General features: G+C 70.0%; 357 protein-coding genes and 10 pseudogenes (2 of these 367 running past the window's edge). 139 read left to right on the top strand and 228 right to left on the bottom strand.

Features of this window, described 5'->3' with window-relative positions; translation table 11 throughout:
• Positions 1-817, bottom strand: the 5' portion of a protein-coding gene (locus C6Y14_RS13440; protein WP_107016830.1) for a rhamnogalacturonan lyase. The gene continues 1,055 nt to the left of window position 1, outside the view; 817 of the gene's 1,872 nt are visible here — the first part of the coding sequence; its start codon is at positions 815-817; its stop codon lies off the left edge, out of view.
• A 92-nt stretch (positions 818-909) separates the two neighbouring features.
• Positions 910-1,881, bottom strand: coding sequence for a helix-turn-helix transcriptional regulator (locus C6Y14_RS13435; RefSeq protein ID WP_107016829.1), 972 nt, complete (start codon positions 1,879-1,881; stop codon positions 910-912).
• 87 nt (positions 1,882-1,968) lie between these two features.
• Between C6Y14_RS13435 and C6Y14_RS13430 the strand changes: the two genes are divergently transcribed.
• Positions 1,969-2,466: a hypothetical protein gene (locus C6Y14_RS13430; RefSeq protein WP_107016828.1), complete on the top strand. Its 498-nt coding sequence runs from the start codon at positions 1,969-1,971 to the stop codon at positions 2,464-2,466.
• A 405-nt stretch (positions 2,467-2,871) separates the two neighbouring features.
• On the opposite strand, the gene C6Y14_RS13425 is transcribed toward C6Y14_RS13430, so the two are convergent.
• Positions 2,872-3,621, bottom strand: coding sequence for a class I SAM-dependent methyltransferase (locus C6Y14_RS13425; RefSeq protein WP_225891050.1), 750 nt, complete (start codon positions 3,619-3,621; stop codon positions 2,872-2,874).
• On the bottom strand, positions 3,618-3,923 hold the full coding sequence (locus C6Y14_RS13420; RefSeq protein WP_107016827.1) for a 4a-hydroxytetrahydrobiopterin dehydratase: 306 nt from the start codon (positions 3,921-3,923) through the stop codon (positions 3,618-3,620). The genes C6Y14_RS13425 and C6Y14_RS13420 overlap by 4 nt, the downstream gene beginning before the upstream one ends.
• Positions 3,924-4,086: 163 nt before the next feature.
• Between C6Y14_RS13420 and C6Y14_RS13415 the strand changes: the two genes are divergently transcribed.
• Both C6Y14_RS13415 and C6Y14_RS13410 read left to right on the top strand, forming a co-directional pair.
• Positions 4,087-4,953, top strand: a complete 867-nt coding sequence (locus tag C6Y14_RS13415) for a helix-turn-helix domain-containing protein (RefSeq protein ID WP_107016826.1) — start codon at positions 4,087-4,089, stop codon at positions 4,951-4,953.
• 302 nt (positions 4,954-5,255) lie between these two features.
• Positions 5,256-6,119, top strand: coding sequence for a helix-turn-helix domain-containing protein (locus C6Y14_RS13410; protein ID WP_107016825.1), 864 nt, complete (start codon positions 5,256-5,258; stop codon positions 6,117-6,119).
• 107 nt (positions 6,120-6,226) lie between these two features.
• On the opposite strand, the gene dnaK is transcribed toward C6Y14_RS13410, so the two are convergent.
• The 6 genes from dnaK to C6Y14_RS13380 form a co-directional block, all read right to left on the bottom strand.
• The gene (gene dnaK / locus C6Y14_RS13405) at positions 6,227-8,119 is read right to left on the bottom strand and encodes a molecular chaperone DnaK (RefSeq protein WP_107016824.1); all 1,893 of its coding nucleotides are present in this window, start codon (positions 8,117-8,119) and stop codon (positions 6,227-6,229) included.
• A 185-nt stretch (positions 8,120-8,304) separates the two neighbouring features.
• Positions 8,305-8,730: an OsmC family protein gene (locus tag C6Y14_RS13400; RefSeq protein ID WP_107016823.1), complete on the bottom strand. Its 426-nt coding sequence runs from the start codon at positions 8,728-8,730 to the stop codon at positions 8,305-8,307.
• 74 nt (positions 8,731-8,804) lie between these two features.
• Positions 8,805-10,547 carry a vWA domain-containing protein gene (locus C6Y14_RS13395; RefSeq protein ID WP_107016966.1) on the bottom strand — a complete coding sequence of 581 codons (1,743 nt, stop codon included), beginning with the start codon at positions 10,545-10,547 and terminating at the stop codon, positions 8,805-8,807.
• 62 nt (positions 10,548-10,609) lie between these two features.
• The gene (locus tag C6Y14_RS13390) at positions 10,610-11,671 is read right to left on the bottom strand and encodes an ATP-binding protein (protein WP_107016822.1); all 1,062 of its coding nucleotides are present in this window, start codon (positions 11,669-11,671) and stop codon (positions 10,610-10,612) included.
• 425 nt (positions 11,672-12,096) lie between these two features.
• Positions 12,097-14,163 (bottom strand): phage holin family protein, encoded by a 2,067-nt coding sequence (locus C6Y14_RS13385; protein ID WP_107016821.1) that lies wholly within the window; start codon positions 14,161-14,163, stop codon positions 12,097-12,099.
• 280 nt (positions 14,164-14,443) lie between these two features.
• Positions 14,444-14,869 carry a hypothetical protein gene (locus tag C6Y14_RS13380; RefSeq protein WP_225891048.1) on the bottom strand — a complete coding sequence of 142 codons (426 nt, stop codon included), beginning with the start codon at positions 14,867-14,869 and terminating at the stop codon, positions 14,444-14,446.
• 84 nt (positions 14,870-14,953) lie between these two features.
• Here C6Y14_RS13380 and C6Y14_RS13375 point away from each other — a divergent pair.
• Positions 14,954-15,718: pseudogene (locus C6Y14_RS13375) on the top strand (MBL fold metallo-hydrolase); the annotation flags it as partial.
• Between the two features lie 80 nt (positions 15,719-15,798).
• Positions 15,799-16,419 carry a DedA family protein gene (locus C6Y14_RS13370; protein ID WP_404828782.1) on the top strand — a complete coding sequence of 207 codons (621 nt, stop codon included), beginning with the start codon at positions 15,799-15,801 and terminating at the stop codon, positions 16,417-16,419.
• Between the two features lie 285 nt (positions 16,420-16,704).
• On the opposite strand, the gene C6Y14_RS13365 is transcribed toward C6Y14_RS13370, so the two are convergent.
• The 5 genes from C6Y14_RS13365 to C6Y14_RS13340 all read right to left on the bottom strand — a co-directional run bounded on the left by C6Y14_RS13365 (position 16,705) and on the right by C6Y14_RS13340 (position 23,021).
• Entirely contained in the window at positions 16,705-17,760 is a 1,056-nt protein-coding gene (locus C6Y14_RS13365; protein WP_107016818.1) for an MBL fold metallo-hydrolase, read from the bottom strand.
• Positions 17,757-18,998 carry an aminotransferase class I/II-fold pyridoxal phosphate-dependent enzyme gene (locus C6Y14_RS13360; RefSeq protein ID WP_107016817.1) on the bottom strand — a complete coding sequence of 414 codons (1,242 nt, stop codon included), beginning with the start codon at positions 18,996-18,998 and terminating at the stop codon, positions 17,757-17,759. Before C6Y14_RS13360 ends, C6Y14_RS13365 begins: the two co-directional genes overlap by 4 nt.
• Before the next feature lie 123 nt (positions 18,999-19,121).
• The gene (locus tag C6Y14_RS44070; protein ID WP_159074235.1) at positions 19,122-20,012 is read right to left on the bottom strand and encodes a hypothetical protein; all 891 of its coding nucleotides are present in this window, start codon (positions 20,010-20,012) and stop codon (positions 19,122-19,124) included.
• A 220-nt stretch (positions 20,013-20,232) separates the two neighbouring features.
• Entirely contained in the window at positions 20,233-21,027 is a 795-nt protein-coding gene (locus C6Y14_RS13345) for an RNA polymerase sigma factor SigF (protein WP_107016814.1), read from the bottom strand.
• 374 nt (positions 21,028-21,401) lie between these two features.
• Entirely contained in the window at positions 21,402-23,021 is a 1,620-nt protein-coding gene (locus C6Y14_RS13340; protein ID WP_107016813.1) for an ABC-F family ATP-binding cassette domain-containing protein, read from the bottom strand.
• 81 nt (positions 23,022-23,102) lie between these two features.
• On the opposite strand from C6Y14_RS13340, the gene C6Y14_RS13335 reads away from it, so the two are divergent.
• Together C6Y14_RS13335 and C6Y14_RS13330 are read left to right on the top strand one after the other, a co-directional pair.
• Complete coding sequence (locus C6Y14_RS13335) at positions 23,103-24,593, top strand: bifunctional phosphatase PAP2/diacylglycerol kinase family protein (protein ID WP_107016812.1); 1,491 nt, start codon at positions 23,103-23,105, stop codon at positions 24,591-24,593.
• A 120-nt stretch (positions 24,594-24,713) separates the two neighbouring features.
• Positions 24,714-25,547, top strand: coding sequence for a class I SAM-dependent methyltransferase (locus C6Y14_RS13330; RefSeq protein ID WP_107016811.1), 834 nt, complete (start codon positions 24,714-24,716; stop codon positions 25,545-25,547).
• Positions 25,548-25,845: 298 nt separating this feature from the next.
• On the opposite strand, the gene C6Y14_RS13325 is transcribed toward C6Y14_RS13330, so the two are convergent.
• The 14 genes from C6Y14_RS13325 to C6Y14_RS13260 form a co-directional block, all read right to left on the bottom strand.
• Entirely contained in the window at positions 25,846-26,163 is a 318-nt protein-coding gene (locus C6Y14_RS13325; protein WP_107016964.1) for a gas vesicle protein K, read from the bottom strand.
• Between the two features lie 26 nt (positions 26,164-26,189).
• Positions 26,190-26,378 carry a gas vesicle protein gene (locus C6Y14_RS13320; RefSeq protein WP_107016810.1) on the bottom strand — a complete coding sequence of 63 codons (189 nt, stop codon included), beginning with the start codon at positions 26,376-26,378 and terminating at the stop codon, positions 26,190-26,192.
• On the bottom strand, positions 26,375-27,169 hold the full coding sequence (locus C6Y14_RS13315; RefSeq protein WP_107016809.1) for a GvpL/GvpF family gas vesicle protein: 795 nt from the start codon (positions 27,167-27,169) through the stop codon (positions 26,375-26,377). The genes C6Y14_RS13320 and C6Y14_RS13315 overlap by 4 nt, the downstream gene beginning before the upstream one ends.
• Entirely contained in the window at positions 27,166-27,543 is a 378-nt protein-coding gene (locus tag C6Y14_RS13310) for a gas vesicle protein (protein WP_107016808.1), read from the bottom strand. The genes C6Y14_RS13315 and C6Y14_RS13310 overlap by 4 nt, the downstream gene beginning before the upstream one ends.
• Positions 27,540-28,718 (bottom strand): SRPBCC family protein, encoded by a 1,179-nt coding sequence (locus tag C6Y14_RS13305; protein WP_107016807.1) that lies wholly within the window; start codon positions 28,716-28,718, stop codon positions 27,540-27,542. Before C6Y14_RS13305 ends, C6Y14_RS13310 begins: the two co-directional genes overlap by 4 nt.
• On the bottom strand, positions 28,711-29,433 hold the full coding sequence (locus tag C6Y14_RS44065; protein WP_159074234.1) for a DNA primase: 723 nt from the start codon (positions 29,431-29,433) through the stop codon (positions 28,711-28,713). Before C6Y14_RS44065 ends, C6Y14_RS13305 begins: the two co-directional genes overlap by 8 nt.
• Positions 29,430-29,696, bottom strand: a complete 267-nt coding sequence (locus C6Y14_RS13295; RefSeq protein ID WP_107016805.1) for a gas vesicle protein GvpG — start codon at positions 29,694-29,696, stop codon at positions 29,430-29,432. Before C6Y14_RS13295 ends, C6Y14_RS44065 begins: the two co-directional genes overlap by 4 nt.
• 25 nt (positions 29,697-29,721) lie before the next feature.
• Positions 29,722-30,471, bottom strand: a complete 750-nt coding sequence (locus C6Y14_RS13290; protein ID WP_107016804.1) for a GvpL/GvpF family gas vesicle protein — start codon at positions 30,469-30,471, stop codon at positions 29,722-29,724.
• A complete protein-coding gene (locus tag C6Y14_RS13285; protein WP_107016803.1) occupies positions 30,468-30,899 on the bottom strand; it encodes a gas vesicle structural protein GvpA in 432 nt (143 codons plus the stop codon). The genes C6Y14_RS13290 and C6Y14_RS13285 overlap by 4 nt, the downstream gene beginning before the upstream one ends.
• A gap of 93 nt (positions 30,900-30,992) precedes the next feature.
• Positions 30,993-31,358, bottom strand: coding sequence for a gas vesicle protein GvpO (locus C6Y14_RS13280; RefSeq protein ID WP_107016963.1), 366 nt, complete (start codon positions 31,356-31,358; stop codon positions 30,993-30,995).
• Positions 31,359-31,417: 59 nt separating this feature from the next.
• Positions 31,418-32,365, bottom strand: a complete 948-nt coding sequence (ligD, locus tag C6Y14_RS13275; RefSeq protein ID WP_107016802.1) for a non-homologous end-joining DNA ligase — start codon at positions 32,363-32,365, stop codon at positions 31,418-31,420.
• Positions 32,362-34,209 carry a transketolase gene (locus C6Y14_RS13270; protein ID WP_107016801.1) on the bottom strand — a complete coding sequence of 616 codons (1,848 nt, stop codon included), beginning with the start codon at positions 34,207-34,209 and terminating at the stop codon, positions 32,362-32,364. Before C6Y14_RS13270 ends, ligD begins: the two co-directional genes overlap by 4 nt.
• Positions 34,206-35,591, bottom strand: coding sequence for an NAD(P)/FAD-dependent oxidoreductase (locus C6Y14_RS13265; RefSeq protein WP_107016800.1), 1,386 nt, complete (start codon positions 35,589-35,591; stop codon positions 34,206-34,208). Before C6Y14_RS13265 ends, C6Y14_RS13270 begins: the two co-directional genes overlap by 4 nt.
• Positions 35,592-35,882: 291 nt before the next feature.
• A complete protein-coding gene (locus tag C6Y14_RS13260; protein ID WP_107016799.1) occupies positions 35,883-36,380 on the bottom strand; it encodes a phage holin family protein in 498 nt (165 codons plus the stop codon).
• A gap of 121 nt (positions 36,381-36,501) precedes the next feature.
• Here C6Y14_RS13260 and C6Y14_RS13255 point away from each other — a divergent pair, with 121 nt between their 5' ends.
• Positions 36,502-36,855, top strand: coding sequence for a VOC family protein (locus C6Y14_RS13255; RefSeq protein WP_107016798.1), 354 nt, complete (start codon positions 36,502-36,504; stop codon positions 36,853-36,855).
• A gap of 2 nt (positions 36,856-36,857) precedes the next feature.
• On the opposite strand, the gene C6Y14_RS13250 is transcribed toward C6Y14_RS13255, so the two are convergent.
• From C6Y14_RS13250 to C6Y14_RS13155, 20 genes are all read right to left on the bottom strand, one after another.
• Entirely contained in the window at positions 36,858-38,810 is a 1,953-nt protein-coding gene (locus tag C6Y14_RS13250; protein ID WP_107016797.1) for a DUF5107 domain-containing protein, read from the bottom strand.
• An 83-nt stretch (positions 38,811-38,893) separates the two neighbouring features.
• A complete protein-coding gene (locus C6Y14_RS13245) occupies positions 38,894-39,793 on the bottom strand; it encodes an arginase family protein (protein ID WP_107016796.1) in 900 nt (299 codons plus the stop codon).
• A 5-nt stretch (positions 39,794-39,798) separates the two neighbouring features.
• The gene (locus C6Y14_RS13240; RefSeq protein ID WP_107016795.1) at positions 39,799-40,344 is read right to left on the bottom strand and encodes a GNAT family N-acetyltransferase; all 546 of its coding nucleotides are present in this window, start codon (positions 40,342-40,344) and stop codon (positions 39,799-39,801) included.
• A gap of 344 nt (positions 40,345-40,688) precedes the next feature.
• Positions 40,689-40,943 carry a LapA family protein gene (locus tag C6Y14_RS13235; RefSeq protein ID WP_107016794.1) on the bottom strand — a complete coding sequence of 85 codons (255 nt, stop codon included), beginning with the start codon at positions 40,941-40,943 and terminating at the stop codon, positions 40,689-40,691.
• Between the two features lie 62 nt (positions 40,944-41,005).
• Complete coding sequence (locus C6Y14_RS13230; RefSeq protein WP_107016793.1) at positions 41,006-41,935, bottom strand: S66 peptidase family protein; 930 nt, start codon at positions 41,933-41,935, stop codon at positions 41,006-41,008.
• 37 nt (positions 41,936-41,972) lie between these two features.
• Positions 41,973-44,048, bottom strand: coding sequence for a prolyl oligopeptidase family serine peptidase (locus C6Y14_RS13225; RefSeq protein WP_107016792.1), 2,076 nt, complete (start codon positions 44,046-44,048; stop codon positions 41,973-41,975).
• 18 nt (positions 44,049-44,066) lie between these two features.
• A complete protein-coding gene (locus tag C6Y14_RS13220; protein ID WP_107016791.1) occupies positions 44,067-45,401 on the bottom strand; it encodes a M20/M25/M40 family metallo-hydrolase in 1,335 nt (444 codons plus the stop codon).
• 1 nt (position 45,402) lies between these two features.
• Positions 45,403-46,239 (bottom strand): M55 family metallopeptidase, encoded by an 837-nt coding sequence (locus tag C6Y14_RS13215; RefSeq protein WP_107016790.1) that lies wholly within the window; start codon positions 46,237-46,239, stop codon positions 45,403-45,405.
• Positions 46,240-46,285: 46 nt separating this feature from the next.
• Positions 46,286-47,986 carry an immune inhibitor A domain-containing protein gene (locus C6Y14_RS13210; protein WP_159074233.1) on the bottom strand — a complete coding sequence of 567 codons (1,701 nt, stop codon included), beginning with the start codon at positions 47,984-47,986 and terminating at the stop codon, positions 46,286-46,288.
• Between the two features lie 95 nt (positions 47,987-48,081).
• Positions 48,082-48,759, bottom strand: coding sequence for a GntR family transcriptional regulator (locus tag C6Y14_RS13205; RefSeq protein WP_107016788.1), 678 nt, complete (start codon positions 48,757-48,759; stop codon positions 48,082-48,084).
• 187 nt (positions 48,760-48,946) lie between these two features.
• Positions 48,947-49,948 carry a proline racemase family protein gene (locus C6Y14_RS13200; protein ID WP_107016787.1) on the bottom strand — a complete coding sequence of 334 codons (1,002 nt, stop codon included), beginning with the start codon at positions 49,946-49,948 and terminating at the stop codon, positions 48,947-48,949.
• A gap of 63 nt (positions 49,949-50,011) precedes the next feature.
• Positions 50,012-50,938 carry a dihydrodipicolinate synthase family protein gene (locus tag C6Y14_RS13195; protein ID WP_225891047.1) on the bottom strand — a complete coding sequence of 309 codons (927 nt, stop codon included), beginning with the start codon at positions 50,936-50,938 and terminating at the stop codon, positions 50,012-50,014.
• Positions 50,939-51,033: 95 nt separating this feature from the next.
• Positions 51,034-52,428: an NAD(P)/FAD-dependent oxidoreductase gene (locus C6Y14_RS13190; RefSeq protein WP_107016786.1), complete on the bottom strand. Its 1,395-nt coding sequence runs from the start codon at positions 52,426-52,428 to the stop codon at positions 51,034-51,036.
• The gene (locus tag C6Y14_RS13185; RefSeq protein WP_107016785.1) at positions 52,421-52,729 is read right to left on the bottom strand and encodes a (2Fe-2S)-binding protein; all 309 of its coding nucleotides are present in this window, start codon (positions 52,727-52,729) and stop codon (positions 52,421-52,423) included. The genes C6Y14_RS13190 and C6Y14_RS13185 overlap by 8 nt, the downstream gene beginning before the upstream one ends.
• Positions 52,726-53,970 (bottom strand): NAD(P)/FAD-dependent oxidoreductase, encoded by a 1,245-nt coding sequence (locus tag C6Y14_RS13180; protein WP_107016784.1) that lies wholly within the window; start codon positions 53,968-53,970, stop codon positions 52,726-52,728. The genes C6Y14_RS13185 and C6Y14_RS13180 overlap by 4 nt, the downstream gene beginning before the upstream one ends.
• Before the next feature lie 67 nt (positions 53,971-54,037).
• Positions 54,038-55,897, bottom strand: a complete 1,860-nt coding sequence (locus C6Y14_RS13175; protein ID WP_107016783.1) for a glycoside hydrolase family 76 protein — start codon at positions 55,895-55,897, stop codon at positions 54,038-54,040.
• A 139-nt stretch (positions 55,898-56,036) separates the two neighbouring features.
• The gene (locus tag C6Y14_RS13170) at positions 56,037-56,759 is read right to left on the bottom strand and encodes a class I SAM-dependent methyltransferase (RefSeq protein ID WP_107016782.1); all 723 of its coding nucleotides are present in this window, start codon (positions 56,757-56,759) and stop codon (positions 56,037-56,039) included.
• A gap of 306 nt (positions 56,760-57,065) precedes the next feature.
• Complete coding sequence (locus C6Y14_RS13165) at positions 57,066-59,516, bottom strand: ATP-binding SpoIIE family protein phosphatase (protein WP_107016781.1); 2,451 nt, start codon at positions 59,514-59,516, stop codon at positions 57,066-57,068.
• A gap of 413 nt (positions 59,517-59,929) precedes the next feature.
• Positions 59,930-62,332: an MFS transporter gene (locus C6Y14_RS13160; protein ID WP_107016780.1), complete on the bottom strand. Its 2,403-nt coding sequence runs from the start codon at positions 62,330-62,332 to the stop codon at positions 59,930-59,932.
• Positions 62,333-62,554: 222 nt separating this feature from the next.
• Complete coding sequence (locus C6Y14_RS13155) at positions 62,555-62,998, bottom strand: SRPBCC family protein (protein WP_107016779.1); 444 nt, start codon at positions 62,996-62,998, stop codon at positions 62,555-62,557.
• A gap of 149 nt (positions 62,999-63,147) precedes the next feature.
• On the opposite strand from C6Y14_RS13155, the gene C6Y14_RS13150 reads away from it, so the two are divergent.
• The 4 genes from C6Y14_RS13150 (at position 63,148) to C6Y14_RS13135 (ending at position 67,081) form a co-directional block, all read left to right on the top strand.
• Positions 63,148-64,188, top strand: a complete 1,041-nt coding sequence (locus C6Y14_RS13150; protein ID WP_107016778.1) for an Rv2578c family radical SAM protein — start codon at positions 63,148-63,150, stop codon at positions 64,186-64,188.
• A 223-nt stretch (positions 64,189-64,411) separates the two neighbouring features.
• Positions 64,412-66,031, top strand: a complete 1,620-nt coding sequence (locus tag C6Y14_RS13145) for an alpha/beta hydrolase (protein WP_107016777.1) — start codon at positions 64,412-64,414, stop codon at positions 66,029-66,031.
• Positions 66,032-66,098: 67 nt separating this feature from the next.
• Complete coding sequence (locus C6Y14_RS13140; RefSeq protein WP_107016776.1) at positions 66,099-66,497, top strand: RidA family protein; 399 nt, start codon at positions 66,099-66,101, stop codon at positions 66,495-66,497.
• Positions 66,494-67,081 (top strand): GNAT family N-acetyltransferase, encoded by a 588-nt coding sequence (locus C6Y14_RS13135; RefSeq protein ID WP_225891046.1) that lies wholly within the window; start codon positions 66,494-66,496, stop codon positions 67,079-67,081. The genes C6Y14_RS13140 and C6Y14_RS13135 overlap by 4 nt, the downstream gene beginning before the upstream one ends.
• Here C6Y14_RS13135 and C6Y14_RS13130 read toward each other — a convergent pair.
• Positions 67,062-68,060 (bottom strand): sensor histidine kinase, encoded by a 999-nt coding sequence (locus C6Y14_RS13130; RefSeq protein WP_159074232.1) that lies wholly within the window; start codon positions 68,058-68,060, stop codon positions 67,062-67,064. The genes C6Y14_RS13135 and C6Y14_RS13130 overlap by 20 nt on opposite strands.
• A gap of 505 nt (positions 68,061-68,565) precedes the next feature.
• On the opposite strand from C6Y14_RS13130, the gene C6Y14_RS13125 reads away from it, so the two are divergent.
• Positions 68,566-69,195 carry a response regulator gene (locus C6Y14_RS13125; protein ID WP_107016773.1) on the top strand — a complete coding sequence of 210 codons (630 nt, stop codon included), beginning with the start codon at positions 68,566-68,568 and terminating at the stop codon, positions 69,193-69,195.
• 670 nt (positions 69,196-69,865) lie between these two features.
• Here C6Y14_RS13125 and C6Y14_RS13120 read toward each other — a convergent pair.
• The gene (locus C6Y14_RS13120) at positions 69,866-70,465 is read right to left on the bottom strand and encodes an adenylosuccinate lyase (protein WP_107016961.1); all 600 of its coding nucleotides are present in this window, start codon (positions 70,463-70,465) and stop codon (positions 69,866-69,868) included.
• Between the two features lie 336 nt (positions 70,466-70,801).
• Here C6Y14_RS13120 and C6Y14_RS13115 point away from each other — a divergent pair, with 336 nt between their 5' ends.
• The 9 genes from C6Y14_RS13115 (at position 70,802) to pssA (ending at position 81,828) form a co-directional block, all read left to right on the top strand.
• On the top strand, positions 70,802-72,616 hold the full coding sequence (locus C6Y14_RS13115; RefSeq protein WP_107016772.1) for a 3-hydroxyacyl-CoA dehydrogenase family protein: 1,815 nt from the start codon (positions 70,802-70,804) through the stop codon (positions 72,614-72,616).
• A 193-nt stretch (positions 72,617-72,809) separates the two neighbouring features.
• Positions 72,810-73,625: a TetR family transcriptional regulator gene (locus C6Y14_RS13110; RefSeq protein ID WP_225891045.1), complete on the top strand. Its 816-nt coding sequence runs from the start codon at positions 72,810-72,812 to the stop codon at positions 73,623-73,625.
• Positions 73,626-74,035: 410 nt separating this feature from the next.
• Positions 74,036-75,373 (top strand): crotonyl-CoA carboxylase/reductase, encoded by a 1,338-nt coding sequence (gene ccrA, locus C6Y14_RS13105; protein ID WP_107016770.1) that lies wholly within the window; start codon positions 74,036-74,038, stop codon positions 75,371-75,373.
• Positions 75,374-75,382: 9 nt separating this feature from the next.
• Positions 75,383-77,431 (top strand): protein meaA, encoded by a 2,049-nt coding sequence (locus C6Y14_RS13100; RefSeq protein ID WP_107016769.1) that lies wholly within the window; start codon positions 75,383-75,385, stop codon positions 77,429-77,431.
• Entirely contained in the window at positions 77,428-78,402 is a 975-nt protein-coding gene (locus C6Y14_RS13095) for an HpcH/HpaI aldolase/citrate lyase family protein (protein WP_107016768.1), read from the top strand. Before C6Y14_RS13100 ends, C6Y14_RS13095 begins: the two co-directional genes overlap by 4 nt.
• 4 nt (positions 78,403-78,406) lie before the next feature.
• A complete protein-coding gene (locus C6Y14_RS13090) occupies positions 78,407-78,952 on the top strand; it encodes a MaoC family dehydratase (protein ID WP_107016767.1) in 546 nt (181 codons plus the stop codon).
• A gap of 2 nt (positions 78,953-78,954) precedes the next feature.
• Positions 78,955-80,160: an acyl-CoA dehydrogenase family protein gene (locus C6Y14_RS13085; protein ID WP_107016766.1), complete on the top strand. Its 1,206-nt coding sequence runs from the start codon at positions 78,955-78,957 to the stop codon at positions 80,158-80,160.
• Between the two features lie 170 nt (positions 80,161-80,330).
• The gene (locus tag C6Y14_RS13080; RefSeq protein WP_107016765.1) at positions 80,331-80,987 is read left to right on the top strand and encodes a phosphatidylserine decarboxylase; all 657 of its coding nucleotides are present in this window, start codon (positions 80,331-80,333) and stop codon (positions 80,985-80,987) included.
• A gap of 22 nt (positions 80,988-81,009) precedes the next feature.
• On the top strand, positions 81,010-81,828 hold the full coding sequence (gene pssA, locus C6Y14_RS13075; RefSeq protein ID WP_107016960.1) for a CDP-diacylglycerol--serine O-phosphatidyltransferase: 819 nt from the start codon (positions 81,010-81,012) through the stop codon (positions 81,826-81,828).
• A gap of 145 nt (positions 81,829-81,973) precedes the next feature.
• Here pssA and C6Y14_RS13070 read toward each other — a convergent pair whose 3' ends face one another.
• From C6Y14_RS13070 to C6Y14_RS13050, 5 genes are read right to left on the bottom strand one after another with little or no spacing between them, the layout of a single operon-like run.
• A complete protein-coding gene (locus tag C6Y14_RS13070) occupies positions 81,974-83,239 on the bottom strand; it encodes an ABC transporter substrate-binding protein (protein ID WP_404828787.1) in 1,266 nt (421 codons plus the stop codon).
• A 5-nt stretch (positions 83,240-83,244) separates the two neighbouring features.
• A complete protein-coding gene (locus tag C6Y14_RS13065; RefSeq protein WP_404828780.1) occupies positions 83,245-84,378 on the bottom strand; it encodes a branched-chain amino acid ABC transporter permease in 1,134 nt (377 codons plus the stop codon).
• Complete coding sequence (locus C6Y14_RS13060) at positions 84,371-85,261, bottom strand: branched-chain amino acid ABC transporter permease (RefSeq protein ID WP_107016763.1); 891 nt, start codon at positions 85,259-85,261, stop codon at positions 84,371-84,373. The genes C6Y14_RS13065 and C6Y14_RS13060 overlap by 8 nt, the downstream gene beginning before the upstream one ends.
• On the bottom strand, positions 85,258-86,127 hold the full coding sequence (locus C6Y14_RS13055) for an ABC transporter ATP-binding protein (RefSeq protein WP_107016762.1): 870 nt from the start codon (positions 86,125-86,127) through the stop codon (positions 85,258-85,260). The genes C6Y14_RS13060 and C6Y14_RS13055 overlap by 4 nt, the downstream gene beginning before the upstream one ends.
• Before the next feature lie 10 nt (positions 86,128-86,137).
• Positions 86,138-86,944, bottom strand: coding sequence for an ABC transporter ATP-binding protein (locus C6Y14_RS13050; RefSeq protein WP_107016761.1), 807 nt, complete (start codon positions 86,942-86,944; stop codon positions 86,138-86,140).
• Positions 86,945-87,182: 238 nt separating this feature from the next.
• On the opposite strand from C6Y14_RS13050, the gene C6Y14_RS13045 reads away from it, so the two are divergent.
• Positions 87,183-88,379: a PucR family transcriptional regulator gene (locus C6Y14_RS13045; protein WP_107016760.1), complete on the top strand. Its 1,197-nt coding sequence runs from the start codon at positions 87,183-87,185 to the stop codon at positions 88,377-88,379.
• A gap of 234 nt (positions 88,380-88,613) precedes the next feature.
• Here the strand turns inward: C6Y14_RS13045 and C6Y14_RS13040 are convergent, their stop codons facing one another.
• On the bottom strand, positions 88,614-89,780 hold the full coding sequence (locus C6Y14_RS13040; protein WP_107016759.1) for a glycerate kinase: 1,167 nt from the start codon (positions 89,778-89,780) through the stop codon (positions 88,614-88,616).
• A 174-nt stretch (positions 89,781-89,954) separates the two neighbouring features.
• Positions 89,955-90,206: a hypothetical protein gene (locus C6Y14_RS13035; protein WP_107016758.1), complete on the bottom strand. Its 252-nt coding sequence runs from the start codon at positions 90,204-90,206 to the stop codon at positions 89,955-89,957.
• Between the two features lie 169 nt (positions 90,207-90,375).
• On the opposite strand from C6Y14_RS13035, the gene C6Y14_RS13030 reads away from it, so the two are divergent.
• Entirely contained in the window at positions 90,376-90,867 is a 492-nt protein-coding gene (locus C6Y14_RS13030) for an NUDIX domain-containing protein (RefSeq protein ID WP_107016757.1), read from the top strand.
• Between the two features lie 28 nt (positions 90,868-90,895).
• Here C6Y14_RS13030 and C6Y14_RS13025 read toward each other — a convergent pair whose 3' ends face one another.
• The 10 genes from C6Y14_RS13025 to C6Y14_RS12975 form a co-directional block, all read right to left on the bottom strand.
• Positions 90,896-91,483, bottom strand: a complete 588-nt coding sequence (locus C6Y14_RS13025) for a methylated-DNA--[protein]-cysteine S-methyltransferase (RefSeq protein ID WP_225891044.1) — start codon at positions 91,481-91,483, stop codon at positions 90,896-90,898.
• Positions 91,480-93,006, bottom strand: a complete 1,527-nt coding sequence (locus tag C6Y14_RS13020) for an AlkA N-terminal domain-containing protein (protein WP_318658054.1) — start codon at positions 93,004-93,006, stop codon at positions 91,480-91,482. The genes C6Y14_RS13025 and C6Y14_RS13020 overlap by 4 nt, the downstream gene beginning before the upstream one ends.
• A gap of 136 nt (positions 93,007-93,142) precedes the next feature.
• Positions 93,143-97,105: a glycoside hydrolase family 2 TIM barrel-domain containing protein gene (locus C6Y14_RS13015; protein WP_107016756.1), complete on the bottom strand. Its 3,963-nt coding sequence runs from the start codon at positions 97,103-97,105 to the stop codon at positions 93,143-93,145.
• Between the two features lie 163 nt (positions 97,106-97,268).
• Positions 97,269-97,778 (bottom strand): O-acetyl-ADP-ribose deacetylase, encoded by a 510-nt coding sequence (locus C6Y14_RS13010; RefSeq protein ID WP_107016755.1) that lies wholly within the window; start codon positions 97,776-97,778, stop codon positions 97,269-97,271.
• On the bottom strand, positions 97,775-99,184 hold the full coding sequence (locus C6Y14_RS13005) for a phytoene desaturase family protein (protein WP_107016956.1): 1,410 nt from the start codon (positions 99,182-99,184) through the stop codon (positions 97,775-97,777). The genes C6Y14_RS13010 and C6Y14_RS13005 overlap by 4 nt, the downstream gene beginning before the upstream one ends.
• A gap of 143 nt (positions 99,185-99,327) precedes the next feature.
• Positions 99,328-100,173: an inositol monophosphatase family protein gene (locus C6Y14_RS13000; RefSeq protein ID WP_107016754.1), complete on the bottom strand. Its 846-nt coding sequence runs from the start codon at positions 100,171-100,173 to the stop codon at positions 99,328-99,330.
• A 189-nt stretch (positions 100,174-100,362) separates the two neighbouring features.
• A complete protein-coding gene (locus C6Y14_RS44060; protein ID WP_159074231.1) occupies positions 100,363-102,501 on the bottom strand; it encodes a gamma-glutamyltransferase family protein in 2,139 nt (712 codons plus the stop codon).
• A 25-nt stretch (positions 102,502-102,526) separates the two neighbouring features.
• Complete coding sequence (locus C6Y14_RS12985) at positions 102,527-103,195, bottom strand: DUF4232 domain-containing protein (RefSeq protein WP_107016753.1); 669 nt, start codon at positions 103,193-103,195, stop codon at positions 102,527-102,529.
• A 35-nt stretch (positions 103,196-103,230) separates the two neighbouring features.
• Positions 103,231-103,899 carry a response regulator gene (locus C6Y14_RS12980; protein ID WP_107016752.1) on the bottom strand — a complete coding sequence of 223 codons (669 nt, stop codon included), beginning with the start codon at positions 103,897-103,899 and terminating at the stop codon, positions 103,231-103,233.
• Complete coding sequence (locus C6Y14_RS12975) at positions 103,896-104,996, bottom strand: sensor histidine kinase (RefSeq protein WP_107016751.1); 1,101 nt, start codon at positions 104,994-104,996, stop codon at positions 103,896-103,898. The genes C6Y14_RS12980 and C6Y14_RS12975 overlap by 4 nt, the downstream gene beginning before the upstream one ends.
• A gap of 167 nt (positions 104,997-105,163) precedes the next feature.
• Between C6Y14_RS12975 and C6Y14_RS12970 the strand changes: the two genes are divergently transcribed.
• Together C6Y14_RS12970 and C6Y14_RS12965 are read left to right on the top strand one after the other, a co-directional pair.
• Complete coding sequence (locus C6Y14_RS12970) at positions 105,164-106,240, top strand: carboxymuconolactone decarboxylase family protein (protein WP_107016750.1); 1,077 nt, start codon at positions 105,164-105,166, stop codon at positions 106,238-106,240.
• A 121-nt stretch (positions 106,241-106,361) separates the two neighbouring features.
• Entirely contained in the window at positions 106,362-107,024 is a 663-nt protein-coding gene (locus C6Y14_RS12965) for a hypothetical protein (protein WP_404828779.1), read from the top strand.
• 30 nt (positions 107,025-107,054) lie between these two features.
• Here the strand turns inward: C6Y14_RS12965 and C6Y14_RS12960 are convergent, their stop codons facing one another.
• The 9 genes from C6Y14_RS12960 to ggt form a co-directional block, all read right to left on the bottom strand.
• On the bottom strand, positions 107,055-108,623 hold the full coding sequence (locus C6Y14_RS12960) for an NCS1 family nucleobase:cation symporter-1 (protein ID WP_107016748.1): 1,569 nt from the start codon (positions 108,621-108,623) through the stop codon (positions 107,055-107,057).
• A 185-nt stretch (positions 108,624-108,808) separates the two neighbouring features.
• Positions 108,809-109,828 (bottom strand): TIGR03842 family LLM class F420-dependent oxidoreductase, encoded by a 1,020-nt coding sequence (locus tag C6Y14_RS12955; protein ID WP_107016747.1) that lies wholly within the window; start codon positions 109,826-109,828, stop codon positions 108,809-108,811.
• 48 nt (positions 109,829-109,876) lie between these two features.
• Positions 109,877-111,280, bottom strand: coding sequence for a dihydropyrimidinase (gene hydA, locus C6Y14_RS12950; RefSeq protein ID WP_107016746.1), 1,404 nt, complete (start codon positions 111,278-111,280; stop codon positions 109,877-109,879).
• A gap of 118 nt (positions 111,281-111,398) precedes the next feature.
• Positions 111,399-112,241, bottom strand: a complete 843-nt coding sequence (locus C6Y14_RS12945; RefSeq protein ID WP_107016745.1) for a nitrilase-related carbon-nitrogen hydrolase — start codon at positions 112,239-112,241, stop codon at positions 111,399-111,401.
• A gap of 155 nt (positions 112,242-112,396) precedes the next feature.
• On the bottom strand, positions 112,397-113,977 hold the full coding sequence (locus C6Y14_RS12940; RefSeq protein WP_107016744.1) for a PucR family transcriptional regulator: 1,581 nt from the start codon (positions 113,975-113,977) through the stop codon (positions 112,397-112,399).
• Positions 113,978-114,055: 78 nt separating this feature from the next.
• Complete coding sequence (locus C6Y14_RS12935) at positions 114,056-115,348, bottom strand: aspartate aminotransferase family protein (protein WP_107016743.1); 1,293 nt, start codon at positions 115,346-115,348, stop codon at positions 114,056-114,058.
• Positions 115,345-116,187, bottom strand: a complete 843-nt coding sequence (locus C6Y14_RS12930; RefSeq protein WP_107016742.1) for a nitrilase-related carbon-nitrogen hydrolase — start codon at positions 116,185-116,187, stop codon at positions 115,345-115,347. The genes C6Y14_RS12935 and C6Y14_RS12930 overlap by 4 nt, the downstream gene beginning before the upstream one ends.
• A 167-nt stretch (positions 116,188-116,354) precedes the next feature.
• Positions 116,355-117,974, bottom strand: a complete 1,620-nt coding sequence (locus C6Y14_RS12925) for a hypothetical protein (protein WP_107016741.1) — start codon at positions 117,972-117,974, stop codon at positions 116,355-116,357.
• Positions 117,975-118,109: 135 nt separating this feature from the next.
• On the bottom strand, positions 118,110-119,921 hold the full coding sequence (gene ggt / locus C6Y14_RS12920) for a gamma-glutamyltransferase (RefSeq protein ID WP_107016740.1): 1,812 nt from the start codon (positions 119,919-119,921) through the stop codon (positions 118,110-118,112).
• 104 nt (positions 119,922-120,025) lie between these two features.
• Between ggt and C6Y14_RS12915 the strand changes: the two genes are divergently transcribed.
• Positions 120,026-120,784, top strand: coding sequence for a hypothetical protein (locus C6Y14_RS12915; protein WP_199854719.1), 759 nt, complete (start codon positions 120,026-120,028; stop codon positions 120,782-120,784).
• A 346-nt stretch (positions 120,785-121,130) separates the two neighbouring features.
• On the opposite strand, the gene C6Y14_RS12910 is transcribed toward C6Y14_RS12915, so the two are convergent.
• A complete protein-coding gene (locus tag C6Y14_RS12910) occupies positions 121,131-121,874 on the bottom strand; it encodes an amino acid ABC transporter ATP-binding protein (protein WP_107016739.1) in 744 nt (247 codons plus the stop codon).
• A 127-nt stretch (positions 121,875-122,001) separates the two neighbouring features.
• A complete protein-coding gene (locus C6Y14_RS12905) occupies positions 122,002-122,442 on the bottom strand; it encodes a DUF6278 family protein (RefSeq protein WP_107016738.1) in 441 nt (146 codons plus the stop codon).
• A gap of 152 nt (positions 122,443-122,594) precedes the next feature.
• On the opposite strand from C6Y14_RS12905, the gene C6Y14_RS12900 reads away from it, so the two are divergent.
• Positions 122,595-124,466: an SGNH/GDSL hydrolase family protein gene (locus C6Y14_RS12900; protein WP_107016737.1), complete on the top strand. Its 1,872-nt coding sequence runs from the start codon at positions 122,595-122,597 to the stop codon at positions 124,464-124,466.
• 189 nt (positions 124,467-124,655) lie between these two features.
• Here the strand turns inward: C6Y14_RS12900 and C6Y14_RS12895 are convergent, their stop codons facing one another.
• The 18 genes from C6Y14_RS12895 to C6Y14_RS12810 all read right to left on the bottom strand — a co-directional run bounded on the left by C6Y14_RS12895 (position 124,656) and on the right by C6Y14_RS12810 (position 146,813).
• Positions 124,656-125,435 (bottom strand): exodeoxyribonuclease III, encoded by a 780-nt coding sequence (locus tag C6Y14_RS12895; RefSeq protein WP_107016736.1) that lies wholly within the window; start codon positions 125,433-125,435, stop codon positions 124,656-124,658.
• 60 nt (positions 125,436-125,495) lie between these two features.
• Positions 125,496-126,131, bottom strand: coding sequence for an MBL fold metallo-hydrolase (locus C6Y14_RS12890; RefSeq protein WP_107016735.1), 636 nt, complete (start codon positions 126,129-126,131; stop codon positions 125,496-125,498).
• A gap of 61 nt (positions 126,132-126,192) precedes the next feature.
• Positions 126,193-127,491: a bifunctional 3-oxoadipate enol-lactonase/4-carboxymuconolactone decarboxylase PcaDC gene (gene pcaDC / locus C6Y14_RS12885; RefSeq protein ID WP_107016734.1), complete on the bottom strand. Its 1,299-nt coding sequence runs from the start codon at positions 127,489-127,491 to the stop codon at positions 126,193-126,195.
• A gap of 156 nt (positions 127,492-127,647) precedes the next feature.
• Entirely contained in the window at positions 127,648-128,343 is a 696-nt protein-coding gene (locus C6Y14_RS12880; protein WP_107016733.1) for an ABC transporter ATP-binding protein, read from the bottom strand.
• Positions 128,336-129,247, bottom strand: coding sequence for an ABC transporter ATP-binding protein (locus C6Y14_RS12875; protein ID WP_107016954.1), 912 nt, complete (start codon positions 129,245-129,247; stop codon positions 128,336-128,338). Before C6Y14_RS12875 ends, C6Y14_RS12880 begins: the two co-directional genes overlap by 8 nt.
• 38 nt (positions 129,248-129,285) lie before the next feature.
• Positions 129,286-130,164 (bottom strand): ABC transporter permease, encoded by an 879-nt coding sequence (locus C6Y14_RS12870; RefSeq protein ID WP_107016732.1) that lies wholly within the window; start codon positions 130,162-130,164, stop codon positions 129,286-129,288.
• A gap of 32 nt (positions 130,165-130,196) precedes the next feature.
• Positions 130,197-131,165: an ABC transporter permease gene (locus C6Y14_RS12865; RefSeq protein ID WP_107016731.1), complete on the bottom strand. Its 969-nt coding sequence runs from the start codon at positions 131,163-131,165 to the stop codon at positions 130,197-130,199.
• Positions 131,166-131,185: 20 nt separating this feature from the next.
• On the bottom strand, positions 131,186-132,787 hold the full coding sequence (locus C6Y14_RS12860; protein WP_107016730.1) for an ABC transporter substrate-binding protein: 1,602 nt from the start codon (positions 132,785-132,787) through the stop codon (positions 131,186-131,188).
• Between the two features lie 164 nt (positions 132,788-132,951).
• On the bottom strand, positions 132,952-133,593 hold the full coding sequence (locus tag C6Y14_RS12855; protein WP_107016729.1) for a hypothetical protein: 642 nt from the start codon (positions 133,591-133,593) through the stop codon (positions 132,952-132,954).
• A gap of 436 nt (positions 133,594-134,029) precedes the next feature.
• Complete coding sequence (locus tag C6Y14_RS12850; RefSeq protein ID WP_107016728.1) at positions 134,030-135,394, bottom strand: sulfite oxidase; 1,365 nt, start codon at positions 135,392-135,394, stop codon at positions 134,030-134,032.
• A gap of 370 nt (positions 135,395-135,764) precedes the next feature.
• Positions 135,765-137,963 (bottom strand): SWIM zinc finger family protein, encoded by a 2,199-nt coding sequence (locus C6Y14_RS12845; protein WP_107016727.1) that lies wholly within the window; start codon positions 137,961-137,963, stop codon positions 135,765-135,767.
• A gap of 164 nt (positions 137,964-138,127) precedes the next feature.
• Positions 138,128-141,022, bottom strand: coding sequence for a DEAD/DEAH box helicase (locus tag C6Y14_RS12840; protein WP_107016726.1), 2,895 nt, complete (start codon positions 141,020-141,022; stop codon positions 138,128-138,130).
• Between the two features lie 150 nt (positions 141,023-141,172).
• The gene (locus tag C6Y14_RS12835; RefSeq protein ID WP_107016725.1) at positions 141,173-141,754 is read right to left on the bottom strand and encodes a sugar kinase; all 582 of its coding nucleotides are present in this window, start codon (positions 141,752-141,754) and stop codon (positions 141,173-141,175) included.
• Positions 141,754-142,938, bottom strand: coding sequence for an ROK family glucokinase (locus C6Y14_RS12830; protein ID WP_107016724.1), 1,185 nt, complete (start codon positions 142,936-142,938; stop codon positions 141,754-141,756). The genes C6Y14_RS12835 and C6Y14_RS12830 overlap by 1 nt, the downstream gene beginning before the upstream one ends.
• A 147-nt stretch (positions 142,939-143,085) precedes the next feature.
• Positions 143,086-143,898 carry an ATP-binding cassette domain-containing protein gene (locus C6Y14_RS12825; protein WP_107016723.1) on the bottom strand — a complete coding sequence of 271 codons (813 nt, stop codon included), beginning with the start codon at positions 143,896-143,898 and terminating at the stop codon, positions 143,086-143,088.
• The gene (locus C6Y14_RS12820) at positions 143,895-144,968 is read right to left on the bottom strand and encodes an ABC transporter permease (RefSeq protein ID WP_107016722.1); all 1,074 of its coding nucleotides are present in this window, start codon (positions 144,966-144,968) and stop codon (positions 143,895-143,897) included. The genes C6Y14_RS12825 and C6Y14_RS12820 overlap by 4 nt, the downstream gene beginning before the upstream one ends.
• Positions 144,965-145,969 carry a sugar ABC transporter substrate-binding protein gene (locus C6Y14_RS12815; RefSeq protein WP_107016721.1) on the bottom strand — a complete coding sequence of 335 codons (1,005 nt, stop codon included), beginning with the start codon at positions 145,967-145,969 and terminating at the stop codon, positions 144,965-144,967. Before C6Y14_RS12815 ends, C6Y14_RS12820 begins: the two co-directional genes overlap by 4 nt.
• A gap of 94 nt (positions 145,970-146,063) precedes the next feature.
• Positions 146,064-146,813 (bottom strand): GntR family transcriptional regulator, encoded by a 750-nt coding sequence (locus tag C6Y14_RS12810; protein ID WP_107016720.1) that lies wholly within the window; start codon positions 146,811-146,813, stop codon positions 146,064-146,066.
• A gap of 117 nt (positions 146,814-146,930) precedes the next feature.
• On the opposite strand from C6Y14_RS12810, the gene C6Y14_RS12805 reads away from it, so the two are divergent.
• Positions 146,931-147,944, top strand: coding sequence for a Gfo/Idh/MocA family protein (locus C6Y14_RS12805; RefSeq protein WP_107016719.1), 1,014 nt, complete (start codon positions 146,931-146,933; stop codon positions 147,942-147,944).
• 294 nt (positions 147,945-148,238) lie between these two features.
• On the opposite strand, the gene C6Y14_RS12795 is transcribed toward C6Y14_RS12805, so the two are convergent.
• Positions 148,239-148,916 (bottom strand): response regulator, encoded by a 678-nt coding sequence (locus tag C6Y14_RS12795; protein ID WP_107016717.1) that lies wholly within the window; start codon positions 148,914-148,916, stop codon positions 148,239-148,241.
• A gap of 20 nt (positions 148,917-148,936) precedes the next feature.
• Positions 148,937-150,202 carry a sensor histidine kinase gene (locus C6Y14_RS12790; RefSeq protein ID WP_404828776.1) on the bottom strand — a complete coding sequence of 422 codons (1,266 nt, stop codon included), beginning with the start codon at positions 150,200-150,202 and terminating at the stop codon, positions 148,937-148,939.
• A gap of 169 nt (positions 150,203-150,371) precedes the next feature.
• Between C6Y14_RS12790 and C6Y14_RS12785 the strand changes: the two genes are divergently transcribed.
• On the top strand, positions 150,372-150,578 hold the full coding sequence (locus C6Y14_RS12785) for a hypothetical protein (protein ID WP_107016715.1): 207 nt from the start codon (positions 150,372-150,374) through the stop codon (positions 150,576-150,578).
• Positions 150,579-150,777: 199 nt separating this feature from the next.
• On the opposite strand, the gene alc is transcribed toward C6Y14_RS12785, so the two are convergent.
• Together alc and allB are read right to left on the bottom strand one after the other, a co-directional pair.
• Positions 150,778-151,905 (bottom strand): allantoicase, encoded by a 1,128-nt coding sequence (gene alc / locus C6Y14_RS12780; protein WP_107016714.1) that lies wholly within the window; start codon positions 151,903-151,905, stop codon positions 150,778-150,780.
• 69 nt (positions 151,906-151,974) lie between these two features.
• Entirely contained in the window at positions 151,975-153,324 is a 1,350-nt protein-coding gene (gene allB / locus C6Y14_RS12775; RefSeq protein WP_199854718.1) for an allantoinase AllB, read from the bottom strand.
• A 266-nt stretch (positions 153,325-153,590) separates the two neighbouring features.
• Here allB and C6Y14_RS12770 point away from each other — a divergent pair, with 266 nt between their 5' ends.
• Positions 153,591-154,403, top strand: coding sequence for an IclR family transcriptional regulator (locus tag C6Y14_RS12770; protein WP_107016713.1), 813 nt, complete (start codon positions 153,591-153,593; stop codon positions 154,401-154,403).
• Positions 154,404-154,436: 33 nt separating this feature from the next.
• Here C6Y14_RS12770 and C6Y14_RS12765 read toward each other — a convergent pair whose 3' ends face one another.
• Positions 154,437-154,751, bottom strand: a complete 315-nt coding sequence (locus tag C6Y14_RS12765) for a DUF5955 family protein (protein WP_107016712.1) — start codon at positions 154,749-154,751, stop codon at positions 154,437-154,439.
• A 194-nt stretch (positions 154,752-154,945) separates the two neighbouring features.
• On the opposite strand from C6Y14_RS12765, the gene C6Y14_RS12760 reads away from it, so the two are divergent.
• Both C6Y14_RS12760 and aceB read left to right on the top strand, forming a co-directional pair.
• Complete coding sequence (locus C6Y14_RS12760) at positions 154,946-155,548, top strand: nucleotidyltransferase family protein (RefSeq protein WP_107016711.1); 603 nt, start codon at positions 154,946-154,948, stop codon at positions 155,546-155,548.
• A gap of 186 nt (positions 155,549-155,734) precedes the next feature.
• Complete coding sequence (gene aceB / locus C6Y14_RS12755) at positions 155,735-157,369, top strand: malate synthase A (protein WP_107016710.1); 1,635 nt, start codon at positions 155,735-155,737, stop codon at positions 157,367-157,369.
• Positions 157,370-157,398: 29 nt separating this feature from the next.
• Here the strand turns inward: aceB and C6Y14_RS12750 are convergent, their stop codons facing one another.
• From C6Y14_RS12750 to C6Y14_RS12740, 3 genes are read right to left on the bottom strand one after another with little or no spacing between them, the layout of a single operon-like run.
• Positions 157,399-157,731: a SelT/SelW/SelH family protein gene (locus C6Y14_RS12750; protein ID WP_225891042.1), complete on the bottom strand. Its 333-nt coding sequence runs from the start codon at positions 157,729-157,731 to the stop codon at positions 157,399-157,401.
• Entirely contained in the window at positions 157,728-158,657 is a 930-nt protein-coding gene (locus tag C6Y14_RS12745) for a HipA family kinase (protein WP_107016951.1), read from the bottom strand. Before C6Y14_RS12745 ends, C6Y14_RS12750 begins: the two co-directional genes overlap by 4 nt.
• A gap of 55 nt (positions 158,658-158,712) precedes the next feature.
• Complete coding sequence (locus C6Y14_RS12740) at positions 158,713-160,365, bottom strand: IucA/IucC family protein (RefSeq protein WP_107016709.1); 1,653 nt, start codon at positions 160,363-160,365, stop codon at positions 158,713-158,715.
• A 65-nt stretch (positions 160,366-160,430) separates the two neighbouring features.
• On the opposite strand from C6Y14_RS12740, the gene C6Y14_RS12735 reads away from it, so the two are divergent.
• From C6Y14_RS12735 to C6Y14_RS12725, 3 genes are read left to right on the top strand one after another with little or no spacing between them, the layout of a single operon-like run.
• Positions 160,431-162,035 (top strand): IucA/IucC family protein, encoded by a 1,605-nt coding sequence (locus C6Y14_RS12735; protein ID WP_107016708.1) that lies wholly within the window; start codon positions 160,431-160,433, stop codon positions 162,033-162,035.
• Between the two features lie 9 nt (positions 162,036-162,044).
• The gene (locus C6Y14_RS12730) at positions 162,045-163,322 is read left to right on the top strand and encodes a VWA domain-containing protein (RefSeq protein WP_107016707.1); all 1,278 of its coding nucleotides are present in this window, start codon (positions 162,045-162,047) and stop codon (positions 163,320-163,322) included.
• Positions 163,322-164,134: a hypothetical protein gene (locus C6Y14_RS12725; protein ID WP_107016706.1), complete on the top strand. Its 813-nt coding sequence runs from the start codon at positions 163,322-163,324 to the stop codon at positions 164,132-164,134. Before C6Y14_RS12730 ends, C6Y14_RS12725 begins: the two co-directional genes overlap by 1 nt.
• A 608-nt stretch (positions 164,135-164,742) precedes the next feature.
• Here C6Y14_RS12725 and C6Y14_RS12720 read toward each other — a convergent pair.
• The gene (locus C6Y14_RS12720; RefSeq protein WP_107016705.1) at positions 164,743-165,393 is read right to left on the bottom strand and encodes a winged helix-turn-helix transcriptional regulator; all 651 of its coding nucleotides are present in this window, start codon (positions 165,391-165,393) and stop codon (positions 164,743-164,745) included.
• 86 nt (positions 165,394-165,479) lie between these two features.
• Here C6Y14_RS12720 and C6Y14_RS12715 point away from each other — a divergent pair, with 86 nt between their 5' ends.
• The 3 genes from C6Y14_RS12715 (at position 165,480) to C6Y14_RS12705 (ending at position 168,004) form a co-directional block, all read left to right on the top strand.
• Complete coding sequence (locus tag C6Y14_RS12715) at positions 165,480-166,688, top strand: pyridoxal phosphate-dependent aminotransferase (protein ID WP_107016704.1); 1,209 nt, start codon at positions 165,480-165,482, stop codon at positions 166,686-166,688.
• Between the two features lie 117 nt (positions 166,689-166,805).
• Positions 166,806-167,456 (top strand): hypothetical protein, encoded by a 651-nt coding sequence (locus C6Y14_RS12710; RefSeq protein ID WP_107016703.1) that lies wholly within the window; start codon positions 166,806-166,808, stop codon positions 167,454-167,456.
• A gap of 107 nt (positions 167,457-167,563) precedes the next feature.
• A complete protein-coding gene (locus C6Y14_RS12705) occupies positions 167,564-168,004 on the top strand; it encodes an acyl-CoA thioesterase (protein WP_107016702.1) in 441 nt (146 codons plus the stop codon).
• A 44-nt stretch (positions 168,005-168,048) separates the two neighbouring features.
• On the opposite strand, the gene C6Y14_RS12700 is transcribed toward C6Y14_RS12705, so the two are convergent.
• On the bottom strand, positions 168,049-168,438 hold the full coding sequence (locus C6Y14_RS12700; protein WP_107016701.1) for a winged helix-turn-helix transcriptional regulator: 390 nt from the start codon (positions 168,436-168,438) through the stop codon (positions 168,049-168,051).
• A gap of 72 nt (positions 168,439-168,510) precedes the next feature.
• Between C6Y14_RS12700 and C6Y14_RS12695 the strand changes: the two genes are divergently transcribed.
• Together C6Y14_RS12695 and C6Y14_RS12690 are read left to right on the top strand one after the other, a co-directional pair.
• The gene (locus tag C6Y14_RS12695) at positions 168,511-170,034 is read left to right on the top strand and encodes an MFS transporter (RefSeq protein ID WP_404828775.1); all 1,524 of its coding nucleotides are present in this window, start codon (positions 168,511-168,513) and stop codon (positions 170,032-170,034) included.
• A gap of 364 nt (positions 170,035-170,398) precedes the next feature.
• A complete protein-coding gene (locus C6Y14_RS12690) occupies positions 170,399-171,184 on the top strand; it encodes a chitosanase (RefSeq protein ID WP_107016950.1) in 786 nt (261 codons plus the stop codon).
• A gap of 70 nt (positions 171,185-171,254) precedes the next feature.
• On the opposite strand, the gene C6Y14_RS12680 is transcribed toward C6Y14_RS12690, so the two are convergent.
• From C6Y14_RS12680 to C6Y14_RS12650, 7 genes are all read right to left on the bottom strand, one after another.
• Positions 171,255-172,751 carry a nucleobase:cation symporter-2 family protein gene (locus C6Y14_RS12680; protein WP_263973069.1) on the bottom strand — a complete coding sequence of 499 codons (1,497 nt, stop codon included), beginning with the start codon at positions 172,749-172,751 and terminating at the stop codon, positions 171,255-171,257.
• Between the two features lie 320 nt (positions 172,752-173,071).
• Positions 173,072-174,451: an 8-oxoguanine deaminase gene (locus C6Y14_RS12675; RefSeq protein WP_107016698.1), complete on the bottom strand. Its 1,380-nt coding sequence runs from the start codon at positions 174,449-174,451 to the stop codon at positions 173,072-173,074.
• A gap of 66 nt (positions 174,452-174,517) precedes the next feature.
• Positions 174,518-175,465: a factor-independent urate hydroxylase gene (gene pucL / locus C6Y14_RS12670; protein ID WP_107016697.1), complete on the bottom strand. Its 948-nt coding sequence runs from the start codon at positions 175,463-175,465 to the stop codon at positions 174,518-174,520.
• 5 nt (positions 175,466-175,470) lie between these two features.
• Positions 175,471-175,971 carry a hydroxyisourate hydrolase gene (locus C6Y14_RS12665; protein WP_107016696.1) on the bottom strand — a complete coding sequence of 167 codons (501 nt, stop codon included), beginning with the start codon at positions 175,969-175,971 and terminating at the stop codon, positions 175,471-175,473.
• Entirely contained in the window at positions 175,968-176,489 is a 522-nt protein-coding gene (uraD, locus tag C6Y14_RS12660) for a 2-oxo-4-hydroxy-4-carboxy-5-ureidoimidazoline decarboxylase (protein ID WP_107016695.1), read from the bottom strand. Before uraD ends, C6Y14_RS12665 begins: the two co-directional genes overlap by 4 nt.
• A gap of 183 nt (positions 176,490-176,672) precedes the next feature.
• Positions 176,673-176,984 carry a helix-turn-helix domain-containing protein gene (locus C6Y14_RS12655; protein ID WP_199854727.1) on the bottom strand — a complete coding sequence of 104 codons (312 nt, stop codon included), beginning with the start codon at positions 176,982-176,984 and terminating at the stop codon, positions 176,673-176,675.
• A 53-nt stretch (positions 176,985-177,037) separates the two neighbouring features.
• Positions 177,038-177,289 (bottom strand): hypothetical protein, encoded by a 252-nt coding sequence (locus C6Y14_RS12650; RefSeq protein ID WP_107016693.1) that lies wholly within the window; start codon positions 177,287-177,289, stop codon positions 177,038-177,040.
• 277 nt (positions 177,290-177,566) lie between these two features.
• Here C6Y14_RS12650 and C6Y14_RS12645 point away from each other — a divergent pair, with 277 nt between their 5' ends.
• Together C6Y14_RS12645 and C6Y14_RS12640 are read left to right on the top strand one after the other, a co-directional pair.
• Positions 177,567-178,448: a TIM barrel protein gene (locus C6Y14_RS12645; protein WP_107016692.1), complete on the top strand. Its 882-nt coding sequence runs from the start codon at positions 177,567-177,569 to the stop codon at positions 178,446-178,448.
• 101 nt (positions 178,449-178,549) lie between these two features.
• A complete protein-coding gene (locus C6Y14_RS12640; protein ID WP_107016691.1) occupies positions 178,550-179,464 on the top strand; it encodes a 2-hydroxy-3-oxopropionate reductase in 915 nt (304 codons plus the stop codon).
• An 809-nt stretch (positions 179,465-180,273) separates the two neighbouring features.
• Here the strand turns inward: C6Y14_RS12640 and gcl are convergent.
• Positions 180,274-182,058 carry a glyoxylate carboligase gene (gene gcl / locus C6Y14_RS12635; protein WP_107016690.1) on the bottom strand — a complete coding sequence of 595 codons (1,785 nt, stop codon included), beginning with the start codon at positions 182,056-182,058 and terminating at the stop codon, positions 180,274-180,276.
• Between the two features lie 1,864 nt (positions 182,059-183,922).
• Here gcl and C6Y14_RS12625 point away from each other — a divergent pair.
• Positions 183,923-184,306, top strand: a pseudogene (locus tag C6Y14_RS12625) (hypothetical protein); the annotation flags it as partial.
• Between the two features lie 38 nt (positions 184,307-184,344).
• The gene (locus tag C6Y14_RS12620) at positions 184,345-184,872 is read left to right on the top strand and encodes a GNAT family N-acetyltransferase (protein ID WP_263973068.1); all 528 of its coding nucleotides are present in this window, start codon (positions 184,345-184,347) and stop codon (positions 184,870-184,872) included.
• A gap of 103 nt (positions 184,873-184,975) precedes the next feature.
• Here the strand turns inward: C6Y14_RS12620 and C6Y14_RS12615 are convergent, their stop codons facing one another.
• The 3 genes from C6Y14_RS12615 to C6Y14_RS12605 all read right to left on the bottom strand — a co-directional run bounded on the left by C6Y14_RS12615 (position 184,976) and on the right by C6Y14_RS12605 (position 191,962).
• On the bottom strand, positions 184,976-188,140 hold the full coding sequence (locus tag C6Y14_RS12615) for an NACHT domain-containing protein (RefSeq protein ID WP_199854717.1): 3,165 nt from the start codon (positions 188,138-188,140) through the stop codon (positions 184,976-184,978).
• A 367-nt stretch (positions 188,141-188,507) separates the two neighbouring features.
• Entirely contained in the window at positions 188,508-190,136 is a 1,629-nt protein-coding gene (locus tag C6Y14_RS12610) for an AMP-binding protein (RefSeq protein ID WP_107016948.1), read from the bottom strand.
• Between the two features lie 83 nt (positions 190,137-190,219).
• The gene (locus C6Y14_RS12605; protein ID WP_107016689.1) at positions 190,220-191,962 is read right to left on the bottom strand and encodes an AMP-binding protein; all 1,743 of its coding nucleotides are present in this window, start codon (positions 191,960-191,962) and stop codon (positions 190,220-190,222) included.
• A 113-nt stretch (positions 191,963-192,075) separates the two neighbouring features.
• Between C6Y14_RS12605 and C6Y14_RS12600 the strand changes: the two genes are divergently transcribed.
• From C6Y14_RS12600 to C6Y14_RS12590, 3 genes are all read left to right on the top strand, one after another.
• A complete protein-coding gene (locus C6Y14_RS12600) occupies positions 192,076-193,047 on the top strand; it encodes a helix-turn-helix transcriptional regulator (RefSeq protein WP_404828774.1) in 972 nt (323 codons plus the stop codon).
• Positions 193,048-193,201: 154 nt separating this feature from the next.
• On the top strand, positions 193,202-196,075 hold the full coding sequence (locus tag C6Y14_RS12595; RefSeq protein WP_107016946.1) for a helix-turn-helix transcriptional regulator: 2,874 nt from the start codon (positions 193,202-193,204) through the stop codon (positions 196,073-196,075).
• A 348-nt stretch (positions 196,076-196,423) separates the two neighbouring features.
• Positions 196,424-197,215 (top strand): S1 family serine peptidase, encoded by a 792-nt coding sequence (locus C6Y14_RS12590; RefSeq protein ID WP_107016688.1) that lies wholly within the window; start codon positions 196,424-196,426, stop codon positions 197,213-197,215.
• Between the two features lie 126 nt (positions 197,216-197,341).
• Here the strand turns inward: C6Y14_RS12590 and C6Y14_RS12585 are convergent, their stop codons facing one another.
• Positions 197,342-198,535 (bottom strand): winged helix DNA-binding domain-containing protein, encoded by a 1,194-nt coding sequence (locus tag C6Y14_RS12585; RefSeq protein WP_107016687.1) that lies wholly within the window; start codon positions 198,533-198,535, stop codon positions 197,342-197,344.
• A gap of 301 nt (positions 198,536-198,836) precedes the next feature.
• On the opposite strand from C6Y14_RS12585, the gene C6Y14_RS12580 reads away from it, so the two are divergent.
• A complete protein-coding gene (locus C6Y14_RS12580) occupies positions 198,837-200,027 on the top strand; it encodes a magnesium and cobalt transport protein CorA (RefSeq protein WP_107016686.1) in 1,191 nt (396 codons plus the stop codon).
• A 954-nt stretch (positions 200,028-200,981) separates the two neighbouring features.
• Positions 200,982-201,158, top strand: a complete 177-nt coding sequence (locus C6Y14_RS44055) for a hypothetical protein (protein WP_159074230.1) — start codon at positions 200,982-200,984, stop codon at positions 201,156-201,158.
• A gap of 1,048 nt (positions 201,159-202,206) precedes the next feature.
• Here the strand turns inward: C6Y14_RS44055 and C6Y14_RS44050 are convergent.
• Positions 202,207-202,533 carry a WXG100 family type VII secretion target gene (locus C6Y14_RS44050; RefSeq protein ID WP_159074229.1) on the bottom strand — a complete coding sequence of 109 codons (327 nt, stop codon included), beginning with the start codon at positions 202,531-202,533 and terminating at the stop codon, positions 202,207-202,209.
• Positions 202,534-202,561: 28 nt separating this feature from the next.
• Positions 202,562-202,894 carry a WXG100 family type VII secretion target gene (locus tag C6Y14_RS12570; RefSeq protein WP_159074228.1) on the bottom strand — a complete coding sequence of 111 codons (333 nt, stop codon included), beginning with the start codon at positions 202,892-202,894 and terminating at the stop codon, positions 202,562-202,564.
• 170 nt (positions 202,895-203,064) lie between these two features.
• On the opposite strand from C6Y14_RS12570, the gene C6Y14_RS12565 reads away from it, so the two are divergent.
• From C6Y14_RS12565 to C6Y14_RS12550, 4 genes are all read left to right on the top strand, one after another.
• Positions 203,065-204,000 (top strand): RICIN domain-containing protein, encoded by a 936-nt coding sequence (locus C6Y14_RS12565; protein WP_159074227.1) that lies wholly within the window; start codon positions 203,065-203,067, stop codon positions 203,998-204,000.
• A 5-nt stretch (positions 204,001-204,005) separates the two neighbouring features.
• The gene (locus C6Y14_RS12560) at positions 204,006-204,332 is read left to right on the top strand and encodes a YbaB/EbfC family nucleoid-associated protein (RefSeq protein ID WP_107016683.1); all 327 of its coding nucleotides are present in this window, start codon (positions 204,006-204,008) and stop codon (positions 204,330-204,332) included.
• Positions 204,333-204,395: 63 nt separating this feature from the next.
• Positions 204,396-205,751, top strand: a complete 1,356-nt coding sequence (locus C6Y14_RS45495) for an EsaB/YukD family protein (protein WP_107016682.1) — start codon at positions 204,396-204,398, stop codon at positions 205,749-205,751.
• A 34-nt stretch (positions 205,752-205,785) separates the two neighbouring features.
• Entirely contained in the window at positions 205,786-208,485 is a 2,700-nt protein-coding gene (locus tag C6Y14_RS12550; protein ID WP_107016681.1) for a right-handed parallel beta-helix repeat-containing protein, read from the top strand.
• Positions 208,486-208,517: 32 nt separating this feature from the next.
• On the opposite strand, the gene C6Y14_RS12545 is transcribed toward C6Y14_RS12550, so the two are convergent.
• A complete protein-coding gene (locus C6Y14_RS12545; protein ID WP_107016680.1) occupies positions 208,518-209,165 on the bottom strand; it encodes a hypothetical protein in 648 nt (215 codons plus the stop codon).
• Between the two features lie 145 nt (positions 209,166-209,310).
• On the opposite strand from C6Y14_RS12545, the gene C6Y14_RS12540 reads away from it, so the two are divergent.
• From C6Y14_RS12540 to C6Y14_RS12525, 4 genes are read left to right on the top strand one after another with little or no spacing between them, the layout of a single operon-like run.
• Positions 209,311-209,790: a WXG100 family type VII secretion target gene (locus C6Y14_RS12540; RefSeq protein ID WP_107016679.1), complete on the top strand. Its 480-nt coding sequence runs from the start codon at positions 209,311-209,313 to the stop codon at positions 209,788-209,790.
• Positions 209,783-210,256 carry a WXG100 family type VII secretion target gene (locus C6Y14_RS12535; RefSeq protein WP_107016678.1) on the top strand — a complete coding sequence of 158 codons (474 nt, stop codon included), beginning with the start codon at positions 209,783-209,785 and terminating at the stop codon, positions 210,254-210,256. Before C6Y14_RS12540 ends, C6Y14_RS12535 begins: the two co-directional genes overlap by 8 nt.
• A complete protein-coding gene (gene eccCa, locus C6Y14_RS12530) occupies positions 210,256-214,329 on the top strand; it encodes a type VII secretion protein EccCa (protein WP_107016677.1) in 4,074 nt (1,357 codons plus the stop codon). Before C6Y14_RS12535 ends, eccCa begins: the two co-directional genes overlap by 1 nt.
• Positions 214,330-214,383: 54 nt before the next feature.
• Positions 214,384-218,427 (top strand): hypothetical protein, encoded by a 4,044-nt coding sequence (locus C6Y14_RS12525; protein WP_107016676.1) that lies wholly within the window; start codon positions 214,384-214,386, stop codon positions 218,425-218,427.
• Positions 218,428-218,725: 298 nt separating this feature from the next.
• On the opposite strand, the gene C6Y14_RS12520 is transcribed toward C6Y14_RS12525, so the two are convergent.
• The 8 genes from C6Y14_RS12520 to C6Y14_RS12485 all read right to left on the bottom strand — a co-directional run bounded on the left by C6Y14_RS12520 (position 218,726) and on the right by C6Y14_RS12485 (position 232,450).
• Positions 218,726-224,407, bottom strand: coding sequence for a hypothetical protein (locus tag C6Y14_RS12520; protein ID WP_107016675.1), 5,682 nt, complete (start codon positions 224,405-224,407; stop codon positions 218,726-218,728).
• Between the two features lie 371 nt (positions 224,408-224,778).
• Positions 224,779-225,927, bottom strand: a complete 1,149-nt coding sequence (locus C6Y14_RS12515; protein WP_107016674.1) for a cytochrome P450 — start codon at positions 225,925-225,927, stop codon at positions 224,779-224,781.
• Between the two features lie 114 nt (positions 225,928-226,041).
• Entirely contained in the window at positions 226,042-226,887 is an 846-nt protein-coding gene (locus tag C6Y14_RS12510; protein ID WP_107016673.1) for a class I SAM-dependent methyltransferase, read from the bottom strand.
• A gap of 123 nt (positions 226,888-227,010) precedes the next feature.
• A complete protein-coding gene (locus C6Y14_RS12505; protein ID WP_225891040.1) occupies positions 227,011-228,666 on the bottom strand; it encodes an AMP-binding protein in 1,656 nt (551 codons plus the stop codon).
• Entirely contained in the window at positions 228,663-228,938 is a 276-nt protein-coding gene (locus tag C6Y14_RS12500) for an acyl carrier protein (RefSeq protein ID WP_107016672.1), read from the bottom strand. Before C6Y14_RS12500 ends, C6Y14_RS12505 begins: the two co-directional genes overlap by 4 nt.
• A 73-nt stretch (positions 228,939-229,011) precedes the next feature.
• On the bottom strand, positions 229,012-230,220 hold the full coding sequence (locus C6Y14_RS12495; RefSeq protein WP_107016671.1) for a ferritin-like domain-containing protein: 1,209 nt from the start codon (positions 230,218-230,220) through the stop codon (positions 229,012-229,014).
• Between the two features lie 92 nt (positions 230,221-230,312).
• Positions 230,313-231,356, bottom strand: a complete 1,044-nt coding sequence (locus tag C6Y14_RS12490) for a cytochrome P450 family protein (RefSeq protein WP_225891039.1) — start codon at positions 231,354-231,356, stop codon at positions 230,313-230,315.
• A 224-nt stretch (positions 231,357-231,580) separates the two neighbouring features.
• Positions 231,581-232,450, bottom strand: coding sequence for an alpha/beta fold hydrolase (locus C6Y14_RS12485; RefSeq protein ID WP_107016669.1), 870 nt, complete (start codon positions 232,448-232,450; stop codon positions 231,581-231,583).
• A gap of 1,325 nt (positions 232,451-233,775) precedes the next feature.
• Here C6Y14_RS12485 and C6Y14_RS45855 point away from each other — a divergent pair.
• The 3 genes and pseudogenes from C6Y14_RS45855 (at position 233,776) to C6Y14_RS12470 (ending at position 237,131) form a co-directional block, all read left to right on the top strand.
• A pseudogene (locus C6Y14_RS45855) lies at positions 233,776-234,543 on the top strand (IS30 family transposase).
• Between the two features lie 443 nt (positions 234,544-234,986).
• Positions 234,987-235,745, top strand: coding sequence for a dihydrofolate reductase family protein (locus tag C6Y14_RS12475; RefSeq protein WP_199854716.1), 759 nt, complete (start codon positions 234,987-234,989; stop codon positions 235,743-235,745).
• A 414-nt stretch (positions 235,746-236,159) separates the two neighbouring features.
• Positions 236,160-237,131 carry a quinone oxidoreductase family protein gene (locus tag C6Y14_RS12470; RefSeq protein ID WP_107016667.1) on the top strand — a complete coding sequence of 324 codons (972 nt, stop codon included), beginning with the start codon at positions 236,160-236,162 and terminating at the stop codon, positions 237,129-237,131.
• A gap of 1,443 nt (positions 237,132-238,574) precedes the next feature.
• Here C6Y14_RS12470 and C6Y14_RS12460 read toward each other — a convergent pair.
• Positions 238,575-238,961: a hypothetical protein gene (locus tag C6Y14_RS12460; RefSeq protein ID WP_107016666.1), complete on the bottom strand. Its 387-nt coding sequence runs from the start codon at positions 238,959-238,961 to the stop codon at positions 238,575-238,577.
• 600 nt (positions 238,962-239,561) lie between these two features.
• On the opposite strand from C6Y14_RS12460, the gene C6Y14_RS12455 reads away from it, so the two are divergent.
• Complete coding sequence (locus tag C6Y14_RS12455) at positions 239,562-240,959, top strand: FAD-binding oxidoreductase (RefSeq protein ID WP_107016665.1); 1,398 nt, start codon at positions 239,562-239,564, stop codon at positions 240,957-240,959.
• Between the two features lie 99 nt (positions 240,960-241,058).
• Positions 241,059-241,205, top strand: a pseudogene (locus C6Y14_RS46030) (IS1380 family transposase); the annotation flags it as partial.
• 393 nt (positions 241,206-241,598) lie between these two features.
• On the opposite strand, the gene C6Y14_RS12445 reads toward C6Y14_RS46030, so the two are convergent.
• Positions 241,599-242,042 carry a nuclear transport factor 2 family protein gene (locus C6Y14_RS12445; protein WP_107016664.1) on the bottom strand — a complete coding sequence of 148 codons (444 nt, stop codon included), beginning with the start codon at positions 242,040-242,042 and terminating at the stop codon, positions 241,599-241,601.
• Positions 242,043-242,105: 63 nt separating this feature from the next.
• Positions 242,106-243,524 carry an MFS transporter gene (locus C6Y14_RS12440; RefSeq protein WP_107016663.1) on the bottom strand — a complete coding sequence of 473 codons (1,419 nt, stop codon included), beginning with the start codon at positions 243,522-243,524 and terminating at the stop codon, positions 242,106-242,108.
• Positions 243,525-243,963: 439 nt separating this feature from the next.
• On the opposite strand from C6Y14_RS12440, the gene C6Y14_RS12435 reads away from it, so the two are divergent.
• Together C6Y14_RS12435 and C6Y14_RS44045 are read left to right on the top strand one after the other, a co-directional pair.
• Positions 243,964-245,193, top strand: a complete 1,230-nt coding sequence (locus tag C6Y14_RS12435; protein ID WP_107016662.1) for an epoxide hydrolase family protein — start codon at positions 243,964-243,966, stop codon at positions 245,191-245,193.
• Between the two features lie 513 nt (positions 245,194-245,706).
• A complete protein-coding gene (locus tag C6Y14_RS44045; protein ID WP_159074226.1) occupies positions 245,707-245,871 on the top strand; it encodes a hypothetical protein in 165 nt (54 codons plus the stop codon).
• Between the two features lie 255 nt (positions 245,872-246,126).
• Here the strand turns inward: C6Y14_RS44045 and C6Y14_RS12430 are convergent, their stop codons facing one another.
• Positions 246,127-247,362: an epoxide hydrolase family protein gene (locus C6Y14_RS12430; RefSeq protein ID WP_107016661.1), complete on the bottom strand. Its 1,236-nt coding sequence runs from the start codon at positions 247,360-247,362 to the stop codon at positions 246,127-246,129.
• An 895-nt stretch (positions 247,363-248,257) separates the two neighbouring features.
• Between C6Y14_RS12430 and C6Y14_RS12425 the strand changes: the two genes are divergently transcribed.
• From C6Y14_RS12425 to C6Y14_RS12415, 3 genes are all read left to right on the top strand, one after another.
• Complete coding sequence (locus C6Y14_RS12425; RefSeq protein WP_107016944.1) at positions 248,258-249,619, top strand: epoxide hydrolase family protein; 1,362 nt, start codon at positions 248,258-248,260, stop codon at positions 249,617-249,619.
• A 178-nt stretch (positions 249,620-249,797) separates the two neighbouring features.
• The gene (locus C6Y14_RS12420; RefSeq protein ID WP_107016660.1) at positions 249,798-251,261 is read left to right on the top strand and encodes a catalase; all 1,464 of its coding nucleotides are present in this window, start codon (positions 249,798-249,800) and stop codon (positions 251,259-251,261) included.
• Positions 251,262-251,310: 49 nt separating this feature from the next.
• The gene (locus C6Y14_RS12415) at positions 251,311-251,712 is read left to right on the top strand and encodes an ankyrin repeat domain-containing protein (RefSeq protein ID WP_107016659.1); all 402 of its coding nucleotides are present in this window, start codon (positions 251,311-251,313) and stop codon (positions 251,710-251,712) included.
• A gap of 85 nt (positions 251,713-251,797) precedes the next feature.
• Here C6Y14_RS12415 and C6Y14_RS12410 read toward each other — a convergent pair whose 3' ends face one another.
• The gene (locus C6Y14_RS12410; RefSeq protein WP_263973067.1) at positions 251,798-254,554 is read right to left on the bottom strand and encodes an AAA family ATPase; all 2,757 of its coding nucleotides are present in this window, start codon (positions 254,552-254,554) and stop codon (positions 251,798-251,800) included.
• Positions 254,555-255,078: 524 nt separating this feature from the next.
• On the opposite strand from C6Y14_RS12410, the gene C6Y14_RS12405 reads away from it, so the two are divergent.
• From C6Y14_RS12405 to C6Y14_RS12395, 3 genes are all read left to right on the top strand, one after another.
• Positions 255,079-255,924, top strand: a complete 846-nt coding sequence (locus C6Y14_RS12405; protein ID WP_159074225.1) for a hypothetical protein — start codon at positions 255,079-255,081, stop codon at positions 255,922-255,924.
• A gap of 284 nt (positions 255,925-256,208) precedes the next feature.
• Positions 256,209-256,793: a TetR/AcrR family transcriptional regulator gene (locus C6Y14_RS12400; protein WP_107016656.1), complete on the top strand. Its 585-nt coding sequence runs from the start codon at positions 256,209-256,211 to the stop codon at positions 256,791-256,793.
• A 77-nt stretch (positions 256,794-256,870) separates the two neighbouring features.
• Positions 256,871-257,611, top strand: a complete 741-nt coding sequence (locus C6Y14_RS12395) for an SDR family NAD(P)-dependent oxidoreductase (protein WP_107016655.1) — start codon at positions 256,871-256,873, stop codon at positions 257,609-257,611.
• 77 nt (positions 257,612-257,688) lie between these two features.
• Here the strand turns inward: C6Y14_RS12395 and C6Y14_RS12390 are convergent, their stop codons facing one another.
• Entirely contained in the window at positions 257,689-258,750 is a 1,062-nt protein-coding gene (locus C6Y14_RS12390; protein ID WP_107016654.1) for an esterase-like activity of phytase family protein, read from the bottom strand.
• Between the two features lie 615 nt (positions 258,751-259,365).
• Between C6Y14_RS12390 and C6Y14_RS12385 the strand changes: the two genes are divergently transcribed.
• The 4 genes from C6Y14_RS12385 (at position 259,366) to C6Y14_RS12365 (ending at position 263,486) form a co-directional block, all read left to right on the top strand.
• Positions 259,366-260,427, top strand: coding sequence for an alpha/beta fold hydrolase (locus C6Y14_RS12385; protein ID WP_107016943.1), 1,062 nt, complete (start codon positions 259,366-259,368; stop codon positions 260,425-260,427).
• Between the two features lie 285 nt (positions 260,428-260,712).
• Positions 260,713-261,948: a cytochrome P450 family protein gene (locus tag C6Y14_RS12380; RefSeq protein WP_107016653.1), complete on the top strand. Its 1,236-nt coding sequence runs from the start codon at positions 260,713-260,715 to the stop codon at positions 261,946-261,948.
• 154 nt (positions 261,949-262,102) lie between these two features.
• Complete coding sequence (locus tag C6Y14_RS12375; protein ID WP_107016652.1) at positions 262,103-262,291, top strand: hypothetical protein; 189 nt, start codon at positions 262,103-262,105, stop codon at positions 262,289-262,291.
• 910 nt (positions 262,292-263,201) lie between these two features.
• Positions 263,202-263,486 carry a DsbA family oxidoreductase gene (locus C6Y14_RS12365; protein WP_107016651.1) on the top strand — a complete coding sequence of 95 codons (285 nt, stop codon included), beginning with the start codon at positions 263,202-263,204 and terminating at the stop codon, positions 263,484-263,486.
• 62 nt (positions 263,487-263,548) lie between these two features.
• Here C6Y14_RS12365 and C6Y14_RS12360 read toward each other — a convergent pair whose 3' ends face one another.
• From C6Y14_RS12360 to C6Y14_RS44935, 3 genes and pseudogenes are all read right to left on the bottom strand, one after another.
• Complete coding sequence (locus C6Y14_RS12360; RefSeq protein ID WP_159074224.1) at positions 263,549-264,811, bottom strand: GDSL-type esterase/lipase family protein; 1,263 nt, start codon at positions 264,809-264,811, stop codon at positions 263,549-263,551.
• An 85-nt stretch (positions 264,812-264,896) separates the two neighbouring features.
• On the bottom strand, positions 264,897-266,012 hold the full coding sequence (locus tag C6Y14_RS12355) for an LLM class flavin-dependent oxidoreductase (RefSeq protein WP_107016649.1): 1,116 nt from the start codon (positions 266,010-266,012) through the stop codon (positions 264,897-264,899).
• Positions 266,013-266,238: 226 nt separating this feature from the next.
• Positions 266,239-266,391: pseudogene (locus tag C6Y14_RS44935) on the bottom strand (NAD(P)-dependent oxidoreductase); the annotation flags it as partial.
• Positions 266,392-266,662: 271 nt separating this feature from the next.
• Here C6Y14_RS44935 and C6Y14_RS12345 point away from each other — a divergent pair.
• The 4 genes from C6Y14_RS12345 (at position 266,663) to C6Y14_RS12330 (ending at position 271,020) form a co-directional block, all read left to right on the top strand.
• The gene (locus C6Y14_RS12345; RefSeq protein ID WP_107016942.1) at positions 266,663-267,733 is read left to right on the top strand and encodes a flavin-containing monooxygenase; all 1,071 of its coding nucleotides are present in this window, start codon (positions 266,663-266,665) and stop codon (positions 267,731-267,733) included.
• A 144-nt stretch (positions 267,734-267,877) separates the two neighbouring features.
• A complete protein-coding gene (gene cseB, locus C6Y14_RS12340; RefSeq protein ID WP_107016647.1) occupies positions 267,878-268,612 on the top strand; it encodes a two-component system response regulator CseB in 735 nt (244 codons plus the stop codon).
• Between the two features lies 1 nt (position 268,613).
• Positions 268,614-269,849, top strand: a complete 1,236-nt coding sequence (locus C6Y14_RS12335; protein WP_107016646.1) for a sensor histidine kinase — start codon at positions 268,614-268,616, stop codon at positions 269,847-269,849.
• Between the two features lie 169 nt (positions 269,850-270,018).
• Complete coding sequence (locus tag C6Y14_RS12330; protein ID WP_404828771.1) at positions 270,019-271,020, top strand: D-alanyl-D-alanine carboxypeptidase family protein; 1,002 nt, start codon at positions 270,019-270,021, stop codon at positions 271,018-271,020.
• 110 nt (positions 271,021-271,130) lie between these two features.
• Here the strand turns inward: C6Y14_RS12330 and C6Y14_RS12325 are convergent, their stop codons facing one another.
• The 3 genes from C6Y14_RS12325 to C6Y14_RS12315 all read right to left on the bottom strand — a co-directional run bounded on the left by C6Y14_RS12325 (position 271,131) and on the right by C6Y14_RS12315 (position 272,383).
• Positions 271,131-271,541 carry a hypothetical protein gene (locus C6Y14_RS12325; RefSeq protein WP_107016644.1) on the bottom strand — a complete coding sequence of 137 codons (411 nt, stop codon included), beginning with the start codon at positions 271,539-271,541 and terminating at the stop codon, positions 271,131-271,133.
• Positions 271,542-271,729: 188 nt separating this feature from the next.
• Positions 271,730-271,924, bottom strand: coding sequence for a hypothetical protein (locus C6Y14_RS12320; protein WP_107016643.1), 195 nt, complete (start codon positions 271,922-271,924; stop codon positions 271,730-271,732).
• 258 nt (positions 271,925-272,182) lie between these two features.
• Positions 272,183-272,383 (bottom strand): hypothetical protein, encoded by a 201-nt coding sequence (locus tag C6Y14_RS12315; RefSeq protein WP_107016642.1) that lies wholly within the window; start codon positions 272,381-272,383, stop codon positions 272,183-272,185.
• Positions 272,384-272,908: 525 nt separating this feature from the next.
• Between C6Y14_RS12315 and C6Y14_RS12305 the strand changes: the two genes are divergently transcribed.
• The gene (locus C6Y14_RS12305) at positions 272,909-273,538 is read left to right on the top strand and encodes an HAD-IA family hydrolase (protein ID WP_107016641.1); all 630 of its coding nucleotides are present in this window, start codon (positions 272,909-272,911) and stop codon (positions 273,536-273,538) included.
• Between the two features lie 997 nt (positions 273,539-274,535).
• Here the strand turns inward: C6Y14_RS12305 and C6Y14_RS45850 are convergent.
• From C6Y14_RS45850 to C6Y14_RS12280, 5 genes are all read right to left on the bottom strand, one after another.
• On the bottom strand, positions 274,536-274,970 hold the full coding sequence (locus C6Y14_RS45850) for a GNAT family N-acetyltransferase (RefSeq protein ID WP_404828786.1): 435 nt from the start codon (positions 274,968-274,970) through the stop codon (positions 274,536-274,538).
• Between the two features lie 395 nt (positions 274,971-275,365).
• Positions 275,366-275,773, bottom strand: a complete 408-nt coding sequence (locus tag C6Y14_RS12295) for an SsgA family sporulation/cell division regulator (RefSeq protein ID WP_225891036.1) — start codon at positions 275,771-275,773, stop codon at positions 275,366-275,368.
• Between the two features lie 314 nt (positions 275,774-276,087).
• A complete protein-coding gene (locus tag C6Y14_RS12290; protein ID WP_213084350.1) occupies positions 276,088-276,831 on the bottom strand; it encodes a hypothetical protein in 744 nt (247 codons plus the stop codon).
• Positions 276,832-276,850: 19 nt separating this feature from the next.
• Positions 276,851-278,263, bottom strand: a complete 1,413-nt coding sequence (locus C6Y14_RS12285; RefSeq protein ID WP_107016637.1) for an FAD-binding oxidoreductase — start codon at positions 278,261-278,263, stop codon at positions 276,851-276,853.
• A 186-nt stretch (positions 278,264-278,449) separates the two neighbouring features.
• Positions 278,450-279,433 (bottom strand): helix-turn-helix transcriptional regulator, encoded by a 984-nt coding sequence (locus C6Y14_RS12280; RefSeq protein ID WP_107016636.1) that lies wholly within the window; start codon positions 279,431-279,433, stop codon positions 278,450-278,452.
• 225 nt (positions 279,434-279,658) lie between these two features.
• Here C6Y14_RS12280 and C6Y14_RS12275 point away from each other — a divergent pair, with 225 nt between their 5' ends.
• The 3 genes from C6Y14_RS12275 (at position 279,659) to C6Y14_RS12265 (ending at position 285,291) form a co-directional block, all read left to right on the top strand.
• Entirely contained in the window at positions 279,659-282,685 is a 3,027-nt protein-coding gene (locus C6Y14_RS12275; RefSeq protein ID WP_107016635.1) for a S8 family serine peptidase, read from the top strand.
• A 229-nt stretch (positions 282,686-282,914) separates the two neighbouring features.
• The gene (locus tag C6Y14_RS12270) at positions 282,915-284,141 is read left to right on the top strand and encodes an epoxide hydrolase family protein (RefSeq protein ID WP_107016634.1); all 1,227 of its coding nucleotides are present in this window, start codon (positions 282,915-282,917) and stop codon (positions 284,139-284,141) included.
• Positions 284,142-284,562: 421 nt separating this feature from the next.
• On the top strand, positions 284,563-285,291 hold the full coding sequence (locus C6Y14_RS12265) for a glutamine amidotransferase-related protein (protein WP_107016633.1): 729 nt from the start codon (positions 284,563-284,565) through the stop codon (positions 285,289-285,291).
• 126 nt (positions 285,292-285,417) lie between these two features.
• On the opposite strand, the gene C6Y14_RS12260 is transcribed toward C6Y14_RS12265, so the two are convergent.
• A complete protein-coding gene (locus tag C6Y14_RS12260) occupies positions 285,418-286,035 on the bottom strand; it encodes a TetR/AcrR family transcriptional regulator (protein WP_225891035.1) in 618 nt (205 codons plus the stop codon).
• 985 nt (positions 286,036-287,020) lie between these two features.
• Here C6Y14_RS12260 and C6Y14_RS12255 point away from each other — a divergent pair.
• On the top strand, positions 287,021-288,259 hold the full coding sequence (locus tag C6Y14_RS12255; RefSeq protein ID WP_225891034.1) for a cytochrome P450 family protein: 1,239 nt from the start codon (positions 287,021-287,023) through the stop codon (positions 288,257-288,259).
• Positions 288,260-288,295: 36 nt separating this feature from the next.
• On the opposite strand, the gene C6Y14_RS12250 is transcribed toward C6Y14_RS12255, so the two are convergent.
• Together C6Y14_RS12250 and C6Y14_RS12245 are read right to left on the bottom strand one after the other, a co-directional pair.
• On the bottom strand, positions 288,296-288,991 hold the full coding sequence (locus tag C6Y14_RS12250; RefSeq protein ID WP_107016940.1) for a cytochrome b/b6 domain-containing protein: 696 nt from the start codon (positions 288,989-288,991) through the stop codon (positions 288,296-288,298).
• The gene (locus C6Y14_RS12245) at positions 288,933-289,661 is read right to left on the bottom strand and encodes a molybdopterin-dependent oxidoreductase (protein WP_225891033.1); all 729 of its coding nucleotides are present in this window, start codon (positions 289,659-289,661) and stop codon (positions 288,933-288,935) included. Before C6Y14_RS12245 ends, C6Y14_RS12250 begins: the two co-directional genes overlap by 59 nt.
• Positions 289,662-290,398: 737 nt before the next feature.
• On the opposite strand from C6Y14_RS12245, the gene C6Y14_RS12240 reads away from it, so the two are divergent.
• Together C6Y14_RS12240 and C6Y14_RS12235 are read left to right on the top strand one after the other, a co-directional pair.
• Positions 290,399-292,639 (top strand): ATP-binding protein, encoded by a 2,241-nt coding sequence (locus C6Y14_RS12240; protein WP_107016939.1) that lies wholly within the window; start codon positions 290,399-290,401, stop codon positions 292,637-292,639.
• Positions 292,640-292,836: 197 nt separating this feature from the next.
• The gene (locus C6Y14_RS12235) at positions 292,837-295,632 is read left to right on the top strand and encodes an AAA family ATPase (RefSeq protein WP_107016630.1); all 2,796 of its coding nucleotides are present in this window, start codon (positions 292,837-292,839) and stop codon (positions 295,630-295,632) included.
• Positions 295,633-295,838: 206 nt separating this feature from the next.
• On the opposite strand, the gene C6Y14_RS12230 is transcribed toward C6Y14_RS12235, so the two are convergent.
• Positions 295,839-296,270, bottom strand: a complete 432-nt coding sequence (locus tag C6Y14_RS12230; protein ID WP_107016629.1) for a hypothetical protein — start codon at positions 296,268-296,270, stop codon at positions 295,839-295,841.
• Between the two features lie 292 nt (positions 296,271-296,562).
• Between C6Y14_RS12230 and C6Y14_RS12225 the strand changes: the two genes are divergently transcribed.
• Together C6Y14_RS12225 and C6Y14_RS12220 are read left to right on the top strand one after the other, a co-directional pair.
• The gene (locus tag C6Y14_RS12225; RefSeq protein ID WP_225891032.1) at positions 296,563-297,138 is read left to right on the top strand and encodes a TetR/AcrR family transcriptional regulator; all 576 of its coding nucleotides are present in this window, start codon (positions 296,563-296,565) and stop codon (positions 297,136-297,138) included.
• 350 nt (positions 297,139-297,488) lie between these two features.
• Positions 297,489-297,917: an SRPBCC family protein gene (locus C6Y14_RS12220; protein WP_107016627.1), complete on the top strand. Its 429-nt coding sequence runs from the start codon at positions 297,489-297,491 to the stop codon at positions 297,915-297,917.
• Between the two features lie 132 nt (positions 297,918-298,049).
• Here the strand turns inward: C6Y14_RS12220 and C6Y14_RS12215 are convergent, their stop codons facing one another.
• Both C6Y14_RS12215 and C6Y14_RS12210 read right to left on the bottom strand, forming a co-directional pair.
• Positions 298,050-298,892, bottom strand: coding sequence for an alpha/beta fold hydrolase (locus C6Y14_RS12215; protein ID WP_107016626.1), 843 nt, complete (start codon positions 298,890-298,892; stop codon positions 298,050-298,052).
• A 54-nt stretch (positions 298,893-298,946) separates the two neighbouring features.
• The gene (locus C6Y14_RS12210) at positions 298,947-299,408 is read right to left on the bottom strand and encodes a nuclear transport factor 2 family protein (RefSeq protein ID WP_107016938.1); all 462 of its coding nucleotides are present in this window, start codon (positions 299,406-299,408) and stop codon (positions 298,947-298,949) included.
• Between the two features lie 512 nt (positions 299,409-299,920).
• Between C6Y14_RS12210 and C6Y14_RS12205 the strand changes: the two genes are divergently transcribed.
• From C6Y14_RS12205 to C6Y14_RS12190, 4 genes are all read left to right on the top strand, one after another.
• Positions 299,921-301,618, top strand: coding sequence for an amidohydrolase (locus C6Y14_RS12205; protein ID WP_107016625.1), 1,698 nt, complete (start codon positions 299,921-299,923; stop codon positions 301,616-301,618).
• A 348-nt stretch (positions 301,619-301,966) separates the two neighbouring features.
• The gene (locus tag C6Y14_RS12200; protein ID WP_107016624.1) at positions 301,967-302,434 is read left to right on the top strand and encodes an SsgA family sporulation/cell division regulator; all 468 of its coding nucleotides are present in this window, start codon (positions 301,967-301,969) and stop codon (positions 302,432-302,434) included.
• Positions 302,435-302,605: 171 nt separating this feature from the next.
• Positions 302,606-303,481 carry a Bax inhibitor-1/YccA family protein gene (locus C6Y14_RS12195; RefSeq protein WP_107016623.1) on the top strand — a complete coding sequence of 292 codons (876 nt, stop codon included), beginning with the start codon at positions 302,606-302,608 and terminating at the stop codon, positions 303,479-303,481.
• A gap of 259 nt (positions 303,482-303,740) precedes the next feature.
• Positions 303,741-303,929: a hypothetical protein gene (locus C6Y14_RS12190; protein WP_225891031.1), complete on the top strand. Its 189-nt coding sequence runs from the start codon at positions 303,741-303,743 to the stop codon at positions 303,927-303,929.
• Positions 303,930-303,971: 42 nt separating this feature from the next.
• Here C6Y14_RS12190 and C6Y14_RS12185 read toward each other — a convergent pair whose 3' ends face one another.
• The 3 genes from C6Y14_RS12185 to C6Y14_RS12175 all read right to left on the bottom strand — a co-directional run bounded on the left by C6Y14_RS12185 (position 303,972) and on the right by C6Y14_RS12175 (position 307,266).
• Positions 303,972-304,448, bottom strand: coding sequence for a transposase family protein (locus C6Y14_RS12185; RefSeq protein WP_107016622.1), 477 nt, complete (start codon positions 304,446-304,448; stop codon positions 303,972-303,974).
• A 725-nt stretch (positions 304,449-305,173) separates the two neighbouring features.
• Positions 305,174-305,761, bottom strand: a complete 588-nt coding sequence (locus C6Y14_RS12180; protein WP_107016621.1) for a DUF308 domain-containing protein — start codon at positions 305,759-305,761, stop codon at positions 305,174-305,176.
• Between the two features lie 44 nt (positions 305,762-305,805).
• Positions 305,806-307,266: a tannase/feruloyl esterase family alpha/beta hydrolase gene (locus tag C6Y14_RS12175; protein ID WP_225891030.1), complete on the bottom strand. Its 1,461-nt coding sequence runs from the start codon at positions 307,264-307,266 to the stop codon at positions 305,806-305,808.
• Positions 307,267-307,297: 31 nt separating this feature from the next.
• On the opposite strand from C6Y14_RS12175, the gene C6Y14_RS44930 reads away from it, so the two are divergent.
• The 4 genes from C6Y14_RS44930 to C6Y14_RS12160 all read left to right on the top strand — a co-directional run bounded on the left by C6Y14_RS44930 (position 307,298) and on the right by C6Y14_RS12160 (position 312,133).
• The gene (locus C6Y14_RS44930) at positions 307,298-307,447 is read left to right on the top strand and encodes a hypothetical protein (RefSeq protein ID WP_225891029.1); all 150 of its coding nucleotides are present in this window, start codon (positions 307,298-307,300) and stop codon (positions 307,445-307,447) included.
• Between the two features lie 725 nt (positions 307,448-308,172).
• Positions 308,173-309,807, top strand: a complete 1,635-nt coding sequence (gene abc-f, locus C6Y14_RS12170; protein ID WP_107016619.1) for a ribosomal protection-like ABC-F family protein — start codon at positions 308,173-308,175, stop codon at positions 309,805-309,807.
• A 76-nt stretch (positions 309,808-309,883) separates the two neighbouring features.
• Positions 309,884-311,497 (top strand): ABC-F family ATP-binding cassette domain-containing protein, encoded by a 1,614-nt coding sequence (locus C6Y14_RS12165; RefSeq protein WP_107016618.1) that lies wholly within the window; start codon positions 309,884-309,886, stop codon positions 311,495-311,497.
• A 72-nt stretch (positions 311,498-311,569) separates the two neighbouring features.
• Positions 311,570-312,133 (top strand): CGNR zinc finger domain-containing protein, encoded by a 564-nt coding sequence (locus tag C6Y14_RS12160; protein ID WP_107016617.1) that lies wholly within the window; start codon positions 311,570-311,572, stop codon positions 312,131-312,133.
• Between the two features lie 370 nt (positions 312,134-312,503).
• On the opposite strand, the gene C6Y14_RS12155 is transcribed toward C6Y14_RS12160, so the two are convergent.
• Positions 312,504-313,151, bottom strand: coding sequence for a hypothetical protein (locus C6Y14_RS12155; RefSeq protein ID WP_107016616.1), 648 nt, complete (start codon positions 313,149-313,151; stop codon positions 312,504-312,506).
• Between the two features lie 667 nt (positions 313,152-313,818).
• Between C6Y14_RS12155 and C6Y14_RS12150 the strand changes: the two genes are divergently transcribed.
• Entirely contained in the window at positions 313,819-315,933 is a 2,115-nt protein-coding gene (locus C6Y14_RS12150) for an AfsR/SARP family transcriptional regulator (RefSeq protein ID WP_225891028.1), read from the top strand.
• Between the two features lie 13 nt (positions 315,934-315,946).
• Here the strand turns inward: C6Y14_RS12150 and C6Y14_RS12140 are convergent, their stop codons facing one another.
• Both C6Y14_RS12140 and C6Y14_RS12135 read right to left on the bottom strand, forming a co-directional pair.
• Positions 315,947-316,444, bottom strand: coding sequence for a sigma-70 family RNA polymerase sigma factor (locus tag C6Y14_RS12140; protein WP_107016614.1), 498 nt, complete (start codon positions 316,442-316,444; stop codon positions 315,947-315,949).
• 413 nt (positions 316,445-316,857) lie between these two features.
• A complete protein-coding gene (locus C6Y14_RS12135; protein ID WP_107016613.1) occupies positions 316,858-317,256 on the bottom strand; it encodes a 6-pyruvoyl trahydropterin synthase family protein in 399 nt (132 codons plus the stop codon).
• 822 nt (positions 317,257-318,078) lie between these two features.
• Here C6Y14_RS12135 and C6Y14_RS12130 point away from each other — a divergent pair.
• Complete coding sequence (locus C6Y14_RS12130; RefSeq protein WP_107016612.1) at positions 318,079-318,654, top strand: hypothetical protein; 576 nt, start codon at positions 318,079-318,081, stop codon at positions 318,652-318,654.
• A gap of 170 nt (positions 318,655-318,824) precedes the next feature.
• On the opposite strand, the gene C6Y14_RS12125 is transcribed toward C6Y14_RS12130, so the two are convergent.
• The 4 genes from C6Y14_RS12125 to C6Y14_RS12110 all read right to left on the bottom strand — a co-directional run bounded on the left by C6Y14_RS12125 (position 318,825) and on the right by C6Y14_RS12110 (position 322,160).
• On the bottom strand, positions 318,825-319,427 hold the full coding sequence (locus tag C6Y14_RS12125) for a GPP34 family phosphoprotein (protein ID WP_107016611.1): 603 nt from the start codon (positions 319,425-319,427) through the stop codon (positions 318,825-318,827).
• Positions 319,424-320,863 (bottom strand): dihydrolipoyl dehydrogenase family protein, encoded by a 1,440-nt coding sequence (locus C6Y14_RS12120; protein WP_107016610.1) that lies wholly within the window; start codon positions 320,861-320,863, stop codon positions 319,424-319,426. The genes C6Y14_RS12125 and C6Y14_RS12120 overlap by 4 nt, the downstream gene beginning before the upstream one ends.
• A 95-nt stretch (positions 320,864-320,958) precedes the next feature.
• Positions 320,959-321,405, bottom strand: a complete 447-nt coding sequence (locus tag C6Y14_RS12115) for a VOC family protein (RefSeq protein WP_107016609.1) — start codon at positions 321,403-321,405, stop codon at positions 320,959-320,961.
• A gap of 371 nt (positions 321,406-321,776) precedes the next feature.
• Positions 321,777-322,160, bottom strand: coding sequence for a pyridoxal-phosphate dependent enzyme (locus tag C6Y14_RS12110; RefSeq protein WP_404828770.1), 384 nt, complete (start codon positions 322,158-322,160; stop codon positions 321,777-321,779).
• A 17-nt stretch (positions 322,161-322,177) separates the two neighbouring features.
• Between C6Y14_RS12110 and C6Y14_RS12105 the strand changes: the two genes are divergently transcribed.
• Positions 322,178-323,521: an amidase family protein gene (locus tag C6Y14_RS12105; protein ID WP_107016608.1), complete on the top strand. Its 1,344-nt coding sequence runs from the start codon at positions 322,178-322,180 to the stop codon at positions 323,519-323,521.
• A gap of 607 nt (positions 323,522-324,128) precedes the next feature.
• Entirely contained in the window at positions 324,129-325,601 is a 1,473-nt protein-coding gene (locus C6Y14_RS12100) for an MFS transporter (RefSeq protein ID WP_107016607.1), read from the top strand.
• A gap of 120 nt (positions 325,602-325,721) precedes the next feature.
• On the opposite strand, the gene C6Y14_RS12095 is transcribed toward C6Y14_RS12100, so the two are convergent.
• The 5 genes from C6Y14_RS12095 to C6Y14_RS12075 all read right to left on the bottom strand — a co-directional run bounded on the left by C6Y14_RS12095 (position 325,722) and on the right by C6Y14_RS12075 (position 330,380).
• Entirely contained in the window at positions 325,722-326,897 is a 1,176-nt protein-coding gene (locus tag C6Y14_RS12095) for an acyl-CoA dehydrogenase family protein (RefSeq protein ID WP_107016606.1), read from the bottom strand.
• Positions 326,898-327,243: 346 nt separating this feature from the next.
• On the bottom strand, positions 327,244-327,705 hold the full coding sequence (locus tag C6Y14_RS12090) for a cupin domain-containing protein (protein WP_107016605.1): 462 nt from the start codon (positions 327,703-327,705) through the stop codon (positions 327,244-327,246).
• A 222-nt stretch (positions 327,706-327,927) separates the two neighbouring features.
• Complete coding sequence (locus C6Y14_RS12085; RefSeq protein WP_107016604.1) at positions 327,928-328,983, bottom strand: class I SAM-dependent methyltransferase; 1,056 nt, start codon at positions 328,981-328,983, stop codon at positions 327,928-327,930.
• A gap of 548 nt (positions 328,984-329,531) precedes the next feature.
• Positions 329,532-330,032 carry an SRPBCC family protein gene (locus tag C6Y14_RS12080; protein ID WP_107016603.1) on the bottom strand — a complete coding sequence of 167 codons (501 nt, stop codon included), beginning with the start codon at positions 330,030-330,032 and terminating at the stop codon, positions 329,532-329,534.
• Positions 330,033-330,170: 138 nt separating this feature from the next.
• Positions 330,171-330,380, bottom strand: a complete 210-nt coding sequence (locus C6Y14_RS12075; protein ID WP_159074222.1) for a hypothetical protein — start codon at positions 330,378-330,380, stop codon at positions 330,171-330,173.
• Between C6Y14_RS12075 and C6Y14_RS12070 the strand changes: the two genes are divergently transcribed.
• The 3 genes from C6Y14_RS12070 (at position 330,379) to C6Y14_RS12060 (ending at position 333,444) form a co-directional block, all read left to right on the top strand.
• Positions 330,379-330,714 carry a hypothetical protein gene (locus C6Y14_RS12070; RefSeq protein ID WP_225891027.1) on the top strand — a complete coding sequence of 112 codons (336 nt, stop codon included), beginning with the start codon at positions 330,379-330,381 and terminating at the stop codon, positions 330,712-330,714. The two genes, C6Y14_RS12075 and C6Y14_RS12070, sit on opposite strands and share 2 nt — an antisense overlap.
• A gap of 308 nt (positions 330,715-331,022) precedes the next feature.
• Positions 331,023-332,078 carry an alpha/beta fold hydrolase gene (locus C6Y14_RS12065; protein WP_107016600.1) on the top strand — a complete coding sequence of 352 codons (1,056 nt, stop codon included), beginning with the start codon at positions 331,023-331,025 and terminating at the stop codon, positions 332,076-332,078.
• A 511-nt stretch (positions 332,079-332,589) separates the two neighbouring features.
• Entirely contained in the window at positions 332,590-333,444 is an 855-nt protein-coding gene (locus C6Y14_RS12060) for an alpha/beta fold hydrolase (RefSeq protein WP_199854715.1), read from the top strand.
• 85 nt (positions 333,445-333,529) lie between these two features.
• Here C6Y14_RS12060 and C6Y14_RS12055 read toward each other — a convergent pair whose 3' ends face one another.
• Entirely contained in the window at positions 333,530-333,889 is a 360-nt protein-coding gene (locus C6Y14_RS12055) for a hypothetical protein (protein ID WP_107016936.1), read from the bottom strand.
• Between the two features lie 281 nt (positions 333,890-334,170).
• Here C6Y14_RS12055 and C6Y14_RS12050 point away from each other — a divergent pair, with 281 nt between their 5' ends.
• Positions 334,171-334,773, top strand: coding sequence for a TetR/AcrR family transcriptional regulator (locus C6Y14_RS12050; RefSeq protein ID WP_107016598.1), 603 nt, complete (start codon positions 334,171-334,173; stop codon positions 334,771-334,773).
• Here the strand turns inward: C6Y14_RS12050 and C6Y14_RS12045 are convergent.
• Positions 334,770-335,657 (bottom strand): Bax inhibitor-1/YccA family membrane protein, encoded by an 888-nt coding sequence (locus C6Y14_RS12045; RefSeq protein WP_107016597.1) that lies wholly within the window; start codon positions 335,655-335,657, stop codon positions 334,770-334,772. The two genes, C6Y14_RS12050 and C6Y14_RS12045, sit on opposite strands and share 4 nt — an antisense overlap.
• A gap of 249 nt (positions 335,658-335,906) precedes the next feature.
• On the bottom strand, positions 335,907-336,707 hold the full coding sequence (locus tag C6Y14_RS12040) for a GNAT family N-acetyltransferase (RefSeq protein ID WP_199854714.1): 801 nt from the start codon (positions 336,705-336,707) through the stop codon (positions 335,907-335,909).
• A gap of 269 nt (positions 336,708-336,976) precedes the next feature.
• Between C6Y14_RS12040 and C6Y14_RS12035 the strand changes: the two genes are divergently transcribed.
• Together C6Y14_RS12035 and C6Y14_RS12030 are read left to right on the top strand one after the other, a co-directional pair.
• The gene (locus C6Y14_RS12035) at positions 336,977-339,760 is read left to right on the top strand and encodes an ATP-binding protein (protein WP_107016596.1); all 2,784 of its coding nucleotides are present in this window, start codon (positions 336,977-336,979) and stop codon (positions 339,758-339,760) included.
• 141 nt (positions 339,761-339,901) lie between these two features.
• Complete coding sequence (locus C6Y14_RS12030; protein WP_107016595.1) at positions 339,902-340,390, top strand: SRPBCC family protein; 489 nt, start codon at positions 339,902-339,904, stop codon at positions 340,388-340,390.
• Between the two features lie 97 nt (positions 340,391-340,487).
• On the opposite strand, the gene C6Y14_RS12025 is transcribed toward C6Y14_RS12030, so the two are convergent.
• The 5 genes from C6Y14_RS12025 to C6Y14_RS12005 form a co-directional block, all read right to left on the bottom strand.
• On the bottom strand, positions 340,488-342,143 hold the full coding sequence (locus C6Y14_RS12025; RefSeq protein WP_159074221.1) for an AMP-dependent synthetase/ligase: 1,656 nt from the start codon (positions 342,141-342,143) through the stop codon (positions 340,488-340,490).
• Positions 342,144-342,270: 127 nt separating this feature from the next.
• Entirely contained in the window at positions 342,271-343,212 is a 942-nt protein-coding gene (locus tag C6Y14_RS12020; protein ID WP_107016593.1) for a hypothetical protein, read from the bottom strand.
• Between the two features lie 4 nt (positions 343,213-343,216).
• Complete coding sequence (locus tag C6Y14_RS12015) at positions 343,217-344,188, bottom strand: NAD(P)-dependent oxidoreductase (protein ID WP_107016592.1); 972 nt, start codon at positions 344,186-344,188, stop codon at positions 343,217-343,219.
• A 193-nt stretch (positions 344,189-344,381) separates the two neighbouring features.
• Positions 344,382-344,951 (bottom strand): flavin reductase family protein, encoded by a 570-nt coding sequence (locus tag C6Y14_RS12010; protein WP_107016591.1) that lies wholly within the window; start codon positions 344,949-344,951, stop codon positions 344,382-344,384.
• 65 nt (positions 344,952-345,016) lie between these two features.
• Positions 345,017-346,219 (bottom strand): acyl-CoA dehydrogenase family protein, encoded by a 1,203-nt coding sequence (locus C6Y14_RS12005; RefSeq protein ID WP_107016590.1) that lies wholly within the window; start codon positions 346,217-346,219, stop codon positions 345,017-345,019.
• 127 nt (positions 346,220-346,346) lie between these two features.
• On the opposite strand from C6Y14_RS12005, the gene C6Y14_RS12000 reads away from it, so the two are divergent.
• Both C6Y14_RS12000 and C6Y14_RS11995 read left to right on the top strand, forming a co-directional pair.
• On the top strand, positions 346,347-346,928 hold the full coding sequence (locus tag C6Y14_RS12000; RefSeq protein WP_107016589.1) for a TetR/AcrR family transcriptional regulator: 582 nt from the start codon (positions 346,347-346,349) through the stop codon (positions 346,926-346,928).
• A 455-nt stretch (positions 346,929-347,383) separates the two neighbouring features.
• Entirely contained in the window at positions 347,384-350,149 is a 2,766-nt protein-coding gene (locus tag C6Y14_RS11995) for a helix-turn-helix transcriptional regulator (protein WP_107016588.1), read from the top strand.
• A gap of 64 nt (positions 350,150-350,213) precedes the next feature.
• Here the strand turns inward: C6Y14_RS11995 and C6Y14_RS11990 are convergent, their stop codons facing one another.
• Complete coding sequence (locus C6Y14_RS11990) at positions 350,214-351,011, bottom strand: alpha/beta hydrolase (protein WP_107016587.1); 798 nt, start codon at positions 351,009-351,011, stop codon at positions 350,214-350,216.
• A gap of 318 nt (positions 351,012-351,329) precedes the next feature.
• Here C6Y14_RS11990 and C6Y14_RS11985 point away from each other — a divergent pair, with 318 nt between their 5' ends.
• Positions 351,330-351,800, top strand: a complete 471-nt coding sequence (locus C6Y14_RS11985) for an SsgA family sporulation/cell division regulator (RefSeq protein WP_199854713.1) — start codon at positions 351,330-351,332, stop codon at positions 351,798-351,800.
• Positions 351,801-351,923: 123 nt separating this feature from the next.
• Here the strand turns inward: C6Y14_RS11985 and C6Y14_RS45690 are convergent.
• Both C6Y14_RS45690 and C6Y14_RS11965 read right to left on the bottom strand, forming a co-directional pair.
• Positions 351,924-352,364 (bottom strand): annotated as a pseudogene (locus C6Y14_RS45690) (transposase); the annotation flags it as partial.
• 1,726 nt (positions 352,365-354,090) lie between these two features.
• Positions 354,091-355,608, bottom strand: a complete 1,518-nt coding sequence (locus C6Y14_RS11965; RefSeq protein WP_159074219.1) for a HEPN domain-containing protein — start codon at positions 355,606-355,608, stop codon at positions 354,091-354,093.
• A 126-nt stretch (positions 355,609-355,734) separates the two neighbouring features.
• Between C6Y14_RS11965 and C6Y14_RS11960 the strand changes: the two genes are divergently transcribed.
• Positions 355,735-359,127 carry an SIR2 family protein gene (locus C6Y14_RS11960; RefSeq protein ID WP_107016581.1) on the top strand — a complete coding sequence of 1,131 codons (3,393 nt, stop codon included), beginning with the start codon at positions 355,735-355,737 and terminating at the stop codon, positions 359,125-359,127.
• 312 nt (positions 359,128-359,439) lie between these two features.
• Here C6Y14_RS11960 and C6Y14_RS11955 read toward each other — a convergent pair whose 3' ends face one another.
• From C6Y14_RS11955 to C6Y14_RS45490, 3 genes are all read right to left on the bottom strand, one after another.
• Positions 359,440-361,254 carry a UvrD-helicase domain-containing protein gene (locus C6Y14_RS11955; protein ID WP_159074218.1) on the bottom strand — a complete coding sequence of 605 codons (1,815 nt, stop codon included), beginning with the start codon at positions 361,252-361,254 and terminating at the stop codon, positions 359,440-359,442.
• A complete protein-coding gene (locus C6Y14_RS11950) occupies positions 361,251-363,413 on the bottom strand; it encodes an ATP-dependent nuclease (protein ID WP_159074217.1) in 2,163 nt (720 codons plus the stop codon). Before C6Y14_RS11950 ends, C6Y14_RS11955 begins: the two co-directional genes overlap by 4 nt.
• 322 nt (positions 363,414-363,735) lie before the next feature.
• Positions 363,736-363,858, bottom strand: a complete 123-nt coding sequence (locus C6Y14_RS45490; protein ID WP_263973066.1) for a hypothetical protein — start codon at positions 363,856-363,858, stop codon at positions 363,736-363,738.
• Positions 363,859-365,154: 1,296 nt separating this feature from the next.
• Between C6Y14_RS45490 and C6Y14_RS44040 the strand changes: the two genes are divergently transcribed.
• On the top strand, positions 365,155-366,495 hold the full coding sequence (locus C6Y14_RS44040) for a hypothetical protein (protein ID WP_159074216.1): 1,341 nt from the start codon (positions 365,155-365,157) through the stop codon (positions 366,493-366,495).
• 13 nt (positions 366,496-366,508) lie between these two features.
• Positions 366,509-366,641: pseudogene (locus tag C6Y14_RS44925) on the top strand (IS110 family transposase); the annotation flags it as partial.
• Positions 366,642-366,650: 9 nt separating this feature from the next.
• Here C6Y14_RS44925 and C6Y14_RS11930 read toward each other — a convergent pair.
• From C6Y14_RS11930 to C6Y14_RS11875, 12 genes and pseudogenes are all read right to left on the bottom strand, one after another.
• Positions 366,651-369,380, bottom strand: coding sequence for a TerD family protein (locus C6Y14_RS11930; protein WP_107016577.1), 2,730 nt, complete (start codon positions 369,378-369,380; stop codon positions 366,651-366,653).
• The gene (locus C6Y14_RS11925) at positions 369,370-371,439 is read right to left on the bottom strand and encodes a DEAD/DEAH box helicase family protein (protein ID WP_107016576.1); all 2,070 of its coding nucleotides are present in this window, start codon (positions 371,437-371,439) and stop codon (positions 369,370-369,372) included. The genes C6Y14_RS11930 and C6Y14_RS11925 overlap by 11 nt, the downstream gene beginning before the upstream one ends.
• The gene (locus C6Y14_RS11920; RefSeq protein ID WP_225891026.1) at positions 371,436-371,858 is read right to left on the bottom strand and encodes a hypothetical protein; all 423 of its coding nucleotides are present in this window, start codon (positions 371,856-371,858) and stop codon (positions 371,436-371,438) included. The genes C6Y14_RS11925 and C6Y14_RS11920 overlap by 4 nt, the downstream gene beginning before the upstream one ends.
• Positions 371,859-372,216: 358 nt before the next feature.
• Positions 372,217-372,393: a hypothetical protein gene (locus C6Y14_RS44035; RefSeq protein WP_159074215.1), complete on the bottom strand. Its 177-nt coding sequence runs from the start codon at positions 372,391-372,393 to the stop codon at positions 372,217-372,219.
• A 985-nt stretch (positions 372,394-373,378) separates the two neighbouring features.
• Entirely contained in the window at positions 373,379-377,164 is a 3,786-nt protein-coding gene (locus C6Y14_RS11910) for a hypothetical protein (RefSeq protein WP_159074214.1), read from the bottom strand.
• A 182-nt stretch (positions 377,165-377,346) separates the two neighbouring features.
• A pseudogene (locus C6Y14_RS45845) lies at positions 377,347-377,733 on the bottom strand (integrase); the annotation flags it as partial.
• A 116-nt stretch (positions 377,734-377,849) separates the two neighbouring features.
• Positions 377,850-381,326 carry a hypothetical protein gene (locus C6Y14_RS11900; protein ID WP_107016572.1) on the bottom strand — a complete coding sequence of 1,159 codons (3,477 nt, stop codon included), beginning with the start codon at positions 381,324-381,326 and terminating at the stop codon, positions 377,850-377,852.
• Positions 381,326-382,396: a protein kinase family protein gene (locus tag C6Y14_RS11895; RefSeq protein ID WP_107016571.1), complete on the bottom strand. Its 1,071-nt coding sequence runs from the start codon at positions 382,394-382,396 to the stop codon at positions 381,326-381,328. Before C6Y14_RS11895 ends, C6Y14_RS11900 begins: the two co-directional genes overlap by 1 nt.
• Positions 382,393-383,415, bottom strand: a complete 1,023-nt coding sequence (locus tag C6Y14_RS11890) for an NYN domain-containing protein (RefSeq protein ID WP_107016570.1) — start codon at positions 383,413-383,415, stop codon at positions 382,393-382,395. The genes C6Y14_RS11895 and C6Y14_RS11890 overlap by 4 nt, the downstream gene beginning before the upstream one ends.
• Positions 383,412-385,013 carry a VWA domain-containing protein gene (locus C6Y14_RS11885; protein ID WP_107016569.1) on the bottom strand — a complete coding sequence of 534 codons (1,602 nt, stop codon included), beginning with the start codon at positions 385,011-385,013 and terminating at the stop codon, positions 383,412-383,414. The genes C6Y14_RS11890 and C6Y14_RS11885 overlap by 4 nt, the downstream gene beginning before the upstream one ends.
• Positions 385,010-386,479, bottom strand: coding sequence for a SpoIIE family protein phosphatase (locus C6Y14_RS11880; RefSeq protein WP_107016568.1), 1,470 nt, complete (start codon positions 386,477-386,479; stop codon positions 385,010-385,012). Before C6Y14_RS11880 ends, C6Y14_RS11885 begins: the two co-directional genes overlap by 4 nt.
• Positions 386,480-386,483: 4 nt before the next feature.
• Complete coding sequence (locus C6Y14_RS11875; RefSeq protein WP_159074213.1) at positions 386,484-387,236, bottom strand: hypothetical protein; 753 nt, start codon at positions 387,234-387,236, stop codon at positions 386,484-386,486.
• 476 nt (positions 387,237-387,712) lie between these two features.
• Here C6Y14_RS11875 and C6Y14_RS11870 point away from each other — a divergent pair, with 476 nt between their 5' ends.
• Positions 387,713-388,852 (top strand): FHA domain-containing protein, encoded by a 1,140-nt coding sequence (locus C6Y14_RS11870; RefSeq protein WP_107016566.1) that lies wholly within the window; start codon positions 387,713-387,715, stop codon positions 388,850-388,852.
• A 295-nt stretch (positions 388,853-389,147) separates the two neighbouring features.
• Here the strand turns inward: C6Y14_RS11870 and C6Y14_RS44920 are convergent, their stop codons facing one another.
• Both C6Y14_RS44920 and C6Y14_RS45840 read right to left on the bottom strand, forming a co-directional pair.
• A complete protein-coding gene (locus C6Y14_RS44920; RefSeq protein ID WP_225891025.1) occupies positions 389,148-389,597 on the bottom strand; it encodes a P-loop ATPase, Sll1717 family in 450 nt (149 codons plus the stop codon).
• Positions 389,598-389,712: 115 nt separating this feature from the next.
• Positions 389,713-390,204 (bottom strand): annotated as a pseudogene (locus C6Y14_RS45840) (P-loop ATPase, Sll1717 family); the annotation flags it as partial.
• Between the two features lie 674 nt (positions 390,205-390,878).
• On the opposite strand from C6Y14_RS45840, the pseudogene C6Y14_RS11860 reads away from it, so the two are divergent.
• Positions 390,879-391,061 (top strand): annotated as a pseudogene (locus tag C6Y14_RS11860) (CorA family divalent cation transporter); the annotation flags it as partial.
• 472 nt (positions 391,062-391,533) lie between these two features.
• Here C6Y14_RS11860 and C6Y14_RS11855 read toward each other — a convergent pair.
• The 4 genes from C6Y14_RS11855 to C6Y14_RS11840 form a co-directional block, all read right to left on the bottom strand.
• Positions 391,534-392,259, bottom strand: a complete 726-nt coding sequence (locus C6Y14_RS11855) for a mycothiol-dependent nitroreductase Rv2466c family protein (protein WP_107016565.1) — start codon at positions 392,257-392,259, stop codon at positions 391,534-391,536.
• Between the two features lie 60 nt (positions 392,260-392,319).
• Positions 392,320-393,396, bottom strand: a complete 1,077-nt coding sequence (locus tag C6Y14_RS11850) for an NADH:flavin oxidoreductase (protein ID WP_107016564.1) — start codon at positions 393,394-393,396, stop codon at positions 392,320-392,322.
• Positions 393,397-393,790: 394 nt separating this feature from the next.
• Positions 393,791-394,171, bottom strand: coding sequence for a hypothetical protein (locus C6Y14_RS11845; protein ID WP_107016563.1), 381 nt, complete (start codon positions 394,169-394,171; stop codon positions 393,791-393,793).
• A gap of 356 nt (positions 394,172-394,527) precedes the next feature.
• Positions 394,528-395,094, bottom strand: a complete 567-nt coding sequence (locus tag C6Y14_RS11840; protein WP_107016562.1) for a TetR/AcrR family transcriptional regulator — start codon at positions 395,092-395,094, stop codon at positions 394,528-394,530.
• 83 nt (positions 395,095-395,177) lie between these two features.
• On the opposite strand from C6Y14_RS11840, the gene C6Y14_RS11835 reads away from it, so the two are divergent.
• The gene (locus C6Y14_RS11835) at positions 395,178-395,552 is read left to right on the top strand and encodes a MerR family transcriptional regulator (protein WP_107016561.1); all 375 of its coding nucleotides are present in this window, start codon (positions 395,178-395,180) and stop codon (positions 395,550-395,552) included.
• 532 nt (positions 395,553-396,084) lie between these two features.
• Positions 396,085-397,287 carry an MFS transporter gene (locus C6Y14_RS11830; RefSeq protein WP_107016560.1) on the top strand — a complete coding sequence of 401 codons (1,203 nt, stop codon included), beginning with the start codon at positions 396,085-396,087 and terminating at the stop codon, positions 397,285-397,287.
• A gap of 197 nt (positions 397,288-397,484) precedes the next feature.
• On the opposite strand, the gene C6Y14_RS11825 is transcribed toward C6Y14_RS11830, so the two are convergent.
• The 3 genes from C6Y14_RS11825 to C6Y14_RS11815 all read right to left on the bottom strand — a co-directional run bounded on the left by C6Y14_RS11825 (position 397,485) and on the right by C6Y14_RS11815 (position 400,278).
• Complete coding sequence (locus C6Y14_RS11825; RefSeq protein WP_107016559.1) at positions 397,485-397,787, bottom strand: carboxypeptidase-like regulatory domain-containing protein; 303 nt, start codon at positions 397,785-397,787, stop codon at positions 397,485-397,487.
• A 10-nt stretch (positions 397,788-397,797) separates the two neighbouring features.
• Positions 397,798-398,673 (bottom strand): trypsin-like serine peptidase, encoded by an 876-nt coding sequence (locus C6Y14_RS11820; RefSeq protein WP_225891024.1) that lies wholly within the window; start codon positions 398,671-398,673, stop codon positions 397,798-397,800.
• A 771-nt stretch (positions 398,674-399,444) separates the two neighbouring features.
• A complete protein-coding gene (locus tag C6Y14_RS11815; RefSeq protein WP_107016934.1) occupies positions 399,445-400,278 on the bottom strand; it encodes an SDR family oxidoreductase in 834 nt (277 codons plus the stop codon).
• 101 nt (positions 400,279-400,379) lie between these two features.
• Between C6Y14_RS11815 and C6Y14_RS11810 the strand changes: the two genes are divergently transcribed.
• Positions 400,380-401,195, top strand: a complete 816-nt coding sequence (locus tag C6Y14_RS11810; RefSeq protein ID WP_107016557.1) for a helix-turn-helix domain-containing protein — start codon at positions 400,380-400,382, stop codon at positions 401,193-401,195.
• Between the two features lie 283 nt (positions 401,196-401,478).
• Positions 401,479-402,909 carry a COG1470 family protein gene (locus C6Y14_RS11805; RefSeq protein WP_107016556.1) on the top strand — a complete coding sequence of 477 codons (1,431 nt, stop codon included), beginning with the start codon at positions 401,479-401,481 and terminating at the stop codon, positions 402,907-402,909.
• 79 nt (positions 402,910-402,988) lie between these two features.
• Here the strand turns inward: C6Y14_RS11805 and C6Y14_RS11800 are convergent, their stop codons facing one another.
• From C6Y14_RS11800 to C6Y14_RS11775, 6 genes are all read right to left on the bottom strand, one after another.
• Positions 402,989-403,606, bottom strand: coding sequence for a sigma-70 family RNA polymerase sigma factor (locus C6Y14_RS11800; protein WP_107016555.1), 618 nt, complete (start codon positions 403,604-403,606; stop codon positions 402,989-402,991).
• Between the two features lie 324 nt (positions 403,607-403,930).
• Complete coding sequence (locus tag C6Y14_RS11795; protein WP_199854712.1) at positions 403,931-404,722, bottom strand: hypothetical protein; 792 nt, start codon at positions 404,720-404,722, stop codon at positions 403,931-403,933.
• Positions 404,723-404,875: 153 nt separating this feature from the next.
• Positions 404,876-405,511: a hypothetical protein gene (locus C6Y14_RS11790; protein WP_107016554.1), complete on the bottom strand. Its 636-nt coding sequence runs from the start codon at positions 405,509-405,511 to the stop codon at positions 404,876-404,878.
• Positions 405,508-406,416 (bottom strand): carbohydrate ABC transporter permease, encoded by a 909-nt coding sequence (locus C6Y14_RS11785; protein ID WP_404828769.1) that lies wholly within the window; start codon positions 406,414-406,416, stop codon positions 405,508-405,510. The genes C6Y14_RS11790 and C6Y14_RS11785 overlap by 4 nt, the downstream gene beginning before the upstream one ends.
• Entirely contained in the window at positions 406,413-407,354 is a 942-nt protein-coding gene (locus C6Y14_RS11780; protein ID WP_107016553.1) for a carbohydrate ABC transporter permease, read from the bottom strand. The genes C6Y14_RS11785 and C6Y14_RS11780 overlap by 4 nt, the downstream gene beginning before the upstream one ends.
• Positions 407,351-408,652 (bottom strand): ABC transporter substrate-binding protein, encoded by a 1,302-nt coding sequence (locus C6Y14_RS11775; RefSeq protein WP_107016552.1) that lies wholly within the window; start codon positions 408,650-408,652, stop codon positions 407,351-407,353. Before C6Y14_RS11775 ends, C6Y14_RS11780 begins: the two co-directional genes overlap by 4 nt.
• A 148-nt stretch (positions 408,653-408,800) precedes the next feature.
• Between C6Y14_RS11775 and C6Y14_RS11770 the strand changes: the two genes are divergently transcribed.
• Entirely contained in the window at positions 408,801-410,183 is a 1,383-nt protein-coding gene (locus C6Y14_RS11770) for a Gfo/Idh/MocA family protein (protein ID WP_225891023.1), read from the top strand.
• Between the two features lie 99 nt (positions 410,184-410,282).
• The gene (locus C6Y14_RS11765; RefSeq protein ID WP_107016551.1) at positions 410,283-410,723 is read left to right on the top strand and encodes an SRPBCC family protein; all 441 of its coding nucleotides are present in this window, start codon (positions 410,283-410,285) and stop codon (positions 410,721-410,723) included.
• Between the two features lie 51 nt (positions 410,724-410,774).
• On the opposite strand, the gene C6Y14_RS11760 is transcribed toward C6Y14_RS11765, so the two are convergent.
• On the bottom strand, positions 410,775-411,374 hold the full coding sequence (locus C6Y14_RS11760; RefSeq protein WP_159074212.1) for a TetR/AcrR family transcriptional regulator: 600 nt from the start codon (positions 411,372-411,374) through the stop codon (positions 410,775-410,777).
• A gap of 90 nt (positions 411,375-411,464) precedes the next feature.
• On the opposite strand from C6Y14_RS11760, the gene C6Y14_RS11755 reads away from it, so the two are divergent.
• Both C6Y14_RS11755 and C6Y14_RS11750 read left to right on the top strand, forming a co-directional pair.
• A complete protein-coding gene (locus C6Y14_RS11755) occupies positions 411,465-412,583 on the top strand; it encodes a saccharopine dehydrogenase NADP-binding domain-containing protein (protein WP_107016549.1) in 1,119 nt (372 codons plus the stop codon).
• A 137-nt stretch (positions 412,584-412,720) separates the two neighbouring features.
• A complete protein-coding gene (locus C6Y14_RS11750) occupies positions 412,721-413,380 on the top strand; it encodes an ATP-dependent endonuclease (RefSeq protein ID WP_107016548.1) in 660 nt (219 codons plus the stop codon).
• Between the two features lie 39 nt (positions 413,381-413,419).
• Here the strand turns inward: C6Y14_RS11750 and C6Y14_RS11745 are convergent, their stop codons facing one another.
• The 5 genes from C6Y14_RS11745 to C6Y14_RS11725 form a co-directional block, all read right to left on the bottom strand.
• Positions 413,420-414,571 (bottom strand): XdhC family protein, encoded by a 1,152-nt coding sequence (locus tag C6Y14_RS11745; RefSeq protein WP_107016547.1) that lies wholly within the window; start codon positions 414,569-414,571, stop codon positions 413,420-413,422.
• A 569-nt stretch (positions 414,572-415,140) separates the two neighbouring features.
• A complete protein-coding gene (locus tag C6Y14_RS11740) occupies positions 415,141-416,598 on the bottom strand; it encodes an NCS2 family permease (protein WP_107016546.1) in 1,458 nt (485 codons plus the stop codon).
• Between the two features lie 259 nt (positions 416,599-416,857).
• Positions 416,858-419,281 (bottom strand): xanthine dehydrogenase family protein molybdopterin-binding subunit, encoded by a 2,424-nt coding sequence (locus C6Y14_RS11735; protein ID WP_107016545.1) that lies wholly within the window; start codon positions 419,279-419,281, stop codon positions 416,858-416,860.
• A 2-nt stretch (positions 419,282-419,283) separates the two neighbouring features.
• On the bottom strand, positions 419,284-419,895 hold the full coding sequence (locus tag C6Y14_RS11730; protein WP_107016544.1) for a (2Fe-2S)-binding protein: 612 nt from the start codon (positions 419,893-419,895) through the stop codon (positions 419,284-419,286).
• On the bottom strand, positions 419,895-420,785 hold the full coding sequence (locus C6Y14_RS11725) for an FAD binding domain-containing protein (RefSeq protein ID WP_107016543.1): 891 nt from the start codon (positions 420,783-420,785) through the stop codon (positions 419,895-419,897). Before C6Y14_RS11725 ends, C6Y14_RS11730 begins: the two co-directional genes overlap by 1 nt.
• Before the next feature lie 369 nt (positions 420,786-421,154).
• On the opposite strand from C6Y14_RS11725, the gene C6Y14_RS11720 reads away from it, so the two are divergent.
• Together C6Y14_RS11720 and C6Y14_RS11715 are read left to right on the top strand one after the other, a co-directional pair.
• Positions 421,155-422,912 carry a PucR family transcriptional regulator gene (locus tag C6Y14_RS11720; protein ID WP_107016542.1) on the top strand — a complete coding sequence of 586 codons (1,758 nt, stop codon included), beginning with the start codon at positions 421,155-421,157 and terminating at the stop codon, positions 422,910-422,912.
• A gap of 190 nt (positions 422,913-423,102) precedes the next feature.
• Positions 423,103-423,876, top strand: coding sequence for a hypothetical protein (locus tag C6Y14_RS11715; protein WP_107016930.1), 774 nt, complete (start codon positions 423,103-423,105; stop codon positions 423,874-423,876).
• Between the two features lie 326 nt (positions 423,877-424,202).
• On the opposite strand, the gene C6Y14_RS11710 is transcribed toward C6Y14_RS11715, so the two are convergent.
• Positions 424,203-425,036, bottom strand: a complete 834-nt coding sequence (locus C6Y14_RS11710) for a GntR family transcriptional regulator (protein WP_404828785.1) — start codon at positions 425,034-425,036, stop codon at positions 424,203-424,205.
• 467 nt (positions 425,037-425,503) lie between these two features.
• Between C6Y14_RS11710 and C6Y14_RS11705 the strand changes: the two genes are divergently transcribed.
• Positions 425,504-426,454 (top strand): (2Fe-2S)-binding protein, encoded by a 951-nt coding sequence (locus C6Y14_RS11705; protein WP_107016540.1) that lies wholly within the window; start codon positions 425,504-425,506, stop codon positions 426,452-426,454.
• A 321-nt stretch (positions 426,455-426,775) separates the two neighbouring features.
• Complete coding sequence (locus tag C6Y14_RS11700; protein WP_107016539.1) at positions 426,776-427,807, top strand: DUF2637 domain-containing protein; 1,032 nt, start codon at positions 426,776-426,778, stop codon at positions 427,805-427,807.
• 52 nt (positions 427,808-427,859) lie between these two features.
• On the opposite strand, the gene C6Y14_RS11695 is transcribed toward C6Y14_RS11700, so the two are convergent.
• The 3 genes from C6Y14_RS11695 to C6Y14_RS11685 all read right to left on the bottom strand — a co-directional run bounded on the left by C6Y14_RS11695 (position 427,860) and on the right by C6Y14_RS11685 (position 430,350).
• The gene (locus C6Y14_RS11695) at positions 427,860-428,198 is read right to left on the bottom strand and encodes an ATP-binding protein (RefSeq protein ID WP_225891022.1); all 339 of its coding nucleotides are present in this window, start codon (positions 428,196-428,198) and stop codon (positions 427,860-427,862) included.
• Between the two features lie 848 nt (positions 428,199-429,046).
• Positions 429,047-429,583, bottom strand: coding sequence for a hypothetical protein (locus C6Y14_RS11690; RefSeq protein ID WP_107016537.1), 537 nt, complete (start codon positions 429,581-429,583; stop codon positions 429,047-429,049).
• A 122-nt stretch (positions 429,584-429,705) separates the two neighbouring features.
• On the bottom strand, positions 429,706-430,350 hold the full coding sequence (locus C6Y14_RS11685; RefSeq protein ID WP_107016536.1) for a hypothetical protein: 645 nt from the start codon (positions 430,348-430,350) through the stop codon (positions 429,706-429,708).
• Positions 430,351-430,683: 333 nt separating this feature from the next.
• On the opposite strand from C6Y14_RS11685, the gene C6Y14_RS11680 reads away from it, so the two are divergent.
• On the top strand, positions 430,684-432,105 hold the full coding sequence (locus C6Y14_RS11680; RefSeq protein ID WP_225891021.1) for a helix-turn-helix domain-containing protein: 1,422 nt from the start codon (positions 430,684-430,686) through the stop codon (positions 432,103-432,105).
• 44 nt (positions 432,106-432,149) lie between these two features.
• On the opposite strand, the gene C6Y14_RS11675 is transcribed toward C6Y14_RS11680, so the two are convergent.
• Together C6Y14_RS11675 and C6Y14_RS45835 are read right to left on the bottom strand one after the other, a co-directional pair.
• Positions 432,150-433,892: a pyruvate dehydrogenase gene (locus C6Y14_RS11675; RefSeq protein ID WP_107016534.1), complete on the bottom strand. Its 1,743-nt coding sequence runs from the start codon at positions 433,890-433,892 to the stop codon at positions 432,150-432,152.
• Between the two features lie 85 nt (positions 433,893-433,977).
• Positions 433,978-435,171, bottom strand: a complete 1,194-nt coding sequence (locus tag C6Y14_RS45835) for a protein phosphatase 2C domain-containing protein (protein WP_404828768.1) — start codon at positions 435,169-435,171, stop codon at positions 433,978-433,980.
• A 1,437-nt stretch (positions 435,172-436,608) separates the two neighbouring features.
• Here C6Y14_RS45835 and C6Y14_RS11665 point away from each other — a divergent pair.
• Together C6Y14_RS11665 and C6Y14_RS11660 are read left to right on the top strand one after the other, a co-directional pair.
• Entirely contained in the window at positions 436,609-437,634 is a 1,026-nt protein-coding gene (locus tag C6Y14_RS11665; RefSeq protein WP_107016532.1) for a helix-turn-helix transcriptional regulator, read from the top strand.
• A 60-nt stretch (positions 437,635-437,694) separates the two neighbouring features.
• On the top strand, positions 437,695-438,177 hold the full coding sequence (locus tag C6Y14_RS11660; protein WP_107016531.1) for a DUF456 domain-containing protein: 483 nt from the start codon (positions 437,695-437,697) through the stop codon (positions 438,175-438,177).
• 5 nt (positions 438,178-438,182) lie between these two features.
• Here C6Y14_RS11660 and C6Y14_RS11655 read toward each other — a convergent pair whose 3' ends face one another.
• Positions 438,183-439,475, bottom strand: coding sequence for an SGNH/GDSL hydrolase family protein (locus C6Y14_RS11655; protein WP_107016530.1), 1,293 nt, complete (start codon positions 439,473-439,475; stop codon positions 438,183-438,185).
• 111 nt (positions 439,476-439,586) lie between these two features.
• Here C6Y14_RS11655 and C6Y14_RS11650 point away from each other — a divergent pair, with 111 nt between their 5' ends.
• Entirely contained in the window at positions 439,587-439,955 is a 369-nt protein-coding gene (locus tag C6Y14_RS11650; RefSeq protein ID WP_107016529.1) for a PPOX class F420-dependent oxidoreductase, read from the top strand.
• A gap of 24 nt (positions 439,956-439,979) precedes the next feature.
• On the opposite strand, the gene C6Y14_RS11645 is transcribed toward C6Y14_RS11650, so the two are convergent.
• From C6Y14_RS11645 to C6Y14_RS11625, 5 genes are all read right to left on the bottom strand, one after another.
• Complete coding sequence (locus C6Y14_RS11645) at positions 439,980-440,459, bottom strand: methylated-DNA--[protein]-cysteine S-methyltransferase (protein ID WP_107016528.1); 480 nt, start codon at positions 440,457-440,459, stop codon at positions 439,980-439,982.
• The gene (locus C6Y14_RS11640) at positions 440,456-441,889 is read right to left on the bottom strand and encodes an AlkA N-terminal domain-containing protein (RefSeq protein WP_107016929.1); all 1,434 of its coding nucleotides are present in this window, start codon (positions 441,887-441,889) and stop codon (positions 440,456-440,458) included. Before C6Y14_RS11640 ends, C6Y14_RS11645 begins: the two co-directional genes overlap by 4 nt.
• Positions 441,890-442,034: 145 nt before the next feature.
• Positions 442,035-443,165, bottom strand: a complete 1,131-nt coding sequence (gene rsgA / locus C6Y14_RS11635; protein ID WP_107016527.1) for a ribosome small subunit-dependent GTPase A — start codon at positions 443,163-443,165, stop codon at positions 442,035-442,037.
• A gap of 314 nt (positions 443,166-443,479) precedes the next feature.
• Complete coding sequence (locus tag C6Y14_RS11630) at positions 443,480-445,009, bottom strand: cellulose-binding domain-containing protein (protein WP_107016526.1); 1,530 nt, start codon at positions 445,007-445,009, stop codon at positions 443,480-443,482.
• 264 nt (positions 445,010-445,273) lie between these two features.
• The gene (locus tag C6Y14_RS11625; RefSeq protein WP_107016525.1) at positions 445,274-446,629 is read right to left on the bottom strand and encodes a radical SAM protein; all 1,356 of its coding nucleotides are present in this window, start codon (positions 446,627-446,629) and stop codon (positions 445,274-445,276) included.
• 362 nt (positions 446,630-446,991) lie between these two features.
• Here C6Y14_RS11625 and C6Y14_RS11615 point away from each other — a divergent pair, with 362 nt between their 5' ends.
• The 6 genes from C6Y14_RS11615 (at position 446,992) to C6Y14_RS11590 (ending at position 456,189) form a co-directional block, all read left to right on the top strand.
• Entirely contained in the window at positions 446,992-448,236 is a 1,245-nt protein-coding gene (locus tag C6Y14_RS11615; RefSeq protein WP_107016523.1) for a D-arabinono-1,4-lactone oxidase, read from the top strand.
• A gap of 343 nt (positions 448,237-448,579) precedes the next feature.
• Positions 448,580-449,872, top strand: a complete 1,293-nt coding sequence (locus C6Y14_RS11610) for an ROK family transcriptional regulator (RefSeq protein WP_107016522.1) — start codon at positions 448,580-448,582, stop codon at positions 449,870-449,872.
• A 262-nt stretch (positions 449,873-450,134) separates the two neighbouring features.
• Positions 450,135-451,400 carry an ABC transporter substrate-binding protein gene (locus tag C6Y14_RS11605; RefSeq protein ID WP_107016521.1) on the top strand — a complete coding sequence of 422 codons (1,266 nt, stop codon included), beginning with the start codon at positions 450,135-450,137 and terminating at the stop codon, positions 451,398-451,400.
• Positions 451,401-451,420: 20 nt separating this feature from the next.
• A complete protein-coding gene (locus tag C6Y14_RS11600) occupies positions 451,421-452,365 on the top strand; it encodes a carbohydrate ABC transporter permease (protein WP_225891020.1) in 945 nt (314 codons plus the stop codon).
• Entirely contained in the window at positions 452,362-453,222 is an 861-nt protein-coding gene (locus C6Y14_RS11595; protein WP_107016519.1) for a carbohydrate ABC transporter permease, read from the top strand. The genes C6Y14_RS11600 and C6Y14_RS11595 overlap by 4 nt, the downstream gene beginning before the upstream one ends.
• Positions 453,223-453,234: 12 nt before the next feature.
• Positions 453,235-456,189 carry a glycoside hydrolase family 2 TIM barrel-domain containing protein gene (locus tag C6Y14_RS11590; protein WP_107016518.1) on the top strand — a complete coding sequence of 985 codons (2,955 nt, stop codon included), beginning with the start codon at positions 453,235-453,237 and terminating at the stop codon, positions 456,187-456,189.
• Here the strand turns inward: C6Y14_RS11590 and C6Y14_RS11585 are convergent.
• Complete coding sequence (locus tag C6Y14_RS11585) at positions 456,186-456,863, bottom strand: type 1 periplasmic-binding domain-containing protein (protein WP_107016517.1); 678 nt, start codon at positions 456,861-456,863, stop codon at positions 456,186-456,188. The two genes, C6Y14_RS11590 and C6Y14_RS11585, sit on opposite strands and share 4 nt — an antisense overlap.
• 181 nt (positions 456,864-457,044) lie before the next feature.
• Here C6Y14_RS11585 and C6Y14_RS11580 point away from each other — a divergent pair, with 181 nt between their 5' ends.
• The 3 genes from C6Y14_RS11580 to C6Y14_RS11570 all read left to right on the top strand — a co-directional run.
• A complete protein-coding gene (locus tag C6Y14_RS11580; RefSeq protein ID WP_107016516.1) occupies positions 457,045-458,313 on the top strand; it encodes a HupE/UreJ family protein in 1,269 nt (422 codons plus the stop codon).
• A gap of 152 nt (positions 458,314-458,465) precedes the next feature.
• Positions 458,466-460,445: a purple acid phosphatase family protein gene (locus C6Y14_RS11575; protein WP_107016515.1), complete on the top strand. Its 1,980-nt coding sequence runs from the start codon at positions 458,466-458,468 to the stop codon at positions 460,443-460,445.
• A 128-nt stretch (positions 460,446-460,573) separates the two neighbouring features.
• Positions 460,574-461,373: the 5' portion of a COG1470 family protein gene (locus C6Y14_RS11570; RefSeq protein ID WP_107016514.1), read on the top strand. Its footprint extends 310 nt past the window's final position; the window shows 800 of its 1,110 coding nt (coding positions 1-800); it begins with the start codon at positions 460,574-460,576; its stop codon lies beyond the right edge, outside the window.

Genomic DNA, 461,373 nt, shown 5'->3' with positions numbered 1-461,373 from the left:
TGGTCAGGTACTCGGGCCCCGAGAGGACGTATCCGCTGGAATTGCGGTGGTCGGCGGAGGAACTGCCGATGACCGCGCCCGTTCCGTCGACCGTGGCGTCGGCCGTCTTCGCGGCCACCTCGGCCTTGCCGTCGCCGTCGTAGTCGTACACCTGGAACTGGGTGTAGTGCGCGCCCGAGCGGATGTTCCGGCCCAGGTCGATACGCCACAGCCGGGTGCCGTCGAGCTTGATCCCGTCGATGATCGTATTGCCGGTGTAGCCGGACTGGGAGTTGTCCTTGGCGTTGGTGGGCTGCCACTTCAGGACGAAGTCGAGCGCGCCGTCGCCGTCGAGATCGGCGACCGAGGCGTCGTTGGCCTCGTAGGTATACGCGACACCGTCGGGGGTCGTGCCACCGGCGGGCGGGCTGATCGGCACGTCCTTGTATCCGGTGCGGAACTGGATCGCGTGCACGGAGTCGGCCTGCTCGACACCTCCCACGATCGCGCGGACCGTGTAGTCGGCCTGGGCGGGTCCGGCGGAGTGGAAGTAGTTCGTCGAGCCGGTGACCGGGGTCGAGTTGACCTTCGTACCCGCCCGGTAGACGTTGAACGACACGTCGTTCGGGTCGGTGCCGAGCCAGCGCCAGCTGACCAGGTTGCCCGCGTCGGTGTGGACGCTGACGACACCCCGGTCCAGCTTCTCGACCTGGCGGGCGGTCGCGGCCTCGGCGGGCGTGGCGGTGAGCGTGCTCAGTCCGGCGGCGGCGAGGGCGCCGGCCAGCACGGTGGAGAGGAGCAGACGGGTCCTGGGGCGTCTGCGATGCGGGTGCTGCACGGTGGGGTACCTCCCTGGGAGGGGGCAGACGGGTTCTGTCACCTCAGTTGCCGCTGGGGGCAGGGGGGTTGCCGGGATTTGGTAAGCGCTCTCTACCGCTCCGGTGCTCCGGTCCGGGCATAGGTGCGGGCGAGTGCGGCGACCGTCGCGGCGATGCGCTCGCGCAGTTCGGGCGGCGCCAGCACCTCCACGTCCGCGCCGAGCCGCAGGAACTCCGCGTGGGCGTGCTCGACGGACTCGATGGGTACGGTGGCCCGGGTCCAACCCCCTTCGTCCGGAACGCCGTTGGCGCGCACGGCGTCACCAGCCGGGCCGGGGAGGCGGATGCCGGGCGCCAGCCTGACCACCGCCTCCGCCCGGTGCAGCCGGTCGTGGAAGTCCCGCTGGTACCCGGCCCAGTACGCACCGAGGTCGAACCCGTCAGGACGGCTGAACTCCTCGCCGGACGCGCTCAGTTCGAGGATCTGGTCGACCCGGAACGTACGCGGTCCCGGGCCCGCGACGACGTACCAGCGACCCGCCTTGAGGACCAGGCCGTACGGTTCCAGGCGGCGCCGTACGTCGGTCGGCTCGCGCCAGCGGCGGTACAGGACGTGCAGAGCCCTGCTGTTCCAGACGGCGTCGGCGACGGCCTGCAGGAACGGGGTGTCGCCGTTTCCGGCGTCCGCGTACCAGCCGGGCGCGTCCAGGTGGAAACGGCCGCTGACGCGGTCCGCGTGCTCGCGCAGTTCCCTCGGCAGTGCGGCCCGTACCTTGAGCTGGGCGGCGGCCAGCAGCGGGCCGAGTCCCAGCTCGGCGGCCGGCCCCGGCACGCCCGCGAGGAACAGGGCCTCGGCCTCGCCCGCGGTGAGGCCGGTCAGGCGGGTGCGGTAGCCGTCGAGGAGCCGGTAGCCGCCCGCATGACCCGCGTCGCCGTACAGCGGGACGCCGGCCTCGCTCAGTGCCTCGACGTCCCGGTAGACCGTGCGCACCGAGACCTCCAGCTCCTCGGCGAGGGCGGCGGCGGTCATCCGTCCCCTGGTCTGGAGCAGGAGAAGGATCGAGACGAGGCGGGCCGACTTCATCGGCCCAGAATGGCAGGCTCCACCGACACCCCACGCTGCCGCTCCACTGACAGAAGATGTCAGTGGAGCGGTCCTAACGTCCCCTCCATGACCTTCGAGGAGAAACTGCTGACCGTGCTGCCGCCCGTCGAGGTGGCGGGCCGGTGGATCAAGCGCTACCACGTCACGGCCGACCCGGCGGGCATCGCGCCGGACGTCGAGGAGGCGGCGTACGCGATGCTGCCGAAGCTGCTTCCGGAAGCGGACGGCACGCCGCCCGCCACGTTCGTCGTACTGCACCGGGGTGGCGACGACGGCGCCTACCTCAACGCGTACAGCTGGGTGTGGGACAACGTCCTGCACTTCGGGGGCGCCGCGGCGGGGCAGCCCGTGCTGGGATGTCCGGACCGCGACCCGACACACTTCATCACACTGGATCGGCCATGGATCGGGTGTGTCTGGGAGCTGCCGCCGGTTCTGCACGAACGTGACGCGTGGGTGCGGCATGTGCTCGCGCCTGGCGCACCCGACCTCGACGGCTACCTGGCCGACCGCCTGCCCGAGGGCACGACGGGGGCCCGCGCCTGCGGCGCGCCCGCGCCTTAGGGGCGCGAGGAACGGCGCGACCAGCCCCGAACGACCCGCAGCCGACATACGGGCTGAACCCCCACCCCCTAGGGGCGCGGGGAACGGCGCGGCCAGCCCCCACCAACTCGCAGCCGACATACGGGCCGAACCCCCACCCCCCGAGGGGCGCGGGGAACGGCGCGAGCAACCCCCACCCACCCGCAGCCGACACCCAGCCCTGGGGCCCACCCCCTGGGGGCGTGGCCCGGGTGCCAACCGCAGCCGTCGGGGGTTGCTCACGCAGGGGGTGGGGGCTCGGCCCCGATGTCGACTGCGGGTCGTTCGGGGCTGGTCGCGCCGTTCCCCGCGCCCCTAAGGGGGTGGGGCCTGGCCCTGATGTCGGCTGCGGGTCGATCACGGTTGCTCGCGCCGTTCCTCGCGCCCCTAGCGGGGTGGTCCCGGTTTTTGGAATGTCCGTAGTTTGAAGTGTGGCTCCGCGCGGGGGACTTGTTGGTTCGGGAGTTGTTCCAGGCGGGAGGCGAGTTGCTCGGTGAGAGGATCGCCGGGGGTCAGCAGCGTGTACCAGCCGCGGCGTACGTCGGCCGCGGCCTGGCACGGGGTCCGGCCCTGGCCGCGGCCACGGAAGACCGCCCGTCCCGCCGGGAGGAGCGCGTTCCGGGCCGCGTACGAGGCCACGAGATCGGAGCGGTCGCGCGCGGCGCGGCGGGGACGCGCTGCCATCACGGCGTCGATGTCGCTGCCCACGTCGTGCGAGGCCGCCTTGTCGACGGTCGTGACGAGGACGCCGCCGGGGCGCAGCACCCGGGCCGCCTCGGCGACGACCCGTTCCGCGTCGTCCAGGAGGTGCAGCAGCCAGATCGCCGTGACGGCGTCGAACGCGGCGTCGGGGAAGGGGAGTTGGCGGGCGTCCGCGAGTACGACACGGCCCGGCACTCGCGCCGCGGCCCTGCTCAGCATGCCGTACGCCGCGTCGGCACCGGTCACGTCGAGTCCGGCCGCGACGAGCCGACGGGTCACGGTACCGGTGCCGCAGGCGACATCCAGGAGGGTGGCGGCGCCGTCGGGGAGCAGCCCGAGGACGGCGTCGGCGGCCGCCGCGGCACGGGGCTCGCCGCCCCGCAGGGCGTCGTACCGCTCGGCCTCCTCGTCGTAGTCGAAGACCAGCGTGCTCACCGCGCGCCGTGCCCGGTGCTCAGCTCCTCGACCCGGCCGGCCAGCTCGAAGTCCTTCTCGGTGACGGCGCCGCCCACACTGTGCGTGTTCACGGTCAGGGAGACGGTGTCGTAGCCGAGTGTGAGGTCGGAATGGTGGTCCAGTTCGTCCTGCACCCTGGCGATATGGACGACCAGGGCCGCCGCGGCGAAGTGTGAGCCCAGCCGGTAGGAACGGGAGATTCTGTCTCCGTCCAGGGACCAGCCGGGCAGTTCCGCGAGCCGGTCCTCGACGTCCTTCTGCGACAACGGTTCGAGGGGCATGGTCACGTTCCTTCCATGTGTCCGGATCTCCTCAGCCTGCCAGCCTGCCACAGTCCCGCTCTCCCGTCCCTGGTCAGGCGGGTCCGGGCGGGCGACGAAGAACGGCATTCGGTCTCCTGGGCGCACATCGACCCGTACGGGCGCTTCGACTACGGTCGGGGGCATGACCAGCGCCGCGTACACCTCCGGGTCCGTCAGCGTGTCCGCCGGTGCGCGGCGCGGCGCCTCCGCCGCCGACCAGGGAATCGGTCCGCTGCTGCGCGGCTGGCGGGAGCAGCGCCGGGTGAGTCAGCTGGAGCTGGCGCTGCGGGCGGGCTCGTCGGCACGGCACATCAGTTTCATCGAGACGGGCCGCTCGCGGCCGAGCGAGGAGATGGTGCTGCGGCTCGCCGAGCACCTGGACGTACCGGTGCGGGACCGCAACTCCCTTCTCCTGGCGGCCGGTTACGCACCCCACTACCCGGAGACCCCGCTGGACGACCCGGCGCTGGACGCGCTGCGGGAGGGGGTGGAGCGGCTGATCCAGGGCTACGAGCCCTATCCGGCACTGGTCGTGGACGCCACGTACGACGTGGTCGCCGCCAATCAGGGCATCCTGATGCTGCTCGGTGACGTCCCCGGGCATCTGCTCGAACCTCCGCTGAACGCGATGCGGCTGACGCTGCACCCTGAGGGCCTGGCGCCCAGGATCCGCAATCTGCGCGAGTGGCGCGGCCATCTGCTGGCCCAGATGGAACGGGACATCGCCCTGCGCCGCTCGGAGCCGCTGCGCGCGCTGTACGAGGAGGTGGCCGCGTATCCGGCTCCGGCCGCCGCCGCATCGGGGGCGCTCGACGAGGCGCCCGCCGCGCCGGTCCCCTACTTCGCGCTGCCGATGCGGATCGAGCACGAGGGGCGGGTGCTGTCCTTCATCTCGTCCATCTCCACGTTCAACACACCGATGGACGTGACGGTCGCCGAGCTGGCGATCGAAACGCTGCTTCCGGCCGACCCGGCGACGGTGAGGTATCTGCATTCATTGATGCCCTGACGCCTTTTCAGGCCGAGGGTCGTCAGTCCTTCTGGCGGCCGGTGGGGGCTTGTCGCGCAGTCCCCCGCGCCCCTGCAGGGCGAAAAGCAGGGGCGCAGCCCCGCTTTTGGGGGCGCGGGGAACTGCGCGGCCGGCCCCCACCGGGCCGCACCCGCCGTACCGGCCCCATGCCGCCCGCCGCGAGGGGCGGGCAGCTACCCGGGACGGACACCGACACACCGGGCCGGATGAGGGGATCCGGTGAGGCTTTCGCGGGAACGTGGCACACTTCTCGCCATGTTCGGGGCTCGGGGAGGCGTGGCGTGAGTGAGAGGCGGCCGGCGCCGACCGTGGGACAGGTGGTACTGGGCCGACGGCTCCAGGAACTGCGCGAGGCGTCCGGTCTGAAGCGGGACGAGGCCGCGCGGATCCTGCGGGTGGCGCCCGCGACCGTCCGGCGGATGGAGATGGCCGAGGTCGCGCTGAAGATCCCGTACGTGCAGGTGCTCCTGTCGACGTACGGAGTGGGCGACGAGGAGACGGCCGCGTTCGTCCGGCTGGTCGAGGAGGCGAACGAGCCCGGCTGGTGGCAGCGGTACCACGACGTCCTGCCGGACTGGTTCAGCCTGTACGTGAGCCTGGAGGGCTCCGCCTCGGTCATCCGGTCGTACGAGCCGCACTTCGTGCCGGGGCTGCTGCAGACCGAGGACTACGCCCGTGCCGTCCTGGAGGCGGGCACGGTGGGGCGGACGGGGACCGAGGAGATCGAACGCCATGTGTCCCTGCGGATGGCACGGCAGAAGCTGCTCACGGGGGAACGTCCGCCGCATCTCTGGGTGATCATGGAGGAGACTGTCCTGCAGCGGCCGGTCAGTATCCGGTCCGAGGTGATGGCGGACCAGCTGGACCATCTCCTCGCGACCGCCGAGAACGACCACATCACGTTGCAGATCGCCGAGTTCTCGGCGGGACCCCATCCGGGGACGTACGCGCCGTTCGTGCTGTTCCGGTTCGCGGAGCCGGAGTTGCCGGACATGGTGTACACGGAGTATCTGACCGGGGCGCTGTATCTGGACTCCCGCAAGGAGGTGGCGGCGCATCTGGAGGTGCTTGACCACATGGCCACGGGGGTGGCTTCCGCCCGGCGGACCAGGGAGATGATTCTGGCGCGCCGGGCGGATTTTTGATATTGGCTCCGCCCAGGGGTGCTTGAGCACGTACGTCGGCTGACCGTCGTCCTGGGCTGAGCGCGCAGTTCCCCGCGCCCCTGGGCGGTGGGGGTGAGACTTGGGTCTCAGGTGGGGGTGTCCTTCTTGTCGGTGTCCTTGGGGTTCTCGTCCACTATTTCCGCGTCCACCACGCTCTCGTCGTCCGGTGGCGTGGACTGTTCCGTGCCGGGCGGCTGGTCCGGTGGGGGTGACTGCTGGGCCTGGGCGTACATGGCCTGGCCCATCTTCTGGCTGACGGTGGCCAGTTTCTCGGCGCCCGTGCGCAGGGTGTTCGTGTCCGTGCCGTCCCGGTCGTTCAGGAGTGTCTGCAGTTCGGTGATCGCGGACTCGACCTCCGTCTTCACGTCGGCCGGGATCCGCTCCTCGTTGTCGCGGATGAACTTCTCTGTCTGGTAGACGAGTTGCTCGGCCTGGTTGCGGGTCTCGGCGGCCTCGCGGCGCTTGCGGTCCTCGTCGGCGTACTGCTCGGCCTCCCGCATCATGCGGTCGATGTCGTCCTTGGCGAGCGCGGAGCCGCCGGTGACGGTCATCTTCTGCTCGCGGCCGGTGGCGAGGTCCTTCGCCGAGACGTGCATGATCCCGTTGGCGTCGATGTCGAAGGCGACCTCGATCTGCGGCAGCCCGCGCGGCGAGGGCGGCAGCCCGGTGAGGTCGAAGACGCCCAGCTTCTTGTTGTACGCGGCGATGTCGCGTTCGCCCTGGAAGACCTGGATGCCGACGGACGGCTGGTTGTCCGTGGCGGTGGTGAAGATCTCCGAACGCCGGGTGGGAATGGTCGTGTTGCGTTCGATGAGCTTGGTCATGATGCCGCCCTTGGTCTCGATGCCCAGGGACAGCGGGGTGACGTCGAGGAGCAGGACGTCCTTCACGTCGCCGCGGATGACGCCCGCCTGGAGCGCCGCGCCGAGTGCCACGACCTCGTCCGGGTTGACGCCCTTGTGCGGGTCCTTGCCGGTGAGTTCCTTGACGACCTCGGTGACCGCGGGCATCCGGGTGGAGCCGCCGACGAGGATGACGTGGTCGACCGCGGCGAGCTTCACCCCGGCGTCCTTGACCGCCTGGTGGAAGGGGGCCTTGCAGCGTTCGAGCAAGTCGGCGGTCAGCTCCTGGAACTGAGCACGGGTCAGTTTTTCGTCCAGGTGCAGCGGGCCGTCGCCGGTGGCGGTGATGTAGGGCAGGTTGACGGTCGTCTCGGTGGACGAGGACAGCTCGATCTTGGCTTTCTCCGCGCCCTCCCGCAGCCGCTGGAGCGCCATCTTGTCCTGGGCGAGGTCGATGCCGTACTGGCCCTTGAAGCGTTTGACGAGGTGTTCGACGACCCGCTGGTCCCAGTCGTCGCCGCCCAGTTGGGTGTCCCCGTTGGTGGCCTTGACCTCGATGACCCCGTCGCCGATCTCCAGGAGGGAGACGTCGAACGTGCCGCCGCCCAGGTCGAAGACGAGGACGGTCTGCTCCTCGCCCCGGTCGAGCCCGTACGCGAGGGCCGCGGCCGTCGGTTCGTTGATGATCCGCAGGACGCTCAGGCCCGCGATCTCACCGGCCTCCTTGGTGGCCTGGCGCTGGGTGTCGTCGAAGTAGGCGGGCACGGTGATCACGGCTTCCGTGACGTCCTCGCCGAGATACGCCTCGGCGTCCCGCTTCAGTTTCTGCAGCACGCGCGCGGAGAGCTCCTGCGCGCGGTAGCGGGTGCCGTCGATCGTGCCACCGTCACTGCCGGGGAACCGCCAACCCGGGTCCCCCATATGGCGTTTGACGGAGCGCGCGGTGCGCTCGATGTTCGTCACGGCCTGCCGTTTGGCGACCTCTCCGACAAGCACCTCACCGTTCTTGGCGAAGGCCACCACCGAGGGGGTCGTGCGCGCGCCCTCGGCATTGGCGACGACCGTGGGCTCACCCCCTTCCAGTACGGCGACCACCGAGTTCGTGGTTCCGAGGTCGATCCCGACCGCACGTGCCATGTCCGTCCCCTTCCGCCCAGGTCCTGCCGCGTTCCATCACCGCGTTCCATCACAAAACTTGAGTGCGATGCTGTCAATGGGGCAAGTACCCCGGACCTGGCCGGACATGACGATGCCGCGCCCCCTTGCGCGGGGCGCGGCATCGTCGCAGGAGCGGTGTACCCGCGTGCCGGAACGGCGGGGTGTCAGGCGAGCTTCGCCGTCAGCGTGATCGTCGTGCCCGTCAGCGCCTGGCTGACCGGGCAGTTCTTCTTGGCGTCCTCGGCGGCGGCGACGAAGGCGTTCTCGTCGAGGCCCGGCACGGTGCCCTCCACCGTGAGGTGGATGCCCGTGATGCCCTCACCCGGCTGGAACGTGACGTCCGCGGAGGTGGTGAGCTTGGTGGGCGGGGTGCCGGCGCCGGCGAGGCCGTGCGAGAGCGCCATGGAGAAGCAGCTGGAGTGGGCGGCGGCGATCAGCTCCTCCGGGCTGGTCTTGCCGTTCGCCTTCTCGGAGCGCGACGGCCACGACACCGGCTGCTCGCCGATGCCGGAGGAGTCGAAGGTGACGACGCCGTTGCCCTCAAGCAGGTTGCCTTCCCAGACGGTGTGTGCGGAGCGCGTTGTTGCCACGATGATTCCCTTTCGACGAGGTCCCGGTTCCGGGTCCGTGGCACCATCCGATCACACTCGGGTCACCGCCGGGCTCAGCGCACGCGAAAGACCGGCCCCCGCGCGGTGAACGGCAGGGACGCGCCCTGCGGGATCAGGTACGCGTGCTCGCGGCGGACCCGCAGGACGTCGCACCACCCGTCCGTGATGATGAGCACCGGGGCGCCCGGCGGGAAGTCCTTCGCCCGGTGCAGGACGTCGACGCCGGGCTGCAGGATCGTGCCGCCCCGGCCGTGGACGCGTACCCGGCCCGCGATCTCGGTGACCGGGACGAAGCCCGCGTCGTGCGGTGCCGCGTCGCAGAACACGACCCGCGCCGCCGGTACGTCCCTGGCCTCGGCGTACGAGGCGATCGCGCCCAGTGCCTTGCCGAGCAGGGTGCGGTCCATGGAGCCGGAGGTGTCGAGGACCACGCCGAAGGTGCAGCGGGCGATCTCCTCGGGCGGGAAGTACCGTCCGGCGCGCGGGATGTCGGGGGTGGCGGCCTGTCGGCGGGATGGGCGGGCGTAGGTGCGCAGCGGCTCGGGGCGCGGCACGAACTCGTCGAACCAGCGCGCCAGTTGCGCGTCCCACGGCAGCGGCGGATGACTGAGCGCGCGGATGTCCTCGACGAGGCCGCCGGGCAGGTAGCCGCGCTCCTGCCGCTGGTGCAGGTCGAGGCCCCGGGCGAGACCGCGGCGGTAGAACTCGTCGAGGTCGACGTAGTCGCGGGGCGAGCCGAGGGGGCCGCCGAGGATGTCTCCCACACCCTTGCCGCGCAGGGTGGCGAGCCGTCGGTGGCGGCGCAGGTCGGTGGCGAGCCGGTCGTAGACCTCCTCGGCGGACAGATCCTTCAACTCCTGGTCGTACAGCAGCCCTTCGGGCATCACCCCGACCTGCATCTCGACCAGCCAGGAGTTGATGACGTAGTCGCAGGCGACGTTGAAGAGGTACGGGTCCCGGACGCCGCAGCGGTCGCCGTGGCGCAGCGCGGCGTGCAGCATCTCGTGGGCGAGGACGAACCGCCACTCCTCGTCGTCGAACTGCCGCAGGGGGTTGATGTAGATCTCGGCGGCCTCGGGGTCGACCGCGGCGACGGAGATGCCGTGCGCGTGGGCGAGTTCGGCGTCCGCGACGATCGTGATGCCGGCCGCGATACCGCCGAGCAGGGGGTAGGAGGACACGAACCAGCTCAGGGCCCGCTCCCACGGCCGGCGCGGGGTGATGCCACCGCGCATCGAGTCGCGCCGGCCGCCCGCCATGTCCATCGCGGCGGACACCGTGCGGGTCAGCGCGTGGGCGAAGGCGAGCTGCCAGTCGGGCGCTGCCCCTCCCCGCCAGATGTCCCAGGGCACGAGCAGCTGGTCCGGCTGGTCACCGGCCGTACCGCAGCGCTCGTACACCGCGGGGATGCCGGCGCCGTCGCGGCGCCAGCGCGCGGCGAGCTGCTCCTCGTCGCCGTCGGGGTACGACATCGGCAGGTCGGCGGGGGTCAGGCCGATGGGGAAGCCGAGCAGGAAGCGGTTGACGACGACGCAGCGGGCGGCGAGGTCGAAGCGGTCGGGCTGCTCCCGGACGGTCTTGTGCGCCGGTACGTGCCCGAAGCCGAGGTGGAGGGCGGCGTGCGCGACCGCCCAGGCCCACTCGGCCGGGTGGGCGCGGCGTTTGGGATGGACGTGCAGCACGCCGTCGGAGTCGACACGGACGAGCCCGTCGCGGGGCGACTCCTCGCAGTCCTCCTGGCGGCAGACGCTGAACCCGATGGCGGCGAGTGCGCGATTGCTCCGCACGAGCCGCATCCCCTCGGCGAACGCCTCGGCCGCCAGGTCCTTCTTCGGCTCCGCCTGCTTGCCCGTACGGGTCACCGGCGGGCCTCCACCAGCCGGGGCATGTCGCGGGCCGCCTCCACCAGGAACCAGGCGGGCAGCACGGGGTTGCCGTCCTCGTCCGAGGCGATGACGCTCTGGGCGACCTCCACCGAGATCTCGGCGAGCTGCACGAGCAGCGACTTCGCGCGGTACGCGGTCTGCCGGCCGTTCGCCGAGGCGTGCTCCTTGCTGGTGGGCAGCTCCTTGACCAGGCGTCCCCGGAAGGACTCGGCGAGGTAGTAGAGCAGGTCGCGGTCCTCGACGCGGTTCGGCCAGCGGGCCTCGCCCTTGAGGATCGCCTCGATACCGAACCGGCTGCGGACGATCTTGACGTAGCCGCAGAAGGCGACCGCGTGCGCGGGCGTCAGCGTGCCGTGCGCGATGACCTGGAGCGTCGGCTCGTCGAGGGCCGGGCCGAAGGAACGCAGGGCGTCGGACAGCATGTGCCAGGACCGCGGGGTCGAGAACGGCTCCTCCGTCTTCGGCGGCTTCGACCACAGGTGGTCGGGGCGGTCCGTGAGGTGGTCGAGCACCCACGGGTGGATGTCGTTCGTCGCCGCCCACACCAGCCAGTCCTTCGCCGAGACCTCAAGGTGTACGTGCGTGAGACGGTTGACCAGGGCGGACGCGATCGGGCGGGCCAGCGCGTTGTCCGTCGAGCGGTTGCCCGCACCGATCACGATCGAGCCCGCGGGCAGCTCGTAGTTGCCGATGCGGCGGTCGAGGATCAGCGAGTAGAAGGCCTTCTGGACGTCGGGGGTCGCCGCGTTCAGCTCGTCCAGGAACAGGCAGTACGGCTCGTCCCGGGCGATCGCCTCCGGCGGGCAGAAGACGGAACGGCCGTCCCTGATCTGCGGTACGCCGATCAGGTCCTCCGGTGCCAGCTGCGTACCCAGCAGGCTCACGCACTCCAGGCCCAGCGACTCGGCGAACTCCCTGACCAGGGAGGACTTTCCGATACCCGGGGCACCCCACAGGAACACGGGCCGCACGGTCGCGAGACCGAGCAGTAGTTCCGGTACACGGGCGGGAGTAACGGTGACGGCTGCCTGCACGCGGGCTCCTGGGGTTCGGGGACTTGATCCCGCCCAGTGTGCGTGGCCCCTGGCCGCCTCCGCAGCCCATTTTCGCGGCGCCTGCTGCCCCCCTGGGGGCAGGTGAGGGCGGACCGGCTACCCGCCTGCGGCCGGTGAGGCTGACCACCTGTCCAGCTGTCCGGCTCTCCGGCTGCGGGCCGGTGGGGGCGGGCCGCGCAGTTCCCCGCGCCCCTGAAAGACGGCGCTGCGCCCCTGTCTTTCCCTCATGCCACCCCACGCCCACCCCACCCCCGCTAAGGGGCGCGAGGAACTGCGCGGCCAGCCACATCCGACCCGCACCCAACCGTCCGCGCCGAGCTCACGCCCCTGAGGGGCGCGGGGAACTGCGCAACAAGCCCCACCAACCCGCAGCCGAAGCACCCCCACCCCGCGGACGCGCCCGGTCACGCCGAGCGTGCGTCGTCGTGTGTCGCGTCGTCGCCGACAGGCACCTGCGGACCGTCGTCCTCCCGCAGCCACCGCCGCAGCACCCGATGCACCTCCTCCGCCCCCACCAACTCCTCCCCCGCCCCCACCGGAGGTGAAAGCGTGAGCGGCGACATCAGGAAGGGCCGCCCCTGCGCCCCGCCCAGCCCCCCGTGCGACCCGATCTGCTCCTCGAACGCGAGCACCTCACCGTCCTCGGGGTCGTACCAGGAGTTCACCATGATGTCCGCGACATGCGGGAACGCGTGCGTGCGGCGTACCGCGTCGGCCGCGCCCACCCCGAAGTCCGCGAGCGGCCCGGGCCCGTCGTCCAGCTCGTCCAGCGGAATCTCCGCACCGTGCGCCCCGAGCACGAGCCCCCCGTGCTCCTCGCTGCGCACGAGCACGAACCCGATCCCGGGATGGTTCGCGAGCGTGGTCAGCAGCGCGGGATGCCGTTCGTCGATCTCCTCGCGGCTCATCCGGTGCGGCACGTCCGGGAAGGACACGAGGCCCAGGTTCCCGGAGGCCAGCACGATGGGTTCCGACGGCGGCAGGGTCGGCCGGAACTCCTCGCCGCCCTCCTCCACGGGCCTGCGCAGCGCGGCCCGCACCGCCGCCCTGGCCTCGGCACCACTGTGCGTACGCCGGGCCTTGCGCGGCACGGGCAGCCCGCAGCCGGCCCGGACCAGCTCGCCGAGCCCGAGGCCGTAACGGGCGTGAAAGGTCTCTCCGGGGCTCTGGCCGTGGTCGGAGAGCAGGACCACGCGGTACATCCGCGGCGCGTGCTCGGCGACCTGCTCGATCAGGGCCAGCGAACGGTCGAGGCGCTGCAGGACCTTCTCCGCGTCCCGGCTGCGCGGCCCGGAGTGGTGTGCGACCTCGTCGTACGCGACCAGGTCCGCGTAGACGGAGGCGCGCCCCGCGAACATGTCCCCGATGACCGCCGCGACGACGACGTCCCGTTCGATGACGGTCGCGAAGGCCCGGATGAACGGGTAGAGCCCGCCGCGGCCGACCCGCGGACGCTGCTTGCGCAGCCGGGCCCGGGTGGACTCGCCGATCTCGCGGCTGACGTCGGCGACGAAGGACAGCGCGGTACGGACCGCGTTGGCGGGGTCGGAGAAGTACGCGAAGTAGCCCGCGCGGGAGCGGTTCTCCCTGCCGCGCCTGGCGGCCACGGAGAGCACGAGGGCCAGTTGCTCGGCGCCCCCGCTGAAGAGGTTGCCGCGGCTCGCGCCGTCCACGGTGAGCAGGCCGCCGTCACCGGTGCGTTCGATGGCCCGGCGCTGGAGTTCCGCGGCGCTGGTGGGCCGGTTGCAGACCATGATTTCCCGGGTGTCCTTCTCGTACCAGCGGAAGGCGGGGATGTCGTGGTTGGAGCCGTGCAGGATGCCGAGCTGGCTGGCGCCGGTCTGACTGGACCAGTCGGTGCGCCAGGGCGCGAGCCGGTGGGTCGTACGGGCTCCCGGGCCCTCGCCCAGCCAGGCGGCCACAGTGGGCATGAGACCGCGTCCGATGGCGTCCACGAGCACGTCGTGACCGACTCCGTCGAGTTGGAGGAAGACCGTGCCGGGGGCCGACGGGGCGCCGGGGGGCGGCGCCTGTCTGCGGCGGCGGTCGGACAGCCGGTACAGCCTGCGCCGGTACGCGTCGTCGTCCCGCACGGCCAGCGCGCCGCCGGTCGCCGAGGCGACCGCGGACATCACGGCGGCGACCACCACGGCGGTCTCCGGGGCGGCCTCGCTCTGCCCCGAGGGGTCCAGGCGCAGGGCCAGGATGAGGAGCGAGCCGTTCAGGAAGAAGACGAGCACGCCGAGGACGAGGGCGGGGACGAGGAGCAGGGCCCGCACGAGGAGGGGCCATACGACGGAGGAGAGTACGCCGAAGGCTCCGGCGCCCAGTGCGGCGGTGACGGCGATGCTGGTGGCGCTGTCACCGTCGGCCGACTGGAGCCTGAAGTCCGGCAGGATCCCGGCGAGCACGAGCATGGTGACCGTGGAGACCGCCCACACGGCGACACTGCGCCAGACCGCGCTCGCCACCCTCCGCCAACGTTCTTTCCCCACGTCACGCCCGCCTCACATCCGCGCCCGCCCTCCTGCCGGCGGACCAGAGCCCAACCCTGCCACACGCCCACGGCACCCCCCGGCGACATCCTTCAGGGGCGCAGCCCTCGCCCTTCGGGGGCGCGGGAAACTGCGCGTCTTTCAGGGGCGCGGGGAACTGCGCGACAAGCCCCCACCGGACCGGCACCCGTCCCCGAACGCCCAGCACCCCCACACCGCCCGCCCCCGGGACCGGGACCGGCATCCGACGGATCGGTCAACGACCGTCGTAGCCGGCCGTCGGCATCGACAGCCGCCGATGCACCCGCGCCTTCATCTGCGCGTCGTACGCGGGCTCGGCATGCCCGACCGTCTCCACCCGCACGCCACGCCGGTCGCACTCGGCGGTGAACTCCTCGACCGAGGCCAGCGCCCGCTCCAGAACCCGGCGGCTGGGCGCGACGAACAGATCCACGAGACCGGCCTCGGCGTCCTCCCAGAGCGCGCAGTGGTCGGGCCGCAGCCCCCGCAGGAGCAGCTCCCGCGTGACCACGTAACCGCGCTCGGCCGCCCAGTGCGCGCACATGGCGTGCTGGCTGCGCGAGTCCACCAGGAAGGGGTCCGCGTCCAGCTCCTCCAACGGCGTCAGGCTGGCGATCGTCGTCACGCGGAGCATGCCGGAGGTACGGCGTGCGTCTCCCATGGCGTCCCCCTCACCTCCGGGTTTCGTCGCCGACCCTACTCCTGCACGTACGCTCGGGGGGAGTCGCGCGAAGGAGGCAAAGGAGTGCCGGTGGAGATCACTTGGTGGGGTCACGCCACCTGCACGGTAGAGGACTCGGGAGTACGCGTGCTCACGGACCCGCTCTTCGCGCGCCGGCTCGCGCATCTGCGCAGGCGCCGGGGCGCGCTCCCGACCGCCGAGGCTGCGGTGGCCGATGTGACGCTCATCTCTCATCTGCACGCCGACCATCTGCACATCCCGTCGCTGTCCCGGCTCGCCCCGGGCACCCGGCTCCTGGTGCCGCGCGGTGCCCGGCGCGCGGTGCCCGGACTGCGCAGGCTCGGCGGACCGGAGCTGACCGAGGTGGCGCCCGGCGACCGGGTCCAGGTCGGTGACCTGGTCGTACGGGTCGTCTCCGCTCGGCACGACGGGCGGCGGCTGCCGGTCGGGCCGCATCGCGCGCCCGCTCTCGGCTATGTGATCGAGGGCGAGTCCCGGACGTACTTCGCCGGGGACACCGGGCTGTTCGAGTCGATGGCGGAGGAGGTCGGGCCGGTCGACGTGGCGCTGCTGCCGGTCGGCGGGTGGGGCCCGTACCTGGGCGAGGGGCACCTGGACGCGGGCCGGGCCGCCGACGCGCTGGCCCTGCTCCGGCCCGGCAGCGCGGTGCCGGTGCACTACGGCACGTACTGGCCGATCGGGATGGATTCCGTGCGCCCCCATGAATTCCATGAACCAGGTGCCGAGTTCGTGCGCCTGGCCGCCGAGCGTGCGCCCGGCGTGACCGTGCACCGGCTCGACCAGGGGGAAAGTGTGCGACCCAAGATCGTGGGGTACCGGTCTTCTCCTGGGGACGCACCGGCTGGTCGGGGCGACGACGAGCGGGAGGGCGGAACCAGGTGAGGCCTGTGCTCGCCGTCGCGGTCACGACCGTGCCGACTGTGGCCACCCAGCAGGCGCTCGGCTATCCGTCGCTGTTCCTGCTGGTGCTGATCGGCGCGCTGGTGCCGGTCATTCCCACCGGCGCGCTGGTGAGTTCGGCGGCCGTGGTGGCCGTCCACCAGGCGGCGCCCTTCTCGATGCTGCTGGTTTTCGTGGTGTCGGCGCTGGCCGCGTTCCTCGGGGACATGGCGCTGTACTGGCTCGGGCGCCGCGGAATGAAGTCGAAGAACGGTTCGCGCTGGCTGGAGGCGATCCGCGACCGGGCGCCCGAGGACCGGCTGGCGCAGGCGCAGGGGAAACTCGCCGATCACGGGGTCGCGGTGCTGGTGCTGTCCCGGCTGATCCCCGCGGGACGCATTCCGGTGATGCTCGCGTGCCTGATGGCGAAGTGGCCGATGCGCCGGTTCGCCCACGGCAACGCGCCGGCGTGCCTCGCGTGGGCCGCGACGTACCAGCTCATCGGGGTGCTGGGCGGCTCCCTGTTCAAGGAGCCGTGGGAGGGCGTACTGGCGGCGATCCTCCTGACGGTGATCGTCAGCCTGGCCCCCACGCTGTGGCGCCGCGTCCGCAGCGCGGTCGCCCGCTAGGGCGCCCCGTCAGGGGCGCGGGGAACTGCGCGCCCCGCCCCCACCGGCCCGCACCGCACAAACCACCCGCCCAGCACCGTCCTGAACCTGCGGCTCCGTCGTGGCTGGCCGCGCAGTTCCCCGCGCCCCTGACGGGGCCGCAGGCCCCCAGCAGCAGACAGCCGCGAAAGCCCTCCCCCTGGGGGCCGCCGCGAAGCGGCGCCCTTAAGGGGCGCGGGGAACTGCGCGGCTCGCCCCCACCGGGCCGCAGTGGACAGGTGACCGTACGGCCCCCGGTGGGACCCGTCACGGGAGGATTCGGGAGGCTCCCACCGGGAGGTCCCACAGGTTCTCCCGGGGCAGGCCCGCCGCCTCCCACGCCGCGCGGACGCGCGTGAGCGGTTCCAGGACGGGCTCGGCCGACAGCACGAAGGTGCCCCAGTGCATCGGAGCCATCCGACGCGCACCGAGGTCCTGAGCCGCCCGCACCGCGTCCTCCGGATCGCAGTGCACATCGCTCAGCCACCACCGCGGGTCGTACGCGCCGATCGGCAGCAGCGCCAGGTCGATCCCGGGATACCGCGCCCCGATCCGGGCGAACCAGTGCCCGTACCCCGTGTCCCCCGCGAAGTACACCCGCCTGCCGTCGGACGCGGTCAGCATCCAGCCGCCCCACAGCGTGCGGCACGTGTCGTGGAGGCTGCGCTTCGACCAGTGGTGGGCGGGCACGAAGTCCAGCCGCACACCGTCGAGTTCGGCCGCCTCCCACCAGTCCAGCTCCGTGACCCGCGTGAAGCGCCGGCGCCGGAACCAGCGGCCCAGTCCCGCCGGGACGAACACCGGTGTGTCGCGCGGGAGCCGGCGCAGGGTCGGCGCGTCCAGGTGGTCGTAGTGGTTGTGGGAGATGACGACCGCGTCGACACGCGGCAGCGCGCTCCATGGCACGCCGACCGGCGTGATCCGGGCGGGAGTTCCAAGGATTTTGCGGGACCAGACCGGGTCGGTGAGCACCGTGAGGCCACCGATCTGCACCACCCAACTGGCGTGCCCCGCCCAGGAGACGGCGACCGTGCCGGAGTCGGCCCGGGGCAACGGCTCGGGCGCGTAGGGCAGTCGGGGAATGTCGGCGAGCCCTTCGGGCCCCGGCCGCAGCGCCCCCTCGCGTGCGAACCGCGCGAATCCGCTGAGACCCGGCAGCGGTGCGGTGAGCCGCCCGGCGAAGGAGCGCGGCCAGACCCGCCGTTCACCCGGTGGCCGCGGCTCCGCGAGGGGCCCTCCGACATCAGGCGGGGTGGAGGTCGTGAGGGTCGTGGAGGTCGTAGGGGTCGTGGAGGTCGTGGCCGACTCGGACTGCTGCGTCATCGAGGGGACTCCCGTCGCCGAGCGTCATCGTCGTCGCGGAGATCGTCCAGGGTCGATCCCAGCAGACTCACCATGCTGTGCACATGCGGCAATTCCAGAGGTTCCGGTGACAGAAGAGACGCCATGCGCTCGTCGTCGGTTGTCCCGAGGAACGGCCCGGTGCACAGCCGTACGCGCAGGGCGCCGAGGTCGTCCCCGAAGCGGTGTCCGCCGGGCGTCGGCATGCCCAGCCGGACGCTGAGGAAGTCCTCCAGTTCCTGCGCGTCACCGACCCCGAGCGCGCCGAGCGCGGACCGCAGCGGACCGAGGTCGGCGTACAGGTGTCGTCCTGCCCGGGGCGGCCGGACGAGGGCCCCCGCCGAGGTGAGGGCGCGGTGCGCGGCGGCGGCCACGCGCGCGTGCAGCCGTACGGACGCGGCGAGTCGGCCCGTGATCTCGTCGGGTTCGCCGAGCGCGTACGCGGCGGCCGAGGCGACCGGCGCGGCGATCCGCGCGTCGAGGGCGGTGAGGACGTCGAGGACGCGCTCGCGCAGCAGGGTGCCGGTGTCGTTGCCGGGGAAGCGGGCGATCGCGGCGGGCCAGCCGGCCGGGAGGAACGGGCCGGAGAGGTCGGTCAGGACCGTGACACGGTCCGGCTGCATCTCGGCGGGGCCGATCAGTACGGTGTCCTGCGCCTCGTGCAGCGTGTCGCGCCAGGTCTCGTCGCTGACCACGTGCAGGCCCTCGCCCGCGGCGGCCTCGATGGTCTCGTGGACGAGCTCGGGCGGCGCGACGGTCGCGGCGGGATCGTCGGCCACGGACAGGACGAGCAGCCGCGGATCGCCGCCCTCGGCACGCACCCGGCGCACGGTCTCCAGGAGGGCGTAAGGGTCCGGGACGCCACCGCACTCGGCGGGCGTGCCCACGGGGAAGACGGACGCGCCCACGAGCCGGGCCTGTGGTGTCCACCAGGCCGCGCAGGGACGGGGTACCAGGACGTCACCGCCGAGCGCCGCGGTCAGTGCGAGGAGCAGGACGGGGGCGCCGGGCGCCGCGACGGTCCGGTCACGGTCGGCGGGCAGTCCACGCCGGGCCCAGTAGCCGCGGGCTGTGTCCAGGAGGGCGAAGCTCCCGCCGGTCGGTTCGGTGTGTGTGCCGGTCGCCGCGGCGACGAGTCCGGGTGGCGGCGGCAGGCCGTGGCCCGGGAGGGGCGGGCCGTAACGGACAGGTCCGTGCCCTTCCGGTTCGGTCCGCCGCATCTGTGTACCTCCGCGCAGTGTTCCGCGATCCCCGTACCCGGATCCCCATACCCAGTGATCCGCTTCACCAACTCGGCCGTCAGCCCTGCCCGTTCAGCTCAGCCGTGCCCGCCGGCCTCCGCGTCAGCCGTTTCCGGACGAGTCCCGGTGGCGCAGTTTGTGGACGGCGGCGCCGAGCGCGCCCGCGATGAGGACACCGCCGGACACCAGGGCGGCCGTGGAGTCGTTGAAGGTGCCGCCCTGACCGGCGTGCACCCCGTGCGGGACCCGCGTGTCGTGCGAACCGTCGTGGGACGTGCCGAGGGAGACGGTGAAGGACGCGCTCCACTCCTTGCCCCGGCCGCCGGGCGCCGCCGGGCAGACGCCCTCGGCCCGCCACTCGGAGGCCTTGCCGCCGCCGTCGGGGCCGCCGCGCTGCTCGAAGTCCGCGGCGGGCGCGATACGGGCGGTGCCGCGGTAGGTGATGCCGCCCCGCGCCTCCGCCTTGCCCGCGGGGTCGTCCCGGCCTCCCAGCTCGCCGACGCCCGCGGGCTCCTCCGGAACCGTCGGCGGACCCACGTCGTCCGGGCCCACCGGGTCCTCCTCGTCCGGGCCCACCAGGTCCGCGTCGCCCATGCCCGCCGGATCCTCGACGCCGGCCGGGTCGTCCGTCCCCGTGAGATCCTCCGCCCCGGCGGGGTCGTCCTTACGTCCGGAGTCGCCGGAGCCTCCGAAGTCGCCGGAGTCTCTGAAGTCGCCGGAGTCCCTGGAGTCGCCGGAGTGCCCGGAGTGCCCGGTCCTGTGCAGCTGTACGGTCCCGTGCTCGAAGGCCTCGGAGGTGGCGTCGACGGTTTCGGGCGGGTGACCGCCGGTCGCTTCGCAGGTGACGGAGACGGTGACGCTGCCGCCGGGGGCCACCGTACGCGGACTGACCTCGGCCCCCTGATTCGCGGACGCGGCCGTCGCGGCGGTGCCGAGTACGAGGGTGGTGAAGGCGGTGGCGGACAGTGCGCGGGCGGTACGGCTCAGCGGCATGGGGTCGGTCTCCTTCGGCCGTCGGCTGGGGACCCCCACGCCCGGGTACGGCGGCGGAGGCGGGGCACGTCCGGCATGCCCCGCCCTCCATCAGAGCCCGCCCCCGCCCGGGGCGCGCGCGGCCGGACACCATTCGTGCCACGCGGACGCCCGAGCGGGTGAAACGGCGCTCACCCGTGCCGCCGACCTCGGAAGAGCGCCCAGGGCGTCGCTCGACGTGTCAGGCGACGTCCTGCATGACCTGGTCCCGCAGCCGGTCGCAGCAGCGGCTGATCAGCCGGGAGACATGCATCTGGGAGATGCCGAGCTGTTCGGCGATACGGCTCTGGGTCATGTCGCTGAAGAAACGCATGTAGAGGATGGCCCGTTCGCGTTCGGACAGGGCCTCAAGCCGGGGCTTGACCGACTCGCGGTCGATCACGATGTCGAGGGCCGGGTCGGCGGAGCCCAGCGCGTCGCTCAGGGAGTAGCCGTCCTCGCTGCCGGGCAGTTCGGCGTCCAGCGAGAGCGCCGTGAAGCTCTCCAGCGCCTCCAGGCCGGTGCGTACGTCGTCCTCGCTCATCTGCGCGTGCTCGGCGATCTCCTCGACCGTGGGCGCCCGACCGGAGATGGTCTGGGACAGCTCCTGACGCGCGAAGCGGACGCGGTTGCGCAGGTCCTGGACGCGGCGCGGTACGTGCAGGGTCCACATGTGGTCACGGAAGTGACGCTTGATCTCACCGGTGACGGTCGGCACGGCGTAGCTCTCGAAGGCGTTGCCGCGCTCGGGGTCGTAGCGGTCGACGGCCTTGACCAGACCGAGCGCCGCGACCTGCCGCAGGTCCTCGAAGTTCTCACCTCGGCTGCGGAACCGGCCCGCCAGCCGCTCCGCCATGGGCAGCCAGGCTTCGATGATCTGGTCGCGCAGGGCGTCGCGCGACCGGCCCGGAGACAGCGAGGCGAGCTTGCGGAAGTCCTCCGCGGTGTCGGGGGCGTCGTCGTGCGGATGGTGCCTGGCGCTCGCGTGAGTGCGCATGATGCCTGCAACTCTCTTGAGGGTGCTCCGGTTGGACGGTCAACCGTGAGAGCGCACCCTGAGCCGGACGGGCACACCCGTGGGGCGGGACACGACTCCCACGGACGTGCCTCCTGTCCGAAGCACTGCCTGACCGCCTGCCCCGGCTTTCACCGGTCAAACACGCGGTACCGGCGAGCCAACGCGCGGGCACTGGCCGAGGCGGTAGTGCGTTCCGCGACACCGGAGGCCTGACCGCCAAAGATTGCGCAGTTCCCCGCGCCCCTTGAAAGGGGCGCGGGGAACTGCGCAATCTTTTAGGGGCGCGGGGAACTGCGCGACCAGCCCCCACCGGACCCGCACCCACCCACAACCGGCCCGGCGAAGCGCCAGCGCTAGCGCGACCGCTCGACCCGCCGTTCGTCCCACACCGGTTCCGTCGTCTCGCGGACACGCCCGTCGCTGCCGAACACCAGGTACCGGTCGAAGGCGCGAGCGAACCACCGGTCGTGGGTGACGGCCAGCACCGTCCCCTGGTACGCCTCAAGCCCTTCCTGCAGCGCCTCCGCCGACTCCAGGTCGAGGTTGTCCGTCGGCTCGTCGAGGAGCAGGGCCGTGGACCCCTCCAGTTCGAGCAGGAGGATCTGGAAGCGGGCCTGCTGCCCACCGGACAGCCGGTCGAACCGCTGCTCCGCCTGCGCCGTCAGCTCGTACCGCCGCAGCCGGGACATCGCCGCGCCCCGGTCCTGGGCGTGCTCGCTCCACAGGATGTCGAGCAGGGCGCGCCCCTGCAGTTCGGGGTGCGCGTGGGTCTGGGCGAAGTGGCCGGCCACGACCCGCGCGCCGAGCTTCCACTCCCCCGTGTGCGCCACGTCGCCGCCCGCGAGCAGCCGCAGGAAGTGCGACTTCCCCGAGCCGTTCGAGCCGAGGACGGCGACTCGTTCGCCGTAGAAGACCTCAAGGTCGAAAGGTTTCATCAGCCCGGTCAGTTCGAGCCCCTTGCAGGTCACGGCCCGTACGCCGGTGCGTCCGCCGTGCAGGCGCATCGTGATGTCCTGCTCGCGCGGCGGCTCCGGCGGCGGCCCGGCCTCCTCGAACTTGCGGAGCCTGGTCTGCGCGGCCTGGTAGCGCGAGGCCAGCTCATGGCTGATGGAGGCGGCCTGGCGCAGGTTCAGTACGAGCTTCTTCAGCTGGGCGTGCTTCTCGTCCCAGCGCCGCCGCAGTTCCTCGAAGCGCGCGAACCGCTCACGGCGGGCCTCGTGGTACGTGGCGAAGCCGCCGCCGTGCACCCAGGCGTCGGCGCCGGCCGGTCCCGGCTCCACGCTGACGATCTTCTCGGCGGAGCGGGCGAGCAGTTCCCGGTCGTGGGAGACGAACAGGACCGTCTTGCGGGTCTCCCGCAGCTTCTCCTCCAGCCAGCGCTTGCCGGGGACGTCGAGGTAGTTGTCCGGCTCGTCGAGGAGCAGCACCTCGTCGGAGCCGCGCAGCAGCGCTTCGAGGACGAGCCGCTTCTGTTCACCGCCCGACAGGGTCCGTACCTCGCGGAACTGCGCCTTGTCGTAGGGGACGCCGAGCGCGGCCGTGGTGCAGATGTCCCAGAGCGTCTCGGCCTCGTACCCCTGGGCCTCGGCCCAGTCGGAGAGGGCCTGCGCGTACTGCATCTGCGCGGCCTCGTCGTCGACGGTCATGATGCCGTGCTCGGCGCGGTCCACGGCCTGCGCGGCCTCGCGGATGCGGGGCTGGGCCACCGACACGAGCAGGTCGCGCACGGTCGACTCGTCCCGTACGGAGCCCACGAACTGGCGCATCACCCCGAGCCCGCCGCTCACCGTGACCGTACCGCCGTGCGGTTTCAGCTCGCCGGAGATCAGCCGCAGCAGTGTCGTCTTGCCGGCGCCGTTGGGCCCCACGAGCGCGACCACGGCCCCTTCGCCCACCCGGAAGGAGACGTCGCCGAGCAGCGCCCTCCCGTCGGGGAGGTAGTACTCCAGGTGCGCGGCTTCGAGATGTCCCATGGTCGCGCATTGTCCGGGGCGGACGGGCGGCGGGGCAAACCGATATGCGCGCCGAAGGCCCGGTGGGGTAGACGATGGGGCATGACCGTTGAAGTAGACCTCACCGCCACCGGGGCCGGCCATGCCCTGCTCCACCGGCTGATGGCCCTCGACACCCGCCTGTTCGAGGCGGTCGCGACCCGGCACTGGCCGGGCGCCGACCCGCTGCTGCCGAGGCTGAGCCGCAGCGCGAACCACGGGGTGCTGTGGTTCGGCGCGGCGGCCGCCCTCGCGGCGACCCGCTCGCCGCGCGCGCGCCGCGCGGCCGTGCGCGGGATCGCCTCGCTGGCCCTGGCGTCGGCCACGATCAACACGGTGGGCAAGCGCTCGGTGCGCCGCCCGCGCCCGCGGCTCGACGCCGTGCCGGTGATGCGGCAGCTGAAGCGGCAGCCGATCACCACGTCCTTCCCCTCGGGGCACTCGGCGTCGGCGGCGGCCTTCGCGGCGGGCGTCGCGATGGAGTCCCGGCCGCTCGGCGCGGTGGTGGCGCCGGTGGCCGCCGCGGTGGCCCTGTCCCGTATCTACACGGGCGCGCATTTTCCGAGCGATGTGCTCGCCGGTGCGGCGTTCGGGGTGGGTTCCGCCTTCGTCGCGCGCGCCATGGTGCCGACGCGTGACCAGTTGCCGCCCCCCGGGCGGCCGCGCGCGGATGTGCCCGCCCTGCAGGACGGGGAGGGTCTGGTGCTCGTGGTCAACACCTCGGCGGGCACCGCGGAGCGGATGCGGGCCATCGGGGACGCTCTGCCGCTCGCCGAGGTCGTGGAGTGCGAACCGGAGTATCTGCGGGCCGAGTTGGAGAAGGCCGCGGCCCGCGCCGAGGTGCTGGGGGTGTGCGGCGGCGACGGCACGATCAACGCGGCCGCCACGGTCGCCCTGCGCCACGGCCTGCCGCTCGCCGTGCTGCCGGGCGGCACGCTCAACCACTTCTCGAAGGACCTGGGCGTGGAGGACGTACGGGGCCTGAGCCGCGCCCTGACGGAGGGCGACGCCGTACGGGTGGACGTGGGCCGGTACTCCGCCGGTGACCAGGAGGGCTACTTCCTCAACAACTGCAGCCTGGGCGTCTATGCGGAGCTGGTGCGCGAGCGGGACCACTGGTCGAAGCGGATCGGCGGCTGGCCGGCCGGGGTGGTGGCGACCCTGCGTGTCGTACGGGCGGGCCGGCACCCGCTGCGGACCGATTTCGACGGCAAGGAACGGCCTTTGTGGCTGCTGTTCGCCGGGAACGGTACCTATCACCGGATGGGGCCGATCCCGGCCCGGCGTTACGACCTCGCGGACGGTCTCCTCGACGTACGGGTCGTGCACGGTGGCCGTTTCCCGGCGGTACGTCTGCTGGCCGCGGCCGTGGCCGGACCGCTGACCCGGTCCCCCGTGCACGCGGCGCTCCGCGTGGGCGGCCTCCGCGTGCAGGGCGTCGAACCGGGCACGCTGCTGGCCTTCGACGGTGAAGTCAGGCCGGTGGAGGGCGATGTGACGATCCAGAAGCTCCCGGAGGCGCTGACGGTCTACCGCCCGAGCGGTCCGCGCTGACCGGCCCCCGGTCCAGTCCGCATCAACCCTTACCAGTCCGCATCGCGAGACGGGGGTCTCACATTTCGACATGGCGACGTAACGTGCCGGTACTCCCGTACCGAGTGAACGGATGCCGCCATGTCGAAGGTGCCGAAAGAGACCGCCGTGTACACGCACGGCCACCACGAGTCCGTGCTGCGCTCGCACACCTGGCGTACGGCCGCCAACTCGGCGGCCTATCTCCTCGGCTCGCTCAAGCCCCACATGCGGATCCTGGACATCGGCTGCGGGCCCGGCACCATCACGGCGGACCTGGCCGAACTCGTCCCGGACGGGCATGTCACCGGAGTCGACCACGCGCCGGGCATCCTGGACAGGGCGCGCGCCACGGCGGCCGAACGGGGGCTGGAGAACGTCGACTTCGGCGTCGCGGACGTCCACGCGCTGGAGTACCCGGACGACAGCTTCTGTGTCGTGCACGCCCATCAGGTGCTGCAGCACGTGGGTGACCCTGTGCAGGCGCTGCGGGAGATGTACCGGGTCACGAAGCCGGGCGGTCTCATCGCCGTCCGGGACTCCGACTACGCGGCGATGACCTGGTATCCGTCGTCCCCCGGTCTGGACGACTGGCTCGACCTGTACCGGCGGGTGGCGCGCGCCAACGGAGGTGAGCCGGACGCGGGGCGGCGCCTGAAGTCGTGGGCGCTGGCGGCGGGCTTCCGCGCCGGGGACATCACGGCCTCGGCGGGCACGTGGTGCTACTCGACGGCGTCGGAGCGGGAGTGGTGGAGCGGGCTGTGGGCGGACCGTACGACCGCCTCCGCGTATGCGGCGCTCGCGGTGGAGGGGGGTCACGCGGAGGTGGGCCGGCTGGAGGGGATCGCTTCCGCGTGGCGGGCGTGGGGCTCGCGGGAGGACGCGTGGTTCGCGGTCCTCCACGGCGAACTCCTGTCCCGCAAGCCGACGCCTTGACGCCCCCCTACATCGCACCTGCGGGCCCGGTGGGGGTTGCCCGCGCAGTTCCCCGCGCCCCCATGAACCACAGCCTGCGGCCCGGTGGGGGCGGGCCGCGCAGTTCCCCGCGCCCCTCAAAAACGGGGCTGCGCCCCTGCTTTTGCCCTTAAGGGGCGCGGGGAACTGCGCGAGCAACCCCCACCGGCCCGCGGATTCCACGACCACGCGCGGCCCCCAGGGGCGCGGGGAACGGCGCAATCCTTTGTCCTTCAGGGGCGCGGGGAACGGCGCGGCCAGCCCCCACCGGGCCCGCAGGTCAGTCCCGGGGGAGCAGCGGGCCCAACGGGCCGAGGTCGAGGTTCAGGTCCTCGGGGCGGAGCCCGTAGCGGTCGCGGAGCTCCGCCATCCGGTCGTCCAGAAGCATCAGCGTGAGCCCGATCCGCTCCTCCTGATCCTCGGACAAGTCCCCCGTGTCGAACCGCCGGACAGCCTGCCGTTCCATCAACTGCCGCAACAACTCGACCACGGTCAGCACCAGCTTGATCAGGTCCCGCTCCACCGTGTCGGGTTCGAGGTCCAGACGGCTCCGCCCGGCCTCCCTGCCCGCCCCGGTGCCGAGGACCGCGTCGTCCACCACCCTCCGGAGTGCCTCTCCACCGCTCACAGCATCTCCTCCCACGGCGCGGGAACGTTCTCGTTCACCGAGCTGATCAGCGCGTTCAGATCGATCCGTACGAGATCGACGTCCGCGATCCGCAGCGTGAGGTCGCCCGTGATGACGACCCCGCCCGCGAGCAGCCGGTCGAGGAGGTCGACCAGAGCGACCTCCCGGCGTTCCACGACGGTCACGCGTCCTCCCCGCTGAACGAGTAGGCCGCCCATGGACCGGTCAGCTCGACGCGCAGTCCCGGCGCGTCGTCCTTCGTGCGGTCCACCAGTTCCACGAACGCCTCGGATTCCGTCCGCGGCACCAGATAGGCGGCGTTCAGGATGTTCCGGCCGGGCGCGCGGGACAGCGCCGAGTTCTGCGGGGCGTGGATCCGGGTGTCCTCCGCGTACCCGGAAAGGGACTCGTGGAGCCGGCGCGAGAACTCCTCGGCCCGCTCCCACTTCTCCTCGCTCTCCTTGCGCTGGTTGCGCCGCTGCCGCAGATAGTCGCGCCCCGATCCCGCCGCCCTGCCGGGAGGGGAAGCCGGCCGCGCCCCCGAACCCTCGGCGGCCTCCGCCTTCCCGGCGTCCTCCGTGGGTTCCGAGTACACCTTCACTCCCCATTCGACCCGCCCGTCGAGGCGGTCGAGGGTCCGCAGGAAGGTCTCCTCGCGCTCCTCCAGCATGGACCGGACACCGCTGTCGTCCCGGAACACCGTGGCGAGCCGGAGCGGCAGCGGCGAGGTGACGACGGTGAGCGCGTCGATGACGTTCTGGTGGGCCCGCGCGGTCGCGCCGAGCCAGTCCAGGTCCTCCAGATGGGCCCGCAGCGGCCCCTCCGCGAAGTCCTCCGCGGGCACCTGGCCGACGACGGCGACCAGGTCGCCGTGGACCAGTTGCTTGGGCGGCACGCCGGCCACCCCTGTCAGCTGGGCCGGCAGGGGTGTACCGAAGGGGCGGCAGACGGCGTACACGTAACGCAGGCCACTCATCCTTGTGCTTCCTTCTCCGTCTTCTGCGGCTTCTCCGCGGGTTGGCGGTCGCCCGCGGTCACTTCGCCGCGCGCGCCCTCCAGTTCGGCCACGTGTGCACGCAACTCCGCGTTCTCCCGGGCGAGTTCGTCGCGTCCGGCGCGGGAGGACAGCTGCGGATCGGTCTCCCACCAGTCGATGCCCATCTCCTTCGCCTTGTCGACGGAGGCGACGATGAGCCGCAGCTTGATGGTGAGGAGTTCGATGTCGAGCAGGTTGATACGGATGTCACCCGCGATCACGATGCCCTTGTCCAGGACCCGTTCGAGGATGTCCGCGAGGTTGGCGCCGCCGCCGTTCCCGTAGGGGTCGGGCAGGCGCTGAGCCGTGGTCATCGACGGCTCCGCGCACCGGCGGGCTCACGCTCGCGCTCGTCCGCCTCGTCCACCGCTTCCTCGTCCTCCGGGACCTCTTCGTCCTCGTACTCGGCCTCCGGCGCGTCCTCCTCGTAGGCCTCCTCGTCCTCCGGGACCTCTTCGTCCTCGTACTCGGCCTCGGGGGCGTCCTCGTCCTCGTACGCCTCCTCGTCCTCGGGCAGCTCGTCCTCGGCGGACTCCTCGTCGGCCGAGGCCTCCGTGTCCTCGGAGCCCTCCTCGGAGCCGTCCTCGGGAGCGTCCTCGGAGTTCTGTTCGGCTTCCTCCTCCTCCGCGACCGCGTCCTCGTGGCTCGTGACGACCTCGCCGTCGCGGATCTCGCCGCGCCAGCCGTCGTCCGCCTCGCCCTTGATGGTGATGAAGCGGGCGAAGTGCTTGAGGTCGAGGCGTGCCCGGCGGCCCTGGGCGCGCCAGATGTTGCCGGTCTTCTCGAACAGCCCCTTGGGGTAGTACTCGATGACCAGCAGCACGCGGGTGAGGTTCTCGGCGAGCGAGTGGAAGGTGATGACGCCCTTGGTGGTGCCCTTGGCGCCCTCCGAGGTCCAGCTGATCCGCTGGTCCGCCACCTGCTCGGTGGTGTGGGCCTTCCAGCTGCGGTTGGACCAGAAGATCTTCATCTGCCAGTCGGACGTCGTGTCGTCGGCGCGGTTCGCGCTCTTGACGCCCCGGGCGAAGTTGCTGAAGTCCTGGTACTGGGTCCACTGGTCGTAGGCGGTGCGCAGCGGCACGCCGACGTCGATGAACTCCATGATGACGGTGGGCTTCTTGCCGGCGCCGCCCTTGCGCTTGCCGCCCTTGCCGCCGGTCAGGTTCTTGAAGGCGCCGACCACGCTGTCCTTGGCCTTGCCCGCGCCGAGTTCCAGCGCGGTGCGCATGGGCCCCTTGCCGTCGGCCAGCTTGCGGCCGCCGTCGAGGGCGAGCTTGGCGAAGCCGGGGCTGTCGCCGGAGGCGATGTCGTTGAGCTTGCCCGTCGTCTGGCCGAGCTTGGTGCCGACGCCGACCAGTGCCCGCTGGACCTGGGCGGCGAGGTAGGCCTGGGCCTCCTCCTTGAGCCGGTCGACCGCCTCGCTCTGCGCGAGCGAGGTCAGCGGGTTGCTCTTGGCCTGCTTGGTCGCGGACCCGAGGGTGTCAGTCATCGTCGCCGCCTCCCCTCGTCGTACGGGCCCGGGTGGTGCGGCGCGTGGCGGTCTTCGCCGCGGCCGTCCTCCTGCCGGGAGCCTTCTTCGCGGTCCTGGCCGCCGTCTTCTTCGCCGGAGCCTCGTTGCCGGGGCTGCGCTTCTCGGCGGCCTTCTTCGCCGGCGCCTTCGCGCTCTTCTTCGCGGGAGCCCGCTTGCGCGGCCGCGGCTTCTCGTCGTCCTCGGCCGCCTCGCCGTCCGCGTCGCGGTTGTCGCGGGCGGAGTCGTCCGAGTCGTCGTCGTGCTCGTACTCGTCGTCGTCGTACTCGACGTCGTCGTACTCGTCGTCCGGCTCCTCGTCCCGCTTGCGGCGCTTCTTGCCGCCGACCCCGGGCACGTCCGGGACCGCGTCCGGGACGACGCCCGCGAGCTGGTCCTGCACCTGGCTGGTGCGTCCGTGCAGCCGGTCGGCGAGGCCGGTGATCTGGCGCTCGACGAGTGCTCCGGTGGCGGCCTTGCCCACGCCGCGCAGGTCCCCGCGCAGCTGGTCGCCGATCTCCTTGAACTGCGGGTTGTTCTGCAGCTGTGTGGAGACCAGGTCCGCGAGCGCCCGCGGGCTGAGATGCATCCGCTTGCCGGCCACCATGGTGCCGACGGCGAAGGCCAGCTTCATCTTCTTCGTACGTCCGAGGACGTATCCGGCCCCTACGGCGAGGCCAAGCCCTAGTCGGTTCATCGTGTAGTCCCGTTGTTGCCTGTTCCGGTGCTCCTGGTCATGGCTATCTCCAGCCTGTCGAGGAGCTCGTCCTCCATGCGGTCGAACTCCGCTTCGTCGATCTCGCCGGACTCAAGGCGTTCCTCAAGCTTGCCGAGTTCGGCGCGGACCGCCGCCGGGTCGTAGTACTGGCGCTCGGCCTCGTTCACCACCTGTTCCATGGCCCAGAGGCTGCCGCGCACGGGGGCGAACGGCAGCATCAGGACTTCTCCGATCAGCCCCATGTCATCAACTCCTGGTTACGAAGGTTTAGTTGGTCGCCTTGGCGGGCTCGGAAGGGCCCGGCTCGACGAAGCTGTAGGGGGGCAGCGGCCCGTGGACCCGCAGATCGAGGTGCGGGTGCGCCTTGCGGACCTCTTCGACGGCGTCCATGAACGTCTCGGCCGTGTCGCGGTCCACGAGGAACGAGAGGTTGGCCAGCCAGCCGGTGGACTCGGGGCCCACGCTGACGGAGGCGGCGGCCGACTCCAGCGCCTGCTGGATCTCGGCGGCGTCCTCGACCTCGCGGTTCTTCACCGCGGCGACCACCATCTCGCCGAGCCGCAGCTTCTCGTCGTAGTTGCCGCCGCCCGCGCTGCGGTTGGCCTCGGTGAGTGCCCGTACCTCGGGGTTCTCGGACATCACCCGGTGCAGTACGGCCTCTTCGTCGTGCGTGGCCTTGACGTTGTACTCGACCTTGCCCGCGAGCACGTCGAGGCGCTCCTTGAAGTGGTCGGCGCGCTCGGCCAGGACACTGGCCACGGCCGCGTCGTCCGTCGAGACACTGCCGAACCGCATGGGCAGCACCGGGCCGCCCGCGCCCGCCTCGGCGAGCACGTTCTGATGGGCGAGCAGGTCCCTGCGCTTGGGCCGCAGCCCTTCCGGCGCGTCACTGACGACCGCGGCGAGGTCGCCCTCCTTGATGACGCGCACCGGCAGCGCCGGCTCGCCGACGCCTTCCGTGCCGTCCGGGAGCGAGGGCAGCGAACTGGACGTGATGCCGTAGACGTACGTGCTCACTCCTGCTCCTCCTTGCGGCGCGAGGCGGCGGTCTTACGGGTCCGCGGCCTCGACTCGGACTGGCTCTGGCTCTCCTCGCGGGACTGCTTGAACGCGTCCGAGATGGTCTCGGCGGCGCCGGACAGGGCCCCCTTGGACTTGCCCTTCGCGCCGGACTCGGTGATCGAGCCGACCAGGTCGGGAAGTCCGGGGTCGCGCTTGTTCCCCGCTTCGAGGTCGAGGCGGTTGCACGCCTCGGCGAAGCGCAGATAGGTGTCGACGCTCGCTATGACGACCCGGATGTCGATCTTGAGGATCTCGATGCCGACGAGGGAGACCCGGATGAAGGCGTCGATGACGAGCCCCCGGTCGAGAACGAGTTCAAGAACGTCGTAGAGGCCGCTGGAGCCGCCTCCACCACCGGATTGCTGTGCCGGGACAACGGTCATACCGACCGGCCCTCCTTGTCTGTCGGGGTGTGCACTGTCAGGTGTGTGCCCTGTTGGTGTGTGCACTTGTCGGATGTACGGGCAGGGGGCGGCCTATCGGCCGCCGGACTTACGGGTGTCGGCCCGGCCGCGTTCGTAGCGGCGGACGCGGCGGTACCCGGTGAGTTCGCCTCGCGGGTTGAGGGTCACCTCGTAGCTCGCGAGCAGACTCATCGTGTCGGGGACCCGGACCAGTTCCAGGACCTCGATCTCCAACGACCAGCCGTCGTCGGTCCGTTCGAACGACGACACCGACTCGGCCTCCATGCCGGTCAGTTCGGCGAGCTGGCCGCGCGCCTGACGCAGCACGTCCATGGGACCCAGCTCGTCGTCGTCCGTCGTGCTCCTCTGCCTGCCCTTGGTCGAGTTCGACGCACTCTGTGAACTCTGTGAATCTGATGTGTTGGATGTGTTCGACATGGCCACCTCGAACACCGAGTGACCGGCCGTTCGTTCACCAAACCTGCGAGTGTCGGCGCTCAGCCGCGCAGGGCGTTCAGGCGGCGCCGGGCGGGACCGAGCGCGCGCCCGCTGCGCAGCAGCCCTGACCAGGGGTTCGTGCGGGCCTGGTCGACGGCGTCGGCGATCGTCCAGCGGCGCGGGCCGAGTTCCGCATCTTCCAACTGGTCCCAGGCGACGGGCATGGCGACCGGGGCCCCGGGCCTGGCGCGCACGGTGAAGGGGGCGACGGTGGTCTGGGCGTAGGCGTTGCGCTGGATGTCCAGATAGAGGCGGTCGCCGCGGTCCTTCTTGCGGGCCTCGGTGGTGAGCCGGTCGGGATGTGCCTCGGTGAGCGTGTCGGCGACGTCCTTGGCGAAGGTGTGCACCTCGTCGAAGCCATGCCTGCCGTCGAGGGGCACCACGACGTGCAGTCCGCGTGAGCCGGTGGTCATCAGGGCGGACGGCAGCCGGAGATGGTCGAGGAGTTCACCGAGGAGCCGGGCGGTGTCGCGTACCGGCTCGAAGTCGTCGGTCGAGGGGTCCAGGTCGAAGACGAGCCGGTCGGGCCGGTCGGCGGTGCCGTCGGAGGAGACGCGGGCGAGCCACCGGTGCAGGGTCAGGGCGGCCTGGTCGGCGAGGTAGACGAGGGTCGCGGTGTCGTCACAGACGGGGTGCAGGACCGTGCCGCCCTCCTTGGGCACCTCGACGCGGCGGATCCAGTCCGGATAGTGGTTCTGGACGTTCTTCTGCATGAACTTCGGCCCGTCGAGCCCGTCCGGGTACCGCTCCAGCATCAGGGGCCGTCCCCGCAGGTGCGGCAGCATGAAAGGGGCGATCTCCCGGTAGTACGCGACGACGTCCGCCTTGGTGTACTCCTTCGCCTCTCCCCCGCCGGGCCCGCCGGACCCTCCGGACCCGGCGGGGAACATCACCTTGTCGGGCCGGTGCACCTCGACGGTCCGCCGGCCCGCGCGCACGGCGGTCATCGCACCACCGCGTTCTCCACCAGCAGCTTCACCGCGGCGACGACGGACTCGGCGTCGATGCCCGCCGCGCGCAGCTGCTCCGCGGGAGTGGCCGAGCCGGGCATGTCCCGTACGGCGAGACGGACCAGCCGCGGAGTGGGACGGCCATCGAGGAAGGCGTCCAGGACCGCGTCCCCGATACCGCCCTCCGGGCGGTGGTCCTCGACGGTGAGCAGGCAGCCGGTCTGCTCGGCGGCCTCGCGCAGGGTCTCGCGGTCGACGGGCTTGACGGAGTACAGGTCGACGACCCGCACGGCGATGCCGTCGGCGGCGAGCGCGTCCGCGGCCTTCAGTGCCTCGTGCACGGTCACACCGGCGGCGACGACGGTCAGCCGGTCGTCCGGGGAGCGCCTGAGCACCTTGCTGCCGCCGACGGGGAACTCCTCGCCGGGGCCGTACAGGACGGGCACGGCGCCGCGGGAGGTCCGCAGATAGCGGATGCCGTCGAGGCCCGCCATGCCTGCGACGAGTGCGGCCGTCTGGTTGGCGTCGCACGGGTACAGCACGGTCGAGCCGTGCACCGCACGGAACATGGCCAGGTCCTCGACGCCCATCTGCGAGGGCCCGTCCTCGCCGATCGCGACGCCCGCGTGCGAGCCGACGAGGTTGATGCCGATGCCGCTGACGGCCGCCATCCGGACGAAGTCGTGGGCGCGGGTGAGGAACGCGGCGAAGCTGGAGGCGAACGGCACCCAGCCGCGGGTGGCGAGCCCGACGGCCGCCCCGACGAGCTGCTGTTCGGCGATGTAGCACTCGAAGAACCGCTCGGGGTGTTCCTTGGCGAAGAACTCGGCGCGGGTGGAGTCGCTCACCTCTCCGTCGAGGGCGACGACGTCGGCGCGCGAGGAGCCGAGTGCGGCGAGCGCCTGGCCGTAGGCGTCGCGGGTGGCGGCCTCGTCCCCGGTCTCCCAGCGCGGCAGGTCCAGGTGACCGGCCCGTACCGCGTGCAGCATCCGGGCGGCCTGCGGCTGGCGGACCTCGACGCGCAGGTCGCGTACCCCGCCCAGTTCCTCGATCGCCTCGTCGGCGTCCGGCAGCGGCTTGCCGTGCAGGCCCTCGCGGTCCTGTACGGACGCGACGCCCTTGCCCTTGAGGGTGCGGGCCAGGATGACGGTCGGCTGTCCCACCGTGGAGACGGCCTCGCCGTACGCCCGCTCGATGTCCTCGACGTCGTGTCCGTCGACCTCGACGGTGTGCCAGCCGAAGGCCCGGAAGCGGCGGGCGTACGCGTCGAGGTCGTGGCCGTGCCGGGTGGGGCCGCGCTGGCCGAGCCGGTTGACGTCCACGATCGCGGTGAGGTTGTCGAGGTTCTCGTACGCCGCGTGCTCGGCGGCCTCCCAGATCGAGCCCTCGGCGAGTTCGCTGTCCCCGCACAGCACCCATACGCGGTAGCCCACCCGGTCGAGCCGCTTGCCCGACAGGGCGATGCCCACGCCGACGGGCAGGCCCTGGCCCAGCGATCCGGTGGCGGTCTCCACCCACGGGAGCCGGCGCGGTGTCGGATGCCCTTCGAGACGGCTGTCCAGCGTGCGGAAGGTCAGCAGTTCGGCGTCGTCGATGGCCCCGGCGGCCTTGTACGCGGCGTACAGCAGCGGCGAGGCGTGCCCCTTGGAGAGGACGAACCGGTCGTTGCCCGGATGGGAGGGCCGTTCGAAGTCGTAGCGCAGCTGCCGGGCGAGCAGGACCGCCATCAGGTCGGCGGCGGACATCGAGGAGGTGGGGTGCCCGGAGCCCGCCGCGGCGGCCGCGCGCACGCTGTCGACGCGCAGCTGCTGGCCGAGTTCGATGAGTTCGGGGGTGTTCATGGTGTTCCTTCCACAGGAGGTTGCGCGGGGGGTCCGGGCTCAGGGGTGCCGGGCTCAGGGGTGCCGGGCCGGCCAGGCACCCGGGCCGTTTCGGGCGAGGCCGTGTCCAGCGGCACGGACCAGGACCGGACGAGGCCGAGCTGTACGCCCTGGCGTGGCAGTACGGCGTCCAGGAGCCAGTCGGCGGCGACCCGGACGCGGTTGGCCGGCATCGCGGCCAGGTGGTAGCCGCGGGTGACGGCGCCCGCGGCCGGTCCGGACAGCGGGACGCCGAGCGGGTTGGCGGCGGCCTTGACACCGCCGAGGTCGACGACGAAGCCCAGGTCGCGGTGGCGGTAGGGGCGGGGGTCGCCGATGCCGAGGGATGCCGCGACGTTGCGTCCCGCCGCCTTGCCCTGACGCCAGGCGTGCTGGGCGGTCATCGGGGTGTACTGGCCCGGTTTCTCCAGGTCGGGCACGGCGGCCGCGTCACCGCAGGCGAACACCTCGGGACGGCCGGGCACCTGGAGGGTCGGTTCGACGAGCAGCCGGCCCTGTTCCATGGCCAGCCCGAGCCCTTCGGCCAGTGGATCGGGCCGTACGCCGACGCACCACACCAGGGTCCGGGTCCTGAGGAAGTCGCCGTCGCTGAGCAGGACCCCGTCCCGGGTGGCCTCCTTCACGGACGTGCCGGTACGGATCTCCACGCCTCGCTGCCGCAGGACGCGGTCGGCGGTGCGGGAGAGCCGCTCGTCCATCTCCGGCAGGACGCGGGGCGCGATGTCGACCAGGGTCCAGCGCGGCCACAGGTCCGGGCGGTGCCGCTGTCCGCGGGTCAGGGCGTCGGTGAACAGCTGTCCGTGCGCGGCCACTTCGGTGCCGGTGTAGCCCGCGCCGACGACCACGAACGTGCACCGGGCCGCCGCGGTCGCGGGGTCGTCGTCGGCGGAGGCGAGTTCCACCTGCCGGGTCACGTGGTCGCGCAGGTACAGCGCCTCGGGCAGCCCGCGGAAGCCGTGCGCGTGCTCGGCCACACCGGGGATCGGCAGCAGTTTGTTGACGCTGCCCGCGGCGATGACCAGCCGGTCGTAGGAGAGCGTGCCGGTGTCGCCCTCAGGGCCGGTGTAGCGGACGGTGCGCGCGTCGAGGTCGATACCGTCGGCCTCGCCGAGCACCAGGCGGACCCGGGGCAGGGTGCCGGTCAGTGAGACGGTGACCCGGCGCGGTTCCAGGACGCCGGCGGCCACCTGGGGCAGCAGGGGAAGATAGAGGAAGTAGTCCGTCGGGTTCAGCAGCACGATGTCCAGCGGGCCCGCCTTGCCCCGCGTGAGCACGGAGAGCGTCCGGGCCGCCCGGTATCCGGCGAAGCCCGCTCCGACGATCACGACTCGGGGGCGGCTCATCGGTCGGCTCATGGGTCGCCTCCGGCGGAATCGCACAAACGGGGCTTTCCGCGTCCCCCTGGCCGGGATGCCCAAACGTCGGGCCACCGGGGTTCCGGTCGCCGTGCGGGACGGGCGCGGCTCCTTCGACTTCTCCCGACTTCTATCGCAGGAAGGCCGCTGCCGCAGCTCCAGAGGTGGACTTCGTGACACGCCGGACGGGTGAGCGGGCACGGCGGACGCGCACGGCGAAGACCGGGGCCACGTCGTTGTGGCCCCGGTCGGCAGAGGGGGTCAGGGCCGCGCCGCGGCTCACCGGGCCCGGGTGTCCTGCACCGCGTTGCTGGGGGCGACCGGCGGCATGGGGGGCACGGCGGGGCCGTCGGCCCGCGTCCCCGGAGTCGTACCGGTGGGGGTACCGACGGGGGCACCAGCGGGGCTACCAGGGACGGCACCTTCGCCGGGCACCTGAGCGGTGCCACCCGGCTGAGCGGGGCCACGCGGCGTGGGCCGGGGCGCCGACGGCCGCGCCGCGTTGCGCAGCACGTAGGCCAGCGCGCCGAGCACGGCGGCGGTGATCAGCGCGGCGGCCCAGTCGGGCAGGCCGATCGCGAGAGCGAGACCGACCGTGAGCGCGAGGGCCGCGCCCGCGTACAGGGCGACGGCACCGGACGCGGCGTACATCGCGGCCGTCCGGCGCTGCTTGCGGGTCTGTTCCCGCAGCTCCTCGCGTATGGCGTCGCGGGCCACCTGCGCCAGTTCGTCGGCCAGATGCTTGTCCAGATGTTCCATGTGATCGATGCGGTCCATGCGCTCCGGGTACCCGCGGCCTCCGGCGCGTAACGCCCGTCCGGCCGGGGCGAGCACGCCCCGGCACGGGATCCGTGCGAAACGATCTCCTTCCCGGCCGACCCCAACTAGGCTCGGCCGCATGGACATTCTGGGAGCCACGCTGCGCATCTGCGTCGACGACCTGGAGGCTGCGGTCCCCTTCTACGAGAGACTGGCGGGCGGACCGGCGCAACGCTTCGAGCGCGGCGGGGTCTCCGTCGCCGCCATCGGCTGCTTCCTGTTGATGAGCGGCCCGGAGGCCGAACTCGAAGTGCTCCGCAAGGTGTCGGCGACCATCGCGGTCAAGGACGTCGACGAGGCCCACCGGGTACTGACCGATTCGGGCGCACATGTCGTCGCGGGCCCGGTGGCGACCCCCGCGGGCCGCAACCTGATCGCGCTCCACCCGGACGGCTACATCTACGAGTACGCGGACCGCCGCACGACGCCGTGAGGTCAGCCGCTGTTGTCGGTGCCGGGCGGGCGCATCCTGAAGTCGTAGCGTTCCGGGAGGGGTTCGTCACTGATCCGGGACCACAGTTCCCCGATCGCCTCGGCCCCCTCGCGCAGGTCCGCCACCTCGAAACCGGCGTCGAAGACGGCCCGTGCCGCCTCCTTGTCGCCCTCGGCGAGCAGCAACTGCGCCTCGATCAGCCGGAACCGGCCGCGTTCGCGGGTCGCGGGCAGCAGTCGTTCCCACACGGACCGCGCCCCCGCGATGCGCCCCGCCGCGAGCAGCGCGCCGATCGCTTCGCGTCCAAGCGCGGCGGTGGCCGCCGTCCAGGTCTCGCCGTCGTCGCGCCGCTCCTGACACAGGTCGTCGAAGGCGTCCGTGTACCGGTCGGCGGCCCGTTCGCGGTTGCCGGCCTCGTGGTCGGCGACGGCCAGGCAGCGCAGCAACGGCCATTGTGACGGGGCGAGTTCGAGACCCCGCTCCCAGCTGCGCACGGCCTGGGCCCGGTCGCCGGCATGCCACTGGGCGACGCCCAGGTGGTACTCGGTGAGCGGTTCCGCGGGGGCCGTCTCCAGCATGTCCCGCCAGTGCGGGGCGACCAGCGTCTCGCCGGGCGGTCCGACCCGGCGGGGCTCCGGGAAGGAACCGGAGCCGAGCAGCTCCGCCCAGGGCCGCTGGGCGTCCCCGAGCGTGGACTCGTCGAAGGGCGTGCCGGGCAACTTGTGGGCGGCACGCAGGACTTCGAGCGCTCCCCAGCCGGAACCGGTGGCGAGCATCTCGCCGGGTTCGGTGTCGGCGGACGTCAGCCAGTGCTCAAACGCCGTCTCGAACTCCGCGCGCGGCAGGCGCTGTTCGAGCCCGTCCTCGACCTCGGAGCGGGCGGCGTCCCAGTCGCCGCCGTGTACGAGGGCCGTGTCCGCGTCGAGCGGCCCGTACGCCTCCAGCCAGCTCACCTCGCTCTCCGCGTCGAGGCGTACGTGCTCCAACTGGGTGCGGGCGAGCCCCGCCTGGATCTCGCAGTAGCCCTCGGTGCCGGGTTCGGTGAGCCATTCCTGCCAGCGGCGTCCGCCGGTGCCGGTGCCCCAGACGAAGAGTTTGCGTCCGCGCAGCACATCGGTGGACGTCTGCACCAGCCCCTGCCCGGCCCCGTCCAGGGCGGCGATCCAGCGCCGCTGTCCCTCCGGCATCTCGTAGAAGTAGTCGGCCGGATACTCGCCGCGCAGCGGATACGTCCGGTCGACGCCCTCGTGCACCGGGACGGGCACCCGGCGCAGCCGCCGCTCGTACCCGAAGTGCCAGGCCTCCTCGGCCGGCGCGAGCACCCTTCGCGCCTCCGGGACGGCGGTGTTGGACCACCAGTACAGCGGCGCGGCCTTCTCGTGCGGATTGCGGACGCGCACGCCGACGTACAGGAAGTCGGAGCCCTCCGGCAGCCACAGGTCGACCTGGAAGGGCAGGTCGCGCAGCCGCTCCCACTCCCACAGGCGCAGCACCGGTGTGCCGTCGGGCGCCGTGACCCGGGCCGCGTGCAAGGGCGCGCAGGCGAGGGTGGAGTGGCCGGTGGCGCCGATGTTCCACTCGATGCCACCGGAGAACCAGGCCCCGTTGAGCGCGAAGTCGGCGGGCTGCAACACCGGGTTGCGGTAGAGGAGTTCGCGGTCGGACGGCTTGTGGAAGAGGGAGACGACCCGGCCGCCGAAGCCGGGCAGCACGGTCGCGCGCAGCCGGTCGTTCTCCAGGACGATCGTCCCGACCTCGCGGGGCGTACGGCTTCTCCCGTACCCGTCCCGGACACGCTCGGGAAGCAGGCTGCGCAGCGGCTCGTACGCGATCTGCCGGGCCATGTCGCGTGGCAGGCCCGCGCGTTCCCGCTCGTCCACGTGGTGCGTCCCGTCGAGCGGGCGCAGTGGCGGCAGGGGGTTGGCGGGGCCGGTTTCGGCGACCGAAAGCGTCATCACGTCACGTCGGATGGTCGTCACGTGACCATGGAACAGGGTGGACGGCGTGCCGACCAGAGGCCCTCCCGGTCAGGATCCGGTCAGGATTGCGCAAAGGCCGCGACGACGATGTCGGCCAGGAGGGCGCCGGCGGTTCCGTCGGGGTCCAGGTCGGGGTCGTAGATGGTGACGTTGAAGCCGGCGCAGTGCGGGGAGTTCACCAACGGCCGCAGCAGCGCGGTCAGTTCGTCGGGCAGCAGCCCGCCGGGGTCGGGGCTGTCGACGGCGGGCATCACGGACGGGTCGAGCACATCGGCGTCGAGGTGCACCCAGAAGCCGTCCAGGTCCGGCACGTCGAAGGCCTCGGCGGTGGCTCGCGCGAGCGCGTCGGCGCCCCACTCGCGGATGTCGCCGACGGTCACCGTGGGGATCTTCAGTGCGGCCAGCTCGGCCCGGTCGTCCTCGAACTCGTCCCGGATCCCGAAGAACCGTACGTCCTCGTCCCGCAGATAGGGCTTCAGTCCCTCCAGGTCGGTGAGGTCGTCCTGTCCACGCCCGGTGGCGAGGGCGACCTCCTCGCCACCCGCGGCACCGACATGGTCGGAGTTGCCCGGGTGGCGGAAGTCGTGCGAGGCGTCGACCGCCGCGAGGCCGTAGCGGCCGATGCGGCGCAGCGCGAGGGAGGCGCCGAGCTGGATGGAGCAGTCGCCGCCGAGGACGACGGGCAGCTCCCCGGCCCGGACGTGCCGTTCGATACGGTCGGCGAGCGTACGGGTGTAGCCGGCGAGCGCGGTGGCGTTGAAGACGCCGTCTCCCGCCTGCCAGTCGCCCCGGTCGTAGCGCGGCGGTACGACCACACCGCCCTCCAGGGCGTTCAGCCGTTGCACGATCCGCTGCTCGCGCAGGGCGCCCGCGAGCTTGTAGCAGCCGGGCACCGTGCCGGGGGCGGGCGGCCGGAGGCCGAGGTTGGAGGGTGCGTCCAGGACGACGAGATTCCTCAAGGCACTCATGTTCGAATCATATCGGCCGTGATGGCCCACCGCTCATGATCGCGCCAGGCTCCGTCGATGAACAGGAAGTCCGGCGAGAGGCCCTCCAGACGGAACCCGCAGCGGCGGGCCAGCGCGATGGAGGCGGCGTTGTCGGGCTGGACGTTGATCTCCAGCCGGTGCAGTCCGAGCGTGCCGAACGCGTACCGCACGACCAGGTCGAGCCCTTCGCTCATCAGCCCGCGTCCGGCCGCGTGCGCGAAGGCCCCGTACCCGAGGGCGCCGCACAGAAAGGCACCCTCGACGATGTTGTTGATGTTGACGAACCCCGCGATCCCTCCCCCGTCCTTCTCACAGACGAAGAACCCGGCCTTGCTCGGATCGTCGATGAGCCGCCCGGCGTACGAGGCGTACGCGACGGGGGTGGCGGGCGGGAAGAGCCAGGGCTGATGCAGGGCCTTGCTCTCCCGCACGCGGGCGGTGAACTCACCGCCGTCCTCGTACGTGAAGAAACGTATGCCCACGTGGGGGCCTTCGGCGAGGTACGCGGTGCGGCCGGACATCCCACCACGGTACGCCCTGCGGGCCGCTTGCGGTTGGCTTGCAGCGTGGCGGTGATCTACGGCCGGTGGGCACCTGCGGGCACGTCGTGGCTGGCCGCGCAGTTCCCCGCGCCCCTAAAGACAGGGGGCTGGGCCCTGCCCCCAGGGGCGCGGGGAACGGCGCAATCTTTTGCCCTTCAGGGGCGCGGGGAACGGCGCGAGCAACCCCCACCGGCCCGCAGATCCCATGAGCGCGCGGACCCCAGGGGCGCGGGGAACGGCGCAGTCTTTTGCCTTTCAGGGGCGCGGGGAACGGCGCGGCCAGCCCCCACCGGCCCGCAGACAGACGACAGGCCGGCCGGAGGCTACGCGCGGCGGCGCACGAAGAACGCCCCGCACAACGCCCCGATCACCGCCGTCGCGAGCAACGCCATCCACAACGGCATGGTCACCTCGGGAATCAGCAGACGAATCTTCGTCGCCCGGGTGTTCTCGAAGATGAAGACCAGCCCGAGCACGGCCAGCGCGACAACCGCCACCCGCCCGGGCGTCAGCAGACTCCCCCGCCCGGCCCCCGCGCCACCACCGCCACCGTCCCGCTGCGCACTCTTCCGGTTCATGGATCCAGGATGGGCTCACAAGCCGGGGTCACGCACGGTGAGCGGTCCCTCCGGGTGAGACGTCAGGTCAGCGCCGGCACGTCCAGCGTCAGAACCCCCGCCCCCGCCCGCGCGTCCAGCTCCGCCCGCACCCCGAACGGAACCGTCAGTGCCCCCTCCCCGTGCCCGAACCCGAACTCCTCGGCGATCGGCACCCCGAGCCCACCGAGCCGGTCGAGGAGCAGCTCCCGCACCCGCTCGTACGGGCCGCACCGTTCCCAGGACCCGAGCAGGATCCCGGCGACGCCGTGGAACCACCCGGCCCGCAGGAGCTGCGTGAGGTACCGGTCAAGGCGGTACACCTCCTCGCCCACGTCCTCCAGGCACAGCAGCCCGCCGCCCGCGGAGGGCCGGGCGTGCGGTGTCCCCAGTTCGGAGGCGAGCAGGCTCAGACAGCCGCCGAGCAGGACACCGGCGGCCCGCCCCGGGACCAGCACCTGTCCGGCCGACCTGATCGTCCGTACGGACTCCGGTGCGAGGAGGGTCGCCCGGAGATGGTCCTGGGCGCGGGCGTTCTTGACGAAGTCGATGCCCGCGGCCATCGGACCGTGCAGGGTCACGAGCTCCAGCCGCGCCGCGAAGGCCTCGTGGAGAGCCGTGATGTCACTGAAGCCGACCAGCGCCTTGGGCCCCGCGGCCCGCAGCGCGTCCCAGTCGAGCAGGTCGGCCATGCGCTGCACGCCGTAACCGCCGCGGGCGCAGAACACCGCGGCCACCGACGGATCGCACCAGGCCGCCTGGAAGTCGGCGGCCCGGTCGGCGTCCGCGCCCGCCAGATAGTTGAACGTCCCGTGCCGGTCCAGGACGTGGGGCGCCACGACCGGGTCGAGGTCCCAGCCGCGGAGGATGTCGAGCCCTGCCTGGAGCCGTTCCTCCGGCACGGGCCCGCTCGGCGCGACGACGGCGACCCGCGCTCCGGCGACCAGCCGCGCGGGCCTGACGAGTTCTTTCAACGGCCGGTCGTTCCACGGTCGGTCGTTCCACGGTCGGTCACTTGCTGAGCTCCAGTGCGGGGACGCCGGGCGGATTGAGGCCGAACACCTGGGCGTACAGGGAGAGTTCGGCCTCCAGGGCGCGCACCATGGTGTCGGTGCGACGGAATCCGTGGCCCTCGCCCTCGAAGGTGATGTAGGCATGCGGCACGGACCGCGCCTGCTCCTCCAGCCTGGCGAGGAACCGCTCGCACTGCGCCGGCGGGCAGATCACGTCGTCGAGTCCCTGGAGGAGCAGGAAGGGCGCGGTGACCTTGTCGGCGTGCTCGGTGGGCGACCGTTCCGCGTACCGGGCGGGCACTTCGGCGCGCGGCCCGATCAGGCTCTCCAGGTACTGGGACTCGAAGTCATGTGTCTCGTCCACACCCCAGCCCACCAGGTCGAGGACGGGGTAGAGGATCGTCCCGCACGCGTACACGTCGGTGCCGACGAGCGAGGCGGCGGCGGTCCAGCCGCCCGCGCTGCCGCCCCGGACGGCCAGCCGGTCGCGGTCGGCGGTGCCCTCCTCGGCGAGGGCGAGCGCGACGGCCGCGCAGTCCTCGACGTCCACGACACCCCACTGCTCGCGCAGCCGGTTGCGGTACTCGCGCCCGTACCCGGTGGAGCCGCCGTAGTTGACCTCGGCGACTCCGATGCCGCGTGAGGTGAAGTAGGCGATCTGCAGGTCGAGGACGAGCGGGGAGCGGCCTGTGGGTCCGCCATGTGCCCAGACCACATAGGGCGGGAGCACATCTCCGGGGGCCACATGGCCGGGGTGGTGTGGCGGGTAGACATGAGCGTGGATCTCCCGCCCGGCGGGCCCGGAGAACGTACGGATCTGCGGTTCGGGGTAGTAGGCGGGGTCCACCGGGTCGTCGTGCCGGGCCCCCACGACACGGGCCCGTCCGGTACGCGCGTCCAGCTCGACGACCTCGTACGCGCTGCGCGGGCTGGCGGCGACGGTGACGACCCGGCTGCCGTGGACGGCGAGGGTCGGCTCGTACTCGCTCCAGGGTCCGGCCGCGTCGACGACCTCACCGCTCTCCGGGTCGAGGATGCCGAGCGCGGTGGCGCCCCGGCCGTGCACGACGGCGATCAGACCGCTGTCCAGCGGCGCGAACCAGCGTCGGCCGACCGTCCACAGCGGCCCGCCGAACTCCTGCTCGCGGGTGCACAGGGAGAAGGGCGGCTCACCGTCACCGGCACCCCCAGCACTGCCCCCACCTCCACTGCCACTGCCGCTGCCGCTGCCGCTGCCGCTGCCGCCGTGGCCGTCGCCGGAGACCCGGTAGAGGTTCCACCAGCCGCTGCGGTCGCTGGAGTACAGGAGGGAGCCGTCGCGGCCCCAGTCGGCCTGGGCGATCGCCTCGTCGGGGCCGCCCGCGACCGTCCGGGGCTCTCCCAGGGACCCGTCGGAGCCGACCTCGGCCACCAGCAGCTCGGTGCCGTCCCACGGCATCCGCGGATGGTCCCAGACCAGCCAGGCCGCGCGCCGCCCGTCGGGTGAGATCCGCGGTCCGGTGACGAACCGGTGCCGGTCGTCGGTGAGTTCACGCACCGCGGTCCGGTCCTCGGCGGCCGAGCCGTCGAGCGGCACCGCGGCGACGAGCCGCCGTACATCGCTGGGCCCGTCGCCGGTGAACTCCTCCAGTACGCACCAGACCTCGCCGAGTTCCGGCCGTACCTGCGGGTCCACCCAGCGCAGTCCGCCGCCGACGGAGGACACGGGGGTGAGGGGCCGCGGGCCGCTCCCGGGGTCGGCGGGCTCGTACACGTACAGCCGCTGGTCGGCGAAGTTCACGAAGACGACCAGCGGGCCGTTCTCGCCGACCGTGCCGGTCCAGGGCTGTCCGCCGTACTCCATGACGCGGCTGCGGACGTTCCACGGGGCGGGCAGCACCGACTCCTCCGTGCCGTCGGCGAGGCGGCGCACCAGGGTGCGGCGACCGCCCTCGGCGGGCCGGGGCTCGGTCCACCACGCCTCGTCGCCGACGAAGCCGACGAAGTCGGGGTGCCCGTCGTGCGCGGCGGCGAGCGCCGCGTCGATGGGCGAGGGCCAGGAACCGTAGGCCAGCGTCTGCACTGTGTCCCCCATTTTCTTCCCTTGTTTCCCTTAGGCCGTGCGCAGGAAGCGGTCGAGTACCCGGACTCCGAAATGCAGTGCCTCGACGGGCACCCTTTCGTCGACCCCGTGGAAGAGGGCCTGGTAGTCGAAGCCCGGCGGGAGCTTCAGGGGTGCGAAACCGTAGCCGGTGATGCCCAGGCGCGAGAACTGCTTGGCGTCCGTGCCACCCGACATGCAGTACGGCACGACGTTCCCCTCGGGCGCGAACTCCTCCACGGCCGCCCGCATCCGGGCGTACGTCGTCGAGTCCAGCGGTGCCTGCAGGGCGACCTCGCGGTGGACGAACTCCCACTCCACGTCCGGCCCGGTGAGCCGGTCGAGTGTGGCCCGGAACTCGTCCTCCGTACCGGCGAGGAAGCGTCCGTCGACGTGTGCGACGGCCTCCCCGGGGATCACGTTGACCTTGTAACCGGCGTCCAGCATGGTCGGGTTGGCGCTGTTGCGGACCGTCGCCTCGACGAGGGAGGCGGCGGGTCCGAGCTTCTCCAGCAGCCGGTCGACCCCGTCGGGACCGTCGAGCGCGGGCTCGACGCCGTACAGCGCGGCGAGTTCGGTGAGTGCCGCGCGGACCGTCGGGGTGAGCCGTACGGGCCACTCGTGGTCGCCTATCCGCGCGATCGCGGCGGCGAGCCGGGTCACCGCGTTGGACCGGTTCACCTTGGAGCCGTGGCCCGCCCGGCCGCGCGCGGTGAGCTTCAGCCAGCCGGTGCCGCGCTCGCCCGCCGCGAGCGGGTACAGCTGACGTCCGGTGCCGTCGTGGAAGGTGAACGCCCCGGACTCGCTGATGCCCTCGGTGCATCCCGCGAAGAGCCCGGCGTGCTGGTCGGCGAGGAAGCCCGAGCCGTCCTCGGCGCTCGCCTCCTCATCCGCGGTGAACGCGATCACCAGGTCGCGGCGGGGGCGTACACCTGCGCGCGCCCACTGCCGGACCACCGCGAGGATCATCGCGTCCATGTTCTTCATGTCGACGGCGCCGCGTCCCCAGACGACCCCGTCGCGGACCTCGCCGGAGAACGGATGGACGCTCCAGTCCTCCGCCTGCGCGGGTACGACGTCGAGGTGACCGTGGACGAGCAGCGCGTCGGCGGACGGGTCGGTGCCCTCCAGGCGCGCGACGACGTTCGTACGCCCCTTGGTGCGCTCCAGGAGGGTCGGCTCAAGGCCCGCCTCGGCGAGCAGGGCGGCGGCGTACTCCGCGGCCGGCCGTTCCTGGCAGTCGCCGCCACCGCGGTTGGTGGTGTCGATACGGATCAGGTCGGAGGTGAACCGGACGACCTCGTCCAGGGCCTGCCCGTCGACGGCCGTCTGCTCCATCACGCTCATGTCAGCCATAGTTCTCCTCCACGGCAGCCGAGACGATCGTGGTGACCGCCTTGAAGGTCCGGATGCCCTCGTACATCGTGGCGCTGGTGTACGCCACCTTGCGTTCCCCGGTCCGCTCGACGCCCGGGACGACGGTGGCCGACAGGGCCAGGTGCTCGGCGTCGAACTCCAGGGCCACGGTGAAGGGGCCCGCCCGGCGGGGCTCGTGCCGCACCGCGAGCCGCGCCGCCTCCTTGGCCGCCGACCGGATGTCCGCCGCCGTACGGGCCGGGGTGCGGCACACGGCCGCGTACCGCGAGACATGGTCCTTGACGGCGACCTTCAGGGCCTCGGGCGCGTAGCCGAGCGCGTCCTCGCAGGCCACGTCGTCACCGGTGACCAGCACGACGGGGACTCCGTACTCGGCGACGACGTGCGCGTTGAGCAGGCCCTCGCTGGCCCGCTCGTCGTTGACCCACACACCGGTGATCGAGTTGGCGAGGTAGGTGTGGGCGAGGACGCCCTCCATACCGGCGCCCGCGTGGTAGCCGACGAAGGCGATGCCGTCGACGTCACCGTGCTGCACGCCCTCGACCATGGAGAGCGATTTGTGCCGCCCGGTGAGCATCTGGGCCCGTTCGTCCAGTTGCTCCAGGAGCAGGTTCCGCATGGTCGAGTGGGCCTCGTTGATGAGGACCTCGTCGGCGCCGCCGTCGAAGAAGCCGAGGACCGCGGCGTTCACGTCCGAGGTGAACATCGAGCGGCACCGCTCCCACTCGGGTGCGCCCGGCTGCACGTCGGCCGGCCAGGTCACGCCGGTCGCGCCCTCCATGTCGGCACTGATGAGGATCTTTACCATGTTCCAGTTGTATCGCAGTCGCGATGCGCTCCACAGGCCCGGGCGGTCAGCCGGTCGAACCGACCGAAACCTTCACTCGGCCGTCGGCATGTTCCTCGTCCACGGTGATGGTGGTACCGGAGTCGGCGTCGTGGCTGGATCCGTAGGGCGCGGCGTCGTAGTGGTGGACCCCCTTGAGGTCGTCGAAGACCGGGACGCCGGGCCGGGCCGGGATCACCGTCCGCACCCCGCCGAGGTGGAAGACGAGCGGGGAGGTGGGCCGCAGCCCGAAGGGCGCGTCGTACGCCTGGAGGCGTCCCCGGATCACCGCTCCGGAGGCGGTCCGGGCGGGTTCCGCATGGGCGTCGATCGGCAGGATCCGGCCGTAACCGCCGTTCGCGCGCGTCTTGTTGTCGCGGTACTTGGTGTTCCAGTACCAGATCAGCACACCGCGCTCGTAGTGCAGCCGCTCCTTGAGCCGGGACCGCCCCGGCGCCCAACCCAACTGAAAGGGACCTGACTTGAGGAACCTGTCCTCCCCCACGTACTGCCTGTTCTCGACGAGGTAGTAGCGGGCGTTGCCGTCCGCGTCGGCCGGCAGGTTCACCAGAAGGGCCTCCGGGCCCGCGGTCCCGGAGGGCACGGACAGCGGGTTCAGCGTGACGGTGGAGGAGGCCCCGGCCTTGACGGTCACATGATCGAGCCACCCGAGCCGGAGCCGCGCCCAGGCGCCCAAGTCGCCCGGGTGGACGGCAAGTTCGTCGTCATCCGACAGGAGCGACCCCTGCCCCATGACCGACCAGAAGCCGGTGGAGTTCTCGGCGCCCGAGGTGTCGTACAGGTCGGGCAGGCCGAGGTCGTGGCCGTACTCGTGGGCCAGCGTGCCGAGGCCCCGGTTCTCGTTCGTCATCGTGTAGTCGTCGACCCAGATCCCGGAGTCACCGACCTCGCTGCCACCGCCCTTGCGCCCGCCCGCCGGGCCCAGCTCGCCGGCTCCGGTCTGCAGATGACTGACGGTGCCGCGGTGGGAGCCGATGGCGTCGGAGCCGTTGACACCGCCGCCGTTGACCTGCGACTCCCCCGCGAACATCAGCATCACACGGTCGAGATAGCCGTCGGGTTCGTCGAAGTCCCCGTCCCGGTCGTGGTCGTGACGGTCCCAGGTGTCGTACGTGGCGAGGTACGTGCGGAGTGAGTCCGCGGACCGCCCGGCGGCACGCTGATCCTCGTACCACCGATTGAGGCCGTCGGTGACGAGCCGCTGATTGCAGTAGTACGTCGAGATCGGCTTGCCCTGCTTCTTGCAGGTGTCGGTGCCGTAGTGCGCGAGGGGGTGACCCACGCGGGTCCAGTCGTGGACGGTGCCGGTGATGGTGTAGGCACCGCTGGACTGCCGCCGGTAGTAGGCGTTCAGGGTGTCCCCGGAGCCGCCGGCCGCGCCACTGCCCGTGCCGAAGATCTGCCGCTGGTAGTAGGCGGGGCTGTAATCGGCGGTCCAGACGGTGGAGTTGTCGACGGAACGGTCGGGACTCGGGATCCGATTGTGCGAGTAGTCGGCGAACTCGACGGGCAGCACGAAGATCTTGTCCTTGGCACGCGCCGTCGGGTGCGGGGCCGCTGTGGCCTGCCCCGACAGGGGCGCGGGGAACTGCGCAACGGGGGTTCGGGGGCGGAGCCCCCATGCCTGTGCCGCGGCGTCGGGGGCCAGGGCGCACACCGTTAGGGCAGCCGCAGCGACCACCACCAATCCGCGCGTCCACTCACTCACGTGCGTCCTCCTCGCCCTGCCGGTCCTGAGCCGCACTCAGCAGAGCATGAGGAGGCGCGCGTCCCGGGCTATCGGGCAGCGTGTCGCCGTCGCGCTCACTCCGCCGCCCACAACCCCCGTACATGCCCGAGATGCCGCGTCATGACAGCACGTACGGCCTCCTCGTCGCGGGCGACCAGCGCATCAAGGATCTCCAGATGCTCCTCGGCGGAGGCCTCCAGCCGCCCCGCCTCGACGAGCGCGTGCAGTCCGTACAGCCGGGAGCGCTTGCGCAGGTCGCCGACGACCTCGACGAGATGCTCGTTGCCTGCGAGGGCGAGCAGACCGAGGTGGAAGCGGACGTCGGCCTCGACGTACGCGATGAGGTCACCGGCCGCCGCGGCCGTGACGATCTCCTGCGCGACGGGCCGCAGCGCCGCCAGGTCGGCGGGGGCAGCGGAGGCGGCGAGGCCGACGGTGGTGGGGATCTCGATCAGCGAGCGGACGTGCGTGTACTCGTCCAGCTGCTTCTCGGACACGGCGGTGACCCGGAACCCCTTGTTGGGCACGGTGTCGACGAGCCCTTCCTTCGCGAGGTCGAGCAGGGCCTCGCGCACGGGGGTGGCGGAAACGCCGAACCGCGCGGCGAGAGCGGGCGCGGAGTGCACCTCCCCGGGCCGCAACTCCCCCGCGATAAGAGCAGCCCGCAAAGCATCAGCAACCCGCTCCCGATAGCTGGGCTTCTTACCCCCCACAGCGGGAAGGGCAGGGCCGCCGACACGCTGGGCAACCATGGACAATCTCCTAGAGTTTCAGGCACTTCAGGCACTTCAGGTACTTCAGGGGCGCGGGGAACGGCGCAACCTTTTCGTCTTCAGGGGCGCGGGGAACGGCGCAGTCTTTTGCTCTTGGCTTTTAGGGGCGCGGGGAACTGCGCAATCCTTGAGCCGCACCACACACCCCCCAAGCCAACCCCCCGGCCTACAACACAAACCCCGCCGGAAACGGATCATCAGGATCAAGAAGATACTGAGCGGTCCCGGTAACCCACGCCCGCCCAGTGAAGCTGGGCAGCACAGCCGCCACCCCACCCACCTCCGTGGTCCCGTGCAACCGCCCACTGAACCGCGTCCCGATGAACGACTCGTTCAAGAACTCGGTCTCCAGACCGAGTTCGCCCCGCGCATACAGCTGCGCCATCCGCGCACTCGTCCCCGTCCCACAGGGCGACCGGTCGAACCACCCCGGATGAATCGCCATCGCATGCCGGGAATGCCGAGCCGTCGACCCGGGTGCGACCAGGTGCACATGATGACAGCCCCGGATGCTGGAATCCTCCGGATGAACCGGCTCCCCTTCGGCATTGACGGCATCCATCAACGAAAGACCCGCGGCAAGGATGTCGTCCTTACGAGCCCGGTCAAAAGGCAGCTCGAACTGGTCGAGCGACAGAATCGCGTAGAAGTTCCCGCCGTACGCGAGGTCGTACGTCACCGTCCGCCCGTCCGCGAGCTCGATCTTCCGGTCGAGGGCGACGGCGAAGGACGGCACGTTCCAGAGTGTGACCGACCGCGCCGACCCGTCCCGCACGGCGACCTCGGCGACGACGAGCCCTGCCGGTGTGTCGAGCCGGATGGTCGTCACCGGCTCGACGACCTCGACCATGCCGGTCTCCACGAGGACGGTCGCGACCCCGATCGTCCCGTGCCCGCACATCGGGAGATAGCCCGACACCTCGATGTAGATGACGCCGAAGTCGCAGTCGGGCCGGGTGGGCGGCTGCAGGATCGCGCCGCTCATCGCCGAGTGACCGCGCGGCTCGTTCATCAGCAACTGCTTGATGTCGTCGCGGTGTTCACGGAAGTACAGCCGCCGCTCGTTCATCGTCGCGCCGGGAATCGCGCCGATCCCACCGGTGATCACCCGGGTCGGCATGCCCTCGGTGTGCGAATCGACGGCATGCAGGACGAGTTTGCTGCGCATGAACGGTCTCCCTCTCTCCCCGGACGAGCCCGGCCTCCATTCGACCTCTTACCGGCCTGACCTTCAGCCGAGCCCGGCCGCCACGGCCTTCTCCGTGGCGGCGCGGACCGCGGCCTCCTGGTCGGCCCGCAACGGCACGCGCGGCGGCCGCACCGGCCCGCCGTACCGCCCGACGATGTCCATCGACAGTTTGATGGCCTGGACAAACTCCACCTGGGAGTCCCAGCGCAGCAGCGGGTGCAGTTGCCGGTAGAGGGGCAGCGCGGTGGCGAGATCGCCCCGGACGGCGGCGCGGTACAGCTCGACGGACGCGGCGGGCAGCGCGTTCGGATAGCCGGCGACCCAGCCCTTGGCACCGGCGACGGCCAGTTCCAGCAGGACGTCGTCGGCGCCGATCAACAGGTCCAGATCGGGAGCGAGTTCGGCGATGCGGTAGGCCCGTCGCACATCGCCGGAGAACTCCTTGACCCCGTGGATGTACCCCTCACCGTGCAGCTCGGCGAGCAGCTCGGGCACCAGGTCGACCTTGGTGTCGATGGGGTTGTTGTACGCCACGATCGGCAGGCCGGCCTTCGCGACCTCCGCGTAGTGGGCGAGCACCGAGCGCTCGTCGGCCCGGTACGCGTTCGGGGGCAGCAGCATCACGGAGGCGCAGCCCGCGTCACGTGCCTGCTCGGCCCAGCGCCGGGCCTCGGCGGAGCCGTACGCGGCGACGCCGGGCATGACGCGCGAGCCGCCGATCGCCGCCACGGCCGTCTCCACGACCTTGGCGCGCTCCTCGGGGGTCAGCACCTGGTACTCACCGAGCGAGCCGTTCGGTACGACCCCGTCGCAGCCGTTCGCGACGAGCCACGCGCAATGGTCGGCGTACGCGTCGTGGTCGACGGAGAGGTCGTCCCTGAGCGGAAGGGCGGTGGCGACGAGAACGCCGCGCCAGGGGCGGTCGGAGGCTTCGCCTGTCATATCGGTCCTGTCGGTCCTGTCGGTCATGAGGGATCCCGTCCGATCCTTGGAGTCATGGGGCATGGAAGCGTGCTCGTCAGAAGGTCCCGTGGCAGTTCGCGCGTCGAGCGAGGTCAGGCAGGTCACAAACCTTCACCGGGCTCGCGCGCCAGCACACCGAGCGGCACCGGCCGCGCGAAGGGCCGCCGTGCCGGTGTCGGCGGGCACCCCGCGAGCCCCGCCACCGCGGGACCGCACATCCGGCCCTGGCACCAGCCCATCCCAGCCCGGGTCAGCAGTTTCACGGTACGTACGTCCGACGCGCCGAGTTCGTCGACGGCCTCCCGGATCGCGGCGGCGGGCACCTCCTCGCACCGGCACACGAGGGTGTCGTCACCGACCCGCTCCACCCAACGATCGGTCGGCGTACAGACGGTGTCGACAGCGGCGAAGAACTCCCGCAACCCGGCACGCGACTTGGCGGCCGACACGTAGGAACGTGGCTCAGGCGCACGGGAGTCGAGCCGCGCCGCGATGGACAGGCCCGCGATCCGGCCCTCGGCCAGCGAGAGCGCGGCGCCGCCGATCCCGGTGCTCTCACCGGCGGCCCAGACGCCCGGTACGTCGGTGCGCTGTTCGTCGTCCACGGCGACGTTCACCCCGTCGAGACGGCAGCCCAGCGTCTCGGCGAGGTCGGTGTGCGGCAGCATGCCGTGTCCGACGGCGAGGCTGTCGCAGGGAACGCGCCACTCACTGCCCTCCCTGACCCGCCCGTCGGTGTCGAGCGCGCCCACGGTCACGGCTTCGAGCCGGTCGGTCCCGTGCGCCGCGACGACGGTGTGACGGACATGGACCTTGACCCGGCGGCGCACCAACTCGGCGGCGTACCAGGCACCTTCGGCGAGCTTGTCCGGATGGGCGGCAAGGACCCTCGCATGCCGTACGTAGTCCTTCGGGTCGGCGGATTCCACGAGGGCGGCCACCTTCGCCCCGGCCGCGGCCAGTCCGACGGCCACGGGCATCAGCAGCGGCCCCGTACCGGCGACCACGGCGGTTCGGCCCGGCAGCACGAGTCCGCTCTTCAGCATGGCCTGCGCCCCGCCCGCGGTGACGACTCCGGGGAGGGTCCAGCCGGGGAACGGCAGCACCTTCTCGTAGCCGCCGGTCGCGAGGAGCACGGCGTCGGCCCGGACCACGACGGACTCCTCCTCCTCGGGCCCGAGCAGAGCGTGCACGGCGAAGGAGGCCGACTCCCGCTCCACACACCACACATGATGTTCTGTCAGGTGTGTGATCCGCCCCGCTCCGACCTGCGCCGCCAGTCCGTCACGGAGCCGCTCCCAGGTGCGCCACTGATGGTGCAGGGCGCTGGGACGGCGGGCGCCGAGCCCGGCGGCGGGCTGCCGGTAGAACTGGCCGCCGGCCTGCGGAGCCGCGTCCACGAGGGTCACCGCCACACCGCGTGCGGCAGCGGCGAGGGAGGCGACCAGCCCGGCGGGTCCGGCGCCGATCACCGCGAGGCGGGGTCGTTCACTCATGCCGGCCGGTCCCTTCCTGGGTTCGGATCACGTCACCCGGTTCCGCCCGTACCAGGCAAGCCCGTTGGTTGGGGCGCCCGTTGACGGTCAGCAGACAGTCGAAGCACACCCCGATCCCGCAGAAGACGCCGCGTGGCTCACCGCTCCCCCGGGTGGTGCGCCAGGACAGGACACCCGCGGACCACAGGGCGGCCGCGATGGTCTGACCGGGGAGAACGGCCAGCTCCCGCTCGTCGAACGTGACCGTGAACGGCGGTTCGGGCCGCGCCCGGACCAGCCTCAGGGGAGTACGCGGCGTCACGGGCAGAACCCCTCGGAAGCGGAGGCGGAGGCGGGATCGGAAGCAGGGGCGCCACCGGCACCACCGGCGTCGGCATCGGCATCGGCATCGGGAAAGCGGTCGGGGCGGAACGGCGCGAGATCAAGATCGGGCGTCCCGCCCGCCAGCACCTGGGCGATCAAGTGCCCGGTGCCGGTGGCGAGTCCGATGCCCGCGCCCTCGTGCCCGCACGCGTGGAAGAGGCCGGGCACCCGCGCGTCAGGCCCGACGGCGGGCAGGTGGTCGGGCATGTACGGACGGAAACCGAGGTAGGCGCGCATCGCCCGCACCTCCGCCAGGAAGGGGAACAGCCGGGTCGCGCCGGCCGCCAGTTCGCGGGTGACGGGCAGCGAGAAGGAGCGGTCGAAGCCGACCCGTTCCCGGCTGGCACCGATCAGGACGGGGCCCGCCGCCGTTCCCTCGACCACCGGGGAGGTCTGCAGCGCCGCCGAGTCGCTGGCCACGTCGGCCACGTAGTCCGCCGCGTACACCTTGTGGCGCACCCGGCGCGGCAAGGGTTCGGTGACGAGGACGAAGCCGCGCCGGGGCAGGACGGGCAGGGACACCCCGGCCAGCGCGGCCAGTTCCCCGCCCCAGGTCCCGGCCGCGTTGACGACCGCGGGCGCGTAAATGTCGCCGTGCGAGGTACGGACTCCGCGCACCGCCCCGGACGCCGTACGCAGCACGTCCGTGACCGTCCGGCCGGTCCGCAGCGAGGCGCCGGCCGTACGGGCGAGCCGGACGAGCCGGGCTGCCGCGAGCGTCGGCATGACCTGGGCGTCCTGCGGATAGAGCACGCCACCCGCGAGGCCGTGCGCCAAGTACGGTTCGAGGTCGTGGAGCTGGTCCGGGCCGACGGACTCGGCCCGGACCCCGGCCGAGCGCTGTGCGGCGGCCAGTTCCTCCAGCGCCGCCAGCCCCGCCGGCGCGGAAGCGACGACGAGGCCGCCCTTGGCCTCGTACTCGACGGACTCGCCCACGCCGGGCTCGGCGGCGAGATCGGCCCACAACCGGCCCGAGAGCAGGGCGAGTTCGAGTTCGGGGCCGGGTTCCTTGTCGGAGACGAGGAGGTTGCCCTCGCCGGAGCCGGTGGTGCCGCCCGCCACCGGACCACGGTCCACCAGAACGGCACTCAGCCCCGCCCGAGCCGCGTACAGGGCGGTCGCCGCCCCTACCATTCCGGCCCCGACGACCACGACATCGCAGGTCAGCGAGTTGCTCACGTCAGTAATATGTCACATACCTCTGCGGATGCACACCCCCCTTCGCACAGCCCCGCCACGCCCGCCCTCAGCCCGACAGCCGTCCGGCGGCCGTCAACGCCTCCAGGGCGCTCGCCTGGGTGCGCCAGTCCGAGACGTTGGGCGCGGCGCCCGACCAGCGCTGACCGAGGCGGTTGAGCGCGTCCCGGTCGTTCGTCCAGATCGAGTCGGCCTGCTTGGTGATGTACGCCTTGTAGGAGGTCGAGGCCGTGGCGTCCGCGAGGTCGGCGAGGTGCCGTACGAAGATGCCCTTGAACTGCTTCTGGTTGTCGTCGCAGGAGGCCGTGCCGAGGTCGCAGGACTCGGTCAGTACGCCTCCACGGGTCAGTGCCGGTGAGGAGATCGCGGTGTCGGCCAGCCGCTCGGCCGTGTCCAGGTACCGGGTGCTCCCCGTCGACCGCCACAGCTGCGTGAAGGCGCCGATGGCGAGTCCCTGGTTGTAACTCCACACGGTCTGGCCGTTGTTGGCGCAGCCCGAGGTGATCCCGTCGTTGACGAGGCCCGAGGAGTTGATCATCCCGCTGGCGAGGTACCAGTCCGCGACCGTGGTCGCGCGGGCGCCCCACACGGTGTCGCCGCTGATCCGCTGGTGCAGCGAGGTGGTGAGCCACAGATAGAGCCCGTTGGTCACGGCGTTCTTGTAGGTGCGCTCCCGGTCCCACCACACACCGCCGCCACAGGTGCGCGTGTCCCAGTACTGGTGGACGTAGTCGGTGATGGTGACCGCTTCCTCCAGATAGCGCCGGTCACCTGTGTAGTCGTACGCCGCCAGCCAGGCGATGGCCCACCAGCCGGCGTCGTCGATCGCCCGGCTGATGAAGTGGCCCTCGATCGGGTCCGAGCTGCGCCCGCCCGCGGGGAAGACGCCCCGGTTCTGTTCGTAGGTGCGGGCGATCACCCAGTCGTAGTCGTGCCGCCCGCTCTGCTCGGCGAAGTCGATCACCGAGGTGAGCGCGACGGCGGAGTTCCACCAACTGCTGCGCCACCAGCCCTCGTTGGTCTGGTACGAGGCCATCAGCGCGTCCGCCGCGCCGCGCACCCGGGTCGGTGCGGGCCGGGCCCAGGCCGTGCAGCTGCCCTCCTGGTGGGCGGCCTCACGACCGCAGGCGCGGACCGCCCCGCCGTACAGCAGGCCGCGCGGGTCCCTGGTGGCGAACAGGGCGGTCCGGGTGGAAGTGACCCCGGAGGACACGCTCGTACGGCCGAGGGAGGAGCCCTCGGGATGGCTCGCGCCGCCGTCCCAGGAGCGGTCCAGCCATATCTCGTCGCCCGCGCCGCCGCCGGAGATCACACCCCAGGCCATGCCGCCGCGCTGGTCGACGTGCAGGCTGATGGTGCGGCCGAAGAGCGTGGTGGCGGGGACCGGGGTGTCGTCGCCGGCCGCCGTGGCGGGGTCGGCGCCGTCACAGGACGTGCCGTCGCACACCTTCGGGTACACCCAGTCGGTGCAGGTCACCCCGGCGGCGTCGCCGCAGGCGCGGATCCAGCCACGCCGGTGCGCGACCGGGTCGGTGATGTTGTACATGAGTGTGCGGGTGCCGGTCCACGACCCGGGGACGCTCGCCCTGCCGAGCAGGCCCTCCCAGGTGGCACCCCGGTCCCAGGAGCGGTCCAGCCAGACCGCGTCGCCCGCCACGCCGTTGTCGATGCTCGCCCAGGCGGCGCTGTCCGGGTCGGAGACGTGCAGCCGCACGGTTCTGCCGTTGATGGTCCTGTTCGGCACCGGGAAGGTGTCCTGCTGCGCCTTGGAGGGGTCGAGCGTGTCGCACACCAGGGCGCAGACCGGTGTCGCGGCATGAGCGGGGGCAGGGGGAAGAGCGATCAGGCCGGTCAGGGCCAGGAACAGGGCCAGGAGTCCGCCGACGAGGGGGTGGTGGCGTGCCGCCATGACGTATCGCCTCTCTGGGGAAGCCGTGCGCGGAAGGGCGGTGGCGGCCTGCCGGGGAACCGCCTTTTAGATCGTGCCCATGTCAAACGCCACCTACGACCGAACTTCCAGGAGACTTGGAACGACTTCCACCAACCCCTCAGCCGCGCCCCACGACCATCCACAGGGAGGGCAACTCGATCCGCGAACCGTCGGCCCGGAACTCCGTGGTGACGAGCGGCAGTTCCCCCCTCGCCACGACGCCGAGACCGGCCACCCGCAGATACTCCGGCACGGCGGCGTCGACCACCTCGCCGGGCGCGATGCCGTGTCGCAGGACGGGCGCGAGTTTCGCGGGCGGCCCACCGGGGCCGCGGGCGAGATCACGCAGCATGACACCGGCCGCCTCGGCCGGTTCGACGAGGAACGCGCGGCCCCGGTCGCCGACGAGCGTGGCCAGACCGTCGACGAGCGACTGCCGGTCGGCGGGCTCGCACTGGTGCAGGACGCCCCGCATGTAGACGTTGGCGTCGCCTATCTCGGCGTGCAGCGTCTCGGCCTCGGCCCGCTCCGCCGCGTCGACCATCCGGTAGTGGGCCTGGCCGGCCGGGTCCGCGAGCCGGGCGTGGTCGAGGGCCGCGGCCGACAGGTCGGCGCCGATGACCCGCGGATAGCGGTCCGCGAGGAACCGGGTCTGGGTGCCGTTGCCGCAGCCGAGGTCCACGAGGGGCAGCCCCGGAGCCGCCAAGTGGGGCTCGAACAGGCCGAGATGGACGCCTGCGGTGAGCGCGGGCTCGGCGTCCCAGAAGACGGCTCCCCGCTCGGCGGAGGCCTCCCGCCAGAAGCCTTCCCAGGCCTCCCTGTACCGAGTGGTCACGCTCATGCCGGCTCCCCAGAAAAAGTGACAGGCAGTCCGGTCTACCGCGCCGGACCCACACCGACAAGAACACGGCACACACCTTCACGCCTCATTCGCCACAGCACGCGGTCACGCTCGGGACTACGCCCCGAAAGGGGCGCGGGGAACTGCGCGGCCCGCCCCCACCGGCCCGCGGAATCATCCCCACACCTCCGGCCAAGCGGTCAGCGCCGAGGCTGCGCCCGCAGGGCGCGCCCCGAGGGGCGCGGGGAACTGCGCGGCCCGCCCCCACCGGCCCGCAGAGTCATCTCTACGCTTCCAGCCCAGCCGTCAGCGACGCGGCAACGTCAGTTCGAACCACACCGTCTTGCCGGAGCTGGTCCGACTCGTCCCCCACTCACGCGCCAACGTGCTCACGACCCGCATCCCGCGCCCGAACTCGTCGAGCCGCCCCGCACTGAGCAACGTGGGCAGGGTGTGATCGTCGTCGTCCACCTCGCACAGCAGCGTGTCGCCCCGGACCAGCCTGAGGTCGATGGGCCGGCTGTGGGAGTGCCGCACCGCGTTCGTGACCAGCTCGCTCACCAGCAGCTCGGCGGTGTCGGCGACGGAACCGAGGCCCCACACATGGAGCTGCTCACGGACCGCCGCACGCGCCCTGCCGGCCTCCCGGGGGTCGTGCCCGATCCGCCACTCGGCGACGTCCTCGGGCTCGATGCCGTTGAGCCGGGCCATCAGCAGCGCCACGTCGTCCTTGCGGCCACCGCGGGTGTTGAGCGCCCGGATGATGGTGTCGCAGGCGTCGTCCATGGAGGCGGCCGGATGGGCCGCGGACTCGCAGAGCGTGGCGAGACCGACACCGATGTCCTCGCCGCGCACCTCGACCAGACCGTCGGTGCACATCACGAGCCGGTCGCCGGGCGCCACCCGCACACGTACGGACTCGAAGGGCACCCCGCCGACCCCGATGGGCGCGCCGGTCGGCAGTTCCAGCAGATCGCTGTGGCCGTTCTCGGCGCGGACCAGCACGGGCGGGATATGGCCCGCGTTGGCGATCTCCAGCTCGCTCGCGATGGGGTCGTAGATCGCGTACAGGCAGGTCGCGAGGTAGTGCTCGCCGAGTCGCTGCGCCAGGTCGTCGAGGTTGCGCAGGAGTTGGGCGGGCGGCAGGTCGAGGGCCGCCATGGTCTGGACGGCGGTCCGTAACTGCCCCATCATCGCCGCCGAGTTGAGCCCGTGGCCCATCACGTCACCGACGACGAGGGCGGTGCGCGAGCCGGGCAGTTTCACGGAGTCGAACCAGTCGCCGCCGACCCGCCCGAGCAGTGTGCCCGGCAGATAGCGGGTCGCGATGTCACAGCCGGACATCCGCGGCGCGATGTGCGGCAGCATGCTGTCCTGGAGGGTCTCGGCGACACTCTCCTGGTACGTGTACATGCGGGCGTTGTCGAGTACGAGCCCGGCGCGCGCGGCGAGTTCGGCGCCGGTGACGCGGTCCATGTCGTTGAACTCGACGCGCTCCGGATGCCGCAGCAGGATCATGAAGCCGAGGACCACATTGCGGGCCTTGAGGGGCACGACCAGCATGGAGCGGCCGGTGATGAGGGGCCGGATGTCGCGCTTCTCGAACTGCGCGGCGATCATGTGGCCCATCTGCTCGCTGATGCGGGGCACCAGGACGGGTTCGCCGGTGGTCATGCACTGGAAGAACGGCGTGTGCGCGGGGAAGGGCATGGCCTCGCCGACCGGCACGACGTCGTCCCAGCGGCCCGGTTCGTCCGTGTGCTCCAGCGCGACCCGGTGCCACATGGTGGTCGTGTCGGGCACACCGTCGGAGAAACCCTCACCGGCGACGACCTGTTCACGCAGATAGGTCCCGGCCACGTCGGTGAAGCGCGGGACGACGGCCCGGCTGACCTCGACGATGGTGCGGGACAGGTCGAGCGAGGTGCCGATGCGTCCGCTGACCTCGTTCAGGAACTCCAGCCGCTCGCGTACGGCCACGTATTCGAGGTCCTCGCCCTCGTCCTCGTGCTCGGCGTCCTGCGGCAGGGGCTCGCCCGACAGGGCCGCGGCAGCCGCCCTCTGCCGGCGCTCCATGCGCTCGGTGCGACGCGGGACACCCCAGTCGGGGGTGACGGGGACCCGGTCGTTCTGGCTGAACTCCAGGACGGGATAGCCCAGTTCGAGGACCTGCGCGACGATGCGGGCGCTTTCGCCCACGCTCATGCTCGGCAGGATCTCGGGCAGCCTGCGGGCCAGGTCCTCGGCGCCGGGGAAGTCGGTGTGCAGCGCGAACCCGGGCGCGATGCGCTCCACGGCGGCGCCCGCGCCGGACACGCCGGCGTCCTCGGGACGCAGCGCGCCCGCGTCGGCGGCGAGGACCAGCAGGCGCTCGGCCCCCGGCCCCACAAGTGGGTACGCCCACCACAGGACGTCGATCCGGTCACTGTCCGCGGCCGTCAGCCGTGCGCGGCCTGCCGCCGGGTAGAACAGCCGCCCGTCCAGGGAGGATTCGAGGTCGGGGCCGAGTCCGTCGTACGCGGCGTACGCCCCGTAGGGCTCGGCCTCGTCGTCCTCGGGCAGCGCGCCGGAGACCGGGAGCAGGTCTACGACGGGGCGGCCGACGGCTTCCTCCCTCGTGGTGCCGACGAGGCGGCGGGCGCCGCGGCTCCAGTGCGAGACCAGTCCTTCGCGGTCCACCACGACCACGGCCAGCGGAATCCGCCCCGCCGCGGCGGGCCCGTGCGGAGGGTTGCCCCTCTCGGTGCCACGGTCCATGGCTCAGGCCCTCTCTCCCACGGTCCGCAAGATCTGTGCCACCACTCCCACCACGGTACGTCCGGGTCCGACGCCGATGTGCCCCATTCCCCGAATTCCCTCCGGCGCACCCCGGGCCCCGCCCAGGGGCGCGAGGAACGGCGCGCCGGGCCCCCACCAACCCGCGGTTAACGGTCTACGCAAGCCCCCACCCCCCAGGGGCGCGAGGAACTGCGCGGCCAGCCCCCCACCGTCCCGCGGCCGACAAACCACCCAAACCCCCACCCCCCAGGGGCGCGGGGAACGGCGCAATCTTTTACCTGCGGACCGGTGGGGGCTGGCCGCGCAGTTCCTCGCGCCCCTGGGGGTGGGGGCTCGGGCAGGCCGTCGGCTGCGGGACGGTGGGGGCCGGGCGCGCCGTTCCCCGCGCCCCCTCAGTCGTCCTCGTGGCCCAGTTGCAGGTCGCGCTCCGTGCGTCCACCGCCCGCGACCTGCAGAACCGTCGCCACCGGCGGATACCCCGCCGCGATCACCGTGTACTCCCCCGACGAGAGGTCGATGAACCGGAACGCCCCGTCACCCCCGGTGGTCAACGTGTCCACCACGTTCCCCGCCGCGTCGAGCAGCGTGACCCGCGCATCCTCCACCGGCCGCCCCCCACTGGCCCGCACGGTGCCCCGCAGCACCGCCCCGCCCGCGAGTTCGACGTCCTGCCGGGTCTCGCGCGCGGCCTGCACGCTCACGGGCAGCGCGGCGGGCCGGAAGGCCGGCGCGCTGCCGGCCAGCGTGTACTCCCCCGCCACCAGCTCCGTGATGACATAGCCGCCCTCACGACCGCTGCGCGTCGCGGCGACGACCTCCCCGTGCACGTTGGTGAGCGTGACGGTCGCGTCCCGCACGGGCGTCCCGTCCGCCGTGACGACGCTCCCGGCCAGCCGCCCCGCCCCGCCGAGGACCACGTCCAGTTCCACGGGCCGTTCCCCGACGGTGACACTGACCGCCTGCGGCTGATGCCCGCCCGCCGCGGCGATGAGGACGTACGCCCCCGCTCCGGGCGTCGACAGCGCGTACCGTCCGTCCTCGCCGCTCGCGCCCCGCCCGATCTGCTGCCCCGCGACGTCGATGAGGGTGAGCGCGGCGCGGGGCACGACCGTGCCGTCGGGGTGCTGCACGGTGCCGCAGACGGGGATCCCGGCAGCGTACGACGAACGGGCGCCGGGCAGCGGGGGGTGGGGAGGCGCGGCGGTCTCGGGGGCTGCGGTGGGGGTGTGGTGGGACACCAGCGGTTTCTCCTTGAGGAAGAAGGCGACGAGCAGGCCGAGGACGAGCACCGGCACGAGGTAGAGGAAGATCCGCGGCATCGCGTCGGTGTACGCCGCGATGTAGCCGTCCCTCAGGTCGGCGGGCAGCGCGTGGACGAGCTGCGGGGTGATGGACTCGGGGTCGGGTACGCCGGCCCCGGCAGGCAGCCGGTCGGCGAGGGAGTCGGCGAGCCGGTTCGCGAAGAGCGTGCCGAAGACCGCCGCGCCGACGCTGCCGCCGATCTGCCGGAAGTAGTTGTTGGCGCTGGTCGCGGTGCCGAGGTCGTGCGGGTGGACGGAGTTCTGGACGGCGAGGATCAGCACGGGCATGACCAGGCCGATCCCGGCGCCGAGCAGGGCCATCCACACGCTGTAGTGCAGCCGGGGTGTGTCGGCTTCGAGCCGTGAGAGCAGCCACATGCCGACGACGGACAGGGCGCCGCCGAGGATCGGATAGATCTTGTAGCGGCCGTTGCGGCTGATGAGCTGGCCGGAGACGATCGAGGCGCCGACGATGCCGCCCATCATGGGGAGCATGAGCAGGCCGGACTCGGTGGCGCTGGCTCCGTCGACCATCTGCAGGTACGTGGGCAGATAGCTGGCCGCGCCGAAGAGGGCGACGCCGACGATCACCCCGACGAGAGCGGTGACGTTGAAGACGCCGTCGCGGAACAGCCGTAGCGGGATGAGGGGTTCGGCCGCGCGGTGCTCGGCGAGCAGGAAGAGCGCGGTCGAGGCGACGGCTCCCGCGGCGAGCCCGAGGACGACGCGCGAGCCCCACGCGTACTCCGTGCCGCCCCAACTGGTCAGCAGGACGAGGCAGGTGGAGGCGGCGGCGAGCAGCAGGGCGCCCAGGACGTCCAGGCGGGGCCTTGCGGTGGGCTTCGGCAGTTCGAGGACGACGGCCACGACGGCGAGGGTGATGAGTCCGAAGGGGACGTTGATGTAGAAGCACCAGCGCCAGGAGAGGTGGTCGGTGAAGTAGCCGCCGAGCAACGGGCCCGCGACCGAGGCGAGTCCGAAGGCGGCGCCGATCATCCCCATGAAGCGGGCCCGCTCCCGGGCCGGCACGACGTCCGCGATGATGGCCTGAACGCCGATCATGAGGCCGCCGGCGCCGACTCCCTGGAGGGCGCGGAAGGCGATCAACTGGTCCATGGTGCGCGACCGTCCGGCGAGTGCGGAGCCGATCAAGAAGACGACGATCGCGAACTGGAAGACGCCCTTGCGGCCGTACAGGTCGCCGAACTTGCCGTAGACGGGCAGTCCCACGGTCGAGGTGAGCAGGTACGCGGTGATCGCCCAGGACATCTTGTCGAGGCCGTGCAGCTCTCCGACGATCTTCGGGAGCGCGGTGGCGACGATCATCTGCTCCAGCGCCGCGAGGAGCAGCGCGAGCATGAGCGCGAAAAAGACCAGGCGCACGCGGCGCGGGCTCAGTGTCTCCAACTGGGGGAGAGCGGGCGGCGCTTGGGGTGTGTCGGGGGCCGGAGAGGAAACGTCTCGTCCGCTCTCCGCCAGAGCCGTGCCGCCCACGTGCTGCTCCCCTCGTCGCGCCTGCGGGGCCCATTTCTCGCATTGTGCGACATCTGGGAGCAAGCGCGACGAGTCGCCCTGAGGCGGGCCTCGGCGGACGTATCCGCCGGTGGGAGCCCTACGGCGTACAACTGGGCCCGTACCGAGAACCACTCGAAACGGTGAGCGTGGAACCCGCCCGTGCGCATGGGGCCCAAGGTGGCGGGGAGTTGCCCCGGGGAGCTACTTCTCCACCTCGGCGGCGAGCTTCGCCAGCACCTCGTCGTAGATGCGGCCGAGACCCTTGGGCGCGAAGGTCCTCTCGAAGAACCCGCCGATGCCGCCGGCGCCGTCCCAGACGGTGGTGACGACGACGCGCGACCTGCCCTCGCCGGCCGGGGTGACCCGCCAGGTGGTGACCATCGAGGAGTTGCGGTCCTTCTCGACGAGTTCGCCGTCGGTGGGCTCGCTCACGTCGAGCAGGCAGTCGCGGATGCGCTTGCTGGTGGCCTGGAGCTTCCAGTGGACGACGGTTCCCTCGCCGTCGCCGCCCTCGCGGACCTCGTACTCGCTGAAGTGCTCGCTCAGGATCTTCGAACGCGTGCCGTTGTAGTCGGCCAGCGCGTCGAACACGTCGTCCGGCTGACCCGTCACGACTCGCTCGGTGGTGGCCTCGACCTGCGCCATTGCGTTCCTCCAGCACTCGGGATCTCGGGCGTCAGCGCTCAGCCAACCATCAGGCGGCCGGGCCGCCCAAATCGGGGTCCCGACTATGGGGTCGCACGATCAAGGGAACATGTGTTCTATTCTGTGGTCAGTGCTATCGAGGAGGCGTCATGCGGTGGGAGAACCTCGCAGTGGAGTCCGGCGGGAATCCGTCGGCAGGGCCCACGAACCCCGCGCTGTTCGGCGCGGAGTCGGTGACCACCCGGACGTTCGACACGCCCGAGTTCCGTGGGATCACCTTCCACGAGATCCGGGCCAGGTCGATCGTCAACCGCGTACCGGGGGCCTCGCGCATGCCCTTCGAGTGGACGGTCAACCCCTACCGGGGGTGCACGCACGCGTGTGTCTACTGTTTCGCCCGCAAGACCCACAGCTATCTCGACCTGGACACCGGCCTCGGCTTCGACAGCCAGATCGTGGTGAAGGTGAACGCCCCGGAGCTGCTGCGGCGCCAGCTCGGCTCCCGGCGGTGGCTCGGTGACCACATCGCGATGGGCACCAACGTGGACTGCTACCAGCGCGCCGAGGGCCGCTACCGGCTGATGCCCGGCATCATCGCGGCCCTGCGCGACCACGCGAACCCCTTCTCCATCCTCACCAAGGGCACGCTGATCCTGCGTGACCTGGACCTTCTGAAGCAGGCGGCGGCCGTCACCGAGGTCGGGATCTCCGTCTCCGTGGGCTTCACCGACCTCGACCTGTGGCGGACCGTGGAGCCGGGCACGCCCGCCCCGGAGCGCCGCCTCGACGTCGTCCGCACCCTGAGCGCGCACGGCATCGACTGCGGGGTCCTGATGGCCCCCGTGATCCCCTTCCTCGGCGACGACCCCACCCAACTGCGGGCGACGGTACGGGCGATCGCGGCGTCCGGCGCGACCTCGGTGACCCCCCTCGTGCTGCATCTGCGGCCTGGCGCGCGCGAATGGTTCATGAGCTGGCTGGGGCACCACCACCCGCACCTCGTGCGCCGGTACGAGCGGCTGTACGCGGAGGGCGCGTACGCCCCGAAGTGGTATCAGCGCCGGATCACCCGACAGGTGCACGAGCTGGCCGAGGAGTACGGGATAGGTCCCACGCGCGCGGGGATGCCCCGCAGGATCCCGGTGCCCGAACCGGTCGCCTCGGGGCCCACCCAGCTCACCCTTCTGTGACCGGCACTCCCTCACGCACGCGCACCGACATCCCTCGCGCACCGGTACCGACACCCCTCGCACCGGCCGTCGCCCCCTGCCCTGCATCCGGCCGTAAACCGCGGCCCAATGGGGTCAACTCTCGGCAGAAGCGGTCCTTCCGGGCATCCGCCCCGGGACGATACGGCCAGGGCCGTGAGGTGCACGGCCCCCTGTCCGGTACATCGATGTGAGGCGATTCATTGTGAACCGACGCGCAGCCGCTCTGTGCGGTGCCGCCGCCGTGGTTGCCGGAATGATCACCGCGGTCCCGGCCGACGCGAGCCCGGCCTCCGCGACCGCCCGGCGCACCGCACCCGCCGCCGACACGCCGAGGGCCGCGGCGAAGCCCACCTGGAAGAAGTGCGGCACCAAGAACTACCCGACGCTCCAGTGCGCGTCCCTGAAGGTGCCCCTAGACCACGCGAACCCGCAGGGCCGGAAGATCACACTCGCGCTGTCCCGGGTCCCGCACACCTCCAAGAAGACGTACCAGGGCCCCCTGCTGGTGAACCCGGGCGGTCCCGGCGGCAGCGGTCTGACCCTCGCCGGATTCGTCGCGGCCTCGCTGCCGAAGAGCGTGGCCGCCCAGTACGACGTCATCGGCTTCGACCCGCGCGGGGTCGGCGCGAGCAGGCCCGCCCTGAACTGCCGGCCGGGGCACTTCAAGCCGGTGCGCCCCGACTCGCTGCCGACGACCCCCGCTGTCGAAGGGGCCAACCTCGACCGCGTCGAGGCCTTCGCGAAGGCCTGCGCGAGCAAGTACGGGGACCTGCTGCCGTACATCGACACGGTGAGCGCCGTCCAGGACATGGACGCGATCCGCGGCGCCCTGGGGGCCAGGAGGATCAACTACTTCGGGTACTCGTACGGCACCTACCTGGGCGCCGTCTACGCCAAGCTGTATCCGGAGCGGGTACGGCGCATGGTGCTGGACTCCGTCGTCGATCCCACCGGCGTCTGGTACGACGACAACATCGCGCAGGACCACGCGTTCAACACCCGCCACCGGGCCTTCATGGCCTGGGTCGCCAAGCACGACGCGACGTACAGGCTGGGCACCGATCCGGAGAGGATCGAGGCGGCCTGGTACGCGATGCGGGCGGCGCTGGCGAAGAAGCCGGCGGACAAGACGGTCGGCGCCTCGGAGCTGGAGGACACCTTCTCCCCCGGCGCCTACTTCAACGGCTACTGGCCGTATCTCGCCGACGCGTTCGCGGCCTACGTGAAGACGAAGAACGACGACCTGCTGGTGGAGGCGTACGAGAACTTCGGGGCCGTCGACACGGCGGGCGACAACGGCTACAGCGTCTACACCTCGGTGCAGTGCCGTGACGCGAGCTGGCCGCGCGACTGGGACGACTGGCGCGACGACAACTGGGCGGTCTACAAGAAGGCGCCCTTCATGACCTGGAGCAACGCCTGGTACAACGCCCCGTGCGCGTTCTGGCCCACGGGCCCGGCCGAGCCCGTGGACGTCTCGAACGACGCGGTGCCGCCGGTACTGCTGTTCCAGGCGACGGACGACGCGGCCACCCCGTACGAGGGCGGTGTCATGGTCCACCACCTGCTGGGCGGGTCCAGCCTGGTGGTCGAGCAGGGCGGCGGCAACCACGGCATCACGCTGAGCGGGAACACCTGCCTGGACAAGCACCTGGCCGCCTATCTGACCGACGGCCGGGTGCCGCGCGGGAACGGCGAGGCCGACGCGGTGTGCGCGAAGCTGCCCGACCCCGAGCCGCTGACCGCGAAGGCGGGTACGGGCACGGGCACGGCGTCCTCGCGGGGTGCGACCCTGCACGGCCTGATCGGTTTCCGCGGCTAGCCGGGGCAGATCGGGCCGATCGATGCTGGTCGGGGGCGTTGTCAGTGCCGTGGTGCAGGATTGATCCATGACCGGACCGATCCGCATCACCGCCCCCGACGGGGTCGCCCCCGCCGCCGCCTACGCGCACGTCGTCATGGGCACGGGCCGCTTCGTGGCGGTCTCGGGCCAGCTGGCGCTCGACGAGGAGGGGAAGCCGGTCGGCGAGGGCGACCCGGCTGCCCAGGCCCGTCAGGTCTTCGAGAATCTGCGGCGCTGCCTCGCCGCGGCCGGCGCGGGCTTCGACGACGTGGTCAAACTGACCTACTTCGTCACGGACATGGCCCACATGCCCGCCATCCGCGCGGCCCGGGCCGAACACATCCCGCAGGACCGCCTCCCGGCCGCCTCCGCCGTACAGGTCGCCGCCCTGGTCCGCCCGGAGTTCCTGATGGAGATAGAGGCGTTCGCGATACTGCCCGCATGAGCCGTACCGATGGCCCGCCCCACATCCGCGAGATGACCCTGTCCGACTGCCCCCGCGTGGCGGAGATCCGGGTACGCGGCTGGCAGAGCGCGTACCAGGGTCTGATGCCCCGGTCCTATCTCGACGGGCTCGACGTGGCGGCCGAACTCCCGCGGCGGCGGGCCCACTTCGCGCAGGCCGCCGGCAAGGGCGTGGTGAACCTCGTCGCGGAGTCGGCCGGCGCGGTTGTCGGCTGGGCCTGCCACGGGCCCTACCGCGGCGGGGAACCACGTACCCAGGACGCCGGAGACATCGAGGGTGCCGGGGACGCCGAGCTGTACGCGATCTACGTCGACCCCGACCGGATCGGACGCGGGGTGGGCCGTGCCCTGTTGCGGGCGTCGGTCCAGCGGTGCGCCGCCGCGGGGCACGACAGGATGCTGCTCTGGGTCCTTCGGGAGAACGCGGGCGCGCGCCGCTTCTACGAACGGGCCGGTTTCACCGCGGACGGCACCGAGGAGCCCTACGAGGTCGAGGGCGTCGAGGTGCCGGAGGTGCGGTACGCAAGGGTGCTGGAAGACGGCGTCATCCCTTGGGGAGGCTGACGCAGAAGACCGCGCCGTTCGGCCGGCCCGGTTCGTACCAGGCGTCGCCGCCGTTGGCGCGCGCCAGGCTGCGGGCGATCCACAGGCCGAGGCCGGTGCCCTCGGTGGCCGCCGCGGTGGCGGGGTCGCGGCGGTAGCGCTCGAAGAGGTGCGGAACGAAGGACTCCGGCACACCGGGGCCATGGTCCGCGACCCGGAGCTCGATGCGTCCGCCGGCTTCCCGTGCGGTGATCTCGACGGGATCCCGGCCGTAGGTGAGCGCGTTCTCCAGGTAGTTGCCGAAGATCTCGGCGAAGCCCACCGGGTCGACACGCGCCACCAGCCGGGCCGGGACGGCGAGTCTCAGTCCGTCGCGGGCGGCCCCGGACTCGGTGAACTGGTCCAGCAGGAAGTCCAGCACCTCCACCGGCTCCGGTACGCCCTGCCGGCCGGCGCCGTCGAGCCGTGCGGCGGTGAGGAGTTTGCGGACCAGGGCCTGGAGGCGGGCCGTGCGTTCGGCGATCCGCTCGACCACCTCCGCGCGCCGCTCGTCGGCCAGTCCGGGCGGCGGCTCCCGGAGCACGTGCACCAGGGCGCTCAGTGCGGCCAGCGGGTTGTGCAGTTGGTGGGCGGCGACCGCGACGACCACGCTCTGGTGCTCCAGGGCGGCCTGGAGCACATGGTCGGCCTGCTGCCGGCGGGTTCCGTCGCGCAGCGTGGCCACGTACAGGCGCCGGCCGTCGAACCGGGCGAGGGCGACCGTCATCTCGACCACCTTGTTGCGGCCGTTCGGCAGGACCAGCGTGACCTCGGTGGACTCCCCGTCGGCGAGCGGAAAGCCGAACACGGAGCCGATCAGCTCGTCGGCCGGCCGCTCCAGCAGCGCCGCCGCGGCCGGGTTGCACGCTCCTACGCAGCCGTCGGCGTCGACCGCGACGATGCCGTCGGGCGCGGCCAGCGTCATGGCCGCGTACAGTTCCTGACGCCCGTCGTCAGCCATCGCGTTCGTCCCCGCGCCCCCTTCGCCGCCCCAGCGGTCCATATGGCGAACCGGTACCTCTCATGTCCCCCCGCTTCCCCCGCCGCCCCCGCCGGGCACCCGGTGGTGCGGCCGGGAGACCCCCTTCGCCGGCCGCCCGTCGCGGCTTCCTCACGGCGTCGACGCCCCCTGTCCGCAAACGGTCGGACAGGCGGTACGCACAGCACATCAGACGCGCGTCGGCCGACGCGGCGGGGACGGCCCCGTGAACCCGGGCTCGTGCGGTACGCGGAACGCACAGGTCTCCCCCCGGCGCCCCCTGCCACCTGCCGCTGACCGGCCACTCACCGGCCGCCCTCTGCGTTCCTCCTCAACTCTGTACCGTGCACCGGGCGTTGGGCCAGACACGGGAGGCATATTCCCGGGTACGGCCGGGACCCGCCGGGGGCCTTCAGCACTACGCTCGAAAGCGCATCGCCACCACCGGCCCGGGGAGAGCCGGCCATCCGGAGGGGGAGGATCCGGGATGATCCGCGTGCTCGTGGTCGAGGACCAGCGCGCGCTGGCCGACGCCCTGGCCATCGCCATCGGAGCACAACCGGACCTGGACTGCGGCGAAGCGGTGGGTACGGTCGACGAGGCGTTGCGGGAGGCGGCCCGTCGGCCCCCCTCCGTGGTGCTGATGGACATCCATCTGCCGGGCACGGACGGGATCGAGGGCACGCGGCTGCTGAAGAAGGCCCACCCTTCTGCACGGGTGGTCGTCCTGACCGCGGACGCGACCCCCGACCAACTGGCGCGGGCGGTGACAGCGGGCGCCTCGGCGTTCCTCGCCAAGCACAGCCCGTTCGGGGACATCCTCACCGCGATCCGGACGACGGCCACCGGCAAACTGCTCGTCGAGGAGTCGACCCTGGCGGCCCGGCTACCGCCTCGGCAGCGCAACGGGGCCGGGCTGACCCGGCGTGAGCACGAGGTGCTGGTCCTGCTCGCCCAGGGACACGGCCTCAAGGCGATCGCGGACCGGCTCGTCCTCAGCCGGCACACGGTACGCGGACATGTGAAGAGCGTCCTGGTGAAACTGCGCGCGCACAGTCAGCTGGAGGCGGTGGTGACGGCCACGCGGCTGGGAATCCTGCCGCGCGAGCTGCCGTAGAGCGGCGAATCAGCCCATCTGAGGGGGCCGTTCGCCCCGCCTGGGGTATTTCCGCCCGAACGCCCGTCACTTATGGTGCGAAATGTGCGACCCTCCACGGCAACGGTTCACGCCGGTGCCGAGCGACGACCCGAATCCCATGTCGCACCCAGCCGGACGGTCGCACACCAGGGGCCGCCGGGGAGCAGGGCCCGGGCCACGAGCGCGAAGCTCGTCCACCTGCCGATCGCCCGCCTCCCGCCGGGCGAACCCCCGGCGACCCCCCTCAGGGGCGCGAGGGCCTGCGCGCCGGCCCGCAGCCACAAGCCGACGCGCCCGCCCACCCCGTCAGGGGCGCGGGGAACCGCGCGGCCCGCCCCCCACTGACCCGCACCGCACAAACCCCCTGCTCAGGACCATCCTGAACCTGCAGGTCCATCGTGGCTGGCCGCGCAGTTCCCCGCGCCCCTGACGGGGCCCAGGCCCCCAGCAGACCGCCGCGCCCACCAGAGCCGCGAGGAACAGCCGCGCCTCAGGGGCGCGAGGAACTGCGCGACAAGCCCCCACCGGCCCCGCAGCCACAAGCCGACGCCGACGCCCCACCCCCTCAGGGGCGCGGGGAACTGCGCGACAAGCCCCCACCGGCCCGCAGGTACAAACAGGCCCCTACACGCACCCCAACCCCAACCTGCTAGCCCCGCCCCCGCGGGACCCGCTGAGCCGGCAGCCGCCGCAACGCGTCGGCCGCCGCCCCCGCCAACTCCGGATGCACCAGCGCCTCGTTCAGCACGGGCCGAGCCCGTTCGTCCCCCAGCACCCCCAGCCCCTCCACACACGCGAGCGCGACCCGCCGATACGGATCGTGCGGCCGGAACCGCCGCGCCAGAGTGGTGATCAGCGCCGGCACGGACTCCGGCGCCCGCAGTTCCACCAGCAGCCGCACCGGATGAAGCGCGTACGCGACGCGCAGCTCGTTCGTGGCGAGGGCCGCCGCCGCCCGCGCGGTACGCGGATCCCCCAGCCGGGCCATGGCGTACGCGGCGGACGCGCACCGCTGCGGATCCCGGTGGTTGAGCAGCAGGACGAGCGCCTCGAAGGCCCGTCGGTCCCCGGCGACACCGAGCCGGAACGCGGCCAGCTCCCGCGCCCAGAGCGGCTGTTCGGGAGCGATGAGCACGGCGGCCAGCTCGTCGAGATCGCCGGTCGCCGCCAGTCGTTCGTACGAGAAGGACGCCATCGTGCCCGCCTCCTGCCGTAAGCGCTGGGTGAGCGATCGCAACTCTTCGTCCATGATGCAGAGACTATCGGCGACATAGGTCACACGGACCGGCCCGGAAAGCGGGCTGGCGCGCTCGTTACTCACCGGTTAAGCTCAATCGAGCGAGTTACCCACTCGTGGATCCGCCCGTGGTGGCCTGGTGACGCAGCCGCCGCGGGAACACCCTCACACCCCAGCGGTCGTGAGGGAGCTGGTCGGTTCGGTACTTCAGGTACCTCAGTTCGACATGACGGCACGGCTCCGGGACAGGGCCTGTCGGTTCGCCTCAGCGTTTCCCACCGCACTCCGTGCGCCCGTCGGCGTACCCGCGTGCGTCCCTCAGTCGTCACTCATTCCTGGAGTCCCGCGATGGCCACTCCCCTGTCCGACCCCTCGTTGTCCTCCGTCTCCCTCCTGCGGACCGTCGCCGTCGTCGGCCTCGGCACGATGGGCACCGGTATCGCCGAGATCCTCGCCCGGGCCGGCCGCGAGGTCGTCGGCATCGACATCAGCGAGGCCGCCGCGGCGCAGGCCGTCGGCGCGCTGGAGTCCTCGACCGCCCGTGCCGTGCGGCGCGGACGCATCACCGAGCAGGAACGCGACGACACCCTCGCCCGCTTCCGCACCTTCACCGATCTGCGGGCCGCGGCCGACGCCGACCTGGTGATCGAGGTGGCCCCGGAGTCGTACGAGATCAAGCACCAGATCTTCCGGGAGCTGGACGGTGTCGTGCGGCCCGGGACGATCCTGGCGACCGGCACGAACGCCCTGTCGGTCACCCGGCTGGCCGCCGACTCGGCCCATCCCGAACGGGTCCTGGGCCTGCACTTCTTCAACCCCGCGCCCGCGATGAAGCTCGTCGAGGTCGTCTCGTCCGTGCTGACCGCGCCGGGCGCCGTCGCCGCCGTCACCGACCTCGCCCTCGAACTCGGCAAGGAGCCCGTCGCGGTCGGCGACCGCCCCGGCTTCGTCGCCGACGGCCTGCTCTTCGGCTACCTCAACCAGGCCGCCGCGATGTACGAGGCCAAGTACGCCAGCCGCGAGGACATCGACGCCGCGATGCGGCTGGGCTGCGGCCTGCCGATGGGCCCACTCGCCCTGCTCGACCTGATCGGCGTGGACACCGCGCGTACGGTCCTGGAGGCCATGTACGCCGAGTCGCACGACCGGCTGCACGCGCCGGCGCCGGTCCTCAAGCAGCTCAGCCAGGCGGGCCTGACCGGCCGCAAGTCGGGGCGTGGCTTCTACACGTACGACGCTCCGGGCAGCGCGACCGTCGTCCCGGACGCGCTGACGCCGTCCGCCGCGGGGTCCGGGACGGTCGGCCGGACCGTCCGCTCGGTCGGTGTCGCGGGCTCCGGAACGATGGCGTCCGGCATCGCGGAGGTCTTCGCGAAGGCCGGGTACGACGTCGTCCTCGCCGCCCGCACCGAGGAGAAGGCCGGGACCGCGAAGGCCCGTATCGGCAAGTCCCTCTCGCGCTCCGTCGACAAGGGCCGGATGACCGCGGAGGCGGCCGCCGAGACCCTGGGGCGCATCACCCCGGCGGGTTCGTACGAGGCCTTCGCCGAGGTCGATCTGGCGCTGGAGGCCGTCGCCGAGGACCTGGAGATCAAGCAGCAGCTCTTCGCGGTGTTCGACAAGGTCTGCAAGCCGGGCGCGATCCTGGCCACGACGACGTCCTCGCTGCCGGTCGTCGCCTGCGCGAGGGCCACCTCGCGGCCGCAGGACGTGATCGGCATGCACTTCTTCAACCCGGCCCCCGCGATGAAGCTGGTCGAGGTCGTGCGCACGGTCCTGACGGCGGACGACGTGCACGCCACGGTCCGCGAGCTGTGCGCGAAGGTCCGCAAGCACCCGGTGGACTGCGGCGACCGGGCGGGGTTCATCGTCAACGCGCTCCTGTTCCCGTACCTGAACAACGCGATCAAGATGGTCGAGGAGCACTACGCGACGCTCGACGACATCGACGCCGCGATGAAGCTCGGCGGCGGCTACCCGATGGGCCCGTTCGAACTCCTCGACGTGGTCGGCCTGGATGTCTCGCTGGCCATCGAGAAGGTGCTGCACCGCGAGTTCCGCGACCCGGGTCTGGCCCCGGCGCCGCTCCTGGAGCACCTGGTGGCCGCGGGCTGCCTCGGCCGCAAGACGGGCCGCGGCTTCCGCGAATATGCGCGGCGCTGAGCCGTCGCGCGAAGACGGGCCCGGGGACCGGCCCGGCAGGTGCGCCTCCGGGCCAGGGGACCGGCCCGGAGGCGGGCGTGCGGACTGGGGCGGGCTGCTCGACCCCGCCGGCGCCTCCGCGGGGGCCCTGGGCCCCGGCGGAGAAAGACCCGGTCGGGAGCGCTCCGGCGCGTACATGCAGTACGTTCGGGGCATGTCCCAGCCCGCCAAGTCCTCCCGTACACCAGCCACGTCCGACGCGCCGGAGAGCGCCGCGGGCGGTCGCGCCGCGGCGCAGCGGCTCAAGATGCGCCGAGAGCTGGCGGCCGCCGCGATGGAGCTCTTCGCGACGAAGGGGTACGAGGCGACGACGGTCGACGAGATCGCGGCCGCGGCCGGGGTGGCCCGGCGCACCTTCTTCCGGCACTTCCGGTCCAAGGAGGAGGCGATCTTCCCGGACCACGACGACACCCTGATCCGGGCCGAGGCGGTGCTCAACGCCGCGCCGGCGCACGAGCATCCGCTGGACACGGTGTGCCGCGGGATCAAGGAAGTCATGCAGATGTACGCGGCGCGGCCGGAGATCTCGGTCTCGCGCTACAAGCTGACGCGTGAGGTGCCGACGCTGCGGGAGGCGGAGATCGCGTCCGTGGCCCGGTACGAGCGGCTGTTCACCCGCTATCTGCTGGGGCACTTCGACGAGCACGCCCACGACGACGACGCCAACGACGATCCGCTGCTCGCGGAGGTCGCCGCGTCGGCCGTGGTCACCGCGCACAACCACGTGCTGCGCAGATGGCTGCGGGCGGGCGCCCAGGGTGACGTGGAGGCGCAGCTGGACCACGCCTTCTCGATCGTCAGGAAGACCTTCGGCACGGGGATAGGCGCCGGTCGGGACACCGCCGCGCACGCGGCGCCCGTGTCCGCCGCGTCGGTGGAGGGCGAGGTGCTGGTGACCGTCGCCCGCGTGGACGCTCCGCTGCACCAGGTGATGCGGACCATCGAGCAGGCATTGAAGGAACGGTCGTAGAAACGACCCGCAATCACCACTGAAGGGGCACGCCCACCCGGGCAGTGCCCCTTTTTCAATGCCCTTTTGCCCCCGCGCTTGATCGATCATCGCTCATCTGTGACAGGCAGATGACAACTGAGAGAAATTGTTGGCACTCGGTGCCTTGCTAGATGACACGCAGTGTCATACGTTGAAGTGGTCCGGGCGGCCGGCGTGCAGAGAACCTTCGTACGCCGGCTGTCCCCGCAAGCCAATGCCTGCGAGCCCGGACGCCTGCGTCACAGGCAACCTTCCGCGCCACAAAGCGCTGCCGAGCACCACCCCCTTGCCGAACCGACGGCACGTCTCACCAGCAGCTACCCACCCCGACGTACCCCTCAGCGTTCTCCCTCGGACGCTCTCGGACGCTCATCGCCGGAGGCAACACCGTGAAGGAAATCCTGGACGCGATCCAGTCGCAGACCGCCACGTCCGCCGACTTCGCCGCGCTACCGCTCCCCGAGTCCTACCGCGCGATCACCGTGCACAAGGACGAGACGGAGATGTTCGCCGGGCTCACCACCCGCGACAAGGACCCGCGCAAGTCGATCCACCTGGACGACGTGCCGGTGCCGGAGCTCGGCCCCGGCGAGGCCCTGGTGGCCGTGATGGCCTCCTCGGTCAACTACAACTCCGTGTGGACCTCGATCTTCGAGCCGGTGTCCACCTTCAGCTTCCTGGAGCGCTACGGCAGGCTCAGCGAGCTGACCAAGCGCCACGACCTGCCGTACCACGTCATCGGTTCCGACCTCGCGGGCGTCGTGCTGCGCACCGGTCCGGGCGTGAACGCCTGGCACCCCGGTGACGAGGTCGTCGCGCACTGCCTGTCCGTCGAGCTGGAGTCCAGCGACGGGCACAACGACACCATGCTCGACCCCGAGCAGCGCATCTGGGGCTTCGAGACCAACTTCGGCGGCCTCGCCGAGATCGCGCTCGTCAAGTCCAACCAGCTGATGCCCAAGCCCGACCACCTCAGCTGGGAGGAGGCCGCGGCGCCCGGCCTGGTCAACTCCACCGCGTACCGGCAGCTGGTCTCCCGCAACGGCGCCGGGATGAAGCAGGGCGACAACGTCCTCATCTGGGGCGCGAGCGGCGGCCTCGGCAGTTACGCCACGCAGTTCGCGCTCGCCGGCGGCGCCAACCCCATCTGTGTGGTCAGCAGCCCGCAGAAGGCGGACATCTGCCGGGCGATGGGCGCCGAGGCGATCATCGACCGCAACGCGGAGGACTACCGGTTCTGGAAGGACGAGCACCACCAGGACCCGAAGGAGTGGAAGCGCTTCGGCAAGCGCATCCGCGAACTGACCGGCGGCGAGGACGTCGACATCGTCTTCGAGCACCCGGGCCGCGAGACCTTCGGCGCCTCCGTGTACGTCACCCGCAAGGGCGGCACCATCGTCACCTGCGCCTCCACCTCGGGCTACAACCACGAGTACGACAACCGCTACCTGTGGATGTCCCTGAAGCGGATCATCGGCTCGCACTTCGCCAACTACCGCGAGGCCTGGGAGGCCAACCGGCTCATCGCGAAGGGCAAGATCCACCCGACGCTGTCCAAGGTGTACTCGCTGGAGGAGACCGGGCAGGCCGCGTACGACGTGCACCGCAACCTCCACCAGGGCAAGGTCGGGGTCCTGGCGCTGGCGCCCACCGAGGGTCTCGGTGTGCGCGACGAGGAGAAGCGCGCCCAGCACGTCGACGCCATCAACCGCTTCCGGAACATCTGAGGTCCGAAGATGACAGAGCGCCAGACGCCGCAGGAGCGCACCGAGAAGGACCGGCCGTGGCTCATGCGGACCTACGCCGGCCACTCCACCGCGGAGGCGTCCAACGAGCTGTACCGGCGCAACCTCGCCAAGGGGCAGACGGGTCTGTCGGTCGCGTTCGACCTGCCGACCCAGACCGGGTACGACCCCGACCACATCCTCGCCCGCGGCGAGGTCGGCCGGGTCGGCGTACCGGTCTCGCACCTCGGTGACATGCGCCGGCTGTTCCAGGACATCCCCCTGGAGCAGATGAACACCTCGATGACCATCAACGCCACCGCCATGTGGCTGCTGGCGCTCTACCAGGTCGTCGCCGAGGAGCAGGGTGTGGACATCACCACGCTCCAGGGGACGACCCAGAACGACATCGTGAAGGAGTACCTGTCGCGGGGCACGCACGTGTTCCCGCCGGTGCCCTCCCTCCGTCTGACGACGGACATGATCTGCTACACGGTCAACAACATCCCCAAGTGGAACCCGATCAACATCTGCAGCTACCACCTCCAGGAGGCGGGAGCCACTCCGGTCCAGGAGATCGCGTACGCGATGTCCACCGCGATCGCCGTGCTCGACGCGGTGTTCGCGTCCGGGCAGATCCGCGAGGACCAGAAGGGGGACGTGGTCGCGCGCATCTCCTTCTTCGTGAACGCGGGCGTCCGGTTCGTCGAGGAGATGTGCAAGATGCGGGCGTTCGGCCGCATCTGGGACCGCATCACCCGCGAGCGGTACGGCATCGAGAACCCCAAGCACCGCAGGTTCCGGTACGGGGTCCAGGTCAACTCCCTCGGCCTGACCGAGGCCCAGCCGGAGAACAACATCCAGCGGATCGTCCTGGAGATGCTGGCCGTCACCCTCTCCAAGGACGCACGCGCGCGTGCCGTGCAACTTCCCGCCTGGAACGAGGCCTTGGGGCTGCCCCGCCCCTGGGACCAGCAGTGGTCGCTGCGTATGCAGCAGGTGCTCGCCTACGAGAGCGACCTGCTGGAATACGCGGACATCTTCGAGGGTTCGCACGTCGTGGAGGCGAAGGTCGCCCAGCTGGTCGAGGACTCCTTCGCCGAGATCGACCGGATCGAGGAGATGGGCGGCGCGATGGCGGCCGTCGAGTCGGGCTATCTGAAGTCGCAGCTCGTCTCCTCGCACGCCGAGCGCCGGGCCCGTATCGAGTCCGGCGACGAGAAGATCGTCGGCGTCAACATCTTCGAGTCGACCGAGCCCAACCCGCTCACGGCCGATCTGGACGCCGCGATCCAGACGGTCGACCCGGCGGTCGAGGCCCGGGTGACGAGCGCCCTCCAGAAGTGGCGCGACACCCGCTACCAGCCGCCCTTCAACCACCCGCGCCCGTGCAAGGCGCTGGACCGGCTGAAGGAGGCCGCCAAGGGCACCGGCAACCTCATGGAGGCCACCCTGGAGTGCGCCCGTGCCGGCGTCACGACCGGCGAGTGGGCCGGCGCCCTGCGCGAGGTCTTCGGCGAGTTCCGCGCCCCCACCGGGGTGTCCTCCGCGCCCGTCGCGGTGACCGCCGAGGAGGGCACCGCGATGGCGGTGGTCCGCCGCAAGGTGGAGCTGACCGCGAAGGACCTGGGCGTCGGCAAGCTCCGCTTCCTGGTGGGCAAGCCGGGCCTGGACGGGCACTCGAACGGCGCCGAGCAGATCGCCGTACGCGCCCGTGACGCCGGCTTCGAGGTGGTTTACCAGGGCATCCGGCTCACGCCCGAGGAGATCGTGACCGCGGCCGTCGCCGAGGACGTCCACGGCGTGGGCCTGTCCATCCTGTCGGGCTCGCACGCCCAGCTGGTGCCCGACGTGCTGGAACGGCTGCGCGAGGCGGGCGCCGCCGACATCCCCGTGATCGCCGGCGGGATCATCCCGAACGCCGACGCCGAGTTGCTGAGGGCCGCGGGAGTGGCCGCGGTCTTCACCCCGAAGGACTTCGACATCACGGGAATCATCGGCCGTATCGTCGACGAGATCCGGAAAGCGAACAAGCTCGACCCTCTGGAGGTCCCCGCATGACCAGCCCTGTTCCCCAGGTCAACCGTTTGCGCCCGCGGCGCTCCTGCCTGGCCGTGCCCGGCTCGAACCCCCGCTTCCTGGAGAAGGCCCAGGGTCTGCCCGCCGACCAGGTCTTCCTCGACCTGGAGGACGCGTGCGCACCGCTGGCCAAGCCGGAGGCGCGGCACACCATCGTCAAGTTCCTCAACGAGGGCGACTGGACGGGCAAGACGCGGGTCGTGCGCGTGAACGACTGGACGACCGAGTGGACGTACCGCGATGTCGTGACGGTCGTCGAGGGTGCGGGACCCAACCTCGACTGCATCATGCTGCCGAAGGTGCAGGACGCCCAGCAGGTGGTGGCGCTCGACCTGCTCCTGACGCAGATCGAGAAGACGATGGGCTTCGAGGTCGGAAAGATCGGCATCGAGGCGCAGATCGAGAACGCGCAGGGCCTGAACAACGTCAACGAGATCGCGACGGCCTCCCAGCGCGTCGAGACGATCATCTTCGGCCCGGCCGACTTCATGGCGTCGATCAACATGAAGTCGCTGGTCGTGGGCGAGCAGCCGCCCGGCTACCCGGCGGACGCCTACCACTACATCCTGATGAAGATCCTGATGGCCGCCCGCGCCAACAACCTCCAGGCGATCGACGGCCCCTACCTGCAGATCCGCAACGTGGACGGCTACCGCGAGGTCGCCCGGCGCGCCGCTGCCCTCGGTTTCGACGGCAAGTGGGTGCTGCACCCCGGTCAGGTCGAGGCGTCGAACGAGATCTTCTCGCCGTCCCAGGAGGACTTCGACCACGCCGAGCTGATCCTGGACGCGTACGAGTACTACACGTCCGAGGCGGGCGGCAAGAAGGGCTCCGCGATGATCGGCGACGAGATGATCGACGAGGCGAGCCGCAAGATGGCCCTGGTCATCTCCGGCAAGGGCCGCGCCGCGGGCATGGAACGCACCAGCAAGTTCGAAGCGCCGGAGGCCTGAGCACATGCAATTCGGGCGAACCTACGAAGAGTTCGAAGTCGGAGCGGTCTACAAGCACTGGCCCGGAAAAACCGTGACCGAGTACGACGACCACCTCTTCTGTCTGCTCACGATGAACCACCATCCGCTCCACATGGACGCCAACTACGCGGAGAACACCACCGACTTCAAGAAGAACGTGGTGGTCGGGAACTACATCTACTCCCTGCTCCTTGGCATGTCCGTCCCCGACGTGTCGGGCAAGGCGATCGCCAACCTGGAGGTCGAGTCGCTCAAGCACGTCGCGCCGACCTTCCACGGCGACACGATCTACGGCGAGACCACGGTCCTCGACAAGACGCCCTCCCGGTCCAAGAACGACCGCGGGATCGTGTACGTCGAGACGAAGGGCTACAAGCAGGACGGCACGCTGGTCTGCGTGTTCCGCCGCAAGGTGATGGTCCCCACCGAGACGTACATCAAGGAGCGCGGCGGCGAACAGCCCGGCCGCCCGGAGCTGAGGGCTCCCGCGGAGAAGAAGGCCTCCGCCGACCAGAAGACGGAGAAGTAGCCATGGCGCGACTCGCCCAGACCGCCGGTCTGACCGACATCCAGCGGGAGATCCTGTCGACCGTACGGGACTTCGTCGACAAGGAGATCATTCCGGTCGCGACCGAGCTGGAGCACCGCGACGAGTACCCGCAGCAGATCGTCGACGGGCTCAAGGAGTTGGGCCTCTTCGGCCTGATGATCCCCGAGGAGTACGGGGGCCTGGGTGAGTCGCTCCTCACCTACGCGCTGTGCGTGGAGGAGATCGCGCGCGGCTGGATGTCGGTGTCCGGCATCATCAACACCCACTTCATCGTGGCCTACATGCTCAAGCAGCACGGCACGCAGGAGCAGAAGGAGTACTTCCTGCCGCGCATGGCGGCGGGCGAGGTGCGCGGCGCGTTCTCCATGTCCGAGCCGGCGCTCGGCTCCGACGTGTCGGCCATCACGTCGAAGGCGGTGCGGGACGGCGAGGAATATGTCCTGAACGGGCAGAAGATGTGGCTCACGAACGGCGGAACGTCCACTCTCGTGGCCGTTCTCGTGAAGAGTGACGAAGGCCACCCCGAGGGGACCGCGCCCCACAAGTCGATGACGACCTTCCTCGTGGAGAAGGAGCCCGGTTTCGGTGAGGTCCGCCCCGGCCTGACCATCCCCGGGAAGATCGACAAGATGGGCTACAAGGGTGTCGACACCACCGAGCTGATCATGGATGGCCTGCGCATTCCGGCCAATCGCGTGCTCGGCGGCACCACTGGCCGAGGTTTTTATCAGATGATGGACGGCGTGGAAGTGGGCCGCGTCAATGTGGCCGCGCGTGGTTGCGGCGTCGCTCAGCGTGCCTTTGAACTGGGCGTTTCCTATGCCCAGCAGCGCCACACCTTCGGCAAGCAGATCGCTCAACATCAAGCGATCCAGTTCAAACTGGCCGAGATGGCTACCAAGGTCGAGGCCGCCCATGCGATGATGGTCAATGCGGCGCGCAAAAAGGACTCCGGGGAGCGAAACGACCTCGAAGCAGGGATGGCGAAGTACCTCGCCTCCGAATACTGCAAGGAGGTCGTGGAAGATGCCTTCCGGATCCACGGCGGCTACGGCTTCTCAAAGGAGTACGAGATCGAGCGCCTCTACCGCGAGGCCCCGATGCTGCTCATCGGTGAAGGTACCGCCGAGATCCAGAAAATGATCATCGGACGCAGGCTGCTCGAAGAGTATCGGCTGCAGGGTTAGATATACCGATTCGGGGTGTTTTCATCGAGAAGAAGATCACACCCCGTCAGCACTCTTCGGACACCGACTCGGCTTCCTGGCTTACCCAGTTGTGGCCCGCGACCGGTACGATCCCGGGAAAGCCGCCGTCCCCAGTCACCGCGCGGCATCATCCGCTACGAAGGTCATCCATGCCCCACAGCCAAACCTCTGCACCACGCGACAGCCTGGCCGGCGTACGTCTTGCGCGCGGAGCATCGCCGTGGCTCCTCCCGACCGTCGCCACCGCAGCCCTCAGCCTGGTACGCGCGCGCAAGTCCGGCGCCGCCAAGGCCGTGGCCGTACCCGCCACCGCTCTCGCGGCGGGCATGCTGTGGTTCTTCCGCGACCCCGAGCGCGAGATCACCCAGGGCCGGGTCATCTCGCCCGCCGACGGTGTGGTGCAGAGCATCATGCCGTGGAAGGACGGGCGCACCCGCGTCGCGATCTTCATGAGCCCGCTGAACGTCCACGTCAACCGCGCGCCTCTCTCCGGCACGGTGACGTCGGTCGAGCACATCCCCGGCGGGTTCGTTCCGGCGTTCAACAAGGAGAGCGAGAACAACGAGCGCGTTGTCTGGCACTTCGACACCGAGCTCGGCGACATCGAGATGATCCAGATCGCCGGTGCGGTCGCGCGGCGCATCGTGCCGTACATCCCGCAGGGCACGAAGGTCGAGCAGGGTGAGCGGATCGGCCTGATCCGCTTCGGGTCGCGCGTCGACATCTACCTCCCCGAGGGCGTGGAGGTCGACGTGGAGGTCGGTCAGAAGACCGTGGCGGGGGTGACTCGCATTGACCGTGATTGATCCCGAGACGCAGACCGGCTGGGTGCCGGAGGCCGACGAGCTGGACGACGAGGAGGAGATGCCCCTCTCTCTCCGCCTCTCAATAGCGGACACGCTCACGCTCGGTAACGCCACGTGCGGCTTCATGGCGGTGTACTTCACCACCACGGGCATCCTGATCCCGCACCTCACGGGCAGCCAGGAGACCGGCATGGCGCGGCACAGTGCCGCGACCGCCGTGATCCTGATGCTCTGCGCGGCGGTCTTCGACCTGTTCGACGGTCTGGTCGCCCGCAAGCTGCGCTCGTCCCCGATGGGCGCGGAGCTGGACAACCTCTCGGACCTGATCAGCTTCGGTCTGGCGCCGGCGTACTTCGTGCTCGTGTACGGCATGGTCGCCGACGACGCGCACCAGCGGGTCGCGGCGGTGGGCGGGATCGTGGTCCTGCTGGCGGTCGTGCTGCGGCTGGCGAGATTCTCGTGCGTCACCGTCAAGGACGGCACCTTCCAGGGCATGCCGTCGCCGTTCGGCGCGCTGACGGTCGTCTCGATCGTGCTGCTTGAGCTGCCGTTCGTCGCCACGCTCATGGCGATCATCGGTACGGCGTGGCTGATGGTGAGCCGCGTCGAGTACCCGAAGCCGCGGGGGCGTCTCGCCGTGGCGATGCTTTCCTGGATCGTGCTCAGCATGGCGCTGCTCGCCGCTTGGGCGTTCGATGCGCCCGGTGGGCAGCTGTTGCTGCAGACCGGGTGTGCGCTGCAGCTCGTGATGGGGGCTGTCATTCCCCTCTTCGCGACTGCTCGGCGGGTGAACAACTTCCGGGGTAACCGGCGGGAGGCCCGGGCAGCGCAGCTGCCCTAGTTCTTGCACCCCGTACATGGGAAGGGCCCCGGACCAGTGAACTGGTTCGGGGCCCTTCTCTTGTGCGTCACAGTGCGGGTGCGTGGGGGCCTGGTCGCGCAGTTCCCCGCGCCCCTGAAGGGGCCCCTGCGGGCCCCCAGGGGCCCTATTCGGTTGCGGTGTACGCCTCCGCCACCGTCGAGGCCGACGGCTGCTGGACCACCTTCATGCCGCCTGTCACCGACTTGTCCGGCTGGAGGATGACGCTTTCCTTGGAGGAGGGGGCCTTGGGGTCGGTGAAGTTCTGGGGGATGCCGAAGCCCGTGTCCAGGGCGTCGATGGTGAGCAGGGCCTTGTCCACGCCCTCACGGGTCAGGTCCTTGGACGCGCAGGCCTTCTTCAGGGCCTCGCCGAACGCCGCGGCGGCCGTCCAGCCGGCGACCACACCGTTGTCCAGGGAGTCCTTCGGATACGCCTTCTTGTAGTCGGCGACCAGCTTCTCGGCGCCCGGGGTGTCCGCGCCGATGGGCAGCGAGGGCGAGGCCACCCAGTAGTTCTTCGCCAGGGCCGGACCCGCCTGGGTGGCCAGCAGCTGCGGGGCGAAGGCCGAGTTGTTGCCGATGATCGGGACGTTGAAGCCGCCCGCCGCCGCGACGCCGACCAGGGAGGCCGCCTGGCGGGGGCCCGCGCTGAGGACGACCGCCTTGACACCGGCCTTCTTCAGGGCCGCGACCTGCGCGGTCATGTCGTTGTCGGTCGGCTTGATCTTCTGCTCGACGACGGTCAGCCCGGCCTCCTTCGCGATGTGCTTGGAGCCGGCCAGCGCGCTCTCGCCGTAGTCGCCCTCGAAGTAGACGTGCCCGAGCTTGTCGCCCTTCTTGAGGCCCTTCTCCTTCATCAGGAAGTCGACGGCGTTGATCGTCTCGATGTCGTACGTGGACCCGATGACCCGGATGTACGGGCTGCCGAGGAGTGCCGACGACCAGGCCTGCGGCAGGACCAGGCCCTTGTCCTGACCGTCGATGCGCGGCTTGGCCGCTGCGACGAACGGCGAGCCGATGAACTGGGCGAACCCGAGCACCTTGGGCGCCAGCTCGGTGTACGCGGAGAGGGCCTTCTGCGGGTCGTAGCCGTGGTCGCGGACGGTCAGCTCGACCTTGTAGCCGCACACGCCGCCGTCGGCGTTCAGCTGCTTCACATAGAGCTGCTGGGCCTGGGTGACGCTCTTGCCGAGGGTCGCGTAGACCCCCGTCATGTCGGTGAGGGCGCCCAGCGCGATGGTCTTGCCGGAGATGCCCTTGCCGGTCTTCACCCCTCCCGCGGCGCTGTCGCTCTTCCCGTCGTCGTCCTTGGCCTTCGAGCTGCAGCCGGACAGCAGCAGCAGCGCCGCGATCGCACCGGCGGCCACCCTGGTCGTGCGGGCCGTGTTCATCGTGCTCATCGTTCCTCCCCTGGATCGGTCCTGAAGCGTCGTCCGGCGGCCACCCTGACCAGGCCGCCGGGAAGGAAGAGCACCACCACGACAATGGCGGCGCCGTAGAGGTACCGGGATGCCTCCCCCGGTGCGATCCCGCCGGTACCGGGGGCGGAGACCAGGGGCAGCGCATCGCTGTAGCGGGTCAGCAGCTGCGGCAGCACGGAGACGAACACCGCGCCGATCACCGCCCCCGAGACCGAGCCGAGCCCGCCGATGACGATCATGGCGAGGTATTCGAGCGACAGCGTGATGCCGAAGTAGTCCGGCACCGTCCGCTGGAAGACCAGGGCGAGCAGGACGCCCGCGAGGCCCGCGTACATCGAGGACAGGACGAAGACGGCGGCCCGGTAGCGGGCCACGGGGACACCCATGACACCGGCGGCGATGCGGTGGTCCCGGATCGCGTTCATGGCACGTCCGGGGCGTCCGCGCAGCACCCCGCGGGCGAACAGCGCGCCGCCGAGGAGCAGCACGAGTGCCGCGTACCAGAGCTTCTCCGCGGAGCCGAACGGGACGTTGGCGACCAGGAGTTCACTGTCGTCGAAGGTCAGCCCGAACAGGCTCAGGGGCGGTACGTCACGGCCGTTGAAGCCGCCGGTGAGGTCCTTGGCGTTGAACAGCACGTGCTGGCCGATGAAGATCAGCGCGAGGGTGGCGATGCCCAGGTAGGCGCCGCGCAGGCGTCCCGCGATGGGGCTGAAGAGGCCGCCGGCCAGGCCCGCGACCAGGACGGCGAGGACGGCCGCGAGCCAGGTCGGCAGGCCCAGGCCGGTGAGCCCGTCACCGCCGTCAGCGGCGAACACGCAGTAGCCGTACGCGCCGACCGCGAGGAAGAAGGCGTGGCCCATGGAGAGCTGGCCGGTGGAGCCGGTGAGCAGGTTGAGCCCGATCGCGCCGATCGCCGCGGCCATCGCGAACAGGCCGGCCTGGAGCCAGAACCGGTCCAGGTAGAAGGGCAGGACGAGCAGCAGGAGGGCGCCGGCGGCCCAGACGTACGTACGGGCGCGGGTGGGGAGCCGCACGGGGCGGCGGGCGGAGGTCTCGGAGGCGGGTGCTTCGGAGACCGGTACTTCGGAGACGGGTGTCTCAGACACGGGCCAGCTCCTTCGTGCCGAACAGCCCGGCGGGCCGGACGAGCAGGATCACGGTCATCACGAGGTAAGGGGCGACATCGCCCAACCCCCGTCCCAGGAACGACAGTTCGCTCTGGTAGCCGGTCGCGAGGGATTCCGTGACGCCGACGATCAGACCGCCGACGAGTGCTCCGGTGGTGGAGTCGAGGCCGCCCAGGATGGCGGCGGGGAAGGCCTTGAGCGCGGCGAGCGAGGTGGCCCGCTCCAGGCCCGGGGTGGGGAAGACGGTCAGGAACAGGGCGGCCACGGCGGCGAGTCCGCCCGCCACGGCCCAGGCGCCGAGCGACACCCGTCCGAGCCGTACGCCCATCAGCGCGGCCGTCTCCGTGCTCTCGGCGGCGGCCCGCATGGCCACGCCCCAGGAGGTGTACCGGAAGGTGAGCAGGAAGGCCGTGATGAGCAGGCCCGCGGTGACGAAGGCGGCGATGCGCGTGTGGGCCAGCGAGATGGAGCCGATGGTGAGGACGTCGTCGCCCCACGGGTCGCCGAGCGGCAGCACGTCGGTGCCGATCCGGCGGGTGAGTTCCGTGGTGAGCAGGATGTCCACACCGATGGTGACGATGGCGAGGACGCTGTGGTCGGACCCCCGGTAGCGGCGCATCACGAGGAACTCGACGGCCGCCCCGACCAGCGCGGCCCCGGCGATCCCGGCCAGCAGCGCGGGCCAGAAGCCGATGTCGTCGTGGAGGACCGCGGTGATGTACCCGCCGGCCAGCAGCAGGGACGCGTGGGCGAAGTTGACGACCTCGGTGGCCCGGAAGATGACCACGAAGCCGAGGGCGATGAGGGCGTAGACCGACCCCATCGACAGCCCGTTGAGGAGGAGTTCGGCGAAGGTGCTCACGACGTGCTCTCCTCTTTCCCGGAGCGCCCGGCCCCTTCGGGTTCCTCGGACCGCTCCCCCAGATAGGCGCGTACGACCGCCGGATCGTTCTGTACGTCGGCGGGGGCGCCGTCCGCGATGCGGCGCCCGAAGTCCAGTACGGTCACCGCGTCGGCGAGCCGCATCACCACCCCCATGTCGTGTTCCACCAGGACGATCGAGATGCCGAGGCTGTCGCGGACCCCCGCGATCACGGCGGAGGTGCGGATCCGCTCGTCGGCGGTCATGCCCGCGACCGGCTCGTCCAGGAGCAGCAGCCGGGGCTCCATGCACAGGGCGCGGGCCAGTTCGGCGAGCTTCTGCTGGCCGTACGGCAGCGAGCCCGCCGGACGGGCGAGACAGGACGAGATGCCGACGAACTCGGCGATCTCACGGACGCGTTCACGGTGACGGCGCTCCTCACGGGCCGCCGCGGGCAGCTTCAGGCCCGCGGCGAGGAAGCCGGTGCGGGTCAGCCGGTGGCGGCCCAGCAGGAGGCTGTCCTCGACCGTGGCGAGCGGGGGCAGGGCGAGGTTCTGGAAGATGCGGGCGACGCCCAGATCGGCGATGCGGTGCGGAGGCATGCCGGTCAGTTCGTGGTCGCCGAGGCGGACGCTGCCGGAGGTGGCGCGGTAGACGCCGGACAGCACGTTGAAACAGGTGGACTTGCCCGCTCCGTTGGGGCCGATGAGGGCGTGCACGGTGCCGGGGCGGACGGTGAAGTTCACGGCGTCCAGGGCGGTCAGACCGGCGAAACGCACGGTCAGGTCCTTCACCTGGAGCGGTGGTACGGCGGTGGCTGCCTCAGGACCGGGGTCCGTGGGCTGTGGCGGCGCGTCGTTCGTCATGGTGATGTGCTCACCCCTTCCATCGGGTCAGCGCCGGGTGCGAGGCGCGGGCCCGCTCGGCGTCGGCCGCGGCGTCCTCGTCGACCACGCCCAGATAGCGGCGGCGCACCTCGTCGGAGGCGGCCAGTTCGTCGGCGGGCCCCGACAGGGTGACCTCGCCGACCTCAAGGACGTACGCGCGGGTGGCCAGGCGCAGGGCCAGCGCGGCGTTCTGCTCCACGAGCAGGATCGAGGTGCCCTGGGTGTTGATCTCCCTCACGGTCTCGGCGATCCGTGCCGCCATCAACGGGGCGAGCCCCAGGGACGGTTCGTCGAGGAGCAGCATCCTCGGGGCGGCCATCAGGGCACGCCCGACCGCGAGCATCTGCTGTTCTCCGCCGGACAGCAGACCGGCGTGCTGCTGGGCGCGGTCGGCGAGCACGGGGAACAGTTCGTGGACGCGGCGCAGGGCGGCGGCCCGCTCGGCACGGCCGCCGGTGGCCCCGAGCGCCCCGGCACGCAGGTTGTCGGCGACGGTCATCCGGGCGAACACCCGGCGCCCTTCCGGGATCTGGGAGATCCCGGCGGCCACCACCCGGTCCGGCGGAAGGCCGCCGAGAGGGCGGCCGTCGAACTCGACCGTGCCTGCGGTCACCGCGCCGCCGTGGAAGGACAGGGTCCGGCAGATGGCCCGCAGGAGGGTCGTCTTGCCCGCGCCATTGCCGCCGAGGACCGTGACGACGGCTCCCTCCGGCACCTCCAGGGACACCTGGCGCAGTGCCCGTACGGGCCCGTATCCGACCGACAGGTCCCGTACGGCCAGCCCCGACCCACCCATGGCATTCCCCCTGTCATCGCGGTCATCGCGCTCCTGCCCGCCTCGCACCCGGCGTGTTCACGTCCGGTGCGTGCACGTCCGGTGTGGCGCTCACCACAGCACCGGCAGGGGCGTCCGTCCACGGGGCGCGGGCGAATCGCTGCGGGTGACCAGCGGGTGCGGGCAGGCGTTGTGCGCGCGCACAACACCGCGTGTCAGGGGCCTGTGCGGGGCGGCACACAGGTGACATCCTCCGGCCATGGGAGCCCGCAGAAGGCGTACCGGTCATGACTGGAAGCTGCTCGCCGAGTCCTGCACGGCGCTGCTGGAGCGGCTGCCGGAGCTGGTCGACGAGCACATGCGGCAACTGGCCGAACACTCCCCCGTCTACGGGGAGTTCCTGCCGTACGACCAGCAGTGGCGGGAGGCCCAGGACGCGATGCGGATCGGGATCGAGACGATCTCCGCGCCCCGGGACTCACCCCGCCGCGATCTGGAGTACGCGGAGGACGCGGGCCGGCGCCGGGCCCAGCAGGGCCTGCCGCTGGAACTGCTGGTGCACGCGTACCGCTCCGCCGGCTATCTGGTGTGGGACGCGCTGCTTGAGGCGGCGACCGGCAAGGAACCGGAGCGTCTCGGGGTGCTGATGCGGTCGGCGACCATGGTGTGGTCCGCCGTGGACGCGCAGGCCGCGACGGCGACCGAGTCGTATCTGGCGACCGAGATGGAACTTCGGCGGCGTACCGACGAACGGCTCCAGGCGCTGCTCGACGCGCTCCTGGAGGGTCAGGAGGCGCCCGGGCTGGCCGCGCGCGCCGCCGCCGGCCTGGACCTGCCCGAACGGGGTCCGTACGCCGTGGTCGTGCTGCGCTCGGAGCGGCGGGAGCCGTTGCGGCGGCCCGTGGAGGGGGCGGGGCTGCGGTTCGTCTGGCGGATGCGGGCCGACTGCGAGGTGGGGGTGGTGGCCCTCGGGCCCGGACAGGGCCTCGACGGGGTCGCGCGGGCGCTCGACGGGCGGTGTTCCGGTCCCGGCGGGATCAGTCCCGTGGTCGCCGGGCTCGCCGAGCTGGGGCGGGCGCGGCGGCTCGCCGAACTGGCGCTGCGTACGTGTCCGCCGGACGCGAGCGCCGTCGTGCGGCTCGACCAGCGGATGCCGACCGCGCTCGTCGTCAGCCAGCCCGAGCTGGCGTCGCGGCTGGTGGCGGACGTGTTCGGCGCGCTGCTGGAGCTCGAACCGCCCGATCGGGCCGTGCTGTTGGAGACGCTCGACGCGTGGCTGAGCTGTGAGGGGTCTGCTGGGCGGGCGGCTGGGCGGCTGTACTGCCACCGGAACACGGTGTTCAACCGCCTGCGGCGCCTGGAACAGCTGACGTCGCGGTCGTTGGCGCGACCGCGGGACCTGATCGAGATGACGCTGGCGCTGGATGCGTATCGGTTGGCGGGGGTAGGGGGGTAGCGCATTGTTTTCGCCCCCGCCGCCCCTACCCGTCCCGTCACTGACTCGGGGGCGCTGCCCCCGAACCCCCGGTCCTCAAACGCCGGACGGGCTGAAAGGCACCTTTCAGCCCGTCCGGCGGACGTCTCTCAGCCCGTCCGGCGTTTGAGGACAAAGGGGGCGAGGGGGCTTAGCCCCCATGCGTGGACGGGAATGGGTAGGGGCGGCGGGGGCGAAAAACCCCGCAAGTCATCCTCAGGTGAGGAAATCACGCGCGATTCGCTCGGCCACCCGTTCCAGGATCGGGCCCGCGTCCGCGATGCACCGGCCCACATCCGGCTCGACATCCGTGAGCGGATACACCCGCCGAATCCCAGCCCGCCCCAGCGCCTCAGGAGCAAGAGCCAACCGCCCGCACACGGCGATGACCTCCTTACCGGCGGCACGAGCCGCCGCCGCCACCCCCGCCGGAGCCTTCCCATGGAGGGTCTGGTCGTCCAGCGACCCCTCCCCCGTGATGACGAGCGTCGCCCGCGACAGTGCCGGCCCGAACCCCAGCACGTCGAGCATCACCTCGATACCGGGCCGGAAACTCGCACCGAGCCCCACCAGGGCCCCGTACCCGATACCCCCCGCGGCCCCCGCCCCGGGCGCGACGGCGTACTCCGCGGCCCGCCCCCCGATCGACTTCTCCAGGATCGTGGCGAGGTGCGCGAGCCCCGCGTCGAGCGCCGCGACCTCGTCGGGGGAGGCGCCCTTCTGCGGCCCGTACACCGCCGCAGCGCCCTTCGGACCGGTCAGCGGGTTGTCGACGTCGCTCGCGAGGACCACGTCGACGCCGGTGAGGCGGGGGTCGAGACCGGTCAGGTCCGCCGTGGCGAGTTCCGCGAGGGACCCGCCCCCGGGCGGTACGGGCTCGCCGTCCTCGTCGAGGAACCGGGCCCCGAGCGCGGCCAGCATCCCGGCCCCGCCGTCGGTTGTCGCGCTGCCGCCGACGCCGAAGACGATGGTCCGGGCCCCGGCGTCGAGCGCGGCCCGCAATAGTTCCCCGGACCCGTACGTGGACGACGTGAGCGGCGCGAAGGTCCCGGCGGGCAGTCGCTGCAGGCCGCTGGCCTCGGCCATCTCGACGACCGCGGTCTCCTCGCGCAGGGCGAACGCGGCGGTGACCTCGTCACCGAGCGGCCCCGCGACCCGTACCTCGTGCCGTTCGAACCCGGCGGCGACCGCCGCGGCGACGGTGCCGTCTCCGCCGTCGGCCACCGGCAGCGACTCGACCTCGACCTGGGGCGCGATCCGGTGCAGTCCCGCCGTGACCCGCTCGGCGACCTGCACGGCCGTGAGCGAGCCCTTGAACTTGTCCGCGGCGATGAGTACGCGCTGGATCTGGCTACCGGTCCGGTTCACTGCAGCGTCAGCCACCTTGTGTTCCCCTTGCTCTTCGGGCCTTGCGCATGTCAAGGCAGTCGCGCCGCTGCGACCCTAACCGCAGGAGGGGGCCGCTGCCCAGGGCGGTTCTCAGGACCCGGACAGCGGTGGGACGGGCTCGGACGGACCCGGACCGGGCTCGGACGAGCCTCTCGGGGCGGTGGCGGGTCAGCCGGCGTCGGTGCCGCGCGAGTCGTAGAGCTGGTGGGTCAGCTTGCCCTTGTGTCCGAACGGCACGCTGATGTGCTCCAGCACATCCTCCAGCAGGTCGAGGTCCCCGGTCCGCACACCGACGTCCCCGGTATGGACCAGAGGCTCGGCGGGTGCGGCCTGGGCGACGGCGGCACCGGGGCCGGACAGGACGGCGGCGACCGCGACGGCACCGGCCGCGAGGACCGTCGTACGACTCGACGACTTCATGGGACTCCCAACGTGCAATACGAATAAAACCTGACGACCTTCTCATGTGGCGCGGTGCCGTACGTATGCAAACCAGTTGAGATCGAGAGGAATTCGACAGACCGGGTGTAAGCCGTCCACGGGTTGACGATCTTGCGGAGCTTCCCGTCGATCTCGCTACGCTGGCCCGATGACCACCTCTGACTACGCCACGTACATCGCGGGCCTGCCCCGCGTGCTCGTCGGCGCCGCCGCTCTCTTCCGTGACGCCGAGGGCCGTGTGCTGCTCGTCGAGCCCAACTACCGTGACGGCTGGGCGCTGCCGGGCGGGACCGTGGAGTCGGACGCCGGGGAGACACCCAGGCAGGGGGCCCACCGGGAGACCCTGGAGGAGATCGGCCTGGACCTGGAGGTCGGCAGGCTGCTCGCGGTGGACTGGGTGCCCGGCACGCAGCGGCCCCCGATCGTGGCGTACCTGTACGACGGTGGAGTCCTGACGGAGGAGCAGTTCAAGTCGATCCGCCTCCAGGAGTCGGAGCTGCTGTCCTGGCGGCTGGTCCCGCGCGAGGAGCTCACCGAGTACATGCCGGGCTCCCTGGGCCGCCGCGTGGTCACCGCACTCGACGTCCTGACGGAGGGAACGGGCGCGGCGGAACTGGAGAACGGCGACCGGGTCGGCTGACGCGCGCCGCCGTCTCTCCCGCAGCGGCTCAGAAGAGAGCCAGATGCCCTTCCCGGCCCTCTCGGCCCTCTCGGCCCTCTCGGCCCTCTCGGCCCTCTCCCTGTCCTCCCTGCCCTCCGCGCTCGAAGTCCAGCAGTTGCCGCTTGCGTTCCAAGCCGCCGCCGTAGCCCGTCAGGCTGCCGTCGGCGCCCACCACGCGATGGCAGGGCACGATGATTCCCAGCGGGTTCCTGCCGTTGGCGAGGCCGACCGCCCGGGAGGCGTTCGGATTGCCGAGGGTGTCCGCGAGCTGACCGTACGAACGGGTCTCGCCGTAGGGGATCCTGCGGAGCTCCGCCCAGACGGAACGCTGGAACGGGGTGCCGTGGAGGTGCAGTTGGACGGAGAAGTCCCGCAACTCGCCCGCGAAGTAGGCCCGTAGCTCCTCGGCCACCTCGGCGAACGGCGTGTCGTCCGGGTCGCCGGGGCCGCCGAAGTTCTCCTCGGGCGGGCGGTGGCGCTGGTCGGTCATGTAGAGGCCGCAGAGGACGCCGTCGGTGGCGACCAGGGTGAGCGGGCCGTACGGGCTGTCGATGACGGTGTGCCGCTTCGTGTGCTGTTTCAGGGGTTGCTTCACTGTGCTTCCTTCGGTGCGTGAGCTGTCTGTTCGGGGAGGAAGTTGACCGGGTGCGAGCCCGTCGCCCACAGGTACTGGACGGCGTACGCGCGCCAGGGCCGCCAGTCCGCGGCCCGTGCCGTCAGTGCGGCGGGAGTGGACGGCAGGCCCAAGTCCCGTGCCGCGTAACGGATTCCGAGGTCGGTCACCGGGAAGGCGTCGGGGTCGCCGAGGGCGCGCATGGCGATGACCTCGACCGTCCAGGGGCCGAACCCGGGCAGGGCGAGCAGCCGGGCCCTGGTCTCCGTCCAGTCGCCCTCGACGCCGAGATTGAGGGTGCCGTCGGCCAGTTGGCCGACGAGTGTGGTGAGGGTGGCCCGGCGGGTGGCCGGCATGGCGAGGGCTTCGGGGTCGAGTGCCGCCAGGGCCTCGGCGGACGGGAAGAGGTGGGTGAGACCGCCCTCGGGATCGTCGACGGTGTCACCGTGTGCCGCCACCAGGCGTCCCGCGTGCGTACGGGCGGCGGCCGTGGACACCTGCTGCCCCAGCACGGCCCGTACGGCGAACTCGGCCTCGTCGACCGTACGGGGCACCCGGCGGCCCGGCGCCTTGTCGACGAGTGGCGCCAGCACCGGATCCGTACGCAACTGGTCGTCGACCGCGACCGGGTCGGCGTCCAGGTCGAGCATGCGGCGGCAGCGGCTGATGGCGACGGTCAGGTCGCGCAGGTCGCTGAGGGTGAGCCGGCAGCCGATGTGGTCGGGCTTCGGAGTGAGGGCGACGACTCCGTGGCCGTACGGCAGACGCAGGGTGCGCCGGTACGCGCCGTCGCGCCACTCCTCCACCCCGGGTACGGCGGTGGCGGCGAGGTGGCCGAAGAGGTTGTCCGGGTTGAGCGGGGTCCGGAAGGGGAGCCGGAGTGCCAACACCCCCGGTGTACCGGTCGAGTTGGTGCGGTCGACGTGATTCTTGGGCGCCTTGGTGCGCAGCTCGCTCGGGGCGAGGGCGAAGACCTCGCGGACCGTGTCGTTGAAGGTGCGGACGGAGGAGAAGCCCGCCGCGAAGGCGATCTCGGCCATCGGGAGCGTGGTCGTCTCGATGAGCAGGCGGGCGGTCTGGGCACGCTGGGCGCGGGCCAGGGCGAGCGGGCCCGCGCCCAGCTCGGCCAGGAGCTGGCGTTCGATCTGCCGGGTGCTGTAGCCGAGGCGGGTCGCGAGCCCCGGCACGCCCTCGCGGTCCACGGTCCCGTCGGCGATGAGCCGCATCGCGCGGGCGACCAGGTCGGCGCGCTGGTTCCACTCGGGCGAGCCGGGGCTCGTATCGGGGCGGCAGCGTTTGCACGCCCGGAATCCGGCCTGCTGGCAGGCGGCGGCGCTCGGGTAGAACGTCATGTTCTCCGGCTTCGGAGGCACGACGGGGCAGCTGGGCCGGCAGTAGATCCGCGTGGTCAGGACCGCGGTGAAGAACCAGCCGTCGAAGCGGGCGTCCTTCGACTGGACGGCGCGCACACAGCGCTCGGTCTCGGCGTGCATCCCGTTCTGCATGCCCCCAGCATCGCCCTCGGTCAGGGCGATGGCTGGCGGGAATGCGACATCTGCCTCAGCCCGGCTCCCTCTCCCGGGCCCCGGGGCTCACCGGCTCCCTTTCCCGGACCCGGGGCTCACCCCTCGGCCATGGGGCTCACTCCTCGGCCGTGGGGCGCCGGGAGGCCGCCGTCGCCCTGCCGACGTCGGTCAGGGGGCGCAGCCGGTAGGTGTAGGAGTAGTCCCGGTCGGCGAAGAGCTTGTACTCGTCGTGGGTGTGCGCGCCCCAGCTGTTGTCGCCGCCGACACCCATCTGCCGGTGGTTGACGCGCAGGACGACCTCGTCCCGGCGGGTCAGCTGGTAGTCGTGGCGCGTGCCCACCGACAGGTCCTCGGGGGTGAAGTGTGAGGCGTTGACCTCGATGAGGGGTTCGCCGGAGACGAGGAGCCCGGTGCCGTCGCGGCCGGTGAGGGCGGCCCAGCGGACGTCGGTCCTGTTGCCGTTCTCCTGCGGGCGGATGTAGGGCGTCCACTGCTCGGAGACGGTCCCCGAGTAGAGCCCCACGTCGGTGCCGTCGTTGCGGTCCCAGTGGTTCTCCTCGGGGCCGCGGCCGTAGTAGCGCAGGTGCTCCAGCCGGCCCGGGAGGAACAGCAGGTTGCCGACCTCCGGGATGTAGGGCAGGTTCGCCGCGCCCGGGTGGAGGGTGTTGTCGACCTTGATCTCACCGTTGCCGAAGACGGTGTAGGTAGTGGTGTACGCGGATTCGGTGGTGGTGGGCAGGGTGCCGGTGACCTTGATCCGGACGGCCCGGTCGCGCACGGTGTCCACACTGACGTCGGTCACCTCGCGCAGGGTCCCGGCGTCGCGCCAGGTCTGGTTGCGGACGTGCTGGCCGTTGCCCCGGTCGTTGTCGGTCGGTGCCCGCCAGAAGTTCGGTACGGGCCCGGAGGTGAGGAGCCGGGCGCCACGGGCCTCGTACGAGGTGATGAGTCCCGTCCTCTTGTCGACGGTCACCGAGAAGTCGTCGCCCCTGACCGTGACGGACCGTTCGCCGTCCTGGTGGCGCAGCGGGGGCACCCGGGTCAGTGGCACGGGCCGCACGGCGGGGCTGTCGGCGTCGACCGGCAGTTGCTGGGCGGCCACCTCGAAGCCGGCCTTGGCCCATTTGGTGCGTTCCTTGGTGGTGAAGGACAGCCGCAGGAAGTACTCCGTGCCGGGCGCCGGGTCGGCGGGCAGCCTGACGGGCACGGTGATGTCCTTGCTGCTGAGCGGCGCCACATCGAGCTGGGCGCGGCTCAGCTGTCCGCGCCGCACGGTCCGGCCGTCGGCGACGAGCGTCCAACTGCCGTCGAAGTCACGCAGGTTGGTGAACAGGTACTCGTTGGTGAGGGTGACGGAGAGCCCGGCGGCTCGAACGGCAAGCGACTTCCCCGATGCCGCCGATGCCGTCGGTGCGGCGTTGATCGCCTGGTAGATCCGCTTGACCTGGGCGGCCTTGCCGGTGTGTCCGCGGTCGGCGGTGACGATGCCGTCCGCGACGAAGGCCCCGTCGTTCGGGTGGTCGCCCCAGTCGCCGCCGTACGCGAAGAAGCTGCGGCCTTCAGGGCGGTTCCCCGGTCGTTTCTCCGTCACCTTCACGGTGGCCGCGTCGAACCAGAACCGCACTCCGTCGTCGCCGGGGCCGCGCCCGTCCGAGGCGAGTTCGGCCGCGGACAGCGCGCGGGCGTAGACGCGAGCCCGCCGGATCGTGCCGCTGAACTCCCGGGTGGGGTTGTCGACGTCGGTGGCGAGCGAGAGCGGCGCGGTGTTGACGGCGGGTCGCCGGGTGGTGGCGCGGGTGGCCTTCACCGCCCCGTCCACGTGCAGGGTCAGGGTGCCCGCCGCCGCGTCGAAGACGCCCGCGACGTGGTGTTCCCGGCCGGTCCAGTCGTCCGGGAGGTCCCAGGTGGCGGTGATCCACTGGCCGTCGCCGTGGATGAAGAACTCCAGGGTCTCGCCGTTCTGCTTGAGGGCGTACTGGGTGTCGCCCTTGGTGATGAGCGGCTGGTGGTAGCCGGTCACCTGCGGGGTGACCCAGGCCTCCAGCGTCAGGGAGCCGGTGAGGTCGAGTCCGGGGTCGCGGGCGAAGACGGTACTGCCGGACAGGCCCTTGCGCCGGTCGAAGGTCGCGGCGGCGGCCTGGATCTCGCCGCGCACCGCGCCCGGCCCGGTCTCCGTGAAGAGGGTGCGCACGGGGACCGGTGTCGTGAGGGACTGGTCGACGAAGTCCCAGATCCAGCCGCCCTGCAGCACGTCGTGGCGGCGGATGAGGTCCCAGTACTTCTTGAAGTTGCCGGTCGAGTTCCCCATCGAGTGCGAGTACTCGATCATGACGTACGGGCGGGTGTCGGAGGTGTCCTCGGCACGGGCCTCGACGCGCGCGGGGCTGTCGTACATCTCCGAGCGGATGTCGCTGATCTCCGGCCGGTCATCGCCCTCGTACTGGATGACGCGGGTCGTGTCGTACGAGCGGATCCAGTCGTGCATGGCGACGAAGGTGCTGCCGCCGCCGGCCTCGTTGCCCAGCGACCAGATGACGACCGAGGCGTGGTTCTTGTCGCGGTGGACCATGTTCCGGGCGCGGGCCACACAGGCCCTGCTCCAGTCGGGGTGGTCGCCCGGGTACTCGTCGCGGATGCCGTGGGTCTCCAGGTTGGTCTCGTCCACCAGGTACAGGCCGTACTCGTCGGCCAGTTCGTACCAGTGGATGTTGTTCGGGTAGTGCGAGGTGCGGACGGTGTTGATGTTGGTCCGCTTGATGACCTCCATGTCCCGGACCATGTCCGCGCGGGTGAGCGCGGTGCCGCGGTCGGGGTGCATCTCGTGCCGGTTGGTGCCCCGCAGGGAGACGGGCCGGCCGTTGATGCGCATCAGCCCGTCCTTCAGCGCGAACTCGCGCAGGCCCACCCGGTGCGAGAGCGTCTCGACGACCTTGCCCGCCGGATCGCGCAGCCGCAGCACGGCCGTGTACAGGTACGGGTCCTCGGCCGACCACAGCTTCGGCGCGGGCACGGCTCTGGCGGCCTGTACGGTCACGTCCTCGCCGGCCGGGGCCGAGCCGAGGTCCACGGTCCGGTGCAGCGGGCGGGGCCAGACGGCGTGGCCGCGCGCGTCGTGGAGCTGGGTCTCGACGGAGTACGAGCCCGTGGCGCCCTCGCCCTCCGCACGGTCGCCGTAGTCGCGCACGCTCGCGGTGACCGACAGCTCGGCGGCCCGGTAGTCGTCGCTCAGCGGGGTGTCCAGTTTGAAGTCGCGCAGGTGCACGGCCGGGGTGGAGTAGAGGTGGACCGAGCGGAAGATGCCGCTCAGCCGGATCATGTCCTGGTCCTCCAGCCAGTCCCCGTCGGAGTAGCGGTAGACCTCCACCGCGATCTGGTTGGTGCCGGACTTCAGGTGCGGGGTGATGTCGTACTCGGCGGGGGTGTACGAGTCCTCGTGGTAGCCGACCAGTTCTCCGTTGATCCACACGTAGTGGGCGGACTTGACCCCTTCGAAGTGCAGGAACGTCCGCCGCCCCGACCAGCCCTTCGGGACGGTGAAGGTACGTCTGTACTGGCCCACGGGGTTGTACCGGGTCGGGGCGGCCGGCGGCTGCGGCTCCTCGCCCAGGCCGTTGGGGCCCCAGTACGGGTACGTGATGTTGATGTAGATCGGAAAGTCGTAGCCGTGCAGCTGCCAGGCGGAGGGTACGGGGATGGTGTCCCAGGAGCTGTCGTCGACGTCGGTGCGGTGGAAGTCGGGGTCCCGGTCGTCGGGGCGGTCGACGTAGGCGAACCTCCACTTCCCGTCGAGGCTCATCCGGTACGGCGAGCGGGTGCGGTCGCCGTCCAGCGCCTGCGCCACGTCCGCGTACGGGGTGAGGGTGGTGTGCGGCGGCTCGGTGCCGACCTGGAAGACGTCGATGGCGCCGTTCCACTCCGGGGAGCCGTCCGCGGCGGACGGACCGGCCGCGGCCGCGTGGACCGCGGAGGTGGACGAGGGCAGGGCGAGCGCGCCGAGGACGACGGCCCCTCCCTCAAGAAGTCGACGGCGGCTGACGGGAGTCGTGTGCGGAGGCAGGTGCGGGCGCGGGTGCGGCATGGCGGGGGCCTTCCTCGGTACGACAGTGGGGTGCGCGAACTGAGGGGCGTAAAGCGACTACTGGGCACAAAGGCACTTGGTGAGTCACAGAAACCCTAGAACCCGAACACAACAGCGGCAATGACCCTGTCGAACTCTGTGTGTTTCTGGGGGCTGCGCCGCGTCAGTCGACGCGCGCCGCGAACGCCTCGTACGCCGGCTCGTCGAAGAGGACGAATCTGACCTCGGTCACCGCTGTCTCCGTGTCCCGCACGGTCCCGACCGCGACACGCGCCGCGTCGTCCATCGGCCAGCCGAAGATGCCCGCGGAGATGGCCGGGAACGCGACGGTCCGCGCGCCCAGTTCGTCGGCGATCCGCAGGGATTCCCGATAGCAGGAGGCCAGCAGCTCGGACCGGTCCTCGCTGCTGCTGTGGACGGGCCCGACGGTGTGGATCACCCAGCGCGCGTCCAGCCGGCCGGCGGTGGTGGCGACCGCCTGTCCCGTTCGCAGGCCCTTGCCGTAATGCGAGGCGCGCAGTTTGCGGCACTCGGCGAGGATCTCGGGGCCGCCGCGCCGGTGGATGGCACCGTCCACTCCCCCGCCACCCAGCAGGGAGGAGTTCGCCGCGTTCACGATGGCGTCCACGCTCTGCTCGGTGATGTCGCCCCGGACGAGTTCGATACCGGTCATGTCTGGCGCAGCCTCTTCCATACGGCCTTCGCCGCGTTGTGCCCGGACATGCCGTGCACGCCGGGACCCGGCGGGGTCGCCGAGGAGCAGATGAACACCGCCGGGTGCGGGGTGTTGTACGGGAACGCCGACAGCGTGGGCCGCAGCAGCAGTTGCAGGCCGGAGGCCGCGCCGCAGCCGATGTCACCGCCCACGTAGTTGGCGTTACGGGCGGCGAGTTCGGGTGGTCCCGCTGTGGCGCGGGCGAGCACCCGGTCGCGGAAGCCGGGCGCGAACCGCTCCAACTGGCGCTCGATGGTGTCGGTGAGGTCTCCGGTCCAGCCGCTCGGGACGTGCGCGTAGGCCCAGAACACGTGCTTTCCGGCCGGTGCGCGGGACGGGTCGACGACACTCGGCTGCACGGTGATCAGGAACGGGGCGTCGGGGGCACGCCCTTCCCTGGAGGCGGCGCGCAGAGCGGTGGCGATCTCCTTGCGGTCCGCGCCGACCTGTACCGTGCCGGCCGTGCGGGCCTCCTTCGCGGTCCACGGCACCGGTCCGTCGAGCGCGTAGTCGAGCTTGAAGACACCCGCCCCGTACCGGTACCGCTCGTAGTAGCTCCCGAAGCCCGCGATCCGGCTCAGCGCGGTGGGCGAGGTGTCGAAGACGTACGCGCGCGCGGGCGGCAGGTCGTCGAGGCGCTTGACCTCGTAGTCGGTGTGGACGGCGCCGCCCAGGTCCTTGAGGTACGCGGTGAGCGCGTCGGAGATCGACTGGGAGCCGCCCCTGGCGACGGGCCAGCCCCTGGCGTGCGCGGCCAGCGCGAAGACGAGCCCGACGGCGCCGGTGGCGACACCGCCCAGCGGCGACATGACATGGGCGACGAGCCCCGCGAACAGCGCCTTGGCGCGCTCGTCGCGGAACCTGCGCATCAGCCAGGTCGACGGCGGCAGTCCGACCAGTCCGAAGCGGGCGAGGGTGACCGGGTCCCGGGGCAGCGCGCTGAGCGGCAGGGACATGAAGTCCTGTACGAGGGTGTCCCACCGGTGGGTGAAAGGCTCCACGAGCCTGCGGTACGTGCCCGCGTCCCGCGGTCCGAACGAGGCCGCCGTCTCGGCCACCGACCGCGACAGCACGGCCGCCGTGCCGTCCAGGAAGGGGTGCGCCATGGGCAGTTCGGGCTGCAGCCACTCCAGCCCGTACCGCCCGAGAGGCATCGCGCGGAAGGCGGGTGAGTTGACTCCCAGGGGGTGCGCTGCCGAACACGGGTCGTGCCGGAAGCCGGGCAGGGTCAGCTCCTCGGTGCGGGCACCTCCCCCGACGGTGTCGCGCGCCTCGAAGACGGCCACGGAGAAGCCGCGACGGGCCAGCTCCACGGCAGCCGTCAGTCCGTTCGGCCCCGCACCCACCACGACGGCATCGAGCATCGACGGCACCTTCGGACTCCTTTGTCAGCCGATGGCCACTGACGGTCAGGATATGCCGGGCCTGCGACAGCGCCCGTCCCCACCCCTCGCCGGCTCGTCACCCGGCCACCGACAGGCCCTGTCCGGCCCCGCGCGAGCGCCGCTCAGGCACCGCCCGACAGCAGTTCGAGGACCCGGCGGGTCGTGGCCGCGTCCCGCGCCGCCGTGAAGGGAAGGGTGTTGCCGCCGGTTATGCGGAACGGCTCCCCCGTGAGGGTCAGGTGCGCGCCGCCCGCCTCCTCGACGAGCAGCAGGCCCGCCGCGTGGTCCCAGGCGGCCTCCCAGCTGAACGCGACGGCGTCCAACTCACCGCGGGCGACGGCGAGGTACTCCAGTCCGGCGGAGCCGCAGGGGCGCGGGCTGACGCCCTGCGTACGCAGGCCGAGCAGCGCCCGCTTCTGGTCGTCCGTCGTGTAGTCCGGGTGGGACGTGGCGACTTCGAGGTCACGGCCCGGGTCCGGCGCGCCCGCCAGGAGGCGTTCGCCGTCGAGCAGGGCGCCCCTGCCCCGTACGGCCGTGGCGAGTTGGTCGCGGACCGGGGCGTACGTCCAGGACGCCAGCACGACGCCGCGCTGGGCGAGCGCGACCAGTGTGCAGAAGCCGGGGTCGCCGTGGACGAACTGGCGGGTGCCGTCGACCGGGTCGACGATCCAGACGGGCGCCTCGCCCTGCAGCGCCTCGTAGCTCGCCGGATTGGCGTGGACCGCCTCCTCGCCGACCACGACCGAGCCGGGCAGCAGCTTGCCGAGAACCCCGGTGAGGTATTCCTCGGCCTTGCGGTCGGCGTCCGTGACCAGGTCGTGCGGGCCGCTCTTCTGGTCCACCTCGTGTGCCGCGAGCTGCCGGAAGCGCGGCATGATCTCGGTGGCCGCCGCCTCGCGGACGGCCTGTTCGACGTCTGCCGTGCGGTGTGCGAGAAACTCGTCGATGGTTTCCATGTGTTCGATCATGCCTCCATGAGAGCACGCGCCACTGACAATCCCCACCCGGTGGGTGCATCACGGGTGGAATCGGCATGAACAACGTGCGCCGCGGTCAGGGGCCGTGGGGTGTTGTCGGGTGCGGCGGCGTCGTGGCCGGGGGCGCACTTCCCCGCGCCCCTGAAGGGGCGCCCCTGACGTGGGGCCGGCCGAATCTCCTCAGCGGCCGACCGCGTACCCCTGCATCCCGCGCGGGTTCGCCGCCGCCGACAGGATCCCGGTGCGCGGGTCCCGGGCGACCGCGCACAGCCGCCCCTCGGACCAGGCCTCGCCGACCTGGACGTCGTGGCCGCGGCGGCGCAGCTCCTCCACGACGTCGGGGTCGATGCGGGACTCGACGGTCACGCTGCCGGGCCGCATCCCGCGCGGGAAGAAGGAGCCGGGGAAGCTGTCGTTGTGCCAGTTGGGGGCGTCGATCGCGCCCTGGAGGTCCGGGCCGCCACGCACCTCCGCGCGCAGGGCGACGGCGAGGAAGAAGTGCAGCTGCCACTGGTCCTGCTGGTCGCCGCCGGGCGTGCCGAAGGCCAGGACGGGGACCCCGTCCCGCAGCGCGAGCGACGGTGTGAGTGTCGTGCGCGGACGGCGGCCCGGGGTGAGGGAGTTGGGCAGCCCCTCGTCCAGCCAGGCCATCTGGAGCCGGGTGCCGAGCGGGAAGCCCAGTTCGGGCACGACCGGGTTGGACTGCAGCCAGCCGCCGCTGGGCGTGGCCGCGACCATGTTGCCCCAGCGGTCGACGATGTCGAGGTGGCAGGTGTCGCCCCGGGTGCCGCCGTCCGCCGAGACGTCCGGCTCGCCGGGCACGGGAGACGTAGTCGGCTTGGCCACGGTCGGCTCACCGGCCCTTTCGGTCCCTCGCGCCACGGTGGGCTCGTCGGCCCTTTCAGCCCCGCGGGCCACGGTCGGGCCACCGCCCCCATCGGCCCCTCTCGCCACGGTCGGCTCCCCCGCGCCCGGCGTCGCGAGTGCGTCGAAGCCGGCCTCCGCCAGGGCTCCGGAGGCCACCACGCGCGCGTGCCCGCTGAGCTGCGGAGTACGGCCGCCGGGACTTCCCGGCCGCAGCTCGTACGAGGCCTTCTCCCCCACCAGCGCCCGCCGCCCGGCGTTGTACTCCGGTGACAGCAGCTCCGACAGCAGCTCCGCCGGGGGCACCTCGCCCGCGTCCCCGTACCAGGCCTCCCGGTCGGCCATCGCGAGCTTGCAGCCCTCGATCAGCAGGTGCGTGTACTCGGCGGAGCCGTACCGTGGCAGCTCGGGCGGCAGCAGGGCCAGCTGCTGGAGGAGTACCGGGCCCTGGCTCCAGGGCCCCGCCTTGCACAGGGTCCAGCCCCGCCAGTCGTAGGTGGCCGGTGCTTCGTAGGACGCGGACCAGGAGGCCAGGTCGGCGGCGGTGAGCGTGCCGGAGTGACGCTCACCGCTGGTGTCCCGCGTAGGCCGGGCCGCCTGCCGCACGAGCGCCTCGGCGATGAAGCCCTCGCGCCAGATCCGCCGAGCGGCCTCGATCTGCGCGATCCGGCGGTCGCCCGCCGGGGCCCCGCCGTCCTGGGCCCCGCGGTCCTGAGCCCCGCCATGCCGGGCCCCGCTGTCCTGGGCCTCGCCGTACCGGGCCCCGCCGTCCTGGGCCCCGCCATGCCGGGCCTCAACCGCTCCGGCGGAGGACTCCGCGATGAGCCGCTGCCAGGTCGCGGCCAGCGCGGGATTGCGGAACAGCTCGCCCGGTCGCGGGGGCTCCCCGCCCGGCAGGTACACCTCGGCGGACGACGTCCACTCGGTCTCGAACAGCTCCCGTACGGTCTCCACGGTCTGGCCGACGCGCTCCACGGGCGCGTGCCCGTCCCGCGCGTACCCGATCGCGTACTTCAGGACGTCCGCCAGGGATTTCGTGCCGTGGTCGCGCAGCAGCAGCATCCACGCGTCGAAGGCGCCCGGCACGGCGGCCGCGAGGGGGCCGGTGCCGGGGACGAGGTCCAGGCCCAGCCCCCTGTAGTGGGCGACGGTGGCCCCGGCCGGTGCCACGCCCTGACCGCACAGGACCTGTACCTCGCCGCCCGCCGGGGCGAGGATGATCGGCACCTCACCGGCGGGCCCGTTGAGGTGCGGCTCGACCACGTGCAGCACGAAACCCGCGGCGACGGCGGCGTCGTACGCGTTGCCGCCGTCCTCCAGCACGGCCATCGCCGACTGCGAGGCGAGCCAGTGCGTGGAGGACACCATTCCGAAGGTGCCCTGGAGCGTGGGTCGGGTCGTGAACACGGGGAACTCCTCGCTGCGGGGCAGGCCGCGGGCCGCGGGCCGGGGCATCCGGCGATGGTACGCAGGCCTGTTGCTAACGGGCTTGCGAGGGCTGCCAGGCCGTCGTCCCGAGGACGTTCTCCGGGCCGATGTCGAGCGGATACGGCGGCCGTACGGTCACCGTGTCGTCGCCCTTCTCCGGAGCGACCCGGAGATACACGCCGCTGGTGTTGTTCATCCGCCAGTACAGGGCCGCGTGCGCGCTCTCACCGGGGGCGAGCGTGATGGGCCGGGGGCCGGGGTCCTCCGGAGCCATGGACACCTGGTCCGTGCCCTGGACGGTCTTCACGCCGGGGAACGGATCGCCGGAGCCGTCCAGCACGGTGACGGCCGGATAGCCGTTCAACTTGTACGGCTTCCCGCCGCAGTTGGTGACGTCGAGGCCCATCGCGCGCAGTCCCATCGCCGCGTCGCCCTGATCGGCCGCGAAACGCAGACCGGACTTGGGACAGCCTTCCGCCTGCTGGCCGGGGACGGCGGGAGGGGGTGCCGGGGAGGGCGCGGAGGTCACAGGCGCGGGCGTGGGCGAGGGTGGCACCACCGCGACGGACGGTGTCGGGGCGGGCGTGCGTTCCGGGTTGCTCTCCCGGTCCAGTTCGGCGGAGAGCCCGCACCCGCTCGCCCCCAGTACCGGCGTCAGTACCAGCAGGCAGACGAGGGCGGCACTGCGGAAGGGTCTCGGCCTCGGACGTGTCGCGATCACCCGCCGATCATCACACGGGCGCACGGCGGAAGCCCTCACTCCGCCCGGCCTCGTGCCGTGACCAGCCCCGACTCGTAGGCGAATACCACCAGTTGGGCACGGTCGCGGGCGCCGAGCTTGGTCATCGCGCGGCTGATGTGGGTCTTGGCGGTGAAGGGGCTGATGACCATGTGGGCGGCGATCTCCTCGTTGGTGAGGCCGCGGGCGGCCAGCGCGGTCACCTCGCGTTCTCGGCGCGTCAGGCACTCAAGCCCCGGCGCCTTCGCCCGGTCCGGCGGCCGGGAGACGAACTCGCCGATCAGCGTGCGGGTGACGGACGGCGACAGCAGGGCCTCGCCACGCGTGACGACCTCGATGGCCTGGAGCAGATCGGCCGGCTCGGTGTCCTTGAGCAGGAACCCGCTGGCCCCGGCCCGCAGCGCCTCGAAGACGTACTCGTCGAGTCCGTAGTTGGTCAGCATCACCACGCGCACACCGGACAGCCGTGGGTCGGCGGCGATGCGGCGGGTCGCCTCGATGCCCGTCATCACCGGCATCTGCACGTCGACGAGGGCGATGTCCGGCACGTGCTCGCGCACCAGCGCCACGCCCTGCTCGCCGTCGGCCGCCTCGCCGACCACCTCGATGCCGTCCTCGGCGTCCAGGAGGGCCCGGAAGCCGGCCCGCATGAGCGCCTGGTCGTCGATGAGCGCGACCCGGATCACGCGTGTTCCAGCGGCAGACCGGCCCGTACCGAGAAGCCGCCCTCTTCGCGCGGGGCGGCGCGCAGGGTGCCACCGAGCGCCGTGACGCGTTCGCGCATACCGGTGAGCCCGATGCCCTCGGCGGGCGGACAGGACGGTTCGGCGGTTCCGTCGTCGTCGACGCTTATCGTCAACTCACCTTCCCCGTAGTCGAGTTGTACGGCGATCTTGGCGGATCCCGCATGTCTGGCGGCGTTCGTGAGGGCTTCCTGGACGATGCGGTACGCGGCGCGGTCCACGGTCGCCGCCAGCGGGCGCTCGCGGCCCGTCACGGTCAGGTCGACGGCGAGGCCCGCCGCGCGGGCGCGCTCCACCAGCAGCGCGGGCGTGCCGGTCGGCTCGTCGGTGCGCAGGATGTCCAGCGTGGCGCGCAGTTCGCGCATGGCCTCCCCGCCGGCCTCCTGGATGGCGAGCAGGGCAGGAGGTATCTCCTCGCCGCGCTTGCGCGCGAGGTGCACGGCCACCCCCGCCTGGAGCTTGACGATGGAGATGCTGTGGGTGAGGGAGTCGTGCAACTCGCGGGCTATGCGCAGCCGTTCCTCCCCCGCGCGGCGCAGGGCCGCCTCCTCGCGGGTGCGCTCGGCCTCCAGGGCGCGCTGTTCGGTCTGGCGCAGATACGCCTGCCAGTTGCGGCCCGCGAGACCGCTGACCACGGCGCACAGGAACCAGCCCGCGAGCAGCGCGGTCCGCTCGACGGTGCTGTGCGTGACCGGGCCCGCCGCGAGGCAGGCGCCGAGGTAGACGGCACCCGCCGCCGCGCCGACGGCCCGGTGTCCTGCCTGCGCCGCGGTGTGGACGGCGGCCACCACGGGCAGGGCGGCCACCGGTCCCGGCTGGGCGTGCAGCGCGTGGGCGCTCAGGGCCGCGGTGGTCACGGCGAGCACCACCCGGGGTGCCTTGCGGTACGCGGCCAGCGCGAGCGAACCCGCCACGATCAGGGCGAGGTCGAGCGCGGTGGTGTCCTGGTCGAGGGCCGCCGCGGACACGGTGACGGCGCCGATCACGACGGCGAGTGCCACGTCGGCGAGCCGCTTGAGGAGTGCCTGGTCCGCGCTCATGTCCGTACCGTAGACCGCCGGACGGACAGCGGCGTCAGCCCTGTGGACAACTCCCGCACTACTCCCTGCGCAGTAGTGGGAGGTGCCGGGCGGTCGGGTCGGCGCACCGTCAACTGCCTCCGGCCGTACGACGCGTGGGGGCGTCCCGGCGGACCAGGGTTCTCCCCATGACCCCAGCCTTCCTGACCTCAGCCTTCCTGACCGCACCGTTCAACGCCGCGCCGTTCACGACCGCGCCCTTCCGCCACACCGAGCCCCTGCCGCCCAGGTCCGCCTCCGGCCGCACCGCGGAGGTGTACCGGCAGCTCGCCGAGGACTTCGGCGTCGAGAACGCCTCCACCTTCGTCGTCCTGTCCTCCTCGCCCGGACTGATGGCCGCCGCCTGGGCGCTGATGCGGGAGTCGCTGCTCGCGGGCGAGGGCAGCCGCACCGGAAAGGAACTGGCCGCGTTCGGGGTGTCCCGCGCCAACAGGTGCCCGTTCTGCGTGGACGCGCACACCCTCCTGCTGCACGCCACCGGCGACCACGCCCTCGCGGAGCGCCTGGCCCGCGGCGAGGCCCCGGAGAGGGAGGTCCAGGCGCGCATGGTCGCCTGGGGCGAGGCGACCCGCGTCCCGGGCAGCCCGGACCTCACCCCGCTGCCGTACTTCGTCCGGCACACCGCCGCGTACGTGGGCACCGCCCTGGCCTTCCACTTCATCAACCGGATCGTCTCGGCCCTGCTGACCGAGAACCTGCTGCCGGGCAACGTCCAGCGGTTCAGGCCGGTCCGCAGCCTCGTCGGCCGTTCCGTGGCGAAGACCGTGCGCCGACGCCTCGTACCGGGCACGAGCCTCGCCCTCCTCGACGGCGACGCGGGCCCCGGCCCCACCTGGGCGGCCGGCACGACGGTCGGCCCGGCCTACGCGGCACTGCGGGCGGCGGCCATGGCTGGCTCCTCGCTGCTGACCGAGGCCGACCAGATCCTCGTGAGGGACACGGTCGCGGTCTGGGACGGGACGCATCAGCCGGTGGTCTGGGACGCGCTGCCCGGCCGTGCGGACCGGCCCGGGGCGCGGCTGGCGCTGCTGGCCGCGCTGGCTCCGTACCGGATCACCGACGAGGACGTGGCCGCCTGGAAGAAGCCGCCGTACACGGACCACTGCCTGGTGGAGCTGATCGCGTACGGGGCGTTCACCGCCGTGGACCGTATCGAGCGCGCGCTGCCCCTGCAGGCCGCGGTCGATGCCTCGGTGAGTCGGTAGGTACTGTCACCGCGCGGACACGGGCGGGCACGGAGCGAGTTCGCACTTCCGCCCCACAGCGGCGCGTGTGACACTGGCGTCCCGTCCGCAGTGCGGACCCCTCCGCACCGTCCCCCACGAAATGTGCGCCGTGCGATCTCTTCCTCTCGCTCTCACCGCGCGTCTGGCGCCGGTCGTCGTGCTCGCCACGGCGGGCTGGGCGCTGTCGTCCGGGCCGCTCGCCGCGCCTGCGGCCACGGAGAAGAAGGCCGCCCCCGACGGCGAGAGATCCCCGTCGGCGCCCGCGACGGCCGCGGCGGTCCGCACCTACCGCGACTCCCCCGCGCCCTGCGAGGGCATCACGAAGAAGACGGTGACCGCGCTGGTGCCCGGCGCCAAGACGGCCGGCAAGGAGATCCCCTCGACCGACGAGTCGCTGCGCCGCACCTGTTCCTGGAACGCGCTCAAGTCGTTCGACTACCGCTGGCTGGACATCTCGTACGAGATCAAGAAATCGGACGAGACCGCCCTCGCCGCGTACAAGCAGCGCACCACGGAGAAGAGCGGCGGCGGCAAGGTTCCCGGCGTCGGCGACGAGGCGTACTCGGTGGTGAACCTCACCACCGACGACAAGCAGCAGACGCGCGAGGGCATGGTGATCGTCCGCGCGTCCAACGCCCTGGTGGTCGTCACGTACAACGGCAGCGACTTCGAGAGCAAGAAGGCGCCCGGTACGGACGAGATCAACAAGGGTGCGATCAAGGCCGCCAAGGAGGGGATGGCCGCGCTGGAGGCCGCCCAGTAGCGGGCGGCTCCCGGCGCGGTCGGCCCGCGGTCAGCTGACCCTGTGCGCGGATTCCTCCCGTTCGGCCCGTGCCACGGGTGCCATCAGGGCGACGTACAGGATGAGCGACGAGGCGACGCCGACCGCCCAGCCGTAGTCCGCGAGCGGCTTGAGGAACGGGATGAGTCCGTCGACCGGGAACGGGCCGAGTTTCGCCCCCTTCTCGTCGATGTTCGAGTAAGAGCCGCCGACGGCCAGGACACCGCCGATCACGAAGGCCAGCACCGCCCGCCAGTTCCAGCCGTTCGTGTACCAGTAGCGTCCGCCGGGCGTGTAGAGGTCCGCGAGGTGCAGGACCGTACGGCGGACGATCCAGTAGTCGGCGATCAGGATGCCCGCGACCGTGCCGAGCAGCCCGCCGACCACTCCGAGCCAGGTGAAGATGTAGAACTCCGGGGTGGAGATCAGCTTCCAGGGGAAGATCAGGATGCCGATGACACCCGTGATCAGCGCCCCGGTACGGAAGTTGATGAACTTCGGCGCCAGGTTCGACAGGTCGTACGCCGGTGAGACCACGTTCGCCGCGATGTTCACGGAGATCGTGGCGATCAGCACGATGAAGAGCGCGAAGAGCAGTCCGAAGGCGCTGTCCGTCTTGGCGGCGAGGGCGACCGGGTCCCAGATGGCCTCTCCGTAGACGGCCTCCGAGCCGGAGGTGACCAGCACGGCGAGGATCGCGAAGAGCGTCATCGTCGTAGGCAGTCCGAGGCTCTGTCCCCAGGTCTGCGCCTTCTGGCTGGCGCCGAAGCGGGTGAAGTCGGGGATGTTCAGGGACAGCGTCGCCCAGAAGCCGATCATGCCCATCAGGGCCGGGAAGAAGACCGTCCAGAAGTCGGGGCCCCAGCCGAGCTTCGAAGGCTGGTCGAGCAGCGCGCCGAAGCCGTCCGCCTTGACGGCGATCCAGATCAGCAGCACGAACGCGCCGACGATCACGACGGGCGCGGCCCAGTTCTCGAAGCGCCGCAGGAAGTCCATACCGCGGTAGATGATCGCGATCTGCACGGCCCAGAAGAGCAGGAAGCACAGCCACAGCGGCCAGGGGTTGCCGGCGATCTGTCCGGCCTTCTCCCACTCCCCGCCGGTCAGCTTGGAACCGAGCGCGAAGATTCCGCTGCCGCCGATCCAGGTCTGGATGCCGAACCAGCCGCAGGCCACGGCCGCCCGGATCAGCGCCGGGACGTTGGCCCCGCGCAGCCCGAAGGAGGCGCGGGCGAGGACCGGGAAGGGGATGCCGTACTTGGGTCCGGCGTGTCCGGTGGCCAGCATCGGCAGCAGCACGATGACGTTGGCCAGCGCGATCGTGAAGACGGCCTGCTTCCAGTCCATCCCGAGGGCGACCAGACCGGAGGCCAGGGTCCAGCTGGGAATGCAGTGCGCCATGGAGATCCACAGCGCCGCGAAGTTGTACGTCGTCCACTTGCGCTCGGCGACCGGGACGGGACGCAGGTCCTCGTTGGCGAACGGGCTGTCGGCGGGGAAGGCCCCGGGGCTGAGTTCGATCCGCCCCTCGGTGTCGGCGGACTGGGATATCGGTGGCCCTGTGGGAACGGTTTCGGTCATGAGCAGGCCAATCAATGAGGTGGGACGGGAAAGGCCGTGCGGTCCCCTTCCCGGGGAGGCGGGAAGGGGACGACTTGGGTGCGGGTGGTCGGGGGGGGGACACCGTGGGTGCGGACGGTCGGGGGCGCGGACGGTCGGGAGGGACGGGCGGTCGGGAGGGACGGATGGTCGGGAGGGACGGGCTGCTAACCGTTGACCGCGGGGATGACCGTCGATCCGTACGCCTCGATGACCTCCTCCTGCGCGTCATGCATGTCGTACAGGGCGAACTGGTCGACGCCCAGCTCCCGCAGGGCGTTCAGCTTCGCGACGTGCTGCTCGGCCGTGCCGATCAGACAGAACCGGTCGACGATCTCGTCCGGCACGAACTGGGTGTCGGGGTTTCCGCTGCGCCCGTGGTGGGAGTAGTCGTAGCCCTCACGGGACTTGATGTAGTCGGTGAGTTCCTCGGGTACGGCGGCGGAGTGCTCGCCGTACTTGGAGACCAGGTCGGCGACGTGGTTGCCGACCATGCCGCCGAACCAGCGGCACTGCTCACGCGCGTGGGCGAGCGCCTCGGGCGAGTCGTCCTCGGTGACGTAGGCGGGCGCGGCCACACAGATCTTGACGTCTGCCGGGTCGCGACCGGCCTCGGCCGCCGCGGTCCGCACCGCCTTGACCATGTACTCGGTGAGGTACAGGTCGGCGAGCTGGAGGATGAAGCCGTCCGCCTCCTCGCCGGTCATCTTCAGGGCCTTGGGTCCGTACGCGGCCATCCAGACGGGGAGTTCGGCGCCCGGCTTGATCCACGGAAACCTGATCACCGTGCCGCCGAGGTCGGCCTCGTCGCCGCGCCCCAGCGTCCGGATGACCTTCATGGCCTCGCTGATCCGCGCGAGGGTGTTGGGCTTGCGGCCTGCCACCCGCATCGCCGAGTCACCGCGTCCGATGCCGCAGACCGTGCGGTTGCCGAACATGTCGTTGAGGGTGGCGAAGGTCGAGGCGGTGACCTCCCAGGTGCGGGTGCCCGGGTTCGTCACCATCGGGCCGACCTTGAGCTTCGTGGTGTTGGACAGGATCTGGCTGTAGATGACGAACGGCTCCTGCCAGAGCACGGCGGAGTCGAAGGTCCAGCCGTACGTGAAGCCGTTGCGCTCGGCCCGCTTCATCAGGCTGATGACGCGGGAGGCGGGTGGGTCTGTCTGCAGGACGAGTCCGAAGTCCATGGCGCCACTCCTGATCGCTCGGAGAAGGTCGGAGAAGGTCGGAGAAGGTCAGAGGAGGTACTGGCAGGTGGAGCGGGGGGTGTAACTGCCGTGCCCGGCACGGCCGGTGAACTCCCGGTCGGTGATGACGGATGTGCCGCGCGAGAGGACCGTCTCGACACGGCCGGTGGTGCGCCTGCCCTCGTACGCCGAGTAGTCGACGTTCATGTGGTGGGTCTCGGCGGACATGATCTGCTCGGCGTGCGGGTCGTAAATGACGACGTCCGCGTCGGCGCCCGGCGCGATCGTCCCCTTCTTCGGGTACAGGCCGAACATCCGGGCCGGGGTCGCGCAGGCGATCTCGATCCAGCGGCGGCGCGAGATGTGTCCGTCGACCACGGCCTGGTGCAGCAGGTCCATCCGGTTCTCGACGCCCGGCAGACCGTTGGGGATCTTCGAGAAGTCGCCCCGGCCCAGCTCCTTCTGGCCTGTGAAGCAGAAGGGGCAGTGGTCGGTGGAGACGACCTGGAGGTCGTTGGTGCGCAGGCCCCGCCACAGGGCGGCCTGGTGCTCCCTGGGCCGCAGTGGGGTCGAGCACACGTACTTCGCGCCCTCGAAGTCCGGCTCCGCGAGGTTGTCCGTCGACAGGAACAGATACTGCGGACAGGTCTCGCCGAAGACGTTCAGGCCCTCGTCACGGGCCCGGGCCAGCTCGGCGACGGCCTCCGTGGCCGAGACGTGCACGACGTACAGCGGGGCGCCGGCCACCTGGGCGAGCTTGATGGCGCGGTGGGTGGCCTCGGCCTCCAGGAGGGCCTTGCGGACCTCGCCGTGGAAGCGGGGGTCGGTCTCGCCCCGGGCCAGCGCCTGTTCCACGAGCACGTCGATCGCGATGCCGTTCTCGGCGTGCATCATGATCAGGCCGCCGTTCTCGGCGGAGCGCTGCATGGCGCGCAGGATCTGGCCGTCGTCGCTGTAGAAGACGCCGGGGTAGGCCATGAACTGCTTGAAGGAGGTGACACCCTCCTCGACCAGCAGGTCCATCTCCTTGAGGGTGTCCTGGTTGACGTCGGAGACGATCATGTGGAAGCCGTAGTCGATGGCGCACTTGCCGTCGGCCTTGGCGTTCCAGGCGTCGAGGCCCTCGCGCAGGGAGCGGCCGACGCTCTGGACCGCGAAGTCGATGATCGTGGTCGTGCCGCCCCAGGCGGCGGCGCGGGTGCCGGTCTCGAAGGTGTCGGAGGCGAAGGTGCCGCCGAAGGGCAGTTCCATGTGGGTGTGGGCGTCGACGCCGCCCGGGATCACGTACTTGCCGGTGGCGTCGATGATCCGGTCGGCGGTCCAGGCGTCCGCGGCGGAGGTGCCGGTTGCCGCGATCGCGGCGATGCGGGTGTCCTCGATGAGGACGTCCGCGTGCAGTTCGTCCGATGCGGTGATGACCAGACCACCGCGGATGACTGTGCGGGTGCTCATGTGTTCCTCTCCTGTCTGTCCCGACGGAGCCCCCGGGGTGGGGCGGTGGTCACGTGCGGGTGCGTCGTGGCTGGTCGCGCAGTTCCCCGCGCCCCTTTGGGGCGCCCCTTCGGGCGCCTCAGGGAGCCGTCAGGGGCTCGTACGCGTCCGGGCGGCGGTCGCGGTAGAACTGCCAGCGGTCCCTGACCGTGCGGAGTTTCTCCATGTCCAGGTCGCGGACGACGAGTTCGGGCTCCTTGTCGCTCGCCACCTCTCCGACGAACTGCGCCTCCGGGTCCACGAAGTACGAGGTGCCGTAGAAGTCGTTGGAGCCCAGTTCCTCCACGCCCACCCGGTTGATGGCGCCCACGAAGTACTCGTTGGCGACGGCCGCCGCCGGCTGCTCCAGCTGCCAGAGATAGGCGGAAAGGCCGCGCGAGGTGGCCGACGGGTTGAACACGATCTCGGCCCCGGCGAGCCCGAGGGCACGCCAGCCCTCCGGGAAGTGCCGGTCGTAGCAGATGTAGACGCCGACCTTGCCGACCGCGGTGTCGAAGACGGGCCAGCCGCTGTTGCCGGGACGGAAGTAGAACTTCTCCCAGAACCCTTCGACCTGCGGGATGTGGTGCTTGCGGTACTTGCCGAGGTAGGAGCCGTCGGCGTCGATCACCGCCGAGGTGTTGTAGAGGACGCCGGGCTGCTCCTCCTCGTACATCGGCAGGACGAGGACGATGCCCAACTCCGCTGCCAGGGACTGGAATCGGCGGACGATCGGGCCCTCGGGGATCTGTTCGGCGTACTCGTAGAACGCCTTGTCCTGGACCTGGCAGAAGTACGGCCCGTAGAACAGCTCCTGGAAGCACAGGACTTGGGCGCCCTGCGCGGCCGCGTCCCGGACCGCCTGCTCGTGGACCTGGATCATCGATTCCTTGTCGCCCGTCCATGCGGTCTGGAAGACGGCGGCGCGGATCACTCTGCTCATCGGGACCTCCGGTCGCTGGGTGTGCCGCGAGCCTAGGAAGCCCTGAAGGGGACTTTGAGTTGCACGGTGTCACGTCTGCGGGCGCGTGGCGTTCCACGGTGTCACCCTTGCGAAGGCCCATGTTTCACCACCGTTTTCCCAGGTCGTTCCAGGTTTCAGCGTTGTTGCGCGTCGTGCGCGAGGAGGGCGATGTGGATGGAGGCGGCCTGCTCGAAGTCGTCGAGGTCGACCCCGAGCCGTGCCTCTATGGATTCGAGCCGCCGGTACAGCGCGGGCCGCGAGACATGGTGGAGCTGGGCGGTGCGCGACTTGTTGCGGCCGGTGGCGAGATACGTCCGCAGCACCGGCAGCAGCTCCGCCTCCGCGTCGGCGCCGCACAGCAGCCCGTCCAACTCCCTTTCCGCGAAGGACTGGACGTGCGGGTCGTCGCGCAACAGCCGTACCAGACCTCGCAGATGTACGTCCCTCAGCCGGACCACGACCGGCAGGTCCAGGTCGGCCGGGCTCTCGGCCACCGAGTCGGCCACGTGCCGGGCCTCGCGCAGACCCGCGGGCACGTCGTCCCACCCGGTCCGCGCGTCCGCGGCGGCGACGACGACCGCGGACTCCTGTTCGCGCGGGGCACCGCCGCCCGGTTCCGCACGCAGCCGGGTGGCGAAGTGTGCGGCGAGTGCCTCGGCGTCCTGATCCCTGGCGAGGCTCAGCAGGACGGCGGTGACCCCGTCGGCCAGTTCGGCGACGAGTCCGGGGAGCCCCAACAGCCGCAGTACGCGCGCGAGTTGCGCCGCGCCGACACCTCGTACGGCCAGCGGCACGAACGTCCGCCGGTTGACCGGCAGTCCGGCCGCGCGGGCCCGGGGCAGCAGGTGCCGGGCCGGTACGGCTCCGGAGACCAGGTCGGTGAGCAGGCTCTGCGCGGACTGCTCCTCCCAGGAGTGCGCGGAACCGCCGAGCATCCGGTGCAGGACGAGCGCCTCGGCGGCACGGTCGGCGAGGAGCCGCCCGGTGGCGGTGTCGCCGCGGTAGCCGCAGAGCACGATGCGGCCCCAGCGCTCCCCGCGTCCGCCCAGTTCGGCGCGGACCCAGCCGTCGCCCTCGCGGCCGCCCGCCTGCCGGGCGATGCGCTCCCAGTCGCGCAGCACGTCGTCGACGGCGGACCGCTCCCCCGCGGTGGCGAGGACCCGGTGGGCGAGATTGGTGACGACCACCGGGCAGGCGCTGTGACCGGCGATCTCGTCGAGCAGCCGCTGCAGCGGGGCGCCGGCCGTGATGAGTCCGGTGAGCGCGGTCCGTACGGCCTCCGAGAGGCTGACGGCCGCGAACTTCCTTCGTACGAGCCGGGACTGGACCTCTTCGGTGAGTTCGGCGAAGGGGAACGGGCGGTGCAGGACGACCATCGGCAGCCCGCACCGCTCGGCGGCCCTGCGCATCACCTCGGGCGGCGCGGGAAAGGCCCGGCCGAGTCCGAGGACGACGGCCGAGGCCTCCGCGCGGTGCAGGGAGCGGATGTACTCGGCCTGCGCCTCCCGGTCGCCCGCGAGCAGCACGCCGGTGGTGAGGACCATCTCGCCGCCGCTGAGCATCACGCCGACGTCGGCGGCCTCGGCGACGTGCACCCAGCGCACGGGCCGGTCGAGCTGGCCGGCGCCCGCCACCACCTCGGGCTCCCCGGCGAGCACCCGCTCCAGGGCGAGGATCTGCCGGACCGACAGGGCGGGTTCCGAGGCGGTCGTCATCAGGGCGAACCTTCAATCTCGCGGTGCCGAACACTCCTCGGAGCCGACGTCGGTCGAGGCTGACGGCGGCTCAGCGGCTCAACGCCGCAGACCGCTGCGCAGGGCGCGCTCCAGCATCGCGGCGCCCTCCTCGGCCTCCGCGACGGTGAGGGACAGGGGCGGGGCGATCCGCAGGACGCTGGTGTTGTGACCGCCGCCCTTGCCGATCAGCAGGCCTTCCTCGCGGGCCGCTTCGAGCACGGCCGCCGCCGCGTCCGGATCGGCCTCGTCGGTGCCCGGCTTCACCAGCTCGACGCCGATCATGAGCCCGCGGCCCCGGACCTCCCGTACGCCCGGCAGCTGCTCGGCGACGGCCCGCAGCCGCTCGATGAGCGGTCCGCCGACCCTGCGGGCGTTGCCCTGGAGGTCGTGTTCCAGGAGGTACGTGAGGTTGGCGAGGCCCGCGGCCATGGTGACCTGGGTGCCGCCGAAGGTGGAGATGGAGTTCGAGTCGAGGCAGTTCATGATCTCGGCGCGGGCGACGACCCCGCCGATGGACATGCCGTTGCCGATGCCCTTGGCGAAGGTCAGGATGTCGGGCGGGCCGTGCTGCCCGTGGGCCTGCCAGCCCCAGAAGTGGTCGCCGGTCCGGCCCCAGCCGGTCTGCACCTCGTCGGCGATCCACAGGATGCCGCGCTCGGCGAGGACCTCGCGGAAGGCCGCGTACAGGCCGTCCGGTGGTGAGGTGAAGCCGCCGACGCCCTGGACGGGTTCGGCGATCAGGGCGGCGGGCGCGCGCACATGCCCGAGCAGGTCCTTCAGGTCGGCGACGCAGGCCGCGATGAAGTCGGCGTCGTCGAGATCGGCGTACGGGCCGCGGGTGCGGACGCCGCCGTGCACGTACAGCGTCTGGAGGGGCGACAGGCTGGTCGGTGACCAGCCCTTGTTGCCGGTGATGCCGACCGCGCTGAACGAACGGCCGTGGTAGCTGTTGCGCATCGCCAGGATCTGGTTGCCGCCGCGGTACGCGGTGGCCAGGAGCAGCGCGGTGTCGTTGGCCTCGGTGCCCGAGGTGGTGAAGAAGACGCGTGCGTCCGGGATGCCGGACAGTGTGGCGATCCGCTCGGCCAGGTCGACCATCGGCCGGTTGAGGTAGAGCGTGGAGGAGTGGTTGATCCGCCCGGCCTGCTCGCTGACGGCCTTCGTGACCTCGGGCAGGGCGTGCGCGGTCATCGTGGTGAGGATGCCGCCGAAGAAGTCGAGGTACTTGGTGCCCGCGGCGTCCCAGACGTGGCGGCCCTCGCCGTGGGTGAGCTCCAGCGGGTCCGCGTAGTAGAGGGCGAGCCAGTCGGGCAGAACGGCCCGGTGACGGCCCAGCAGGTCCTCGGTCACGGCTGCACCAGCCCTTCGTACGCGTCGGGGCGGCGGTCCCGGTAGAACGCCCACTGCTGCCGTACTTCCTCGATCAGGTCCAGGTCCAGGTCGCGGACGACGAGTTCCTCGCTCTTGTCGCTCGCGGGCTCGCCGACGAACTGGCCGCGCGGGTCGACGAAGTACGACGTCCCGTAGAAGTCGTTGTCCCCGTACTCCTCCTCGCCGACCCGGTTGATCGCGGCGATGAAGTACTCGTTGGCGACGGCCGCCGCGGGCTGCTCCAGCTGCCACAGGTGGGCGGACAGGCCGCGGGAGGTCGCCGACGGGTTGTAGACGAGCTGGGCGCCGTTCAGGCCGAGCTGGCGCCAGCCCTCCGGGAAGTGGCGGTCGTAGCAGATGTAGACGCCGACCTTGCCGACCGCGGTGTCGAAGACGGGCCAGCCGAGGTTGCCGGGTTTGAAGTAGTACTTCTCCCAGAAGCCCTTGACCTGGGGGATGTGGTGCTTTCGGTACTTGCCGAGGTACGTGCCGTCGGCGTCGATGACCGCGGCGGTGTTGAAGTAGAAGCCGGACTGTTCGACCTCGAAGACCGGGACCACGACGACCATGCCGGTCTCGCGGGCGAGTTCCCGCATCCGGGTGACGGTCGGGCCGTCCGGTACGGGTTCCGCCCAGCGGTAGTGCTCGGGCTCCTGGACCTGGCAGAAGTAGGGGGCGTTGAAGACTTCCTGGAATCCGATGATCTTCGCGCCCTGACGGGCCGCCTCGCGGGCGTGCTCCTCGTGCTTGGCGACCATGGATGCGGTGTCGCCGGTCCAGGTGGCCTGGACCAGAGCGGCGCGTACGACGTGGGCCATGAGCTGCTCCTTCGACGTGACGTCAGAGAGCTTCTACGCCCGTAGACACTGGGCGTAGAGCCCTGAAAGTAAGCCTCGGCGCAGCCCTGGGCAAGACCATCGTCGTTAACCGGCGGAGTCGATCATGTTTCACACCCCTGTGGGTGATCGGGACGCCGTGTTCCGCCTCAGGCCGTGTAGCCGGCGACGCGCAGCGCGTGGATCAGATCCCAGTAGCGCTGTTCCGAGACCTCGCGCGCCGCCTCCAGGAGCAGCGGGGCGAGGAACTGCGGGTCGGCGTCGATACTGCGGGCGGCTTCCTCCGGGGTGCGGACCCGGACGTACGCGTCCAGCAGGGCGCGGACCTCGCGGTGCCGCCCCTCCTCGACGAGGCCCAGGACCGCCTCGCCTATCTCGGGGGCCGGGCGGGCGACGCCCTGCCGCAGCATCTGCCGGCCGTCCGCGGTGCGTCCGGCCGCCACCAGCGCGTCGGCCGCGGCGACCAGCCGGTCGGCGGGCAGCGAGACCGCCTCCCAGAGGAGGGAGGCCCAGTCGGCGTCGAGTCCGGCGCGGTGCAGCTCGGCGGCGAGGAGCGGGAAGCGGGCCGCGGGCCAGTGCGCGGCCTCGACGAGTACGGCGTGCGCCTCGCCGGTACGGCCTTCGCCCCTCAGCCGCACGAGCGTGGCGACGGTCTCGACGGTGGTCCGCCGCGCGTCGTCGTCCAACGGCTCGCGGCGCGGCGCCCGCGGCCCCCCGCCCCCGCTCTCCTCGGCACCTCCCGCGAACCGGGCGCCGCGCGGGGTCCGGTCCGCGGGCCGCGGCACCGGCGGCCCGGGGGATACGGGGCTGCTCGCGCCCCCTGCCGTGCCCGCACCTGTGCCTGTGTCCGTGCCCGCATCCGGATCCGTCTTCGCGTCCGTCATGCCGGCGAAGCGGGCGCTGCCCCGGGCGCCTCCTCGGAGGCGGCGTTTGGAGCGCTGCTTGGGCGCGGGGGTTTCGGGAGGGGCCGGGTGCTCGGTGGCTCCGGACGCTTCAGGAGCCAGATGGGATGCGTGCGCGTCGGGTGCTTCGGTCGCTTCTGGGTGTGCCGCCGCGGCTTCCTGGGCGGAACCGGCGCGGGATGCCTGCGCCGCCGCATCCTGCCGTGCGGCCCGGTTCGCGGAGGCGTCGCGCCAGAGGTCGGGCCAGTCGTCCTCGTCCGGCGCCGCCCGCTGCACGCCCAGCCGCGGGACGGCCTCCTGGACGGCCGTTCGGACGGGATCACCGCCGCCGCTCCCGCCGCGGACATGCGCGTCCATCGCCCGCCGGTCCAACTCGTCGATGCGGGCGCGGATCTCGGCGCAACGGGCGGTCGCGCGGTCGTGGTCGTCGCGGGCCCAGGCGAGATCGAGGCGGAGGGAGTCGCCTTCCTCCTGGGTGGTGACCTCGGGAAGCGAACGCCCCAGCTCCGTGAGCCGTTCGGCGGCGTAACGCTGTTCACGCAGCATGACGTCGAGCCGGTCCCCGAGAGCGTCACGGCCACCGGGCCGCGCGTCGTACGCGGCGAGGGAGGCGGCGTGCAGGGCCCTGGCCCGCTCGGTCTCCAGCGCCGCGGCCCGGTCGCCGTACTCGGCGCCCAGATCCTGGAGGATGGCCTCCACGACGTCCCAGGGCGGCACTTCCCAGCCCTCCAGGCAGGCCCGCATGCCGTCGGGGTCACGCTGCCAGAACACACCGCACCAGCCGCCGCCCTGATCGAGCCGGGACAGCAGGCCGCTGAGGTAGTGCGCGAACTCCCGTACCTGGTCCGGGAGTTGTTCCACTGTCATTGCGTTCACCCCACGCCGGACCGGAGTACTCCAATCTGCCAGAAAACACCATTGGTGTTACGGAAACACTACGACGAGTTTTCGACCTGGACGCAGAGTGTGGTTACCACCCCGGAACGTGAGGTGAGAGTGTCCCTACGGCGCAGGTCGCACCACCATCGCCGAGCCGCCGCCCCTGCGTACGGTTTCCGCGGCTGCCAGCCACTTGCCGTTCGGGAGGCGTTGGACTCCCGTCGCCGCGCCGATCTCCGGGTTCTGGCGGAAGCCGTGGCCGATGCCTTCCAGCTGGGTCCTCAACGGGTCGTTCCACAGGCCGGGTTCGAGCTCGGTGGTCGTCTGGTTGCGCTGACTGGCCCGCGGGGCGGCGATCGCGTCGACGAGCGGCAGGCCCCGGTCGAGGAAGCCCGTCAGCGTCTGCAGCACGGTCGTGACGATGGTCGCGCCACCGGGTGAGCCGAGCGCCACCACCGGCTGCGCGTGGCGGTCGAGCACGATCGTCGGCGAGATCGACGAGCGCGGGCGCTTGCCGGGCCCGGGCAGGTTCGGGTCGTGCACGGCCGGGCTCGCCGGGGCGAAGGAGAAGTCGGTCAGCTCGTTGTTGAGGAGGAACCCGCGGCCCGGGACGGTGATCCCGCTGCCACCGGTCTGCTCGATGGTGAGCGTGTAGGCGACGACGTTGCCCCACTTGTCGGCCGCCGTCAGATGGGTCGTGTTCTCGCCCTCGTACGTCGTCGGCGCGGCCTTCCCTCCGGTCGCGCACGCCGCCGGGTCGCGCGGGTCGCCCGGCGCCAGCGGGCTCGTGAGCACCGCGTCGTCCTTGATCAGGCACTCGCGCGAGTCGGCGAACCGCTGCGACAGCAGTTCCTTCGTCGGTACGTCCTCGAAGGCGGGGTCGCCCACCCAGCGGCCCCGGTCCGCGAAGGCGATCCGGCTCGCCTCGATGTACCGGTGCAGGTACTGGACGTCGGAGGCCTTCGAAAGGTCGGTGTTCTCAAGGATGTTGAGCGCCTCACCGACCGTGGTGCCGCCGGAGGAGGAGGGCGCGATGGAGTAGACACCCAGACCGCGGTACGAGGTCTTCGTGGGCGCCTGCCGCTTCGCGCGGTACTTCGCCAGGTCCTTCAGCGTCAGGTCACCCGGGCGGGCGTTGTACTCCGAAGCGGGGTCCACCGGCGGCTCGTTGACCGTGTCGACGATGTCCTCGGCCAGTTCGCCGCGGTACAGGGCGCTCGCCCCCTTGCGGCCCAACTCCCGGTACGTTCGGGCCAGATCGGGGTTCCTGAACGTCGAGCCGACCACCGGCAGCGCGCCGCCCGGCAGGAACAGGTCCGCCGTGTCGGGGAAGTTCCTGAACCGCGCCTCGTTGGACGCGGTCTGCGAGCGGAACGTGTCGTCGACGGTGAACCCGTCCCGCGCCAGCCGCTCCGCGGGCTTCAGCAGCGGCCCGAGCCGCTCGCTGCCCCAACTGTCCAGCGCCGTCTGCCAGGTGGCGGGCGTACCGGGCGTGCCCACACCCAGGCCGCTGGTCACCGCGTCGGCGAACGGGATCGGCTGGCCGTTCTCCAGGAAGAGCCCCGAGTCGGCCGACAGGGGCGCCGTCTCGCGCCCGTCGATCGTGTGCACCGTACGGGACTTGGCGTCGTAGTAGACGAAGTAGCCGCCTCCGCCGATGCCCGACGAGTACGGCTCGGTGACGCCGAGGGCCGCCGCCGTGGCGACGGCCGCGTCCACCGCGTTGCCGCCCTTGCGGAGGATCTCCACACCGGCGGCCGAGGCGTCCGCGTCGACGCTCGCGACGGCTCCGCCGTAGCCGACGGCCACCGGCACCTTCTCGGCCGGGCCGGACCCGTTCCCGCCGGTCCCCGAGGAGGGCGGTGCCGCCCCCACCGACACCACAGCGGCCGACACCGCCAGCACAGCAAGTCTCCGCGCGACCGAGCGCCCCATCAGTACCTCCAGTCAGCGATTCCCCGCGCAGCGTAACTTCCTCCGCATGGCCGCGTCAGGTGCCTCTCGAACACCGATGCGCTTGCCCGCTAACATGCGCGCCCATGACTGACGACGTGCGCAACATCGTCCTCGGAGTGATCGCGGCGGGCCTCAGCGCCTCGCTGGGCTGGCTCGCCCGGACGTACCTGTGGAAGCGCAAGCTCCGCCGCAAGCAGGCCTTCTTCGGGCTGCCCGACCACTCCGAGTCGCTGCTCGTGGTCAACCGCGACGCCGGCAGCCCCGATCTGGCCGTGCACCGCTACGACGTGTTCGCACTCCTGGAGCTGTCCGCGCTCATCAAGGACTGCAACGCGCACGCCGACGTGATCACCCAGGACGCGGCCCGGCAGGGCTTCGGGGAACGCACGGAGTTCTGTGTCGGCGGACCTGGGTCCAACCGCCGTATGGCCGCCCATATGCAGGCCATGCTGCCGGGCGTGCGCGTGAACGTCGATCCGGAGCCGGGTCCGGACCGCCTGGCGTTCCAGATAGGCAGCGAGCGCCACCGTATGCAGCCCGGGGTGGCCGAGTACGTCCTGCTCGCGCGGCTGACCGCCGGGCAGCCGGGCCTCGGCAGGCCCGTGTTCCTCTTCTGCGGGCAGCGCGCGATCACCAACCAGGCGGCGACCCGCTATCTGGCCCGCAACCACGAGCGGCTGTACCGCAAGCACGGCGACAACTCCTTCGCGCTCCTGCTGAAGGTCGTGAACTCCCAGGCGTACGGGCCGGATGTCGTCGAGCTGGTCGCCGATGTCACCCGCGCGGCGCAGACCTCCCTGCCCGAGGGGGCCACCAGGACCACCCATCGTGCCGGGCAGTAGGGCGGTGCCGAGGGGAGCACAACCCGACCGGCGCAGCTGACCTTCTGTTCACCAGCGGCCGACGTACTCGTCGGTCCCGCTGCGTGCGCAGTGATCCCCGGCTGCCGCCGGACGGGCCATTGCCCCTCGCTACCGCGTGCCCGGCAGCAGCGTCCCTGGGTCGGCCGAGGCGCCTTCGACAGCCTCTGTCACCGCGGGGACGAACGACAAAGCGTAGTCGAGACCGGGCGCGGCCCGTCCCCCGGCATGGCGGAAGCCCTCACCGGCGCCGAGGCGCACAACCGACGCGGGTTCAGGGCGTACACGTGCCGCCCGTGCCGTACGGGTCATGATCACGCTCCCCCGCTCAGTGTGTGAGGATCTTGGAGAGAAAATCCTTGGCACGGTCGCTGCGTGGGTCGGTGAAGAACTCCTCGGGGGTGCGGTCCTCGACGATGCGGCCGTCGGCCATGAAGACGACCCGGTCGGCCGCCGAACGCGCGAAGCCCATCTCGTGGGTGACGACGACCATCGTCATACCGTCGCGCGCGAGCTGTTGCATGACCTCCAGAACCTCGTTGATCATCTCCGGGTCGAGCGCCGAGGTCGGCTCGTCGAACAGGAGGGCCTTGGGATCCATCGCGAGGGCGCGGGCGATGGCCACGCGTTGCTGCTGACCGCCGGAGAGCTGTGCCGGGTACTTCGGCGCCTGCGAGGCGAGTCCCACCCGGTCGAGGAGTTCGAGCGAGCGCTTGTCGGCCTGCGCCTTCTTCCGGCCGCGTACCTTCGTCTGCGCCAGTGAGACGTTCTGCAGGACCGTCTTGTGCGCGAAGAGGTTGAAGGACTGGAAGACCATCCCGATCTCGGCACGGAGTCTCGCGAGTTCCCTGCCCTCCTCGGCCAGCGGCTGTCCGTCCAGTCTGATCTCACCCGATTCGACGGGCTCCAGACGGTTGATCGCCCTGCAGAGGGTCGACTTGCCCGACCCCGAGGGGCCGATGACCACGACCACCTCCCCCTTGCCGACGGTGAGATCGATGTCCTGCAGGACATGCAGCTCTCCGAAGTACTTGTTGACGTGTCGCAGCTCGATCAACGGATCGACGGCCATGCTCAGCCCTACCCACTCTCAGCAGTGTCGCGATTGCGGCAAACTATCCAGACGAGGATGGACTTAATGCGCGACACGCACTTTTCGGGCATTAGCCGTATTTACTCCGCCGGCGTGGGCCAGGGCTTCACGCCTCCGCGACCTCGGCGTACAGCTGGGAGAGTTCGGGAACCCCGCTGGCCGCCCATTCATGACCCGACACCACCACGTCGATCTCCCGGCCCGAGACCAGCCGCACCACGGGCCGGCCGTTGGGCCACACCTCCCAGAGCGCGCCGGGCACCGTACGGATGATGACCGTGCCGAGGTAGAGGCCAGCGTCGTTGCCGAGCCAGGGCAGGCTCTCCTCGTCGTCGCGCCAGCGTGGCAGCAGTTGGTCGAGTGCCTCCAACGAGGCGACGGTGTCGTCCAGTTCGATCCCCGCCTGATGGGCCTGGGAGCGAAGCAGTTCGCATTCGGAGAGCAGTTCGGCCACCCCCTCGTGGTCGCTCTCGCTGTCCGAGAAGACCGCGACCCCTTGGGCGGGGCCTCGCTTCTTGCGCCAGTTGCCCAGGAAAGGGATGTTCATACACCCAGCCTTTCATCCGTATCGCCCACCGCACCACAGGGCGCGCGGAACGCCTGTTCCCAGGGAGTTCGCACGCAGTTGGCGCCTGCCTCATTGACGGGACCTCGTCGTCTCCTTAGCTTCACGGTGCATCCTGAGCGGGAGGAGTCGGTGTGCGCCGACGTGTGTGGAGCACCACCGTCGCCCTGACCGTGCTGTCCGTACTGACGGCCGCGGTCCCGGCGACGGCTGCGGTCCCGGCGAAGACCGCGCTTCCTCAGGCGGACGCGGTCCGTGCTACGGCCGCGTCACAGGCCAGGGAGCGGCCGCCGTCCCTGGAGCGGCTCTTCGACAACACGGCCGTGAGCGACGACGCACGCCCCGCCGGGGCCGACTTCGACGGCTCGGGCCGGTCCCTGTCGGCGCAGGACCTGACCGCCGCCGGCTGGACACCGGGACGCTCACTGACGGTCCAGGGCGCCCGGCTGACCTGGCCCCGCCGGACACCGGGCGGGCCCGACAACGTACGCGCGGCCGGACAGTCCGTACGGGTACGCGGCCACGGTGACGCGCTCGCCTTCCTGGTCGCGGGCACGGGCGGCGGCGAGGAGAGCGGCACGGGCGTGGTGCGGTACCTCGACGGGTCCAGCTCCTCGTACCGGCTGAGCGCGCCGGACTGGCGCGGCGGCCCGCTCGCCACCAAGGCCGTGGCCCTCCCCCACGTCAACACCCCCGGCGGTCAACTCGCCGAGAAGGCACGGCTGTACGTGGTGACCGTGCCGCTCACCCGAGGCCGCTCGGTGGGCTCCGTGGAGCTGCCGGACAACGGCGACCTGCATGTGTTCGCCCTGTCGGTACGCTCCGACAGCCCCGGCTGGACCGGGAGTTGGGCCGCTTCGACCTCCGGCTACCCGGCCGTCGGGCCGTGGACGGACCGGACCCTGCGGCTGGTGGTGCACACCTCGGCGGGCGGGCCACGGGTACGGATCCGGCTCGACAACACCTTCGCGGCCGCGCCCGTACGGATCGGGAGCGCGACGGTCGCGGTGCAGGCGTCCGGGGCGAGCCCGCGCGGCGCTCCCGTGCCGCTGTCCTTCGGGGGGTCCGGGGGCACCGAGATCCCCGCGGGAGCGCAGGCGTTCAGTGATCCGCTGGGCTTCGACGTGCCCGCGGACGGCAACCTCCTCGTGAGCTTCCACCTGCCGGGAACGGTAGCGGCGGCGCCCGTGCACAGCCTCGCCGTCCAGCAGTCGTACGTCAGCGAGCCCGGCGACCATGCCGGGGACGCCGCCCCGGACGCGTACACCTCGACGATCCTCAACTGGCCGCTGCTGACCGGTGTCGACGTCGGTGACGAGTCCGGCGGCGAGCCGGGCGGCGGATCAGGTGGCGGGTCAGATGGCGGGCCGGGGTCCGTCGTGGTGCTCGGGGACTCGATCACCGACGGGGAGAAGTCGACGCGGGACGCGAACCGGCGCTGGCCCGATCTGCTGGCCGACCGGCTCCGGGAGCAGAGTGTGGTGCCGCACCATGGGGTGCTCAACCAGGGGATCTCGGCGAATCGTGTGGTCACCGACCGGTATGTCGGTGACGGTGTCTCCGCCGACACGGGCGGGGTGAGTGCGCTGCACCGCCTCGACCGGGATGTCCTCGCGCAGACGTCGGCGCGTACGATCGTCGTCTTCCAGGGGATCAACGACGTCCGCTGGGGTGCGAGTGCCGAGCAGGTCGTGGACGGGCTGCGGGAGATCACCGAGCGGGCGCGCGGGCGGGGGCTACGGGTGCTGGTCGCGACGATCGTGCCCTGTGCGGGGGAAGCGCGGTGCACCGCCGAGGTCGATGCTCGGCGGAGCGCTGTGAACCGGTGGATTCGGTCCGGGGCGGTGGATGCCGGGGTCGACGGGGTGCTCGACTTCGACGCGGTGTTGCGGGATCCGGGGGATCCCGCGCGGATGTTGTCTGTCTACGACAGTGGGGATCATCTGCATCCTGGGGATGCGGGGCTCGCTGCGCTGGCTGCCTCTGTGGATCTGGGGTTGTTGTAGGGGATCTTTGGGAGGGGCGGGGCGGATTTTGGGCAGGTCCTGTCGCTGTTCGGGTGCGGGTCCGTGGGGGCTGGTCGCGCAGTTCCCCGCGCCCCTTAGGGCGTCGTCGGGTGCGGGTCCGTCGGGGGCTGGGCGCGCCGTTCCCCGCGCCCCCGACGGGGCACCCCCGAAGGGGCGCCCCTCGTGGGGCTAGACGTCCAGGTCCACTACCACCGGGGCGTGGTCCGAGGCTCCCTTGCCCTTGCGTTCCTCCCGGTCCACGTAGGCGTCCGTGACCGCCTTGGCGAAGGGGGCGTTGCCGTAGACCAGGTCGATGCGCATGCCCCGGTTCTTGGGGAAGCCGAGCTGGCGGTAGTCCCAGTACGTGAACGGGTGGTCGTACTTCAGGGGGCGCGGGACCACGTCCGACAGGCCCGTCCCGCGCAGGGCGGTGAGCGCGGCGCGCTCGGGCTCCGTGACGTGCGTGGAGCCCTCGAAGACGGACCGGTCGAAGACGTCGTCGTCCGTCGGAGCCACGTTGTAGTCGCCCAGCACCGCGAACGGGCGGCTGCCGGCCGCGTCGCCCGCGACGGCCGTCTTCAGGGCCTCGAACCACTGGAGCTTGTACGCGTAGTGCGGGTGGTCCACCTCGCGGCCGTTCGGCACGTAGACCGACCAGACGCGGACCGGGCCGCAGGTCGCGGAGACCGCGCGGGGCTCCTCGGTGCCCTCGTACCCGGGGTCGCCGGGCAGGCCCCGCACGATGTCCTCCAGGCCCACCCGGGACACCACCGCCACGCCGTTCCACCGGCCCGTCGCGTTCACCGCGGACTCGTAGCCCAGCTCGCGCAGCTCCTCGGTGGGGAACTGCTCGGCGGTGGTCTTCGTCTCCTGGATGCACAGCACGTCCGTGCCGCTGCTCTCCAGCCAGGCCAGCAGCCTCGGGAGACGGGCGGTGATCGAGTTCACGTTCCAGGTGGCGATACGCATGCCCCACAACCTACCGGGCGCCTCTGACAGTCGGGGGTCGGGCACTCGGGGGGCGGCCGCTCAGAGGTCGGCGGTCTCGCCCGGGGCCAGCCTCAGGTGCTCGGAGCCGCCCAGCGTGCCGATCTGGCGGTCGTAGGCGGGGCGCGCGAGGTCCGTGAGCAGGGCGTCGTGGATGTCGTACGCGCGCTGCGGCTTGACCTCCCTGACGTAGTCGATGACCTCGGAGATCTTGCTCCAGGGGGCCTGGACGGGCAGCAGCAGCGTCTCGACCGGGTGGTCGGGGAGGGTGAGCGCGTCGCCGGGGTGGAAGACGCGCCCGCCGTCGACGAGGTAGCCGACGTTCGTGATGCGCGGGATGTCCGGGTGGATCACGGCGTGCAGCTCGCCGTGGACCTGTACGTCGAAGCCCGCGGCGGTGAACGTGTCGCCGTGGCCGACGGTGTGCACCCGGCCCGGGAACGCGGCCGAGAGCTGGTCGGCGACCGACTTCAGGGTCCAGATCTCCGCCTGCGGGTTGGCCTCCAGACCGGCCCGCAGATGCCCTTCGCTGAAGTGGTCGGGGTGCTCGTGCGTGACGAGGATCGCGTCCGCGCCGACCGCGGCGTCCTCCTCGCTGAAGACACCGGGATCGATGACGAGTACGCGGCCGTCCTTCTCCAGGCGGACGCAGGCATGCGACTTCTTTGTGAACCTCATGCCTTCCATCCTGCCTCCGCCCGTCGGGGCGGGCCCACCCGAGGGGCCCCTTTCCCGCCGCTCACTCCTGTGGGGTGGTCTCCTCGCGGATGACCTGCTGGGCCACCTTGAAGGCGCTGTTCGCGGCCGGTACGCCGCAGTAGACGGCCGCCTGGAGGAGTACTTCCTTGATCTCGACGGGGGTGAGCCCGTTACGGAGGGCGGCCCGGGTGTGGAAGGCCAGCTCGTCGAGGTGGCCGCCCGCGACCAGGGCGGTGAGGGTCACACAGCTGCGCGAGCGCCGGTCGAGGCCCGGCCGGTCCCAGATCTCGCCCCACGCGTAGCGCGTGATGAACTCCTGGAAGTCCCCGGAGAACGCGTCGGCCTGGGCGAGCGCCCGGTCCACGTGGGCGTCCCCGAGCACCTCGCGGCGGACCTTGATGCCCGCGTCGTACGGATCGGCCCGGCCCGTCAGCGCCTCGGGCTGGGGGGCCGGGGCGATCTCGGCGACGGGTGCCGCCTGCTGCGGCACGGAGAGCACGGGGCTCGCCTGCGGGACCACGACCGACATCTGCCCCGTGGACGAGTCGTAGGCGGGCTGCTGCCAGGCCGTGGAGAAGTGCCGTACGAGGAGGTCCGTGACCGCGGCGGGCTGCTCGACGGGGACCAGGTGGGAGGCGCCGGGCACCACCGCGAGGCGGGCGTCGGGTATCCCGGCGACCAGGGTGCGGGCCTCGGCGGGGCCGGTCACCTGGTCGTCCGAACCGACCAGGACGAGCGTGGGCACACCGATGCGGCCGAGGTCGGCGCGGATGTCGAACGCGGCGAGCGCCTCGCAGGCGGCGATGTAGCAGCCCGGGTCGGTGGTGCGCACCATCTGTACGGCCCACTCGGTGATCGCGGGCTGTGCCGCGGCGAACCCGGTCGTGAACCAGCGCTCGGGGGACGACCGCGCGATGGGGTCCAGGCCGTTCGAACGGACGATCACACCGCGCTGCCGGAACTCGTCGGCCGTGCCGAAGCGGGGGGAGGCGGCGATCAGCGTGAGCGAGGCGACGCGGTCGGGGCGGCGCAGGGCCAGCTCGGCGCCCACGGCGCCGCCGAGCGCGCAGCCCGCGTAGCCGAACCGCTGCACGCCGAGCCCGTCGAGGGTGGCGAGCAGCCGTTCGGCGAGCTCGGTGACCGAGCCGGTCGGGTGCGCGGGTGCGCCGCCGTGGCCGGGCAGGTCGAAGCGGAAGACCCGCCACTGCTTGGCCAGCTCGGGGACCTGCCGGTCCCACATGTGCCAGGTGGTGCCCAGTGAGGGACCCAAGATCAGGACAGGTGCGTCTTCCGGCCCGTCAAAGCGGTATTGAAGGGTGTTGGTCTGTGCGTCTCTCACCCGACTCACGCTCCCACATCTCACGATTTCTCACGCACTTGGGTCGGATCCCCGTGCAGGGCGTCCCACGTTGTGTCAGCCTCGCGGAGATCCTCCGCACCGGCCTTCACATCTCGCCGCGCGGCGGGAACACCGGCACACCGGCCGCACCGCGCGTCATCGTACAGAGGGACCCTGGGAGGCTTCCGGGGCTCGTGGCGGTTGCAGCGCCTCCCAGTGGACCGTGCGACCGCACCAGCGGTTGAGGAGTGTCCGGTCGTGGCCGACGGCGAGCAGGCCCGCGCCGGTGGTGGACCTGTAGGTCTCCACCGCGGCGACCAGCGCGGCGCCGGTGGAGGCGTCGAGCATGGCGGTCATCTCGTCGCAGATCAGCCAGCGGGGGCGCAGGACGAGGGCGCGGGCCAGGCAGGCGCGTTGCAGCTGGCCGTCGCTGACCTCGTGCGGGCGGCGGGTCAGCAGGTCGGGCGTCAGGCCCACGGTCGCGGCCAACTCCGTCACGCGGTCCGGTACTTCGCTGCGCCGGCCGGTGGCGTGCAGGGGTTCGGCGATGAGGTGGGCGAGGCGCAGGCGGGGGTCCGCGGCGAGTCTGGGCTGCTGGAAGACGACCCCGAAGGCGGTGCGTTGTTCGCGCGGGGCACGGTGGCGCCAGTGGCGTACGGGTTCGCCGTCGAGGAGCAGGGTTCCGGAGTCGGGGCGGTGCAGCAGGGCGGCGACGCGGGCGAGGGTGGATTTGCCGCAGCCGCTGGGGCCGAGCAGGCCGACGGCCTCGCCGGGCTCGACGGTCAGGGAGAAGTCCCTTACGACAGGCGCGCGTTGGTCGTATCCGGCGGTGACGGCCCGTAGTTCAAGCATGGCTGTCCTCCGGTACGTACGGGTGGTGGCAGGCGACCGTCGCCGTCATCGGCGGTTGGGTAGCGCAGGTGTCGGCGGCCCGGTCGCAGCGGGTGGCGAAGGCGCAGCCGTCGGGGAGGTCGCCGAGTTCGGGGGGCATGCCGGGGATGGGGGTGAAGGCGCGGTCGGGCAGCGCCTGGAGGAGGCCGCGGCTGTAGGGGTGGCGGGGGCCGGGGGTGCCGAAGAACGCCTCGGCGTCGGTGAGTTCGACGATGCGGCCCGCGTACATGACCGCCACGCGGTCGGCGACGCGCTCGGCCGCCGCCAGGTCGTGGGTGATGACCAGCAGAGCCCGGCCGGCGGTGTCCACGTGGCGGCGCAGTTCGTCGACGGTGTGGTCCACGAGGTCGCGGTCGAGCCCGGTGGTTGGCTCGTCGGCGAGGAGCAGTGGCGCCTCACCGACGAGGGCGAGGGCGGTGGCGGCGCGCTGGGCGAGGCCGCCGGAGAGTTCGTGCGGGTGGCGGTCGAGGTGGTCCGCGGGGAACGCGGCACGCGCGGCGGCCTCCTCGGCGGCGGAGCGCAGGGCCGCCCGGCCGCGGACCCCCGTCAACTGGGCTACGGCTTCCTGCAGTTGGGAGCGGATCGTGCGGACGGGGGTCAGGTGGGCGGCCGGGCTCTGCGGTATGAGGCCGATACGGCGGCCCCGGACCGTACGGGCCAGGGTGCGCTCGTCGGCCGCGAGCAGGTCGAGGTCGCCGAGGCGTGCCTCGCCCGCGGCCTGGGCGTTGGCGGGGAGCAGGCCGAGGAGCGCGGAGACGAGGACCGACTTTCCGCAGCCGCTCTCGCCGATCAGGGCCAGGCACTCCCCCGCCGCCACGTCGAAGTGCGCGTCGGTGACGGCGGCGACACGGCGTCCGCCCGGCATGAGGAAGCGCACCGACAGGCCTCGTACGGACAGCACGGTCACAGCATCAGCTCCGATCGGCGGCGCGGGTTGATCCGCTCGCGCCAGGCTCCGGCGAGGCCGGCGATGGCGAGGGTGGGGACGATGAGGAACAGGCCGGGGTAGAGGGTCGGCCACCACTGGCCGGCGAGCAGCGAGCCGCGGGCGTTCTGGATGAGGTTGCCGAGGCTCGCGAGGTGGGAGGGCAGGCCGAGCCCGAGGAAGGACAGGGCGGACTCGTGCCACATGGCGTGCGGCACCATGAGTACGGCGGCGAGCGCGGCCTGGGGCAGTACGGCGGGCAGCAGATGGCGTACGGCGATGCGCAGTCGTGACGCGCCGCCGGAGAGCGCCGCGTCGATGTACGGGCGTGAGCGCAGGGACAGCACCTCGGCGCGGACGATCCGGGCGGTCGACAGCCAGTGGGTGAGGCCGACCGAGACCACCACCGGCCAGACGCCGGGACGGAACATGGCGACGATGAAGATGCCGAGGAGCAGATGCGGGACGGACGAGAAGGTGTCGACCAGCCGCATGACGGCCCGGTCGGCCCAGCCGCCCAGTGCTCCGGCCGCGGCGCCGACGGCCGTTCCGATGACGGTCGCCGTCAGGGCGGCCGTGACGCCGACGAGCAGGGAGACGCGCAGGCCGTACACACAGCGCAGCAGCAGGTCGCGGCCGACGTCGTCGGTGCCGAACGGGTGTGCCCAGGACGGCGGTTGCAACTTGGCGGCCAAGTCGACCGCCTGTTGGTCGAGTTGGACGAGCGGCGGTACGAGCAGGACCGCGAGGACCGTCACGAGGACGAGGGTCACGGAGGCGCGTACCCGGAGGGTGCGGGTGGAGCGGCGGCGGGTGCCGTACGAACGCCACTTGGGCCCGACTGCCGTCTCAGCCATGGCGGTCGGCTCCGGTCTCGGGCGTCGGGGAGTCACATCTCACTGAGTTTCACCCTCGGGTCGAAGAGTCCGTAGAGCAGGTCCGCGAGCAGGTTGCCGGCCAGGACGGCGACGGTGGCCAGCGCGGTGAGTGCGGCGAGGAGCGGGAAGTCGACGGCGGTGGCCGCCTCCACGGTGGCCGCCGCGATGCCGGGCCAGCTGAAGACGCTCTCCACCAGCAGGGCGCCGGTGATGAGTTCGGGCAGCCGGGAGCCGATGAGGGTGAGGACCGGGAGCAGCCCGGAGCGCAGGGCGTGGCCGAGCAGGACGGTGTGTTCGCTCAGGCCCCGGGCACGGGCGCCGCGTACCGGGTCCTCCGCCAGGGCGTCGGCGACACCCTGGCGGACGTAGAGGGTGAACCACGGGAGTTGGGAGACGGCGAGGACTCCGGCGGGCAGGACGAGGTGGCTCGCCACCTGACCGGGGGTGACGTGTTCGCTGGCGGTGTCGGTCAGGCCGCCCGCCGGCAGGAGGTCCAGCCGGAGGGCGAACAGCCAGATGGCGAGCAGGGCGGTCCAGAACACCGGGGCGGCCGAGAGGGTGTAGGCGAGCGAGGTGACCGTACGGTCGAACCATCCGCCCTGGCGACGGGCGGCGAGCACTCCGAGCAGTGTGCCCACCAGGACGGCCGCGGCGAACGCCACCGTGCACAACAGCGTGGACCACAGCAGGCGTTCGCCGATCACGTCGGCCACCGGCTGGCGCATCACGCTGGACTGGCCGAGGTCGCCGGTGAGCGCGGAGGTCAGCCAGTCCCACCAGCGTTCGGCGAAGGGCCGGTCCACACCGAGGTTGGTCCGGAGCCGGTCCAGGGTCTGGCGGTCGGCGCCGAGGGCGGCGGTGCCCGCGTAGGCCCGTACCGGGTCGAAGGGGGAGGCGGCGGCGATCGCGAACATGCCGAAGGTGACGGCCAGCAGGACCGGGGCGGCGAACAGGGACCGCCGCCCGGCCAGCCGGGCCATGGCCCCCCAGGGCGGTCGGCTCACTGCGCGGGCCGCCAGTCCTCGATGTTCCACCAGGGGCCGCTGGCGAATCCGTGCTCGTGCGGCTCCAGTTGGGTGGTCAGGCCCTGCCAGCGGTCGGCGAGGACGTAGACGTGGTCGATGTGAGTGAGGAAGGTGGAGCCGGGGTCCTTCACCAGCTCCCGCTGGAGCGTGTCGTACGCCGTCCTGCGCGTCGTCTCGTCCTGGCTGCGGCGGCCGGTGTCGAGGGCCTTGTCCACGGCCGGGTTGTCGTAGTGACCCATGTTGTTGAAGCCGTTCCCGGCCAGCGAGGAGTGCAGGAGTGTGTAGAGGCCGAAGTCGGGGTCGCCGGTGCTGCCGCCGCCGGCGAGGACCGCGTCGTCCTTCATCCGCGGTTCGATGACCTCCCAGGTGGCGCTCTCGGCCGTCACGTCGATACCGGCCTTCCTGGCGTCGGAGGCGTAGGCGAGGGCGTGGTCCTGGCGGACCTTGTCGCCGGAGGGGTAGAAGAGGGTGAAGGCGGCGCGCAGGCCGTTCTTGGTGCGGACTCCGTCCGCGGCGGCCCGCCAGCCCGCCCGGTCCAGGATCGCCTTGGCCCTGTCCAGGTCCTGGGGGCGTTCGATGCCCTTCGCGAACCACGGGTCGTCGACGGGCAGCGGCCCGTACGCGGGGCGGCCCGCGCCGTCGAGGATCTTGGCCGCCATGGCCTCGCGGTCCACGGCGGCGTCCAGGGCCCGGCGGATCGCCCGGTCGCCGGTGACCTCGTTCCCCGTGGGCAGGGTGACGGTGCGGAAGTCGTAGGACCTGGCCTCGTAGGTCCTGACACCACGGGACTTCTCACCGCTGTTGTTCTTGTGGGCGGCGGCGAGGTTCGGCGGGAGGATCGCGCCGTCCAGGTCGCCGGAGCGCAGCCGGGTGGCGCGTACGTCGTCGTCCTCGACGACGGCCATGGTGACCGTCTTCACCTTCGGCGCGCCGCCCCAGTACCGGGGGTTGGCCTTGAAGGTGAGCTTCTCGCCCTTGCTCCAGGCGGCGAGGACGTACGGGCCGGTGCCGATCGGCTCGGTGTTGAAGGAGCCGGTGTTGGGGTCCTGGTCGCCGGCAACGTGCTCGGGGACGATGGGCAGGACCGTGCGGCCGGCGAAGGGCGCGTAGGGGTACTTGAGCGTGAAGACGACCTTGTCGGCGCCGTCGGCCCGCACCTCCTTGACGGCGTCGAGTTCGCTGCGGGAGGTGTTGTTGGTCCTCTCGTCGAGGACGGTCTCGTACGTGAAGACCACGTCGGCGGCGGTGAGCGGTTCGCCGTCGCTGAACTCGACCCCGTCGCGCAGGGTGTAGGTGTAGGTCAGGCCGTCGTCGCCGACCTCGGGCAGTGCCTTCGCCAGCGCGGGCCTGAGCTTCAGGTCGGCGTCCCGGGCGAGCAGCCCGTCGAAGATCTTGGAGTTGCCGTCCTTGCCGTAGCCGAGCAGAGGGCTCAGGGTGTCCGGCTCCGAGGCCACCCCGATCACCACCGAGTCGGCGGACCCGCCACCGCCGGACCCGTCACCGGGCGCCGAGCACGCGGCGGCCCCGCAGGCCATCGCCGCGGCGACGACTGTGCCGCGTATCCATCGGCTCGTCATGAACCACCCCTTGTTGCCGTCAAGATGCTCTTGCGCATCAGATGCAACAGGGGGCTACCCAAGCCGATCGCACATCAGTCCACGACCTGCGCACAGCCCTCGGCCCACTGTCCGGCCGAGGGCTGGTGTCCGGCCGCTCTACCGGCCGGTGGCGCGCGGAGAACTCATCCGACGCGGCCCTCGTCGAAATTCTCCACCGGTTCCCCGCCGGGCGGGTCCTGCGGGAATTCCTTTCGCGGAACTACATATCCGTGTTCCGTGCCGCCTTGTACCGTCACACCCCAGGCGGTCTTCGTCTCGCTGATCTCGGCCATCTGGTAGCCGTATTCCCCGTAAAGGGAAACCTTCGAGCCTTCGTTCAGCGTGACGGACCTGTTCACGTCCCTGGCCGTGTAGGTGACGTAGAACGTGACCTGGGACAGGTCTTTGGAGATCTGCCTGATGACCCACCGGCAGGAGTGGCACGGCCCTTGCGAACATCCGAGGTAGACATCGCCCGTAAAACCGTTCGCGATGTTCTGCCAGGTTTGCGCGTCCTGTGTGTCCGCGGCCGGCCACGCTTTCACGATGTCGTTCGCGAGCGCGTTCACCGCCTTGATCTCGGCGTCGTGGTCGTGCAGCCGCTCACCCGCGCGGGGGCTGTTCTTGGGCTCCGGCCTTCCCTCGTACCAGCGCGAGGGGCGCACCTGCGGTTTCTCGCTCGTGTACCACGCCTGCGGCTGCGTGATCCTGCGGTTCGCCGCGTCCCGGATCTCGTACGAGAGCCAGCACTGCGACCTGGGGTAGGGATTCGTCGATGTGGACATCCTCGTATTCCGATCGTCTCACCGATGACCCGGTCAATTCGCCGGGAAATGGGTCTGATCGCACGTCGCGCGATCGGCGGGGCGGGGAAGCGGGACCTCCGCACCCGGTATCCGATAATCCGGTCGTGACAGCGTTCGGGAAAGCACCGGAACAGCGGACGGGCCGCGATCGGCGGCCGTCCTCGACCGGTCCCGGCACACCCGTGCCGCCACGGCCAATATTTTTTCCAGCCCAATAGTCGTCGTGCCGGACTGCACTGTCAACGGCCGTGCGGTGCCGAAAAGCAGACCGGCCTGGTCCGCTTTACCGGACGGCACCGCACGGCGATATCGAGGCGTGAGGCGAAATCTGTCACGGCCGGAACGCGCCGACTCACCCGTAAATGCAGGCCGCTTTTTCACGGCGCATTGCAGACGCGCTCACCCGGGGCGCGGGTCACACGGCCTGGACCGGATGACGGACGACCGCGTCGAAGAGATAGCCCTGCGTGTTGTGGACGGTGGTCTCCGGCTGGGTGCGCCCCGTCGTGTCGGTCGCACGGGCCAGGAGCGTGTACGCGCCCGGGGCCGCCGGACGCCAGTCGGCGGACCAGCGGACCCAGTCGGCGCGGCGCGGGGCGTCGTACAGACGGGCGCGCCGCCAGCTCGCGCCGCCGTCGGTGCTCACGTCGACGCGTGCCACGGTGCCCGCGCCCGACCACGAGCGGCCGGTGAGACGGTGCTCGGCGGCGGTCTCCAGGCGTGCGTTCCACGGGAGTTCGAAGGCGGACTTGAGTGTCTGGCGGGTGAGCGGGGCGCTGCCTCCCGCCGGGTACGCGTCGCCGAACAGCCGGTAGAAGTCGGTGTTCCACGGGGAGTACAGCGGCTGGGCGGAGACCTCGATGTCACCGACCCACTTGATCGACGCGATCCCGATCCAGGACGGCACGAGGACCCGTACGGGACCGCCGTGGTCCGGCGGGAGCGGCTCGCCGTTCATCTCGTACGCGAGCAGCACGTCGTCCAGGGCCTTCGACACCGGCAGCGGGCGGCGGACGCGGCCGAGGTTCGTGCCGTCCGCCGTGACGTAGTCGGCGTCCAGGCCGCGGGGCAGGACGTCCACGGCGCCGCGGCTCAGCCCGGCGCGGCGCAGCACCTCGCCGAGCCGTACCCCGCGCCAGCGGGCCACGCCGATCGCGCCCAGTGTCCACGCCGTGCCGGACACGGTCTGGCCCTGCTGTGTCGTGAAGAAGCTGCGGCCGTTGCCCGCGCACTCCACGAACGCGCTGCGGGTGGTGGCGGGCAGGCGCTTCAGGTCGTCGAGCGTGAACTCGGCGGACCCGCCGCCCGCGAGGCCGTCCCCCCAGACGGTGACACTCCAGGCGTTCGCGTCCAGGACGGGGGTGGCGGTGTGGTTGCGGACGAAGAAGCGGTCGGTGGGGGTGTGGTGGCCGGTGCCCGCCAGTGCCTCGAACCTCGTCTCGGCGTTCGTACCGCGGGAGGTGAACCAGGCGTCGGGAAGGGGCTTGACTATGCCGGGGACCGCGGCGGCGGACCCGCTGCCGGTGGTACCGGCGACGGTGGCGGTGGTCGTGGCTGTGCCTGCGGCGGAACCGGAAGTGGCGAGGGCCGGTGCGGCGAAGCCGGTGGTGGCGGCGGTGGCCGCGCCGGCCAGTCCGGCGGCGGCGGCCAGCAGTCGGAGCATGTCGCGCCGCTCGACGCCCTCGGCCCGGGCTTCGCCCGCGAGCCACTGACGGAGTCTGCGACGGTCGTAGACGGACTCGTCGTCGTGCGTGCCGGTACGGGAATCGGTACGGGACATGGGTGGGCTCCTGCCTGTCGGAGGTTCACGGGCACGGGTGGGGAGGCGGTGGGGTGGCCGCCGGTCTGCGGGTACGGCAGAGCTCGCCGGGCCCTGCGGCATGGAAGCGAGCCGCAAGAGGAGAAGGGCGGCCGGGAGCGCGGTCGTGGGCTCGGTGAGGATCAACAACAGCCGTGCGGCGTGCGCACGCGGAACCGCGGGGCAGGGCGGCATCGGCTGAGGATCATGGGCGCCATGGTACGAGGCCGCGCGCCGACCCGCCGGTGAATCGCGGGAGTCGGGGAGTCAAGGGCGTCGGGGAGCAAGGGAGTCGGGGAGCAAGGGAGTCGAGGGGCAAAGGAGTCGGGGGGGTCGCGAGGTCTGGGCGCGCTCAGACGTCGGTCGGCGAGCCCAGGCCTGTGAGGGCGCCGACCGGATCCAGGTCGGGCGTGCCGCGCGGCCACCAGTCGTCGTGACCCGGTTCCGACTCGTACGCGTACCAGAGGCCGTCGTGGCCCAGCCGGAGCTGTATGTGGCCGTGGGGGTGGGTGAGGTGGTTGTGCCAGGGCCGGAAGGTGGGGAAGTCGGCCGCGAGCAGGAGCGGGCGGGCCCGGTCGAAACGCCCCGCCGGAGGGTCCCAGGCCTCTTCGAGGACGGCGAGCCCTTCGAGTCCGCCCTGGCGCCACGCGGCGACCGCGCGGGCCAGGTCTCCCGGGGTGCGGCGGGCGGCGGTGGCCAGGTCCGCGTAGAGGGCGCGGGTGGTGGCGGTGAGGCCGGAACCCGGGCGGACGGCGGCGATCCGCACGGCGTCCTGCCAGAGGGTCAGCTCGGCGAGGGGATCACGGCCGGTGGTGAGCAGGGCGTGCGCGCGGGCGGCCGCGTCGGTGGCCAACTGGTCCAGCGCGAACGGGTCGGGGCCGCCGGGCGAGGCCGGGTAGGCCGGGGGCTGCTCCGGGTGTGCGGGCGGCGGCAGCGGGGCCGGCAGGGGTGTCCGTACGCTCCGCTCGACGGCCTCGCGGGCCGGGACCCCGGGAAGCGCCGGTTCCTCGGCGGCGCGGGACGAGCGGGCGGCCAGGGTGGCGTTGCGCCGGGACAGTTCGTCCAGCAGTTCCCGCTCGCCCCGGCCGCGCAGCAGCAGGAGGACGAACGGGTCCTCGTCCAGCAGCCGCGCGGTCTGGTAGCAGAGGGCGGCCGCGTGCTTGCAGGGGTGGCCGGAGTCCGGGCAACTGCAGCGCGGGACGAGGTCGCCGGGACCGGGAAGCAGCTCCACCCCGCAGTCGGCGAGAGTCCGGGGCAGCTCCTTGTCGAGCAACGCGGCGATGTGGGCCGGGCGTTCGGCCGCGGCGTCGAGGAAACGCTCCCAGTCGTCGTCCGAGAGCGTACGCATCCGGATCTGCACGCGGTACGGCCGCGGGCGGCTCCCGTGCACGTAGGCGAGCACGAGCCCCGGTGTGACCGTGACGGCGTCGACGTGCCCCTCCCCCGCGTACGCCTTGCCCCGCCCGAGCCGTGCCGCGTCGAGCGCCATCTCCTCCAGCGCGGCGACCCAGGCGTTGCCCCACCACGTCTCGGCGAACCCGCCGCCGCCCTCATTCCGTGCCCGCGCCGGCGGCGGGAACGTACGCCGCAGCTCACCGTCCCGGGCGGGGGCGGCCATGGAACGACCGGCCGCGGGGGCGCTGCGCTGTGCGGGGGCCGGGGGGTCGTGGGGGGCGGGGTAGGTGTCAGGTCCTGGGTGGGTGTCGGGGTCGGGGTCGAGGTGGGTGTCGGGGCCGGCGTCAAGGGCGGGGCGGGCGTCGGCTAGCGCGTCGACATCGGGGTCCGTGCCGCTGCCGGTGCCTGCGCCTGCGCCTGCGCCTGCAATCGTGCTCGGGCCGCCGTACGGGTCCGGAGTCGGCGCCGGACGCGTGGTGCCCTGCTCGGCGTCCGGCTCGTCCGCCCCCTCCTCCCTTTCCAGCCGGGACGACAGGTCGAGGGTGTTGCCCAGCAGCGCGGCCAGTTCCCGGACCTGGGCCGCCGCCTCGCGACTCGGCGTGGCGGGACGAGCGCCGGGGGCGGTGGGCCCGGCGCCCCCGCGCCGCTTGCGGGCTGTCCCGACTCCCTTGTCCTGCGCGGCGGCCCGCTCCCGCTCCGCCTGGACACGCGCGGCTCGCAGGGCCTCCCGGGCCACGTCGCCGGGGCGCGAGACCCCGGAAGGAGCGTCGGGCCGGTCACCCACGGGCGGCTCGGAGACCTCGCCGGGCCGCCCCGTCACCGTCGAGGCGGGGGCCTCATCGGGCCGTCCCACCACCGTCGGGGCGGGGCCCTCATCGGGCGGGCCCGTCACCGTCGCGTCGGCGGCCGGACCCGGGAGCTCCGCGGCGGGCTTCCTGGTGGCAGCCCGCCGCAGCGCCTCGCGCGCGATGTCGCCCGGCCTGGGCCCGGCTGCCGTGCTTGCCCCGGCGGCCGCAGCGGGCGCGTCCGGCGCGTCGGAGTGCGGCTCCGCCGCTTCGAGACCCGGGGCGGCCACATCGCCGCGCCGCGCGGCCCGCAGCGCACGCCGGGCGGCGTCGGCCGGCCGCTCCCCACCGGCCGGAGCGCGCTCGTCCACCGCGTCGCCCCCCGGACTCGACTGATCCGACTGTTCCCGATGATCCGACTGTCCCGGCTGATCCGCCTGATCCGACTGGTCCGCCTGATCCGCCTGGTCCCGCTGATCCGCCTGATCCGGCTGATCCGGCTGATCTGGCTGATCTGGCTGATCCGTACGAGACATCACCTGGACCTCCGCAGGGACACCAGGTCGGACAGGTCGCGGTCGGTCAGTTCCGTCAGGGACGCCTCGCCGGAGCCGAGGATCGCGTCCGCCAGGGCCCGCTTGGAGGCGAGCATGTCGGCGATGCGGTCCTCGACGGTGCCCTCGGTGATGAGGCGGTGCACCTGGACGGGCTGGGTCTGGCCGATGCGGTAGGCGCGGTCGGTGGCCTGTTCCTCGACGGCCGGGTTCCACCAGCGGTCGAAGTGGATGACATGGCCCGCGCGCGTGAGGTTGAGACCGGTGCCGGCCGCCTTCAGCGACAGGATCAGGATCGGTGTGGCGCCGCTCTGGAACCGGTCCACCATGTGTTCGCGCTCGAACACCGGCGTGCCCCCGTGGAGCAGTTCGACGGGGACCGCGCGCGCCGTGAGGTGGTTCGTGATCAGCCGGGCCATCCCCACGTACTGCGTGAAGACGAGGGCCGAGCCGTCCTCGGCGAGCAGCGTGTCCAACAGCTCGTCGAGCAGGGCGAGTTTGCCGGAACGGGCCGCCTGGCGGGCCGCTCCCGAGCCGCTGGGGAGCCCGTCCGGCTCCTCCTTCAGATACAGCCCCGGGTGGTCGCAGATCTGCTTGAGCGCGGTGAGGAGCTTGAGGACCAGGCCCCGCCTGGCGATGCCCTGCGTGGTCTCGATGGCGAGCATCGACTCGCGGACCACGGCCTCGTACAGGGAGGCCTGTTCACGGCTGAGGGGGACGGGGTGGTCCGTCTCCGTCTTGGGCGGCAGTTCGGGGACGATCCCCGGGTCGGACTTCTTGCGCCGCAGGAGGAAGGGCCGGATCAGCCGGGCGAGGCGGGCCACGGCCTCCTCGTCCTCGCCGTTCTCCACGGCGCGCGCGTGCCGGGCGCGGAAGGACTTCAGGGGGCCGAGGAGTCCCGGGGTCGTCCAGTCGAGCAGGGCCCACAGCTCGGAGAGGTTGTTCTCCACCGGTGTACCGCTCAGGGCGACCCTGGCCGGGGCGGAGATCGTCCGCAGGGCCTTGGCCGTCGCCGAGTACGGGTTCTTGACGTGCTGGGCCTCGTCCGCGACGACCATGCCCCAGGTCTGCTCGGCGAGCCGGGGCGCGGTCGAGCGCATCGTCCCGTAGGTGGTCAGGACGAAGCCTCCGTCCATGTCCGCCAGGGAGCGGTCCGGTCCGTGGAAGCGGCGCACGGGCACTCCGGGGGCGAACCGCTCGATCTCCCGCTGCCAGTTGCCGAGCAGCGAGGCGGGGCAGACCACGAGGGTCGGTTCGATACGTGCCCGTTTCAGATGGAGGGCGATGACGGTGATGGTCTTGCCGAGTCCCATGTCGTCGGCGAGACAGCCGCCGAGACCGAGCGAGGTCATCAGGTCGAGCCAGGCCAGCCCGCGCAGCTGGTAGTCGCGCAGGGTCGCCTTCAGGCCGGGCGGCGGTTCGGCGGGGAGCAGTCCGGCAGTGAGGCGGTCGCGCAGCGCGGCGAGCGCGCCGACGGGCACCGCCTCGACGCTCTCCCCGTCGACCTCCACACTGCCGCTGAGCGCCGCGGAGAGGGCGTCGACCGGGTCCAGCAGGCCCAGTTCGCGCTTGCGGGCCTTACGGACCAGGGCCGGGTCGACGAGCACCCACTGGTCCCGCAGCCGGACGACGGGGCGGTGCGCCTCGGCGAGGGCGTCCATCTCCGCCTCGCTGAGCGGGTCGCCGCCCAGGGCCAGCTGCCAGCGGAACTGGAGCAGCTCCTCGCTCTCGAAGAAGCCCGTCCCGTCCGTTGCCGAGCCCGGTGCGGGGCGGACGACCGCGGCCGCGCTCAGGTCCTGGGCGAGGTCGCGCGGCCAGTGCACGGCGACCCCGGCCGCGCCGAGGCGGGTGGCCGCCACTCCGAGCAGGTCCGTCAGCTCGTCCTCGGACAGGGCCAGTACGTCCGGCACGTCCTGAGCGGACAGCCGGTCCAGGGGCGGCCAGACCCGGGCCGCGCGGCGCACGGCCAGGGCAGCGTCGACCCGGGCGCGCGGGCCGAACGTGGCGTCCGCCGTGCCCGCCCACAGGGCCGCCGCGTCGACGACGTGGGTGGGGTCGGCGAGGCTGTGCACCTGGACGACGGCCGCGCCCGCCCGCCGCGCGCCCTCGCTGTCGTCGAAGAGCTCGTACGCGGACAGGTCGAGGCGCAGGGAGATCCGGACCCCGGCGTCCATGCCGGCGGCGACCTCCGCCGCCCAGTCCTGGGCGCCCGGCAGCCGCTGGGCCCCGCTCGCCGCGAAGGGCCTGCCCGCCGCGTACGGAGCGGCCGGGGTGCGGGGCAGGGCGTCGGCGACCGCGTCCAGGAAGGCGCGTGTCAGCGCTTGTGGATCGGGCAGCCTGAGCGGGCCGCGGCCGGGCAGCGGGACGGCGTGTCCTTCGTACGGAAGGGCCGCTGCGATCGCCCTGAGGTGGGCGATGTCGTCCGGGTCCAGGGGGCCCGCACGCCACGCGTCGAACCCGTCGGGTGTCAGACCGGGCAGCAGCCGGCCGCGCGCGACGAGCCGCAGCGCGTGCAGGGCGGCGGCTCCCCAGCAGGCCGTGGCGGGGTGGGCGGCGGGGTCGCGCCTGGCCCGTACGAGCAGCGGCAGGGCCTCGGTGACCGGCATGGTCAGGGCGGGGACCGCGTGCCGTCGTGTCCCCGTGCCGTGCCGTCGGACGACCGTCAGCTCGGTGTCCGGTGTGGGGGGCGGGAGGCCGCCGTCCGGGTCCCAGAAGGCCATCCGTCCGCCGCGGGGCAGTGCGGCGGGCAGGAACACGGCGGCCAGCCGGAGGGACACCTCGGCCTTCGGCCGGGCGTCGGAGCGGGCCTCGGCGCGCGGCTCCTCCGCACTCGTCCCCTCACCCGCCCCCGTACTCGTACGCGTCCCCGCACTCATGCTCCCGGCCACCTCCCTCGCCTGCTCCCGCCCCGGTCGGATCGATCGTCTTCGACTCTACGGGCCGGGTCTGACAACGCGGCCCGTCGGCCGGAGGGGGCCGGGGGGCGCGGCGTGATCCGGGGGTGGTCGGGGGGGGGCGGGGTGCGGTCAGGGTGTCGTTCTGGAGACCACGTAGACCATGGGATGGCCGGGCTTCGCCCAGTCCACGACGATGTGGTGCGTGGGCGTCGGGTTCTTCCGCTCGTGGTTCAGACCCGACCAGGGGCCGGGGCCGGTGAACTCCCAGCCGACGACACGCCGGTCGCGGGCGCTGATGACGAGGTCGTCCTTCTCCAGGGCGTCGAGGCTGGTCCCGATGGTCCTGAGGAACTTCTCCAGGCCCTCGTCGCTGGTGAGGAACTGGACGTAGAGACGGCTGGTCTTCCAGTTGTTCGTCTCGTAGTACGCGACCTCGGCCGAGTAGCCCGGGATCGGCACCTGGTACAGACGGCGCTGGACCCGGGAGGGCCAGCCGGGGGTGAGCCCGGTCGCCGAGTACTTGGCCTCCTTGTCCTTGCCGCTGTCACGGCTCTGGTTGGCGGAGATCACCAGATAGCCGGCCGGTACACCGATGAGCAGCACGATGATCAGCAGGGTCAGGGCGCGGCGGCGGATCCGGTGGCCAGGCTCCTCGGGCGGGCGGGGCGGCTCGTCCGGGGGTGAGGCCTGGCGCGGCAGCGAGGCCGTCATCACAGCGTCTCCTGCGCCTCGCGGCGCGACTCGGCGTAGCGCTCGTAGCGCTCGTACCGTTCGACGCGGCGCCGGTTGGCGCGCCGGAAGCGGCGGGCCACGAGGCGGGCGAGGTCCGCGGCGCCGACCATGCCGGCCTCGGGGCCGAGCTGGGCGCGGGCGATCCGGGCCTCGGGGCGGTAGCCGCGGCCGGTCAGATGGCGGCGGAAGGCGTCGCGCGCGGGGCCGATCAGGAGGTCGTCGGCCGCGCTGACGCCGCCGCCGATGACGAAGCAGGAGGGGTCGAGGGCGGCCGCGAGGTTCGCGATGCCGACGCCCAGCCACTGGCCGATGTCCTGGAGCAGCTCGATGCACATCGCGTCGCCCTCGCGGGCCAGCTCGGTGATCATCGGGCCGGTGATCTCGGCGATGTTGCCCTTGACGTGCTCGATGATGCCGTAGGCCACCGGGGAGTCGGCGGCGGCGAGTTCGCGGGCCTCGCGGACCAGGGCGTTGCCGGAGCTGTACTGCTCCCAGCAGCCGCGGTTGCCGCACGGGCAGCGGTGGCCGCCGGGCACGACCTGCATATGGCCGAACTCGCCCGCCACACCGAACTTGCCGCGCTTGACCTGCCCGTCCTCCAGGATGGCGCCGCCGATGCCGGTGCCGAGGGTGATCATGACGAGGTGGTCCTCGCCGCGGCCCGCGCCGAAGCGCCACTCCGCCCAGGCGGCCGTGTTGGCGTCGTTGTCGACCAGGACGGGAACGGCGAGGCGGCCCGCGATACGGTCCCGCAGGGGTTCGTTGCGCCACGAGAGGTGGGGCGCGAACAGGACCCGGTTGCGTTCCGCGTCGACCCAGCCGGCCGCGCCGATGCCGACCGCGTGCACGTCGTGCCGGTCGGAGAGGTCCAGCACCAGTTCGACGATGGTGTCCTCGACGACCCTGGGGCTCTTGGACTTGTCGGGGGTCTCGGTGCGGACCTTCTCCAGGATGTTGCCGTCCGCGTCCACGACGCCCGCCATCACCTTCGTGCCGCCGATGTCGATGCCGACGGTGGGGACGCGCGGTGCCGTCAGGTGGGAACGGCGCTCGCGTGTGCCCACGGTGCGCAGGGCGGTGGCACGGCGGGAGCCGATGGGGGCGCCCGCGGCTCTGGCGGAGCCGAGCGCCCTGGGCAGGGCGAGGTCGCGGTAGGTGCTCATCGCGCCGATTCTGCTACACGCTGCCGCTCGGCTGCACGGCGGCGTCCTTCGCTTCGCTCGGGCCGCCCCGGGGTGGTGCCGGTGTTTCGCCGCCCGCGGGAGCGTCGTGGCTGGTGGCGCAGTTCCCCGCGCCCCTTTCGGGGCGCTCTAGGTCCCTCCGTTCTCCAGTTCGTGGCGCAGGTCGTCCAGCTCCGTGCCGCCCGCCATTTGGCGGGTCAGTTCGTCGAGGGTGATGTCTTCCCGGGTGTGGTTGCCGACCATCGTGCCGCGCTTGAGGAGGACGAAGCGGTTGCCGACGAGGTACGCGTGGTGGGGGTTGTGGGTGATCAAGACGACACCCAGGCCCGCGTCACGTGCGGCGGCCACATATTTGAGGACCACACCGGACTGTTTGACGCCCAGCGCCGCGGTGGGCTCGTCGAGGACGAGGACCTTCGCCCCGAAGTGAACGGCCCGGGCGATCGCCACGCACTGGCGCTCGCCGCCGGAGAGGGTGCCGATGGGCTGGTCGACGTCCCGTAGGTCGATGCCCATGCGCAGGAGTTCCGCGTGGGTCGTGCGGCGCATGAGGTCGACGTCCAGGCGCTTGAAGGGGCCGGACCCCTTGCGCGGCTCGGAGCCGAGGAAGAAGTTCCGCCAGACCGGCATCAGGGGGACGACGGCGAGGTCCTGGTAGACCGTGGCGATACCGCGGTCCAGGGCCTCCCGCGGGGACGCCGGACGCGCGTCCTCGCCCTCGATGCGGAAGGTGCCCGCGTCGTGCTGGTGGAGCCCCGCGATGATCTTGATCAGGGTCGACTTGCCGGCGCCGTTGTCGCCGAGGACGCAGGTGATCTCCCCCGCGTGGACCTCCAGCGAGACGCCCTCCAGGGCGCGGATGTTGCCGTAGTACTTACTGACGTCGTCGAGCTCGACCAGGGGCGTGCGTCCGGCGGACGTCGTCGTGGTGGGCTGCGTCATGCCGTGGCCTCCGCGCGCTTGCGGACCCAGGCGTTCAGCAGGGTCGCGAGGAGCAGCATCGCTCCCAGGAAGAACTTGAACCAGTCGGGATTCCACTCGGCGAACACGATGCCCTTGTCGGTCATGCCGAAGATCAGCGCGCCGACCGCCGAGCCGACGGCGGAGCCGTACCCGCCGGTGATCAGACAGCCGCCGATGACGGCCGCGATGATGTACGTCAGCTCCTTGCCGACGCCCTCTCCCGACTGCACGGCGTCGAAGGAGAAGAGCAGGTGCTGTCCGGCGATCCACGCGGCGAACGACACCCCCATGTAGAGGCCGATCTTGGTCGCGGCGACGGGCACGCCCACCGCGCGGGCCGCTTCCTTCCCGCCACCGACCGCGAAGATCCAGTTGCCGACGCGGGTGCGCAGCAGGATCCAGGAGGCGAGGGCCACCAGGCCCAGCCACCACAGGATGGTGACCTTGAAGTCGATGCCGCCGACGGTCAGGACGGACGCGAAGAGGGCCCTGGCGGAGGCGAAGCCCTCCATGTCGGCGATCGTCTTGGTCGAGACGGTGCCGCTGATCAGCTTGGTGAAGCCGAGGTTCATCCCGGTCAGCATGAGGAAGGTGCCGAGCGTGATGATGAAGCTGGGCAGCTTGGTGCGGGTCAGCATGAACCCGTTGAAGAAGCCGATCGCGAGGGTGACCAGGAGCGAGACGCCGACGCCCACCCAGACGTTCGCGGTCATCTGGTAGCTGAACATCGACGAGATCAGCGCGGACGAGGTCACCATGACGCCCGCCGACAGGTCGAACTCGCCGCCGATCATCAGCAGGGCGACGGGCACCGCCATGATGCCGATCGTGGAGGCCGCGTACAGCACGGTGGCCAGCCCCGCGGCCCGTACGAAACCGTCCGCGATCAGCGCGAAGAAGAGGAAGACGGCGAGCGCGCCGACCACCGAGCCCAACTCGGGGCGGCCGAGCAGCCTGCGCAGCGGTGAGGTCCGCAGCAGCCGGTCGTCCGCTGTGGAGGCCGTGGGGGACGCGGGAGGCGTGGGAGACGTGGGGGGCGTCGCGGTCATCGGGTGCCCCGGTCCGCGTAGCTCTCCAGCTCGGCGGCCTGGTCCTTGGTGATGATCTGCGGGCCGGTGAGGACGGGGCGTCCGCCGCCGAGCGTGTCGGCGTTGTACCGGTACAGCCAGAGCAGGTCGACGGCCTCGTACCCCTGGAGGTACGGCTGCTGGTCGACGGCGAAGCCGAGGGTGCCGTCCTTGAGCGAGGCGGCGACCTTGGCGTTCAGGTCGAAGGTGTCGATCTCGGCCTTGCTGCCCGCGTCCTGCTTGGCCTTGACCGCGGTGTCCGCGTAGGGCGCGCCGAGGGTGACGACGGCGTCGACGGAGCGGTCGGCCTGGAGCTTGGCGCCGATGGAGGACTGGACGGCCGACATGTCGGTGCCCTCGACGTAGATGTTCCGCACGGTGCCGTCGAAGGTCTTCTTCACGCCCGCGCAGCGCTGCTCATGGCCGACATTGCCCTGTTCGTGCAGGACGCAGAGGGCTGTTTTCCGGCCACGCTCGTTCAGCTCGTCGCCGACCGCCTCGCCGGCGATCGTCTCGTCCTGGCCGATGTGGGTGAGCGCGCCGAACTCCTTGGACTTCTCGGATCCCGAGTTCACCGTGATCACGGGGATGCCGGCCTTCACGGCGCGGGCGACCGCGCTCTTCATGGCGTCGGGCTTGGCGAGGGTGACGACGATGCCGTCGACGCCCTTGTCCACGGCGGCGTCCACGAGCTGTGCCTGCTGCTGCCCCTCGTCGTCGTGGGAGTACAGGAACTTGATGTTGTCCTTGTCGGCGGCCTGCTGGGCACCGTTCTGGACGATGTCCCAGAAGGTGTCGCCGTCACCCGAGTGGGTGATCATCGCGACGGTCCAGCGGGGCGTGCTCACCGCGCCACCACCCTGGGCCGACGCCGCTTTACGGGCGTCCTCGGCGCGCTTGCCGCCGGTGCTGCTGCACCCGGCCAGGGATGCGCCCAGCGCCCCCGCCACCGCGATGCTGACCCAGGTCCGAAACCGTGCCACGAGGCCGTGCCCTTCTTGATGTCCGATACATGAAACAACCAAGTATCGGATACGGAGTGAAGGATTCCGGACAGCGGGGCCGTCGGCCGGGGAGTCAGGGGCGTACGAGGAGCTGGAACTCGAAGGAGTAGCGCGAGGCGCGGTAGGTGTGGGAGCCGAACTCGACGGCGCGGCCCGTGTCGTCGAAGGTGGTGCGCTGCATGGTGAGCAGCGGGGCGCCGGCGGACTCGTCGAGGCGCTCGGCCTCCACCGCGGTGGCGGCACGGGCGCCGACGGACTGCCGGGCACTGTGCAGGGTGATGCCCGCGACACGCATCAGCCGGTACAGACCGGTGGCCTCAAGCTGCGCGCTGTCGAGGTCGAGCAGGCCGGGCGGCAGGTGGTTGCAGAGGTACGCCATCGGGTCGCCGTGGGCCAGTCGCAGCCGCTCCACGCGGTGCACCTCGCTGCCCTCCGCCACCGACAGGGCCGCCGCCACCTCGGCCGTCGCGGGGACGACGGTGTTGACGAGGACGCGGGTCGCGGGACGCTGACCGGCCGCCTCCAGATCGTCGTAGAGGCTGCTGAGTTCCAGGGGGCGCTTGACCTGGCTGTGGACGACCTGGGTGCCGACACCCCTGCGGCGTACGAGCAGGCCCTTGTCCACGAGCGACTGGATGGCCTGGCGGACCGTGGGCCGGGACAGACCGAGGCGTCCGGCGAGCTCGATCTCGTTGCCCAGCAGGCTGCCCGGGGTCAGGGCACCGCGCTCGATCGCCGCTTCGAGTTGCTGGGCCAGCTGGAAGTACAGCGGTACCGGGCTGTTCCGGTCGACGCTGAGCTGGAGCGGCGTGGTCGGGTCCACATCTGGTTTGGGCACGGGCCCGAGCGTAGCTCCGGTGCATGTTGACGGGAAGTTGTGAGGTTCGATTGTCCGGACAAAGAGTTGACAGGGTGTAGGGTTCGCCCTCAACTTTGTCGCATGCGCATCGGACTCATCGGGACGGGTCGTATCGGTACATTTCATGCGACCGCCCTCAGCCGCCACCGCGAGGTGGGCGGCTCCCTCATCGTCACGGACGCGGATCCCGCACGAGCACGCCGGCTCGCGGACCGCTTAGGTGCCACCGCGGCACCCGGCGTGGACGAGATCTTCACCTGGGGGGTGGACGCTGTGGTCATCACCGCGGCCACCTCGGCACACGGCGAACTGATCGGTCGGGCAGCCCGCGCCGGACTGCCCGTGTTCTGCGAGAAGCCCATCGCCCTCGATCTGGCGGGTACGCTCACGGCCATCGCGGAGGTCGAGGCTGCGGGAACGATCCTGCAGATGGGTTTCCAGCGGCGCTTCGACTCCGGTTACGCGGCCGCGCGAGAGGTCGTACGGTCCGGGCAGCTCGGCCGGCTGCACACCGTGCGCGCGATGACCTCCGACCAGTCGCCGCCGCCCGCCGAGCATCTGCCGCTCTCCGGCGGGCTGTACCGGGACACGCTCGTGCACGACTTCGACATGCTGCGGTGGGTCACCGGGTGTGAGATCACCGAGGTCTACGCGATGGGGTCGGACGCCGGGCCCGCGATGTTCCGCGAGGCGGGCGACATCGACACGGCGGCGGCCGTCCTCACACTGGACGACGGGACGCTCGCGACGGCCACGGCGACGCGGCTGAACGGGGCGGGGTACGACGTCCGCATGGAGCTGGCCGGGGAGCTGGACCAGATCGGGGTCGGGCTCGACGACCGTACGCCGATCGCCTCCACGGAGCCGGCGGGGCCGCCTGCGGCCACCAAGCCGTGGACGGGGTTCCTGGAGCGGTTCGGGCCCGCGTACGAGGCGGAGCTGCACGCGTTCGTGGAGGTGGTGCGGGGGGAGCGGGCGAATCCGTGCGACGGGCGTGAGGCGTTGCATGCGTTGCGCGTTGCGGAGGCGTGTGAGTTGTCTCGGCGCGGGCGCCGGTCTGTTCCGCTGTCGGAGATCCCGGGCGGCCGGGACTGACTTGGCGTCGGCGGCAGGTGGGGGGGTTGGGGGGTGGGGGGTGCGTGGTCGGCTGCGGCGCCGTCGTGGCCGGTCGCGCAGTTCCCCGCGCCCCTCAAAAACGGGGCTGCGCCCCAGCTTTCGCCCTTAGGGGCGCGGGGAACTGCGCGACCGACCCCCACCGGCCCGCACTGTTCAGGGGCGCGGGGAACTGCGCGATCAGCCCCCACCGGCCCGCAGACGACGAACCGGCCGGTGTCGGTCCCCGCCGCCGGCGGGGCGCGGGCCACGGGGCGCCGGGCGTGACGGGATGCGTCAGTGGGGGTGGTCGTCGTCCTCCAGCAGGCCCGCCTCGTACGTCAGCAGCGCGATCTGGACGCGGTTGTTGAGGTTCAGCTTCGCGAGGATCCGGGACACGTGCGTCTTGACCGTGGCGACGCTCATGAACAGCCCCGCCGCGATCTCCGCGTTCGAACGCCCCCGCCCGACCGCCACGGCGACCTCCCGTTCGCGGTCGTTGAGCGCGGCGACCCGCGTACGCGCACCCGCCCGCCGCGTGTCGGGCCCCGCCCCCACGGCCTGAGCCATCAGCTGCCGCGTCACGGCCGGCGACAGCACGGGATCACCCGCCGCGACCCGGCGCACCGCGTGCAGGATCTCCGCGGGCGGAGTGTCCTTGAGCACGAAGCCCGCCGCGCCCGCCCGCAACGCCCGCAGCACCTGTTCATCGGCGTGGAACGTGGTGAGCACGATGACCTGCGGAGCCTCCTTGCGGCCCCTGAGCCGTTCCGTGGCGACCAGCCCGTCCACCGTCGGCATCCTGATGTCCATCAGGACCACGTCGGGACGCGTGCGGTCGACCAGCGCCTCGACCTCGCTGCCGTCGGCGGCCTCCCCCACGATCTCCAGGTCGTCGGCGCCGCCCAGCATGAAGGAGAGGCCGGCTCTGACCAGCGGGTCGTCGTCGACGAGGAGGAGACGGATCGGATTCATGCGCCAACCGTAGTGATCCGTCATCCCCAGGGCAGCCACGCGTGCACCAGGAAACCGCCGTCCCCTTCGGGGCCGTGTTCCAGGTGTCCGCCCGCGAGCACGGCCCGCTCGGTGAGACCGATGAGCCCCTGCCCCGACCCCGGCACATGCGGAACGTCGCCGGGCGGCGGCGGATTGCGTACGGAGACGGTGAGACCGGTGCCCGGGGCCCCGGCCACGGTGACCGTGACCTCCGCGCCGGGGGCGTGCTTACGGGCGTTGGTCAGGCACTCCTGGGCGATGCGGTACGTGGTGCGGCCCACCGAGGCGGGGACGGTCGCCGCGTCGACGACCCGGTTGTCGAGCGTGACCTTCATGTCGGCGTCACGGCTCTCGGAGACCAGCCCCTCCAGGGCGCCGAACGTCGGCTGCGGCCGTCCGGACTCGTCGGCGTCGTCCCCGGAGGCCCGGAGCACCCCGATGATCTCGCGCAGGTCCTGCAACGCCTCGTGCGCGCTCTCACGGATCACCCCGGAGGCCCGCGCGACCTCCGCCCGGGGGGCGTCCGGGCGGATCTCCAGTGCTCCGGCGTGCACGCTGAGCAGGGTCAGCCGATGGGCGAGGACGTCGTGCATCTCGCGTGCGATCGCCTCCCGGGCCAGCCGCTGCGCCTGCTCGGCGCGCAGCGCCGCCTCGGTCTCGGCACGCCGCGCCCGGTCGCGCAGGCTCAGCATGAGCTGGCGCTTGGAGCGCGCGAGCATGCCCCACCCGACCACCGCACCGGTCATCAGCACACCGAGACCGACGACCGCCAGGTACGGGAGGTCGGAGTCGGGGCGCCACCAGGAGAAGAAGGGCAGCAGCGCGAGCTGCGCGCCGCCCGTCCAGGCGACGTACTTGAAGGGACGGTGCACGGCGAGCGTGAACAGGGCGACGAGTCCCGCGCCGCCCGCGGTGTTGGAGACGAAACAGACCGGCACCATCGCGACGGCGAGGCCGAGCGGCCAGCGCCTCCGGAGCCAGACGGCCGCGCAGGCGACCGCGCCGAGCAACTGGTCGACGACCTCCACGGCGTACGGGATGTTCGGGTCGCCGTTCGTCTGGTCCGCGCCGAGCAGGCCCACCCCGACGGCGATCAGGAAGAGGGCGAAGTCGACGGCCCAGTCCCGTGCGGTGCGCCGGGGGCGGCCCTTGCGGCCGGTGTTCTCCGGGTCCAGCTCCGAGGTGACGGCCGACGGCAGAAACCACCGGCGCACCGGGGGGTTCGGGGGTTTCGGCAGCGGCGCGATATCACTCACAGTCGGCAATCTACGCATCGATCCCCGCCGGTGCCGCCCCCGTCGCCCGGTCTGCTACCAAAGTCGGGAACACGTCAGACTTTCGGCGCGCTCCCCGGTGTGGTTCCGGGACTTCCGCCGAGTGCGGCACGACCCGTGGCCGATGAATCCGCCGGGGCGGCGGGGCGAGCATCCTCGTATGAAGCAGGTTCTGGAGTTTCTCGGTGTGATCGCCCTTCTGCAGGGCGGGGTCGGCCTGGTCCACGAGTTCACCGGCTGGCTGCGCGGCTGGGGCCTCGTACAGGGGCTCGACTTCCTCGACGGCCGTGAGATCTACGGGAGTGTCGCGCTGCTCGTGCTGTCGTTCGCGCTGTTCGCGGCGGCCGAGAGCCAGAAGTCCGGCTGAGGGGGCCCGGTCCCGGGCCCCGGGGGATGTCGCCCCCGCCGCCCCTGCCCGTTCCCGTCCACACAGGGGGCTGCGCCCCTCGCCCCCTGTCGCGCTGCGCGCTCGTCCTCAAACGCCGGACGGGCTGAGATACCCAGGGGCGCGGGGAACTGCGCAGTCCTTTGGGCCCGCCCCACCGGACCCGCAGGCAAAAGGCTCCCTACCCGCCGAGCTCCAGGTAGCGGGCCGTCAGACCCGCCACCCCCTCCTCCGTCAACGCCCCGAACAGCCGCAGGCGCGATATCCCGCCGTCCGGGTAGATGTCCACGCGCGCGTGCGTGCCGGCGACCGGGGCGGCCAGGACGAAGCGGTGGTTCGTGTCGGGCTGGAGGCGGGTTCGGGGCAGGGCTTCCTGCCAGTCGCCGTCCGCGCCGTCGCGGACGGCGACGGACGCCCAGCCCGCCGAGTTGCCCTTCAGATACGCCGTGTCGATCTCGATCGCGCGGATCTCGGAGCGTGCGACGAGCTGGTAGCGGATCCAGTCGTGGCCCCGGTCGCGCCGCCGCCGTGTCTCCCAGCCGTCGTCCATCTTGTGGGAACGGCCCGGCTGGATGGTGTTGGTGGGGGACGAGTAGAAGCGGTTGGAGGCGTCCTCGACGTGGCCGCCGTTCTCCAGGGCGACCACGTCGAACGTGCCGAGGACGGACAGCCACCGCGGGTCCGGGACGACCTCGCCGTGTACGCGGAGGCGCGCGATGCCGCCGTCGGGGTGCTGGTTGACCCGGAGGTGGGTGATGAGTTGTCCGGCGTCGACGGCGAACCCGTTGGCCGCGTGGCCGCCGACCTCCGTACGGGGTACGAGAGTTGTCCACTTGACGTCGTCCGCGAGCAGGTCCTCGGGGGACGGCGTGCCGGGTACCGAGGTCCCTTCGACGGACACGGCCTGCGGGTAGTTGCCGCGGAAGTGGGCGGTGTCGACGACGATGCCGTGCACGACTCCGGGGGCGCCGAGGCGTACGAGCGCCCAGTCGTGGTCGTCGGCGGTGGGCCACGGGTGGTCGGCGGAGGCACCTCGCCGGCGGCGGGTCTCCCAGCCGTCCATGACCTTGCCCTTGTGTCCGAAGCGCTCGGGGTCGAACTCGGCCGGCTCGGGCAGCAGCAGGTTCTCGCGGTGGGCGAAGAACTCGTCGTTGGCGGCGACGACCGCGGCGCCGAGCTGCCGGTCGGCGAGGTTGGCGTACCGGGTGAAGGAGAAGTCGGCGGTGCGGTGGTCCGCGTACGGGTCACCGCCTCCGTAGGGGTTCGCGTCGCCGGTGAAACGAGCCGGTGAGTGCTGCTGCTCGGTCACGTGATCAGGTCTTCCTTTCGGGGTCGGCCGCCGCTCGGTGCGGGGCGGTTGGTGGACTTCAGTGGGTGACTACCTCCGGCGGGACAGGAGTTGGCCGGTCGGTTCGGTGAACTCGCCCTCGGACACGACGCGTTCGCCGCGCAGCCAGGTGGAGCGGACCACGCCGTACAGGGTCCGGCCCGCGTACGCGGTGACGCGGTTGCGGTGCTGGAGCGCCGCCGGGTCGACGGTGAACGTCTCGTCGGGTGCGAGGACCGCGAAGTCGGCGTCGCGGCCCGCCTCGATGGCGCCCTTGCGGTCGTCGAGGCCGACGAGTTCCGCCGTGCCCGAGGACATCCAGCGGACCACGTCCTCCAGGGTGTGGCCGCGCTTGCGGGCCTCCGTCCAGACGGCCGACAGGCTGAGCTGGAGTCCGGAGATGCCGCCCCACGCGGTCGCGAAGTCGTCGGTCTTCAGGTCGGCCGTCGACGGCGAGTGGTCGGTGACCACGCAGTCGATCGTGCCGTCGGCCAGCGCCTGCCACAGGAGGTCCTGGTTGGCGGCCTCGCGGATGGGCGGGCAGCACTTGAACTCGCTCGCCCCGTCCGGGACTTCCTCGGCGGTGAGCGTCAGATAGTGCGGGCAGGTCTCCGCCGTGACCCGTACGCCCTCGCGTTTGGCGGCCGCGATGAGCGGGAGCGCGTCGCTGGACGACAGGTGCAGGACGTGGACGCGGGCGTCGAGGCGTCCGGCCTGGGCGATGACGTTCGCGATGGCGGTGTCCTCGGCGTCGCGCGGTCGCGAGGCGAGGAAGTCGGCGTACTTGCGGCCGCTCTTCTGCGGGGCCGCCGCGAGGTGGTGCGGGTCCTCGGCGTGGACGATCAGCAGTCCGCCGAATCCGGCGATCTCCGCGAGGGACCGGGCGAGTTGCTCCTGGTCCAGCTCGGGGAACTCGTCGACCCCGGAGGGCGACAGGAACGCCTTGAAGCCGAAGACGCCCGCGTCGTGCAGCGGCCGCAGGTCCTTGACGTTGTCGGGGAGGGCGCCGCCCCAGAACCCGATGTCGATGTGCGCCTTTGTACGGGCCACGTCCTGCTTGGTACGGAGGTGGTCGACCGTCGTGGTGGGCGGCAGGGAGTTGAGGGGCATGTCGACGAGGGTCGTGATGCCGCCGGCCGCCGCGGCGCGCGTGGCGGTCCAGAAGCCCTCCCACTCCGTGCGGCCCGGATCGTTGACGTGCACGTGGGTGTCGACGAGACCGGGCAGCAGGACGTCGTCGCCGAAGTCCTCCAGCCGGGCCCCGGCGGGCACCTCGGCGTCGTGCGCGAGCACGGCCGTGATCCTTCCCGCGGAGACGGCGACCGAGGCCGCGCGCGTCCCTGCCGGAGTGATGACGCGCGTCGAGCGCAGGACCAGTTCGACCAAGCCGTCGTCGGACACCGGGACCCCTTTCCATACCGGACGTCTCCTGCAGCCGTTAACTTCCGCGTAACGGAATTCAACGTTCTGTTGAAGGAGTCTTCACTCCGCACCCCGTGCCGTCAAGGGTCGACCTCACCCCTGCCTCCACGCGCCCCAACCACTGGACGTTTCCACAAAGCGGAAATAGACTTCCACCCAGCAGAACTTAATCACACGCAGCCCTGCAGTCAACCAACTGCCGGGTAGGCTTCCCACCTGCCTGCCCGTCTGAAAGGACCGCGCCCGTGCCGACGTCCAGCGCCAGCGACGCCTCCGCCGAGGTCGCCACCAAGCCGGCCGCCGCCGGCGGTGGCGTCCAGTCCCTAGAGCGCGCCTTCGACCTGCTGGAGCGGATGGCGGACGCGGGCGGCGAGGTCGGACTGAGCGAGCTGTCCGCGAGCAGCGGGCTGCCGCTGCCCACCATCCACCGCCTGATGCGCACGCTCGTGGTCTGCGGTTACGTACGCCAGCAGACCAATCGGCGCTATGCGCTCGGCCCGCGCCTGATCCGTCTCGGCGAGTCCGCGTCCCGGCTGCTCGGCACCTGGGCCCGGCCCTATCTGGCCCGGCTGGTCGAGGAGACCGGCGAGACGGCGAACATGGCCCTGCTCGACGGCGACGAGATCGTGTACGTGGCACAGGTGCCGTCGAAGCACTCGATGCGGATGTTCACCGAGGTGGGCCGCCGGGTGCTGCCGCATTCCACCGGTGTCGGCAAGGCCCTGCTGGCCCACGTCCCGGCCGACGAGGTGCGCGCCCTGCTGTCCCGTACGGGCATGCCCGCCGCCACGGACAAGACCATCACGACCCCGGACGGCTTCCTGAGCGCGCTCGAAGAGGTGCGCCGCGCCGGTTACGCGGTGGACGACAACGAGCAGGAGATCGGGGTCCGCTGCCTCGCGGTCTCCGTGCCCAACTCCCCCACGGCCGCGGCGATCTCGATCTCCGGACCGGCCGGCCGCGTCACGGAGACGGCCACCGAACGGATCGTGCCCGTACTGCAGCAGGTCGCGGTGGAACTGTCGGAGGCACTGGCGAACTCGGGCCCGGCGGCCTGAGCGGTCCCCCAACCAGCCTGCCCTGCGCGGGAGTTACCGGCGCGGCGGCTCTCCGAAGAGTTCGACCGCGCTGCGTACCGCCGCGAGCCCGGTGGCCAGCGCGCTGACCGAGCCGATGGATCCGACGACCAGCAGGAGCGAGCGGCGCAGGCGCGGGATCTCGGGGAGGCCGCTGAGGGCCATCGCGGCGAGCGCCGCGAGTTCGTCCTCCGCGATGCCCCGGTCGGGGAACTCGGCCGGTAACGCGGCGAGTTCACGGCGCAGTCTGGACACGGCGGACCGCAGCTCCGCCACTCTCGGATCCTCGTCGCTGCCGGTCACTGACCTCTGTCCCAAGCTCCGCAACACAGCTCTCCCCCTGGCGCGCCGCCCGCCGACCGGCACACGGCCTGACCTCTCCCGCCCAACCGTCCCGAGGCGTTGGTGGGGCGCCGGGGACGCGGGCAAGTAAACGCCACCCGGTGCGGTGGGCGCCACCACACCGACCGAAATTCAGGCGCCGGACATCCTGATCCCGCCCTCGGGTCAGGTATGCAGGAGGAATGACGGACAACGACGGCCAGGTGGCCGGACTGCTGCTCGCCGCGGGCGGCGGCCGACGCCTCGGCGGACGACCCAAGGCGCTCCTCGAACACCACGGGCGCCTCCTGGTGGAGTACGCGGCGGGGGTACTGCGTGAGGCCGGCTGCACCCGCGTCCATGTGGTTCTGGGAGCGCGGGCCGACTCCGTCCGGGAGCGGGCCGACCTCTCCGGGTGCGTACTGGTGGACAACCCGGAGTGGGAGGAGGGCATGGGGTCCTCGCTGCGGGCCGGGCTGGAGTCCCTGCGGGGTACGGGGGCGTCGGCCGCCCTGGTGTCCCTGGTCGACCAGCCTGGCATCGGGCCGGAGGCGGCGGCCCGGCTGCTGGCCGCCCACCGCTCTCCCACGACGCTCGCCTCGGCCTCGTACGAGGGTAAGCGGGGCCACCCCGTCCTCCTCGGCGCCGACCACTGGGCGGGGATCGCCGCGACTGCGACCGGCGACCAGGGGGCACGCGCCTATCTGAAGGCCCACACCGACGCGATCACTCTCGTCGAGTGCGCGGACGTGGCGCAGCCCTACGACATCGACACGGCCGCGGACCTCGCCCGGTACCTACAGTGAGCGAGGTGGCACTGAGCGCCGCCTTGTCTCGATCCGAAGAGTCTCGACGTCAACAAAACATTGAACTTCCACCATGAGGAAACTAGTATCCACTGATCAGAAGCGCCCGGCCCCTCAAAGGGCGTTCACCGCCGTAACCGGTCGACTGGCACCCGGTGCCACGCTCGCTGAAGGAAGTGACAGCTCATGTCCGCACCAGCGCCGTCCCCGCTGGCCCTCGTCGACGCCGAGCCCCTGCCCCGGCAGGAGGAGGTCCTGACCGACGCGGCCCTCGCCTTCGTCGCCGAGTTGCACCGGCGGTTCACGCCCAGGCGAAACGAGCTTCTCGCCCGCCGCGGCGAGCGCCGCGCCGAGATCGCCCGTACCTCCACGCTCGACTTCCTCCCGGAGACGGCCGCCGTCCGCGCGGACGACTCCTGGCGGGTGGCCCCGTCGCCCGAGGCCCTGAACGACCGCCGGGTGGAGATCACCGGCCCCACCGACCGCAAGATGACCATCAACGCGCTCAACTCGGGCGCCAAGGTGTGGCTCGCGGACTTCGAGGACGCCTCCGCGCCGACCTGGGAGAACGTGATCCTCGGCCAGGTCAACCTGATCGACGCCTACACCCGCTCCATCGACTTCACGGACGAGCGCACCGGCAAGTCGTACGCGCTGAAGGCGCCGGAGGAACTGGCGACGGTCGTGACGCGCCCGCGCGGCTGGCACCTGGACGAGCGCCATCTCGTCGACGCCGACGGCACCCCGGTCCCGGGCGCGCTCGTCGACTTCGGCCTGTACTTCTTCCACAACGCGCAGCGGCTCATCGACCTCGGCAAGGGCCCGTACTTCTACCTCCCGAAGACGGAGTCGTATCTGGAGGCCCGCCTCTGGAACGAGGTGTTCGTCTTCGCGCAGGACTACGTCGGCATCCCGCAGGGCACCGTCCGCGCGACCGTCCTGATCGAGACGATTACGGCGGCGTACGAGATGGAGGAGATCCTCTACGAACTGCGCGACCACGCCTCGGGGTTGAACGCGGGCCGCTGGGACTACCTCTTCTCCATCGTGAAGAACTTCCGCGACGGCGGGCGGAAGTTCGTCCTGCCGGACCGCAACGCGGTGACGATGACGGCCCCGTTCATGCGCGCGTACACCGAACTGCTCGTGCGCACCTGCCACAAGCGCGGGGCGCACGCGATCGGCGGCATGGCCGCGTTCATCCCCTCGCGGCGCGACGAAGAGGTCAACAAGGTCGCCTTCGAGAAGGTCAAGGCCGACAAGGACCGCGAGGCGGGCGACGGTTTCGACGGGTCGTGGGTGGCCCACCCGGACCTCGTGCCGATCGCGATGGCGTCCTTCGACGCCGTGCTCGGCGACCGGCCGAACCAGAAGGACCGGCTGCGCGAGGAGGTCGACGTGAAGGCCGCCGACCTGATCGCCGTCGACTCCCTCGACGCCAGTCCCACGTACGACGGACTGGTCAACGCCGTTCAGGTCGGCATCCGTTACATCGAGGCGTGGCTGCGCGGGCTCGGCGCCGTCGCCATCTTCAACCTGATGGAGGACGCGGCCACGGCGGAGATCTCGCGCTCGCAGATCTGGCAGTGGATCAACGCGGGCGTGGAGTTCGAGCACGCCGGTGAGTCCGTGAAGGCGACGCCCGAACTGGCCCGTGAGATCGCGGCACGGGAACTGGCCGACATCCGCGCCGAGATCGGCGAGGAGGCCTTCGCGGCCGGCCGCTGGCAGCAGGCACACGACCTGCTGCTCACGGTCGCGCTCGACGAGGACTACGCGGACTTCCTCACGCTGCCCGCGTACGAGCAGCTGACCGGCTGAGCGCCGGGCCGGGCCGGCCGGGACAGGTACTACCGCTCCGAGTGGCCCAGGGACTTCTCCGGGGCCACTCGGTCGCGTACCAGGCGCTTCACGGCCGTCGGCTCGGGGAAGCCCTGCTCGCGGCGGTCCCAGACCACCTCGTCGTCGACGCGTACGACGAAGACACCGCCGGTGCCGGGCTTGAGCGCCAGCTCGGTCAGCTCCTGCTCGAAGGTGGTGAGCAGTTCCTGGGCGAGCCAAGAGGCGCGGGGCAGCCAGCGGCACTGGGTGCAGTACTCGATCTGCACGCGGTGCGGCGCCCCCGCCGGCGTGGCGGGGGTCGCGGGGGCCGGGGTCGCGGGCTGCGTGTCGTCCGTGGTCATCCGAGGTGTACCGACCAATCCTGTTGCGCCGCCGGTTTGCCGTGCAGGTCGGGGACCCGCTTGAGCCAGTCCGGCCGGCCCTGCTGTGTCTTCGCGGCCCGGCGGGCGTCCTCGTCCGCGAGCTGTTCCCGGGTGGGAAAGTCGGTGGGGAGCCAGGCCGCGGAGGCCCTGACCCGGGCGAGGAGATAGCCGACGTACGCCTCGCGGACCTCGTCGGGCGTCGCGAAACCCGGCTCGTCGGCGAGCCAGGCGTCGGGGACCTCGGCCGCGATCGCGCGCAGCAGTTCCTCCGTGACCCGGGGCGCGAGTTCGGCGTCCGCCGCGCGGGTGTCGGGGGTGTGCCCGCCGAGCGCGTGCTGCCGGAAGTCGTACGCCTTCTCCGGCGCCGACTTCTCCGGGGCCGACGCGTCCCAGCGGTGGTGGAAGACCAGTGCGGCCCCGTGGTCGATCAGCCACAGCTTCGGCGGCGCGACGCCGAGCATGGGCCAGATCATCAGGTTCGAGCTGTGCCTCGTACGGTCCACGTTGACCGTGAGGGCGTCCAGCCAGACGATCCGGCCCGCCTCCAGCGGATCGACGTCGAACGTCTGCGCGACCTTGGGGGTGAAGTCCGCCGCGCCCGACAGATAGTCCATGCCGAGGTTGAGCCCGGCGCTGGCCCGCAGCAGGTCCTGGACCTCCTGGTGCGGTTCGTCGGTGGCGATCGCCGGATCGAAGTCCACCAGCACCAGCTCGGGGAACCGCAGGCCCAGGGCACGCGCCAGCTCACCCACGATCACCTCGGCGACCAGCGCCTTCAGGCCCTGCGCCGCGCCGGTGAACTTGACGACGTACGTCCCCAGGTCGTCGGCCTCGACGATTCCGGGTACGGAGCCGCCCGCCCGCAGCGGGGTCACGTATCGGTCGGCGGTCACTTGGCGCAGCACACCCGCCACTGTAATTCAGCCGCCCGGGATGTCTGCCGGGCGCCCGCGGTGCCGGTCAGGCGTCCGGCGCGCGCAGGGGGTTCGGGACCGGGCGGTAGCGTGCGGCGGCGCCGTCCGCCCCGGTCCAGCGCAGCAGCAGGTTCGTCTTGCCGGGCAGGGCCGGGGAACGGAGGAGTTCCGTCACCTCGGGCAGCTCCGGGGCGTACCGCGTCAGCTCCCGGCGCGCGGGCTCCCACGGGTCGAGCCCCGGATACCGCTCGCGCAGGGCGTCCGCGATCTCCAGCAGGTTGTTCACGACGAGGCAGTAGACGAGTCGCTCCCAGCCCGCCTCCCGTGTCACGTCCGGCAGCAGCTTCACGCCCTCGGCGTCCCGGAACAGCGCCTGCACCGGGGTGCCGTCGGCGTCCACGGCCACCACCGTGTTCTGCAGATGCGCTTCGAGTACGACCCCGTGCCGGGCGAACAACTCCAGTACGGGCGGGACGACTTGGCGCAGATACGCGGTCCACCAGGCAGCCGGGTCGGCGAGGGTGTCCAGAGGGTTGCAGGGGCTGCCCGTGCCCTCCGTCAGTGCGGCCGCCAGCAGCGGAGTCGAACCGGGGGTCACATGCCCGCCCAGCCCGTCACGCACGAGAACGGCCAGCTCCTCGAAGGCGAAGTCCGCCGTGCGGTAGCCGCGGTCGCTCAGCCAGGCCGCACCGCCGGGCAGGGCACGGAAGGCCCGCGTCACGGCGGCGTCCGTACGCCGCAGCGCGAGCAGGTCGTGCCGCCAGAGGCGCCGGATGTCGTTGGTGATGCGGACGTCGAGGCTGAACTTCACGAAGAGGTCGGCGTCGGGGACGTACAGGGTGCGGATGGCCGCCGTGGGCCAGGCGGACCACGGCGAGGGCCCGAGGTGTACGAGGCGGCCGTCGGCGAACGCCTCGCGGATCTCCGGGCTGCCGCCGACGAGGTCGAGCTGCCACGGGTGGGCGGGGAGGAGCCGGTAACCGTCGGGGGCCGCGCCGAGGGCGTCCAGGGCGCTGATGTCACCCTCCTCCACGCAGGCGTCCTCGCGCAGCCCGAGCAGCGCCGCCGGGAAGTCGGCGTACGCCTCCGGCGCGTACGGGAGCCAGGCGGCGGCCGGACCGCCGCCGCGCGCCTTGGGGGCGGGGTGGTGCGGATGCCCGGTGATCAGGGACTGCTCGGAGCGGCGGTACGGGTCCGGCGGCGGGGCCACGCCCTTCCGGGCCGCCAGGATCGCCGCCACCGCGTCCCGGCTGTCGGTCATCTCGGCGGGCAGTTCGGAGTTGGACAGGCCGGTGTGCAGGCGCAGCTCCTCGGCGGCGAGCTTGACCAGTTCGGCGTGGCCGACCCGCTGCCAGGTGCCGTCGGCGAACAGCTCCGGGTCACGGGGCCGGCGCCCGTCGCGCACCCGCAGAAACCGCTCACCGGCCGGCAGCCGGTACACACGCAGGGTGCCGGTCGCCTGCGCCGGGCCCGGCTCGGGGCCCTGCGCGGGGCGGGGCTGGGACTTCGGCTCGGGAGTGGGTGCGCGCTCGGGGTTGGGCGCGCGCTCGGGGCTGGGCTCGGGCGCGCCGATCTCGCGCAGCAGGCAGTTGAGCAGCGGGGCCGCCGCGATCGCGTCGGCCGCTTGGGCGACGCCGTCGTCACCGGTCCGCGCGAGGGACCCGGACGGGATGGGGGGCATGGGCTGCATGGGCTGCATGGGTGGCACGGGGGGCATGTGATCCACGCGATCCGTTCGTTGCATACGGTGCACTTGCGCTGAGTATGTCCGGATGTCCGGCGCCGTACCCGGCCGGACGGCGTCCCCTCACCCTAGGAGCCCCTGTGCATCCTCCCCGCACCCCGGCCGAGACCGAGACCGCTCTCGCCGACGAGCTGCGCACGGTACGCCCCGACCTGCTCTCCCCGTACGCGGCCGAACTCCCCGGCGCAAGGTCGGCCGTGCTGACCCGGTTGTGGCGCGGGCTCGCTCTGGAGCCGCTGCCGTGGGTGACGCGCCGCGAGGCGGGGCACGACGGCCCGACGCTCCGGCTGGCCGACGGCCGTCGCCTGCACGGGCCGCGCCCGGACGCGTACGCGACGGCCTCGACCGTCACGGAGGTCGAGCTGGACGGGACGGCGTACGACCATCCGGCCGCGCTGATGACGGCGCTCGGTCTTCCGCACGGCCGCCCCTTCGCCACCGAACTCGCCGACAGCGTCGCCTCGTTGGCCCTGTCACGCGCCAACCAGGCTTCTTTCGGCGGTCCTTCGGAGGCTCCGCGCACACTCTGGGAGTGGGAACAGCGGGTCGTCGACGGGCATCCCTTCCACCCCAACTGCCGTGCGCGGCCCGGCTTCTCGGTGGCCGAGCAGCTGGCGTACGCCCCCGAGCACCGGCCGGTGGTGCGGCTGGGCCTGGTCGCCGTGCGGGAGGACGACTGCCGGTCGACGGGTGAGTGGCCGTACCGGGAGGCGGGGCGGCTGCTGATCCCCGTACACCCGTGGCAGGCCCGGCATGTACTGAAGGACGAGAAGCCCGTCGGGGACGGGATGTCCGCGCATCCCCTGATGTCGCTGCGCACCCTGGCGGTGCCGGACGGATCACACGTCAAGACCGCGCTCAGCGCCCGGCTGACCTCCTCCGTGCGGGACATCTCGGTGTACTCGATCACGTCGGCGGCGACCGTGTCGGCGTTCATGGAGTCGATGGCCGGGCGCCTGGACGGGCTGCTGCACATCACCCGGACCCTGGGCGCGGTCACCGCCGGCACCGCCGATCTGGCGGCCGTCGCACGGGAGTCCCCCGAGCTGTGCGCGGGCACGGGCGAGCAGGTCGTACCGGTCGCCGCTCTCGCCGCGAGCGTGCTGCCCCAATCCCCGCGCTGGCTGGCGGAGTTCAGCCGGCTCGCGCTCACCGTGGGGCTGCGGCTGCTCGACCTCGGCGTCGCCCTGGAGGCACACGGCCAGAACCTGCTCGTGGTGCTCTCCCCCGCCGGTGACCCGGTGCGGCTCGTCTACCGCGATCTGGCGGACATCCGGATCAGCCCGGCGCGGCTGGCCCGCCACGGCATCCCGGCCCCCGACCTGACGGGCCGTATCGTCACGGACGACGAGTCCGTCCTGCGCAGCAAACTCTTCGGCTCGCTCGTCGCGGGCACACTGGCGGCGACGGCGGGTTCGACACCCGCGCTGCGCACGGCGCTGTCCACGGCGGTACGCGATCTGCCGCGCACCCCCGACCTCGCGGCGCTCCTCGAAGAGCCGTTGCCCGCCAAGGCGTTGACGCTGATGAGGCTGTCGCCCGAGCGGCCGGGCGACCTCTGGGCGCGGCTGCCCAGCCCCTTCGCCGACCCGCTCGTTTTGAAGCGCGGTGCCTTTGCTCCATAGGATCCGTCGATGATCACAAGACAACGGCTGGCGGCGGGCGCCTGCGCCCTGCTCGCCGCCCTGGCGGCCGGGATCGCGCTCCCGCCCGACGCCGTCGCCGACGAGCCCTCGGGGACCGCCGCGCCCAAGGTGAACCTGCTTCTCGACGTCAGCGGCTCCATGCGGGCACGGGACATCGACGGCCAGTCCCGGATGGCGGCGGCGAAGCAGGCCTTCAACGAGGTCCTCGACGCGACGCCCGAAGAGGTCGAGCTGGGCATACGCACACTCGGCGCCAACTACCGCGGCGACGACCGCAAGACAGGCTGCAAGGACACCGAACAGCTCTACCCCGTCGGGCCGTTGGACCGTACCGAGGCGAAGACGGCGGTCGCGACCCTGTCGCCCACCGGCTGGACCCCGATCGGCCCCGCGCTCCTCAAGGCCGCCGACGACCTCGAAGGCGGTGAGGGCTCCCGCCGTATCGTCCTCATCAGCGACGGCGAGGACACCTGCGCCCCGCTGGACCCGTGCGAAGTGGCACGCGAGATCGCCGCCAAGGGGATCGGCCTCACCATCGACACGCTGGGCCTGGTGCCGAACACCAAACTGCGGCAGCAGCTGAGCTGCATCGCGGAGGCGACCGGCGGCACGTACACGTCGGTCGAGCACACCGACGAACTCACCGACAAGGTGAACCAGTTGGTGGACCGAGCCGCCGACCCGGTGGTGACGCCGGTCGCCGTCGAAGGGGCCGACGCGTGCGCGAAGGCACCCACGGTCAAGTCGGGGCTGTACACCGACCGTGAGGAGTTCGGGCAGCACCGCTGGTACCGCGTGGACCTGCCGGCCGGCTCCGAACTGCGTGCCTCGGTGAGCGTCGCGGCCGACCGCCAGGTCGACCGGGACTACGGGGTGTCGCTGCGGGCGGTCACCACGAGCGGCCGCGAGATCGTGCGCGGCGAGACGACCGGCACGGGGCGGACCGACGTCATGTCGGCCGGTCTGCGCTACCCCAAGGCGGAGAACGACGACTCCGACGACGACTCCGGGTCCGCGACCGAGATCGTGTGCCTCCAGGTCGCCAACTCCTTCTCGGCGGCCTCCGGGGTGAAGACCACGCCCGGTCTGCCGCTCGAACTGACCATCGACATCGTGGACGGGCCCGACGCGTCGAGCGACGTGGCCTCCTTCGGCCTCGGCCGCGGCTGGTGGCTGCTCGGCGCACTGGTGCTCACCGGCTTCCTCGCGGGTGTGCTGTGGGGTTGGGTCTCGCGCTGGCGGGTCGCGGTCTGGAGGACCAACTGATGCGTACGAAGCTTGTGTTGAGAGCGGCGAGTGCGGGACTGCTGCTGCTCGGGGCCGCGGCGGCTCCCGCCGTCGCCGACTCCTCCCCCTCCGCGAGCCCGTCGGACGACTCCGGCGCGCCCACCTCGGCGGGGACGTCCTTCCGCACGGCGGCCGAGGTCGACCAGGGGCAGCGGGCGACCGCCGGGGCATCCACGGGCGACTACCTGTACTGGTCGTTCCCCGCCGACGCGGGACAGCGGCCGACGGTCCGGGCGAAGGTGAAACTGCCGGACTCGCACGCCTCCGCGACCTGGCAGATCGACGTGTACGACGGTCTGCGGCGGCGTCAGGCGTGCCAGTACGGGGCGCAGACGCGGACGGCCGCGCAGGACGTGGGCTCCGTCGAGCTGTCCTGCACGCTGCGTACGGTTCGTGCGTGGTCGGAGCCCTGGGCCGACGACCCGCTGCCGGGTACGTACTACATCCGGCTGACCACGGTCGGGCTGACGGCCGCCGATCTCGGGCTGCCGGTGACCACCGAGGTGCGGATCGACTCCAAGGAGATCGGCGGGGCTGCGGCGGTCGACGGCGCGTTGTCCGAGCCGTTGGTTCCGGGAATCGCGGTCAAGTCCGAGGCCGACTCCGACTCCGGCGACGAGGAATCCGACTCGCCTGCGGCTGTGCTGTCCAGCATCGAGCCGGATGACGGGTGGGCTTCCGGGTGGTGGTCCGACCGGTGGGTGTGGTCGGGGGTCGGGGGTGCGCTCGCCGCTCTCGCGGGAATCGGCGGATACGCGCTGACGCGGGGCACGGGCCGCCCACGACCGTAGCTTCCGCGCACGGGCACGCCTGCCGCGTCGTCGGGTGCGGGTGTGTCTGCGGTTGCCCGCGCCGTTCCCCGCGCCCCTTCGGGGGCGCCTGCCGCGTTGTCGGGTGCCGGTACGTCGTGGCTGATCGCGCCGTTCCCCGCACCCCTACGGGCACGCCTGCCGCGTCGTCGGGTGCCGGTACGTCGTGGCTGATCGCGCCGTTCCCCGCGCCCCTACGGGGCGACCGCACCCCGTCGGGTGCGGGCACGTCGTGGCTGGCCGCGCCGTTCCCCGCGCCCCTGTGGGGGCGTTCCCGCGTCGTTGGCTGCGGGTGCTTCGTGGCTCGTCGCGCAGTTCCTCGCGCCCCTGACGGGGCCCGCCCAGGGCCACCCAAGGGGCGCGGGGAACTGCGCGGGCAACCACAGCGCACCCGCAGGTGGCAACACACCCAGGACCCCTCCAGGGGCGCGGGGAACTGCGCGGCCAGCCACAACGCACCCGCAGATGGCAACGCTCCCAAGACCCCTCCAGGGGCGCGGGGAACTGCGCGGCCAGCCACAGCGCACCCGCAGGGGGCGGCGCGCCCGGGGTGCCCGCAGGGGCGCGGCCAGTCGCCGCGGAGTCCGGGGTCAGGGCTCGCGGAGGGCCTTTGCCAAAGGGCTTTCGCCCGTCACCGCCACCCGGTTCGTGCGTATCGCGTCCGCAAGTGTCAGGTCACCCCGCCCCAGCAACGTGCACGTCTCCGCGTCCAGGGAGATCCGCGCGTCGGGCGTCCCGGGCCCGGGGCCCTCCCCGTAGACCGGCCCGTCCACCGTGCCGGCACCGGCACCGGCACCGGCACGGACGTAGAACTCGCCCTCCTCCAGGCGGACTTGCACAATTCCCTCCCCAAACCCCTCCAACGCGCGCAACAGCGGCAGCGCGAACCAGTGCGCCCGCACCGCATCCGTGGCCCGCCGTTCCGCCAGCAGCGGCGCCCCCCACTCCCCCAGCGCCTGCAGCACGGGTAGCAACTGCCGCCCACGGCCGGTGAGTTCGTACACGTACACGGCGCCCGGAGGCGGCATCCGCCGGCGCGTCGTCAGGCCGTCCCGCTCCATGTCCTTGAGCCGGGAGGCGAGCACGTCCGTGCTCACCCCGGGCAGGTCGGCGTGCAGGTCGGTGTAGCGGCGCGGCCCGGCCAGCAGCTCGCGGACGATCAGGAGGGTCCAGCGGTCACCGACGGCGTCGAGCGCGCGGGCAGCGGAACAGTACTGGTCGTAGCTTCGGCGAGGTGACATGCGACGCAGTCTAGACAACTTGTTGGACTTTCCAAGCGTGAACTTGGTAAAACCAAGCAACACCACAACCTGGAGGTGCGCACCGCATGGAGTTCCGGCAGTCGAGCAAGCTCAGCGAGGTCTGTTACGAGATCCGGGGCCCGGTCATCGAGCACGCGAACGCCCTGGAGGAGGCAGGCCACAGCGTGCTGCGCCTCAACACGGGCAACCCCGCGGCCTTCGGCTTCGAGGCCCCGCCGGAGATCCTCCAGGACATGATCCGGATGCTCCCGCAGGCACACGGCTACACGGACTCGCGCGGCGTCCTGTCGGCCCGCCGCGCCGTGGCGCAGCGCTACCAGGAGCGCGGTCTCGAAGTCGACGTGGACGACGTCTTCCTGGGCAACGGCGTCTCCGAACTCGTCTCGATGGCCGTCCAGGCCCTCCTGGAGGACGGCGACGAAGTCCTCATCCCCGCCCCGGACTTCCCGCTCTGGACGGCGGTGACGACCCTCGCGGGCGGCAAGGCCGTGCACTACCTGTGCGACGAACAGGCCGACTGGTACCCGGACCTGGACGACATGGCGTCGAAGATCACGGACCGGACCAGGGCCGTCGTCATCATCAACCCGAACAACCCCACCGGCGCGGTCTACCCCAAGGAGATCATCGAGGGCATCCTCGACCTGGCCCGCCGGCACGGCCTGATGGTGTTCGCGGACGAGATCTACGACCAGATCCTGTACGACGACGCCGTGCACCACACGGCCGCCGCGCTCGCCCCCGACCTGGTGGTCCTCACCTTCTGCGGCCTGTCGAAGACGTACCGCGTGGCGGGCTTCCGGTCCGGCTGGCTGGTCGTGACCGGGCCGCGCCAGCACGCGAAGAGCTATCTGGAGGGCCTCACCATGCTGGCCTCCATGCGGCTGTGCGCCAACGCCCCGGCCCAGTACGCCATCCAGGCCGCGCTCGGCGGCCGGCAGTCCATCCACGAACTCACCGCGCCCGGCGGCCGGTTGCGCGAACAGCGTGACATCGCGTGGGAGAAGCTGAACGAGATCCCCGGCGTCTCCTGTGTGAAACCGAAGGGCGCGCTGTACGCGTTCGCCCGGCTCGACCCCTCCGTCCACAAGATCCACGACGACGAGAAGTTCGTACTCGACCTGCTGCTGCGCGAGAAGATCCAGGTGGTCCAGGGCACCGGTTTCAACTGGCCGCGCCCCGACCACTTCCGCATCCTCACCCTCCCGTACGCCGACGACCTGGACGCGGCGATCAGCAGGATCGGCCGGTTCCTGAGCGGCTATCGGCAGTAGACGGCAGGGGGCGGCAGCAGGGGGCGGCAGCGGGCGGCGATGTCAGACCCTGGTCGTAGTCTGCAACAGCAGCTGACGGGTCCGCCGTGGCCCCCGGTCCGAAGGAGGCGACCATCCGTGACGCGACCGCCGAGCGCCGCGCAGCGGCGTGTCATCGACGCCGCCGACCCCGTGACCGGGCGCCTCAAGGGTACGGAGAGCCAGCTCGCGGCGCTGGTCAGACATGGTCTGGCCTTCCGGCACCCGCGCCCGCCGCACGCTCACTTCCTGACCCCGGCAGGGCACCGGGTTCGCGAGGAGTCCGCCACGGCGGACGCGCTCGCCTCCGAAACGCCGCAACCCGCCCCCGCCCTCGCTCATGAGCCCGCCGGGGTGTTCGCCGCGCGCGTCGGCGGCGAGGAGACCGCCGACGCCGGTCCGTCACGCGTTCGCGAGGTGCGCAGCGCCTGGCAGGGGCTGCTGGAACTGCGGCGGATGACGAACACGGGCGGCGCCGTGGACCGCCCGTGCGCATGGGAGCGTACGCATCTGGTGCAGGCCGCCGCCCTGGCGCTGGAGGCGGCGGGACTCCGCCCGGCAGGGACGGGCGCGGAGGGGTACCGGGTGCGGGCGACACCCCAGCCGGAGGCCGTCGCCGTGCGTGAGCCGGACGCGGCGGCCCTGAAGGAGTGCGCGGTGACGCTGGAGAAGGCCGGATGGCAGGTCGGCGAGCACACGGAGCCGCGTACGGGAGCGCGCTATCTGCTGGCCTCGCCCCGCCGGTCGTGACGCCCCCGGATGCCGCGTGCCGTGCCGAGGGGAGGTCGACGTCGATGACCAACCGCTCAGTACGCTGACGCCAACTCAGCTCAGCTCACCGCAGAAATGGGGAAGTCGTGGCCGAACCGTATGCCGTCCCGGTGACCGTGCGCGGGTACGAGACCGACGTCCAGGGGCATCTGAACCAGGCCGTGTACGTGAACTACGCGGAGCACGCCCGCTGGTCGTTGCTGCAGGCCGCCGGGATCACCCAGGCCGGTCTGATCGCCAAGGGCGTGAGCCCGGTGTCGCTGGAGATGACCGTCCGCTACCTGCGCGAACTGCGCGCGGGTGACGAGGTCGAGGTGACCTGCGGCTTCGACTGGGGCGAGGACGGAGAACAGGGCAGCGGCAAGACGTTCCGGATCCGGCAGACCATCCGCAGGACCGACGGTACGGTCGCGGCCGAGATCACGGCGGTCGGCGGCCTGATGGACCTCAAGGAACGGAAGCTGGTCGCGGACCCCCGCGCCTACTTCCGCGCACTGGCCACCGACCCCCGGCCGTTCGGCCTCTGACGGCGGATCAGCAGCGAAGCCGGCCGGCCCCGGCCCCGACGGGGCTAGGACGATGGACGGCGGGCGTCGTACGCGGCGCGTGACTCGGCGATCGTGACGCGGTGCCGTTCCGCCCAGTCGGTCAGCCCCAGCAGCGAGGCGTGCAACTCGTGCGCCACCGGCGTGAGTTCGTACTCCACCTTCGGCGGGACCGTCGGGTGGACGGTGCGCGTGAGCAGTCCGTCGCGCTCCAGGTTGCGCAGGGTCAGCGTGAGCATGCGGCGGCTGATGCCCTCGATGCTGCGCTCCAGCTCCGTGAAGCGGATCGGCCCGTGCGCGGCGGCCACGATGATCAGAACGCTCCATTTTCCGGCGACCCTGTCAAGAACCTCGCGGACGGGACACGCGTGCGCGTTCACGACCTGCGAGGTAACACGGGTGTTCCCCTGGGACATCCGGGTGCCTCCTTACGACCGGCCTTCATGGTCACTCACGATGTCCTCCGTTACAAGTCGTGCACCTATGGAATGTCCAGCACTCATACGGAGGCCGTGGCCATGTCGTCCCGGATAGGAGCCCGCACGGCGGGACTCGCCCAAGACAGTCCGGATCCTGCTCAGCACTCGCGAACGTACTCCCGCCGGGCGTCCCTCGTCGTGCTCTGCGGGGGCGCGCTGATGACGATCCTCGACGGCAACGTCGTGACGGTGGCGATGCCCGCGATCCAGAGCGATCTCGGTTTCTCGTCCGCGGGGCTCGCGTGGATCGTGAACGCGTATCTGATCCCCTTCGGGGGCCTGTTGCTGCTGGTGGGGCGGCTCGGCGACCTGGTGGGACGCCGGCGGATGTTCACTTCGGGGCTCGCCCTGTTCACCGTGGCGTCGGTGCTGTGCGGAGTCGCCACCAGCCAGGGCGCGCTGATCGCGGCGCGGGCGCTGCAGGGCGTCGGCGGGGCGATGACCTCGGCGGTCGTCCTGGGCATGCTCATCGCCCTCTTCCCCGAACCGCGTGAACAGGCCGGGGCCATCGCGGTGTTCAGCGCGGTCGGGGCGACGGGCGGCGCGCTGGGCACCTTCCTCGGTGGGGCGCTCACCCAGGCACTCAGCTGGCACTGGATCTTCCTGATCAACCTGCCGATCGGGACCGCGGCCTGGATCGCCGCCCTGCGCGTCCTCGCCCCCGACCGCGGCGCGGGGCTCGGCAGGGGCGCGGACTATCCCGGGGCCGCGCTGGTCACGGGCGCGCTGATGCTCACGGTCTACGCGATCGTAGGCGCCGGAGAACGGTCGGTCGGCGGCACGCTCGCCCTGGCCGTGGTCTCGCTCGCACTGTTCGCGGGATTCACCCTGCGGCAGGCGCGGGCCGAGCGTCCGCTGCTGCGGCTGAGGCTGTTCCGCTCACGGCTGCTCACCGGAGCCAACGGTGTGCAGATCCTGATGATCGCGACGATGTTCGGGTTCCAGTACATCGGGGCGCTCTACCTCCAACGGGTGCTGGGATACGACGAGTTGCGGACAGGACTGGCGTTCCTGCCCGCGCCCGTGCTGATCGGGGTGCTGATGCTGGGGCTGTCGGCGCGGACGATCGGCCGCTTCGGGGCGTACCGGGTGCTGCTCGCCGGGCTCGTGCTCATCGTCGCCGGGATGGGCCTGCTGAGCCGGATGCCGGTGTCCGGGATGTACGTGGTCGATGTGCTGCCTCCGATGCTGTTGCTGGCGACGGGGTTCGCCGCTGCGATGCCTGCGGTGACGGGGCTTGCCGTGGCGGGGGTGGCGGAGGAGGATGCCGGGCTTGCGTCCGGGCTCTTCAACACCACGCAGGTGGTGGGGGGTTCGCTGGGGCTTGCCGTGCTCACGACTCTCGCGGCGGGGCGTACGGATCGGCTCCTGACGGGTGGGGAGGTGTTCGCGGTGGCGACCGCGGGCGGGTATCGGTTGGCGTTCGCTGTTGCGACGGGGGTTGCCGGGGTGGGGCTAGTGGTCGCCGCGGTGGTCCTGCGGCCGGCTCGGGATTCTTTCGCCCCCGCCGCCCCTACCCGTTCCCGTCCCTGACTCAGGGGCTCCGCCCCCGAACCCCCGGTCCTCAAACGCCGGACGGGCTGGGGGGGGAGGGAGCGACGGAGCCTGCGGGCCGGTGGGGGCGGGCCGCGCAGTTCCCCGCGCCCCCAGGTGCCTGGGGGCGCGGGGAACTGCGCAAAAGGGGGCGAGGGGGCGAAGCCCCCATGTGGTGACGGGAACGGGCAGGGGCGGCGGGGGCGAAAGAACGCTTGACGGGTATACGTCACTCTCAATCTCTGGTAGGAAACTTTCCTAACAGTACGGAACAGTGACTCCCACCCCCCCCACCGGAGGTCCCGTGCACACCCCCCACGCCCCCCACACCCCCACAAGCTCCTCCCGCCGCACCATCCTCGCGATGATCGGAGCAACCCTCGTGGCGGGCCCAGCCCTCACCGGCACCCCCGCGAGCGCCGCGGGCACAGGCACCGCCGCCCCCGGCCTCGACGACCCGGCGAAGAAGGAGATCGCCATGAAGCTCGTCTCCAGCGCGGAGAACTCCTCGCTGGACTGGAAGGCGCAGTACGGCTACATCGAGGACATCGGCGACGGCCGCGGCTACACCGCGGGCATCATCGGGTTCTGCTCGGGCACGCACGACATGCTCGACCTCGTGGAGCTGTACACGCAGCGCAAGCCGGGCAACCCGCTGGCCGGTTACCTGCCCGCGCTGCGCCGCGTCGACGGCTCCGACTCGCACGAGGGCCTGGACCCCGGTTACCCGGACGCCTGGCGCCGGGCGGCCCAGGACCAGGTCTTCAAGCAGGCCCAGAACGACGAGCGTGACCGCGTTTACTTCAACCCGGCGGTCCAGCGCGGCAAGGCGGACGGCATCGGCACGCTCGGCCAGTTCACGTACTACGACGCCATCGTCATGCACGGCAACGGCGGCGACAGTACGAGCTTCGGGAGCATCCGCAACCGGGCGCTGGGCCGGGCCAGGCCCCCGGCCCAGGGCGGTGACGAGGTCACGTACCTCAATGCCTTCCTCGACGCCCGCGTGTGGGCGATGAAGCAGGAGGAGGCCCACTCGGACACCAGCCGTGTGGACACCGCGCAGCGGGTGTTCCTCAGGAACCGGAACCTGAACCTGAACCCGCCGCTGGACTGGCAGGTCTACGGGGACAGCTTCCACATCGGCTGAGGAGCCCGAAGAGTCCGAAGAGCCTGAGGAGCCCGAGGAACCGGGCCGGTGGCCGCCCGCTCACGAACCGTCAGCGAGCGGCCACCGGCTCCGGCCCCGCGCCCGGTGCCGAACCCGGTGCCGAACCCGCACCCGGAGCCGGTGCCGAACCCGGCCCCACCCCCGGCCCCGGCTCCATCGGCGCCGTCACCTCGTCGCACTCACGGCTGTCACGGCTGCCGCCCAGGTGGTTGAAGACCAGGTTCAGGGCCACGGCCGCCACGCACCCGGTCGAGATCCCCGAGTCCAGGATGATCTTCGCGGTCTCCGGGAACGCGTGGTAGAACTCCGGCGCGGTGATCGGGATGATGCCGACGGCGAGCGACACGGCCACGATCAGGACGTTGTTGTCCTTCTCCAGGCCCGCCTTGACGAGGGTCTGGATACCGCTCGCGGCCACCGAACCGAACAGCACCACTCCGGCCCCGCCGAGCACGGGACGCGGGACCACCGCTATCAGCGACGCGGCCATGGGACACAGGCCCATCAGGACGAGGAAGCCGCCGCCCGTGGCCACCACGTACCGGCTGCGGATGCGGGTCATCGCGACCAGGCCGATGTTCTGGGCGAAGGCGCTGCACATGAAGCCGTTGAAGAGGGGGCTGACGGCCGAGCCCAGGGTGTCCGCCCGCAGGCCCGCCGCGATGGTCTTCTCATCTGCGGGCCGGCCGACTATCTCCCCCAACGCCAGCATGTCCGCGGTCGATTCGGTCATCGAGACGACCATCACCACGCACAGCGAGACGATCGCGGCGAGCTGGAACTGCGGCGCTCCGAAGTGGAACGGCGTGGGGAAGCCGACGACCGCCGCGTCGGCCACCGGCGCGAAGTCGGTGACGCCGAACGGGATCGCGACGAGCGTGCCGGCAACCAGGCCGAGCAGTACGGCGATCTGCTTGACGAAGCCACGGGTGAAGCGGCGCAGCAGCAGGACGATCAGCAGGGTCGCGCCCGCCAGGCCCAGGTTGGTGGTCGAGCCGTAGTCGTGCGCGGCCGGGTCTGGGCCCTGGGCCCAGCCGAAGGCGACCGGCATCAGGGATATGCCGATGAGGGTGATGACCGTGCCTGTGACCACCGGCGGGAAGAAGCGGACCGCCTTGCTGAAGAAGGGGGCGGCGAGGAAACCGAGGAGACCGGCGACGATGACCGCGCCGAAGATGACCGGCAGGGCGTCGCGCTTGTCGTCGGTGGAGTTGACGACCGCGATCATCGGGGCGACCCCGGCGAAGGTGACACCGTTGACGAAGGGCAGCCGGGCGCCGATCTTCCAGATGCCGAGGGTCTGCAGGAAGGTGGCGAGTCCCGCGGTGAACAGACAGGCACCGGTGAGGAAGGTCAGTTCGGTCGCGGTCAGGCCCACGGCCGCGCCGACGATCAGGGGTGGGGCGACGACTCCGGCGTACATGGCGGCCACGTGCTGCAGACCGCTCGTCGCCATCTTCAGGGCGGGGAGTTTCTCGTCAACCGGGTGTTTCTTCGGGCCAGTTGCGCTTACGTCCGTACTGCTGGGCAGGTGCTGGGCAGCCACGGCGGCTCCTCCGGTCGGGTACACGTCGGCGTTGACGTGGGTGTCAGGGAGGTCTGTTTTCTGGCAAGGCTTTCTGGCAGGGCTTTCTGGCAGAACTTCTTGGCAGGACGGTGCCCGTCACGGAGGGGGCGCGGCGGGGGCAGGAGGACGGGAAGGGACCGTTCCGGGGCGCGGGCAGTTCGTGCGCGCGCCCCGGAGACGGTCACCGCGGACCCCGTTCGGGTCGGCGGCCACCGGCCGAGGGCCGTCCCCCTCGGCCGGAGATCTTGGCGAGGACCAGGCGGCTTCCGATGGATCAGAGCCATCGGAAGCCCGCCGGGTCAGGCCTGCGCGGCGATCCGCGCGAGGCGCCGGGCCTCGTCCCGTGTGGAGCGGGCGATGGCGTCCTCGTCGACGTGCAGCAGCCGCCCGTTCTCGACGATCTGCTCACCGTTCACGAAGGAGGCGGTGACCGGCGCCGCGGCGCCGAAGACGAGTGCGGTAACCGGGTCGGCGATCGACGCGTGAGCCAGGGTGTCCAGCTTCCACAGCACCAGGTCGGCGAGCTTGCCCGGCTCCAGGGAGCCGATCTCCGGTGCGCGGCCGAGGACTTGGGCTCCGCCGTACGTGCCCAGCCGCAGCGCCTGACGGGCGTTCAGGGCGGCCTCGCGGTGGGCGCCGAGGCGGTTGATGAGGAGCGCGTTGCGCAGTTCGGTGTGCAGTTCGCCGGATTCGTTGGACGCCGTGCCGTCGACGCCGAGGCCGACGGGGACGCCGGCCGCGAGCATGTCGGGCACGCGCGCGATCCCGGCCGCCAGACGGGCGTTGGAGGAGGGGCAGTGGGCCACCCCTGTCCTCGTACGGGCGAAGGCGGCGATGTCGGAGTCGTTCATGTGGACGCAGTGGGCCATCCACACGTCCTCGCCGAGCCAGCCGGTCGACTCGAAGTAGTCGGTCGGACCCATGCCGAACAGTTCCTTGCAGAACTGCTCCTCCTCGACCGTCTCCGAGCCATGGGTGTGCAGCCGTACACCCTTGCGCCGGGCCAACTCGGCGCCCTGGCGCATGAGTTCGGTCGAGACTGAGAAGGGCGAGCAGGGTGCGACCGCCACCTGGGTCATGGCGCCGAAGGAGGCGTCGTGGTGTTCGTCGACGGTCGCCTCGGTGGCGGCGAGAGCGCCTTCGAGGGTCTCGACGGCGAAGTCCGGCGGCAGTCCGCCGTCCTTCTCGCTGCGGTCCATGGACCCACGGGCCAGGGTGAAGCGGACACCCATCTCGCGTGCGGCGCGGATGATCGACCCGGACAGGTCGCCGGAGCCCTTGGGGAACACGTAGTGGTGGTCCATGGCGGTGGTGACTCCGCCGCGGGCCATCATGCCGAGGGAGCCCTGGGCCGCCGCGTACGTCATGCGCTCGTCGATGCGCGCCCAGGTCGGGTACAGGGCGACGAGCCAGTCGAAGAGGTTGTGGTCCGTGGCGAGGCCGCGGGTGATCCACTGGTAGAAGTGGTGATGGGTGTTGACCAGGCCCGGGGTGACGAGGTGGCCGGTCGCGTCGATCCGGCGTACGACGTTCTCCAGGCCCTCGGGGGCCTTGCCCGCACCCAGTGACTCGATGCGGTCGCCCGCCAGGACCAGATGGCCCGACGTGTACTCGGTGTCGTCGGCGTCCACGGTCGCGATCGAGCAGTTCTCGATGACGATCCGCCGGTCTGCTGCCATGGTTCGTCCTTCTGCCGTGCCGAAAAGGGTTGCCGTCAGGGGGAGTTGCTGACGGAGGCGGGTGCGTCAGAGGTTGCTGAGGTCCACCGGGATGAGTGCCTCGCAGCCGTCCCGCAGGATCGTCGCCTCGATCAGGCCGTACGGCCGGTCGGCGGCGAAGTACACCTCGTTGTCGTTCTTGAGGCCGAACGGCTCCAGGTCGACGAGGAAGTGGTGCTTGTTCGGCAGCGAGAAGCGGACCTCTTCGATCTCGTCGCGGTGCTCGATGATCCGCGCGCCCATCTGGTACAGGGTCTGCTGCAGCGACAGGGAGTACGTCTGCGCGAACGCCTGGAGCATGTGCCCGCGCACCTGTGCGTAGGACTCCTCCCAGTCGGGCATCGGCTGCTCGTCGTCGGTCCAGTCGAACCGCCAGCGGGCCGACACCTCGGTGGCGAGAATGCGGTCGTACGCCTCTTTCAGCGTCGTGTACTTGTCCTTGACGTAGCCCCAGAACTCGGAGTTCGTCGAGTTCAGTACGACGAGGTCCTTGAGGCCGGATATGACCTCCCACGAGGAGCCGTCGTACGTGATCTGCGTGACGCGGGTCTCCTGGCCCTTGCGAGCGAAGGAGTGCCCGCCGTCCTCGGCGCCGGCGGACGACGGGTCCGTCTCCGAGGTCCCGATCCGCTCCCAGGAGTACTCCTCGATACGGATCCGGGCGGTCTTGATCGGCTCCTGCGAGGTCACGAAGTGCCGGGCGAGGTGGATGCCGAACTGCTCGGCGGACTCGATGCCGTGCTCCTTGGCGAAGGCGTACACCGTGTTCTTGGTGGTGTCCGTCGGCAGGACGTTCGCGTTGGAGCCCGAGTAGTGGACCTCCTCCATGTCACCGCTGAGGGCGACGGAGACGTTCAGGTCCTTGATGTGGTGGGTGGCGCCGTCCCGGGTGATCCTGACGACGCGGTTCTCGGCCTTGCCGTACTGGTTCTGGGCCAGGACCGCCGGACGGGCGGAACGGGGATGGGTGGTCATGTCTGCTAGCTCCCTCGGTAAACGGAGTAGCCGAACGGGTTGAGCAGCAGCGGTACGTGATAGTGCTCCCCCGGGCTGACGGCGAACGTGATCGCCACCTCGGGGAAGAACACCTGTGCGGCACCGCTGTCCCGGTTCGCGGGGGCGTCCTGCTGCGCCTCGGCCTGGTTCTGCACGGGCTCGTTCTCGGGCTTGTTTCCGAGCTCGTTCTCGGGCTTGTTCTCGGGCTTGCTCTCGGGCTTGCTCTCGGGCTTCTTCTCGAAGTACTCCTCGACCGAGAAGTCGAGCCGTACGTGTGTGGTGCCCTCCGGCAGCGCCGGCAGGTCCTTGCACCGGCCGTCCGCGTCCGTCGCGGAGCCGCCGAGCGCCCGCCACTGCGCGTCACGGCCGCCACGGGCCGCGAGGCGGACGGCGACCTGTGCGGCGGGGCGGCCGACGCTGGTGTCCAGGATGTGCGTGGACACGGAGGCGACGGCGGCGACGGAAGCGGTGGTCTCGGTGGTCATGCGGGGGCGTTCTCCTCGACGAGTGGGGCGAGCCGGATGCGGTTGATCCTGCCCAGTTCGGTGCGCACGGTCTCGCGCTCCTGTGCGGGCGTGTTGCCGATGCGCTCCCTGAGCGCGTCACGCATCTGTTCGCCGGTGAGGCCGGTCGCGCAGATCAGGAAGACATGGCCGAACCTCTCCTGGTACGCCAGGTTCAGTTCGAGCATCTCCGCCTTGAGTTCGTCGGAGGCGCCGGCCATGCCGCGCTGTTCACGGGAGGAGGTCGGGTCGCCCGGCTTGGGGCGGCCGATCGGCGGATGGCCGGCCATCGCCTCCGCCAGGTCGGCGTCGGTCAGGTCGGCCATGGCCGCGTCGCTGCGCGCGAAGAGGTCGTCCCCGGTGGCGTACGGGCGGCCGGTGAGCAGTCTGTGCGCCCAGGTCGTCGATGCGCACAGTTCGTGGAGGGCGGCACGGGCCGCGGGTTCCTCCAGGGTGTTGAACCGGGCGAGGCCGCCAGGTGTCGTCGTACTCGAAGTCACGGGAAGCCTCCGTGGCCTTGTGCTGGACGGGCTGCGGTCAGCTAACGCCCTCGGAAACACCACGTCAACACTTTGTTGAAAAATCCAGGTAACGAAGACGTCCGCCGCCCGGGCGCCCCGATCCCGGGCCGGCCACCGTTCTCCCTGCTCAGACCCCTCAGACCCCGCGCCCGGACGTTCCGTTCATGCGTCCTTCTCGCGGTTCAGGTAGTTGTAGACGGTGAACCGCGAGACGCCGAGCGCGCCCGCCACCGTCTCCACGCCGTGCCGTACGGAGAAGGCTCCGCGCGCCTCAAGGATGCGTACGACCTCCTGCTTGGCCTTGCGGTCCAGCTCGGCCAGCGGCTTGCCGCGCTTGCGTTCCAGGGCGGCCAGGATGTGGTCCAGCGAGTCGGCGAGCTGCGGCAGCCGGACGGCCACGACGTCCACGCCCTCCCAGGAGAGCACCACGTCGTCGGGTCCGGCCTGGTCGGCGGGGAGCATCTCGGCACCCATGGCGTCGACCAGCGGCTTGACGGCCGACACGAAGGGGTCGTCCGCGGACCGGGTCACCGGCCCTCCTCCCCGATCACGTTGAGCTGCAGCGAGATCCGGGTGGCACCGGCGTCCAGGGCCTTGCGCAGCAGCGCGTCGACCGCGGTGAGCACCGAATCCGCCCCGCCCTCGGCGGTGTTGCCGAACGGGCCGACATCGACCGAGTCCAGTTCGGCCGCCTCGATGACCTCGCGGGCGACCAGCGCGTGCGGCGGCGCCTCGTCGAGGTCGAAGGGTTCGGTGGTGAACTCCACTCGCAATCGCACTGTGCCCCCATGGCATCACTCGGGTCCATGTCTGCGACGGCCCAGTCCCGGCCGGCCAGAAGGCGACCCTAGCCCACCCGTAATCCGCCTCCCGGCCGCCGAACGGCACCCGGGCCCCGCCACGGACCGCACCCGCTTTTCCCGCCGACCCCTCTTGACAAGGTTCCCTCCCGCAGGCAGCCTTTCCATCAAGCAGAAAAGAACTTCCGTAATACGGAACTATCGATGCAGGCCCGGCCAACGGCCCCACTCGTCACGGAAGGGAGCGCCGACCCCTATGCCCGGTTTCTCGATGGACGCAGCCGCAGAGCAGCGCTTCAACGTCAACCTGTCGATCCTCTTCACCGAGCTGCCGCTCCTGGAGCGCCCCGCGGCAGCCGCCGCTGCGGGCTTCACCGCGGTCGAGCTCTGGTGGCCCTGGACCGACACCCCCACCCCCGACCGCGCGGAACTCGACGCGCTGAAGAAGGCGATCGAGGACGCGGGCGTACAGCTCACCGGCCTCAACTTCTACGCCGGACAGCTGCCGGGCCCGGACCGGGGCGCACTGTCGATCCCCGGTGAGGAGTCCGAGCGATTCCGCGCGAACATCGACGTGGCCGCGGACTTCGCCCGCTCACTGGGCTGCACGGCTCTCAACGCCCTGTACGGCAACCGCGTCGAGGGCGTTGACCCGGCCGAGCAGGACGAACTCGCCCTGGAGAACCTCGTACTGGCAGCCCGCGCGGCCGACCGCATCGGCGCGGTCCTGCTGATCGAGACGCTCAACAAGCCGGAGTCGCCGCTCTATCCGCTGGTGAGCGCCGAGGCGGGGATCGCCGTCGTCGACAGGGTGAACGAGGCGACGGGACTGGGCAACGCCCGCTTCCTGATGGACCTCTACCACCTGTCCATGAACGGCGAGGACCTGCCGTCGGTGATCGAGCGATACGCCGCCAGGACCGGCCACGTCCAGATCGCCGACAACCCTGGCCGCGGCGCACCCGGCACAGGATCGCTCCCGCTGGCCGACCTCCTCGGCCTGCTGCGCAAGCAGGGGTACGAGGGCTGGGTCGGCCTGGAGTACAAGCCGGGTGACCGGCCGAGCGCCGACTCCTTCGGCTGGCTCCCCCGCGAGGCCCGAGCCGCCCGCGTCACTCCCGTCACCCGCGTCACCTGATGAGCGGCAACTCCCGGACTCAGTAAGGCAGCTGACGCAGCGAAACAGTTGATGCAGCAGAACAGCCGACGTAGCACAGCGTGCAGAGAGGCACCCTCACCATGAGCAACCTTGCCGACAGTTCCCACGCGTCCCGTCCGGCGATCGCCTGGATCGGCCTCGGCATCATGGGCTCCCCCATGTCGGAGAACCTGATCAAGGCCGGCTACGACGTCACCGGGTTCACCCTGGAGCAGGACAAGCTGGACCGGCTGACCGCCGCGGGCGGCACCGCGGCCGGGTCGATAGCCGAGGCCGTACGGGACGCCGACGTCGTGATCACGATGGTGCCCGCCTCCCCGCAGGTCGAGGCCATCGCGTACGGGCCCGACGGCATCCTGGAGAACGCGCGGTCCGGCGCCCTCCTGATCGACATGTCCTCCATCACCCCGCAGACCTCCGTGGACCTGGCCGAGGCGGCGAAGGCCAAGGGCATCCGGGTCCTGGACGCCCCGGTGTCCGGTGGTGAGGCGGGCGCGGTCGAGGCCGTGCTGTCCATCATGGTCGGCGGCGAGCAGGCCGACTTCGACCAGGCCGAGCCGATCTTCGAAGCGCTCGGGAAGACCGTCGTGCTGTGCGGTCCGCACGGCTCGGGACAGACCGTGAAGGCCGCGAACCAGCTGATCGTCGCCGTGAACATCCAGGCGTGCGCCGAGGCCGTGGTCTTCCTGGAGAAGTCGGGCGTCGACCTGGCGGCGGCCCTGGACGTACTGAACGGCGGCCTCGCCGGCTCGACCGTACTGACCCGCAAGAAGGACAACTTCCTGAACCGCGACTTCAAGCCGGGCTTCCGGATCGACCTGCACCACAAGGACATGGGCATCGTCACGGACGCCGCCCGCAACGTCGGTGCGGCGCTGCCCGTCGGCGCCGTGGTCGCCCAGCTCGTCGCGTCCCTGCGCACCCAGGGCGACGGCGGCCTGGACCACTCCGCGCTGCTGCGCGCGGTCGAGCGCCTCTCCGGCGAGCGGGTCTGACCGCCCGCCCCCACAGACCCGGGCGGCGCCGGCGCTGACACCTGTCCTGTCGCGCCCAAGCGGCGGCGCCGCCCGGTACCAACAACTTCCGAGCTGCGCCCGGGGTCTGACGGGAGGTCATACCTCAGGCGCACCGCCCGCGAGGACCGTGGACCCGGATGAGGGGTAGTCCACGGAACGAGCGGGCCGGGCGAGGGCCGCGGCGGTGTGCACGCCAGTGCGGTGGTGAAGGTCCCGGCGCCCCTTCTCGACATGAGGGAAGGGAAGCGTCCGGAGCCGTCGCACCGCCGCGGTCCCGGCCGAGAACCCACGACGAAGAGCGCCGAGTACGGAGAGTCCCGTACTCGGCGCTCTTCGTCGTCCGTACGCCGGGGGGCGTACAGCGGTGGGCGTACTGCCGCTACGGAACCCTCAAATCAACCTCTGAACATCGCGCCTGAGGCTTCAACTGACGGTGGCATTGGGCACATTCTCAGCACACGGGGCCCGCCGGCACGGGGGCGGCGGGCCCCTTACGGAGTACACCGCGGGCTGGTCCTGAAACGGGGGTGGGACGCATGGGCAGCCGGTTGAGGTGTCGGCACGAGCCGTTCGTGACGCTGTCGCGGGGCGGGCCGCCTGCCGCGGTGACGATCGCCCCGTCCGACGCAGCACTCGGGGGGAGACGCGGGGCGGCACACGGGGGAAAGCACGGGGGCGCCGGGTTCGGCTCGGGTCGCGGCGGGGGCGGCCGGGGCTGAGCACGGCGCGAGGCCCCGTCCTGATGACTCAGGACGGGGCCTCGGCTCATGAGGGAGGGCTTGGCGGGGTCAGACCTTCAGGGTCCTGATGGACGTGGGCGCGTGGCCCGGCTCGGTCGCGATCTCCTCGAACTCCACGACGTTGCTGATGTCGTTGGTCGTGGACATCGAGATGTTGGTGACGCGCTCCAGGATCGCCTCCACGACCACCGGGACCTGGAACTCGGCGGCCAGCTTCTTCGCCTGCTCGAAGGCGGCGCCCAGCTCGCCCGGGTCGGTCACCCGGATCGCCTTGCAGCCGAGCCCCTCGACGACCTTGACGTGGTCGACCCCGTACACGCCCAGCTCGGGAGAGTTGATGTTCTCGAATTCCAGGTTGACCTGGAAGTCGATGTCGAAGCCGCGCTGGGCCTGCCGGATGAGGCCCAAGTAGGCGTTGTTCACCAGCACATGGACGTACGGGATCCGGTGCTGGGCCCCGACGGCCAGTTCCTCGATCATGAACTGGAAGTCGTAGTCGCCGGAGAGCGCGACCACCTGCGCGCCGGGGTCGGCCTTGGCGACGCCGAGCGCGGCGGGGACGGTCCAGCCGAGGGGGCCGGCCTGACCACAGTTGATCCAGTGCCGGGGCCGGTAGACGTGCAGCATCTGCGCGCCGGCGATCTGGGAGAGGCCGATGGTGGTGACGTACCGCGTCTCCGGGCCGAAGGCCTTGTTCATCTCCTCGTAGACCCGCTGCGGCTTGATGGGGATGTCGTCGAAGTGTGTACGCCGCTGGAGTGACGCCTTCTTCTCCTGGGCGGCCTCGGCCCACCCGGACCGGTCGGGCAGCCTGCCCTCGGCCTTCAACTCCCGTGCCACCGTGACGAACAGCTCCAGCGCGGCCTTCGCGTCGGACGCGATACCGAAGTCCGGGGCGAAGATCTTGCCGATCTGGGTGGGCTCGATGTCGACGTGCACGAACGTGCGTCCGGCCGTGTAGACGTCGAGCTTGCCGGTGTGGCGGTTGGCCCAGCGGTTGCCGACGCCGAGGACGAAGTCGGACTCCAGGAAGGTCGCGTTGCCGTAGCGGTGCGAGGTCTGCAGGCCGACCATGCCGGCGTTCAGCTCGTGGTCGTCGGGGAGGATGCCCCAGCCCATGAGGGTGGGGACGACCGGGACGCCGGTCAACTCGGCGAATTCGACGAGGAGTTCGCAGGCATCGGCGTTGATGATCCCGCCGCCCGCGACGATCAGCGGCCGCTCGGACTCGTTCAGCAGCGCGATCGCCTTCTCGACCTGGGCACGGGTCGCGGCGGGCTTGTAGACCGGCAGCGGCTCGTACGTCTCCGGGTCGAACTCGATCTCGGTGAGCTGGACGTCGATGGGCAGGTCGATGAGGACCGGGCCCGGACGGGCCGAGCGCATCAGATGGAAGGCCTGCTGGAAGACGCCCGGGACCTGGGCCGCCTCCAGCACGGTGACCGCCATCTTGGCGACCGGCTTGGCGATCGACGCGATGTCGACGGCCTGGAAGTCCTCCTTGTGGATCACGGCGGTCGAGGCCTGGCCCGTGATGCACAGGATCGGGATGGAGTCGCCGGTCGCGGAGTACAGACCGGTGATCATGTCCGTGCCGGCCGGTCCTGACGTCCCGATGCAGACGCCGATGTTGCCGGGCGCGGTACGGGTGTAGCCCTCCGCCATGTGGGAGGCGCCCTCGACATGGCGGGCCAGGGTGTGGCCGATGCCGCCGGATGCCTTGAGCGCCGCGTAGAAGGGGTTGATCGCCGCGCCCGGGACACCGAACGCGTTGGTGACGCCCTCACGCTTGAGGATTTCGACTGCCGCGCGGGCAGCGGTCATACGGGCCATTGCGTACTCCTGCTTCGGCTGCCGGATTCGGGCTCCCGTCGCGCCCCGCGGAGAGCTTCAAATTCCGTATTACGGAAACTAACTTCTACTATCTGGAAGCAATGTAGGTGCGAGGGCGGGGGGCGTCAAGGGCGCGAGGCGGGGGCGCGTGCGCGGCGAATCATGGGGCGTCCGATCGATTCCCTGCCGGAGGAGGGCGTTCCGGAGGACGATGGAGGCGCAGCTCCCCTGCGGTTCGGTGTCACGTGTTCTGGAGAGAGTCATGGCCGAGAGCGTGCCGGTGACGTGTCCGGCCTGTCGGCGCGAGCATGTCTATGCGGCGCCGACGTACCCGTGCGCGTGCGGTGCGCCGGTCACCCCCGAGCTGGACTCGGGGGCGGCCCCCGAGTCCGTCACCCACCACACCTGGGACGAGGGCTGGGTGACGGTCCCCTGCGGGACCTGCGGGCGCGCGGACCAGTGGCCCCGACCGGAACTCGGGTGCCCGTGCGGGACGGTCCTGCGGGTACCGGTGACGTCGAAGCCAGGTCCCGCCGCCTTGGGCCCCGCCCACCCCGACAGCGATGCGCCCGGCCCGCCCCACACCGATCCCGATAGCGATGCGCCCGGCCCGGCCCACACCGATCCCGATACGCCGGGCCGTGCGGAGACGGGCCACGCGGAGACCGACCGTGCGGGGACAGGCCTCGCGGAAACCGACCGTGCGGAGACGGGCCGCGCGGAGACCGACCGTGCGGGGACAGGCCGCGCGGAGACCGACCGTGCGGGGACAGGCCTCGCGGAGACCGACCGTGCGGGGACAGGCCACGCGGAGACCGACCGTGCGGGGACAGGCCACGCGGAGACCGACCGTGCGGGGACAGGCCTCGCGGAGACGGGCCTCACCGAGGCCGAGGCCGGCAGCGCGGAATCGGGTCTCACCGAGACCGGCCTCACGGAGACGGGCCACGCGGGGAAAAGCCTCCCCGGGACGGGCCTCGCTGGGACCGGACGCGCCGGGCCCGAGCGCCATGGGCCCGGCCGCCGGGGGACCGGCCGCCGTGGGACGGGGCACGACGGGGCGAGGCACGACGGATGTGACGCGCGTCCGGGGGACGCCGACGAGGCACACGCCGCCGACGCCGACCGCCGGGACGGCTGGGCCTACACGGACGGCCCGGACGCCTCGGCGGATCCGGTCGGCTCGGCGGATCCGGTCGGCTCGGCGGATCCGGCGGGTCCGGTCGACTCGGCGGATCCAGTCGACCCGGCGGGTCCGGTCGACTCGGACAACCCGGGCACCCCGGGCGGCTCGGCAAGTCCGGTCGCCTCCAACGGTCCGGCGGATCCCTCGGATCCCTCGGATCCGGCAGCTTTGAGGGCTCCGGCAGGCCCAGGCGGCTCAGACCGCCAGGCTGGCCCGGACAACTCCGCCGTCTTGGACAGCCCTGTCGGCTCGGCCGCCCCGGTCGCTCCAGTCGGCCCCGACGGCCCTGATGGCCGGAACAGCCTTGCCGGCTCGGACGGACCAGGCAGCCCGGACGGCTCCGGCGGCCCGGCCGGCCCGAACAGCCCTGTCGGCTCGGACGAACCGAACAGCCCGGACCGCGCGGAGAGCCCTGTCCGCCCGAACGGCGCGGAGGACTCCGGCAGCCCGGACGGCCCGGACGGCTCCGACAGCCCGGACGGTGCGGAGGGCTCAGCCGGTCCGGACGGTTCAGCCGGTCCGGACGGGGACGGCGGCGGTGACGGCGAAGGTTCCGGTCGTGGTGTGGCCGTGGAGGGTGGTCCCGGCGGGGCGGCACGGCGGCCGGGGGCGCAGCGGGCCCGGCCCCGGCGGCTGCCCGCCGCGGTCTCGCTCCCCCTCCCGCGTGCCGAACCGGCCCCCCGCCCCCCGTTCCAGCCCGTGACCATCCGTACGGCCCGGGACGCGGTGACCGCCGCCGCGCTGTACCTGCGCTGGCTCGGGTACCAGGACATCCGGCGGGCCGACCAGCGGCCCCCCTCCGGCATAGGGCTCGCGGCCCGCGGAGTCGTCGCGCAGGTGGACCCGACCGTGCGCCCGGCCGACCTCCGGGACGTGGAGTGCCTGTGGCTGACCGCGATGACGGAGTCGTCCCGCTGCGTCTACTTCTCACTGGCCGGTTACGAGAAGGACGCCCGCGCCCGCGCCGACACACTGGGCGTCCCCCTGTTCGTACTGGACCTCACCGGCACCCCGCAGCCCGCGAACAGCCTCGCCGACGACCTCGTCGCGACCGGCGCGTGATCGCACCAACTCGGCGAAGCAGTCGCATACTTGACCCCATGACCGTCAGAGCGGCCACTTCCGCCGACCTCCCGCTGCTGCAGGACATCGAACGTGCCGCGGGCGAGCCCTTCCGTATCTTCGGCATGCCGGAGATCGCCGACGACGAGCCGCCCGCGCTCGACGTCCTGGAGCGTTTCCGCAAGGCGGGCCACGCCTGGGTCGCCGAGGACGCCACGGGCCGGCTCGTCGCGTACCTGATCGGTGAGCCCCTGGACGGCGCCTTCCACATCGAGCAGGTCTCCGTCCACCCGGACGCCGCGCACCAGGGCGTGGGCCGGACCCTGATCGCGTACGCCGCCGAGCGCGCGCTGGAGCAGGGGCTGACCGGACTCACGCTCACCACCTTCTCCGAGATCCCCTGGAACGCGCCCTACTACGAGCGGCTCGGCTTCCGTGTCCTGCCGGAGGCCGATCTCACCCCGGGCCTGCGGAGAGTCCGCGCCGGGGAGGCCGAGCAGGGCCTCGACCGCCGGCCCCGGGTGTGCATGTACCTGCCGATGGAACGGCCCGGACAGCACGCCTAGGCCTTGCCCAGGTCGGGCCAGGCCTTGCCCAGGTCGGACTCAGGCCATGCCCAGAGCAGGCTCGGGCCAGACCCGGGCCATGCACAGGGCAGGCAGGTCAGGCCTACGGCGTGCGGTGGTGGCGGTCGAAGCCCTCGTCCATGTCCGGGGCGTCGGGCGCGTCCGGGCCCCCTCGGGATACCCGGGATCCCGGGGAGGCCCCCCTGGCCCCCGGGGACCGGGCCGCCACCACGTCCGCCGCCGGCCCGGTGGCGAGCTGCGCCTGCAGCCGCAGGTGGCGGAACTCGAAGCCCGCCCCCGACTGACGCAGCACGCCCCGTCGGTGCGCCTCGTCCAGGAACGCCATCAGCCGCCACGGCAGCTGCCCGGTCACCGCGAGCCAGCCGCGCGCGACGAGGAAACGGCCCCAGGCGCTCAGCGCCAGCGCCGCCGTGCCGAGGGGCAGCCACAGTTGCGTACCCAGGTGCACCAGCCCGCCCCAGTCCCCGGGCGTCGCCACGACGGGCACACAGACACAGGCCACGAGCACCGCGACCATTCCGCCCCGGGTCAGGGACGCGGTCCGGTCGGTGCGCAGCGACAGGCCGGGGCTCGCCGCGCGCATCAGGTCCGACGGCACGCTCAGCGCGCGGTAGACCCCGCACACACAGCCACCCACCACTCCGATCAGCAGGCCCGCGACCAGCACCGGCGGCAGATCACGGGCCAGTACGCCCGTCGCGGGCCCCCGGGTCAGCCAGTCCCGGCCCTCGTCCGGCAGGACCGACCGCAGGTTCGTCGGGTGGACCGCCGTCGTGTCCGGCCCGGCGCCCGGGGTGATGAGCGCGACGACGTCACCGTCGCGCGACTCGAAGAGCGTCCGCCGTGACACGAAGTCCACGCAGCGGCGCCGGGGCAGCAGCGGCATCGTGCAGTTCGGCGGCCGGGCCGTGCCGGGAAAGGCCACCGGGCGCGCGCCGTCCCCGGGCAGCAGCAGACCGCCCCGCAGGGGCCGTTCCGTGACGGCGCTGCGCACTCCCGCCCGCTCGGAGAAGTACCAGCCGCCGATCTCCCGGTCCGCCAGGTCCACCGCCGTACGGGATTTGAGCGCGGTCACGCCCACCGCCGCGAACCCTCCCGCGGTGCAGGAGGCCACCCCGATCAGCATCGCCGCGGCGGTGCCCTTGACCGTGCCCGTCACGAACCGGCGGGCGATGCGCCCGGCACGCGGGGTGTGCGCCCCGTCCTGGCCGCCCCGGCTCGTTCCGCTCGCCGTCAGGGCCGTGCCCGCCGCCGCGCAGGTGGTGCCGAGCAGCACGGTCCACGGGTTGCCCTCCCGGCCCAGCAGGGCCACGCCCGCCGTGACCGTTCCGGCGACCGCCAGCGCGGCCCCGCCCAGCCGCGCCGCCGTACGGCTCATGACCCCGCTCCAGGGCAGTCCGAGCGGGGTCGGGCGGCGGGAGAGTCCCGCGATGCCGAGGTACAGGGTGAACAACTGCGAGAACAGGAACCCGCCGAGCAGATCCGGCATCCACCCGTCGGTGACCCCGCCGAAGCGGAATCCGAAGCGCAGATCGTCGAAGTACGCGAACCCCGCCCACATCAGGGCGCTCACCCCGGTGGTGACGAGCGCCTGCCGCCGCCGGAAGCGCCGGTCCACGTCCCGACCGTCCGGGCCGCCCCGCCCGTCCGTGCCTCGGCGTCCCCGCCGCCCGGACGGCAGCAGGTACCGGACCCCGAACGCGAACCCCAGAGTCTGGCCGACGAGCAGGGCGACCAGGGACAGTACGTCCTCAAGACCGGCCAGTTCGCCGGCCGCGCGGGCCAGGGTGACCGGCAGCAGGAGCAAGGACAGCACGGCGAGGGCGAGCAGGCCCGGCGCGTACAGCGCGAGGGTCCGCGGCACCAGCGACTCCAGCTCCCACCAGGCCAGCCGGCCCGTACCACGGCTGTGCAGCCCCCGGGCCAGCACGGTGAGCCGCCGGGTGGCGTCGGCGGCGGCTTCCGGCCCGGCGTCCGCGAACGCCGCGGGTACGAACGCCTCCAGGAGGTGCCCCTCCACCGCCGCCACCGTGGGAAAGCGCCGGGCGTCGAGCAGTGGCGCGGGGTCGCGGGAGGTGTCGCCGTAGACCGTGCGGGCCAGGCCGACCATCAGCGGGGTGGTGAGCGCCTTGGCCAGCGGCAGGTCGGGCCGCTCCGCCAGCGTCCGCAGCACCGGTGTCCACACGGTCCGCGGAACGCCGTCCGCCGCCGCACGCAACGGCCGCGCCGAGCGCTCCAGATGCGCCCCGGCCCGTACGAGGTCCAGGGGCCGCAGTTCCACCACCTCGGCCCCGGTGAGTACGTCACCCTCGTCCACCGCGGCGGCCCAGGCGTCCCCCCGGCTGGTCAGCAGCAGGGGCGCGCCCGGGTCGAGTTCGGCGTTGATGCGGCGTACGGCCGTCGCGCGGGCGGGGCGGGGCAGTTCGTCGAAGCCGTCCAGGACCGGGGCGACCAGGCCCGTGTCGACCAGGACGCGGGCCAGGGTGCGCCGGTCGTCCGCCTGGGCGGCCAGCGGACGGTAGTCGGCGGCGAGCCGGGCCGCGAGCCAGTCGCGCAGCGGTGCGCGCAGGGGGTCCCACGAGGCGAGCGGGAAGATCACCGGGACCGGGCCGCCCTCCTGGCGGGCCGCGAGGCGGTCCAGGACGTACCGCATCGCCAGCACGCTCTTGCCCGACCCGGGCTCGCCCAGGACCACGACGCGCCGGTCCGGGGGCGCGGCGGCCGGATCCGGGGCGGCCGGATTGGCGGGGCCCGGATCCGCGGAGCCCGGATCCACGGAGCCCGGATCCACGAGACCCGGATCCATGAGACCCGGATCCGCGGAGCCAGGGGTGCCGTCGCCCGCGCGGGGGCGGGGCAGCACTGCGCCCGGCGGGATGTTGTACGGATGGTCGGCGAGGCGTCGGTCCGCGAGGGTCCAGTCCACCTCCAGCGGCGCGGGGTCCTGGAGGCGCCGCAGCCGTGCCTCGGCGGCCCACTGCTCCCGTACGGCCTCGGCGAGCGCCTCGACGGCCCGGCGACGGTGTGCGCCGTCGCCGTCCGGGCGCGGGGTGGTGTCGCCGCGCAGTACGTCGGCCATCAGGGCCGCGACCGAGGTGAAGGCGCCGAGCGCCGTCAGCAGGACGCCGGCGGTGGCGGAGTCCTGCCACCAGAAGCGCAGGATCGCGGCCAGTGCCGCGAGGGCCACCGCGCATACGGCGAACCACAGGCGTCTACGTGCCTGCGGGCTGTGCCATCCGACTCGCATACCGACCGCTCCCCCGTCGGGCCTCGCGGTCGCGCGACCGCCGAAGTGACCCGTTGTAGTCCTCATCGCGTCGGCGAATTGGCTGTTCGAGACACGTGTGAGTGAGCGCGTGGGGGTGTTCGGGGGGCGGGTTGGAGCGTGGGGCACCGTCCGGTGCAGGGGTCAGGGGCATAGGCGGTGGGCATGGGCCTGTGCCGGGTCGCTCTTGCGGGCGTTGCGGGTGCGGGTTCGCTGAGGCTGGTCGCGCCGTTCCCCGCGCCCCTTGGGGGGGTGCGGGTTGCGGAGGTTTGGACGTGCGCGAGCGTCGTGGTTGCTCGCGCCGTTCCCCGCGCCCCTTGCGGGGCCGGACCTGTCCGGCCCTGAAGGGCTAGTCCGGTTGTCCGTATTGTTCCCGGAGTTCGATCTTGCGTACCTTTCCCGAGACCGTCATGGGGAAGGCGTTCATGATGCGCAGACGGGTGGGGGTCTTGTAGTGGGCCAGGCGGTTCTCGCAGAAGGTGCGCAGTTCCGCCAGCGTCGGCGGGTCGGCGGGGTCGCGCGGGATGACGCAGGCCAGTACCTCCTCGCCGTACCGCTCGTGCGCCACCCCGACCACCTGTACGTCGGCGATCTTCGGGTGCGCGTACAGGAACTCCTCGATCTCGCGCGGGTAGATGTTCTCGCCACCCCGGATGATCATGTCCTTGATCCGGCCGACGATCTGTACGTATCCGTCGTCCAGCATCACCGCCAGATCCCCGGTGTGCATCCACCGCCCCGCGTCCACGGCCTCCGCGGTCTTCTCGGGCTCGTCCCAGTAGCCGAGCATCACGCTGTAGCCCCGGGTGCACAGTTCGCCCGTGGAGCCGCGCGGCAGTGTCACACCGGTCGCCGGGTCGACGACCTTGACCTCGATGTGCGGCAGGACGCGCCCGACCGTGCCGGTGCGGTGCTCCAGGTCGTCGTCCCGGCGCGTCTGGAGGGACACGGGCGAGGTCTCGGTCATGCCGTAGCAGATGGACACCTCCGCCATGTGCATCTCGGAGACCACCCGTTTCATCACCTCGACCGGACACGGCGAGCCCGCCATGATGCCGGTCCGCAGGGAGGAGAGGTCGTACTCCGCGAAGTCCGGGAGGTTCAGTTCCGCGATGAACATCGTCGGGACGCCGTACAGCGAGGTGCAGTGCTCCTCCTGCACCGCCCGGAGTGTCGCCGCGGGCTCGAAGGAGGGCGCCGGAATGACGACGCAGGCGCCGTGCGAGGTGGCCGCGAGGTTGCCCATCACCATGCCGAAGCAGTGGTAGAACGGCACCGGTACGCAGATGCGGTCCCGCTCGGTGTAGGCGATCGACTCACCGACGAAATAGCCGTTGTTGAGGATGTTGTGGTGGGAGAGGGTCGCCCCCTTGGGGAACCCGGTCGTGCCCGAGGTGTACTGGATGTTGATCGGGTCGTCGCATGACAATTCACGCGTGAGCAAGGGGAGTTGTTCCTGCAGTTCCGGCGTGGCGCGGTCCAGCAGCGCGTCCCAGGTCGCGTCGCCCACGTACACGGTCTCTCGCAACTCCGGGCATGCGCCGCGCACTTGGCCGACCATCGCCCGGTAGTCGCTCGTCTTGTGGCTGAGGGACGCGAACAGCAGTGAGATGCCGGCCTGCTTGAGGACGTACTCGACCTCGTGGGTGCGGTAGGCGGGGTTGATGTTCACCATGACCGCGCCGATGCGGGCGGTGGCGTACTGGACGAGCATCCACTCGGGGCAGTTGACCGCCCAGATGCCCACCCGGTCGCCCTTGGTGACGCCGCTCGCGAGCAGCGCGCACGCCAGCCGGTCGACGTCCGCGGCGAAGCGGGCGTACGTCCAGCGCCGTCCCGAGGGCAGGTCCACGAGCACCTCGCGGTCCGGCCAACGGCCCACCGCCCGGTCGAGGTTCACCCCGATCGTGTCCCCGAGCAGGCCGGTACCGCTCACCCCGTGCGCGTACGACGGCTCCGTGTGCGTCTGTCCGGTCATCGGATCAGGCATCGGCGGGTCGGTCATCGGACCGGTCACCGAATCGGTCACCGAATCGGCCATCGGGTCCGTCGTCGGGTCGGTCATCGGAAGTCCTCCTCGCGGTACTCGGCCTCGGAACCCGCCGCCGTGGCCTCGCGCAACTCGATGCGCCGGATCTTCCCGGACACGGTCTTGGGCAGCTCGCCGAACTCCAGCCTGCGGATGCGCTTGTACGGGGCGAGGACCGTGCGCGAGTGCTCGAAGAGCACCTTCGCGGTGTCGGGGCCCGGCTCCCAGCCCTCCGCCGGCACGATGTACGCCTTCGGGACCGCGAGCCGCAGTTCGTCCGGCGCGGGCACGACGGCGGCCTCGGCGACGGCCTCGTGCTCCAGGAGCGCGCTCTCCAGCTCGAAGGGACTGATCTTGTAGTCGCTGGCCTTGAAAACGTCGTCCTGCCGGCCCACGTAGGTCACGTATCCGTCGGCGTCGCGCGAACCGATGTCACCGGTGCGGTAGTAGCCGTCCGCCATCGCCTCGGCCGTGCGGTCCGGGTCGCCGTGATAGCCGGTCATCACGCCCACCGGCCGCACGGACAGGTCGAGCGCGATCTCGCCCTCCGCCGCGCCCGGGACACCCGTCACCGGGTCGAGCAGTTCGACGCGGAAGCCGGGGCTCGGCCGCCCCATCGATCCCGTCTTCAGCGGCTGACCTGGGCTGTTGGACACCTGGACGGCCGTCTCGGTCTGCCCGAAGCCGTCCCTGATCGTGACGCCCCAGGCCCTGCGCACCTGCTCGATGACCTCGGGATTGAGCGGTTCACCGGCGGCCACGACCTCGCGCGGGGGCGTACGCAGCCGGCCCAGGTCCGCCTGGATGAGCATGCGCCACACGGTGGGCGGCGCGCAGAACGTCGTCACCCCGACCCGCTCGATCTCCGCCATCAGCCGGCCCGCGTCGAAGCGTGTGTAGTTGTGGATGAAGACGGTCGCCTCCGCGTTCCAGGGGGCGAAGAGGTTCGACCAGGCGTGCTTGGCCCAGCCGGGCGAGGCGATGTTCAGATGCACGTCACCGGGCTGGAGACCGATCCAGTACATGGTCGCGAGGTGGCCGACCGGATACGAGACATGGGTGTGCTCGACGAGCTTGGGGCGGGCGGTGGTGCCCGAGGTGAAGTAGAGCATCAGCGGGTCGTCCGCCCGGGTCGGGCCGTCCGGCGTGAAGGGCCCGAAGTCCCGGCTCCGGACGTCCTCGTAGGCCTGCCAGCCCTCGCGGTCGCCCCCGCCGGCTCCCGCAGCCCCTGCCGTCCCCACCGCGATACGTGTGTAGTCGCCGGGCACCTCGTCGAACTTGGCCGTGTCCTCGGCGCGCACGACGACGTGGCGGACCCGGCCCCGTTCGACGCGGTCGCGCAGGTCGGCCGGGCCCAGCAGGGGGGTGGCGGGGATGACCACGGCACGCAGTTTCATCGCTGCCAGCGCGGTCTCCCACAGCTCGGCCTGGTTGCCGAGCATGACCAGGATCCGGTCTCCGGCACGGACACCCCGCTCGCGCAGCCATCCCGCGGCCCGGTCGGAACGCATGGACAGCTCGGCGAAGGACAGCTCGATCTCGCAGCCGTCCTCCTCGACGATGTGCAGCGCGGTCCGGTAGTTGCCGGCCGCGATCACGTCGAACCAGTCGAGTGCCCAGTTGAAGTACTCCGGACGGGGCCAGGAGAAACCCTCGTAGGCCCCTGCGTAGTCCTCGCGGTGCACCAGCAGGAAGTCCCGCGCCGCGCGGAAGCTCTCCGTGGGCGTGGGCCGGTCCGTGGGCGTGGGGTGGGCCGGCGTCGTCGGCGGCGTCATCTGTCCTCCTCGGTCCCGGACCATTGCCGGGTGGCTCTCCCCCATCGTGTAATCCGTGATGCGGATCTCACTACCCCCGGACGGGGGGTGCGTGACGGTGAAGGGACGAGTACGTGGCGACTGGCGGCGGCGATGCGGTGGAGATGCGCGGCGCGCTGATGCGGCTGCGGCGGGAGACGGGGCTTGCCGTCGCCTTCGGCGGGCTGGTCGAACCGGGCCGCGCGCAGGTCCGTATCAGCGAGCTGAACGGTACGACGACGGCCGCGCTCAGCGCGCTCGCGGTGTCCTCGGGCAACGGGCTGGGCGGCAAGGCGGTGGCTCTCGTCCGGCCGTGCGCCGTGACGGACTACTCCTCGTCCCGGCGGATCAGTCACGAGTACGACGTCGCGGTCGCCGCGGAGGGGCTGCGCTCCGTCCTCGCGGTCCCGGTCGTCGTACGCCGCCGGGTGCGCGGTGTCCTGTACGGCGCCCTGCGCTCGGCCCAGCCCCTGGGCGACCGCACACTGTCCGCGGCGGTGGCGGCGGCCCGGGACGTGGAGCAGTCACTGGCCGTACGGGACGAGGCGTACGGCCTGCTGGCGGCGGCGCGGGAGCCGGGGGCGCACGAGGGGCCGGAGAGGCACGCGGGGGCGGAAGGCGCGGTCCGGGAGCGGCTCCGGGAGGCGCACGGTGCGCTGCGTGCGCTGGCCCCGCGCGTCATGGACCCGGTGCTGCGGGCGGAGCTGCTCTCGGTCTGCGAGACGCTGGTGGGCTCACCGGGACCGGCACGGACGGCCGGACCGGCGGGGTCGTCGGGGGCGCTGGGGGCGGTGGGGGCGGTCCAGCCTGCGGGGTCGGTGCAGCCGACGGGATCGCTCCGGTCGGCGGGATCGGTGCACCCTGCGGGGCAGATCCGGCTCACCCCGCGTGAGCTCGACGTTCTGAGCTGTGTGGCGGTCGGCAGGACCAACGCGGGGGCCGGGGAGCGGCTCGGGCTGCGCGCGGAGACGGTGAAGGCGTATCTGCGGTCGGCGATGCGCAAGCTGGGTGCCCATACGCGGCTGGAGGCCGTGGTGGCGGCGCGGCGGGCGGGGCTGCTGCCGTGAAGGTCCGTACCACTCCGCGTGTTTCATACATGTGCGGGTGCCATGAAATCCCGTATACCGAATCTCTGTTATTTCCCTCACGGTGGAACCCCCCGAAATTCAGGGGCTCTTTGCATAATATTGTTCCGGACACGACTTGAGGGGAGCGGTGCGCGTGCGACGGGATTTCGAAGAGCCTGTCAGACCCCGTTCCGGCCAGGTCATCGGGCGGGAGGAGCTGCTCGTACGAGCACGTGGCCAGCTCTCCCGAGGCGGCAGCCTCCTCTTGCACGGTCCGCCCGGAATAGGAAAGTCGACCGTCCTGCGGGCAATCACTGCGGAATATGCCGAATCAGCCCGGACTGTGTTGCGTTGCTCCGCCACCGAGTCCGAATCGCATCTTCCGTTCCTGGCCCTGGTCGATCTGCTCGGCCTGGTCGCCGACGAGGTCGCGGACGCGCTGCCCGCGCCGCAGCAGGCCGCGCTCGAAGCGGCGCTCACCGGGCGCGCGGAATCGTCCCTGCACCAGGACGGCCTGGCGCTGCGGCTCGCCGTCCTCTCGGTGCTGCGCGCGCTGGCGGCCAGGGGGCCCGTCCTCCTCGTCGCCGACGATCTGCAGTGGCTGGACGCGCCCAGCGCCGAGCTGCTCGCGTTCGCCGCCCGGCGCCTCGGCGGGATGCCGGTGCGGATGCTCGGCGCGGTGCGTACCGGAACGGAACCGAAAGAGCAGGAGCACGACCCGTATCTACGCGCGTATCCGCCGGAGACGCTGGCGCTGCGGCTGCCCCCGCTGTCCCGGCCGCAGGTCTCCGAGCTGCTGACCGCCGGCGGATACGGCGGGCTGCGCCGTTCGACCCTGCGGGACATCCACCACACCAGCGGCGGCAACCCCCTGTTCGCGCTGGAACTGGGCCGCGCCCTCGCCGAGAGCCCCACGCCGCCCCGGCCCGGCGAGCCGCTGCCCGTACCGACCTCGCTGCGCGCCCTCGTACTCAGCCGTCTGGAACTGCTGTCCGCCGAAGCGCGGCAGACCCTCCTGGTGGCGAGCGCCGGAGCCCGCCCCACCCAGTCGCTGCTGCAGTCCGCGGGCCGTCCGGACGCGGAGGCCGAGATCGCGCTGGCCGCCTCCCTCGGGCTGGTGGCGGCCCAGGGTCCCGACGGTCACGGTCCGGACGGCCAGGAGGGCGCCGTGCGGTTCGCGCACCCCCTCGTCTCGGCCGCGCTGTACGCCCAGGCGACACCCCAGGAACGGCGGGCCGCCCACGCCGCCCTGTCCACGGCCGCCTCCGAGCCGATCGAGCGGGCCCGGCATCTCGCGCTGGCCACCACCGGCACCGACGAGCAGGTCGCCGAACGGCTCTCCGAGGCGGCGGCCCTGGCCCGGGACCGCGGCGCGCCCTCGGTGGCGGCCCAGCTCGGACTGCTCGCCGCCCGGCACACCCCGGCCGGCAGCCGGATCGGCGCCGACGAGCGGCGGCTGCGGTCCGCCGAGGACGCGCTGACCTCCGGCGAGATCGACCTGGCCCGCGAGGTGGCCCGCGACGTCCTGGAACGCGCGACGGACCCGGCCGTGCGGGTACGCGCCTGGATGGTCGTGATCGACTCGGCCGGGCAGGCCATGGCCGACGTCGAGGCCGTGTTCCCGCAGGCCCTCGCGGACGCGGGCGAGGACCCGCGGCTGCTGGCGCTGGTCCGCTACCAACTGGCCTGGCGGGCGCTCCTCGTGGAGGGCGCGATGGACAAGGGTCGCGAGGAGGCCGCCCGCGCGGCGCGGCTGGCGGCCACCGCGGGCGACCGGAGCACCGAGCTGCTGGCCCTGTCCTTCCAGGCCCAGATGGAGACCCTGATGGGGCATCCCGCGGCCCCGGTGACCCTGGAGAAGGCCCTCGCGGAACCGCAGGACCTGCGGGTGGCCGTCGACCACAACGGCGCCGGCGCCACCCGTTTCCGCTGGCTGATCATGAGCGACCAGCTCACGGACGCCCGGGTCTCGATCACCCGGCTGCTCGGCGAGGTGCGCAGGCGCGGCATCGTCGAGAGCGAGGTGCACTTCCTGCGCGGGCTCGCGGAGACCGAACTGCGTTCCGGACACTGCGGTCGGGCGCTCGACCTCGCCCACGAGAGTCTGCGGCTCGCCCGGGACACCGGCATCGGCGAGGCCGCGGGCAACATGTTCACCTCGCTCGCCGAGGCCGCGGGCGGCGATGTGCACCGGGCGCTGGTACTCGCCGGGGACGCGGTACGGCGGGCCGAGGACGACGGCGACCTGATCTACCTCTCACGGGCCCTCGGCGCGCTCGGGCACGCCCAGCTGGTGGCCGGGGACGCGGCCGGCACGGTCCGCTCGCTGCGCCGGGCCCGGGAGCTGGAGCAGCGGCTCGGCATCTCCGATCCGGCACGGGGCCGCTGGCACGGTGACCTCGCCGAGGCGCTGGTCCTGGTCGGCGAGCCGGCGGAGGCGCAGGACGTCATCACCGCCACGCGCGAGCACGCGGTACGGCTGCGGCGGGCGAGCGTACTGGCCGTACTGGACCGGGCCGAGGCCCTGGTGAAGGCCGCGACCGGTCGACACGAGGCGGCAGCCCAGCAGTTGATGTCGGCGCAGGACCGGCTGGCGCAGCTCGGCTACGGACTCGAAGAGGCCCGGGCCGCGTTCGCGCTGGCGCGGCTGCGCGCGGAGCAGTCGGGTCGGGGCTCGTACGACGAGGCGGCGCGGCTGTTCCGGCGCTGCCGGGCCATGCCGTGGTTGCGGCAACTGGACGCGGTCGCCGCGGCCGGCTCCGCGCCCGGTTCCCCGCCCGCCGCGGCCTCCCCCGGTGTCTCCGCTCCGGCCGCGCCCGAGTCGGTGCTGCCGCATCTCGACCGGCTGGCGTCGACGGAGCGTCAGGTCGCGGCGCTGGTCCTGGAGGGCGCCACGAACCGGGAGATCGCGGCGCGGCTGTTCATCAGCGTGAAGACGGTCGAGGCGACGCTGACCCGCGTCTACCGGAAACTGGGCATCCGCTCCCGGGTGGACATCGTGCGCTTGGCGGCGGGGCAGCGCCCCTGAGAGATTGCGCCGTTCCCCGCGCCCCTTTTCAGGGGCGCGGGGAACGGCGCAGTCTTTCGCCCTTTAGGGGCGCGGGGAACGGCGCAATCTTTCGCCCTTCAGGGGCGCGGGGAACGACGCAGTCTTTGGCTTCCAGGGGCGCGGGGAACTGCGCTACCAGCCCCCACCGGGCCGCACCCGACACTCAACGCCCGTCCGGGCGAACGTGACCGAGGGTTATCCCTCGGTGACCGCCCGAGGGAGTTCCCTCATTGGGAACGCCCCCGCCCCACTCCTACCGTGGACCCACCCCACAGGCCGTCGCACCACCCCACAGTGCACCCCCCACCGGCACTCCTGAGGAGATCCATGTTCGGGCTCACCTTTGCCAAGAAGGCCGCCGCCGTCACCGCGGCCGTCGCCGCCGCCGCGACCACCTGTCTTCTCGGCGCGACCACCGCAAGTGCCGCCCCCGCCCCCATCGTCGGCGGCACGACGACCACGGCCGCCGCGTACCCGTACGTCATGCAGATCACCACCGCCTCGCAGAGCCAGTTCTGCGGCGGCACCCTCGTGTCGGCCACCAAGGTCGTCACCGCGGCCCACTGCATGGTCGGTGAGACCCCGAGCGGCATCCGCGTGGTCGGCGGCCGTACCTATCGCAACGGCACCAACGGCACCGTCGCCCAGGTCAGCAAGATATGGATCAACCCGAGCTACACGGACGCCGAGGAGGGTGACGACGTCGCCGTCCTGACCCTGTCGACGTCGATGCCGTACACGCCGATCAGCTACGTCTCCGCCTCCGAGACCAGCCTGTACACAGCCGGCACCACGGCCCGCATCCTCGGCTGGGGCACCACCAGTTCGGGCGGTTCGTCCTCCAACCAGCTGCGCACGGCCACGGTCCCGACCGTGTCCAACTCGACCTGCTCCTCGGCGTACGGCTCCTCGTACATCTCCTCCGACATGGTCTGCGCGGGCTACACCTCCGGCGGCGTGGACACCTGCCAGGGCGACAGCGGCGGCCCGCTGATCATCGGCGGCAAGCTCGCCGGCATCACCTCGTGGGGCTACGGCTGCGCGGACGCCGGCTACCCGGGCGTCTACACCCGTCTGACGACGTTCTCCAGCCTGGTGACCGCGCAGGTCAACTCCTAGCCGAGGAAACCACCCCGAGTACTCCCTGAGGTCAACTCAGGTAGAGCCAGGGGGCGTTGCGGGCCTCCACGAGCGGCCCGCAACGCCCCCTTTCCACATGCCCGGCACTCCCCGGGCATCCGCCCGTCAGCCTCGTACAACGGTCCCGAACCGAATGTCGTACGAGGCCGGGGCCGAAGGCGAGGGCGAGGGCGAGGGCGAGGGCGAAGGTGATGACGAGGACCCGGGCTCCAGCTGCGGCTCGGCCGGCCCGGTCAGCACACTCAGCATCCGCTCCGCCTCCTCCATAACCTCGACGCGCTGCCGGTCCGTGAGCGTGCCGAAGGGCTCGACGGTGAGGACGGCCCGGCCGCCGGCTTCCTCCAGCCGCCACACGCCCGCCAGGAACCCGTCGACGAGCAGCGTCGGGTAGGCCTGATTGCCCCGCCAGGTACGGCCCTTGTAGCCGGCGGACACCACCCGGGAGCGGTCCGCGTGCGAGAGGAGCAGGTTGTCGAACTCGGGCAGCAGCCGCGCGGGCGCCGGGGTGTCCGCGTCCGGGCGGGGCGCGTCCGGCAGGTCGAAGAGCTCGACGCCGTGCTCGTCGGCGAAGGTGACCAGCTGCGGCCTCAGCCGTTCGAAGGCCTCGCGCAGCCGGGTCAGACCGGCCCAGGTCTGCATGTCCTTGACGGAGGCGGGCCCGAAGGCGGCGAGATAGCGCAGGACGGTGGCGTCGGGCGCGGGAGCCGGTGCGGACGGCCTGCCGAGCCAGTGCTCGGCGGTGGTGAGCGCGACCTGGCCGCTGCGCCCCCACAGCCCGCGCGGGGTGACCTGGACGAGCGGCAGCCGGCAGCGGGCGGCGATCGCGAGGGCCGCGGGGTCGGCGTCCGGCCACTCGACGAGCAGCGCCTCGCGCAGCTGCTTCATCGTGCGCGGCTCGGCCTCGACCAACTCCCGGCTGATCGCGGCGAGCCGGTCGAGGTCCACTCCGGCGAGCCCTGCGCGAAAACCGTACAACTCCCTTTCCCGGGCTGCCTGTACGAGCGGACGCAGCGTCAGACAGTCGTCCGCGGTGTGGGTGTGGATGGTGGACCGCATGGTGACGATGCGGACGACCTCCCGCGCCTCCATGGCCGCCGAGAGCTCCTGCGGGGCGAAGCCCTCCAGGCGGGCGGCGAGCGCGTGGTACGGGGGCTTCACGTTCTGCGCCTGGAGACCGACGAGGTGGTCGACGGCGTCCTTCGCGGACAGGGTGGCCCGGCTCAGGAGCAACTGCCGTGCGAGAGTCGCACGGTTCAGCTCGCGGACGCTCAGCACGGGAGCGGTCGAGGTCTTCGTCATGTGCGGCACGCTACCGGGCCCTGCGGACACCTTCTGTCCGCCATTGCGCCGAGCCGCTCCGGCCATGTGACCCGTATATCCTGCCCGTGATCGCCAGGACGACCGAAGGACGCCCACCGAGAACGGCCGCCCGGCCACCCGACACACCGGACACCGAGCCGGACACCGAGCCGGACGCACGACAATCCAGGCGTACGACATTCAAGACGTACGACGCGACCCAGACCTACGACGATCCAAGCGCACGACGACCCAAGCGCACGAACAAGCGTGCGACATGTCTGACACGGAGGCAGCCGCGATGCCGGAGCGCCGAGCCCGCCCCGCACCCGCCGACCGGGCGGACAAGACCAACCGGGTCTCCCGGAAGCCGATGTGGCGACGCGCCGCGGCTGCGGCCACCGAAGCCCCCGCGGACCCTCCGGCACCCGCCCCCGCCGCGGCAGACGCGAGGACGGACTCCGTGGAAGCCGGCAGCGTCGTACAGGCGGCGCTCTACCGCGACGGTGTGCGGGTCGCGACCCCCGCCACCCTCGCGGAGACCTTCCGTGAGCTGCGCGAGCAGCCGGACGGCATGGCGTGGATCGGTCTCGCCCGTCCCACGGAGGAGGAGATCCTGTCCCTGGCGGCCGAGTTCGACCTGCATCCGCTCGCCGTCGAGGACGCGATGGAGGCCCATCAGCGGCCGAAGCTGGAACGGTACGGCGACACGCTCTTCGTCGTCCTGCGCGCGGCCCGCTACCTCGACGCGTCCGAGGAGGTCGACTTCGGCGAGCTGCACGTGTTCCTCGGCCCCGACTTCCTCATCACGGTCCGGCACGGCGCCGCCCCCGACCTGTCCGCCGTACGACGCCGCATGGAGGAGACCCCGGAGCTGCTGAGCCTCGGCCCCGAGGCGGTGCTGTACGCCATCCTCGACGCGGTCGTGGACGGTTACGCGCCGGTCGTCTCCGGCGTCCAGAACGACATCGACGAGATCGAGACCGAGGTCTTCGGCGGCGACCCCTGGGTATCGCGCCGCATCTACGAACTCTCCCGCGAGATGGTCGAGTTCCAGCGCGCCACCCGCCCGCTCGTCGGCATGCTGCACGGTCTGATGGCGGGCTTCGCCAAGTACGGCACCGACGACGAACTCCAGCGCTACCTGCGCGACGTCGCCGACCACGTCACCCACACCAGCGAGCGCGTGGACGGCTTCCGCCAGGCCCTCACGGACATCCTCACGGTCAACGCCACCCTGGTCACCCAGCAACAGAACGCGGAGATGCGGGCGTTGGCGGAGGCGGGCTTCGAACAGAACGAGGAGATCAAGAAGATCTCGTCGTGGGCCGCCATTCTCTTTGCTCCCACACTCGTGGGAACTATCTACGGCATGAACTTTGAGCACATGCCCGAGCTTGGCTGGACCCTTGGATATCCCTTCGCGATCGGCCTGATGGGGGTTGTTTGCGCCAGTCTGTACGTGATTTTCAAGCGCCGCGACTGGCTCTAGGCCAGGCAGTGTCCCCTCAGGTCCTTCGTTCGGTTTGCTCTCACACCTCCCGATATCAGAGCCATAACGGGCTCTGGGGAGTCGTTGGGGAGAAGTGATGTGGGTGGTCTCCTCACCCTGCCTGCAGCGGGCCCCTGACCAGTCCTTTTGGGCGCCGCACAACGCTGGGGAGAATCCGGGGAGAAACGAAAGACAGCCCACGCCCTGCGCCCAGGACATCGAGTCCGTCCGGCGCCCCGCGCGCCGCACCCTCTGCCGAGCCCACAACCCTGCGGCGCGGTTACAGACGGCGACAACCCCAGAGAACCCTTTCCGACCTGACGGGCGGTTGGGCTGGCGCCTCGGCGGTGGGTATGAAGAAAGCTCCCGGCAGACGGGTTCACGACCAAGATCATCAGTCCGTCAGGAGCCAGCTTCACGTGCTTGTCCACCCGTCCGCCGTCGATCTGTCCAGTCCAGTGGTGTCGGGCGCGGTGGCTGCACACTCCACCAGCCTGCCAGGTATCGTCTCGGCCGCCGTTCACATGCTGGCCGCCAGCGTTCTGACAGCCTTCCCTCACTCGGCCCGTACCGATCCCGCCGCGCAGGACCGCAAGGACGCCTCACTCCCTCCCCCTGTGCCGCGCCATCGCCTACATCAACTGATGATCACTCCACACATTCCGTTCCCCCACCAACCGACCAAGAGCAACCGTCCCCCCTCGATGGCTCACCGCTTGTCGTGCACGAGCTCCTTTGATAGGAGTCATGAAAGAGAACATCTGAACCTTTTCCCAGAGAATTTCGTTTCAGACGACAGGCGTTGTACGCCTTCATGCAGCCTGCTTGACTGAACGCATGACCAAGCGCATAACAAGAGCGGCCGCGGAAATTCTACTGACAGTGGTTTCGGCTGTCGGTCTCCTGACCTCAGGCACGGGTAGTGCTTCGGCTGCAAGCCTTCAGAACACTTTCGTGAGTGACTACTACGGGACCCCGTCCCTGACGCCGTACCAGCAGTGCCGCAACGAGCAGCAGAGCCGCAACAAGCAGACGTACGGCAATGAGGCCGGTGGCGGCAACGAATACTTCTACTGTGCTCTGGGGGACCGTGGACTGGCTTACAACCTGTGGTGGCGGCACTACGTCTGACAAGAACCCACCCTGCCGGTGAGGACCAGCCGGTCGGTGCAGTCCAGTCGAGAACCGATTCCGTCAAGGTGAGGTCCGACTAATGGGTTTGGCACAAGGCCGTGTTCGGACGGGTCAGGGCCTGCGACCACAGTCCCCTGGTCATGATCCGGGGACATGGTTGTGCATGTGGGCGACGGCCCGGGCCTCAAGATGGAGGCTATCGCCGCAATGCCTGCAGTCGTGGAGGATCTTGTAATTCTTTATCCGTCCGATCACCTGCTCCATCCGGGTACGCACCGTGCGGTGGGAGTTGAGCTACGCGCCATCGCCGCGAACGGTCACGTCCTGGCAGTGCCCGAGGCAAGGCCCGGGGCGCGCCGGGCGTGGGCGTTCGCGGCGATGGCCTCTGAAACCGGTCGCGCTGCCGCGCTCACAAGTCGGTGCTCCGCATCCACGATGACCTGCACGTTCGGGCGTCGCCCACGAGCTCGGCCATCACCGGCGAGTTTCTGGTGCCGTTCAGCCGCCGCCGAAAGCATGGCCTTCGACGGCGGCCAACCAACAGGTGGCGTCCACCTACGGCGTGAGCAAGGAATTCGCACGGTTACATATGAAGGGGCAGCGCGTACGGGTCAAGCGCCCCGCTCAGAATTGTGGGTGCAGCTCTCTCGCCCAAAGGGGCCTGTCGCGTAGGCGTATTTCCCTTCGTCTCTCATGAGGCCCCTCGCCGCGTGGGTGTGGTCTCGACCGTTATGCATCTGGCGACATTACCTATCCGCGCCGTACTCGACCACTGCATGCTGGAATGCCAATCTCGGCCCAACTCGGCCGGCCCACGTCGCCACCACCCGCCCGCACCTCACCAAAGCCTAGGTGGACACCGGTCACCGCACCACCGACGCCTCGTCCGCGATCACGAGACTCGACCCCAATTGGCGCGGAACCTGGGCCGGGACCAGATACGAATGACAGGATCAGACGTTCAACAGTACGTGAACCGGGAGTGTCAGGGCGTCCGCCCTGGGCCCGCCCAGATGGGGTGCGAGGCCCAGGGGAGGAAGTATCTTCAGGCGCCCGAGGTCCACGTCTTCAGGTTCGCCGCTTCTGCGTCCGCGTAGTTGGTCCAGTTGACCCGCATCATCCCGGCGATCGTGCCGAGCACCCCGCCCTGCGCCTCGTCGCCGTAGAGCGCGACCGCAGCCTGGTCCCAGTGGTGCATGTGGAGCTGGTACTCGTCCGCCGACTGTGCGGCCCAGGTCTGGATCAGCGGTTGCAGCTTCGTCCGCAGATTCTCCAATTCCTCGTCGAGGAGCCGGACCGTTTCGTTGATCACATGTCCGGCGTCCTGCAGGTTGCCGTGTACCCGCAACGAGGCTGTTTCAAAGTCAGGCATGTTGTCTCTCCCGCTCGTCGGTCACTCGCTACCACCGGGGCGGCGGGAGCTGGATCCTGGAGACGTTGTGCGTGGCCGCCGTCTCCGCGTCGATGTAGTTGGCGTGCGTACCGCTCAGGCCCTCGGAGATCCCGGTGAGCGCCTGGTGGAGCTTGGCGGCGTTCGCGTCGTAGTCGGCCATCAGGACCCCGAACTGCGTCGCGGCGGGGCCCCGCCAGAAGTCCTCCAGGCTCACGACGTACTTCCGGAGGGCGTCCAGTCGCTCAGCGACGGACTGCGCCGTGGTGGAGCACGAACGGGCCGCGTCGTTGAGATCGGACGGAAGGAGCTCGTAGACGACTCCGTCCCGGGTTTCGGACACAGCGAGATACCTTCCGTCGAAGGTGTGCCTCTGGCACACCTGATGTGTTGCCTGGCACGGCCCAGCAAAGATACCTGACTGTCACATGTGATGGGTAAGTCAGGTGTGTGTGTACGGCTAGGATTGCATACCTGTGTTGAAACATGTGGGCATCGCGAAGGGAATCCGTCATGGGGGATCCAGAGACCAGAAAAGTGCGCGGTCCGGGGTTGCCCGGCTTCGCCGGCAGTTTCGCCACGAGCGCCCGCAGGGCAGGTGAACGGGACCGGCCGCATGTGTTCTCGCGGCTGTTCGTCGTGGTAGCCGTGGTCGTCCTCGTCGCGGCTGGCGCTGTCGGCATCGGCATGATGTCCACGATGGGCGACAAATCCGGTGCGGCGAGCGCCGCCGGGCAGCCCAGCGCGTCGGCGCACGACGGCGCGAAGGACACCAGAACCCAGGCCGACGCCGCGCGCGCCAAGGATCAGGGGGCAACGGAGCAGGGGCACGGCACGAAATCCGTGACGTCCGGCGGAGGGAGCGCCCCTCGGCCTGCGGGCGAGGATGCCGCGAAGGGTGCTGAAGCGGCTGACGCGGCTGACGGCGGAAGCGCTGCGGACGCCGATACCGATACCGGCAAAGACAAGTCGGGCGGCACGAGCGCCTCCGACGCGAAGCAGGACGGGAGCGAGACGGCAGGCACGGGCCATCCAAGAGCCACGTCCGCGAAGGCCACTCCGGGGAAGAACGGCCGCATCGTCAGTTTCGCATCGAGCCGGTGCATCGACGTGCTGGACGGCAACAGCGCGAGCGGGACCCCGCTGCAGATCTGGACCTGCTCGAACGACAGCTGGCAGAAGTGGACGTTCTACTCCGACGGCACCGTCCGGACGCTGGGCAAGTGCATGCAGGTCGCCGGTGGTTCGACGGCCGACGGCACCTCCATCGTCCTGGCCTCCTGCACGGGCGGGGCGTCACAGAAGTTCACCCTGAACAAGGCCCACGACCTCGTGAACACCCCCGTGGGCAAGTGCGTGGATGTCCGCGACAAGAGGACCGCCGACGGCACCCGCCTCCAGCTGTACAGCTGCGCCGGGACGTCGAACCAGAAGTGGGGCCTGGGCTGACAGCCATGAGCGGTACGCACGGACAAAGCGAGCACGGGACGCCGGACCTCGAAGCGCTCCTGGAGCAGGCCGGGCAGCTCACCCAGGCAATCATCGCCGCTCAACAGGGTTCGCAGGACGAGGACTTCACCGGTGTCGCCTCCGGCGGTCTGGTCAGGGCGACGGTGGGTGCTACCGGCCAGCTGCACCACTTGGAGATCTCACCGGTAGCCGCCGACCCCGAGCGCACCGAGGCCCTCGCAGAGCACGTCCTGACCGCGGTACGGGACGCGCACGGGGCGGCTGCAGCCGCCCTGCGATCCCGGTTCACCGGACTGACGGAACACCTGTAGGAGACGGCGCCCGCCGCCGTCCTAGCCCACGGTCCACTACGAGTCGACCAGAAGGAAACACCAGTGGAAGACGACCGCTGTCACGTCACGATCGTGGGGACACGGCGCAGGGCTGACCTGTCGGTGCCGGTGCACGCGACGATCGCCGAGTACACGCCGGCCCTGCTGCGCGCCTGCGGCCAGGAGACCACCGACGACACGTTCCCGCCGGTCTGGTCCCTGGCCCTGCCGGGTGCCAGGCCCTTCCCGCCGGAGGCGACACTCGCGGAGTCGGGCGTCGTGGACGGCGCAACGCTCTACCTTCAGGACGCCGCTGCGGGGGAGTTCGACGAGGCCGAGATCAGTGACCTGGAGGAACAGGTCGACGAGGTCAACCGGTCTGGCCTGGTCTGGGACGCTGTCTCCCGGGCCCACACCCTGCTGCTGGGCGCGGCCGCAGCACTGACCGTCGGTTTCGCCGTGCTGGTCGCCCACCCCCCGGCTCAACCGGCAGGCGGTATAGGCGCGTTGCTGGCTGGTTCCTGTCTCGCCCTCCTAGCCGCGCACGCCACCCGTCGGCAGTGGTCCCTGCCGACCGGCGTACGTCTGGCCATGGCGCTTTCAGCGGTGCCGCTCTACTCGACGGCAGCGCTCTCGGTGCCCGCCGCACGTGAACACCTCTCCACGGCGCTCGTGGCTTGCGGCATGGGCCTGGTCCTGGGCTCCGCCGTCGCCCGCCTCGCGGTGCCGCGCCTGCTGCCTCTGGCCGTTCTAGCCCTGTCCTGCCTCTTCCTGCCCACCGTGGTGGGCCTCGGCCTGGCCGGCGCGGACCTGACGCAGAGCGCGGCCGTCGTCGTCGTCCTGCTCCTCGGCCTCCTCGCCGTGGCGCCGACCGCGACCGGCCACCTCGTCGCCCTGGCGGGTGGGCAGGCAGCGGCCGGCAACGGCCAGGCCGGGCCGGACGTGGAGGTGACCGAACTGGCCCGGCGTGCACGCCGGTTGCTGACCGGTGTCGTCGTCCTGTACTCCCTCGTCCTGATCCCGGCGCTGCTGCTGCTCGCCGTCACGGACGATGTGTGGGCCGTGACGCTCAGCGCCTGTGCCGGTCTGGCGCTGCTCCTGCGCGCCGGGTTGCTCAACGCCCTCGGCGCCGTCCTGCCCCAGGTGGCGGCGGGCGTGAGTGGCCTGGCCGGGTGCCTGGCACTCGCCCCGGTTTCCTTCGGCGTTCCGTATTGGGCGGGGCCCGCGGCGCTGGTCGTGGTGGCCCTGGCGGTCCTGGGCCTGGGCCTGGCCCGGGTGTTCGGCAGCCCCGACAGCGTCCGTGAGCGGCCGGGGTGGATGAGCTCCCTCGGCCTGTTCCTCTCCGTCGTCAGCGTCCCTCTCGCCCTGGGTGTCTTCGGTCTCTTCGGCGACCTGCTCGATCTGGGCGCGGGCTTGTGACCGGCGCGGCGTCGGGCACCGTACGGGGCCGGCCGTGAGGCACACCGTCGTGCGGGTGGCCGACCGCGGCTGGGGCACGCACCGGACGATCGCCGCCGCGGTGCGCGCCGCCGCCGACGGCACGGTGGTGTCGCTGCAGCCCGGTGTCTACCAGGAGTCCCTGGTACTCGACCGCGAGGTGACACTGACGGCCGCCAAAGGGCCCGGCACCGTACGGATCGCGCCTGCCCGGGGGGCCGCGGTGACCATCAGCGGCGGGGCACCCATCCTGCGCGACCTCGATCTCGCCGGGCAGGGCGGCGGCCCCGCGCTGCTGGTCCGTGGCGGCGACGCCCGGATCGAGGCGTGCACCGTGACAGCCGGGTCGGTCGAGATCGGCCACGACGCGCGGGCCACCCTGCACGACTGCGTCATTCGGGACGCGCCCGGCGACGGCGTCCGGGTCACCGGCACCGCCGTGGCCCAGCTCACCGGCGGCACGCTCGGACCGGTCGGCGGGCACGGAGTGCGGGTCGACGACGGGGCGCGGGCGGAGCTGCGCGCCACGCGTGTCTCCGGGGCGGCGGGCTGCGCGCTGTTGGCGTCGGGCACGTCGGCGGTCACGGCCGAGGACTGTTTCCTGGGCGAGTGCGGCGAGGAGGCCGTGCGGGTCGCCGGCCCGGCCCGGTTGCTGCTGCGAGGCTGCCGGTTGCACGGCGCGGGCACCCACGGTCTGTACGTCAATGCCCGCGCCCGGACCACCGATCCGGCCGCGGAGGCCTCCCCCGCCGCACCCGCGGAGGAGGGCGGTTCGGCCGCCGGCCGCGCCGACCACCCGATCCGGCTCGAACGGTGCGAGATCCTGCGCACCGGCCGCGAGGGCGTGTACCTGGCGGGGGAGGCCGAGGCGCGGCTGAGCGACTGCCACCTCACGGAGACCGGGGCCGCCGCCCTGCACGTCATGGACAGCGCCGTCCTCGCCCTCGACCGGGTCAGAGCCGTCGACCTGCCGGGCACAGCGCTGGCTGTCGGGGACGGTGCGCAGGTCAGCGCGAGTGGCAGTGTCTTCACCCGGACCGGCGCCAACGGCCTGTACGGCACTGGAAGTTCCCGCACCGTGCTCACCGATTGCGAGCTGTCCGCCACCGCCTACAGTGCGGTGCACCTCCAGGACGGCGGCCTCGCCGAGCTACGGAACTGCGCCGTGCTCGACAGTGAGCAGCACGGTGTCCGGGTGGAGAGCGGCGCCCATCTGACGGCGCTGTCCACGCGCATCGAGCGGATCGCCCTGTCCGGTCTCGACGTCGAGGACGGAGACGCCGTGCTCCGCCGCTGTACGGTCGCCACCTGCGCCACCGGCGTCCGGCTGCGCACGCGGCATCGCCCGCTGCTCGACACCTGCGAGATCCGCTCGGTCCGGGCTGCCGGGGTGGAGATCGGTCCGGATACCGGCGCGACCCTGACCGGTTGCGTCGTCGAGGAGTGCGGGACCTCGGGTGTCTTCTTCGAGCAGGACAGCGAGGGCTGGGTCGACACCACCACCATCGGCTCCGTCCGGGGCAGCGGTCTCGTGGTGTGGAGCGGCGCGCGACCCAAGGTGTTCGCCACCCGGATCGGCGGCACGGCCAAGAACGGTGTCTACGTGCACGACGGGGCGGCCGGGGTGTTCGCCGACTGCACGGTCACCGACACCGGGTATTCCGCCCTGTACACAGGGGCAAAGGCCACCCCGGTCTTCCGCAACCTGCTGGTGCACGACACTCCGGAGGACTGGTCGGCGCACGCGGACAGCGAGCCCGTCTTCGAGGACTGTCGCACCAAGAACGTCGCCGACACCACGCTGCCCACTGGCACTGTCGCGGCGGGACGGGCGCTCCCCGGCGGGCCGGCCGCCTCCGCCGCGGACAGCATGCCGCCGGAGGGCTCCGACACCGCGGAGTCGCTGTCCGCGCTGCTGGCCGAATTGGACCGCCTTGTGGGCCTGGAGCGCGTCAAACAGGAGGTCGCCTCCCTGGCCAAGGTGATGCGCATGGTGAAACAGCGTCAGGAAGCTGGACTGCAGCCTCCACCGCTCAGCCGCCACCTGGTGTTCGCCGGCAATCCCGGCACCGGCAAGACGACCGTGGCCCGCCTCTACGGCCGCATCCTGGCCGCGCTGGGCATGCTGGCTCACGGCCGGCTCGTCGAGGCGGACCGGGCGGCGCTCGTCGGCGAGTACGTGGGCCACACCGCGCCGAAGACGACCGCCGTCTTCCGTCGGGCCCTGGGCGGCGTGCTCTTCATCGACGAGGCCTACTCTCTGGTGCCGACGGGACAGGGGTCCGACTTCGGGCAGGAAGCGGTGGCCACGCTGGTCAAACTCATGGAGGACCACCGGGACGACGTCGTCGTCATCGTCGCCGGCTACCCGGACGACATGGACCGCTTCCTCGGCTCCAACCCGGGCCTCGCGTCCCGCTTCACCCGGACCCTCAGCTTCGACGACTACTCGTCCGCGGACCTGGTCCGCATCGTCCAACACCAGGCGCGGCAGCACGAGTACCGCCTGCGGGAGGACACCGTCACCGGTCTGAGCGCCTGCTTCGACGCGATGGTACGCACTGAACGGTTCGGCAACGGCCGCACCGCCCGGCAGATGTTCCAGCGGATGACGGAGCTGCACGCCCAGCGGGTGGCGGACCTCGCTTCCCCCAGCGCCGAGGACCTCACCCTCGTCCTGCCCGAGGATCTGCCGGAGGAGGCGTTGCGCTCATGACCCGGCATGTGCGCGCGGCCGGGTCGCACCGGTCACGTCGTGACCGACCCGGACGGCGGTTCGGGGAACGTGGCCTTTCGGTCGACCTGCGCGTACATCTGGCCGGCCCGGTTGACCACGGCGAGGTACTGCCCCGCCAGCGTCAGGGAGTTGGCCATCTGCCACAGCGCCTTCTCCATGGCGGGCTTGATGGTCTCGCCGAACTGCCGGCCCATCTCGGCGACCGCGTCGGTCCCTTCCGGGTCGGTCTCACCGTCCGCCAGAGGAGCGGCGCCGCTGCTGTTGCCCGGGGTGCCCGAGTTGATCGCGGCGACGGGCTGTGGCCGCTCCGCGGGACCGAAGAAGTCATCCGTCCGCACGGCGGCGGTCGCCATGCGCAGCATCTCGTACTCGAAGGTGGCGGTGCGGAGCAGACCGAGCATGGTCGATTCGGCCGCGCGCACACTGCCCGCGTCCATGAAGAGCGGCCCGGTGTCCGCCACTTCGGAGGAGGCCCCGCCCCCGGGCTGGTCGGACTTGGGCGGCAGGTTGAAGGACGGCGGCGCATCCCATGCGACCGTGACGGACGGCATGAGATACATCAGGTCCTTGCCGGCGTCCGGGTCAGGGCTGCCATCGCCTTCCTGGCTGTCCCCGGTGAGCGGGTGGGGGTCGTACTTGGATCCCTGGCGATCGGCCACGGTCTCGCTCCTTCTCGTGAACTCGGTGTCCGGACCCGCCTTCACACATGTCGCGACGGAACACCCTTCGAAGCATGTAACCATGTGTGTAACCCGGACGCGAACACATGTGTGCGACTCCGGGACCGAAATGGAGTGGGCGGCAATGGCTGACGGCACGCGCAAGATGAGCCGAGGTGAGTTCGAGGTGGCGCTCGGCAGGCTCGGGGAGGCCACCAGGAAGGTCAGGGGCATCTCCGGGAACATCGAGGGGGACCTGGAGCAGATCCGTTCCCGGTTCGCCTCGTTGCCCGACGTATGGCGCAGCCCGGCGGAAGCCAGCAGCGAACCGGTCATGCGGTGGTTCGACCGCGCCTCGGCCGATCTCCACGCTCTCCTGGAGGAGATGGTCCGGCGCATGCAGGTCTCCTACGACACCTACCTGGACGCCGAGAAGGCGAACTTCCACAACAGCGGTGGCGGCAGCGGTGGTTCGGGCGGCCCGAACCCGAAACACAAGCAGTACGCGCTCAGCGACCGTCCGCCCGCCTCGCTGCCCGCCGCTCCTGTGCAGGACGGTCCGGTGGACCCGCAGCCCGCGGGGCTCAGGGACCGCGCGACGGGTCAGGGAGAGCCGGATGCCTGACAGCCCCGACTACGACACATCGGTCCTGTCCGTCGATCCCCGGCTGGTCGATGAGGTGGGCAAGGCGCTGCTGACCCGTGCGGAACAGATGGTCGAGCACCTGGAGGCCATCGCCGACACCGCCTTTCACCTGCAGCTGAGCTGGGTGGGAGCCTCCGCGCAGGAGGCGAAGAAATTCATGGACCGTTGGAACGCCGTGATGCGGGATCTCTTCGGCAGCAAGGAACATCCCGAGGACGGCGTCCTCAACGTCATGGCGGGCACGGTGCACGTCGTGGCCGCCGCGTTCAGCCAGACCGAGGTCTCTCTGGAGAAGCTGTTCCGGGACTTCGCCGACAACCTGCCGGGCGGCGCCAACAATCCGAACGGCGGCTCAGCCCCGACGACACCCACCTCGGCCCCCGCGGATGTGCCGGAGGGCCTCGACCCCGAAGATTCCGCCGTCGTGGAGGACTTCAACAACTGATGAGCAAGATCGCCTTCCACCGTCCGGCGCGGACCTTCCCGCCTTCGGTGCCCGAGCAGCATGTCGCTCTGCCCGCCCCGCCCCAGAAGCCTCAGGAGGCACAGGCCGCCGGCTGGCTCTACATGCTGCTGCCGCTGCTCAGCAGCGTAAGCATGGCCGCGTACATGGTCACCTTCGGCCGCCCCTGGATGATCCTCCTCGGGATCGGGTTCGTGGTCGTGTCGGTCGTCGTGACCGCTCTGGTGCGGACGCAGTCCAGGAAGTCGACCCGGATCGCCCGGCTGCGCCAGCGCGACCGGTACGTCGAGTACCTGACCGACATCCGGGCCCAGGCCCGCGCCTCCGCCGCGGCGCAGCGCGCTGTGAGCGCCTTCCTCCACCCCAGCCCGCGCCGGCTGTGGGCCCTGGCCACCGGGCGGCGCCGGGTGTGGGAGCGTCGGCCGTCCGACGAGGACTTCCTCCGGCTCCGGCTCGGCCGGGGCCTGGGCGTGCCCGCGATGCGGCTGGCCTCCGGCAAGCGGAGTGACCCGACCGCGGAGTTCGAGACGCAGTCGCAGCGCGCCGCGGACCGGCTCCTGCGCGACCACGCCCACGTGGGGCACGAACCCGCCTGGGTCGACCTCGCGGCGACAGGCGTGCTCAGCGTGCACGGGCCCGCCGACCGTACAGGACCGCTCGTCGGCGCCCTCCTGCTGCAACTCGGCGTCCTGCACGCGCCGGACGACGTCCAGGTCATCGCGCTGACCTCCGAGCACGCCCCTTGGTCCTGGGCGAAGTGGCTGCCGCACATCCGGCACGCGGACTCCCTCGCCGGCCGGCCGGTCCTGGCACAGGACATCGAAGGCATCGAGGACGTCCTGACCGCCCGGATCGAACGGGCTCGCGTAGAGCGGGCCGAGAACGCCGCCAACATCCTGCGCCGCGAGACCAAAGCGGAGCGCCACCTCGTCGTCGTCCTGGACGGCTTCAGGCCCGACGCGCCGTGGGCGGGTCTGCCCCTCGTCACGGACCTGCTGACCGAGGCGGGTCCGGCGACCGGCCTGCACGTCGTCTGCACCGTCACCAAGGAGAGTGAGGAGCCGGGGCGGGTCGACGTGCGGGCCAGGGTCGGCGCGAACGGCTCGCTCACCCTGGAGAGCCGCGTACCGGCTCTCACCAGTGCTGTGACCGACGCGACGGCGGACGTCTGTCCGTCGGGCCTGGGTGAGCAGACGGCGCGGGCCCTGGCACCGCTGCGCCTTGCCGGGGAGCGCGAACAGGTGCTCTCCCGCACGGTCTCGCTGCCCGACATGCTCGGCCTCCAGCGCCTGGAGGAGGTGGAACCGCCCTCGCTGTGGCGCGCGCCCGACGACGAGGCGCTGCTGCGCCTGCCGGTCGGCGTCACGGGCGACGGTGAGCAACTGCTGCTCGACCTCAAGGAGTCCGCACTCGGCGGCGTCGGCCCGCACGGCCTCGTGGTCGGCGCGACGGGCTCCGGCAAGAGCGAACTCCTGCGCACCCTGGTGACCGGACTCACGCTGACCCACTCCCCCGAGCACCTGAGCTTCGTCCTGGTCGACTTCAAGGGTGGCGCCACCTTCGCCGGTGTCACCGAACTGCCCCACGTCGCCGGTCTGATCACCAACCTCTCAGACGATCTGGCGCTGGTGGACCGCGTCCGCGCAGCACTCCAGGGCGAACAGACGCGCCGCCAGCAGATGCTGCGCGCCGCGGGCAACGTGGACTCCGTCCGCGAGTACCAGATCCTCCAGGCCCAGGGCGCGACGGACACCGAAGGCCGCCCCCTCGACCCCATGCCCTACCTCATGATCATGGTGGACGAGTTCGGTGAACTCCTCTCCCAGCGCCCGGACTTCATCGAGCTGTTCGTCCAGATCGGCCGCGTGGGACGCAGTCTCGGCATGCACCTGTTGCTCGCCACCCAGCGCCTGGACGAGGGCAGGCTGCGCGGCCTGGAGTCACACCTGTCGTACCGGATCTGCCTGCGGACATTCAGCGCCGCGGAGAGCCGCGCGGTGATCGGCACGACCGACGCCTACCGGCTGCCGTCGATCCCCGGCTCCGCCTACCTCAAGGTCGACGAGTCGGTGTACGAACGCTTCCGGGTCGCCCACGTGTCGGGAACCCACCACGACGGGTCCGAGGTCCGTACGGCCCGGCCCGTGGAGGTCGCCCCCATCCCCTTCGGCTTCCGTACGGCCCGCGACGCCCGCTCCGACGAGGACGAGGCCGCCGAGACGCCCGCCCCCGTCGCGCCGCCCGAGGCGGGCCGCCGCTCGGAGATGCAGGTCGCCGTGGACCGGATGATGTCCTACGGCGACCCGGTCCACCAGGTGTGGCTGCCCCCGCTGCCCTCCGCTGTGGAACTGGACTCGGTCCTGGGCCCGCTCACCACCGACACCGAGCGCGGCCTGCGCTCCGAGGTGTGGCCGCAGGGCGGCGGCCTCAACATCCCGCTCGGCGTCGTCGACCTGCCCGCCCAGCAGGAACAGCGGGTCCTCCACCTGGACCTGGCCGGCGCCCACGGACACATCGCCGTGGTGGGCGCGCCGCAGTCCGGCAAGAGCACCCTGCTGCGTAGCGCCGTACTGAGCGCCGCGCTGCTGCACACCCCGGAAGAGCTCCAGTTCGTCTGCGTCGACTTCGGCGGCGGAAGCCTTTCCGGCGTCGAGGGCGCGCCACACGTGTCCGGGGTCGCGTCCCGACACGACGAGGCGCAGGTACGCCGGGCTCTGTCGGTGGTCCGCGGACAGGTGGAGGAGCGCGAGCGGATGTTCCGTGAGCTCAAGGCCGACACAGCGGACGACTTCCGCCGGATGCGTGCCGAGGGTGCGCTGCCCGACGGTGTCAACGGCGCGGACATCGTCCTGGTCGTCGACAACTGGGGCGCGCTGCGCGGCGCCGTAGAGGAGGCCGAGGAGACCCTTGTGGAGATCGCCACCCGTGGTCTGGGCGTCGGCGTCCATCTGCTGCTCAGCGCCAACCGGTGGAACGAGATCCGAGCCAACCTGCGAGACAACATCACCGGCCGTCTCGAACTGCGGCTCAACGAACCCGGGGAGTCGGAGATCTCCCGGCCGGCCGCCCGCGCGCTCAAGGCCGTCCTGCCCGGACGCGGACTCATCGCCCCCGGGCTGACCTTCCACGCGGCACTGCCCCGGGCCGACGGTCTCGCTTCGGCCGACGGTCTCGCCAAGGCCCAGGAAGAGCTCGTCAACGACCTGTGGTCCGGCTGGCGGGGGCCGGAGGCGGAACCGCTGCGGGTCCTCGGCGAACTCGTCACCCCTGCCGACCTGGCGGCCGCCTACGAGCAAAGCCACCCGGACGGCGGCGCCCCGGCCGCCGCCGACGTGCCCGTGGGCCTGCGCGAGACCGACCTCGGCCCTGCCGCGGTGAACCTGGAGACGGACGGCCCGCACTTTCTGGTACTCGGCGACGCCGGTTCCGGGAAGACCGAGTTCCTGCGCATGTGGATGCGCGGCATGGTGCGGCGCCGCTCCTCCTGGGACGTCCGCTTCATCGTGATCGACTACCGCAGGGGGCTCCTCGAAGCGGTGCCCGAGGAGTATCTCGGGGCGCAGGCCGGCGAGTCGCAGGCAGCCACGGCCTACCTGGAGCAGTTCGCGGAGAAGCTGCGCGAGCGGATGCCGCCGCCGGGGATCAGCGCCCGTGAACTGCGCGAGCGCAGCTGGTGGTCGGGGCCCGAGCTCTACCTCGTCGTCGACGACTACGACCTGGTGGCCGGGGCCGGCCTCGGCAGTCGCAATCCGCTCGCTCCACTGGTCGACTCTCTCGCCCAGGCCGCCGACATCGGCTTCCACCTGGTGCTCGGCCGCCGGACCGGCGGAGCGACCCGCTCGGCGATGTCCGACCCGTTCGTGGGCCGGCTACGGGAGCTGGGCACCGGAGGGCTGATCCTGTCCGGCGATCCCCGGGAGGGCGTCCTCCTCGGCGATCAGCGGGCGGCGCGGCAGCCACCCGGTCGGGGCACGCTCGTCTCCCGCAAGGGCGGAGCCGTAGTCATCCAGACCGTCCACGACCCGGCGGACGCCGAAGCGACGCCCTCGTCCTGACACCGCCACTGCCCTCTCGCCGCCCCACGCAATACACCCGAAAGGCCCGTCCCCATGGTCCAGTTCAATGTGGAACCCATCGTGAACCTGGGCAACAACTGGATCCGTATCGGCGACGCCCTGTACGAGAAGGCCCAGGCCATGGACGGCGCCGTGAACGGCGTGGGGTGGACGGGCCCGGCGGGCACGGCCGCCAAGGCGGCCTGGCACGACGGGGACCGGGGCGTGTACACGTCACTCGCCACCTCGGCGGACGCGGCCTGGAAGATCGGGGAATCGCTGCACATCTACGCCGAGGAACTGCAGAAGACGATCAATGAGATCAACAAACGGCGGCTGGTCGCGGCGCTGGCCAACATATTCGGGCTGGTCCTGGGCGGGCTACTGATGGAGCTCGGGCCGCTGATCGGCGCGTTGCTGAGCGCGGTCCGCGGCATCCTGGCGAATATGGTGCCCTGGTTCGCAAGACTCGCGGCCGCCCTGGCGAAGACAGGGGCCGTGGGAACGTTCGTGACGGACGCCGTTATCGGCGCGGCCACGAACCTCGGGCTCGACATCATCACGCAGCTGCTCGCCAACGCGGCCGCGGACGAGAAGTTCCGGGTGGACTGGAAGAGCTCGGCCGCCAGCGTGGCGTTCGGCGCACAGCAGGCGGTCGTCGGCAACCACTGGACGCCCCACCCCAAACGCTCCGGCGCCGCCGAGTCAGCGCTCCCGACCGTACCGAAGGGGGCACCGACCGGCGCGGGCGCCGCGCTGAACACCCCGAAACCCTCGGTGGTCCTGCCCCTCTCCGGAACGAAGGTACCGGTGCCGGACTTCCTCACCCACGCCGCGACGCTCCCGCCGTACAGCTCACCGTCCCGGTCCACCGCCTCCGAATCCGGCCTCACGGGCCCGCAGGGCCGGCCCGCGTCCCTCAATCCGGTGGCAGCGGCATCGGCCGGGCCCAGCAGGACGGGAACGCCGAACACAGCCCCCGCGGCATCCGGCGCCGGCCCGCAGCCACACCTCACCGGCCGCCCGGCCGACGGCCCCGCTCCCACGCGCCCTGACTCAAGCGCGCCGACCCCGATCGACCCGGCCCGATCCGTCCCGACCGGCTCCACGAGCACGCCCGGCCCAACCCGGCCAACTCAGCCTGGCCAGACGCGCCCGACCTCGGCGGGCCCCGCGGAAACGGCCGGGCCCACCCAGCTCACGCCGTCCGGTCCAACGGGAGCCCCGGGCCCGACGCGCCCGACCTCGGCGGGCCCTGCGGAAACTTCCGGACCCGCCCCGCTCACGCACTCCGCCCCAGGGGGAAGCCCAGGAGCGACGCGACCCACCTCCGCGGGTTCCGCGGAAGCCGCTGGTCCGGCCCGGGCTTCGGGGGCCTCCGCGAGTTCGGCTTCCGGCGGAGGCCCGGCCGCGTCCTTCCCCGGCAAGGGCAACACGCTCGGTGCCGCGCCCGGAGCTCGCCCCAACCCCGCCGACAACGGAACCACCACCGTCAACATCCCGCCCAGGGGGGCCGATCCGGCTCACAGCAGCGGTAGCGGCACGTCGGCCACCACCCCGGCTCCCGTTCCCCCGCGTCGTACGGGGTCCGGTTACGACCGGCCCGCCGACCTCTCCACCATCGCCAACCGGCCCGACAGCGGCCCCTTCCCCGGCTCGGGCAACGCCCTGGGCACCACCCCGGGCGCTCGCCCCAACCCGGCCGACAACCAGCTCACCACCGTCAACATCCCGCCCACCGCCAGCAGGACACCCTCGTCCACCCCCGCCGCCACGAACACACCTCCGGGCACAGCAGGTACGACCTTCCCGGGCAACGGCAACACCCTGGGCACCACCCCCGCCGCCCGACCCAACCCCGCCGACAACCAGCTCACCACCGTCAACATCCCGCCCACCGCCAGCAGGACACCCTCGTCCACCCCCGCCGCCACGAACACACCTCCGGGCACAGCAGGTACGACCTTCCCGGGCAACGGCAACACCCTGGGCACCACCCCCGCCGCCCGACCCAACCCCGCCGACGGCCGGCCCACCACCGTCAACATCCCGCCCACCGGCAAGAGCACTTCGGCGAGCGCCGCCCCGGTCCCCCCGCACCGCACCGGGGCCGGGTACGACCGGCCCGCCGATCTCTCCACCATCACCGACCGGCCCGACAGCGGCCCCTTCCCCGGCACCGGCGACACTCTCGGCGCCACACCGGGCAGCCGGACCAACCCCGCCGACGGCCGGCCGACGACCGTCAACATCCCGCCTGCCGGAAGCAAGACACCCACGTCAGAGCCCTTCCCCGGCACCGGGAACAGACTCGGCGCCGCACCCGCCGCCCGACCGAATCCCGCCGACAACGAGCCCACCACCGTCAACGTCCCGCCCACAGCCGCGGGCCCGTCCGCGGGCAAGGGGACGCCCGCTCGTCCGGACGTGGGCCATCGCCGTCCGGCGACGCTGGACGATCTCGGCATACGCGGGTCCGGTGACGGCGCGGGCGGTGCGGGGCACGGGACGACGTTGAACCAGGGGTCCCGCACCACCACACAGGTGATCCACGAGCGACCGCACGCCTCATCGGACCCGGCCCCGGTCACTGCCTCACGCGGCGGCGAACCGGACCCGGCCCCCGCCACCCCGTCACGCGGCGACAGACCGGACACAGCCCCCGTCGCCACGCCGTCCCACAGCAACAAGCCAGACGTGGCACGCACCAGCACGCCACACGGTGACGGACCGGACACCACCCCGGTCACCACGCCCCACGTCAAAGAACCAGACCCGGCCCCCGCCACCACGGCACACAGCAGTGAACCGGACGCGGCGCACACCCCCGCCCCGGCCCCCGCACCCGGCCGCCCCTCCCAGGGGGCCGCGCACGAACCCGGCCCGCTCCCGTCCCCCGGCGGCAGGCCGGCAGGCCACGGCGGCGGCCCTGACGAAGCCGCGGCCGGATCCCCACAGCCTCCGGCCGCGCCGTCAACGCAGCCAGCCCCGCACGCGGACCAGCCGTCCGTCGACCCGGACCGATCAACCCCCCACTCGGACCGGCTCGACATCGACGCCGCCCGGGCCACGATCGGCGACCCGTCCGTACCCCCGGACACCCTCGTCCAGGCGACGGCGCAGGCCGCCGCGATCCTCAGTGTTCGATGGCACCAGGTACAGCCGGGCGCGGACCCGTGGGGCGCCGCCCCGCTCGTACCACGCCCCGAGAGCGGTCCCATCGGCACAGGCTGGACCCGCGCCCTCGATCTGGTCACCGCGCAGGTCGTACGGCACGGTCCGTTCACCGGGCAGGCCACCGCGGCGTCCGTCCTCCCAGGCGTCGTGGCAGGGTCGGGCAACGGCCCGCTGTTGCTTCTCGGCGAGACCGGCCCCACGGGTGAGGCGCTGCACCTGGGGGCTCACCAAGTCCCGCTCGCGGAGCTGTCGAACTGGCTTCCCGAGCACACCGGCTGGCAGCCGGGCGACCTCCTCGTCCTGCCCGCCCCGGACGCCGCCGTCCCAGGCCCGCAGGGAGAGCCCTCGCTCGCACAGCGCATCGCGGACCACACCGGTGCACCCGTGCTGGCACCGGACGGCGACCTCTATGTGAGCGGCGACGGCAGGCTCGTGACGGACGGCCAGCAGGGCTGGATCGAGAGCCTGCCGCACCAGACCCCGGTCGTCCATCACCCCGAACTGGGCCAGAGCTTGTTCGCCCACGGCTCCCCGCCCTCCGACGTCCAGCCGGCCGATACGCCCCAGCCGCACGCCGCGACGGACAGCGGGGTTCACCCGGCCGAGGACGTCGTGGCGGCCCCTGCCCATCAGGTCACCTTGGAGAGTCTGCTTCCCGAGGGCTCGCTGGATCTCGACCTCACCCCGCATCTGGTGGACGCGCTCGCCGAGGCAGCCGTGCACTCTCTGAGGTCGCAACTTGACACTCTCACCGGCCCGTTGGAGCGCGAGGTCCGCTTCACTGCCCCCGCAGACAGCACTCAGTTGGCCAAGGTGCTGCAGGTGACGCAGCACGTGGCCGGAACGCTCGACCAGAGCATCCCGGTCGTCCGGGACACGGACGGCAGCCTGCTGCTGAAGATCTGCCCGCCCACCGAGTAGGAATCGGCAGGTAGATGCGGCGTGGTACTCACATGTGTGATGGCCGCCAGGGGTGAACCGTGAGCGATGCCATGGCGGAGATACCCCTCACTGTGAGCGGGTACTGCAGCACCTTCCCGATCGGCCTGCGCCTGGGACGTGTTCGAGTACGCGGGATCTCCTGACCCGCAGATCGCGTCTCAGTGCTATCCCTGAGACGCGACCGTTCACCCACCACGCGCCGGGTGACCTGACCCCGCCCGCTCCGTGGTTCGCCCGATGGGCAGTCGAATCACCGGGCGGACGGGGTCAGGGCGGTTCACTCGGGGCAGACCTCGATGACCGGCCCCGACTTTCCTCCCATCACCAGCTTGATCCGGTGGGACAGGGCGTCCGCGAGGGCCTGGGCGACCAGGCTCCACACCGTCTGGTCCCCGGCTGGCGTCGCCACCAGGAGGTCAGCGTTCGCGAGTCCCACGCCGGGGGTGTCGCGCAGGTGTGTGCGGATGCCGGTGACAGCTTGCCGGACGGCGTCGCGCACCGCGGTGGAGTCCCGCCAGCCGTCCGTCAGGTCGAGAGTCGTGACCCGTGACAGCTCCGCCGGACCCAGCCCGGTCAGCTCCTCGATCTCGAACCACTGAGGGTGCCGCACCACGTCCACGCTCAGGCGCGTTCCCGGGCGGGGAACCGGACGCTTCCAGGGCTCCGGCTTCTGCGCGGCCGGAGCCGTGCTCGGCTCCGGTGGGGTCGGAGCCTTCTCCGGCGCCGGCGCCCTCCCCTCATCCGGCGCCGCCACCCGACTGGCCGGGGCGGGCCCCCAGGTGTCGATCACCCGCTGGACCCGTTCGAACTCGGCGCTGCCTGGCTCCAATTGCGCCAGACGGCCCCGGAGCATCTCACGCAAGGTGTCGCCCGTCGCCGCGTTCTGCACGTCCGCGCGCATGACGAGCGGGGATCCCGCGGCGGACGATGCGCCCGTCGTGGCCGTCGTGCCGACGGCGAGAACCGCCCGCAGGTGTGCGAGACCCTCCTCTCCACTGGGCCCCTCCGCGCCCATGCCCCACCGGTAGCCGGCCCACTCCGCCAGCGCGGTGATCGCGCCGGCATCGGGCCGTCGCCCCTGCGGGAATCGCGCCCTGTGATGCCGCAACAGGTCCGTCGCGTGCTGCGCGAATCGGGCGCCGATCTGGCTGCGGGCCTCCTTCGCGCCCTCCGCGATGTGATGTGTCACGCTGTCGCGGTACTCGTCGTCGGGCATCCCGGTGGAGAGCCCCGGCCGGCGGTTGTACAGGAGGACGGCGAGCCGTTCGAAGTCGTCGGCCCAGTTCCGTTCGATCATCTCGGCGTGGGCCGCCGCATCGAAATTCTGCCGTAGCAGTGTGGTGTCGTTGTCGATCGCCACGATCTGGCGGCTCCGCGTGTCGTAAAGGACGTTCCCCCAGTTGACGAAATGTCCGGTCAGGCCGATGCCGACACGGTCCGTGGTGCCGATGAGGAAGTCGGTCACCAGCATCAACGAGCCGAGCTGACGGAGAGCCGTGGGATTGTCCAGCAGGTCACGCCGTTGCTGGACACTGAGTTCGTGGACAGGGACTCCCGCGGCGAACTCGGAGACGGTGACGTGACGGAACCGCTCCCCCAGGCCGTCGGAGTGCTCCTCCCAGTCGGGGACGTGCTGGGCGATCAGCTCCAACAGAGCGCTCGCGGCGGTCGATCCCCGGGCGAACACCCGGGTCGCCGGGGCCCGCACCCCGGTCACCGACCGAATGAAATCGTCGGCGAACAGGCTGGGTTCGGCATCCTCATGGAGTTTGACAACGGCCCTTCCGGCAGGCCCCGCGTCGACGACGTATGCGCCGCCGTTCTGTCCCATGCGCCATTCGACGGTGACCTGAGTGGGCCAGTCGTGGACATCTCTGGAAACCAGTGGAGTGCTCGTGGAGCCGGACGCGACGGGTGCCGCCGAACCGCTGGGCGTGGCAGAGGTGGTGGAGCCGGCAGCGGGCGTTTTCTGCTTCCGCTTGAAGATCTCGCGTATCCCGCCGGCTGCCGCGCCTCCCGTGGCGTGGGTGTTGAACGTCTGCCGGAGCTGCTCGGACAGGACGCGGGCCGGACGCTGGTGCTCCGGCAGGCCGGCGCCCGGGTCCGTGTAGAGACGTTCGGCGATCAGCGTGACCATGTCGTCGTGCAGGGCGAGGTAGTGCGCCTCGGGCGACCCGGGCACGACGTCCCGCCGGATGATTGCGGGTGCGCGGTGCCGGTTGGCCATGATCCGGCCGACCTCCCGGAAGAGCTCCTGCCGCTCGGTTCCCGACAGTCCGACCAGGGTCCGCCTGGCCCGTCCGACACCGGCCAGGGCCGCGTGCGCCGACCAGGGGTTGGCGGACACCCGCGGGCCGTTCCCGGGCCTGCCCGTACCGCTTCCGGGTAGAGCCGAGCCGCTCGCGGCCGCCCCGGTACCGCTCCCCCTGTCCAGGACGGCCGGATCCAGCAACCGTCCCGTGCTGATACCCCGCTTCGTCTGCTCGGCCGGACCGTCCGTCAGATACAGCAAATTCCGTGCGTCCCGCGGGAGGCGGATCTGCTGCGCGGAGTCGGACCCGGCGTCCCCCCGGGTGAGTGTCACCGAGGTCACCGCGCTGCGTATCCCGGGGATCGAGGCCAGTGCCTGGACGATCGCCGTCCATACGGTGGCCGGGTCCGAGGTGCGCCGGACCACGGAATCGTAGTGGGCGAGGTTGAGATTGCCGGGCTGATCGTGCAGGTCGTACACGAGGGACGCGGCGACGGACCGTGCCACGTCCACCGACTCCGCGACCGTCAACGCCGGACGGGCTGTCGACGCCGGGCGGTTCTCGGATCCCGCGCCTTCCAGCCACGACTTGCCGGACTCGATGCCGAAGTGCTCGGCCCACGGAATGTCCGCGTACATGCCGGGCTGCAGGTTCAGGGCATCCCGCAGCGGAGTGAAGACGGCGGAACTCGGGCCTGTGCGGTGCAGCACCCGGCTGCGGACATCGCCGTCACCGGCGCCCATGACGACGGTGCTGAGCCCGCGGACCACGTCCTCAAGGTTGGCCGGGACATCGTGCCGCATCAGTGCTCCGGCGTGCACATTCTGGTACGGCGTCCGTGTGTAGTTGTGCAGGATCACGTCGCTGTAGCTGGCGAGGGCCGAGTGGTGCGCGGCCGAGACCAGTACGGCGTTGGTCGACCGGGTCATGTACTGGCCGATCGCGAACCCGTTGGCCTTCTTGAGCACGTCACTGATCACCGAACCGAGTCCCGGGCCCACTCGGTTGTCGCCGTCGGAGTAAACACCGCCGAAGCGGTCCAGTGCCTCGATCCGCAGAATGTCGCTGGCGGCGGCGTAGCCGGCGCCGGTGTGCCGGGCCGCCTCCGTCGCGTAGAGCGAGGGCAGCCGCATGGGCGCCTGCGCGGAGAACACCTCACCCACGTTGACGAGGCGGATGTCCTCACGCCGCGCCCACTCCAGCATGGACCGTACGGCGTGCAGACGCGTCGCGCCAGGTCCGGGCGGGAGCGCGCGGGCCGCTTCGGTCTCGGCCCGGGTCACGTCCGTCCACAAGACGAACGTGGCGTCGGGGTTGTGGGACTTCCCCTGCGTCATGTTCGCGCGGAACTCCCCCATCGCCCCTTCGTCGCGCAGCGGGCCGCCGAGCCAGATCGTGTGGAGAAGACGCGGGATTGCCAGTCTCTTGACGCCCAGCCGTGACCCCGCCGAGGTCCAGGTGGTCGTGGAACGGACCACACTGTCGGGGTTGGCGGGAAGGTGCGCCAGTTCGTTTGCCGTCGGCCTGGCTTCCCGCGCCAGGTCCACGGCGGTGAAGAAGGCCGCACGGTGCGCACTCTCCAGCCGTGAGAAGTCGAAGTCCCGCAAGAATCCCGGCGCGTCCGGGACACCACGTACTCCGAAGAGGTCCGGGCCGAGTCGTCCGGCAGCCACTCCCGCGTCGGGGTGCGAGCCTGCGGGGCGGGTGGGGTCGACGCCGGTCAGGATCCTGTCGACCAGGCCGGGAACCGTGAGTGAGGGCTGTCGTGTCCTGGCGCGGGACTCCGGTGGCCGGGCCGCCACGGGCCGCGTGGACGGCTCCCCCGCCCTGTGTGGCGTCGCCTGCCGCGCCGGCGAGCCCGCCGCGGGTCCCGACACCATCGGTTCGTTGTCCGGTTGCGGGATTGGCGGTTGTGCCTCGGGGGGCTGCGGTGGCCGTACGAGAAGCGGCAGTTCGTCGGTGAAGAAGGAGCGTACCGCCGGGTTGAGCCTGGCGCGGGCGGCTTCGCTCGACCCGTAGAACGCCGCGTAGGTCTCGGCGAACCACTCCTTCGGGTTGGAGAACTGGTAGTTGGAGAGCGCGTGATTCTCGCGCTCGGCATGCAGGTAGCTGACCCAGTGGTCGTAGGGGTCCACGTGGTAGACGCGCGGGCCGATGCGGAGCACGTCCCCGCCACCGTCGTTGAACGTCCAGGGCTGGGCGAGGGCCAGTTGTCCGAAGCGGCTCACCTGGTCGAGCCCGCGTCGCACCTCCTCCGGCAGCGACGGGAACGCGTCCCGCAGATGGTGCAGCAGGTGCTGATCACTGCGCGCCTTCGCCGGGTCGAGCGCGTCGAGTACGACCTCCAGCAATGTCCGCCGGCCGTCCTCGGCCGGGGCCGCGTAGTGTTCCTCGCCGATCCCGACCTTGTCGAGGATGGCCGTGGCCACGGGCACGTGATTGGTCCCGTAGTGCTGCCAGCCGCCGAACCGGTCCTGTTCGCTCAGCGTCGTCCGCCAGTCGATGCGCTCGTCGACGGAGTGGCCGATCTCGTGGATGAGCGTCCACTTCATGAAGTTGTTCTGGGCCAGCGTCTCCGAGACACCGCCCATCACGTGACGCCGGTCCGTGAGCCGGCCGAGGTCCCTGTCCCCCCGCAGGCTGTCGCCCGCGTAGTCGGCGCGGGCCGCCTGGTCCATCAGCCAGCGCTGCCAGCCGCTCTTCCTGTTGAGCTCCGTGACAGCCCAGGACGGCAGGCCGAGGGGCAACGTGATCTGGATCGTCCCGGTACGCGCCTCGTACTCGCTGGCGGCGCCCTGATGCTGCGGCGCCGCGACCTCGATCGCCCTCAGGTTCCTGTTGTTACGAATGTGGTCGGGCGGCAGCTGTGCCAGCACCTGGTCGATCCGTGCGAGCGTCGAGTGGCTGAAGTGCCGCTGCGGACCGTCCTCCGGTCGTGGTCCGACACGGATCCCGTAGGTGGCGCTGAGCTCCCTCTCCCGTTCCGGGGCGCCTTCGTTGGTCAGCCATCCGGCGAGACCCCTGCCATCGGCACCTCGCCGGAACGTCCGCAGCAGGCTGGACGTCGAGGTGCCCGACGCCGCGGACCCTGTGCTGGAATTCACCCGGCTGTGCTGGGGTGGGGCGGCACTGATACCCGCCGCGCTCTCGGAGGCGGAACGGGGCGCGCCACCGGGTCCGGCCGGTGCGGGCGCCGCGATGTCGAGTGCCGACCGGGCATCGGTGGCGAGCCGGTCCGCCTTGTCCTTCGTCTCCGTGTACAGCATCGCGGCGACCGCGTCCCGTTCGGTCTCCAGTCCGGCCGGGGCGGTTCTGCCTGTGGCGCCGGGCAGGAGCGGCGGTTCGACATTGCGCTGCGACAGCAGGTTCTGGGTCTCGGTCACGAACTTGCCCACCACGTCGGCGGGTTGTTTGTCGAAGGTCCCGGACGCCTGCTCCAGGTGTCCGGTGAGCGCGTCGCGGAACTCAGGTGTGCGAAGGTCCGGGCCCGGGTCCCGAACCGATGTCTCGGGCGGTGTCGTGGGACGCGGGGCCGTCGTTCCCAGCGCGTCTGCCAACACCTGCGGATAGACCTCGCGCAGCATCTGGGCTGCCCGATCCACGGCGGCGAGCACGTCCGTCTCGGAGGTCTCACTGCCCATCAGCCGCTGCAGATCCTCAGCCAGCGGGAAACACTCCGGTTCGGTACCGGGCCCGGCGACACTCATGTCCGATCTCCGTTCTCCTGCCGCCCGGGTGTGACGAAGAGCCGGGTCCAGTACAGGTGTGCGGAGATTCTACGTGTTCACACCTCACACGTATTGCCGCAGGTTCTTGTTCGCGGCCACGTCGCACTCGACTTCACCACGATTCTGCACGCCCAACGCGTCGCGGCTCGAAAGGCTTCTCACACCCCGGGCAGCCGGATGCCGGTACCTGTAACCCTGGACCGTTGACGCGCTCCTGCCTGGGCGACCGAACGGGGTTGAGGCGGGTCCGCAAGGTGCGCATCACCCCCAGACTGATCCCACGGTGGCCGTGGTCCATGTCTGGTGCGTCCACGGCGAGTCCGACGAGCGGCTCGATCGCCACTCGACGATCACCACTCGACGATCAGCTTCGACACACCGCGCGTCGCGAGGCCCTCGCTCCACACCAGGGACTCGTCTCCTGGTGCGAGTCGTAGGCCGGGGAAGCGCTGCCACAAGCGGGTCAGCGCGATCTTCATCTGCAGAAGAACCAGTGGCGCGCCCATACACCGATGGGCACCGTGTCCGAAGGTGAGGTGTGCGGGGCGGCGGGCGTGCCTCTGCTTACCTGATGGGCAGAACACTTCGGCGTCATGGTTGCAGTGCAGCAACGAGACGATGACAGCCTCTCCTTGGCGCACCGTCGTACCGCCCAGGACAAGGTCCTCGGTGGCCACTCGGGGAAAACTGATAGGGGTGGACGGCGTCTTGCGGAGCAATTCGTCGACCAGCGACTCCACACATTTCCCGTCGGGTCCGTCACCGGTGAGCAGTTCGAGTATGGCAAGGCTCAGTTGCTGGGTGGTGGTCTCGTATCCAGCCATGAGAAGTGCCAGTCCGAGATTGATCAACTCGGCGCGGGACATCTCGCCCGACTGCTCGACCTGCACCAGCGCGCTCAGGAGATCCTGTCCGGGCACATCTCTCTTTCTTTCGATCAGTGAGGACATGTACTCGATGAGAGTCAGGACGTGATGGCCTCTTCTGCGCACCCCCCGAGGTGTCATGTCGAACAGGGCGGTCACGGCGGCGTCGAAAGCGGGCCGGTCCGCCAGCGGTACGCCGAGCAGTGAGCCCAACGCGACCATAGGAAGGGGTGAGGCGTAGCCGCCGACCAGGTCGGCGCCTGGCCCCGCAACCTGTAGCTGATCCAGCAGCGCGTCGGCGGCTTCCTCGATCGCCGCTGCCTGTGCAGCGACTCGTGCACTGGTGAACGCTGCTACGGCGATCCGGCGCAGCCGGGCGTGGTCCGCGCCGTCCAGACTCATGATCGAGTTGGGTGATAGGTCGACGGATCCCCATTTCGGAGCATCGGGTCGAGTGGCCGCAGCTCTGCTGAGACGTGTGTCGGCCAGCGCGGCGCGCCCTACGGCGTAGTCGGTGATCAACCACATGTCATCACCCGTGGGCATCCGCACCTGTTTGACGGCCTCGTCCGATGGCGTCGCCAGGAAGGACGGCAGGGGGCCGATCCGGTGGTGATCGAAAGAACCGGACATGGTGAATGACTCCTGTTCGGGAGGGGCGGCCGCTCTGGCGCCTTCGGTACCTCTCGCGCACGGCGCGCTTCTTCCTTGCAGCAGGTCCTGTCAGCAGGTCTTGCCCTCGCGGCTTCACTCGTGGGGCGCCCGTGACATCAGCCGGGCGTGGGCGCCGAACTGCGTCGGCCCGTCGACCCGTACTTCGCGGGACAGGACGAGGCCCCGGAGACGCTGTGGCAGGGCGTCATCGAACCGGAGGTGGTCCGGCACCGGGACTCCGGCGTTGCGTAGCGGCGTCGCAATCTCGCGGCAGGTGCTGCTGAGCCAGTCGAGAACCGCGGGGTCCCCCGAGCGGCCCGCAACCGGCGTCCAGGTGTCCACCTCCGGCTGCCGGAGGCCGGCGTCGAGGAACGTCCGGGCGAGGCGGGGGCCGAAGTCGGGGACGGCTCCGGTCGCCAGAAAGGGGCCGGGCCACAGCGCGTAGTACTCGTCCCACTCCGGCAGTGGCGGACGTGTCGGCGACGTGTTGGTGAAGTCCATTTCGTGCATGACGACGATCCCATCCGGTTTGAGCAGGGCCGTCAGCCGACGCAGCGCGGCCACCGGATCGGGCAGATACATCAGAATGTATCGGCCGACCAGGACGTCGAACTTCTCCGGCCAGGTGAAGTCCGCGAGGTCCGCAACTTCGTACCGCACGGTGTCCGCGAGGCGTGCCTCCTGTGCCAGGATCCACGCCTTGCGGACGCTTCCGGGGTCACGCTCGATTCCCACGACGTGTCCGCCGGGTCCGACGAGTCCGGCGGCCAGCAGAGAGACGTATCCCAGTCCGGCGCCGATGTCGAGGACGCTCATCCCCGGACGTACTCCGGCCGAACGCAGGGTGCGTTCGGTGAACGGCGAGATCGCCTCGTTCTGCAGAGTCAGCCTTTGGTGTTCGTTGTCCGAGTGGCCGAGCAGGTACGCGCTGTGCGCCATGGAAGGCCTCCAGGGCCGGTCGTGCGGGGAGTCTCCCAAGGCCGGTGGCCAGGGGCTTCACAGTGTCTGCGGCACGTAGTGCCCTGTCGGGGACGCGCGGTGTGGTCCGGGGTTCCGGATGCGTCATGCACGGGAGCTGGACATCCGCGTGTCGGAGGATGGCGGGCGGCGCAGAGCCTTGCCGCTGGAGGTGCGTGCGATCCCGCCCCGCCGCACGAACTCGATCGTGTCGGGTGTGATGCCCAGTTCGGCCACGACGCGTGCGCGGATGCGTTCCGTCGTGGCACGACGGAACGCCTCGTCGTGCTGCGTCGTCTCGACGACGAGGCCGAGCCGGCCTCCCTCGTCGTTCCAGATCTGCTCGGCCAGGATGCCGTGAACGGGGAGGTCGGGGGTGTCCCGCACGACCGCCTCGATGTCGCTCGCCCAGTGGTTCGCGCCGAAGACGATGATCACCTCTTTCGTGCGGCCCACGATGTACAGTTCGCCATCGTGCTGCAGGCCCAGGTCACCTGTGGCCAACCAGCCGCCCGGCAGGAGGACACGACGGCTCTCCTCGGAGTGATGGTCGTATCCGGTGCTCGTGACGGACGCCCCTCGCACCTCGACGGCACCGATCGTGCCGGGCGCGGCTGGTTCGCCGCTCGCGGTGGTGAGCCTGACCTCGGTACGACGCACCGGCGTTCCCACACTGACCAGTTTGCGACACGGCCGCCCGGGATCGGAGGGCACCGGTACATACCGGCCCCGGTTCAGTTCGTCCCGGTCGGCACGCAGCACCTTGGCCGGGCGGCCGAGCGGAGGGAAGGCGACCGCCAGGGTCGCCTCCGCCAGTCCGTAGGCCGGCAGGAAGACGTTCTCGGACAGTCCGGCGGGCGCGAACCGCCCGACGAAGGCGTCCTGCAGCTTTGGGTCGACTGGTTCGGCGCCGTTCACCGCGATGCGCCAGCGGGAGAGATCGAGACCGGCCGGCACCGCCGCGTCGCGCCGCAGGACGTAGCGGTAGCCGGAGTCGGGAGCCATGGTGAAGGTCGCCCCCAGCCGCCCCATGGCCCGGATCCAGTCCTGCGGACTGCGCAGGTAGTCCTCGGGCGTCAGCAGATGGATGTCGACGTCGTGCAGCAGCGGTGTCAAGAAGGAACCGATCAGGCCCATGTCGTGGAAGAGGGGCAGCCAAGTGCAGCCGACGTCGTTTCCGGTGAGCCGAGTGCCATGGGCGATGGCCTCGACCCCGGCCGCCACGTTGCCATGGCTGAGCACGACGCCCCGCGGCTCGCTGCTCGTCCCCGACGTGTACTGGATGACGGCCGGGTCCGAAGCGGTCCGCGCGATATGGGCCGCGGCCGGTTCGGTCACCTCCCGCACCAGGAGGACGTCGACCGGGCCGGCGCCGTCGGACAGTCCCGGACCCAGCAGGGGGAGCATGGCCGGGGCCGTCAGTACGGTCCGTACGCGCGAGCGGCGCAGGGCGGCGGAGGTGCGCCGGAGGTAGGCGTCGGACGATCCGAAGGGCGCGGGGCCGGGCAGAGGCACCGCGACCGCGCCGGCGGCCAGCACGCCGAAGAAAGCACGCGCGAAGTTCACCGAGGTCGGCAGGACGAGCGCGACCCGTTCGCCGGGTCGTACCCCGCGCGACAGCAGCCCCGCTGCCACCCGCCCCGCCTCGGCGAAGAGGTCGCCGTAGGACAGTGCGTCGCCGTTCTGTCCGCGGCGCAGCACGTGCATGCCCCGTCCGGACCCCTGTGCGGCGACACGGGCGAGCGCGGCGAACAACGTCACGACAGCGGCTCCGCTCCGGCCTCCGCAATCACTGTGGCGATGGCGGCAGCGAAGTCCCGCACGGTGCTTGTCTCGAAGACGACGCGGTTCTCGACCTCTATGTCGTAGTGCTGTTCGATCTCCAGCACGATCTGGAGCGCGTGGATCGAGTCGAAGCGAGGCAGGGAGCGGAGATCGGTGTCCAGGTCCACTGCCTCGGCCTCTATGGACAGTTTTTCGGCGACGAATCGCCGGACGGTCTGTTCGATGTCAGTGACGCTCGTCCGGGGCATGGCGTGGTGTTGTCCTGTTCTGTGAGGTCGACGCGTTCGGCGCGGCGGCGAGGGCGTACTCCGGGACTGATGGTCAGCGAGCGCCGGACCGGCGGGCCAGGTCGCGCAGCTTGGCCTTGATGTCCCGCGGGGTCTCCAGCGAGTCGTCGTCCGCCAGGAGCCGAACGATCGACATCACCTTGGCGTCCGCGGCGTCCACCGAGTCCTGCTGGATGGTCTCGATACGGCGGATGCCGGCCGCGGATGTGGAGTGCGGATAGAACATGCCCGCCGGGTGCTTGACACCGTTGCCACGGTCCGCGAGCCAGATGTACGCCATACTCAGCGCGGCGGTCTGATGGGCCGGATTGCTGTCGCACAGTTCCCGCATGAAGACGGAGAACGCACGGCAGTGCCGAGCCTCGTCGCGGGCCAGGAGCCGCCAGATCTTGCGGATCACCGGCTCCGATATGTGGGCCGCGAGCGCCTTGTAGAGGGCGGAGGCGCGTGACTCCGAGATCACATTCATCATGAGGGTGGCGGAGCGCACGTCGCCCTGCGGATACGGCTCCCGTTTGTAGAGCGCGTGCTTCGAACGAAGCTTGACACCGATCTGGTCCAGGTAGCGGGCCTGGACCAGCGAGTGGCGGGATTCCTCCGCACCCCATTGCAGTGCCCAGGAGGAGAAGCTGACCTCGTCCTGCCATTCCCGCAGGAAGTTGTGGGCACCGGGCAAGGTGCCGAATTCGATGACGGCCGCCTCGGTGAGGAAGTCCACGGTCCGTTCGTCGAGCATGCCGTGCTCGATGCGGTCCAGATCCACTTCCTTCCAGTCCCAGCGCGTCGTCTCGAACCAGTCGAAGATCTTGTTGAACGTCATGTCGAGGTAGAAGTCGGTGTAGAGGTCGTCCGTCATCAGCGCGCGGTGTGCCCGCAGGGCCAGTTCGACGGAAGTGGTCAGCCCTTCGGGCGCCACCGCGGCGGGTCGCACGATGTCCTCGACGTCCAGCGCTTCGGCCCACCCGGGAACCGGACCTGCCGTATCGGGCCCGACGACGTACACCCGGGTCCGGTCGAACCTCGTGAGCGACCGCAACGCCCGGACGGCGGGCAGCGGCTCGGCGTCCGCGCTGATCCACACCGCCGCGAGCTCGGTCGTGGGGTCGAGTTCGTGCAGGTAGCGCTGCCAGTCGGCGTGCGCCGGCCGGTCCACGACGACGTCGCCGAAGGTGGGGACGGTCAGCCGTTCAGCAGGGGAGACGACGGTGGTGGGTGTCAGCAGGGTAACGGTGGGCGAGGGCATGGAGGGCGTCCTCTCTGGTGGGCTGCGCAGAACGTCGGCAAGCACCTTGCCGTGCGGCGCGTGTGGCTCGGCTTCGTGTACGTGTGCGCGCGTCAGCGCGGCCTGGATGCTGCGGCGGGACCAAGGAGCACGGGCAGCGCCTCGATGCTGTTGCTGACGAACGAGGGCACGGGCCGTACGGCCCACGTGTCGGACGGGGCCATCCGCACGTCGGGGAATCGGGTGAAGAATCCGGCCAGCGCTGTCTCCAACTGGAGGCGGGCCAGGTGGATCCCGACGCAGAAGTGCGGGCCGTGCCCGAACCCGAGGTGGCCGGCCTGGCGCCGACGGACGTCGAAGAGTTCCGCGTCCGGCCCGTGGTGTTCCGAGTCCCGGCCCGCCGAGCCGAAGGACGCGAGGATGGCTTCTCCCCGGTGGATGGTCTCACCCCCGATGACGACGTCCTCGGTCGGATACCGCATGGGGAACTGGTTCACCGCGCCGTTCCAGCGCATCGTCTCCTCGACCACCGCGCTCCACGGGACTTCGCCTGCGCGGACGGCGGCGAGTTGCTCGGGGTGGGTGAGCAGGGCGTGGCAGGCGTTGACGAGTACGTTGATGACGCTCTGGTGGCCGGCGAAGAACATCAACAGGACCATGCCGTGCAGTTCGCTGTCGGTGAGCCGGTCGTCTCCGTCGCGGCGCGCCGTGAGCAGAGCGCTGATGAGATCGTCCGCGGGAGCGTCGCGACGTTCCGCCACGATCTCCCGAAGCAGCGCTTCGATCTGACCGTCGATGTCCATGACCTGTTCGGGAGTGTTGTTCGTACGTGTCTGCATGCCGGTGAGGACATGCAGCAGACGCCGCTTGCGCTGCGGGATCCCCAGCAGGTCGGATATGACGGTGGTGGGGATCGGGAAGGCGAAAGCCTTGCGGAAGTCCACCAATTTGTCCTGTGGACGTGTGGCAAGTTGGTCGAGGAGCCCGTCCACGAGGTGTTCCACCCCCGGGCGCATGGCCTCCACCCGTGCCGGGGTCAGTGCCTGGTCGACCAGTCCGCGCAGCCGCCGGTGGTCCGCGCCGTGCGAGTTGATGACGCTGTCGGTCGCGACGAATCCGATCAACGGCCAACCGTCCGGCACTTCGTCACGGGCCACTGCTCCCCAGTATGTGATCCCTTTGGCGATACGGGGATCTGTCAGTACTCGGCGCAGGTCTTCATGGCGCGGAATCGCCCACGCCCGCACATCGCCGGGGAGTTGGACCGGTACAGCTCTCCCCGCCGCGCGTAGGAGGGCGTTCTCCGCGTGCTGATCCGCACCGTTGACATCCAGCGCGAACGGGCATCGCGACGTCGGCCCGGCGCTTTCCTCAGTCGGCTTCACTTCATCTCCACCTTGGGAAGCGCGGCGTGCTGCGACGGCTCGTCCGCCAAGAAGCGCACCACGTCGGTACCGAATTCTTCGTACATTTGAAACAGAAACCCGTGCCCGGTATCGGGGTAGATCTTCAGCACTGAATGAGGCACGTGAGACGCCAAGATGGCGCTCTTTTCCGCAGCGACCATGATGTCGTGTTCGCCGTGCGCGACGAAGGTCGGCTGGGTGATGGACGCAAGTTCCCTGACTGCCAGCGGATCACGGGCGCCCCATGCCTCCGCGGCTTCCAACTGGGCCCGCCAGGCGTGTTCGGTGACGTCGCCGACAGCACCTACATGGCGCCGGGACAGACGGCGGATGTAATCGACGCCGTGTGCCCGGCCGACTGCGGTCGCCGGGAAGAACAAGTGGATGATGTCTTTGGCACTGATCAGCTCTCTGCTGATGATCGACCGCACCCGGCCTCCTGCGGCGTCGTCCTCGCCGAATCCGCGTGGCGCGGTACCGGCGAGTATCAGGCGGCGCACCAGCTCCGGCCGGACGCGCGCCAATACTTGCGCCACATAGCCGCCCAGTGAGAACCCGAGCACATCGACGCCGCCCGATCCCATTGACACCATGAATTCGGCGATCCCCTCCGCCATGGCCTCGACCGTGGTGGGCGTCGTTCCCTCCGACAGGCCGATACCGCGGTTGTCCACGACGATCACCGTGCGGTCTGCCGCCAGCCTCAGGAGCAGTTCCGGATCCCACATGTCGATGCTGGCCCGGAAATGGGACAGGAGCAGCAGCGGCGGATTCCCCCTCTCGCTGCCGAACCGGACGTAGGCGTAACGACAGCCATCAGGGGACCGGAGAAAGCGCTTCTCCATAACTGACCTCCGTTCGAGCCCGGGGTATGCGCGGTCGGTAGCTGCGACACACCCATACCGAGAACTTCTCAGCTCACTGAACTCCTGAGGATGCTGATAGAGCCCAACTGGCGCTGGGCGAAACGGACTCGGCGGTTACCTGACCGCCCTGCCCGGGTGTGAGACGGACGTGTGCGTCGGGTGTGGTGAGTTGCACAGATGTGGTTTCGCCACACCCGTCGGGGCCTCACACCACGGATAGCCGTCGTCGTCGGCGCGGAAAGCGCTGATCGTGACGGCGCTGCCGCTCAGCGGCAGCTGCGGGTGGGCCGACGTCGAGTGATGCACTGACCGTTTCCGAGACGGTCGTAACATGTGTTACACCGGTCCGGCTCACCGGGAACGCACTGCTTCGCTGTCCGCTTTCGTGCCGGTCGCCGTCGTGGATCACGAGCGAGTTCTCCTGGCCCTCGTTGTCGGCTCCGGGTGCCAGGAATTCCGGTGCCTCTTTCTGGCGCACAAGGGAGGAGAATCGGTCGTTGTTGTAGTACCTGGGTAAGCCTGCAACGTAGTCGTCGTTGGCACTCCAGCTCCAGGTCGACGTGGGGTCCAGGTCGGACGGGTGTAGTTCTCCGTCGGGATCGTCCCAGAACTGCACCGTACAGGGAGGGATCGCCGCGTAGGCCGGCGACACGAGAGCAGGAGCGCCTCGACTGCGGTGACACCGATGGCGGCTGACACCCTGAGGGTCCTGAGGCTCATAGAGTCCCTCCTCGTCGGCACAGACATAGGCTCCAGGAGCACACTTGAACATACGTGCGTTCAGTCGGCCAGCAAACTCAGCCATAGACTAACACGTATGAGCGCGGTCTCGGTTTGTGGCCGATGATTTGTCTCGCATGTTTGTCCTGAAGTGGACTGTGCAAGTCCGATAGATCGCTGGACGATCCGACTCGCAGACCATCGGGCAGACAGCTGTGTGCCGAGTCATGCGAGCCGCGGTGTCGCTGCGCGGCCGGTCCGGACTGGTGCGCGGGCTCGCGACAGTCGTCGGAGGGCACGCCTCGCTGTTCGACTGCCTGCCGCACCTGCTTCTCCACCTCGTGCATGTTCAGCCCGTGCTTCTGCGCGGAACCGGGTCATCGCCGACTGTGCCTGGCTCTGAACGACTGCTCTGGCCCCGGCTGAAGGCTTGGGTTCTAGAGGTGGTCGCAACACCAGAACCTGCGGGGTGTTGCATTGTCCAAGCCGCGGCGGACCTATAAGAAGCGTGGACCTGCCCCGTTGGCCGAGAAGCGTGACCAATACCTTCGGCTCATGGCACAAGGATCGAGTAACTCGGCCGCGTGCCGAGAGGTGGACATCAACCGCAAGACGGGGAACCGGTGGAGGTACGGACGGAAGGTCGTCGACCGGTTCGGCCGGGAGCACGTCTACCTGCCATCACCGAGGAACGGGACACCGGCGCGGGCTCGCCGCGGTTCCTGTCGGAGGACGAGCGGATCGTCATCGCCGACCTGCCGCGGGCCAAGAAGTCCCTGCACGCCATCGCCCGCGAGCTCGGTCGGACCCCGGCCACGATCAGCCGTGAGGTGCGCCGCAACCGCGACCCACGCACCGGCAAGTACCACCCGTTCCAGGCCCAGCGACGAGCGGCCGTGCGCCGCGCCCGCTCCAAGGAAGGAAAGACAGGCCGCGATCCGGAGCTGAAGGAGTTCATCCAGCAGCACCTGGCCTGCACCTGCACCTGCCCGACGGCCGGGGATCCGAGCACGTCCGCGACGCCCTCGTGCACGCCTTCGCCAGCCTGCCGGCCGACCTCGCCCGCTCACTGACCTGGGATCAGGGCAGCGAGATGGGCCGCACGACGAGTTCACCCGCGCCACCAGCATCCCGGTCTACTTCTGCGAGCCGCCAGCCCCTGGCAGCGCGGTTCGACCGAGAACACGAACGGCCTGCTGCGGCAGTACTTCCCGAAGGGCACGGACCTGTCGATCTACAGCGCCGAAGACCTCACCTGCATCGCCGCCGAACTCAACGACCGCCCCCGCAAGACCCTCGGCTGGCAGACACCCGCCGAGCTCTTCGCCAGGCTCGTCGCAACACTTGAGTGATCGCGTGTTGTGATGATCGCCAGAATCCGCCCACTGAACGCCTCAGCCGCCTGACACTGACCGACGGAGCACCCGCACCCCGCCAACTGACTGCCTTGCAGAACTACCTCGGCCAGCGCGGGATACCTCGGTCGAGATCCTGGCGCACCTTGGGCACTTGACCTTGGCCGTCTCAAGATTCCGGACGGATGTCACCCGCGGTAGGATCATAGGTGTGCCAACCACGAGCCGTCTGGATACGTTGCGACTGAAGGACAGACAGGTCTCTCGCCGCCGCCGTGATCATCCCGGCCGCACAGGTGTGACTTGAGCAGTTGTTCCACCACCGTCGCGGTCGAGTATTGACGGAGACATGTCCTCTCAGCGCACGGTTGCCGGGCCGGAAGCAGACATGTCACGGTTTCCATGAAAGTGAGCTATCGAGCGTGCAGAGCCTTCATCCCGTGCCCGCGGTTTTCGTGGGCGGACGCGAACTGGAAGATTTGTACGAATACCCCGCCGGTCTCGACCGGGCCTGGGTACAGGCGAACTTTGTCGCCAGCGCCGACGGGGCGGCGACCGTCAATGGGGACTCAGAGTGCCTGTCCGGGTCCGCCGACCGCAGGATCCTGGCGCTAGCCAGGGACCTCGCGGACGTCGTCATGGTGGGTGTCGCCACCGCCGTCGCTGGCGCGTACCAGACGATCCAGGTGGACCCGGCTCGCCGCGCCGCGCATGGCCTGCGTCCCCGGCCGTCCCTTGCGATGGTCACCAACCGGTGCTCCCTGGGGCCCGATGCACCGCAGATCGCGGACTGCCCCGAACCACCTGTCGTGATCACGTGTCGCGACGCCCCACTGGCGACCAGGAGGGATCTGGTCGCGGCGGGCGTGGACCTGGTGACGGTCGGGGACGGGTCGGTGGATCTGCGGGGTGCCCTCGACGCGCTGGCGGAACGCGGCTTGCGGAGGGTCGACTGCGAAGGGGGACCGACGTTGTTCGGCGGGCTGATCGGCGAGGACCTGGTCGACGCCCTGTGTCTCACGGTGTCGCCGGTCCTCGTCGGGGGACTCGACGGAAGGATCAGCACGCACCCGTTGCCCGCGACGTCAAGGCCCATGGTCCTGGAGTCGGTTCTGCAGGCCGAGGAGTCCCTGTTCGTGAAGTACCGCCGACTTCGCGACGACGGACCGGCGCCGCCGCGCCCTGCGGTCACCGCATGATGCTGCGCTGTCCATGTGGAAATGTACGTTGCGGAAGTTAGGGCGCCCAGGTCGCGTTCATCCTCGGTGGAGAGCAGGATCCGTCATGCTGCCGACGCCGAGCGCATGGGCCTGCAGGCCGTAGGCGAGCCGCGCACCGCCTCGGTGCTCAGGTCAGCAAGACCCACAAACGCCCCGCCATCACGCCGAACGCGACCAGTGTGATTCAGGAACAAGCTCATACCTTGAGGCTACTCCGGACCGGCCGGAGCGTTCACCGGGAAGGTACGTGTGAGTAACTGGGTCGTGCGAAGTGACATCGAGAGACTCACAATCACATTTGGACTTTCCAGTCCACAAAATGAGTTGTATCTTCGGCGTTCCGGGTCCAGGCAACAACAAAATCCAAGAAAACACCCTGGGAAGGGGACGATCATGCGTGCCGTAGTGGTGCAGAATCCTGGCGGTCCTGAGGCGATGGAGTTGTGCGAGTGGCCCGAACCGCACGCCGGGCCGGGCGAGTTGCTGGTGGACATCGAGTTCGCTGGCATCAACTTCATGGACACGAAGACCCGCTCCCTCGGCACGGGTAGCGGTCGGACCCCGTTCGTCCCCGGCGTGGAGGCCGCCGGCCGGGTCGCCGCCCTCGGCGAGGGCGTCGATGGCTACGCAGTGGGCGACCGGGTGGCCTGGGTGTTCAACTACGGCAGCTATGCCGAGCGGATCGCTGTCCCGGCCAATCAGGTGGTACCCGTCCCCGACGACATCCCCAACGACGTGGCTGCCGCAACCATGATGCAAGGGCTCACGGCCCACCACTTCGTCCACGAGGCAGCACCTCTGGACCGCGGGCAGACCGCGCTGGTGCACGCCGCCGCTGGCGGGGTGGGGCGTTTCCTGATCCAGTTGCTCAAACTGCGGGGCGTGGCCGTGATCGGGCTGGTGTCCCGGGAGGAGAAGGTGTCGGTTGCGAAGGAGGCCGGGGCCGACCACGTCCTGGTCTCCCTCGACGGAGATTTCGTGGAGCGCGTCCACGCCCTCACGAACGATGAGGGTGTCCACGCCGTGTTCGACGGAGGCGGTGGCACCACCTTCCAGTCCTCCATCGACGTCCTGCGCCGGTCCGGCACGCTGGTCTACTACGGCCCGCTGATGGGGGACGTTCCCACTGTGCGGATGACCGACCTCCCCAAAAGCGTCAAGGTCACCTACGCGGTGTTCTCGGACCACATCCACACCCCTGAGCTGCTGCGAAAGTACTCGGCCGACCTGTTCGACAAGGTCCGTGACGGCGCACTGAAGATCGACATCACGCGGCGCTACTCCCTGGCCGACGCCACGCAGGCGCACATCGACATCGAGTCACGCGGCACCACGGGCAAGCTGCTCTTCGACACCAGCCTCTGAACCCGGCAGGCCACCGCTATCTGATTCGTCGCTCCCCAGAGACCGCGGGTCCTGTGCTTCCCCCCTGCACGGGACCCGCCTCCATGACTTAGCGTCCTGGTGTTCGGACGATACGTTTCTGAGGCCGGGCTGGTACATGAGCCGCGCGGTGTCGGCAAACGGGCGCCCCGTCGATGGCTGTGGCCTGTGATCGCACCGCGCCCCCTTCAGCACGACCATCGAAGGTGCCCCTCTTCATGCGTGGCCCGCCCTCTCGCGGGCTCACGCTGATTTCGGCCACCGTGCTGACGGCGGCATGCCTCTCAGCGCCGATTGCCGCTGCCGGACCGGACGCCTGGGTGGCTGCAGGCCCTCTCGGATGGCGCTCCTGCGCGGATATCGCCAAGGATCGGCAACCGCATGACCACACGCGCGAACGCGCCACGCTCCCGGTGCCTTTGGACTACTCCTGCCCCGACGGCGCGCTGCCAACCGGATTCGCGCCACCGCCCCGGATGCCTCCAGGCCCGAGGCGACGTCCGTGATGTGGCCGCGCACCGACATCGCGAGGACGGGGCCGGGGCTGGTCTCCCGGATGCGCCAGCACAGCCCATGCCGCCCAGTTCGGGAGGCACGAGCTCGGCGGATCACCTCGTCGTCCTCGACCAGGAGGACCGTGACGGGCGGCGCGCCGCCTGCTGGGGCGAGGGAACGAGCATGCCTTTCCATCCGAAAGTCTGAACGGGGGCGTCCTCATCATGCCGTGTACCGCACCACGTGTGCCGGACGCTCCGCGCCATTGCTGGGCCTGAGAGCAGGACATACTCGTTCACAGGACATGAGCCACAAGAACATTGAATCTGTGCACGAAGAACACCGGCACTTCCCGCCCGTGCCGTTCGCCGCGGAACCGGTCGATCTGCTCGTAACAGTGCGGCCGTCGCAGGAGACCACACCGGCGGCGGCCGACCAGGTCCCGCAGTGGCGTGCCCGCTTGGCGCAGGCGGATCCAACGCTGGAGGAGCGACACGGTCGCTGGGCACCAGCGAGGATCGCTGGAGTTTCAGCATGGGACGAAGAGGCGTCGGTAGCCGGGGAACGGGCGACGCGCCACTTTGCCGCCTGGGAAGACGGGCCCTCACCCCTCCGGACGGGCACGAATCCGACGCCGAGCACGAAAGCTGCGGGACCACCCAGACCGGAAGATCACCCACGCATCCGCGTGACCATCGAATCACCGGAAGCGTTCGAGCGTCAGATCATGCGCAGCCGCAGGCACGAGCGCAACACTCCCGAAGTCGAACAACACAGCGTGCCGTTATCGAAGCCCGAACACACAGCCGAATCAGCGGCGGGCAATCTTGAACGCCGGCGGACGAGAGCCGCAGCGCCCGCCTCGTGCGAGTGCTGCGGCTCGGTCGCTCGGAGACGGGCTCTGCGTGGTCCGCGCCCTGTGGCGCCGCTCTACGGAGTCGTGGCGAGCACCCGGTAGCTGCGGAAGCCGGAGGGGATCTCGGTGCCGCTCTGGTGCAGGCCGTCCAGACGCAGGAACGCGTCCGTGTAGGGCGAGTCCGGGACGCCCGGGGCGCAATCGGCCTTGTAGTACACGTCCATGTAGTTGGTCAGCGAGTAGTTCTCGACCGAGTACATGGCCTGCGGCAGGTTGTGGCACTCGTAGTCTGCGTGGTCGGCGGTCACCTGCTTGCCGGTGAAGTCGTGGTTCGCGTAGAAGGTGATCTGACCGAGGTCGGTGGCCGCGGCGGGCTGGGCCAGGTTGAGGCCCGTGAAGAGCGCCGCACCGGACGTCGCGGCCGCAAGGCCCACGAGACGGCGCTTCCACACTCTGCTCATGTCGTACTCCCTGTAGGTGATGTGGTTGCCCGGGCACCAGGTCCCGGATCATACGTATACACGCGCCGCACACACACTTGCGCATTCAACGAATAGGCGGAAGTTCGGATTCAGACATTCGCCAACTTCCGGAAGGTGGTATGAGGTCGTCAACGTAGGCCTTGGGGTTTTCGCACTACACGGAGTGTCTGTCTTTGTCGTGCTTGTCCGAGCCGACCCTGGTACGTGTGAGCGAAGAGAACGACGCACCGTCACGTGCCGTCAGCCCACCGCTCGCCATGCAGATCCTGCTAGCACGTCAAGAGGCGGACATCGCCGCGCAGCAGCATGCACCAGGCTGCGCACTCGGGTGACATCGACTGTTTTACCCGAGGCGACAGAAACGATGCGGGCGGCGTGAACTAAGACGCTCGCTCCCTCCGTATAGCTAGTGATGATCGGTACGTGTCGGAGAAGACTGACGCGGTGCGGCGTCCGGATACACCGACGAGAGGCCCGTGTTGGTCGCCCGCCATCCGGTCCCGCAGAGCAGCGGATGGCGGAACCTTGCCCGCCGTCCGTACCGACGGGCCGAACGATGAAAGAACCCAGGTGACAAAGATGACCTTGATGAACCGCGACGGTGCCGCAGTAGCAGCGCACCATGTCGACGTGTTGCGCGCCACGGTACGGGGTGAAGTGCTGGGCAGGGACGACGCGGGCTACGACGAGGCCCGCCGCGTGTGGAACGGGTACTTCGACCGGCATCCGGGTCTAGTGGTGCGTTGCGCGGGTGCCGCCGACGTGATGGACACCGTGAAGTTCGCCGCCCGTCACGACATCCCCCTTGCGGTGCGCGGTGGAGGCCACAGCTACCCCGGGCACTCCACCATCGATGACGGGCTGATCCTTGACCTGGGGCGGATGAAGGGCCTGCGGATCGACCCCCAGCGACGCGTCGCGATCGCCGAGCCAGGACTCCTGCTCGCGGAACTGGACGACGAGGCCTACCGCTTCGGACTGGCCGTGACCGCGGGACAGGTCTCACACACGGGCATCGCCGGCCTCACTCTCGGCGGCGGTGTCGGCTGGCTGGTTCGGGCTCACGGCCTCACACTCGACAACTTGATTGCCGCCGACGTCGTGCTCGCCAACGGCGAGCTGCGCCGAGCCAGCGCGGCGGACGATTCCGACCTCTACTGGGCCATCAGGGGTGGCGGCGGCAACTTCGGCGTGGTCACGTCTTTTGAGTACAACCTGCACCCCCAGGGCCCGTGCCGCACCGGGGCAGTGGTGTATCACGAGTCGGCACACGCTTCCGTCGTGGAGGGACTTGACGGTTTCATAAGGACCGCTCCGGACCGGTTCGGCCTGGCCGTGGGCTTCTTCGATCTGGGTGAGGGGCAGACCGGGATCGCGCTGCAGTACGTCGACAGCGCGCCCGCGGAGGACTCCGACGCACTGGTCGACGCGCTCGCCGGTTTCGGCACGGGTGCCCTCATGCGGGCGTCCGACACGATGGACTATCCGAAGGTCCAGCAGCTCGCGGACGCGGCCATGGTGCACCACCGCCGCTACTACACCCGATCGTTCATGCTCCCCACCCTGACCGACGACGCCCTCACCATGCTGTTGGACGGCTTCAAGGAGCGCCAGTCGCCGCTGGTTCAGGTGGGTCTGACTCTGCTGGGCGGACAGATGGCCAGGGTGCCGTTGGAGGCGACCGCGTTCCCCCACCGGCAGGAGGGCTACATGGTGGCGCTCCTCTGTGCGTGGGAGGACGAGGCCGACGACGCGGCCAACATCTCCTGGTGCCGTGAACTGTTCGACCGGATGCGGCCGTTCACCCCTGGCAACGTCTATGTCAATGAACTGTTCGACGAGGGCGAGCAGCGGATCGTGTCAGCGTACGGCTCCTCACACTACGAGCGACTGTCGCAGCTGAAGGCGAAATACGACCCCGACAACCTCTTCCGCGCCAACCAGAACATCAAGCCGGCGGCATACGAGGCACGTTAGTCTCGTGCTTCCACGCAATGGGACGGCCGATGCCCCTGAACCGCCAACGACAGGGCTTGTCTAGGCCCTGTCGGCTACGCGGAAGAAATCCCTCTCCAGGTGAAGAAGCGTGGCGGGTCGTGCCCGCGTGTCCGCATCGAGGGCGGCAGTGGGGCGGTGGTCCCGCAGGCCAGGGGCGGGCCACTGGTCGAGACGGTCCGCGAAGTCGACTTGCACACAGCGATATCAGCGGCGCTGACGCCATGGCCGCACTGGGCGGGGACCGCCGGGCGAGTGTCGCCCACCGCGGACCGAGGTCCGGTTCGCCGAGAACAAGACGCACAAGGACGAAGGACGGAGGCCAGACTATCCACCTCCACGGCCTGCCGAACCTGCAGCTCGCCGCCCGGATGCACCGCTGAGGGTGAACTACCTCGCCCCGAGAGCATCACCACTGGACTCGTCTCCGTGCGGTCCTGCGCGGCGGCCCCTCGGCCCCGCCCCCCTTCGGGTAGCCCGGCCAGGCTCAGCCGCTCGAACCTCACCCCGGGCCCCCGGCCCCCGGCTGTGACCGCGGCGGGCCGGCACCTGGAGCAACAGCACGAACCCTCCCGCTGCGATCCACGGGACCGCGGTCACAGCGGGAGGGTTCTGGGGGTTTCAGTCGGTGATGTCGATGCGAAGCCGGCTCAGCTTGAAGCCGGCGATGCGCCAGACGTCGTCCACCTTGCGATACGTGTCGTGGTAGTGGCCCAGCCCATGCATCCTGGTGAACGGGGCAGCGGAATCAGCCTGCCTGTCGTAGAAGACGTAGTCCTCCATGGCCCACACACCGGAGGCGGTGGAGTCCGAGGTGAACTCGATCTCGTGGGAGAAGACATGGTGCACGGGCTGGCCGGTGCCCACGCGACCACCGACACTGGCTGGGAATTCGGCGGCCGTCACCGAGTGGGAGAGGGTGCCATCGGGCCGGTGGAAGTGCATGACCGCGTCGTCGGTGAACAGGTCGGCCATCGCCTCCCATCGTTTGGTGTCTGCCAAGCGGCAGTAGCGGGCTCTGAGTTCGCGGATCTGATCGATGTCCGAATGCGCTGTGACAGACATAGGAATCTTCCTCTGATACTCGTGTGCAGCTCACCCATGCCCAGGAGGGGGCACGGTGAGAGGTCAGAAGGTGCGCTGGTCCACGCGTTCGGAAACGATCTCGTCGACCGTCTCGCGCTCTTCGGACCGGATAGTCGCTGCGGCCTTGCCGGCCGGGATCAGCAGGCAGGCGGCAAGCACCGCGACCGCGCCGACGGCCAGCAGCAGGAATGCCGTGCTGTACCCGGCCTCGTCCGGGAACGCCCCACTGCCGGTGTGCGAAGCCAGGACGGTGGCGACGAGGGCGGTACCCACCGCACCTCCGATGGTCCGGACGTTGGCATTCATCCCGGCTGCGGCGCCCGTGTGCTCGGCAGGAACCGCGTGCACGACCACGGCGGCCAGGGCTGAGATCCCGATGCCGAACCCGATACCGACGATCGATGTCTCCAGGGAGATGAGCCAGGCATTGCCATGGAACCGGGCCAGCAGAAGGAAGCCGATGATGATCGGCAGCGAGCCCACGACGAGCAGCGCCTTCACCGAGAACCGTCTGGCCAGAGGACCCGCCGCGAGACCGGTGAGGAACTGCACCGCCGCCACCGGAAGAAAGAGCAGCCCGGAAACGGTGATGGATTCCCCGAGCCCGTAACCGGTGCTCACGGGGGTCTGGAGAAACGCTGGGATGAAGCCGAAGGCCGCGAACAGCGTGAAGCCAAACAGGAAAGAAGCGAGATTCGCCGTCCACACCGGACGCATCCGAAACACCCGCATGTCGATCAACGGAGACTTCGAACGCAGCTCGATCGTCGCCCAGAGCACTCCGGCTGCCACCGCGGCAGCGAACAACCCCAAGGTTGTGACCGACCCCCAGCCCCACCGCTGACCACTGGTGAGCGGCAGCAGGAGCAGCACCAGAGTGCCGGCAAGCAACACGGCGGCGGAATAGTTCAGCTTGCCCGTACTTGTGACCGGAGTCTCCGGGACGAACAGCAGGACTCCCAGCGCCATGATGCCGTTAGCGATGGCGGGCAGCCAGAACAGCCACGAGACACCGAGGGCGCTGATGATCGGACCGGCGACCAGAACGCCGATGGCCACACCGACGGAGCTCACCGCGGCGATCGCGCCAACCTTGGAGCTGACCTGGTCTGCCGGCATGAGATCGCGCACGATCCCGAACGACAGCGGGATGGCGGCGCCGCCCGCGCCCTGCAGGACGCGTCCGACGAGCAGCATGGGCAGTGTGGTCGCCAGCGCGGCGACCACACTGCCCGCCGCCAGGACGAGCAGAACTGCCACCAGGATTCTGCGTTTGCCGATCTGGTCGCCCAGCCGACCGAGTACGGGAGTCAGTACGGCGCTCGACAGCAGGAACGCAGCGAGTACCCAGCTCACTCCGATCCGGGACGCGCCGACGTGCTCTCGTAGGGCTTCGAGGCCCGGGTTCACCATCGATTGCACCAGGGCGTAGGACACAGCCGAGACTGAGAGCATCGCCATGATGGCTCCGCCACCTCGTGACGTGGCGAAACTTCCGACGGCGTGGCGCGAGGAACCCATACTGGACTGCATAGTCCAATACTATGCACCCGCAAAACCGGACCGTCAAGTCCAGTCTCGCGCCACATCGAAGTGCCGCAGTGGACGTAGACACGTGAGCCCACACACAAACCGACTGAAGCACCACGGGGCATCCTGCGCGGGTATCCATCCCACCACCAGGACTCCACCGTGGAAACCCTTCATTTCGCAGCATCGGGCACCCTGACGCAAAGCCGATACTACGCCACACGTGTGAATAGTTGACTGACTGGTCCTTTACGTGCATCCTGAGTGGACCATATAGTCCATGCGGATCCTGGCGCAGCCACGAAGTCCGCCCGGGCCCTCCACCCCGCCGACGCGGGGCGCAGATTTCCACGTGAAGGACACTATTCCCATGAGTACCACTGACTCCGGGCGGTCCCTTGAGCCGTTCTCCATCCACGTCGAGCAGGACATCCTGGACGATCTGCGGCTCCGCCTGAAGTCCGCCCGCCTCACCTCCGACCCGGAGAACGAGGACGAGGTCTACGGCCTGAGTACCGACTACCTCAAGCCCCTGGTCCGGTACTGGGCCGACGGCTTCGACTGGCGGGCCGTCGAAGCCAAACTGAACGCCTACAACCAGCACCGCCTCGACGTGGACGGCACCCCCGTGCACTTCGTCCACGAGCGCGGCGTCGGGCCGGCTCCTGTTCCACTGCTGCTGATGCACGGCTGGCCCTGGACCTACTACCACTGGCACAAGGTCATCGGTCCGCTGACAGACCCCGCCGCTCACGGCGGCGACCCCGCGGACGCCTTCGACGTGATCGTGCCGTCCCTGCCTGGTTTCGGCTTCTCCACCCCGCTGGCCAACCCCCGCGAGAACTTCGCCAGCATGGCCGACCGCTTTCACACCCTGATGACGGACATTCTCGGCTACGAGAAGTACGGCGTCGGTGCGGGCGACTACGGTGCGCTCGTGGGCGCTCGGCTGGGTCACAAATACGCCGACTCGCTGTACGGCATCCACCTCGGCAACGAGATGCCGCCTGGGATGTTCCAAGGGGACCGCTTCTGGGACACCAGCGGTGGCCAGCCGACCCCCAACGTTTCGGAGGAGGCCCGCCTCCGCGCGCTCCGGACCACCGACACCTACATCTCACACGTGGTCGCGCATCTCTTCGACGGCCAGACCCTCACCCACGGCCTCAACGACTCCCCGGTCGGACTCCTGGCCTGGATCGTGCGGCGGTGGAAGAAGTGGAGCGACCGCAACGGGGACTTCGCCACCGACTGGCCGGTGGACGACATCCTCACCTTCGCGACCATCTACTGGGTCACCGAGTCCATCGGCTCCTCGATCCGCGCCTACAAGAACGCCCACCTCTACCCCGCACAGCCGGTCCACGACAAGACCCCCTATGTCCAGGCCCCGGCCGGCTTCACCCTGCTGCTGGGCGACAACCGCCCGGGCGTCGACACGGCCGAGGAGCGTATCGCGGCCTTCAAGGCCGGTGGCGGTCAGTTCTACGCCGACATCCGAGCCGTCAGTGTCCACGACAAGGGCGGACACTTCGGTCCGTACGAGAACCCCGATGCCTGGGTCGAGGACCTGCGCAACACCTACCGCGCACTGCGCTGACGCACATCCCCCACCCGCGCTGCATGGTCGGCACGGGAGCGGACGGCACAGGACAAGGGGCCGGGAGGTCCGCGAAGCGGCGAACCTCGCGCGCCATGTCAGGTGCCTGCCCTACGGCCACTCATGCGGCACGGCGAGGCCGGCGGCACCGGCGTCCCGCCGACCGATGCCGCTTCGATCACAGCCACGGAACACCCGAGCATGACCACGGGCCCTCGGCGTCTGGCAGTGGATTGGCAGACCACGGTGTGCGGGCATACGGCGCGGCGCCGCCACACGTGGGACGACGGCACGATCAGCGCCTCACACCTCGCTGCACGCCCGTGACACAGCGAAATGACCGGCACGTCCGAGTCGCACGAACTCACCACTCCACTCGCCCAGTCGACATGTATGAACTGCTGGAAGTCCTGAGTGTGTGCATGGCACGATTGTCCCCGCGATGACGCCCCGCCCGGGGCGCGTCCGCCTGTCCAGGCCGGACGAGACATCGCGTTCTCAAGGAGATTCGACATGCGACTGCTGTTCCGTGCGCGCAAGACCGCCCTCGTCCTGGGCGCGTCCGCGCTGCTGCTCGCCACGGGCACGACAGCGGCTCAGGCCGTCACCACCCACGGGACGTCCACAACCGACTCGGGCACCATGTCCGTCGCCATCTGCCGACTCAACTGCATATAAGACCAGCACCTTGCGCCGACCGGGCGCAGGCGCCTGCGCCCGGTACGCCGAGTTGCCGGTCGATCTCCAGATGTGCTGGGCACAGCTGCCTGTCGGCGGTTGTGCCCGGCACGTCTTCCATGCTGTGGAAGGAGATTCCTGTCGCCCGGAGGCTCGACGCGGGACACCTTCACGGGCGGGCCCGAACCATTGATGCGGCACATGCAACCCTCAGTGCCGGTCCACCCGCCAGGGAGGCGTCGACGCCGGACGGTGTCAGCGCACCCGGCGGAAGGTCTCGCGGATGTCGCCGATGAAGGCCTCGGGGTTCTCGTAATGACCGAAGTGCCCGCCCCGCTCATGGGCGTTGACGTTGACGGGGTTGAACACCTCGCGGCTCGGCCCGTGCTCGAACGCCGCAACGCGTTCCTCGACCGAGCTGACGCCGGGCGGGAAGGCGTCACCGAGCAGCAGGGTGAAGCCTGCCGGGGCCTCCACAAGCGGCTGCCGGTCGTGCGACGGCGTCCAGGGGTAGCGCACGGTATTGCGGTACATACGGATGGAGGAGCCGATGGACTGTGTCACCCAGAATATGGTCGCCTGGGTCAGCACGAAGTCCCGAGAGAAGACTGCATCGAATTCACCGTTCTTGTCGCTCCACTTCTTCCAGCGCTGCATCAGCCACGCCAGCATGCCGACAGGCGAGTCGTTCAGCCCATGCGACAAGGTCGAGGCGTCCAGCATGTGTACGGCTACGTGTGACGCGTAGGTGGAGTGCATACGCATGATGTCCGCGCGCATCTGTGGCGAGGCGTCCTCGGGAATCTGCTGACCCGCAGTCAGGTCCCAGTAGCGGTCGTGCTGGAACATGCCCGGCACCAGGTCATGGCCGAGGTGGATGGCGATGATGCTGTCCGCGTACTTGTGGCCCAAGGTGCCGGCGACGAGGGCACCGTAGTCGGAACCCAGCGCGCCATACTTCTCGAAGCCCAGCTTCTCGGTCATCAGGACATGGAGGATGTCGGCGATCTTCCAGTAGTTCAGGTCGCCCCGCTCCAGGGGGGTGGACCAACCGAAGCCCGGCAAGGTCGGCACGATCACGTCGAACGCGTCGGCCGGGTCGCCACCGTGCGCGGTCGGGTCCGCGAGGGGATCGATCAACGGGTAGCTGAATTCGCCTGGCCACGGCCAGCCGTGCAGGATCAGCAGGGGCGTCGGGTTCGGGCCCTTGCCGCGCTTGCGGACGAAGTGCACGGGCACACCGCCGATCTCGACCTTGAACTGCTCGTGAGCGTTGAGGCGCGTCTCGGCCGCACGCCAGTCGAACCCGTCGGCCCAGTAATCGACCAGCGGCCTGAGGTAGTCGGTACCTACGCCGTAGTACTCGTCCTCGTTGTCCAGGTCGTCGAAGAAACGGGTCTTGCGCAGCCGTTCCCTGAGATCGTCCAAAAGCGATTGGTCCACGTCGATGGTGAAGTGCTCAGAGGTGGGAACCGTGTTGGTGTCACTCATGAGTCCACTGCTCTTTCATCGAGGAGAGGCCGGCATCGGCGTCGTGCGGGTGGTGGGGCGCCCAGCGCCGCAAGGGCATCCGGGCCCCTCAACACCGTGCGCCAGGTGAGACCGGATCAGCGGGTGAAGTACAGGCACACACGTGTCTTTTGGGGGACCTGCACTATGGATCGAGTAGTCCACTTGATGTCGATCAGTCTGACGTCGACTGTCTGGACTGTCAAGTCCAAAATCACCTGAGCCTGGCACCAGCTGCACCCTGCGACCGACACCCGCGGCTGCCAGGGCGGACGACCAGCGGTCGACGGCGAGGGGGCTCCGACCGGGTCGGCAGCGTCGACGACAGGGGAACCACCCGCAGCCACCCACATGCCCGAATCGCCGGGCGATCTCCCCAGATCGAGAGGCGGCCACCACAGGGCCCGGGTGGCGGGCGGTGAGCCCTCACCGACCTCCGGTCCGAAGACACGTTTGCGCACAGCCCTACCACTCACCCGTGCGACACGCGCGACGCGTAGGTCCTTTCCATTCGTCGCTCCTACAGCAAGAGCGTGTCGAGGTGCCTTGGTCGGGCGTGACCCGAGGAGCGGGGTCAACACCGTTCCGTAGCCGGACAGCAGGGAAAGACGGGCGGCGAGCACGATCCGGTCCGCCGTGGAGAAGCGCCGTGTTCGAGGCCTCCGTCCCCGCGGGCGACCACCACACCACCACACCGTCGACCAGGAACCTGCGAAACCCACCGTCACCTACTTGACTGGTAACTTTGACACATGGCACGATCATCACTGCCTCGACCGGTGATGACGAGAACGGTATTCCACCGGGGCGATTCGTCACACGTGTCGACGCCATGACGAGGCGAGCCGTCGCTCGTGACCGAGAATTGGAGTTCTTCATGGACATGACCGACCACGCGGGGCGTGGAAACGCCGACCGTCGTCGTTTCCTGGGCATCGCCGCAGGCGCCGTTGCAGCCACGCAGATCGGCCTGGCCACTCGGGCCGGGGCGGCAACTGGAGTCACGTCGACGACCGGTGACGTGACGGCGGGTGGTGTGTCCGCCGGCACGGCACGACCGAATGCCGCTGTCCGTCCCTTCCGCGTCAGGGTCCCGCAGAAAGAGATCAACGAACTCCGTCGACGGGTGAAGGCCGTCCGGTGGCCGGACAAGGAGACGGTCGGCGACCGGTCACAGGGCGCCCAGCTCGCACGGCTCCGCCCGCTCGTGGAGTACTGGGGCACCGGCTACAACTGGCGCAAGGCCGAGGCGAAAATCAACGCACTGCCGCAGTTCATCACCGAGATCGACGGCGTGGACATCCAGTTCGCGCACATCCGCTCGCAGCACGCCGACGCGATGCCGATGCTGATGACGCACGGCTGGCCCGGCTCCATCGTGGAACTGCTCAAGGTCGTCGGCCCCCTGACAAACCCGACCGCGCACGGCGGCCGCGCCGAGGACGCCTTCCACCTGGTCCTCCCAACGATTCCCGGCTACGGCTTCTCGGGCAAACCGACGACGACCGGCTGGAACCCGGCCCGAACCGCGAAGGCGTTCGACGCGCTCATGCATCGGCTCGGCTACCAGCGGTACGTCTCCCAGGGCGGCGACCACGGAGCGATCATCTCGCAGGTGCTCGCGGCCCAGAAGCCCAAGGGTCTTCTGGGCATTCACGTCAACATGCCCGGTACCGTACCGCCGGACGTCCTGCGCCACCTGCGCAACTCCGACCCCGCGCCCGCCTCTCTGTCGGCTCGCGAGAAGGTGGCCTACGACCGCCTGCTGCACTTCTACCGCGACGGCTTCGGATACGCGGCGATGATGAACCAGACCCCGCAGACAATCGGTTACGCGTTCGCCGACTCGCCCGTCGCGATGGCGGCGTACTACTACGACAAGTTCGCGGAGTGGACCGATTCCGACGGCAGGCCCGAGAAGGTCCTCACCTACGACGAGATGCTCGACGCCATCTCCATCTACTGGCTGACCGGCACCGGGGCGTCGTCGTCCCGTTTCTACTGGGAGGGCTCGCAGGCCGGCGGGGGGCCTTTCAACGCCGTCGACATCCCGAGTGTCCCGGTCGCGGTCACGGTGTTCCCCCGTGAGATCTACCCCGCGCCACGGAGCTGGGGCGAGCGTGCCTACGGCAACCTCATCCACTGGAACGAGGTGGACAAGGGCGGTCACTTCGCGGCGTGGGAGCAACCACAGCTACTCGCCCGCGAACTCCGTACGGCCTTCAGGTCGCTGCGTTGATCCTGACGCCCGGGGACGACGCGTGTGTCGCTCCCCGGGCGTTCGTCAGCACCGTCGGCACACCTTTCGATGCCTTTGCAGAGTCGGCGACGATCGAGCAGAACGTGTGACCGACCACCGCGAACCGAGCCGGACGCCGGTGGTACGGCGTAAGACATCATCGAGGAGAAAGCCCCCTATGCCTGACAGTCACCAGAGCCCGTTGACCACCGTGGCAGGCGCGCCCGTACCTGACAACCAGAACTCTCTGACCGCGGGCCCGCGGGGGCCGATGCTCCTGCAGGACGTCTGGTTCCTCGAAAAACTCGCGCACTTCGACCGCGAGGTCATCCCGGAGCGCCGGATGCACGCCAAGGGTTCGGGTGCCTTCGGCACGTTCAAGGTGACGCAGGACATCACGCGGTACACCGGTGCAAAGATCTTCTCCGGGGTTGGCAGGAAGACCGAGCTGTTTGCCCGCTTCTCCACCGTCGCAGGCGAGCGCGGCGCCGCCGACGCCGAGCGCGACATCCGCGGCTTCGCGCTGAAGTTCTATACGGAGGACGGCAACTGGGACCTGGTCGGGAACAACACTCCGGTGTTCTTCTTCCGTGACCCGTTGAAGTTCCCCGACCTCAACCACGCAGTGAAGCGCGACCCGCGCACCAACCTCCGGGATCCGGAGAACAACTGGGACTTCTGGACCCGTCTCCCGGAGGCCTTGCACCAAGTCACGATCATCATGTCGGAGCGCGGCATCCCCGCCTCGTACCGTCACATGCACGGCTTCGGATCGCACACCTACAGCCTGGTCAACGCCGCGGGCGAACGGTTCTGGGTGAAGTTCCATCACCGCACCCAACAGGGTGTCAAGAACCTGACCGATGCCGAGGCCGAGGCCCTGGTCGGTAAGGACCGTGAGTCTCACCAGCGCGATCTGTTCGACGCGATCGAGAACGGCGACTTCCCGAAGTGGAAGCTGTTCATCCAGGTCATGCCGGAAGCTGATGCGGACACCTACCGTTTCCACCCCTTCGACCTGACCAAGGTCTGGTCGAAGAAGGACTACCCCCTGATCGAGGTCGGTGAGTGGGAGCTCAACCGCAACCCCGAGAACTACTTCGCAGACGTCGAGCAGGCCGCCTTCACCCCGGCGAACGTCGTACCGGGCATCGGCTTCTCCCCCGACAGGATGCTGCAGGGCCGGCTCTTCTCATACGGAGACGCCCAGCGTTACCGCCTCGGTGTGAACCACCACCAGATCCCGGTCAACGCCCCCCGGAACGGGGCGAACTCCTATCACCGCGACGGTGCCATGCGGATCGACGGCAACCAGGGCGCCACCCCGAGCATCGAGCCCAACTCGTACGGCCGCTGGCAGGAGCAGCCAACTCACCGCGAGCCCAGCCATGCAGCGGGGAGCCCTGCCGACCGCTTCGACTTCCGTGCGGACGACGACAACTACTTCGAGCAACCGGGCGATCTGTTCCGGCTGATGAGCCCCGCGCAGCAGCAGACGCTCTTCGACAACACGGCCCGCGCCATCGACGGCGCGTCACACGCGACCATGGAACGTCACATCACCAACTGCGCCCAGGCCGACCCGGCTTACGGTGCGGGCGTCCGCAAGGCGATCGAGGCAATGGCCGCCGGCACCCCATGAGCATGGCCGCTCGAACGCCCTGCCACCCGCCCTCTGCGAGAGCGTCGTCATGAGTGACACATACGGTGGTGGGCTTACCGCCGAGCAGAGCAGACGCATCGTGGACATCGCCATGGATCTGGCCCGACAGGGCAGCACCGGGCAACTGGTGGAGTTCGTGGAGCACGGTCTGCCTGTCGACACGGCCGATACGGGTGCCAACACCCTCCTCATGGTCGCCTCTTATCACGGCCATGCTGGCATGGTGCGTGCATTGCTCGAACTAGGCGCCGATCCGGACCTTCGCAACGCCCGAGACCAGTCGCCCCTCGCCGGGGCCCTGTTCAAGGGCGCTGACGAAGTGGTGGCGGTGCTGCGGGATGCCGGCGCCGATCTCGATGCCGGTGTCCCCACCGCCCGCGCCGCCGCGGCCTTGTTCGGCCGCCGGCACCTGTTTCCGGACCAACTCTGAGCACACGGACCTTCCGGGCCAGGCGGCCTTGAGTGCACGGCCGCCCGCAGCGGGCACATGTGTCTCTTCCTGATGCCGTGCGGGCTCAGGGGTTCCTCTCGGTGTTCTCCAGGGCTGCCAGGGCGTCCTGGAGCGCGACCCGCGAGGTGATGCCCAGCTTGGGATAGATCTGGTAGAGATGTGCACCGACGGTGCGGTGCGAGATGTACAGCCGCTCCGCAATCTGCTTGTTCGTCAGGCCGCCGGCCGCAAGTTTCGCGATCTCCCGCTCCTGTGGGGTGAGGGCGCCGCCCCCGTGGTCCTCACCGTGCATTGCATGGCCCGCGGCGCGCAACTCGTTGCTCGCACGCTCGGCCCAGGGCAAGGCACCGAGCCGCTGGAAGGTTCGCAGCGCCTCCATGAGGGGTCCCTTCGATTCCACGGCTGCCCTCGCCCTGCGCAGTCGCTCGCCGTACGCCAGCTGTACGCGTGCCATGTCGAAGGGCCACAGGCGCGCATCCTGCTCAGCGAGCGTCGCGCGGAACAGTTGTGCCGCCTCTTCGTCATCCTCACGGACGAGGGCGGTGGCACCTCCGACCAGCAGCGCCAGCCGGGAGGAGATACCCCGCACTCCGGCCTGCCGCAGGGCGTCGACATGGGCAACCGCGTCCGCCCGCCGATTGGCGCGTACCGCGGACTCCACCAGGTCGAAGAAGACCCACAGCGCCTGAGGAACGTAGGGCGCGAGACGGCCGGCCGGACTGATCGCCTCCGTGTGGCGGAGCGCCTGCGCGAAGTCCCCGGAGGCGGCACACGCGACGGCTCGGACGTGATCGGCACACCGCAGCGTTGCCCGCAGACCGCGGGGAGCCGCCCAGCCCGTCATCAGATCCGCGAGTTCGCCAGCGGTCCTGGCGTCACCGCGGGAGGCGACCACCAAACCCTTGCAGTACCAGTAGTACCAGGTGTCGAAGGTATAGCCGGACCTGGAACAGGCTTCGAGCCCTTCGTCCGCCAGCTGGACAACCTCGTCCCATCTGCCGGTGACGTAATCGTCGAGGCACAGATGCATCAGCCCGCCGAGGTGCCTGCGGACCGGACCGCCGTCCCGCCCTTCACCGACCAGGCGCCAAGAGGTGTCGCGCAGGAGCGCAAGGCGGTCGGTGAAGATCGACACGGTGCCCATGCGGATGAGCCAGGCCGGATCGTCCTCGGTACCGGCCTCGTCGAGGATCCGGTCGAGCATGAGCAGGGTCATCTCGCGCGTACGGGCTGGATCCGCGAACGTCTCGCTCGCGATGGAGAGCAGCGCGGGTGGTTCCGGGCGCAGGAGGGCAAGCGTCTCGTGAAAGGCCGGCCACAATTCCTCCCTGCCGGCGAAGAAGCACACCAGCAGAAGAAGGTGCAGCGCGTCCGTCAGCGCGGCGTCGTGGGCGTCGTAGCCGTGTGTTCCCTGCCGGATGGCACCGACCAGGAGGTGGTGCGCGGTGGTGATGTCACCGTCGCTGTTCAGGAGAAGCTGGACAGCGGCAGCGGCGGCGTGCAGGGACCGGCCACCGTCGGCGTCCGCCCGCTGTGCCTCCTCCAGCAGATCGTGGACATTGTGCAGTGTTCCCGTCGCCTCGGCACCGAGATACGCCGCCTCGGTGAGCCGGCGGGCACGATCGGGGCCTCGTGGACTGAGGTCGGCTGCGCGTGTCAGCGCGGCGACCGCTGCGACCGCGTCTCCGCGGCCCAGGATGCGGTGTGCCGCATCTTCGAGGAGAGCCGCGACGCTTTCCTCAGGCTTGAGGGTGGCCTCACCCAGATGCCAGGCCCGGGTCTCCGGTTTGTCGCTGAGCGCATGCGCCAGGGCGAGATGAGCCGCTCGTCTGCGCGTACTGGTGGAGGACTCGAAAACCGCCGACCTGATCAGCGGGTGGCGGAACGTCAGACGACGGGAATCCCGGTTCAGCTGGACTAGTTGATCGTGCTCGGCGGAAGTCAGTGTTTCCAATGCGTCCCGGCCGAGCATCTCGCAGGCAGCCACCGCCAGGACGTCGAGGTCTCCGCTGCCTTCGAGCGCTGCGAGCAGCAACAGCTGCTGGGTGGTCGCGGGAAGGTTGTGCACGCGGGACGTATAGAGGGACTGCAGGCGGTCGCTCAGAGCGAGGACGGGGGGCAGTACGCCGAGTGATGCGCTCTGGTCCGCTCCGAGCTCCTTGGGCAGTTCCAACAGGGCCAGCGGGTTGCCCTGCGCGGCGTCCAGGAGTCGTCGGCGTACCTGACCCGCCAGCCCGGGGAAACGCGCCTTGCTCAGGTGCGCGGCCGACGCCCGGTCAAGGGGCGGCAGCACATGGACGGGCAGTCCGTCGTTCTCGAAGAAGCCCACCGTTCCGGTCCGGAACGACCCCAGGAAGCCGACACCTGTACTGGACAGCTGTCGGGCCACGAATGTGAGCGCTGCGGCGCTGGCCCGGTCGACCCAGGGCAGATCGTCGACCACGATCAGTACGGGGCTGTCTTCGGCGGTCTGCCGGAGGAGCACCATTATCGCGTCGAAGAGCACCGCACGCTCCGGTGGCCTGCCACCGCTGAGGCCCAGGGCAACGCGGACGGCGGCGCGGTGGGTGCCGTCCAAGTGGACCATACCGTCGCGCAGGGGCAGCAGGGCCTGGTTCAGAGTCGAGTAGCTGATGTCCGCCTCGAACTGGACACCGCCGGCACGCAGCACGAAGGATCCGGCCGCCGCGGCAGTCTCCGCCACCACATCAAGAACCGCGCTCTTGCCCACACCCGCCTCACCGGAGACGAGCAGGGCACCGTTCGAGTCCGGGGCGTCCAGCAGGCGAGAGATACGTTCGAGGTCACCGTCCCGCCCCACCAGCGGACTGCCCGCACCTGACAGGACTGGATGAGTGAAATTCACTGGCCGTCTCTCCAATCGGGCGGAACACCTGTCTCGCACACGGCCCCCGCTTGCAGGGGTGCAACCGTACGGACCACGCCGTGCGTGGTTGGGTTCACATCCGCGCGCAGCCCGACACCCGTGCCTCCGCTCATGCCACTTGGTTCTCGATCATACGGGTGACAGCCATCGCCGAGGGTTCGTCGTGAGCTCAACGCGCCATGGGCTCGACAGGGATGCGGCCGGAGCACAGACACGGGTGACGGACACAGCGCCTCGGCGGCCTCACCGGAGTACAAAGACAACGTATGGAACGTCTTCAAAGTTCACCCGTACCGCACATTTCCAGTGATGTGAAGAATCAGCTTTCGCGAGCGCTTCCCGCAATACGGATCGATTGACAAGCAGCGGACTCCCCCTTTACCTTCGCTGCACGAACAGCGCGCCCACCCGGACCTTCGGGACGCTCATTAGGTCTTTTCGAAAAACAGTGAGAACACATGACTGCCATCGACGTCTCCCAGGCTTACGAAAACTTGATCACCCGGGAAGGCGAAATAGAAAGAGCCACATTTGAAGTCATCGAAGTACTGGGTGACAGCCAACCTTCGCTTTCCGCATCAGTAAAAGAACTTCTGACATCACCTCCGCGGACGCCATCGGGGCGTGTCAATGTTTTCACCCTGCTCCCCTACGCTGTTCTCGGTGCGCTGGGTCACGACCCCGGCCGCGCACTGCCCCTGGTCGTCGCCTCCCGCGTGCACCGGGCGGGGGTTGAAGTACTCGACAACCTGTCGGCAGGCCGCTACGACGCCACCGTCAGTGGGCTACCGGTGACCGAGGCTTTCGTCACGGGTGCGGCCTGTCTGGGCGTCCTGCCCATTGCCGTCCTGACCGCGCAGCACCTACCGGCCCAGTTCATATCGGACTGGACACGCGAGTTCATCGACACATCCCTCCAGGCCGCCGAGGGACAACTCGCCGGCACCCCGCACCACAATGATCAGCCGACTCGGATAGCCACCTTGAAGGTGCACGCCGGACAAATCAGGGCTACGTACACCAGGGACGTGGCGATGGCAGCGCGACTGGCGGGCGCAAACGAGAAACAAATGCGTGAGTGGCGAGTTTTCGGGGCACTCTTCGGCGCTCTGCGCCAGATCGTCGATGACCAGAAGAAGAAAGCACGTGAAAGCAGAGCCGGAAGCAGGCATACGAAGTCGATCTGCGATCAGCTCGCGGTGCTCATCGATTCACTCGTGCCACCCGGCGAGTACAAGAATCTGATCCACTGGATGCTCATCGTGTCCGTCGCCGAAACGCAGACCGACACCGAAACGGCCTGAACGGCATGACGGAATCCTTCCTCCGCAACCGCGCACGACAGCCGCACACGGTTCTGCCGACGCGACATGCGCCGGTGTCCCGAGACCGGCAACGGCGTCCAGCCGTCCGTGGGACATCAAACGGGCCTCGCCGACGACCCGAACGGGAGTGCGTCCGCTTCCCGGCAACCGGACGGCGAATCCTTGGTCACCCCGGACGGCGGAACAGACCCAGGGGCACCGATCGGAAGCCTCCGCGGCTTCATTCTTGACAGGACAGTCCAGAAGCGGTGTACAGTACAGACATGGGCAGGCCACGGGAGTTCAACGAAGGACAAGCGGTACAGAAGGCCACTCGGCTTTTCTGGGAGAAAGGGTTTGCCGCCACATCCACCGATGCCCTCCTCAAAGAGATGGACATCGGCCGCCAGAGCCTCTACAACGCCTTCGGGGGTAAACGCCAGCTTTACCTGGAGGCTCTGCGGTCATATCAGGCAAACACGACGGCCGGCCACCTGGACAGGCTGAACGAGCCATCGTCGCCGCTCGCCGGGATCCGGCAGCTGCTGACCGGGATAGCCGCCGAGGACGACGAGACGCGAGCTCTGGGCTGTCTTGGTGTGGGGTCGGTCAGTGAGTTCGGCACCCGTGATCCGGAACTCTCACGCATGCACGAGGCGGTCAACCGCACCCTGCACGAAGGACTCATCGCGCGCATCCAGGAAGCGAAGTCGCTGGGCGAGATCGACGAGGGCCTGAGTGCGGAACGGGCGGCGGAGTTCGTACTGCTCACGATGACCGGTCTGCAGATGGCGGCCCGCGGCGGGGCGAACACCGAGAGCATGCATCGAATGGCGGCCTTCACGGTCGATCGCCTTGCAATGAGCTGAGTCCTGTGCGGCTCCCTGACGAGTCGCACATTTTTTTACCCTAATTATTGACCGATTGGTCAGAAACGGAGCGGGACATGTCCAGCACAACGCAGATCAGCCCCAGGACGGCACTCGTTTTCGGCGGATCCCGCGGCATCGGCGCGGCAGCGGTCAACCGCCTCGCCGCCGATGGCTACACCGTCGCTTTCACCTACGTCTCACGCGAGGACAAAGCACGGGAACTCGTCGCCTCCGTCGAGCGTGACGGCGGCCGGGCCTTCGCGGTCCAGGCGGACAGTGCTGACGCCGACGCCATCCGCGGCGCTGTGGACCAGGTCGTGGAACGCTTCGGCGCGATCAGCGTCGTCGTGGTGAACGCCGGTATCCTCCGCGGAGGGACCATCGACGCCGTGAGCCTGGAAGACCTGGACCTGATGCTCGACATCAACGTCCGCGCGGTGTTCCTCTCGATCCAGGCCACGGTGCCTCACCTGGCGGACGGGGCCCGGGTCGTCACCATCGGGAGCAACGTCTCCATCCGTACCGGTATCCAGGGCGCCAGCGTCTATCAGCTGACCAAGACCGCGCTGATCGGCCTGGCCAAGGGTGTCGCACTCGACCTGGCGCCGCGCGGCATCACGGTGAACAACATCCAGCCCGGGCCGACCGACACGGACATGAACGCCGGCGGTATCGAGGCGCTGGCCGACCTCAGCCCCCTCAAGCGCGTCGGCGCCCCACAGGAGATCGCGGGGCTCATCTCCTACCTGGCTGGTGAGGACTCCCGCTACATCACCGGAGCGACCATCACCATCGACGGCGGCTTCACCCTGTGACATGAGCGGGGTGTTCCGCCGTGCGGCGGAACACCCCGTCAGCGATCGCTGTGGATCATCGAACCTTTAGTGGCATGTCAGCACCGGGGCAGTCGCGCGGTGAGGCTGTACAACCGGGTGATCTGAGTCGCCCGCTGATTGTCGTCACTGACCAGAAGCAGTTTCAGTCGCCCGGTACGGTCCCGACCGGTAACGGTGACGCCCTCGATGTTGTCCAGCAACGGGTTCGCCTGGGGCTGCTTGACGGGGGCGCCCAGCGACGGGCAGGCGCCGACGTCGGTCAGCAGTGTCCGGGTGGCCAGGCGTACCCCTGGCCGGTCGGCCGTGACCGTTTCGACGCGGCTGACATCGGAGGCATGCCGCAGGTCGGCGACGTACAGACGAACGGTGTTGCCCACATCGGGAGTGAAGGAGCGCTCCAGCACGATCAGTCGGCCGTCCCCGGTCGAGGTGATGTCGGAGACGTCCAGGTCGGTGTCGCTCCGAAAGGCGTACTGCGGGCCCAGCCGGAAGGTGCCGGAACCGGACCGCTGCCAGGTCTGGAAGCGGCGGATGTCGGCACCGTCACCGCTGAGCGCTCCCTCCATGGAAGCGACCAGTGTGCGTCCGCCGGGCATCAGGGCCAGTCCCTCGAAGGTCAGGTTGTCCGTGGCCCGGCCTGCCGGTGCCACTTTGAGGGCGTCGGGCACCGGCAGGTGTCCGATGATTTTGCCGGATCGGGCGAAGCGCAGGACGGACGGCTCGGTCTCGGAGGCGATCAGCCGAGTTCCGTCACGGTCCACCGCCACCGCCTCGGAGTCCACCTCTTCGCCGTCCGCTGCGGTCAGCGGACGGACCGAGAGAGGCTTCTTCGTTTTGGCGTCGAGAGTGAAGAGGCGTGAGTCGTCGCCCACGGCGAGCAATTGCCCATTGGTGTCGTGCGTCAGGCCGGACAGTTCGGCGACCGGGACGCCGGCGAACGTGGTCTTGTCTAGCTGGTCGGAGAACCCGTCGACGGTCACCCGCGGCGAGCAGGCGTGCGTGGCGTCGTGTGACGAGTTGTACGCACGCTCGCCGCCCTGGGCGGCGTGCGCGGCTGGGACGGTGACCGCGAACGCGGTCAGCAGGGAGGCCGCCAGAGGCAGGAGACGAAGGGGCACAGATAGATCCTCTTGAGGTTCGTTACCGGTAAACACAGGTCAGTCACATGCTGGTCCGCTCACGCCGCACCACTGGTTCCACGACCGTGCAGACCTGCCACAGGCCGCGTCGGTGCCCAGAACGCGGACTCTGAGCGGTGGGCTACAGCACATGTCACCCACACTCCCTGACACCCTGATCGATCCGTTCGTCCGGCGCCCAGGCCGTTCGTTCCGCGCGTCGGAAAAGGGCTCGGCGGATGCCGTCCGCCCGCTGGGCGCGCGATGGCATACTCCCGTGGTCGGCGAGGTCCGGGGCATGTGTCTGCCCACACCTTAACCTGGCGACGTCTCGCTGGTCGACGTATGGCTGTCGCGCCCGTGGACACGGCAGAACCGTCGACTCTTGGTGGCAATACGCACGTGTTAAGAGGTTTCTCCGTATCAGAGAACCCAGAGCCTCACACCTCACACTCTGCATCTCGGTCGACAGGAGACCCGGGCGAACACCTACACACCGCAGTCACCCACTTGACAGGTGACGATGCATCAATGATTCTCGATGTTGTTCACATGGATGACGCGGTCCGTGGTGTCGATGCCCACGGGTTCCCGGTGGAGACGAAGGCGGCCGGAATGATCAGCAGGCGGAAACTCGGTTGGATGATGACCGCGACGGCATCGGGGGCCGTGGCGCTTGCGGCCCCGGGCCGCGCCTCGGCCGCGGCTTTCCCGGCCGCGAGCAACGGGGCCGGCGCGCCCTCGGCGGCAGGACTGGGACCGGTCCGACACGTCCGTACCGACGTGCTGCGTATCGCCTACCACGTCGTCGGGCCGACCGACGGCACGCCGGTGATCCTTCTGCACGGCTGGCCGTTCAGTCCGGTCGGCTCATACGCGTCCGTAGCGCCGATGCTGGCCGAGCAGGGGTATCGCTGCTACATCCCCTACCTGCGAGGGCACGGTGAGACCCGTTTCCTCCGCAAGGACACGGTCCGCTCAGGCCAGCAGGGAGCCCTCGGTGCGGATCTGGTGGATTTCATGGACGCGCTCGGTATCCACAGGGCCGTCTTCGCCGGTTACGACTGGGGTGGGCGCGCCGCGAACGTTGCCGCGGCGCTGTGGCCGGAACGCTGCATCGCTCTTGTCTCGGTGAACAACTACCTCATCCAGAACATCGCCGCCGCCGATGTTCCACTGGCACCGTCCCTGGAAAACGGATACTGGTACTTCTTCTACTTCCTCACTGAGCGCGGACGGGCGGGCCTGAGGAAGGATCCGAAGGAATTCGCCCGTGTCGTGTGGCACCGCAATTCACCGGAATGGCAGTTCAGCGAGGCCGAGCTCGACGAGGCGGCGTCCCTGTGGACGAATCCCGACTACGTGGATGTGGTGATCCACGGTTACCGCCACCGGCTGGGTGCTGTGCCCGGCGACCCCCGGTACGCCCGGGTCGAGAATCGCCTGGCGGCGCAACCACCGATCCCGGTGCCCACCGTCACCCTCGACGGCCAGTCCGACGGCGTCACACCCCCCACCGACGGATCGTCCACCGCCTCGCACTTCACCGGGGCTCGTGTGCACCACATCGTTCCGAACGCCGGACACGACCTCCCCCAGGAGCAGCCCGGGCCCTTCGCGTCCGCGGTTCGGGAGGCGGTGGCCCTCAGCCATCACGCGCACGGCCGGAGGGCCTGACGGATCCGGGACCCGGGAGAACTCCGGCGGCTCACCTTCCGGGAAAGCTCCGCGTGTTTCCGTGGAGGTCCAACCCCGTCTCCGCGCCGCGTAATCACCCGCGAAGGTGTCACCACACCATGAACCTTCAGCACGTCGCCAACCGTTCTTGGGAGGACGGCTCATGTGCGCCGACGCGGTGACCGGTCCGTGGCATGCCGGAAAGCCGGACACGGCGGCCGACCTCGGGGTCCTATGACCGCGAAGGCCCACGTCGTTCCGTCACAGGCCTATCGAGAGGTTCGGATGGACGTGACAGACCAGCAGAGTTGGAACACGGACGGCAGGACGGCCCTGTACGGTGCCTTCAAGACGGATGCTCCCGCGCAGTACGCACGGCTGCGGGCACTGGGCCCCGTTCATCCGGTCGAATTGTTCGCGGGCCTCAAGGGCTACTTGGTCGTCGACCACGACACCGCACGGAAGGCGTTGACCCATCCGGCGCTGCTCAAGGACCCCCGCTACTCCACCGAGGCCCTCACGGCCGCGGGCTTCATTCTTCACCAGCCCGGTATCGGTCTGGGAGCGCAGATGCTTGAGGCCGACCCACCGACACACACCCGGCTCCGACGCCTCGTGGCAGGCGCCTTCACACCCCGGCGCACGGAGATGCTCGCCCCGCGGATCGAGCAGATCGCGGACGAGTTGATCAACGCGCTGCCGGCGTCGGGAGAGGCCGACCTCGTCGAGGCCTTCACCACACCGCTGCCGGTGACGGTGATCGCGGAGCTTCTCGGCGTCCCGCAGGAAGACCGGGAGAACTTCCGCAAGTGGTCCGGTCTCGCGTTGCAGGTGACCTCACCACACCACCGTCCGGCCCTGGCCGGGCTGCACGCGCTGCTGCGCCGTCTCGTCGAGGACAAACGGCGCGCTCCCGGGGACGATCTGCTGTCCGCGCTGGTAACGGCCCGCGACGAGGACGACGGGCGGCTCTCCGAGGACGAATTGATCGGTACGGCGATACTCCTCGTCATCGCCGGCCACGACACGACCGTGAACCTTCTGGGCAACGCCGTCCTGGCGCTGCTGCGGCACCCCGACCAACTCCGTCTGCTGCGCGCCAATCCCGCACTCCTGCACGGTGCGGTTGAGGAGTTCCTGCGCTACGACACCTCGGTGGAGCGGACGTCCAACCGCTACGCCGCCGAAGACTTGGAACTGGGCGGCGTGCTGATTCCCCGTGGCAGTGTCGTTGCCGTGGCCCTCGGTTCCGCCAGCCATGACATCGCGCTACCGGGGAACGAGGACCCTGCGGTCCTCGATGTGACCCGCCCCGGTGGCCGTCACATGGCTTTCGGGCACGGCATCCACCACTGCCTGGGCGCACCGCTGGCCAGGTTGGAAGCGCGTGTCGCGCTGGGTGCGCTCCTGTCACGGCTCCCGCACCTGGAACTCACCGTTCCCGTGGAGTCCCTGGTGTGGATTCCTTCGGGGATGATGCGCGGCGTGCTGTCGCTGCCCGTGCGCTACAGCACCGTCTGACCTTTGGGGACCAGTCGACATCACACGCTGACCCGAACCGGACGGCTCCGCCTCCTGCAGCACACCCATTCGTCACCCGTTAAGATGGTGACATGGTAGCCACGACCATCGTGCAGGGATGACCCCTGCACAGAGCCGACGACCGGGAGAAGCCATGCGGTTCAGGAACCGGACCAGCGAACAGGAACGCCAGGGCCAGCGGAAGGACGACCCCATCGCCTCATTGCTGCGCCAGGTGAACAACAACGACCAGCGTGCACACAAGCCCGAGGACGGCACGGAGGAAGAGACCCGCAAGGCCCGCCAACTCACCGCCATCACCTTCATCAGCCCATTTCTCTGACGACCCGTCCAGGTCTTGCTGTCTCAGCAGTTCCGGAGACGTCGGAGCCAGCCGAAGCGGACTCCACGCGCATCTCCCGCGATGTCCGCACAGGGTGCCAGCTGATCGAATCCGTTGAACCCGCCGGCCCAGACATGCAGCTCCGCATCGCCACCCGCCTGCCAGAGACGTGACGCGTATCGCACGCTCTAGTTACGATATGTCTCCGCCGCGCCGACATCTATGTGGGCGGGCGGCAGACAGGAGAGGTCCATCGCCCGGGCCGCCGCGGCATAGGGACACCTGAGCGTCACCGCGTGCCTCATCCAAGCAGGGACGCCCGGCCCAGGTCGTTGGCGCGGCGGTCCTACACGCCGAGGCCCGTCATCTGACGGTCCGAGAGGCTGTCGTTGCGGTCGTCGATCATCGGGCACATGGCCAGCCGGCCGATGATCGGCGGACCACGCGTTTACGGGCCAACCACGCCAGTGCGGCGGTGGAACCCCCGCCGGCGCTGCCGCCCGAGATGACGACGCGCTCGGCGCCCCGACGTCGGCAGGACGTGTTAGCGCCACCTCCGGTGCTCCGGCCGGCCCGGGCACCCGTAGTTCCCGGATGTCGAACCGACCTCCGTCGCGCAGCTCGTCGAACACGGGGTCAGCTGCCGCGATCCGTTCGCGCCGGTCAGGGATCCCGGCAGCCGTCGCGGGCGCGTTCTCGTGCAGAGGCACCATGCTCGCCAGTGTGCCGGTCAGCTCTGAGGCGAACGGCACGGGCGGGAGTAACTGGTGCTTTCCGAGGTCTGGATCGTCACGCATGCGCTCTTTAGGTCGAACGGCGTTGTCGGGTGCAGGAGATATGGACCCACTCCCGCAGAACCCCTGGCCGGACGCGACAGGAGTCGCGATGACGCCCGTCGGCCGGGCCGGGCATCGACCGTGAGAACCGGATCGATCCCACGCGCTACGCGGACGCAGTGCGCGCGGACAGGGAAGAGGCCGCACAACTGGGCAACAGCGGAGTACCGTTCATTGTCTTCGACCGGAGGTATGCGGTCTCGGGCGCCCAGTCCGCCACGACCTTCACCCAAGCCCTGGAACAGGCCTGGAACAGCCGGTCCCCCCTCACGGTCCTCACGCCGGCGGAAGGTGCCGAGAACGACGAGGGATGCGGCCCCCAGGGGTGTGCCGTAGCGGAGCGGGACGTCACGGTCTGAAGAGTGGCCTGCGCGGTGCCTGCCGTCACGCTCGTGACGGCAGGCACCGCGCGGGCCACTGGTTACCGGCCACCAGCCGGGATTGTGGCGTTCGCCGCATCGTCCAGGGCGGCCAGCGGTACAGCGTCGGCAATGGCCTGCATACCGCTGTCGTTGGGGTGAAGGTGATCGCCCGAGTCCAGAGCTGCGGACATTCTGGTGGGATCGGCCGGATCACGAAGGGCCGCGTCCTGGTCGACGACCGCGTCACATCCGCCGGCGGAGCCGCGGAGGTAGGTGTTGATGGCTTGCCGGTCCTGCTCCACCCGCTCGCTCCACCCCGCCCCGACGGCCGTGTCACGGAAGGGCGTCAACGTCGAGCAGAACACCTTCACCCCGGCGTCGTGCGCTTGGCCGGCCAGCTCGGCGAGACCTTCGATGAGCTGCTCGGCCGTCGGTGCGTCCGTCCGAAGGAGATCGTTGATCGGGTCGTCGGAGATGATGACCCACCGCACGCCGGGCTGGTCCAGTACATCGGGTCTGAATCGGGTCAGGCCCTTGCTCCCGGATCCGTCGGAGAGCAGGTTGTTCCCGCTGATGCCCTTGTTCAGTACACCGACAGTACGGCCGGACTCGCCGAGCCGTCCCGACAGCAGGTTGGACCAGCGGTGGTTCGTGCCGAAACCAGAGTTCAGTCCGTCGGTGATCGAGGCACCGAAGGCGACGAGCGCACCGTCGGCATCAGGGGCCTGCACGTCCAGGTTGGAGAGCAGTGAGTAACTCCCATATGTGGCCGCACCCTCCAGGGAGGCGTTCGCGCTCTGGTCCCCGTCGGCGTAGTAGTTGGTCTGCTGGGCAGTGCCGTGCTGGGTGTATCCCGTCCGCGTCGGCACGAAGAAGCTGATCGCGACGTCCGAGTCCGCTGCAACGTCGAACGCCGCTGGATCGCTGACCACCGTACCGCCGACGGGGATTGTCACCCCGTGAGCACCCGAAAAGGTGACGTATCGGTCCGTCGCATTGTCGACCATCGATCCCGAGACGCTCTTCGCGATGTGCACGTTCGAGACTGTCACGGGCACGGTCCCGTAACGGTTCGACAGTTGGATGCGAGCGGCACTGCCGCCGATGCTCGTATGCACGATCTGACGGAGCGTCTTGTCGGCGAAGACGTCGGAGCGGTTCTCCATCGCAGTGGCCCAGGTGCCGGTCCAGGGGATGTCCGTAACCGTCGCCGTCGATGCGGAGGTGGTCGCGTCGCCTACCGGCACACCCGTCGCGCTCGCCGTGGTCACACCGGCCGGCAGGAGCAGGGCCCCGAGGGCAACAGCAGACCGCGTACACATATGTGTCATCATCGATTTCCCAACATTGGTCCTGCAGTTCTGATCCATCACGTCGATGTGGTCGTGAAGGAGGCGACGGCCGACTTCAGCCTTGTTCGCCGGTCAGGCCGAACTCCTGCGCCACCAGCGCGTGGGAGAGCCGGCGGGCCGTGGGGTCGTGGATGAGGGAAGTGAGCATCAGCTCGTCCGCGTCCATGCTCGCCTGCAGCTCTGTCAGCCCGGCACGCACTGCGTCGGGGGTGCCGCCGATGACCCTCTCCAGCCATGTGTCCAGGAACTGCTGCTCATCGGCGGTGTAGGGGTACTTTTCCGCAGTTTTCGGAGAGGGGATCACCGAAAGTTTCCCCTGTGCGGCAAGCATGAGCATCAGCCCTCCGGACCGCGCCAGGGACACGGCCTCCGCCTCGTCCTGCACGCAGACGACCTGGGCGGCAACCATCACGTGAGGTGCCTGCAGCATCTCCGAGGGACGGAACTTCTCCCGGTACACCTTGATCGCCCGGGGCGTCTGGACCGGATTGATGTGGTGGGCGGCCGCGAACGGCAGCCCCAGCCGTGCGGCCACCTCGGCACCGGTAGTCCCGGATCCGAGCAGCCAGATGGGGAGAGCGGGCGCCTTTGGCACCACGTGGACCTGATCACGCCGGTACGGGTGGCCTTCGGGGAACTCGCCGCGTAGGAAGTTCCTGACCTCGTTCACCTGGCTCTCGAACGATTCTGTGCTGGTGTCGTCGGCGATACGCCGAAGCGCCTGGGCGACGCTGGGGAGCGAACCCGGGGCCCGGCCGACACCCAGGTCGAGACGCCCTGGATGCAGTGCGTCAAGCAGACCGAACTGTTCGGCCACCACCATGGGCGCATGGTTGGTGAGCATCACGCCGCCCGATCCGAGGCGGATCGTGCGGGTGACGTTGGCGAGGTGGGCGAGGAGGACCGCGGGCGCTGGACTGCCCGACGCCGGAAAGCTGTGGTGCTCCGAGACCCAGAAGCGCCGATATCCCCAACGCTCCGCCAACTGTGCCATTTCCGCGGTCTGTCGCAGGGCCTCGGCGGGACTGTCCTGCTCCCCGACCACGGTGAGGTCGAGGACGGAAAGGGGGGCCGGGCTGGTTCCGTGTGGCCGCATGTCCGCCACCCGCGCGGGCGGCAGGCTCGCCGGACCGTCGGTGGAAGCCTTGTCAGGCACCGTCGTCTTCCGCATGTGCTCACTCTCCGTACCGCGCTCTACAAACGGACCCGTGAGTCCGTTTATTTCGGAGCGTAGGCCGACTCACCGTCCCGGTCAAACGAGATCGGCGGCGACCGGACTCCGCCGTCGGTCCATGGGCGCTGCAGTCGATTCGGGACCCATTCGTACAGACGAGGCGGAACCCTCAGCAGGTTCACGATCATCGGCCTTCCGATGACACGTGTCCCGGGCTGACGGACGACGCGACTTCGCGTACCAGTGCGTCGGTATCGACGAGTTCGCCGCGTGCGACGTTGACCAGGGAAGCTCCGTCCCTCAACAGGGCGAGTCCTGCGGCGCCGAACGCGCCCCGTGTCTCGTCCGTCAGCGGTGCGCACAGGATCACCGCGTCCACCGTCTGACCGGGGCCCGCATCAATGGTCCACGCGCAAACACATATCTAGTGACAGGAATATACGTGTCGTTTGTCACTACCTGACGCAGTCGGTTCCCAACCGCCTGCCCATGACACGTCCTACGCCACAGTGTCCGATGTATCCACAGGTCAGGCCATGCGAATGCCCTCACTGCCCCTCGAAGACACACTCCGAAGGACCACACAAGAGCTCGCACCAGGCACATGTAACACCCGACACATGTCGATCGTCGCGCATACTTACGTCATGCAGTCCGTGATCGTCATAGGAGCAGGGCAGTCCGGCATCGCCGCGGCGGCGGCCCTTCGCAGGGCCGATCTGCGACCGCTCGTACTAGAGGCTTCCGAACATCCCGGCGGTTCGTGGCCGCACTACTACGACAGCCTCGTGCTGTTCACCCCCGCGCGGTTCAACGGGCTTCCCGGTTTCCCCTTCCCGGGGGATCCCCATCATTTTCCCACGCGCGACGAGACAGCCCACTACCTGCGTGCCTGCGCCGCGTCCCTCGACTGCGAAATCCATACCGGGACCCGGGTCACCGCTGTGACACGGGACGAGGACGGGATGTACATGGTGCGGGCCCAAACCGCCGCAGGCCGGACCGCCGAATTCGTCGCCCCCGCGGTGGTCTCGGCCACCGGGGCCTTCTCCAATCCGCGCGTTCCCCGTCTGCCGGCCCTCGACCACTACACCGGGCACCTCATGCACTCGGCCGACTACCACGGCCCGGCCCGGTTCGCCGGTCAGAGAGTCGTCGTGGTGGGCGCGGGCAACTCGGCTGTCCAGATCGCCACCGAACTGGGCCCGTATGCCCGGGTCACCCTGGCGTCCCGCTCCCGCATCCGGTTTGCAACGCGCAGCGCGGTGTCGGGCGCCTCGCCTGTCTGGCAAGGTCTGGCGATCGCGGCACGACTGCCCGTCGGTCCCCTGTTCGCCCCCGGTTCGGACGTCACCGCCGTGTTCGCCGAGCCTGCTGCCTTGGCCATGAGCGGTGCCGATCAGCGCGCGATGTTCCGCTCGACCTACGGAGCGGAGATGCGGTGGCCGGACGGAAGCACGGAGGACGTCGACACGGTCATCCTCGCGACCGGCTACCGCCCGGCCCTGGCCCATCTGCGCCCCATGGGTGTGCTCAGGGCCGACGGCACACCGCGGCAGCGTCGCGGTCTCTCCCGTGATCACCCCGGACTGGCCTTCGTGGGGCTGCGGCATCAGCGCACTCTCTTCTCCGACACACTGCACGGGGTCGGGGGTGACGCCGAGTACCTGGCCCTTCGCCTGGCGGCGGTGCACGGGCCTGTCGGCTCCACGGTCTGACGGACGGGGCGGGCAGCGGCATCGAGCCGCGGCGAACGAGCGCTCCTGTCCTGTCCGTGCCCCGGACGAGGGACCCGAAGTGGGGCCGGAGCACCGTTCGGCGGCATGATGATGGTGCCTGCACCGACTTCCGGATGGAAAGACATGTCCGTTCCCACAGCCGAAGAGGGCATCACGCCTGCCGTCACAGTCCTGCTGGTCGAGGACGACGAGGTGATTCGCAGGGCAGTAACACTTGCTCTGGAGCGCTACGGTTACCGGGTTGTCGCGGCCGGGGACGGACTGACCGGGCTGGAGAGGTTCAAGGAGGGCGGGAACGACGTCCTGCTGCTGGATGTGATGCTTCCCGAACTGGACGGCATCGGGCTCTGCCGGCGGATCCGCGAGACCAGTACCGTCCCCGTCCTCATGATGTCCGCCCGTGGCGACGCCTTGGACGTCGTCTCGGGCTTGGAGTCTGGGGCCGACGACTACGTGGTGAAACCGGTCGACACCGCCGTGCTGGTGGCCCGCATCCGCTCACTGCTGCGTCGTGCCACCTTCCAGGTGGCGGTGCCGGACGCGGCGGCGGAAGGCACACACAGCGCGCAAACAGGGCTGGTCTTCGGCGACCTGACGCTGGACACAGCCGGCCTTGAGGTGCGCCGGGGTGGCGAACCGGTTGCGCTGGCCCCCACCGAACTGCGGCTGCTGCTGGAGTTCGCCGCCAACCCCGGTGTCGTCCTCGATCGGCAGACCCTGCTGCGCACGGTGTGGGACTACGGCTGGGACGGCGACACCCGCGTGGTCGATCTGTGTGTGCAGCGGCTACGCAAGAAGATCGGCGCCTACCGGATCGAGACGGTCCGCGGGTTCGGCTACAAACTACGGCGGCACTGAAATGCGTACGCGCGCACTCCTCAACTGGCGGTCGCTGCGCTGGAAGATCGCTCTGCTGGTCTCCGTGGCCTGCTGCGCCGTCGCGCTGTCGGTCGCTGTCCTGGTCCACCACAGCACACTGACCCGCTCGATGAACGATGGCGCAGCCAAGGCACTGACCGCTCTGTCCTTCTCCATGGAACGGTACGAGCAGGACGCGGCACCCCCCGCCGGCCTCGTCACCGATCCGGTCGCCATACCGGACGACCTGCTGCGCCGTCTGAGCGGCGGGCCGGGTGACGCCACGTGGTATGACGGGGACCCGGTGCACCCCGCCATGTGGGCGGCACGGACCCACGGGGGCATGCCGTTGGCGGTGCGCGTGGACATGACCCCCGACCTTCTCACCCGGCGCGCACTCGACCGGCACATGTTGCAGTACTCGGCGATGGCGTTGGCCGTCATCGTACCGATGTCGGCACTCACCGCCGAGCTGCCGAACCGAAGACTGCGGCGGGTCGCACGGACCGCCCGGCGGATCGCGGACGGTGATCTGGCCGCACGGATCTCGGCAGGGGGCGGGACGGGCGACGAGATCGGTGCCATCTACGCCGCCGTGGACTCGATGGCTGACAGTCTGCACGCACGACTGCGTGCCGAGCAGCGGTTCACCGCTGACGTCGCCCACGAACTACGAACCCCGCTGATGGGGCTAGTCGTGGCCGGCGAGCTGTTGCCCGAGAGCGAGGCGACCGACATGGTCAGGGACCGGCTGGAGGTGCTGCGCCGCCTCGTCGAGGAATTGCTGGAGATCTCCCGGCTCGACGCGGGCGTGGAGACGGCCGACCCTCGTGCGGTACCGCTGGCGGCCGTGGTGCTCGACTCGTTGCGGCGAACAGGCCTCGACGCGCGGTTCACCTCGCGCGGCGAACCGACGGTGAACACGGACCCGCGCCACCTCGACCGTGTCGTGGCCAATCTGGTCATCAACGCCCATCGGCACGGCCGGGGCCCCGTCGAGGTCGAGGTGACGGACAGACTGGTGTCGGTACGTGATCACGGTCCCGGTTTCCCCGAGGAGCTGGTGCTCAACGGCCCACAGCGTTTTCGCACCGGTGCCAGCGAACGCGGCCACGGGCACGGCCTCGGCCTGACCATAGCGCTGGGGCACGCCCGCGTCATCGGCGCGTCCCTGGACCTGCGCAACGCCCCCGACGGCGGCGCGGTGGCCGAGCTGCGTCTTCCGCCCGGGTCCTGACAGCACCTCCTGTCGCCGCGATCCCCCATCCCGCCCGGTCGCCGATACACAGCGGACACATAGTTGCGTGCCACCCGAGACCGGGCCGTCGGCCCTGCGGACATACCGCGCGCGCAAAGTGGCTGGTCTGCGTGAACGTCACGCAGATGTCTGCAGGAGGTGCGTCCCTGTGTCCCCGATGACCTCGCGCGGTGAACCCCGGGCCCCGTTGTCTGCCCGTCGGCACCACAAGAACTGGCTGCGTCGTCCGTACGGACCTGGATTCGCGGCGTGCGCCACCGGTGCCGTCCTGCTGACGATCGTGGCGTTGCTCATCTCCCTCGTACGGTCCGGTGCTGGCGAGGACGGACGTGCTCCGGTGTCGGCGTCGGCAATTTCCTGGCCGGAGCAGGGGCAGACCAGCATCCTGGTCGAAGGCCTCGGCGCCGAGGGTGATCTCGGCACCCGGGGCACCCGTGAGCCGGTGCCGATCGCCAGTGTCACCAAGGTCATGACGGCGTACGTGATCCTGCGCGAACACCCTCTGCGCGCAGCCGACGCCGGCCCGGACATCACCGTCGACCAGCAGGCCGCCGACGAGTCCGTCCTGAGCGGCGAGTCCACCGTGCCCGTCGAGCGGGGCCTGCGGTTGAGCGAACGGCATGCGCTGGAACTGATGTTGATCCCGTCCGGAGGTAACATCGCCCGGATGCTGGCTCGTTGGGACGTCGGCTCGGAGGAGGCGTTCGTCGGGAAGATGAACCGTGCCGTCCGCGCCCTGGGCATGGCGAACACCACGTACACCGACGCCAGCGGTATCGCGCCGACGACCGTCAGTACCTCCGCGGACCAGCTGAAGCTGGCCCGCCGGGTCATGCACGACGCGGCGTTCCGCTCCGTCCTCGCGATGAAGGAGTCCACCGTGCCTGGTGTGTCCGGTCCTGTCCGCACCACCAACACCCTGCTCGGACAGGACGGCGTGGTCGGCGGCAAGACGGGTTCCAGCACTCCGGCGGGCGGCAACCTGATGTGGGCCGCCACCGCGCCGGACCGCAGCGGGCACGACCGGCTGATCCTGGGTGTCGTACTCCACCAGCAGGCCGGGACCAGCTCCGAACAGGGTCTGCGAGCCGTTCTGGCAGCCAGCCGCGAGTTGGTGTCGACCGTACGGCGATGGGTGTCGACAGTCTGACCTGGCAGTTCTCCGAGACGCCGGGGATATGATTCCAAGCCCGGCGGTGCCTGCCCGGCCACGAACTCCGGTGTCGTTCTGGGGCTCGGGCCCGTGGCGGCACGGATCAATCAGTTCGCCCCGGCCGCCTGTACCCCCTCGCACGTACCGTCGACCGTGCGGCCCGCACACAAGAAGTCGATCATCTTCTGTCCGCACGGGACGTTCCGCAGGCCCGAGTGGACGTCATCCTTCACCAGCAGCAGTGAGCCGCCGATGCTGGCCCTGATACGGCTGGCGGCGATGCCGATCCGACGGCTCTCGGGCTGCGAGTAGTCCAGGGGAACCTGGAGCGTGGCGCACTCGCTTCTGTGGTCCTGAGGATTCCAGTCCTCGGCGACCTCCGTGCAGGGGCGCCAGTCGAGTCCGCCGAACGCCGCCTTGGCGTCCGTGCCACCGGCGACGATATGCGCCGACAGGGAGGCTGCCGTCAGCACGGCGGCCGAGAGGAACGTGAGCCCGAGAGAGGGCAGGGATCGCATGAAAAGCGGCACCTCCGATGGTCGTGGCGCACAGAAGTCGCGGAGTGCGACCGCATGCCACGGCCATCGTCGAGGTGCCCGGTTGCTGCAGACCCGCATACGTGCATCAGCTGGACCTCAGCGCTGTATCGGCCGAACGGTGTGCCCGCCGGCCCCGCTCCGGCCCCGCCTGCGGCCGGAATCGGCGGCTACAGACCCATGTCGAGGGCGAGGCAGGAGTAGTAGTTCCATGAGTTCTCAGGGTTGTACCGGTCGCTCACAACGCCGGGCTCGGCGGCGGCCTTCTCCGCGACCGTGTCTTCCGGACGGATGCGCTCAGGCAGATGCCCAAATCTCTCGTGCCGCGCGGCGGTGGCGCTGTCCGTCGTGATCTGAATGCTCATCGCTCGTCCTTGTGTCTGCTTCCGTGGCTGTGACGCCTTGTTGTGGACCGAGTTCAGGATGCACTTACAATCGTCACCTGTCAAGCCGGTGACGCAATGGAGGTGGACATGTGGGCCACTGCCGATACGCCCGCAAAACACCTGTGGCCGTGGCCCGCCCCACGGGGGCGGGCCACGGCCACGAAGAAGCAGAGGGTCAAGGGTTCCGGCCCGACGGCAACGGCGGTCGACGGGGCCTCCGAGGGACGGACCGGGATCCTACGGGCACGCGTTCGCCTCGTTGCTCCGACCGGTGTACAGGAGGGGCAGACCCAGGCCGTGGCGGCGGTCGCGCACCACGGTGTCGTGTACATGCGCCTCCATCTCAGCGGAGAAGATCTCATTCAGGCCGAGGCCCGCACCCGGCCTGTCCGCGACAGGCTTCGCGGCGGCCTGGGGGTGTTCCTGGATCTCGTGCACAGCGGATCTCCTCTTCGACACCCGAGACGGGTCGACAGGTCACAGTTGGGACGGGCCGGGTCATCACTCGGCAGCAAAGGCGATGGTGGTACACCAGCACCTTTCACGCAGTACGCCGGCGCAGATGTCTCCGTCAGCGCAGCTCTCAAGGCGCGCACCGAGTCCGGCACACCCTAGCTGCACACATGTGTGCACGCAAAGCCGTACACGGGGGCATGCCACGCGGCCGATCCGCGCGAGGCGGCCGGCTCCGCGCCAGCCGCCGGACAGCAACAAGTGCGGGTCCCGCACCAGGGAAGGGGCACGGGACCCGCGGTCTCGACGCGACCCGGATCAGGCGGCGTTGGTGTTGATCGTGACGGGAACATTGCCGCGGGCAGCCTTGGAACAGGGGCAGATCCGGTGGGCGGCAGGCACCGCCGAGTTCTTTGGGGTGGGCGAGATTCGTCTCCAGCAGGCCGTCGGATGATCGGACGCGTCCACCGTTGCGACCCTCGCCAGTGACGCCGACCCTAGAGTTGTTGCATGACTGACCGCACGGGGCTCGTCCTCGACTTCGGCGGCGTGCTCACCACGCCGCTCCTCCCCGCAGTGCTCGCCTTCGAGAAGCGCGAAGGATTGGCGGAGGGGGCCCTGATCACAGCTCTGTACCTGGACGAGGACGCCATAAGGCACACGCAGGAACTGGAACGCGGTGAGATCACCCAGCGTGAGTGGAACGACCGAGCCTCCCGGAGCCTGGGGCTCGCGCCGAACAACCTCATGGGGCGCATCTTCTCCGACCTGCGCCCACAGACAGCGCTGATCACCGCTGCCGCCGCCGCCCGCCGCGCCGGCATCAGGGTCGGCATCCTCTCGAACTCCGTGGGGCTGGAGCCCTGGAACCTCTACGAAGGCTATGACCTGGAGACGCTGTACGACGCGGTGGTGATCTCGGAAGAGCACAGGATGCGCAAGCCCGAGCCGGAGATCTTCCAACTCATGCTCGGAAGGTTGGGACTGGCCGCTGAGCAGTGCGTGTTCGTCGACGACACCGAGCAGTATCTGCCGCCTGCTGCGGCGCTGGGTTTCGCGACCGTCCACGCGGTGGAGCCCAGCAGGACGGTGACCGAGTTGGAGACCCTGCTGGGCGTGCGGTTGGCCGGGGCGGTCTGACAGCGAGGCTCCGGAATGACGCCTGCGGGGCCGGAGGAACGAGCCGACCCGCCCGCGCCGAGCGCCCTACCCTTCGCGGATGCGGGGCCGGTGGCCCGTCGCATGGAGGGTGAACAAGAACTCGCCCTTTTCACCCGCAGGAAAGGACGTCGGGGGACGACCATACGCACCGGAGCGGACTCGACATGCCAGAACGGTTTCGGCGACGAGCAACCACCGGTACAGCAAGACCGGCCTGGGACCATGCCTCCCGGGTCACGCAACTGGAGACGCTCGACGAACAAGGTCGTAACGCAGGACGCAGCCCTGGCGTTCCGCCCTCCGACAACCGTGCGATCCTCCTGCACTGCCGGACGGATCACACCGTGAACATACGATGCGTCGGCCCGTACCCCGATGTCGCGACGATCAAGGACCACGACCACAACAATGCTTGGCCAGGCCACCGATCATGGTTGACCGAACCGTCGATGGGACACAACTCAGTGGGAGCGCTGATGTCAGTCGGCCGGAATCGCAGAGCCGACCGAGTTCTGCTCGTCACGGGATCCATTACGTCGCCTGTCTGTCGAAACGGATCACACGGGGCGACGCCAACTCGGAACGACTGCTCATCCCGCCCCGCGTCACCTGGTGAGGAGGTGATCCAATCCTCCCAGAGCGACCGTCACCAGTCAAGGTGGTGACTTCACCTTCTGTGCAGTGCTCACCATGAACATTGGATGCGGAATACATGCGGCTTCGGCCACGGATACGGAAAAGCGACACGAGAGCGTTGAGATACCTTCAGCCTGACATATGGCAATGGCATTGAGGTGTTTCACCTATGCCCTGACTGCAGTGGTCGTCCGCCGGACGCAGATCTCTCGGCCTGCCGACCGCCTTCGAGACGGCGCGGACGCCGTACCGTGACTCTGCCGGTGAGGCAAACGGAACACCGACGTTCCGCCGTGCGCGGCGCCCAACCGGAGGTTGACAGGTGAGCCTCTGCGGCTGATCACCCTTGCGGGCACCGCCCTGCCCCGGCGACGGGAATGACGAGATCGACGACCCCGGAAGAGCTGGGCGGCACGAAGGCGCCGAGCCGCCGGGTTATGGCGAGCATCGGCGTGTTGGCCGCGTCGGTCATGACTGCCACGCTGTGGCAGTCGAGACGACGGGCGAGGTGGACGGCATGACAGGCGAGGGACATGCCCAGCCCCCGATTCTGCCAGGCATCTTCGACGAGCAGGCCCAGCTCATGAACCCCGTCACGATCGGTACGCATGAGATGGGACACGGCGATCACTCCGTCCGACCCGTTCGAGGGGGTTGTGACCCATGTGACCCCGTAGCGGGGATTCGTCAGGCGAGCCCACTCGACAGAGGTAAGAGCACGCCGCACCCCTTGGTAGCGCTTGTACCGTGATGCGTCCGTACATCTTTGATGCATCACATTCACGAGGTCAAGGTCTCCTGGGAGAGCCTGGCGGGTGAACACGAGTTGACCCGTGCTCAGCACGTGCACGCGTTTCTCTTCGCAGGTGTGAGAGGTCATGGAGGCTCCGACAGGAATCAAGGTGTGGATGATACGCGCGCTGTGTACAGCGGGGATCCCCGACGCATTAGCAGTTGGCCTCACGGCACACATCGCTGACCGCGCGCTTCTTGCAATCCCCGGACAAGCGCGAGGCGCTACAACGGTCGAGCCGTGCCGCATGCTGCGGCTATGCGGCTGGCGACCGGGACACCAGGTGATCTCAAGCCCTTCGACCAGTGCACTCGGCTCACCTACATGGGCGGATGACCTGCGCCGACCCAGGAACACAGTACGTGTGCGGGACAAAGTCACATCTCTTCGGCACCGTCCAGGATGTCCGCGATGAAGCTGTCCCAGTCCAGACCCGCCATCTCGTCCTGCCGCGGCGTCGTCCGGTAGGTGGAGTCGAGCCACCGGGCCAATGGCCGGGCCGGCAGTTCGAAGAGGGAGCTCATGTCCGGCGATTCGAGCAACAACCGCGCCGTCGCGCCGTCTGCGGAGCCCACCGGCCACATCTGTACGTCCCCGGAACCGCTCAGCTCATGTAGGCCGCGGTAGACCAGTTCACGGCTGACGCTCCAGGTGACGCGCGGACCAGGACCGGCCATGAAGGTGATGGACACCAGCATGGGCATATCCGGATCGAACCGGAACTCCGCCCCCATGGCCTGCCAGGCGAAATCGTCCAACAGCCGCTGGATGGCCAGCGAAAGCACGGGAACGTGCTGAGCTTCCGTCTGATGTACCCGAGACCCGAATTGATCCTCGCCCATGGCCAATGCCCTCCGTGAAGTCGATGCCCTCAGCCTCCTCCACGGAGCCGACCGGTACATCAGTCACGTGACGGTGAAGTCATCCATGCATACGCGTGAACCCTCGCCCCGTCAGCGCCGTCAGGCATGGACCCCGGCCGTGACCTTGGTGGAAAGCCCCGGACTCATGGCCCTCGTCAAGTACGGAACAGCCTCGCGCCCCGGCTGCCGCAGCCGGCATTAGGTCATTCGACTGCTTCCGCGGGACGCGGGACCGCCTACCCGTCTCCACGTCCCCCTGGGGAGAGCACCGCCGTCCAGAGGGGGACGTCCCGGATGTCGGCCAGGCTGAACACACCCACCAGGGCCGAGACGATGCGGAGGTTGATGAAGAGATCCGCTGCCCCCGGCTCCAGCCCGTCCGCGTCGACGGTTCCGGCAACTGCAACGGCTGCGAGCAAAGAGACGGGAAGGCGGTCAGCATCCTGCGTGGGGATGATCTCCTCCCAGGAGTCGAACAGCACCTTCCCGTCCGCCGCGTGGAAGAGATATGTTCCGCAGGCGTCGGTCACACCGCTGGTCACCGCCTCCGTCCCCACGGCCGACAGCGCGGTGGCGCCGGGTGAGCCGTCCGTCCCCGGCACGTACCGGGTCACTCCCCGGTCATCGTGAACGAAGGTCCACTCCCCTGCCCGGCCGGCTAGGAGAACAGCCCCCTCGTCCCGGTCGTCCAGGCCGACGGCCGCACGTGACGGGGACGTGCCGTCACGCAGGGGTATCACCCCCAAGCGGCGGGGCGAGATCGCCCGCCACCCGACACCCAGTGCCGCCAGTGCGTCCACAGGACTCAGATCCCGGACCGCGTGAAGCGTGTGCTGGTGACGGTTCGACGACAGCCGGCTCAACCAGAGCGGCAAGCCGGACTCACCGAGTGTGCCGGCCCGGAAACCTGGTGTGGGCAAGACTCCTCTTCGGCTCGACCTCTTGGAGATGGCACGGAACCGAGAAGCGGCGGGGTTCATCCGCACGCTCCTCTCGCGGTCAACGACCGGAAGGCCGGACGTTGTGGTTGAGACGGAAGACATTGGACGGGTCATGGCGCTGCTTGACCCGCGTCAGCCTCGTGTACCGCTCGTCCCCGTACGCACTGCGCATCTCCTGTTCGGTGGTCGCCTCGTCCGGCGAGAGGAAGTTCACCATCCGACGTTGCACACTCCATGGGGCGAGCCCGTCCATGACCTCGGCCAAATCTGCGCGCAGGCTCTCGGCCCTGTCGGCACCGCCCACCGCGAAGGCGAAGACCACGAAGGGAACGCCACGGGTCGGAACGGAGTTGGGCACCGCCGGGGCGTCGTCCAGGGCTCCCCCGAGAGCGCGGATTTCCACGTTCGCCAGTGTGCAGCCGGAGTCCGCACCGGTGAGCCGGACGAGGGCGTCCGCGGTTTCGCGGGTGAACTCGCGCAAGCAGACGGTACGGTCGAAGTAGGGCATCGGGTCCACCGGGTCCAGATGGATCTCCCCGACTGCTGAGAACGGCTTCTCCCCGACCAGGTCGAGCAGCGCCGGAGCCGCCGCGCGCAACGGAGCTATCAGCTCTTCGCCCTCCGCTGCGGAGCCGAGGTAGCCGATCCGCAGGTGTACCACGAAGGCGCCACGCAGCGGCCCGGGCAGCGCCGGGAGATCGGGCAGGCGTTGCACGCCGATGGAGGAGGTCATGTCATCGGGAATGGTGGGCAGCCATGTACGCCACGCGTCGAGCACCTCGGCCAGGTGTTCACCGGCGAAGTAGATGCCGCCCCCGTAGAAACGTGTCAGTGGAAACACGTCGAACTCGATCTCGGTCACGATGCCGAAGTTGCCCTTGCCACCGAGCACGGCCCAAAAGAGATCCGGTTCGTTCTCGGATGTGGCGACGACCAGCTCTCCGTCCGCGGTGACGATGTCGATCCGGCGGACTTGGTCGCTGGCGTAGCCGCGCGTCCGGCCCAGGAGGGGGCTTTGCCCGCCACCGAGGGTGTAGCCGACCACGCTCACGTCCGGCGCGCTGCCCACGACCGGCGCCAGTCCGTGCTGTGTCGTGTGCGGCAGGACATCGCTCCAGCGCAGACCGGCCTGGGCCCGCACGGTCCGGGCCTGTGGGTCGACGGTGATGTCCCGCATCCGCTGCGTGGTGACAAGCAGGGCGCCGTGAGCGGGCTGGACGACCTGGTGCGCACCGGATCTGACCGCTATCGGCAGTCCGTGGCGGGCTGCGAAGCGAACGGCCGCGGACACATCCTTCTCCGTGGAGGCCCCGACCACCACGGCCGGGTGGAGACGGCTGTTCAGGTTGTACGCGGCGCATTCGTCGGCGTAGCCGTCCGCTCCCGGTACGAGGACCGGGCCCTCGATCTCCCGCGCCAGATCGGCGATGTCCTGCGGCCGTACGGGGGCGGGTGATTTGCCATCGCTCATGGTGTTTCTCGCACATCACTGTAGGTATGAGCCGGTGTCAGCGGTCTTTCCCCGGATGAACCACAGAGGGAGAGCGGCGCCGACGAACGGCCGCTGTCACCAGGTACGACGTGCCGCTCAACCCGAATGGTTCATCACGACGACCGCCGAGGGCTCGGCGCAGTCCCGTGCACCGGGCCCCCGCTGTCAGATCAGGCCTCTGGACACGGCGCGGGCCCCCGCCTGGAAACGGGTCGTCACGCCCAGCTTCGCCAGGACGACCGCGATGCGCCGGGTCGTGGTGCGGGTGCTGTAGCCGAGCTGGCGGGCGATGGCTTGGTCCTTGAGCCCCGTTCTGAGCATGCTCAGAATCAGGATGTCCTGCTCGTCGAGGTCCTTGTCATCGGACGGCCCGGCTCCACCGAGGGGTTCCGCGCGGTCCCAGTACGCCTCGTACAGCTCGATCAGGGCGTCCAGCATGCCCGAGGAGTGCACCACGGCGAGATCGTCGTACACCTTGCCCGTGAGCGGGACCAGCGCGACCCTCTTGTCGATGATGTGCAGCTTGAAGGGCAGCTCGGGGAGCATACGGGACTGCTCGCCCAGAGCTACGAGTTCCAGCAGCACACCGAACCGTCCCGGCCGTTCCATGGACTCCGGACAGTAGATGGAGCGGACCTCCATTCCGCGCTCGATCCACTGTCGCGTGAGAGCGAGCTCGTCCTCGTTGCTGTAGTCCTGCCCGTCCTGCCGGCCCACGTAGGGCGGCCGATCGAGGACCCAGACGTGGCTGCGCGCGGACCCGTAGAGCTCGTCGGTCCGCTCGATGATCAGGTCGCGGTCCGACAAGATCTCCACCAGGTTTCCCGGGTCCGTACGGAGCCGCCCTTCCCGGTACCTCTCAGACAGTGCTTCCACCTGGTTCCGCGCGTCGGCGAAGGCCGTCTCGGCTTCGAGGTGTCGCCGACGCAGAAGGGGGAGCAGGGCGGTGTGGGGGCTGACAGCCAGATAGCGGCCCCGCTCCACCTTCCGCAACAGGCCCGCCTCGACGAGGCGGGTGACGGAACGTCGGATGTGTGCGTGTGTCACTTCCAAGGATCGGGCCGCCTGGGCAGCCGTGAGGGGACCCGCGTCGAGGAAACGTTGGTATGTCCGTTCGTCGGACTCCGATATACCCAGGACCGTCAGCACAGGCGCCCACTCCGTCACAACAGGCGATCAGATCAACCTTGTGGCGTGCCCGGTCAGCTGGCCGAACACGCCACCAGGCTATCTGGACACGTCATCCAGGGGCGACGTTCACTTGTCGGGCGCCTCAACGCCTTGTGCGCATCCCCGACAGCCGCTGCCCCCAGAGATGTCCGGATCATCTCGGGGGCGCGGAATTGCGATATTCGTCCCACTCCGGGAGAACATATGAGATCTGCTTCTCGAAGACACACATATGTGTCGGGAGCGGCGGCAGCCGTCTCCTTCACCATGCTGTGTTTCACCGTGCCGGCGCATGCCGTCGGTGAGCCGTCCGTCCCCGTTTCTGCCTCGGCACCTGCTCCCCTGCCCGTCGACAGGGACCTTTCCCCGGCGCGTTACGTGGTCACCCTGGCCGGAGCTCCGACCGCGCTCTACAAGGGCGGGGTGGACGGCATTGCGGGTACGGCTCCGGCGCCGGGCGCCAAGGTGGACACGGACAGCCCCGATGCCCTGCGCTACCGCGCACGCTTGCGCGAGGGACAGGACCGGGCCGCGAGGGCGGTAGGAGCCGGGATCCGTCACCGCTACAGCGTGGTGAGCAACGGATTCACCGCCGACCTGACCCCCTCGCAGGTGGCGCGCCTGTCCGTCCGGCCGGACGTGCTCGACATCCGCCCCGATACCTGGAACAAGGTGGCCGACGACTCCCGGGCAACGGATCTCATGGGCCTGTCCGGAAGACGGGGCGTATGGTCACGACTCGGCGGCAGCGCGAAGGCCGGCAAGGGTGTCGTGATCGGCGTCATCGACAGCGGCGTCTGGCCGGAGAGCAGGTCCTTCTCGGCTCCTGCCCTCGGCAGCGCTCCGCCGTCCGCCAAGGACCGCCACCGTCCCTACCGCAGCGGCGGCGTGATCCGCATGCGCAAGGCGGACGGCGGTACATTCACGGGGATCTGCCAGACCGGCGAACAATTCACGGCCAATTCGTGCAACACCAAACTCGTCGGCGCACGGTATTTCGGCGATGGGTGGCTCGCGCAAACACCGCCGGAGAAGCGCAACGACTACGTGTCGCCGCGTGACGCCGTCGGGCACGGGACGCACACGGCGTCCACCGCCGCCGGCGCCGCGAACGTGCACGTCGTCGAAGAGGGGAGGGACTACGGCTACATCTCCGGCGTGGCCCCGGGTGCGGTCGTCGCCGTCTACAAGGCCCTGTGGAAGAGTAAGGACGCCGAAGGGGCCGGGATGACCTCCGATATCGTCGAGGCCGTCGAACAGGCAGTCACCGACGGTGTCGACGTTCTCAATTACTCGGTCAGCACGCTCGGCGGCAGTCCTCTGGACCATCCCATCCAGCAGGCCTTCCGCGCCGCCGCGGCGGCGGGCGTCTTCGTCTCCGCGTCCGCAGGCAACGACGGACCCGACCCGTGGACCGTGGACAACACGGCCCCCTGGATCACCACGGTCGCGGCCGGCACCACGGCACCGATGGAGGCCACAGTGGAACTGGGGGACGGCCGGACGTTCATCGGGGGCAGCAGTACGGTCGACGCGCCGCTCGGTCCGAAGCGGCTGGTGCGCGCCGACGACGTACGCAACACGGGGACCGATCCGGCTGCCGCGCTGCTGTGCGTGGCGGGCAGCCTGGATCCGCGCAGGGCAGCCGGCGCGATCGTGCTCTGCGACCGCGGGGTGACTTCCCGTGTGAGCAAGTCCGCGGAGGTCGAGCGCGCGGGCGGTGTCGGGATGGTGCTCGTCAACACGTCCGACCTGGAGACGGACAACGACGTACACACGGTGCCGACCGTGCATCTGAACGTTCCCGCGGCCACGACGGTACGGGACTACGCGAAACGTCCGGACGCCCTGGTCACCCTGCGACCGGGCGGTACCTCGAACACCCCGTACCCGCAGGTGGCCGCCTTCTCCTCGCGGGGTCCTGCGATGACGAACAAGAACTCGCTGATCAAACCGGACGTCACAGCGCCCGGCGTGGGCATCCTGGCTGCCGTCGCGCCCTCCGGCAGCTCGGACCGGCGTTTCGACTTCATGTCCGGTACGTCGATGGCCGCTCCGCAGGTCTCGGGTCTGGCGGCGCTGTACTTCGGCGTGCATCCCAAGTGGTCCGCGATGGCGGTCAAGTCAGCCCTCATGACCACGGCGCGGCCTACGAGAACGGCGACCGGCGAGGCCGAGACGGATCCATTCGCCCAGGGTTCCGGACACGTCACCCCCTCCGCCATGTTCGAGCCCGGCCTGGTCTACGACTCCTCGAACACCGACTGGCTTGCCTACCAGGCAGGACTCGGACTGGAGACCGGGGGCGGGGCTCCCCCCATGGAGCCGGGCGAGTTGAACTACCCCTCGGTCGCCGTTCCCGCCATGGTAGGGACCACGACACTGACCCGCACCCTGACCGCTACGAGGGCCGGCGTATACAAGGCATCGCTGACGCTGCCCGGCATCGACGCCGAGGTGAAGCCGTCGACACTGCGTTTCACCCGCGCCGGTCAGTCCGCTGTGGTCAGAATCAGGCTGACCCAGACGACCGCGGTCTCGGGTCGCCAGGTGACCGGGTCACTGATCTGGAAGGGCCAGGGACACATCAGCGTACGGAGTCCCGTCGTCGTCACACCGTTCAGTGTGCTGGCCCCCGAACGGGTGGTGGGCAGCACGGCGCAGGGCGGTGTCTCTTTCCCGGTGACGCCGGGGACGAAGGGCATGTCCATGCGGGGGTACGGTCCGGTCGTCGGTCCGCAGGTGCGGGACGAGGTATCCGCCGCGGGCGACGGAGTCCGGTCGTTCGCCCTCACCGTGCCGGAGGGCAGCATGGCCGGTGAGTTCTTCCTCACGACGGACGATCCCGATGCCCGGCTGCAGTTGATGCTCGTCACGGATCCCGCGAACGGCAGCCCTTCGAAACCCGTGGGCGGGCTCGGCGAGTACGCACACAGGTCACGGGTCGGGGTACTGGGTCTCGCGCCGGGCCGTTACCTCGCACTGGTGGTCGACCTGGGCGATCTGCCGGGGACATCGTCGACCGCGTTCAGCCTGCGGTCCAATGTGGTGGGGGCTGGTGCAAACTTCCCGGGCGCCGCGACGCTGACCGTATCGAGCGAGGCGACGCCGCGGCCCGGGGTTCCGATGACGGTCACGGCAGCGTGGCCGGATCTGAAGGGGCGGGGCCCTGCGACAGCCTATATCGCCTACCCCAACGGCGCCGGAACGCTGGTGAGCATCGAGGACTGATCACATCCCGGTCCGGAAGCGGCGCCCCGTCCGGGCACTGCTTCCGGACCGGGACTTTCAAGTTTGAACTTGACGGTCCACTCCATAGAGTGCACGATGATTGGACTACGAAGTCCAAGGTTGTTGCATCCGCCTCCCACCGCACTCGCGACGGCGGTTCCGGCATCCGACTCGGCAGTGCCTGTCCTGCCCGGCAGAACCGGCACACACGATTCGAAAGAAGAACGTTGTGAGCACCGATCCCCGTCATGACCTTGAGCCCTTCAAGATCAATGTCGATCAGTCCGTCCTGGACGACCTGAAGTCCCGCCTGCGGGCCACACGGTTCGCACCCGATCTCGACAACGAGGACGGAAAGTACGGTCTGAGCACCGCCTACCTCAAGCCGATCGTCGAGTACTGGGCCGACGGCTTCGACTGGCGCGCCGTCGAGAAGAAGATCAACTCATACCACCAGCATCGCGTGGACGTCGGTGGCACCCCGGTGCACTTCATCCACGAGCGAGGGAAGGGCCCGTCCCCCGTTCCCCTGGTACTGGCTCACGGCTGGCCGTGGTCCTACCTCCAGTGGAGCAAGCTCATCGGTCCACTCACCGACCCGGCAGCCCACGGCGGGGACCCGGCTGACGCCTTCGACGTCGTGATCCCCTCCCTGCCCGGCTTCGCCTTCTCCACCCCGCTGACCAACCCCCGGGAGAACTACGGGGACATGGCGGACCGGCTGCACACCCTGATGACCGATGTTCTCGGTTACGAGAAGTACGCGTTCGGCGGGCACGACTACGGAGCACTCATCGGTTCGCGCCTGGGGCACAAGTACGTGGACTCCCTGTACGGCGTCCACCTCGGCTACGAGGCGGGGCCGGGAGCATTCCAGGGCGACCGGTACTGGGACCTGACCGGGGGCGTGAACACCGAAGAACTCCCCGAGGTGATTCGCGCCAGGCTCGTCCACATCATGGAGACTCTCGTCTCGCACGTGGCCGTGCACCAACTCGACGCCCAGACGCTCACCCACGGTCTGACCGACTCACCGGCCGGCATGCTGGCCTGGGTGCTCAAGCGGTGGAAGGCCTGGAGCGACCCGAACCTGGACTTCAAGACCGTCTGGCCCATAGACGACATCCTCACCTTCGCGACCATCTACTGGATCAACGACGCCATCGGTTCCTCGATCCGCGCCTACAAGAACGCGCACCTGTACCCGCCGGAGCCGGTGAACGACGTGACGCCGTACACCCAGGCGCCGGCCAGTTTCACCCTGCTGCTGGGCGAGCCCGCGCCGGGAGCCCCCACAGCGGAGGAGCGCAAGGAGATCTTCAAGGCTGGAGCCACCCCGTTCTACGCCGACATCCGCGACGTGAACGTCCATAAGGACGGGGGCCACTTCGGCCCCTGGGAGAATCCCGAAGCCTGGATCCATGACCTTCGCGCGGCGTTCCGCACGATGCGCTGACGCATCCGTCGGCATCGCTCCGCCGCCCCGGACCGTCCGGGGCGGCACAGCGCTCCGTTGTCTCGCACACCGTCCGGGACAGCGGAGCGCTCTTTCGTGCCCGGCCCTGTCCGAAGAACCGGCCGGGCCGTCCGTGAACCCGCGGGCCGCCCGACCACGTCATGGTGGAGAGCGCCCGAGCGGGAACGGGGCCGCTCGCCAGAGACCGCGCCCGACCGGGGCGGGTTCCCGACACGTACTACCCCCCCCGGACACCTGCGTGCACCGCCCGCAGGCACCCGCGGTCCGCGGCTCCGCACCGTCGGCCACGCGGCGGCCCTGCGGAGCAGGTTTCCGCGACGTTCAGCAGATCGCCGGCCGAAGACGGGCCAACCGGCAGCGTCGGCCGCATGCAGTCGGCCACTTGTGAGGAGAAGCACCCATGCGTGTGCACTTCGTCGTCCACGAACCTTTCGAAGCACCCGGCGTCTACGAGTCGTGGGCCAGGGAACGGGGCCACGAAATCACCCGCTCACTTCTCTACGTGGGAGAGCCACTGCCGGGCGATGCGCGTGCTGTCGACCTGCTCGTGATTATGGGCGGGCCCCAGTCGCCCGCCACGACGACAGCCGAATGCCCCTACTTCGACGCCAGGGCCGAGATGGCCCTCATCGCCGCCTGTGTCGCCGCCGGGACTGCCGTCATCGGCGTTTGCCTCGGTTCGCAGCTGCTCGGGGAAGCCCTGGGAGCGCCTTGTGAGCGCAGTTCCGAAGAGGAGGTGGGGCTCTTTCCCGTCACGCTCACCCAGGCGGGCCGCCGACACCCGTTCTTCGAGGACTTCGAGACCGAGTTCGGGGCCGGACACTGGCACAAGGACATGCCCGGCCTCACCGACGAAGCCGTCGTTCTCGCCCGCAGTAAGGGATGTGCACGGCAGATCGTCGCCTACGGTCGGTTCCTCTATGGGCTGCAGTGCCACATGGAGTTCACCCCCGCCCTCGTCGACGCCCTGATCAAGTCCGCCGGAGACGAACTCTCCTCGCTCTCCGGGCGGCGCTTCGTCCAACAGCCCCCGGCCCTGCGACAGAACGACTACGGCCCGATGAACAAGAAACTCATCGCCTTCCTGGACCGCCTCGCGGCCGATTACTCTGCGGTCGCACGAGGATGAGCAGGGCTCGCGTCACGCGTCAGAAGTGAACGGCCCGGGGCACGCCGCCCGCCCCTGTGACGCCCGCTGTTGCTGTCCGGTACGGCGGCGGGGATGCCGGAGCACCCCCGCAGGTCGACGGGACCATCACCTCGACGCCTGCCGCTGGCTGGGCGCCGCGGGCCTCAGTGGTTCGATCGAACTCGTGAGAGCGTCCTTGAGGTAGCCGACCTGCCCCGTCACCTGGAGGAGGATGACACCTCCCTGAACGGCCGCGAGGATGCTGCGAGCCCGCGTGATCGCCAGGTTCCGGTCCTTCAGCAGAGTCTCGGCTCCACGCACGAGCGCCGCCTCCCAGGTCTCGAAGAGGGCCACGGTCACCGCCTCCGCTTCCGGCGAGGATTTTCCGAGCTCCGACGTGAGACTGCCCAGAGGACAACGGTTCCCGAGTTCCGTGTAGTGGTTCAGCACGGCCCGGCTCCATGCCTGCCACGAACGCCAGGTGGTCAGGTCCGCAAGGTGAGGCTGCTGCGCGTCGAGGACCTGTTCGGCCTCGTACGCGGCAACCGCCACAAGCATGTCCGTGCGGCCGTTCGGAAAGTAGTGGAACAACTGGCTCTTGCTCGTCGACGTCGCGGCGCGCACGTCGTCGAGGGTGGTCTCGGCTGCTCCTTTCTCCCTGATCAGCAGGGCAGCGGCAATTACAATCCGTTGGCGCGTGGCCAAACCTTTGGCGGTCATACCTCTGTTCATGTACTCCATCATGACAGCCAGTTGGACTCTTAGGTCCATTCAGCTGCCTTATGTGACGGAACCGGCGTCTGCTGACGTCCCGCCGGTGACCGGGCGGACGGTCCTCGGCGTCGCAGGGCGATCTCACGGGAATGTACACGCAGCCGTGAACCCCGCCCGTACATCGGCACGTTGCCCAGATAGAGATCCCTGCCGGCTGGTGGGCCCGGCGGCAGGGAGGGGCGGCCTCCTCGGCTCACTCCGTGACGGTGGCCGCCACCGGTGTCCGGTGGCCCGCCTGGTCCAGTCCTCCCTCCGGGCGGGTTTCCGGCGAGACGGCTCGGCTCGTTGTGGGGACGAGCCGAGCCATGGTCGGTCGGTGGTACTACCACTTCGCTCGACCAGCCCGGCACGAGAGCGGAGCGAACCTCCGCACCCTCGGGCCGGGACGGAGGACCGCTCCGCCTTCTTCCATGGTCGGCGGGGCGGTCCGCCCCTCGCCGGGACAGGAGCCACAGACGATCACTCCCGCGACGGACTCCGCGACAGTCCACATCCGACGCCCCCGGCGCTGCACCGGGCAGCCCGTGGACATACCCACCGCTCGACAAGTGCGAGCCTTTGATCTTCCCGACGCCTGGGATGACACTCCACATCATGTCGCGCCACACCTCGATGCGCCCGTTACATACCCATGCGTCGGCAACGCCGTGATCATAGGCACTGAATCCAGGAGACACGTCAGAGCGGCGTACGCTGAACGCGGTGCGTGCCGCATACGACATGTATGTCCCGGCATACACGTACCTCTTCCGGGGCAGGACGAACCGGGCGGCGGCACCGGCCGGACGGACCTGCGACGACCCGGTCGAGCACGTCCACCGACCGGACTTCCCAACTGTCCGAACCGGCTGACCGCTCGTAGGCGTAGCGGTCGGATCCGCGGATGTCGGGCCGTCGGCCGTTCGGTCGCCGCCTCGGCTCTTCGCACCCCTCATCGGCATCGGCTCGGGGAGACATGATGGACCAGCAGGATCACACGGACCACGGTTCCGGCGGCAGAGTACTGCTGGACGCGGCTTTCAAAGCGGACGCACCGGCTAGGTACGCGCGGCTACGAGCACTCGGGCCCATCCACCCGGCGGAGTTCCACAGGGGGCTGCGTGGCTGGGTGGTCGTCGGCCACGACCTGGCGCGGGAGGCCCTGACCCACCCGGCATTGCTGAAGGACAGCCAGTACTCGGAAGAAGCACTCGCGGCCGCCGGCTTCGTCCTGCACCGCAGCGGTGTCGGTCTGGGCGCGCACATGCTGGAGGCCGACCCACCCGAGCACACCCGGTTGCGGCGCCTCGTGTCCAGCGCGTTCACCCCTGGACGCACGGCCCGGCTGGCACCCCGTATCGAGCAGATCGCCCATGCGCTGATCGATGCCATGCCCGCGTCGGGGGAACAGGACCTCGTAGCGACATTCACCTCGCCACTGCCCGTCACGGTCATCGCGGAACTCCTCGGCGTACCGCAGGAGGACCGGGAGAATTTCCGCATATGGTCGAACCTCGCAATGCAGGTGGCGGACCCCGGACACCACACGGCGCTGACCGACCTGCACGCCCTGCTAACCGGAATCCTGCGGGACAAGCGCCGCAGTCCACAGGACGACCTGCTGTCCGCCCTGGTATCCGCCCGCGACGAGGACGACGGACGGCTCTCCGAGGACGAACTGATCGGTACGGCGATGCTCCTGGTCGTCGCCGGCCATGAAACCACCGTGAACCTCCTGGGCAACGCGGTCCTCGCCCTTCTGCGCGACACCGGCCAGCTGCACCTGCTGCGCGCGCGGTCCGATCTGCTGCCCGGCGCGGTGGAGGAGTTCCTCCGTCATGACACCTCCGTGGAGCGGTCCACGAACCGGTACGCCGTCGAGGACGTCGAACTGGGCGGGGTGTCGATCCCCCGCGGCAGCCTCGTCGTCGTCGCTCTCGGTTCCGCCAGCCACGACGGGCCCCTGCTGGGGGACGCCGATCCCGCCGCGCTGGACGTGACTCGGTCCCATGCCCGGCACCTGGCCTTCGGACACGGCATCCACTACTGCCTGGGGGCGCCGCTGGCCCGTTTGGAGGCGCAGATCGCGTTGCGTGTACTGCTGGCCAGGACGGCGGAACTGGAACTCGCCGTGCCGGTCGACACCCTTTCCTGGATCCCGTCCGGCATCATGCGCGGCGTGCAGTCGCTGCCGGTACGCTACCGCGTCGTCTGAGCGTGCCGCGCTCCCGGCGTCCGCGCCTTCACAAGCTCAGTCGGCTTCCCTCGCGGCGGCTCCTGCTGCCGGCTCCTCCTCAAGCCACCGAGCGTGGTGCCGTTGCACCCACGAGTGGGGGACAGTGCCCGTGCGCATGCCCTGCCGCGCCGCGGGATCGGCGAGGGCCTTGCGCACGTGCGCGATCACGACAATGGTGACGGCCCAGGCAACACAGTCATGGACGAAGATTGCACTGGTGCGTGAAACAGCCGGCAGCAGTCCCATGTTCCACATCAGCAGGCCCGTGCACAACATCACCAGCACCGCTCCGGCGATCCATCCGGCGTACAGCTTCTGTCCGGCGTTGAACTTGCCCGCGGGGCGCGCCTCGGGTGACGTGAGACGTTGCCGGGCCGCGCGCAGCCACTGCCGGTCGTAGTCGGCAAATCGGTTCAGCCGCCGCAGGTCCGCCCGGAAGGAGGGTGACATCAGCCCAACCAGGAAGGGCAATGGCAGGAGGATGCCGGACCACTCGTGGACGGTGGCCAGCAGGTAACGGCGGCCGACGAGCTGGGCAAGCGGTCCCAGGTACAGACAGGCAGCGGTCACCAAGCACAGCAGCATCAGCCACCCGGTGGTTCGGTGCACCATGCGCTCGGCCCTACTGAATCGGCGCACCACGGCGTGGGGTTCAGGCTGCCGCGTCACCGTGGGTCCTGTCTTCTCCGTCGAGCCAACCGTCGATCGCATAACCGCGCTCCTCCCAGTATCCGGGCACGACCTCGCCGGTCACACTGATGCCGGAAAGCCACTTGGCGGACTTGTAGAAGTACATGGGAGCGACGTAGAGGCGGACGGGCCCGCCGTGCTCATGGGTGATCGGTTTGTCCTGCATCTTCAGGGCGATCAGCACATCGGAACGGCGGGCCTGCTCCAAGGTGAGGCTTTCGCTGTAGGCGCCGTCGAAGCAGGTGAACCGAACCGCCCTGGTCTGCCTGCCCACACCTGCGGCATCGAGCAGGTCGGCCAGCTTCACACCTTCGAAAGGAGTGTCGTCCACACGCCAGCCGTCCGTGCACAGGACGTCGTGCACGATCCGGGTCTGGGGCATCGCGCGGAGATCCGCGAGTGTGAAGGACATCGGCCGGTCGACCAGACCGTCGATCTTGAGTTCGTACGTCGTCTCGTTCCTCCGCGGCACGGAGCCAACGACGCTGTAATACCGGAATCCGCCCGGGTTGGGCAGCAGGCCGGTGAGCCCGGTCGGGTCGGTCTGGGACGCGGCGCCCAGAAATCCCTCCCAGCCTCGTTGCAGGTGGGGCGCCGCGGCGATTCCGGCGGCTCCCGCGGCGAGCATCCCCAGCATGGCGCGCCGTGCCACCGGCGCACCTACGGCTGGCTTCTTCCCAGGGTTTGCCATGTTCAGTACTCCTTTGTCGCCGCCACGGCCCCGCCGCCCGGCGGCACCCATGGACACACACCGCGCCGCGATCGTGTCACCACTCAATATGGTGACGATCTTTACACATCAATAATCACCTGTCAAAGAGGTGACGGCTTGGCCGGTACTGAGATACCTGACTGCCGTTTTGTTGCCCTCCCCGCTCACCTGGCGGGGGTTCACCTGTCAGACGAGAGCGCCGCGTCGAAAGGAACACGTATGTCAAAGTCCCTGTCACCCGACGCCGTCGTCCGCGTCGACGACGAGACCGATCCGGCCACGGGAAGCCCGAGGGACACTGCGCCTACCACCTGCCCGGCATCGGCATCGGCATCGGCATCACGGCCAGCGGCGTCGCGCTGGTGACGGCCCATCCGGCCGACACCTGAGCCCCCGCGGAGCCCTTACGCCCCCCTCGGACACCCCGTGCACCGAGCGGACGGAGGGGCCTCGGGTTCGATCCGCCGAACGGGCCTCGCGCAGCAGGCGTACAGGGGGAAGCCGTGCGGGCCTTGGCCGGGTGATGTGCCGGCGAGACCGCAGAGCACGCGAAGAGCTGCCTCTGGCGACGGAGCCGCGCGATGAACCGCCGCCCGCTTCGCCCGTCAAGTCACCTTTGCTTTAACGCTCATTCCACAACTGGTAGGTTCACGGCGTTCGGAAGCCACGCATCGGGCAAGGAGGACTCCCGGGGTATCGACCTCAGGGGGATGCAGATGGACGGAACGGCTTTCGGTCGGCTGTTGCGTGCGGCACGACAGCGTTCGCTGCTGACCCTGGAGAGCCTTTCCGAGGCGTCCGGTGTCAGTGTGCGGGCCATCAGCGACATGGAACGCGGGCAGAGCCTGCCGCGGCAGGCCACGTTGAGCGAGTTGATGGACGCACTGGCACTGGACGAGGGCGAGCGTCGGCAGTTGGTCGAGGCATCCAGGCGCCCCACGCGGCAGGTGCCCCGACAACTGCCGCCGGACCTCGCCACGTTCCGCGGCCGTGAGGAAGTCCTGGCGGCGGTGCACGATCTCACCAACGGAATGACTCGCACGGGACGGCATGTCGTCATCTCCGCGATCGGGGGTATGGCGGGCGTGGGCAAGACGACGCTCGCGGTGCATTGGGCACACCAGGTGTCGCACCGCTTTCCGGACGGGCAGCTGTATGTGAACCTGCGCGGGTTCGACGACTCCGGCCGGCCCCTGGACCCCGGGGAGGCCCTACGCGGGTTCCTTGAGGCTCTCGGTGTGCCCAGCGGTGACGTGCCGCGCGACACACAGGAACGCAGTGCGATGTTCCGGGCGCGGACAGCGTCCCGGCAGCTGATCGTCGTTCTGGACAACGCGCGGGACGAGGAACAGCTCAGACCGTTGTTGCCGACGTCGGACGGGTGCCTGACCATCATCACCTCGCGCAGCCAGCTCTCCGGTCTGATCGTGGCCGATGGCGCCCGCCTGGTCGGTCTCGACGTCTGGACACGTGAGGAGGCGCTGGCGGCGCTGGCGGCGCGGATCGGCGACGAGCGGTGCGAAGCGGAGTCGGCCGCGGCGGCGGAGCTGGTGGAGTTGTGCGCGTTCCTGCCGCTGGCGGTTGCGATCGTCGGTGCGCAGCTGAGTACGTCCCCGAGGATGCCGCTGCGGTCGGCCGTACGCGAGCTGCGTGAGACGAAGCCGCGGCTGGATGCCCTGTCGACCGGTGACCGGCGCGTCGACGTACGCGCGGTGTTCTCCTGGTCGTACCGGACCCTGTCCCCCGGGACGGCACGGTTCTTCCGCCATCTGGCTCTGCACCCCGGTCCGTCGATGTCGGCCCAGGCCGGCGCCTCACTGGCGGGCGCAGGTCTGGCGGTGGCCCGCCGGCACTTGCGGGAACTGGCCTCGGCGAATCTGCTGTCACGGGACGCCGAGGGCCACTACGTGTTGCACGACCTCGTGCGGGTCTACGGCGCGGAGCTCGTGGAGCAACTCGGGGACGACCGCCTGACCGCCGAGACGCGGCTGCTGGACTATCTGCGCCACAACGCCTACACGGCCACCCGCACCCTTCACACGCGACCCGGATCCCAACCGCCTCTCCCTCCGGTGGCGGGTGTCGTGCACGTCGCGTTCGACAGCCGTGAAGAGGCCCTGGACTGGTACCGCCAGGAGGACGCGACCCTCATGGCCGCCCTGCGCTCCCTGAACGACCAGCGGCTGCTGCGTCATCGCATGAACCTGACGCACGACTGGGTGAGCTATTACTCGATCATGGGCCGCTGGGCGGATGAGATCTCGACCAAACGCATCACTCTGGACGCAGCCGTCGCGCTGGACGACCCGTCCGCCATCGCGCGGAACGCCGCTAGTCTGGCGCGCGCGCTGGCCGAGGTGGGACGTATCGACGAGGCCGACGAACAGGTCGAGCTCATGCGAGAGCAGTTGCACCGGCTGCCCCTACTGGAACAGGCTGCCACAGAGCGGGGTATCGGCTGGGTACGTGGTCGGCAGGGCCGGTACACAGAGGCCCTGCACCACGCCCGGCGAGCCCTGTCGCTGTTCGAGGAGCTGGACGACCGCGGCGGCATGGCACGCGAGATGAACGCTGTGGGCTGGTACCTGACACTGCTCGGTCACCACCGTCAGGCGCTCTCCATGTGCGAGCAGGCGCTCCCCATCCTGAAGGAGACCGGCAACCGGCGCGGTGAGGCGGCCACCTGGGACAGCATCGGTCATGCCAGGCAGCACCTGGGCGACCTCGACGCCGCGCTGGCGAACTACCGTAGGTCGCTGCAGTTGTACGGCGAGGTGCTCGACAGTTACAACCAGGCCGACGTTCTCGACCACATCGCGTCGGCCTTGCTGGAGCTCGGAGAGGACGCACAGGCGCGGGCGAGCTGGATGCAGGCGGCCGAACTACTGAGCGAAATCGGCAACACGCGCACCGCGGAGATGCGGACCAAGGCTGAGACACTGGACGGTACTCGATAAGGCCTGTGCGTCTTCACGCACGCCCCGCCGCCGTATCGGGCGCCCCGCGACCGCCCGGCACCCTCGGGGCAGGAGCCCGCAGCGCGCAAACTGCATGCGAACTGCCTGGTTTCACAGGTGCGGCCCCACTGTGATGTGGACAGGCAAGAACGCTCCCCGGGCCGACGGGATCGTTCGCCGCGGAACAGAGGGCATCGATGAACACGCAGACCGGACTCTCCCGTCCCGACACCGACAGGAAGGACCCACGGCCCCTGTCTCTCGTCGGCGTACCGCCCGGGGAACCGCTGGGCAGCCCAGGGCTCATCGGCCGCGAATCCGAACTGCTGGCCCTTCATGGCTTCATGAACGAGGCCGCGGCGCACGGGGCGGCCCAGGTCGTGTACGGACACGCCGGCTCGGGCAAAACGGCTGTTCTGGAAGCCGTCGTCCAGGCGGCGACCACCGCCGGGACGCGGGTGCTGCGCTGCGCCGGAGCACGGGGCAGCGACCCCTCCGGGTCCTCCGGAGTCCTCCAGCTCGTCTGGCCGCTCCTGCGCGGTCCGGGCCGCTCACCGGCCGCCATCCGGCTCGCGGCCATGGAGATGCTCATGGTCGACGGTGTCTCCGTCCCGAACGGGCAGGGGCGGCTGTCCTTCGCCGTCCTGGACGTCCTGGAGTCGCTCAGCGCCGAGCAGCCCCTGCTCGTCGCCGTGGATGACTGGGACGCGCTGGACGAACCCAGCAGGAACGTGCTCACCTTCGTCGCCCGGCGGACCGGGGGCCGTCCGCTGGGCCTGCTGATGACGACTCGTCCGCACCGCACGCCTCCCTCCTCCCTGACAGGCCTCCCGGAGCTACGGCTCGGCCCTCTCACGTCCGACCAGTCCGCCCGTCTGCTGGCGACGAGACGTCCGGGCCTGGACGCCCAGGCCGTGCACGAGCTGCTGACGACCGCGGCCGGCAATCCCCTGGCCCTACTCGAACTCCCCGCTCGGTACGAGGACCCGCTGCCCTGGGCACCCACCTCGTCCGACCGGCTGGCCTCCGCCATGGCACCCGGTGTTGCGCGCCTCCCCCAGGAGACGCGGGACCTGCTGCTCGTGTCGGCACTCCACCCGGCGGGAGACCTCCCCCTTCTCCTGTCGGCCGCGGCACGGATCGGCGGCTCCGAGCTGGGCTTCGCGACGCTGGAGCCCGCAGAACGGGAGGGTATCGTGGTGTTCGACGGCATGCGCGTGCTCTTCAGCCATCCCGCGACGCCGGGCGCGGTGGTGCACGATGTTGACCCACAACGCATCCGGGCCGCGCACGCGGGCCTGGCGGCCGAACTGACGAGCGGCTCCGTGCAGATGCTGTGGCATCTGTCCCAGGCTGTCGAGGGACATGATCCGCAGCTGGCCACCCGTCTGGAAGCCGCCCGCCACCACGCGCTGGAACAGTGCGGAGCGCCGATGGCCGTTCGGCTGCTACGACGATCGGCCGACCTCTACCTGCTGCCCGACGACCGGGGCCGCAGCGCCCTGCGCGCCGCCCAGCTAGCCCATTCCCTCGGTTTCGAGCGCATGGCGCGAACAATGGCCCACCGGGCTCTGCAGCACACGCTGGGCCCCCTGGGAACGATCTGTGCGCAAACACTGACACGGACCGGGGACGACAGCACGCAACCACCCCCCGATCCCGCCCTCTGGCCCGCGCCCGTGGACGCCACCGAGCGGGAGAACGCGCTGGAACTGGTCCGGACGACGGCTCCTGCGGTCGTAGGCGACGAGGCGCGCGCGCAAGCGTTGCTCACCTTCATCGACGGCATGCCCGAACAGGCCCATGACCCGCGGCTGCTGCACGCTATGGCCACGGTCCGTCCAGCCCTCCGGGCAGCGACAGTTCTCGCGGGTGTGTCCGCCGTTCAGCATCTGACCAACCTGCCCGTGCACGATCTGGAACGGCTCGGTGAAGCGGCTCTGCTGGCCGGTGACCCGCTGCGGGCGCTGGAGCTGTTCCGACAGGCGGAGCGCCGCCATCGCATCCAGGAACTGCCCGAACAACTGCCGCGGGTGCTGCTCCAGCAGGGGATGGCACACCTGGCCACAGGTGACTGGAGCCAGGCCGGCCACGCGTTCCGGCGCTGTGCGGGACACGCCGAGGAGCATGGACAGGGCCGCCACGCGGCGGCTGCCCGCCTGCTGGAAGCACTCGTGCACGGCATGCGCACCGGCGGTGCAGTACGCCCGGCCGACCCCCTCCTGCTGGACGCCGCACGGCGTTCGGTGCCCATGATCGAGGCGATTCTCGCCGTCGGGACGGCCTGCGCCCAGGTGGAGGGCGGTGACTTCGGAGCCGGTTACCGCGCGCTGTCGTCCCTTCTCTCCGCCCCGGGCACCCGCGCGGTGGCCCTGGTCGCTCTGGCGTCCTTCGCGGAAGCCGCCCGTGCCGAGAACGTGTCCGAGGAGGCGCTGGCAACGCTCGACGAACTCGAAGCGGAACTGGGCATCGAATGCGCCCCCGTAGTGGGAGTCCGGTTGGCGGTGGCACGAGCTGTCCTCGCGGACGAGAGGTACGCGGAGCCGTTGTTCGCACGGGCCTATGCCGAGGACCTGGCCCGTCGGCCGTTCGTGGAGGCCTCATTGCGCCTGGCCCATGGGCGATGGCTACGGCGGCGGCGGCGCCTGGCAGAATCCCGCACGACCTTGCGCCAGGCGGCGGCCACCTTCGGCATGATGGGCGCGGAGGCCCGGGCCACGTGGATGGCCGAGGAACTGCGGGCCTCCGGAGAGCGGGCGAACGGCAGCGTCCCCGGTGCGGCCCGGCCGGGTTCGGTCCGCGACCTTCTCACCGCCCAGGAACTACGCATCGCCGACCTCGCCGCCCGGGGATTGTCCAACCGGGAGATCGGCGAACTGCTCGTCCTCTCACCGCGGACCATCGGTGCATACCTCTACCGCATCTTTCCCCGGCTGGGTGTGACGGGACGGGCGCAACTCGCCGATGTTCTCAAGCATCACCGACTGCCCTGACCCTTCTAGGTCGTGTCCGTGCCGACTGTCCCGCCGGCTCGTGCCGGAGGCGGCGAGCCGCTAACGGCCGGTAGCGTGTGACCGGAGTTGGGCGGTCCGGTCGAGCTAGCCCTGCCATCCTCCCGCTCGACGTCTCTGACACGACATGTTCCGGCCAGCGCACACATGTCTCGCACTCATGCATCGGATACGCTCAGATGCGCTCCTCAACATGTCTTCCCATCCGCCGGGTCGTTCGCGGTGCTGGCAGCCGCGTAGAGAGCGCGGATATTGACGCCGGCTCCACGCGCGAGACGGCTGAAGACCCAGTCGATCGGGCGGCACCGTCGGGCGTCAGGCAGTTCTACGACGAGAGAAACGGACTCGGCGTGGGCCGTGGAGTCGCACCGCCAGACTCCTCCGGTATGTCGGGTAAGGATCTCTCCGATGTAACAACCGAAGGCGATTAGGGATTCGGTCATGCTTTCGCTTGTGACACCTTCGGCCCGGAAACCGTCGAGGATGTCCTCCACCAGGAGGATGCTCTCAGGGCTGAAATCCAGGTCCGCGCCGCTGATGTCGGCTGCGGTCGCCACGATGGCAGCGGCGTGCTGGGGAGCGTCACTGGGCTCCAGCGGCGGATTCAGATGCACATGCATGTCGGTCCTCGCACTATCGCCGTTGATGTCGTCGAGGCCAACCGCACAAGATTCGGTCCAGCATGCCCCTGCCCGTACAGCCATGGAACATAACCGACCCGCGGCGTGGCCAGAGCAACTTGCGCCATTAATGTCTGCGGTGGACACACGCGGTGCCCTCCGGCGGCACTCTCCGCCACAGTCGGGGCCGCGCGGCACACCTTCACACCTGGCGCCTCGTCCGCAGCGGCATCGTTTCGCAGCCGTGGTCCGCGTGTGTTTTCAAAGACTCCGCCCATGAAAGGATCTCAGTGTGGCACGTCCTCGTCAGTTCGATACCGATGCCTCGGTGGATCAGGCGATGCACCTGTTCTGGAAGCGGGGTTACCACACCACGCAAATACCACGGCTGACAGAATTGCTGGGTGTCGGCACCGGCAGCCTGTACTCGGCGTTCGGCTCGAAGGACGGCCTCTACGCCAGAGCCCTGCAGCACTACTGCGACGGGCTGCTCACGACTTTTGACCGGGCCGTACGGGCCGGGCCGGACATCCGTGCGGCGATGCGGGGGCTACTGCTCGCCATGGTCGACGCCGACGCGGCGGACCCCGAGCGCGGTTGCCTGATGGTCAACGCGGTCATTGAACGCCCCGCCCACGACGGCACGGTGGAACAGGTGCGTGCGGCCATGACCGCCGTGGAATCCGTCCTGCGGGAGGCGCTGGAGCGTGCCGCGGTCCATGGGGAACTGCACGGCGACCGCAGTCCTGCAGAACTGGCCCGCTTCTTCACCACGTTCGTCCAGGGAATCCACGTCGTCGGCCAGTCCCGCATGGACGGGGCGTTCCTGGAGTCCGCCGTGGCCGTGGCGCTCCAAGCGCTGGACTGAGACCGCATGTGTGTCATCAGCAGTCCACTGCCGGAGCAGGAGCGGAAGACATCCGGAACCGCCCTTCAGGCCACCCTGGTCGTTCTCCCGGGATCTGCCCCTGGTGGCCCTCCAGCTGGAGGAAAGACGTGGACGCCGTCGACACCCTGGCACACACGTTCTCGTCCGTCACCGCACACCTGCGGGAACATAACGCCGCGGCCGGGTCGGCCCACGCCGTGACCTGAAACTGCTGATCATTCCGACCGCCGACCTCGACGAAGCAGAAGTAACCACCTTGACAGGTGACGACGAGCCATGGGACGGTATCGTCACCGCTTGAGGCAGTCACTTCTTGATGAGGACACACCATGACCGTCGTAAAATTCCATCTCGTCTCCACGCTCAGCCCGTCGGGTGTGCAGGAAGCGCTGACCGACTTCAGCCCCACCCGCGCAACGGCTTGGCCCACGATCGATGCCGAGCACTTCACGGTGCACGACCTCGGCGACACCTGGGCGGAGGTCACCGAAGGGACCTCGTCGGCCTGGGAGCGCGCACGCTACGCGTGGACGCCGGGCGGTGACACGGTCACCATCACCACTCTCGACTCCAAGCTCTTCGGAGCCGGCGGCGGCTGGGTTTTCCGGATGACCCCCGAGGGCGACGGCACCCGGGTGGACGTGGAGCTGACGCGGGAACCGGACACGATCAAGGGGAAGATGCTGGCCGCGCTACTGCCCCTCGCTGCTCCCTCTTCCCTGCGCAAGTCCTTCGCCGGCCCCCTGCAGGCCGAGTGACACCTCGGTCGATCCCGCCCTTCCCGACCGACGACAGGGCGAGATCGACACCCTGAAGGGCCGGCAGCTCACACTGCCGGCCCTTCCCCGTGCCGTGAGCGCCGGTCACCCGACTCCACCATGACCGTCGATTCAGACGACTCTGGCGATGATCGCGGCCAGCCGGTCGGGCATGGACAAGAACGGCGAGTGCGCGGACTCCAGCGTCACCACGTGTGTCGTGTTCTGCGGGAAGGCGCTGTCCGCCTGCGTGACGAAGAGGCGCTGCAGGGCCACGGGAATGGTGTTGTCCTGGGAACAGAGCACATAGGTACGGGGAATCGCCCCCCAGCCGTGCTCGGTGAGGGTGGTCGGCTGCGTGGCCATGGCGGTCGGCGACTCGCAGCCCAGCAGGGCGATCGCCGCGTCCGCGGTGTGCTTCTCGACCCCGCCGTAGAACGCGCTGCGGATGGCGGACCGTTGCGCGTCGGCCCCTGTGTCGACGCGCAACGCTCCGACCGCGACAGGGTCGGCGGCCAGCAGGCCCAGGGACTGCTCACCCGCGGCCTCGGGCAGTGACGGATAGACGATACAGGGAACGCCGGAAGCAGGCATGTATGCGGCGGCGTAGACCAGGTGCCCGAAGAGCGCGGGATGACGCTCGGCGGCCCTGGTCAGCACTGCGCCGCCCATGCTGTGGGCGACCGCGGTGACCGGCTCACCCCGGCCGATCCGGCGGGCCTGTCCGGCGAGCGCCATCGCGGCCGCGTCAAGGTCGACGTCCGCGATCGGTGACATCTCCGACGCGAAGTCCGACGGGGCGTACGGACGCCCGGTGCTCGCGGCGGGTCGCCTGGCCCTCAACCCGTGGCCCGGCAGATCGACAGCCACCGACCCCACCCCTCGCACGGCGAGTTCGAGGGATACCTCGCTCCAGCACCACGCTCCGTGGAAGAAGCCGTGAACCAGCAGAACAGGACCCCGCAGTGCGGACATGTCTTTCCTTCGGGCAGGTATGACGGGACGGTGGCCGGAAGCACTCCTACCGCGTCAAGGCGTAACGTCCACCCGCACACGCGTGAGGACCAGCTCGGCAATCCTCCATTCACCGTCGATCCGCGTGAAGCGCGGGCGGTAGTGCCCGTAACCATGCATCTCTGTGAACCCCTGCCCTCGCTCGGCACAGCCTGCCGGCACCGGCCGTCTGACCAGGTCCTCCATCGCCCATATTCCGCGGGCCGATGTCGCGGACTCGACATCGATCAGGTCGGAGAACAGGTGGTGCACCAGCACCGCGCCGGATCCGACACCCTCCGGGAGGGCTCGCGCGATCTCCTCACGGCCCTCCATGCGGATCAGTACGGTTCCGTCCGTGTCGTGCGGGGTGAAAGTGCCGTCAGGCGTGAACAGGGACGCGAGCTCGTCCCACTGCTGGTGGTCGGCGGCGTAGACGTAACGCGCCATCAGACGACGCAGACCCTCAACGACGACGAGCTTCTCCATGTCATCCATCGACGTGCCGCTCCCGTCAGGTTCGACCATGAGGCACAAGGCCCCGCAGGCCAAAAATATTGGACCACTAAGTCCAGCGAGCTTCCCTCATCTACGCTGGACCGTCAAGTCCATAAATAGCTGCGGTCCTCCCAGGAAACTATGGATCGCCGGTGAACACCACCGGCCGCCGGAGAGGCCTGGCGAACGGAAGGTGGCCGTCCCGAGGGGGTCCGGGACGGCCACCGGTGTCCTGTTGCGTCTCTGCTCACAGCAGGCACCTGTCCATGAAACGGAGCCGGTCGGTCAAAGGTTCACACTTCATCCGACGCCCCAGCATCGGATCGCCCCCGGCAGTCCTCCAATCCTGTACCCATCCGCTGAACTCACGCTCTGGAGGGGTTAGTTGAATCTTTCCTATGACACATGTGTAGCGCGCGAACTAATACATATGATGCTGACAGCCCGACATGATCACATGTCACGGTGCCGCTCGTCCGGTCCCATTCCCATACTCTGAGGACACGACTGACATGAACGACTTCCACCCCGGCCGCAGACGCCTGCTGAAGATGTTCGGACTGGGTGCCACCGCGACCACCGCGGCCATCCTGCAGGCCGACCCGGTGCTCGCCGCCACCCTCGGGTACGACGAAAGAACCGGTGTCTCCCCGACCACGTATCGGCCGCCAGAGGGACTGGCGAAGAACACCGCCGCAAAGCAGACCGCCCTCGACTGGATATCGGCCAACGGGAGCACGATCACCCGGCTGAGCGACGATGTGTGGCAGCACGCGGAGCTGTCCCTGCGTGAATGGCGGTCCTCGCTCGCCCACGCGAAACTGCTGGAGGACAACGGCTTCACCGTCGAATGGGGTTCGGCTGGCTTCCCCACCGCTTTCGTCGCCACCTACGGCACCCAGGGGCCGATCCTGGGTTTCAACGCCGAGTACGACGCCCTGCCCGGCCTGTCCCAGAAGAAGGGTGTGGGCAGCCACGATCCGCTCGTCTACAACTACGACGCCTACGGCCCGACCTACGGGGCCGGCCACGGTGACGCGCACAACTGTCTCGGCGCCGGAGGCACCGCGGCCGCCATCGCCGTGGCGCGGGCGATCAGCGCGAACGGGCTCAAGGCCACGGTCAAGTTGTTCGGCAGCGCGGGTGAGGAACAGCTCGTCGGCAAGGCGTACGCGGTCAAAGAGGGCGTCTACGACGGCCTCGATGCCTTCCTTGACTGGCACCCCTTCAACATCACGGTGCCGTTCTGGAACACCACCAGCGCTCTCGTGTCCGCCACGTTCACCTTCCTCGGCGCCTCCGGGCACGGCGGGACCCCACTCGGCAACAAGAGCGGCCTGGACGGCGCCCTGCTGATGGCGACCATGTCGGAGTACCTGCGGGAGAAGAACGTCGCCCCCTCCGGCCGGTTCCACTACGCGGTCATCAACGGCGGCGGCGCTCCGAACGTGACTCCGGACATGGCCTCCATCTGGTTCTTCGTTCGCGAGGGCAGCCCGGCTCGCGCCCGGGTGCTGTACGACAAGATCGTGGAATGCGCTGAGGCCGCCGCACGGGCCAGTCAGACCCGGCTGGTGCACAAGTTCCACTCCGCGACATGGAACCTACTGGCGAACAAGGCAGGCGCGGAGCTACTCAACGACAACATGCAGCAGATCGGCGCCCCGTCGTTCACCGGTGCCGACCACGCCCTGGCCAGGAGCATCCAGAAATCGCTCGGCCGCCCCGAGACCGGCATGCCGACCGAACTCACCCCGCTCAGTCCTCCGGCGGCCGCCTACACCGGCGGCCTGGCCACTGACACCGCCGACATCAGCTGGCAGGCCCCCACCGCCGTCTTGCTGTCCGCCGCCTATCCCGCCGGTATTCCGAACCACAACTGGGGCGTCACCGCGACGGCGGCCACCAACATCGGCCACCAGGCTCTGCTGTCCGCCACACGCTACCTCGCGGCGAGTGCTGTCGATCTCATCATGCAGCCGGACCGGCTTGACGCGATGCGGCAGGAGTTCGAGGACCGCACCAAGGGCTTGGTATGGGCCTCGATGATCCCCGACGGCAATCAGCCGCCGCTGTACGAGCCGCCGGCAGAGTTCCTGAAGGCGACCGGGCAGAGCTGGCCCCCGAAGGGGGTGACCTGGCCGGTGCCACCGGTGGTGGCCGCAGAGCAGTTGGGCACCACGGGCCCCAACCTCGCACCGGTGACCTGATACCGCGACGCGCTTTTCCCCTTCCCCGGCCGTCCTTACCTGCGCGTGGACACCCTCTTCCTAGGTCACTCGCGCTCCAAACGGGAGGCCGGGGTACGTTGCCGGGCGGCATCGGCGGCGTCTTGACTTACGTCACGACGCCGTCGGCTCTCCGCACCCCGCCCGGCGACGCCCTTTCCCCAGCGAGACACCGCCCCTGCCTGCGTGTGCGACACCTGTCGGCACCGGCTGCACGTTTCCCGCCGTTGCCCCGGTCCGGCATCTGACCGTCAAGTGACCGATGTGCACACGCGGCGTTCGGCGAAGAGTGGTGGCTGCAGACTCCGTCCACCGAGGGGAACTCCTGTCATGCAGCACAACAAGCCGCGACTGCAGGCGCGTTCAGCGCCCGAGCAAATGCCTTCGCTCCTCCTCGACCTCGACCAGATGCTCGACGAGTTCACTCGGCTGCCGATACGGGCGGAGTTCCATTTCGACCCGAAGATGCCCGCGGTGATCACGGTCGAATTCCTGGCAGAACGGGGCCCGAGTCTGGTCTGGCACATCGGCCGCGAGCTCCTGCACCTCGGCCTGACGTCGATGAGCGGCTCCGGTGACGTACGCATGTGGCCGACACTGCCGGGCGAACGACCCTCGTCGTGGCTGCTCCTGGAGTCGACGGAGGTGGAGGTCCTGTTCGAGGTGCCCACCGCGGCACTGGCTTCATGGCTCGACCTCACCCACCACGTGGCCCCGGTCGCGACGGAGATGGATGGTCTGGACTGGGACTGCTTCCTGCGGGAAGTGCTCGACGGTCCGGGCCTGCCGTCCGAGTGAGCACCGAGAAGTCACGGATGACTTGCTTCCCTCATCGTCACCTGTCAGAGTGGTGACGAATAGAGGCTGTCGCCACCGGCCCGGTGCGTACCGCCGTCACATGTGCCGCCCGGCCACCCGGTGACGGCGCTTTGCCGCAGGCCGCACGTGCGGCGGACGAGGAGGAACAACGTGAAGACCAGCAACCCGATCTTTTCCCGCTGGGGCGCCGACGCCGACCGTGGCACCGGCCCCGACGACGAGCGCGGTCGCCGTCCGGTGGGGGCCGTGGCCGCGGGGGGCCCGACGGGCAGCGACTACCTGGTCAACCCCTACGCCTCCACCTCCGGCCAGGTCCCCGACGCGGACATCCGCGGCGGCCGCACGGCGATGACACTGGACGACGTCGTCGTGCGCACCGCCACGACGCTGGGCACCGTGGCCCTGGCAGCGGTGCTGTCCTGGCTCCTGCTGCCCGTCGACGAAGCGAACATCGGCCGGTCCTACGGGTTCGCCCTGGGCGCGGCCCTGATCGCCTTCGTCCTGTCACTGGTGCAGGTGTTCAGGCGGACGGCCTCCCCTGCGCTGATCCTCGGATACGCGGCGTTCGAAGGCGTCTTCCTCGGCGTGATCTCCAGCGCGACCTCGACCTATGTCTCGCCGGGTGTGGTCGTCCAGGCGGTACTCGGCACCTTCGCGGTGTCCGCGGGTGTCCTCATCGCGTACCGGATGCGCTGGATCCGCGTCACGCACCGGTTCGCGGGATTCGTCGCCGCCGCCGCGACCGGTTTCCTCCTGCTGCTGGTCGCCGACTCCCTCTTCTCCGCTTTCGGCGCGGGCAACGGCTTGGGCTTCCACAGCGGCGGTCTCGGAATCCTCTTCGGTGTCGTCGGCATCCTGCTCGGCGCGGCCTTCCTCGCGCTGGACTTCAAGCAGGTCGAGGATGCCATCGCCTACGGCGCGCCCCGTGAGGAGGCATGGCTGGCCGCCTTCGGTCTCACCATGACGCTGGTGTGGATCTACCTGGAGATCCTGCGCGTGCTGACCATCTTCAACAGCGACAACTGAGTTCTGCGACACCGAGGGGCAGACGCGTCGCGTATGCCCCTCTTCGCATGTCCGACCACCTCGGGAAAGAGGCCGCCCGCGCATGCGCGGGCGCAGGGACAGCAGACGGCCTGTGTCCCGGATCCCCTGCCCGAGCCGGACGGGGTCGGTGCACACAGGACACGTGTGTCCGCCAAGGTGTGGCACACAGGCATGTACCGGTGCCTCGAAGGCACGACCGGGCATCCTTGCCACACCTCGGGCATGCATGCCCGCTACGATGGATCCGGATGACGCGGTGAAGGTCTTGGAGGGCGTAGCCCATCCGGTGACTCAGCTGTCGAGTGATCAGCGAAGCGAATTCATCGGCCTGCTCGGTTCGATGGCTGCGGAGGAGGCCGATCCTTCGCGCCGCGCGTTCCTTGAGGGGTTCCCTGAAGGTTTCGGACTTGTTGAGGACGACTCCTGAGCTGGGATCAGGCAGAGAGCAGGACGCGCTTGCGGAGGAGTTCTAATCCTGCCCGGCCGAACATCTGGCGTTTGACCATCTTCTCAGCAGGGTGTTCCGGCTGACCGGCGTCCCGGAGACGTCCGCCATGCGAGCCCCGGCCTGGCCCGCGAGCGCGAGGCCGACCGAGATGAGCGTCGATCGCAGCCGTTCCGTCCGCCGGCCGAACCTGCGAGTGAGTCCCGGCACCTGCTCGGCGAAAGTCCTGCGCGGACAGGAGCCCTCCGCGCAGACGAACCGGCGCACCCTCAACGCCACCACGACGGACTTGCCCGCTGTCCGCAGATCACGCGGAAACCGCAGATGGGAGCCGTGTATTCGCCCGGACACACACCCGCGGCCCCGGCAGGTCGCCTGCCGGGCAGTACGCAGAGCCCCGATCCGGCCCACCATGTCGGTCATCACCTCGACCGACTCCACCAACACATTCTGCAACAAGGAGTTCAGCAACTCGTCGAGCTGCGACCGTACTTCGTTCACGGCGCAGCACTGTCGGCCACACTGGACACCGGCCGGGCGATCTCGGGGCTATCTCAACCACCGTCACGTGAAGAACGACAGTCACGCTGCGTACGCGACCCCACAGAGCGGACCAGAGCCCGCTCAGACCTCCACAGCCAAGCCTCGGCCCACCCGCTCGTCCACCACACGGTCGGGCAGGCTCGCTTCGACAGACAGGCGGTGAAGCGGCGAACGCCTCCGCTCCTGCGTGCCGGCGCGCCCGCACTCGGTGGCGTGGTCGCGCAGCCGGCGACCGGCGGGGTCCAGCGGGCCAAATTCCACGGGACAGAGCGGCGCGCCGGATCCACGTCCAAGGACGGACCCGATATTCGCGGACTAGGGCCTGTCTGACAATTTCCGTCGTCGCCCGGCAGACGGGAATTGTCAGACAGGCCCTAGGGCCACCGGCCGGCGTCGGGCGGAAGCCCGGACGGTGAACCTGAGTTCGAGCCGTCCGCGCCCCCGGTGCCCCGTCCATACCGGGAACACACCCCTGACACTGCCCGCCTGGCCCTGTCGGACACTGCAGCCCACGCGTATGGGCAGAGGGGCGGTTCGGCAGACGTCCAACCGCCTGCGGGATTCCCTCAGGCAACGACACGTACAAGGCCGTGTCGCGTTCCCGCGTCCGCGGGCGGACATGCGCTCATGTCCTGGCCCGCGCCGAAGGGCGCGGGCCAGGACATGAGAGAGGAACCCGAAGGTCACACACCGCGGCCGTTCGACCGGCGGTTCCGCCAGCCCAGCAGACCTGCCTGGACCACGAAGAACACGCCGCCGCCCGTGGCGTAGACCGACAGTACGTCGAGTGAGGGATCGTCGCCCGCGGCCTGGATGTTGTAGAAGACGCCGACGACGAAGGACAGCCCTCCCGCGACCAGCATCGGCCATTGACTGCCCAGCTCGGGCCCGCGCCGCCGGACCCCGACCACCACCTGGGCCGCACCCGAGACGACGGCCCAGGCGCCGAACACGTGGAGCACCGGCGCCACACCCCCGGCCCCGGCGATACCGACCGCGGCGGCTGCGAGTGTGCTCAGCACCCCGTTGAACGCCGTGACTCTGCGCTCGGAACCCTCGGGGAGGGCCCGGTGGTCGATCAGCGAGGACACCGCGTCGATCAGCGGGTAGGCGACCAGCAGGGTGATCGCCACTGCGTCGACGTCCTCATGGGCTCCGGCGAAGGCCAGGGCCCAGGCCAGGGCGAGGATGCCGCGGCCCAGGTAGAGCCTCAGCAGGGAGGAGCGCTCCTCCACCGCCGGGGCCGACGGTACCGTTGTCTGTGTGCTCATGATGGCTCTGCCTTTCAGGGGCCGCGAGGCCGTCGCCGGTCGGATCAGCGCCGGGACGGAAGGACACAACGGAAGCTGGAGGCTGCGGACGTATCGCCGTGGCCTTGGTAGCGGGACACCTTCGGGTAGCTGCACAGATCACGGTCGACGGTCTTGCCGGAGCCGGTGACAAGGGTGGCGGACAGCGTCGCGGGAGCCATGTCACGCTCGACCCAGGCCCTCAGAGCGCCGAGGTCGTCGGTCGCGCCGAAGCCCTTGTTGAGGGCGCAGTGCGGTGTGCCCGGCGAGAGGAAGAGACGGTAGAAGTCGTCGACCCGCTTGGAGCCACCGAGCTCCTGCTCGACCCGCTTGCGGTACTGGACCGTGCCCTCGGCCGGAATGAGCTGATCGGCCTGGCCGTGCCAGGTCAGGAGCTTGCCCCCGGACTTGCGGAAGGCCGACAGGTCCGGGTCGGCCGAACCGATGATCTTGTCGTATTCGACCTGGGACTGCCGGAACAACTGCGTGAACTGGCTGTATGTAATCGTGGAGACGTCGAACGAGGGCTGCTTCTTCAGCCACGTCGTGACCCAGGACGTGGGCACGGGGAACGGTGCGCCCTTGACGTCACCGTTCGCGTCGGGCGGAGTGACTCCGGCCAGGGTCGCGATGTCCGCGCCGATCGGGACGCCGGCCCACAGCTTCTTGCCCGACGTGGTGCGCGGGCCGTCCCAGATCTTGCGGACCACAGCCGCGTCAGAGGCCGTGATGGTCAGCTCCCTGCCGTCGCACACGACCTTCGTGCCGATCAGCCGGCGCGGGTCGAAATCGCATCGGGACGCGTCGTTGACCAGTCCGTCCTTGGCGCCGTCCAGGGAGTCGCAGGAAGCGACGGCCGCATTGGTGAAGGCATCGAACTCACACTTGGACGGGTGGTTCTTCTCGTTGTTCATGACCACCTGCGGCCACAGGGTGGCGACCTCGAACTCGTCCCAGTTGACCGCGGGCGCGTTGGCAAGGATGCCGTCGTAGTCGTCGGGATAGCGCTGGGCCTCCACATAGCCCTGCCGTCCGCCGGTGGAGCAGCCGTTGAAGTAGGAGTAGGAGGGGGTCTTGCCGTAGACCCCGTCCACGACCTGCTTGCCGACCACCGACGCCTCGTGCTGCGAGCGGGATGCGAAGTTCTTCAGCAGCGCGGTGTCGACCTTACCGTTGCTCTTCAGCGCCCAGCTGGTGTCGAGGGCGTCGCCGACACCGGCGTCGGTGGTCGTGACGGCGTAACCGCTCTTGACCGCGCCCCCCAGTCCGACGCCGTTGTCACCGGCGAGGTAGGCACTGCCGCCGAGTGCTTGGAAGCGGCCGTTCCAGCCGCGCGCGGGCAGCCAGGTCCGCACCTTGGCATGGTCGTTGTCACCCGGGTGGGTCAGGGTGACCGTCACTTCACAGTAGGCCGGGACGTCGTCGACCGAGCCGCCCAGGACACCGGTGCCCTGGATGGTCCCGCCCGCCTGACGAACCGCGGTCACGGACTCGATCCTGGTGCCGGCCGGAGCGTTCATGAACGGCGCCGCGCAGTTGTACCGCACGGAAGGCGAGTTGTTCTCGGCCGTCGCCGAGGCGGTGGGCAAGTATACCGCCGCGGCCAGTGGCACGCCGGCGGCGAACACAGTCAGAAGTCGTCTCATGGTATTCCCGTTCAACAAGTAGGTGGCACCTGGCTCCTGCGGCACGTATGTCCTGCAGGAGCCAGGCGGTGATGGGGGCTGCGGTTCCACGGACAGCGTCCGCGCCCGTGCTCCGCGACCTGATGACGACCCGGCGCGGCCCTGGACTCACCGAAGACTGACGCGGACTTTATCACCGGTTCAAGCGGTGACGCCACGGATAGGGATATCCGTTCGGCCGGATCTCCCGACCGCCTTCGAACTCGTCCCACTCTGGCCGCGCGCCGCGGGCGGCGGCAACAGTCACTTGACGGTCGGCACCCGCCGGCGGGTTCACTCCCGTCCACCGTCAACGGGTTCCGTCCCGGTCGCATGACGGACGTGCTAGGTCATCTGACGGTTCGGACGGCGAAACATGCGGCGTCCCGGGCCGAGCACCTCGCAGAGAAGGGCGCCGACGGCACCGCGTCGGATACGGGACGACGGCCGCCTGACCGCACGCTTACACGTATGGGTATCGAACGGTCACACATCCGGCGCAACGCGTGAGAAGCCGACCGGCGACAACTGTTATGGTGTGAGAGACGGGTACATGTATCGAGGAGTCACAGACATGGTGGGTGAAGACGACATCTCCGGATGAGATCCGGATCTGACCGGCCGCCGGACGGCGCGCGCAAGCGCTGCCGAAGCGGCTGTTTCGTCGTACCTCCCTCACGTCTGCCCAGGACAGAGCTCTGTCCTTTTCCTCACACCCGAGGTCTCCTGATGTCCGAGAACTCCATCGTCTGCTCGCACCTCTCCTTCGCCTGGCCCGATGACACCCCGGTCTTCCACGACCTGGCTTTCGCCATCACCACCGGCCGCACCGGCCTGGTCGCCCCCAACGGCTCGGGCAAGAGCACCCTGCTCAAGCTGATCGCGGGCGAACTGAAACCCACCACCGGTTCGGTCTCCGTCGGCGGAACGCTGGGCTACTTGCCGCAGAGCCTCCCTCTGGCCACGAATCTCACGGTCGCAGAGGTGCTGGGCGTCGCCGGGGTGATCCGCGCCCTGGACGCAGTCGAATCCGGGGACGTGAGCGAGGAGCACTTCGCCACCATCGGTGACGACTGGGACATCGAGGAACGCACTCGCTCCCAGCTCGACCGCCTCGGCCTGACCGACCTCACCCTGGACCGCAGCCTGAGCACCCTCAGCGGCGGCCAGGTCGTCTCGCTCGGCCTCGCGGCCCAGTTGCTCAAGCGCCCGGACGTGCTGCTGCTCGACGAACCGACCAACAATCTCGACCTTGAGGCCCGCCACAAGCTGTACGACGTACTGACGGACTTCACCGGCTGTCTGCTGCTCGTCAGCCACGACCGCGCACTGCTCGACCGCATGGAACGCATCGCCGAACTCGGCAGAGACGAACTGCGTTTCCACGGAGGCAACTTCAGCGAGTTCGAGGAAGCCGTGCGCGCCGAGCAGGAAGTGGCCGAGAAGAACATCCGCAATGCCGAGCAGGATCTGAAGCGGGAGAAGCGGGAGCTGCAGCAGGCACGTGAACGCGCCGAGCGGCGGGCCAGCAACGCCGCCCGCAACCTCAAGAACGCCGGTCTGCCGAAGATCTTCGCGGGCACCATGAAACGCGGCGCACAGGAGTCCGCGGGTAAATCCGGCCAGGTGCACGCGTCCCGGGTCAGCGAAGCAAGGGCACGACTCGACGAGGCCGGACGCGCCCTGCGCGACGAGCAGCGCCTCACCCTCGACCTGCCCGACACACAAGTGCCCGCTGGGCGGAACCTCTTCATCGGCGAGGGGATGCAGGTTCGTCTCGGGGACAAGGAGGTGTTCGCGAAGGGCGGTGTCGACTTGAGTGTCCGCGGCCCCGAACGGATCGCGCTGACCGGCCCCAACGGCGCAGGCAAGACCACCCTGATGCGTCTGATCACCGGCGGCCTCGCTCCGGACACCGGGGAGATCAGGCGCAACGACGGCCGTGTCGCGTACCTCTCCCAGCGCCTGGACCTGCTGGACCTGGACCGCACAGTGGCGGAGAACTTCGCCGCGATCGCCCCGGAGCGGCCCGAGGCGGAGCGGATGAACCTGCTCGCCCGTTTCCTCTTCCGGGGCGCCCGGGCACACCTGCCGGTGCAGGTGCTCTCCGGCGGCGAGCGGCTGCGCGCCACCCTGGCCTGCGTACTGTGCGCCGAACCGGCCCCCCACCTGCTGCTCCTCGACGAACCGACGAACAACCTCGACCTGATCAGCGCGGGCCAGCTGGAGAGCGCGCTGAACTCCTACCAGGGAGCGTTCGTGGTCATCAGCCACGACGAGCGGTTCCTCACCGGGATCGGCGTGAACCGCTGGCTGCGGCTGGCCGGCGGAACACTGAAGGAGACAGGAGCTTTCGAGGTGTGACCCGTCGGCGCGTGCAGCGGCCCGCGTCCGAGGCCACGCGCCCGGTGGGCCGACCATCGATCACGTCGGGACCCTCATGCCCCAGCCCGCTCTGCTCGCCCACGACCTCGTCCGCAGTCTGGGCGGCCGTCGCGTCCTCGACGGTGTGTCCCTGACCGCGTCCCCCGGCCACCGCATCGGCCTGATCGGGGAGAACGGCGCCGGCAAGTCCACCCTGCTGCGGGTGCTCGCCGGCGTCGACGAACCCGACGCCGGCACCGTCTCCCGCCCCGCCGGTCTCGGCTTCCTGCACCAGGAGATGCCGTTCGACTCGGATACGACCGTCGCCGCAATAATGGACGAAGCACTGTGCGAAGCCCGCGAGGACCTGGCCGTGCTGGACCGCCTCGGCGAGGAACTCGCCCGCCTCCCGGAGGGTGACCCCAGCCACCGGGCCCTCCTCGACACCTACGGCAGCCGCCTGGAACAGGCCCAGGACCGGGAGTCCTGGGACGCCGACCGCCGCGCCGCCCTGGTACTGGAAGGGCTGGGCCTCAGCGGTGTCGGGCACGACCGTATGCTCGGTTCGCTCTCCGGCGGGCAGCGCGGCCGGCTCGCCTTGGCCGCCCTGCTCGTCCGCCGTCCGTCGGCGCTGCTACTGGACGAGCCGACCAACCACATCGACGACGACGCAGCCGCGTTCGTCGAGCAGCAGGTGCGCGGACTACCCGGAACCGTGGTGGTCGCCAGCCACGACCGGGCTTTCCTCGACGCCGTGTGCACCGACCTGATCGACCTCGACCCAATGATGGAAGGGCCGGTCCGCCACGGCGGGAACTACAGCGCGTACATTAGCGAGAAGCGTGCCGAGCGAGAGCGCTGGGAGCGCCGGTACGCCGATGAGCAGGAGGAACTGGAGGAGCTGCGGCGCTCGGCGGGTGTGACCGCACACGAGGTCTCACCAGACCGCGGGCGGCGCGACAACGAGAAGATGGGGTACGGCCACCGGGCCGGCCGGGTGCAGAACCAGATATCCCGGCGGGTGCGCAACGCCACCCGCCGCCTGGAGGAACTGGAGCGGAACCAGGTCGCGCAACCGCCTCGGCCGCTACGGTTCACGGCCGGCGGACTGACCGCGCGCCCGGAGAAGGAGTGCGAGCCCCTGGTGGTCCTGCACGACGTGCGGGTGCCCGGCCGCCTCTCGCTGGATGACCTGGAGGTGTCTTCGGTGGACCGGTTGCTGGTCACAGGCGGCAACGGGTCGGGCAAATCGACCCTGCTCGCCGTACTCGCCGGACGGCTCCAGGCCGAGGGCGAGGTGCTCAGGCAGTCGCGGCTATCGGTGGGACTGCTCACTCAGGACACCGTATTCGATCGGCCCGACCGCCCGGTCCGGGAGACCTATGAGTTGTCCCTGGGCTCGGAGCGGGCCGAGAGGGTACCGCTGAGTTCCCTCGGACTGATGCACGAGAGGGACCTGAACAAGCCGGTCGGACAGCTGTCCGTGGGGCAGCGTCGGAGGCTCGCCCTGGGGCTGCTGATGGCGCGTTCGCCCCAGTTGCTGCTGCTCGACGAGCCGACCAACCACCTTTCGCCCCGGCTGTGCGACGAGCTGGAGGAAGCACTCGGCGCCGGTCCGGGCGCAATCGTGGTCGCGAGCCACGACCGCTGGCTGCGCCGACGGTGGGAGGGGCGCACACTGCGCCTGTGAACCGGCCGCGGGTACCCTCCGGGATCGTGACGATACTTGCGTACGTCAGCAGTCACCTGTCAAGATGGTGATGTGAACCTTAACCATGTCTTCGTCTGCGGCCACCCGGCTCTCGACTTCGCGGCCACCCTCCGCGCTCGACGCTCGACCCGGTTCGAGATGTTCGTGACGCCGGAGCGCCTCAACGCGTGGTACCTGGAATCCGGGCTGGTGGACACGATGACGCCCGGCGGAGTCGGCGACGTGCACCAGGCCACGAGCGTGCGCGAGGCGATCTACCGACTTGTCACTGACCGCCGCCTCGGCGAGGAGTTCGACCAGGAAGCCCTCGATGTGCTCAACGGAGCCGCACGCGAGATTCCCGTGACGCCGCAGCTCACCACGGCCGGACGGCTCGTCGAGGCGACACCCGGACAGGCTTTGGCGACCGTCTCCCGGCAGGCCGTCGAACTGCTCAGCGGTCCGGACGTCCCGTTGATGAAGGAGTGCGGAAACCCCGAGTGCACGCGCGTCTACATCGACCGCTCCCGAGGCATGCGGCGTCAGTGGTGCGGCATGGAGTCCTGCGGAAACAAGATCAAGGCCGCTGCCTACCGCGCACGCAAGAAAACCACTCCAGCCGTGACCTCGCACTGAACCCGATCCCGGGCTCCGAGAGTGTCGGTGCGGCCAGTGCGCACGTCCTGCCATGCCGAGAGCAGGTCCCTTCCGCCGGCGGGCCGGCGACGACCGGGACGTTGCAGCCGGCACCCTCCCGACGGCCGAAGCGCCGGCCGATGCCCGGGGGCTTTCGGGTGTCATCGGATCGCACACCGTACGCGGCCGTCGTCCGCAGCCCGCCCGGCGACCCCGGGGAGCACGTTCGGCCTGGTGACGCGCCTGCCGCCGCCGGCAGGTCACAGCGACAGGCGTGGTTGCCGCTCGGTCCTTGACGTGATCACCGCACGCGTAGCGCTCTGTTCCCGCGGAATCCGCCCACCAGTACCGGCGGGCGCGACGGGACAGTTCAGAGATACATGGCACGGTGACTGCGGTAGGCGAATGTGTCGCCCTCGCTGAGAATGGTGACGAAGCCCTGGCAGTAGCGTCGATATTCGACCTCTTGCTCCTCCAGCAGAGTCACGGACGCCACGCCCGGCCGCTGCTGTCCGACGTCACGCAAGGCATGCAGCAGCAACTGCGGAGGCGAAAGCAGCAGGACCTTCATGACCCGTCGGTAGGCATCGTTGACATCCTCCTGCCGCTCCGAGGGTTCGACGCAGGCTTCCGTGCCCGCCTGGCCGCGCGCCACGCACCGGGCCATGTCGTTCTCGACGAACAAGTCGAGGCAGATTTTCAGATGCTCCAGATCGGCCTTGGCCACGTTCGTCGGGTAAAGACTCGTCAGCTCGTTACCGCGGTGACCGTACAGGACGTATCCGGGCCGTTCCTGGCGGGGGAGACCTGCGGACACCTCGTCCCTCCCCTGCCACTGGGACCAGAACGGCAGCGTCAGCAGCACCTGCACCCAGCTGTCGTAGGCGTCCGAGATGATCCGCTCGGCATCGGACTCCAGCTCCGAACCATGCAGTCGGTACAGCCTCCGGAGCAGCGGCTCCTCCAAACTCTGGAACCTCGCGAAGAACACGGGATCGTCAGGGACCAGAATGTACACGGGGCTCCCTCCCTTGCCGGCACACGACACCGTGGATCGACGGACGGCCGCCCGCTCCCGCAGGCTCGTACACAGACCCCGCCGTACCCGGCTGGTACGGCTGCGGAACGGCCACCCACCCTGTCCACCGGCGCTCCGTGAACCGTCCCACTGGTGAGGCACGCCCGTTTCTCGGCCCTCGGGCCGACAAAGGAGCCGTCATCAACATCAACGGAATGGCCCTACCCCCAGGTTCACCGAAAATTGTGACACGTTTCAAACATTTCGGCATCCGACACACTAGATCCAACATCTCCTCTCTCACACATACGCAAGATCCAGGCGCCACGACGCCCACACCGATCAGCCACACATCACCCCCTTGACGGGCGACGATGCGCCATGGAAGTATCGTCACCTGTCTAGGGGGTTACTACCGGACTCAGGCTCCGCCGCCAGGGGGAGGCCGCTACGAGCACTACCCTCTGATCGTCCGGTGAACGGGGGCGGCGACCGTCAGACCGCCTTGCCCCGGATGAAGAAACGTGTCCCCCCACATGGCTACACTTCGCCGTCCGGACAACGGCCATACGGAGGGAGGCGACTTGGTCCCCTTGGCTACCCGGCGGCAGTACGCCGGACGGGCGACCAACAGCACCACATGAGAAATGGCGAGGACAGCCGCGAGATGAACGCGACAGTGCGCTACTCGATCCTCGGTACCGTACGGGCGGTACGCGGGGACAGCGACATCGACCTCGGTCCTCCGAAGAGACTGTCCGTACTCGCGCTTCTGCTACTCCGCGCTCCCGGCCCACTGTCACTGCGTGAGGCGGTCGGCATCCTTTGGGACGACGAACCGCCGACCAGCGCGGTCAACGTGGTGCACCGGCACATCGGTGCCCTGCGCAGGGCACTCGAACCCGACCTGCGCAGCCGGACCCACGCGGAACACCTTGTTCGTGCCTCCGACGGATATCGTCTACTGGTCGACACCTCCACCTCGGATCTGCTGCGCTTTCGCGACCTTCGGGCACAGGCACAGCTCGCGGTCAGGGACGGCGCACCCGAACAGGCCGCACGCGATCTCGTCGAAGCCCTGGGGCTTTGGCACGGTCCTGTCGCCGCCGGGACCTCTGTGGCCCAGCACCCGGTGTTCACCTCGGTCGGACACGAGTTCGTCGCGACCGTGAAGGAGGCCGCCGACGCCGTTCTGACCGCGGCGCCGTCACTGACGGAGCAGGTATTGACCGCACTCCGGCACGCCTTGCGCAACCAGCCCTTCGACGAGGCGCTGCACTCCCGGATGATCGCCGCCCTGGCGGTAAGCGGTCGGCAGGCCGAAGCCCTGCAGCAATTCGAAGGCATCCGCCGCGCGCTGGCCGAAGAACTGGGGGTCGAACCCGGAGCCGAACTGCGTGCTGCTCAGCATTACCTGCTGAAGCGCAGGAACACCCGACCCGCGGAAACCGCGGCACCACGGCCCGTGGAAGCGGGCCCGCCGGCCCAACTGCCCGCGGATCTCCCGTCTTTCGCCGGACGTGAGCGGACCCTGAACCAGTGTCTTCAGCTTCTGCCCCTGCAAGGCGGGAACCGGCCCCCCGTGACGACTGCAGCGATCTGCGGCATGGCGGGAGTGGGCAAGACAGCGTTGGCGGTGCACTGGGGTCACTTGGTCGCCGATCATTTTCCCGACGGACAGCTCTACATCGACCTCCAGGGGCACGACCCGTCCCGGAACCCGCTCGACCCGGCCGAGGCGATCGCCGAGATGCTTGACTCGCTGGGTGTGCGGAACAACCGTCCGTACTCAAGCGGAGCCGCGCTCGCCTCCGCTTACCGCAGCGCGCTGAGCGGGCGTCGACTGCTGATCCTCATGGACGACGCGCAGGACAGTGAACAGGTGCGTCCTTTGCTGCCCGCCACCGCGGGGTGTCTTGCCATCGTCACGAGCCGGCGACGGCTGGACGGTCTGGCGGTCACAGACAACGCCCTCATCTTCACCCTGAACCCCATGTCCCGTCAGGAGGGTATCGAACTGCTCGACCGTCGATTGGGCACGGACCGAACCCGGGCCGAGCGAGCCGACGCGGAGGAGATCGTGAGGCTGTGCGGCGGCCTGCCTCTGGCGCTGGCCGTCGCCGGCACCCAGGCACTGATGCAGCCCCAGTTCCCTTTGATCTCGCTCGTCACCCGGCTCCAGGACGCCGACGACCGTCTCGACGCGTTGTCCTGCCGCGATCCCCGCACCGACACCCGTCAGTCCTTCCACCGTTCCTACTTCGCGCTCGACAACGGCGCAGCACGGCTGTTCCGGCTGCTCAGCCTGCACCCCTCTCACGACGTCACCCTGCGGGTCGCCGCCAGTCTGGCCGGCACCGACCTGCGCAGGACACGGCAGGACGTGGCCGAGCTGATAGATCATCACCTGCTCGTAGAGCCGGTCGCCGGTCGTTACGGTTGTCAAGAACTGCTGCGCACCTACGCGGGAGAACTCAGCTCGCGCCTGGATTCAGCGGCCGAACGCTCCGCGGCACTGTTCAGGACGTTCGAGCACTACCTGTACAGCGCCGACGCCGCCATGGCGCTGCTCGCACCGCACCGCGGCAGAGTGACCGTGTCGCCTCCTGGACCAGGGGTGCGTCCTCAACAGTTCGACAGCGCCGCGGACGCGGCCCAGTGGATCGCCGCGGAACAGCACCTGCTCCCGGAACTCCTCCGCCGTGTGGGCCATCATCCACACGCGGAGACACTCCGACGGCGGCTGCTCCCGGCTCTGAAGGCGTGGGGGCCGGATCTCTGAGGTCACGGACGGTTCAGGCCGCCTCGGACCGAGCGGCACACCGCAACTTGCGCAGGGCATTGTGGTGGCGGCTCTTGACGGTACCGAGCGGTACCCCGAGGATGCCGGCGGTCTCCTGGAGACTGCGGTCGCACAGATAGATGTGGACGATCACCGCACGGTGCTCAGGAGACAACCGGCGCAACAACAGCCGGACCGCCAGGACGTTGTGCACCGCTTCGGTGATGTCGTTTCCCACCACGGGGTCGTTGTAGGTGACCCCGACGACTTCCTTGCGTGCATGAGGCTTACGCACCCAGTCGATAACGAGGTTCCGTGTCACGGTGAAGAGCCAACCCCGAACGGATCCCTCCATTCCGAGCAGGCGGTCGATGTTCCGCCAGGCCCGAATCATCGCTTCCTGAGTAACGTCCTCGGCGAGTTCGCGGTCACCCAGCATCTTCTCGGCGTACGAGACAAGACTGTCCCGGTGCTCCCGCATGATGGTGCCGAGCAGCTCGGACCGGGACATGGCCACAGTGTTCTGAATCATCCTGGTTCTCTGTCGTTCAGGACCGAAGCCGGATGCAATCCCGGCATCCGCACTGTAAGCAACTGCAGGTGCCAGAAGACTGCCAGTTTTGTGTCGCCGTGGTGTCGCTGTCACGCTCAAGGAACGTGTACGTATATCAAGCAGCCCAACTCGACCGGGAAACCCTCTCCCACCAGGAGTTTTACTGGCCCTTTTCTTGTCTTCGCCAACCGGCGGAGTCCGAGCAGGAGCAGGGGGTTGAGTCATATGTCACGTAGGTCGAGCCGCGTTGACGTGGCCCGGATGCCCAACCCAGATGTACCCGGCCAACGGCCTATTCATACGTTTGCTGGACAGTCGAAATACATGGTGTGCCGCCGCCGGACGCGGCGGCACACCGTTCCTGCTCGAAGTCACACGGGCCTCTCGTAGGAAGCCCACGCGATGTGGGACTCGTGCAGAGTCACGGACAGCTCACTGATTCCGCGCGCTCCCTCCCCCAACGCGCCCTGGTGGATGCGGTCGGTCAGACGGTCGGCTATCACTTTGGCCAGGTATTCGGTCGACGTGTTGACCTGGTCGAACTGCTGCTCCTCGTCGAGGTTGCGGTAGTTGAGGTCGCTGAGCACCGCCCCGAGCTCGGAAGTGGCCAGACCGATGTCGACCACGATGTTGTCGTCGTCGAGCTCGGGACGGCGGAACATCGCGTCCACGACGAACGTTGCCCCATGAAGGCGCTGAGCAGGACCGAACACCTGACCTCGGAAGCTGTGGGCGATCATCATGTGGTCACGCACGGTGATGCTGAACAAGGGTCCTCCAAATAAAGTCGGACAGGACGAGAGTCCTGTCTGCGCCTGGGTGGTCCCACACGGGCCGTCACGGCCATCCCGCGGACACCGCTCTGTAGTGCTGCGCGCGTCGTCGAAGCACAGCCGCCGTCGGACTCGGCAGCTGGTGCGGCCTCACACCGGCCCAGCCTTGCAGCAGCGGTGGGAAACCCGGCACGGAGCATACCCAGTGCACGCATGGTGGCAACGATTCACGTGTGAGGCATCCACGCACCGTCACCGGACGCCGGTTCCGACCCGGTAAGCGCGCGGTCCTCCCGGGGTGAGCGCCCTATGTGATCGTCCTGTGTCCTGCATGTGTCACAGGCCCGCGGACACGTCGTCGACGAAGGAGGACGACGGCGCAAGCCGATGACGGCTCCCCGCAGGCTCCGACCGCAGCTCGCGGGGGATGCGCGACCCGTACCGCTCCTGTGAATGCGGCCGCGATCCTCGCCCTTCCAAGGCACCGCTCGGACGGTCCCGACACCTGGGAACACAGCCGTCCAGCCGGTAGATGATCCCAGATACCCTGCTGCGGCAAAATATCCAGGAAACAGCCACTTTGGTCAGCTCGACGAGACACTTACCGAGCAGTATGTTCAAGCGTAGGCTTGTGCAGTATCGAGAAACCCACTGCTTGCGCTCGGGAAGTACCGTCACTTACCCCGCACGTACGGACACAGGCGTTTATCGTAAAGAGCGAACATGCCGGACGAACTGTCCGGCTGTGACACTTATCTGCACAGGAGTCGCGGCGTGAGTACCATGCGCAACGTCATCCATATCGAGGAGTGAACGGTTGTGACCAGCCAGTCAGCCGCCACGCTCCGATCGCGGTACGTAGAACAGACCGCGTCGGAACTGGAAGAGAACCATCGGCGCCAGCAGGAGCTGACCGAGCAGATCGCGGTGCTGAAGCAGGAGGAGGCGCTCCTGAGGGAGATCCTGAATCTCGCCGAACGCTACGGGGGGTTTGCAGACACCTCACGCCTGCCCGAACAGCTCCAGGGCGAGTCGGTCGCCGCGAAGACGCAGCAAGCAACCGCCGAGAGCCTTCCGCAGGGCCCGGCGTCGGCGAGCGCACAGGCGGGCGGCTCGGGGAGGGCTGGCACGAAGGGGAAGTCGCGCCAGCCTCTGCTCGGTGAGCTGCTGGCGGACCTGCTGCGTACGCACGACCAGCCACGGCTGGCGCGGGAGTTGCGGGACGAACTTCTGGAGAAGCACCCGGACCGCGACCCGACACCTCAGGTGGTCAGGAACACGCTCGAATCGCTCGTGGCCAAGGGACGCATCCAACGTCACCGGCAGCAGCGCTCCGTCCTGTACTCCCTCGTCGAATCCGGCCGCCCGGAGAACACGGCCGCGGCGGACAGCTGAGGAGCGAGTGCCCGTGCCGCAGTCGGCACGGGCACGGGCGTACGTCGGCAGTGCCGTGCCCGGAGGTGTCTCTCGGATGCCACCGGGCACGGCCGGTTCCTCGCGCAGGCGAACTCACAAGAGTGATCCCGCTGCCGGGCCGCTGGCGGCGCAGACCTGCGCCGCGGGGCTCACCCCCGCCACATGTTGTCGAAGGCGGCGCGCTCGACGTCCTGCTTCAACCGTGCGGCCTCCAACTGGGTCACCGCGTCGCCGACAGCGGCCAGCACTCTCGCCACGTCATCCTCGAAGAGGTCCTCGTCCACCGCCTGGTGACCGTCCACGAGACCGAGTTGGTCCAGCAGAACGGTCAGGACAGCTTCCTGCGACTGCGTCCGTTCTTCGGCACAGGGCCGCTCCAGCGGTCCGTCCGGCGCAGTTCGTACGAATCGCGGCCGACGCCAACGGCTTCGTGAACGGTCGATGAGCCCTGTCCGCTGCAGATCTTCGGCGTAGGCGGCGGCAAGGTTGCTGCCCCGACGCCACAGCCACTGCTCGATCGTCTCGTACGGCTCGTGGGAGACGATCGAACCGGCAGCCCGGTTCAGCAACCGATCATCCGTCACCAACCCTGGACGAGGCACCATGCGGTCGCCGTCCAGGGCCAGTGCCCCATGGGCGAGCAGGTCGACCGCCTCGGCCCCCGCGAGCGCGAGGGCCAGATCGCCCTGCTCCAGGGGCCCCTCCGGCGTCGCGCCCAGGGCGACGATCGCGAGATCCCGTGCGGTGGTCATCGCCGGGCCCCCTTCTCAAGCAGGCGCAGCCACACCTCACTGATGGTGGGAAAGGCGGGTACGGCATGCCAGAGGCGGTCGACGGGCACCTCTCCGGTGATGGCGACGGTGGCCGAGTACAGAAGTTCGGCCACGCCCGGTCCGACGAACGTGGCGCCGACGACGGTCCGGCGGTCGCGGTCAATGACGAGGCGTGCTGTGCCCCGGTAGTCCGGACGGTACTGGAGAGCACCGGCAAGTTCACCGATCTCCTGGTCGATGACATCAATGGCGAGGCCAGTCCGCTCGGCCTCACGGACGGTCAGTCCCACCGAAGCGACCTCAGGATCGGTGAAGACCACGCCCGGTACCGCCTCGGTGTCGGCAGTGCTGCGGTGCGGGCCCCAGCGGCTGGTGTCGAGCCCTTCGCCGCGGGCCCGGGCTGCTATGACGGCGCCTGCGATACGTGCCTGGTACTTCCCCTGGTGGGTGTAGAGCGCCCGGTGGTTCACGTCACCCACGGCATAGAGCCAGTTCCCAGGGACGGCGGTGACGGTCAGGCTGTCATCGGTGGTGAGCCAGTCACCGGCGGCAAGCCCCACCGCGGCGAGTCCGATGTCCTCCGAGCGCGGGGCACGGCCGATGGCGAAGAGGATCTCGTCGGCGGCGAGCCGAGCGCCGTTCGAAAGGGTGACGCGCAGTTCGCCTCCGTCCGTGCGCTCCGCGGCGGTGACCGAGACGCCGAACCTTACGTCCGCACCGGCTTCACGCAACCGCTCGGTGACCATCTCACCGGCAAAGGGCTCCATACGGGGCAGCAGGCCTCCCTGACGCGCGAGCAGGGTGACCTGGCTGCCCAGAGCCTGCCAGGCGGTGGCCATTTCGACACCGACGACACCGGCGCCGACGATCACGAGTCGTCCAGGCGGCTTCCGGGCACTGGTCGCTTCCCGGCTGGTCCAGGGCCGCAGTTCCTCGATGCCGTGCAGGCCGGGCAGGGCCGCACGGCTGCCGGTGCACAAGGCGACGGCATGCCGGGCACGCAGGTGGACGGGCTCGCCGTCCGAGGTCTTCACCGACACCTCACGCTCCCCCACCAGGCGCCCGTGCCCCCGCAGCAGTTCGATGCCGGCCGACTTGAGCCATTCGACCTGGCCGTCGTCCTTCCAGTCACCGGACATGTGATCGCGGTGAGCGAGCACCGCTTCGACGTTCAGTGGTCCCTCGACAGCAGGATCCAGACCGGGGACGTGGGCGGCGTCGGCGCGGAACAGGACCGGGCGCAGCAGTGCCTTGCTGGGTTCGCAGGCCCAGTAGGAGCAGTCACCCCCAACCAGTTCACTTTCCACGACAACGGTGCTCAGACCTGCGGCGACGGTGCGCTCCGCCACGTTCTCGCCAACCGGGCCTGCGCCGATCACGATGACGTCATAGGTGCGGATGTTCTCGGTCGTCATGTGTCCTCCGGTGGACGGGTTGCCGGTCTGGTAGATGTCGTGGCCGCGACAGGGGTCTGGTGCGGCCGACCAGATCGGCCGCACCGGACCGGCCCTCAACGGCCGGGGGCCCGCTCCGTAACCTCCTGGAGGAACCACTCGTTCCCATCGAGGTCCTTGAAGGAGGCGAAGGTGCCGTAGCTGGCCCGCTCCGGGTCCAGGCCGGGCACACGGTGGGCGTCGCCGGCGTGGTGGAAGGCGCCAGTCTCGTCGCGGAAGGGGCCCGACACCTCCACACCGCGGGCGGTCAACTCCTCCTGCGCCTTGACGATGTCGGTAACCGTCAGCTGCAGCCCGTGGAGGGTGCCCGCCTCCTGCTGAGTGAGGCCCTCACCGAAGATGATCGAGCATTCCGAGCCGGGCGGTGTCGCCTGCACAATGCGGTATCCGTCGTTGATCGGGAAGTCGGCGTCCAAACGCCAGCCGAGCTGCCCGACGTAGAAACCTTTGGCACGGTCCACGTCCTCGACCGGAAGGATGACAACTTCGAGCTTCATGTCCATGGCTACGATCCTGATCTGTGTCGTTGCTGTGTGTGCGGGTCGGTGCGTCCACTGTCGTGTGTGATGGTGGACCCCGCATCAGTCACCTGACGGTGTGTTCCGGGCGGCCGCTCGTTCCCGTGCGCGGTCATGTCTTACGTCGGTGGCGGATCCCGGCGTCCCGTCGCCGTCAAGGATCACGCCCGGCTACGCAACCGAAGAAGGGACCCAACGCGGTGCCGACTCACCGGACACAACTTCGACGAGCCGGCCGACAACGGAGTCCCTCGCCCGGTCCCAGCGGACAGGTGCACCCCGCTGCCACGGTCGAGAAGGCCATGATTGCCCGCCCTTTCGCGCACCGGGGTCGATCTCGGCCCAATGACGTCGGTTCAGGAGGGGTCTCCGGCGAACAGATCGCCCGCAAGATATTTAAGTCCTGTGTCCGGGACGACCGTCACCACTGTGCGGCCGGCCCCCGCACGCCGCGCCAGACGGATCGCCCCGGTGATGTTGAGGGCGCCGGAAGTCCCTGTGCACACGCCCTCCTGCCGGGCCGGTGACGGCACCAGGCGACGTGCTTCCTCCTCATCGACAGTGCGGGCCTCGTCGTACACATCCCGGGTCAGCAGGGGCGGGACGACACCCGTGCCGACGCCTTCGACCCGGTGCGCACCGGCTCCGGTCCGCACCAACCTGCCGGTCTCCTCGCGACCGTATCTTGACGTGGTACAGGTCGAGTGTGATCGAGTCTCAGAGGCGGCCAGCCACCCCACGCACGGAGGAGAGCCCCATGACACGGAACGAGCCGGGCCGAGAGCGGATCAGCACCGAGGAGACAGTACGGACAGCGCTCGACCGTGCGGACGCGGCCGAAGGGCTCAACGCCTTCATCGCCCTCGACATCGAAGGAGCACTCGAAGAGGCCGTTCGACACGATGCCCGCAGGGGGTGGGACGAGCGCTGGTGCTTGGCGGTCAAGGACAACATCCATGTCGCGAACCTCCCCAACACGGCGGGCACACCGGCCCTCGCGCATTTCGTCCCCGGCAGGGACGCGCCCGTGGTGGCGGCGCTGCGGTCCGCCGGTGCCATCGTCGTGGGCAAGACGAACATGCACGAACTGGCGTTGGGCGGCACCTCCCACAATCACACGTTCGGTGCCGTCGGCAACGCCACCGATCCCGCGCTCTTCGCCGGCGGAAGCAGCGGAGGCACGGCGGCGGCGGTGGCGGCGGGAATCGTCGACGCCGGGCTGGGCACCGACACCGGCGGTTCCGTCACCATCCCGGCGGCGCTCAACGGTGTCTACGGCCTGCGCCCGAGCAGCGGCCGTTATCCGGCGGACGCGATGACGCCCCTGTCGGTCACCCGTGACACCCCGGGACCCATCACGCGCACACTCGAACGTCTGACGGCCATGGACACCATGATCACTGGGGAGACCGGTGATGTGATCGAGTCCGGCCGCCGGCTGCGCCTGGGGCTGCCGCGACAGATATTCGCCGAGGACCTGGACGACGAGGTTCGGGCCGCCTGGGAGAACGCCCTGGGCCGCCTCGCCGTCGCATCCATCGAGTGGGTCCCTGTCGACACGGCCCCACTGGTCGAGTTCGACAAGCGCATCGGTGTTCCACTCGTCCTCGGCGAGTTCTCGGCGGCGTTCAGCCGCTATCTTGACGCCTACGGGACGGGCCTCACCACGGAAGACGTTCTCGAAGCCGTTGCGGATCGGGGTATCGCGGACATGCTGACAGCGACGCTGCCCACCGGACCGGGACACATCGGGCCCAGCGCACTGGCCTCCGCGTTGCGTGACCGTCGCGACATGCAGACCGCGTACGCCTCACTCTTCGGTACGGAACGGCTGGACGCGCTGGTCAGCCCCACCGTGCCCGTCTGCGCCCGGCCCCTGTCCCGGTACGAGGACAGTCTTCCTCTCAACGGCCGTGTGGTCCCCACCTTCTTCACCCTGATCCGCAACACCTCCCCCGCCGCAACCGCCGGACTGCCCTCCGTGACACTTCCCCTGCCTGTCACAACGTCGCCGCCGGTCGGCCTGCAGCTCGTCGGTTCCCACCTGAGCGATCGGAGGCTCCTGGCCACGGCCGCCCGTCTCGATGACCTGCTGGGCTGAACCGGGCGCCGCAGGACACTCTCCACGGGCTCGCGCCCGGCTGCGCACGCCTGCACCCCCTGAGCCCGTGGCCTGAGCAGGTCCGCGAAAACGAACGCTCCGTGTGGGACCTGGTCGTCACAGGCGCGGCGCCTGAGCGGGGCGGAGCCCGGCCCGGTTCTTGGTCCCCCGAACCTGGTCCAGTCGGCACCGGACGGTGGCCCGTACTCCAGGCGAAGGTCATCACACGTTGGACTTGCCAGTCCAATGTTCGTGGTCCATGATGACAGAGCAGGGGCTCTGGAGGGGCACATCACCTCGATGACGGAGGCCTCTGCACAACCATTGCCAGCGCGGCAGTAGTTGCCAAGACCCAGGATGCCGCTCGCTCATCCCGTCTCCGAAGCGCAGACCGTCATCCAAGTCGCCACCTTCTGACGGGACAGGTTCACCGTCCTCGTCACGCTCACCGCGCCCGAGCACCCTGAACAGGCGACGACACCGCTTACCGGAGTCTTTCCCCGGACGCAGTGGCCGCGTCACATCGTGCGTCGTTCCGCAGCCGTACCTCGTCGTCCCACCTGCTACCGATTCTGGCCTTGGTCCCTCCCGGCCGATTGGAACGCTTATGTCTTCCCTACATACCTCTCCCTCTCCCGACAGACGCTGGCTCATCCTCGTCGTCGTTTCCACCGCCCAGCTGATCGTGGTCATCAACGCGGTGGTACTCAACGTCGCCCTGCCTTCGGCACAGGCCGACCTGCACATCTCCGACAGCGCACGACAGTGGGTGCTCACCTCCTACACCCTTGTCTTCGGAGGACTGCTTCTGCTCGGCGGCCGACTGGGAGACCTGTTCGGGCGCAAACGTGTCTTTCTCATCGGACTGATCGGCTTCTCGCTGGCGTCGGCCCTGGGCGGCGTGGCGCCGACCACATGGGTGCTGCTCGTAGCCCGGGCACTACAAGGTGTCTTCGGCGCACTTCTCGCCCCGGCCGTCCTGTCGCTCATCTCGCTGACCTTCCCGGAGGGGAAGGACCGTGCCAGGGCATTCGGTGTCTTCGCCGCCATCACCACCTCCGGTAGCGCACTCGGGTTGCTGCTGGGCGGTGTACTGACCGACTACCTCAACTGGCGCTGGGCACTGCTCATCAGTATTCCGCTCGCCCTCGTCCCGATCGTCGGGGCGCTGCTCTACATCCACGACGACACGGTTACCGACCGTACGGCCCACCTGGACGTGCCCGGTGCGGTACTGGCGACCGCAGGGCTCGCCGTACTCGTCTACGGCTTCCCCCTCGCGCAGGACCGCGGCTGGACCGATGCCGGTACGCTCAGCGCGTTCGCCGTGGGAGTGCTCCTGATAACCGCCTTCGCGTTCCTGCAGACCCGGCGTCGTGACCCTCTGCTGCCGCTGCGGATCCTCACCGAGCGCAACCGGCTGGGCGCCTACACCTCCGCCGGGCTGGGACTGCTGAGCCTGTACGGCGTATCCCTCTTCCTCACCTTCTACCTCCAGACCGTCAAGGGGTACTCGCCGGCACTCACCGGTGTGGGCTTCCTGCCCCTCGTCGTCGCGCAGGCTCTGGGGGCGGCCGGCCTCGGTGCGTGGCTCATGGCCCGGATACGACCCCGGACCATCATGGCGGGCGGCTACCTCGGCGCCGGCGTCTCCGTTCTCCTGCTCGTCCTGCTGGACGCCGACACCCCCTACACACCCGTCCTGCTGATCGCACAGATCGGCATCGGACTTGGTCTGGGTGCGGCTCTCATGCCGGCCACCAGTCTGGCCAGCTACAACGTTCGCTCCGAGGACGCGGGGGTGGCCTCGGCGATGATCAACATATCCCAGCAGGTGGGCGGATCGATCGGCACCGCCCTGCTGAACACCATCGCCAGCACCGCGACCGCCGGCTACCTCGTCGCCCACCACACGGCCGCGCGGCAGACGGCGCTCGTTCACGGCTACCACACCGCATACATCTGGGCGGCCGGATCACTCTTCGCCGCCGCTCTCGTCTCATTCCTCCTGGTGAACCTGCCACGCCCGCGCGGGGTTTCCACGCTCGCACCGGTCACCACGAAAGAGAAGGCCGTTTGACGCACCTGTGCCGGTGGACCTGGCTGCGGGACCCCGTTCGTGGCCTCGAACGCGGTCCCCGCAGCCAGGTCCACCGGCACGCGGGGGGTGAGCGAAAGTACCGACCCGGATCGGGGGATGTCAGATGAGTGGGGTGTTGGGCTCCAGCCCACACAGTCCCCGGCCGTAGAGTTCATAGGCCGTGGTGTGGCTCAGCAGAGCGTGTCGGCCGAGCGCATGTACGTCCCTCCAGTAACGCTGCATGGGAATGTCGCTGTAAAGGGATGAGGCACCACTGGCGGAATTGAGGATGTCCATGGCCTCCGCCGCCAGCTCGAACGTGCGCCCGATGTCAGCGCGCATGCGCAGGCGTTCCTCCAGGTTCCAGGTCCCGCCCTCCGCCGCCCTGCTGTCCATGAGATCAGCGGCGCGGTACGCATGCCACTGCGCCTCGTCGATACGCAAGGACGCCTGTGCGACCTGCAGGTGCGTCACAGGAGCTTCCGCCTGCCTGTCGTACGCGGTGTAGGTGATCCCCCGGGTGGGCAGCCGTTCGAAGAACAATTCCCGGGCGGCTCTGACGATCCCGAGTACCGTGCCCGTCATGGAAACCGCTCCGGTAAGCAGAGCAGGCGTCCGGTAGACCGGGTTCCCCGTATTGCCGGCGTACTGCTCCTGCAGCATCGGCCCCATCGGCAGGACGCGGGACGACGGGACAAGCACATCCTCGGCCTCGACGGTGACGCTGCCCGTACCGCGCAGCCCCATGGTGTCCCAGTCGTCGACGATCCTGAGATCGCGAGTGGGGACCAGGAGCATCAGTGGCTCCGCGCCACCCTGCGGCGCCGGAGCCACGGCGACCAGCTGGGTCCACTGACTGTGCAGGGCTCCGGTGGTGAACCCCCAGCGGCCGCTCACCCGGAATCCGCCGTCCACGGGTGCGGCCGGTCCTCCCGGACTGAGGACTCCGCTCACCCGGACCTCGGGATCGGCGAAGATCTCGTCCTGCACGGAATCCGGGAACAGGCTGACCAACCAGGAGCACAGGACGTAGTTCGTCGCCACCCAGGCGGTGGAACCGTCGCCTCGGGCCAGTTCCGCCATGACCGAGACGACCGTCCTCAGGTCGGACTCCTGCCCCTGGTAGCGAGAGGGCATCCGCATCCGGAGCAGTCCGGAACCGGCAAGTTCCTGGAGGAGGTGATCGGGCAGCCGCCGGCTCTGCTCCGCCTCGACGGCGCTGCGCCGCAGGACGGGCACCAGGGCCGCTGCGCGGTCGAGCAGTTCGGGGGCATGAGGCGGTGACGCGTTCTTCATGAGTGACCTTCACTCCATCAAATGTCGGGAAGCGATCCGGAATGCATGCTGAAGGGCCGTGGCACTCGATCAACACGGCCGGAGGGAGTGTCCGAGCGGAAATCAGCGGAAAATCCGATAGGCCGAATCCCTCGTATGCGGCAGTCTGCCTGCCTCCTGAGACACACTACATTCATCGCCGTTCACACATGTCGACCGCCTCAGAACACTCGGGTCTCGGCGCCCCGCCCCGTCCGCAGGCTCCCGGTCTCTCCGGTGGCCCGCCTCGGACCGACGCCGGCCACCGCCGGTGTTGGGGGGGCCAACGCGCTGAGCGCGGTTGGCCCCCCAACACCGGCGCTCAGCTCTAGTAGGTGGTGACCAGAGGCTGCGTCTCGTCGACGACGTAGGTGGAGAGCATCATCGTCGTCACCTTGCCGACGTTGCGGGCATTGTGGATGGCTCCCGACGGAATGAAGAAGGGATCGCCGGTCCGCAGCCTGAGGGAGGGCCTGTCGTCGAACTCCATCACGACGTCTCCACGGACGATGTATCCGACCTCCACACCGGGGTGACTGTGGCGGCCGGACTCCTTACGCCGGGGGATCTCCACCAGCGTCTGGACCGCGTTCCAGCCCTTCGCCGGTGAGGGGTGCTCCTGGAGCAGGGTACGGGTGACCCCACCTGTCGGATCAGGATCACCCTGGTGGTGATGGTGAGACGTGTGAGTGGCTGTCGCGGCGTCGGCGGTCGAAGCCAGGGCGGCGGCGCCCAGCGCACCAGCGGCGGCGACACCCCCCGTACGCAGAACAGAGCGTCGGTTGATCATCGCGGATCCTCCATATGGTTCGTCATGTGAGAAGAACAGCCGTTCTCCCACCTATTCACACCTTACCCATCACACCTGCTAGCGACACACGTGTTACTACTCAAATGTATCTCACATGCCTTCGTGTGTGGCGATAAGGTTGGACGAGGTCCGTCCCGTGATATCCGCACGGAGACCGGTTGTTATGGGGTATCCCAACGGTGGCGCAGAGGTGCCGCCGCTTCAGCGCTTCACGTCGTAAATGCGGTTGGTGGACGTCTCGACGGCGAGCTTCCAGCTGTACAGACCGGCTTCGGCGCCGATGGCCTCAAGAGCTTCCGGGCCGGGGTGGTTACCGAGCGCGTACGGGCCGTCCTGCGCCACGGCGGCCGGAAGGCAGAGAATGGCCGATGTGGAGGCGAAGGACCTGCCGATCGGATGGATGTTCTCCCCGGGTTCGGCCGACACGTTCGGTTCGACGATGAGACAACTTCCGTCGTCCGCAAGGGACTTCTCGGCGCGCCGCAGCGCTGCACCGGGATCACCGAGGTCGTGAAGGCAGTCGAAGAACGTGATGAGGTCGTAGTCCCCGCCGGGAATCGCGTCCGCAGACGCGACCTCGAACATCACACGGCCGCTGAGACCCGCTTCGGCGGCCAGCTCACGGGCTGTCTCGACCGAGGGCTCGTGGAAATCGAACCCGTGGAAGCGCGACTGCGGAAACTCCTTGGCCATGAGCACGGTCGAGTGCCCGAAACCACACCCCACGTCGGCTACCGAGGCACCGCGTCGGAGTTTGGCCTCGACACCCTCCATGGCGGGCAGCCACTCCTGGACCAAGGCTGCCTCATATCCGGGCTTGAAAAAGGCGGCAACCCCCTGGGACAGTTCGGGCCCGTAGTCCTGCCAATTCACCCCGCCGCCGGTGCGATAGGCGTTCGCCAGCGCCTCTTCGGCGGCGTAGAGCGGTTTGAGCATCGTGAATCCGCCCCCGACGTACGTCGGTACACTCGGGTCGGCGAGCACGGCTGCGTGTTCATCCGGCAGAACATAGGTATCTGCCTCTGCGTCGCGCAGTACGTAGCCGCCGGCCACCTGTGCCGCGAGCCATTCCCGGACGTAGCGCTCGACGAGTTCCGTCTTCTCGGCCAGTTCGCCCGAGGTGAGCCCTCCCGCCCCCGACATCGCCCTGTAGAGGCCGAGACGGATACCCAGGGAGGTCGATACCCCCGCGAAGGCAGCCGCGTTGTCGGCGGCCACCCGCTCGAGAAACTCCATTGTCTTGTTCTGGTCCGACATGCCGTCAGCCTTTCGACTACAAGTCCTGTTGCCGCACCAGTGCAAGGGGAAAGTGCTGCCGTCACCGGCCGGACCGGAGAGCGGACGCCCGACGGGACCGTGATACGGGTGTTCGGGCTTTCCATGGGACACCGCCCCCGCGGATTCCCCGGGGACACCTGACAGCGGCGCGGCACTGAAGCACGCTGGTGGCTGATAGCCGCCACCGATATGTACAGAGACCGTACTACATGGTTTAGAGGGCAGGCGAAACACGTTTGCCCTGATGGTACGGCCTCCGCGCTCCTGTCCTCCCGTGCTGCAACGCAGCAGGGTCTCCCGATCGCGGATCGGTCCCTCATGGGCTCAGTGGCCACCGCCGAGTCTTTCCCAGCAGCAGTTGGAGAGTGATACCGAGCTCCCTTGGATTGACCGTCGGTCGCCGACAGGGTCCGTCCCGATGGGGCGACCATAGCGATCGACAGTTCGAGAAGGCGTCGAGAAACGGCGACCCGTCACCTCTTGTCCGGGCATGACCGCCACGGTCGCTCCGCCAACATGGCTCCCGCTCACAGCCGATCCGTCACGCGCGGGAGCGCCACGGAAAACTCCGACAGCTTCGCGTGCTGGGCGCGCCACAGATCGGCGAGTCGTTCGGCCCACTCAAGGGAGAGCGTGTCGAGGGTTCTGGGAAGCTCGGCGCGAACGATGCTTTCGACCACGACATCAGTGCCGTCCTCGTGCTCGGTGAGCAGCCACGCCTGGTACAGCTGCACCCCGCCGCCGATCGCCATCCAGCCGATCCGCGAGGGTGGCACGTACTCCCCCCTGAAAACCTCAAACCGGTGTCCGGACCAGTGGATGTCGAAGGTCCCGGTGGACGTCTCGGCACTCACCCCCTCGCACTCGGGTACCCAGCTCCTCAGGTTCGCCACGTCGGTCAGGATGGTGAAGCTGCGTTCCGGCGGGCCGTGCACGACAGCATGAGCCCGATGGAAACGGTGGGCTTCCGCGGGTGAGAAGCCGGACGGCCAGTGGATGTCCGGCTGACGGTGTGCGGCGTCGTGCATCAGAAGTCCTTCTCGCGCGGCTGCTCGGTCATGGGTGCGGCCGCCGGCACACAGCCAAGGGACATTCCCGTACTCCAGACTGTGGATCGACCGTGTGGTTGTGCATACGTCAAATGACTGCGATGGCACCGGGCCACCTCAGCAGACCCTTTTCGGGACCAGGGCGGTCGGGACGCCCCGCAACACGACACGCAACTCTATGCCCAACTTCAGGATGATCTGATAGAGATGCACGCCTGTCCTCCAGCGGGACAGGAACGATCGCTCGGCGATCTGGTTCCACAGCGCTTCAAACACTTGCAACGCCTGCTTCGACGCGACGCGACGCATGCGATATGCGAGATACATGCATGTGGACACTGTGACCCACGCGTCTGCGGCCATGGCGGGCCTCGGGGCCGGCACGGCGAGCGCCGCCGGCTGGCCTCCGCTGCAGACGGGCGGGCATCTCTATACGGGCCCCACCGGAACGGGAGAGATGGTGACGGTCGATCTCGACGACCTCGGCACCTGCCACACGCTGGCGCAGGCCGCCCGCTCGGTTCAGGTCGTCTCGGGCTCCGCTTCCCTGGAGCTCTTCCCCGGCGCCGACTGTACCGGGGCGACCTCATGGCGTACCGGATCACTGGCCCAGTCCGACCTTCCCCGCGCGATGTCGAGCTACCGGGTGGTGGTGGCATAGCAGCACTCCGGGCGCTCGGGCCTCACGGTCCGATCATCGGGACGGACGCAGGTCGCGTCTCGACCGTCATGTGACTGATGTGCGCGCCCCTGCCGAAGACCAGAGTGTGTCCTGCCGGATGGGTGCGGACACGGCAGTGTTGGCGCGCCGCCATCCGGCACAACACTCTTGCGTCACCTGTTTGACAGGTGACGCAAGAGCGTGTCAGGGTCGCCGTACCCAGAGCCGCAGTGAACTGGCGCCGCCGGCACAGGCGGAGCGTTTCGACGGCGCGGGCCGGTCACCGCACACACGACGGAGGGTTCCACATGATCAACAGGCGCACATTCAGCAAAGCCGTCGGCCTGGGCGCCGGTGCTGCCGCGGTAACCCTGACCGGCCTGCAGGCCGAAGCAGCCGCTTCGGCCCGGCCCGGCGCGGCCGCGCCCATCGTGCCAGCCGTAACACCCGGAACCCACACGGGTTTCCGCGCCATCAAGCAGGTCAAGGCAGGCGTCCTGAACGTCGGTTACGCCGAGGCCGGCCCTGCGCACGGCCCTGTCGTCCTGTGTCTGCACGGCTGGCCCTACGACATTCACAGCTTCGTCGACGTGGTCCCGCTCCTCGCCGACCAGGGCTACCGCGTGATCGTTCCCTACCTGCGCGGACACGGCAGCACCCAGTTCCTGTCGCGCAACACCCCTCGCACCGCCGAACAGTCAGCCATCGCTTTGGACATCATCGCGTTCATGGACGCCCTCAAGATCCACAAGGCGGTTCTCGCCGGCTTCGACTGGGGTTCGCGCACCGCCGACATCATCGCGGCGCTGTGGCCCGAGCGGGTCAAGGCTCTGGTCTCCACCAGCGGCTATCTCATCACCGACCGCAAGGCACAGTTGGAGCCCGCCCCGCCGGCCGTCGAGCGCAACTGGTGGTACCAGTGGTACTTCGCCAGCGAACGCGGCAAGAAGGCCATGGAGAACGTCGACGAGCGCATCGCGCTGTGCCGCTACGTGTGGACCCTGGTCTCGCCCAACTGGGGCTTCGACGACGCCACGTTCCGGCGGACCGCCGAGGCTTTCAAGAACCCGGACTACGCCGCCACCGTCCTCTTCAACTACCGCTGGCGCATCGGCCTGGTCGACGGCGAGCGGCGTTACGACCGCTACGAGAAGAAGCTCGCCGCCCAGCCCTCCATCGGCGTCCCCACCATGACCCTCGACGCCGCCCTGGACCCCTTCACCGCACCCGGCAACGGCTCGGCGTACCGCGACCACTTCACCGGTCCCTACGAGCACCGCACCGTCGCGGACATCGGCCACAACCTGCCCCAGGAGGCGCCCACCGCCTTCGCCCAGGCCGTCGTCGACGCCGACCGCCTCTGAATTCCGCACGCGACGCCGGGGCGACGGTCCGCGGTCCACGTCGGAGCGCCCCAAGAAGACCCATCGGACGAGCAACATGCGGGGGAAATCTCCGACCGCCGACGCTTCGGGCGCCGCGCAGGTTGAGACGCGGTGGTCCTGCTGCCCGCCGGGCCTTCGAGCGGAACGGCGGGAACATGACCGCCCCGACGTCCTCACTACCGGACCTCCAGCAGCGCCAGCTCCGCCGATCGCCTTTGCAAGCCACTACATCGCCGGACAGGGGGGCGGGCTGACCGATCCCTGACGATCCACATGAACTGGACCGCCGCACGCGGCCACCGGTCACTCAAGGCCCCGCCGGGACTCCTTCCCCGTGGGGCCGCCCTGTTCCCGAGGGACACACGACCGAGCCGTCACCACCTTGACAGGTGACTTTACGCCTGACAAATTAATCACCAGTCAGGGCGGTGATGGAAGTCGACGAGGCGCCGACCGCCCCACAGTCGGATGTTCCTGAGAGGGGTTTGTTGTGGTGAGTATCAAGGGTGGCCGTAAGCGGTTGCTGACAGGAGTGGTCTCGGCAGTCGCGGCAGGGCTGGCAGTGGGCGCGTTCGCCCTCAGCGGCACTGCCAGCGGGGCGAGCGGAAGAGCCGAATCCGCCGGCAAGCACACCAAGCCGACGGTGGTCCTGGAACACGGGGCCTTCGCCGACGGCTCCAGCTGGAACGGTGTCATTGCCGAACTGCGCGCCGACGGCTACCCCGTCGTAGCCGCCGCCAACCCGCTGCGCGGCCCCGCCTCGGACGCTTCGGCCCTGCGTACCGTCCTCGACCACGTGAAGGGTCCCAAGGTCCTCGTCGGACACTCCTATGGGGGCAACGTCATCAGCCAGGCCGCCACCGACGACCCTCAGGTCAAGGCTCTCGTCTACGTGGCAGCATTCCTCCCCGCCCCCGGCGAGAGCGCTCTGGAGCTCACCAACAAGTTCCCCGGTTCCACCCTTCCTGACGCCCTCGACCCCGTCACCTACGAGCAGGCGGGCGGCGGTACGGCCACCGACCTGTACATCCAGCAGGACAAGTTCCGCCAGCAGTTCGCCGCTGATGTGCCCGCCCGACAGGCCGCCCTCATGGCCGCCGCGCAGCGCCCAGTGGCGCAGGCCGCCTTGGAGGAGAAGGCCGCCAGCGCCGCCTGGGAAACCATCCCCTCCTGGAACATCGTCACCACCCGTGACCTCAACATCCCCGCCGCCGTCCAGAGGTTCATGGCCAAGCGCGCCCACTCCCACACCACCGAGGTCGCCGCCTCGCACTCCGTCGCCGTCTCCCACCCGCGCCTCGTCTCGGACGTGATCGAGCGGGCGGCCCGCGCCACCACTCGCTGACACCGACACGCGGGACAGTCGCGGGCGGCAAGGCCACAGGCCTTGCCGCCCGCGACTGTCCCTTCGTACCCAGCGCTGTGCCGTGTCAGCCCCGAGCCGTCCGCTCCAGCAGCCGGGAGGCCGCGGACATGGACGGCCCGGAGTCCGCGGTCGTCCGGGAGGTCACCTCAACCAACTGGGCCAGCAGCCGGGCCAGCCGACCGTCAGCGGTGTACGTGAGGACGAGACTGCCTTCCCACAAGGTCTCGCGCAGCACGACGGGAGTGATCTGTCCGTCACCGGCACAGGCCGTCAGGACACGAGCTGCCAGGGACCGCTCCAACGGCCCCGGAACCCAGACCCCTGCGTCCAGGTCCTCGGTCAGGGCGGCGGTCAGGGAGGCGAGCTGCTTCGCGGCCGACGTGGGCCGGTCCGGGGCGGGCAAAGTCTTAGCGTCATGGGTCATAGGATGAGTCGCCTTCTGTTCCGTGCGGATGATGCGGTCGGTGATGTGCCACCAGGTGTCGCGGTGAAACCTCGCCCTGCCCATGTACAGGAAACATGTGCGTATGGCGTGCGTGATCATCGGCCCTGTCCTCCAATGAACACAGTACATATGTCGGCTGCCAACAATCCGGCACAGTGTAGGTTTCATAAACCTATGAGTCGTACGGGTCACCCCCACCTGCCCGGACGGAACGACATGTGTCCTGTCGCGGCACCGTACTGAAGAGAGAACGATCAGCGATGAGGTCGGACGCACAATCCAACCGAGCCCGCATCCTCGTGGCGGCGGCCGAGGTGCTCGCCTCTCCCGGTGACACCTCATTGCAGTCCATCGCGAACAGGGCGAGCGTCGGCAAGGGGACGCTCTACCGCCATTTCCCCAGCCGGGAGTTCCTGGTGTTCGAGGTGTACGGCGCGGAGGTCGATGAACTGGTGGGTACCGTACTGGCCCTCCTGGCCTCCTACAGCCCACCGCTCGCACTGAGCACGTGGCTGGACAGCCTGTTCCGCCTGGGCAGGAACGCCCCGGAGCTCGCAGGAGCCATGAAGGGAGCCGCGGTCGCGCTGATGGAGCAGCGCGACGAACCGTACCGGCCGCTGCTGAAGGCCCTGTCGGCATTGGTGGACGCCAACGAGGCCGCCGGCACCATCGTGCCCGGGACGACACCCGAAGACATACTCCTGCTACTCGGTCCCTTGTGGCACATCGGTACCGGTGCCGGGGACCGGGTCAAAGCCGAGCGGCTCCTCGGCGTGCTCATGCGAGGACTGTGCCCGTCGGCCGCGGCCGGAGGACCGACCGGACCGCAGGATCCTCGCCACGCTGCGGTGCGGTGCGGTTAGTAGAGGTCGTCCGGAAAGAGGGTGAACAGCCGCGCACTCTCCACGTACAGCCACGACAGGGTCAAGGTAAGCCCAAACGCGGCCGGCCAGGAACAGTCACGGGAGACACCGTGTGTGAGGCCCTCCTCGACCTGGCCGAGATGCAGCGGCAGGAACGACAGTCCCAGCACGACGCCCGTGACGCCCATGAGAACGCCGAGGCCGGAGAACCGCAGGCCCGGCCCGTCGGCGCCCACGAGCAGAAACAGCAGCCAGTCCACCAGCGCAAGGATGCACAGCCCGAGCAGGGCGGCGCCGACGAGGCCGCGCACACGCCGGCCCGCCCGCATCCAGCGCATTCTGTGTGCAAGCAGGGTTGCGGCAGATGCCGCCATCGTGCCCAGGACGGTCTGGACGAGGGCACCCGGTGAGAAGTGGCTGGAGACCGTATTCGAAAGCACACCGAGAAACACGCCCTGCACAGCGGCGAACACCAGGGCCGGCAGGGCCGACGGCCGGCTCCTGCGGCGCTGGACCACCACCAATGCCGCCGCGGCCAGCCCGGCGGCGCCCGCGATGCCATACGAGGCGGCGGTGTTGCAGGAGGAGACCGGCGGTACTGTCCACGACAGCCCGGCCACCGCGGCCGTCACCGCAAGAGCCGCCGCCGCACGGAAAAGGACGGCATCCATCGTCATCAGGTCACCAACGACGAACGGCGGAGGAGCGGAGTCCTCCTCGTAACCCCGCGCCGGCTCCTTGCCCGCCCCGGACCGTCCAGAAACGACGGCAGCCCCGGGCTCCGGGCCGCGGGCCGCCGTCTTCTGCCCGCCTCTGCGTTCGAACTGAGGCCGGGTGAGTATCGGATTACTGCTCTTCAGCCAACGGTGCTGCACCGGAACCATGGGAGTTCCCCTTCTCCGTGTCGGCCGCACCCCGCCCGGACCTTCCCGGACGTCGACGACTGCGCGGGAGGTGTCGGCCCGTTTCAGCTTGCCCCGCCGGACAGACCTCGCGCGTCAGTCAGGTGACGGTAGGCGGCGAAGGTGTACGTACGTCCACGACGGAGGTCACCGATGCTTCAGGGAGCGGTCGGAGGACCGTGCCCCTGACGCCTCCCGCAGGCTCGCGGAGCTCTCCGTCGACGGCGGGCCTCACCCTTCAAGCGCGTAGAAGCGCATCGGGGAGTTCGGCTCGAAGCCGATCCGCGGGTACACGGGCGCCCCGGCGGCGGTCGCGTGCAGGGTGGCCCGCCTCAGCCCGGTGGCCCGGCCGCCCTCATACAGCGCCTTGCGTGTCACGGCTTCGCCATACCCCCTGCGCTGTTGGTCCGGGTCGGTGGCGACCAGCACGACGAACAGCCGGCCCTGCGCCTCGACCGTCGCGGCGCAGGCGACCGGGACCCCGTCGCGCAGGGCGAGGTAGGCGTACACCTCCCGCTTCCACAGCACGGAGCCGGCAAGGCCGTCACGGCCGTCGGTCAGGGGGAATCCGTACGCACGTGAGTTGAGATCAGCGTAGGCGCGCAGTTGTTCGTCGGAGCTCACCCGCTCGAACATCAGCTCCGGATGGTGCGGTTCCGGTACCGGCAGCAGGTCCCCGGCCATGCCGGTACCGGGGAAGGCGTAAGCCAGACCCGCACGCTCCGCCGCGTCATCGAGCGCCGCGCGTGCGTCGTCCTCAAGGAGATCCTCGAACAACCACAGGAATCCCGGGTGTTCCTTGGAACGCATGATGTGCGCAGCTCTGTGCAGGCGCTGTTCGAGCAACGGCACGTCGGCACCCGTGTCGGTCAGGGTGACCGCGTTCCAGAAGGCGAAGCGGCAATCCGCCCAGCGCACGGCGATGCCCGGCAGGTCCCGTACGTCCGCGGTCTCGTCCCGGTCGAGCACCATGGCGCGCCAGACCGTGGAGAGTTGTGCCATCGATTCGACCGCGGCCGCACGATCCGTCACAGCGTCTTCCCGTCCGGTCCCAGGTACGAAATATCCACGTCCGGTACAACGACGCGGGACGGCCCGGGGTTCAGATCAAGCGGATGGTGCCCGCCGGTTCCCGCGGTGCGCCCGATTCAGCAGAAGACAGGCCGACGTGAGAGACAACGGTGAAATCAGGTCGTCCTCTAGACTGTGGTGATTGCATAGTTCGCACAGAGCCGGAGTGCGGGCACAGTCAGGTCGGCGTCGGCACCGGGCCTCCGCACGTCAGCCGTTGGAGGCACCCGATGGACGACCGGGATTCGTCGACCTGGCCGGCTTCGACATCTCTGGTGGGACGGGACGCGGATCTGGCGTTCATCCAGTCCTTTTTCGGCAACTCCGACGTACAGGGAGCCGCGCTCCTGCTCTCGGGCGAGGCGGGAGTCGGTAAGACGGCGGTGCTCGACGCGGTGGCGGCCAACGCTCCGGGGGACGGCGTCCGGGTCCTGCGCGCGGCCGGCGTGCAGTTCGAGGCGGACTTCAGCTACGCGGGTCTCAATCAGCTCCTCATACCGCTCTTCGACGACTTCGAGGTCCTGGACGTCGTGCACCGCGATGCCCTGCGGGTCGCGGTGGGCATCGGCAGCGGACCTGCCCCTGATCGGCTGCTCACCTCCACCGCGGTTCTGCTGCTGCTGCGGCTGTTGTCCGCCCGCACACCGCTCCTGCTCGTCATCGACGACCTGCCGTGGCTGGACCGGGCGACCAACGCCGTGCTCGGCTTCGTGGCCCGACGGTTGATCGGCAGTCATGTCGGATTCCTTGCGGCCTCCCGCGACGGTTCCGACAGCTTCTTCGAGTCGAGCGGCCTGAGCGAGTACAGACTGCAGCCGCTGGACGACGCGTCGTCGGCCGCGCTGCTCGCCCTCAGGCATCCCGACCTCTCCCCCGCCGTACGGCGTCGTGTCGCGACCGAGGCACGCGGCAATCCGCTCGCGCTTGTGGAGCTGCCGGTCGCACTCTCCGCCGAGCAGCGCACGACCCTGACGGAGGTGCCTGCAGTGCTGCCCCTGAGCGAGCGCCTGCAGAACCTGTTCGCCTCGCGGGTGGCCCACCTCCCCGCGGCCGGCCGCGATCTGCTGCTGACCGCGGCGCTGGAGGGGACCGGTGACCTCGCCTCGATCGAGGCGGCCGTGGCCGGCCGGGCGACGGTCGACGATCTGGTGCCCGCGGAGCGCGACCGTCTGGTGACGGTCTCGCCCCACAACCGGCGGCTGTTCTTCCGCCATCCCCTGATCGGCTCCGCGGTGGTGGGCATGGCGACCGCCGCGGAACGCAGAAGGGTCCACCGGGCTCTCGCCGACGTACTCCGCGACCAGCCGGAGCGCCGCGCCTGGCACCTGGGGGAAGCAGCCGTCGGCCCCGACGCGGCGGTCGCGGCCCTGCTGGAGGAGGCCGCGCACCACCGGCTGCGGCGCGGTGACGCGCTCGGCGCGGTGACGGCACTGACCCGTGCCGCCGGGCTCAGTACCGTGGCGGCCGACGAGAGCCGCCGCCTGGCCGAGGCGGCCTACATCGGCGCGGACGCGGGTGGTGAACTGGAGGACGCCTCGAAGTTGCTGGCGGGGGCCCGGCTCGTCCACCCCACCGGCCAGGAGTCACTGCACGCGGCAGCCGCGTCCGCGTTCCTGCTGATCAACAAAGACGGCGACATCGACACCGCGTACCGGCTGCTGGTGGGAGCGATCGAAGCCGGGGACCACGGCTACGACGCCTCGGACGGTGCTCTCGTCGAGGCTCTGCACACCCTGGTGCTGCTGTGCTGGTACGGCGGTGACCCGAAGCTGTGGCAGCCCCTGCTCACGTTCGTGGACAGGCTGACCCCCGGCCCGCCCGAACTGCTGTGGGTCCTCACCCGGACCTTCGCGGATCCGGCGCGCACGGGACCGGCGGCACTGCCCGGCCTGGAGAGGCTGATCGCCGACGTGGGGGACGACCCCACCCGGGTGGTGCGCATCGGCACCGCCTCGGTCTACCCGGACCGGCTCGGCGACTTCCGGTGGGCCTCGCGCAGGCTCGTCGAGCAGGGGCGGGCCGGCACCGCCCCCGTCCGCCGGTACCTGGGCGCCCTGATGCACATGGGTCTGGACTACTACCAGCTGGGCAGGTGGGACGACGCCGCTCAGCTGGCCGCCGAAGGACTGTCCCTGTGCGACAACCACGACTACCGGTTCTTCGCGTGGTACTTCCACTACGTGCAGGCGGTCGTGGCTGCGGCGCAAGGTGACGCGCAGACCAGTGCCGCGCTGACCGAGGAGATCGTCCGGTGGGCCACGCCGCGCGGAGCCCATGGCGCACGGTTCTTCGCCTGCCATGCCCGGGCATTGGCCTCTCTTGGCAACGGCGACTACGAAGCCGCGTACCAGCACGCCTGCGCGCTCAGCCCGCCGGGAATTGTGGCGCCCTACGTGCCTATCGCCATGTGGGGCACGATGGACCTGGTCGAGGCGGCCGTCAGGACCGGCCGCCACACGGAGGCTGCCGCGCACGCGGCAGCGGTGCGGGCGTCGGCCATGCCGCAGCTGTCACCCCGGCTGGAACTGCTGACGCTGGCCTGTGAAGCACTGACCAGCCCGGATGAAGCGGGAACCCTCCTCTTCCAGCAGGCGCTGTCCCTGCCCGAGCCGGAACGCCGACCCTTCGACGTCGCACGGGTACGCCTCTTCCACGGCGAACGACTGCGGCGGTTGCGCGCCATGGCGGAAGCCCGGGAGCAGCTGGCTCTGGCGCTGGAGGCCTTCCAGCGCTTGGGCGCCAGGCCCTGGGTGATGCGTACGGCAGCCGAGTTGCGGGCGAGCGGCCAGTCCGCGCCGTCCGCCATCAGGCCCGGACCCGTGGCACTGACCGCACAGGAGCTGCAGATCGCCAGACTCGCCGCGACCGGACTGACCAATAAGCAGATCGCCGAGCGGCTCTTCCTGTCCCACCGGACCATCGGCACACACCTCTACCAGATCTACCCCAAGCTGGGCATCACCTCGCGTGCGGCCCTGAGGGACGCGCTCCACGAACTGGACGCCGACTACTGACGGCCGCATCGTCGGCTCAGTCATTTGACGTATGCCGGGTTCCAGGTCCGCGCGCACAGTGGAGGTGGGAATGTTCTTACGGACGGTCCTTCTCCGGTGGCAAATCCTGACGCCACCTCGTGCCGCCGAGAGGGGACTTGGATGTACGAGACCTCGGACAGTCATCCGAACATTCACTGGCCATCCGGTTTCTCGCCCGGCCAGGGCCACGGCTTCTGCCAGGCACAGGCCGTCGTACACGCGCCGCCGGCCACGGCCTTCGCCCTGCTGGCCGATGTGACGCGCTGGCCGGAATGGGTGCCGGGCATCACCGGGGCACAGACCGGGCCGCTCGAACGCACCTTCGAGGTGCTGTTCCACGGGCACCGGTTCGAGATCTTCCTGGGAGAACACATCCCGCCGCACCGCTTCGGCTGGTCAGGCATCGGCGCCGGAGTCCAGCTGTACCAGGCCTGGCTGTTCACCGCGGCCGAGGACGGCACCCGCGTGGTGACCGAGAACGTCGTCCGGGGACCCGCCGTCACATCCTGCGAACTGCTGTCCCCGGTATGGCCACAGCGCCTGAACATCCTGTGGCTCGCGCAGCTGAAGCGGCTCTCGGAGGTCGCACCGGCCCAGGACGACCAATAGGCCACGGCGGCGGCATCGCCGGGAGCGAAATGTCCTCAAGGGCGCGCGGACGCCATCCCCTGCCGCGTGCGAGCCCCTCAGCCGCCCCGGCCCGCGCTCACTCGTACAGAGCGTCGATGAGCGACACGTACTTGTGCGCCACCCGTGAGCGCCGCAGCTTCATCGTCGGCGTCAACTCGTCGCTGTCGGCGAGCCAGTCGGCGTGCATCACGCGCCAGCGCCGCACCTGTTCCACGCGCGAGAGCCTGCTGTTCGCCGCCGCGACCTCCGCCGCGACCTCCGCGAGCAGCGACTCCTCACCGGTCAGACTGGCGTAGGGCCGGTGGTCGAGTCCGTGGGCGGCTGCCCAGGCACGGACCGCGTCCGGATCGACGACGAGCAGGGCAACGTTGTACGGGCGATCGTCCCCCAGCACACAGGCCTGGCCTATCAGTGGACCTGCGGACTTGAGCGCGTTCTCGATGGCCACCGGCGACATGTTCTTGCCGGAGCTGTTGATGATGATGTCCTTCTTGCGCCCGGTGATGGTCAGGTAGCCGTCCTCGTCCAGCTCGCCCAGGTCGCCAGTGTGCAGCCAGCCGTCGACGACCGCCGCCGCCGTCGCCCCGGGACGACCCCGGTACCCGGTCAGCAACTGCGGTCCGCGGGCCAGGACTTCGCCGTCCGCGGCAATGCACACCGCCGCCCCGTCCAGGGGTACGCCCACAGTTCCCGGCCGACGGTCCCCCGGCGGGTTGGCGGTGAGCACCCCGCAGGTCTCGGACAGGCCCCAGACCTCGGTCAGCGGCAGTCCGAGCGCGGTGAAGAACGTGAGGGTGGCTACCGTGAGTGGCGCGGCCCCGGCGACGAGCAGACGTGCCTCGCCGAGCCCGATCCGGTGCCGGACCGCCTCGGCCTCGTTCCGGGTGAGGTGCGCCGGATCGACTCCCTGGGACTCCAGCACCGCCCGCAGTTTCTCCCAGACACGGGGCACCGACCCGAAGAACGTCGGTCGCACGTGCGGCAGCTCGTCCAGAATCCGGGCACCGTCGGCGAGGCAGGTCACCCTCATGCCGAGTGCCATCCACCAGTAGTGCGCCATCCAGCGGTCGGCCACATGTGCCGAGGGCAGACAGGAGATGACCCTGCCGCCCCGCTCCAGGCCCCCGAGCCGTGTCAGCGAGCGGAGCATCGCGGTCATAGCGCCATGGCTGAGCTCCACTGGCTTCGGGTCGCCCGTCGTGCCCGACGTCCAGATGATCGTCAGCGGTGACTCGGGACCCACGGCGCGCCAGGCCGCGGCGAAGTCGAAGGAGGCAGGGGTCGCCGGCAGTGCGTCGAGGTCGTCGACGTCCACTACATGCCGCACCGACGTGCCGTCGCGGAGATCGCCCGCGTGCGCGAGGAGGTCACGCTCCCCCACCACGACCCGTGTGATGACGCCGTTCAGCATGAAGCGGATCTGTTCGGGCGAGGACGTGGGATACACCGACCAGGGCACGGCGCCCAGGTGCATGGCGGCCGTGTCCAGAAGGGTGAACTCAGGCCGGTTGCGCAGCAGCAGGGCGACTGTGTCGCCGGGTCCCACACCCAAAGCGGCAAGCGCACCGGCGAGCCGTTCCACCCGCTGCGCGCACTCGGCCCAGGTGAGTTCCGTGGTTCCCCGCGCGTCGGTCAGGGCCGTCTCGTCCGGCCGCTCCCGCACCGTCGCTTGGAAGGCTGCGCAGAGACTGCCGAAGTCGGCCATTGGCTCCCGGATGCCTGCTGTCATCATCTTTGTCCCTCCACGGCAGATCCCTGGACCTGCACCTCGTGCAGGCCAGTTCACCGCACCGCGGATACAGGGCGTGCGCGGTGGGTCGCCGAATTTGATCCCGGTTCTCACTGGTACGCGACGGTTGTCAACGGTCCTGAACCTTTCTGCAGCCGGTTGCGTCGGAAGGCGGCAGCAGCTCCGTGACATACCGTGCTTGTTGCAGTATCGGAGTGCCGGATTCGATCAGCTTGGCCAGCGGGTGCTGCCTGTCGTCCCGGCCTGACATCAGGGCGCGTTCGTACGCCACCGCGATCACGTGGTGGACGAGGTCGACCGTCTGCCGCACGTGTGCGGCGAGTTTCTCCGCCGCGGAGAGGGACAGACCCTGCCGCGCGGAGGGGGCTCCCTGCAGGACCGCCGCCAGACTCAGTCGCTCGTCGTGCAGCACGGAGGCCAGTTCGGCGGCCGCGACGGTGACAGGCACCGACCCCCCATTCTCGGGGGATGTCCCGCTCGGAGCCGAGACTGCCAGCACATAAGTGATACGCCGGGCCGTACCCAGTGCCAGGGCCGCGGCCGCTGTCCACACGAAGGCCGCGTCCTCGGCTCGCAACGGCGTGCCTCCGGCATACGTGGCGAACCCCGTCGGCACGTACAGCCCGTCGGACCGGAACACCGGCCTGGACATGTCGTCGTCGCCCGATGAGCCATCGACCGCGCCCGTGAGCACCTTCGAGGGCAACACGAAGAGGTCAGGACCGTTGTGCGTCGTCGTGTGCGTGGGCTGCGGCACGCCCCCGGTGAGCGGCAGGGCCAGCCACCGCGCGGTTCCGGCACGCGGGGGTAGCTGCCATCGTCCGGACAGGGTGAAGCCGCCAGGCACCGGGCGGGCCGCCGGCCCCCCGCTCGGGTCCGTGAGGGGAAAGGCGGTTGCGAGCGGCGCGGCCCAGTTCCACGTGGCGGTGAAAGCCTGCCAGGCCGCTGGTGAGAAGGAGCTGGCTTCCGGCTCGAAGAAGGAGAGCACCTGAGCAAGACCGCTGTCGGGTCCGAATGCCGTCGGGTGGCCACCGTCCGTGAATGCCGTCATGAGCCTAGGCAACCCGATCACCCCTTGCGGTTCCGGTCGTCTCCGGCACGACGTCGTACAGTTCCTCGCCGCGCTGGTAGCGGTACAACTGGTGGCGCAGGAAGTCCGTGGCCGTCCCGGGGAACGTGTCGGCGAGCACTCCCTCATGCGGAGCAACCAGTGCGCCGGGCAGACCCCGGAGCGGATGGCCCGGTGGCAGCGCCCGCGGACCGGTGGCGTCGAGCGCGATCCGAAGCCGGCCCGCACGCACCGCGGCGGCCGCCGCCCGGGTATCCACGAGACCGCCCTGGGAGACGTCCACCAGCAGAGTTCCGTCCTGCAGCAGCGCCAGCGCGTGGGCGCCGAGCACGCCGTGCGTCAGGTCGGTCAACGGCGCGCACAGCACCACTGCGTCCGCCGTGGGCAGCAGCTCGGTCAGCTCCGCCACCCCGTGCACCCGGCCGGCCGGTGTGGTGCGCGCCGTACGACCCACGAGGACCACCTCGCATCGGAGCGCGCCGAGCCGGACGGCGACGGCCGCGCCGACCGCGTCGTAACCGACGACCAGGACACGCTTGCCGACCAGTGTGAACCGCAGCACGCCGCGGACTTCGCCCGGGCTCCGGTGGACCGCGGTCCGGTCGAGTCCGCGACACAGGGACAGCAGCAGGGCGACCGCCAGTTGAGCAGTCGTCCCGCCGCGCCCCGCGCGCCCAGTGGCCAGCTTTGCCCCGGCAGGCAGCGCGTCCAGCAGCGACGCAAGATGAGCATGGCCGGAGCCGAGCAGTTGGAGAACTTCCAAGTTGCACATGTGTGGCAGAACGGAGCGCAGCAGGTATCCGGTGCCGTCGGCCGGGGGCGCGACCAGGAACCTGACCTCGCCGGGGTCGCCGGGCAGCGGGCCCGCACCGTCCCAGTGGTCGTAACAGAACCGGTCCGGCAGGCCAGGAATACGGCTCGGGCGGTACGGGAGCCAAACGGTCGTGCCGTCCTTCATGGTGCATCAGCTACTTCTGCTTTGGAACCGGGCGGACCGGCGCCGACGGGCCGCTGAGCGGCGGGCTGTTCAAGCAACGTTTCATCCTGCGGAGGCCGGCCGCGTGGCCGGCGGCGTCCGTACCGCCACGGGCGCTGGCGCTGTTGGTATGGACGCCGCTCGCATGGAGCCGCTTACTGACGAAACGCATGTGTCACTGTCGGGGGTTCACGTGAGCCTCACCACTCCGGAGCCCGCCCGGCGGCACGCTCCGATGGGAGAGGTGCCGGCCCGCGGCCATCCTCCGGTAACGGCCGCGGTGGAAGACCAGCGGTTCTGCCGCTTCGTCCGCTCCGAAGGCGGTGACCCGCCCGACGACCAGAGTGTGGTCGCCACCGTCGTACTCGTCCCACACGGTGCAGGAGATCCATGCGCACGTGCCAGCCAGCAGCGGCGCCCCCGCGAGGTCCCGCGACCATGTGACGTCCCGGAATCTGTCGGTTCCGCGGCGGGCGAACGCGGCGCTCACTTCCGACTGGTCCGCGGCCAGGACGTTGACGGCGAAAGCGCCGGCGTTTCGGACGAGCGGCCAGGTGCCGGAGGTCCGGGCCGGGGCGAAGGAGACGAGCAGGGGGTCCAGGGACAGGGAGGCAAAGGACTGGCAGGTGAAGCCGACCGGACCCCTCGGTCCGTCGGCCGTGATGACCGTGACACCGGATGCGAAGTGTCCCAGCACATCGCGCGGGGAGATGTCAGTGGTGGTTGGAGTGCCGGGTTCGGACATGATCCCTTTCTTCGGCCGACGGGCGGATACAAGGTCCCCCAAAGGACTGCGCGAGCATCGGCACCTCACACGATGGGGCTGACCGGCCGCGCATCTCCTACCAGCGCCCGCCCGTAGATCTCCTTGGCGAGCCCGGAGTTGAGCGAGGGATGCCGGGAGGCGGTTTCCAGGTCGCGCCAGTGGCGCTGCACGGTCCGGCCGAGCGAGAAGCTGCCCGCGCCGCTGACGCTCAACAGTGTCTGGACCGCCTGGCGCAGGCTCGCCGAAGCGTGTCCGGCGTCCATGCGTACTCTCGCCCGCTCGACGAGCGTGGGGGTGGTTCCCGAAGCCGCTGCCTTTGCGATGAACTCGGCCGAACGCCTGAGGTGCAGGTCTGCGGAGTCGATGAGAGTGGCCGCCTCCGCGAGCGAAGCTTGCACGCTCGGCGAGTCGGCGAGCCGGGCGTGCAGTGACAGCGCCATCGGCTTCCCCCCGTCGACGACCTCCATGGTGAGCCGCATGACCGCCCGCGCGATGCCCAGCAGGGGTCCCGCGGACATCAGCATCATGGATCCCGGCGGGATCCGGTACAGCGGCTGCTCGGACGGCGTGCCGCCCCGCAGGACATCGGCGAAGCCACGCAGCCGGTGGTGCGGGACGAACACTCCGTCAGCCACCAGCGTGTCACTGCCCGTACCGCGCATACCCGCCATGTCCCAAGTCTTTTCGATGGTGAGGGCGCTCGTCGGCACGAGCGCCAAGGCACGTTCGGGCGCGACCCCGGGATCACCCGTCAAGGGGACGCCGACCAAGGCCCAGTCCGCCTGGTGACTGCCGGACGCCCAAGGCCAGGAACCAGTCACGAGCAACCCGCCCTCTGCGGGGGCGGAAGTGGCCTGAGCGCTTGCAAACACCCCCGACATGGGAACCTCAGGGCCCCCGTCCCACAGTTCCCTCAGCGCCCGCTCCCCGAACGAGCCGGTCACCTGCTGAGTGATGTACGACACCATCACCACCCAGGCACTCGACGGACACGCCTGCGCCAGTTCGGCCGCGACCTCAATACTGCCGACGGGTGAGAGTTCGTGTCCGCCGAAACGCTTGGGTACGCCGAGGCTGAACAGACCTGCCCCACGCAGTGCCAGCTCCGCTTCGGCCGTCAGCCGGTTGTCACGTTCGGCCGCGTCCGCCTCGCGGCGCAGCAAGGGCGCGATCTCGCGGGCGGCCAGAACGAGTCGGCGGGTCGTGTCGGTGGACGAGCCGTGCTCGCCGCTGGTCATCGTGACCATCGATCCTCCCAGAAGATGTCATCCGGACCCATGAGTCCACTTACGTGTTCAGTGTAACCGGACCTATGAGTCCATTTATTTCCCGGCGCATGGAGGCGGCATGGAGCAAAGAAGGCACAATGAACAGATGAACGCGGCGCAGACGACTCCAGAACCGCCTCGACAGGATGTGTCCGCCAAGCGCGCCGACGCCCGCCGCAACCGCGAACGGGTCTTCGCTGCGGCGCTGGACGTCTTCGCGAAGTACGGTCTGCAGGGCACCGTGCCGCAGGTCGCCGAGCGCGCCGGCGTGGGCAAAGCCACGGTGTACCGCAGTTACCCCACCAAAGAGGATCTCGTGGAGGCGGTCGTACGGCACCGGCTCGCCGACCTCGACCGGACCACCGCGCCCGTCCTGGCGGAAACCGCGGCGGCGTGGGCCTTCGACGCCTACGTGCCCCTGCTCTTCGACACGCTCGCCCGCGACCGCCTCCTCTCCGAGGTGCTCGCCGAGGCGCGGTCGACGACGCACATCACCCCCCTGCTCGATCTGCTGGCCGATCTGATGGAACAGGCCAGGGCTGCCGGACGAGTACGCCCGGACGCGACCCCGCTGGATCTGCGCGTGGTGCTGTGCGGCATGTGCCTGCAATTGGTCAACCTCTCGGAGCGGGATCCGGCACTGTGGCGCCGGTACGCCGGGCTCACCATCCAGGCGTTGCGACCCTGACCCGGGTCCCGGGCTCGGCGTCCGGCCCGGCCATGGCCCCGCAGATCAGTGGCCGAGCCCGTCAGAACCTCGCCGCAAGACCCCGTTGATGCCGACGCGCCACAGGGTTTCGCCTGCCATGCATAGAATACGTATTCCAAACCTCGCATCACACGTGTGAAGATACGTCATACGTTGCCAGCCGCCGCCATCAAGCCTGCAGGCCGAAGTGGGGTCCCAGAGGTGCCGTCAGCCCCGTACAAGTTCCTCTAAGCTCATTTCCAGCCATAAGGGGTGACGGAAACCTCATTGGCACCTACTCTTCTGTTCCAATGGAACGACACGTGGACTGACAGAATACGGACGGACCCGGTGGAGCCAATGTTGCTGGCCGGATGGGCACACAAAGGTATGACGGGCCGGTGACCAGCCGGCGTCTCGCGGGCTACCAGCGGCGGACGAGGAGTTGAGAGACGATGGAGCCGAAAGACGTAACCATTGTCGGCCGCGAGAGCGAGCGGGAGGCGCTGTCAGCTTTCATCCAGGCTCCCGAAGGCCGGGCTCTCATCCTGCGGGGTGACACAGGTGTGGGCAAAAGCGCCCTGCTGAACCAAATCACCGAAATCGCGGCCCGCGCCAAGCACCACGTGATCAGAGCCGCCGGGGTCGAGGCCGAGTCGGAACTCCCGTTCGCGGGCCTGCACCAGTTCCTGTACCCGCTGCTCTCCCACATCGAACGGCTGGACGACAACCACCGGGAAGTCTTCGACGTCGTCTTCGGCAGGGGCGAAGGCACGCCCCCCTCGGTCATGACCCTGGGTATTGCGGTCCTGGACCTGCTGTCTCTCGCGGCCTCCGAGAAGCCGCTGCTGCTTGTGCTCGACGACGGGCAGTGGCTCGACGCCTCCAGCACCGACGTGTGCGGGTTCGTAGGACGACGGCTCACCGGCAGCTCGGTGAAACTCGTCATCGGCCTGCGTTCCGACATAGCCTCGAACTTCGACACGGCCGCACTGACCGAACTGCCGGTGAATACCCTCTCCCCGGCGGCTTCCGAACAGCTTCTGGACATGTGTTACCCCGGGCTCGATCCCCGCATCCGCCGCCTCGTGCTGGACGAGGCCCAGGGCAATCCGCTGGCCCTGCTGGAACTCCCTCCTTACATGCGTGGCCACCGGGCCGGACGCAAGACCGAGGAGACGTTCGGGTACACCGGTGTCCCGCTGCCCCTGCGTCTCCAGTACATGTACGGCGCCCGTATCGGAGCCCTCAACGGCGCCGTGCGCGCGGAACTGCTGCGCGGCGCGCTGGACGGCGTCGGTGCAGGCACCACGGCCGGGCGTGTACGTGGCATCCGATATCACATGACCGACGTCGAAGAAGCCGCGAGCTGCGGTCTACTGGACCTCGAACCGCTCAGCGGCGACTTCGTCTTCCGGCATCCCCTGGTCCGGTCGACGGTCGTACAGACAGCGACCCCCAACGAGCGGCGCGCAGCGCACGCAGTCCTCGCGCAGGTGCACCGCGAGGACGTGGAACGGCGGGCGGGCCATTTGGGAGCTTCGACGGTCGACCCCGACGAGCAAGTGGCCGAAGCGTTGGAAGCAGCCGCTGAGTCGGCGACCCGGCGTGGCGGAGCACTGACTGCCGTGGCCTGGTTGACGCGCGCCGCAGAGCTCAGCGAAGGTCACGAGGAGCGATCCAGACGGCTGGGCGACGCGGCGTTCATCGCCGGACATGCCGGACTGCTGGACCGAGCCCAGCAACTGGTCCGCTCCGATGTCATAGCGGGAAGGGGAGAGTCTCCGGCCGCAGTGGTCGCGTCCGCATATGTCGCATTGTACGAGGACGGCGACGTGCAGTCCTCCCGGCGCCAGGTGGTCAGGGCCGTCGAACACATACGTGACAGCCGGTTCCTGGAGTCGAACGAGGTGCTCACCCGGTTGATCAATCTACTGCTGGCGATCAACCAGTACGCAAGCGACGAGGCGTCATGGGAAGAGGCCCACGAGCTCTTGGGCTCGCTGGGCGACATGGTCCCCTCGGACTCACATATCTACCAGGACGCATGGGGCGATGTGGTGCGTCGGGGTACCGGGGTGCAGAAGCGGGTGCAACGTGCGCTGACCAGCTTGCACGAACTCGAGCCCTGGGACGTCACACGGCTGGGAGTCGCCGCCTACCACGTTGACACACTCAGCCGGTATCGGCCGCATCTCCAGCGCACGGTGGACCGCGAAGTCGAGACGGGAGCCGTTGCCACGGGCATGACGATGCTGCATCTGATCATGCTGGACCAGATTGCCGTCGGCGAGTGGGACGAAGCCGAGCAGACCGGACAGCGCTGCCTGGAACTGACCATGTCCCACCAGCACGCACTGTTCGCTCACCACACCCGCGCGTATCTGGGCCTGCTCGCCGCGCTGCGGGGCCAGGCGGAACGAGCACGCCGGCTCCAGGCGGTCGTCGACACCTGGGCACGCCCCCGTGGAGTCGGGTTCCTCACGCAGATCGCCGACGCCATCGGCACCACCGCCGCCCTCGCCGAAGGCGACTACGAAGCCGCCTACCTCCACGCCATCGGCATCACGCCCCCCGGCTCCTTCACCCCCTACGCCCACCAGGCTTCCCGCACCCTCCTCGACCTCGTCGAAGCCGCCATCCACACCGGCCGTACAGAGCAGGCCCGCGTCCACGCCCTCGCCGCCCACCAGGCAGGCCTCCCCGACGTCTCTCCCCGTCTAGCTCTCCTCACCTACGGCGCCCTCAGCATGACGAGCACCGACAGCGATGAGGCCGACGCCCACTTCGACCGCGCCGAGAACCATCCCGCCGCAGGCCACTTTCCCTTCGAGCTCGCCCGCATCCGACTCGCCCACGGCATCCGCCTCAGACACAGCCACGGGAGAAAGGCAGCACGTCACTCCCTGACGCTGGCCGCGGAGACATTCGAACGGCTCGGCGCGCCCAACTGGACCGAACGGGCCCAGGCCGAACTGAGGGCCACCGGCGCCCCGGCTGCCGGTTCCCCGGCGCACATCGCAGTGCTGACCTGGCAGGAACGCCGGATCGCGGACCTCGCCGCGGGCGGACTGACCAACAAGGAGATCGGCGAACGGATGCATTTGTCGCCGCGCACGGTCAGCTCTCACCTCTACCGGGTTTTCCCCAAACTGGGCATCGCCTCGCGAGCGGCGTTGCGCGACGCGCTCGGCAAGATCCCCGGCGACCAGAACGTATGACCCTGCCGGGCAGCTGGCGCAAACGCCCCCGAGGCGGCTGCCCTGGCAGCCAGCCACCGCACGGTCAGCTCTTCGCGGGGAGGGAACGAACGCCCTGTTCGTCCAGCCAGCCGAGTACGTAGTCCGCGACAAGCCTCCAGCCGCTGTCGATCACCAGCGAGTGGCCGCGGTCCGCGAACTGCTTCAGGTCCGTCACCGCGGTCGAGTCGCCGTACTCCTTGTAGACCTCGCGTGTGACGGAATCGGGCACCAGCCGGTCCTCCTGTCCGGAGACCAGCAACAGCGGGCCACGACCGGTATTGGCGACGTCCGCGACAGCACAGGGGCTGCGTACCGGGTCCGTGCTCCCAAGCTCGGCGAGCAGACGGCGGGGGGTCGGTATCGCGTAACGCTCGAAGAGCCGGTCGGACTCCGCCGTCGTCACGGTGTTCGCGTAGACATGATGGAACTGCTGCGGAGTCAAAGACGCCAGATGCACGGTGCTGTCACAACTACAGGGATGGGCCGGCACAGCGGGCAGCGCGACGTCGTTGATCGGGGCCGCCGAGATGGCCACCGCCGCACGGCCGACGTTGATGCTGATGAGGTGCTGCGCGATCAGTCCACCGACCGAGTGTCCGACGACCACCGGCGGCACATCGAACGAACGTATGATCGCGGCGTAGTGATCGGTCAGCGCGTCCAGACCGAGGCTGCCGAGCAGGCCGGGAGACGCGCGTACGTCCTGAGCCGTGGCGGTCTCCCCCGGCCAGCCGGGGGCGAAGGCGAGGTACCCGCGGCTGGCAAAGCGTTCAGCCCATGCTTCCCAAGAAAGCGCGTGCAGCCACGCACCGTGGATGAAGACAACGGGAGTACGGTTCACGGGGAGCTCCTCCGAGCATGGCGACCACCCGGCACCGGCACGCGGGCGACTGTTCCAGGATCGTTCAGGCACAGGTCAGGGGCGACAGTCGAATGACTTAATGTTGACGCCCACGCGCACCGGACCCGCGTGATCTCCCTCCACATTGCTGCTCGGCCAGGCTCCGTGACCCGGGTGTCGCCCAGAGCACCCCGCGTCCGTCGCGTCGCCCACCGTCACCCCGGAGATGTAGGACGGTCAAGTTACTTATGTCGGTCGGTGCCGCAGAGACGAGAGTGGACCGGGTCAGCTTCCGCCCCAGGGAAGGATCCACCCGTCATGAGCGTCAATCCACCAGGTGTACGAACCACGACGCCGTACTCGTGTCCTGAGCTGAGCCTGGACATCGAACGGGTGCTGGGCGTCTCTGCCCGCCAGGCCGTCACTGCGGAGTTCCGGTTCTCACAGCAGTCGCCCCTGACCGTATCTGTGGAGTTCGTCGTCGCCGGCGGCCCCCGGGTCCGGTGGCGTATCGGGCGGGACCTCCTCCGGCAGGGAATGTACTCGATGAGCGGCCTTGGGGACGTCCAAATGTGGCCGTCCGATCTGGAGGGGCGGTCGACGGCCCGGCTCCAGTTGAGCTCCGGCGACATGGCGGCCCTGTTCGAGCTGCCCACCGAGTCGCTGGCGCAATGGCTGGAGCGCACCTACGAACTGGTTCCCGCGGGCAAGGAGCTCGATGCGTTCGACTGGTCCTTCACCACTGCGGACCTGGTCCAAAGCCGCCCGGGGGCGGCCCGGTCAGACTGATCGGGGGAACCGGCCTCAAGGCGTTCGAGGCCGGGACAGACCGTGCCGCAAACGTGTGAAGGCATTACTCCGCTGCGCACATGTCCTTCAGAGGACGTTTCCTCTCGACATTTCATCAAGGAATATGGCTTTGCTGCGTTTGCGGCCCACGAACCTCTTGCCGAGGTCGACCCCTTGGTCGGTTGCGGGAACGTCAGTGGAAGTCTTGATGCTCTGTGCGTCGATCACCATGGCGGTCGGTTCGGGTCGGCGGCCCTCGTTCCCTTCGGCGCGGCGCCGCAGCAGGTCGTTGAGGTGCTCGAAGATCCGGCTTGCTGCCGACGGCCGAAGTGCTGGTAGACGATGTTCCAGTGCGGGCAGTCATGCGGGAGGTAGTGCCAGGGGATGTCGGCGTGGGACCACGTAGAGCACGGCGTCGAGGACGTTACGCAGGTCGCGGCGGGGTGCATGTCCGATGTTCAGGCCGTGCCGGGCCCGCTCGGTCCGCCAGCTGGTCAGCGGTGGTTCGACCAACGCCCAGCAGGCGTCCGACAGGTCGCTGGGGTAGCGACGGCTGTCGCTCACTTCTTCAAAGTGGCCCAGCAGTCGCAGTGGCGGTCAGGGCGCGGGACCGACCAACCGAGGTATTGGGAGCCAAGCGGAGTACTTTGTGGCGAAACAGGAGCATTGGGGCGCAGCAACCAGGCGCTCGCCCCGGCCTCCACCCAAGCAACAAACGCCGCACCCAATTCTGCAGACACTTACCAAAAATCACCCATCAAACTGACCAAAGGCGCCAAAAAGCCCTCCTCGGGTGATGCGCACCCATGCCGTCACGGGTACCGATGACTTTCCCAGCAGGGTAACTGCAGACCGGTGGAGCGGTACGCCTCCCGCGTTTTTCTCGGCCGACCCGTGAACCCGTCCGGGCCTCCGTTCCGTTGCCTAGGAGAAGAGCCCCTGCGGTCGGGATTCTTTGGCTGGCTCGCCCGCAGGAATGGGGTGGTCGCCCTCATATACTTCCCCCGTATGAGGTCGACCACCCCGACTGTGCACACCGAGCGGACCGGCACCTGAGTCATCGGTGCCAGGTCTCCATCGCATGGGTCCCCTGCCTGCCGACCGTCCGGCCTACGGCGCCCACCCACGCCCAGTCGTCTCTTCATCTCAAACAGTGAGAGAACCTGCGGCCTGCCTGACCGCTGTTCCGCAGGACGGCAGGCTTTATGCGGTTACTTGCGGCTTCGCGTTGCATGCACAGTCGGAGGTGAACCTTTTGCCTGACAGCAGCCGTCTAGTAGTCGGAACGACACATGAGAAGAGAGCAGAGGTTTAGCAGGATGAATATGAAGCAACGAGTGGCCTCGGTCGCAGTTTTGGCAAGCATGGTAGGCGCGGCTGTCTCGCTCAGCGTGGCACCTGCTTCGGCCACGTCGTACGAAAACATCCTTTGGAATGCCAACGCCGGCAAGGACTGCCAGAGTCAAGCGGACACCACCAACGACTGGTACAGGTATCCCCGCAACGGCAGTGGTGATTACTGGTTCTACTGCGGCGGTAGCTCCCACAGGGAGCTGTGGGTCAGGCAGCCTGTCGGCGGCTACTGGGGCTGAATCGGGACTTCGGCCACATGGGCGGGCATGTTTGACCCAACCCGGAGGTTGTCCCTTACGGGGTGGAAAGCACCCGGTGTGGAGCGGATTGCGTTCTTCAGCCGGGCCAGGACACATTCGACCTGTGTTCCGGCCCGATCGTGGCTGACCGGAGACCGCGCAGGAGACCGGCAGCTTCACTTTGGACGAGCGTCTCGCCCAGCTCCATTGGGGCGAGTGAAAAGTTGTCCACGCCCCGTTGCATCCGCGGCAAGGCCCAGCCGCTGAGCATGCACTGCGGTGACCGCGGGGTCTTGAAAGAGCAGCTCCGCTCGTTGCAACAGTCCGGTGTTGCAACGAGCGGTTGAACTCGCCCAGCACCCGTCTTTCGCGTTCATCGCGCACCTCTTGGAGGCCCGCATCACCGCCTCCATCGGCGCCGTCGACGACGCCCTGGGCAGCGCGCCCATGGAAGCTCAAATCGACCCCTCAAGGACGGAATTGATCAAACCCCGCAAGCCCCACCACAGCCTGGTCGGGACGTGGGGGGCGCCGAGGTCACCTTCCAAGTCAAGGTTCGACATGATGACCGAGCCTTTCAGGGACAGCTTCTTCGGAACAGGGACGCTCTGATCGCCCGATGTACCGGCCCGGCCCGGGGTTCGGCGCGCGGGGAGAACCACGTACTCCAGGGCAATATATGGATGTTCGCGCGCAGATCACCAGGGTGCGGGAAGAGCCGTTGTCAACCTTTTCGCGGCGTCACCCGTGGACTGCCCGCCGCGGGTGGGGGGGGCAGACGAGGCGACGCTGTGGATGGCGTCGATCCCTGTGAGAGTGTCTCGCCACGCTTCACGCAATGCCTTCCGACGGCGATCGTCGACCATGGCTGCGTCGACACCCGCATCCGCGTCCAAGGGCCACAAAGAATTCTCGTCGGCTGCGAGGCAGATCCGGGCAAGCAAGCTGCGGCGGACCAGGTCGCGCAACCGTTCTACGGCGTGCGCGATCGATTCTCCGTCAGACAGCCCGTCGGGAACGGTCGAGATCTTGCGGACCTCCTTGAGGAGAGTCTTCTCCGCCATGGCACCGCCATGGACAAGCGTGGATCGGAGTCCGTAGATCACGCCCACGTCTCTGAAGATCTGCTCTGCTGGATCAAGGTCGGTGAACAGCAGCGTCGACGCACGGATCTTCAAGCGGAGCGTGACGTCGTCTTTCTCCTTTCCGGACAACGCCGCTTCGAAGGCGGTCGCCAGATCGACGATCTGCTCGAACCAGTCGTAAGCATGGAAGGACAGCACAAACTTTTGAATCGCCATTCCAAAAGACGTGAATAGCATGCCTGTCCGCGGCTGCTCGGCAGCGGCCCGGAGCCGCCCGAGCCCATCGACACGGCCAGCATCATCCGAGCTGAGGGTGATCACACGAGCGGCCAGTTGCGTCGGAGAGGCGAACCCGGGCCCCGCGCCCCGGAAGCGGAGCACAGTGGGCTTGAACTCTCGGACCGTGTGAGTTTCCCCTCGGACTTCCAGCATCGACTCACTGGTGCCTGGCTTCAGCAGTCGTACCAGCAACATGAACCGCTCAATCCGCTGCGACAGCGGATCGGCCAGGTCGAACGGCTTCGAGCCACTGTCTCGCGCAACAACGACGCTCTCCGGCGGCGCGAACCCATAGGGCCGGTCTCGGCCGTAGGCGCTCACCGCCCCAGGGATCACCGACGAGATCATTCGCTGCAACTCTTTGTCGTGGCCGGCTGCTTCCGAGATCACCGGCTCGACTCGGACGTTGGCGAACTCGACCGGCCGGCCGTCTGCGGTGGCCAGGTGGGAAACCACCCGGCAGCACGCCACCTCGTGAGTGTCTGCGTGAACTGCCTGGATCAGGTCACGCAGTGACTGCTCGGCGACTGGCCCATCGGGAGAGAACTCCTCCTGTGCACAGGTCAGTTGAGCGATGAACGTCTCCAGGAAACTGAAGATCAATCCGCCGGGGAACGCGCGCTCGTCGAATGGCCGATCAGCATCGAACCGAGGATGAGAAGCGGTAATCGCATCTTCAAGCGCACGGTATTCGGCCAGCGGCGTCACCGAGCCCCCGAAGTAGTCACGCCCCACCCTCAGGTACGGGTGAAAGCGTGGCGGCGGAACCACCCTCTCCCTCCGCAGCCGATCCCATGACGCCGCCAGAAATGCTTGCCCTGTGTTTCGCAGTAGGTTGTCGATGTCGTTCACTCACCCAGCATGGAGGACCGCGTCGCAGAAGGCCCTGTCAGTGCCATGGTCGACAATGGAGGGCATGCGAGGACTTCCACTCAGTAGCGAACCATCCTGCTTCCCGTCGACATCCAGGTTGAGCCGATGAACACCGATGTCGCACACCGCATCGCGCGGTTGGGCAGTCGTCTGGGACTCGGCGTCGTCGCCGTCGTCGGGGCCGGACTGTCTCTCTCCGCCCGGTACCCGACCAGCGCCGGTCTCGCCGCACTGCTGTGGGACGCCGTCGACGCCGACCCTGTTGCGCGAGCAGACCTCGCTGCCGAACTCGGCACGGCAGACATGCCGACGAAACTGCTGGTCGGCGACAATGGTGGCCACTGGGACCCAGCGTGGCGCACCGTCGAAGGATCACCGGCTGCCCGGCAGCGCTTCCAGCAGGAGATGGCCAATCTCGACCGGCATCGCAGCGTACAGCCGTCCGCCGCCCACGAAGCACTCGCCGCCCTGATCCACGCCGGCGTCGTCGAGTGCGTCGTCTCGCTCAACTGGGACACCGCCCTCGAATCCGCCTACCGCCGCCAATACGGAACCGGCATTCCCGACGGCATCCTGTTCAAGCCGCACGGTGACGCAGCCGATCCGCAGCAACCCTGGATGCTCCCGCACCTGCCTGGCACCCTCGGCCCCAACCTCCGGGACCGTATCCGCAGCCTGGTCGCAGACCACCCCCGTACGCTTCTCATCGTCGGCTACTCAGAACGCGACACCGTCGTAGTGGACCAGCTCATCGCGCCGCTGGACCAGGGTTGGCGGGTCTGCCGCATGGGACCCGACGTCTCCGGCAGCGACGACATCCCCGCCGTGGCCGACACCGCACTTCCCGCCCTAGCCGACGGAACGCGCCAGCAAGAGGCCACATCGGCATGGCACACGGTCCCATTCAGCGGCAAACACGACATCAGCCACGCCTTGGCCGGTGAGCGCCTCGGTCCCTCCGACGTAGAGGCCTGTCCCCGCCTTCCCGAAGTCGCACTCCTCGTCGACGCGTTGCGCCGCGATCACGCCGTCGTACTCAACGGAGACAGCGGCTGCGGCAAATCCATCACCGCCTACCAGGCATTGAGCGACCTCCTCGAAAACGGCTACGAAGTGCTACGACTGCGCGATGACGCCCGCAAGCGGGGCCTTCGGCAGTGGATGGCAGACCTGTCCCTATACCCGCACCGCAAGGCACTCCTGGTCGACGACGCCCAGGACCTGCCCGCAGACCTGGTTCGCGAACTGGCCGAAACGGCCACCGCAGATCAGCTCGTACTGGTCGTCGGCGTGGATCACGTCGCCGGCGGCGTCACCACCTACCGCATCAACAACATCGCCGCGGTCGGAGCGCTCGCCCGCGACATGCGAGAACGCGCGGACGAAATCCTGCCCAAGGTACGCGCGCTGGACGACTTCGTCGGCAACCTGGCAGGCGACGAACTGTTGATGAACCGGATCGACGAAGCCTCCACGAAGGACTCCGCCTGGCTCTTCTTCTACACCCTCACAGGCGGCTGGCGGCGCACCGAACGGGACGCACTCGACCTGCGCGGCCATGACCGCGCCGACCTGCTCCTGCTGGCCCTCGCCATTGCTCAGATCGCCGCCGTCGATGCCGGCGTGACCACCGACAGCCTCGCCCCGTACGCCCGTCAGCTCGGCCGGGACCGCGCGTGGATCGACCGGAGCCTTGCCATCCTGCGGGACAAGCGGCTCATCACCCGGAACGACGGAGTCCTGCGCTGCGCGCACCTCAGGTCCGCATGGGCACTGATCAGGTGGATGCTGCACCCTCCGCGCTACTCCCACACACCGCCCCAACCTGTCACGATCCCGCCGATCGCGTCAGCAACCGAAACCCCAGCGCCGCCGCTCCCGCCTCCCATACGCCGGACGGAGCGGCCCCGAGCCGTGCTGCCGGACCACCATGTCGAAGCCGACCGGAAGACCGCTGCAGCGTTCTTCCGCCTTGCCCTGGACTCACCCCACACACCACTGCGTGGCGCGGCATGGCTGATCGGACGCAACCACGACAGCGAGTCACGGTGGGTACTCAACCAATACGACGTTCTGCACCGTCCGCGCATCCACGCACTGGCCGAACGTGCGCTCGCCACACCGGCCGGACCAGATGCGGCCATGGCCGCCCAGCTCCTCGAAAATCTCCTGAGCCCGTACGAAGACGACTGCCTCGACCTGATCCGCGACCATCACGGCCGGGTCGTCGAATGGGTACGTGGTGTCACCCCGGAAAACGGCTGGGCGATCGGCGACTTGATCAACGCGCTGGCAAATGACGACCGCGCTTTCACCGAGAAACTCCTGGCCGACGTCGACCCGCACGCCCTCGCTCGATTGATCCCCGACGGCGGATGGCCACATGTCTACTCCACCACCCGCGCCGTCGACCGGATCACCCAGGCAGCAGGCATGCCCCTCATCACCCGCGTCGGCCACGCCTACGACCCGGAGGCCTTCCACGCTCTCGCCGCCAACCCACCGGCGGACATCCATGCCGTCGACGAACTCCTCAGCGTCCTGGCCTACACACAGCGTGACCTCGGACTCGAAGTCTTCAACCAGCTGACACCCCACCTGGCTACCGCGATCTCCCGCAACCCTCCGGCCGAGTCCCAGAAGATGTTCCGTACCTGGGCGTTTCTCCTGGGGTTCGCCCCTCACTTTCTGCGGGGCCGGCACGTGCCCGACCCGGCAGCCCGCCGACTCGCCAAGAAGTTCGTGCGCACACTCAATGCCGATCGGTTCGCCAGAACGCTGTCGCACCCTGCTGCAGGCCTCACCTGGGAGAACTTCTGTGGCTTCGTCGAGGCCATGAAAGAAATTGACCCGACCAGCGCAAAAACGATCGTCAGCCGTATAGACGTGGCCGAACTCGCGGTGGAGTTCGAGCGGAGCCTGCCGACACCATCACGATGCCACCTGTACGCGGTCGAGGTCCTCCGTGAACACCGGCCGGACGAGGCGCAGGAACTCCTCGAACGGTTCGAGGCACGCTACGCTGCCATCGACGTCCTCCTCGCATACATGGCGCCCGAGATGACAATCCGGCTGTTGCGGCGCGGGCTTCCTCTTGACCTCAGGCTTCGTAGCCACGACTGGGAGATCGCAGCCACTGTGGTGGACAGCATCGCCGCGCACGATCCGCAGATTGCGTCCGAACTCGCCGAGGCCAATCGCCCCGGCTTCATCGCCGGGCTCTCCTCGAAGTCCACGGATCCGTTCGAAGACCTCTCGGCGTGGATACGCGCCAGCGACAGGCACGCTCCCGGTCTCGTGGACGAAGTGCTGCGCCAGCTTCCCCCGGACGCTGTCACGGCCTGGGCCTCCGAGCTCAGAAAGAAGGACCGCAAACGCGAGATCGCCCCCCTCGTGCATCGTGCTGCGGCGTCTGACGGGCCGGCCGCAGCCGAAGCGCGCGAACTCATCCGGCGTTTCCCCAGCCTGCAACGCCAGAGGAAGGAACCCTCACCCTGACGGTACGCCGGTGGCGTCCCTTGAAGGACACCGTTGGCGAATTCGATGCTAGTCGGGTCAGATGTGGGTGAAGCGTGCGGTCTTGGTGGGGGCGAGCGGTGTTTCGGTGAGCCATGCGTCGGTGCGGATGACCAAGGCCTGCGAGGCGATCCGGTGATTGACCGGCGCTCCGACCTTCGCCCACCTCCTCCGTGATCTTGGGCGGCCGGAGCTGCCCGAGGTCGTCATGAGGCGATCGCATCCAGGCGACCAACAATCCAGGGCATCCCTTGCCGAGGTTAGCCCGGGGATCCGTCCGGCCTGCCTCGTTTCTCATTCGCCACGCACCACCGTGTCCCCGTCGAACCGCAGCGACGTGATCCGCGACTCGCCGACCCACTTCCGGAGGGTGTCCAGTGCAGCGGGCTCAAGTTTCGTGGTGAAGAGGATGGCCAGGTGCTCTCTGGCCCGTGAGCATGCCACGTAGAACAGGTTGCGTGCCCTGATAAACGCCTCCAGTTCCTTGTCCATCAGTTCGTCACGCCGCGAGAAGTTAGCCAGCATCTCGGGGATCTGGAAGCGGGAGTGTCCCTTGCTGACCACGGCGAGGACTCGGTTGAACTCCAGTCCCTTGACTCCGTGTTGTGTGGCGAAGGGCGTGCCGCCGCCGAGGTGCTCGTTCAACGCCAGCAACTCCGCGTACGGCACCTGTCGCAGTTGTTGGTACTCCTTCGACCGCGATGCCGCCCTGGCTTCAGCCTTGTCGTTGCTCACAGCCTGCGGGTCGGCGCCGGATGGTGACACGGCCTTCCGGTGACGCTCGCGCACCTTCCCCAGGCCGTCAAAGAGCTGCTGCTCAAGACAGAGGTCGAGGACATCGCCGACCGTGCCCGTCTTGCGGGCCTCCCCCAGTTCCGTCAGAAACGCCATCCATTCCTGCTTGTCAGTTGATGAGTTGATGGGTGGGCGGCCACGGGGGTCGAGTGCGTCGAACATCGCGCCGTAGCGCTTGTTCCGGTGGTGGAGAAGGGCCGGTTCCAGCGTGTCCATGAAGAAGGCCATGGCGTGGTCTTCCTTCCTTACATAGGAATCGTTGCGCCGAAAGGCCCCGTGGAGCTTCTGATATCCCAGTTCGCCAGCGATCGTCTCGTGCGTGAGCATGAGGATCTTCGTACTGGGCTCCTCCGCCCGCGCCTGGGCATCGTCACGGGATGCCCCGGTGCTCCACAACCGATCGCGGACGTCGTCCAGTACCCATTTCCGGGCCGCGTGGGCCGCGTCCCAGCCGAGCTGACCCTTCCGGTGGTGGGTGAGCCTCGCCCCGGCCCATTCGTTGGTGTGATAGACGGCGACGGTGCCCTCGCCAGCTCCTAGCGCTGTGGTCTGTGTCAGTTCGGGACGCATCGTGTTCAGGAGGTTCACGACGGCGCGCTGCGAGCGCCGATTGCGCCGTCTGAAGACCGGTGTCGGTCGGGCGTCCTCGAGTGCCCCGCACGCGTTGTCGTAGATCTGCTGCCAGTGGTCCCCGAAGAAGCCGCAGAGGGGGCCGCGTGCGGTGGCCTCATCGCCCGGCGTGCCCAGCATGGCCTCCGCCAGTCCGGCGGGGGTGTCCTGGTATTCGTCCACGAAGACGATCGGGAACCGGTCGGCAGCCAGGGCCCGGAACTTGGGAAGGGTGAAAAGCGCCCTCGCGAGGACGGGCAGATCGTTGTGGCCCAGCTGCACGTGACGGCTGTCGTGGTCCACTTTCTGAAAACCTGTGCTGTACTCGACGGTGTAGCCGTCCAGTGAGGTGTGGCCCTCCATCTTCGGCTGCATGAGGTCCAGCTCGACGATGTGGCGCAGCAGGTGCTTGCGGAAAGGGGAGAGCAGCTGCCACAGGAAACCGTGGATGGTTTCGGCGAACACGTACGGGCTGCGGTCGGTGCGGCTGATGATCTCGTCGCGGGCCACATTGGTGTAGGTGACGCAGGCGATGCGCTGGTGGGACCGTGGGAGGTAACGGGGGCGGTCGGCCAGGATGCTCTGGAGCGCCTCGATCAGTGAGCTGGTCTTGCCCGCACCGGCACCGGCCTCCACCTTGAAGTGACGGCCCGCCTGGAGAGCCGTCAGGATCGTGCGCGTGACATCTTCCGCCTCGGTCGTCACTGAACGTCCGCCTTCGTCGCTGTCCCGTCCTGTGCCAGGAGCCACTCGAGGCCGCGCCTGATGTACTTCGGGACCTGCCAGTCGTGGTCTCCGAGGACGTGGTCGAGGGCGAAGTCGACCTTGCTGCGCTTGGTCTCCACGCTGCTACGTGCCTGTTGTTCCAGTTCCTCGGCGGTGGAGGCGCCCGTGGGGATACCGAACAGAGCCCGGTTGGCCAGCGCGAAGGCATCCTCGAAGGTGCGGCCGCACGGACCGCCGGGCTCCTCCGGCACCTGGTAGGCGAGGCACATGCTGCCGCCGGCGATCGGCGGGTCCGTCTCGGCCCGTTGCAGCAGCTCAGCCACCGTGATGTCGGCCATCTCGGGGGACCACGCTCTGATGGACTGGTTGGACGTACGTCCGGATTCGGACACCAGGCATTTGCGGTTCTTGGGCTTCCTGTTGTCGACGGGATCAAGATCCGTGATGATCAGGGCCGGGATCCCGAGGGCCTTGAGAAGCGGATAGAACCTGTGGGCATGCGCCCCGCCGACCTCCATCAAGGTCACGTACTGGTGCTGGGGCATCTGGCCGGGCTTCTCCGCCGCGAGCTTCTCCTCCGCAGCCGGGACGAAGATACGCTCGCTGGCGCCCTCGACGAGGATGGCCTTGTCCGCGAAGTAGAGGTCGGCCCGCGTGAGGCTCAGGTACTTGCGGAGGAACCTCTCGTCGCCGGTCACCTGGGACAGGTCCTTGATGACAGTGCGGGCCGGCCCCGGCTCGCTTCCGCTCTCCACGGTGTCCTCCTCCTTGCGGAAGTACCGGATGTCGGAGAAGTGTCCCCGGTTGGCCACGTGTGCCGAGTGGGTGGTCACCACGAACTGAGCGTTCCACCGGGGGCTGCTGTCGGTTGCGGGGCTATTCTCCTCGACCGCTCCCTGTTGCCCGGGCATCGTCGCTCTCATCTGCGAGTCGATCTGGGGGAACAGATTGACGGAGTGCGTGAGTCGCTGGATGAACGCCTCCTGCATCTGCGGGTGCAGATGGGCTTCCGGTTCCTCCAGGAAGACGAGATGGATCCCCGACTCCGGAGAGGTCGCCGTGTGGTCGCGGTAGCAGGTGAAGAGCCTGAGCAAAATCATCACCAGGTTCCGCGTACCGAGGCCGCTATACGACTCCGGGAACCGAACACCGGCCACTCCCGGATAGTGAATGCGTGCGAAGTTCCTGAGCAGCCTCTTGGAGTCCAGCCTGGCGGCCGTGACGAACTCCTGGTTGCCCAGACCCGGATAGCCGAATGCCTTCAACGTCGGCGCCACCCGTTCACGGACCTTCTGGAGGCTGCTGTCGAGACTGCCGGAGGTGCCTACGAGTGTCTCGTCGATGGTCGCGGCGAGCTCCTCCAGCCACGTCGCGTTCTGGCTCTTCTCCGCCGCGGTCAGCAATTGCTCGAAGACCGCTCCGATTGGTGCGGCATGCCCGTCGCTCTCGTCGTCCAGCCCTCGCTGCGCTTCGACGAAGTCCACCCTCACCAGGGTGCGCACGTCGGCGAGGTCGACCGGCCGGACGTTCGCCTCATCGGTCGGATCCACTGCCATCACCGACATCTCGAAGTGCTTCGGGATGCCTCTGCCCAGCTGCTCAAGCGTGGCCGTGGCATCCAGCCCCACCGGCACGCCCCCGAAGAACTCCTTCAAGGCGCCGTCCCCCAACGCGAAGGCGAACCTGATCACGACCTCGGAGCAGTCGGGGTCGAGGTCGACCACGAAGGGGGCCAGGGGTCCGTACTGGCCGCAGTCCTTGTCGTAGGAGATATGGAGGGTGAGGGTGACTGCCGGAACCGTGTCGCGCGCCTGCTCCGCCTCACCCGAGGCAAAGAGGCGATGAGCGGCAAGGAACTCCTCGTAGCAGTCGGCGGAGAAGTCCTCAATGCGCAGCGCAGCCTTCTTCCTCGCCACGAAGAATTCGAACAGTTTCGCCAGCGAGGTCTTTCCCGTGTTGTTGCGGCCGACGCACAATGTCACCTTGTCCGTGAAGGAAAGCTCGGTTCTGCGGAGCAGCCGGAAGTTGCGGATGACCGCCTTGGTGAGCCAAGGCGGCACCGGGACTACGGTCCCGTATGGTTCGGCGGAGCCGTGTCGCGGGCCTGGGATGACACGCGGATCACTGGGCTGGGTCATCGCGACTCCTCGCTGCGCTCGTACACACCCTGGGACATCCGGCGGGAACACACAGCAATGGAAGCCACAAGCCCCATGAGGTGCCGTCATCCCCTCAGGATCTGAGGCCGTATCTTGTCACCATAATTCTCTAAATGCACAGCGGTCACACTTGATTCACCTTCGGTCGCCTATCGATCTGAATTCACTCCCGAATGTTCGGGATACGGCACCCATGCAGCCACCACGTCATAGGCCAGGTGAGGAATGGCCATGTAGAAGGCGCAAGGCGTGACCGGTGCTCAGCGAAGGCGTTGTGCCAGGAGCAGTGAAAGGGGCCGCATCAGGTCCGATGCCAGCCCATGTCCAGTCCCGTCGATTCCTTGAGGACCTGGTTCAGCGCTTCGACCTGTCCGACGTCGCCGAAGAGGCTGCGGGGAAGGCGGTCGTGAGGGAGAGGGCCCATGCCATGCATGATGTCGTCGTACGCCGACGCCACGGCGGCACCTACCAGTAGGTGCGTCGCCGCACCGAGGCCCACATGCTCCGACGGGCCACGCCTGTCCAGCACTGTCCCGGTCCACCCCTCTCTGTGAGCCTTGCGTGAGACGTTCCGCTTCGCTGGGTACCACGAAGAGGACAGCCCTGAAGGTCCGGGCAAGGAAGTCGCCGCGAGAAAGCCCGCCCCAATCTCCTGACGTGAACGAAGCCGTTGTCAGTGCCGCGTGCGATCCTCACCCCGGAAGCGGGCACTTCAGAAGGAGGCCGGGTGGCGACGGGACGTCCGCGGAAGGATCCACGCGATCCGGTGCTGATCATGCGGGATGCCGGGCTCGAACCGCTGGAGCCCTATCCAGGAAGTGATAAGCCCTGGCGCTGCCGCCATGAAGCGTGCGGGAGAGAAGTGTCACCGCGGCTGGGCAACATTGCCGCAGGCCGGCAGGGTGGCTGCCGGTACTGCTCAGGCACGGCTCCGATTCCTCCGGAGGAGGCGGTGGAGTTGATGCGCTCGGCCGGCCTGGAACCGCTAGAGCCATATCCCGGGGCGACAGCCCCTTGGCGCTGCCGGCACGTGGCGTGCGGTCGGGAGGTCAAGCCGCGCTACTCGCACATCAAACGCGGAGGGGGACCGTGCCGATGGTGCGCGCCGAACGCGCCGCTCGATCCGGACCAAGCCGCCGCGCTCATGAGGTCGGCGGGTCTGGAACCGTTGGCCCCCTATCCCGGAACCGACGTCCCCTGGCGATGCCGCTGCACAACATGCGGCACGATCGGGACACCTACTCATGGGTCGGTCAAGGGCGGACAAGGAGGTTGCGGCCCGTGCGGGCGCAAGAACGCCGGGCAGGGCATCAGCCGGGCATGGTCGCGTCGCCGCGAACTGCCCCGCACGGACGGCGGCCAAGCCGCAGTCAAGGCGAAGGATTTTGACCTGGAGCCGCTGGAGTCATACCCGGGACCGAGCGGCCTGTGGCGTTGCCGCCACCTCGCGTGCGGCCGAGACGTCCAGATCAGGTTGAGCAACCTCAGGCGTAGCCTTCGGGCTTGCCCGTACTGTCCTCCCTCACCGGGTGGCCGACGCCGCTGGCCTGCGGACGAAGCCGAGGCTCTCATGCGCGTCGCTGGCCTGGAACCGCTCGAACCGTACGCGGGGCGTCGTGGCAAGGCGTGGCGGTGTCGCTGCAACGGCTGCGGGCGTGAGACATCACCGAGTCTGGGCGGCATTCTGGCGGGTCAGGGAGGCTGCCGACACTGCGCGGATGTGAAAGCGGCAGCGGGCAGAAAGACCGACCCGGACATCGCGGTGGTCGCCATGCGTGCCGCCGGACTGGAGCCGCTGGAACCCTATGCCACCTCGGTGACTGCGTGGCGCTGCCGCTGCACGACCTGCGGCAACGAGGTCTCCCCGACCCTCATGAAGATCCGTACTGGTGGCGGATGCAAGTTCTGTGCCACCCACGGCATCGACCTGGCAGGACCGTCGAAGGTCTACGTGATCACCCACCGGGAGTGGCAAGCCGTCAAGATCGGTATCGGGGCCTGCACCGGCTATACCTCTCGCCTCATCCAACACGAACGGCAGGGCTGGCAGCTGCATCAGGCCCGTGAATACGCCACCGGCGCGGCTGCCTACGACGTCGAGCAGGCCGTGCTGGGCCGCCTGCGACAGGCCGGGCTCATTCCCTTCCTCACGAGCGACGTCATGCCGAATGGCTGGACCGAGACCTGCTCCGCGGCCCGCGTCACGGCGGCCGAGGTCTGGGCCATGGTCGACGAGGAAACTCGGAACGCCACGGAACCCTATGCACCCCGAGTCGGCGACCGACCCCGTACCGCGGTCCTCATCGACGCGGCGGCCGCAGCCGCCGAAATGCGGGCCTGCGGATACGAGCCACTCGTTCCGTATCCCGGCCGCACCAACGCGACTTGGCCCTCGCGCTGCATGACCTGCGGGCACGAGGGACGTCCGACCTTCAATGCCGTCCGTAATGCGGGCCAGCGCTGTCGCGTCTGCCGGGCGAAGGAGACCCAGGCGAAACGCGCCGCCGCGAACGCGCCGAAGGCGGGCGAAACCATGCGCGCTGCCGGACTCGAACCGCTGGAACCCTACCCGGGCAGCGCAACGCCGTGGCGGTGCCGCTGCACCACGTGCGGTCGCGAAACCAGCCCCACCTACTCCAACGTCAACAGTGGTTCGAAGGGCTGCCGGTTCTGTGCCCTCAACTCGGCCACCGACGAGCGGGCGTCCGCCGAGGTGCGAGCTGCCGGGTTCGAGCCGCTGGAGCCGTACCCCGGCCGCACCACGGACCATTGGCGCTGCCGCTGTTCCTGTGGAAACGAAGTCACGACGCGCCTGTCCTCCATCCGGTCGGGCACCACCGGCTGCAAGAAGTGCCCCCGATCCGGCGGCCGAACCGATCCGGCGGCAGCCGCCACGGAGGCACGCGCCGCCGGGTTCGAGCCGTTGGAGCCCTATCCGGGGAAGACCACCGACCGGTGGCGCTGCCGTTGCAGGTGCAGCACGGACATCACACTCACCCTGACCAGCATCAGAGGAGGCCGTACCGCCTGCGGCACGTGCTCCCAAGGCCCGGCTCAGTAACCATCAGCGGTCACAACGCGCCAAAGGCAAACGCCACACCCAGGCCGTCATGGCGTTCTCCCGCCGCCAGGGTCAACGTTCTCTGGGCTCTCCTGCGCGACAGACGATGCTATGAGCTCACACCGCCGATGGCCCGAGCGGCTTGACAAACGGCACTAGGAATCGACGTTGATGCCGTAGTCCGCGGCCAGGCCCGCCAGCCCGGTGTCGTAGCCCTGGCCGACAGCACGCACCTTCCAGCCCGAATAAAGTCGATAGACCTCCACAGCGATAGCGACGGTCTCGCGCGAAACGAAGGGAGCTGGCTCAAAGGACAATCTTTCACCGGAGGGTTGGGTGATGTCCGCGCGCCATGTGGAGTGCTGGTCGAAGACAGCTACGGGCTGGGATTCGAGGTCGATGCTGGCGATGACTGCCACGGTGTGGATGTCGTCGGGAATCTCGGGCAGCTCCACGGTGACGATGTCGCCATCCGTGCGGACTCCGTCGTGGTGGGGATGGTTATAGAAGACGAGGTCCTGGTCGCTGCGGACCTTGCCGTGGCGGGTGAGTAGGACGGCGGAGACATCAACGGGCGTACCGGTGGCGGTGACGCGCACCATTACCCGCTCGGATGAGAGATGGGCATTAGCGCCCTTGCCCAGCACGTTCCCGGCCTCGCGCTGAGACTCTGGGGCAGCCTTGACCGCATCCGCGTCGGATGCCTCTGCGGGTCGGCTGGTACCGGTCAGCGCGGCGAGGGTGTCCTGGAAGAGGGGCCAGCCTTGAGCTTCTTCGCCGGGCCAGGGCCAGGCCAGGCGGTGGGCGCCGAACTGTTTAGGTGTCGGCGGATGTCCGAGGGCCTCGTAGAGCTGCACATAGTGCAGGCTTTCCTCGGCCAGGCGGCTGAGCTGCCACTGCCGTTGGGCTTCTTCGGGCTGATTCATGCGGAGGTCGTTGTCTACGGCGGCGCCGCCGAGCGCGGTGTAGACGCGCTCGGCGAAGACGTGGCCGTCACTCGTAAGCAGACGAGCCGGACGCTGTTGCTGGGCGGCAGCGGGCTCGCCGATCGCGGTGTACAGGGCGCCGAGGTCACCGCCGGTCCATTGGTTGGCCGCGCTGGTGGCGAATTGGGCGAACTGGATCAAGGTAGGTGGCTTGCCCTTCGCGGCCACGAACCGGTGATGGGCACGGGCAACGTCTTCCAACGCGGCGCGCCACCGCCCCTTCAGGTAGGCGTCGAGATACTGCTCCGCCCAGCCACGGCGATGGCGGGTGACGATGTCACGCACCCGCTCGAACCCTTCGCGGCGGCTGCCGCTGCTGTGACTCATCGTCAGAGCGAAGGAACCGATCTCGGTGTCCACCGGTAGCTCCCTGCGCTCCCGGACGATCTCCTCCTCCGGTCCCAAATGCCGCTCAGCAATGCGCAGTTCCTCGAACAGATCCGGCGAGACAGGACAGCCAGCGGCACGCAGCGCATCGAGGGGACGGCTGTAGTAATCGGCCACACCAGACAGAGTGGCGCGGGAGTAGGGGCCTTCGCACACGAACCAGGCGGTCAGCGCGACACCGTGCCAGAACTCCAAGGCGGGGCCGAGCGTTTGGGCCATCAGCTGGTGGGGCCGGGGGTTGCTGACGATGGTGCCTGGGTGGCGCTGCAGCGTCACCGACTGCCAGAGGCGGTCCACCTGCTCGTTGCTGGAGGCGGGCAGCACCTGCCGGTACAGCTGCTGGGTGATTCCCTGGTCGTCCTGCCAGGCGAAGGACATGAGCTCGTTGTCGACGAGTCCCCACAGCGGCCGCATGCCGGGTCTTTGGACAGCATGCGTGTGGTCGAAGGCTGTCCACCAGTCGCGCAGGGCTGCAGCACGTTCTTCGACGGGGGAAAGGGAGGTCGGGCCACCGAGGAAGGCCGCAAGCATGGCATGGATTTCGTCCTCCGGGATGCCCGCCTCGGCGGCCATGCCGGCTGCCTGGGCAGACATCCCCACGTACAAGCGCGGCTCAGGCAGCGCGGTGACGACTTCCTCGTCCGAGTGCGGTGGCGCCTGCAGGTAGTCCAGTACGGTCAGCCAGTCGCCGGCGAAGTAGCCGGAGACCACCGGCTGCAGCGCCCGAGTCAGGACCCGCCTGGCCAGAGCGGTACCGGCCTTGGCCTTCTTGGCGAAGCCGGCCATCAGGGCCTGCGTCTGCTGGATGCGGTGACGGGTAACGAGCTGCAGAGAATCAGTGGCGGTGAGGGTGTCCAGGAGCCGGAGGCGGGCGCGTTGCTGCCCGCGCCGATCCAGCCGGTGCCAGCCGCCACCGAAGCGGAACTCCTCGAGCGCATCCCGGCCCAAGCCCAGCAGACGGTAGCGTTCCTCGACACCGGCCCACTGCTTCTGTTGGTCTTCGACGGTCCCGGCCGGTCCCGTTGCCCGCACCCGGACCGGCTCCAACAACGTCTCGAACAACGGCACCAGCAGCGCCCACAGCAGTACCGCGTCCGCGCCCTCCACAACGCTGACCCGGGCGGTGTCATCGGTGGCCAACGTCACCACGTGAGCGGGGTGTTCACGCAGCAGATGCGGCAGGTTGACTGCTCCTGCCTTCACGGAGAGCTTCTGCGGCAGGTACCACGCACCGCGTTGCTGTTGCTCCCGCACTCCGAACTTCTCAGCGCACCAGGCCTTCTCCGACCCGCTGAGCCCAAGCACTTCAACACTGTCCACAGCCTGTGGTCCTTGGCCTCTGATCACCGAGGCCACTCGCTGGCCTCTCAGTGCGGCGGCCAGCAGCCGGCCCGCGAGCGCGTCGAGCTCCGCGAAGCGCTGGTGCTGCCCGGCAGCCGCCTCCAAGGCAAGCCCCTCGTCGGGGGAGGCGCCGATGACAGGCTGCCACCAGCGCGGCTCGTCACTGGCCACCGGTCAGCCTCCGCATGTACTCGACGAACTGTTCAAACGGCATCGGCGTCGCGGTGTTTTGCGCGTAGACGGCGTAGCACTGGGCCATCAGCTGCATCTCCCGCTCCGCCCGCCGAGCTTCCACCCGGCCCAGATCGTGCACCACCCGCTGTTCGACACGCCCCTGCTCGTACAGCACGAACGCATCAACCCCGCCCGGGACTTCGCCATCAGAGGCCGCCTCTCCCGTGCCGTCACCGTCCTGTACCACCTCCAGCGTGGCGGGGTCGATCAGAGGAACGTCGAGCAACACTGCTGGATCCATGTCGTTGTCCGCGCACATGGCCTCCAGATGGTCCTCCAGGCCGAGTTCGGCATGGCAGACCACGTCCAGGTACTGCTGATCGACAGCCAGACCGGGATGCCTCAATACGCGCACACCACGCCCGATGAACTGGTAGAACTCGCCGAAGCTGCCATACGGGCGCACCGGCACCACCACGGTGATGGGCGGGAAGTCGTAGCCCTGGCCGAGCATCCGCAGCTGCACGATGCCTTGCAGGTCTCCCGCGTCGGACTCGAAACGCCGCCGGGTGGCTTTGATCGTCGAGGCCGACATGCTGTGGTGCAGCGTGCCGCACGGGATGCCGTGCTCTTCAGCGATCCGGGCGATCTGCTGCGCATGGGCCTCACCCATCGCCGCGAACAGCGCCCGGGGTTTGACCGGGGCCAGCAACTTGGCCTGCGCATCCAGACAAGCCCGCGTCACGGTCATCACGTGCCGGATCGACGCCTCGGACTGCGCTGTGATACGGGCCATCTTCCGCTCGTCTTCCAGGGCGGCCAGCAAGGCATCACGGCCCACGATCTGTTCGCGGCGTCCGTCGGGCCACACCGCCTCGTAGACCGTCGTCGCCACTTCCGGGGCGAACCGATGCACACGCAGGTTCTTCGCCGAGCCGTCCGCGACGGAGTCCACCAGCCGGTAGCGGTAGACGACATCGGCGTCGATCGGTTTACTGTCCAGGCGCTGGAAACACGCCGACATCAGCAGCGTGCGTGCACCCTCGAAGTGGGCGAAGAGCCTCTGGTAGGAGGCGCTGGCCGCGATGTGCGCCTCGTCCACGACGATGAAGTCGACATCCTCCGGCTCCAGCTTGGCCAGCAGGTCCCCATCCTTGTCGCCAGTGCCCAGCGCGTGGAAGTTCGTCACCAGCACATCTGCGGCCAGCAGCCGCTGCCTGCTCACCCGGCTGATCTGCCCGTCGTCCCTGTCCAGGACCAGCGTGGCCGGCGGGCGCGCGCCCGGCAGCAGCGGGCCGCCCGCCAGACCGTACAGAACATTGCCCGGCATACCCGGATCGAGTGCCTTGGCGAACGTGCCGCGGATGACCGAGCCCGGAGTCACCACCAGCGCCCGCCGCCTGCTGAAGGACAACGCAGCCGCCACTCCCAGTGCGGTCTTGCCGGCCCCGACCGCCATCACCGTGGCCGCATGCCGTCCTCCGGACGCGTAGTAGTTGGCCAGCGCGGCCAGAGCCTCGTCCTGGCACGCCCGCAACGGCTCCCGCGCCACCGAAGCGCGCACACCAGTGAAGTAGGACCCACCGGCCGCTGGCTGGGCGCCCAGAGGCGGATCGGCCGCCCGCAAGGGATCCCCCGCCATCTCCGGGACCTCAATGCGCGGTACGGCGACCACTAACGGCGCAAGCGCCGCATCCTGGCGCAGCATCGCCTGCAGCTGGGCAACGCAGCGCGCGGTGTCCAGGCGCACCGCATCATAGGAAAACCGCAGCACCGTCAGCCCCGTGGCAGCCAGGTCGTTCTGCCGTAGCCTGTCGTAGGTGAAGGCCCCCCGGTCACTGTGGAAGGTGAACCCGTCCAACTCGACGGCCAGTTGCAGCGACTCACCTGAGATCAGGTAGTCCAACCTGTAGGTGCGTTCATTGACCGTCACCGGATGCTGGCTGCGCACGTGCGCCACGATGCCCCGCTCCGCAGCCGGAGCGAGCACCCAGCGCAAGAACGCCTCTTCCAGATAGGAGGCCGAAGGAATCACATGGTGCAGTCCCGTGCTCATGCAGCCCCGCCAACCGCAGCTTCCTGCGCCAACGCACCGACCTTCTCCGACAGCTGGGCCACCTCGTCCTCGCCCTGTCCGAAACGGGCCAACCGCTTTGCTACGCCGAGAGCTTCTTCGAGAGCGCCTTCGCGTTCCAGCAGCACAATGAGCCGGGACACGGACGTCACATGCACGAACGACTCCGGGATGGGACCGGTGTCGAAGGACACCGCCTGAGGGGCCGCCTCCATCAACTCCAGGTCCAGCAGCGCAAACACCTCAAGCAGCTCAAGCCCTTCCGGATAGGAGCGCCGACCGCTCCACATGCGGTCAACCGCACCCTGCAGGACGAAGTGGTAATCCATCGCCACACCGGGAAGCTCCAGCGCCTCCCAGACCCGGGCGACCAGGTCCGCTCCGCTCGCCTCTATGGGCACATGCCGGCTGGCTGGCGTTGCCGACGTACTTCCCTCAGCAGTCGGCCACATCGGTGATCCGTACGACGCCTCCGGGCGGACACGTGCCTCTGACAGCGCCTCGCGAACAACCCCAGGACTACCCGTGAAATGCATGCCGGGCACGGCCGCCATTCGCTCAAACCACGTCACCACGTTCCCCGCTCTTCCCACTTCCGCTGCCTCAGCCGCCAGGTCACGGCCATACCCTGCTGAGCGTCTCCCGTGCCCCGCCAATGCAATACCACCTCGCGAACCATATGCCCGCCAGCTGAAGCAAGTGACGATTTGAGGGAAGATCCGGCCGCCTTACCGCAGAAAGCGGAAAACTTCTCAGGAGCTACTGCCGCGCAAGTCGTAAAGACGCGAGGGGCGACGATGCCTGGATCAGTCGGGTCCGTGCGTCGGCGAGGTCGTAGAGGACCGCGAGGCCGTCCGCTTTGGCGTAGGCAGAGGTGCGCATGTGCTGCGGGAAGTGCTCGCGCAACGCCACAGCCATCGGCAGATTCGCACTCATGGTATTGGTTCCAGGGACGAAAAATCCCGTGCGGCGGCTGTCCTTCCATCACCCCCCCCCCGCCGAGCGGCGCCGTCTCGTCCTCTGCGATGAGGTCATTGCCTATCTCTGTGTACATGTAGCCGAAGCCCCAGATCCGCCTCCCGAGCTGGTCCAGGAACTCCGCAGGATCATGACCAACCCCTGCAGAAAATTCCCGACGAATGCGCCCTCATGCTGCACCCCTGAATCCTCGGAGGCGCACACATCAGCCAGGGCCCACTGTTCGACCACGCTGAAGCGCCTCGGCCCCGCGGCCAACGCGGCTGCCGCAACGCCGTTGAGGCCGGAGCAGATCGTGTTCCTGCGGACGCTGCTCGTGTCGGCCCGGCTCGCGAAGCCCGACTGTTGACCGGCGCCAATCGTCGCGCGCTCCTCGACGACACGGTCATCGTGCAGTTCCACGAGCACGTCCGCAGGCCACCGGCCCGCCCGCCGAGGTCGTCGACCAGGTCCGTCCGATCCCCGCCCCAGCCATGGCCCGCGAGTCGTCGGCCACACCGATATTAGCGGCCAGCCGCCGTTCTCCTGCGCCGCCGCTGCGCTGTGAGGTCCGCGAGCAGGTGCGGACGGTCTTCGCCTCGATGTCGGTGACAAGCCCGCCAGCCGCTGCGGTTGACTCCTCAGGCGGTGGGGCATGAGCGACGAACCGTTTTCCACCGCCGACTGCGAAGCGCTCTTCGGGCCTATTACCACCGTGACCACAAAAAGGTAAGCCACGAACAGGTTCATACTGATGCCGTTCGTCGTGGTCATCCAAACTCCGATAGCCACCGCCACAACAACTGCAGCAAGACCTGTGCCTACGACCGCGGCCTCGGGGATCTTCTCCCACTGGGCATCGCCGTGCATTCGCTCGGGGCGTTCCTCTTCTCGCCGCTTTCCAACTCGACGACCTTGGCGTCAATAGCTGCTCACCGTGTTGCACCACAGCGAATACCAGGGCCTACTCCAGACCCTGATGCCGTCGCTCTGCCTCTTGGTCCTCCCGTCGGGCATCCGCTTCGTACGACTCTGCCAGCGCTTTGAGCAACTTCCTGGTTCGTGGCCACACGCGTACTCGTTCGGCTTGTTCCCGGAAGGCTCGGGCCAGCTCCGACTCCTGCGCTCCGCCGTCCAAGAGTCCCCGGCTGGTCACCCCCCGTTTGTTGTAGATACCGATGCTGAGACCTCGTTCAAGATCACTGCTGTTGATCTCTTCGAGTAGGTCTCGGACGGTTTCTGGTATCTGCAGGTCATCCTGGTCACGCGGGGCGCAGGCAAGTACCTGGCCGATCTGTACGTCACCTGCCCTGGCACGATCTCTGGCAGCCAGTTCCGCCCGTGCCGTAATCACCCACGTACGCAGCACGACTGGGTCGAGGATCCCGTCGGCCGTGAGTCCGGGACATCTACGCAAAGCACTCAGGACTCTGTAGGCGCGGCTCGCGATATTGCGTCTGTTCTCGGGCTCGACGGTATCGCCTAGGTCCTCCTCGCTGGTGCTGGAGCGGAAAGCCCACGTCACCAGTTCCGCGAACGCCTCAGGGTCCTCGACAAGCGTCTGCTGGAGGATTGGAGCCTCGGCCTCGAACCCCAGTGCAGGAAAGAGTTGCCACTCCAGGCTGAGGATGCGTTGACGCCCGATGTGCTCGTGGTGCCGGGCCAGTAATGCGAAGAGATCCTGGAAGCGTGAACTGAGGCGCCCGATCTCAGGATCATTCAGCGTAGCTGCGATGAGGTTTTCAAGTCCAGTGACGACGATTTCAGCAGCCTCTGCGCCGCTGCCCGCCTTTCTGTCGTATAGGAGGATCAGGTCCAGTGCCGCTGCGGGACGTCCAGCGCTCAGCAGCGACCGTGCCGCGTCAAGGGATCGCGGGAAGTCCGAGCCGAGTCCGTAGTAGGAGAACTCACGCCAGTAATGTCCTGCTACTTCCGGGCTGAGTTCGTCGAGTTTGGACCAGGCGCTGGCTGCTTCCGGGGAGAGGCGCAGGACCGTTGCCTGAGTCTGCGGAACCTCAGTGAGGGAGAGAAGTCTGTCGCGGAGTTCATTCCCCTGGGTCCACAGGCGCCGGCGCAGGTATCCTGCCGCAATCTCCCTGGCGGGTGAGTCGTCCCCTTCGATCCAGGACAGCAGCTCTTGGTCATGGTCTCCGGAGTGTTCTGCCAGAGCGATGCCCACGAGGTCCGCGAACTCTGTTGCGGAGGCCAGTTCTACGAGGGCTGCCAGTCCTCCGTTCGCGAGGGTCTCCCCGACCGCCGTAGCCCGCCGGGCGAGGATTTCAGCGTCGTATGCGGCGAAGTTGTCACGGCGCTTGATGTCGCCGAGCGTGATCCAGTGGGCTTGGAACAGCCAGGCGTGCCGCTGCACCGGATCCTGCGGCTCCAGCGCCTTACACGCGGCTTGGAGTGGTCGAAGCTCATCTGCGGGAAGGGCCCAGGCGGTGTCGGAATACTCCTCGTGCCGTGAGATCTGATCGCGCAGCGCATGGTGGAGAACCGCACGCTGAGCGTCATCTTCCGGACCGTCGGCCAGCTCGGTCAGTCGTCGCGCGACCTCAGCGCGGTGCTTGGGAGGCAGATCGTCGATCTTATCGATCAGGTCCACATACAGCTCGGGCGCGGCGCTGAGTTCGTCGAGGAGCAGGTCGGCAACGGCTGTCGTAACACTCCATCGATCATGGGGAGTTACGGCGATGTTGATTTTCCAGTCACGGAAACGCGGACCAGGGTGGACCATTTGTACCGCGTGACCGTCAGGAATGAGCTGAAGGAGCAACTTACGGCCGACTGCCGGGTGCCTGCGCATCAGGCGTTGGATCACTCTGATGCGGTCCTCGGGGCGGGCGGTGGTGTTGGGAGCCCATGCGCTGAGGATCCCCACCAGACTCGCAAGCGGACGATTCGAGAGCCGGCCGCCCGGATCCACGACGGCCAGCGCGGTCAGTACGTCCACTACGTCATCGAGGTGCTCCGGAGACCATGCCAAGATTTCCAGAGCGAACAGAAACCGTGTGTGAGGAGAGCTCGGTCCCAGCCCCATACTGTTTGGCTGACTGTCGGTGAACATGCCAGCGTGAAGTGGCGTTGTGCCGCTGAGCCCCTGGTGCATCGCTTCTATGAACTCCTCCGGGGCAGCTTCAGCCAGCAGAGTGAGCACGTCGCCCAGGGAGCGCCACAAGCTGTATGTGTCATCGGCGTTGGCATGTTGCAGTAGATCCCGGACGACCAGCCGTGCCCATCGATCCCCCGTGACGCCTACTGGGCCTCTCAGTTCCTCACCCATGGAGCCCAGGAGGGCGAGCGACTGGGCGAGCCCTGAGCGGAGGGTCTCTGAGGAGCGCCGCCTCGCGCCTACCAACCCGGCCTTCCACCTCTCGGCCGGATCAAGGGCGAGAGTCGGGTCCGTTTCAGTCAGTACCTCCAAGGCTGCCGTTCGGAAGGCGTGGAAGTCGTCGCTGGTGAGGGATGTACCAAGCAAGGTCCATGCATCCTCGACGGCGAGCACGTGCCACATTTCTTCCAGGTTGCCGAGGAAGGGAATGTCGGCGCCGACAGCGAGCTCCCGGGCTCGTTCCTGCAACGCTTCGTACTCAAGGCCCAGACACTGACCGACCACACGGCGGTCTTCCCGACTGTCCCCGTTCCAGGAATTCAGCAAGAGCAACCGACGGCGGACCATGTCGTGCGTCAAGACCTGTGCCGGTGTGAGCGGCTCCGGGTGGTGGGCCAAGGCGCGCCGCAGCGCCAGAAGGCTGCGGCGACCGAGCGTGCCGAACCGGGCCGCACGTTCGTACGGCATGCCGTCGGACTGCAGCAGGGACTCGATGGCCTGGCTGTGGAGCCTGGGCACCGTCACGTCGCACGGGCCTCCGGGCATCGCCGCCCACACAAGTTGATGAGGGTGCTGTGGAAGGTCTCGTGCGAGCGCCGGGTCTGCGAGGACCAAGATCAAGGGCTGGCGCTGCGCCCCCAGTTGGTCGAGGCTGTCCCTGTTGGAAACGAACAGCACCCGGGCCCCTACCTGGCTTGAGCTCAGGATGCCATCCTCTTCCAGGGCTGCGGCTACGAAGGCACAAACCTCGTCGGGGCGTAGATCACCGCCTAGTGCGATGACCGACCGCCCGGTGGTGAGTACGGCACGGAAGTCGGCAGCCGCTCTCTCTCGCCCGGCCAGCACCACCGCCTGGTCCAGGGGAACCCGCGTCGAACGGAGCCAGGTGTCAGTCCACCACGATTGCAGAGACCGCACACCCGGCAGCGCCTTCCTCAGCCGGGCAGCAAGCCATGCCGTAGTGGCGGGCGCCTGCTCCAACCAGAGGTCGATCCCGTCAAGGTTGTAGCCGCGTACCTCCCGCCACCGGCCATCCCCTGTGTGACGCGCGGCCCAGTTTCGGCTGTCTCTCCACGTGTCGAGAACGACTTGCACATAGGTAACGTCTTCGGGCAGGAGCCCGCTCGGCCCCTGAGTCCTCTTCCCGTAGTCGTCATCGGCCTTGCCGTTGCCGCCGCCAATGGACAACTCCCACACCGACGTTCCCTGCGGCACGAACGCCGACGGTCCCGACGTTGTGACGATGCCGTCAAAACCTCCAACCGCAGTGCCGGAGCCTCCCGGCATGTCCAAGGATTCCAGCCCACTTGCGGTCTCCGCTATCAAGCGCCTGACCAGCAACGGGAGCACCGTATCGAAGCCCGCGTCACCGCGTGCCCTACGAAGATCGTCACGATCGATTGGCGGCCATGCAGTCATGCTCCGACGGTACTGCCACCCACTGACAGTCATCACCAATGCAACTCCGCCGACTCCTCGCCGCCCCAATCAACGGCGACGAGCTCGGCCTGCAGGCGCGGACACGGAGGCGCTCCCCGTAAGCCACAGTAAGCCTGATGCCTCGTCAGGCCAGTCGATATGGGTGCGGATCCTTCGAAGGAGCCCAAACTTGGATTTCCCCTGGTCAGGCGCAGCACCAGCCCTGGATCGAGTGCACGGTGCGGGGCCGGCCTCCGCGCTTCGGCCGGGACTGGGAAGCGTGTCGGCGGGCGATGACGTTGCGGTGCCAGCGCAGTACCCTGTCCGGCCGCACCAGCAGCCGCATACGGCGCAGCACTTCCCGTGGCAGGGCATGGAGGAACGACGCCAAAAAACGCCCGGTTGCTCGCGCCGAACCGGACCTGCTGCCCGTTCAGCTGCCCTTCCAGAACGCCGATCTGGTGGCGCAGAGCGAGGATCTCGACATCTTTCACCCGGTCGCTCATCGGCGCCAGTCGCAGCATCGCGAACGCGTTCGTCACACCCAGGTATGCCAGTCTCAGCAGCACGACCGATCATCATGCCGCGCCAACCGGCGCCGCGCGATACCGGCGACTCGATCGGCCTCGGCCAACACCCAAACGCCATCCCACCTGCGTGGAAGAGGTATTCGGCAAGAGCAACGTCATCGGGCGGGCGCGCTGCTCCACAGTCTGAGCAGGATCCGCTCCGGATGCTCGCCGCTGGCCAGCATCCGAGCCGTGCGCGACCAGGTTTCCGGTGGGAGGCCGTAGCCGGTGACCAGGCCGTAGAGGGTGGGTCCGGAGCCGGGCAGCATCAGCAGCTCGCCAAGTAGGCGGGCCTCGGCCGGCGCCGCCTCGGTGGCGAGGACCAGGTCCAGCGCGTCGGAACCGAACCGCTCGACCAGCGCGAGCCCGTCCTCCCCCGCCGCCAGCAGCCAGGGGGTGAGTACTCCGGCGCGGGCCCCGTGCTTCGCGCGCTGCTCCACCAGCAGCCGCAGTACGCGCGGTCCGGAACCGCCGGCGAGCAGGGGCAGCCAGCGTGGGCCCCAGACCGACACCTCCTCGGCGCTGCCCGGCAGGCGCTGCTCGACGACGGCCGCGGTGACCGCTACCCGCGGGCCGAACCGGGCACCGGCCTGCAGCACGGACTCCAGGGAGCGGGCCGCCAGCTCGCTGGTGAGCGGTGCCAGTTCGGCGAGCATGCGGCGCTGTTCGGGGCTGAGGCCGTGCCGCTCGGCGAACTGCTGTGCCACCACGCCCAGTCCGTCGCGCAGCAGGGTCCGCAGCGCCTGTGCGGGGTCGGCGGCGGACAGGATCAGCGGCAGTTCGCGGCGCGCGCGGGGATCGAGGGTGGCCTCGCGCTCGACGGCGTAGAGCCGCAGCAGGGCGGTGCGCTGGTCGGGGCTACTCAGGATGGCCAGCAGGGGCAGCAGGACCGGGTCGGCGGCCAGTGCGTCGGCCGTCTCCGGAACCGCTCCCGGGCCCATGACGGCGGCGGCGACCCGCTGCTCCAGCCGGGGCCCGTACACGGCCCAGGTACGGATCTTGCCGGGGCGGGAGATGACGTTGCCGAGGGCCCAGTCCAGTTCCTCACCGCGCCCCATCTGCCAGCGCGACCAGGCGACCGCGGCCGCCGTGTCCAACGGCTCGGTCTGCTCGGCGTGTTCGAAGCCGCGTTCCTGGAAGGCGGTGAGGACCTCGTCCGCCGTACGGCCGATCCCGTCGGCATACCCCTTGATCCGGCTCATGGACAGCTGGTCCAGCCCGAGTTCCAGGGCGTGCCGCAAGCCATCGGTGCCGTACTCCGCGAGGGCCGCTCGGGTGTCGGGGAAGCTCGCGACGATCTCGGCGATGTCCAAGGCGCCCTGTTCGGCCAGCCAGCGGGCGGAGAGGGCCGGGTGGGCACAGACGACCGGCCAGTCGGCGGGAGCCGTGCCGAGCAGGGCGCGCACCGTGTCGTGCCCGGAGACATCCGCGTCGGCTGCGATCTGGGACAGCACGCGGGCGTCCACCGCCCCGGTGACGTCTTGCTCCACGACCTGCACCCAGCCCAGACCGAGCACGCCCAAGTGCTGGGGCTGGCGCAGCCCTTCGAGCAGCCGCCGCCACATCTGTGGGGTGTACCGGGCCAGGAGGTCCAGGTCATCGCCCTGGAGGTGGGGCCTCAGCAGGTCGAGGAGTTTCGGGTCCTCCAGACGGCCTGCGAGGAACTGGAGGCTCGGGGCGGGGATCTGGGAGAGCAGTGAGACCAGAGTGTCGTCCATCTGGGTGACAGCGGCCGCCAACCGCTCCGGCACCACCTCGGGTACGGCCGTGCACAGCCGCCCGTACAGGCCGACGCGGCGGATGCCGGGGCGCTGCCGCAGCGCGTCGTCCATCGGCAGCGCGTCAGGACCGACCGGTCGGCGAGCGTCGAAGATGTCGGCGAGCCGGCCCGCCACGGGCAGCAGACGGCGCGTGGCCTCCCCGTACAGGTCCTCCTCTGCGGGACCGAGCAGCGCCGACATCAGGCAGTCCCGGAAACCGGACCGGGGCACGCCCGACAGGGCCGTCACCAGTCGACGCATTCCGGCGTCGTCGAGTTGACGGTTGCGTTTGCGCAGGCCGGGTGCGTTCTGCCGGGCCCGGACCGCCACCAGTAGCTCGGTGTTGGTGCCGAAGCAGTCGGCCATCCGGTCCAGCAGCGTGCCGCGCTCACGCGGGCGCATGCGGTCGGCGCCGCCGAGTTTGAGGGTCCAGCCCGCGGCGAAGGTACGCCGGCGGATTGCCTGGCCGGTGCTGCGCCGGCGTGCGGCCGGAACACTCGGGTCCTGGAGGATTTCCTCCGTGTACTGTTCCAGGGCCGGGTCCGTGAGGTACGGCAGTTGGTCGGCGCGCATGCCAGCGATCTTCGACGCGGTCAGCGAGAGGTCCTCGGGGTCGACCTGCTCGACGCTCCGGGCGCTCTCCCTCTGGACACGGCGCAGGTCGGCGGCGCCGATCCGGCCAGCGATCACCACGCGGGCGTGCGACGCGGCCGACGCGACCAGGCAGACCCGGTTCATCAGCTCGTCCGGCCGCACCAACACCCAGCCCGCGCCGGACAGCAGTGTCGCGACGCGTGTGTTGAGCCGTCGGTCGTCGAAGGCGGCCAGGGCGATCACCTTCGGGCCGTGGTCGTGCAGCAGGGCCAGACGCAGCGCCTCGGGGTTGATCTCCCGGCGGGAGCCGCCGCTGTACTGCGCCACGTCGTCGTAGAGAAGCAGGGCCCGCGCCTCGCTGATGTCGGCTTCGGCGTGGGCCTGTTCTTCCTCGCGGGCCTCCCGGGCGAGGGTGTCGGCGAGCCGACCGGGCCGCAGTGCCGGGACGCGGCGGAAGCCGGCCGCCCGCAGATAAGCGCCGAGGTCGGCCGGGCCATCCACCGAACCCCAGGCGCCGGGCGGCAGTCCGCAGGCCATCCAGCCCGCGAGCCGCGTCAGCGCGCGGACCTGGACCTCCCGCCACCGGGCGAACGCGTCCTTCCCGGTGCCCGCAGTCGGCAGGTCACTGCCGAGCAGCAGCGCGGTCGGCAGCGACATCCCCTGGGCACCGGGCATCCGGCCCTCCGAGGGGATGTAGCCGTGCCGGCCGATGCCCGCCATCATCATCGAGCCGGAGTTCACCACGAGGTGGTCGGGCGACAGCTCGATCGGGACAAATCCGGCGCGCGCCATGTCGTCCAGAGCGCGCCCGAGCGGAACCAGTGTCCGTAGCGCCCCAGTCGGCGTCCAGCGGTGCCCGGCGGCCAGCATGGCGTCAAGGTCGTCGCGTTCGCGCAGGGCGCGCAGCGGCACGGAGGAGGCGCCGGGGGCCCAGGCCGTGATCAGCGCGGGCGGTAGACCGGGGTGGTCGACCAGGTCGAGGAGGGCGGGCGTGACGGGGTTGCCAGCGGCGAGCAGTGCGGCCGCCTGACCGCGTTGCCTGCGGTTCGGGAAGACGCGCAGGGCGCCGTAGACGTCCTCGTCCTCGTCCTTGACCATGCGGGTGGCCCGGATCTCGGCGGCGGCCGCCGAGCGCAGGTGTCCGGGGCGCAACTGCACGGTGTGCGGCTCCCAGAAGCGCCCGGAACGGCCGGGGATACGGGTGAGGAGCATGCCGTGCGTGGCGTTGGCGGTGGTCATCAGGACCGGCCTCCCAGCGTGCGGAGCGCGGACTGCAGGACGGTGGCGCTGCGCGCGCGGGCGAGGTCGATACGGACCCGGTCGACGGTGGCCAGCCGGAACTTGCGCGCCGACAGACAGGTGGCGAGGGCGTTGGTGAGCACCGGTCCGTAGCCGAGGGAAGTGAGGTATTTCCGGCCGTGGGCGCTCGCCTCGCGGTCCTCCGCGTACAGCTGGCGGTACTGCTGCGCATCGAGCCGTTTCAGCGCGGCCGCGTGCGCGAGGGTGGCGCCAAGCATGTAGATGTCGAACCGCACGTGTGCCTCGCGCAGCTCGCCAGCCTCGTCGGAACCTTCCTGGCCGGGAGGCGCGTACGCCTGGGTGGTGGTGGAGATGTGGTCGCCGACCTGTACGGCGGCGTCGTAGTCGATCAGCACATAGCGTGCCGGCGGGCCGAGGACGAGGATGTTCTCCGGCTTGATGTCGGCATGGATCCAGCCCTTGGACGAGGTCCTGTCGCTGTGCCGTTCGCGGTGCAGGGCGGCGAGGGTGTTGCACAACTGCTCGGCCAGGTCCAGGAGTTCGTCCTCGGTGAACCGACGCTGTTCCTCGGCCCTGACCTCGATGTCCTTTTGCAGGTTGCGCGAGGCGCCGCCCCGCTGGCCGATGAACTGCTGCACCAGGAAGCTCTCTGGCGGGACCGGATCCGGATGCCGACTGGCGGCCGTCAGGGATGGGGAGGGCTGTGACTCCACGCTGATGACGACCGGGCACTGCTGGGTGAGCTGAGTGGCCTGGCGGACGGCCTTCAGCCCCTGCCGGCGTTGGGCCTGCTGGACGGACAGGGCGTTCTGGACCAGGCGGGGGTCGTCCAGGGCCGTCTCCGACCACCACATGCCCTTGATCACGACCTCGCCGCCGGACCAGCGGTCCTCGGCGAGCACGATGTATCCCTGCCCCGCCGTGGCGAGCAGGTCGCGCGTGACGAACCTGCCGTCCGCACCGAAGTCGGCGGGGATCCAGGCCCTGCGCGGCGAGCCGTGCTCGTCGCCGGTTTCGGCCTGGATCCAGCCCGGTGTGAACCCGCTCACTGATCCCCCCCGAAACCGATGCGCAGCCGGACCGTGCCCGGCCCGAGGTGCACTTCGTCGCCGTCCTCCAAGGCGTACGGCAGTGCGGTGGCGAGCCGGCCGGACTTAGGCCGACCTGCGAAGTCCAGCTCCGGGTTGAGGAACGAGGCGTTCTGGTCCTGCTCCGGGACGTGCTCGACCAGTGGCCTCCCGTCGTCGTCCAGAAAGATCCGCACATGGGTGCGGGATATCTCGTCGACCTGGTCCCGGCCGAGATCCTCGGTGACGTCGGTGATGTCGGCGCGGCTGCGCGTGGCCCTGCCCAGGGTCAGGCCGTCGGACGGCACGGTGATCGTGCACCGGACCGAGTAGCCGTGCTGGACCGTCACCTGGACGGGCCCGCCGTCGAGGTCGTCGAGCAGGGGCGGTTCGGCGATGATCTCGACCGCCTCGTAGCCGCAGGAGAGGCAGTACCAGCGGGTGCCGTCCTTGTTGACCTGCCGGGGCAGCAGCACCTCGCCGCCGCGCAGACAGCCGCCCAGCCCGGAGGAGCAGCGAAACCGCTCCTCGGCGTCCTGGCGCAGCAGGCCCGCCTTGGTCAGCTTCTTCTGCCGGTCGCGCTCTATCTCCTCGTCGCTGGCCACGCCGAGCTGGCGGGGGCTGAACATAATCTGCCCGCGCATCCTGCGCACGCTCCACACGCGCGACCCGTTGCCCTGGAGCCAGGCGTACTCGCGGCGCGCGTAGCGGAAGTTGTCGCTGGAGACGATGGCTGCCTCGAACTGATCGGCCAGCGCGAGGATCCGGTCGTCGGCGTCGCCCTGGTGGACCTCCAGCCAGTGTTCTTGTTCGGCCAGTTCGACGAGGTGCTGGTCGTCGAGGACGGGCCGGACGCTGGCGTCGAGGACAGCCACGGCAGTGGTACCAGGGTTGTGGCGCATCCATGCCTCCCGTACATCGACGACCCGCGAGAACGGCCAGGGCCTCTTTCTGGTCGCGGCGACGTTGGAGGCGTCGATGATCACGCCGGGAGCGCTCATTCCGGACCCTGCCCGGGCGCCGGGGGCCGGGTGCGCGCGTCCGCACCGTCGCCGTACGATCCACCGGAGGCCTCGCCGTGCGGGTCGCCTCCGGACCCGCCGCCGTGGACGCCGCCTCGGTAGACGCCGTCGCGGTACGAAGCGCCGCCGTAGGAACTCCCGGCGTACGGGCTGTCGGCTGCCGCGGCCCCGTACGCACCTGCTTCGTCGTCATCGTCGTCGTCCAGGCTGCGTCGCCGGCGGCGGGCCCGGATCTCGTCAGGCATCTCCACCGGGATGTCCTGGAACCAGTCCCGCTTGTTCCTGGTGGAGCTGCGGCTGGACGTCGCACGCGACTCGTTGAGCACGTCCTTCGTCTGCAGACCCTCCCGCAGACCGCCGCTCGCCTGCTGGTAGGCGGCCGCGAGATCGGGGGCCTGGACGCGGCGGGCGCGTTCCACGCCCTCTTCGAAAATCCGCTGCCGCTCACCGTCCGAGTCGGCCGCGGCGGCACGGTCGCTGATCTCCCGGTCCAGATCGGCGGCCGCGACCGCGCGCGCGTACTCGGGTCGAATGTTCGGCGCCAACGGGTTGTTCACCGTCCGCAGTTCGAACCTCCCCGGGATCAACTCCCGCGCCTCGGACCCCGATCCGATCCGTCCGGTTGCCTTGAGCACGGGGACCGATCCCGCACTGACCCGCCCGGGCGCCCGGAGTTTCAGCGCGAAGAACGGCTGTCCGTCGTACCCCTCGGCGATGGCCCCCAGGGTGAGACGGACCTCGCTGGGGCGGCGTCCGCCACCGTCGGCCAGGACGCCGTCGAGCCGGCGGCGTGTCGGGTCGATCTGGTAGACGCCCAGCACCTGGAAGTACGGGTTGATCTCCAGCGACAGTTCGCCGCTGCCCACCACCACGTCTCTGCCGTGCGCCGCGAGGCGCGCCGCGATCTGCTTCATCTCGTCGGCGGCGTTGGTCCGCGAGGCAACGTGATCGGCCCTCCCCGTCGTCGTGAGCCCCGCCAGGAGTTCGTAGTCGGCGCCCGCGCCGATTCCGATGACGTCGGTGTGCAGTTCCCGGTCGGCGGCATCCCGGGCGATCGTGGCCAGTCGCCCCGGATCGGTCTCGCCGAAGTTGGGCAACCCGTCGCTGAGCAGCACGACCCGGCGGGAGCCCGCCCGATGCTGTTCCAGTCGTTCGTACGCGCTGTGGAGGGCGCCGTCGATGTTGGTCCAGCCACGCTCGTTCTCGGGGTTGCCGTCCCAGCTGCCCTTACGCAGCAGCTCCCCCGCGGTGCCGGAGAAGCGCAGTCCGGAGTTCTGCGCGAAGGTGATCACGTCGACACGGGCGCCGTGCGGCAGCGCGGCCGCCAGTTCACGGACGCCGGAATGTGCCACGTCCTTGCGGCTGAGGTCGTCCGGGTCGCTCTCGTCGGCGAACTCCTCGGACTTGGAGTCGGCCCTGATCGCCATCGACCAGCTGTCGTCCACAGCGATGACGTAGGCGACGCCGTCGCTGACCCGCGAGGTGCGGCGCAGCACGGGCGGCGCTATCGACACCACGAACTCCTCGCCGATGTGCGCCTCGTGGCGGTCGGCCGCGATCTTGATGTCCTCGGTCATACGCGTTTCGCCTCTCCGATCGCACACACCAGTGCCGTGGCGTTGTCCCAGCCGCCCAGAGCCTCTGCCCGCTGGACGAGAGCGGCGGCGAGCGCGGGGGCGGGCGGGCGCCCCGACGCGTCGAGTTGCGTGGCCAGTTCGGCGAGTACCGCTCCGAACCAGCGCTCCCGTCCCGATTCCGTGGCCCCGTCCGAGGCGAGCAGGAGGAGGTCGCCCGGGGCCAACTCGAAGATGCTGTGGGCCCATCGGCCCAGGCCACCGCCCCCGCCGAGGAAGTTGACCAGCGAGGACTCCTCGCCCTCGGCGTCCGGGCTGCCCCGCAGCAGCTCCGCGTAGCCAGTGTGGGCCGGAGTCAGCTTCCAGGCAGCGTATGGCAGTTCGCGCCCCCGGGCCGTTCCGTGCGGCTCGTCGCGCGGCGGGGTGCGCAGCGGTCGTACGAGCCAGGCCTCCGAGTCGCCGACGGACACCACCGACGCCGCACCATCCGGGCGCACGGTCGCCAGGACGGCCGTGGCGCTGCCCTCGGTGGCGCGGCCGACGGCCGCGTCGAGTTCGGCGACCAGCTCCCGCGGCGACAGGTCCTCCTCCCTCGCCCAGCGGCGCATGGCCTGCTCCAGCGCGGCCCGGGAGGCCCTGGCGCCGGAGCCGTCGCCGTCTCCCGTCACGCCGTCGAAGACGGCACAGCGCACGGTGCCGGACGGGCCGCGCAGGGCGCTGGCCGCGTCCTCGTTATCGGTGGCCGGGTCGCCCTTAGCCTTGCGGGAGCCCACCGCGCTCTCCTGGTAGCAGGTGGCCGAGACGCGGCCCGCCGCACGGCGTCCGAGGGCCTCGTGCAGCGGCGCCATGCCGACGGCCAGCCCCTGGCGCAGGTCGTGGCCGAGCAGTCGGCGGCAAACGGCGTCCAGGCCGGGCGGGAAGGTGCCCGCGAACACGTCGAGCAGGTTCAGGGCGTCCCGCAGGTCGAGGCAGGGCCGGTCGGCAACCGCGTCCACCAGCGCCTGCACGAGGGCGCGCCGGTCCCGCAGCTGCGGTGCTCCGTCGCGCCGGTCGCGCAGCTCGATGCCGCCGTCGAGGTCGTAGCGCGGCAACGCGGCCACTTGCCAGCCCTCGTACACGTCGTGCCGTACAGACTCGGTGACCAGGCAGCCGGGGCCGACCCGGGCCAGGGCGGCGTCCACCGTCGGCCACAACGAGGGCAGTTCGTCGAGGAGATCGGCACGGTCGAGGCTGTCGTGCTCGACGATGCCGTCCCGCAGGGTGGGCGCCAGTTCCTGGTTCCAGCGCACGGCGATCTCGGGGACGGCGACGGCCATGAACTCGGGTGCGTCCCCGTCCGTGTCGGCTTCCTGGGCCGGTTCCGGCGGCAGGGGGGTCTCCACGGTGTCCTCAGGGTCCGAGGTGCTTGAGGTGCTTGAGGTCTCGGAGGTGTCCTCGTCGGCCGGGGTTCCGCTCAGCGGTGACTCCATCGCGTCATGCCCCCTTGAATACGAAGGTCAGGACGACCGCGAGCACGGCGAGCACGCCGACCAGCACGAGGCGTTGTGCGCCCGCGCTTTTCGCCCGGTCCAGCTCGCGGGTCATGCGCGTCCGCTCGGCCTCCGCCTGCCGGGTCCGGAGCTGCCATTGCTGCTGGGCCTGGTTGAACTGGTCACGGGCCGCGGCAATCTGCGCCTGGGCGGCGGACACCTGCTGGACGGCCTCCTGCTGGGTGCGCCGCACCTCGCTTTGCGCCTGCTCCTCGCGGATCCGGGCATGCCGTTCGGCGAGCTCGGTTCGTTCCGCCAACTCCCTTTTTGCCAGGTTTAGTTGAGCCTCAGCCCGGTGCGCCGCGGCGGCGGCCTCCACGCGCACCCGCTCGCGTTCCTCCGCCACCGCCCGGCTCAGCACGGCGTCCAGGTCGGGCCCCTGGCCGACCGGGAAGGGTGCCGCCCGGAAGGGCTCGGTGGCGGACGACGGCTCGAGGTCGGAGTAAAGCTCGGCGACGGACGTGGTGGCACCGATGGGCGGTTCGCCCAGCGACAGCGGTACCGGGCGCACGGTGAGCCTGGCGGGGTCGACCACCGTGACCGGGCGCCACCCGCTGAAGCCGTCGGGCTCGCCGTCGTACACGGCGGTGACCGGACAGCCCGAGCCGAGGACCGCGACGGGGCCGTCGACGTGGGCCCACAGGGTCTCGCCGACGGTCAGCAGGGACGCGACGACCTCCGGCGAGGGCGTCGACACACCCGCCGGAGGGGAGGGCGGCGATGGCGCGCTCGCGGCGGAGGGGGCGTCGAAGCCCCAGCCGGGATCCGCGTCCACTGCGGGTGAGGGGGACGGGCCGGTCCCGGGTTCGGGCTCGTAGACTCCCCAGACGGGATCCGTGTCCACGGCGGCCGAGGGCGACCGGCCGGTTCCGGGTTCGGACTGGGGTTCGGGCTCCGGTTCGTAGAATCCCCACTCGTGGTTCGCGGCCGATGGAGACGACGGAGACGGAGACGACGGCGGACCGCCTCCCGACGGCGGCGACTCGTCCACGAACGAACCCCACTCGGACACAAGCGCCCCCACGGTTCAAGTCCAGCTCGCCTACACCGGCGCACCCGTTTCCCCAACGGGTGTCCACGCGCTACGCGAATCGCCAATAATGGCCCCTCGTAAGGTAATTAACATCACATCAGCCCGCCGCGTGGGCAGTTTCGAGGAATCGGGGCAAACCTGTGGAGAAGCACCTGACGGCGGACTTCGAGGAGGCATGCTTCCTCGTCGACCTGTCACCCGTCGTGCGCCGGAGGGACATCGGCGAACCCGGTCTGCGCTCGCTGCGCCGGCTTACCCTGGTCGTCGACGCCGCCGCGGAGCTGGCCCGCGACCCGGACGTCAAGCTGTTCCTGGTGGCCGACCGCAGTCTGCGCGCGGGCGGCCGCGACGAGTTCAACGATCCGGCGGACGTGCGCGTGCTGCGGGACTGGGTGCGACGGGGCCTCGTCGAAGAGCTAGAGGACGCCGACGGGCGCGTCCTGGAACTGTGCGAGATGACCGGCATCCCCGTCATCACCTACGACTACTACCGGGACGCCCGCGTGGAGTTCCCCTTCCTGCAGGGCAACACCGACGACTTCCTCCAGCCGGTCCCCGGTCCCGACGGCACGGTCCGACTCACGCCCCTGGACATGGGCGTGGCGAGCGACGCGCAGATCTCCCGCAAGTCCGAGGAGACGGTCCTGAAGAAGCAGGGCCTGCTCGGGCCGCGGCACGCCCCCCGCTCCGAGGTGGTCCGCCGCAACTGGCGCTGCCCGGACCGCCGATGCACGCTCTACAACACCCGCAAGGGATCGTCCATGATGCTGCCCCGCATGCGCGGCGGCGTGCCGACCTGTGACCTGCACAGCCTCGCGCTGGTCGACGACGGGCCCCGCACGGCCACGGCGCAGGTGAAGCTGGTGCTCGACGGCGCCTGCTTGGCGCGCTTCACGCTGGAGGACGGCTCGACGGTACGGATCGGCCGCCGCCCGGGACCCGGGGGCATCGCCCTGCACGGCCTGGTGCCCGACGAGCGTGCCGTCGGTATCAGCCGGGCGCACGTGGAACTCCGGGTCACGGGAGGTGTCGTACACGTCGAGGACCTGAGCAGTTACGGCACCCGCTGGCGGGCGACCGCCGGAAAGGCGGGCCCCGGGCTGTGGCAGGACGTCGCCAAGGGTTCGCGGCGGGAGTTCCGCGGCGGTGACGAACTGGAACTGACCGAGGGGGTCGTGCTGGCCCGCAGCGGACGCCGCTTCCCCACGGAGCTGGCACAGGACTGGCAGCGGCGCACGCCGCCGGAGGAGGCTTCGGGGGCGGTGACACGGATGTACTGAGGTGGCTTGGTCAGCCCCCGAGTCGTCAGCCCCCCCGAGCTCGATCCCTGGCCGCTACCCACCGCACCGCCAGACGTGCGGAGCAGGGCCCTCGCCTCGTCCTGTAGACGCCGGGTCACGGGGTGGCCGACGAGTCCGGTCCGAGCCAGCTCGTCGGCGAGGACCTCGAACCGCCTGGCGACGTCGGCGAATTCAGCCGAGGTGGGATGGCGTATCCGCTGTTTGCGAACAGTGGGAACAGCGACCGCATGAAGGGATGGTTGACGAGGTACTCCTTGGCGAGATCCTGCAGCTTTCAGCGGGAAAAGCGCCCGTACGCCGCGAGCACGTCCTCCTCCGTGATGGCGAGCCCGCCCCGCTCGTCGGCCACGCTCCGGCAGGCGTTGAGGAATTGGATCGCGTCCCTCGGGCGCGGCAGGGCGCGCGCGAAGAGGTACTCGGCGGTCGGCTCGCCCCGCACGCTCGGCGGGAACAGCTGCTCCCACAGCTGGTCGGCTGTGAGTTCGGCGTCGAGTGAGGCGCGGGCCCTAGCCAGCGCAATGTCCTTGAGTCCGTCGTGGGTCCAGGTGATGCGGATCTCGTCGCCGTGGAACTTGTCTCCGTCGCTGAAGTCGAGAGTGTCGTAGATGTCGGCGCGGATGAACAGGGCGGTCCGTACGGCCCGGCCGTAGCGGCCCGTCACGTGCTTGGCGGCGAGCAGGAGCCCGGTGACCAGGGCGTGGCTGTCGGCGTCGACTGTCCACACCTGTTCGAGCTGGTCGACGAGGAAGAGCAGCGGGGGGCGTTGCCGCGCAGCCGATGGCGGCGAAAGCGGCGGCCACCCCGTCCTCCAGCACCTCCAACTGGCGGCTGGCACGCGCCCCTTCGGAGGCACCGTTCACACCAAGGGCGGCCTCGACGCCGAACGCCTTCAGGGAGAGATTGGCCGACTGGAGCCCGCGCGCGCCACGCCGGAGCCGGTCGTAGAGGCGTGCGTCGTCCAACTCGCCGTTCGCGCGCAAGAAGACGCGCAGGGCGCGGACCGCCGGTGGCGGGCGGCGGCCATGTGCGGCGCGAGCGTGCAGGGTCAGATGGCGAGCCGCGTGGACGGCGAGGACGTACCGCCAGATCAGCGACTTGGCGGTGTCGGCGGTGACGCCCTGGAGTTCGAAGCGCCGGATCTCATCTCCGGCCGTGTCGTCGGGGGTGATCAGGACACACGCACCCGGGTGGCCGTCCGGGGCGGCCAGTCGTCGGCAGATGGCACTCTTGCCCGCGCCCTTGCGGCCGATGATCAGGGACTTCCGCCCTGAGAGGACCTCCCGGTAAGCGTAGTTAGGCCGGAAGACGGCGCCGTTCAAAAGTCCGTCCACCAGATCGTTCTCGGCGTCGTCCCGCCCGAAGAACAACTGCCCGACCACACCAATGCCCTCGCCCACGGTCCCCCTTGCCGCTCCCTCACCTGCCGTCCTCGTCCAGGGTAAAGGTGCGGACAAAGGCGGGAGGTCGGGTTGGACGAGACGAGGGTCGATCGCGGACGGGCCGCACCGGAAGCGTCCCACCGTGTACAAGGATGCCGCCAGCGTTCCGGCCGTCCCTCACCCTCGACCAGGCCGGTCGACGGGCAGCCGGACCGAACCATCGCGGTACAACACGCCCCGCTACCACCAAGATCCGGACCACACGCGGGCCAACTCCCGACATTGAACCCGTCGGACCGATACCCTTGCTGGTCAGAAGGTTGTACCGCCTGCACCACCAGCAGACGAAGAACCTGCTGGCGGTCTCCGCCTTCCCCACCAATACCAGTCACTCACCGTGCCTGAAACCGTGCCGCAGGTCGTCCGACTCCTCAGCGCATCCAGCGCGCCAGCACGGCCAACTCTGGGGAGAATCTGGGGAGTATGAGCGGCGCTGGGGAGCGCCTGGGGAGAATGGGCTGCATAACGCGGGACGAATCTGAAAGACACTGAAACATGCATCGGCGCAGGTCAGAAGCGCGGATATCCGTATAGACGCAGGTCAGTGCGTCTAGGTAGGCAACTTCAAGAAGATCTCGTCCTGGGCGGCGATCCTCTTCGCCCCCACACTCGTAGGAACCATCTACGGCATGAACTTCAAGCACATGCCTGAGCTTGGCTGGAGCCTCGGCTACCCCTTCGCGATCGGCCTGATGGGGGTTGTTTGCGCCAGTCTGTACGTGATTTTCAAGCGCCGCGACTGGCTCTAGGCCAGGCAGTAGCCCCTCAGGCCCTTCGCTCGGTTTGCTCTCGCACCTCCCGAAATCAGGGCCATAACGGGCTCTGGGGAGTCGTTGGGGAGGAGTGATGCGGGTGGTCTCCTCACCCTGCCTGCAGCGGGCCTCTCACCGTGCAGCGCACCGATGATGTTTCCGAAGGGAAGGAAGCAGAGGGTCGTCACGTGGACGACGTCCGTGCCGGCCGCGAGCTGGAGGGCTGCAATGATGCCGCTGTCGTGGTCGAGTTGATGCGGCGCCTCACCATGTGCCGATCGATCCACCGAACAGGCCTTGTGTCCTCGTCTACTCCGCACGCCATCAACCCCGGCCTCATCTCACGGACCGCCCTGTCCGCACCGAGCTCCCGCTGCACGCCCCCGCTCGCCCTCGCGCCCGCGCCCGGCGTGTATCGCCCACTCCGCATCGGGAGCCGGGGCCGGTCGCCACCGAAGCGCCCCTGCCCCTACTTCTTGAGTCGGCGGCTTCCCGTGTGCCAGTCCTCGGTCCTGCCCATCTGCCCTGGCGTCACCCCGAACGAGGGCAGTTGCGGCCGCTCGCGCAGACTGCGCTTGAGCTCGGCGAAGCCTGGGAATCGGGCGAGACCGATGACGTGATCCCACAGCACCCCCGCCTGTTCCTCGTCGGGCAGCCGACTGATCACCGGCCCGAAGAAGGCGACGCCCTCGGGCGGCTCGAAGTGCACGATCGGTGTGCCGACGTCCTTGCCCGTCAGCGACAGCGCTTCGTCGGACTCGGCCTGGATCTCGACGTCGCGGGCCGTGTCGTCGAGTGCGTCGACGAGCGAGGTCGGGAGGTCGGCCTCCGTGAGAGCCTCCGAGACGAGGACAGGGTCGGCCTGCCACCCGGGGGCGCGCCCGTCGTCGGGGCCGGCCTCCATGATGCGCGCGCCGAAGGCCTGGTAGAGCGGTCCGGTCACCTCGCGACCGTGTCTCTCCCGGGCCGCCGAAGCCACCCTCAGCAGCCGCAGGCCCGCCGTGTGCTGGGCCTCGTACTCCGAGGGGAAGTGGCTGTCGTAGTCGAGGTGCGAGTTGATCAGGCGCAGGGAGATGAACCGCCACTCGACGGTGTAGTCGCGCTGTGCCTGAACCAGCCGAATCCACTTGCTCGTCATCCATGCGAAGGGGCAGACGGGGTCGAAGTAGAAGTTGATGTCGGCTTTCTTCGTCATCGGGTCCACAATCCTGGGTCGGGTGTTTTCCTGTGCGATGGGTGCTGGAACGGCGCCGGTTCAGTAGACCAGGGTCTGCCATCCCTTGACGTAGTTGATAAAGCGTTCGCTCAGTCCTCCCTCCCGCAAGTACTGCGCCGTCACGGGAAGTTCCGGACTCTCGTACAGCGGGTCGGACTTCACCCGCCGGGGGAAGTCCCGCTGGAGAATGCCGGCTCGGCCGATCAGTACGAAGTCGCAGCCCTCCTCCAGCAACTGCCCAGCACGTCGGGCGCTCCTGACCTTTCCCGCGGCCCCCACGCGCACACCCTTTCGGGGAAGGTCCGTGAAGACGCTGAGCATCGTCTTTCCACGGAACTCCCCCTCCTGCACGATCTGCGCGGAGTCCCACAGGGCAAGATCGAGGTAATCGATCAATTCCTGATCAAGGATCTCGGTGACGATCTCGCGCAGTTCCGCCAGACGCAGCCCGTAACGCTCGACCGACAGACGCCATCCGATCTGGAATTCGGGACCGCACGCCTGGCGAATCCCTTCGATCACCTCGATGGTGAGGCGTGCTCGGTTCTCGGTATTTCCGCCGTATTTGTCCGTACGGTTGTTGAGCAGGGGGGACATGAACTCTGACAGGATCCATCCGAAAGCGCCGTGCACGGAGACGCCGTCGAATCCCGCCTTCTCGGCCCTGACCGCCGCAGCGATGAAGCTGTCGCGGATGCCCTCCACCTGTTCCGTTGCGAGTGCTTTGACACCCGGCACCGTGTCGCTGGAAGCCGGAGCCGGAACGCCTCCCAGTTCCGGACGGGCGCGGTGGCCGGCGTGGTGCAACTGCACTGCCGACAGGGCCCCTCCTTGCCGGAGCGAAACGGCCATTTCGGCCAGGCCGGGAAGATGCTCATCACTGTGGATTCCGAGCTGGCGCACGAATGCCTTGGCGCCGGGTTCGACGGTGGCGGCAGCGGTCTGGATCAAGGCGTAATCACCTTGCGCGAGCTGCCTGATCCACTCCTGATCGATTGCGGACGCGGAACCGTCGTGTTCACTCTGCTGATTGGTGAGCGGCGCCAGCATGAACCGATTTCGCATGGCAGGGCCGTGCGAAAGGGTGAGCGGATTGAACAGATCTGAGACTGACATCAAGACTCCTGGTGGTCGTGGATGCGAGGGCACAGGCCGGAGGGATGTACTACGCCGCGCCCCACGTCATGCGGCGTAGAGGGCGTCCTGGGCGGTCGTCGCACGGATCCGGCATCCGGCCGCCTCGTCTCGCATCGCCGGCACCTTCGCGGAGCCTTGCCCAAGGGACCGAGGGACCGAGGGACTGAGGGACCGAGGGAACCGTTCCGGTGGCCGTCCCGCAGCGTGCGGGACGGCCACCGACAGCAAGGGAGCATGCCCTTCCCCCACATGGGTCGGGCTGGGCGATCGACCGAAGCCCTCCACCCGTTCCGGCCATTCCGGCCATTCCGGTCCCTCCCGGAGGTTCACACCGCTCTGCCGCGCTCCATGAGCGGCGGAAGGCTCCGTGGCATCAGAAGGTCAGGATCCGGTAGCCGGACTCCACCAGTTCCCGGATGCTCGCGACGCCCGGGGTGCCGGGCGCCTGGTTCTGGCCGATCTGCTTGATCCCCTCGTCCTCGATGCCCTTGTTCGCGCCGAAGACGGTCGTGCAGCCCGAGGAGGCCACCGTGGCAACCTGCTTCTTCACCGCCGTGTAGAGCTCGTGGGCGGGGTGATCCGAGTCGGCCAGCACGGCGGGCCAGCGCGTGCCGGTTCCCTGGAACAGCACCAGCGCCTCGCCTTCCTGCGCGAACTCCCAGGCAGTGGCGAGGGCGTCGAAGACCCGCCCCAGCGCTTCGTCAGTACCGGTCGACGGGTCGGACAACACCACGACTGCGGTCTTGCTGCTCATTGCACACGCTCCTCAAAGGTCGTACGAGGTGGACGACTTCATTTTTACCGTACGTTCGGTAACTTTGCAAAAGTGTCCTGCGCCACATTCGTGAAGGCGTGTGTCGCGTTCCTGGGCTCAGCTCTTGCGGCGCGTTCGGTGGAGAGCGGCCAGCGCCCGCAGGGGCAGCCGTGCACGACTCACAGGCCGCCCATCGACATCAGCGCATGGGCGGCCAGTGGATGAGCGGCCAGTGGATGAGCGGCCAACGCATGGGCGGCCACCGTGCGGCAGCTGCCGAGGGGCTACGGGAGGAAAGCCCGCGCCGGAATCCCGCGAACATCGGCGCTCGGCTTCCGGCCCCGCTCGGACAAGACCTAGTCCCGCTGGGGCGCCAGAAGGGTCGGCAGAAGGGCCACTGCCGCTGTGAAGGGCTCCGTGTCACCCAGCACCCGGGCGAGCACCAAGGCACCCTCGATCCGCAGGAACACGTCTTTGGCGACGCGCCGCGCGTCATCGGGGCCCCGACCCGCGCGCTGCGCGGCTTCGGCCATCGCCTCGATCCACGTCACGGCGAGCGAGCGGGCGTGCTCGCGAACCTTCTCCGGAGCGCCCGCCAGCGTCATGGTGTCGAGGACGCACGACAACGCCCCCGCCCCGTAGAAGTCACTCAGCCGGCGAGCGGTCTCGTCCATCCCCTGCGAGACGTCGGACTCCGTCCGCAGCGGTTCCAGGATCCACAGGAAACGCTCGCCCACGGCAGTGAGGACCGCCTCCGCGATCCCTTCCTTGCCGGCGGGGAACCGGTGGTAAAGGCTCGCCCGCTGCAGGCCCGAGGCCGCCGAGAGGTCGCCGATCAGGGCTCCTTCGAAGCCCTTCTCCCGGAAGACGGGCATGAGCAGGTCGAGTAGTTGAGCCTCGCCGATGGAGGGGGGACGCGCCATTCTTCAATGTTACCGAACTTTCGGTAATGTTGAAGGCGAGGCCGATGCCGGCCGACGTGTGACGTTCAACCGCAGGGGCGAGGATGAGGATCAAGGAGCTTTCGGAGCGGGTCGGTGTGTCCACCCGTCTTCTGCGTTACTACGAAGAGCAGGGTCTCCTCGCCCCGCGTCGTGAGGAGAACGGCTACCGGTGCTACGAAGAGGCGGCCGTGGAGAGGGTCGGGCAGATTCGCGGTCTGTTGGGGGCGGGGCTGACCACCGAGATCATCCGTGAGGTCCTCCCGTGCTTGGCCGCCGCCGCGTGTTCTCAGTACGGCGACCCCGATTTCGTTCGCCGGATCGCAGCAGAACGGGACCGGCTGCGGGAGCGCGTCACCGTCCTGACACGGAACCTGAACGCTCTGGACGACTACCTGAGCGCTGTGTCCCGGGGTGCGTCGTCCGCCGATGCCGCCTGACCGTGCACGAAGGTCAGGCGCCGATGCCTCCTGACCGTGCACGAACCCATCCTGCCCGTGCACGAACTCATCGAGCACACGGTTGGACGTCGCCGGATCCTCCAGACAGGGAAGGTGTCCACTGCCGGATAGACGACTGATCGTCACCTCACCGGCGAGCGAGGCCAGTTGATCGGTGGACGACGACGGGACGAGGCGATCCCGCTCCCCCACGATCAGCTGCACGGGAACGGTCAACGCACGGAACTCCTCCACCACTCTCCAGTTCAACAGCGGTCACTCGGTGGACGGATGCGGCCGGCTCGTCGTTCGCTCGGACCGGCGGCGCGCGACCCACGTTCACACCTTCACATCAATGAGAAGGCAAGCCGTCCACCCCTCCGAAGAGCCGCCGGTGGCGCTGTTTGCCTTCACATTGATGTCAAAGTTGCAGGATCCTCCACGTTCCGCAAACGCGGTGCACGCAAATGCGGTGCACCGAAACGTGGCAGGCCGTCGAGCTTCGGCTCCGGCCTGCCGGGAGGAAGCAGAAATGACCAAGGTTCAGGACGCGATCCCACATGCGCGGAGAGAGGAGCGCCTCCCCGTCGCGGCTCTCGTCGCGCTCTTCACAGCAGGTTTCATCACCACGCTCACCGAGGCCCTGCCCGCGGGGGTGCTCCCCGAGATGAGCCGTGCGCTCGGTGTTTCCGAATCGATGGCCGGGCAGACAGTGACCATCTACGCCGTCGCCACGATGCTCACGGCGATCCCCGTGGCGGTCGCCACGACGAACTGGCCCAGACGACACCTCCTCGTCGTCGCGCTCATCGGATTCCTCATCGCCAACCTCGGCACGGCCATCTCCGTCGACTACACGGTCACGATGGTGGCGCGGTTCGTCGCGGGCGCGGCGTCCGGTGTCACGTGGAGCATCCTCGGCGGCTACGCGCAGCGCATAGCTCCGGACGCGTTGAAGGGCAGGGCCATGGCCTTCGCTTTCGCCGGTACGCCCGTCGCGCTCGCCCTGGGGGTTCCCATCGGAGCGTTCCTCGGTCAGATGGTGGGCTGGCAGGTGACCTTCGGCCTCATGTCGGTGCTGAGCGGGCTGCTCATCGCCTGGGCGATGTGGAAGCTGCCGAACGTCCCCGGCCAGGAGGCCGCCGAGCGGTTGCCCCTTCGCCACCTCCTGCGCATCGGAGGGCTTCGCACCATCCTGGCCGTCACGGGCGTGTACGTGCTCGCTCACACCATCCTCTACACGTACATCGCGCCCGTGCTGGCGGGAGTCGGGCTCGCGGACCAGGTGCAGTGGATCCTGCTCACCTTCGGTATCGCCTCGGTCCTGAGCATCTGGCTCACCGGTGTGTTCGTCGACCGGCACCACCGGCTTCTTGTCATCCTCAGCACGGTGTTCTTCGCCGCGGCGGCGGTGGCACTGACCCTCTGGTCCAGGAACGTGGTCGTGGACCACGTCGCGGTGACCGCATGGGGACTCGCGTTCGGCGGGGCCGCGACCCTGTTCCAGGGGGCACTGATGACAGCGTCGCGCGAACACGCCGACGCCGCCCAGCCGTTGATGGTCACGATGTGGAACGGCGGCATCGGACTCGGCGGCCTGATCGGCGGCATCCTCCTGGCCGGCCTCGGATCCGCGTCGCTCATGATCGCGGTTGCGGTCCTCGTCGTCTTCACAGTGATCGTCGTGTTCCTCGCACGCACCCACGCATTCCCCGGACCCCGTGCACGGAGCTGAGGACTCGCCCAACCGGGGCCCCGTATCGAGCCGTTGATCGTCTCGGCCTGCACCCGGATTGACCCGCTCCTGCTTCTCGGTGTGGGACAGGACCAGCTGGACGGCCTGCGATCCTCCATCGGTCGTCGGCGGCGTGGGCCGCGGCGTGACGGCGGAGGCAGCCCGTGACATACCGGGCCTGCGTGGATGATGGCCGGTCAGGGGCGCGCTGTAATGGTCAGTTCTACATGGGCGGAGGTTGCCGTGCCTGTTGGTGCGGCCACATGCACGGCGGCTTCTGCGGTGCTGTACGGGCCTTGGAGAGTGTCGGCCCGGCAGGTGAGGGTGTAGTTGCCGGGCATGGGCGCGCTGAGTGAGAACGCGCCCATGTCGTTGGTGACGGCAGCGATGTCCGGCAGTGGCCGGGGACCGTCGGTGAACACGACGTGGGCGCCCTCCACCGGTTTCCCTGAGGTGTCGCGTACGGTGCCGGTGATTTCCACTGCTTGGCTGCTGCTCACTGGATCTTCTCTACGCCTTCCAGGTCACGTAGTTGTTGTAGACGGGTGTGGTGAACCTGGTGCCGGAGTTCACGCGGGCTCCGCCGTAGGCATGGATGGCGAAGCCGAAGCGATCGCTGTTGTCGACTCGGTAGACGGAGCTGCCGCTCTGGCCGCCGGCGGTGTCTATGTCGTAGTACACCTTGCGAGCGGCGACGGAGTCGATGCCGCGCGCGGCGTACCAGAGGGTTCCGGCCGCTTTGTCGCCCGGGTATCCGGCGATGTTGCCGGTGGTTTTGAGCAGGTCGGAGTCCGACCAGACGCCGAAGCCGAACCAGCCCACGGTGGAGCCGATGTCGGAGGGTGTGATGATGGCGCCGTAGTCGAAGTTCTCGTCGCCGTTGTCCGTCCAGCCGGTCACGGACCGGAAGTTGGTGCAGGTGATGCTGCCGAACGGCAGCGACGCACCGTTGCGTCCGGGCATGACCTGGATGCTCTGGGCCCAGCCGTCCCGGGCCGCCACACCACTGCCCTTGATGTACACCACATGGCCCGCGGTGGCGATGGTGTGCGGTCCTATGAGCCAGCCGGTGCCCTGGTAGCGGACGTTGTCGCGGGTGGTGATGAGCAGGTAGCAGTGGACCCGCCACGGATACACACTGGTGTCAGTGATCTGTACGCGGTCGTCGGGTCCGTGCACCGTCTCCGGCAGAGGCGGAGGGGCGCCGAAGGACGCTTCGCCGATGTCGGGGAACGGCTGACTGGGGGCCGACCATGCCTCCGGTGCGTAGTGCTCGGGGCGCCGGTAGCCCTCAACCTGCTCCAGACCCTCCCCTGTCGCCTGCTGCGTGTCGCCCTGGGTCCCCTGTGAGGCAGGCTGCAGGACCGCCTCCTGCTCGGGGGCCAACAGCCCTGCACCGTAGGTGGATTCACTCGACACAGCACTGTGTGGATCTTGCGGCATTCTGGATCACCCGGCCTCTCTCGAAGCTGCGCTGTAGTGCCTGTCAGAACGCCGCGGCCGCAACGTGGAGTACTGCACATCCTTCTACTGCCGTTCGAAAGCGACGGCAATCCACCTTTCGCGCCGACCCGCCAGCGCGTCTCTCCCGCAGGAAACAGTTCCGCCATCCACAAGCGGAAGGACGTCCAACGCGCCAGATGTCGTGCCTCACCCCGATGACCCCCCGCAGTCCCTGACACCTTGCCGCCGCCCGTGCACTCGAAGCCAGGCACACCCCACTGCCACAGCGCCGGATCACCCCGCTTACTGAAACCAAGGGCATACCTCAACCCCGCTTCGGCCCTTTGATAGGCGGCAGACAATCGTGTGGTGTGCCCGATTTCCGCCCCTGCGCGCGCCAGCCCGAACGAGAGACGGAGTCGCTGCTCCTGACCCGGCGTCCGGCGTGGTCCCGTTTCTCCTGCGCGCGGGCGGTGCGGCCGGAGATGTTGCGCACCGAGCGGCCGCAGTCGCGGATCGCGGACGGCAGATCCTTGACGCTGTCGTCCGTATGACAGCCGGTACCGACCACACCACTGTCTGCACGGGCAGCCCGGGCCGACCTCCGGCACGCCCGACGCCTCTTCGCCGCCGGCCTGGTCGACGAGGCCTGTGACACGCTGGTCGGCCTGGCCGTCGGCAGGTAGTCGGTTCGGGGATCCCGATCCGGCGAGGTCAGGCGGTGGCGTCCGTCTCCGCGGCGGTGTCCTTCTGGCCCTCCACCTGCTGCAGGCGTTGGCGCAGCGCCCCGGTGACCGCCTGGTAGGAGTCGCTGCCGAGCACGACCCTGAGGGGTGCGGGCTGCTGCGCCGCACTGGCGATGACGCGGGCGGCGATCCGTACCGGGTCACCGATGACCGGGACGGCAGTCTTCTTGAACTGGCGTACGAGCGCGGCCGGCGTCCCGTCGTAGGCCGTCAGTGGTTCGCCCATACGCAGGCTGCCGCGCGAGAACGCGGTGCGGGCACCGCCCGGCTCGACGAGGGTGACACCGATCCCGAACGGGGCGACCTCTTGGGCGAGGGCCTCCATGAACCCTTCGATCCCCCACTTTCCCGCGTGGTAGAGCGAGGCGCCGGCGTGCGCCGCCAGCCCGGCCACCGAGGAGATCTGGATCAGCCGGCCGCCGCCCTGTGCGCGCAGGTGCGGCAGCGCGGCCCGGGCGGTCTGGATCGAGCCGAGCAGATTGGTGGTGATCTGGTGGACGACCTCGTCGTCGGTGAGTTCCTCGGCCGCGCCGAAGAAGCCGTAGCCGGCGTTGCCGACCACCACGTCGATACGGCCGAGATCGGTGAAAGCGGCGTCCACGACCTCCCGGACCTTCGGCAGGTCGGTGATGTCGAGGTGACCGAGCCAGAAGCGGTCCCCGTACTCGGCCCGCAGATCGTCGACCGAGCCCTCCCGCCGGACCGTGCCGGCGACGCGGTCGCCGCGGGCGAGCAGCTGCTGGGCCAGCTCTCGCCCGAAACCGCTGTTGACTCCGGTGATGAACCATGTCTGTGTCGTCATGCCGCCGATCTTCACGGGTGCCGCCCGGCCCTTCCAGGTGGTGGTGGTCCTGGTAGTGAGAGGGACACCCTGCGACGCGCGGGAGACCCTACGCTTGCCTGGTGGACAACGCTCTCGGGGATTTCCTGCGCGCGCGGCGCGAACTGGTCACTCCCGCCGAGGCCGGCCTGGCACCCGGACACGGGACGCGCCGAGTACCAGGGCTGCGGCGCGAGGAGGTGGCCACGCTCGCCGGCATCAGCGTCGAGTACTACCTGCGCCTGGAACAGGGCCGCGACCGCAACCCCTCGGCCCAGGTGCTCGACGCGCTGGCCGCCGTGCTCCAGCTCGACGCGGAGAGCACGGCGTACTTGATGTCGCTCGCGGCTCCGAAACCGCGCCGCGGCCGCGGCCGGCCCGTCGAGCACGTGCCGCCCGGCCTCGACGCGCTGCTGCGAACGCTCAACGTGCCCGCCCTCGTTTTCAACAAGTACAGCGACGTACTGGCCGCGAACCGGCTGGCCCGGACTCTGTCACCGGACCTGGTGCCGGGGGTGAACCGGCTGCGCGTACTGTTCACCGACCGGGCGGCACGCGAGTACCACACCGACTGGGAGCGGTACACGGCCGTCGCCGTGGCTCATCTGCGGGCCCAGACAGGCGCCGACACAGGTGACGAGCGGCTGCACGCCCTGATCGGGGAGCTATCGGTCAAGAGCGACCGCTTCCGCCATCTGTGGGGACGCCATGACGTGCGCTCGGCCAAGGGCGTCACATTCCGAGTACGCCACCCGCTGGTCGGCCCCCTGGAACTCATGGTCGAAAAGTTCCAGGTCGTCGGCGCCACCGAGCTGGAGACGATGCTCCTGCACGCCGAGCCCGGCACGCCCTCGGCTGAGGCCCTGGCTCTGCTCGCATCCTTCGACACCACCGCCTGACCAGCGACCAACGCCCGCAGGACATCCGATTCGCCACCCGCCCACCGAGCCCCAGTAGACACCTCCACCGATACCTACACCTGGAGCAAGGTCCTCACCTCGGAATTCAGCTTCCGCGCCGGTGTACGGCGCCCTGGCTGGCATCCGCCCTGACTTTGGTCAGGACTGCCACGCGTCTTTCGCCTGGCCACCGGTGCGGGGGCAGCCGGGCGCGTCCTCAAGGGCATCCGCCCTGCCCCGCCGCTTCCTGACTCGGCACCCGCGTCGCGTCTAACGTCCGAGAGTGAGCCTTTGGACTTCTCTGGAGCCCGCCTCCGCGACCGTGGACCCGGGTGGCAGTACGACGGTGCGGCTGCGTCTTCGCAACACCGGTGACGTGGTGGACGAGTACCGCTTCGAGGCGGTCGGTCCGCTGGCGCCGTGGGCGAGGGTGGAACCGCAGGTGCTGCGGTTGTATCCGGGGACGACGGGTTCCGTGGAGGTCTCCTTCGCACCGCCGCGTACGCCCGATGCGACGGCGGGCCCCAATCCGTACGCGGTCAGGATCACGCCGACCGAGCATCCTGATGCGACGACGGTTCCCGAGGGCAATCTGACGATCACTCCGTTCACGGAGGTGCGCGCGGAGTTGGTGCCACCGACCGTGAAGGGGCGTTTCCGGGGACGTCCGAAGCTGGCCGTGGACAACCTGGGCAATACGAAGCTGACGGCGTCGGTCAGCGGCAGCGACAACGGCGACCAGCTCTCGTACGACATCCACCCGGCGAACGTACAGATCGAGCCGGGGCGTGCGGCGTTCGTGAAGACGACGCTGAAGCCGCGCCAGATCATCTGGTTCGGCTCGAAGGAGTCCCGGCCGTACACCCTCGCCCTGCAACGGTCCGGTGTGGACCCGATGGACGTCGAGGGCACGTACGTCCAGCGGAGTTTCCTGCCGCGCTGGCTCGCCACCTTCCTCGGCATCTTCATGGCGCTCGCCCTCACCTTCGTGATGCTGTGGATCGCGTACAAGCCCAGCGTCCGCAGCTCCGCCACGGAGAAGATCCAGGAGGCCGGCATCAGCACCCTGGCTCCCTCCCTCTCACCGACTCCCGAAGCGCCGAAAGCCCCCTCCTCCGTCCCCACTCCACCCCCCGCCGCCACCGAGACACAGAAGCCTGGCGGAACCGCGGCCGGAGCAGGGGGCGGCGGGTCCGAGGACAAGGAGACCAAGGCCCCGGAGCGGACCGCGGCGACCGCCGTCCAGAAACTCGCCGCTCAGGATCCGACCGGACGGCACATCTGCTACCGCGCCTATGTGTCCGGCAAGGGGTGGACCGACGCCGTGTGCGACGGCGAGACGGCCGGCACCGTGGGCGAGGAGACGCCGGTCAAGGCCGTCAACATCGCCGTGTCCGGGACCAAGGGCACCAGCAGCGCCGCCTTCGTCCACAACCCCGGTTCCACCAACGGCGAGGGGCACTTCCCCGACCCGTGGTCGGGCGCCGCCGACGGTATCGACAACTACGTCGGCAGCACGAAGAAGGACGCCCCGAACATGTTGGGGCTCACCATCAACGTCGGAGGCGGCAGCAGCGTCTGCCAGACCGCCCATGTCCACAACGACGCCTGGCTCGGCCTGGAGTGCGACGACCCCGGGTCCGGGTTCGACTTCACCTACGCCGGCACCCACAACAATGGCCTCTGGCTCGAAGCGATCAAGCTCACGGTGTGAGCCACCCGGGGGTGAGGGGGGTGCCGGCACCGGTTGCCGGCACCCCCCTCATCCCTTTCCATCAGCTACGGACGCTTCGTCAAGCAGCCAGGGCTGCGGGCGCGGTGGTGAGCGGGTCGGTTTCTGCGAGCAGGTCCATGAGGGTGGCTCGGGCGCGGGCCACCCTGGATCGGACCGTTCCCACGGGGCAGCCGCTGAGCGCGGCCGCCTCCGCATAGGGCAGCCCCATCAGCTGCGTGAGCACGAACGCCTCACGGCGCTCGTCCGGCAGCGCGGCCAGCAGATCGAGGAGCACGACCCCGTCGTCGAAACCGGGCAGGCCGCGCGGCTGGGCCCGTTCGACCGCCAGCCGCCAGTCCGGTACGTCGGACAGGCGCGGCCGGGCGGCGGCGTACCGCAGGCTGTCGACCACGGCACGGCGCGCGATGGCCAGCAGCCAGGTGCGGGCCGAACAGCGGCCCTCGAACCTGTGCAGGCTGCCGAGCGCCCGCAGGAACGTGTCCTGGGCCAGGTCGTCGGCGGCCTGGGGGTCGGCGGAGAGGTACGCGACATAGCGCACGACGTCACGGTGCAGGGCACGCACGAAACGCTCGACGGCGTCCGGGTCGCCGCCCCGGGCGGCCAGCGCCCACGCGGTTATCGACTCGTCGACGGAGGCCGCCGTCTCACCACCACTGCGGCTTCCGTTGCTTCCCATGCGTGCATCGCTTCTGTCGCTCGCGCCACTTGCGTCGCTTGCGTCGCTTGCATTGCTTGTATTGCTTGCGTCGCTTCTGTCGCTTGCGTCGCCGATATTGCCGCTGTTGCTTCCGTCGCGTGGGACGGGCGGGGCAGGAGTGATCACCAGGTGTCCTTCTCGGGTCATCCGTGATCCGGGCCGACGGCGCGTACGCATCGTGCGTTCGCCTGGCGTGTACGCCTGGCGCGCTCGCGCGTCGGTCCGGCGAGGGGGTGCGGCCGTACACGGAGGTACGGCCGACGCCCGAGGCGCGTATGACGACGCCTCGGGGATCCGGCTGTCTCAACTGGCAGCGGATCCCACGGGCGGACCCCGAGAAGTGATGGCGTGGACGAGAAGGAGTCGCCGCGGCGAACGGTCGGAGGAACCACGGCGGACGCGGATACGCGGGCGGTGCGGGGGCGTGGGCAGCGCGAGCAGCAGTCGCAGGGGGGTGACCAGTCGTCCGGCGACCGCGCGCAGGATGCGGAAGGCGGCGCGTTCGCCGTACGCCAGCCACAGTCCGCACAGCAGCGCGGCCAACAGGTGGGCGGCGAGCATGCCGAGGGAAGACGTTCCGTCCATGGCGTGCACCGGCAGACTCATGGCATCCGAGCCCATGTGGCCCGCGCCCATGTGCCCGGCACCTATGTGCGCAGCGCCCATGTGGTCCACAGCCATGTGTCCGGAACCCATGTGCCCCATCGACGACATGGACCCCATGTCCGCGACCGACATGTTCGTGGCCGACATGTTCGTGGCATCCATGGCGTCCATGGAGGACATGTGCGGCGAGCCCGTCCCCCGGCCGGACGCCACCGGCCCCACGGCCGCCCCCGCCATCGACTGTGCGAGCGAGAACGACCAGTGGAGCAGTCCCTGAGTGACGACCACCACCGACACGATCAGCGGGAGTCCGCGCTCCCGGCCGGCCAGGCACCAGCCCGCACCGCCCGTCGCCACGGTCCCGGCGGCCATCGTCCACCAGGCCACCGGGGCACCGGACATCAGTACGTGGCCGAGGGCGGCGAGCAGCACACAGACGACCGCGAACACCGCGGCCCGTACCGTGCGCACACCCCACCCAGCAGTCATGACGGGCCTCATCCTCGCATTCGTCGCGCGTGCGTCGTGGTGAGGTACGGGAATTGCCCCCGTCCCACCCTCAACACGCGACGCGTGATCCAGAACACAGGGCGGGCCCGGAACTCCACCCCTGTCCGAACCGACGTCCGCGCGGACTCCGCCCTACGGAGACGTCTCCACCCGTGTCTCCACCCGTGTCGGCATCCGTACGTCCACCGCCGTCAGTGCCATCGCCAGGGGCCCCGGGGCCAGGAACGCCAGCGGCAGCAGCATCCACGCGCACATCAGGGCCGCCGCGAGGGCGAGGAGGACAAGGCCGCTGCCGCCCGCGTCCCTGACGGAGTCCCGGGCGGCGCCGGTCACCGCCGCCCGCCAGTCCGTGAGCGACTCGGGGCGCCCGCAGGCGCGCAGGCCGACGACAGCCGCGTACCCGCCGATCGCCGCGGCGACGACCGCGAACAGCGGGGCTCCGGGCAGGCCGGCGCGGGCCAGGGTCAGGTCCGCCCAGAGCAGCAGGACACCGGCCACGGCCAGCGCTCCGGCCGCGAGGTCACCGGGGCGCAGCCGTCGTCGCAGGGTCGCCAAGTACCGTCCCGCCGTGGCCGGTCGGTCCTCGCGGGCGCCGCGCAGGACCGCGCACGCCGTCGACAGCGCGGCGGGCAGGGTGACGACCGGCAGCGACGCGAGGGCCGTGCACACGCCCACGCTCAGCACGTCCGCGAACAACGTCATGCGCGGCCCGAAGATCTCGCCCGTCTCCCGGGCCTGTCCGCCGCCCGCGCCTCGGGTCCCGCTCATCCCTTGATCCCGGAGTTCGCCATGCCTTCGACCAGGAAGCGCTGGAAGGCGAGGAAGAACAGCACGATCGGCAGCAGGGCGATCACCGACATCGCGAACATCGGGCCGAAGGCCGAGGTGCTCGACGCGTCCACGAACGACCGCAGGGCCAGCGTGAGCGTGAACTTCTCCGGTGAGAAGAGGTAGATCAGCTGGGTGAAGAAGTCGTTCCAGGTCCAGATGAACGTGAAGATCGCGGTGGTGATGAGGGCGGGCCGGGTCAGCGGCAGGATGACGAGGAAGAAGCTGCGGAACGGCCCGCAGCCGTCGATGCGCGCCGCCTCCTCCAGTTCGCGCGGCAGCCCTCGCATGAACTGCACGATGAGAAAGACGAAGAACGCCTCCGTGGCGAGGAACTTGGGCAGGATCAGCGGCCAGTAGGTGTTCACCATGCCGAGCTGGTTGAAGATGATGTACTGCGGGATCAGCACGGCGTGGTGCGGCAGCATGATCGTCGCGATCATGAAGGCGAACAGCGGCCCGCGGAAGCGGAACCGCAGCCGGGCGAAGGCGTACGCGGCCAGGGAGCAGCTGAGTACGTTGCCGACGACCGCGCCGCCCGCGATGAGCAGCGAGTTGCTGAGCAGCCGCCACACGGAGACGTCGTTCACCCCGTCGAGGGCGGTCGAGTAGTTGGACCATTCCAGGCTGCCGGGCAGCAGGTCGAGGCTGGCGATCACCTCGTCGGCGGGCTTGAGCGAGGTCGCGAGCAGCCAGGCCAGCGGGTAAAGCATGACGAGGAGCGCGGCCAGGGCGCCGAGGTGCAGGGCGACGCGGCGCCGGGCAACCGGCTTGCGCACCGCGGCGGTTGCCGCACTCGTGTCGGTCGCGGCGCTCGGACCGGTCGGGGTGGTCGAGGTGGTCATCGGTCCCCCTCGGACGCGTAGAAGACCCAGGTGCGGGACGTGCGGAACAGCACCGCCGTGACGGCGCCGATGACGATCAGCAGGACCCAGGCCATCGCGGAGGCGTAGCCCATGTGCGAGGCGACGAAGCCGCGGTCGTAGAGGTAGAGGGTGTAGAAGAGCGTCGAGTCGGCGGGCCCGCCCTTGCCGCCGCTCACCGCGAAGGCGGGGGTGAAGACCTGGAACGCCTGGATGGTCTGGAGCACCAGGTTGAAGAAGATCACCGGGGAGAGCATGGGCACGGTGATGGACAGGAACTGCCGCCACCGGCTCGCCCCGTCCACGGACGCGGCCTCGTACAGCTCGGTGGGGATCTGCTGGAGTCCGGCGAGGAAGATGACCATGGGGGCACCGAACTGCCACACCGTCAGCAGGGCGACGGCGAACAGCGCCCAGCCGGGCCGGTTGACCCAGCCGCCGGTGCCGAGCAGGTTGTCGACCGTACCGCCGTCGTTGAAGAGGGCCCGCCACACGAGCGCGATGGACATGGAGGCGCCGAGCAGGGAGGGCGCGTAGAACGCCGAGCGGTAGAAACCCCGGCCGCGTCGCATGGACTTGAGGCCGAGCGCGACGACGAGGGCGATGCCGAGTTGGAGGGGGACGGCGATGACGACGTAGGTGAGGGTCGCGCCGACCGAACGCCAGTAGCGCGGATCCTCGGTGAACATCTGCGTGTAGTTGCGCAGGCCCACCCAGCGGGGCGGGTTGAACAAGTCGTAGTCGGTGAAGGAGAGATAGAGCGAGACGGCCATCGGGAGCAGGGTGAGCACGGCGGCGCCGAGTACCCATGGGGAGAGGAACACCCAGGCGGCGCCCTCGCGTTGACGTCCGCCCGGCCGTTTCGCGGGAGTGGTCCTCGCGGCGGGGGCGGTCACGGGAGTGTCGGTGGTGGTGGTCATGACCTCAGCTCCGCCTTCGCCTCGGTGACGTAGTCCTCGGCCGCCTCGCGGGGCGACATCCGCTCGTACGACACCTGGTCGTAGTCCCGCTGGAAGGTGGTCTGCAGCGCGCTGTCCCCCGAGGGCGGGGCCTGGGGAGGGGCGTCGAGGTCTCCTTCCAGGGACGCCTGGTAGTCGTAGACCGTCCTGTCGAAGTCCTTGAGCCCGGGGGCGATCGATTCGCGGAGGGTCTCGTTGACGGGGATGCCGCGGGTGGCGCCGAGGATCTTCGCGGCGTCCGGGTCGTTCAGCATGAAGTCGACGAGCTGCACGGACTCCTCCGGGTGGCCCGCGTCGGCGGCGACGCCCATGAACATCGAGGGTTTGAAGTACTGGCCCGGTGTGCCGTCCTCGCCGGACGGCATCGGCGCGAGGGTGACCCCGTCGGGTACGAGGGCGACGAACCCGCTTGAGGGCGCGTCCCAGTTGCTGTCGGAGATCGCCCTGCCGCGTCCGAGCGGGGTGTTCTCGACCGTGCCGTCGAGCTGGGTGGTCTGCTCGGCGGGCGAGACTGCGCCCTCCCTGCGGAGCTTGTCGGCGAAGGTCCACCAGTGGGTCAGGTCGTCGACGGTGAAGCCGAGCCTGCGGTCCTCGGTGTAGAGGCTCTTGCCCCGGCCGCGCAGCCAGACCTCGAAGGCGTCCTCGCTCTGCCCGGGGTCGGTGGCGCCGGGCTTGCCGGTCCGTTCGGCCAACTCCCGCATGGCGTCGGCCCATTCGCTCCAGGTCCAGCCCTCGCGCGGCAGGGTGACACCGGACTTCTTCCACTGTGCGGTGTCGTACACCACGGTCTCGGTGCCGCGGGCCTGCGGGATCGCGTACTGCTTGCCGTCGACCTTGCCGGTGGCGAGGAGGCCCGCGTCGAACTCGCCGGTGTCCAGCACGGAGCGCTGCTCGGCGAAGTCCAGCAGGACGCCTCCGGACGCGTACTGGTCGATCATGCGGTAGTCGAGCTGCATGACGTCGGGGGCGTCGCCGCCCGCCGCCTGGGTGGCCAGCTTCTGCTTGTAGGCGTCGTAACCGGAGAACGACGTCTGCACCTCGATCTCCGGGTGCTTCTTCTCGAAGAGGTCGACGGCCTCCTGGGTTCTGGCCGCCCGGTCCGGATTGCCCCACCAGGTGTAGCGCAGGACCACCTTGCCGCCGTCGCCGCCCGCCCCGTCCGGCCCCGAGCAGGCGGTGAGGAGCGAGCAGGACACCAGCAGCGCCGTGGCCGCGGCGATGCGCGACCGCCAGGACTTCCTTGTCCTGTTTCCGGGCATGAGTGGGTCACCTCATTCGTTAGAAAGCGCTTCCACCCCCTACCCGATGACCCTAGGGATGGTCCTGATGTCAGAACAAGCCCCCTGCACGGACGCCTGCGCCGACGCTTGCACCGACGGCTGCACAAACGCCTGCACGGACCCTCACGTGGAGGCCCGGTCCGGTTCCGCTTCGCGTCGCCGCTGTGCCGTGGTGGGCCTGGGCGCCCGTGCCCGGCTGTTCACGCAGGCGCTGGCCGGGCCGTACGCGGACCGTGTCGACCTCGTCGGATTCTGCGACGTCAACGCGCACCGGATGGCGGTCCACAACGGCTGGCTCACGGCCGACCACCCCGGCCGCGAACCCGTACCGGCGTACGCGGCCGAGGACTTCGACCTGATGCTGCGGCGCGAGCGGGTGGATCTCGTGGTCGTGTCCAGCGTCGACCGGACCCACGACGACTACATCGTGCGCGCCCTGGACGCGGGCTGCGACGTGGTCACGGAGAAACCGATGACGACCGACGCCGACCGCGCCCGCCGCATCCTGGCGGCCCGGCAGCGCTCCGGCCGCGAGGTGCGGGTGGCCTTCAACTACCGCTACAACCCGGTGCATTCGGCCGTACGGGAACTCATCGCGGCCGGGGAGATCGGCGAGGTCGGCTCGGTGCACTTCGAGTGGCTGCTCGATCTGCGGCACGGCGCGGACTACTTCCGGCGCTGGCACCGCGACAAGGCGAACTCCGGCGGCCTCATGGTCCACAAGTCGACCCACCACTTCGACCTGGTGAACTGGTGGCTGAGCACCGAACCGGAGACCGTCTTCGCCCAGGGCGGCCTCTTCTTCTACGGCGACGAGGCGGGCGGGCGGCGCGGGCTGGCCAGGCCCTACGCCCGCGCCCACGGCTCCCCGTCCGCCGCGGGCGACCCCTTCGCCGTACACCTGGCGGACTCGCCCGTGCTCAGGGCGCTGTACCTGGACGCCGAGGGCGAGGACGGCTACCACCGCGACCAGAACGTCTTCGGGCCCGGCGTGACCATCGAGGACGACATGGCGGTCCTCGTGCGGTATGCGTCCGGGGCGTCCCTGACCTACCACCTCACGGCGTACGCCCCCTGGGAGGGCTATCGCGTCGCGTTCAACGGAAGCGAGGGCCGCCTCGAACTGCTCGTCGAGGAGTCGACGTGGTCGCGCCCTGAGATACGTACCGACGCCGGCGCCGAAGCGCACACCGGCGTACGGACCGGAGGCGCGAGCGCGGTCCTGCACGGCGCCGAGGTGGACGACGAGGCAGGCCGCACAGAACTGCTGCTGCGCCGGCACTGGGAACGGCCGCGCGAGGTGAAGGTGCCGACCGGTGAGGGCGGGCACGGCGGCGGCGACGTACGGATGCTGCAGGACCTGTTCGGCCCCCGCCGCACCACCCCGGACCCGCTGGACCGGGCGGCGGACGCGCACGACGGGGCGAAGTCGCTCGTGACGGGGCTCGCGGCGAACGAGTCGTTCGTGACGGGGGTGCCGGTTCGGGTACGGGATCTGCTGGACGTCTGAGGCGACTGCGGCTGCGGCTACGGCTGGCGACCGGCGACCGGCGACCGGCGACCGGCGACAACGGCATGTTTGTCGCAGCTGTGTGCATACGATCCAGGGATGGCTCTCTTTCTTGTGTGTCGGGACACCACCCTGGACGCCGACGAGGCGTGGCGGCGGCTCACTCTGTGGGAGCGGCATGCCGATGTGGTGCCGTTGACGCGGGTCCGGGTCGTCACGTTGCCGCCGCGTGGGGCGGGCACGGTGTTCGTGGCGCGTACCGGGGTGGGGCCGGTGGCGTTCGACGACCGTATGGAGGTCGTCGTCTGGCGGCCGCCCCGGGATCGCACGCCCGGACTGTGCAGGCTCGTCAAACGCGGCGGCCTTGTCGTCGGGTGGGCCGAGATCGAGGTACGCCCGACGGCGGGCGGCGGCTCGCAGGTGCTGTGGCGGGAGGAGTTGGGAGTACGAGGGGTGCCGCGCGTCTTCGACCCCGTGCTGGGGCGGGCCGGCCGGTGGATGTTCGGACGGGCGGTGGACCAACTGCTGGCACACCCCTGAGAGCGGAGCCCGCCGGCCACCCGTGACCGGTCAGGCTTCACGCACCACCGGTCACGTGGGAGTCTCGTCACCCAGGAGTCTCAGCGCCTCCGCCGCCACCACCTCCAGCATCGCCTCCGGGTCCGTCGCGCGGGCCAGCAGCATGCCTCCCTCGCACAGGGCCCCGAAGACGAGCTGGCAGCGGGCCGTCAGGGCCGCGTCGGGTGTTCCGCCCGCCTCGCGCACCGCGTGTTCCATGGCCTCGCGCAGGACGCGCAGAGCGTGCTCGTACTCGATCTCGCGCACCGTCTCCCAGCCGAGGACGGACGGGCCGTCGAGGAGCACGACACGCTGGAAGCCCGGGTCGAGGCAGTGTTCGAGGAACGTGCGGGCGCCCGCGCGGAGTGCCGCGCGCGGGTCGGGTGCGGCGGCTCCGGCCCGGAACAGCGCTTCCGCGAGCAGTTCCTGATGGCGTACGAAGACGGCGTGGAACAGGGCCGCCTTGCCGCCCGGGAAGTGGTGGTACGCGGCCCCCTTGGTGACCCCCGCCCTGGCCGCGACGGCGTCGAGAGGCGCACCCGCGAAACCGTGGCTGCCGAACAACTCCGTCGCGGCGTCGACCAGTTGGGACGTGGTCGCGCCGGATCGTTCGGCCTGGGTCCGTCGGACCATCCGGTTCATCAACTCCCTTGACAGGCATACCGCGGGTACGTAACTTAGCCGATCCGATTACATACCCTCGGTATGGAAGTGGGCCTCGCCATGACGGCACAGGCAACACCGGAACCGACAACGGCATCCACGACGACACCCGCGACGGCACCCTCAACAGCACACGCAACGGCACGAGAGGCACCCCTCTTCGCGGTCTACGGCGCCACCGGGCACACCGGAAGGGTCGTCACCGCCGAACTGCTCGCCCGGCGGCAGCACGTGATCCTCTCCGGACGCGACGAACGGGCCCTGCACGCGGTCGCCACCGAACTCGCGACCCCGGATCTCGTCAGCGTCCGGCACACGCCCCTCGACGACCCTCCCGCCCTGCGCGCGCTCGCCGAGGCCGCCGACGTGGTCATCCACTGCGCGGGACCGTTCACCACGACGGGGGAACCGGTCGCCACCGCCGCCGCGGAGACCGGCACCGCGTACGTGGACCACGCGATCGAGCCGCACCATGTGAAGTACCTCTTCGACTCCCTCCAGGCCACCGCCCAGCGCACCGGAGCGGTCCTCGTACCGCAGATGAGCTTCTACGGCGGACTGGGCGACCTGCTGGCCGCGGCGGCAGCGGCGGGGCTGCCCGATGCGGACAAGGTGACCGTCGGGTACGCGGTCACGGGCTGGCGCATGACCCAGGGCGCCATGAACACCGCCAACCTGCTGATCGGCGAGATCGACCGCATCGGCTTCGTGGACGGGGCACAGCGGGTGGGGCCCGTGGAGATCCGCAACGCGGTCTTCCCGTTCCCGCCGCCCGTCGGACCACGTACGACGATCGTGCCCTTCCCCTCGGGCGAGGTCGTCACGGTCCCACGCCATGTTCCGGCGCGGGCCGTGGAGGTCCAGCTGACCGCCGCCACCTTCGAGGAGGAGCAGATCTTCAGCAGCGTGGACGTGAGTCCGCAGGAGCGCGCGAAGACCGAGTTCACCGTCGCGGTCCAGGTCACCGGTGCCGCCGGTGGCGGCCGCAACGCCCATGTCCGGGGCCGGGACATCTGGCGGGCCGGGGCTGTCGTCTCGGTCGAGGCCGCGCTGCGGCTGGCGGGCGGGGAGGGACCGGCGAAGACGGGCGTACTGGCTCCCGCGGAGGCCTTCGCGGCGCCCGAATTCCTGCGCGCGCTCGCCGAGTCGGGCACTTTCGCCCTCACCCTGCCCGGCTGACGGTCACCGGGCCCCTCCCCCGGCGCCTTCTCCCCGGCCCCGAAGCGCGTTCCCCGCCGACCGCCATGAGGCTTCCGCGATGCGCCCCGGCAAAAGTCTGTGGAACGAGTCCGCCCGGAATTGCGAGACTGGGACCCATGAACGACATGGGGCGGTTCCGTCAGGCAGTCGTCCGGTGGGCGGCCGGCGGCACGGGGGCGGCGGAAGCGGGCGCGAGCGCGCGGGAGGCCGCGGCCGGCGCCGGGCTGCGTACGGTCGTACTCGTCGAAGGAGGCAGCGACCAGGTCGCCGTCGAGGTGCTGGCCGCCCGGCACGGCCGGGACCTCGACCAGGAGGGGGTCTCCGTGGTGCCGCTCGGGGGCGCGATGAGCGTCGGGAGGTTCGTGGACCTGTGCGGGCCGCAGGGGCTCGACGTGCGGCTCGCCGGGCTGTGCGACGCGGCCGAGGAGAGGTTCTTCCGGCGCGCGCTTGAGCGGGCCGGGATCGGCTCCGACCTGACCGCCGACGGGCTGGAGTCGCTCGGGTTCTTTCTGTGCCACGCGGACCTGGAGGACGAGCTGATCCGTTCCCTGGGCGCCGACGCCATCCAGCAAGTGGTGCAGGAACAAGGCGAGTTGCGCGCCTTCCGCACCCTCCAGAACCAGCCCGCCCAACGGGGGTGGACCGTGGAGCAGCACCTCCACCGCTTCATGGGTACGCACGCCGGCCGCAAGGCCCAGTACGCACAGGAACTCGTCGCGAACCTGGACCTCGACCGGACGCCGCCTCCGCTGGAACGGCTGCTCGCCCATCTCTGACGCCCCGCCCCGCGCCGCGTGCCGGGTCGGGTCGGGGGGTCAGGCCATCGCTCCGATGCGGCGTGCCGGCGTCGAGGACACCTCATGGTGGATCGGCGTGTGCGCCCCGGTCAGCGGCACCCCGCTCCCGCCCCGCCGGGTCGCCACGATCTCCGCGGCGATGGACAGGGCGGTCTCCTCTGGCGTACGGGCTCCGAGGTCGAGGCCGATCGGCGACCGCAGCCTGGCCAACTCCCCCTCGTTCACGCCCACTTCGCGGAGCCGTTCATTGCGGTCGAGGTGCGTGCGGCGGGAGCCCATCGCCCCCACGTACGCGACCGGCAGCCGCAGCGCGAGCGCGAGGAGCGGTACGTCGAACTTGGCGTCGTGGGTCAGGACGCACAGCACCGTACGCGCGTCGACCTCCGTGCGCTCCAGGTAGGTGTGCGGCCACTCGACGACGATCTCGTCCGCCTCGGGGAAACGCGCGGCCGTCGCGAAGACCGGGCGCGCGTCGCAGACCGTCACGCGGTAGCCGAGGAACGTGCCGACGCGGACCAGCGCCGAGGCGAAGTCGATCGCCCCGAAGACGATCATCCGGGGCGGCGGGGCCGAGGACTCGACCAGCACGGTGAGCGGTGCTCCGCAGCGGGAGCCCTGCGCGCCGATCTCCAGGGTGCCGGTGCGGCCCGCGTCCAGGAAGGCGCGCGCCTCCTGCGCCACGGTGCGGTCCAGTCCGGGGTGCGCGCCGAAGCCGCCCTCGTGCGCGGCGTCGGGGTGTACGAGGAGGGCGCGGCCCTGTAGTTCCGCCGGGCCGCGGACGATGCGGGCGAGGGCCGCCGGCCTGTGGCCGGCGGCGGCGGTGATCGCGGACGTGAGCACCTCGCGCAGCGGGGAGGAGGTGTGCACCGGGGTCACCAGGATGTCGATGATGCCGCCGCAGGTCAGGCCAACGGCGAAGGCGTCGTCGTCGCTGTACCCGAAGCGTTCGATGAGGGGCCGGCCGTCTTTCAGCGCCTGTTGGCACAGGTCGTAGACCGCGCCTTCGACACAGCCGCCGGAGACCGAGCCGATTGCCGTGCCGGCGGCGTCCACGGCGAGGGCTGCGCCGGGGGGTCTTGGCGCGCTTCCGCCTACGGCCACGACGGTGGCCACGGCGAAGTCGCGGCCGTCCGCCACCCACCGCTGCAGGTTTTCGGCAATGTCCAGCATTCTCGGTCTCCTTTTCCCTGCGGGTTTTCCGTGCGGGTGCGTTGTGGCCGGGGCGGTGCTGGGCCTTTCTCGCCCGGCGCGGGCAGTGGCGGGCAGCCAGACGGCGGTTCGTCGCCTGCGGCCCGGTGGGGGCCGGGCGCGCCGTTCCCCGCGCCCCTTGAGGGGCGCCCTGCGGAACGCCTGTCGACCGGCGCGGGCAGTGGCGGGCAGCCGTAGGGCTCCGTCGTGATCTGCGGCCCGGTGGGGGCCGGGCGCGCCGTTCCCCGCGCCCCTTGAGGGGCGCCCTGCGGAACGCCTCTCGCCCGGCTCAGGCAGTGTGGCCGCCCGCCAGACGGCGGTTCGTCACCTGCGGCCCGGTGGGGGCCGGGCGCGCCGTTCCCCGCGCCCCTTGAGGGGCGCCCTGCGGAACGCCTGTCGACCGGCGCGGGCAGTGGCGGGCAGCCGTAGGGCTCCGTCGTGATCTGCGGCCCGGCTTTTGGTCTTCAGGGGCGCGGGGAACTGCGCGGCCAGCCCCCACCGGGGCGCAGGTTGAATCACCGGCGCCCTCAGCTGAGCGCCTAGCCGCGCGCCTAGTGGATGCCCATCCAGCTTTCTATCGGGCTCAGGGCGAAGAAGATCAGGAAGATGGCCGTCAAGCCCCACATGAAGGCTCCTACCTCCCGCGCCCTGCCCTGCGCGATCTTGATGGCGACGTAACTGATGACCCCGGCCGCGACCCCCGCCGTGATGGAGTACGTGAACGGCATGATCACGACGGTCAGGAAGACCGGGATCGCCGTGGCGCGGTCGGCCCAGTCCACATGGCGGGCGTTCATCATCATCATGGCGCCGATGACCACCAGCGCCGCCGCCGCGACCTCCCCGGGGACGATCGCCGTCAGCGGGGTGAAGAAGAGGCAGGCCGCGAAGAACAGCCCCGTGACGACCGAGGACAGCCCCGTTCGGGCGCCCTCGCCGACCCCCGTCGCGGACTCCACGAACACCGTCTGGCCGGAGGCGCCCGCGACGCCGCCGATCGCACCGCCCGCCCCGTCGATGAACAGCGCCTTGGACAGGCCCGGCATCCGGCCCTTGTCGTCGGCGAGGCCCGCCTCCGTGCCGACACCGATGATCGTGGCCATCGCGTCGAAGAACCCGGCGAGCACGAGCGTGAACACGATCATGCCGACCGTCATCGCCCCGACCGAGCCCCACCCGCCGAACTCGACGTCACCGAAGATCGAGAAGTCGGGCATCGACACCGCACTGCCGTGCAGTTCGGGGGCACCACTCGCCCACTGCTTCGGATCGATCACGTCGAGCGCGTTGAGGACGACGGCGAGTACGGTGCCGCCGACTATGCCGATCAGGATCGCGCCGGGGATGCCGCGGGCCTGGAGCATGAAGATGGCGAGCAGCGTGACGGCGAACAACAGCACGGGCCAGCCCGCCAGTTCACCCGTCGCGCCGAGCGAGACCGGGGTCGCCTTGCCCTGGTGGACGAAGCCCGCCTTCACCAGGCCGATGAGCGCGATGAACAGCCCGATGCCCATCGTGATCGCGTGTTTCAGCGCCAGCGGGATCGCGTTCATGATCATCTCGCGTAGTCCGGTGACCACGAGCAACATGATCACCACGCCGTACATCACGCACATGCCCATGGCCTGCGGCCAGGTCATCTGGGGCGCGACCTGCGAGGAGAGAACGCCCGAGACGGACAGTCCCGCGGCGAGGGCCAGCGGCACCTTGCCGAAGAAGCCCATCAGGAGTGTGGTGAAGGCCGCCGCGAACGCGGTCGCGGTGATGAGTGCCTGCTGACCGAGCGTGTTCCCCGCCGCGTCCTTGCCGGACAGGATCAGGGGGTTGAGGAGGAGGATGTACGCCATGGCCATGAAGGTCGTGACGCCGCCGCGCATCTCACGCGCGACCGTGCTTCCCCGCAGGGAAATGTGGAAGTAGCGGTCGAGCCAGGACCGGCCGGCCGGGACGCGGGTTCCTTCACCCGCGTCGTCGGCGGTGGTCCTGGGCTCCAGTGACTGCTGGGTCATGGTGCCTTCTCCCAAGGTTCATAGGGGCACCCGCGGCTTGCTTTCTGCTCGCGCGGGTTTTGGGAAGGTGCACGACCCGGGGGACGGCCCGAGACGAGACGCGGTGCTGTACTTGTGCGGTTGCCGGGGACCGGGTGCCGTGGGATGTACGGTCGCCCGGCGCCGGGTGGCCGTTCCTGTGCCCACCCGTTCCTCCCCCAGTGCCTTAAGGGCCTGGGCCCCCAGCGGAACGCCTGCCCACAGGAACGGCGGCAGGCGACTACGCCATGCCCGTCAGGTGTTCCGGGCGGACCGGCGTCCTGTTGAGGTCCAGGCCCGTCGCGTTGCGGATGGCCGCGAGGACGGCCGGGGTCGACGACAGGGTCGGGGCCTCGCCGATGCCACGGAGCCCGTACGGCGCGTGGTCGTCGGCGAGTTCGAGCACGTCGACGGGGATGGTCGGCGTGTCGAGGATCGTGGGGATGAGGTAGTCGGTGAAGGAGGGGTTCCTGACCTTCGCCGTGACGGGGTCGACGATGATCTCCTCCATCACCGCGATGCCCAGGCCCTGTGTCGTACCGCCCTGGATCTGGCCGATGACGGACAGCGGGTTGAGCGCCTTGCCGACATCCTGCGCGCAGGCCAGTTCGATGACCTTCACCAGGCCCAGTTCGGTGTCCACCTCGACGACCGCGCGGTGGGCGGCGAACGAGTACTGCACGTGGCCGTTGCCCTGTCCGGTGCGCAGGTCGAAGGCCTCGGTCGGCCGGTGCCGCCACTCCTCCTCGACCTCGACGGCCTCGTCTTCGAGGACGTCGACCAGGTCGGCCAGGACCTCGCCGCCGTCGGTGACGACCTTGCCGCCCTCCAGGAGCAGTTCGGCACTCGCCCAGGCCGGGTGGTACGTACCGAGCTTGCGGCGGCCGATCTCCAGGACCTTCTCGCGGACCAGTTCGCACGCGTTCTTGACGGCTCCGCCGGTGACGTACGTCTGGCGGGATGCCGAGGTCGAACCGGCCGAGCCCACCTGCGTGTCCGCCGGCTGGATCGTCACCTGGGCGACGCCCAGCTCGGTGCGGGCGATCTGCGCGTGGACGGTGACCCCGCCCTGGCCGACCTCCGCCATGGCGGTGTGGACGGTCGCGACGGGTTCGCCGCCGACGACCTCCATACGGACCTTGGCGGTCGAGTAGTCGTCGAAGCCTTCGGAGAAGCCGACGTTCTTGATGCCGACCGCGTAGCCGACGCCCCGTACGACTCCTTCGCCGTGGGTGGTGTTGGAGAGGCCGCCGGGGAGCTGGCGGACGTCCGCCGCCTCGCCGGCCGCGAGCCACTGCTGCTCCGGCGGCATGGGCATCGCCTTGACGCGGCGCAGGAGTTCGGCGACCGGGGCGGGTGAGTCGACGGGCTGCCCGGTGGGCATCAGCGTGCCCTGGGACATGGCGTTGAGCTGCCGGAACTCGACCCGGTCCATGCCGACCGCGTCGGCGAGCTTGTCCATCTGCGCCTCGTAGGCGAAGCACGCCTGGACCGCGCCGAAGCCGCGCATGGCGCCGCAGGGCGGGTTGTTGGAGTAGAGGGCGATGGCTTCGATGTCGACGTCTTCGAGGACGTACGGGCCGACCGCCAGGGATGCCGCGTTGCCGACGACCGCCGGGGACGCGGAGGCGTACGCGCCGCCGTCCAGGACGATCCGGCACTTCATGTGGGTCAGCTTCCCGTCCTTCGTCGCCCCGTGCTCGTAGTGGAGCTTGGCGGGGTGGCGGTGGACGTGGCCGAAGAAGGACTCGAAGCGGTTGTAGACGATCTTGACCGGTTTGCCCGTGCGGAGGGCCAGCAGACAGGCGTGGATCTGCATGGACAGGTCCTCGCGGCCTCCGAAGGCGCCGCCGACCCCGGAGAGCGTCATCCGCACCTTGTCCTCGGGCAGACCGAGGACGGGGGCGATCTGGCGCAGGTCGGAGTGCAGCCACTGGGTGGCCACGTAGAGGTCCACGCCGCCGTCCTCGGCGGGTACGGCGAGGCCCGACTCGGGGCCGAGGAACGCCTGGTCCTGCATGCCGAAGGTGTACTCGCCCTCGACGACGAAGTCCGCGCGGTCGCGGGCCGCCTCGACGTCGCCGCGGACGATGGGCTGGCGGTGCACGATGTTCGGGTGGGCGACATGGCCGATGTGGTGGTCGTCGCGGCCCTCGTGGATCAGCGGGGCGTCCGGCGCGGTGGCCGAGGCCTCGTCCGTGACGACCGGCAGCTCCCGGTACTCCACCTTGATCTTGGCGGCGGCGCGGCGGGCGGTCTCGGGGTGGTCGGCGGCGACGATCGCGACGGGCTCGCCGTGGTGGCGTACCCGGCCGTGGGCCAGTACCGGGGTGTCCTGGATCTCCAGGCCGTAGTTCTTCACGGCGGTCGGCAGGTCGTCGTACGTCAGGACCGCGTAGACGCCGGGTGTCGCGAGGGCCTCGCCGGTGTCGAGGGAGACGATCTCGGCGTGCGCGACCGTGGAGCGCAGGATCTGGCCCCACAGCATGTCTTCGTGCCACATGTCGGACGAGTAGGCGAACTCGCCGGTGACCTTGAGGGTGCCGTCCGGGCGCAGCGTGGACTCGCCGATGCCGCCCTTGGTCCGTGAACCCTGGGTGACCTTCGTGGGAGTACCGACGGGAGCGGTGGCGCGGGCCCCGTCGGCAGTGGTGTCGGTAGCCATCGTCAGACCGCCTCTCCCTGACGGGCGGCCGCCAGGCGGACCGCGTCCATGATCTTCTCGTAGCCGGTGCAGCGGCAGAGGTTGCCCGAGAGCGCCTCGCGGATGTCCGCGTCGGTCGGGGTGGGGTTGCGCTCCAGCATCTCGTCGGCCGCGACCAGCAGGCCGGGGGTGCAGAAGCCGCACTGGACGGCTCCGGCGTCGATGAACGCCTGCTGGATGGGGGCGAGTTCGGCGCCCTCGCCGGTCTGTGAGTCGGAGGGCCGCGCCTCCCAGCGCTTGGCCGCGTCCAGGGGCGTACCGCAGGCGCCGGGGCCCGCGGACGCTCCGGAGGCCTCGGAGGCGCAGCCGCCGTGCTGCTCGCGCTGCTTGGCGAAGTCCGCCAGGCCCTCGACCGTGACGACGTCCCGGCCCTCGACCTGCCCGGCCGCGACCAGACAGGAACACACCGGAACGTTGTCCAGGCGGACCGTGCAGGAGCCGCACTCGCCCTGCTCGCAGGCGTTCTTCGAGCCCGGCAGGCCCATCCGTTCCCTCAGCACGTACAGCAGGGACTCGCCCTCCCACACGTCGTCGGCTTCCTGCGGACGGCCGTTGACCGTGAAACTGACGCGCATTACGCGACTCCCTCCGTGCGGGCGGCGGTGCCGCGGTACGACTCCCAGGTCCAGGTCAGCGTGCGGCGGGCCATGATGCCCACCGCGTGGCGGCGGTAGCTCGCGGTGCCCCGGACGTCGTCGATGGGATTGCAGGCGCCGGAGCACAGCTCGGCGAACTGCTTGGCCACCGACGGGGTGATGATCTTGCCGTTGTCCCAGAAGCCGCCCTCTTCGAGCGCCGCGTTCAGGAATTCCTCCGCCGCCTTGGCCCGGACGGGCGTGGGCGCGGCCGAGCCGATGCCGGTGCGGACCGTGCGGGTGGCGGGGTGCAGGGCGAGGCCGAAGGCGCAGACCGCGATCACCATGGCGTTGCGGGTGCCGACCTTGGAGTACTGCTGCGGGCCGTCCGCCTTCTTGATGTGGACGGCGCGGATCAGCTCGTCGGGGGCGAGCGCGTTGCGCTTCACCCCGGTGTAGAAGGCGTCGATCGGGATCAGCCGGGAGCCCCGGACGGACTCGGCCTCGACCTCGGCGCCCGCCGCGAGGAGGGCGGGGTGGGCGTCACCGGCCGGGGAGGCGGTGCCGAGGTTGCCGCCGACTCCCCCGCGGTTGCGGATCTGCGGGGAGGCCACGGTGTGGGAGGCCAGGGCCAGGCCGGGCAGCTCGCCGCGCAGGTTGTCCATGATCGCCGAGTAGGGGACCGAGGCGCCCAGGCGGACCGACTCCTCGCCGACCTCCCAGTCGTCCAGCTCGCCGATGCGGTTGAGGTCCAGCAGGTACTCGGGCCGGCGGTGGTCGAAGTTGATCTCGACCATCACGTCGGTGCCACCCGCAATCGGCACAGCTGTGGGATGCGCTGCCTTCGCGGCGAGCGCTTCCTCCCAGCTGGCGGGGCGAAGGAAGTCCATGACCGGCTCTCTTCTTCGTCTCGTTGATGGTGCTGATCAAGCCAGATCGTGTGCGGCGGCCCAGGCTCGTTCATGAGGTGTTCACGTGGATGGGAGTCAGTACACAGCCCGTTCCACCAACGGGGTCAGTCACCGAAACCATGAAGGAGTTGGCTGGCCAGGGCGCGCATCTTGTAGATTCGTATGAACGGAAGTCATCAGTAACCTCTTGGCTTTCCCCGGGAAACGTCAGACGCAGCCCGCTGCGCGCCGGCCACCGGCCGGAATGAGTCCTCCTCCGTCCTCTTCCTCTCTCCCCTTCATCGGTTCGACCTCCTCCATCGGTTCCCCATCCATCGTAATTTTTCGAGACAGAACGGCGGCGACGAGATGCGGCTGCGCGCACTGCTGGACACGGACGCGCTGGGCCTGCGGCTGCTCGGCGGCCAGGACGAGCTGGACCGGACGGTGCGTGGCGTGATGACCACGGACCTGCGGGACCCGAGTCGCTATCTGTCGGGCGGTGAGTTGGTCCTCACCGGTCTCGCCTGGCGTCGTGGCCCGGCCGACTCCGAGCCCTTCGTACGGCTCCTCGCGGGCGCCGGGGTCACGGCACTGGCCGCGGGCGAGGCCGAGCTGGGCCCGGTCCCGGACGATCTGGTGGCGGCCTGCGCGCAGCACCGGCTGCCGCTGTTCGCCGTCAACGAGTCGGTGGCCTTCGCGACGATCACCGAGCACGTCGTGCGGCAGGTGTCGGGCGAGCGCGCCGGGGACCTGGCGGCCGTGGTGGACCGGCACCGCCGGATGATGACCTCCGGGCCGGCGGGCGGCGGCCCGGACGTGGTCCTGGACCTGCTGGGCTCCGACCTGGACCTGCGGGCCTGGGTGCTCTCCCCCGCCGGGCGCCTGATCGCGGGCTCACGGCTCGCGGAGACCGAGCTGCCCGCCCATGTGTGCACCACCCTGGCCGGTGAGCACCTGGCGGCCGTCCGCACGGGCCGGCGCGGCCCGCACCGGGTGACGGTGGGCCCGGCCACGTATTCCCTGTTCCCGGTCCGCGGCGGCGGACGCGGTACGGCGGCGGGTGCCCGGGACGTACGCGAGACGGTGCTGTCGGAGTGGCTGCTCGCGGTCGAGGCGGACGCCGGGGACTGGCCGGAGGAGCGGCTCGACCTGCTGGAGGGCGTGACGCAGCTGATCGCCGTGGAGCGGGAGCGCCGGGACGCGGCGCGCACCGTGCGGCGCAGGCTCGCGCAGGAGGTGCTTGAGCTGGTGCAGACCGGTGCCGCGCCCGCTGAGATCGCGGCGCGGCTGCGGGTCGCGGCGCCCGTGCTGCTGCCGGGGCTGGGCGCGGCCCCGCACTGGCAGGTCGTGGTCGCGCGAGTCGAATGGGACGAGGTGAAGGGCGGGCCCGCGGGATTCCCGGCCGAGTCCGCCGCCGGGGGAAGACGCGCCGAGGGGCCCGCGGGCGCGCCGGCGGGCGCACTGGCGGGCGGTCCGGTGGCGCAGGCGCTCCTGGAGGAGATCCTCGTCGACCCGCTGTCGTCGGGCCCTGAGCCGTCGGACCGGATCGCGGTCGCCCACACGGGTGACGAGGCCGTCGCGCTCGTCCCGCTGCCCGCCGTCTCCTCGGAGCACGACGGCTCGGAGACGGGCCTGCTCGCCGACGCGATCCTGGCGGCCGTACGCGAGCCGCTGTCGGCCGGGCTCGACGGCGACGGGCGGCTCACGCTGGGCGTCAGCGCGGCCGTGCACTCGGCGGAGGGCCTGCGCGGCGCCCTGGAGGAGGCACGGCACGCACGCCGGGTGGCCGCGGCCAGGCCCGGGCGGGTGTGCGCGGCGGGCCACCAGGAGCTGGCGTCGCACGTACTGCTGCTGCCCTTCGTGCCGGACGACGTACGCCGCGCCTTCACGGCGCGGCTGCTGGACCCGCTCCGCGAGTACGACCGGCGGCACCGCGCCGAGCTGATCCCGACGCTGGAGGCGTTCCTCGACTGCGACGGGTCCTGGACGCGCTGCGCGGCCCGGCTGCATCTGCACGTCAACACGCTGCGCTATCGGGTCGGGCGTATCGAGCAGTTGACGGGCCGAGATCTTTCCCGCCTTGAGGACAAGCTGGACTTCTTCCTCGCGCTGCGGATGAGCTGAGGTCACAGCGCTGCGGGCGGCGCGGCCATCGCCGTCGGGGTGTGATCGGGAGCCCTGGACGGGCGTCAAGTCTCTTCTCCGCCCCACGACTTTGTGAAATCCTTCACCCACCCCCTTGGCCGGGCGCGCTGATTCGTGCTGAGATGCCGCCACCACTCAACAGCTCAATGGCGTGCTCGGGGAGGGCAACGTGGCGTATCCCGCCATGTCTGGTTACGGAACTGCTGCAGGGGACGATCCACTCCAGACCGCGGTATGGCGGTTGCGTTCACGCGCCTGCTGGGCCGACGCGGCGGCCCTCCTGGAACCGAACACGGCATCGGCGGCTCTCCAGAGAGCGTCACTCCTCGTCGAACGCTGCCTCTACACCGAGCAGGGCTGGGCGGAGGCGGAGGACGCGCTGCGTACGGCGGAGGCGCTGGCCCAGAGCGACGACGAGCGGGGGGCGGCGGCGTGCGAGCGCGGGCAGCTCGCGTACGCGTCCACGCTGCTCGCGGTCCGCGACCGCGCCGACGAGGCACGGGCCGCGCTCGGCCGGGCGGCGGCCCTGATCGCGCCGGGCGCCAAGGGGCGGGCGCTGCTGGACTTCAGGCGCGGGCTGCTCGCGGAGAACCTGGCGCACTCGCCGCAGTCCGCGCGCGCGGCCTATCGCCGGGCCCACGCGGGCGCCACCGCGCACGACGACCCGCTGCTGCTGTCCTTCACCTGGCGCCACCTCGCGGGACTCGCGCTGCGCGAGGGCGAGCTGGCGGAGGCGCGGCACGGCTTCGCCGAATCCCTGCGCATCCGTGAGGAGTTGGGCTACCTGGTGGGTACGGCTCCGGCGCTGGCGTCCCTCGCCGACGCGGAGACCGAACCGGAGGCGGCCCGACTCCGGGCGGAGGCGGGCCGCCTGTTCAAACTCCTGGGAGGAGTACCCACATGGCTGGCGGACCAACTGACGCCCCCTGCGGCCACGGCATGACACCCACGCCCGCAACCGCTTAGGGCACGGCCCACACGGACCCGACAGAGCCCCGCTGCCTCTTCGGGGCGGGGCCGGACACGCGGACCCGGCGTCTTTCAGAGGCGCGGGGCACACGGACCCGCCGTCTCTTCCGGGCCCCGCACACGCGGACCCGCCGTCCTTTAGGGGTACGGGTCACACGGACCCGCCAGCTCTTCCAAGCGCCGCACACGCAGACCCGCCGTCCTTTAGGGGCGCGGGGAACTGCGCGACCAGCCCCCACCGGGCCCGCAGACGAACGACACCCCGACCCCGACCCCACCCTCGCCCCCGGAGGGGACCCGCTACACGCCCGCGAAGTGCTCCCGTATCAACGCCTGCGCAGCCGAAACGTCCGAGTCGGACAACGCGTCCAGCAACGCCGTGTGCTGAGCCGCATCAGCGAGAAGGTCGGCACGCGGACGCCGACCGGGCGCCCCGGCCATCGGCCACTGGGCACGACGGTGGAGGTCGTCCGCGAGCTGCACCAACTGACGGTTGCCCGACAAGGCAAGCACCGCCGAGTGAAAGGCCCGGTCGGACTCGGCGTAGCGCGCGAGATCACCGGTGCCCGCCACAGCCACGGTCGCGTCGGCGAGCGGCCGCAGCTCCGCCCAGCAGGGCGCAGCCACCGTACGGGTCAGCCGCAGCATCACCGGCATCTCGACGAGGGCCCGGATCTCGGCCAGCTCGGCCAGTTCACGGGCCCCGCGCCGGATCACACGGAAGCCGCGGTTCGGCACGACCTCGACCGCGCCCTCGTTCGCGAGCTGCTGCATCGCCTCGCGTACGGGGGTCGCCGACACACCGAAGCGTTCGCCGAGCGCGGGGGCGGAGTAGACCTCACCGGGCGCGAGGTCACCGGCGACGAGGGCGGACCGCAACGCGTCAAGAACCTGCCCGCGGACGGAGACCCGCTGAATCACGGGCCGAGGAGCCGCGACGGCGAAGACGGGCCCGGACACGGGGCCGACCGAGGCCGTACGGGCATCGGGCACACGGCGCCCCGACGGCGTACCGCGGTCACCGGTGGCGCCCGGCCCACCCAGGGCCTCCGGGACTTCGGCAGCGCCGGAAGCCCCCGGCGCTCCGCTTGATGCCGGGGCGCGCCCGGGACCACCCAGGACTCCCGACGCCAAGGCCGAAGCCGAAGCCGAGGTCGAGGTCGAAGCCGAGGTCGCATGGGCGTCCGGTACGCCCTCGCGCGTCACCCGCGGCTGGGGGATCGGAGTCTCGCTGTGGGTGTGCTCACCGCGGGCCGCGTGCGCGACGGGAGCGGCGGGAGCCGCCGGAGTCACGGCAGCGGGGCCGCCCCGGGAGGCCTCGCCCCGACCGGCCCCTGGCTGCCACGTACCGCCACCACTGCCGCCGCCACGGCTCTCCGAGCGTCCCTGCGGCGGCACCCGCAGGGCAGCACCCTCGGACTGACCACGCGAACCGGTCTTCTCCACGGGAGCCTCCTCCGGGCTGGCGCCGGCGCTGGTGGTGGGTGTGCGGGTGGCCATGTCGGGTGGGTCCGTCGTGACCCCGACAGAACAGGGTAAACCTCGACCCTATCGGGTAAGGTAAGCCTTACCTGTCGAAGATCGAGAAACGGGGTCCCCGCATGTCCGCTCCGGCCCCGGCCCGCTCGGCCCTCACCGAGGCGTACACGCGGATGACCGAGGTGTTCCCGGCCCTGGGTGTGACGGAGCTCGCCCCCGGCGAACCCGCCCCGACGGGCGACGGGCGGGTCGGGGTCGCGAGGCTCGCGGAGGCGGGACCCGAGTTCGAGACCTATCTCGCGTGGGACGACGAGCAGGTGCTCGCCGACCACGGCCGGCGGGCCCGCCCGGACGTCATCGCCAGCTTCGGTCTGCACCGGTACGCCTGGCCGGCCTGTCTGCTGATCACGGTTCCGTGGTTCGTGCTGCGCCGCGTCCCCCGATTCCCCGTACAGGACGTCACCTTCCAGCGCATGCCCGGCCGTATCGCGGTGCGGGTCGGCGAGTTCGCCTGCCTGCCGGACGACCCGGCGGCCACACTGCCCGGCGCCCGCGTCGTCCGGGACGAAGAGGCTCTGCGCGCCGAGGTGCGGGCCTCCGTCGCCGAGCATCTGGAGCCGGTCCTGAGCGGTTTCGGCCCGCGGATGAGGCGCCGGGGCCGCGCCCTGTGGGCCATGGCCACCGACGAGGTCGTCGAGAGCCTTCATTACGTCGCCGGCCTGCTCGGCGAGCAGGAGCGCGCGACGCGGGAGCTGGAGCAGCTGTTCCCCGGCACCGTCAAGCCGTACGTCGGTACGGCCGGCTTCCGTGAGGTGACCGGTTCGAACGGCGAGTGCCTGCCCACCCGGGACCGGGCCAGTTGCTGCTTCTACTACACCCTCGACGCCGAGGACACCTGCGCCAACTGCCCCCGCAACACCGAGGCCGTGCGCATCGCGAAACTGACGGCCCAGTCGGCCGAAACGGCCGAGACGGCCCGGACGGCGGAGACCGCCCCGGCCGCGGAGACGGCCCACGCAGCGGAAGCGGCCCGATCGGCGGAGGCGGCGGAGACGGCCGCGGCGGCGGCCTGAGCCCCGCGCGAGATCACCTTCCGCGTCCAGTAAGATCAACTCGGCCTGGTCCCGGGTTCTTTGCCATGGACGCGGGCACTGAGGTCACGGCTGGTTCACAATATCCTCACTTGGCGCAGGAACTTTCCGTGGAACCACCCGTACGGGTAATCTAACTCGAACTCAACTCCCGCTCCTCAAGCGGCAGTTCGAGGAGAATGCCGCCCACGCGCATCCCCTTGCACTCTCTTGGCGGCCTCTTGCCCCGAAACCCCCTGAGGACCCGCGGGATTGGGCCACTATGACGGGCGTTACGCCCTATCCCAATGCAAGGGACCCCAGATGAGACTGACCGACATATCGCTGAACTGGCTGCTACCCGGCGCCGTGCTGCTCCTGGGCCTGCTGGCGGCGGTTGCGGTGCTCGCGCGTGGCAAGCGCGCCGGGGAGAAGACCCACGCCGAGGACTCGTGGGAGCGCACCGAGGAACGCCGCAGGCGCAAGGAGGCCGTCTACGGCACCGCCTCCTACGTCCTGCTGTTCTGCTGCGCCGCGGTCGCCGCCGCACTCTCCTTCCACGGCCTGGTCGGCTTCGGCGAGCAGAATCTGAACCTGTCCGGCGGCTGGCAGTACCTGGTGCCGTTCGGCCTGGACGGCGCGGCCATGTTCTGCTCCGTGCTCGCGGTGCGCGAGGCCAGCCACGGTGACGCGGCGCTCGGCTCCCGCATACTCGTGTGGACGTTCGCGGCCGCCGCCGCCTGGTTCAACTGGGTGCACGCCCCCCGGGGCCTCGGCCACGCGGGCGCTCCGCACTTCTTCGCCGGCATGTCCCTGTCGGCCGCAGTCCTGTTCGACCGCGCGCTGAAGCAGACCCGTCGCGCCGCTCTGCGTGAGCAGGGCCTGGTGCCCCGGCCGCTGCCCCAGATCCGGATCGTACGGTGGCTGCGCGCCCCTCGTGAGACGTACGGCGCCTGGTCGCTGATGCTCCTTGAGAACGTGCGCAGCCTGGACGAGGCCGTCGAGGAAGTGCGCGAGGACAAGCGCGAGAAGGAGCAGAACCGCCTGCGCCGGCGCGACCAGGAGAAGCTGGACCGCGCCCGCATCAAGGCGATCACCCGCGGTCACCGCGGCGCCCTCGGCCGTGGTGGCCGTCAGGCGGAACTCCAGCCGGCCCAAGCGGCCACCCAGGTCGCTTCGGAGCCTGCCATATCAACGCCGGAACTACCTTCACGCGCCCGACCCTCGTTGCAGCCGGTCCGACGAAGCGGGGACTCGGGGACAGTCGATCTCACCGCGGAGGACGACACAATGGCCCTCCCTCGACTCGATTCCCTTGAGCGCAAGCTGAAGGACCTGGAGCAGCAGTTCGGCTGAGCGGGACCCGGGGCTTCTCAACGGCCTCGACTCTGGATGGGGGCGCGGCATCTCATGCCGCGCCCCCATCCAGTTCGAACCACACCGCCTTCCCCACCCCGTGCATGCGTACGCCCCACGCGTCGGCGAGCGACTGCACCAGGATCAGACCCCTGCCGTGCGTGCCCTCGTCCGCGTTCGGTATCCGCAGCCTCGGCCTGCGTCCCTCGAAGTCCCGCACCTCCACCCGCAGTCCGCGCGGGCCGACGGTCGCTGTGAACAGCGCCTCCTGATCGGTGTGGACGAGCGCGTTGGTCACGATCTCGCTGGTGAGCAGTTCCGCCGTCTCGGACCTGCCGGGCCTCCCCCAGTGGGCGAGCAGCTCACGCAGCGCCCTGCGGACCTCGGGCACGGCCCGGAGATCGCAGCGCCGGAGCCTGCGCCTGAGATGCGAAAAGCCTTCCTGAAGACCTTCCTGAAGGTTTTGTTGAAGACCTTGTTGAAGACCTTGCTGATCGAACGCGATCTCCGCCGTGTTCGCCGTGTCCTCCACGGTCGTGGCCGAATTCACCGTCTCCGCCGAGAAGGCCCCGGATAAGACGGGACCGCCTCCTCGCGCATACCTCTTCATGACCCCCGCCGCTCTCGGTACCCCTCCTGCTCGAACACGTTCACGGAATGCATGCCCCGCCGGGAAACCAGGCAGTCATGTCGATTCCTCAATAACTGGCCGTACGTGAGTCGTTGACGGCCGTACGACGTGGGCCGGCCGGCGGTGGATCACACCCGCGAAGCCTTCGGAAAGGCCCCGCCGACGGCGAGAGGCGGTGGGCGGGGCGAGCGCGGCACACACCGGTCGGCGCGGGTCGCGCGGCGGATCGCGTACGCCCCCCGCCGAGACGGCCGGAGAACGCACTGGTGAGGCGGAGGGCCCCGGTCGACCGGTGGACGGTCCGCGGCGGGCGGACCGCCGAACGTGGTGCCGCTGTCCCGCCGACGCCCGCCCGCGCCGGTCGCGCCCCGGGCGCCGGAGACGGGCCCCGCCCGGGGGACGACGCTGTCCAGCTGCCGCGCCGGGCAGCGGTGTACCGGACGGGCGCACACCGCTTCGCTCCGATGTCTCCGGCTGGCGGAACGGTCGTGGGCGCTCGGTCCATCCGCCGACAGCCATCTGCCGCACCGGCCGTACGCGAGTCGGCCTTGCGCGAGTCGGCCTTCCGCGGCCGCTACTTCGCCTGCTTGCCGCCGATCCCCTTGCGCCTACTTGCCGGCGATCCCCTTGTCCCCGATGTGGATGATCTCGTGGTCACGGTTCATGTCGACGACGAGCCTGGTCGTGGTCCTGTCCCCCCAGGTCATCGTCACGACCGCTTCGGAGTGGTCCGCCTTGCCGTTGTCGGTGACCGTCCACTTCGCCGGCACGTTCTGGGCCCGCAGGACGCCGTCCGCGTGGTTCTCGTCCTCCCAGGCCTCAAGTTCCGTGAGGTAGTCGGCGTCGACGTAGTACTTCCGCAGCTCGGTGACCAGGTTCCCGCCCTCGCCCGGCCCGGCCTGCGCGTCGATGTACGCGCCGTAGAAGTCGGCGATCCGGGTCACCGAGTTCGACGGCTGCCCGCTGACCGGGCGGAGCGCGGCGGTCCGCGCCGTCGTCCCGGCCGAGGTCGCCTCGGCCGACGCGGTGATCGCGAGCGGCAGTGCGGTCGCGGCGACGAGGCCGGCGATCAGGGCGGCACGGCGTCCCCGCCGGTGTGCGGTGGTGCCGGTGGCGTTGCTGTTGTTGCTGTTGCTGCTGTTCATCGGTCCGTGCTCCCCGTTCTGATGCTGATCTCAGGTCATGTCCGGCGCGATGGTCGGTCGCACCGATCGGGGCCGCCCTCTCGACCCCCGTCGCGTGAGGGCGGCCCCGGCTCAGGTGGCGGTCAGTAGAGCTTGTTGACCGCGGTGGTCGTGGTCTTCTTGAAGGCCTTCACGGGCGCGTCGGAGAAGTCGCCCATCTGTCCCCACTTCACGACGGTGACGGCCCGGCCGTCCCGGCCGACCGAGTAGAGGTTGATGTCGGTGGCGCCCCACGTGGTACCGGTGTGCACCCCGTAGACGTGGGCACCCTCTTCGACCGGCAGCGTGCCGTAGTCCTTCAGGGTGGCCTCGACCTCGGGGTCGGCCTGCTCCGCCTTGGCCGCGCAGGCCTTGATCTCCTTGTTCAGCCGCTTGGCGAGGGCATCGGCCTTCGCGTTGCTGCCGACGACGATCGTCAGCTGCTGGGCGTTGGTCTCCAGGTCGGTACGGAAGTCCCGGTACGAGGAGTCGTAGCCCGGCAGCGCGTCCTCCAGGCAGAACACCAGCTCGTCGGGAACACCGGGCGTGACCTTGCCCGCCGTCCAGGCGGAGGAGGGGTGCGGCGGCAGCTGGGCGGCCGACAGGAACTTGGGTGTGCCGCTCGACGTCACCGAGACGGGTGCCGAGGTGTTCACGACGGCACCGGCCGGGCCGGCGAGTACCGTACCGACGGCGAGGGCCGCGGCGGCGAGTGCGGTGAACGCCACGCCTCGGGTGCGCTTGCTCATTGGATGTCCCCCTGTGGTCTGTATGCCTGCACGATCTGTGCGCACGGTCGTTCCGCGTGCATGGCGAATCGCCTGCACAAGTGGTGGGTGGTGTCGCGAGGGCCCGTCGTGGGCTGCCGCCGGCTGGTCGGTCCGGCGGCGGTCGGTGCGACACCAGAAGCATCAGCCGTCACTCGGGGCGTACGCAACAGGAGACGCCGTTTCCACCACCGTGGAACCATCCCATCCCTCCTGACGTGCAGGTATATGGAGTGCCTGGGATGCTCGTCCCGGGCCGGGACAGGCCCCTCGGCCGGGGCGACGACCAGTACGGACGACCAGTACGGGGGAACGGTGTCGACTCGGGACGAGGACGTCGAGGAGTTCGCGGCACTGCTGAGACGTCTGAAGGCGCGGACGGACCGCAGTTACGGTGCCCTGGCGCGCCGGGTGAACATGAACACCTCGACGCTGCACCGCTACTGCGCGGGCGACGCGGTGCCGCTCGACTTCGCACCCGTGGAGCGGTTCGCCGTACTGTGCGGGGCGACCCCGGACGAACGGCTCGAACTGCACCGCCGGTGGATCCTCGCGGTCGCGGCCCGGCAGCGGCCCCGTACGCCCGGTCCGTCCGAGAGCCCGGCCCCGGACCCGACGGAGGACGACGGACCGCAGCCGAGCGAGTCGGACGGGCCGGACGAGCCGGACGAGCCGCATTCCGCGAGTAAGGCGGACCCCACCGACGACGGCCTCGTGTCCGACGCCGTCCCCGCCACCGGAGCCGAAGTCGGAGCCGGAGTTGGAGCCGGAGTCGGAGTGCCACACCCCCGCCCCGCCTGGTACCGGCGGCGGATCACCGTCACCGTCGCGGCGGCGTCCGCGCTGCTTCTCATGCTGGGCAGCCTGTCGGCCCTCTCCGGCGACCGGTCCTCCGACGGCGCCTCCGGAACCGTCCGACCGTCCCCCACGACGGCCACCTCGGACACCCGCCACCGCCCGTCGACGAGCCCGTCCCCCAGCGGGAGCGGCGCCTCACCCTCGTCCGGCGCCAAGGGCAAGGCGTCCAAGTCCCCCGGTGACGGAGCGCCTTCGAGCTCGAAGGGCACCGAGGGCACCAAGGGGAAGCAGAAGACCAACGGCGGCGGAAGCGTCTCCGCGCCCCTCACCTGGACCGCCAACTCGCAGGCCTGGAAGCTCGGCTGCGGCCACGACTACGTCATCCGCAAGGACCCGGGGCAGGTCCCGCCGCCGCCCGCCCCGCAGGACGCCGGGACCTGGGCCGCGACCCAGGGCGCGGTGCACGGGCGGGAGACCAATGTCGAGATCTCCGTACAGGGCCGGACCTCCACCGCCGTCGTCCTGACGGATCTGCGGGTCCGGGTGGTCGGCCGTACCGCCCCCGATCCCGGCACGGTGTACGCCATGGACCAGGGCTGCGGCGGTTCGATCACCCCGCGCTCCTTCGCCGTCGACCTGGACAAGGACCGCCCGATCGCCCGCGCGGTACCCGGCAACGACACCGGCACGCCGATCCCGGCCGTGCGGATGCCCTACCGGGTGTCGGCCTCGGACCCGGAGGTCCTGCTCGTCACCGCGCAGACGGAGAACTGCGGCTGCGACTGGTACCTGGAGCTGGACTGGTCCTCAGAGGGCCGGACCGGCACGGCCCGCATCGACGACCACGGCCGTCCGTTCCGTACGAGCGCCATCAAGGGCCTGCCGCGTTACTGGTACGGAACGGAGGGCTCGGAGCGCAAGTGGGTCCCCGCCGACTGACGACCGGAGCCGCGATCCGTCGCACGGCGCACATCGCACGTCGCCTACGGCCGGGGCACGTTACGCAGGTTCGAGCGGGCCATCTGCGCCATGCGGCCCACTCCCCCGTCGAGGACGATCTTGGACGCCGACAGGGCGAAGCCCGTCACCATCTCCTTGCTGATCTTCGGCGGGATGGACAGGGCGTTCGGGTCGGTGACGACGTCGATGAGGGCGGGGCCCTTGTGCTTGAAGGCGTCCTTCAGGGCGCCCGCCAGCTCCTTGGGCTTCTCGACGCGTACGCCGTAGGCGCCGCAGGCCCGAGCGACGGCGGCGAAGTCGGGGTTCTTGTTGCTCGTGCCGTACGCAGGCAGCCCGCCGACCATCATCTCCAGTTCGACCATGCCGAGCGAGGAGTTGTTGAAGAGGACGACCTTCACCGGCAGGTCGTACTGGACGAGCGTGAGGAAGTCGCCCATCAGCATGGAGAATCCGCCGTCGCCCGACATCGAGACGACCTGGCGGCCACGGTCGGTGAACTGCGCGCCGATGGCCTGCGGCAGGGCGTTCGCCATGGAGCCGTGCGAGAAGGAACCGATGATGCGGCGGCGGCCGTTGGGGGTGATGTAGCGGGCCGCCCACACGTTGCACATGCCGGTGTCGACGGTGAACACGGCGTCGTCGTCGGCGAGTTCGTCGAGGACGGAGGCCACGTACTCCGGGTGGATCGGGACGTGCTTGTCGACCTTGCGGGTGTAGGCCTTCACGACGCCGTCGAGCGCCGCGGAGTGTTTCTTGAGCATCTTGTCGAGGAAGCGGCGGTTGGTCTTGGGGCTCACCCTCGGGGTGAGACAGCGCAGGGTCTCCTTCACATCGCCCCACACCGCGAGGTCAAGCTTCGAACGACGCCCGAGCCGCTCGGGGCGTACGTCGACCTGGGCGATCTTGACGTCGTCGGGGAGGAAGGCGTTGTACGGGAAGTCGGTGCCCAGCAGGATCAGCAGGTCGCACTCGTGGGTCGCCTCGTAGGCGGCGCCGTACCCGAGGAGTCCGCTCATGCCGACGTCGTACGGGTTGTCGTACTGGATCCATTCCTTGCCCCGCAGGGCGTGCCCGACCGGGGACTTGATCTTCTCGGCGAACTCCATCACCTCGGCGTGCGCACCCGCCGTCCCGCTGCCGCAGAAGAGCGTGACCCTGTCGGCCTCGTCGATCATCGCGGCGAGCTTGTCGATCTCGGTGTCACCCGGGCGCACGGTGGGCCGGGAGGTGACGAGGGCGGTCTCGGCGGCCTTGTCCGGGGCGGGCTGGTCGGCGATGTCGCCGGGCAGCGTCACGACGCTCACGCCGCCCTGGCCGACCGCGTGCTGGATGGCGGTCTGCAGGAGGCGGGGCATCTGCTGCGGATTGGAGATCATCTCGCTGTAGTGGCTGCACTCACGGAACAGCTGGTCGGGGTGGGTCTCCTGGAAGAAGCCGAGGCCGATCTCGCTGGACGGGATGTGCGAGGCGAGGGCGAGCACGGGAGCCATGGAGCGGTGGGCGTCGTACAGGCCGTTGATGAGGTGCAGGTTCCCCGGGCCGCAGGAGCCCGCGCAGGCGGCGAGACTGCCGGTGATCTGGGCCTCGGCGCCCGCCGCGAACGCCGCCGTCTCCTCGTGCCGGACATGGATCCAGTCGATGGCGGAGTTGCGCCGGATCGCGTCGACGACCGGGTTGAGGCTGTCGCCGACGACTCCGTACAGGCGTTTGACACCGGCGCGGACGAGGATGTCGATGAACTGCTCGGCGACGTTCTGCTTGGCCATGAGTCACACGCCCTTTGCTGTCGATCGCTCTGACGATCGCTGTCACGGGATCCCCTCAGGTCCCATCTGTTCACAGCGGGCGCGGTTACGCCTCCCAAACGGCGGCGGCCGTCCGGTCGTCGGCGTACCCCTTGACCCGCACCGTGCTGTCCGCGAGGAACGCGGCGACGCCCGGCGGCTCGCCTCCCGACCAGCGGGAGGTGAGGTGTTCGACCAGACGCGGCTCGCCGCGCAGGGGTTCGGCGAGCCCGCCGCTGCACAGCAGGAGCGTGTCGCCCGGGCGGGCGACGGAGGCGCGGAAACGGAAGGGGTCGCGGGGCGGCGGCTCGGGGGCCGGCTCGTACGGGCTGGGGGGTGTGGTGATGTTCAGGTCCATGGTGAGACGGTCGCCGTCGGGCGTCTCGTGGGGTGCGTCGCGCGGTGGCTCGTGGGGGGTCCCGTGCGGGGTCCCGTGGGCTGTCCCGTGAGGCAGCGATCCGAAGCCGACGACCGCCTCGCCCGTGGTGTCGGCGACGCGCGGTTCGATGTCCTGCCACTCCCCGTCCCGCAGCCGGAAGAGGCCGCCCGCTCCGACGCCGAAGAAGACGCGGGTACGGCACTCGGGGTCGGCGGGCAGGAGCAGGCAGCGCAGGCTCGCGGTGTACTCCTCGGGCTCCACGCCCCGCTCGACCGCGCCGGCCCGCAGTCTGCCGAGGCTGCGGTCGGTGAGGCGGTGCAGGCCCGACTTCAGGTCGCCGCGCCTGGCTGCCCTGATGTCCTCGGCCAGCCGGGCGTGGCTGCGGCCCACCGCCCTGCCGATCCACTGGCAGGCCTCGGCGGCGGCACGGTGGGCGTCGGGGGTGGCGCGGGCGCCGGTCGCCATGGCCACCAGGACGAGCGCGTCGTCGCCCGTACCGAAACGGGCGGTGAGCAGGGAGTCCCTGCGGGGCTCGCCCCGGAACCGGGCGGAGTCCCCGCGCACGGACACGGCACGCAGGGTGTACGTCCCGTACGACGCCCCGTCCAGCACGGTGTCGGCCACGAGGTCGTCGAGGTCGTCCGGGTCGGCGGGCGGAAGCGCGGTGGGTTCGGCGTCGTAGGTGGGCGGGCCGGAGCCGACGTGGTCGACGGGGGTGGGGGTTTCGGGCACGCGGAGGGCGGGCCGCTCGGGCAGATCTGACTGATCTGGCTGACCTGGCTGATCTGGCTGATCTGGCTGATCGCCCCGGTAGCCCTGGCCGGACGGCTTGCCGACGGGGACGTCGAGCAGGGTGTCGGGGCGGACGGGTGGGGTGCCCACGGTGGGTGGGGGCCCGATGGTCGGGGGGCCGCCGGGGGCCTGGGGCCAGGTGGGGGGACGGCTGCCGGGGTCCGTAGCCTCCGCGCGCGTCGGCGCCTGCGGCTCCGACTCCGCGGCGGGCGGGGGAACCTCCGTGGACATGGCCTGGCCCTGGCCCTGCTGGAAGGTGGTCGGGCCCGGGGGGCTCGCGGGAGGGGCCTCCCACGGGGCGCGCTGACGCTGCAGTCCGCTGCGCCACAGGGGGTCTGTCTCTGAGCCTGAGCCTGAGCCTCCGGCTTCGGCGGGGGTGCGGGGGTCCGCGGCGCGGGGGCCTGTGGGGTTCGGCCGGGTTTCCGCTACGGGGGTGTTCGGGGGCCACCAGGGTGGGGGCGTACCGCCGGATTGTGTGTCGGGTGCGGGTCGTGGGGGTTGGCCGCGCCGTTCCCCGCGCCCCTCACGGGGCCCGTCTGCGCGACCGCTGCTCGGGCCCGCGGGGCCGTCCGTGGGGGTACCGCCCGGTTGTGCGTCGGGTGCGGGTCGTGGGGGTTGGCCGCGCCGTTCCCCGCGCCCCTGACCGGGCCCGTCTGCACGACCGCTGCTCGGGCCCGACGAGCCGGTCGGGGGCGTACCGCCCGGTTGTGCGTCGGGTGCCGGTCGTGGGGGCTGGTCGCGCCGTTCCCCGCGCCCCTGACCGGGCCCGTCTGCACGACCGCTGCTCGGGCCCGCCGAGCCGGTCGGGGGCGTACCGCCCGGTTGTGTGTCGGGTGCCGGTCGTGGGGGCTGGTCGCGCCGTTCCCTGCGGCCCTGATGGGGCTCGGGGGCGTGGTTTTCTTTGCGCTCCTCGCGGGGCGGGGGGACGCCGGGGGTCTGGGTGGGTGGTGTGCCCAGTGTGTCGGTCGCCGAGGCGAAGCGGTCGTCCAGGGAGTCCGGTGCGGGCGCCGGGCCGGTGTCTCCCGTGGAGTCGTCGTACAGCTGTCCCCACCAGTCGTCCTGCTGACCGGTCGGCCTCTCCCCCTGCTGGCTCATGCCCGTAATTGTCCACCGCTGAGGCCGGATGAAAACGGGGCATCGGGAAAAACCAGCGATACGGGACCGCCGGGCAGTCCCACCCCCCACGGGAGAACCACCCGACGGCGCCTGTATGACCGGATCCCTCACGGAACCGGCCGCTCCGGCCCCGAGTGTGACCTGCCCACCTGAGGCCGGGCTGTGCGCACCCCGTGCGCAGGGTGCACAGGATGCACCGGACGGGTTCCACCTGGCGTCCGGGATATCCGCCTGAGTGCCGTTCTCCCGGTCGATGGCCGGTCCTCGCCGGTCCACGCGGGGGCCGGTGCCCCGTACCGTCCCCGCGCCACCTTGGCAGAGACACGGACCGTACGGCGATGATGTGCCGAGGCGGTTTTACGCCGTGGCCGTTTTCCGCCACGGCCGGTGTTCGGGGAGGGGCGGCGCCGCATGCTCGCAACGACAGGTCTGGCAGCACTGGGACTGGACGACACGCACGAGTCCGCGTACCGGGCCCTGGTGTCCGTGGGCGCCGCCGACGTGCCCGATCTCGCACGGCGGCTCACGCTCGGCGAGCACGACACGGAACGCGCGCTGCGCAGACTGGAGCGGCACGGGCTGGCCGCCCAGTCGTCGGCGCGCTCCGGCCGCTGGGTCGCCGCGCCGCCCGGCGTCGCGCTCGGCGCGCTGCTCACCCAGCGGCGCCACGAACTGGACCAGGCCGAGCTGACGGCGGCGCTGCTCGCCGAGGAGTACCGCGCGCAGGCCACCGAACCCGCCGCCGTGGACCTGGTGGAGGTGGTGACCGGCGCCGCCGCGGTCGCCCAGCGTTTCCTGCAGCTCCAGCTCGGCGCGAGCGACGAGGTGTGCGCCCTGGTCACCGGCAACCCCGTCGTCGTCTCGGGGACGGACAACGACGCGGAGGAGCAGGCCGCCGACCGGGGCGTCCGCTACCGCGTGGTCGTCGAGCGGTCGGTCCTGCACCTGCCGGACGGTATCGCCGAACTGTCCGCGGCCCTCGGCCGTGACGAGCGCGTACGGGTCGTGGACGAGGTGCCGACCAAGCTGGTGATCGTCGACCGGGCCCTCGCCATGGTGCCGCTGACCTCGCAGGCCCTGGAGCCCGCCGCGCTCGTGGTCCACGCGAGCGGGCTGCTCGAATCGCTGTCGGGTCTGTTCGAGTCGGTGTGGCGGGACGCGTTGCCCTTGCGCCTCGGTGTGCGCGCGACGCCCGGCGGGCCCGCCCCTGTCGTCGAGGAGGAGCGGGACGGGCCGGACGGCACCGACCTGGAGATCCTCTCCCTGCTCCTGGCCGGGCTGACCGACGCGAGCGTCGCCAAACAGCTCGACCTGGGGCTGCGGACCGTGCAGCGCCGGGTGAAGCGGCTGATGGAGCTGACGGGCGTGACGACCCGTCTCCAGCTCGGCTGGCACACGTACGAGAAGGGCTGGGTGGCCCGGGGCGAGCAGGGCTAGACCGCGCTACCGGCCGGGGGCTGACCTGCGGGTTCCCCCGTCCTGGGGCACCCTGGGCAGATGGGAGCGTGGGAACTCCTGCTGGTCGGTGTGGTGCTGCTGCTCGGCCTGAGCGGGGTGCTGGTGCCGGGCGCGCCGGGGTCGTGGCTCGTGTGGGCCGCGGTCCTGTGGTGGGCGTTCGAGGATCCCCGGGCGCTCTCCTGGGGTGTGCTGGTGGGCGCCACCGCCGTTCTCCTCGTGGCCCGGGTGATCCGCTGGTGGCTGCCGCCGCGCCGGCTGCGAGCGAGCGGTGCCACCCCCCGAATGGCGGTGTACGCGGGCGTCGGGGCGCTGCTCGGTTTCTTCGTCGTGCCGGTGCTCGGCGCGATACCCGGCTATGTCGGTGGCGCCTACCTCTCCGAACGGCTGCGGCTCGGCGGCCATGGGGACGCACTGGCCTCCACGCGCAGGGTGATGCGGCAGGGCGGGACCAGCGTGCTGGTGGAGCTGTTCGCCTGTCTGCTGATCGCGGGGGCGTGGCTGGGAGCCGTCATCTGGGGCTGACCGCGTCACCGGGAGCGGTCGGCGAGGTCGGTGAGGTCGGTGAGGTCGATGCTGTCGGCCAGCGCGCGCATGCCCGTGTCGTTGAAGTGGAGGTGGTCCCCGGGATCGTAGGCGGCCCGCATCCGGTCCGGCCGGGACGGGTCGCGGACCACGGCGTCGAAGTCGGCGACCGCGTCGAAGAGCCCGCCGGTGCGGATGAGCTGGTTGACCGACCGGCGTACGCGCTCGCGGGCCGCCGTGTGGCTGCCGTGGCCGCCGAACGGGGTGATGGTGGCGCCGACGACCCGGATCCCTCGGGCGTGGGCGCGCCGGACGATCTCGCGGTACGCGGCTCCGAGGGCGGCCGGGTCGGTCTGGTTCGGCGCGCTCTTGATGTCGTTGACGCCCTCCCACACGATCAGCGTGCGCACCCCGGTGCGGGAGAGCACATCGGCGTCGAACCGGGCGAGCGCGCTGGGCCCGCGCCCTTCGAGCAGCAGCCGGTTCCCGGCGACACCCGCGTTCAGTACGCCCTGCCGCCGCTCGGCCGGCAGGGCGCGGAGCCGTTCGGCGAGCCGGTCGGGCCAGCGGCGGTTGGCGCTCGGTGTGGAGCCGGAGCCGTCGGTGAGGGAGTCGCCGAGCGTGACCACGCTGCCGGGGGCCTGCGGACGGAGTACGTCGACGCCGGTCACGTAGTACCAGAAGGTGGTCGTGGCCTTGTAGGCCGCGCCGCTCACCTCCGTGGCCCGATTGCCGTCCAGGGCGAGGAAGTTGGTCTGCAGCGCGTCGCGGTGGTAGGTCGCGGGGCCCGAGTCGCCGGGGGTGTGGAGGGTGACGAGGAGGTTCGTGGCGGCGGGCACGCTCAGGGTGAGGGGGTCGCTGACGACGTCCTTGCCGGCCGGCACGGTGATCTTCTTCCGGCCGCCGAAGGTGAGGGTGCGCATGGTGCCGGATACGGCGCCGGGGCTCTTGGGCGCGTTCGGCCGCTGTTTGGCGAGAGTGGCCGCGCCGAGCACCAGCGGCAGGGTGCCGAGCCGGTTGGAGATGCGTACGCGGACGGCCGTACCGCCGACGCTCGTGCGGACGACGTTGCGGATCGAGGCGCCGGGGAGCGGGGCCGCGGTGCCGGAGGCGGCGGCCTCCCAGGTGCCGGTCCAGTGCCGGGGCGCGGCGCGCGTGCCCGCGCGGTCGGCGGTGGCCGGGGGGCCTCCGTGGGCCACGGCCGTGCCCGTCAGCGTGAGCACCAGCGCGCCGGCCACGGCGGTCAGGGCCCGGCAGGCGTCTCTTCGTCCGACCGCGACTCGTCCGACCTCGACCATGCGTTCCTGCCTTCCACCGACGGAGCCCGAATGGGGCCCGCGGGTACAGGTGCCGGGGCCCGGGGTCAGGATCCGGTGCGGAGGGCGGGAAAACCGTGTTTGGCTGCTGACATGACCGCATTCAGTGAAGCCGAACGGGCGTACCTAAAATCCCAGCGGCTGGGCCGCCTCGCCACCGTCGACCAGCACGGCCAGCCGCAGGCGAACCCCGTCGGCTTCTTCCCGCAGGACGACGGGACGATCCTCATCGGCGGCTATGCCATGGGAACCACCAAGAAGTGGCGCAACCTCCAGAAGAATCCGAAGGTCGGTCTCGTCATCGACGACATCGTCAGCCTGCGGCCCTGGAAGGTGCGCGGAGTGGACATCCGTGGGGAGGCCGAACTCCTGACCGGACCGCACGAGTTGGGCCCGCACTTCAGCGAGGAGCTGATCCGCGTCCATCCCCGGCGGATCCACAGCTGGGGTCTGGAGGAGTAGGCCCCCCCCGGGGGGGGCGGCCCTTCAGCGGCCTTCGAGGGTGAGGAGCTGGACCTTGCGGGCCAGCCCGCCCGCGTACCCGGTGAGGGACCCGTCGGCGCCGATCACGCGATGGCACGGGCGGACGATCAGCAGCGGATTGGCGCCGATCGCTCCGCCGACGGCCCGTACGGCGATGCGCGAGGCGCCGATGCGCGCGGCGATCTCGCCGTACGTGGTGGTCTTCCCGTAGGGGACGGAGTCGAGGGCGTCCCAGACCTTCTCGCGGAACTCGGTGCCGCTCGTGCGCAACGGCAACCGGAATTCGGTGAGTTCACCGGCGAAGTACGCGGCGAGCTGCCGCTCGGCCTCCGTGAAGAGCTCCGGCGCGTGCCGCCAGTCGGGCCCGACCGTGCGTCCGCCCTTCTGACCGGGCACGGACAGGGAGGTCAGCGCTCCGGACTCGTCGGCGGTGAGCAGGAGTTCACCGACGGGGCTGTCGAGGGAGGTGTGGTACGTGGTCACTTGTCTTCGCCTTCCGGCTGGGTTGTTTCCGGTCGGGCAGCCGCTTCGAGGTACCGCAGGGCGTAGGAACGCCACGGCCGCCAGGTGTCGGGGACCGGCGCTCCTGGCGGGCCCACGTCGGGGTCGCCGAGCGCACGGGTACGGATGACGGCCACGACGTGGGCGTCGAGGCCGGGCAGGGCGTTCAGTGCGGCCCGCGCCGCCTCCCGGTCGGCGCCCGGGTCGAGCCGCAGGCCGCCGCCGTCGAGAGCCGCGGCGAGGGCGGCCAGGGTGCCGCCCGTACCGCCGTCGTTGCCGGCCTCCACGAGGGAGGCGGGCTCGGGAAAGACGTGCGTGAGCGTCCCGCAGGGCGAGTCCAGCGCCTTCCCGTACGCCCGCACGAGCCGCCCGGCCTCGCGGGGGCCGACGAGCGCGCGTACGGCCAGTTCCTCCGGATCGGCCGCGCCGGGCGAGCGCAGTCCCGGCCTGGCGGCGACCAGCGGGGCGAGCCGCGGGTCCGTGCCGAGCCGCTCGTCGATCGCGTACGGGTCGGCGTCGAGGTCGAAGAGGCGGCGCAGCCGCTGCACGGCGGTGGTGAGGTCGCGCAGGTCGGTGAGATGCAGCCGGGCGTCGAGCCAGCCGCCGCTGTGGGCGGACGCGTCCGCCGGCCGCTCCCCGACGGCGGCGATCCCCGTCCCGTAGGGCAGCCGCAGGGTCCGCCGGTAGGTACGGGACCCGGGGTCGCCCGTCACCTCCTCGATGCCCGGTACGGCCTCGGCGCCGAGCAGGTCGAAGACGGCGGCGGCCTGGTACGGGCCGCGGTGGGCGAGGCGCAGCGGGACGCCCGCGGAAGGGGTGGGCGCGGAGGAGGTGGACACCGGTCGCGTGCCACCGCGGGGCGCGGCGGTGCGCAGCCCGGTCGGTGTGGCCGCGTACACGGTCCGGATCGTGTCGTTGAACTGGCGCACGCTCGCGAAGCCGGCCGCGAACGCGATCTCGGTGACGGGCAGTTCGGTGGTCTGCAGGAGCACCCGTGCGGTGTGGGCCCGCTGGGCGCGGGCGAGTGCCACGGGTCCCGCGCCGAGTTCCGCCGTGAGCTGCCGCTGCACCTGGCGGGCGCTGTAGCCGAGCCGTACCGCGAGCCCGGCGACGCCCTCGCGGTCGACGACCCCGTCGCCGATCATCCGCATCGCACGGCCCACGACGTCGGCGCGTACGTTCCACTCGGCGGACCCGGGCGCGGCGTCCGGGCGGCACCGGCGGCAGGCCCGGAACCCGGAACCCTGCGCGGCGGCGGCCGTGGCGTAGTAGCGCACGTTCTGCCGCTTCGGCGTCACCGCCGGGCAGCTGGGGCGGCAGTAGATGCCCGTCGTCCGCACGGCGAAGAAGAACGCCCCGTCGAACCGGGCGTCCCGGCTGCGTACGGCTCCGTATCCCGTCTCCTCGTCAATCACCCTTCCAGTCTGCGCCCGCGCCGACCTGCGGGCTGGCGGATTTCGGACGCCACGTTCCCGGTGCCCGGCGGGCCATGGGGTGGGCGCGCCCGCCCACCCCTGCACAGCTCAGTGCCGGGCCCTGGTCACTGCCGGGCCCTGTTCACTGCCAGGCCCGGTTGCCGCGCTTGGCCTCCATCGCGGCCCGCCCCTCGGCACCCCGGCGCTTCCACTCCCGCCGCAGTTCGTTGCGGACGCGGGCGTCGGTCTTGGCCACGATCCGCTGGTTCTCGCGCAGGAGCTTGCGGTAGCTGTCGAGCCGCCGCTCGGGCAGCACCCCGGATTCGAGCGCGGCCAGCACCGCGCACCCGGGTTCGGCCACGTGCGCGCAGTCGAGGAACCGGCAGCCCTGGGCCAGCTCCTCGATCTCCGCGAAGACCTGCCCCACACCGACACCGGCGTCGAAGAGCCCGACCCCGCGCAGGCCGGGGGTGTCGATCAGTACGCCACCGCCCGGCAGCACCAGGAGATTCCGGGTCGTGGTCGTGTGCCGGCCTTTGCCGTCGACGTCACGCGCCGCCTGGACGGCCATGACGTCCTCCCCGAGCAAGGCGTTGGCGAGCGTCGACTTGCCCGCTCCGGACTGGCCGAGCAGCACGGAGGTGCCGCCGGACACGACGGCGCCGAGCACGTCGAGCCCGTCCCCGTCCGTGGAGCTGACCGCCAGCACCTGTACGCCGGGCGCCGCGGTCTCGACGTCCTGCACGAGGTACGCGAGGCCCACCGGGTCCGGCACGAGGTCGGCCTTGGTCAGCACGACCAGCGGCTGGGCCCCGGACTCCCAGGCAAGCGCCAGGAACCGCTCGATCCGGCCGAGGTCCAGCTCCACTGCCAGCGACACCGCGATGATCGCGAAGTCCACGTTGGCGGCGAGGATCTGGCCCTCCGACCGCTTGGAGGAGGCCGACCGCACGAAGGCGGTACGCCGCGGCAGATACGTCTGTACATAGCGGGGGTCCCCGCCGGGGTCGACGACGGCCCAGTCCCCGGTGCAGATGACCCGGAGCGGGTCGTGCGGCGTCACGAACTCGGTGTCGACCCGCACGAGCCCGTCAGCGGTGACGACATCGCACTGCCCGCGGTCGACGCGGACGACCCGCCCGGGGACGAGCCCGCGCTCCCGATGCGGCGCGAACGCGGCAGCCCACTCGTCGTCCCAGCCGTAGGGCGCCAGCGGATGGCCGGACGACACGGAAGCAGAGGAGGAGGAAAGGGGTGAAGAGGAGAAAGACAAGGGGTGACCCTTCGAAGGGTGGCCCCGGCCGCGCGCACTCGGGCGCGGAGAAGAAGGTTGTCAGCCGGTGACCACAGAGGTGGATTCGATGCACTTCCGGATGCGGGCAGCGCCCATCGCCAAGACAGCCATCGTTCACACCTCCCTGATCACATCGGTACGACACCGGTGGCACGACACCATCGGTACGACATCGGCGGCGCACTGCTGCCGCCGCTCGAACAAGGCGACCCTAGCCCGCTCGCGCGACGGGGCCAACCGGTTTTTCCACCCCGGTCGGCCCCGCCGCTCGGCTCGGCCCAGCCTCGTACGCCTCAGCTGGAGTGCGTGCAGCTGCGTCCGTTCAACGTGAAGTCGACCGGTGCCGAGTTCCCGTCGCGCCATGACGCCAGGAAGCCCACGGCGAGTGAGCCGCCCGCGGCGACGGACTTGTTGTAGTCGGCGGCGCTCGCGGTCACGCGGGAGCCCTTCTGGTCGAAGCTGCCGTCCCACATCTGTGTCATCTTCTGGCCGTCGCGGAAGGTCCAGCCGACGCGCCAGGTGTCGAGGGCATAGTCGGACTTGACGGTGACGGTGGCCTGGAAGCCGTCCGGCCACTCGCTGACCAGGTCGTACCGGGCGTGGCAGACGGCGGGCTCGCTGGGGTTGGGCGCGGCGCCGTCCTCCTCGGCGGAGGACGAGGAGTCGCCCTGGGCCTCCTTCTCCGACTTCGACCCCGTACCGGCACCCTCCCCGGCGCTGGACTTCGGCGTCTTCGGGGACGCCGTGGACGAGGTCGACTCGCCCAGCGACCCGGAGCCGGCGTCGGACGGCAGACCGCCGAACGAGGGCACCTGCTCCCCCACGGGCCGCCGCTCCGCCGACTCCGCGGCGGTCTCGGTGCCGTCGTCCCCCGAGCCGAAGGGCACCAGGGTCACGACGAGTGCGAGGAGGGAGACTCCGGCGGCCGCGGCCAGCAGGCCGGCGCGTCCGATCCGGGCCCGGCCGTCGCCGCTCTCCTTCATCCAGGCGGCGGCTTCCTCCGTGTCGTCGGCCGCGCTGCGGCTGAGCCCCGACTCGACGGCCCTGCGCCGCCGTTCGAGGTAGGCGAGCCCGCCCCAGCCGATCACTCCGCCCGCGAGCGCGGAGGGCAGCCCGCCCCCGCTGTGCTTGAGACAGGCGGCGGCCTCCGCGCACTCGACGCAGCGGGCCAGGTGCCGCGACAGGTCGTCCGGCACGTCGGCGGCGGGCGAGCGGGTGACCGCGTCGAGCAGGCGGGCGTAACTGCGGCACTCCTCGGAGAGCGGGGTGTCGAGGTGGTTGCGGTGGCAGCGGTCGCGGAACACCCCGCGCACCTGCTGCAGTTCCTCGGTGACGCCGGCCGGGTCGAGGCCGAGCCGGCGGGCCACCGCGGCCGTCGGCATGGCCTCGACCTCGGTCAGCCACAGGAGCGCGGCGTCCGGTTCCTGCATGTCCCGCAGCCCGCGCAGGGCGAGCGGCCGGTGCAGGGGCGGGCCGGTGAAGCGTTCGGCCTGCTCGGAGTTGAGCCACAGCCGCAGTTCGGGTACGAGCCGGTCACCGATCCCCTGGGCCTCCCAGGCGATGGTCGTCTGTCGTACGGCGGTCAGGAGGAGCGGTATGCGGGGCAGCCGGGGCGAACGCGCCCGGCGTCCGAAGCTCTTGCCGCCGGTCTCGGCCTCCGCGGCGCGCGCTTCGCGTATGCCGCGGGAGAAGGCCTCGGAGGCCAGGGGGCGTGCGTCGGCGGAGCCGCCGGTGCAGAGGTCGGCGTAGGAAAGAACCGCGTCCCAGCACTCCGAGAACAAGGTTGCCTCGGCGGCGTCCTGAGGGGTCGGCAGGTCTGGCATGGGTGGGGGTTTCACCTGCATCCAGATGGGGGTTCAAGTGGGGTCAACTCACCCGTTTAATACGGGAGTTGACGGGGACGTCTCGCGACCGGGCGAGTTTTTCACGCTTCCTGCACAACTGACAAGCGGCACCGCCAAATCCGGTTACCGCCGGTCGCATGCCCCACCAGGCCCGTCGGCCTCAGACGTACGTCCCCACCAGCCCCTCGGCCCGCTCTTCGCCCCTGCCGACCATCTGCCGACCATCTGCCGACCACCTGTGGCTCAGGCCACGGGCACCTCGTCCGTACCCGCTTCCTTCTCCTGGCCCACCGGAGCGTTCGCCGGGAGGCTGTCCATGAAGGAGCTGACCGAGAACACCGCGTTACCGGGTCCGGGCGGGCCGTATCCGGGCGGCGAGGAGAGCCCGAATTCATCCATCGTCGCCCGGTAGGACTCCAGCAGCCGGATGTGGTACTCCAGCGGCGCGCCGTTCGGGTTGGCCTTGCCCAGCGGAGTCGTCGGCTCGGGGCACCAGGTGGTGAAGCGGGGCGTGATGCCCTGCGACATGAAGAACCGCAGCCCCTCCGTCGTGGACGCGATCGCCTCGTCGACCGTCGTGAACCCGAAGGGCTCGGCCATCTCGACACCCGCCACGAAGTTGGGGATCACATTGCGCGCCCCGAAGACCTCCGCCGAGTCGAGGATGCGCTTGTGCCACTCGTCGCGGCCGACGTACCGCTCCTTGCCGGGGCAGTACATCTTGAACAGGTACTCGTCCCACACCTCGTAGTTGGGGTGGTAGATCTGCACGCCGTAGTCCTTGAAGCGCTGCACGTCGTCCTTCGGCAGCGCCTGCGCGACGACCTTGCCGATCCAGCGCCCCGGGAAGTGCTCCTCGATGGCCTTGGCGTACATGCCGTAGAAGTCGGCCTCGTCGCGGCCCTGCAGCTTGGAGGTGATCGCGCCGCCGGTCAGCGTGTACGCGGTGGACGTCTTCGCCGTGTCGTACCGGTCGATGATCTCCAGCGCCTCCAGGACCTCGTCGACGTCCTTCACCCCGGTGTACGGGCGGCCCGCCGCCTTCTGCTGGCGCCAGTTGTGGTTGATGTCGCAGTACTGGCACTCCTCCTTGGCGCCGAAGTACTGGCAGACGCGGAACACCGTCAGGTAGATCAGGTAGCCCCACTGGATCGTCGGAGCCACCTCCATGACGGACTTCCCGTTGGAGAGCTTGTGCCGGTAGTACTCCGGCATCGGCGGCACCCCGACGTCCGAGATGCGCTTCCCGTCGAGGTACAGCCCGAGCATGCCGTCGGGGCTCGCGGCGACACGGTAGGGCGAGGACGGGTTCACGCGGACCGACACGACGGTCCGGCGCAGGTCGTACGGGCCGCCGGTGAGGATGATCTCCTCCGGCGGGCGGCGCAGGGCTGCCTCGCCCAGCTCGGGGAGGGTGCCGTGGTCGAAGGAGAAGATGAAGTAGGACTTCGGTTTGACGTCGCCGCCCTCGTTGTCGCTGAGTGCGGAGTCGTCGAAGGCCACGCCCCCGCGGAGCAGGTCTTCCTTGAAGACTGCCTCTCGCGGTACGTGCGGGAACCTTTCCATCAGGTCCTCGACCAGCGCGGTTCGGCTGCCCATCCCGTCCTCCTCGCGTGCTTCCGGCTGCGGTGTTCGACTCCTCACGGTATGCCCCGCCTCCGGGCCCGCCCGTGCCGGGTCCCCCTTGCCGGTCGTGGTGACCTGCGGGCCGGTGGGGGCGAGCCGCGCAGTTCCCCGCGCCCCTATGAGGGCGGGCTGCGCCCCGGTCCTCGTTCGTCGTCTGCGGGCCGGTGGGGGCTGATCGCGCAGTTCCCCGCGCCCCTGAAAGGCGGGGCTGCGCCCCCTGCCTTTCGTCCTTTAGGGGCGCGGGGAACTGCGCGGCCCGCCCCCACCGGCCCGCAGACGACATCGCAGGTCACGGAAAGGTAGGTTCCGGGGAGGACTTTCGGGAGGAGTGAGGGATGGCTGAGGGCCTGAGGAACTGGGCGGGGAACATCACGTACGCCGCCAAGGAGCTGCAGCGTCCGCACTCGCTGGACGCACTGCGCTCCCTGATCGCCCGCAGCACCCACGCCCGGGTGCTCGGCAGCGGACACTCCTTCAACCTGATCGCCGACCCCGGCCCCGAGGGCACCCTGCTCTCCCTCACCGCGCTCCCCCCGTCCGTCGAGGTGGACACGGCGGCCCGTACGGTCCGGGTGGCCGGCGGCGTCCGGTACGCGGAACTCGCGCGGACCGTCCACGCGCACGGCCTCGCCCTGCCCAACATGGCCTCCCTGCCCCACATCTCCGTGGCGGGCTCGGTGGCCACCGGCACGCACGGCTCGGGCAACGCGAACGGCTCGCTGGCCTCCCCCGTACGGGAGGTCGAGCTGGTCCTCGCCGACGGGTCGGTCCTGGCGATCGGCCGCGACGACGCCCGTTTCGACGGCGCCGTGACCTCACTGGGCGCCCTCGGTGTCGTCACGGCGCTCACCCTCGACCTGGAGCCGGACTTCGAGGTCGCCCAGCATGTCTTCGGCCGGCTGCCACTCGCCGGGCTGGACTTCGAGACGGTGTCGGCGTCGGCGTACAGCGTGAGTCTGTTCACCGACTGGCGGCGGTCCGGGTTCGTGCAGGCGTGGGTGAAGCGGCGTACCGACGTGCCGTGGGACGGCTTCCCGTGGGCCGAGCCCGCCGCCGAGGCGATGCATCCGGTGCCGGGGATGCCCTCCGTGAACTGCACGCAGCAGTTCGGTGTGCCCGGTCCCTGGCACGAGCGGCTGCCGCACTTCCGGCCCGAGTTCACTCCGAGCAGCGGGGCCGAGCTGCAGTCGGAGTACCTGCTCCCGCGTGCGTACGCCGTCGACGCCCTGCACGCGGTCGACGCGATCCGCGGGACGGTCGCGCCGGTGCTGCAGATCTGCGAGGTGCGCACGGTCGCCGCCGACAGCCAGTGGCTGAGTCCGGCGTACGGGCGGGACACCGTGGCGTTCCACTTCACCTGGGTCGAGGACACGGCGGCCGTGCTGCCCGTGGTGCGGCGGCTGGAGGAGGCACTCGCCCCCTTCGACGCGCGTCCGCACTGGGGGAAGGTGTTCACGGCACAGGCCTCGGACCTGCGCGAGCGTTATCCGCGGATGGGCGACTTCGCGGCCCTGGTCGCGGAGCTGGACCCGACGGGGACCTTCCGGAACGACTTCGTGGGTTCGGTCCTCGGGTCCTGAGCGGCGCCTTCCTGCCCGGGACCGTCGCCCCGTCCGGTGAGCCGCGGTGATCTCACCGGCCGCCACCTGGCGGAAGGTGTTCTCCGTGCGGGGGTGGCCGGCGCCCTCGGCCGTGAGCACCGGGACGATGAGCGGACGCGACTCGGCCAGGAACCCGCGCTCACGGCCCGGCAGGAGCATCGCGGGAACTCACCCGCGTCCTGGACTTTGTAAAGCCCCTTTCCTAAGGGGTTGTCGAAAGGGCGCGGCGGTCATAGCCTTGCGCGGCGCCGGGGCCGTCGGGTTCCGCCACGGGCCGGCCGTTCGCCGACCGTGGGTGGAGGGATCGAGGGGGCACGTTCTGGTGAAGCGCACTTCACGCGACATCCGCACCGCGAACCGCTACGGGGTGCTGCGCCAGATCATCGCCCGCTCCCCCACCTCCCGGCAGGAGCTGGCCGCCGCGACCGGGCTGAGCGTCGCCACGGTCGCCACACTCGTCGGTGAGCTGCTCGATCTCGGGATGCTCACCGAGGTCGGCTTCGAGGACTCCGCGGGTGGCCGCCCGCGGGGACTCGTCGCCGTCAACGCGTCCGGGGGCGCGCTCATCGGCGTCGACATCGCGGAGACGTACGTCCGTGTCGAGCTGTTCGATCTCGCGCTGGACGTGCTGGCCCGTGCCGACGAGGACATGCGCCCAGGGGAGATCCGTCCGGAGCAGGTCGTCGGGCATGTCGCCTCGGCCGTCGGCTCGGTGGTCGCGCAGGCCGGTATCGAGGGCGCGCGCGTCCTCGGGGTGGGCGTCAGCGTGCCGGGGCAGGTGGACCGCGAGGCCGGCGTGTCGGAGTACGCGCCGAACTGGGACTGGCACGACGTGCCGCTGCTGGACCTGCTCGCGGAGCAGATCGCGTACCCCCTCTATCTGGACAATCCGCTGCGTGCCTGCGCGGTCGCCGAGCTGTGGTTCGGGGCGGCGCGCGGGCGCGGGGACGCCGTGGTGGTGAACCTCGGTACGGGCGTCGGCGCCGGTCTGATCCTGGGCGGCGGGCTGCACCGCGGGGTCAGCAACAGCGCGGGCGAGTGGGGCCACACCACCCTCGTACTCGACGGTCGGCTGTGCCACTGCGGCAACCGCGGATGCGTGGAGACATACGTCGGGGCGCCCGGCATCATGCTGAACCTGCGGGAGTCGAGCCCCGACAGCGCGCTGCTGCACCCCGAGGACCAGACGGCCACGATCGACGCGCTCGCCCGTGCGGTCGCCGAGCGGGACCCGGTGGCCGTCGAGGTGGTCCGGGAGACCGCGCGTTGTCTCGGCGCCGCCATCGCCGACCTGGTGAACCTCCTCAACCCCGAGGTGGTCGTGCTCAGCAGCTGGGTAGCGGCAGCGCTCGGCGAGCCGTTGCTGCGGGAGGTGCGCGAGGCCGTGGCACGGCGTGCGCTGAAGCGGCCGCTGGCCGGCACCGAGATCGTCCTGTCCCCCATTCCCACGGACCCGGTCTGCCTGGGCGCGGCGACGTTCGCACTCGAAGGAACCCTCACCTCGGCGGGCCCGAAGCCCTCGAAGTCCGTGAGCCCCGACCGGTCCCCGGGCGGCGGGGCCACCGCGCCGCGTCCCACCGCGCCCACGAGGAGCCGTACCGCACCGACGTCGTGACGGCCGTGTGCGTCTGCAACGGCGGTACACATCCGGCCGGTCCGAATCGGCCCGTACGGCGGGGAACAGCGGCACCCGGGCCATTGATGCATGGCCTACACACCTTTGCGTCCGGCATCCCGGACGCCTCACAACGCTTCGAACAGGCTTCGTCCAACCCCTTGCCGAAGCATTAGCCGAAGGTTAACGTCCCGCACCCCACAGCGATTTCGAGCCGCAGCCTTACTGGGATCACAGCCGGACAAGAGACAAGGACGTCACCATGTCGGCACTGAGCAGCAGTAACTGGGATCGTCGTTCCGTACTGCGGGCCGCCGCGGGCCTCGCCGCCCTCGGTCCGCTGGCCGCCTGCGGCGGCAACACCGGCCGTGAGGGCGGCGGCAGTTCGGGCAAGAGCCTCGTGCAGTACTTCCACGCGTACGGCGAGGCCGGTACGCAGGAGGCGATCAAGCGCTACGCCAAGGCCTACGACGAGGCCCGGGTGACCACCCAGTGGATCACCGGCAACAACTTCGAGAGCAAGCTGTTCTCGTCGCTGCTCACCGACAACGCCCCGGACGTCTTCGAGTTCCACCCCCAGCTCCAGCTGATCAAGAGCGGTCAGGTGGCGCCGCTGGACGACATCCTCGGACCGGTCAAGGACGACTTCAATCCGGCGGACATAAAGTCGCACACCGTCGACGGCAAGGTCTACGGCGTCCGGATGATCGACGACCCGCAGTTCTTCTTCTACCGCAAGTCGCTGCTGGAGAAGGCCGGTATCGGGGTGCCGCAGACCCTAGACGAGCTGGCCGAGGCGGCGGACAAGCTCACCACCGACAAGGTGAAGGGCCTGTTCCTCGGCAACAACATGGTGTCGACGAACTACGCCCTGGTCTGGGCGGCCGGCGCCGACCAGCTGAACGACAGGAACGAGATCGCGTACCACACCGACGACGTGGCCGCGGCGCTGAAGACGTACCGCAGGATGTTCACCAGCGGGCATCTGCTCCTGGACGCGCCCGCCGACTACTGGGACCCCTCGGCCCTGGTCCAGGGGCTCACCGCGATCCAGTGGTGCGGTATGTGGGCCATGCCCGTGATGCAGAAGGCCCTCGGCGACGACCTCGGCATCTTCCCCTTCCCCTCGGCCGCCTCGGGCGCCAAACCCGCTGTCTACAACGGCGGTTGGTCGATGTTCGTGAACGCCAAGGGAAAGAACGTCGATCTGGCCAAGGAGTACGTCAAGTGGCTGTGGATCGACCAGAAGAAGTACCAGGAGGACTGGGCGCTCAGCTACGGCTTCCACATACCGCCGCGTAAGTCGCTCGCCGCGTCCGCCACCAAGCTCAAGTCGGGGCTGCCCGCCGAGGGCGTCAAGCTCTTCACCGACTACGGCCGCTTCGACAACATCTCCTGGACCCAGGCGATGATCACGGCGCTGGAGGAAGTGATCGCCAACTCGGTCCGCAAGGGCATGGACCCGGAGAAGGCCCTCGACGCGGCGGACGTGAAGGTCAACCGCGAACTCAAGAAGCTGTTCGGATAGGCCGGCGGACGGACAGCGCCATGTCGAGCACCCCGAGCACCCCGACCACCCCGAGCACTTCGAGCACGCGCAAGGGCGTGCGAGGCAGCACGCTCAGCTTCTGGATCTTCACGGGCCCGTTCCTCGTCGGCCTGGTGGTCTTCGTCTACATCCCCATCGGGTGGAGCGCCTGGCTCAGCTTCTTCGAAGCGCGCTACACGGTCACACCCGACAAGTTCATCGGCTTCGACAACTACAAGCTGATGCTGACGAACGGCGACTTCACCGGTTCGCTGGTCACCTTCACCGTCTTCGCCGCGATCATCGTGCCGGTCACCTGGGCCCTCTCGCTGGGCCTGGCCCTGATGGTGCACCGGCTGCGCTTCATGAAGGCGTTCTTCCGGTCGGTCTTCTTCCTGCCGACGGCGTGCAGTTTCGTCGCCGCCTCGCTGATCTGGAAGATGTCCGTCTTCAGCGGCGTCCGCTTCGGCATGATGAACACCGTCCTCGGCTGGTTCGGCGTCGAGAACATCGCCTGGCTGGCCGACCCGAACCCGCCCTGGTACTGGCTGGTCATCGTCACCGTGCGCCTGTGGCTCCAGGCCGGTTTCTACATGATCCTGTTCCTGGCGGCCCTGCAGAACATCCCGCCCGTGCTGTACGAGGCCGCCGCGATCGACGGCGCCAGGCCCGGCTGGCAGACCTTCCGCCACATCACCCTGCCCCAGCTGCGGGCCACCTCCACGGCCGTGATCCTGCTGCTGCTCGTGGCCGCGTACCAGGCGTTCGACGAGTTCTTCAATCTGCTCGCGAAGACGACCTGGGGGCGCCCGCCGCTCGTCGAGCTGTACTACACGGCGCTGGGCGACGACCAGGACTACGGTGCCGGCAGCGCGGGCGCGGTCATCCTGACCCTGCTGATCTGCATGGTGACCCTGCTCCAGGGCAGGTTCCTGGGCTTCGGAAAGGGGGAGGACGCCAGGTGACGACCGTCGTACCGACCCGCAGGCGCGGCCGACGAGGTGTACTCGGCTCCGCCGGCCTCTACTTCGCCACCGCCGTCTGCGCCCTGCTCTTCCTCGTCCCCTTCTACCTCATCGTCCGCAACGCCCTGTCCACGGACGCCGAGATCACCGGCGAGAACTGGCAGTGGTTCCCCTCCACCGTCCAGTGGGGCAATGTCACGGAGCTGTTCGACGACCCGACGGTCCCGTTCGGCCGCTCCCTCGGGAACTCGGCGGTCGTCGGGATCCTGCACACCGTCGGCACGCTGCTGGTCTGCTCGCTCGCTGGCTACGGCCTCGCCCGGATCCCCTACCGGCACGCGAACAAGATCTTCTACGCGGTCCTGGTGACCCTGATGGTGCCGGCCGCCGTCACCTTCGTGCCGAGCTTCGTGCTCGTCTCGTCGCTCGGCTGGGTGTCGAGTATGCAAGGTCTCATCGTTCCGGGGCTCTTCAGTGGTTTCACCTGCTTCCTGTTCCGGCAGTACTTCCTGGGGTTCCCCAAAGAACTGGAGGAGGCGGCGCGCGTGGACGGGCTCGGGTACTGGGGTGCGTACTGGCGCATCGTCGTGCCCAACTCGCTGAACTTCTTCGCCGCGATCGCGACCATCACCTTCATCAGCGGCTGGAACGCCTTCCTGTGGCCCCTGGTCATCGGCCAGGACCAGGAGGCGTGGACCGTGCAGGTCGCGCTCTCCTCGTACATGACGAATCAGACCGTCAACTTCCATCTGATCTTCATGGCCACCGCAGTGTCCATCCTGCCCCTGGTGCTCGTGTTCCTGTTCCTCCAGCGCTGGCTGGTGCAGGGGGTCGCGCAGACCGGCATCAAGGGCTGACCTAGGAGAACGATGACAGTCCGCACCACCTTCCCCGCCTCCTCCGCGTTCCGGTACGTCGAGGACGTCTCGCCCGGGAGCGGTGCGCTGCCGCCCCGGTCGTGGTACGCGTCCTCCGACGCCGCTTCCCTCTCGCTGAACGGCAGTTGGCGGTTCCGGCTGTCCGCGACGGCCGACGCCGAGGACGACTCCTTCGCCGGGCGGGAGTACGACTCCGGGGACTGGGCGGAGGTGGCGGTCCCCGGACACTGGGTCCTCCAGGGGGACGGGGCCTTCGGTGCGCCGATCTACACCAACCACCTCTACCCCTTCCCGGTGGACCCGCCGAGGGTGCCCACGGAGAACCCGACCGGTGACCACCTGCGGTACTTCGACCTGCCGGACGACTGGCCCGACGTCGCGGACGTGAAGGGGGCCGCCGGGGGCGCGGTCCTGCGGTTCGACGGGGTCGAATCCTGCGCCCGGGTGTGGCTGAACGGCACGGACATCGGGGAGTTCAAGGGGTCCCGGCTGCCGCACGAGTTCACCGTCGGACACCTGCTGAAGCCCACCGGGAACGTGCTCGCCGTCCGGGTCCACCAGTGGTCGGCGGGCTCGTACCTGGAGGACCAGGACCAGTGGTGGCTGCCCGGCATCTTCCGGGACGTCACCCTGCTGCACCGGCCCGCGGACAGCGCGCTCGACTTCTTCGTGCACTCGTCGTACGACCATCGCGAGGGCACCGGAACCCTGCGCGTGGACTCCGACGTCGAGGGCCGGATCGTGGTGCCGGGCCTGGACATCGATGTCGAGACCGGCCAGGCCATCACCGTGCCGGTACGGCCGTGGACGGCGGAAACCCCGTACCTGTACGACGCCACGCTGGTCACGCCCGGGGAACGGGTCCCCCTGCGGATCGGCTTCCGGACGGTCGTGCTGGAGGACGGCCTGATCAAGGTCAACGGCCGGGCGATCCTCTTCCGGGGCGTCAACCGGCACGAGTGGCACCCCGAGCACGGCCGCGCCCTGGACCTGGAGACCATGCGCGAGGACGTGCTGCTGATGAAGCGGCACAACGTGAACGCCGTACGCACCTCGCACTACCCGCCCCACCCGGCGTTCCTCGACCTGTGCGACGAGTACGGGCTGTGGGTCGTCGACGAGTGCGACCTGGAGACCCACGGGTTCACCGAGCAGGCGTGGCGGGACAACCCGGTGGACGACGACCGCTGGACCCCGGCGCTCCTCGACCGGGCGGCGCGGATGGTCGAGCGCGACAAGAACCACCCCTCGATCGTCATCTGGTCCCTGGGCAACGAGGCGGGCACCGGCCGCGGCCTCACCGCCATGGCCGAGTGGATCCGGGGCCGGGACGGCTCGCGGCTCATCCACTACGAGGGCGACTGGAACTGCCGTGACACGGACGTGTATTCACGGATGTACGCGGACCACGCGGAGGTCGACCGGATCGGCCGAGGCATGGACGGTGGTCCTGCCAAGCGCCGCCAACTCCCGTTCATCCAGTGCGAGTACGCGCACGCCATGGGCAACGGACCGGGCGGACTCGCCGACTACCAGCGGCTCTTCGAGACGCACGAGCGCATCCAGGGCGGCTTCGTCTGGGAATGGATCGACCACGGCATCAAGGACGAGCGGTACGGCTTCGCGTACGGGGGTGACTTCGGCGAGGAGCTGCACGACGGGAACTTCGTCTGCGACGGACTGGTCTTCCCGGACCGCACGCCCTCGCCGGGACTCCTGGAGTACAAGAAGGTCGTCGAGCCGGTCCGCATGGAGGGCGACGGCGTCGAAGGCGTGGTCCGCATCGCCAACCGGTACGACTTCGCGGACCTGTCGGCGCTGGCCTTCGAGTGGTCGTACGAGGTCGACGGCGAGACGGTGGGGACGGGCACCCTGACCGTGCCCGCGCTCGCGCCGGGCGACTCCGCCGACGTGAAGCTGCCCGAACCCCCGGTGGACGTAAGCGACACGGAGACCAGTTGGACGGTCCGGGCGGTGCTCGCCGGGGACACGGCCTGGGGGCCGAAGGGGCATGTGGTGGCGTGGGTCCAACTGTCGCGGGCATGGCGGCAGTCGATCGGGGTCACGGCCCGCAGCCGCCCCGTCCTCGACGGCCGGGGAGCCGTCACGCTCGGACCGGCCGTGTTCACCGCCCGCACGGGCGAGTTGGCGACCGTCGGGGGGATCGACGTCGGCGACCTGAAACTGGACGTGTGGCGGGCGCCGACCGACAACGACGAGGGCGCGCCCTGGCAGCCGGACATCCGCCACGGCGTGCTGTGGCGCAAGCTCGGCCTGCACCGCATGCAACACCGCCTGGACGCGGTGGAGTTGTCGGACGACGCCCTGACGGTACGCACCCGGGTGGCGCCTGCCGCCTCGGACCTGGCGCTGCGCACGGTCTACCGGTGGACCTCCGACGGGACGCGGCTGAAGCTGGCCGTGTCGGTGACACCGGAGGGCGACTGGCAGGTGCCGCTGCCCCGGCTCGGCGTCCGCCTCGGGCTGTCCGCCGCCGACCGGGTGAGGTGGCACGGCGGCGGTCCGGGCGAGGGGTACCCGGACACCAGATCGGCTTCCATGCTGGGCCGTTGGGAGTCGACGGTGGACGACCTGCAGACGCCGTACGTCCGCCCGCAGGAGAACGGCGCGCGCGCCGACGTCCGCTGGGCGGAGTTCGGCCGGGGGCCGGACTTCCCGGCCCTGCGCGTCGAGGGCACGTTCTGGCTCACGGCCCGCCGCTGGACGAGCGAGCAGCTGGACGCGGCGGACCATCTGACGGACCTGTCACCCGGCGACACGGTGTGGGTCAACCTCGACCACGGCCAGCAGGGCATCGGCTCCCAGTCCTGCGGGCCTGGCGCGCTGCCGCAGTACCAACTACCGGCGCGGCCGACCGAGTTCTCGTTCGTGTTCACGGCGCCGGAGGCAGGGTTCGCGGTGCCGGAGGCAGGAGGCGGGTCCTAGAAGTCGTCCATCCAGACCACGATCCCCGTCCAGCCGGAGAGCACGGCCGCCGTGCCCGCGCGGATAGCCGCCGCGCAGCGGGCCGCGGTGAACGACTCGGGGTCGTAGGCCGAGGACATGCCGAGGCCCTCGCCTCGGAACGACGCCCCGGACCAGTCGACCGCGGTCACGTTGTGGGTGGGCTCGGCCAGTTCCGCGCCCACCACCAGGAACTGCTGGGAGAGATGGTTCGGGGTGACCGTCGCCAGCGCGTCGATCAGGTCGTTGCCCGCGCTCACCACGAGGTCGGGGCCCATGTCGATCGCCCTGTCGACGGCGGGGACCAGATCAGCGGCCTCGGTCACGCTCTCGGTGCGCAGGTCCACCTGCTCGCGGTCGGCCCACTCCCGTACCGCGGTCACGAGCCTCTTCGTGGGCCGGTCGTCGCCCGCCGTCAGCAGGACCACCCGGTAGCCCTCGGAGGGCCGGACCGCGGACCATGACCCGGGCCTCGGGGTGACGGTCGCCTCCGGTGCGGGCGAGGCGGCCGGGTCGACGAACCCCGCGCCCAGCGCACCGACGGCGGAGGGCCGCGGGTGCGGGCGCGACCAGTCGTCGCCGTCCCCGCCGCATCCGGTGACGGCGAGGGCGGCGGCCGAGGCCAGTGCGGCGGCGGTCAGGAGCGGGCGGCGCAAGTGGATCGTCCTCCGTGACAGGGCGTGACAGGGGTGGGTACGTCGACATCCTGCGCCCCCTCGGACCAGCATCTCCATCCGCTCGGCCGTGATCGCGCAGGTGTTCTCCCACGGTTCGCCGAACGGCCCTCGTTGATTCATCCGCGACCAGGACGGTGCACGGGCAACCACAAGGAGCCCCATGTCACACCCTGTTCGCCGCCCCCTGGCCGTTCTCGCCGTGGCGGTGTTCCTCATCCTGCTCGGCCTCGCCCGGCCCGCCTCCGCACACGGCTTCACATCGACCGTGTACGTCCATGTCACCGAAAGTGGCGGCGGAGGCAGTGACGGTGCCGGCCGACTTCGCACCGAGCTGAAGCTTGAGTACGACCTCCTGGTCGTGTCCGCCGCCGACGCCGGACACGACGACCCGCTCTTCCGCGCCGGGACCGAGGCGTTCGAGGCCGGGGACACCGACGCGCAGGCCGCGGCGCTCGACGCCCACCGCGCGACGGTCGTCGACTACGTCACCCGGCGCTTCACGGTCAGCGCCGGCGAGGCCGCCTGCCGACCGGAGCAGACGGCCGACGGTTTCCGCATGGGCCGTGAGGAGGGCGTGCCCTACGCCCTCCTCACCCTCGACTGGACCTGCGGGAAGGCGGCCGACAGCCATGTCACCGTCGACCACGAGATCCGCGGTGGCCTCTTCCCGGACTCCGAGGACTACGTCAAGGGCACCAAGACCATCGCCACGTACGACGTCGGCGGTCGCAGTGGCAGCGCCGCCCTCGACGCCGCCCATCCGTCCTTCTCCCTCGGCCAGGCCTGGACCGAGCGCTTCTGGGAGTTCTTCCGTCTGGGCGCCGAACATCTGCTGACCGGCGTCGATCACATCCTGTTCCTGCTCGCCCTGATCGCCGGATCGCGGCGACCACGCGAGATCGTCCTGGCCGCGACCAGCTTCACGCTGGCCCACTCGGTGACGTTCCTGCTCGCCGCCCTCGGTCTGGTGGACGTGCCGGGGAGCGTCGTGGAACCCGTCATCGCGCTGTCCATCGCCGTCGTCGCGGGCTGGCACCTGTGGCGTATCCGGCAGCGCGGGGTGCACGTCACCGACCTGGCGGTGGCCCCGGACGGCGGCCGTGGCAGCCACGGCGGCCACTTCGCGCTGGACCGCGCCGGATGGACGCGCCTGGGTGTCGTGTTCTGCTTCGGCCTGGTGCACGGCCTGGGCTTCGCCGGCGCCCTCGGGATCGACGCGGCCTGGTCGTGGACCCTGCTGTGGTCGCTGCTCGTCTTCAACGTCGGCATCGAGGCCGTGCAGCTGGCCATCATCGCCGTGGTCTTCCCGCTCCTTCTCCTCCTGCGGCGCCGTTCCCGCCGGGCGGGCCTGTGGGCGACCGGCACGATCAGCGCGGGCGTCGCCGCCATGGGGCTGATCTGGTTCGTGCAGCGCACGTTCGGCCTGTGAGGGCCCACCCGACACCCCCGCACCCCGCTCACCTGGATGTTCAGCAGACCCCGCACCCGCATTTATGCGGGGTTTACCTGGCACCGAAAGCTTGGCGATCTCCACTGCGTGCACACCGCACGCACACGGCAGAACAGAAGAAACGACACGTCATGAGAACAAAGCTCTTCGCACCGGCCGGCAGGCCGATGCGACGCCGCGTGGCGGGCACCGCCGTCGCGGCATCCGTGGGCCTGATCCTGGCCCTCGGCGGTGGCGGACTCACGACCCCCGCGGTCGCCGCCGACTCCGCCACCCTCACCGGCATCGTCCTCGGTGTCGGCGCGAACGAGACCCAGCGGACCGTCAGCTGGTACTCCTCGGCCGACACCACGCAGAAGATCCAGGTGGCCCCCACCGCGCAGCTCGGCGCCGGTGAGTTCCCCGCCGACGCCGCCACGTTCGACGCCCTGGGCGGCGCCAACATCGCCACCAGCGGCGGCTACAACCGCCACGCCACCATCACCGGCCTCAAGGAGAACACCGCGTACTCCTACCGCGTCGGCAGTGAGGGCAACTGGTCGGCCGCGTACGCGTTCCGCACGCAGGACTTCGAGGGCGAGTACGACTTCCTCTTCCTCGGCGACCCGCAGATCGGCTCCTCCGGCGACACCGCGAAGGACCAGGCGGGCTGGCAGGACACCCTCGACGTGGCCACCAGGGCCAACAAGGACGCCGAGCTGCTCGTCTCCGGCGGCGACCAGGTCGAGAGCGCCAACAACGAGTCCCAGTGGAACGCGTTCCTCGCCCCCGACCAGCTGCGCCAGGTGCCGTTCGCGGCCACCATCGGCAACCACGACGTCGGCGGCAAGGCGTACGAGCAGCACTTCTCCACGCCGAACACGGACCGGTCGGGCGCGTACTACTCGAACGGCAACCCCGCCTCCAACACCTCGGGCGGCGACTACTGGTACATCTACAAGGATGTGCTGTTCATCGACCTGAACAGCAACAGCTACGCCACCTCGCAGGGTGGCGGCGGCGACGAGGCGCACACCAAGTACGTCACGGACGTCATCAACCAGCACGGCTCCGAGGCCAAGTGGAAGGTGCTCGTCTACCACCACTCGATCTACTCCCCCGCCTCGCACGCCAAGGACGGGGACAACAAGGCGCGCCGCGTGGACTTCCCGACCACGTTCTCCAAGCTGGGCGTCGACATCGTGCTCCAGGGCCACGACCACAGCTATTCGCGCAGCTACCTCATCAAGAACGGTGAGAAGGCCGACAAGGACGAGCAGCCCGGCGCGGCCGACGTCTACCCGGGTCCCGGCGGCGTCCTGTACGTGACCGCCAACTCGGCCTCGGGCTCGAAGTACTACGACATCACCAAGCCCGACAGCAGCGGTACGAGCGGTGCGGGCAACGGCGCCGACCCGCTGAACCCGGACAGCTACTGGTACAACTCCGTCCAGAACCAGGAGCACGTCCGCAGCTACGTCAAGGTGCAGGTCCGCAACGAGAAGCTCGTCGTGGAGAACATCCGCAGCGGCACCTGCGCGGCCCCCAACTCCGAGGTGGAGCACGGCGACTGGTGCAACAACACCACCGCCGACCAGCCCGTCGGCTCGATCGTCGACAAGGTCAGCGTCCACCCGTACAACGGTGACGGCCAGTCCCTCCAGGTCGACGTGCCGAACGCGGCGCCGGGTGAGTTCGGCTGGACGATCGACGGCTACAACGGTCTGGTGGACCTCGGTACCGCCAAGGAGACGAACGGCGACCACTTCACGGCCGCCGGCAGGATCAACCCGATTCTCGTCACGGACACCCGCCGCACGCTCTCCCCGTGGTCGGTGTCGGCCGGTGTGAGCGACTTCAAGGACTCCGACAAGACGTTCCCGGGCTCCTACCTGGGCTGGTCGCCGTACATCCTCGACCAGGGCGCGGGCGCGAAGGCCGGTGCCTCCGTGGCCTCGGGCTGGGACGACCAGGGCAAGGGCCTGTCCGTCTCGCGCGGTCTCGGCTCGGCCGACCAGGGCCACGCCCGCGGCAAGGCGAAGCTGGGCGCCGACCTGGACCTCAAGATCCCGGACAGCGTCCAGAAGGGCGGCTACCGCGCCACCCTGACGATCACCGCGCTGAGCAGCTGATCGCACCCGTTCGACCCGTTTGACCAGCTCCACCCGCGGGGCAGGCGGCCACCGCACCGCCTGGCCGCCTGCCCCGCCCCTGCCAGCCCTCGCCCTTCCAGTAACGCCCAAGCCCGGAGAGCCCCGCCATGCCCCCGTCCCCAGCACCCCACCGCACACTGTCCGCCGACCCGCGCCGGATCATCCTGCGTCACGCGGTCCTCGTACTGCTGGCGTTTCTCGCGTTCGCCGGTACGTCGACGGGGTCCGCCCGAGCGGCCGACGGTGACGTGACTTGGACGGTCCGCACGGCCGCGAACGGGTATGGGGACGACCGGTCCAGCTTCAGCTACGGCGTCAACCCCGGCAGCCAGGTCAAGGACGCCATGGTCGTCGCCAACCACGGCAAGAAGGCGCTCACGCTGGCGCTGTACGCGGCCGACGGCTACACGACCGAGAAGGGCCAACTCGACCTCCTCACACGGGAGAAGAAGTCCCTGGGGATCGGCGCCTGGGTGCGCGCCACGAAGACCGGTGTGCGGATCGCGCCGGGCAGGACGGCGGAGATCCCCTTCACGGTCGCCGTCCCGCGCGACGCCACGCCCGGTGACTACGTGGGCGGCATCCTCACCTCGCTCAAGCAGTCCGACGACACCGAGGGCATCGCGGTCGACCGCCGCCTCGGCATCCGGATCGAACTGCGGGTGAGCGGCGCGCTGAACCCCACGCTCGCCGTGGAGAACCTGCATGTGCAGTACGACGGCACGGCCAACCCCTTCGGCCAGGGCGACGCGACGGTCACGTACACGCTCCACAACACGGGCAACGCGCTGCTCTCCGGCGCCCAGAAGGTGACGCTGACGGGCCCGTTCGGCACCTTGGAGACCCGCGCCGGGAAGATCGCCGCGCCACCGGAGCTGCTCCCCGGCGAGCGCTGGAAGGTCACGGT

This window comes from Streptomyces dioscori, assembly GCF_003024195.1.
Classification (GTDB): Bacteria; Actinomycetota; Actinomycetes; order Streptomycetales; family Streptomycetaceae; genus Streptomyces; species Streptomyces dioscori.
Note: the sequence above shows the minus strand (reverse complement) of the source record. Positions and strands in the feature narration are given on the sequence as shown.

Bases quoted from the DNA above. Each gene is read 5' to 3' on its own strand.
- C6Y14_RS12640 (WP_107016691.1), top strand. From the start codon at position 178,550: ATGAGCAACCTTGCCGACAGTTCCCACGCGTCCCGTCCGGCGATCGCC.
- C6Y14_RS12165 (WP_107016618.1), top strand. From the start codon at position 309,884: ATGCCCCAGCCCGCTCTGCTCGCCCACGACCTCGTCCGCAGTCTGGGC.
- C6Y14_RS12930 (WP_107016742.1), bottom strand. From the start codon at position 116,187: ATGGCCCACGTCGTACGCGCCGCTCTGGTCCAGGCCACCTGGACCGGC.
- C6Y14_RS13035 (WP_107016758.1), bottom strand. From the start codon at position 90,206: ATGAAGTCGTCGAGTCGTACGACGGTCCTCGCGGCCGGTGCCGTCGCG.
- C6Y14_RS12940 (WP_107016744.1), bottom strand. From the start codon at position 113,977: ATGACGACCGCCTCGGAACCCGCCCTGTCGGTCCGGCAGATCCTCGCC.
- gcl (WP_107016690.1), bottom strand. From the start codon at position 182,058: ATGGCCCGTATGACCGCTGCCCGCGCGGCAGTCGAAATCCTCAAGCGT.
- C6Y14_RS12655 (WP_199854727.1), bottom strand. From the start codon at position 176,984: ATGGGTGCCGAGATGCTCCCCGCCGACCAGGCCGGACCCGACGACGTG.
- C6Y14_RS12420 (WP_107016660.1), top strand. From the start codon at position 249,798: ATGCCTGACAGTCACCAGAGCCCGTTGACCACCGTGGCAGGCGCGCCC.
- C6Y14_RS12125 (WP_107016611.1), bottom strand. From the start codon at position 319,427: ATGACCACCGCACGGGATCTCGCGATCGTCGCCCTGGGCGCGACGCCG.
- C6Y14_RS11755 (WP_107016549.1), top strand. From the start codon at position 411,465: ATGACGGCACAGGCAACACCGGAACCGACAACGGCATCCACGACGACA.
- C6Y14_RS11660 (WP_107016531.1), top strand. From the start codon at position 437,695: ATGGGAGCGTGGGAACTCCTGCTGGTCGGTGTGGTGCTGCTGCTCGGC.
- C6Y14_RS12180 (WP_107016621.1), bottom strand. From the start codon at position 305,761: ATGAGCACACAGACAACGGTACCGTCGGCCCCGGCGGTGGAGGAGCGC.
- C6Y14_RS13365 (WP_107016818.1), bottom strand. From the start codon at position 17,760: ATGACGCAGCAGTCCGAGTCGGCCACGACCTCCACGACCCCTACGACC.
- C6Y14_RS13100 (WP_107016769.1), top strand. From the start codon at position 75,383: ATGACAGAGCGCCAGACGCCGCAGGAGCGCACCGAGAAGGACCGGCCG.
- C6Y14_RS11665 (WP_107016532.1), top strand. From the start codon at position 436,609: ATGCTCGCAACGACAGGTCTGGCAGCACTGGGACTGGACGACACGCAC.
- C6Y14_RS12400 (WP_107016656.1), top strand. From the start codon at position 256,209: ATGGGCAGGCCACGGGAGTTCAACGAAGGACAAGCGGTACAGAAGGCC.
- C6Y14_RS11900 (WP_107016572.1), bottom strand. From the start codon at position 381,326: ATGACCACCGCCAACGCCACGCACGGCATGCTCCTCACCCGTATCCCC.
- C6Y14_RS12875 (WP_107016954.1), bottom strand. From the start codon at position 129,247: ATGCCGGGCGGACGCCGTGTCGCCGCCGTCACCGACGCGCACTTCGAC.
- C6Y14_RS12470 (WP_107016667.1), top strand. From the start codon at position 236,160: ATGCGTGCCGTAGTGGTGCAGAATCCTGGCGGTCCTGAGGCGATGGAG.
- C6Y14_RS11890 (WP_107016570.1), bottom strand. From the start codon at position 383,415: ATGAGCGCTCCCGGCGTGATCATCGACGCCTCCAACGTCGCCGCGACC.
- C6Y14_RS12235 (WP_107016630.1), top strand. From the start codon at position 292,837: ATGAACACGCAGACCGGACTCTCCCGTCCCGACACCGACAGGAAGGAC.
- C6Y14_RS12515 (WP_107016674.1), bottom strand. From the start codon at position 225,927: ATGTCCGGTTCTTTCGATCACCACCGGATCGGCCCCCTGCCGTCCTTC.
- C6Y14_RS13360 (WP_107016817.1), bottom strand. From the start codon at position 18,998: ATGCGGCGGACCGAACCGGAAGGGCACGGACCTGTCCGTTACGGCCCG.
- C6Y14_RS13225 (WP_107016792.1), bottom strand. From the start codon at position 44,048: ATGGGGGACACAGTGCAGACGCTGGCCTACGGTTCCTGGCCCTCGCCC.
- C6Y14_RS12605 (WP_107016689.1), bottom strand. From the start codon at position 191,962: ATGACGCCGCCGACGACGCCGGCCCACCCCACGCCCACGGACCGGCCC.
- C6Y14_RS45850 (WP_404828786.1), bottom strand. From the start codon at position 274,970: ATGCATCAAAGATGTACGGACGCATCACGGTACAAGCGCTACCAAGGG.
- C6Y14_RS12460 (WP_107016666.1), bottom strand. From the start codon at position 238,961: ATGAGCAGAGTGTGGAAGCGCCGTCTCGTGGGCCTTGCGGCCGCGACG.
- C6Y14_RS13265 (WP_107016800.1), bottom strand. From the start codon at position 35,591: ATGAGCCGCCCCCGAGTCGTGATCGTCGGAGCGGGCTTCGCCGGATAC.
- C6Y14_RS12380 (WP_107016653.1), top strand. From the start codon at position 260,713: ATGGACGTGACAGACCAGCAGAGTTGGAACACGGACGGCAGGACGGCC.
- C6Y14_RS12005 (WP_107016590.1), bottom strand. From the start codon at position 346,219: ATGGTCACGATGACCAGCGGCGAGCACGGCTCGTCCACCGACACGACC.
- C6Y14_RS12870 (WP_107016732.1), bottom strand. From the start codon at position 130,164: ATGGCTGAGACGGCAGTCGGGCCCAAGTGGCGTTCGTACGGCACCCGC.
- C6Y14_RS11995 (WP_107016588.1), top strand. From the start codon at position 347,384: ATGGAGCCGAAAGACGTAACCATTGTCGGCCGCGAGAGCGAGCGGGAG.
- C6Y14_RS12010 (WP_107016591.1), bottom strand. From the start codon at position 344,951: ATGTCCGAACCCGGCACTCCAACCACCACTGACATCTCCCCGCGCGAT.
- C6Y14_RS13125 (WP_107016773.1), top strand. From the start codon at position 68,566: ATGATCCGCGTGCTCGTGGTCGAGGACCAGCGCGCGCTGGCCGACGCC.
- ggt (WP_107016740.1), bottom strand. From the start codon at position 119,921: ATGGGGCGCTCGGTCGCGCGGAGACTTGCTGTGCTGGCGGTGTCGGCC.
- C6Y14_RS11650 (WP_107016529.1), top strand. From the start codon at position 439,587: ATGACCGCATTCAGTGAAGCCGAACGGGCGTACCTAAAATCCCAGCGG.
- C6Y14_RS13015 (WP_107016756.1), bottom strand. From the start codon at position 97,105: ATGCCGCACCCGCGCCCGCACCTGCCTCCGCACACGACTCCCGTCAGC.
- C6Y14_RS12840 (WP_107016726.1), bottom strand. From the start codon at position 141,022: ATGAGTGCGGGGACGCGTACGAGTACGGGGGCGGGTGAGGGGACGAGT.
- C6Y14_RS12200 (WP_107016624.1), top strand. From the start codon at position 301,967: ATGCAGCACAACAAGCCGCGACTGCAGGCGCGTTCAGCGCCCGAGCAA.
- C6Y14_RS13195 (WP_225891047.1), bottom strand. From the start codon at position 50,938: ATGACCGACAGGACCGACAGGACCGATATGACAGGCGAAGCCTCCGAC.
- C6Y14_RS12070 (WP_225891027.1), top strand. From the start codon at position 330,379: ATGCATGTGGACACTGTGACCCACGCGTCTGCGGCCATGGCGGGCCTC.
- C6Y14_RS13215 (WP_107016790.1), bottom strand. From the start codon at position 46,239: ATGGTAAAGATCCTCATCAGTGCCGACATGGAGGGCGCGACCGGCGTG.
- C6Y14_RS12440 (WP_107016663.1), bottom strand. From the start codon at position 243,524: ATGGCGATGCTCTCAGTCTCGGCTGTGTCCTACGCCCTGGTGCAATCG.
- C6Y14_RS13050 (WP_107016761.1), bottom strand. From the start codon at position 86,944: ATGGGTGGGTCGGGGCTGGCCGTACGGGACCTGTCGGTCGGATACGGG.
- C6Y14_RS13030 (WP_107016757.1), top strand. From the start codon at position 90,376: ATGACCACCTCTGACTACGCCACGTACATCGCGGGCCTGCCCCGCGTG.
- C6Y14_RS44070 (WP_159074235.1), bottom strand. From the start codon at position 20,012: ATGCCGCTGAGCCGTACCGCCCGCGCACTGTCCGCCACCGCCTTCACC.
- C6Y14_RS11765 (WP_107016551.1), top strand. From the start codon at position 410,283: ATGGCTCTCTTTCTTGTGTGTCGGGACACCACCCTGGACGCCGACGAG.
- C6Y14_RS13250 (WP_107016797.1), bottom strand. From the start codon at position 38,810: ATGACGCTTTCGGTCGCCGAAACCGGCCCCGCCAACCCCCTGCCGCCA.
- C6Y14_RS12620 (WP_263973068.1), top strand. From the start codon at position 184,345: ATGACCGTCAGAGCGGCCACTTCCGCCGACCTCCCGCTGCTGCAGGAC.
- C6Y14_RS12120 (WP_107016610.1), bottom strand. From the start codon at position 320,863: ATGACGACCGAGAACATCCGCACCTATGACGTCATCGTGATCGGCGCA.
- C6Y14_RS44050 (WP_159074229.1), bottom strand. From the start codon at position 202,533: ATGCCTGACTTTGAAACAGCCTCGTTGCGGGTACACGGCAACCTGCAG.
- C6Y14_RS11690 (WP_107016537.1), bottom strand. From the start codon at position 429,583: ATGAACAGCAGCAACAGCAACAACAGCAACGCCACCGGCACCACCGCA.
- C6Y14_RS12785 (WP_107016715.1), top strand. From the start codon at position 150,372: ATGAAGCAGGTTCTGGAGTTTCTCGGTGTGATCGCCCTTCTGCAGGGC.
- C6Y14_RS12290 (WP_213084350.1), bottom strand. From the start codon at position 276,831: ATGAACCCCGCCGCTTCTCGGTTCCGTGCCATCTCCAAGAGGTCGAGC.
- C6Y14_RS12970 (WP_107016750.1), top strand. From the start codon at position 105,164: ATGACCCCAGCCTTCCTGACCTCAGCCTTCCTGACCGCACCGTTCAAC.
- C6Y14_RS13430 (WP_107016828.1), top strand. From the start codon at position 1,969: ATGACCTTCGAGGAGAAACTGCTGACCGTGCTGCCGCCCGTCGAGGTG.
- C6Y14_RS11775 (WP_107016552.1), bottom strand. From the start codon at position 408,652: ATGCCCGGAAACAGGACAAGGAAGTCCTGGCGGTCGCGCATCGCCGCG.
- C6Y14_RS11730 (WP_107016544.1), bottom strand. From the start codon at position 419,895: ATGCGCGTCAGTTTCACGGTCAACGGCCGTCCGCAGGAAGCCGACGAC.
- C6Y14_RS12065 (WP_107016600.1), top strand. From the start codon at position 331,023: ATGATCAACAGGCGCACATTCAGCAAAGCCGTCGGCCTGGGCGCCGGT.
- C6Y14_RS12860 (WP_107016730.1), bottom strand. From the start codon at position 132,787: ATGACGAGCCGATGGATACGCGGCACAGTCGTCGCCGCGGCGATGGCC.
- C6Y14_RS11880 (WP_107016568.1), bottom strand. From the start codon at position 386,479: ATGGAGTCACCGCTGAGCGGAACCCCGGCCGACGAGGACACCTCCGAG.
- C6Y14_RS12540 (WP_107016679.1), top strand. From the start codon at position 209,311: ATGGCTGACGGCACGCGCAAGATGAGCCGAGGTGAGTTCGAGGTGGCG.
- C6Y14_RS12495 (WP_107016671.1), bottom strand. From the start codon at position 230,220: ATGCCCTCGCCCACCGTTACCCTGCTGACACCCACCACCGTCGTCTCC.
- C6Y14_RS11830 (WP_107016560.1), top strand. From the start codon at position 396,085: ATGACCAAGGTTCAGGACGCGATCCCACATGCGCGGAGAGAGGAGCGC.
- C6Y14_RS13055 (WP_107016762.1), bottom strand. From the start codon at position 86,127: ATGACGAACGACGCGCCGCCACAGCCCACGGACCCCGGTCCTGAGGCA.
- C6Y14_RS11760 (WP_159074212.1), bottom strand. From the start codon at position 411,374: ATGGTCCGACGGACCCAGGCCGAACGATCCGGCGCGACCACGTCCCAA.
- cseB (WP_107016647.1), top strand. From the start codon at position 267,878: ATGTCCGTTCCCACAGCCGAAGAGGGCATCACGCCTGCCGTCACAGTC.
- C6Y14_RS12720 (WP_107016705.1), bottom strand. From the start codon at position 165,393: ATGTCACCTCGCCGAAGCTACGACCAGTACTGTTCCGCTGCCCGCGCG.
- C6Y14_RS13235 (WP_107016794.1), bottom strand. From the start codon at position 40,943: ATGAACCGGAAGAGTGCGCAGCGGGACGGTGGCGGTGGTGGCGCGGGG.
- C6Y14_RS12375 (WP_107016652.1), top strand. From the start codon at position 262,103: ATGCGGTTCAGGAACCGGACCAGCGAACAGGAACGCCAGGGCCAGCGG.
- C6Y14_RS13380 (WP_225891048.1), bottom strand. From the start codon at position 14,869: ATGGGAGACGCACGCCGTACCTCCGGCATGCTCCGCGTGACGACGATC.
- C6Y14_RS12960 (WP_107016748.1), bottom strand. From the start codon at position 108,623: ATGACCGAAACCGTTCCCACAGGGCCACCGATATCCCAGTCCGCCGAC.
- C6Y14_RS13285 (WP_107016803.1), bottom strand. From the start codon at position 30,899: ATGACCGTTGTCCCGGCACAGCAATCCGGTGGTGGAGGCGGCTCCAGC.
- C6Y14_RS11685 (WP_107016536.1), bottom strand. From the start codon at position 430,350: ATGAGCAAGCGCACCCGAGGCGTGGCGTTCACCGCACTCGCCGCCGCG.
- C6Y14_RS12205 (WP_107016625.1), top strand. From the start codon at position 299,921: ATGAACGACTTCCACCCCGGCCGCAGACGCCTGCTGAAGATGTTCGGA.
- C6Y14_RS12955 (WP_107016747.1), bottom strand. From the start codon at position 109,828: ATGGACTTCGGACTCGTCCTGCAGACAGACCCACCCGCCTCCCGCGTC.
- C6Y14_RS13000 (WP_107016754.1), bottom strand. From the start codon at position 100,173: ATGATCGAACACATGGAAACCATCGACGAGTTTCTCGCACACCGCACG.
- C6Y14_RS12975 (WP_107016751.1), bottom strand. From the start codon at position 104,996: ATGAGCGCGGACCAGGCACTCCTCAAGCGGCTCGCCGACGTGGCACTC.
- dnaK (WP_107016824.1), bottom strand. From the start codon at position 8,119: ATGGCACGTGCGGTCGGGATCGACCTCGGAACCACGAACTCGGTGGTC.
- C6Y14_RS12080 (WP_107016603.1), bottom strand. From the start codon at position 330,032: ATGCACGACGCCGCACACCGTCAGCCGGACATCCACTGGCCGTCCGGC.
- C6Y14_RS12140 (WP_107016614.1), bottom strand. From the start codon at position 316,444: ATGTCCCGGTCCGAGCTGCTCGGCACCATCATGCGGGAGCACCGGGAC.
- C6Y14_RS12565 (WP_159074227.1), top strand. From the start codon at position 203,065: ATGGGGGATCCAGAGACCAGAAAAGTGCGCGGTCCGGGGTTGCCCGGC.
- C6Y14_RS11590 (WP_107016518.1), top strand. From the start codon at position 453,235: ATGACAGTCCGCACCACCTTCCCCGCCTCCTCCGCGTTCCGGTACGTC.
- C6Y14_RS11850 (WP_107016564.1), bottom strand. From the start codon at position 393,396: ATGTCAGTCTCAGATCTGTTCAATCCGCTCACCCTTTCGCACGGCCCT.
- C6Y14_RS11705 (WP_107016540.1), top strand. From the start codon at position 425,504: ATGTCCGCTCCGGCCCCGGCCCGCTCGGCCCTCACCGAGGCGTACACG.
- C6Y14_RS12675 (WP_107016698.1), bottom strand. From the start codon at position 174,451: ATGGCAGCAGACCGGCGGATCGTCATCGAGAACTGCTCGATCGCGACC.
- C6Y14_RS13090 (WP_107016767.1), top strand. From the start codon at position 78,407: ATGCAATTCGGGCGAACCTACGAAGAGTTCGAAGTCGGAGCGGTCTAC.
- C6Y14_RS13220 (WP_107016791.1), bottom strand. From the start codon at position 45,401: ATGAGCGTGATGGAGCAGACGGCCGTCGACGGGCAGGCCCTGGACGAG.
- C6Y14_RS13335 (WP_107016812.1), top strand. From the start codon at position 23,103: ATGACCGTTGAAGTAGACCTCACCGCCACCGGGGCCGGCCATGCCCTG.
- C6Y14_RS12455 (WP_107016665.1), top strand. From the start codon at position 239,562: ATGACCTTGATGAACCGCGACGGTGCCGCAGTAGCAGCGCACCATGTC.
- C6Y14_RS12355 (WP_107016649.1), bottom strand. From the start codon at position 266,012: ATGCGGAAGACGACGGTGCCTGACAAGGCTTCCACCGACGGTCCGGCG.
- C6Y14_RS11845 (WP_107016563.1), bottom strand. From the start codon at position 394,171: ATGAGCAGCAAGACCGCAGTCGTGGTGTTGTCCGACCCGTCGACCGGT.
- C6Y14_RS12260 (WP_225891035.1), bottom strand. From the start codon at position 286,035: ATGATGGAGTACATGAACAGAGGTATGACCGCCAAAGGTTTGGCCACG.
- C6Y14_RS13255 (WP_107016798.1), top strand. From the start codon at position 36,502: ATGGACATTCTGGGAGCCACGCTGCGCATCTGCGTCGACGACCTGGAG.
- C6Y14_RS12760 (WP_107016711.1), top strand. From the start codon at position 154,946: ATGACGGACAACGACGGCCAGGTGGCCGGACTGCTGCTCGCCGCGGGC.
- eccCa (WP_107016677.1), top strand. From the start codon at position 210,256: ATGAGCAAGATCGCCTTCCACCGTCCGGCGCGGACCTTCCCGCCTTCG.
- C6Y14_RS12695 (WP_404828775.1), top strand. From the start codon at position 168,511: ATGTCCAGCACTCATACGGAGGCCGTGGCCATGTCGTCCCGGATAGGA.
- C6Y14_RS12395 (WP_107016655.1), top strand. From the start codon at position 256,871: ATGTCCAGCACAACGCAGATCAGCCCCAGGACGGCACTCGTTTTCGGC.
- C6Y14_RS12190 (WP_225891031.1), top strand. From the start codon at position 303,741: ATGGATCCGGATGACGCGGTGAAGGTCTTGGAGGGCGTAGCCCATCCG.
- C6Y14_RS12095 (WP_107016606.1), bottom strand. From the start codon at position 326,897: ATGAAGAACGCGTCACCGCCTCATGCCCCCGAACTGCTCGACCGCGCA.
- C6Y14_RS13305 (WP_107016807.1), bottom strand. From the start codon at position 28,718: ATGACTGACACCCTCGGGTCCGCGACCAAGCAGGCCAAGAGCAACCCG.
- C6Y14_RS12795 (WP_107016717.1), bottom strand. From the start codon at position 148,916: ATGAATCCGATCCGTCTCCTCCTCGTCGACGACGACCCGCTGGTCAGA.
- C6Y14_RS11720 (WP_107016542.1), top strand. From the start codon at position 421,155: ATGCGGCTGCGCGCACTGCTGGACACGGACGCGCTGGGCCTGCGGCTG.
- C6Y14_RS12925 (WP_107016741.1), bottom strand. From the start codon at position 117,974: ATGACAGTGGAACAACTCCCGGACCAGGTACGGGAGTTCGCGCACTAC.
- pucL (WP_107016697.1), bottom strand. From the start codon at position 175,465: ATGACCACCCATCCCCGTTCCGCCCGTCCGGCGGTCCTGGCCCAGAAC.
- C6Y14_RS11625 (WP_107016525.1), bottom strand. From the start codon at position 446,629: ATGGGCAGCCGAACCGCGCTGGTCGAGGACCTGATGGAAAGGTTCCCG.
- C6Y14_RS12890 (WP_107016735.1), bottom strand. From the start codon at position 126,131: ATGAGGTTCACAAAGAAGTCGCATGCCTGCGTCCGCCTGGAGAAGGAC.
- C6Y14_RS11615 (WP_107016523.1), top strand. From the start codon at position 446,992: ATGGCTGAGGGCCTGAGGAACTGGGCGGGGAACATCACGTACGCCGCC.
- C6Y14_RS12715 (WP_107016704.1), top strand. From the start codon at position 165,480: ATGGAGTTCCGGCAGTCGAGCAAGCTCAGCGAGGTCTGTTACGAGATC.
- C6Y14_RS13110 (WP_225891045.1), top strand. From the start codon at position 72,810: ATGTCCCAGCCCGCCAAGTCCTCCCGTACACCAGCCACGTCCGACGCG.
- C6Y14_RS11885 (WP_107016569.1), bottom strand. From the start codon at position 385,013: ATGACCGAGGACATCAAGATCGCGGCCGACCGCCACGAGGCGCACATC.
- C6Y14_RS13310 (WP_107016808.1), bottom strand. From the start codon at position 27,543: ATGACCACGGCTCAGCGCCTGCCCGACCCCTACGGGAACGGCGGCGGC.
- C6Y14_RS11815 (WP_107016934.1), bottom strand. From the start codon at position 400,278: ATGACGACACAGACATGGTTCATCACCGGAGTCAACAGCGGTTTCGGG.
- C6Y14_RS12835 (WP_107016725.1), bottom strand. From the start codon at position 141,754: ATGACGGCCTCGCTGCCGCGCCAGGCCTCACCCCCGGACGAGCCGCCC.
- C6Y14_RS12150 (WP_225891028.1), top strand. From the start codon at position 313,819: ATGAACGCGACAGTGCGCTACTCGATCCTCGGTACCGTACGGGCGGTA.
- C6Y14_RS12430 (WP_107016661.1), bottom strand. From the start codon at position 247,362: ATGAGTGACACCAACACGGTTCCCACCTCTGAGCACTTCACCATCGAC.
- C6Y14_RS12895 (WP_107016736.1), bottom strand. From the start codon at position 125,435: ATGCGTATCGCCACCTGGAACGTGAACTCGATCACCGCCCGTCTCCCG.
- C6Y14_RS11795 (WP_199854712.1), bottom strand. From the start codon at position 404,722: ATGACTGCTGGGTGGGGTGTGCGCACGGTACGGGCCGCGGTGTTCGCG.
- C6Y14_RS12055 (WP_107016936.1), bottom strand. From the start codon at position 333,889: ATGACCCATGACGCTAAGACTTTGCCCGCCCCGGACCGGCCCACGTCG.
- C6Y14_RS12665 (WP_107016696.1), bottom strand. From the start codon at position 175,971: ATGACCACCGAGACCACCGCTTCCGTCGCCGCCGTCGCCTCCGTGTCC.
- C6Y14_RS13190 (WP_107016786.1), bottom strand. From the start codon at position 52,428: ATGAGTGAACGACCCCGCCTCGCGGTGATCGGCGCCGGACCCGCCGGG.
- C6Y14_RS11630 (WP_107016526.1), bottom strand. From the start codon at position 445,009: ATGCCAGACCTGCCGACCCCTCAGGACGCCGCCGAGGCAACCTTGTTC.
- C6Y14_RS11780 (WP_107016553.1), bottom strand. From the start codon at position 407,354: ATGACCACCACCACCGACACTCCCGTGACCGCCCCCGCCGCGAGGACC.
- C6Y14_RS13120 (WP_107016961.1), bottom strand. From the start codon at position 70,465: ATGGACGAAGAGTTGCGATCGCTCACCCAGCGCTTACGGCAGGAGGCG.
- C6Y14_RS12115 (WP_107016609.1), bottom strand. From the start codon at position 321,405: ATGGACATGAAGCTCGAAGTTGTCATCCTTCCGGTCGAGGACGTGGAC.
- C6Y14_RS13070 (WP_404828787.1), bottom strand. From the start codon at position 83,239: ATGAACACGGCCCGCACGACCAGGGTGGCCGCCGGTGCGATCGCGGCG.
- C6Y14_RS13140 (WP_107016776.1), top strand. From the start codon at position 66,099: ATGACCGGACCGATCCGCATCACCGCCCCCGACGGGGTCGCCCCCGCC.
- C6Y14_RS13170 (WP_107016782.1), bottom strand. From the start codon at position 56,759: ATGAGCGTGACCACTCGGTACAGGGAGGCCTGGGAAGGCTTCTGGCGG.
- C6Y14_RS11655 (WP_107016530.1), bottom strand. From the start codon at position 439,475: ATGGTCGAGGTCGGACGAGTCGCGGTCGGACGAAGAGACGCCTGCCGG.
- C6Y14_RS12560 (WP_107016683.1), top strand. From the start codon at position 204,006: ATGAGCGGTACGCACGGACAAAGCGAGCACGGGACGCCGGACCTCGAA.
- C6Y14_RS13045 (WP_107016760.1), top strand. From the start codon at position 87,183: ATGGGAGCCCGCAGAAGGCGTACCGGTCATGACTGGAAGCTGCTCGCC.
- C6Y14_RS11745 (WP_107016547.1), bottom strand. From the start codon at position 414,571: ATGCTGGACATTGCCGAAAACCTGCAGCGGTGGGTGGCGGACGGCCGC.
- C6Y14_RS13095 (WP_107016768.1), top strand. From the start codon at position 77,428: ATGACCAGCCCTGTTCCCCAGGTCAACCGTTTGCGCCCGCGGCGCTCC.
- C6Y14_RS12945 (WP_107016745.1), bottom strand. From the start codon at position 112,241: ATGAGCAGAGTGATCCGCGCCGCCGTCTTCCAGACCGCATGGACGGGC.
- C6Y14_RS13315 (WP_107016809.1), bottom strand. From the start codon at position 27,169: ATGAGTGGCCTGCGTTACGTGTACGCCGTCTGCCGCCCCTTCGGTACA.
- C6Y14_RS12255 (WP_225891034.1), top strand. From the start codon at position 287,021: ATGATGGACCAGCAGGATCACACGGACCACGGTTCCGGCGGCAGAGTA.
- aceB (WP_107016710.1), top strand. From the start codon at position 155,735: ATGTCCGCACCAGCGCCGTCCCCGCTGGCCCTCGTCGACGCCGAGCCC.
- C6Y14_RS44045 (WP_159074226.1), top strand. From the start codon at position 245,707: ATGCGACTGCTGTTCCGTGCGCGCAAGACCGCCCTCGTCCTGGGCGCG.
- C6Y14_RS44035 (WP_159074215.1), bottom strand. From the start codon at position 372,393: ATGAGTGCGAATCTGCCGATGGCTGTGGCGTTGCGCGAGCACTTCCCG.
- C6Y14_RS12730 (WP_107016707.1), top strand. From the start codon at position 162,045: ATGATCACAAGACAACGGCTGGCGGCGGGCGCCTGCGCCCTGCTCGCC.
- C6Y14_RS12865 (WP_107016731.1), bottom strand. From the start codon at position 131,165: ATGGCCCGGCTGGCCGGGCGGCGGTCCCTGTTCGCCGCCCCGGTCCTG.
- C6Y14_RS11725 (WP_107016543.1), bottom strand. From the start codon at position 420,785: ATGGACTTCCTTCGCCCCGCCAGCTGGGAGGAAGCGCTCGCCGCGAAG.
- C6Y14_RS13415 (WP_107016826.1), top strand. From the start codon at position 4,087: ATGACCAGCGCCGCGTACACCTCCGGGTCCGTCAGCGTGTCCGCCGGT.
- C6Y14_RS12820 (WP_107016722.1), bottom strand. From the start codon at position 144,968: ATGACCGCGACGCCCCCCACGTCTCCCACGCCTCCCGCGTCCCCCACG.
- C6Y14_RS11910 (WP_159074214.1), bottom strand. From the start codon at position 377,164: ATGACTGCATGGCCGCCAATCGATCGTGACGATCTTCGTAGGGCACGC.
- C6Y14_RS11575 (WP_107016515.1), top strand. From the start codon at position 458,466: ATGAGAACAAAGCTCTTCGCACCGGCCGGCAGGCCGATGCGACGCCGC.
- C6Y14_RS12525 (WP_107016676.1), top strand. From the start codon at position 214,384: ATGGTCCAGTTCAATGTGGAACCCATCGTGAACCTGGGCAACAACTGG.
- C6Y14_RS12830 (WP_107016724.1), bottom strand. From the start codon at position 142,938: ATGAGCACCTACCGCGACCTCGCCCTGCCCAGGGCGCTCGGCTCCGCC.
- C6Y14_RS12850 (WP_107016728.1), bottom strand. From the start codon at position 135,394: ATGTCCCGTACCGATTCCCGTACCGGCACGCACGACGACGAGTCCGTC.
- C6Y14_RS12740 (WP_107016709.1), bottom strand. From the start codon at position 160,365: ATGCAGCCCATGCAGCCCATGCCCCCCATCCCGTCCGGGTCCCTCGCG.
- C6Y14_RS12025 (WP_159074221.1), bottom strand. From the start codon at position 342,143: ATGATGACAGCAGGCATCCGGGAGCCAATGGCCGACTTCGGCAGTCTC.
- C6Y14_RS13420 (WP_107016827.1), bottom strand. From the start codon at position 3,923: ATGCCCCTCGAACCGTTGTCGCAGAAGGACGTCGAGGACCGGCTCGCG.
- C6Y14_RS12610 (WP_107016948.1), bottom strand. From the start codon at position 190,136: ATGACCGGACAGACGCACACGGAGCCGTCGTACGCGCACGGGGTGAGC.
- C6Y14_RS13175 (WP_107016783.1), bottom strand. From the start codon at position 55,897: ATGGCGGCACGCCACCACCCCCTCGTCGGCGGACTCCTGGCCCTGTTC.
- C6Y14_RS11855 (WP_107016565.1), bottom strand. From the start codon at position 392,259: ATGACGAAGAAAGCCGACATCAACTTCTACTTCGACCCCGTCTGCCCC.
- C6Y14_RS12910 (WP_107016739.1), bottom strand. From the start codon at position 121,874: ATGGCCGTCGATCCGTTGATCGAGCTGCGACACGTCAACAAGTACTTC.
- C6Y14_RS12385 (WP_107016943.1), top strand. From the start codon at position 259,366: ATGATCAGCAGGCGGAAACTCGGTTGGATGATGACCGCGACGGCATCG.
- C6Y14_RS12750 (WP_225891042.1), bottom strand. From the start codon at position 157,731: ATGACCACGGACGACACGCAGCCCGCGACCCCGGCCCCCGCGACCCCC.
- C6Y14_RS13330 (WP_107016811.1), top strand. From the start codon at position 24,714: ATGTCGAAGGTGCCGAAAGAGACCGCCGTGTACACGCACGGCCACCAC.
- C6Y14_RS45490 (WP_263973066.1), bottom strand. From the start codon at position 363,858: ATGGGCCCTCTCCCTCACGACCGCCTTCCCCGCAGCCTCTTCGGCGAC.
- C6Y14_RS12345 (WP_107016942.1), top strand. From the start codon at position 266,663: ATGCAGTCCGTGATCGTCATAGGAGCAGGGCAGTCCGGCATCGCCGCG.
- C6Y14_RS11950 (WP_159074217.1), bottom strand. From the start codon at position 363,413: ATGACCCAGCCCAGTGATCCGCGTGTCATCCCAGGCCCGCGACACGGC.
- C6Y14_RS12240 (WP_107016939.1), top strand. From the start codon at position 290,399: ATGGACGGAACGGCTTTCGGTCGGCTGTTGCGTGCGGCACGACAGCGT.
- C6Y14_RS12535 (WP_107016678.1), top strand. From the start codon at position 209,783: ATGCCTGACAGCCCCGACTACGACACATCGGTCCTGTCCGTCGATCCC.
- C6Y14_RS12735 (WP_107016708.1), top strand. From the start codon at position 160,431: ATGTCCGGATGTCCGGCGCCGTACCCGGCCGGACGGCGTCCCCTCACC.
- C6Y14_RS11580 (WP_107016516.1), top strand. From the start codon at position 457,045: ATGTCACACCCTGTTCGCCGCCCCCTGGCCGTTCTCGCCGTGGCGGTG.
- C6Y14_RS12510 (WP_107016673.1), bottom strand. From the start codon at position 226,887: ATGGCGCACAGCGCGTACCTGCTCGGCCACTCGGACAACGAACACCAA.
- C6Y14_RS13280 (WP_107016963.1), bottom strand. From the start codon at position 31,358: ATGTCGAACACATCCAACACATCAGATTCACAGAGTTCACAGAGTGCG.
- C6Y14_RS44065 (WP_159074234.1), bottom strand. From the start codon at position 29,433: ATGAACCGACTAGGGCTTGGCCTCGCCGTAGGGGCCGGATACGTCCTC.
- C6Y14_RS12245 (WP_225891033.1), bottom strand. From the start codon at position 289,661: ATGGCAAACCCTGGGAAGAAGCCAGCCGTAGGTGCGCCGGTGGCACGG.
- C6Y14_RS11750 (WP_107016548.1), top strand. From the start codon at position 412,721: ATGAACGACATGGGGCGGTTCCGTCAGGCAGTCGTCCGGTGGGCGGCC.
- C6Y14_RS13130 (WP_159074232.1), bottom strand. From the start codon at position 68,060: ATGGCTGACGACGGGCGTCAGGAACTGTACGCGGCCATGACGCTGGCC.
- C6Y14_RS12050 (WP_107016598.1), top strand. From the start codon at position 334,171: ATGAGGTCGGACGCACAATCCAACCGAGCCCGCATCCTCGTGGCGGCG.
- C6Y14_RS12215 (WP_107016626.1), bottom strand. From the start codon at position 298,892: ATGTCCGCACTGCGGGGTCCTGTTCTGCTGGTTCACGGCTTCTTCCAC.
- C6Y14_RS12020 (WP_107016593.1), bottom strand. From the start codon at position 343,212: ATGACGGCATTCACGGACGGTGGCCACCCGACGGCATTCGGACCCGAC.
- C6Y14_RS12100 (WP_107016607.1), top strand. From the start codon at position 324,129: ATGTCTTCCCTACATACCTCTCCCTCTCCCGACAGACGCTGGCTCATC.
- C6Y14_RS12335 (WP_107016646.1), top strand. From the start codon at position 268,614: ATGCGTACGCGCGCACTCCTCAACTGGCGGTCGCTGCGCTGGAAGATC.
- C6Y14_RS12805 (WP_107016719.1), top strand. From the start codon at position 146,931: ATGCGCATCGGACTCATCGGGACGGGTCGTATCGGTACATTTCATGCG.
- C6Y14_RS12825 (WP_107016723.1), bottom strand. From the start codon at position 143,898: ATGACGCAGCCCACCACGACGACGTCCGCCGGACGCACGCCCCTGGTC.
- C6Y14_RS12220 (WP_107016627.1), top strand. From the start codon at position 297,489: ATGACCGTCGTAAAATTCCATCTCGTCTCCACGCTCAGCCCGTCGGGT.
- C6Y14_RS13340 (WP_107016813.1), bottom strand. From the start codon at position 23,021: ATGGGACATCTCGAAGCCGCGCACCTGGAGTACTACCTCCCCGACGGG.
- C6Y14_RS12265 (WP_107016633.1), top strand. From the start codon at position 284,563: ATGCGTGTGCACTTCGTCGTCCACGAACCTTTCGAAGCACCCGGCGTC.
- C6Y14_RS13115 (WP_107016772.1), top strand. From the start codon at position 70,802: ATGGCCACTCCCCTGTCCGACCCCTCGTTGTCCTCCGTCTCCCTCCTG.
- C6Y14_RS12405 (WP_159074225.1), top strand. From the start codon at position 255,079: ATGACTGCCATCGACGTCTCCCAGGCTTACGAAAACTTGATCACCCGG.
- C6Y14_RS13010 (WP_107016755.1), bottom strand. From the start codon at position 97,778: ATGACCGGTATCGAACTCGTCCGGGGCGACATCACCGAGCAGAGCGTG.
- C6Y14_RS12230 (WP_107016629.1), bottom strand. From the start codon at position 296,270: ATGCATGTGCATCTGAATCCGCCGCTGGAGCCCAGTGACGCTCCCCAG.
- C6Y14_RS12250 (WP_107016940.1), bottom strand. From the start codon at position 288,991: ATGCGATCGACGGTTGGCTCGACGGAGAAGACAGGACCCACGGTGACG.
- C6Y14_RS12485 (WP_107016669.1), bottom strand. From the start codon at position 232,450: ATGGAGAAGCGCTTTCTCCGGTCCCCTGATGGCTGTCGTTACGCCTAC.
- C6Y14_RS12360 (WP_159074224.1), bottom strand. From the start codon at position 264,811: ATGTGTACGCGGTCTGCTGTTGCCCTCGGGGCCCTGCTCCTGCCGGCC.
- C6Y14_RS13085 (WP_107016766.1), top strand. From the start codon at position 78,955: ATGGCGCGACTCGCCCAGACCGCCGGTCTGACCGACATCCAGCGGGAG.
- C6Y14_RS12320 (WP_107016643.1), bottom strand. From the start codon at position 271,924: ATGAGCATTCAGATCACGACGGACAGCGCCACCGCCGCGCGGCACGAG.
- C6Y14_RS12445 (WP_107016664.1), bottom strand. From the start codon at position 242,042: ATGTCTGTCACAGCGCATTCGGACATCGATCAGATCCGCGAACTCAGA.
- C6Y14_RS12325 (WP_107016644.1), bottom strand. From the start codon at position 271,541: ATGCGATCCCTGCCCTCTCTCGGGCTCACGTTCCTCTCGGCCGCCGTG.
- C6Y14_RS11740 (WP_107016546.1), bottom strand. From the start codon at position 416,598: ATGACCCAGCAGTCACTGGAGCCCAGGACCACCGCCGACGACGCGGGT.
- C6Y14_RS13395 (WP_107016966.1), bottom strand. From the start codon at position 10,547: ATGCGGCTCGTGCGGAGCAATCGCGCACTCGCCGCCATCGGGTTCAGC.
- C6Y14_RS44060 (WP_159074231.1), bottom strand. From the start codon at position 102,501: ATGCCCCGGCCCGCGGCCCGCGGCCTGCCCCGCAGCGAGGAGTTCCCC.
- C6Y14_RS13260 (WP_107016799.1), bottom strand. From the start codon at position 36,380: ATGGACCGCATCGATCACATGGAACATCTGGACAAGCATCTGGCCGAC.
- C6Y14_RS12915 (WP_199854719.1), top strand. From the start codon at position 120,026: ATGACTGACGACGTGCGCAACATCGTCCTCGGAGTGATCGCGGCGGGC.
- C6Y14_RS13270 (WP_107016801.1), bottom strand. From the start codon at position 34,209: ATGAACACCCCCGAACTCATCGAACTCGGCCAGCAGCTGCGCGTCGAC.
- C6Y14_RS11700 (WP_107016539.1), top strand. From the start codon at position 426,776: ATGAGACTGACCGACATATCGCTGAACTGGCTGCTACCCGGCGCCGTG.
- C6Y14_RS13155 (WP_107016779.1), bottom strand. From the start codon at position 62,998: ATGGCGCAGGTCGAGGCCACCACCGAGCGAGTCGTGACGGGTCAGCCG.
- C6Y14_RS12075 (WP_159074222.1), bottom strand. From the start codon at position 330,380: ATGTATCTCGCATATCGCATGCGTCGCGTCGCGTCGAAGCAGGCGTTG.
- C6Y14_RS11800 (WP_107016555.1), bottom strand. From the start codon at position 403,606: ATGGGAAGCAACGGAAGCCGCAGTGGTGGTGAGACGGCGGCCTCCGTC.
- C6Y14_RS13345 (WP_107016814.1), bottom strand. From the start codon at position 21,027: ATGCGCACTCACGCGAGCGCCAGGCACCATCCGCACGACGACGCCCCC.
- C6Y14_RS12045 (WP_107016597.1), bottom strand. From the start codon at position 335,657: ATGGTTCCGGTGCAGCACCGTTGGCTGAAGAGCAGTAATCCGATACTC.
- C6Y14_RS12415 (WP_107016659.1), top strand. From the start codon at position 251,311: ATGAGTGACACATACGGTGGTGGGCTTACCGCCGAGCAGAGCAGACGC.
- C6Y14_RS12725 (WP_107016706.1), top strand. From the start codon at position 163,322: ATGCGTACGAAGCTTGTGTTGAGAGCGGCGAGTGCGGGACTGCTGCTG.
- C6Y14_RS12000 (WP_107016589.1), top strand. From the start codon at position 346,347: ATGAACGCGGCGCAGACGACTCCAGAACCGCCTCGACAGGATGTGTCC.
- C6Y14_RS13150 (WP_107016778.1), top strand. From the start codon at position 63,148: ATGCGGTGGGAGAACCTCGCAGTGGAGTCCGGCGGGAATCCGTCGGCA.
- C6Y14_RS13020 (WP_318658054.1), bottom strand. From the start codon at position 93,006: ATGCAGAACGGGATGCACGCCGAGACCGAGCGCTGTGTGCGCGCCGTC.
- C6Y14_RS12435 (WP_107016662.1), top strand. From the start codon at position 243,964: ATGAGTACCACTGACTCCGGGCGGTCCCTTGAGCCGTTCTCCATCCAC.
- C6Y14_RS12085 (WP_107016604.1), bottom strand. From the start codon at position 328,983: ATGTCGGACCAGAACAAGACAATGGAGTTTCTCGAGCGGGTGGCCGCC.
- C6Y14_RS11835 (WP_107016561.1), top strand. From the start codon at position 395,178: ATGAGGATCAAGGAGCTTTCGGAGCGGGTCGGTGTGTCCACCCGTCTT.
- C6Y14_RS13135 (WP_225891046.1), top strand. From the start codon at position 66,494: ATGAGCCGTACCGATGGCCCGCCCCACATCCGCGAGATGACCCTGTCC.
- C6Y14_RS13205 (WP_107016788.1), bottom strand. From the start codon at position 48,759: ATGGTTGCCCAGCGTGTCGGCGGCCCTGCCCTTCCCGCTGTGGGGGGT.
- C6Y14_RS13165 (WP_107016781.1), bottom strand. From the start codon at position 59,516: ATGGACCGTGGCACCGAGAGGGGCAACCCTCCGCACGGGCCCGCCGCG.
- C6Y14_RS12585 (WP_107016687.1), bottom strand. From the start codon at position 198,535: ATGACGAAGACCTCGACCGCTCCCGTGCTGAGCGTCCGCGAGCTGAAC.
- C6Y14_RS13295 (WP_107016805.1), bottom strand. From the start codon at position 29,696: ATGGGGCTGATCGGAGAAGTCCTGATGCTGCCGTTCGCCCCCGTGCGC.
- C6Y14_RS12105 (WP_107016608.1), top strand. From the start codon at position 322,178: ATGACACGGAACGAGCCGGGCCGAGAGCGGATCAGCACCGAGGAGACA.
- C6Y14_RS12210 (WP_107016938.1), bottom strand. From the start codon at position 299,408: ATGGATGACATGGAGAAGCTCGTCGTCGTTGAGGGTCTGCGTCGTCTG.
- hydA (WP_107016746.1), bottom strand. From the start codon at position 111,280: ATGAGCACCCGCACAGTCATCCGCGGTGGTCTGGTCATCACCGCATCG.
- C6Y14_RS13435 (WP_107016829.1), bottom strand. From the start codon at position 1,881: ATGAAGTCGGCCCGCCTCGTCTCGATCCTTCTCCTGCTCCAGACCAGG.
- C6Y14_RS11790 (WP_107016554.1), bottom strand. From the start codon at position 405,511: ATGAGCGGGACCCGAGGCGCGGGCGGCGGACAGGCCCGGGAGACGGGC.
- C6Y14_RS12015 (WP_107016592.1), bottom strand. From the start codon at position 344,188: ATGAAGGACGGCACGACCGTTTGGCTCCCGTACCGCCCGAGCCGTATT.
- C6Y14_RS12855 (WP_107016729.1), bottom strand. From the start codon at position 133,593: ATGTCCACATCGACGAATCCCTACCCCAGGTCGCAGTGCTGGCTCTCG.
- C6Y14_RS11925 (WP_107016576.1), bottom strand. From the start codon at position 371,439: ATGAGCACGGGACTGCACCATGTGATTCCTTCGGCCTCCTATCTGGAA.
- C6Y14_RS11735 (WP_107016545.1), bottom strand. From the start codon at position 419,281: ATGGCTACCGACACCACTGCCGACGGGGCCCGCGCCACCGCTCCCGTC.
- C6Y14_RS12030 (WP_107016595.1), top strand. From the start codon at position 339,902: ATGTACGAGACCTCGGACAGTCATCCGAACATTCACTGGCCATCCGGT.
- abc-f (WP_107016619.1), top strand. From the start codon at position 308,173: ATGTCCGAGAACTCCATCGTCTGCTCGCACCTCTCCTTCGCCTGGCCC.
- C6Y14_RS11960 (WP_107016581.1), top strand. From the start codon at position 355,735: ATGAACACCGATGTCGCACACCGCATCGCGCGGTTGGGCAGTCGTCTG.
- C6Y14_RS44930 (WP_225891029.1), top strand. From the start codon at position 307,298: ATGAACGGCGCCGCGCAGTTGTACCGCACGGAAGGCGAGTTGTTCTCG.
- C6Y14_RS11840 (WP_107016562.1), bottom strand. From the start codon at position 395,094: ATGGCGCGTCCCCCCTCCATCGGCGAGGCTCAACTACTCGACCTGCTC.
- C6Y14_RS12690 (WP_107016950.1), top strand. From the start codon at position 170,399: ATGATCGGAGCAACCCTCGTGGCGGGCCCAGCCCTCACCGGCACCCCC.
- C6Y14_RS12500 (WP_107016672.1), bottom strand. From the start codon at position 228,938: ATGCCCCGGACGAGCGTCACTGACATCGAACAGACCGTCCGGCGATTC.
- C6Y14_RS12645 (WP_107016692.1), top strand. From the start codon at position 177,567: ATGCCCGGTTTCTCGATGGACGCAGCCGCAGAGCAGCGCTTCAACGTC.
- C6Y14_RS12090 (WP_107016605.1), bottom strand. From the start codon at position 327,705: ATGATCAACCGACGCTCTGTTCTGCGTACGGGGGGTGTCGCCGCCGCT.
- C6Y14_RS12700 (WP_107016701.1), bottom strand. From the start codon at position 168,438: ATGTCCCAGGGGAACACCCGTGTTACCTCGCAGGTCGTGAACGCGCAC.
- C6Y14_RS12880 (WP_107016733.1), bottom strand. From the start codon at position 128,343: ATGCTTGAACTACGGGCCGTCACCGCCGGATACGACCAACGCGCGCCT.
- C6Y14_RS13080 (WP_107016765.1), top strand. From the start codon at position 80,331: ATGCCCCACAGCCAAACCTCTGCACCACGCGACAGCCTGGCCGGCGTA.
- C6Y14_RS11600 (WP_225891020.1), top strand. From the start codon at position 451,421: ATGTCGAGCACCCCGAGCACCCCGACCACCCCGAGCACTTCGAGCACG.
- C6Y14_RS12275 (WP_107016635.1), top strand. From the start codon at position 279,659: ATGAGATCTGCTTCTCGAAGACACACATATGTGTCGGGAGCGGCGGCA.
- C6Y14_RS12590 (WP_107016688.1), top strand. From the start codon at position 196,424: ATGTTCGGGCTCACCTTTGCCAAGAAGGCCGCCGCCGTCACCGCGGCC.
- C6Y14_RS12285 (WP_107016637.1), bottom strand. From the start codon at position 278,263: ATGAGCGATGGCAAATCACCCGCCCCCGTACGGCCGCAGGACATCGCC.
- C6Y14_RS12425 (WP_107016944.1), top strand. From the start codon at position 248,258: ATGGACATGACCGACCACGCGGGGCGTGGAAACGCCGACCGTCGTCGT.
- C6Y14_RS12965 (WP_404828779.1), top strand. From the start codon at position 106,362: ATGTGCGCCGTGCGATCTCTTCCTCTCGCTCTCACCGCGCGTCTGGCG.
- C6Y14_RS12905 (WP_107016738.1), bottom strand. From the start codon at position 122,442: ATGAACATCCCTTTCCTGGGCAACTGGCGCAAGAAGCGAGGCCCCGCC.
- C6Y14_RS12520 (WP_107016675.1), bottom strand. From the start codon at position 224,407: ATGAGTGTCGCCGGGCCCGGTACCGAACCGGAGTGTTTCCCGCTGGCT.
- C6Y14_RS11605 (WP_107016521.1), top strand. From the start codon at position 450,135: ATGTCGGCACTGAGCAGCAGTAACTGGGATCGTCGTTCCGTACTGCGG.
- C6Y14_RS11785 (WP_404828769.1), bottom strand. From the start codon at position 406,416: ATGACCACCTCGACCACCCCGACCGGTCCGAGCGCCGCGACCGACACG.
- C6Y14_RS13200 (WP_107016787.1), bottom strand. From the start codon at position 49,948: ATGCGCAGCAAACTCGTCCTGCATGCCGTCGATTCGCACACCGAGGGC.
- C6Y14_RS12580 (WP_107016686.1), top strand. From the start codon at position 198,837: ATGCCGGAGCGCCGAGCCCGCCCCGCACCCGCCGACCGGGCGGACAAG.
- C6Y14_RS11985 (WP_199854713.1), top strand. From the start codon at position 351,330: ATGAGCGTCAATCCACCAGGTGTACGAACCACGACGCCGTACTCGTGT.
- C6Y14_RS12305 (WP_107016641.1), top strand. From the start codon at position 272,909: ATGACTGACCGCACGGGGCTCGTCCTCGACTTCGGCGGCGTGCTCACC.
- C6Y14_RS13005 (WP_107016956.1), bottom strand. From the start codon at position 99,184: ATGCTCGATGCCGTCGTGGTGGGTGCGGGGCCGAACGGACTGACGGCT.
- C6Y14_RS13240 (WP_107016795.1), bottom strand. From the start codon at position 40,344: ATGTCCGGCCGCACCGCGTACCTCGCCGAAGGCCCCCACGTGGGCATA.
- C6Y14_RS12615 (WP_199854717.1), bottom strand. From the start codon at position 188,140: ATGCGAGTCGGATGGCACAGCCCGCAGGCACGTAGACGCCTGTGGTTC.
- C6Y14_RS12035 (WP_107016596.1), top strand. From the start codon at position 336,977: ATGGACGACCGGGATTCGTCGACCTGGCCGGCTTCGACATCTCTGGTG.
- ligD (WP_107016802.1), bottom strand. From the start codon at position 32,365: ATGACCGCCGTGCGCGCGGGCCGGCGGACCGTCGAGGTGCACCGGCCC.
- C6Y14_RS11675 (WP_107016534.1), bottom strand. From the start codon at position 433,892: ATGGCCAAGCAGAACGTCGCCGAGCAGTTCATCGACATCCTCGTCCGC.